This window comes from Rhizobium sp. WYJ-E13 (assembly GCF_018987265.1).
Classification (GTDB): Bacteria; Pseudomonadota; Alphaproteobacteria; order Rhizobiales; family Rhizobiaceae; genus Rhizobium.
The window spans coordinates 114,249-575,621 of sequence record NZ_CP076854.1 but is presented as its reverse complement, the minus strand read 5'-3'; the positions used below and the strand labels follow the sequence as shown (position 1 = coordinate 575,621).

At 60.1% G+C, this 461,373-nt stretch carries 423 protein-coding genes, 22 pseudogenes and 1 riboswitch (2 of these 446 running past the window's edge); of the genes and pseudogenes, 229 read left to right on the top strand and 216 right to left on the bottom strand.

Translation table 11 applies throughout. The features are described 5' to 3' along the window. The 14 genes from KQ933_RS24230 to KQ933_RS24165 form a co-directional block, all read left to right on the top strand. Positions 1-1,332 carry the 3' portion of a biotin carboxylase N-terminal domain-containing protein gene (locus KQ933_RS24230; RefSeq protein WP_216760364.1) on the top strand. Its footprint begins 534 nt before the window's first position, so only the last 1,332 of its 1,866 coding nucleotides appear in the window; its start codon lies off the left edge, out of view; its stop codon occupies positions 1,330-1,332. After that, positions 1,332-1,784, top strand: a complete 453-nt coding sequence (locus KQ933_RS24225; RefSeq protein ID WP_216760363.1) for a MaoC family dehydratase — start codon at positions 1,332-1,334, stop codon at positions 1,782-1,784. Before KQ933_RS24230 ends, KQ933_RS24225 begins: the two co-directional genes overlap by 1 nt. Beyond that, complete coding sequence (locus KQ933_RS24220) at positions 1,781-2,620, top strand: CoA ester lyase (RefSeq protein WP_216760362.1); 840 nt, start codon at positions 1,781-1,783, stop codon at positions 2,618-2,620. Before KQ933_RS24225 ends, KQ933_RS24220 begins: the two co-directional genes overlap by 4 nt. Before the next feature lie 465 nt (positions 2,621-3,085). Next, positions 3,086-4,444 (top strand): extracellular solute-binding protein, encoded by a 1,359-nt coding sequence (locus tag KQ933_RS24215; RefSeq protein WP_216760361.1) that lies wholly within the window; start codon positions 3,086-3,088, stop codon positions 4,442-4,444. A 125-nt stretch (positions 4,445-4,569) separates the two neighbouring features. Then, positions 4,570-5,454: a carbohydrate ABC transporter permease gene (locus KQ933_RS24210; RefSeq protein ID WP_216760360.1), complete on the top strand. Its 885-nt coding sequence runs from the start codon at positions 4,570-4,572 to the stop codon at positions 5,452-5,454. Between the two features lie 10 nt (positions 5,455-5,464). Next, positions 5,465-6,379: an ABC transporter permease subunit gene (locus KQ933_RS24205; protein WP_216760359.1), complete on the top strand. Its 915-nt coding sequence runs from the start codon at positions 5,465-5,467 to the stop codon at positions 6,377-6,379. 13 nt (positions 6,380-6,392) lie between these two features. Next, a complete protein-coding gene (gene ugpC, locus KQ933_RS24200; protein ID WP_216760358.1) occupies positions 6,393-7,502 on the top strand; it encodes a sn-glycerol-3-phosphate ABC transporter ATP-binding protein UgpC in 1,110 nt (369 codons plus the stop codon). 14 nt (positions 7,503-7,516) lie between these two features. Beyond that, positions 7,517-8,551: an endonuclease/exonuclease/phosphatase family protein gene (locus KQ933_RS24195; protein ID WP_253958410.1), complete on the top strand. Its 1,035-nt coding sequence runs from the start codon at positions 7,517-7,519 to the stop codon at positions 8,549-8,551. A gap of 259 nt (positions 8,552-8,810) precedes the next feature. Beyond that, the gene (locus KQ933_RS24190; RefSeq protein ID WP_216760356.1) at positions 8,811-10,334 is read left to right on the top strand and encodes an aldehyde dehydrogenase (NADP(+)); all 1,524 of its coding nucleotides are present in this window, start codon (positions 8,811-8,813) and stop codon (positions 10,332-10,334) included. Between the two features lie 161 nt (positions 10,335-10,495). Continuing rightward, positions 10,496-10,594: riboswitch (TPP riboswitch) on the top strand. A gap of 52 nt (positions 10,595-10,646) precedes the next feature. Beyond that, positions 10,647-11,447: a hydroxyethylthiazole kinase gene (thiM, locus tag KQ933_RS24185; RefSeq protein WP_216760355.1), complete on the top strand. Its 801-nt coding sequence runs from the start codon at positions 10,647-10,649 to the stop codon at positions 11,445-11,447. Further along, positions 11,444-12,079, top strand: coding sequence for a thiamine phosphate synthase (gene thiE / locus KQ933_RS24180; RefSeq protein ID WP_216760354.1), 636 nt, complete (start codon positions 11,444-11,446; stop codon positions 12,077-12,079). Before thiM ends, thiE begins: the two co-directional genes overlap by 4 nt. Then, positions 12,076-12,888, top strand: a complete 813-nt coding sequence (gene thiD, locus KQ933_RS24175) for a bifunctional hydroxymethylpyrimidine kinase/phosphomethylpyrimidine kinase (protein ID WP_216760353.1) — start codon at positions 12,076-12,078, stop codon at positions 12,886-12,888. The genes thiE and thiD overlap by 4 nt, the downstream gene beginning before the upstream one ends. A 197-nt stretch (positions 12,889-13,085) precedes the next feature. After that, positions 13,086-13,766 (top strand): spermidine synthase, encoded by a 681-nt coding sequence (locus tag KQ933_RS24170; protein WP_216760352.1) that lies wholly within the window; start codon positions 13,086-13,088, stop codon positions 13,764-13,766. 200 nt (positions 13,767-13,966) lie between these two features. Continuing rightward, a complete protein-coding gene (locus tag KQ933_RS24165; RefSeq protein WP_216760351.1) occupies positions 13,967-15,118 on the top strand; it encodes an alpha-hydroxy acid oxidase in 1,152 nt (383 codons plus the stop codon). A 57-nt stretch (positions 15,119-15,175) separates the two neighbouring features. Here KQ933_RS24165 and KQ933_RS24160 read toward each other — a convergent pair whose 3' ends face one another. From KQ933_RS24160 to KQ933_RS24140, 5 genes are all read right to left on the bottom strand, one after another. Then, positions 15,176-16,051: an ABC transporter ATP-binding protein gene (locus KQ933_RS24160; RefSeq protein WP_216760350.1), complete on the bottom strand. Its 876-nt coding sequence runs from the start codon at positions 16,049-16,051 to the stop codon at positions 15,176-15,178. Further along, positions 16,048-17,082, bottom strand: coding sequence for an ABC transporter ATP-binding protein (locus KQ933_RS24155; protein ID WP_216760349.1), 1,035 nt, complete (start codon positions 17,080-17,082; stop codon positions 16,048-16,050). Before KQ933_RS24155 ends, KQ933_RS24160 begins: the two co-directional genes overlap by 4 nt. A gap of 4 nt (positions 17,083-17,086) precedes the next feature. After that, the gene (locus KQ933_RS24150; protein WP_216760348.1) at positions 17,087-17,944 is read right to left on the bottom strand and encodes an ABC transporter permease; all 858 of its coding nucleotides are present in this window, start codon (positions 17,942-17,944) and stop codon (positions 17,087-17,089) included. Positions 17,945-17,949: 5 nt separating this feature from the next. Then, positions 17,950-18,954, bottom strand: a complete 1,005-nt coding sequence (locus tag KQ933_RS24145; protein WP_216760347.1) for an ABC transporter permease — start codon at positions 18,952-18,954, stop codon at positions 17,950-17,952. 65 nt (positions 18,955-19,019) lie between these two features. Beyond that, the gene (locus KQ933_RS24140) at positions 19,020-20,921 is read right to left on the bottom strand and encodes an ABC transporter substrate-binding protein (RefSeq protein ID WP_216760346.1); all 1,902 of its coding nucleotides are present in this window, start codon (positions 20,919-20,921) and stop codon (positions 19,020-19,022) included. 354 nt (positions 20,922-21,275) lie between these two features. On the opposite strand from KQ933_RS24140, the gene KQ933_RS24135 reads away from it, so the two are divergent. After that, the gene (locus KQ933_RS24135) at positions 21,276-22,904 is read left to right on the top strand and encodes a beta-xylosidase (RefSeq protein ID WP_216760345.1); all 1,629 of its coding nucleotides are present in this window, start codon (positions 21,276-21,278) and stop codon (positions 22,902-22,904) included. A 63-nt stretch (positions 22,905-22,967) separates the two neighbouring features. On the opposite strand, the gene KQ933_RS24130 is transcribed toward KQ933_RS24135, so the two are convergent. Both KQ933_RS24130 and KQ933_RS24125 read right to left on the bottom strand, forming a co-directional pair. Further along, positions 22,968-23,639, bottom strand: a complete 672-nt coding sequence (locus KQ933_RS24130; protein ID WP_216760344.1) for a GntR family transcriptional regulator — start codon at positions 23,637-23,639, stop codon at positions 22,968-22,970. Between the two features lie 27 nt (positions 23,640-23,666). Beyond that, on the bottom strand, positions 23,667-24,692 hold the full coding sequence (locus KQ933_RS24125; RefSeq protein WP_216760343.1) for a Gfo/Idh/MocA family protein: 1,026 nt from the start codon (positions 24,690-24,692) through the stop codon (positions 23,667-23,669). A 220-nt stretch (positions 24,693-24,912) separates the two neighbouring features. Here KQ933_RS24125 and KQ933_RS24120 point away from each other — a divergent pair, with 220 nt between their 5' ends. The 4 genes from KQ933_RS24120 (at position 24,913) to KQ933_RS24105 (ending at position 28,471) form a co-directional block, all read left to right on the top strand. Beyond that, positions 24,913-26,625, top strand: coding sequence for an IlvD/Edd family dehydratase (locus KQ933_RS24120; protein ID WP_216760342.1), 1,713 nt, complete (start codon positions 24,913-24,915; stop codon positions 26,623-26,625). After that, complete coding sequence (locus tag KQ933_RS24115) at positions 26,622-27,548, top strand: amidohydrolase (protein ID WP_216760341.1); 927 nt, start codon at positions 26,622-26,624, stop codon at positions 27,546-27,548. Before KQ933_RS24120 ends, KQ933_RS24115 begins: the two co-directional genes overlap by 4 nt. 69 nt (positions 27,549-27,617) lie before the next feature. After that, the gene (locus KQ933_RS24110; RefSeq protein ID WP_216760340.1) at positions 27,618-27,968 is read left to right on the top strand and encodes an antitoxin Xre/MbcA/ParS toxin-binding domain-containing protein; all 351 of its coding nucleotides are present in this window, start codon (positions 27,618-27,620) and stop codon (positions 27,966-27,968) included. Between the two features lie 8 nt (positions 27,969-27,976). Beyond that, positions 27,977-28,471 (top strand): RES family NAD+ phosphorylase, encoded by a 495-nt coding sequence (locus KQ933_RS24105; protein ID WP_216760339.1) that lies wholly within the window; start codon positions 27,977-27,979, stop codon positions 28,469-28,471. 158 nt (positions 28,472-28,629) lie between these two features. Here the strand turns inward: KQ933_RS24105 and KQ933_RS24100 are convergent, their stop codons facing one another. The 6 genes from KQ933_RS24100 to KQ933_RS24075 all read right to left on the bottom strand — a co-directional run bounded on the left by KQ933_RS24100 (position 28,630) and on the right by KQ933_RS24075 (position 37,632). Next, positions 28,630-29,994, bottom strand: coding sequence for an alpha-glucosidase/alpha-galactosidase (locus KQ933_RS24100; RefSeq protein WP_216760338.1), 1,365 nt, complete (start codon positions 29,992-29,994; stop codon positions 28,630-28,632). Between the two features lie 22 nt (positions 29,995-30,016). Next, positions 30,017-31,684 carry an ABC transporter ATP-binding protein gene (locus tag KQ933_RS24095; RefSeq protein ID WP_216760337.1) on the bottom strand — a complete coding sequence of 556 codons (1,668 nt, stop codon included), beginning with the start codon at positions 31,682-31,684 and terminating at the stop codon, positions 30,017-30,019. Between the two features lie 10 nt (positions 31,685-31,694). After that, complete coding sequence (locus tag KQ933_RS24090; protein ID WP_216760336.1) at positions 31,695-32,825, bottom strand: ABC transporter permease; 1,131 nt, start codon at positions 32,823-32,825, stop codon at positions 31,695-31,697. 1 nt (position 32,826) lies between these two features. Then, entirely contained in the window at positions 32,827-33,834 is a 1,008-nt protein-coding gene (locus KQ933_RS24085) for an ABC transporter permease (RefSeq protein WP_216760335.1), read from the bottom strand. Between the two features lie 118 nt (positions 33,835-33,952). Next, positions 33,953-36,040, bottom strand: a complete 2,088-nt coding sequence (locus KQ933_RS24080; protein WP_216760334.1) for an ABC transporter substrate-binding protein — start codon at positions 36,038-36,040, stop codon at positions 33,953-33,955. 125 nt (positions 36,041-36,165) lie between these two features. After that, positions 36,166-37,632 carry an alpha-glucosidase/alpha-galactosidase gene (locus tag KQ933_RS24075; protein WP_216760333.1) on the bottom strand — a complete coding sequence of 489 codons (1,467 nt, stop codon included), beginning with the start codon at positions 37,630-37,632 and terminating at the stop codon, positions 36,166-36,168. A 247-nt stretch (positions 37,633-37,879) separates the two neighbouring features. On the opposite strand from KQ933_RS24075, the gene KQ933_RS24070 reads away from it, so the two are divergent. Then, positions 37,880-38,722, top strand: coding sequence for a helix-turn-helix domain-containing protein (locus tag KQ933_RS24070; RefSeq protein ID WP_367882553.1), 843 nt, complete (start codon positions 37,880-37,882; stop codon positions 38,720-38,722). 103 nt (positions 38,723-38,825) lie between these two features. Here the strand turns inward: KQ933_RS24070 and KQ933_RS24065 are convergent, their stop codons facing one another. The 12 genes from KQ933_RS24065 to hppD form a co-directional block, all read right to left on the bottom strand. After that, positions 38,826-39,152 carry a hypothetical protein gene (locus KQ933_RS24065; protein WP_216760331.1) on the bottom strand — a complete coding sequence of 109 codons (327 nt, stop codon included), beginning with the start codon at positions 39,150-39,152 and terminating at the stop codon, positions 38,826-38,828. A 32-nt stretch (positions 39,153-39,184) separates the two neighbouring features. Then, positions 39,185-39,763, bottom strand: coding sequence for a hypothetical protein (locus tag KQ933_RS24060; protein WP_216760330.1), 579 nt, complete (start codon positions 39,761-39,763; stop codon positions 39,185-39,187). Positions 39,764-39,771: 8 nt separating this feature from the next. Next, positions 39,772-41,103, bottom strand: a complete 1,332-nt coding sequence (locus KQ933_RS24055) for a hypothetical protein (protein WP_216760329.1) — start codon at positions 41,101-41,103, stop codon at positions 39,772-39,774. A 116-nt stretch (positions 41,104-41,219) separates the two neighbouring features. Beyond that, entirely contained in the window at positions 41,220-43,094 is a 1,875-nt protein-coding gene (locus tag KQ933_RS24050) for an adenylate/guanylate cyclase domain-containing protein (RefSeq protein WP_216760328.1), read from the bottom strand. Positions 43,095-43,265: 171 nt separating this feature from the next. Beyond that, positions 43,266-43,613: a hypothetical protein gene (locus KQ933_RS24045; protein ID WP_216760327.1), complete on the bottom strand. Its 348-nt coding sequence runs from the start codon at positions 43,611-43,613 to the stop codon at positions 43,266-43,268. A gap of 283 nt (positions 43,614-43,896) precedes the next feature. Continuing rightward, the gene (locus KQ933_RS24040) at positions 43,897-44,364 is read right to left on the bottom strand and encodes an MEKHLA domain-containing protein (protein WP_216760326.1); all 468 of its coding nucleotides are present in this window, start codon (positions 44,362-44,364) and stop codon (positions 43,897-43,899) included. Positions 44,365-44,571: 207 nt separating this feature from the next. Then, positions 44,572-46,689: a carboxy terminal-processing peptidase gene (locus KQ933_RS24035; protein WP_216760325.1), complete on the bottom strand. Its 2,118-nt coding sequence runs from the start codon at positions 46,687-46,689 to the stop codon at positions 44,572-44,574. A gap of 214 nt (positions 46,690-46,903) precedes the next feature. Next, the gene (locus KQ933_RS24030; protein WP_216760324.1) at positions 46,904-47,650 is read right to left on the bottom strand and encodes a histidine phosphatase family protein; all 747 of its coding nucleotides are present in this window, start codon (positions 47,648-47,650) and stop codon (positions 46,904-46,906) included. Between the two features lie 90 nt (positions 47,651-47,740). Beyond that, positions 47,741-48,388, bottom strand: a complete 648-nt coding sequence (gene maiA, locus KQ933_RS24025) for a maleylacetoacetate isomerase (RefSeq protein ID WP_216760323.1) — start codon at positions 48,386-48,388, stop codon at positions 47,741-47,743. Next, positions 48,385-49,410 carry a fumarylacetoacetate hydrolase family protein gene (locus KQ933_RS24020; protein WP_216760322.1) on the bottom strand — a complete coding sequence of 342 codons (1,026 nt, stop codon included), beginning with the start codon at positions 49,408-49,410 and terminating at the stop codon, positions 48,385-48,387. Before KQ933_RS24020 ends, maiA begins: the two co-directional genes overlap by 4 nt. 49 nt (positions 49,411-49,459) lie before the next feature. Next, a complete protein-coding gene (gene hmgA / locus KQ933_RS24015; protein ID WP_216760321.1) occupies positions 49,460-50,821 on the bottom strand; it encodes a homogentisate 1,2-dioxygenase in 1,362 nt (453 codons plus the stop codon). A 71-nt stretch (positions 50,822-50,892) separates the two neighbouring features. Further along, the gene (gene hppD / locus KQ933_RS24010; RefSeq protein WP_216760320.1) at positions 50,893-52,002 is read right to left on the bottom strand and encodes a 4-hydroxyphenylpyruvate dioxygenase; all 1,110 of its coding nucleotides are present in this window, start codon (positions 52,000-52,002) and stop codon (positions 50,893-50,895) included. A gap of 129 nt (positions 52,003-52,131) precedes the next feature. Here hppD and KQ933_RS24005 point away from each other — a divergent pair, with 129 nt between their 5' ends. Continuing rightward, positions 52,132-52,632: an Lrp/AsnC family transcriptional regulator gene (locus tag KQ933_RS24005; RefSeq protein WP_183733751.1), complete on the top strand. Its 501-nt coding sequence runs from the start codon at positions 52,132-52,134 to the stop codon at positions 52,630-52,632. Between the two features lie 13 nt (positions 52,633-52,645). On the opposite strand, the gene KQ933_RS24000 is transcribed toward KQ933_RS24005, so the two are convergent. Further along, on the bottom strand, positions 52,646-53,107 hold the full coding sequence (locus KQ933_RS24000) for an Lrp/AsnC family transcriptional regulator (protein ID WP_216760319.1): 462 nt from the start codon (positions 53,105-53,107) through the stop codon (positions 52,646-52,648). Between the two features lie 123 nt (positions 53,108-53,230). Between KQ933_RS24000 and KQ933_RS23995 the strand changes: the two genes are divergently transcribed. Further along, positions 53,231-54,022 carry a phenylalanine 4-monooxygenase gene (locus KQ933_RS23995; protein WP_216760318.1) on the top strand — a complete coding sequence of 264 codons (792 nt, stop codon included), beginning with the start codon at positions 53,231-53,233 and terminating at the stop codon, positions 54,020-54,022. A 195-nt stretch (positions 54,023-54,217) separates the two neighbouring features. Then, on the top strand, positions 54,218-55,246 hold the full coding sequence (locus tag KQ933_RS23990) for a zinc transporter ZntB (RefSeq protein ID WP_216760317.1): 1,029 nt from the start codon (positions 54,218-54,220) through the stop codon (positions 55,244-55,246). A gap of 51 nt (positions 55,247-55,297) precedes the next feature. On the opposite strand, the gene KQ933_RS23985 is transcribed toward KQ933_RS23990, so the two are convergent. The 7 genes from KQ933_RS23985 to KQ933_RS23955 form a co-directional block, all read right to left on the bottom strand. Beyond that, positions 55,298-56,143 carry a metal ABC transporter permease gene (locus KQ933_RS23985; protein WP_216760316.1) on the bottom strand — a complete coding sequence of 282 codons (846 nt, stop codon included), beginning with the start codon at positions 56,141-56,143 and terminating at the stop codon, positions 55,298-55,300. Beyond that, on the bottom strand, positions 56,140-57,000 hold the full coding sequence (locus tag KQ933_RS23980; RefSeq protein ID WP_301925093.1) for a metal ABC transporter permease: 861 nt from the start codon (positions 56,998-57,000) through the stop codon (positions 56,140-56,142). The genes KQ933_RS23985 and KQ933_RS23980 overlap by 4 nt, the downstream gene beginning before the upstream one ends. Next, positions 56,997-57,902: a manganese/iron ABC transporter ATP-binding protein gene (locus tag KQ933_RS23975; protein WP_216760315.1), complete on the bottom strand. Its 906-nt coding sequence runs from the start codon at positions 57,900-57,902 to the stop codon at positions 56,997-56,999. Before KQ933_RS23975 ends, KQ933_RS23980 begins: the two co-directional genes overlap by 4 nt. Further along, positions 57,899-58,807, bottom strand: a complete 909-nt coding sequence (locus KQ933_RS23970) for a metal ABC transporter substrate-binding protein (RefSeq protein ID WP_301925091.1) — start codon at positions 58,805-58,807, stop codon at positions 57,899-57,901. The genes KQ933_RS23975 and KQ933_RS23970 overlap by 4 nt, the downstream gene beginning before the upstream one ends. A 283-nt stretch (positions 58,808-59,090) precedes the next feature. Continuing rightward, a complete protein-coding gene (locus tag KQ933_RS23965) occupies positions 59,091-59,798 on the bottom strand; it encodes a GntR family transcriptional regulator (RefSeq protein ID WP_253958409.1) in 708 nt (235 codons plus the stop codon). Positions 59,799-59,833: 35 nt separating this feature from the next. Beyond that, positions 59,834-61,264 (bottom strand): MATE family efflux transporter, encoded by a 1,431-nt coding sequence (locus tag KQ933_RS23960; protein ID WP_216760314.1) that lies wholly within the window; start codon positions 61,262-61,264, stop codon positions 59,834-59,836. A gap of 11 nt (positions 61,265-61,275) precedes the next feature. Continuing rightward, the gene (locus KQ933_RS23955; RefSeq protein ID WP_216760313.1) at positions 61,276-61,911 is read right to left on the bottom strand and encodes a cysteine hydrolase family protein; all 636 of its coding nucleotides are present in this window, start codon (positions 61,909-61,911) and stop codon (positions 61,276-61,278) included. Positions 61,912-62,215: 304 nt separating this feature from the next. Here KQ933_RS23955 and KQ933_RS23950 point away from each other — a divergent pair, with 304 nt between their 5' ends. The 11 genes from KQ933_RS23950 to KQ933_RS23900 all read left to right on the top strand — a co-directional run bounded on the left by KQ933_RS23950 (position 62,216) and on the right by KQ933_RS23900 (position 71,853). After that, entirely contained in the window at positions 62,216-63,331 is a 1,116-nt protein-coding gene (locus tag KQ933_RS23950; protein ID WP_216760312.1) for a PotD/PotF family extracellular solute-binding protein, read from the top strand. Between the two features lie 14 nt (positions 63,332-63,345). Then, positions 63,346-64,398, top strand: coding sequence for an ABC transporter ATP-binding protein (locus tag KQ933_RS23945; RefSeq protein WP_216760311.1), 1,053 nt, complete (start codon positions 63,346-63,348; stop codon positions 64,396-64,398). Between the two features lie 2 nt (positions 64,399-64,400). Next, positions 64,401-65,273 (top strand): ABC transporter permease, encoded by an 873-nt coding sequence (locus tag KQ933_RS23940; protein WP_216760310.1) that lies wholly within the window; start codon positions 64,401-64,403, stop codon positions 65,271-65,273. Further along, the gene (locus tag KQ933_RS23935; RefSeq protein ID WP_216760309.1) at positions 65,270-66,070 is read left to right on the top strand and encodes an ABC transporter permease; all 801 of its coding nucleotides are present in this window, start codon (positions 65,270-65,272) and stop codon (positions 66,068-66,070) included. The genes KQ933_RS23940 and KQ933_RS23935 overlap by 4 nt, the downstream gene beginning before the upstream one ends. A 16-nt stretch (positions 66,071-66,086) precedes the next feature. Then, a complete protein-coding gene (locus KQ933_RS23930; protein ID WP_216760308.1) occupies positions 66,087-66,707 on the top strand; it encodes a cysteine hydrolase family protein in 621 nt (206 codons plus the stop codon). 1 nt (position 66,708) lies between these two features. Further along, the gene (locus KQ933_RS23925) at positions 66,709-68,094 is read left to right on the top strand and encodes an amidohydrolase (protein WP_216760307.1); all 1,386 of its coding nucleotides are present in this window, start codon (positions 66,709-66,711) and stop codon (positions 68,092-68,094) included. Positions 68,095-68,142: 48 nt separating this feature from the next. Then, positions 68,143-69,033 (top strand): MBL fold metallo-hydrolase, encoded by an 891-nt coding sequence (locus KQ933_RS23920; RefSeq protein ID WP_216760306.1) that lies wholly within the window; start codon positions 68,143-68,145, stop codon positions 69,031-69,033. Positions 69,034-69,231: 198 nt separating this feature from the next. Beyond that, entirely contained in the window at positions 69,232-69,876 is a 645-nt protein-coding gene (locus KQ933_RS23915; RefSeq protein ID WP_216760305.1) for a lysophospholipid acyltransferase family protein, read from the top strand. Next, positions 69,873-70,820, top strand: a complete 948-nt coding sequence (locus KQ933_RS23910; RefSeq protein ID WP_216760304.1) for a phosphatidate cytidylyltransferase — start codon at positions 69,873-69,875, stop codon at positions 70,818-70,820. The genes KQ933_RS23915 and KQ933_RS23910 overlap by 4 nt, the downstream gene beginning before the upstream one ends. Further along, positions 70,820-71,215, top strand: coding sequence for a hypothetical protein (locus tag KQ933_RS23905; protein WP_216760303.1), 396 nt, complete (start codon positions 70,820-70,822; stop codon positions 71,213-71,215). The genes KQ933_RS23910 and KQ933_RS23905 overlap by 1 nt, the downstream gene beginning before the upstream one ends. Continuing rightward, on the top strand, positions 71,212-71,853 hold the full coding sequence (locus KQ933_RS23900; protein ID WP_216760302.1) for a CDP-alcohol phosphatidyltransferase family protein: 642 nt from the start codon (positions 71,212-71,214) through the stop codon (positions 71,851-71,853). The genes KQ933_RS23905 and KQ933_RS23900 overlap by 4 nt, the downstream gene beginning before the upstream one ends. A 112-nt stretch (positions 71,854-71,965) precedes the next feature. Here KQ933_RS23900 and KQ933_RS23895 read toward each other — a convergent pair whose 3' ends face one another. The 3 genes from KQ933_RS23895 to KQ933_RS23885 are packed head-to-tail and all read right to left on the bottom strand — an operon-like array spanning position 71,966 to position 74,714. Then, a complete protein-coding gene (locus KQ933_RS23895) occupies positions 71,966-73,210 on the bottom strand; it encodes a Zn-dependent hydrolase (RefSeq protein ID WP_216760301.1) in 1,245 nt (414 codons plus the stop codon). Positions 73,211-73,221: 11 nt separating this feature from the next. After that, positions 73,222-73,869 carry a TenA family protein gene (locus KQ933_RS23890; protein ID WP_216760792.1) on the bottom strand — a complete coding sequence of 216 codons (648 nt, stop codon included), beginning with the start codon at positions 73,867-73,869 and terminating at the stop codon, positions 73,222-73,224. 2 nt (positions 73,870-73,871) lie between these two features. Further along, on the bottom strand, positions 73,872-74,714 hold the full coding sequence (locus KQ933_RS23885; protein ID WP_216760300.1) for a BtpA/SgcQ family protein: 843 nt from the start codon (positions 74,712-74,714) through the stop codon (positions 73,872-73,874). 26 nt (positions 74,715-74,740) lie between these two features. Between KQ933_RS23885 and KQ933_RS23880 the strand changes: the two genes are divergently transcribed. Further along, on the top strand, positions 74,741-75,643 hold the full coding sequence (locus tag KQ933_RS23880; protein WP_216760299.1) for a PfkB family carbohydrate kinase: 903 nt from the start codon (positions 74,741-74,743) through the stop codon (positions 75,641-75,643). A 3-nt stretch (positions 75,644-75,646) separates the two neighbouring features. Here KQ933_RS23880 and KQ933_RS23875 read toward each other — a convergent pair whose 3' ends face one another. From KQ933_RS23875 to KQ933_RS23850, 6 genes are read right to left on the bottom strand one after another with little or no spacing between them, the layout of a single operon-like run. Further along, the gene (locus KQ933_RS23875; RefSeq protein ID WP_216760298.1) at positions 75,647-76,417 is read right to left on the bottom strand and encodes a glutamine amidotransferase; all 771 of its coding nucleotides are present in this window, start codon (positions 76,415-76,417) and stop codon (positions 75,647-75,649) included. 29 nt (positions 76,418-76,446) lie between these two features. Further along, the gene (locus KQ933_RS23870) at positions 76,447-77,517 is read right to left on the bottom strand and encodes a phosphotriesterase (protein ID WP_216760297.1); all 1,071 of its coding nucleotides are present in this window, start codon (positions 77,515-77,517) and stop codon (positions 76,447-76,449) included. Continuing rightward, positions 77,517-78,521, bottom strand: a complete 1,005-nt coding sequence (locus KQ933_RS23865; RefSeq protein WP_216760296.1) for an ABC transporter permease — start codon at positions 78,519-78,521, stop codon at positions 77,517-77,519. Before KQ933_RS23865 ends, KQ933_RS23870 begins: the two co-directional genes overlap by 1 nt. Continuing rightward, positions 78,518-79,327: an ATP-binding cassette domain-containing protein gene (locus tag KQ933_RS23860; protein ID WP_216760295.1), complete on the bottom strand. Its 810-nt coding sequence runs from the start codon at positions 79,325-79,327 to the stop codon at positions 78,518-78,520. The genes KQ933_RS23865 and KQ933_RS23860 overlap by 4 nt, the downstream gene beginning before the upstream one ends. Continuing rightward, positions 79,324-80,274, bottom strand: coding sequence for a substrate-binding domain-containing protein (locus KQ933_RS23855; RefSeq protein ID WP_183733805.1), 951 nt, complete (start codon positions 80,272-80,274; stop codon positions 79,324-79,326). The genes KQ933_RS23860 and KQ933_RS23855 overlap by 4 nt, the downstream gene beginning before the upstream one ends. After that, positions 80,271-81,332, bottom strand: a complete 1,062-nt coding sequence (locus KQ933_RS23850) for a LacI family DNA-binding transcriptional regulator (RefSeq protein ID WP_216760294.1) — start codon at positions 81,330-81,332, stop codon at positions 80,271-80,273. The genes KQ933_RS23855 and KQ933_RS23850 overlap by 4 nt, the downstream gene beginning before the upstream one ends. A gap of 329 nt (positions 81,333-81,661) precedes the next feature. On the opposite strand from KQ933_RS23850, the gene KQ933_RS23845 reads away from it, so the two are divergent. Continuing rightward, the gene (locus KQ933_RS23845; RefSeq protein WP_216760293.1) at positions 81,662-82,153 is read left to right on the top strand and encodes a hypothetical protein; all 492 of its coding nucleotides are present in this window, start codon (positions 81,662-81,664) and stop codon (positions 82,151-82,153) included. A gap of 77 nt (positions 82,154-82,230) precedes the next feature. Beyond that, complete coding sequence (locus KQ933_RS23840; RefSeq protein WP_216760292.1) at positions 82,231-82,812, top strand: YigZ family protein; 582 nt, start codon at positions 82,231-82,233, stop codon at positions 82,810-82,812. 76 nt (positions 82,813-82,888) lie between these two features. Here KQ933_RS23840 and gfa read toward each other — a convergent pair whose 3' ends face one another. The 7 genes from gfa to bioB form a co-directional block, all read right to left on the bottom strand. Further along, positions 82,889-83,461 (bottom strand): S-(hydroxymethyl)glutathione synthase, encoded by a 573-nt coding sequence (gene gfa / locus KQ933_RS23835; protein WP_216760291.1) that lies wholly within the window; start codon positions 83,459-83,461, stop codon positions 82,889-82,891. 201 nt (positions 83,462-83,662) lie between these two features. After that, complete coding sequence (locus tag KQ933_RS23830; protein WP_216760290.1) at positions 83,663-84,337, bottom strand: VIT1/CCC1 transporter family protein; 675 nt, start codon at positions 84,335-84,337, stop codon at positions 83,663-83,665. 349 nt (positions 84,338-84,686) lie between these two features. Beyond that, positions 84,687-85,670 (bottom strand): beta-ketoacyl-ACP synthase III, encoded by a 984-nt coding sequence (locus KQ933_RS23825; protein WP_216760289.1) that lies wholly within the window; start codon positions 85,668-85,670, stop codon positions 84,687-84,689. After that, positions 85,667-86,947 (bottom strand): adenosylmethionine--8-amino-7-oxononanoate transaminase, encoded by a 1,281-nt coding sequence (locus KQ933_RS23820; protein ID WP_216760288.1) that lies wholly within the window; start codon positions 86,945-86,947, stop codon positions 85,667-85,669. Before KQ933_RS23820 ends, KQ933_RS23825 begins: the two co-directional genes overlap by 4 nt. After that, entirely contained in the window at positions 86,944-87,585 is a 642-nt protein-coding gene (gene bioD, locus KQ933_RS23815) for a dethiobiotin synthase (RefSeq protein WP_216760287.1), read from the bottom strand. The genes KQ933_RS23820 and bioD overlap by 4 nt, the downstream gene beginning before the upstream one ends. Then, positions 87,582-88,727: an 8-amino-7-oxononanoate synthase gene (locus KQ933_RS23810; protein ID WP_216760286.1), complete on the bottom strand. Its 1,146-nt coding sequence runs from the start codon at positions 88,725-88,727 to the stop codon at positions 87,582-87,584. The genes bioD and KQ933_RS23810 overlap by 4 nt, the downstream gene beginning before the upstream one ends. Continuing rightward, on the bottom strand, positions 88,717-89,676 hold the full coding sequence (gene bioB / locus KQ933_RS23805; protein ID WP_253958459.1) for a biotin synthase BioB: 960 nt from the start codon (positions 89,674-89,676) through the stop codon (positions 88,717-88,719). Before bioB ends, KQ933_RS23810 begins: the two co-directional genes overlap by 11 nt. A gap of 183 nt (positions 89,677-89,859) precedes the next feature. Here bioB and KQ933_RS23800 point away from each other — a divergent pair, with 183 nt between their 5' ends. Beyond that, positions 89,860-90,516 (top strand): GntR family transcriptional regulator, encoded by a 657-nt coding sequence (locus tag KQ933_RS23800; RefSeq protein ID WP_216760284.1) that lies wholly within the window; start codon positions 89,860-89,862, stop codon positions 90,514-90,516. A gap of 142 nt (positions 90,517-90,658) precedes the next feature. Here the strand turns inward: KQ933_RS23800 and KQ933_RS23795 are convergent, their stop codons facing one another. The 7 genes from KQ933_RS23795 to KQ933_RS23765 form a co-directional block, all read right to left on the bottom strand. Further along, complete coding sequence (locus KQ933_RS23795) at positions 90,659-91,480, bottom strand: bifunctional allantoicase/(S)-ureidoglycine aminohydrolase (RefSeq protein WP_216760283.1); 822 nt, start codon at positions 91,478-91,480, stop codon at positions 90,659-90,661. 160 nt (positions 91,481-91,640) lie between these two features. Next, complete coding sequence (gene dgoD / locus KQ933_RS23790; protein WP_216760282.1) at positions 91,641-92,789, bottom strand: galactonate dehydratase; 1,149 nt, start codon at positions 92,787-92,789, stop codon at positions 91,641-91,643. A gap of 13 nt (positions 92,790-92,802) precedes the next feature. Further along, on the bottom strand, positions 92,803-94,428 hold the full coding sequence (locus KQ933_RS23785; RefSeq protein WP_216760281.1) for a GMC family oxidoreductase: 1,626 nt from the start codon (positions 94,426-94,428) through the stop codon (positions 92,803-92,805). A gap of 18 nt (positions 94,429-94,446) precedes the next feature. Continuing rightward, positions 94,447-95,343, bottom strand: a complete 897-nt coding sequence (locus KQ933_RS23780; protein WP_216760280.1) for an aldose 1-epimerase — start codon at positions 95,341-95,343, stop codon at positions 94,447-94,449. 4 nt (positions 95,344-95,347) lie between these two features. Then, on the bottom strand, positions 95,348-96,355 hold the full coding sequence (locus tag KQ933_RS23775) for an ABC transporter permease (RefSeq protein ID WP_216760279.1): 1,008 nt from the start codon (positions 96,353-96,355) through the stop codon (positions 95,348-95,350). A gap of 12 nt (positions 96,356-96,367) precedes the next feature. Next, positions 96,368-97,894: a sugar ABC transporter ATP-binding protein gene (locus tag KQ933_RS23770; RefSeq protein ID WP_216760278.1), complete on the bottom strand. Its 1,527-nt coding sequence runs from the start codon at positions 97,892-97,894 to the stop codon at positions 96,368-96,370. A 75-nt stretch (positions 97,895-97,969) separates the two neighbouring features. Beyond that, positions 97,970-98,950 carry a substrate-binding domain-containing protein gene (locus KQ933_RS23765; protein WP_216760277.1) on the bottom strand — a complete coding sequence of 327 codons (981 nt, stop codon included), beginning with the start codon at positions 98,948-98,950 and terminating at the stop codon, positions 97,970-97,972. Between the two features lie 230 nt (positions 98,951-99,180). On the opposite strand from KQ933_RS23765, the gene KQ933_RS23760 reads away from it, so the two are divergent. Further along, the gene (locus KQ933_RS23760) at positions 99,181-99,942 is read left to right on the top strand and encodes a FadR/GntR family transcriptional regulator (protein ID WP_253958408.1); all 762 of its coding nucleotides are present in this window, start codon (positions 99,181-99,183) and stop codon (positions 99,940-99,942) included. A gap of 124 nt (positions 99,943-100,066) precedes the next feature. Here KQ933_RS23760 and KQ933_RS23755 read toward each other — a convergent pair whose 3' ends face one another. The 7 genes from KQ933_RS23755 to KQ933_RS23725 form a co-directional block, all read right to left on the bottom strand. Next, on the bottom strand, positions 100,067-100,690 hold the full coding sequence (locus KQ933_RS23755) for a dienelactone hydrolase family protein (RefSeq protein ID WP_216760276.1): 624 nt from the start codon (positions 100,688-100,690) through the stop codon (positions 100,067-100,069). 27 nt (positions 100,691-100,717) lie between these two features. Continuing rightward, on the bottom strand, positions 100,718-101,080 hold the full coding sequence (locus KQ933_RS23750; protein ID WP_216760275.1) for a cytochrome C oxidase subunit IV family protein: 363 nt from the start codon (positions 101,078-101,080) through the stop codon (positions 100,718-100,720). Positions 101,081-101,087: 7 nt separating this feature from the next. Further along, positions 101,088-101,807 (bottom strand): heme-copper oxidase subunit III family protein, encoded by a 720-nt coding sequence (locus tag KQ933_RS23745; RefSeq protein ID WP_216760274.1) that lies wholly within the window; start codon positions 101,805-101,807, stop codon positions 101,088-101,090. A gap of 33 nt (positions 101,808-101,840) precedes the next feature. After that, positions 101,841-102,560, bottom strand: coding sequence for a cytochrome c oxidase subunit 3 (locus KQ933_RS23740; protein ID WP_216760273.1), 720 nt, complete (start codon positions 102,558-102,560; stop codon positions 101,841-101,843). Next, complete coding sequence (gene ctaD / locus KQ933_RS23735; RefSeq protein ID WP_216760272.1) at positions 102,557-104,326, bottom strand: cytochrome c oxidase subunit I; 1,770 nt, start codon at positions 104,324-104,326, stop codon at positions 102,557-102,559. The genes KQ933_RS23740 and ctaD overlap by 4 nt, the downstream gene beginning before the upstream one ends. Positions 104,327-104,375: 49 nt before the next feature. Then, on the bottom strand, positions 104,376-105,194 hold the full coding sequence (locus tag KQ933_RS23730) for a cytochrome c oxidase subunit II (RefSeq protein ID WP_216760271.1): 819 nt from the start codon (positions 105,192-105,194) through the stop codon (positions 104,376-104,378). A 183-nt stretch (positions 105,195-105,377) separates the two neighbouring features. After that, entirely contained in the window at positions 105,378-106,604 is a 1,227-nt protein-coding gene (locus KQ933_RS23725; RefSeq protein ID WP_253958407.1) for a GGDEF domain-containing protein, read from the bottom strand. A 245-nt stretch (positions 106,605-106,849) separates the two neighbouring features. Here KQ933_RS23725 and KQ933_RS23720 point away from each other — a divergent pair, with 245 nt between their 5' ends. Further along, the gene (locus KQ933_RS23720; RefSeq protein ID WP_216760269.1) at positions 106,850-108,106 is read left to right on the top strand and encodes an arsenic transporter; all 1,257 of its coding nucleotides are present in this window, start codon (positions 106,850-106,852) and stop codon (positions 108,104-108,106) included. A gap of 126 nt (positions 108,107-108,232) precedes the next feature. Here the strand turns inward: KQ933_RS23720 and KQ933_RS23715 are convergent, their stop codons facing one another. Beyond that, a complete protein-coding gene (locus tag KQ933_RS23715) occupies positions 108,233-110,014 on the bottom strand; it encodes a methyl-accepting chemotaxis protein (RefSeq protein ID WP_216760268.1) in 1,782 nt (593 codons plus the stop codon). 177 nt (positions 110,015-110,191) lie between these two features. Next, positions 110,192-110,581 (bottom strand): cytochrome c family protein, encoded by a 390-nt coding sequence (locus KQ933_RS23710; protein ID WP_216760267.1) that lies wholly within the window; start codon positions 110,579-110,581, stop codon positions 110,192-110,194. Between the two features lie 587 nt (positions 110,582-111,168). Between KQ933_RS23710 and KQ933_RS23705 the strand changes: the two genes are divergently transcribed. Genes KQ933_RS23705 through KQ933_RS23695 form a run of 3 tightly spaced genes read left to right on the top strand, consistent with a single transcriptional unit; the run spans position 111,169 to position 114,751 of the window. After that, positions 111,169-111,378, top strand: coding sequence for a hypothetical protein (locus KQ933_RS23705; RefSeq protein WP_253958406.1), 210 nt, complete (start codon positions 111,169-111,171; stop codon positions 111,376-111,378). 28 nt (positions 111,379-111,406) lie between these two features. After that, positions 111,407-112,360 carry a deoxyribose-phosphate aldolase gene (gene deoC, locus KQ933_RS23700; RefSeq protein ID WP_216760266.1) on the top strand — a complete coding sequence of 318 codons (954 nt, stop codon included), beginning with the start codon at positions 111,407-111,409 and terminating at the stop codon, positions 112,358-112,360. Positions 112,361-112,369: 9 nt separating this feature from the next. Beyond that, positions 112,370-114,751: an aldehyde dehydrogenase family protein gene (locus KQ933_RS23695; RefSeq protein WP_216760265.1), complete on the top strand. Its 2,382-nt coding sequence runs from the start codon at positions 112,370-112,372 to the stop codon at positions 114,749-114,751. Positions 114,752-114,972: 221 nt separating this feature from the next. Here the strand turns inward: KQ933_RS23695 and KQ933_RS23690 are convergent, their stop codons facing one another. The 8 genes from KQ933_RS23690 to KQ933_RS23655 all read right to left on the bottom strand — a co-directional run bounded on the left by KQ933_RS23690 (position 114,973) and on the right by KQ933_RS23655 (position 123,507). After that, positions 114,973-115,851 carry a DUF4365 domain-containing protein gene (locus tag KQ933_RS23690; RefSeq protein WP_253958405.1) on the bottom strand — a complete coding sequence of 293 codons (879 nt, stop codon included), beginning with the start codon at positions 115,849-115,851 and terminating at the stop codon, positions 114,973-114,975. Between the two features lie 177 nt (positions 115,852-116,028). Then, a complete protein-coding gene (locus KQ933_RS23685; protein ID WP_216760263.1) occupies positions 116,029-116,562 on the bottom strand; it encodes an NADH-quinone oxidoreductase subunit B family protein in 534 nt (177 codons plus the stop codon). Between the two features lie 12 nt (positions 116,563-116,574). Further along, on the bottom strand, positions 116,575-118,092 hold the full coding sequence (locus KQ933_RS23680; RefSeq protein WP_216760262.1) for a nickel-dependent hydrogenase large subunit: 1,518 nt from the start codon (positions 118,090-118,092) through the stop codon (positions 116,575-116,577). 10 nt (positions 118,093-118,102) lie between these two features. Beyond that, complete coding sequence (locus KQ933_RS23675; protein ID WP_216760261.1) at positions 118,103-119,566, bottom strand: hydrogenase 4 subunit F; 1,464 nt, start codon at positions 119,564-119,566, stop codon at positions 118,103-118,105. After that, positions 119,563-120,228: a hydrogenase-4 component E gene (locus KQ933_RS23670; RefSeq protein ID WP_183799952.1), complete on the bottom strand. Its 666-nt coding sequence runs from the start codon at positions 120,226-120,228 to the stop codon at positions 119,563-119,565. Before KQ933_RS23670 ends, KQ933_RS23675 begins: the two co-directional genes overlap by 4 nt. Next, positions 120,228-121,184 carry a respiratory chain complex I subunit 1 family protein gene (locus KQ933_RS23665; RefSeq protein WP_216760260.1) on the bottom strand — a complete coding sequence of 319 codons (957 nt, stop codon included), beginning with the start codon at positions 121,182-121,184 and terminating at the stop codon, positions 120,228-120,230. The genes KQ933_RS23670 and KQ933_RS23665 overlap by 1 nt, the downstream gene beginning before the upstream one ends. Next, positions 121,175-123,196 (bottom strand): hydrogenase 4 subunit B, encoded by a 2,022-nt coding sequence (gene hyfB, locus KQ933_RS23660; protein WP_216760259.1) that lies wholly within the window; start codon positions 123,194-123,196, stop codon positions 121,175-121,177. The genes KQ933_RS23665 and hyfB overlap by 10 nt, the downstream gene beginning before the upstream one ends. Beyond that, entirely contained in the window at positions 123,193-123,507 is a 315-nt protein-coding gene (locus KQ933_RS23655; RefSeq protein ID WP_253958404.1) for a helix-turn-helix transcriptional regulator, read from the bottom strand. The genes hyfB and KQ933_RS23655 overlap by 4 nt, the downstream gene beginning before the upstream one ends. Before the next feature lie 230 nt (positions 123,508-123,737). Between KQ933_RS23655 and KQ933_RS23650 the strand changes: the two genes are divergently transcribed. Beyond that, positions 123,738-124,925, top strand: a complete 1,188-nt coding sequence (locus tag KQ933_RS23650) for an IS701 family transposase (RefSeq protein ID WP_216755744.1) — start codon at positions 123,738-123,740, stop codon at positions 124,923-124,925. A gap of 178 nt (positions 124,926-125,103) precedes the next feature. Here KQ933_RS23650 and KQ933_RS23645 read toward each other — a convergent pair whose 3' ends face one another. Both KQ933_RS23645 and KQ933_RS23640 read right to left on the bottom strand, forming a co-directional pair. Beyond that, on the bottom strand, positions 125,104-126,609 hold the full coding sequence (locus KQ933_RS23645; RefSeq protein WP_216760258.1) for an acetyl-CoA hydrolase/transferase family protein: 1,506 nt from the start codon (positions 126,607-126,609) through the stop codon (positions 125,104-125,106). A gap of 10 nt (positions 126,610-126,619) precedes the next feature. Further along, positions 126,620-127,444: a universal stress protein gene (locus KQ933_RS23640; protein WP_216760257.1), complete on the bottom strand. Its 825-nt coding sequence runs from the start codon at positions 127,442-127,444 to the stop codon at positions 126,620-126,622. 235 nt (positions 127,445-127,679) lie between these two features. Here KQ933_RS23640 and panC point away from each other — a divergent pair, with 235 nt between their 5' ends. The 4 genes from panC to KQ933_RS23620 all read left to right on the top strand — a co-directional run bounded on the left by panC (position 127,680) and on the right by KQ933_RS23620 (position 130,088). After that, on the top strand, positions 127,680-128,555 hold the full coding sequence (gene panC, locus KQ933_RS23635) for a pantoate--beta-alanine ligase (RefSeq protein WP_216760256.1): 876 nt from the start codon (positions 127,680-127,682) through the stop codon (positions 128,553-128,555). Beyond that, on the top strand, positions 128,552-129,373 hold the full coding sequence (gene panB, locus KQ933_RS23630) for a 3-methyl-2-oxobutanoate hydroxymethyltransferase (protein ID WP_216760255.1): 822 nt from the start codon (positions 128,552-128,554) through the stop codon (positions 129,371-129,373). Before panC ends, panB begins: the two co-directional genes overlap by 4 nt. 179 nt (positions 129,374-129,552) lie before the next feature. Continuing rightward, positions 129,553-129,795, top strand: a complete 243-nt coding sequence (locus KQ933_RS23625) for a DUF982 domain-containing protein (protein WP_216760254.1) — start codon at positions 129,553-129,555, stop codon at positions 129,793-129,795. A gap of 56 nt (positions 129,796-129,851) precedes the next feature. After that, positions 129,852-130,088 carry a hypothetical protein gene (locus KQ933_RS23620; protein ID WP_216760253.1) on the top strand — a complete coding sequence of 79 codons (237 nt, stop codon included), beginning with the start codon at positions 129,852-129,854 and terminating at the stop codon, positions 130,086-130,088. A gap of 51 nt (positions 130,089-130,139) precedes the next feature. Here KQ933_RS23620 and KQ933_RS23615 read toward each other — a convergent pair whose 3' ends face one another. Continuing rightward, positions 130,140-131,591 carry an aldehyde dehydrogenase gene (locus KQ933_RS23615; protein ID WP_216760252.1) on the bottom strand — a complete coding sequence of 484 codons (1,452 nt, stop codon included), beginning with the start codon at positions 131,589-131,591 and terminating at the stop codon, positions 130,140-130,142. A 297-nt stretch (positions 131,592-131,888) separates the two neighbouring features. Between KQ933_RS23615 and KQ933_RS23610 the strand changes: the two genes are divergently transcribed. Continuing rightward, on the top strand, positions 131,889-132,785 hold the full coding sequence (locus KQ933_RS23610) for an AraC family transcriptional regulator (protein WP_216760251.1): 897 nt from the start codon (positions 131,889-131,891) through the stop codon (positions 132,783-132,785). 29 nt (positions 132,786-132,814) lie between these two features. On the opposite strand, the gene KQ933_RS23605 is transcribed toward KQ933_RS23610, so the two are convergent. The 5 genes from KQ933_RS23605 to KQ933_RS23585 form a co-directional block, all read right to left on the bottom strand. After that, a complete protein-coding gene (locus tag KQ933_RS23605) occupies positions 132,815-134,449 on the bottom strand; it encodes an FGGY-family carbohydrate kinase (RefSeq protein WP_216760250.1) in 1,635 nt (544 codons plus the stop codon). Positions 134,450-134,610: 161 nt separating this feature from the next. Then, on the bottom strand, positions 134,611-135,339 hold the full coding sequence (locus tag KQ933_RS23600) for an SDR family oxidoreductase (protein ID WP_216760249.1): 729 nt from the start codon (positions 135,337-135,339) through the stop codon (positions 134,611-134,613). A gap of 25 nt (positions 135,340-135,364) precedes the next feature. Continuing rightward, positions 135,365-136,624 (bottom strand): sugar ABC transporter permease, encoded by a 1,260-nt coding sequence (locus tag KQ933_RS23595; RefSeq protein ID WP_216760248.1) that lies wholly within the window; start codon positions 136,622-136,624, stop codon positions 135,365-135,367. Further along, positions 136,621-137,421: an ATP-binding cassette domain-containing protein gene (locus tag KQ933_RS23590; RefSeq protein WP_216760789.1), complete on the bottom strand. Its 801-nt coding sequence runs from the start codon at positions 137,419-137,421 to the stop codon at positions 136,621-136,623. The genes KQ933_RS23595 and KQ933_RS23590 overlap by 4 nt, the downstream gene beginning before the upstream one ends. A 90-nt stretch (positions 137,422-137,511) precedes the next feature. Further along, positions 137,512-138,558: a sugar ABC transporter substrate-binding protein gene (locus KQ933_RS23585; RefSeq protein ID WP_216760247.1), complete on the bottom strand. Its 1,047-nt coding sequence runs from the start codon at positions 138,556-138,558 to the stop codon at positions 137,512-137,514. Positions 138,559-138,831: 273 nt separating this feature from the next. On the opposite strand from KQ933_RS23585, the gene KQ933_RS23580 reads away from it, so the two are divergent. Beyond that, complete coding sequence (locus tag KQ933_RS23580; RefSeq protein WP_216760246.1) at positions 138,832-139,857, top strand: LacI family DNA-binding transcriptional regulator; 1,026 nt, start codon at positions 138,832-138,834, stop codon at positions 139,855-139,857. A gap of 304 nt (positions 139,858-140,161) precedes the next feature. Here the strand turns inward: KQ933_RS23580 and hutC (KQ933_RS23575) are convergent, their stop codons facing one another. After that, the gene (gene hutC / locus KQ933_RS23575; protein WP_216760245.1) at positions 140,162-140,887 is read right to left on the bottom strand and encodes a histidine utilization repressor; all 726 of its coding nucleotides are present in this window, start codon (positions 140,885-140,887) and stop codon (positions 140,162-140,164) included. A 58-nt stretch (positions 140,888-140,945) separates the two neighbouring features. Next, positions 140,946-142,292 (bottom strand): formimidoylglutamate deiminase, encoded by a 1,347-nt coding sequence (locus tag KQ933_RS23570; RefSeq protein ID WP_216760244.1) that lies wholly within the window; start codon positions 142,290-142,292, stop codon positions 140,946-140,948. A gap of 124 nt (positions 142,293-142,416) precedes the next feature. On the opposite strand from KQ933_RS23570, the gene hutI reads away from it, so the two are divergent. The 5 genes from hutI to KQ933_RS23545 are packed head-to-tail and all read left to right on the top strand — an operon-like array spanning position 142,417 to position 148,292. Then, entirely contained in the window at positions 142,417-143,676 is a 1,260-nt protein-coding gene (hutI, locus tag KQ933_RS23565; RefSeq protein WP_216760243.1) for an imidazolonepropionase, read from the top strand. Further along, a complete protein-coding gene (gene hutH / locus KQ933_RS23560; RefSeq protein ID WP_216760242.1) occupies positions 143,673-145,208 on the top strand; it encodes a histidine ammonia-lyase in 1,536 nt (511 codons plus the stop codon). Before hutI ends, hutH (KQ933_RS23560) begins: the two co-directional genes overlap by 4 nt. Position 145,209: 1 nt before the next feature. Then, a complete protein-coding gene (gene hutG / locus KQ933_RS23555) occupies positions 145,210-146,010 on the top strand; it encodes an N-formylglutamate deformylase (RefSeq protein ID WP_216760241.1) in 801 nt (266 codons plus the stop codon). Positions 146,011-146,024: 14 nt separating this feature from the next. Beyond that, on the top strand, positions 146,025-147,713 hold the full coding sequence (gene hutU / locus KQ933_RS23550; protein ID WP_216760240.1) for a urocanate hydratase: 1,689 nt from the start codon (positions 146,025-146,027) through the stop codon (positions 147,711-147,713). Between the two features lie 3 nt (positions 147,714-147,716). Continuing rightward, positions 147,717-148,292, top strand: a complete 576-nt coding sequence (locus KQ933_RS23545; RefSeq protein ID WP_216760239.1) for a HutD family protein — start codon at positions 147,717-147,719, stop codon at positions 148,290-148,292. Positions 148,293-148,350: 58 nt separating this feature from the next. Here the strand turns inward: KQ933_RS23545 and hutC (KQ933_RS23540) are convergent, their stop codons facing one another. Further along, positions 148,351-149,106, bottom strand: a complete 756-nt coding sequence (hutC, locus tag KQ933_RS23540) for a histidine utilization repressor (protein WP_216760238.1) — start codon at positions 149,104-149,106, stop codon at positions 148,351-148,353. Between the two features lie 191 nt (positions 149,107-149,297). Between hutC (KQ933_RS23540) and KQ933_RS23535 the strand changes: the two genes are divergently transcribed. From KQ933_RS23535 to solA, 6 genes are all read left to right on the top strand, one after another. Then, positions 149,298-150,140, top strand: a complete 843-nt coding sequence (locus KQ933_RS23535; RefSeq protein WP_216760237.1) for a transporter substrate-binding domain-containing protein — start codon at positions 149,298-149,300, stop codon at positions 150,138-150,140. Positions 150,141-150,244: 104 nt separating this feature from the next. Then, a complete protein-coding gene (locus tag KQ933_RS23530; protein ID WP_216760236.1) occupies positions 150,245-150,970 on the top strand; it encodes an ABC transporter permease in 726 nt (241 codons plus the stop codon). A gap of 10 nt (positions 150,971-150,980) precedes the next feature. Continuing rightward, positions 150,981-151,685, top strand: a complete 705-nt coding sequence (locus tag KQ933_RS23525; RefSeq protein WP_216760235.1) for an ABC transporter permease — start codon at positions 150,981-150,983, stop codon at positions 151,683-151,685. 27 nt (positions 151,686-151,712) lie between these two features. Continuing rightward, a complete protein-coding gene (locus KQ933_RS23520; protein ID WP_216760234.1) occupies positions 151,713-152,489 on the top strand; it encodes an ABC transporter ATP-binding protein in 777 nt (258 codons plus the stop codon). After that, on the top strand, positions 152,486-153,979 hold the full coding sequence (hutH, locus tag KQ933_RS23515) for a histidine ammonia-lyase (RefSeq protein ID WP_216760233.1): 1,494 nt from the start codon (positions 152,486-152,488) through the stop codon (positions 153,977-153,979). The genes KQ933_RS23520 and hutH (KQ933_RS23515) overlap by 4 nt, the downstream gene beginning before the upstream one ends. A gap of 9 nt (positions 153,980-153,988) precedes the next feature. Further along, positions 153,989-155,119: an N-methyl-L-tryptophan oxidase gene (solA, locus tag KQ933_RS23510; RefSeq protein WP_216760232.1), complete on the top strand. Its 1,131-nt coding sequence runs from the start codon at positions 153,989-153,991 to the stop codon at positions 155,117-155,119. Between the two features lie 46 nt (positions 155,120-155,165). On the opposite strand, the pseudogene KQ933_RS33850 reads toward solA, so the two are convergent. From KQ933_RS33850 to KQ933_RS23480, 7 genes and pseudogenes are all read right to left on the bottom strand, one after another. Then, positions 155,166-155,360: pseudogene (locus tag KQ933_RS33850) on the bottom strand (type II toxin-antitoxin system RelE/ParE family toxin); the annotation flags it as partial. Between the two features lie 90 nt (positions 155,361-155,450). Beyond that, positions 155,451-156,257: a GNAT family N-acetyltransferase gene (locus tag KQ933_RS23505; protein ID WP_216760231.1), complete on the bottom strand. Its 807-nt coding sequence runs from the start codon at positions 156,255-156,257 to the stop codon at positions 155,451-155,453. A 228-nt stretch (positions 156,258-156,485) separates the two neighbouring features. Then, on the bottom strand, positions 156,486-156,665 hold the full coding sequence (locus KQ933_RS23500; RefSeq protein ID WP_216760230.1) for a hypothetical protein: 180 nt from the start codon (positions 156,663-156,665) through the stop codon (positions 156,486-156,488). A 277-nt stretch (positions 156,666-156,942) separates the two neighbouring features. Continuing rightward, the gene (locus KQ933_RS23495) at positions 156,943-157,734 is read right to left on the bottom strand and encodes an amino acid ABC transporter ATP-binding protein (RefSeq protein ID WP_216760229.1); all 792 of its coding nucleotides are present in this window, start codon (positions 157,732-157,734) and stop codon (positions 156,943-156,945) included. After that, positions 157,731-158,399 (bottom strand): amino acid ABC transporter permease, encoded by a 669-nt coding sequence (locus KQ933_RS23490; protein ID WP_183800017.1) that lies wholly within the window; start codon positions 158,397-158,399, stop codon positions 157,731-157,733. Before KQ933_RS23490 ends, KQ933_RS23495 begins: the two co-directional genes overlap by 4 nt. Further along, positions 158,396-159,037, bottom strand: a complete 642-nt coding sequence (locus KQ933_RS23485) for an amino acid ABC transporter permease (protein ID WP_216760228.1) — start codon at positions 159,035-159,037, stop codon at positions 158,396-158,398. Before KQ933_RS23485 ends, KQ933_RS23490 begins: the two co-directional genes overlap by 4 nt. Before the next feature lie 98 nt (positions 159,038-159,135). Then, positions 159,136-159,963, bottom strand: coding sequence for a transporter substrate-binding domain-containing protein (locus KQ933_RS23480; RefSeq protein WP_216760227.1), 828 nt, complete (start codon positions 159,961-159,963; stop codon positions 159,136-159,138). A gap of 241 nt (positions 159,964-160,204) precedes the next feature. On the opposite strand from KQ933_RS23480, the gene hutC (KQ933_RS23475) reads away from it, so the two are divergent. The 4 genes from hutC (KQ933_RS23475) to KQ933_RS23460 all read left to right on the top strand — a co-directional run bounded on the left by hutC (KQ933_RS23475) (position 160,205) and on the right by KQ933_RS23460 (position 163,888). Next, positions 160,205-160,948 (top strand): histidine utilization repressor, encoded by a 744-nt coding sequence (gene hutC / locus KQ933_RS23475; RefSeq protein WP_216760226.1) that lies wholly within the window; start codon positions 160,205-160,207, stop codon positions 160,946-160,948. Then, a complete protein-coding gene (locus KQ933_RS23470; protein ID WP_216760225.1) occupies positions 160,945-161,886 on the top strand; it encodes a LysR family transcriptional regulator in 942 nt (313 codons plus the stop codon). Before hutC (KQ933_RS23475) ends, KQ933_RS23470 begins: the two co-directional genes overlap by 4 nt. Before the next feature lie 110 nt (positions 161,887-161,996). Continuing rightward, positions 161,997-163,352: an LLM class flavin-dependent oxidoreductase gene (locus KQ933_RS23465; RefSeq protein ID WP_216760224.1), complete on the top strand. Its 1,356-nt coding sequence runs from the start codon at positions 161,997-161,999 to the stop codon at positions 163,350-163,352. After that, positions 163,349-163,888: a flavin reductase family protein gene (locus KQ933_RS23460; protein ID WP_216760223.1), complete on the top strand. Its 540-nt coding sequence runs from the start codon at positions 163,349-163,351 to the stop codon at positions 163,886-163,888. The genes KQ933_RS23465 and KQ933_RS23460 overlap by 4 nt, the downstream gene beginning before the upstream one ends. Here KQ933_RS23460 and KQ933_RS23455 read toward each other — a convergent pair. Continuing rightward, positions 163,865-165,028, bottom strand: coding sequence for an aminotransferase (locus KQ933_RS23455; protein WP_216760222.1), 1,164 nt, complete (start codon positions 165,026-165,028; stop codon positions 163,865-163,867). The two genes, KQ933_RS23460 and KQ933_RS23455, sit on opposite strands and share 24 nt — an antisense overlap. 96 nt (positions 165,029-165,124) lie before the next feature. Between KQ933_RS23455 and speB the strand changes: the two genes are divergently transcribed. Continuing rightward, on the top strand, positions 165,125-166,180 hold the full coding sequence (gene speB, locus KQ933_RS23450; RefSeq protein ID WP_216760221.1) for an agmatinase: 1,056 nt from the start codon (positions 165,125-165,127) through the stop codon (positions 166,178-166,180). Positions 166,181-166,398: 218 nt separating this feature from the next. Here the strand turns inward: speB and KQ933_RS23445 are convergent, their stop codons facing one another. Next, on the bottom strand, positions 166,399-167,190 hold the full coding sequence (locus KQ933_RS23445) for a GntR family transcriptional regulator (protein WP_216760220.1): 792 nt from the start codon (positions 167,188-167,190) through the stop codon (positions 166,399-166,401). A 170-nt stretch (positions 167,191-167,360) separates the two neighbouring features. Between KQ933_RS23445 and KQ933_RS23440 the strand changes: the two genes are divergently transcribed. From KQ933_RS23440 to KQ933_RS23420, 5 genes are all read left to right on the top strand, one after another. Continuing rightward, entirely contained in the window at positions 167,361-168,617 is a 1,257-nt protein-coding gene (locus KQ933_RS23440) for an ABC transporter substrate-binding protein (RefSeq protein WP_216760219.1), read from the top strand. 107 nt (positions 168,618-168,724) lie between these two features. Beyond that, positions 168,725-169,819, top strand: coding sequence for an ABC transporter ATP-binding protein (locus KQ933_RS23435; protein ID WP_216760218.1), 1,095 nt, complete (start codon positions 168,725-168,727; stop codon positions 169,817-169,819). After that, positions 169,816-170,706 carry a carbohydrate ABC transporter permease gene (locus KQ933_RS23430; RefSeq protein ID WP_216760217.1) on the top strand — a complete coding sequence of 297 codons (891 nt, stop codon included), beginning with the start codon at positions 169,816-169,818 and terminating at the stop codon, positions 170,704-170,706. The genes KQ933_RS23435 and KQ933_RS23430 overlap by 4 nt, the downstream gene beginning before the upstream one ends. 59 nt (positions 170,707-170,765) lie before the next feature. Continuing rightward, positions 170,766-171,590 (top strand): carbohydrate ABC transporter permease, encoded by an 825-nt coding sequence (locus KQ933_RS23425; RefSeq protein WP_253958458.1) that lies wholly within the window; start codon positions 170,766-170,768, stop codon positions 171,588-171,590. 14 nt (positions 171,591-171,604) lie between these two features. Next, a complete protein-coding gene (locus KQ933_RS23420; protein ID WP_216760215.1) occupies positions 171,605-172,108 on the top strand; it encodes a GNAT family N-acetyltransferase in 504 nt (167 codons plus the stop codon). Between the two features lie 100 nt (positions 172,109-172,208). Here the strand turns inward: KQ933_RS23420 and KQ933_RS23415 are convergent, their stop codons facing one another. Together KQ933_RS23415 and KQ933_RS23410 are read right to left on the bottom strand one after the other, a co-directional pair. Beyond that, positions 172,209-172,931, bottom strand: coding sequence for a response regulator transcription factor (locus KQ933_RS23415; protein WP_216760788.1), 723 nt, complete (start codon positions 172,929-172,931; stop codon positions 172,209-172,211). Positions 172,932-172,944: 13 nt separating this feature from the next. Next, positions 172,945-174,183, bottom strand: coding sequence for a sensor histidine kinase (locus KQ933_RS23410; protein WP_216760214.1), 1,239 nt, complete (start codon positions 174,181-174,183; stop codon positions 172,945-172,947). A 279-nt stretch (positions 174,184-174,462) separates the two neighbouring features. Between KQ933_RS23410 and KQ933_RS23405 the strand changes: the two genes are divergently transcribed. The 5 genes from KQ933_RS23405 to KQ933_RS23385 all read left to right on the top strand — a co-directional run bounded on the left by KQ933_RS23405 (position 174,463) and on the right by KQ933_RS23385 (position 179,822). Continuing rightward, positions 174,463-175,479 (top strand): ABC transporter substrate-binding protein, encoded by a 1,017-nt coding sequence (locus KQ933_RS23405; RefSeq protein WP_216760213.1) that lies wholly within the window; start codon positions 174,463-174,465, stop codon positions 175,477-175,479. A 72-nt stretch (positions 175,480-175,551) separates the two neighbouring features. Further along, complete coding sequence (locus tag KQ933_RS23400) at positions 175,552-177,003, top strand: sugar ABC transporter ATP-binding protein (protein WP_216760212.1); 1,452 nt, start codon at positions 175,552-175,554, stop codon at positions 177,001-177,003. After that, positions 177,000-177,947 carry an ABC transporter permease gene (locus tag KQ933_RS23395; RefSeq protein ID WP_216760211.1) on the top strand — a complete coding sequence of 316 codons (948 nt, stop codon included), beginning with the start codon at positions 177,000-177,002 and terminating at the stop codon, positions 177,945-177,947. Before KQ933_RS23400 ends, KQ933_RS23395 begins: the two co-directional genes overlap by 4 nt. Further along, a complete protein-coding gene (locus KQ933_RS23390) occupies positions 177,944-178,894 on the top strand; it encodes an ABC transporter permease (RefSeq protein ID WP_216760210.1) in 951 nt (316 codons plus the stop codon). Before KQ933_RS23395 ends, KQ933_RS23390 begins: the two co-directional genes overlap by 4 nt. Positions 178,895-178,907: 13 nt before the next feature. After that, on the top strand, positions 178,908-179,822 hold the full coding sequence (locus tag KQ933_RS23385) for an SMP-30/gluconolactonase/LRE family protein (protein ID WP_216760209.1): 915 nt from the start codon (positions 178,908-178,910) through the stop codon (positions 179,820-179,822). Positions 179,823-180,136: 314 nt separating this feature from the next. Here KQ933_RS23385 and KQ933_RS23380 read toward each other — a convergent pair whose 3' ends face one another. Further along, a complete protein-coding gene (locus KQ933_RS23380) occupies positions 180,137-182,101 on the bottom strand; it encodes an elongation factor G (protein WP_216760208.1) in 1,965 nt (654 codons plus the stop codon). Positions 182,102-182,405: 304 nt separating this feature from the next. On the opposite strand from KQ933_RS23380, the gene KQ933_RS23375 reads away from it, so the two are divergent. Beyond that, entirely contained in the window at positions 182,406-182,975 is a 570-nt protein-coding gene (locus KQ933_RS23375; RefSeq protein ID WP_216760207.1) for a nucleoside 2-deoxyribosyltransferase, read from the top strand. A gap of 221 nt (positions 182,976-183,196) precedes the next feature. On the opposite strand, the gene KQ933_RS23370 is transcribed toward KQ933_RS23375, so the two are convergent. From KQ933_RS23370 to KQ933_RS23335, 8 genes are all read right to left on the bottom strand, one after another. Then, positions 183,197-183,979, bottom strand: coding sequence for an ABC transporter permease (locus KQ933_RS23370; protein ID WP_216760206.1), 783 nt, complete (start codon positions 183,977-183,979; stop codon positions 183,197-183,199). Next, complete coding sequence (locus tag KQ933_RS23365) at positions 183,979-184,836, bottom strand: ABC transporter permease (protein WP_216760205.1); 858 nt, start codon at positions 184,834-184,836, stop codon at positions 183,979-183,981. The genes KQ933_RS23370 and KQ933_RS23365 overlap by 1 nt, the downstream gene beginning before the upstream one ends. Next, positions 184,833-185,897, bottom strand: coding sequence for an ABC transporter ATP-binding protein (locus KQ933_RS23360; RefSeq protein ID WP_216760204.1), 1,065 nt, complete (start codon positions 185,895-185,897; stop codon positions 184,833-184,835). Before KQ933_RS23360 ends, KQ933_RS23365 begins: the two co-directional genes overlap by 4 nt. 118 nt (positions 185,898-186,015) lie before the next feature. Beyond that, entirely contained in the window at positions 186,016-187,053 is a 1,038-nt protein-coding gene (locus KQ933_RS23355; RefSeq protein ID WP_216760203.1) for a PotD/PotF family extracellular solute-binding protein, read from the bottom strand. 68 nt (positions 187,054-187,121) lie between these two features. Continuing rightward, complete coding sequence (locus KQ933_RS23350; protein WP_216760202.1) at positions 187,122-188,087, bottom strand: isopenicillin N synthase family oxygenase; 966 nt, start codon at positions 188,085-188,087, stop codon at positions 187,122-187,124. A 76-nt stretch (positions 188,088-188,163) separates the two neighbouring features. Further along, positions 188,164-188,985: an enoyl-CoA hydratase/isomerase family protein gene (locus KQ933_RS23345; RefSeq protein WP_216760201.1), complete on the bottom strand. Its 822-nt coding sequence runs from the start codon at positions 188,983-188,985 to the stop codon at positions 188,164-188,166. Beyond that, positions 188,982-192,488 (bottom strand): indolepyruvate ferredoxin oxidoreductase family protein, encoded by a 3,507-nt coding sequence (locus tag KQ933_RS23340; RefSeq protein ID WP_216760200.1) that lies wholly within the window; start codon positions 192,486-192,488, stop codon positions 188,982-188,984. Before KQ933_RS23340 ends, KQ933_RS23345 begins: the two co-directional genes overlap by 4 nt. Then, positions 192,489-193,946, bottom strand: coding sequence for an FAD-binding oxidoreductase (locus KQ933_RS23335; protein ID WP_253958403.1), 1,458 nt, complete (start codon positions 193,944-193,946; stop codon positions 192,489-192,491). A 134-nt stretch (positions 193,947-194,080) separates the two neighbouring features. Between KQ933_RS23335 and KQ933_RS23330 the strand changes: the two genes are divergently transcribed. Together KQ933_RS23330 and KQ933_RS23325 are read left to right on the top strand one after the other, a co-directional pair. Then, positions 194,081-194,833, top strand: coding sequence for a FadR/GntR family transcriptional regulator (locus tag KQ933_RS23330; protein WP_216760199.1), 753 nt, complete (start codon positions 194,081-194,083; stop codon positions 194,831-194,833). A 39-nt stretch (positions 194,834-194,872) separates the two neighbouring features. Further along, positions 194,873-195,868, top strand: a complete 996-nt coding sequence (locus KQ933_RS23325) for an MDR family oxidoreductase (protein ID WP_216760198.1) — start codon at positions 194,873-194,875, stop codon at positions 195,866-195,868. Positions 195,869-196,037: 169 nt separating this feature from the next. Here KQ933_RS23325 and KQ933_RS23320 read toward each other — a convergent pair whose 3' ends face one another. The 9 genes from KQ933_RS23320 to KQ933_RS23280 all read right to left on the bottom strand — a co-directional run bounded on the left by KQ933_RS23320 (position 196,038) and on the right by KQ933_RS23280 (position 206,629). Continuing rightward, entirely contained in the window at positions 196,038-198,257 is a 2,220-nt protein-coding gene (locus tag KQ933_RS23320) for an EAL domain-containing protein (protein WP_216760197.1), read from the bottom strand. 174 nt (positions 198,258-198,431) lie between these two features. After that, complete coding sequence (locus tag KQ933_RS23315; protein ID WP_216760196.1) at positions 198,432-200,219, bottom strand: PAS domain-containing methyl-accepting chemotaxis protein; 1,788 nt, start codon at positions 200,217-200,219, stop codon at positions 198,432-198,434. A gap of 585 nt (positions 200,220-200,804) precedes the next feature. Then, on the bottom strand, positions 200,805-201,224 hold the full coding sequence (locus KQ933_RS23310; RefSeq protein ID WP_216760195.1) for a type II toxin-antitoxin system VapC family toxin: 420 nt from the start codon (positions 201,222-201,224) through the stop codon (positions 200,805-200,807). Continuing rightward, positions 201,221-201,475, bottom strand: coding sequence for a plasmid stabilization protein (locus tag KQ933_RS23305; RefSeq protein ID WP_216760786.1), 255 nt, complete (start codon positions 201,473-201,475; stop codon positions 201,221-201,223). The genes KQ933_RS23310 and KQ933_RS23305 overlap by 4 nt, the downstream gene beginning before the upstream one ends. Before the next feature lie 450 nt (positions 201,476-201,925). Beyond that, positions 201,926-202,435: a hypothetical protein gene (locus KQ933_RS23300; protein WP_216760194.1), complete on the bottom strand. Its 510-nt coding sequence runs from the start codon at positions 202,433-202,435 to the stop codon at positions 201,926-201,928. Continuing rightward, the gene (locus KQ933_RS23295; RefSeq protein ID WP_216760193.1) at positions 202,428-203,738 is read right to left on the bottom strand and encodes a hypothetical protein; all 1,311 of its coding nucleotides are present in this window, start codon (positions 203,736-203,738) and stop codon (positions 202,428-202,430) included. The genes KQ933_RS23300 and KQ933_RS23295 overlap by 8 nt, the downstream gene beginning before the upstream one ends. Then, the gene (locus tag KQ933_RS23290) at positions 203,735-204,493 is read right to left on the bottom strand and encodes an ABC transporter ATP-binding protein (protein WP_216760192.1); all 759 of its coding nucleotides are present in this window, start codon (positions 204,491-204,493) and stop codon (positions 203,735-203,737) included. Before KQ933_RS23290 ends, KQ933_RS23295 begins: the two co-directional genes overlap by 4 nt. After that, positions 204,490-205,542 carry an iron ABC transporter permease gene (locus KQ933_RS23285; RefSeq protein WP_216760191.1) on the bottom strand — a complete coding sequence of 351 codons (1,053 nt, stop codon included), beginning with the start codon at positions 205,540-205,542 and terminating at the stop codon, positions 204,490-204,492. The genes KQ933_RS23290 and KQ933_RS23285 overlap by 4 nt, the downstream gene beginning before the upstream one ends. A gap of 1 nt (position 205,543) precedes the next feature. Next, on the bottom strand, positions 205,544-206,629 hold the full coding sequence (locus tag KQ933_RS23280; protein WP_216760190.1) for an ABC transporter substrate-binding protein: 1,086 nt from the start codon (positions 206,627-206,629) through the stop codon (positions 205,544-205,546). A gap of 836 nt (positions 206,630-207,465) precedes the next feature. Between KQ933_RS23280 and KQ933_RS23275 the strand changes: the two genes are divergently transcribed. The 7 genes and pseudogenes from KQ933_RS23275 (at position 207,466) to KQ933_RS23245 (ending at position 214,900) form a co-directional block, all read left to right on the top strand. Beyond that, positions 207,466-208,410 (top strand): LysR family transcriptional regulator, encoded by a 945-nt coding sequence (locus KQ933_RS23275; RefSeq protein ID WP_216760189.1) that lies wholly within the window; start codon positions 207,466-207,468, stop codon positions 208,408-208,410. Positions 208,411-208,514: 104 nt separating this feature from the next. Beyond that, a complete protein-coding gene (locus tag KQ933_RS23270) occupies positions 208,515-209,804 on the top strand; it encodes an ABC transporter substrate-binding protein (RefSeq protein WP_216760188.1) in 1,290 nt (429 codons plus the stop codon). 95 nt (positions 209,805-209,899) lie between these two features. Further along, positions 209,900-210,754: pseudogene (locus tag KQ933_RS23265) on the top strand (carbohydrate ABC transporter permease); the annotation flags it as partial. Then, on the top strand, positions 210,747-211,610 hold the full coding sequence (locus KQ933_RS23260) for a carbohydrate ABC transporter permease (protein WP_216760186.1): 864 nt from the start codon (positions 210,747-210,749) through the stop codon (positions 211,608-211,610). The pseudogene KQ933_RS23265 and the gene KQ933_RS23260, both read left to right, overlap by 8 nt. 54 nt (positions 211,611-211,664) lie before the next feature. Beyond that, entirely contained in the window at positions 211,665-212,738 is a 1,074-nt protein-coding gene (locus KQ933_RS23255; RefSeq protein WP_216760185.1) for an ABC transporter ATP-binding protein, read from the top strand. Positions 212,739-212,799: 61 nt separating this feature from the next. Beyond that, positions 212,800-213,819: a Gfo/Idh/MocA family protein gene (locus KQ933_RS23250; RefSeq protein WP_216760184.1), complete on the top strand. Its 1,020-nt coding sequence runs from the start codon at positions 212,800-212,802 to the stop codon at positions 213,817-213,819. 1 nt (position 213,820) lies between these two features. Further along, a complete protein-coding gene (locus KQ933_RS23245) occupies positions 213,821-214,900 on the top strand; it encodes a Gfo/Idh/MocA family protein (RefSeq protein WP_216760183.1) in 1,080 nt (359 codons plus the stop codon). Between the two features lie 373 nt (positions 214,901-215,273). Here KQ933_RS23245 and KQ933_RS23240 read toward each other — a convergent pair. The 10 genes and pseudogenes from KQ933_RS23240 to KQ933_RS23195 form a co-directional block, all read right to left on the bottom strand. Further along, positions 215,274-215,444, bottom strand: a pseudogene (locus KQ933_RS23240) (SDR family NAD(P)-dependent oxidoreductase); the annotation flags it as partial. A gap of 49 nt (positions 215,445-215,493) precedes the next feature. Next, positions 215,494-215,931: a DsrE family protein gene (locus KQ933_RS23235; RefSeq protein WP_216760182.1), complete on the bottom strand. Its 438-nt coding sequence runs from the start codon at positions 215,929-215,931 to the stop codon at positions 215,494-215,496. Between the two features lie 120 nt (positions 215,932-216,051). Beyond that, positions 216,052-217,017, bottom strand: a complete 966-nt coding sequence (locus KQ933_RS23230; protein ID WP_216760181.1) for an MBL fold metallo-hydrolase — start codon at positions 217,015-217,017, stop codon at positions 216,052-216,054. A 92-nt stretch (positions 217,018-217,109) separates the two neighbouring features. Then, positions 217,110-217,934, bottom strand: coding sequence for an alpha/beta fold hydrolase (locus KQ933_RS23225; protein WP_367882552.1), 825 nt, complete (start codon positions 217,932-217,934; stop codon positions 217,110-217,112). A gap of 246 nt (positions 217,935-218,180) precedes the next feature. Next, positions 218,181-218,481 (bottom strand): annotated as a pseudogene (locus KQ933_RS23220) (4-oxalocrotonate tautomerase family protein). Between the two features lie 33 nt (positions 218,482-218,514). Continuing rightward, the gene (locus KQ933_RS23215; RefSeq protein ID WP_253958456.1) at positions 218,515-219,444 is read right to left on the bottom strand and encodes a zinc-dependent alcohol dehydrogenase family protein; all 930 of its coding nucleotides are present in this window, start codon (positions 219,442-219,444) and stop codon (positions 218,515-218,517) included. A 178-nt stretch (positions 219,445-219,622) separates the two neighbouring features. Beyond that, entirely contained in the window at positions 219,623-222,631 is a 3,009-nt protein-coding gene (locus KQ933_RS23210; protein ID WP_253958402.1) for a winged helix-turn-helix domain-containing protein, read from the bottom strand. A gap of 64 nt (positions 222,632-222,695) precedes the next feature. Continuing rightward, positions 222,696-223,664 carry an SDR family NAD(P)-dependent oxidoreductase gene (locus KQ933_RS23205; protein ID WP_216760178.1) on the bottom strand — a complete coding sequence of 323 codons (969 nt, stop codon included), beginning with the start codon at positions 223,662-223,664 and terminating at the stop codon, positions 222,696-222,698. A gap of 221 nt (positions 223,665-223,885) precedes the next feature. Next, positions 223,886-225,073 (bottom strand): IS701 family transposase, encoded by a 1,188-nt coding sequence (locus KQ933_RS23200; protein ID WP_216755009.1) that lies wholly within the window; start codon positions 225,071-225,073, stop codon positions 223,886-223,888. A 697-nt stretch (positions 225,074-225,770) separates the two neighbouring features. Then, positions 225,771-225,930 (bottom strand): annotated as a pseudogene (locus KQ933_RS23195) (IS6 family transposase); the annotation flags it as partial. A 416-nt stretch (positions 225,931-226,346) separates the two neighbouring features. Between KQ933_RS23195 and KQ933_RS23190 the strand changes: the two are divergent. After that, complete coding sequence (locus tag KQ933_RS23190) at positions 226,347-228,416, top strand: choice-of-anchor Q domain-containing protein (RefSeq protein WP_216760177.1); 2,070 nt, start codon at positions 226,347-226,349, stop codon at positions 228,414-228,416. A 189-nt stretch (positions 228,417-228,605) separates the two neighbouring features. Here the strand turns inward: KQ933_RS23190 and KQ933_RS23185 are convergent. From KQ933_RS23185 to KQ933_RS33770, 3 genes and pseudogenes are all read right to left on the bottom strand, one after another. After that, positions 228,606-228,754, bottom strand: a pseudogene (locus KQ933_RS23185) (ATP-binding protein); the annotation flags it as partial. Positions 228,755-228,857: 103 nt separating this feature from the next. Next, positions 228,858-229,106, bottom strand: coding sequence for a hypothetical protein (locus KQ933_RS23180; RefSeq protein ID WP_216760176.1), 249 nt, complete (start codon positions 229,104-229,106; stop codon positions 228,858-228,860). A 148-nt stretch (positions 229,107-229,254) separates the two neighbouring features. Then, the gene (locus KQ933_RS33770) at positions 229,255-229,380 is read right to left on the bottom strand and encodes a hypothetical protein (protein WP_301925089.1); all 126 of its coding nucleotides are present in this window, start codon (positions 229,378-229,380) and stop codon (positions 229,255-229,257) included. A 126-nt stretch (positions 229,381-229,506) separates the two neighbouring features. Between KQ933_RS33770 and KQ933_RS23175 the strand changes: the two genes are divergently transcribed. The 3 genes from KQ933_RS23175 to KQ933_RS23165 are packed head-to-tail and all read left to right on the top strand — an operon-like array spanning position 229,507 to position 232,427. Further along, positions 229,507-230,481: an efflux RND transporter periplasmic adaptor subunit gene (locus KQ933_RS23175; protein WP_253958455.1), complete on the top strand. Its 975-nt coding sequence runs from the start codon at positions 229,507-229,509 to the stop codon at positions 230,479-230,481. A gap of 6 nt (positions 230,482-230,487) precedes the next feature. After that, entirely contained in the window at positions 230,488-231,729 is a 1,242-nt protein-coding gene (locus KQ933_RS23170) for an ABC transporter permease (protein WP_216760174.1), read from the top strand. Next, the gene (locus tag KQ933_RS23165; RefSeq protein WP_216760173.1) at positions 231,726-232,427 is read left to right on the top strand and encodes an ABC transporter ATP-binding protein; all 702 of its coding nucleotides are present in this window, start codon (positions 231,726-231,728) and stop codon (positions 232,425-232,427) included. Before KQ933_RS23170 ends, KQ933_RS23165 begins: the two co-directional genes overlap by 4 nt. Positions 232,428-232,610: 183 nt before the next feature. Here KQ933_RS23165 and KQ933_RS23160 read toward each other — a convergent pair whose 3' ends face one another. Continuing rightward, positions 232,611-233,384 (bottom strand): slipin family protein, encoded by a 774-nt coding sequence (locus KQ933_RS23160; protein WP_216760172.1) that lies wholly within the window; start codon positions 233,382-233,384, stop codon positions 232,611-232,613. A gap of 31 nt (positions 233,385-233,415) precedes the next feature. Continuing rightward, complete coding sequence (locus KQ933_RS23155; protein WP_253958454.1) at positions 233,416-234,744, bottom strand: nodulation protein NfeD; 1,329 nt, start codon at positions 234,742-234,744, stop codon at positions 233,416-233,418. Positions 234,745-235,448: 704 nt separating this feature from the next. On the opposite strand from KQ933_RS23155, the gene KQ933_RS23150 reads away from it, so the two are divergent. Both KQ933_RS23150 and KQ933_RS23145 read left to right on the top strand, forming a co-directional pair. Next, entirely contained in the window at positions 235,449-236,429 is a 981-nt protein-coding gene (locus KQ933_RS23150) for an AraC family transcriptional regulator (protein WP_216760170.1), read from the top strand. A gap of 59 nt (positions 236,430-236,488) precedes the next feature. Further along, positions 236,489-237,697, top strand: a complete 1,209-nt coding sequence (locus tag KQ933_RS23145) for an MFS transporter (RefSeq protein ID WP_216760169.1) — start codon at positions 236,489-236,491, stop codon at positions 237,695-237,697. A gap of 224 nt (positions 237,698-237,921) precedes the next feature. On the opposite strand, the pseudogene KQ933_RS33555 reads toward KQ933_RS23145, so the two are convergent. After that, positions 237,922-238,065 (bottom strand): annotated as a pseudogene (locus tag KQ933_RS33555) (helix-turn-helix domain-containing protein); the annotation flags it as partial. Between the two features lie 148 nt (positions 238,066-238,213). Then, positions 238,214-238,348, bottom strand: a pseudogene (locus KQ933_RS33845) (antibiotic biosynthesis monooxygenase); the annotation flags it as partial. 94 nt (positions 238,349-238,442) lie between these two features. Here KQ933_RS33845 and KQ933_RS23130 point away from each other — a divergent pair. Then, a complete protein-coding gene (locus tag KQ933_RS23130; RefSeq protein WP_216760167.1) occupies positions 238,443-238,778 on the top strand; it encodes a DUF1778 domain-containing protein in 336 nt (111 codons plus the stop codon). Next, positions 238,766-239,296, top strand: coding sequence for a GNAT family N-acetyltransferase (locus KQ933_RS23125; RefSeq protein ID WP_216760166.1), 531 nt, complete (start codon positions 238,766-238,768; stop codon positions 239,294-239,296). Before KQ933_RS23130 ends, KQ933_RS23125 begins: the two co-directional genes overlap by 13 nt. A gap of 87 nt (positions 239,297-239,383) precedes the next feature. Here the strand turns inward: KQ933_RS23125 and KQ933_RS33545 are convergent. Further along, positions 239,384-239,515: pseudogene (locus KQ933_RS33545) on the bottom strand (LuxR C-terminal-related transcriptional regulator); the annotation flags it as partial. On the opposite strand from KQ933_RS33545, the pseudogene KQ933_RS23120 reads away from it, so the two are divergent. Next, positions 239,516-240,534, top strand: a pseudogene (locus tag KQ933_RS23120) (serine hydrolase domain-containing protein); the annotation flags it as partial. A gap of 98 nt (positions 240,535-240,632) precedes the next feature. On the opposite strand, the gene KQ933_RS23115 reads toward KQ933_RS23120, so the two are convergent. The 3 genes from KQ933_RS23115 to KQ933_RS23105 form a co-directional block, all read right to left on the bottom strand. Further along, entirely contained in the window at positions 240,633-242,777 is a 2,145-nt protein-coding gene (locus KQ933_RS23115) for a methyl-accepting chemotaxis protein (RefSeq protein WP_216760165.1), read from the bottom strand. Positions 242,778-242,791: 14 nt separating this feature from the next. Continuing rightward, the gene (locus tag KQ933_RS23110; protein ID WP_216760164.1) at positions 242,792-243,721 is read right to left on the bottom strand and encodes a substrate-binding domain-containing protein; all 930 of its coding nucleotides are present in this window, start codon (positions 243,719-243,721) and stop codon (positions 242,792-242,794) included. Positions 243,722-244,051: 330 nt separating this feature from the next. Then, positions 244,052-244,588 carry a YqhA family protein gene (locus tag KQ933_RS23105; protein ID WP_216760163.1) on the bottom strand — a complete coding sequence of 179 codons (537 nt, stop codon included), beginning with the start codon at positions 244,586-244,588 and terminating at the stop codon, positions 244,052-244,054. A gap of 163 nt (positions 244,589-244,751) precedes the next feature. Here KQ933_RS23105 and KQ933_RS23100 point away from each other — a divergent pair, with 163 nt between their 5' ends. The 4 genes from KQ933_RS23100 (at position 244,752) to KQ933_RS23085 (ending at position 250,837) form a co-directional block, all read left to right on the top strand. After that, on the top strand, positions 244,752-245,450 hold the full coding sequence (locus KQ933_RS23100) for an MgtC/SapB family protein (RefSeq protein WP_216760162.1): 699 nt from the start codon (positions 244,752-244,754) through the stop codon (positions 245,448-245,450). Positions 245,451-245,804: 354 nt separating this feature from the next. Then, positions 245,805-246,920, top strand: coding sequence for an efflux RND transporter periplasmic adaptor subunit (locus tag KQ933_RS23095; protein WP_253958453.1), 1,116 nt, complete (start codon positions 245,805-245,807; stop codon positions 246,918-246,920). Then, entirely contained in the window at positions 246,917-250,123 is a 3,207-nt protein-coding gene (locus tag KQ933_RS23090; RefSeq protein ID WP_216760160.1) for an efflux RND transporter permease subunit, read from the top strand. Before KQ933_RS23095 ends, KQ933_RS23090 begins: the two co-directional genes overlap by 4 nt. 12 nt (positions 250,124-250,135) lie before the next feature. Beyond that, the gene (locus tag KQ933_RS23085) at positions 250,136-250,837 is read left to right on the top strand and encodes an alpha/beta fold hydrolase (RefSeq protein WP_216760784.1); all 702 of its coding nucleotides are present in this window, start codon (positions 250,136-250,138) and stop codon (positions 250,835-250,837) included. 35 nt (positions 250,838-250,872) lie between these two features. On the opposite strand, the gene KQ933_RS23080 is transcribed toward KQ933_RS23085, so the two are convergent. From KQ933_RS23080 to KQ933_RS23065, 5 genes are all read right to left on the bottom strand, one after another. After that, positions 250,873-251,913 carry an AI-2E family transporter gene (locus KQ933_RS23080; protein WP_216760159.1) on the bottom strand — a complete coding sequence of 347 codons (1,041 nt, stop codon included), beginning with the start codon at positions 251,911-251,913 and terminating at the stop codon, positions 250,873-250,875. A gap of 21 nt (positions 251,914-251,934) precedes the next feature. Continuing rightward, entirely contained in the window at positions 251,935-252,069 is a 135-nt protein-coding gene (locus KQ933_RS33765) for a hypothetical protein (RefSeq protein ID WP_301925088.1), read from the bottom strand. A 28-nt stretch (positions 252,070-252,097) separates the two neighbouring features. Continuing rightward, complete coding sequence (locus tag KQ933_RS23075; protein ID WP_216760158.1) at positions 252,098-253,342, bottom strand: arginine deiminase; 1,245 nt, start codon at positions 253,340-253,342, stop codon at positions 252,098-252,100. Between the two features lie 19 nt (positions 253,343-253,361). After that, a complete protein-coding gene (locus tag KQ933_RS23070) occupies positions 253,362-254,795 on the bottom strand; it encodes a basic amino acid/polyamine antiporter (protein WP_216760157.1) in 1,434 nt (477 codons plus the stop codon). Positions 254,796-255,101: 306 nt separating this feature from the next. Beyond that, positions 255,102-256,532 (bottom strand): basic amino acid/polyamine antiporter, encoded by a 1,431-nt coding sequence (locus tag KQ933_RS23065; RefSeq protein WP_216760156.1) that lies wholly within the window; start codon positions 256,530-256,532, stop codon positions 255,102-255,104. 469 nt (positions 256,533-257,001) lie between these two features. Between KQ933_RS23065 and KQ933_RS23060 the strand changes: the two genes are divergently transcribed. Beyond that, the gene (locus tag KQ933_RS23060; RefSeq protein ID WP_216760155.1) at positions 257,002-258,135 is read left to right on the top strand and encodes a helix-turn-helix domain-containing protein; all 1,134 of its coding nucleotides are present in this window, start codon (positions 257,002-257,004) and stop codon (positions 258,133-258,135) included. 143 nt (positions 258,136-258,278) lie between these two features. On the opposite strand, the gene KQ933_RS23055 is transcribed toward KQ933_RS23060, so the two are convergent. Then, positions 258,279-258,491 carry a hypothetical protein gene (locus KQ933_RS23055; protein ID WP_216760154.1) on the bottom strand — a complete coding sequence of 71 codons (213 nt, stop codon included), beginning with the start codon at positions 258,489-258,491 and terminating at the stop codon, positions 258,279-258,281. A 751-nt stretch (positions 258,492-259,242) separates the two neighbouring features. Here KQ933_RS23055 and KQ933_RS23050 point away from each other — a divergent pair. Then, a complete protein-coding gene (locus KQ933_RS23050) occupies positions 259,243-259,683 on the top strand; it encodes a MarR family winged helix-turn-helix transcriptional regulator (protein WP_216760153.1) in 441 nt (146 codons plus the stop codon). A gap of 84 nt (positions 259,684-259,767) precedes the next feature. Then, positions 259,768-260,181 carry a hypothetical protein gene (locus KQ933_RS23045; RefSeq protein ID WP_216760152.1) on the top strand — a complete coding sequence of 138 codons (414 nt, stop codon included), beginning with the start codon at positions 259,768-259,770 and terminating at the stop codon, positions 260,179-260,181. 81 nt (positions 260,182-260,262) lie between these two features. Here KQ933_RS23045 and KQ933_RS23040 read toward each other — a convergent pair whose 3' ends face one another. After that, positions 260,263-260,565, bottom strand: coding sequence for a hypothetical protein (locus KQ933_RS23040; RefSeq protein ID WP_216760151.1), 303 nt, complete (start codon positions 260,563-260,565; stop codon positions 260,263-260,265). 20 nt (positions 260,566-260,585) lie between these two features. Next, a complete protein-coding gene (locus KQ933_RS23035; RefSeq protein WP_253958400.1) occupies positions 260,586-260,978 on the bottom strand; it encodes a response regulator in 393 nt (130 codons plus the stop codon). 101 nt (positions 260,979-261,079) lie between these two features. Here KQ933_RS23035 and KQ933_RS33760 point away from each other — a divergent pair, with 101 nt between their 5' ends. Beyond that, positions 261,080-261,208: a hypothetical protein gene (locus KQ933_RS33760; protein WP_301925087.1), complete on the top strand. Its 129-nt coding sequence runs from the start codon at positions 261,080-261,082 to the stop codon at positions 261,206-261,208. Positions 261,209-261,552: 344 nt separating this feature from the next. Then, a pseudogene (locus KQ933_RS33540) lies at positions 261,553-261,677 on the top strand (glutaredoxin); the annotation flags it as partial. A gap of 257 nt (positions 261,678-261,934) precedes the next feature. Here the strand turns inward: KQ933_RS33540 and KQ933_RS23030 are convergent. Both KQ933_RS23030 and KQ933_RS23025 read right to left on the bottom strand, forming a co-directional pair. Next, entirely contained in the window at positions 261,935-262,429 is a 495-nt protein-coding gene (locus KQ933_RS23030; RefSeq protein WP_216760150.1) for an invasion associated locus B family protein, read from the bottom strand. Between the two features lie 48 nt (positions 262,430-262,477). Next, complete coding sequence (locus KQ933_RS23025; RefSeq protein WP_216760149.1) at positions 262,478-262,735, bottom strand: hypothetical protein; 258 nt, start codon at positions 262,733-262,735, stop codon at positions 262,478-262,480. 56 nt (positions 262,736-262,791) lie between these two features. Here KQ933_RS23025 and KQ933_RS23020 point away from each other — a divergent pair, with 56 nt between their 5' ends. Further along, positions 262,792-263,055, top strand: a complete 264-nt coding sequence (locus KQ933_RS23020) for a hypothetical protein (RefSeq protein ID WP_216760148.1) — start codon at positions 262,792-262,794, stop codon at positions 263,053-263,055. A gap of 4 nt (positions 263,056-263,059) precedes the next feature. Here the strand turns inward: KQ933_RS23020 and KQ933_RS23015 are convergent, their stop codons facing one another. After that, complete coding sequence (locus KQ933_RS23015; RefSeq protein ID WP_216760147.1) at positions 263,060-263,200, bottom strand: hypothetical protein; 141 nt, start codon at positions 263,198-263,200, stop codon at positions 263,060-263,062. A gap of 152 nt (positions 263,201-263,352) precedes the next feature. Between KQ933_RS23015 and KQ933_RS23010 the strand changes: the two genes are divergently transcribed. From KQ933_RS23010 to KQ933_RS22990, 5 genes are all read left to right on the top strand, one after another. Next, on the top strand, positions 263,353-264,735 hold the full coding sequence (locus tag KQ933_RS23010; RefSeq protein ID WP_216760146.1) for a cache domain-containing protein: 1,383 nt from the start codon (positions 263,353-263,355) through the stop codon (positions 264,733-264,735). Next, complete coding sequence (locus KQ933_RS23005) at positions 264,732-265,379, top strand: response regulator transcription factor (RefSeq protein ID WP_216760145.1); 648 nt, start codon at positions 264,732-264,734, stop codon at positions 265,377-265,379. Before KQ933_RS23010 ends, KQ933_RS23005 begins: the two co-directional genes overlap by 4 nt. A 117-nt stretch (positions 265,380-265,496) precedes the next feature. After that, on the top strand, positions 265,497-266,045 hold the full coding sequence (locus tag KQ933_RS23000) for a TRAP transporter small permease subunit (RefSeq protein WP_216760144.1): 549 nt from the start codon (positions 265,497-265,499) through the stop codon (positions 266,043-266,045). A gap of 16 nt (positions 266,046-266,061) precedes the next feature. Next, positions 266,062-267,642: a TRAP transporter large permease subunit gene (locus KQ933_RS22995; protein WP_216760143.1), complete on the top strand. Its 1,581-nt coding sequence runs from the start codon at positions 266,062-266,064 to the stop codon at positions 267,640-267,642. Between the two features lie 72 nt (positions 267,643-267,714). After that, entirely contained in the window at positions 267,715-268,830 is a 1,116-nt protein-coding gene (locus KQ933_RS22990; protein WP_216760142.1) for a TRAP transporter substrate-binding protein, read from the top strand. 88 nt (positions 268,831-268,918) lie between these two features. Here KQ933_RS22990 and KQ933_RS22985 read toward each other — a convergent pair. After that, positions 268,919-269,130: pseudogene (locus tag KQ933_RS22985) on the bottom strand (thiamine pyrophosphate-dependent enzyme); the annotation flags it as partial. A 370-nt stretch (positions 269,131-269,500) separates the two neighbouring features. Between KQ933_RS22985 and KQ933_RS22980 the strand changes: the two are divergent. The 5 genes from KQ933_RS22980 (at position 269,501) to KQ933_RS22960 (ending at position 275,270) form a co-directional block, all read left to right on the top strand. Continuing rightward, a complete protein-coding gene (locus KQ933_RS22980) occupies positions 269,501-270,754 on the top strand; it encodes an extracellular solute-binding protein (protein WP_216760141.1) in 1,254 nt (417 codons plus the stop codon). A gap of 95 nt (positions 270,755-270,849) precedes the next feature. Beyond that, positions 270,850-271,749 carry a carbohydrate ABC transporter permease gene (locus KQ933_RS22975; RefSeq protein WP_216760140.1) on the top strand — a complete coding sequence of 300 codons (900 nt, stop codon included), beginning with the start codon at positions 270,850-270,852 and terminating at the stop codon, positions 271,747-271,749. Next, complete coding sequence (locus KQ933_RS22970; RefSeq protein ID WP_216760139.1) at positions 271,746-272,630, top strand: carbohydrate ABC transporter permease; 885 nt, start codon at positions 271,746-271,748, stop codon at positions 272,628-272,630. The genes KQ933_RS22975 and KQ933_RS22970 overlap by 4 nt, the downstream gene beginning before the upstream one ends. Positions 272,631-272,661: 31 nt before the next feature. Then, entirely contained in the window at positions 272,662-274,182 is a 1,521-nt protein-coding gene (locus KQ933_RS22965) for a DUF5060 domain-containing protein (protein WP_216760138.1), read from the top strand. 17 nt (positions 274,183-274,199) lie between these two features. Continuing rightward, positions 274,200-275,270 (top strand): ABC transporter ATP-binding protein, encoded by a 1,071-nt coding sequence (locus KQ933_RS22960; protein ID WP_216760137.1) that lies wholly within the window; start codon positions 274,200-274,202, stop codon positions 275,268-275,270. A 72-nt stretch (positions 275,271-275,342) separates the two neighbouring features. Here KQ933_RS22960 and glpK read toward each other — a convergent pair whose 3' ends face one another. From glpK to KQ933_RS22915, 9 genes are all read right to left on the bottom strand, one after another. Then, on the bottom strand, positions 275,343-276,839 hold the full coding sequence (gene glpK, locus KQ933_RS22955; RefSeq protein ID WP_216760136.1) for a glycerol kinase GlpK: 1,497 nt from the start codon (positions 276,837-276,839) through the stop codon (positions 275,343-275,345). A 141-nt stretch (positions 276,840-276,980) separates the two neighbouring features. Continuing rightward, on the bottom strand, positions 276,981-278,711 hold the full coding sequence (locus KQ933_RS22950; RefSeq protein ID WP_216760135.1) for an ABC transporter substrate-binding protein: 1,731 nt from the start codon (positions 278,709-278,711) through the stop codon (positions 276,981-276,983). A 79-nt stretch (positions 278,712-278,790) separates the two neighbouring features. Next, on the bottom strand, positions 278,791-279,072 hold the full coding sequence (locus KQ933_RS22945) for a DUF2160 domain-containing protein (protein ID WP_216760134.1): 282 nt from the start codon (positions 279,070-279,072) through the stop codon (positions 278,791-278,793). Positions 279,073-279,084: 12 nt separating this feature from the next. Then, on the bottom strand, positions 279,085-279,906 hold the full coding sequence (locus KQ933_RS22940; protein WP_216760133.1) for a carbohydrate ABC transporter permease: 822 nt from the start codon (positions 279,904-279,906) through the stop codon (positions 279,085-279,087). A gap of 14 nt (positions 279,907-279,920) precedes the next feature. Continuing rightward, the gene (locus KQ933_RS22935; RefSeq protein ID WP_216760132.1) at positions 279,921-280,787 is read right to left on the bottom strand and encodes a carbohydrate ABC transporter permease; all 867 of its coding nucleotides are present in this window, start codon (positions 280,785-280,787) and stop codon (positions 279,921-279,923) included. Positions 280,788-280,789: 2 nt separating this feature from the next. Further along, complete coding sequence (locus KQ933_RS22930) at positions 280,790-281,860, bottom strand: ABC transporter ATP-binding protein (RefSeq protein WP_216760131.1); 1,071 nt, start codon at positions 281,858-281,860, stop codon at positions 280,790-280,792. Positions 281,861-281,869: 9 nt separating this feature from the next. Then, a complete protein-coding gene (locus tag KQ933_RS22925) occupies positions 281,870-282,946 on the bottom strand; it encodes an ABC transporter ATP-binding protein (RefSeq protein WP_216760130.1) in 1,077 nt (358 codons plus the stop codon). A 42-nt stretch (positions 282,947-282,988) separates the two neighbouring features. Then, entirely contained in the window at positions 282,989-284,518 is a 1,530-nt protein-coding gene (gene glpD / locus KQ933_RS22920) for a glycerol-3-phosphate dehydrogenase (protein ID WP_216760129.1), read from the bottom strand. A gap of 114 nt (positions 284,519-284,632) precedes the next feature. Further along, positions 284,633-285,406 (bottom strand): DeoR/GlpR family DNA-binding transcription regulator, encoded by a 774-nt coding sequence (locus KQ933_RS22915; protein WP_216760128.1) that lies wholly within the window; start codon positions 285,404-285,406, stop codon positions 284,633-284,635. A 228-nt stretch (positions 285,407-285,634) separates the two neighbouring features. On the opposite strand from KQ933_RS22915, the gene ftsZ reads away from it, so the two are divergent. Both ftsZ and KQ933_RS22905 read left to right on the top strand, forming a co-directional pair. Beyond that, positions 285,635-286,657, top strand: coding sequence for a cell division protein FtsZ (ftsZ, locus tag KQ933_RS22910; protein WP_216760127.1), 1,023 nt, complete (start codon positions 285,635-285,637; stop codon positions 286,655-286,657). A gap of 132 nt (positions 286,658-286,789) precedes the next feature. Then, complete coding sequence (locus KQ933_RS22905) at positions 286,790-286,969, top strand: hypothetical protein (protein WP_253958399.1); 180 nt, start codon at positions 286,790-286,792, stop codon at positions 286,967-286,969. A gap of 63 nt (positions 286,970-287,032) precedes the next feature. Here KQ933_RS22905 and KQ933_RS22900 read toward each other — a convergent pair whose 3' ends face one another. Next, the gene (locus tag KQ933_RS22900) at positions 287,033-288,256 is read right to left on the bottom strand and encodes an NAD(P)/FAD-dependent oxidoreductase (protein WP_216760782.1); all 1,224 of its coding nucleotides are present in this window, start codon (positions 288,254-288,256) and stop codon (positions 287,033-287,035) included. A 104-nt stretch (positions 288,257-288,360) separates the two neighbouring features. On the opposite strand from KQ933_RS22900, the gene KQ933_RS22895 reads away from it, so the two are divergent. After that, the gene (locus KQ933_RS22895; RefSeq protein WP_216760781.1) at positions 288,361-289,902 is read left to right on the top strand and encodes a sodium:proton antiporter; all 1,542 of its coding nucleotides are present in this window, start codon (positions 288,361-288,363) and stop codon (positions 289,900-289,902) included. 60 nt (positions 289,903-289,962) lie between these two features. On the opposite strand, the gene KQ933_RS22890 is transcribed toward KQ933_RS22895, so the two are convergent. The 3 genes from KQ933_RS22890 to KQ933_RS22880 all read right to left on the bottom strand — a co-directional run bounded on the left by KQ933_RS22890 (position 289,963) and on the right by KQ933_RS22880 (position 293,631). Beyond that, positions 289,963-291,960 carry a primary-amine oxidase gene (locus KQ933_RS22890; RefSeq protein ID WP_216760126.1) on the bottom strand — a complete coding sequence of 666 codons (1,998 nt, stop codon included), beginning with the start codon at positions 291,958-291,960 and terminating at the stop codon, positions 289,963-289,965. A gap of 67 nt (positions 291,961-292,027) precedes the next feature. Next, on the bottom strand, positions 292,028-292,195 hold the full coding sequence (locus KQ933_RS22885; protein WP_183800235.1) for a hypothetical protein: 168 nt from the start codon (positions 292,193-292,195) through the stop codon (positions 292,028-292,030). Next, positions 292,192-293,631 carry an APC family permease gene (locus KQ933_RS22880; protein WP_216760125.1) on the bottom strand — a complete coding sequence of 480 codons (1,440 nt, stop codon included), beginning with the start codon at positions 293,629-293,631 and terminating at the stop codon, positions 292,192-292,194. The genes KQ933_RS22885 and KQ933_RS22880 overlap by 4 nt, the downstream gene beginning before the upstream one ends. A gap of 118 nt (positions 293,632-293,749) precedes the next feature. Between KQ933_RS22880 and KQ933_RS22875 the strand changes: the two genes are divergently transcribed. Further along, positions 293,750-294,763 carry an AraC family transcriptional regulator gene (locus tag KQ933_RS22875; protein WP_216760124.1) on the top strand — a complete coding sequence of 338 codons (1,014 nt, stop codon included), beginning with the start codon at positions 293,750-293,752 and terminating at the stop codon, positions 294,761-294,763. A gap of 69 nt (positions 294,764-294,832) precedes the next feature. Here the strand turns inward: KQ933_RS22875 and KQ933_RS22870 are convergent, their stop codons facing one another. Next, complete coding sequence (locus KQ933_RS22870) at positions 294,833-295,639, bottom strand: transporter substrate-binding domain-containing protein (protein WP_216760123.1); 807 nt, start codon at positions 295,637-295,639, stop codon at positions 294,833-294,835. Positions 295,640-295,887: 248 nt separating this feature from the next. Here KQ933_RS22870 and KQ933_RS22865 point away from each other — a divergent pair, with 248 nt between their 5' ends. Beyond that, positions 295,888-298,140, top strand: coding sequence for an EAL domain-containing protein (locus KQ933_RS22865; RefSeq protein WP_253958398.1), 2,253 nt, complete (start codon positions 295,888-295,890; stop codon positions 298,138-298,140). Positions 298,141-298,150: 10 nt separating this feature from the next. On the opposite strand, the gene fhuB is transcribed toward KQ933_RS22865, so the two are convergent. Genes fhuB through KQ933_RS22850 form a run of 3 tightly spaced genes read right to left on the bottom strand, consistent with a single transcriptional unit; the run spans position 298,151 to position 303,152 of the window. Continuing rightward, positions 298,151-300,115 carry a Fe(3+)-hydroxamate ABC transporter permease FhuB gene (gene fhuB / locus KQ933_RS22860; protein ID WP_216760780.1) on the bottom strand — a complete coding sequence of 655 codons (1,965 nt, stop codon included), beginning with the start codon at positions 300,113-300,115 and terminating at the stop codon, positions 298,151-298,153. After that, positions 300,115-301,020: an iron-siderophore ABC transporter substrate-binding protein gene (locus KQ933_RS22855; RefSeq protein WP_216760121.1), complete on the bottom strand. Its 906-nt coding sequence runs from the start codon at positions 301,018-301,020 to the stop codon at positions 300,115-300,117. The genes fhuB and KQ933_RS22855 overlap by 1 nt, the downstream gene beginning before the upstream one ends. Beyond that, entirely contained in the window at positions 301,014-303,152 is a 2,139-nt protein-coding gene (locus KQ933_RS22850) for a TonB-dependent siderophore receptor (RefSeq protein ID WP_216760120.1), read from the bottom strand. Before KQ933_RS22850 ends, KQ933_RS22855 begins: the two co-directional genes overlap by 7 nt. 145 nt (positions 303,153-303,297) lie before the next feature. On the opposite strand from KQ933_RS22850, the pseudogene KQ933_RS22845 reads away from it, so the two are divergent. The 8 genes and pseudogenes from KQ933_RS22845 to KQ933_RS22810 form a co-directional block, all read left to right on the top strand. After that, positions 303,298-304,179 (top strand): annotated as a pseudogene (locus tag KQ933_RS22845) (LysR family transcriptional regulator); the annotation flags it as partial. Positions 304,180-304,417: 238 nt separating this feature from the next. Then, the gene (locus tag KQ933_RS22840; RefSeq protein WP_216760119.1) at positions 304,418-304,678 is read left to right on the top strand and encodes a CopG family ribbon-helix-helix protein; all 261 of its coding nucleotides are present in this window, start codon (positions 304,418-304,420) and stop codon (positions 304,676-304,678) included. Continuing rightward, positions 304,675-304,989, top strand: a complete 315-nt coding sequence (locus tag KQ933_RS22835) for a type II toxin-antitoxin system RelE/ParE family toxin (protein ID WP_216760118.1) — start codon at positions 304,675-304,677, stop codon at positions 304,987-304,989. Before KQ933_RS22840 ends, KQ933_RS22835 begins: the two co-directional genes overlap by 4 nt. Before the next feature lie 198 nt (positions 304,990-305,187). Further along, a complete protein-coding gene (locus KQ933_RS22830) occupies positions 305,188-306,021 on the top strand; it encodes a metallophosphoesterase (protein ID WP_216760117.1) in 834 nt (277 codons plus the stop codon). Then, complete coding sequence (locus KQ933_RS22825; RefSeq protein WP_216760116.1) at positions 306,021-307,184, top strand: ABC transporter ATP-binding protein; 1,164 nt, start codon at positions 306,021-306,023, stop codon at positions 307,182-307,184. Before KQ933_RS22830 ends, KQ933_RS22825 begins: the two co-directional genes overlap by 1 nt. Then, on the top strand, positions 307,177-308,103 hold the full coding sequence (locus tag KQ933_RS22820) for a carbohydrate ABC transporter permease (RefSeq protein ID WP_216760115.1): 927 nt from the start codon (positions 307,177-307,179) through the stop codon (positions 308,101-308,103). Before KQ933_RS22825 ends, KQ933_RS22820 begins: the two co-directional genes overlap by 8 nt. Continuing rightward, positions 308,100-308,939, top strand: coding sequence for a carbohydrate ABC transporter permease (locus tag KQ933_RS22815; protein WP_216760114.1), 840 nt, complete (start codon positions 308,100-308,102; stop codon positions 308,937-308,939). Before KQ933_RS22820 ends, KQ933_RS22815 begins: the two co-directional genes overlap by 4 nt. Positions 308,940-308,964: 25 nt before the next feature. Beyond that, entirely contained in the window at positions 308,965-310,230 is a 1,266-nt protein-coding gene (locus KQ933_RS22810; RefSeq protein WP_216760113.1) for an ABC transporter substrate-binding protein, read from the top strand. An 18-nt stretch (positions 310,231-310,248) separates the two neighbouring features. Here the strand turns inward: KQ933_RS22810 and KQ933_RS22805 are convergent, their stop codons facing one another. Both KQ933_RS22805 and KQ933_RS22800 read right to left on the bottom strand, forming a co-directional pair. After that, on the bottom strand, positions 310,249-311,289 hold the full coding sequence (locus tag KQ933_RS22805) for a substrate-binding domain-containing protein (RefSeq protein ID WP_216760112.1): 1,041 nt from the start codon (positions 311,287-311,289) through the stop codon (positions 310,249-310,251). Between the two features lie 89 nt (positions 311,290-311,378). Then, positions 311,379-312,296, bottom strand: coding sequence for a sterol desaturase family protein (locus KQ933_RS22800; RefSeq protein WP_216760111.1), 918 nt, complete (start codon positions 312,294-312,296; stop codon positions 311,379-311,381). Positions 312,297-312,669: 373 nt separating this feature from the next. Here KQ933_RS22800 and KQ933_RS22795 point away from each other — a divergent pair, with 373 nt between their 5' ends. After that, positions 312,670-313,407, top strand: coding sequence for a dienelactone hydrolase family protein (locus KQ933_RS22795; protein WP_216760110.1), 738 nt, complete (start codon positions 312,670-312,672; stop codon positions 313,405-313,407). Positions 313,408-313,782: 375 nt separating this feature from the next. Here KQ933_RS22795 and KQ933_RS22790 read toward each other — a convergent pair whose 3' ends face one another. Both KQ933_RS22790 and KQ933_RS22785 read right to left on the bottom strand, forming a co-directional pair. Further along, on the bottom strand, positions 313,783-314,223 hold the full coding sequence (locus KQ933_RS22790) for a cytochrome c (protein WP_253958452.1): 441 nt from the start codon (positions 314,221-314,223) through the stop codon (positions 313,783-313,785). 200 nt (positions 314,224-314,423) lie between these two features. Further along, complete coding sequence (locus tag KQ933_RS22785) at positions 314,424-314,756, bottom strand: four-helix bundle copper-binding protein (protein WP_216760109.1); 333 nt, start codon at positions 314,754-314,756, stop codon at positions 314,424-314,426. 258 nt (positions 314,757-315,014) lie between these two features. On the opposite strand from KQ933_RS22785, the pseudogene KQ933_RS22780 reads away from it, so the two are divergent. Next, positions 315,015-315,485, top strand: a pseudogene (locus KQ933_RS22780) (cytochrome b); the annotation flags it as partial. A gap of 18 nt (positions 315,486-315,503) precedes the next feature. Here KQ933_RS22780 and KQ933_RS22775 read toward each other — a convergent pair. After that, positions 315,504-315,947 carry a YqaA family protein gene (locus tag KQ933_RS22775; protein WP_253958397.1) on the bottom strand — a complete coding sequence of 148 codons (444 nt, stop codon included), beginning with the start codon at positions 315,945-315,947 and terminating at the stop codon, positions 315,504-315,506. A 171-nt stretch (positions 315,948-316,118) separates the two neighbouring features. Between KQ933_RS22775 and KQ933_RS22770 the strand changes: the two genes are divergently transcribed. From KQ933_RS22770 to KQ933_RS22725, 11 genes are all read left to right on the top strand, one after another. Beyond that, positions 316,119-316,520 (top strand): hypothetical protein, encoded by a 402-nt coding sequence (locus KQ933_RS22770; RefSeq protein ID WP_216760107.1) that lies wholly within the window; start codon positions 316,119-316,121, stop codon positions 316,518-316,520. Positions 316,521-316,611: 91 nt separating this feature from the next. After that, positions 316,612-316,839, top strand: a complete 228-nt coding sequence (locus KQ933_RS33535) for a hypothetical protein (protein WP_253958396.1) — start codon at positions 316,612-316,614, stop codon at positions 316,837-316,839. After that, complete coding sequence (locus KQ933_RS22765) at positions 316,836-318,299, top strand: TolC family protein (RefSeq protein WP_216760106.1); 1,464 nt, start codon at positions 316,836-316,838, stop codon at positions 318,297-318,299. The genes KQ933_RS33535 and KQ933_RS22765 overlap by 4 nt, the downstream gene beginning before the upstream one ends. Before the next feature lie 14 nt (positions 318,300-318,313). Further along, the gene (locus tag KQ933_RS22760; protein WP_216760105.1) at positions 318,314-319,660 is read left to right on the top strand and encodes a multicopper oxidase family protein; all 1,347 of its coding nucleotides are present in this window, start codon (positions 318,314-318,316) and stop codon (positions 319,658-319,660) included. Between the two features lie 33 nt (positions 319,661-319,693). After that, complete coding sequence (locus KQ933_RS22755) at positions 319,694-320,173, top strand: plastocyanin/azurin family copper-binding protein (protein ID WP_216760104.1); 480 nt, start codon at positions 319,694-319,696, stop codon at positions 320,171-320,173. A gap of 24 nt (positions 320,174-320,197) precedes the next feature. Further along, complete coding sequence (locus KQ933_RS22750) at positions 320,198-320,482, top strand: copper-binding protein (RefSeq protein WP_216760103.1); 285 nt, start codon at positions 320,198-320,200, stop codon at positions 320,480-320,482. 57 nt (positions 320,483-320,539) lie between these two features. Continuing rightward, positions 320,540-321,001 carry a DUF411 domain-containing protein gene (locus KQ933_RS22745; RefSeq protein WP_216760102.1) on the top strand — a complete coding sequence of 154 codons (462 nt, stop codon included), beginning with the start codon at positions 320,540-320,542 and terminating at the stop codon, positions 320,999-321,001. A gap of 216 nt (positions 321,002-321,217) precedes the next feature. Continuing rightward, the gene (locus KQ933_RS22740) at positions 321,218-321,916 is read left to right on the top strand and encodes a GntR family transcriptional regulator (RefSeq protein WP_216760101.1); all 699 of its coding nucleotides are present in this window, start codon (positions 321,218-321,220) and stop codon (positions 321,914-321,916) included. A gap of 482 nt (positions 321,917-322,398) precedes the next feature. Continuing rightward, on the top strand, positions 322,399-323,595 hold the full coding sequence (locus KQ933_RS22735) for an amidohydrolase family protein (RefSeq protein WP_216760100.1): 1,197 nt from the start codon (positions 322,399-322,401) through the stop codon (positions 323,593-323,595). Further along, complete coding sequence (locus tag KQ933_RS22730; RefSeq protein ID WP_216760099.1) at positions 323,595-325,169, top strand: gamma-glutamyltransferase family protein; 1,575 nt, start codon at positions 323,595-323,597, stop codon at positions 325,167-325,169. Before KQ933_RS22735 ends, KQ933_RS22730 begins: the two co-directional genes overlap by 1 nt. Then, entirely contained in the window at positions 325,166-326,407 is a 1,242-nt protein-coding gene (locus tag KQ933_RS22725; protein WP_216760098.1) for an amidohydrolase family protein, read from the top strand. Before KQ933_RS22730 ends, KQ933_RS22725 begins: the two co-directional genes overlap by 4 nt. A 59-nt stretch (positions 326,408-326,466) precedes the next feature. On the opposite strand, the gene KQ933_RS22720 is transcribed toward KQ933_RS22725, so the two are convergent. Beyond that, complete coding sequence (locus KQ933_RS22720; protein WP_216760097.1) at positions 326,467-327,252, bottom strand: SDR family NAD(P)-dependent oxidoreductase; 786 nt, start codon at positions 327,250-327,252, stop codon at positions 326,467-326,469. A gap of 242 nt (positions 327,253-327,494) precedes the next feature. On the opposite strand from KQ933_RS22720, the gene KQ933_RS22715 reads away from it, so the two are divergent. The 4 genes from KQ933_RS22715 to KQ933_RS22700 all read left to right on the top strand — a co-directional run bounded on the left by KQ933_RS22715 (position 327,495) and on the right by KQ933_RS22700 (position 332,031). Next, positions 327,495-328,295: a BtpA/SgcQ family protein gene (locus KQ933_RS22715; RefSeq protein WP_216760778.1), complete on the top strand. Its 801-nt coding sequence runs from the start codon at positions 327,495-327,497 to the stop codon at positions 328,293-328,295. Positions 328,296-328,308: 13 nt separating this feature from the next. Further along, positions 328,309-329,814 (top strand): FGGY-family carbohydrate kinase, encoded by a 1,506-nt coding sequence (locus tag KQ933_RS22710; RefSeq protein WP_216760777.1) that lies wholly within the window; start codon positions 328,309-328,311, stop codon positions 329,812-329,814. A gap of 180 nt (positions 329,815-329,994) precedes the next feature. Next, on the top strand, positions 329,995-330,828 hold the full coding sequence (locus tag KQ933_RS22705) for a DeoR/GlpR family DNA-binding transcription regulator (RefSeq protein WP_216760096.1): 834 nt from the start codon (positions 329,995-329,997) through the stop codon (positions 330,826-330,828). A 126-nt stretch (positions 330,829-330,954) separates the two neighbouring features. Beyond that, the gene (locus tag KQ933_RS22700) at positions 330,955-332,031 is read left to right on the top strand and encodes a questin oxidase family protein (RefSeq protein ID WP_216760095.1); all 1,077 of its coding nucleotides are present in this window, start codon (positions 330,955-330,957) and stop codon (positions 332,029-332,031) included. Between the two features lie 16 nt (positions 332,032-332,047). Here the strand turns inward: KQ933_RS22700 and KQ933_RS22695 are convergent, their stop codons facing one another. Further along, on the bottom strand, positions 332,048-333,511 hold the full coding sequence (locus tag KQ933_RS22695; RefSeq protein ID WP_253958395.1) for an NAD(P)/FAD-dependent oxidoreductase: 1,464 nt from the start codon (positions 333,509-333,511) through the stop codon (positions 332,048-332,050). A gap of 456 nt (positions 333,512-333,967) precedes the next feature. On the opposite strand from KQ933_RS22695, the gene KQ933_RS22690 reads away from it, so the two are divergent. The 7 genes from KQ933_RS22690 (at position 333,968) to atzF (ending at position 341,373) form a co-directional block, all read left to right on the top strand. Beyond that, a complete protein-coding gene (locus KQ933_RS22690) occupies positions 333,968-335,203 on the top strand; it encodes a sugar ABC transporter substrate-binding protein (protein WP_253958451.1) in 1,236 nt (411 codons plus the stop codon). A gap of 131 nt (positions 335,204-335,334) precedes the next feature. Further along, a complete protein-coding gene (locus KQ933_RS22685; protein ID WP_216760774.1) occupies positions 335,335-336,234 on the top strand; it encodes a carbohydrate ABC transporter permease in 900 nt (299 codons plus the stop codon). A 4-nt stretch (positions 336,235-336,238) separates the two neighbouring features. Beyond that, positions 336,239-337,060, top strand: coding sequence for a carbohydrate ABC transporter permease (locus KQ933_RS22680; protein ID WP_183800303.1), 822 nt, complete (start codon positions 336,239-336,241; stop codon positions 337,058-337,060). 10 nt (positions 337,061-337,070) lie between these two features. Further along, positions 337,071-338,219, top strand: a complete 1,149-nt coding sequence (locus KQ933_RS22675) for an ABC transporter ATP-binding protein (protein WP_216760094.1) — start codon at positions 337,071-337,073, stop codon at positions 338,217-338,219. Beyond that, positions 338,216-338,902, top strand: coding sequence for a cysteine hydrolase family protein (locus tag KQ933_RS22670; RefSeq protein WP_216760093.1), 687 nt, complete (start codon positions 338,216-338,218; stop codon positions 338,900-338,902). Before KQ933_RS22675 ends, KQ933_RS22670 begins: the two co-directional genes overlap by 4 nt. Then, positions 338,895-339,536 carry a cysteine hydrolase gene (locus tag KQ933_RS22665; RefSeq protein WP_216760092.1) on the top strand — a complete coding sequence of 214 codons (642 nt, stop codon included), beginning with the start codon at positions 338,895-338,897 and terminating at the stop codon, positions 339,534-339,536. The genes KQ933_RS22670 and KQ933_RS22665 overlap by 8 nt, the downstream gene beginning before the upstream one ends. 4 nt (positions 339,537-339,540) lie before the next feature. After that, entirely contained in the window at positions 339,541-341,373 is a 1,833-nt protein-coding gene (atzF, locus tag KQ933_RS22660; RefSeq protein WP_216760091.1) for an allophanate hydrolase, read from the top strand. A gap of 277 nt (positions 341,374-341,650) precedes the next feature. Here the strand turns inward: atzF and KQ933_RS22655 are convergent, their stop codons facing one another. From KQ933_RS22655 to KQ933_RS22645, 3 genes are all read right to left on the bottom strand, one after another. Further along, positions 341,651-343,048, bottom strand: coding sequence for an efflux transporter outer membrane subunit (locus KQ933_RS22655; RefSeq protein WP_253958450.1), 1,398 nt, complete (start codon positions 343,046-343,048; stop codon positions 341,651-341,653). A gap of 172 nt (positions 343,049-343,220) precedes the next feature. Beyond that, the gene (locus tag KQ933_RS22650; RefSeq protein ID WP_216760090.1) at positions 343,221-346,355 is read right to left on the bottom strand and encodes an efflux RND transporter permease subunit; all 3,135 of its coding nucleotides are present in this window, start codon (positions 346,353-346,355) and stop codon (positions 343,221-343,223) included. Positions 346,356-346,367: 12 nt separating this feature from the next. Beyond that, complete coding sequence (locus tag KQ933_RS22645) at positions 346,368-347,546, bottom strand: efflux RND transporter periplasmic adaptor subunit (RefSeq protein ID WP_216760089.1); 1,179 nt, start codon at positions 347,544-347,546, stop codon at positions 346,368-346,370. 176 nt (positions 347,547-347,722) lie between these two features. Between KQ933_RS22645 and KQ933_RS22640 the strand changes: the two genes are divergently transcribed. Further along, entirely contained in the window at positions 347,723-348,412 is a 690-nt protein-coding gene (locus tag KQ933_RS22640) for a response regulator (protein ID WP_216760088.1), read from the top strand. A gap of 38 nt (positions 348,413-348,450) precedes the next feature. Beyond that, the gene (locus KQ933_RS22635; protein WP_253958394.1) at positions 348,451-349,473 is read left to right on the top strand and encodes an ATP-binding protein; all 1,023 of its coding nucleotides are present in this window, start codon (positions 348,451-348,453) and stop codon (positions 349,471-349,473) included. Positions 349,474-349,657: 184 nt separating this feature from the next. Here KQ933_RS22635 and KQ933_RS22630 read toward each other — a convergent pair whose 3' ends face one another. The 3 genes from KQ933_RS22630 to KQ933_RS22620 form a co-directional block, all read right to left on the bottom strand. Further along, positions 349,658-350,812: a glycosyltransferase gene (locus tag KQ933_RS22630; protein ID WP_253958393.1), complete on the bottom strand. Its 1,155-nt coding sequence runs from the start codon at positions 350,810-350,812 to the stop codon at positions 349,658-349,660. 252 nt (positions 350,813-351,064) lie between these two features. Continuing rightward, complete coding sequence (locus KQ933_RS22625) at positions 351,065-351,487, bottom strand: hypothetical protein (RefSeq protein WP_216760086.1); 423 nt, start codon at positions 351,485-351,487, stop codon at positions 351,065-351,067. A 252-nt stretch (positions 351,488-351,739) separates the two neighbouring features. After that, positions 351,740-352,888, bottom strand: coding sequence for a glycosyltransferase (locus tag KQ933_RS22620; protein WP_253958392.1), 1,149 nt, complete (start codon positions 352,886-352,888; stop codon positions 351,740-351,742). A 217-nt stretch (positions 352,889-353,105) separates the two neighbouring features. Here KQ933_RS22620 and KQ933_RS22615 point away from each other — a divergent pair, with 217 nt between their 5' ends. Together KQ933_RS22615 and KQ933_RS22610 are read left to right on the top strand one after the other, a co-directional pair. Further along, a complete protein-coding gene (locus KQ933_RS22615; RefSeq protein ID WP_216760085.1) occupies positions 353,106-353,273 on the top strand; it encodes a hypothetical protein in 168 nt (55 codons plus the stop codon). A 130-nt stretch (positions 353,274-353,403) separates the two neighbouring features. After that, on the top strand, positions 353,404-353,937 hold the full coding sequence (locus KQ933_RS22610) for a cytochrome b (protein ID WP_216760084.1): 534 nt from the start codon (positions 353,404-353,406) through the stop codon (positions 353,935-353,937). A 176-nt stretch (positions 353,938-354,113) separates the two neighbouring features. Here KQ933_RS22610 and KQ933_RS33530 read toward each other — a convergent pair. Together KQ933_RS33530 and KQ933_RS22605 are read right to left on the bottom strand one after the other, a co-directional pair. Beyond that, a pseudogene (locus KQ933_RS33530) lies at positions 354,114-354,311 on the bottom strand (hypothetical protein); the annotation flags it as partial. Beyond that, positions 354,311-354,751 (bottom strand): annotated as a pseudogene (locus KQ933_RS22605) (signal peptide prediction); the annotation flags it as partial. The pseudogenes KQ933_RS22605 and KQ933_RS33530, both read right to left, overlap by 1 nt. 452 nt (positions 354,752-355,203) lie before the next feature. On the opposite strand from KQ933_RS22605, the gene KQ933_RS22600 reads away from it, so the two are divergent. The 10 genes from KQ933_RS22600 (at position 355,204) to KQ933_RS22555 (ending at position 364,586) form a co-directional block, all read left to right on the top strand. After that, positions 355,204-356,022: an SDR family NAD(P)-dependent oxidoreductase gene (locus KQ933_RS22600; protein ID WP_216760083.1), complete on the top strand. Its 819-nt coding sequence runs from the start codon at positions 355,204-355,206 to the stop codon at positions 356,020-356,022. A 134-nt stretch (positions 356,023-356,156) separates the two neighbouring features. Continuing rightward, positions 356,157-357,401, top strand: coding sequence for an ABC transporter substrate-binding protein (locus KQ933_RS22595; RefSeq protein WP_253958449.1), 1,245 nt, complete (start codon positions 356,157-356,159; stop codon positions 357,399-357,401). 158 nt (positions 357,402-357,559) lie between these two features. Next, entirely contained in the window at positions 357,560-358,255 is a 696-nt protein-coding gene (locus KQ933_RS22590) for an ABC transporter ATP-binding protein (RefSeq protein WP_216760081.1), read from the top strand. Then, positions 358,252-358,983 (top strand): ABC transporter ATP-binding protein, encoded by a 732-nt coding sequence (locus KQ933_RS22585; RefSeq protein WP_216760080.1) that lies wholly within the window; start codon positions 358,252-358,254, stop codon positions 358,981-358,983. Before KQ933_RS22590 ends, KQ933_RS22585 begins: the two co-directional genes overlap by 4 nt. Then, a complete protein-coding gene (locus tag KQ933_RS22580) occupies positions 358,970-359,827 on the top strand; it encodes a branched-chain amino acid ABC transporter permease (RefSeq protein ID WP_216760079.1) in 858 nt (285 codons plus the stop codon). The genes KQ933_RS22585 and KQ933_RS22580 overlap by 14 nt, the downstream gene beginning before the upstream one ends. A 4-nt stretch (positions 359,828-359,831) precedes the next feature. Further along, positions 359,832-360,875, top strand: a complete 1,044-nt coding sequence (locus KQ933_RS22575) for a branched-chain amino acid ABC transporter permease (protein WP_216760078.1) — start codon at positions 359,832-359,834, stop codon at positions 360,873-360,875. Further along, complete coding sequence (locus KQ933_RS22570) at positions 360,872-361,885, top strand: zinc-binding dehydrogenase (RefSeq protein WP_216760077.1); 1,014 nt, start codon at positions 360,872-360,874, stop codon at positions 361,883-361,885. The genes KQ933_RS22575 and KQ933_RS22570 overlap by 4 nt, the downstream gene beginning before the upstream one ends. Positions 361,886-361,908: 23 nt before the next feature. Continuing rightward, positions 361,909-362,688, top strand: a complete 780-nt coding sequence (locus KQ933_RS22565) for an alpha/beta fold hydrolase (RefSeq protein ID WP_216760076.1) — start codon at positions 361,909-361,911, stop codon at positions 362,686-362,688. 60 nt (positions 362,689-362,748) lie between these two features. Beyond that, on the top strand, positions 362,749-363,975 hold the full coding sequence (locus tag KQ933_RS22560) for an acyl-CoA dehydrogenase family protein (protein ID WP_216760075.1): 1,227 nt from the start codon (positions 362,749-362,751) through the stop codon (positions 363,973-363,975). Further along, positions 363,972-364,586: a flavin reductase family protein gene (locus KQ933_RS22555; RefSeq protein ID WP_216760074.1), complete on the top strand. Its 615-nt coding sequence runs from the start codon at positions 363,972-363,974 to the stop codon at positions 364,584-364,586. Before KQ933_RS22560 ends, KQ933_RS22555 begins: the two co-directional genes overlap by 4 nt. 34 nt (positions 364,587-364,620) lie before the next feature. Here KQ933_RS22555 and KQ933_RS22550 read toward each other — a convergent pair whose 3' ends face one another. Next, positions 364,621-365,571, bottom strand: a complete 951-nt coding sequence (locus KQ933_RS22550) for a LysR family transcriptional regulator (protein WP_216760073.1) — start codon at positions 365,569-365,571, stop codon at positions 364,621-364,623. Between the two features lie 80 nt (positions 365,572-365,651). Here KQ933_RS22550 and KQ933_RS22545 point away from each other — a divergent pair, with 80 nt between their 5' ends. From KQ933_RS22545 to KQ933_RS22505, 9 genes are all read left to right on the top strand, one after another. Further along, positions 365,652-366,512: a dioxygenase gene (locus KQ933_RS22545; RefSeq protein WP_216760072.1), complete on the top strand. Its 861-nt coding sequence runs from the start codon at positions 365,652-365,654 to the stop codon at positions 366,510-366,512. Then, on the top strand, positions 366,509-367,573 hold the full coding sequence (locus tag KQ933_RS22540) for a maleylacetate reductase (RefSeq protein WP_216760071.1): 1,065 nt from the start codon (positions 366,509-366,511) through the stop codon (positions 367,571-367,573). The genes KQ933_RS22545 and KQ933_RS22540 overlap by 4 nt, the downstream gene beginning before the upstream one ends. A gap of 24 nt (positions 367,574-367,597) precedes the next feature. After that, entirely contained in the window at positions 367,598-368,875 is a 1,278-nt protein-coding gene (locus KQ933_RS22535) for an ABC transporter substrate-binding protein (RefSeq protein ID WP_216760070.1), read from the top strand. Positions 368,876-368,878: 3 nt separating this feature from the next. Next, entirely contained in the window at positions 368,879-369,598 is a 720-nt protein-coding gene (locus KQ933_RS22530; RefSeq protein ID WP_216760069.1) for an ABC transporter ATP-binding protein, read from the top strand. Next, entirely contained in the window at positions 369,598-370,308 is a 711-nt protein-coding gene (locus tag KQ933_RS22525; RefSeq protein WP_216760068.1) for an ABC transporter ATP-binding protein, read from the top strand. The genes KQ933_RS22530 and KQ933_RS22525 overlap by 1 nt, the downstream gene beginning before the upstream one ends. Next, positions 370,305-371,168: a branched-chain amino acid ABC transporter permease gene (locus tag KQ933_RS22520; protein WP_216760067.1), complete on the top strand. Its 864-nt coding sequence runs from the start codon at positions 370,305-370,307 to the stop codon at positions 371,166-371,168. Before KQ933_RS22525 ends, KQ933_RS22520 begins: the two co-directional genes overlap by 4 nt. A gap of 64 nt (positions 371,169-371,232) precedes the next feature. Next, positions 371,233-372,252, top strand: a complete 1,020-nt coding sequence (locus tag KQ933_RS22515; RefSeq protein WP_216760770.1) for a branched-chain amino acid ABC transporter permease — start codon at positions 371,233-371,235, stop codon at positions 372,250-372,252. Then, positions 372,252-374,006 carry an FAD-dependent monooxygenase gene (locus KQ933_RS22510; RefSeq protein WP_216760066.1) on the top strand — a complete coding sequence of 585 codons (1,755 nt, stop codon included), beginning with the start codon at positions 372,252-372,254 and terminating at the stop codon, positions 374,004-374,006. Before KQ933_RS22515 ends, KQ933_RS22510 begins: the two co-directional genes overlap by 1 nt. Before the next feature lie 7 nt (positions 374,007-374,013). After that, positions 374,014-374,898: an intradiol ring-cleavage dioxygenase gene (locus KQ933_RS22505; protein ID WP_216760065.1), complete on the top strand. Its 885-nt coding sequence runs from the start codon at positions 374,014-374,016 to the stop codon at positions 374,896-374,898. 63 nt (positions 374,899-374,961) lie between these two features. Here the strand turns inward: KQ933_RS22505 and KQ933_RS22500 are convergent, their stop codons facing one another. Beyond that, positions 374,962-375,954, bottom strand: a complete 993-nt coding sequence (locus KQ933_RS22500) for a LysR family transcriptional regulator (protein ID WP_216760064.1) — start codon at positions 375,952-375,954, stop codon at positions 374,962-374,964. A 167-nt stretch (positions 375,955-376,121) separates the two neighbouring features. Here KQ933_RS22500 and KQ933_RS22495 point away from each other — a divergent pair, with 167 nt between their 5' ends. Both KQ933_RS22495 and KQ933_RS22490 read left to right on the top strand, forming a co-directional pair. Continuing rightward, the gene (locus KQ933_RS22495) at positions 376,122-377,078 is read left to right on the top strand and encodes a VOC family protein (protein WP_216760063.1); all 957 of its coding nucleotides are present in this window, start codon (positions 376,122-376,124) and stop codon (positions 377,076-377,078) included. A 10-nt stretch (positions 377,079-377,088) separates the two neighbouring features. Next, a complete protein-coding gene (locus KQ933_RS22490; RefSeq protein WP_216760062.1) occupies positions 377,089-377,733 on the top strand; it encodes an alpha/beta hydrolase in 645 nt (214 codons plus the stop codon). 352 nt (positions 377,734-378,085) lie between these two features. Here the strand turns inward: KQ933_RS22490 and KQ933_RS22485 are convergent, their stop codons facing one another. The 10 genes from KQ933_RS22485 to KQ933_RS22440 are packed head-to-tail and all read right to left on the bottom strand — an operon-like array spanning position 378,086 to position 385,450. Further along, the gene (locus tag KQ933_RS22485; protein ID WP_216760061.1) at positions 378,086-379,120 is read right to left on the bottom strand and encodes a Gfo/Idh/MocA family protein; all 1,035 of its coding nucleotides are present in this window, start codon (positions 379,118-379,120) and stop codon (positions 378,086-378,088) included. Between the two features lie 5 nt (positions 379,121-379,125). Beyond that, positions 379,126-379,575 (bottom strand): type II 3-dehydroquinate dehydratase, encoded by a 450-nt coding sequence (gene aroQ, locus KQ933_RS22480; protein ID WP_132591303.1) that lies wholly within the window; start codon positions 379,573-379,575, stop codon positions 379,126-379,128. A gap of 30 nt (positions 379,576-379,605) precedes the next feature. Further along, complete coding sequence (locus tag KQ933_RS22475) at positions 379,606-379,974, bottom strand: 5-carboxymethyl-2-hydroxymuconate Delta-isomerase (RefSeq protein WP_216760060.1); 369 nt, start codon at positions 379,972-379,974, stop codon at positions 379,606-379,608. Positions 379,975-379,989: 15 nt separating this feature from the next. Then, on the bottom strand, positions 379,990-380,850 hold the full coding sequence (locus KQ933_RS22470) for a shikimate dehydrogenase (protein ID WP_216760059.1): 861 nt from the start codon (positions 380,848-380,850) through the stop codon (positions 379,990-379,992). A 12-nt stretch (positions 380,851-380,862) separates the two neighbouring features. Further along, the gene (locus KQ933_RS22465; protein WP_301925086.1) at positions 380,863-381,636 is read right to left on the bottom strand and encodes an amino acid ABC transporter ATP-binding protein; all 774 of its coding nucleotides are present in this window, start codon (positions 381,634-381,636) and stop codon (positions 380,863-380,865) included. Between the two features lie 7 nt (positions 381,637-381,643). Further along, positions 381,644-382,468: a transporter substrate-binding domain-containing protein gene (locus KQ933_RS22460; RefSeq protein WP_216760058.1), complete on the bottom strand. Its 825-nt coding sequence runs from the start codon at positions 382,466-382,468 to the stop codon at positions 381,644-381,646. 44 nt (positions 382,469-382,512) lie between these two features. Next, positions 382,513-383,163 carry an amino acid ABC transporter permease gene (locus KQ933_RS22455; RefSeq protein WP_183726508.1) on the bottom strand — a complete coding sequence of 217 codons (651 nt, stop codon included), beginning with the start codon at positions 383,161-383,163 and terminating at the stop codon, positions 382,513-382,515. Positions 383,164-383,172: 9 nt separating this feature from the next. Continuing rightward, a complete protein-coding gene (locus KQ933_RS22450; RefSeq protein WP_216760057.1) occupies positions 383,173-383,841 on the bottom strand; it encodes an amino acid ABC transporter permease in 669 nt (222 codons plus the stop codon). Positions 383,842-383,891: 50 nt separating this feature from the next. Then, entirely contained in the window at positions 383,892-384,713 is an 822-nt protein-coding gene (locus tag KQ933_RS22445) for a sugar phosphate isomerase/epimerase (RefSeq protein WP_216760056.1), read from the bottom strand. Then, positions 384,713-385,450, bottom strand: a complete 738-nt coding sequence (locus KQ933_RS22440) for a GntR family transcriptional regulator (RefSeq protein ID WP_216760055.1) — start codon at positions 385,448-385,450, stop codon at positions 384,713-384,715. The genes KQ933_RS22445 and KQ933_RS22440 overlap by 1 nt, the downstream gene beginning before the upstream one ends. Before the next feature lie 253 nt (positions 385,451-385,703). Here KQ933_RS22440 and KQ933_RS22435 point away from each other — a divergent pair, with 253 nt between their 5' ends. Genes KQ933_RS22435 through KQ933_RS22420 form a run of 4 tightly spaced genes read left to right on the top strand, consistent with a single transcriptional unit; the run spans position 385,704 to position 388,876 of the window. Further along, positions 385,704-386,597 (top strand): intradiol ring-cleavage dioxygenase, encoded by an 894-nt coding sequence (locus KQ933_RS22435; RefSeq protein WP_216760054.1) that lies wholly within the window; start codon positions 385,704-385,706, stop codon positions 386,595-386,597. A 20-nt stretch (positions 386,598-386,617) separates the two neighbouring features. After that, positions 386,618-387,400 (top strand): 2-oxo-hept-4-ene-1,7-dioate hydratase, encoded by a 783-nt coding sequence (hpaH, locus tag KQ933_RS22430; protein ID WP_216760053.1) that lies wholly within the window; start codon positions 386,618-386,620, stop codon positions 387,398-387,400. 7 nt (positions 387,401-387,407) lie between these two features. After that, positions 387,408-388,172 carry a 4-hydroxy-2-oxoheptanedioate aldolase gene (hpaI, locus tag KQ933_RS22425; protein WP_216760052.1) on the top strand — a complete coding sequence of 255 codons (765 nt, stop codon included), beginning with the start codon at positions 387,408-387,410 and terminating at the stop codon, positions 388,170-388,172. An 11-nt stretch (positions 388,173-388,183) separates the two neighbouring features. Next, positions 388,184-388,876, top strand: a complete 693-nt coding sequence (locus tag KQ933_RS22420; RefSeq protein ID WP_216760051.1) for a transporter substrate-binding domain-containing protein — start codon at positions 388,184-388,186, stop codon at positions 388,874-388,876. Between the two features lie 312 nt (positions 388,877-389,188). On the opposite strand, the gene KQ933_RS22415 is transcribed toward KQ933_RS22420, so the two are convergent. Both KQ933_RS22415 and KQ933_RS22410 read right to left on the bottom strand, forming a co-directional pair. Next, the gene (locus tag KQ933_RS22415; protein ID WP_216760050.1) at positions 389,189-389,554 is read right to left on the bottom strand and encodes a type II toxin-antitoxin system VapC family toxin; all 366 of its coding nucleotides are present in this window, start codon (positions 389,552-389,554) and stop codon (positions 389,189-389,191) included. Then, the gene (locus KQ933_RS22410) at positions 389,548-389,763 is read right to left on the bottom strand and encodes a CopG family transcriptional regulator (protein WP_216760768.1); all 216 of its coding nucleotides are present in this window, start codon (positions 389,761-389,763) and stop codon (positions 389,548-389,550) included. Before KQ933_RS22410 ends, KQ933_RS22415 begins: the two co-directional genes overlap by 7 nt. 331 nt (positions 389,764-390,094) lie before the next feature. Between KQ933_RS22410 and KQ933_RS33840 the strand changes: the two genes are divergently transcribed. From KQ933_RS33840 to KQ933_RS22395, 3 genes are all read left to right on the top strand, one after another. After that, on the top strand, positions 390,095-390,253 hold the full coding sequence (locus tag KQ933_RS33840) for a hypothetical protein (protein ID WP_216760049.1): 159 nt from the start codon (positions 390,095-390,097) through the stop codon (positions 390,251-390,253). A gap of 209 nt (positions 390,254-390,462) precedes the next feature. Further along, a complete protein-coding gene (locus tag KQ933_RS22400; protein WP_216760048.1) occupies positions 390,463-391,071 on the top strand; it encodes a J domain-containing protein in 609 nt (202 codons plus the stop codon). A gap of 319 nt (positions 391,072-391,390) precedes the next feature. Next, entirely contained in the window at positions 391,391-391,648 is a 258-nt protein-coding gene (locus tag KQ933_RS22395; RefSeq protein ID WP_216760047.1) for a hypothetical protein, read from the top strand. 353 nt (positions 391,649-392,001) lie between these two features. Here the strand turns inward: KQ933_RS22395 and KQ933_RS22390 are convergent, their stop codons facing one another. Genes KQ933_RS22390 through KQ933_RS22360 form a run of 7 tightly spaced genes read right to left on the bottom strand, consistent with a single transcriptional unit; the run spans position 392,002 to position 399,335 of the window. Then, positions 392,002-393,540: a hydantoinase/oxoprolinase N-terminal domain-containing protein gene (locus KQ933_RS22390; protein ID WP_216760046.1), complete on the bottom strand. Its 1,539-nt coding sequence runs from the start codon at positions 393,538-393,540 to the stop codon at positions 392,002-392,004. After that, positions 393,537-394,619, bottom strand: a complete 1,083-nt coding sequence (locus KQ933_RS22385; protein ID WP_216760045.1) for a DUF917 domain-containing protein — start codon at positions 394,617-394,619, stop codon at positions 393,537-393,539. The genes KQ933_RS22390 and KQ933_RS22385 overlap by 4 nt, the downstream gene beginning before the upstream one ends. Positions 394,620-394,644: 25 nt before the next feature. After that, a complete protein-coding gene (locus KQ933_RS22380) occupies positions 394,645-395,718 on the bottom strand; it encodes an ABC transporter ATP-binding protein (RefSeq protein WP_216760044.1) in 1,074 nt (357 codons plus the stop codon). Next, a complete protein-coding gene (locus KQ933_RS22375; protein WP_216760043.1) occupies positions 395,715-396,542 on the bottom strand; it encodes an ABC transporter permease in 828 nt (275 codons plus the stop codon). The genes KQ933_RS22380 and KQ933_RS22375 overlap by 4 nt, the downstream gene beginning before the upstream one ends. Further along, a complete protein-coding gene (locus KQ933_RS22370) occupies positions 396,539-397,447 on the bottom strand; it encodes an ABC transporter permease (RefSeq protein WP_216760042.1) in 909 nt (302 codons plus the stop codon). Before KQ933_RS22370 ends, KQ933_RS22375 begins: the two co-directional genes overlap by 4 nt. Continuing rightward, positions 397,447-398,178: an aspartate/glutamate racemase family protein gene (locus KQ933_RS22365; protein WP_216760041.1), complete on the bottom strand. Its 732-nt coding sequence runs from the start codon at positions 398,176-398,178 to the stop codon at positions 397,447-397,449. The genes KQ933_RS22370 and KQ933_RS22365 overlap by 1 nt, the downstream gene beginning before the upstream one ends. 23 nt (positions 398,179-398,201) lie before the next feature. Next, positions 398,202-399,335 (bottom strand): PotD/PotF family extracellular solute-binding protein, encoded by a 1,134-nt coding sequence (locus tag KQ933_RS22360; RefSeq protein WP_216760040.1) that lies wholly within the window; start codon positions 399,333-399,335, stop codon positions 398,202-398,204. Positions 399,336-399,526: 191 nt separating this feature from the next. On the opposite strand from KQ933_RS22360, the gene KQ933_RS33520 reads away from it, so the two are divergent. Beyond that, the gene (locus tag KQ933_RS33520) at positions 399,527-400,558 is read left to right on the top strand and encodes a helix-turn-helix transcriptional regulator (RefSeq protein WP_253958391.1); all 1,032 of its coding nucleotides are present in this window, start codon (positions 399,527-399,529) and stop codon (positions 400,556-400,558) included. A 315-nt stretch (positions 400,559-400,873) separates the two neighbouring features. On the opposite strand, the gene KQ933_RS22350 is transcribed toward KQ933_RS33520, so the two are convergent. From KQ933_RS22350 to KQ933_RS22310, 9 genes are all read right to left on the bottom strand, one after another. Further along, the gene (locus tag KQ933_RS22350; protein ID WP_216760039.1) at positions 400,874-401,263 is read right to left on the bottom strand and encodes a DUF3307 domain-containing protein; all 390 of its coding nucleotides are present in this window, start codon (positions 401,261-401,263) and stop codon (positions 400,874-400,876) included. A 12-nt stretch (positions 401,264-401,275) separates the two neighbouring features. Continuing rightward, complete coding sequence (locus KQ933_RS22345) at positions 401,276-403,138, bottom strand: adenylate/guanylate cyclase domain-containing protein (RefSeq protein WP_216760038.1); 1,863 nt, start codon at positions 403,136-403,138, stop codon at positions 401,276-401,278. Then, the gene (locus tag KQ933_RS22340) at positions 403,128-404,405 is read right to left on the bottom strand and encodes an NAD(P)/FAD-dependent oxidoreductase (protein WP_216760766.1); all 1,278 of its coding nucleotides are present in this window, start codon (positions 404,403-404,405) and stop codon (positions 403,128-403,130) included. Before KQ933_RS22340 ends, KQ933_RS22345 begins: the two co-directional genes overlap by 11 nt. Before the next feature lie 45 nt (positions 404,406-404,450). After that, positions 404,451-404,924, bottom strand: coding sequence for a DoxX family protein (locus KQ933_RS22335; RefSeq protein WP_216760037.1), 474 nt, complete (start codon positions 404,922-404,924; stop codon positions 404,451-404,453). 14 nt (positions 404,925-404,938) lie between these two features. Then, positions 404,939-405,721 carry a putative DNA-binding domain-containing protein gene (locus KQ933_RS22330; protein ID WP_216760036.1) on the bottom strand — a complete coding sequence of 261 codons (783 nt, stop codon included), beginning with the start codon at positions 405,719-405,721 and terminating at the stop codon, positions 404,939-404,941. Further along, positions 405,711-406,736 carry a DUF692 domain-containing protein gene (locus tag KQ933_RS22325; protein WP_216760035.1) on the bottom strand — a complete coding sequence of 342 codons (1,026 nt, stop codon included), beginning with the start codon at positions 406,734-406,736 and terminating at the stop codon, positions 405,711-405,713. Before KQ933_RS22325 ends, KQ933_RS22330 begins: the two co-directional genes overlap by 11 nt. A 31-nt stretch (positions 406,737-406,767) precedes the next feature. Then, entirely contained in the window at positions 406,768-407,037 is a 270-nt protein-coding gene (locus KQ933_RS22320) for a DUF2282 domain-containing protein (RefSeq protein ID WP_183726113.1), read from the bottom strand. A 223-nt stretch (positions 407,038-407,260) separates the two neighbouring features. Further along, positions 407,261-408,334 carry a patatin-like phospholipase family protein gene (locus KQ933_RS22315; RefSeq protein WP_216760034.1) on the bottom strand — a complete coding sequence of 358 codons (1,074 nt, stop codon included), beginning with the start codon at positions 408,332-408,334 and terminating at the stop codon, positions 407,261-407,263. Positions 408,335-408,363: 29 nt separating this feature from the next. Further along, positions 408,364-409,194, bottom strand: a complete 831-nt coding sequence (locus KQ933_RS22310; RefSeq protein ID WP_216760033.1) for a 3-hydroxybutyrate dehydrogenase — start codon at positions 409,192-409,194, stop codon at positions 408,364-408,366. 179 nt (positions 409,195-409,373) lie between these two features. On the opposite strand from KQ933_RS22310, the gene KQ933_RS22305 reads away from it, so the two are divergent. The 15 genes from KQ933_RS22305 (at position 409,374) to KQ933_RS22235 (ending at position 428,558) form a co-directional block, all read left to right on the top strand. Further along, positions 409,374-410,270 carry a LysR family transcriptional regulator gene (locus KQ933_RS22305; RefSeq protein ID WP_216760032.1) on the top strand — a complete coding sequence of 299 codons (897 nt, stop codon included), beginning with the start codon at positions 409,374-409,376 and terminating at the stop codon, positions 410,268-410,270. A 191-nt stretch (positions 410,271-410,461) separates the two neighbouring features. Continuing rightward, positions 410,462-410,962 (top strand): cupin, encoded by a 501-nt coding sequence (locus KQ933_RS22300; protein ID WP_253958390.1) that lies wholly within the window; start codon positions 410,462-410,464, stop codon positions 410,960-410,962. A 91-nt stretch (positions 410,963-411,053) separates the two neighbouring features. Continuing rightward, the gene (locus KQ933_RS22295) at positions 411,054-412,259 is read left to right on the top strand and encodes an MFS transporter (protein WP_216760031.1); all 1,206 of its coding nucleotides are present in this window, start codon (positions 411,054-411,056) and stop codon (positions 412,257-412,259) included. Between the two features lie 92 nt (positions 412,260-412,351). Next, positions 412,352-412,834: a DUF302 domain-containing protein gene (locus KQ933_RS22290; RefSeq protein WP_216760030.1), complete on the top strand. Its 483-nt coding sequence runs from the start codon at positions 412,352-412,354 to the stop codon at positions 412,832-412,834. Between the two features lie 222 nt (positions 412,835-413,056). Beyond that, positions 413,057-413,350, top strand: coding sequence for a transposase (locus tag KQ933_RS22285; protein ID WP_367882541.1), 294 nt, complete (start codon positions 413,057-413,059; stop codon positions 413,348-413,350). 272 nt (positions 413,351-413,622) lie between these two features. Then, positions 413,623-416,232 carry a LuxR C-terminal-related transcriptional regulator gene (locus tag KQ933_RS22280; protein ID WP_216760029.1) on the top strand — a complete coding sequence of 870 codons (2,610 nt, stop codon included), beginning with the start codon at positions 413,623-413,625 and terminating at the stop codon, positions 416,230-416,232. Between the two features lie 99 nt (positions 416,233-416,331). Continuing rightward, entirely contained in the window at positions 416,332-418,023 is a 1,692-nt protein-coding gene (locus KQ933_RS22275; protein ID WP_216760028.1) for a hydantoinase B/oxoprolinase family protein, read from the top strand. Then, positions 418,020-420,080: a hydantoinase/oxoprolinase family protein gene (locus tag KQ933_RS22270; protein WP_216760027.1), complete on the top strand. Its 2,061-nt coding sequence runs from the start codon at positions 418,020-418,022 to the stop codon at positions 420,078-420,080. The genes KQ933_RS22275 and KQ933_RS22270 overlap by 4 nt, the downstream gene beginning before the upstream one ends. Before the next feature lies 1 nt (position 420,081). Next, complete coding sequence (locus KQ933_RS22265) at positions 420,082-421,155, top strand: ABC transporter ATP-binding protein (RefSeq protein WP_216760026.1); 1,074 nt, start codon at positions 420,082-420,084, stop codon at positions 421,153-421,155. 59 nt (positions 421,156-421,214) lie between these two features. Further along, the gene (locus KQ933_RS22260; RefSeq protein ID WP_216760025.1) at positions 421,215-422,387 is read left to right on the top strand and encodes a PotD/PotF family extracellular solute-binding protein; all 1,173 of its coding nucleotides are present in this window, start codon (positions 421,215-421,217) and stop codon (positions 422,385-422,387) included. A gap of 74 nt (positions 422,388-422,461) precedes the next feature. Beyond that, on the top strand, positions 422,462-423,328 hold the full coding sequence (locus KQ933_RS22255; protein ID WP_216760024.1) for an ABC transporter permease: 867 nt from the start codon (positions 422,462-422,464) through the stop codon (positions 423,326-423,328). Continuing rightward, the gene (locus KQ933_RS22250) at positions 423,325-424,128 is read left to right on the top strand and encodes an ABC transporter permease (protein ID WP_216760023.1); all 804 of its coding nucleotides are present in this window, start codon (positions 423,325-423,327) and stop codon (positions 424,126-424,128) included. Before KQ933_RS22255 ends, KQ933_RS22250 begins: the two co-directional genes overlap by 4 nt. Before the next feature lie 590 nt (positions 424,129-424,718). Further along, complete coding sequence (locus KQ933_RS22245; RefSeq protein ID WP_216760022.1) at positions 424,719-425,591, top strand: DUF3616 domain-containing protein; 873 nt, start codon at positions 424,719-424,721, stop codon at positions 425,589-425,591. A gap of 130 nt (positions 425,592-425,721) precedes the next feature. Next, the gene (locus KQ933_RS22240; protein ID WP_216760021.1) at positions 425,722-427,791 is read left to right on the top strand and encodes a peptidoglycan-binding protein; all 2,070 of its coding nucleotides are present in this window, start codon (positions 425,722-425,724) and stop codon (positions 427,789-427,791) included. 98 nt (positions 427,792-427,889) lie between these two features. Then, the gene (locus KQ933_RS22235) at positions 427,890-428,558 is read left to right on the top strand and encodes a hypothetical protein (protein WP_216760020.1); all 669 of its coding nucleotides are present in this window, start codon (positions 427,890-427,892) and stop codon (positions 428,556-428,558) included. Positions 428,559-428,884: 326 nt separating this feature from the next. Here the strand turns inward: KQ933_RS22235 and KQ933_RS22230 are convergent, their stop codons facing one another. After that, positions 428,885-430,072: an IS701 family transposase gene (locus tag KQ933_RS22230; protein ID WP_216755009.1), complete on the bottom strand. Its 1,188-nt coding sequence runs from the start codon at positions 430,070-430,072 to the stop codon at positions 428,885-428,887. Positions 430,073-430,463: 391 nt separating this feature from the next. Between KQ933_RS22230 and KQ933_RS22225 the strand changes: the two genes are divergently transcribed. The 5 genes from KQ933_RS22225 to KQ933_RS22205 all read left to right on the top strand — a co-directional run bounded on the left by KQ933_RS22225 (position 430,464) and on the right by KQ933_RS22205 (position 436,778). Beyond that, positions 430,464-432,434, top strand: a complete 1,971-nt coding sequence (locus tag KQ933_RS22225) for a hypothetical protein (RefSeq protein WP_216760019.1) — start codon at positions 430,464-430,466, stop codon at positions 432,432-432,434. A 3-nt stretch (positions 432,435-432,437) separates the two neighbouring features. Then, complete coding sequence (locus KQ933_RS22220; RefSeq protein WP_216760018.1) at positions 432,438-432,800, top strand: hypothetical protein; 363 nt, start codon at positions 432,438-432,440, stop codon at positions 432,798-432,800. Positions 432,801-433,560: 760 nt separating this feature from the next. Beyond that, positions 433,561-434,301 carry an SH3 domain-containing protein gene (locus tag KQ933_RS22215; RefSeq protein WP_216760017.1) on the top strand — a complete coding sequence of 247 codons (741 nt, stop codon included), beginning with the start codon at positions 433,561-433,563 and terminating at the stop codon, positions 434,299-434,301. 15 nt (positions 434,302-434,316) lie between these two features. Then, entirely contained in the window at positions 434,317-435,246 is a 930-nt protein-coding gene (locus KQ933_RS22210) for an SH3 domain-containing protein (protein ID WP_216760016.1), read from the top strand. 257 nt (positions 435,247-435,503) lie between these two features. Next, entirely contained in the window at positions 435,504-436,778 is a 1,275-nt protein-coding gene (locus tag KQ933_RS22205; RefSeq protein ID WP_216760015.1) for an SIR2 family protein, read from the top strand. A gap of 166 nt (positions 436,779-436,944) precedes the next feature. Here KQ933_RS22205 and KQ933_RS22200 read toward each other — a convergent pair whose 3' ends face one another. Beyond that, a complete protein-coding gene (locus KQ933_RS22200) occupies positions 436,945-437,799 on the bottom strand; it encodes a hypothetical protein (RefSeq protein WP_216760014.1) in 855 nt (284 codons plus the stop codon). A 464-nt stretch (positions 437,800-438,263) separates the two neighbouring features. Here KQ933_RS22200 and KQ933_RS22195 point away from each other — a divergent pair, with 464 nt between their 5' ends. From KQ933_RS22195 to KQ933_RS22170, 6 genes and pseudogenes are all read left to right on the top strand, one after another. Continuing rightward, positions 438,264-438,788, top strand: coding sequence for a hypothetical protein (locus tag KQ933_RS22195; protein ID WP_216760013.1), 525 nt, complete (start codon positions 438,264-438,266; stop codon positions 438,786-438,788). Between the two features lie 32 nt (positions 438,789-438,820). Next, on the top strand, positions 438,821-439,159 hold the full coding sequence (locus tag KQ933_RS22190; RefSeq protein WP_216760012.1) for a hypothetical protein: 339 nt from the start codon (positions 438,821-438,823) through the stop codon (positions 439,157-439,159). A gap of 29 nt (positions 439,160-439,188) precedes the next feature. Next, on the top strand, positions 439,189-439,992 hold the full coding sequence (locus tag KQ933_RS22185) for an N-acetylmuramoyl-L-alanine amidase (protein ID WP_216760011.1): 804 nt from the start codon (positions 439,189-439,191) through the stop codon (positions 439,990-439,992). Positions 439,993-440,281: 289 nt separating this feature from the next. After that, a complete protein-coding gene (locus KQ933_RS22180; RefSeq protein ID WP_216760010.1) occupies positions 440,282-440,491 on the top strand; it encodes a hypothetical protein in 210 nt (69 codons plus the stop codon). Between the two features lie 178 nt (positions 440,492-440,669). Further along, positions 440,670-441,113, top strand: a complete 444-nt coding sequence (locus KQ933_RS22175; RefSeq protein WP_216760009.1) for a hypothetical protein — start codon at positions 440,670-440,672, stop codon at positions 441,111-441,113. 241 nt (positions 441,114-441,354) lie between these two features. Further along, a pseudogene (locus tag KQ933_RS22170) lies at positions 441,355-441,831 on the top strand (integrase core domain-containing protein); the annotation flags it as partial. Positions 441,832-441,971: 140 nt separating this feature from the next. Here KQ933_RS22170 and istB read toward each other — a convergent pair. Further along, positions 441,972-442,583, bottom strand: a pseudogene (gene istB / locus KQ933_RS22165) (IS21-like element helper ATPase IstB); the annotation flags it as partial. Between the two features lie 72 nt (positions 442,584-442,655). Here istB and KQ933_RS22160 point away from each other — a divergent pair. After that, positions 442,656-443,742 (top strand): annotated as a pseudogene (locus tag KQ933_RS22160) (IS3 family transposase). A gap of 40 nt (positions 443,743-443,782) precedes the next feature. Continuing rightward, positions 443,783-444,094 (top strand): annotated as a pseudogene (locus KQ933_RS22155) (glucoamylase family protein); the annotation flags it as partial. 160 nt (positions 444,095-444,254) lie between these two features. Here KQ933_RS22155 and KQ933_RS33515 read toward each other — a convergent pair. From KQ933_RS33515 to KQ933_RS33505, 3 genes are read right to left on the bottom strand one after another with little or no spacing between them, the layout of a single operon-like run. Further along, positions 444,255-444,578 carry a hypothetical protein gene (locus KQ933_RS33515; protein ID WP_253958389.1) on the bottom strand — a complete coding sequence of 108 codons (324 nt, stop codon included), beginning with the start codon at positions 444,576-444,578 and terminating at the stop codon, positions 444,255-444,257. After that, complete coding sequence (locus KQ933_RS33510; RefSeq protein WP_253958388.1) at positions 444,548-445,105, bottom strand: SbmA/BacA-like family transporter; 558 nt, start codon at positions 445,103-445,105, stop codon at positions 444,548-444,550. The genes KQ933_RS33515 and KQ933_RS33510 overlap by 31 nt, the downstream gene beginning before the upstream one ends. Continuing rightward, complete coding sequence (locus KQ933_RS33505; RefSeq protein WP_253958448.1) at positions 445,102-445,575, bottom strand: SbmA/BacA-like family transporter; 474 nt, start codon at positions 445,573-445,575, stop codon at positions 445,102-445,104. Before KQ933_RS33505 ends, KQ933_RS33510 begins: the two co-directional genes overlap by 4 nt. 167 nt (positions 445,576-445,742) lie before the next feature. Here KQ933_RS33505 and KQ933_RS22145 point away from each other — a divergent pair. Beyond that, positions 445,743-446,024, top strand: a pseudogene (locus KQ933_RS22145) (site-specific integrase); the annotation flags it as partial. 190 nt (positions 446,025-446,214) lie between these two features. Here the strand turns inward: KQ933_RS22145 and KQ933_RS22140 are convergent. Further along, a complete protein-coding gene (locus tag KQ933_RS22140) occupies positions 446,215-447,003 on the bottom strand; it encodes an SDR family oxidoreductase (RefSeq protein WP_216760008.1) in 789 nt (262 codons plus the stop codon). Beyond that, on the bottom strand, positions 447,000-447,329 hold the full coding sequence (locus tag KQ933_RS22135; protein WP_216760007.1) for a nuclear transport factor 2 family protein: 330 nt from the start codon (positions 447,327-447,329) through the stop codon (positions 447,000-447,002). Before KQ933_RS22135 ends, KQ933_RS22140 begins: the two co-directional genes overlap by 4 nt. A 96-nt stretch (positions 447,330-447,425) precedes the next feature. On the opposite strand from KQ933_RS22135, the pseudogene KQ933_RS22130 reads away from it, so the two are divergent. The 15 genes and pseudogenes from KQ933_RS22130 to KQ933_RS22060 all read left to right on the top strand — a co-directional run. Further along, positions 447,426-448,332, top strand: a pseudogene (locus tag KQ933_RS22130) (LysR family transcriptional regulator). 514 nt (positions 448,333-448,846) lie between these two features. Beyond that, a complete protein-coding gene (locus KQ933_RS22125) occupies positions 448,847-450,250 on the top strand; it encodes an adenylate/guanylate cyclase domain-containing protein (protein ID WP_216760006.1) in 1,404 nt (467 codons plus the stop codon). A gap of 84 nt (positions 450,251-450,334) precedes the next feature. Then, entirely contained in the window at positions 450,335-451,315 is a 981-nt protein-coding gene (locus KQ933_RS22120; protein ID WP_216760005.1) for an HlyD family secretion protein, read from the top strand. Positions 451,316-451,352: 37 nt separating this feature from the next. Continuing rightward, positions 451,353-452,534: an ABC transporter permease gene (locus KQ933_RS22115; RefSeq protein ID WP_367882540.1), complete on the top strand. Its 1,182-nt coding sequence runs from the start codon at positions 451,353-451,355 to the stop codon at positions 452,532-452,534. Continuing rightward, positions 452,531-453,664: an ABC transporter permease gene (locus KQ933_RS22110; protein ID WP_216760003.1), complete on the top strand. Its 1,134-nt coding sequence runs from the start codon at positions 452,531-452,533 to the stop codon at positions 453,662-453,664. The genes KQ933_RS22115 and KQ933_RS22110 overlap by 4 nt, the downstream gene beginning before the upstream one ends. 160 nt (positions 453,665-453,824) lie before the next feature. Then, positions 453,825-454,127: a putative quinol monooxygenase gene (locus KQ933_RS22105; RefSeq protein ID WP_216760002.1), complete on the top strand. Its 303-nt coding sequence runs from the start codon at positions 453,825-453,827 to the stop codon at positions 454,125-454,127. A 114-nt stretch (positions 454,128-454,241) separates the two neighbouring features. Continuing rightward, positions 454,242-454,574: a DUF2282 domain-containing protein gene (locus KQ933_RS22100; protein WP_216760001.1), complete on the top strand. Its 333-nt coding sequence runs from the start codon at positions 454,242-454,244 to the stop codon at positions 454,572-454,574. A gap of 63 nt (positions 454,575-454,637) precedes the next feature. Beyond that, positions 454,638-455,525, top strand: coding sequence for a DUF692 domain-containing protein (locus tag KQ933_RS22095; RefSeq protein WP_253958387.1), 888 nt, complete (start codon positions 454,638-454,640; stop codon positions 455,523-455,525). A gap of 33 nt (positions 455,526-455,558) precedes the next feature. Beyond that, a complete protein-coding gene (locus tag KQ933_RS22090) occupies positions 455,559-456,539 on the top strand; it encodes a hypothetical protein (protein ID WP_216760000.1) in 981 nt (326 codons plus the stop codon). After that, positions 456,536-457,345 (top strand): DUF2063 domain-containing protein, encoded by an 810-nt coding sequence (locus KQ933_RS22085; protein WP_216759999.1) that lies wholly within the window; start codon positions 456,536-456,538, stop codon positions 457,343-457,345. The genes KQ933_RS22090 and KQ933_RS22085 overlap by 4 nt, the downstream gene beginning before the upstream one ends. A 59-nt stretch (positions 457,346-457,404) precedes the next feature. Further along, positions 457,405-457,851, top strand: a complete 447-nt coding sequence (locus KQ933_RS22080; protein WP_253958447.1) for a DoxX family protein — start codon at positions 457,405-457,407, stop codon at positions 457,849-457,851. Continuing rightward, on the top strand, positions 457,848-458,468 hold the full coding sequence (locus KQ933_RS22075; RefSeq protein WP_216759997.1) for an RNA polymerase sigma factor: 621 nt from the start codon (positions 457,848-457,850) through the stop codon (positions 458,466-458,468). The genes KQ933_RS22080 and KQ933_RS22075 overlap by 4 nt, the downstream gene beginning before the upstream one ends. Continuing rightward, a complete protein-coding gene (locus KQ933_RS22070) occupies positions 458,468-459,118 on the top strand; it encodes an NrsF family protein (protein ID WP_216759996.1) in 651 nt (216 codons plus the stop codon). Before KQ933_RS22075 ends, KQ933_RS22070 begins: the two co-directional genes overlap by 1 nt. A 122-nt stretch (positions 459,119-459,240) precedes the next feature. Continuing rightward, positions 459,241-460,803: a Na+/H+ antiporter gene (locus KQ933_RS22065; RefSeq protein WP_367882551.1), complete on the top strand. Its 1,563-nt coding sequence runs from the start codon at positions 459,241-459,243 to the stop codon at positions 460,801-460,803. A gap of 42 nt (positions 460,804-460,845) precedes the next feature. Beyond that, on the top strand, positions 460,846-461,373 hold the 5' end (the start) of the coding sequence (locus tag KQ933_RS22060) for an FdhF/YdeP family oxidoreductase (protein WP_216759994.1). Its footprint extends 1,779 nt past the window's final position; 528 of the gene's 2,307 nt are visible here — the first part of the coding sequence; the start codon lies at positions 460,846-460,848; the stop codon falls past the right edge of the window.

Sequence of the window (461,373 nt, the reverse complement as noted above, 5' to 3'; positions counted from 1 at the left end):
GAACTGCTTGCCTCCTGCCGCCGCGAGGCAGCATCCTCCTTCGGCGACGAACGCGTGCTGATCGAGCGCTACATCACCAATCCACGCCATATCGAGGTACAGGTCTTCGCCGACCGCTTCGGCAATTGCGTCCACCTCTTCGAGCGCGACTGCTCCCTGCAGCGCCGACACCAGAAGGTGATCGAGGAAGCGCCTGCCCCCGGCCTCGATGCCGCCACCCGTACGGCAATCTGCGAAGCAGCGGTCAAGGCGGCAAAAGCCGTGAATTACGTCGGGGCCGGCACTATCGAATTCATTGCCGATGCCTCGCAGGGCCTGCGTCCTGACCGTATCTGGTTCATGGAGATGAACACCCGGTTGCAGGTTGAACATCCTGTCACTGAGGCCATTACCGGCGAAGACCTGGTATTATGGCAATTGAAGGTCGCCGCAGGTGAGCCGCTGCCGAAGCGACAAGACGACATCACGATGAAGGGCTGGGCCTTCGAGGCTCGCCTCTATGCCGAAAACCCTGCCTCCGGCTATCTGCCCTCGATCGGCCGGCTCGATCATTTGCATTTGCCGGAATACGTCCGGGTCGATAGCGGCGTCGAGGAAGGCAACGAGATTACCGCCTTCTACGATCCGATGATCGCCAAGATCATCGCTCACGGTTCGAACCGTGAAATCGCCCTCTCCAAACTCGCCAAAGCCTGCGAAAATATCGAAGTCTGGCCCGTCAAATCCAATGCCGGACTTCTGGCCCGCGCCGCCGCCGATGCGGATTTCCGCGCAGCAAAGGTCGATACCGGTTTCCTCGATCGTCACGGCGAGACCCTGCTTCCAAAAGAGCCTGACACGGTGACGATCGACAAGGCCGCTACGGCGCTGGCAGTAAAGGGCGAGACCGATCCCTGGTCCGCGCTTTCCGGCCTGCGCATATCCGGCACAAGCGACAGCCGCACGCGCGTCCGCGTTGGCGATCATCTCTATTGGGGCCGTGTCCGGCCCAGCCTTGAAACCAATGCCATCAGGTTCGGCGAAACCATGGTCCTTTTCGATGCCGGTAATGCCTGGCCGATCGGCCTGCCTGCCGCAAGTGAAGTTGAGGCGCACCAGGGCGCTGGCGATGGCGCGATCCTCTCGCCCATGCCGGGCCTTGTCATTTCGGTCGATGTTGCGGAAGGCGACCATGTCGCCAAGGGCGATCGGCTACTGACGGTGGAAGCAATGAAGATGGAACATACGCTGCGCGCGCCCTTCGATGGCATCGTCGGCAAATTACCTGTCTCCGCAGGTGTAAGAGTTTCGGAAAACCAGCTAGTCGCCAGCATCTTGAAGGGAGAGGAGTGATGGCCGGCCGTTATTTTGACGAGTGGACGGTCGGCGACCGCATTGTTCACGAGATCCGCCGCACGGTCACGGAAACCGACAACCTGCTCTTCACGACGCTCTCTCATAACCCGCAGCCGCTGCATCTCGATGCCGATTATGCGGCGGGGACGGAATTCGGCCGCATCGTCGTCAATGGCACGTTCACCTTCGCGCTCACTGTCGGCCTCTCGGTCGGTGATACGACGCTTGGAACGCTGGTCGCCAATCTCGGCTATGACAAGGTGACGATGCCGAAACCGGTCTTCATCGGCGATACGCTGCGGGTGGAAACTGAGGTGATGGAACTGCGCCGCTGCAACTCCCGGCCCGATGCCGGGATCATCACGTTCAAACATATCACGCTGAACCAGAAGAACGAGATCGTCTGCCAGTGCCTGCGCACTGCCATGCTGCAGGTGAAACCGTCATGAGGCTGCGGTCACTGCTCTTCGTGCCCGGCGATCGGCCGGAGCGCTTCGACAAAGCGGTCGCCTCGGGTGCCGATGCTGTCATCCTCGATCTGGAAGATTCCGTTTCCATACAGAACAAGCCGAAGGCGCGGGATGCCGTGCACGATTTCACCATGCGCCGCGCGGCCGATACGGCTCTTGTCATCCGGATCAATCCTCTCGCCTCGCCCTCCTTCGAGGACGATCTTGCTGCACTCAGCGATCTTAATCCCTTAGCGATCATGCTGCCGAAGTCGGAAGGTTCGGCATCCGTGCGCCAGCTCGCAAGCCGCCTCTCATCCTCCGTTCCCATCCTGCCGATCGCGACTGAAACGCCGGCGGCCATCTTCGAGATCGGCAGCTACCGGGATGTCGCGTCTCATCTTTGCGGACTGACCTGGGGCGCGGAAGATCTGCCTGCCGCGATCGGTGCCGCAACCGCCCGCGAGGTCGATGGACGGTATACCGCGCCCTACGAGCTCGCCCGTTCCCTCATTCTCTTTGGCGCTCACGCCGCCGCCATTCCTGCCATCGAAACCGTCTACCCCGATTTCCGTGATCTCGACGGCCTCACGGCCTACGCGGCCCGCGCGCGGCGCGACGGTTTCTCGGCCATGATGGCGATCCATCCGAGCCAGGTCGAAGCGATCAACCACGCCTTCACGCCGGATGCGGCGGAAATCGCCTGGGCGGAAAAAGTTGTGGCCGCCTTTGCCGTCTCGCCCGATATCGGCGTTGTCCAGATCGACGGGCGCATGCTCGACCTGCCGCATCTGAAACTGGCGAAACGCATTCTGGCGTCGCAAGGCCTTGAATAGCCCGGTTCAGGGACGCCGAAAGCGCCCAATAAACAAGCAAAATAACCGCAATGCCGCAAAATGAATATCAAATGGCGCATTTCGATAGCTCAACGCACAGCTGTGCAAAGCTGTTTTCGAGGTCGAAATCTTCTGGCGACAGGTTGTTCTTGATTGAGCCTCCGTGAGATTTGCGAAATCAACCTAATAATATAATCTATCAATAGAATTGAATAGCAGCAGATGCTTTCGTAAACTCAGCTATATTTCCTATATATATGAAATATAGACGACACCTACAACGAAGCGCGAGAAATTAATTTACCAGACACTCACAGAATGTTCAGGAAATTACGACATGAATATTTTGTGACAGAAGCTTTCTACTCTATTCATGTCATAGAAACTTCATTGGTTACCGCAAATTGAACCAGTTAATAGGGCGTGCGCTCAAGAGGGGGCGCGTCCTATTTTTCGAGGGTTCTCATGCAAGCCAAGCTTCTCGGCGCCGTAGGCGCCCTTCTCGCTTCAGCCTTCCTTGCTGCTGGTCCTGCCGCCGCCGCCGAAAAGACCAAGATCGACTTCTGGTTCGGTAACTCGGGCGACATCGCAAAGCGCGTTCAGGAACAGTGCGACCGTTTCAACCAGTCCCAGGGCGATTATGAAGTCGTCTGCACCAGCCAGGGCTCCTACGACGCCTCGCTGCAGAACACGATCGCTGCCTTCCGCGCCGGCAAGCAGCCGACCATCGCTCAGGTTTCGGATGCCGGTACGCTCGACATCATGCTTTCGGGCGCCTACTACCCGGCCAACAAGCTCATGAAGGACATGGGCTACAATGTTGACTGGAACGACTACTTCTCTGGTATCGCCGGCTACTACGCAACGTCGAAGGGCGAGATGTATTCGTTCCCCTTCAACTCCTCGACGGCGCTGCTGTACTGGAACAAGGACGCCTTCGCCAAGATCGGCAAGGACCATGCTCCGGCGACCTGGAAGGAAGCAGGCGAAGACTTCAAGGCTCTGAAGGACGCTGGCTACGCTTGCCCGCTCGGCTTCGACATCTCCAACAACGAAGTCTGGCAGTACATCGAGCAGTTCGAAGCCGTCAACGGCGAAGCGATCGCTACGAAGAAGAACGGCTTTGAAGGCCTCGACGCCGAACTGGTGTTCAACAAGAACCCGATGCTCGTCAGCTACGTCAAGGACCTGAAGTCCTGGTACGACAACAAGCTCGCCGTCATCAAGAACAAGGCTGTCGGCCAGACCTTCGTTGAAGCCTTCGCTGCTGGCGATTGCCAGGTCATCCTGACCTCCGTTGGCGACCATGGCAACGTCGGCCGTACCGCCAAGCAGGGCATGAACTGGGGCGTTTCGATGCTCCCGACCTATGGCGACGCAACCCGCCACAGCTCCTACGTTGGCGGCGCTTCGCTCTGGGTTTTGAAGGGTCATTCGGACGCCGAATACAAGGCTGCCGCTGCTTTCTTCAACTTCATCGCAAAGCCGGAAGAAGCTCTCACCTGGTCCACGGTTACCGGCTATATCCCGGTTCGTAACTCTGGCTTCGAATACCTGAAGAAGCAGGGCTTCTACGACAAGGCTCCCTATGCCGGTCGCGAACTTGCCATTCAGAGCCTGACCGCTTCCCCGGCCGGCGACACGTCTGCCAAGGGCATCCGTCTCGGTGGCCTGCTCCAGGTCCGCACCGAAATCGCGAACGGCCTGCAGGCAATCTTCGTCAACAATGCCGATGTCCAGGCTTCGCTCGACTCTGCTGCTGACCGCGGCAACCAGCTCCTGCGTCGCTTCCAGCAGACCTACAAGGGCGTTCAGCTCCCCTGATCGACTGATATGAGCCGCACCCGGCCGCTTTGGCGTGCCGGGTGCGTCTTTGCACATTCCCTACAGGCTCCGGAAGCGAGATCGCCGCCCGCGCCAGAACCAAACCAGGACGAAAACGACCACTCATGGAAAAGCGCGTCACTTTCTCCTCGACGACGATCGGCCTTCTCTTCGCATTTCCGATGCTGCTGCTGATCTTCGTCTTCTTCTACTGGCCAAGCGCGCAGGCGCTGTATTGGGCGTTCACGCTCGAGCAGCCATGGGGCGGCGGCAATGCCTGGGTCGGTTTCGACAATTTCAAACTGCTGCTGAGCGATCCGATCTATTGGGACTCCGTCACCCGCAGCATGATCTTCGGCTTCAGTTCGACTGTTATCGCCATGGGGTTGGCGCTCATCCTGGCGCTTCTGACGGATCGTGAACTGCGCGGCCACAAGATCTACCGGTCGGTCTTCATCTGGCCCTATGCGATTGCCGCTCCCGCTCTCGGCCTCGCCTTCCGCTTCATCCTGGCGCCGGAGGCTGGTCTTCTGTCGGTCATCAACCACGTCTGGCCCGGGCTCTGGAACCCGGCGCTTGACGGCAAGGATGCCATGATCGCCGTCGTCATCGCCTTTTCCTGGAAATATATCGGCTACAACTTTATCTTCTTCCTTTCGGCACTGCAGGGCATTCCACGCTCGCTGATCGAGGCGGCCGCCATGGACGGCTCGGGGCCGCTGCGCCGCATGCGGGATATCCAACTGCCGCTGCTGACCCCGACTCTGTTCTTCCTGCTGGTCATCAACATCACCGAGAGCTTCCAGGATTCCTTCGGTATCGTCGACGTAATGACCCAGGGCGGTCCGGCGCGCGCCACGGATCTCATGGTCTACAAGATCTATTTCGACGGCTTCAGGGGCCTCGATTATTCGGGTGCCGCGGCCCAATCCATGATCCTGATGGGGCTCGTCATCCTGCTCACCATTTTCCAGTTCCGCTTCATCGAGCGGCGCGTGCACTACAAGTGAGGTCGCAAACATGATCGAACGCACGCCAATATTCAATTTTGTCTGCTACACCCTGCTCGCACTCGGCCTGGTGATCGCACTCCTGCCTTTCCTGATCGTCGTCGTCGCATCGACACTCGATCTAGAGACCGTCAACCGCGTGCCGCTGCCGCTGGTTCCGAGCAGCCATTTCTGGGAGAACGTACAGACAGCCTGGGTTCGTGCCGATCTCGGCAACAAGCTGTTCCACAGCGTCATCTTCGCTGCCACGGTCGGCGCCGGCAAGGTCTTGCTCTCGGCCATGGCCGCCTTCTCGATCGTCTATTTCCGCTTTCGCGGCCGCTATCTGATCTTCTGGATCATCTTCATCACGCTGATGCTGCCCCTGGAGGTGCGCATCGTGCCGACCTATTCGATCGCCGCCAATGCGCTTCAGCCCTTCCAGGCGATCCTCGATGTCACCGGCATCAGCTGGCTTGTCGCGCAGGTCACCGGCATCCAGATCAAGCTTGAATGGGGTCTTCTGAATTCCTATCCGGGTCTCGTGCTGCCGATGGTCGCCACCGCGACCGGTACTTTCCTCTACCGCCAATTCTACCTGACGGTTCCCGATGAGCTTGCCGAAGCATCGAAGATGGATGGCTCAGGTGCGGTCCGCTTTTTCTGGGACGTGCTGCTGCCGCTGTCGCGCCCGAACATGATTGCACTTTTCACCATCATGTTCGTCTGGGCCTGGAACCAGTATCTGTGGCCACTGCTGATCACCACCGATCCGAAGTTCGGCATTGCCGTCACGCAGCTCAAGACACTCATCCCCTCCGAATTCGGCCTGCCCGACTGGAACGTCGCGATGGCCGGAACATTGATCATCATGTCGCCGCCGCTGATCCTCGTCATCCTGATGCAGCGTTGGTTCGTGCGCGGCCTAATCTCCACCGAGAAGTGAAAGGAACAGACCCTTGGCACCGATCTCCATCCGTGGCGTGAAGAAAAGCTATGGCAAGAACGCCGTCGTTCACGGCGTCGATCTCGAAATCCAGTCGGGCGAATTCATCGTCATCCTCGGCCCGTCCGGCTGCGGCAAGTCCACTCTCTTGCGCATGATTGCCGGCCTGGAAGAAATCTCCGGCGGCGAAATCGCCATCGACGGTCGCGTGGTCAACCAGCTTGAGCCACGCGAACGCGGCTGCGCCATGGTCTTCCAGAACTACGCGCTCTATCCGCATATGAGTGTCGCCGAAAACATCGGCTATGCGCTGAAAGTTTCCGGTGTGCCGAAGGCCGAGCGTGACCGCCGGATCGCCGAAGTCGCCAAGGCACTCAGCCTTGAACCCTTCCTCGAGCGTCGTCCGGCAGCACTCTCGGGTGGCCAGCGCCAGCGCGTTGCCATGGGCCGCGCCATGATCCGCGAGCCGAAGGTTTTCCTCTTCGACGAGCCGCTCTCCAACCTCGACGCAAAACTGCGCATCGCCATGCGTGCGGAAATCCGCCGCCTGCATCGCCGCCTCGGCGCCACCTCGATCTTCGTGACCCATGACCAGAACGAGGCGATGACGCTCGCCGACCGTATCATTGTCATGAACTCCGGTTATGTCGAACAGGTCGGCACGCCGGAAGAAGTCTATCACTATCCGGCAAGCCGTTTCGTTGCCGGCTTCGTCGGGACGCCGGCAATGAACCTGCTGGAAGGCCGCGTCAACGAAAACGGTGTCTTCATCTATGATGAAGGCCGGATGGTCGCTCTTCCCACCGAGCGCGGCAAGCAGCTTGCCGGCCAGCGCGTCGTTCTCGGCGTGCGCGCCGAAGCCGCCCGCCTCGTCTCTCCGGATGCGCCGGGCGCGCTCGTTGCGACCGCCGACTTCATCGAAGAGCTCGGCGCGAGCCGCGTCGTGCATGCCGATTTCGATGGCCTGCCTTTCGCCGTTGCCATGACCGATTCGGTCTCGCTGAAGACGGGCGACCGCATCGGCATCGCGATCGACCAGGATTCGATCCATCTCTATTCGGCCGACACCGGCGCAGTCCTCGTTGCTCCGGCTCGCACGGGCGCTGCCACCGTCGATGCCTGAGCCTGGCAGAGGTGATGAGCTTCTCTGATCTCGCCGCCGGCGATCGCAATCTCGTTGCGGTCGCCGTGGAGGTCCTTACCGTTCCCTCGGCCGCCTTTTTCGATGAGGCGCGCTCCGCGGACATGACGCAGGCTGAACATGACAGGCTCGCAGCAATCCTGCCGGCGCTTGCGACCATCGAAGTAGCGAAGATCTCCGGCGGCAGCGATATTGGCAACAGCTTCGTCGTCGCGGCGTGGAATGCCGAGCGGCTGAAGTATCATGCCCCCTCCATTGAACTCGTGCGCCAGAGCGGCGCCGATATCCTGCTTCTGAGCGAGGCCGATCTTGGCATGGCGCGTGCCGGCGACCGTCATACGGTTGCCGATCTCGCTCGTGATCTCGGCATGTCCTATGTTTTCGGCGTGGAATTCGTGGAACTCGGTCTTGGAAACTCCCGCGAGCGCAAACGGCATGAGGGGGAGACGAATTCAGTCGGCTTCCATGGCAATGCACTGCTTTCCCGCCTGCCACTGCAGGACGCGGCACTCATCCGTCTCGATGACGGCGGCACATGGTGGACGGATGCGAAAGACGGCCAGGGCCGCATCGGCGGACGTATGGCAATTGCCGCGAAGGTCGAAACCGCATTCGGACCGATCCTTGCCGTCAGCGTCCATCTGGAAAGCAAGACCGATGTCGAGGATCGCGCCAGGCAGACGAGGCGGCTGATCGAGGCCGTCGAAAGGCTCGCCGGCGACCTGCCCGTCGTGATCGGCGGCGATTTCAATACCAATATGCTGCCCAGTGGCTCACGCGAGCCGCGAGCACATGAGCCTCTTTTCGGCCTGGTTGCTGAAGCCGGCTACCATTGGGAAACGGGCAATGATTTCGTGCATACGCGCCGCGCCGGCCCGGACGGCGTGCCACAGCCGCCCTTCGCCCGGCTCGACTGGCTGTTCACGCGCGGCCTTGTGGTGAGCGATGCCGTGACCGTTCTGGCCGTCGATGCCGATGGCGTGGCGATCTCGGACCACGAATTGATCAAGGCGCGGTTTTCCGCACCCTGATCAGACGCTTGCGAAGCGTCTCGAGCCAGCGCTTCGTCCCTTCGGGCCAGCAGCTCTTTGGTCCACTTCTACGTCCTCGCCGCCACGAGCCCTTTGAGCGGCAGGACTTGGCTGATGAGACGACAATGGTAGCAGCCACCCGGGCAACAAGGTCGGTGTCGAGGCTATCCATTTTCCCGGACCATTGGGTAAAGATGTCGTGAAAATGAGAAAGCGAACGCCTATATAGATGCCGAATCTTTTTGAAAGGAACCCCATTATGACTATCAATGGAAGCCTGCTCGTTGCGGGATCGGAAAAGCGCGGCACGCGCGGCGAGCTTTATGGCGTCGAGGCAGCCACCGGCGCGGCTCTGCCCGTCTCTTTCGGTGGCGCCTCAGCAGAAGACGTCGAAGAGGCGACCAAGCTTGCATGGGAGGCCTTCGCCTCCTACCGGGAAACCGACCTGGAAACGCGGGCAGCCTTTCTTGAGACGATTGCCAGCGAAATCGAAGCGATCGGCGATGAGCTGGTCGTCCGTGCAATGGCAGAAACCGGACTTCCGCGCGGACGGATCGAGGGCGAGCGCGGCCGCACGATCGGACAGCTTCGGCTGTTTGCAAAGGAGGTTCGTGAAGGCCGGTTCCAGGAGCTTCGCTTCGATGGCGCGGATCCGTCCCGCAAGCCTGTTCCGAAGCCCGATCTGCGCCTGCGCAACGTTCCCCTCGGCCCCGTGGCGGTTTTCGGCGCATCGAACTTTCCCCTCGCCTTCTCCGTCGCCGGCGGTGACACGGCATCTGCGCTCGCAGCTGGATGCCCTGTTGTCGTCAAGGCGCATTCTGCCCATCCGGGCACGTCGGAACTGGTAGGCCGGGCCGTACAACGTGCCGTCGCCAGGGCCGGCCTGCATGTCGGCACCTTCGCGCTCCTCTTCGATACCGGCTTCGAGGTCGGACAGAAGCTCGTCGCCGATGCAAGAATTCGGGCAGTCGGTTTCACAGGTTCGCGCCGCGGCGGCACAGCGCTGATGAAGATCGCTTCCGAGCGCAAGCAGCCGATCCCGGTCTATGCCGAAATGAGCAGCATCAATCCCGTTATCTTCTTCCCCAACGCCCTGAAAAGCCGCGCGGCAGAGATTGCAACGGCTTTTGTAGGCTCGCTGGTCCTGGGTGCCGGACAATTCTGCACCAATCCCGGCCTCATTCTCGCCGTCGATAGCGAAGGTCTCGATACTTTCATTGCCAAGACGCGGGAGCTCCTGCCTGATGTCGACGCGCAGACAATGCTGACGGGCTCTATCGCCAAGGCATTCTGTGATGGCGTCGCCCGGCTGGAAAAGCATCCGGAAGTCCGCCTCGTCGCCAATGGCAAGCCGGGCAGTGAATTCGAAGGCACGGCCGCTCTCTTCGAGACGACGGCTGCGGCATTCCTCGCGCATCACGAGCTTCAGGACGAGGTCTTCGGCGCGGCCGGCCTTATCGTGCGCTGCCGCGATCTCGCAGAACTCGAGCGCGTCCTCGACGGCCTCGAAGGCCAGTTGACCGTCGCCCTCCACATCGCCAGCGAAGACGGGCCGGAAGCAAGGCGCCTCGTGCCCAAGCTGGAAATGCTTGCCGGACGACTGCTCGTGAATGGCTTCGGAACCGGTGTCGAGGTATCGCCCGCCATGGTGCATGGCGGCCCCTACCCGGCAACCGCCGACGGCAGATCGACCTCCGTCGGGACGCTCGCTATCTACAGGTTCTTGCGTCCGGTTTCCTATCAGGACTTTACGACTAACCTGCTTCCGGCCCCGCTGCGCTGATTGGATCGGGCTTGCCAAGCTCAAAACGCGGGGGCTTTTAGGAGACCATGCGAGAGGTTGGCAAGCTCCAAACCAACGCTGTGGCGCCAGGAGTGTGTCTCTTTCGTAAAACCGTCATTTTGCCAGTGACAGCGGCACCATTCTCTGCAAGAGAGAGTGCCGTTGAGAGACAGGGGCGCCCGTTTGCAAGAATGGGCTGAGAAGCACCCTTCGAACCTGAACCGGATAATGCCGGCGGAGGGAGTCGCTCGGGTGGCAGTCTGCTCTCTTGCATGATCGTACCCGTGCCTGCCCCGCCTGAAAAGGGGTACTATGGAGAACAAGACACCCGGAGCACTGTTGACGGCCATGCGCGCCAAGCCGCCGCTCGTGCAGTGCATCACCAATTATGTCGCCATGAACATCGCCGCCAATGTGGTGCTTGCGGCCGGGGCGTCGCCTGCCATGGTTCATGCAGCCGAGGAGGCCGGAGAATTTGCTGCGATCGGTGGCGCTTTGACCGTCAATATCGGCACGCTCTCCACTCAATGGATCGACGGCATGCATGCAGCAGCACGTGCTGCGAATGCAGGCGGCAAGCCGTGGGTTCTCGATCCGGTCGCCCATTACGCGACTTCCTTCCGCCGCAAGGCGGTTGCCGATCTGCTGGCGCTTCGCCCGACGATCATCCGCGGCAATGCCTCGGAAATCATCGCGCTTGCCGGCGGCGAAAGCCGCGGCCAGGGCGTCGACAGCCGTGACCCGGTGGAGCAGGCCGAGGCTTCTGCCCGGTTGCTCGCTGAACGGCATGGCGCAGTCGTCGCTGTCACCGGGGTCGTTGATTTCGTGACTGATGGCGCACAAGCGCTGCGCATCGAAGGCGGCTCGCCGCTGATGCCACAAGTCACCGCTCTCGGCTGCTCGCTGACCTGCCTCACAGGCGCTTTTGCCGCAACCATTGTCGATGATCCCTTTGCAGGCGCAGTTGCGGCGCTCGCCACCTTCGCGGTTGCCGGCGAAGAGGCGGCGAAAGACGCTGCCGGCCCGGGCTCCTTCTCCTGGCGCTTCCTCGATGCGCTCGCCGCGCTTGATGGCTCGACACTGGATGCAAAAGTCAGGATCAATGCCGCATGAAAGACTTTGACCTTTCCCTCTATCTGGTCCTGGATCCTGATCTTTGCGCCGGTATCGGCATGGTCGAGACGACACGGCTCGCCGTTGCGGGTGGCGCGACCATGGTGCAGCTTCGCGACAAACATGGCGGAACGGCAAGAATGGTGGAGACTGGCCTTGCCCTGAAAGAGGTCCTGAAGGGTACAGGCGCGCTGCTGATCGTCAATGACGATGTGGAGGCGGCCGTTGCAATCGGCGCCGACGGGCTGCATATCGGCCAGGACGATACGGGGCCAGCCGCCGCACGTTCGATGATCGGACCGGACATGATCCTCGGCCTGTCGGTGGAGACCGAAGCTCTGGCAACGGCAATCGACCCTGGTATCGTCGATTATGCCGGTATCGGACCAGTCTTTGCCACCCCAACCAAGACGGACCACAAGCAGCCGATCGGCTTTGACGGGCTGGCGAGACTGGTAAAGGCTGCACCCGTTCCAACAGTTGCGATCGGCGGCCTGAAGAGCGAGCATGTCGCTTCCGTCTTTGCAGCAGGCGCCGAGGGGCTCGCTGTCGTCTCGGCGATCTGCGGTACGCTTGATCCGAAGGCTGCGACGCTTCGCATTGCCGATGAAATCAGAAAGGTCAGCCGATGATCCGCAACGTTTTGTCCATTGCCGGCTCCGACCCATCCGGCGGCGCTGGCATCCAGGCCGATCTCAAGGCTTTGTCGGCCCGTGGCGTTTATGGCATGGCGGCGCTGACGGCGTTGACGGCGCAGAACACGCTGGGTGTGACCGGCGTGCATCTCGTGCCGCCGCATTTCGTCGCCCAGCAGATCAAGGCCGTCTTTGCCGATGTTCGCGTCGATGCCGTCAAGATCGGCATGATCGCCAATGCCGGCATCGCCGAAGCGGTTGCCGAGGCGCTGGCGCCCCATCGCGGCATTCCCATCGTCATCGACCCCGTCATGATCGCCAAGGGAGGAGCGGCTCTCCTCGACCCGCAGGCCGTTGATGCGCTCACACGGCATCTGCTGCCGCTCGCTACGCTCCTCACCCCTAATCTGCCGGAAGCCGCCGCGCTGCTGCACGAAGAGTGTGCCCAAAACCGTAAGCAGATGGCCTCGCAGGCCGAGCGCCTCCGGGCACTTGGTCCCGCTGCCGTGCTGGTCAAAGGGGGCCATCTCGAAGGCGACGAGAGCCCGGACGTGTTGTCGATCGCTTCCGGTCTTCACTGGTTCGAAGCCAGGCGTGTGCCGACGAAGAATACGCATGGCACGGGCTGCACCCTGTCCAGCGCCCTTGCTGCGGAGCTTGCCAAGGGCGTTTCGCCGCAGATGGCGGTCGCAACCGCCAAGGCCTATCTTGCGCAAGCGGTCGCGGCTGCGGGCGAATTGACGGTCGGTTCCGGGCATGGGCCAGTCCACCATTTTCATGCCCTGTGGAAAGGCGCCGGGCTCTGAGGCGGATCACATTTCAAAGATTGTCAGACGGCCCTGCTCGGCCTCTTCGTCGACCGCTGCAATCTACGACCGCATCGGCAAGGGCCGTGGTCGAATATGAGGCGGACCATTTCATGCGTGTGGTCTGAGAGAGGTTTGTTGGCATCGGCTGCCGGCCTATGCTAGTGGACGGTCCCCTTTACCGAGACGAAACTGCCATGCTCCCCTGGATCCAACTCGATTCCGCGACCATTCCCGGCGAAGGCGGTGAGTTGCGGCTGAAACAGCGCGGCAGCGAATTCTCGATCATGCTCGGCGCCAACGAGCTGATGAACAGCCGGCTCAGCGGTTCCGAAGAAGCGCTCGCCACGCTCTCTCACGACCGCATCAAGTCGCATCCAAAGCCAAAAATCCTGATCGGCGGGCTCGGCATGGGTTTTACGCTGCGGGCTGCGCTCGCGATCCTGCCAGAAGATGCAAGCGTCGTCGTTGCCGAACTGGTGCCTGCGGTCATCGCCTGGGCGCGCGGTGCGATGGCCGAGGTCTTCAAGGGATGCCTCGACGATCCGCGTGTCGCAATCCATCAGGGAGATGTCGAGGAAGCTATCCGCGCCGGCAAGGCCAGCTATGACGCCATCCTGCTCGATGTCGATAACGGCCCCGATGGCTTGACCCGCAAATCCAACGACCGGCTTTATGATTTCGCCGGCCTGAAATCCGCCCGCGAAGCACTCCGCCCTGGCGGCGTGCTCGCGGTCTGGTCCTCCGGACCGGATCCATCCTTCACCCGCCGGCTGAAGGATAGTGGCTTTGCCGTCGATGCGGTCAATACGCGTGCCAACGGCAAGCGCGGCGGCGCACGGCACGTCATTTGGCTCGCGGTCAAAGCTGGTCGCTGATCAGATCTCGAAGGCCTGTCGGAAAAATTGCATATTTATCCGAGGAGGCGACGGGAGCGCACTCAAGAGAGCTTGAGATTGGTGCGATAATAATCGTATCCCATAGGTCATGGATCGCGAAGACGAGGAGGTCTCGCGGCCGTTCATCGGCTGAGCCACATGCGGAGGCATGACATGCCAGCCCTCGATTGGATACGAGTATGCGCCTTTCAGACTGCCATAATTTCCATGACTTCCGCCGCCTCGCCAAACAACGCCTTCCCGGGCCGATCTTCAATTATATCGACGGCGCAGCGGATGACGAGGTGACCTACAGGCGCAACACGTCATCCTTCGAAAGCTGCGATCTTCTTCCAAGCGTGCTGCGCGGCGTCAGCGAAGTCGATATGTCGGTCACCGTCATGGGACAGAAACTCGCGATGCCGGTCTATTGTTCGCCGACGGCCCTGCAGCGGCTCTTCCATCATGAGGGCGAAAGGGCGGTTGCCCATGCCGCCGGCAAATTCGGCACGATGTTCGGCGTCTCATCGCTCGGGACGATCAGCCTGGAAGAAGCGCGGCAGATCAGCAGCGGGCCGCAGGTCTACCAGTTCTACTTCCACAGGGATCGCGGCCTCAATCGCGAAATGATGGCGAGGGCCAAGCAGGCAGGCGTCCAGGTGATGATGCTGACGGTCGATAGCATCACCGGCGGCAACCGCGAGCGCGACAAGCGTACCGGCTTTGCCATTCCCTTCAAACTCAATCTCGCCGGCATGGCGCAATTTGCGGTCAAACCGGCCTGGGCGATGAATTATTTCACGCATGAGAAATTCCGCCTGCCGCAACTCGACAGCCATGTGGACATGGGCAGCGGCACCATGTCGATCAGCCGCTATTTCACCGAGATGCTCGATCCCGCCATGAACTGGGACGACGTTGCAGAAATGGTGAAGACCTGGGGCGGACAGTTCTGCCTGAAGGGCATCATGACAGTCGAGGATGCCAAGCGCGCCATCGATATCGGCTGCACCGGTATCGTGCTGTCCAATCACGGTGGACGTCAGCTCGACGGATCGCGAAGCGGCTTCGACCAGCTTGCGGAAATCGTCGATGCCGTAGGCGACCGTATCGATGTCATGGTCGATGGCGGCATTCAGCGCGGCACCCATGTACTGAAGGCCCTGTCGCTCGGCGCCAAGGCCGTCGGCGTCGGCCGCTACTACCTCTTCCCGCTTGCCGCCGCCGGTCAGGCCGGCGTCGAACGGGCGCTCCTGCAGATGAGAACGGAAATCGAGCGCGGCATGAAGCTCATGGGCTGCGCCACCGTCAGCGAGCTCTCTGCAGCCAACCTGCGTTTCCGCACCTTTTGAGACCACGGCTTGGCTGCACCTTCTGTCGGGTACGGCCAAGCTCTGACCATCAGGGGATCAGGCGCGCGCAATCTTCCGGGGCACCGATGCGCCCTCCTGCTGGCGCTGGCGAATGATCGCCGACGCCTCATGCGGATCGGGCGGCAAGACGGCATTCTTCAGCGCGATCGAATATTCATGCTGAGGATTGTCGAGCACAGCGCGCGCGTCACCGCTTTCCACCACCACGCCCTTGCGCATGATGATGACCCGATCGGCGATGTAATAGGCCGTCGCCAGATCGTGGGTGATGTAGATGATCGACACCTTGAGCGTATCACGCAGTTCGCGGAAAAGATTGACGATCGACATGCGCAGCGACGCATCCACCATCGAGACCGGCTCGTCGGCGACGATCAGCTTCGGTTCCGGAATGAGCGCACGCGCCACCGCAATGCGCTGAAGCTGGCCACCCGACAATTCGTGCGAATAACGTCCGCGGACCTCCGCAATGGAGAGGCCGACCCGCTGCAGGGCCGCGTCGGCAAGCGCCTCCCTCTCAGCGCGGCTCTTGGCACCCTTGAAACGATGAGCGGTGGCAAACAGGTATTCGTCGATGCGCGTCAGAGGGTTGAAGGCTTCGAACGGGTTCTGGAAAACCGGCTGGACCCTGGCCATGAAGGCTTCGCGGGCACTGCGACTGCGAATATCGCCGATATCGGCGCCATCGAAGCGGATCGTGCCGCGGTCGGCCTTTTCACTGCCGAGAATCATCTTGGCAAGCGTGGACTTGCCGGAGCCGGATTCGCCGACAATGGTGAAAATCTCGGGCCGGCCGGTCTCAAGCGCGAAACTGACGTCGTTGACCGCCGCCATCTTGGCACGCGAGAAGAAGCCGCCGATCGGAAACAGTTTGGTGACGTTCTCAAGTTCGAGAAGGTGTTCGCCGCTCATTGGATCTTATACTCCCCTGCCCTGAAACAGGCGACACGCCCGCCGGTCGCGCTTGGCTGCATGACGGGCACTTCTTTCGAGCATCTCTCGATCGCGATCGGACACCGCGGGTGGAAGCGGCACCCGGGCGGCGGATTGGAAAGCGCCGGCGGTTTGCCCTGCAGGCTCTTTCTGGTTTTCGTATCGCCGATCCGCGGCAGGCTGCCGATCAGATGAACCGTGTAGGGATGCTGCGGATTGTCGAAGATCGCCTGGGTCGGCCCTTCTTCGGCAAGCCGCCCGGCATACATGATGGCTAAGCGATCGGTGATCGCGGCATGCACGGACATATCGTGTGTCACAAAGATGACCGAGGCCTGCATGCGCGTCTGGACTTCCTTGATCAGCGCAAGAACATCCTGCTGCACCAGAACGTCGAGCGCCGTCGTCGGCTCGTCGGCAATGATGAATTCCGGTTCACAGACGGTCGCCAGTGCAATGGTCAGTCGCTGGCGCATGCCGCCTGAGAGTTGATGCGGAAAGGCTTCGAGCACATGCGGGTCGAGATGCAGGCGGGCAAGATGCGCCTCGACACGCTGACGAAAAGCGACTGGATCGAGATCCATATGCTGGGAGGCAAAATCGTTGAAGGCATGCTTCACACGCCGGACCGGGTTCAGCACGTTCATCGAGCCCTGCATGATATAGGACAGGTGCCGCCAGCGCGCGGCCTTCATTTTCTGCGGCTCGCCATAGACGTCGATCTGCTTGCCGCCGAAGTTGAAATTGACAGTGCCGCCGACGACACGCATCGGCGGGCGAATGGCGCCGGCAAGCGTCTTGATCAGCGAGGTCTTGCCGCTCGAAGATTCTCCGGCGATGCCGTAGATCTCGTTCTTGCGCACCGTCAGGCTGATATCGTCGACCGCGCGGATCTCGCGCCGCACGCCGAAATAGTCGTTGACGTAATAGCATTTCAGCCCGTCGATCGTCAGCGCGTCCCGGGAATTTTCGACGAGGGTCAAGGGCGCTTTCCTCAAAAGGTTCTGCATCGTCTCAGGCTCCCATCCGGGCGAGCCGCGAGCGCGGATCGATATATTCGTTGACCGACATGGCGAGCATGAAGAGGCCGAGGAAGAGGATCACTACGAAGAGCATCGGGAAGGCGATCCACCACCAGACACCGGCGACCATGGCGGAATGGGCATTGGCCCAATAGATCATGCCGCCGACGGTCGGCCGGTTGATGTCGGAAAAGCCGAGAATGGAGAGCGTCACTTCAAGGCCGATCGCCCAGATCAGGTTGTTCATCGTGGTGAAGAAGACAATCGGCATGACATAGGGAAGATGCTCGCGGATGAGGATTTGCGACGTGCGCATGCCGGAAAAGACCGCATGCCGGGTGAACTCCCGATGGCGCAGCGAGAGCGCCACGGAGCGGATGAGGCGGCTGTCATGCGTCCAGCCGAGCAGGGCCGCGACGATTGCGAGCATCGACCATGTCATCTGGTCACGCAGTACGAAGACCAGAAGAAGCAGGATCGGAATATTGGGCAGCGCGCCGAGCGTATCGTTGATGCCCATGATGACCTGGTCGGTGCGCCCCCCGATGTAACCTGAGACCAGGCCGACGACCAGCGCAACGAGGCGACTGATGACGGCGACGATGATGCCGAAGATGAGCGTATTGCGCAGCGACGCGCCGATCTGCCAGAAGACATCCTGTCCGCGCGACGTCGTGCCGAACCAGAACTCGGTTGACGGTGGCATATCGGGGATCACGACATAGATGGCCGTCTCGTCATAGGGCGAGAAGAAGGATGAGACGATCAACCCGACAATGATCAGAATCAGGATCGTCCCGAAGAGGAATTCCTTGTTGTAGCGGAGCAGGTCTCTAAGGATCTTGAACATCGCACTTATCCCAGTTTCACGCGCGGATCGATCAGCGGGTAGATGATGTCGATCACGAAGACGGCGGACGCGACGGCAATGATGGCAATGGTCGTCACGCCGAGCACCAGGCTGTAATCGCCAGAATAGATGCCCGAGATCAGGAGCTTGCCGATACCAGGGTAATTGAAGACGAATTCGACGATGACGGCGCCGCCGAAGACATTGCCGAGGCTGAGTGCCAGGCCCGTGACCTGCGGCAGCATGGCGTTGCGGGCCACATAGTGCGAAAAGATGCGGCTTGAGCGCACGCCACCAAGCTCGGCATAAATAACATGGTCGTCGGTGACGATGTTGGAGACGAGCGAGCGCATGGAGATGAACCAGCCGCCGATACCCACGAGCACCAGGGTCAGCGCCGGCAGGATGCCGTGCTCGATCACCGAGCTGATGAAGGCCCAGTTGAAGGCCGGCGCAAGGTTGACCTGGGCGCCGTCACTGATCGGCAGGATCGGCCAGATGAAACCGAAGAGAATGACGAGACTGAGGCCGATAATGTAGGTCGGGATCGGCTGCAGCGCCATGATGACGATGCCGGCGAGCTTGAGCAGCCGGCTGTTTCGGAAATAGCCGGCAAGCGCGCCGAGCAGGTTGCCGATGATCCAGGCGATGATGGTCGCGAGCGTCAGAAGGCCGACAGTCCAAGGCAAGGCGCGGCCGATCACGGTCATGACAGGCGTCGGGAAGGAGGACAGCGAGGGACCGAAATCGCCAGTCAACACCCGCCCCCAGAACGTGAAATACTGATCGAGAAGCGGGCCGCCCGTTCCATAGAGCTCCCGCAGCGACTGGCGCAGGATTTCGACCGCCTGCGGATCGGTCGAGCCGAAGCTCGTCAGCAGCGACACGGTCTGCTCCACCGGATCGACCGGCGAGAAATGTGCGATCAGAAACGCAAGCGTGATGCCGGTAATAACGACGAAAAGGAACTGCAGGAAACGCTTGCCCGCATAGATCAGAAAGCCATTCATGGCATCCACCCTCCAATAGCAGAAAGGGGCGGCCGGCTGCCCGGCCACTCCGCAGGTCGACGCTGTCAGTTCTTGGGAGCGTCCGGGTTGGCCTTCAGGCCGACGACCATGTAACGAATGTTCGACCAGTTCGGCCCCGAAGCCGAATAGGGGTTCTCAGCGCTCGGATAGTTGGTCCAGTAGGTCGTGTCGAACGGAGCGAACTTGTTATAGGCCATCAGCGGGATCATCGGCATCTCCTCGACGGCGAGCTTCAGGAAATCCTGGCCGACCTTCGTGACGTCAGGAGAATCGAAGGCAATGGATCGGTTCTTCGCGATGATCTGATCGAGGCGCGGATCCTGCCAGCGCTGAAGGTTGCGCGGCGGCTGGATCTGGCCGAGCGGCTTGATAAACTCCGAATGGTAGCTGTCCAGGAAGAAGGACAGATCCGGATGACCACCCCAGGTTTCGATGCTCCAGTAGATCGCCGCTTCGTAATCGCCGGTGCTCAGGCGCTGGCCGTTGGTCGGACCGGCAACATCCACCTTTGTGGCGATGCCGTTCTGGCTCCACTGCTGGGCGATGACCGTGCCGGCACGCGCCAGTGTCGGGATGGCGTCGCCTTCCACCTGCAGGCGGATTGTAAACGGCGTACCGTCAGGCTTCAGCCATTGTTTGCCGCTCTTCTTGAAGCCCGCCTTCTGTAAGAGTTCGCCTGCGGCCTGAACGTCCTGCTTCCACCAGCCGAAGCCGAAGGTGCGCTGAAGCTGTTTCGGATCGGTCGGGATCTGATCGCCCCACTGGCCGCGGACCATGGTAGCGATCTGGGCGGAGATGTTGGGGTCATAGGGCTTGATCTTGCGGCTGCCCGTATCGAGCTCGAAATTGGTGAGCCAATCCTGCATCGGCGCATAATAATCATCGGGCGCCGAACCCGTCGGCGGCGTGGCAAGGGCAGCAAGATTGGCAGCGCCACGGTAAGAACCCAACGCCACTGCGCGGATATCGATCATCAGCGCCAGCGCCCACCGGACATCCTTGTTGTCGAAGGGCGCTTTCTTCGTGTTGAGCAGCACAGACGGCAGGGTCGGATCGGGATGGGCGAAGGGGAAGCCCTTCAGCCAGGAGGCGACGCTCTTGCTGTCGCGCATCATCGCAAACATGCCCTCGGGCGCCATGTCGTTGATCACATCGAGATTGTGATTGCGCTGCTCGATGACGCGAGCCTCGGGATTTCCGGCGGCACGATAGACGACATACTTGACCTGCGGCGGCTCCTTGGCGGCCATGCCGATCGAGGTGCGCTGCCAGTCGTCGCGCAGTTTCCAAATCGTCCAGTTGCCGCCCTTGTCGTAGCTCTGCAGCACATAGGCGCCTAGCGAGACCGGCGGGTTGTTCTTGAACGACAGCGGATCGCCGGCCTTTTCGAAAACATGTTTCGGCATGATCCAGGCGGCGTTCCAGCGCACGGTAAACAGCGTGTGGAAGCGCGAATTGGGTTTCTTCAGATGGAAGACGACCGTCTGCGGATCGGGATTTTCAACGCTGGCGACATTGACGGTAAAGGGCGCGCTCCAGGACATGCCGGGATGGTCGATCTGCGTCTTCACCGTATAGACCACATCGTCGCTGGTGAATTCGACACCGTCGCTCCAGTAGATGCCATTGCGCAGCTTCACCGTCATCTGAGTGAAATCGGCATTATAGGCTGGAGGCTCGGTGGCCAGGGCATTCTGCCATGCATCAGGGCCGCCTTCAGGATTGATGAACCACAGCGTGTCGGTCGTCAGTTGCTGCAGGCCGTTGACATTGGCAGCACCGCCGCCACCCGGCGCCCACACGTTGAACCAGTCTGCATTCTGTTGCGGCGTGCCCTGAATGATCAGCGTTTCGTTGCGCGGAATACCGGCAATGAAATCCTGCGCATAGGCAGGGAGGGCGGCGAGAGACAATAGGGCAATCACTGCAAATCTAGGGAACTTCATCGGACGCTCCTCCTCCTCGGCCCGCGCGAGCGGGCGCTTCCTGTAATCCGTTATCGATCGCGTTCCGGCGACAGCGTCTGCATAGGGATCGAGAGATCCATATGCCTCCTCCAAACGTTCAGCTTCGCCACAGCATTTATCGACAATTTTTCGCCAAACGGCAACAGGTAATTTTTAGAATGCTAAAAACACTTGGAATTATCGGCATTTTCTAACCGCCTCGCAAGCGCGACTTTTTATATTATTGACAAAATGGTCATTTCGCATAGCTTTTGCGACGAGCGCGGCACCCTCCCAAGACAGCCGCACCTCATCACCATATTGGTCGGTTGGCCTTCGGGAGGAGGCTGAGGCGTGACCGTTCAAGAGGAAAAGACGATGACGAGTTCCTATGACGTGACCATCAACGTTCACGCCAGCAAGCCGACAGGGCCTTACAAGCCGCTGTGGAACTGGTTCGGTTATGACGAGCCGAACTACACCTATTCCCCGCATGGCAAGAAGCTCCTGAAAGAGCTGACGGAGCTCAGCCCCGTTGCGCCGCGCATCCGCGCGCATAATCTATTGACGAGCGGCGACGGCAAGCCAGCGCTGAAATGGGGCTCGACCAATGCTTATACAGAGGATGCCAACGGCAATCCCGTCTATGACTGGACGATCATCGACCAGATCTTCGACACCTATGTCGAAGCCGGCAACATCCCGCTGATCCAGATCGGCTTCACGCCGGAAGCGCTTTCCGATTTCGACGGTCCCTACAAGCATCATTGGGAGCCGGCCGACCGTTACGCAACGATCACCACCGGCTGGACCGCCCCGCCGAAAGACTTGAAGAAATGGGGCGACCTGATCGAGGCCTGGGCGAGGCATCTGGCCGATCGCTACGGCGAGGACGTCGTTTCCTCGTGGCCTTGGGAAGTCTGGAACGAGCCCGACGGCCATTACTGGACCGGCACGATCCCGGAATTCTGCGCCATGTACGATGCGAGTGCTCGCGCCGTAAAGCGCGCCATGCCCAAGGCGCGCGTAGGCGGACCACACACCTGCGGCGCTTTTGCCAATGAGAAGGCACAGACCTTTCTCCGCGCCTTCCTGCGCCACGTCGTCGAAAGCAAGCCGCCACTCGATTTCATCGCCTTCCATGCCAAGGGAAATCCGGTCATCTTCGATGGTCATGTGCGCATGGGCCTGCACAAGCAGTTGCGAGACATCGAGACCAATCTCGCCATCATCAACGAGTTCCCGGAATTGCGGCATCTGCCCGTCGTCATCGGCGAATCGGACCCTGAAGGGTGCGCCGCCTGCTCGGCTCGCGTTCATCCGCAAAACGGCTATCGCAACGGCCCGCTCTACAGCGTCTATGTCGTCGAGAGCATGATCCGTACCTATGAACTGTCGCGTCGCGCCAATATCGAGATCGAGGGCGCGGTTACCTGGGCCTTCCTCTTCGATGACCAGCCCTATTTCGACGGCTTCCGGGATCTGGCGACGAACGGCGTCGACAAGGCCGTGCTGAACGGCTTCCGCATGCTCGGCAAACTCGGCGGCGAATGGCTCGAATCAGAAAGCGATTATCGCCGCGATATCGAGGACATCATGAGCCACGGCGTTCGCGACAAGCCCGACGTCAATGTTGTGGCGACCCGCGACGACAAGGGTGTCTCGGTTCTCGTCTGGCACTATCATGACGACGACGAGGCAGGCCCCGCTGCCAATGTCAGCCTCTCCATCGACGGCTGGGACAACCGACCGGCCTCGCTCAAGCACTTCCGGATGGATGAGCAACATTCCAACTCCTTCCGCGTCTGGAAGGAAATGGGCAAGCCGCAGGATCCGCAGGGCGCCGATTACGCCAAACTCGAAGCCTCCGGAAAGCTCGTACAGATCGACGAAAAGGCCGCGATTTCCGTCAAGGACGGCAAGGTCGATCTGCATTTCTCCCTGCCGCGTCAAGGCGTGTCTCTCCTGCGCCTGGACTGGTGAGACGGCAGGCCAGTGGGAGCGCAATCCTCCAAATTGCGCTCCCTGACCTTTCGAATAACAGCCTCAGTGTTCGCTCACATACGCGAGATAGCGCTTCTTGCTCGGCTGCAGGTGATCGACGCAGAGCTGGGCCAGAACCCAGTTATCCCTGCCCTTCAGCATCTCGATCATCAACCGGTGATGCTCGTGCGAAATCCGCAGCGATTCCTTGCTCGACATCGAGTTGGCGCGCACCGGCAGGCTGAGGCGCATATAAAGTTCGATCGACTGGACGAGATGGGAGTTGCCGCAGGCGCTGAAGAGCGTCAGGTGGAACCTGTCGTTCGTCTCGTGCACACCGCGAAGATAGCCGGCTTCCACGTGCCGGCCATGCTCCTCATGCAGGGCCGTCAATTCCGCGATCAGCTCGTCGGGCGCCGGTAGCGGAATCCAGAGTGCGGCCTGCCTTTGGAGCAGTTCGCGCACGTCATAGATCTCCTGCACCTGCCGCGGCGTCAGCGAGCGCACAGTGGCGCCCTTGTTGCGCTCGCGCACGACGATGCCCATCGTCTCCAACTGGACGATCGCTTGACGAGCGAAATGTCGCGTGACGTGGAAGCGCGCGAGCAGCGTGTCCTCAGTCAGACGCGTGCCGGGCGCCAGCCGCCCGAAGATGATGTCTTCTTCGAGCGCCCGCGCAATGCTCAGATCGTCGTGTTCGATCTCGTCTTCACTGATATCATTGAGCGTCTGCATGAATAGGTCCTCCGGCGGCGGGCCATTTTATCGCGGTTTGCATTCGGGGTCGAACCGGCTCAGCCTATAGATCTCTTCGACCAGCGCCAGCGTCTTCAGATTATCGTCGGGCACCGTCTCCATCGCCGCCCGGCCGTCCAGTCCGTCGAGAAAGTGTGCGATCGTTGCATCATAAGCGCCCTGATAGACAGCATCGGCATCGAACTCCTCCACGCGCGCGACATTGCCCTTTGCCGAAAGACGGTTTCCATTCAGCTCCAGCGTGGCCTGGGTACCAAAGATCCGCAAATGATCCCGCGGCGCCGGTGGCGCACCATGCACTGCGAGATTGGCGTTTACAGTGACGATCACTCCGTCGTCCAGACGGCGCAGAACGATAGCAGCGACATCCTCAGCAATAATATCGTCATTGCTGCGCTCGAGCCGTGCGGCAACCAACTCCATCTCGCCAAGCAGGTAGCGAAGCGTATCCAGGTGATGGATCATCACTTCCATGACCAGCAGACGCTGCTGCCTGCGGAAAAACGGCTGGCGGATGAGCGCCGGCCTGTTCCCCTCGGTATCGGCAATCATGCCACTCGAGAAAAATTCGAACTGGACCTGCCTGATCTCGCCGGCAAAACCCTCCTGCAGCCACGCCTTCAACCGGCGGTAATAGGCGCGAAACCGCCAGTTCTCATGCACCATCAGCCGGATCGATGAGGGCAGACCGGCAACGAGGGCGACCGCCTGATCGTAATCGGGCGCCAAGGGCTTCTGGCAGAGAATATCGATGCCCTTCGTGGCCGCCAGTCGTACAAGTTCCACGTGGGCCTCACGCGGGGCACATATATCGACGGCATCCAGCACTTCCTCGGTCAGCATATCCTGCGCGCTCGCATAGTTGCGGAGGATACCGAAAGGCCTGCTTCTGGCTGTCCGGGCTTCCGATGAAGGGTCGGCAATCGCGACGACCTCAGCACGGGCCGACTGCTTCCTCCAGGCCGGCAGGTGATACTCGCTGACCCAGCCGGCGCCGATGACCCCTATTCGCCTTCGCCCACTCTCCGTCATGCTTCGCTCCATCTCATTTTATCGATAATTTAGACGTTACCTCTCCGAAAGCCAATGCGAAAGTTGAGATAAGATCTGAAAATATCGCGAATTATCTTGAGTTTTTCCTATAGAATTCTATGGCGACGGCAACAGGCAGATCTACAGTCACATCTTCTTTATTGACAATCTTACATATCCAACTAGGCTTGGCATCGATTTGGAGGACGAGGGAGGAACAATGTCGAGCGGTCTGCGTCGCAAGCTGACGAGTTACGGCGATCAGGGTTTCTCCCTATTCCTGCGAAAGGCCTTCATCAAGGCAATGGGCTATTCGGACGATGCTCTGGATCGCCCGATTGTGGGGATTGCCAATACCTACAGCGACTTCAATCCCTGCCACGGCAATGTGCCGCAGCTGATCGAGGCGGCCAAGCGCGGCGTCATGCTGGCGGGCGCCATGCCGATGGTTTTTCCGACTATTTCCATCCACGAAAGCTTCGCCTCGCCGACCTCGATGTATCTGCGCAACCTGATGGCGATGGAAACCGAAGAGATGATCCGCGCCCAGCCGATGGATGCGGTGATCCTCATCGGCGGTTGCGACAAGACCTTGCCGGCACAGATCATGGCCGCAGCGAGCAGCGAGATCCCGGCGATCTTCCTGCCGACTGGGCCGATGGCCGTCGGCCACCATAAGGGCGAGCGGCTCGGCGCCTGCACCGATTGCCGCCGCTTCTGGGGACGCTTCCGCGCCGGCGAAATCGATGAAGCAGAAATCACCGACGTCAACAACAAGCTCGCCAGTTCGGTCGGTACCTGCACAGTCATGGGAACGGCAAGCACCATGGCCAACCTGACCGAGGTGATGGGTCTTTGCGTGCCGCGGGCGGGATCGGCTCCGGCAGCCGAATCCGAGCGTGTGCGGCTCGCCGAAGAGACCGGCCGCATCGCCGCCGGACTTGCAACCAACCCGGACGCGCCGACCGTACGCGATATCCTGACACCCGCAGCGATCCGCAATGGCCTCGTCGCACTGCAGGCGATGGGGGGCTCGACCAACGCCGTCGTCCACCTTGCTGCCATCACCGGGCGGCTCGGCCTGCGCCTCGACATGGCCGAACTCGACAGGCTCGGCAAGATCATTCCGCTGCTTGTCGATCTCCAGCCTTCCGGCCAGCATTATATGGAACAGTTTCATGAAGCCGGCGGCGTGCAGACGCTGCTGAAAGCACTGCGCCATGAAATCGACGGGAGCCAGCGGACGGTCTGCGGCAAGACGATCGGCGAGGTCATTGATGCTGCGGCGGACGAGCCCGGCCAGACGATCATCCGCACCATAGAAAAACCGCTGAAGCCGATCGGCACGATTGCCGTACTCCATGGCAATCTCGCGCCCCGCGGCGCCATCATCAAGCAGTCTGCCGCATCAAAGGATCTGCTGCAGCATGAAGGCCGCGCGGTCGTCTTCGATTCCGTTGAGGACATGACCTTGCGGATCGACAGCGACGACCTCGATGTTACCGCCGAGGATGTTCTCGTTTTGCGCAATGCCGGGCCGAAGGGGGCGCCAGGCATGCCGGAAGCCGGCTATCTGCCGATCCCGCGCAAACTTGCCCGGCAGGGCGTCAAGGACATGGTGCGCATTTCCGATGCCCGCATGAGCGGCACCGCCTTCGGCACCATCGTTCTGCATATTGCCCCGGAAGCGGCAGCCGGCGGACCGCTGGCGATCGTCCGGACAGGAGACCGTATCCGCCTCGACGTCAAAGAGCGGCGCATAGATATTGCCATCGACCAAAGTGAATTTGACCGGCGCATGGCAGAGCTTGAAACGATATCGACGCCCGAGCCGGCGCGCGGTTATGCAAAGCTCTTTCACACCCACGTGCTGCAGGCCGACGAAGGCGTTGACTTCGATTTCCTCCAGCACGAGGAGTTGGAAACGAAATGAGCATGGTGGATAGCGAAGCCCCACTCTGCCTGCCGCGATTGCCACTGACGCGTCTTCCGGCTTACCCGCTGCCACAAGGCACGATCGACACGCATTTCCATGTCTTCCGGTCCGGGGCACCGCTCAATACGCCGCGCAGCTATACGCCCGATATTGCAACGACGGCCGACTGGATCACCTTTGCCGACCGGCTTGGCGTCGGCAGGGGCATTCTCGTGCAGCCGAGCGTTTATGGCCTCGACAACCAGGTTCTGATCGAGGCGTTGACTGCCTTTCCGGACCGCCTGCGTGGTATCGTCGTCATCGATCCCGAGACAGTCCCCGAGGAGATTGCCCGTCTCGACCGGCTCGGCGTGCGCGGCGTGCGCATCAATACCCGCAACAAGGGCGGCCTGCCGCTTGCAGCGGCTGAAACGCTTGCAGCGGCCATTCGCGATTTCGGCTGGTCGCTGCAGCTTCAGATCAGCCCCGATCAGATCAGCGATCTCGCCGGTCGCCTGCCGCAGCTTGGCGCTCGTTTCGTCATTGATCATCTGGGTTTCATACCGCTCGCCGATGGGGCCTGGCGCGAGCATGTTCCAGCACTCCAGCGGCTGGCGGACAGTCCCGGCGGCTACATCAAGCTCACTGCTCCCTACCGGCTGACGAGCGAGTGCGGCTATGTGGGTTTTGCCGAGGTGGTGCAGGCGCTTGCGGCGAGCCATCCGCAAAAGCTGCTCTGGGGCAGCGACTGGCCGCATACCGAGCTTTGGAGCAATATGCCTGACGACGCCGACCTGATCGACGGTATGCAGGAAGCGATTGGCACACCCGAACTTACCCGGAGAATCTTCATCGACAATGCCGAAACGCTGTTCTTTGGCCGCGGACACGGCGATAGGCCCATAGGCGGCCGAGCTGATCGGGAGCGATTGCCGAAATAGCCCTCGACCATTGAACGCCGCTGATTTTGACGCTATATATCGTCAGAATAGCTGGCATGGAGATAGATCATGGGCCTCGCACAATATGCAGATGACGGTCTGTTTGCCCCGCGCAAGATCGCCGATGCCTTTCGCACGACCAGCGAGGAGATCGCCCGCACGGCCGGTCTCGGCAAGGATGCGATCCAGCGCAAGGATCGCCTCCGCTCCGACAAGACGCAACGGCGCCTGCGCGAAATGATCGAGGTCGTCAACAAGGTCGAGCAGCGCTTCGGTTCGGCGCTGATGGCCTATGCCTGGTATCGTTCCGAGCCCCTCTCCGGCTTTTCGGGCCAGACGGCCATGCAGCTGGTCCGCGACGGACGGGCCGACGAGGTTATGGATTATATCGATGCGGTCGACGCCGGCATTCACGCCTAGTCGCGACGATGCGCTATGAAGGAAAGCTCTATCGAGCGCTGAACCCAGTCTATGCGCGCGAGCCGCTTTCCGGCCGCGGCGCCGAGCTTTATGGCGGTCGGTTCAATCCCAAGGGAATGCCGGCTCTCTACACGTCCCTGTCTGTGCTGACTGCACTCCGGGAAGCCAATCAGGTCGGCAGCCTGCAGCCGACGACGCTCGTCTGTTACGAAGCTGAAATCGAGCGCGTCTTCGACACGAGAGATGAGGCTGCCCTTGAGGCGGAAGGCATGGATGCGGCAGCGATTGCCGCGGCAAGCTGGCGCGACGAGATGAAGGCAAGCGGAGAAGCCAGGACACAGGCTTTCGCCCGTAGGCTCGTGTCCGACGGTTATCACGGCCTCCTGGTCAGAAGCTTTGCTCCCGCAGCCAGAGGCGACGATCTCAATCTCGTGCTTTGGCGGTGGAGCGATATGGCCCCTTGCCGCTTGACCCTGATCGACGACGAAGACCGATTGTCGTAATCATCAAGCGCGATCAGCGCCGGCATGACGGCCGGCGCTGATCGTATTAGAGCAATTCCAGCAAAAGTGCGCAGCGGTTTTGCGTCCGGAATTGCGTGAAAACAAAGAGATAGAGCATTTCCGTGATTCGAAGATAAACGGAAATGCTCTAGTGCGCCTCAGGCCGCGCGGACCTTGCTCGGCCGCGCCCATTCCGGCAGCCAGTCGCCATGAGCTGCAAGCAGCTCATCCACCAGCGACCAGATCTGGTCGAGGTCGAGCTCAGCAGCCGTATGCGGGTCCATCATGGCGGCATGATAGATATGCTCGGGATTTTCCGTCATCAGCGCCTGAACCGTCAGTTCCTGGACATTGATGTTGGTGCGGATCAGCGCGGTCAGCTGCGGCGGCAAGTCGCCGATATAGGTCGGCTGGATGCCGGAAGCATCGACGAGGCAGGGCACTTCGGCAGCGCAATTGGCCGGCAGCGAAGTGATGCAGCCATTGTTGCGGACATTGCCGTAGATGACGGAGGGTTCGCCGGTCCAGACCGAATTGATGATCGAGGAAGCATATTCCTTCGATTCATTAACCTCGATCTTGTCGGCCGAGCGATAGGCTTCCGCCTGCCCCTTCCAGCGGGCGATCTGCTCGATGCAGCGCTTTGGATATTCGTCGAGCGGAATGCCGAATTTCTCGATCAGGTCCTCGCGGCCTTCCTTGATGAAGTAGGGCGTGTATTCGGCAAAATGCTCCGAGCTCTCGGTGACGAAATAGCCGAGCCGCGTCAGCATCTCGTAGCGCACCTTGTTGGGGCAGCGCGGGTTCCAGCCCGGCTTCGGGGCGCGGCCCTCGCGATAGGCGCGTACGAGATCGGGATAGAGGTTCTTGTAGGAACCATCCGGCTGACGATGCTCGAACTTCAGGTAGAAGGCCATGTGGTTGATGCCGGCCGAGCGATAGCGGATCTCGTCATAGGGAACATCGAGATCGTGAGCGAGTTCCATCGCCGTGCCCTGCACGGAGTGGCAGAGGCCGACCTGTTTGATATCAGGGAACTTCTCTGAAATCGCCCAGGTATTGATCGCCATCGGGTTCACATATTGCAGCATGATGGCATTGGGGCAGACGGCGCGCATATCCTCGCAGATCTTCCAGAGATGCGGCACGGTTCTGAGGCCACGCATGATGCCGCCGACGCCGAGTGTATCGGCAATCGTCTGGCGCAGGCCGTATTTCTTCGGCACTTCGAAGTCGGTGACCGTGCAGGGTTCGTAACCGCCGATCTGGAAGGCGACGACGACGAAATCAGCGCCCGACAGCGCCTTGCGCTGATCGCCATAGGTTTCCGCCTTCGCCTTCACGCCGAGCGTCGAAATCAGCTTGTTGACGACGATGGCGCTTTCCTCGAGCCGCTGCGGATTGATGTCCATCAGCGCGATCGTGGCGCCCGACAGCGCCGGACGCTGCAGGATGTCGCCGACGATATTCTTCATAAAAACGGTGGAGCCAGCTCCGATGAAAGCTATTCTAGGATTTGCCATATGAACCTCCGGCATTCTGAAATTACGCTACCTCGAAAGCGGCTTTGACGAGCCGTTCGGTGTAGGGTGTCTTGGGATTGGAAAGGACTTCGTTGACGGGTCCCTCTTCCATGATCTTGCCGTGCTGCATGACGATGACACGGTGGCAGAGGGCGCGCACGACCTTCAGGTCGTGCGAAATGAACAGGTAGCTCAGGCCTCGCTCATCCTGCAGCTTGCGCAGGAGTTCGATGATCTGCGCCTGGACGGACAGATCGAGCGCCGAGGTCGGCTCGTCGAGCAGAATGAATTCCGGCTCCAGCGCGATCGCCCGCGCAATGGCGATGCGCTGACGCTGGCCACCCGAAAACTCATGCGGGAAGCGCGACAGGATATTGCCCGGCATGCCGGCGGCAATCAGCGCTTCGCGGACCCTGTCCAGACGTTCGCCCTTCGTGGCGCCGAGCTTGTTGACGACCAGCCCCTCCTCGATGATCTGGCCGATCGTCATGCGCGGGTTGAGGGAGGAGAACGGATCCTGGAAGACGATCTGCATGCGTGAGCGCAAGGGGCGCATTTCTGCCCGGGACTTGCCGTGGATCGGCTGCCGGTCGAAATAGATCTCGCCATTGTCAGTATCGTTGAGCCTGAGAATAGCCTGGCCGAAGGTTGTCTTGCCCGAACCGGATTCGCCGACGAGGCCCAGCGTCTCATGCCGACGCAGCGTCAGATTGAGGCTGTCGACGGCGACCAGTTCGCGCAGTTCCGGCCGGAAGAAACCGCCATGACGCAGCATGAAGGAGACACGCACGCCACGGGCGTCAAGAATGATATCCGATCCCTCCGGCAGCGGGTTGGCCTGGCCGCGCGGCTCGGATGCCAGAAGATGCTTGGTATAAGGATGCTGCGGATTGGCGAAGAGCTGCTCGGTTATATTGTGCTCTCGCATCTCGCCATGCTGCATCACATAGACATAGTCGGAGAACTTGCGCACGACCGTCAGGTCATGGGTGATCAGGATCACCGCCATCCGCAATTCCGTCTGCAGGTTGCGGATGAGGTTGAGGATCTGCGCCTGAACGGTCACGTCGAGTGCCGTCGTCGGCTCGTCAGCAATCAGGACATCGGGATCATTGGCAAGCGCCATGGCGATCATCACGCGCTGGCGCTGACCGCCGGAAAGTTGATGCGGATATTGCCGCAGGCGCGCTTCGGGATCGGGGATCTGCACCTGCTTCAAAAGCTCCAGCGCTTTAGCGTCTGCCTGTCTGCGGCTCATTTTGCGGTGGACACGGATCGCTTCGACGATCTGGCTGCCGATCGTATAGATCGGGTTCAGTGAACTCATCGGCTCCTGGAAGATCATCGAGATCCGGTCGCCGCGCAGTTTGCGGCGGGCCTTCTCTGAGAATTTCAGGATATTGGCGCCGTCATATTCGACACTCGAGCGTGGCGAGATCACCGCACGTTTGGAAAGAAGCCCCATGACGGTGCGGGCCGTCACCGATTTGCCGGAGCCGGATTCACCGACTATAGCGATCGTTTCGCCGCGATAAAGCTGGAAGGAAATGTCCTTCACGGCTTCAACGATGCCATGCTCGACCTTGAAGTTCACGCCGATATTGCGTGCATCGATAACAGGGTTCTCCTTGCGGCCGTCATGATCGTGACGGACGGGCGGGGCGAAAGAACTGACGAGAGCAAGGGCCATCTTCATCACCTCAATAGGGATCGACCGCATCGCGCAGACCGTCACCCAGCGCATTGAAGGCAAAGACGGTGATCAGCACGAAGGCGACGGGAGCGAGAATCCAGGGGTAGGTTCCGATGACGGAATAGTTGGCCGTATCCTGCAACATCAGACCCCAGGAGATCAGCGGCGGCTTTACGGCAAAGCCGAGGAAGCCGAGGAAAGATTCCAGCAATACAACGCTTGGAATGTGGATGGTGACCGCAACGATCACATGGCTCATCACATTCGGGAAAATATGCTGGAAGATGATGCGCCGGTCGGTGGCACCGACCGCCATCGCCGCGCGCACATACTCGATGCGCGCCAGCGCCAGCGTCTTGCCGCGCACCTCGCGCGACATCTGCGCCCAGCCGAGCGCCGACATGACGAAGATCACGAAGGCGAGGAAGACGTTGGTGGGTGCCGTGATCGGGATCAGCGATGTCAGCGCGAGATAAAGCGGCAGTTGCGGGAAGGCGAGCACCAGCTCGACGAAGCGCTGCACCCAGACATCGAAGGCGCCGCCATAATAGCCCGACACCATACCGACCGTCGTGCCGACGACAGTGACGATGAAGACCACCGTCAGTGCGATCATCAGCGAGATGCGCGAGCCGATGATGGCGCGAGACAGCACGTCTCGGCCGAACTTGTCGGTGCCGAGGAAATGCACCGGCTGGCCATCGACCGTGCCGAAGAAATGGCGATTGGCCGGGATGAGACCAAGCAGATTATAGTCCGATCCTTTGACGAAGAAGCCGAGCGAACGCGGATTGTCATAATCCAGGCCGACGATCGGCTGGAAGGTAACCGGATCGAGCTCTTCGGAATCTGCCAGCGCATAGACGCGCGGCCAGACGAGACTGCCCTCCTTGTCATGGATGCTGACGAGCTGCGGCGGCGCAAAGCCGACATCGGTCGCCTTCGGGTCCATCGGCGCGAAGAAATCGGCAAAGATCGCCATGATGATCAAGAGGCCGACGAGCATGAGGCCGATCATGCCGGTCCAGGAGCGCCGCAGCCGGCGCCAGACGAGCGCCATATAACTCTCGTTGCCGTGGCCGGTATTCTTGACCACCTCTTCATGCGGCGGCGGTGTGGAAGAGTCGAAGGCAAACATATCAGGCTCCTCCATATTGACGGACCCGCGGATCAAGCATGGCAAGCAGCATGTCGGCGATGATATTGCCGACGATCAGCGTGGCCGACAGCACCAGCATGAAAGTCGCGGTGACATAGACGTCACCGATCGCCATCGAGCCGACGATCGCCGGCCCAACTGTCGGCAGGGCGAAGATGATCGCGGTCTCGATCTCGCCGGTCAGCATGTAGGGAAGCACGACGCCCTGATACATGACGAGCGGATGCAGCGCATTCGGAACGGCGTGGCGCATGACGACCGCGCTGCCCGAAAGCCCCTTGGCGCGCGCCGTCTCGACATATTGGGCATTCAGCGTATCGAGCAGATTGCCGCGCATGACGCGCATGTTGTAGGCGAGCCCGCCGAAGGTGGCGATCGCGACGACCGGCCAGACGTGGCTAACGAGATCCATGAATTTCGCCCAGGACCACGGCGCTCCGCCATATTGCGGTGAGAAGAAGCTGCCGATTTCCGTCACGTTGAACTGGAAGACGAGAAGGTAGACGATGATCAGCGCCATGAGAAAGCGCGGCACGGTCATGCCGAGGAAAGAGATGCCTGAGAGCAGGCTGTCGATCCAGCTGTATTGGCGGGTCGCCGCCCAGATGCCGAAGGTGATGCCGAGGATGGACGCCAAGATGTGGCAGACCAGCGCAAGCGCCAACGTGCGCGGCAGGCGCTCGCCGACCACATCGGCAACCGGCTTGTTGTAGAACATGCTGTAGCCGAAATCGCCTTTGGTCACGATTCCCGTGATCCAGTTGACGTACTGGATGACAATCGGCTGATCGAGGCCATGTTCGATGCGGTAGGCCTGAGCCTGGGCATCGGCTTGCGCGAAGGAAGCGCCACCCTGATTGATCAACTGCGAACGGATGTAATCGGCATAATCTCCGGGGGGTGCCTGGATAATCGCGAAGGTCACCACGCTCAGGATGAAGAGGACGGGGATCGCCGAGGCGATGCGCATGAGCAGGAATCGTAACATCAGACGGTTCGCTTCTCCTTGCCGCCAGTCGCTCGTCTCAGCGCGGCCGGCTTGTTGATTCTGACCGGCCGCGCGCAGCACGCGCGACCGGAAGCTCTTGTCGTTCGGGAGGGAGCTCTTAGTTTATAGGACCCTTGTCCCCGGGCTTACCGGGAAGCTGCTGAGGGAAGAGTTCGTATTTACCCTGCTTGTCGGCAGCCACCCACACACGCTCGCGGATGACGGAATCCTCGGCCCAGTTGAACATCATGATCGGCGTACCCTCGGGAATGTTCGAGAAACGCTTGTTTATGATCAGCGCGCCCGGATATTCGGTCAGGCCGACGGTATCGACATGTTCGGTCGCCGTCTTCTGGTACTGCTTCATGAGTGCCACGCGTTCGTCATTGTCCTGGCTCGTGCGGAACTTGTTGACGATGTCGGCAAGCTCCTTTTCATAAGGCAGGAGATCGAGCTGATTATCCTTGCCGGCGCGGTGGTGCCAGCTGGTACGCGGGCCGACAGCGGCAAGCTGTTCGGTGTTCTGCACCACGGAGGCGAGCTCGGTTGTATTGCGCTGGATCAGCCAGTCGAACTGGCCGGCATAATGCGCATTATCCCGCTTGGGACCATCAAGAGCATTGATGATGATCTTGATGCCGAGCTTCTCCATCTGCCCAACGACACCTTCGGCAAGGCTCTTGTCGGTCGTGTAGTCATTGTTGACGAGAAGCACGATCTCGACGTTCTTGCCATCAGCTGTTCCGGCCGGGAAGTTCACGAAGCCATCGCCGTCGGTATCCTTCAGGCCGACCTTGGCGAGCAGCGCCTTGGCACCCTTTAGATCAAAGGGATAGTAGACGGTCGAGTTGCGATCGTAGAAGCTCGTGCCGGAGGAGAGGCCGCCTGCATAGATCGCCGTGAACGGTCCCTTGACGAGGGAATCGCCGATCGCCTTGCGGTCGACCGCCATGGTTATAGCCTTGCGGAAGTCCTCGTTGCGGTCGAGTTCGCGGATCGCCTGGCTGCGGGCATCAGGATCACCCCAGCCATTGGCCGAGAGGTTCATGCGCAGGTTATAGCCGATGAGGCGCGGGCCGAAGGCGAGACGCGCCGGAGCGGTTTTTTCGGCGGCACGCTTCAGCGAGGCCACGAAGTTTTCCGGCTGTTCGAGGTTCGAGAAGTCGGCAGAACCGGCAACGGCCTGCACGTCACGGTCGGCCCAGGTCGAGAGCTTATAGTGCAGCTCGTTGAGATAAGGCAGTTGATTGCCCTTCTCGTCGACCTTCCAGTAGTAGGGGTTGCGGCGCATGACGATGATATCGTCCGGCCGGTATTCGACCGGTACCCAGGCGCCCATGACCGGCATGTTCATGAATTCCGGCGGGAAGGCGTTCTTGAACTGATCGTAGGTGTTCTTCGAATATTTCGGATGCTGGGGTTTAAGAATATGGGACGGACCCGGGCAGAAGTTCGGGTAAGCCATCGTATAGAGATACTGCTTCGGGAAGGCTTCCTTGAAGGTCCATTCGACCGTGTAGTCATTGATCTTCGTGAGTGTCGTTCCCTCGCCGAAGGCTTCCGGCGATGCGCCGCCACCGAGCGGCGAAACGTTCGGGTCGATGACTTCGTCTTCCCAATAGAACATGAGGTCATCGGCATTGAAGGGCGCGCCGTCGGACCATTTAGCACCCTCGATCAGGTGCATGGTCAGCTTGTGGCCGTCTTGCGACCACTCCCAGCTCTTAGCGAGGTTCGGCAACGGCTCAGTATCCTTGGCTTCCACCTGGAAGAGCGGTGCTGTGCGTGTCAGGCATTCTGAGAGGCCGATGTCTATGCCGCCCCAGCCCTGCGTCTGGCCGGCGCCATAGTTCCAGCCTTCCGGCCGGCCACCGATGACATGGCGCATCACGTCGCCATAGACGCCGGGACCGTCAGGCATGTTCTCGGTCTTGAAAACCATTGGTTCCTTGGGCAGGCGATCCTTGACCGCCGGCAGCTTGCCGGTATCGACGAAATTCTTCGTCACCCAGTCCGGCTCGTGATATTCGGGCAGCGCCTTGAACTCCAGGATGGAGTCGCGCGACACATATTTGATCTTGCCTTCCGCCGGGAAAGCCGGCGGTGCCGGCGGCACCGTCGGCTCGGACGCGTAGGCATTCAGGGCCGCGACTGAAACGCCAAGCGCCAGTCCTGCCAGGATGCCGATCTTATGGAAATTCGTCATCGTCTCTCCCTCTTGTTCCGGAGCGCTCGTACGCGTCTCCGCTTCTCCTCAAACGACAATGAAGAAAGCTTCAGCGCGGGCGACCTTCCTCCCGAAGAGCCGCCGCAGCCTCCCTCACCCTGACTTTAGACGGCCTGTTTCAGCGCCGCCTTTTCAACACGAAGCTCCTCGATGGAGCGGACATGGCGGCGCGCAGCCCCTTCCCACTCCCTCGTCTTCACCTTGGAATTTGCCAGCCGCTCCTTGGCAGCCGAAACGGCATGAGCATATTGCGGCAGCCAGCGGGCCTGGGCAACGACCATCTCGTCGACCATCTGCCAGACCTCTTCCGGCGTCGAGACGGCGCCAACCAGCGGATCGTGAAGGACGGCGAGCTTCAGGAGATCGATATCGCCGGAAATCGCCGCATGCACCGACATGCGCTGGACATTGATCGATGAGATGCAGGTTGCCGCGCAGGCTTCCGGAATGGTGATGCCGGAGACCATATTGATGCCGAAGCGATCGACGAAGCCGGGCGACTCAATGATCGCGTCGGATGGCAGATTGGTGATAACGCCGGTGTTCTTGACGTTGAAGTGACCGCGATAGACGCGACCGGTTTCCAGCGCCTCGAGAATATGGCTTGCATGCTCGTTGGAGCGCTTGGCCGGATCGATCGGCTTTTCGGCCGAAGCGAGGAATTGCGGGAATTCCGTCTCAAACCAGTTGCGGGTCTCCGTCGAGTGACGCAGATAACCGCCGGTTTCGCCATGGATCCAGTCCGACATATCGATCCAGCGGGTGATTTCGTCCGGCCGCTTGCGGTACCAGGGCAGATATTCGGAGAGATGGCCGTTGCTCTCGGTTGAATAGACGCCGAAGCGCTTCAGCACGTCGATGCGCAGCTTTTCCTGCTGCGAATAGACGGGATGCGCCTCGAAAGCGGTGACCAGTTCGTCCTTGCCGATCTTGCGGCCGTTGAGCCGTAGATCGACAAACCAAGTCTGATGGTTGATGCCCGAGCAGATATAGTCGAGTTCGCTCTGAGACTTCGCGCCGAGCACTTCGGCAATCTGTTCGGCGCCATGCTGGACGCCGTGGCAGAGGCCGACCGTATCGACCTTGCCATATTCGATGGCCGCCCAGGTATTCATCGCCATCGGATTGGCGTAGTTCAGGAACTTCGCGCCCGGTGCCGCAACCTCGCGGATGTCCTTGCAGAAATCGAGGATGACGGGAATATTGCGCTGGCCATAGAGAATGCCGCCGGCGCAGATCGTATCGCCAACGCACTGGTCGATGCCGTACTTCAGAGGAATGCGGATATCGTCGGCATAGGCTTCGAGCCCCCCGACGCGAACGCAGCTGATGACATAACGGGCTCCTTCCAGCGCCTTGCGGCGATCCGTTGTCGCCGTCACCTTCGTCGGCAACTTGTTTGCTTCGATGATCTTGTCGAGAATTGCCTTGATCATCTGAAGGTTATGTTCGCTGAGGTCCGTCAGCGCGAATTCAATGTCCTTGAATTCCGGCACGCAGAGAATATCCGTGAACAGCTTCTTGGTGAAGCCGACGCTTCCTGCCCCGATAATAGCGATTTTGAAACTCATATCCTTCACCTCGATCCGATCAAGTGCTAGGGAGAAAGACAGCAAGGGAGGATTGGACGGCACGCTAGCGCATACCGTCTAAAAATACCGGAAAATGGTGTTTATATTCCTCCCGGCCATTCTTTCGACCGCGATCTCTTCCTCTTGTGAGAAGTGATTATGCGCATATTCGACAGGGCGGCCAGAGAAGGATTATGCTTTCGAGGGTAATTTTGTGCTGCAGAAATTGATCGCCAACGGCCAGTCGATGAGAACCGTTTCTTTGCCGCGTGGACGCCAGCGCCTGCACGCCATGCCGACGAGCGCCGGTTACGAGTTGCGCGAAAACGAGACCTATGACTGGGACGGCCGGAAGCGTGGCCAAACGCCTTTCACTGTGCTGCAGCACACGATCAGCGGCACCGGCCACCTGCGATATCAGAACCGCAACTACAAGCTCCAAAGTGGCGATACGATGATGGTGCTCGTGCCGCACAATCATCGCTACTGGCTCGAAAAGGGCGAGCGCTGGGAATATTTCTGGATCTCGATGAACGGCGAAGAGACGCTGCGCATCCACAAGATGGTGCTGGCCTTGGCAGGCCCGGTCTTGAAGCTGCAGCAATCGACCATCGACCATCTGGCCGATTGCAGCCTGCGCCTCGTCAAGGGTGCGAACACCCCCGGCTCCGCCTCGGCGATTGCCTATGAAGCCGCCATGGCACTTTACGACGATATTTTCGGCGCGCCCGCCTTCATGGCCGAGCAGAGCGCGATGCAGCCAGTGATCGACCATATCAACGCCAATCTGGAAAAACCGCTGCCGGTCAGCGAGCTATCGGCAATCGTCGGCCTTAGTCGCGCGCACTTCTCCCGCAGCTTCGCCGAAAGCGAGGGCGTGCCGCCGGCCGAATATGTGCTGCAGCAACGCCTGCAGCGGGCCGCGAAACTTCTCACCAAGGCCGACTTCCTGCCGGTCAAGGAAGTCTCGATCATGTGCGGCTTCGAGGATGCCAACTATTTTGCCAAGGTTTTTCGCCGTGTTTACGGGATCACGCCGACGGAGTTCCGGACGACGGGCATGTATGCGAGCATTGGGCGTAGCCGATGAAAGAGCGGTCAAGATGGAACGTAACCAGATAGCCGCTCGCACAGGAGATCACTGGCGAAGTCGCGGATCGCCAAAGATCCTAGTCAGGGGATCGCTCGGAACATCAGAATACTTTGAATATTCCTTTTGCGCTTTGAAATTCACCGTTCAGTTTTACGGCAACCCAGTAGTCAGGCTCACGATCAGTGCCTAATTCTGCGTGCGCTATTACCGACAAGAACCCATCGGCGTCCGCAGAACCAGGATCAATATCTACTTTTATTTGCTCAACTACACCATTACCATATTCATTTTTTGATATATATACCTCGATTTTTCTCTCACTGAAACCGCGACCTATGAGTTTGAAAGGCTTGTCAACTCCCCAGAAAGCAACCACTGGCTGCTCACTTAATCTTTCAATCTCAACTTTAACGTTATCATCTGACATTTGTGCCTCCGGGATCTATCCCTAATGGTGGATTAATCGTTGTCACCTGATCTGCGGGGTACGAATCCGCCTGATCTCGACATTACGCCGCCAGAGCGGGACAATGCGCCGCCCGACCTGGACATTCCGCCCCGAAGATCAGTTGAAGCTTCGGTCGAGAGCAGAATCTGTTCAAAGGTTCCTGTTTCGACATCGAGTCTCATCGAAAAGTCGCCCTTATCATAAGTCCAAACTCTCATATCTTTGGAGAGAGCTCCAATTTGGGAACCGAGACCTGTTCGAGCACTCGAACCAGGGGACCGAGACAATCTTTCGTACCCGATGTCGTTCGGGGCAGGATCGTCGGGATCTGCACCGGCGCCATGGACAACGAAGATTGCTGGCCGCCCCAGTTCGACGAAAGCACCCTCGAACGAGAATGCATAGATTCGCGCAAGATTCGCGCCCTCTGCAGCAAGCTGACTTCTCAGAAAATTGTTCTTTCCGACTTCGGGAGCGATCTGAGGGCCGTAAACGCTGCCTCTGAGGAGCAGATCGTTAAGTGGGCGCCCGAACAAATATACTGATGATATGCCAAGCAGGGTTTCATTGTCTGCCACGTCTGCCTCCATCTACCTGATTATTGACCAATGCCTGATCTCGACAGCAGAACCTTCTCGCGATAGCTCATCTTCGGAAGATCGAAATGATCGATCGGCAGCAAGATTCGCGCGGAATGGACATGGCTGCGATGCTCGCCGCCTTTGAGATGTGCGCCGGCGTGCAACTCGCCGATCGCCCTTTGCCTGAAATTTCGAGTGATGATCCTGGCCAACCGGCCACCGCTTTCATGTCGATCTATCGCGAGCATCGTTTCAGCAACGTCGCCATAGTCCAGAAAATCGGGAGCAAGAGCCCAAAGCGTTTCCGCTAGATAGGTGCCGGCGATGTCTCGTGCCTCCAGCAATGCCTCGACAAACCCATCCGCGTTGCGGTCAAAGGCGCGGTCGAAAGCATGCTGCACCGATGTTTCGACAGAAGCATCGAACTCGGCAATATCTGCCAGATCCTCAACCGCCCGCGAAATCAGCCCCCGCGCCACAAGGCTCTCGTGGAAGATATCGACGAGGATATCGAATATAGCGCCGGTCAGCGGCTGTGAGAGTTCGTGCTCATCCTTCCAGCCATGCGCGAACTCGTCCATCGTCCGTTTGTTGTTTGCCGAGCGGATCTGGCGATGCGGCGAGAACTCAGAGAAGCGCGAGAGGCGATTGGCTCGGTACAGATTGCCGTGCGTCTCCTCGAGCACGTTGTCGATCACGGATGGAAAATGCATGGCTGCGATCAGCGACACGCAATCCGAGAAAGCCTCCTGAAAACCGAGATATTCCGGATATTCGGCTCCAGGGTCCGGCACGCCCAAGACGCTGAAGATGATCGCGTGCCCCACTTCATGGGCCACGACGTCGAAATCGAGGCTGAAGGGGAGGATGCTCCCATCCTTCTCGAACTGGCTGCCCACTTCGAGGAAGCCGTAGCCATATTGGGCGTTGTCCCATTGCGGCAGGATCGAGATTTCCAGACGGTCATAATGATCGCGGAAATGCCAGGTGATCGGCTGACCGAGATAGCGTTCCCACACATCAAGCGTGAAGCGCACGCAGCCGAAAACATGCGCGGCTTCGAAGCCCGGCATCGAAGGCCGCAGGTAGTCGAAATTGCCCCGCGCGTCAGGCGTGGCCGGCTCGATGATCCTTCCGGTCCAAGGCGGCAGATACATAAAAGGCGTTCCGAGCGGTCCCCGGTTCACACCGTAGGGACCGATCTTCCCGACCGGCTCCACGACAAACATACGATCATCGGCCGGGCCAGCGGCCAGGCTGCCCGACGGCGACGACACTTCCACAATCTCAGGTCTTGCCCGAGCATCTTCAAATGGAGGCTGCACAAAAAGTCTGAACCGGGTGCCCATCCGCTCCCCCTCAATAGACCTTCATGAATGCCAGTTTAAGTTGATCTTCGTCGTGCTCAGAAAATTTAGCAAGTAATAAAATAGGACTAGAAATATCCGCTGCCCCGCGGCGGGTTTTATTCAGATAAGTCGAGCAGGCTCAAATAACGCGGATGGTTGCGGATGGGGTCGAGGTCGGAATCGTTCTTGAACCACAGCCGCATCTCGACACCAACCTGGGGCATCCATACTTCAAGCAGATCTATCGCCCTGTCGATCTCGCCGAGCAGTGAATAGGTGCAGGCGGCATTGTACTGAATGTTGATGTCGGTGGGATCAGTCGCGAGCGCGCGCGCCAACCATTCCAATGCCTTACCCCCTTCACCGAGAAAGGCCAGCGCCGTTGCGCCGAGGCAGGCGGCATTGGCGTTCTCCGGATGAAGGCGAAGCTCCTCCTCCGCCTTCGTCAGAGCGATCCGGGCATGCGTACTGGCCTTATCCATTTGCCCGAGTGAGCGGAAGACGTTCACAAGCATGATCGGCGCGCCGTAATCGGCCGGCTTGATTTCCATAGCGCGCTGAAAATACGTCGCCGCGAGTTCGAACTGGCCGTCGGTGACGCAGAATTCAGCATAGTATCTGTTGGCCTCATGACAATTCGCATCGAGCGACAAAGCCTGTACGAATGCCGAAATTGCCGCGGCGCGATTGCCGGCCACCGCCAGAGCAAACCCCTTGGCCGCATGGGCTTCTGCCAGATTAGGATCGAGCGTCAGCGCTGTTGCGGTATTGGCGAGAATATCCTCCACTGAAATCTCCGCGCCGAACTGAGAGCGCAGACGCGCATCGCAAACTGCAATACCGGCATAGGCGCGGGCATAGCTAGGATCCAGTTCGATGGCTCTGGCGAAACTCTGCCTGGCCATCAGGTGATTGGAGCGCGAGGCTATATGATAGTATTCGCGGCCCCTGAGAAAATGCGTATAAGCTTCGACATTTCCTGTCGGCGCCTGCTCGATTGCCTTCTTCTCCTCCGGGAGCAGCTTGACCTTCAGTTGCTCGACGATCGCTTTCAGGATCTCGTCCTGCATTTCGAAAATATCGGTGAGTTCGCGGTCGTATCGCTCGGCCCAGACATGGCCGTCGCTGGCCGCTTCGATCAGCTCTGCATTGATCCGCACATGGTTGCCTGCCTTGCGGACGCTGCCTTCCACGATATAGGCAACGCCAAGTTCGGCGGCGATTCGCTGCAGGTTTTCGCTACGGTTTTTCCACGCAAACACGGTATGGCGGCTCAGCACGAAGAGACCTGAAACGTTCGACAGGTCGGTGATGAGATCCTCGGTGATGCCGTCGCTGAAAAACTCCTGTTCCGGATCGTTGCTGATATTGGCGAATGGCAGGATTGCAAGCGACGGCCTGTTGGCGGGCGCCCGCGTATGGCTGACCGCGGCAAGCGGAGACGCCTCGACGGAAGCGACATTGCCCCAATCGGCAAAATAGACGTGGACCGGACGGGCAATGTTCTTGACTGTCACCGCGCCCTGGTCCGCGAATTCGATGTCGAGCTTGTTTGCGACTTCGTGGCGCACGGCCGCTGAACAGGCGATACCGCCAGGAGCTGCAAGGGCTTGCAGCCGGACCGCCACATTGATGCCGTCCCCGTGAAAGTCATCCGCATCAAAGACGATATCACCCAGATTCAAGCCTATTCGGAACAAAAAATGCTTGTCCGGCGGAAGCCCGGTATTGCGCTCCAGCATGCCACGCTGGATTTCCACCGCGCAGCGAGCAGCGCTCAGCACGCTGCTGAACTCGACCAGGAAACCATCGCCCATTACCTTGATGATATGCCCGCCATGAGATGCGACAGCAGGATCGAAAAGCTCCCGGCGATGCTGACGAAGGGCGTTGAGCGTGTCTTCTTCGTTCGCCTCAAGGAGACGGCTGTAACCCACCACATCGGCAGCCAGAATAGCCGCCAATCGACGTTCAACAAGCTCTGCGCACATGCCCGTCTCCCCAACGCGCTGGTGGCAATACTTCGCAATTGTAGCAGCTAGCCAGCGATGTTGCCGGACGATTGTATTACTGACAACTAAAATCTCTCTCTGCCGCCCGAACGGCAATTGGTACCTTCCACATTTGATCGTTTGGCTAAAATTTCACCGCGTGGGCACGTCTCACCCCAGCATCTGCATCGACCCCAACCCCAGAATATCATTCAGCAACGCAATCCCCATCCCTATCGCCACGATGACAAGGCCGATCAGAAACAGTCGCCGCGCGCGGTCGTATTTTTCGGCGATCAAGGAATCCCGCGCCAAGAGGTCAGCGAACACTTTCACCTGAAGCGCGATGCCCACGGTGAGCAGCACCATCGGTGCGATGTCGATGGCGCTCCAGTCCTTGGGATTCGACACCCAGCGACCGATGAAGCTCAGCGAAAAGCCGAGAATGATCCCCGCAGCCGTTAGAGAGCCGTTTCGGAACGTCGCGTCGATCTTCTCCTCTGGATCGGGCTCTGGCATCTGGCTTCTCCGGATGGTATTTCGACAAAGAAAGGCAGAAGAGACTGAGATGGGCAAGGCTTCTATGTTCAGAAGCTTATCAGTCACGGCTAGACCGCCTCGCTAACGATGCGTTCACTGACCGCAGCAAGGCACACGAGCCACCAAAATCGGACCCTTCGATTGCCTCCCGATCGACGCCAGACCCGCTGGAGGCAGGATCATACGCAGTTGGAACTGTGAGGCGTTCCGGCAGCGACTCGATCAAGAAAGCCCGGCGTGACTCCCCAGCGCAGTTGATGATCTAGGAGGGAGGGACGTCAACCCACTTTGAGAATGTCGCAGCCTGCCCGAAATCCTGCCCTTCCGCGTTCCGGAGCTGCCAGACTATTCCATCTTCCATCCAGAAGCGGCTCCCCGATTTCATGACCCGCAAGCCACGATAGCCCGCCATGAACCCGTTTTGCGTCACCGCATCGAGTAACGCCTGGCGCGCTCCACGCTCGCTGGGGCCAGCCGACAGCCGGGATTCCAGCTTTACGAACTCGCTCCAGCTATATCCGAACCGCCTCTGTGCTGCACCATTGGCATAGACGAAGACGGGATCCGGCGCGGTATTGTGGGCAAGAACCACAAAAGGGGCATCGCCGTAGAGCCACTCCGGTCCCCGATCCTTGGGTACGAGAGCCCTGCCGACAAGGCGCCGGAAGCTGCCTGTGAGGAGCTCAAAGAATTCGGGATCGTTCGGGTTCAATTCGCCGTTCAACTGCATCTCGTTTCCTTCTCCAATGCGGCCGCTTCACGAACCTGTTCCGATCTAGCCACGGGATATGGCATCGGTGCGGCGATCCGCACCGATGGAAAGGGCATAATTCGCCAGGAGATAGTTCATGCGGATACGGAGCTCTACATTGACAGCGGTTTGGCATCGGCAGCGCCGCAGCGGGGCGGCTCATACTGTTGCACCGATCATGTATGACTATTTTCCGCCTGTATTTGCCGATGGCCTTGTGGCTACCTTCGGCGCACCTGCCTGCAAATCCGCCTCGTCGGCAAGAATGGCAGCTGCCTCGTTCAGCAAGACGTCCTTTGCATTCTTACGGGCATTTTCAATGGCAATGTCAGCACTCAGGCTGCGCTCGTCCGACTGCAGACCATCATCTCCACCAGGATCCTCGCCAACGCTTCCCTGCGCTCGCGACTTGAGCCGATTTTCGCGAGCAGTCGCTTCCTTGCGACGTTCGGCTTCATTGAGCGAGATAATCCCTTTCTCGCGCTGCGCCTTCAGGTCGGCAATGTCTTTCAGCAGGCGCTGAAAGTCCGGATCGTTTTCAACCCGCGCATCATGGCGGCTTTGCAATGTCGGCAGCAGCGTGGTGACAGTGTCGGAAGGCGTGTAGTTCGCCGGCTTGATCTGGGCCCAAGGGAGAGCGTTGTCATAACTGGTCTCTCCGAAGCTCGCCGGATCGGAGATCCCCGGCAAGCTGATATCAGGTGTCACGCCGCGCAGCTGCGTCGTACCGCCGTTGACCCGGAAAAACTGTGCGATGGTCACTTTCAGCTCCCCGAATTCGGGTTTGCTGTTGCGGACCATCCGGTCGAGATTGAGGACGGTTTGAACCGTACCCTTCCCGAAACTGGGCTCGCCGACGATGACGCCTCGACCGTAATCCTGGATTGCCGCGGCAAATATCTCCGAAGCCGACGCCGACCCGCGATTGACCAGGACACCCATCGGGCCTGTCCAGACAGGTGCTGCAAAATCAGCGTTTCTGACCTCGACCTTACCGTCGCTGCCGCGTTGCTGAACGACCGGACCATTGCCGATGAAGAGACCGGTCAAGTCAATCGCCTCGTCCAATGAACCACCGCCATTATTGCGCACGTCAATGAGAACGCCGTCGACCTTTTCTTGCTTCAGTTCGCCGAGAAGCTTGGCTACATCGCGGCTTGCGCTCCTGTAGTCATTGTCTCCTCTGCTCTTGGCTTCAAAATCCTCATAGAAGACCGGCAGAGTAATCACCCCGATTTTACGCGTGGCTTCACCCAAGTTCACGGACAGCACGGCCTTGCTGGCAGCCTGCTTTTCGAGACTGATCTTGTCACGCACAAGGCTGACAACGCGATGCGGGCCATCTGCTCCAGCATCCGCCGGCAGGATGTCCAGCCGCACGACGGAACCTTTCTTTCCTCGTATCATCTGCACGACTTCATCAAGGCGCGTGCCCACCACTTCTTTGATCGCCCCATCCTTGCCTTGACCAACACCGGTAATGCGGTCTCCGACGGCCAGCTTGCCGGACAACTGAGCCGGCCCACCAGGCACGAGCTCACGGATCGTCGTGTAGTCGTCGCGGTCTTGCAGAACCGCACCGATGCCAAACAGCGAGAGCTTCATCGAGATATTGAAGTCGGCCGAAGCGGCCGCGCCGAAATAGTCCGTGTGCGGGTCGATCGACGTTGCGTAGGCGTCCATGAACGACTGGAAAACGTCATCGCTTTTAAACTTGTAAACGCCTTCGAGCGTGTTTGCGTAGCGCTTGTCGAGCGTTTCGCGAATAGCCGCATCGGTCTTGCCGCCCAGTTTCAACCGCAACCAGTCGCTTTTGACGCGCTTGCGCCAAAGCTCATTGCTCTCAGCTTCCGACTGTGGCCAGGGCTCCTTATCGCGCAACACGGAATAGTTTTCCTGCACGCTGAAATCGAAGCCCTGCTTAAGCAGGTTGCGCGCATAGCTCATACGGTCGACAACGCGCTGTTCATACGCGTTGAAGATCGCAAATGGGATCTTCAAGTCCTTCCGTTCGATGGCATCGTCGATTTCGCTGCGGTCAGACATGAACCTGTCGATGTCCGCTTGCAGGAAGAGCACACGGTCCGGATCGAGTGATTTGATGAAGCGATCCATGATCCTGGCCGACAAGGCGTCATCGAGTGTAACGGGCTTGTAGCTGAAACGCGTAAGAACTTGTGCACTCAACTGAGCAGCTTGCGCCTGTTGCTTTAGGGGCGCCAAAACAGGCGGTGACGCCACTTCAGCATAGGCGGTCTGTGCGATTGCAAGAAATGCACCAAGAAAAACGTAGTGTATGCGCATCCAGCGTTGATCCAATTCTTCATGCCTGTTGTCGATGTGTGATCTAGGTGGGCAATTATGGTTTTTTGGCAAGCGGGTGGCAAACGGCATGGTTTGCAAAGCCGCGAAAAGTATGCGGCGCGATCCCAGTGTTCCTCTTTCAGGCCGTTCTAGCCTTGAGTCGCCACCATCGCAACATACATCCGCCCAGCTTCTACACTCGCGCAGCGAGGCATTAGTCGCGGGTCTTCGGCGCGATCGTCAGTTCCGAACCATGGGCGCCACGCATTTCTGTCGCGTCGGTCGGGTCGCGGTCACCAGCCTTGTGCAGAAGCATCGAGCGATAGCCTTGCGCATGCGAGCCCTCGATCAGCGTCACATCGGCGTTGCCCGGATTATCGGAGCGCTCGAACCATTCGACGCTCTGATGGAGGAAATTCAGCTCGAAAGCACGGTTGGTGACGCCGTGACCGACGATGATCGCGGTGTCGTTACCGCTGCCGATGTCATGCATGACGGTCTGTAGAAACAGCCGCACCCGCTGGGCAACATCCGCCCGGCTCTCGCCGTCCGGCGGGCGGGCATAGAATTTGCCGCTGTTGTTGCGAAGCCTGGCCCATTTCTCGAATTCTTCCGGAAATTTGCGCCGCTGCTCGGCCCGGTCGTAGATCTCGGTAAACAGGCCGAAATCCTGCTCCCGCAACAGATAGTCCTCATGGACATCGCCGATGGCGTCCGCAGGCGAGGCCTCGATGATTGCGTCCTTGGTCTGGCGCGTCCGCAGATATGGCGAATGCCAGATGGTCGCCTTCGGCGCGGCGCGAGGCAGCGCTGCCAGATAGGAAGCAATGCTGCGCCCCGCGGCCAGCGCCTGCTGGTAGCCCCATTCCGTCAGCGGAACATTGTGATCGCCGAACTGCCGGTAGGCGCTCTCGCTGATGTTGCCGAGAGATTCGCCGTGTCGAACCAGAAAGATGCGCATGTCTGACCGTGTATGCTGAGGGTGAGGGTATCATGACGGGCGCGACAGCGGTGTGCAATGGCAGAGGCAGGATGGATCCACATGGGCAGCTCAGTTCTCGTCACGGTTCGGGCTCACACGGTCGGGATGTGCCGCCTGGAAGGCGGGCAGCTTGGCGCATTTGGCGTCGATATCGACGATGCGCTTGAAATGGGTCATATCAACGCCCCAGCGGCGGGCATTGTAGACTTGTGGAACAAGACAGAGATCCGCCATCGTTGGCGTATCCCCGAGGCTGAACTTTCCATCGAATTTGCCGATCATGGCTTCCAGCTTGCGAAGTCCGTCCGTGATAAAATGTTTCATCCATTCTTCCCGGGCGTCGACCTTGTCAGTCATGGTCATGAGATGCGCCACGACGTGCATGTTGCATATCGGATGGATGTCCATGGCGACGGCATATGCGAGGGCACGCACGTTCTGGCGATCGGCAATATCCAACGGCAGCAATCCGTATTCCGGCCGAACCTCGGCGAGGTACTCTATGATTGCCAGCGATTGCGTCAGCGTTCTTCCATCGATCACCAACGTCGGCACGAGGCCCTGCGAGTTGAGCGCAAGATATTCCGGCATCTTGTGCGCTCCTTGCAGCAAGTTGATCGACACTATCTTATAGTCGATCGCAAGGAGGTTGAGCGCGATACGGACGCGATAACTCGCGGACGATCTCCAGTAGTCATAGAGAACGACCTCGTTCATCGCGGCCCGGTCCCCCTGTATTCTTCGACCGTCTGCTCGATCGCCCCAAAGATCGAATGGCCGGCATGATCCTTCATCTCGATGCGAACCTGATCCCCAAACCGCATGAACGGCGTCTTCGGCGACCCGGTCTCGATGGCCTCGATCATCCGCAGTTCGGCAATGCAAGAGTAGCCGTTTCCTCCGTCTTCCACCGGCCTGCCCGGACCGCCCTTCAGCTTGTTGGAAACCGTTCCCGAGCCGACGATCGTTCCGGCCACGAGATTGCGCGTTTTGGCGGCATGGGCGATCAGTTGGCCAAAATCAAATGTCATGTCGACGCCGGCATTCGCCTTGCCGAATACTCTGCCGTTCAAGCTCACGAGCAAAGGAAGATGCAGCTTGCCGCCATCCCACGCCTTTCCGAGTTCGTCCGGCGTCACCGCGACCGGGGAAAATGATGATGCCGGCTTGGATTGGAAGAAACCGAATCCCTTTGCCAGTTCGTCCGGTATGAGACCGCGCAGCGACACATCGTTGACGAGCATCACCAGCCGGATGGCGTCGCGCGCAGCCTCCGGACTGGAACCCATCGCAACGTCGCCGGTGACGACGGCAACCTCGCCCTCCAGGTCGATCCCGTAAGCCTCGTCAGCTACCAGGATCGGGTCACGCGGCGCGAGGAAGCCGTCCGAACCACCTTGATACATCAGCGGGTCGGACCAGAAGCTCGCCGGCATCTCGGCGCCCCGCGCCCTGCGTACCAGCTCGACATGGTTGACGTAGGCCGAACCGTCGGCCCATTGGTAGGCCCGCGGCAAAGGCGATGTGGCGTCATGTTCGTGAAACCTGATCGCCGGCTGGGCTGCGGTCTCGATGCCTTCGGCAATCAGTTCGAGTCTCGGAGCCAGGTGTTCCCAGTCATCGAGTGCTGCCTGCAAGGTCCGGGCAATGTGACCGACTTCACAACAACGGGTAAGATCACGGGAAACGATGACGAGCCGACCGTCTCTCGTGGAGTCTTTTAACGTCGCGAGCTTCATATTCCATTCCCGTGCCGGAGGATGCTTGGCCGATCATCACTTGATGCCATCATTTGATGCCTGGGGTTCCGTCGAACTTGCGCTCCAGGCCGTCCCAGCACTCCAGGTAATCGTCCTGCAGCGTTTCAAGCTCGGCTGCGTATTTCGTCAATTGCTGCGGGTATCGGGTCTCGAACATGAAGGCCATGGTATGATCCAGCTTCACAGGCTTGAGCTCGGAATTGGATGCCTTTTCGAAGGCGAGCGCATCCGGCCCGTGGGGAAGCATCATATTGTGCAGGCTCATGCCGCCCGGCACGAAGCCCTCCTCCTTGGCGTCGTACTGGCCATGGATCAAGCCCATGAACTCACTCATGATGTTGCGGTGGTACCACGGCGGACGGAAAGTATGCTCGGCCACCAGCCAGCGCGGCGGAAAGATCACGAAATCGACATTCGCCGTGCCTGCATCTTCAGTTGGGGCGGTCAGCACCGAAAAAATCGACGGATCGGGATGATCGAAGCGGATCGCACCGACCGGCGCAAACGTCCGCAAGTCGTATTTGAAGGGGGCGTAATTGCCGTGCCAGGCCACTACATCGAGGGGCGAGTGGCCAATATCGGTGACATAGAACTTTCCGCACCACTTCACATGGACGCGGCAAGGCTTTTCCTTGTCCTCGAAAGCAGCGACAGGCGTCTTGAAGTCCCGCGGATTTGCCAGGCAGTTCGCACCGATGGGTCCGCGATCCGGCAGCGTGAATTTTGCGCCGTAGTTCTCGCAGATATATCCGCGCCAGACCGGCTGTTCGCCGCTGCGCAGCACCTTGAACATCATGCCGCGGGGTATGAGGCATATTTCCAGGGGTTCTACATCGATGATGCCCATTTCGGTGAACACCCTGATGGCGCCGAGCTGCGGCACGATCAGCAGTTCACCGTCGGCGTTGAAGAAATAATCGTCGATCATGTCCTCATTGAAGACGTAAGCATGTGCCGACATGCCCACCTGGGTCGTGACATCACCTGCGGTCGTCATTGTCCGCACGCCCTGAAGAAACGTCAGCTTCTCGATGGGTGCGGGGACGGGATCCCAGCGAAGCTGGCCCAGGGGAAGCGAATGCTCGTCCAGGCAAGGCGCGGTCTTCCAGTGCGGATAGGAGGCGTTCGAGAAGCGACTCGTGTGACGCACGCTCGGGCGAATGCGATAAAGCCAGGACCTTTCGTTCGTCCCGCGCGGCGCAGTGAACGGCGAGCCCGAAAGCTGCTCGGCATAAAGACCGTAGTTGCATTTCTGGGGGCTGTTCTGGCCTTGGGGCAAGGCGCCGGGAAGCGACTCCGTTTCGAAATCGTTGCCGAACCCCGGCATATATTTCAGCTTGTTTGCCGTCGCGGCTTCACTGTCTGACGTCTGGATCGATGCCTGGTCCATGCTCAACTCCTCCCCGAAAAACCCTCCGACGCTAGCGCGTCTTTTCAGACGCGCGAGGTGGCCCTAAGAGTTTACTCCGCCGCAGTACCGATGACACCACGTTTGATCTGATCGGCCTCGATCGACTCGAAAAGGGCGCGGAAATTACCCTCCCCGAAACCTTCGTCGCCCTTGCGCTGGATGAACTCGAAGAAGATGGGTCCGATGACGGTCTTGGAGAAGATCTGGAGCAGGATTTTCGTCATCCCGCCATTCACCACACCTTCGCCGTCAATGAGGATGCCGTGCTTCTTCATGCGGTCGACAGGTTCGCTATGGCCGTTCACGCGTTCATAGGACATGTCGTAATAGGTTTCCGGCGGACCCGGCATGAAGCGCAGGCCATTGTGTGAAAGCTTGTCAGTGGCCTCGTAGATATCTTCCGTTCCAACGGCGATGTGCTGGATGCCCTCGCCCCGGTATTTCTTCAGGTATTCCTCGATCTGGCTCGTGTCGTCCTTCGATTCATTGAGCGGAATGCGGATCTTGCCGCAGGGCGACGTGATGGCCCGGCTCACCAGCCCGGTGATGCGCCCATCGATATCGAAGAAGTGGATCTGCTTGAAATTGAACAGGTTGCGGTAAAAATCCCACCACTTGTCCATGTTGCCACGGAAGACGTTGTGGGTGAGATGGTCGAGATAGTAGAAACCGATCCCCTGGGGATACGGGTTGCGCTCGCCAAGCCAATCGAACTCGGCATCGTATGCCGATCCCTTTGCCCCATAGGTCTCGACGAAATAGAACAGCGAGCCGCCAATGCCGACGATCGCCGGGACGTCGAGCGCCTTGTCATCGCCTTCATAGGGGACAGCGCCTTTCGACACCGCGTGATCGAAGGCGTGTCTGCCGTCGACAACGCGCCATGCCATCGACGGAGCACAGGGACCATGCTCTGCGACGAAACGAGCGGCATGGCTGCCAGGTTCGGCGTTCAGGACATAGTTGATATCGCCCTGACGCCAGACCGTGATGTCTTTCGTCTTGTGCTTTGCGACGGCAATATAACCCATGCGTGTGAAGAGCTCGCGCAGCTTCTCGGGCTCAGGATGAGCGAATTCGACGAATTCGAAGCCATCGGTGCCGGCCGGATTGTCGGCGGTGATTTCCGACGGCGGAGCATCATGCGGGTAAGGACCCATTTTCTCCTCCTGAAGAACTGGACTTTGACTGTGCAAAGTGTGACCCAAAACGCATGCAAAGTTCTTGCATTCTTCACACAGGAGGAAGACATTATGCACGGTTCGTGAGTGTTTTGGAGATTTTGCGCAATGGATGAACAGCTCGATAAATTGGATTTGCGCCTGCTCCAGGAACTTCAAAAAGACGGCCGACTGACGAACAACGAACTGGGGGAGCGGATCGCGCTTTCACCCTCGCAATGCTCGCGTCGGCGGACGAGACTGGAATCCGAGGGATATATTCGCAGCTACCGGGCCTATCTGGATCAACAGAAGCTGGGCCTGGATATGCTGGTGGTCATCTCTGTGACGCTTGCGACCCACAACAGAGACAATGCCCGCAGATTTTCGCAGTTGATCAACGGTTTGCCGGAAGTTCTCGAAGCCTATGCATTGACCGGTGAAATGGATTATCACCTGAAAGTCGCGACCCGCGGGCTCGCCGACCTCTCAAAATTCGTCAACGACGTTCTATTGCCCCACGAGTCGGTGCAGCACGTGAAGACGTCGATCGTGCTCGATACACTGAAGACATTCGAAGGCTTTCCGATACACATGCCGGGTAGCTGGCATGGCGACAGCACGCGGTGATCGGGCATGAGGTTCAGAGCGGCAGTTCGGTCGAGAATTTGAGCTCGCGCAACACAAAGCTCGATACGACTGTACGCACATGCGGGTTGCGCATGAGGTAGCGGGTCATGAAGGCTTCGTAGCTTTCCACGTCCCTCGCCCTTATCTTCAGCATGTAGTCGAAGGCACCTGACAGGGCGTAGCACTCCATGATCTCCGGCCGCTCCAGCACCACTGAAGCGAAGGATGCCACCGCCTCTTCGTGATGATCCTCCAGCGTCACATGCGCTATGACGCAAAGCTTGAGATCGAGTTTTCCGGGATCGAGCAGCGTCACGCGCTTTCGGATGACGCCTTCGGCCTCCAATTCCTGTATCTTCCGCCAGGCCGAACTCTGCGACATGCCGGCCTTTTCCGCCAGGTCTGCCAGCGAAAGGCTGCCGTCGGCCTGGATGAGTTGCAGAAGCGTGCGGCGAAAATTCCCAGGTTCTTTCATTTTCTGCATCATATCAGGGAATATTTCCCACCATTATGGCAATTGCCGCCGGGAAAGAAAAGAAAATCCTCCAAACCCGGATCATAATGGCAGGAATAGCACCGGCCTGGGAGGATCAAGCCTGTGACCAAGGAAAGCACCTACACCGCCAAACTACCCGGCCCGGATGGTTTGTATTCCTACATGCCCGAAGAAGATGCGATATGGGGTGAGCTCTACCGGCGTCAGATGAAGCTGCTGACCGATACGGCCTGCCGCGAATATCTTGACGGCGTCAAAATGCTGGGGCTGAACCCGGACAAGGTGCCTCAGCTTCGCGATGTGAACCGACGCCTGAACGAGACCACCGGCTTCGGCGTCGAAGGCGTGCCGGCGCTCATTCCGCCCTCGCGCTTTTATGAACTCCTGTCGCAGGGCAAATTCCCGCTCGCAACGTTCCTCCGTCGTCGCGAGCATATCGACTATATCGAGGAACCGGACCTGTTCCACGAAGTTTTCGGCCACTGCCCCATGCTGACCAACCGGAGTTACGCCAATTTCGTTCGGCATTTCGGCGAAACTGCCGTCCGCCTCGGCAAGGGCTATTCATGGCATCTGTTCCGGATCTTCTGGTTCACGGTCGAATTCGGCCTGATCAATACGGCGCAAGGCCGCCGCTGCTTCGGCGCGGGCATCGTCTCATCGCCAAGCGAAGCGAAGGCGGCAACGGAAGGCAAGGCGTGCGAATTTCGACCGTTCGATCTGCTGAGCGTGCTGAGGACGCCCTACCGGATCGATATTCTCCAGCCGATCTATTATGTCATCGATAGTTTCGCCGATCTTGAAGCGATCGTGGAGCAGGATATCGAGGGCACGATCCTCAAGGCGAAATCGCTGGGTGATTTTACTCCCACGTTCGAGGCCAAGGCTTCGTGAATTGCTGACATACGGCGGTGACGAGCATCGAGCGCCTAAAAGGATCGCCCCGATCCGACCATTGCAAGATTTTAAGATGCCTGCAGTTTTGCCCCTACGGCACCATTGTATTCGATTGTCTTGCCGCCCGGCGGCGACTCGCTAAGCTATTGATGTGTGCTTACGAGACGTGGACTTTGGCGGTGGGGGTTTCTCATGCACGAGCAGGTCATGAGCGTTGCAAATTACGGCGCCGAGCCGGGTTTGCGTTTCGCCGTACTCCTTGACGGACGCGGCGGCTGTCGCACCCTCGATATGGAAGCGGTGCGTCGGTGGGCGCCGGATGACGGCGTCGTCTGGCTGCATTTCGAGCGCGATCACCCGGCCGCCGCAGAATGGGTGACAACGAGAGGTGGTTTCGATCCGCTGGTCGCCGACGCCTTGCTGCAGGAGGAGTCGCGCCCACGGGTCGAAAGAATCGATGACGGGCTGCTGATCATCCTTCGCAGCGTCTGCGCCGCGCCGCCGGAAGAAGAAAAAGCCGGGCCGGCCGAAATCGATCTCGTTCCCCTCCATATATGGGCGGACGAGCACAGGCTGGTGACCCTTCGCGACAGCGGCCATTATATAACCGCCTTGCGCGATATCCGCCTTGCCCTGGACAAATGCAAAGGCCCCAGACAGACGGGAGAACTGCTCGCTCTCGTCAGCGAAAAGCTGGTTCGCGACCTCGAGCCAGTGCTCGACACGATGGACGAAGAGGTCGACGAATTGGACGAGCTGATCTTTCACGGCGAAGCCAGCGAGGTGCGCGAGCGGTTGAAACAGCTTCGCCGCCGCTCCGTGCAGCTTCGGCGCTATCTCGCACCTCAGCGCGATGCCTTGAACCGTATCGAACATGACGACGCTCCCTGGCTGAAGGAGCGTGACAAGCTGCGTTTCCGCGAGGTCATCGATAAGCTGATGCGCTTCATCGAATATCTCGACGCCATCCGCGACCGCACCGGCATTCTTCATGACGACCTGTCCACTGTCATCAGCGAACGCATTGCCCGCAATTCCAACCGGCTTGCGGCGCTCGCCGCCCTCCTGCTGCCGCCGAGCGTAGTGGCCGGTCTTTTCGGGATGAATGTCGGCGGAATCCCTGGCGTCAACGATACCTGGGCTTTCATCATCATCGTTGCCTTCGTCGCGGTCACGTCGGTCGCAACGCTGATGATCCTCAAGCGGATCAACTGGCTTTGAGTGACAGAACGCAACGCCCGCTCCTGTCTGTCAGATCTGCGGGAACGAGCCTCAGGCCGACTGTGACGTCTCGACCCGCGCTGCCTTGCGCGTGGCGTGAATGAACGCCAGCACAAAGACGATCGAGAGCAGAAGTACGATGGTGGGTGCCGGTGCGCTGTCGATGAAGAACGACAGATAGACGCCGAGGAAGGAACCGACCGCTGCGATGACAACGGAGAGAACCAGCATCGTTCTGAACCGCCGCGTCAGCAGAAAGGCGATGGCTCCGGGCGCGATCAGCATGGCGATGGCCAGGATGATGCCGACGGCCTGCAGCGCCCCGACAATGGTCAGCGAGATCAGGGAAAGCAGACCATAGTGCAGTAGGTTGACGCGCAGGCCCACGGCTCTCGCCTGGGCCGGATCGAAGGCATGGAGCAAAAAGTCCTTCCACTTGATGCCGATAATGCCGGCAGTGATCGCGGCGACGACGGCTGACCCGCCGATGTCGCGCCACGAGACGCCGAGCATGTCGCCGAACAGAATATGGTCGAGATGCACGTCCGACTGGATTTGGACATAGAGGACGAGGCCGAGGCCGAACATGCCGGAGAACACGATGCCCATCACCGTGTCTTGCTTGATTCGACTGTTTTCCTTTAGGAAGCCGGTGGCGACGGCGCAGAACATGCCGGCGACGAAGGCGCCGATCGCATAGGGAAAGCCGACGATGTAGGCTATGACGACGCCGGGGAAGACGGCGTGGCTGATCGCGTCGCCCATCAGCGACCAGCCCTTGAGGACGAGGAAGCATGAGAGCAACGCCATCGGGATTGCGACCAGCACGGAGATAATAAGCGCGTTGACCATGAAGTCGAACTGGAAGGGCGACAGAAGCGTGTCGATGAAGCTCATAGTCCAGCCTCCAGCGCTTGTGCCGCGCGACGACGAGCGGCCAGCATTCCGTGCTTGGGTGCGAAGAGGAAAGCGATCAGGAAGATCAGTGTCTGGAGGCAAACGATGATGCCGCCGGTCGCGCCGTCGAGGAAATAGCTCGCATAGGCACCGGTGAAGCTGGTGATTGAACCAATTGCGACAGCGATGGCCAGCAACCGCGGAAAACGGTCGGTCAGCAGGTAGGCCGTTGCGCCTGGAGTGACGACCATGCAGATGACGAGGAAAGCGCCCACAGTCTGGAGCGCAGCCACCGTCGAAGCCGACAGCAGTGTGAAGAACATGATCTTGAGGGCGGTCGGGTTGAGGCCGATCGAGCGCGCATGACTCTCGTCGAAGAAGGTGACCATCAGGTCTTTCCATTTGACGAGTAGGATCGCAAGCGAGACGAAGCCGATGATGGCAAGCTGGATCGTATCGCCGGGCGTAATCGCCAGGATGTTGCCCAGCACGATTGTCTGGATGTTCACCGAGGTCGGCGAGACCGAGACCATGAACAGGCCGAGCCCGAAGAATGCCGAAAAGATCAAACCGATGATGGCATCTTCTTTCAGCTTGGTGCGCTGGTTGAGGAAGAGCATCGCAGCGGCAGCCAGTGTACCCGAGAAGAATGCGCCGATGGCGAAGGGCAAGCCAAGCATATATGCGCCGGCCACGCCTGGCACGATCGAGTGGGAAAGCGCGTCGCCGATCAGCGACCAGCCCTTGAGCATGAGATAGCAGGACAGGAACGCGCAGACACCGCCGACAAGGGCGGAGACCCACATGGCGTTCAGCATGTAATCATAGGTAAAGGGTTCGAGGAGACCGGTCATCATTCCCGGTCTCCGTTACCCAGTTCCGGCTTTCGTATCGTCGCCTTGCCATCCTGAAGCACCAGCGGACGTTCATCATCGGTAAGGACGCCGATCGCGTGAGGCTTGCCGCCAGCGGCCTCGTTCAGCACGAAGTGACGCAGCACGCCGCCGAACGCCTGCTCGAGATTCGCTTGCGTAAAGGTCTCCATTGTCGGGCCATAGGCGAGCACCGTACCCTTAATCAGGATGGTCCGGTCGCAGAATTCCGGCACGCTGCCGAGATTGTGCGTCGAGACCAGCATCACTCGGCCCTCGTCGCGCAATTCCCGAAGCAGTTTGATGATCTGATCTTCGGTTTTGACGTCGACGCCGGTGAAGGGCTCGTCGAGCAGGATGACGCGGCCGTCCTGTGCGAGCGCCCTGGCGAGGAAGACGCGCTTCCTCTGCCCGCCCGAAAGCTCCCCGATCTGACGCTTGCGGAACTCGCTCATATTGACGCGCGCAAGCGCCTTCGAAACGGCGTCGTGGTCGGCCGCCTTCGGTAGGCGCATCATGCCCATGTGGCCGTAGCGGCCCATCATCACGACGTCTTCGACTAGGACCGGAAAATTCCAGTCGACCTCTTCGGCTTGCGGCACGTAGGCGACGAGGTTCCTGCGGAGCGCTTCAGCGACCGGCAGGCCGAGCACCCGGATCTCGCCCTTGGCGAGGCGGACGAAGCCCATGATCGCCTTGAACAGGGTCGACTTGCCGGAACCATTGACCCCGACAAGTGCTGCGATAGTGCCCGTCGGGATCTGGAAGCTCGCCTCCCGAAGAGCTGTATGGCCATTGCGGTAGGTGACGGTGGCGCCCCTCACCACGATGCCTGGCCCCGCATCCGAAGATGCGGGGCGGACGAGGTTGATGACTGGCCTCGTCACTGGATCAGCCCTTTCGCGATCGTGTCCGACGTGACACGGAGCAGATCGATATAGGTCGGAACCTTGCCATCGGCTTCGGTCAGCGAGTCGACATAGAGCACGCCGCCGTATCTGGCGCCGGTCTCGCGTGCCACCTGCTCGGCAGGCGCGGACGAGATCGTACTTTCGGAGAAGACGACGGCGATCTTGTTCTTGCGCACCGCATCGATCACCTTGCGGACCTGCTGTGGCGTACCCTGCTGATCGGCGTTGATCGGCCACAGATAGAGTTCCTTCAGGCCGAAGTCGCGGGTGAGATAGGAAAAGGCCCCTTCGCTCGAGACCAGCCAGCGCTTGTTTTCCGGGACCTTGGCGAGTTCCGCCTTGATCGGGTCGATGACAGCCTTGATCTTTGTCTTGTAGGCCTCGGCATTGGCCTTGTAGGCATCAGCGTTATCAGGATCATACTTCACGAAGGCGTCGCGGATATTGTCGACGTAGATCAGAGCCGCCGTCGGCGACATCCAGGCATGCGGGTTTGGCTTGCCGGTGTAAGGGCCTTCGGTGATGCCTATCGGCTCTACGCCTTCGGATACGACAACTCCGGGAACACTCTTCAGGTTCTGGAAGAACTTCTCGAACCAGAGCTCGAGATTGAGACCATTCCAGAGGATCAGCTGCGCACCCTGCGCCCGCCGGATGTCGCCGGGTGTCGGCTGATAGTTGTGAATCTCCGCTCCCGGCTTGGTGATCGATTCAACGATCGCCGTGTCACCTGCGACGTTCCTGGCGATATCGGCGATGACCGTAAAGGTCGTGACCGCCTTGAATTTCTCCTGAGCGACAGCGGGCACAACCGCCAGAGCGGCCGCGAATGCCGCCCCCGTCATTCCGGTCAGCACCAACCGCATTACTCCATTGAGCATAATTTCTCCTTTTGCGAATAGGACTTAATTGCACCTCATCGTCGATCCGGCCCTGCATGCAATTCAGAATCAATTGCAATAAGGATTGATACCAGTAGGTTTCTTTTATTCTGCAATTGAGAATTAATTGCAACAAAGATTCGACAGAAAGGTCGAAAATGGTTGCGGTCAACTCGAACGATCTTGCCGCCGCGCAACCAGGCGAGACGCTTGCCCGCGACTGTCTCGCGCTGGCATCTAAGGGAAAGAATAGTTTTTTGCGGCGTCGTTTCCCGTTGCCCGGTCAGTCGGTCTTCAGACCTGCGTACTCCTCGTAGGAATCCTCGACCGTCAAAATGTGTGCTCGCATCGTTGTCGCAGCTTGATCACGATTGCCCTGCAAGATCGCAACGAGTATCGCGTCATGTTCTGCGTAGGACTTAGCCAGCCTGCCGGATGTCAGGAACTGCGCGCGACGGAAGGGCGACAGCCGCCGGCGCGTCGCGAGCGTGATCTCGACCAGATAGGCATTGTGGCTGCCGGCATAGATCGCCGCGTGAAACTTTTCGTTGAGTACATGATAGTGGCTCGGATCGTTTTCCTTGAGAATCTGGGCAAGGCCCTCGTGAATGATCTCGAGGTTGCGCCGTTCCGAAAGGGTCATGCTGGTGGCGGCAAGGCTTGCGCACAGCGCTTCCAGCTCCGCCATGACCCGGAACATCTGCCGCAAATGTTCCGGCGACGGACGCGTGACGATCGCGCTCCGGTGCGGTCGCGTCTCGACGAGACCCATTGCCGCCAAATCCCGGATCGCTTCCCGCAACGGGGTCCGCGAAACGCCATAGCTCGCGGCAATCTCTGTTTCATCCAGCGGCATTCCCGGAGAAAGCTTGCCGTCGACGATGTCGTCGGCAAGCCGCGTGCGCACTTCCTCGGCACGTGTCAATTTCCGCCGCGATCCCGCTTCCCTGGCGGAAGGAAGGTCTTTGGTACGGCTGGTTTTGTTCTTCATTATCCTGTCCAAGGCGGCCATCTCTTGCGGTATTCTTATGTCGCACTGGTGAGCTTGCGCAACATGCTTCGACCTCGGCGTGTATCGGACGGGTCGGCAACAGATGCAACTGCGATATGAGCAAGGCTCTTCCAGCGCAGCAGGAGCGCGCAGGCGACGCTGGTAATGCCGGCCAGAATGCCGACCCAGACGCCAACCACGTCCATGCCGACACCGAAGGATAGAAGGACGGCGATCGGCACGCCGAGCAGCCAGTAACCGCAGAGGCCAATGATCATCGGCACCCTTGTATCCTTCAGGCCGCGGAGCGCGCCATTGGCTGCCGACTGCAGGCCATCGAAGACCAGAAAGGCGGCAAGTATCATGATCAGCTTCTGTGCCATGGCCTGGATGGCCGCGAAATCGGCGGTCGCCGTGGAGAGGAACAGGCGGGTAATATCATCCGACGCCACGAGCAGGATCGTGCCGAACAGCGCCATCAGGCCGGCTGCGACGATCAGCGAGAGATTGCCGGCCAGCCGGGCGGTGGCGTCCCTGCCCGCACCCAGATGGTAGGCGACGCGAACAGTCGCCGCTTGGCCGATTGCAACGATCGGATTGAAGGCGATGCTGTTCAGCGTATAGGCGATCTGGTTGGCGACGATCGCGACCGTCCCGAAACGGCTGGTGATCAGCGTCAACACCAGCGTCATGCCGAGCTCCGCCGCATAGATCAGCGCGATCGGCCAGCCGATCGACCAGACATCTTTTGCCGCCTTCGCCGCCGTCGGAAAGGCGCTGCGGAACCTCGAGAGCGGCAGATGCCTCCGGGTAATCGCATAGGCTGTCAACCCGCCGGCGATCAGCCACCAGGCGATCACATAGGCAAGGCCTGCCCCAGCAATTCCCTTGCCGGGACTATCGAAAATACCGAAGGTGAGACCCGACAGAAGCGGCACGTAGCAAAGCGCTCCGAGGCCAACCGATGCCATGATCAGCCAGGATTTTCCCGACACCGAGCAATAGAGACGGATCGGCGCGATCCACAGAATGGCCGGCAACGCCCAGGCCGCCCTGTCGATGAACTGTTGCACATCCTCGAGAATTTCTGGAGCGACGCCGAACGGCGCCAGTACGGAGGGCAGATTGAGGAGGATCGCCACCGACAGGAGCGAAAAGGCGATGCCCACCAGCACCGCCCCGCCAAAGGCATAAGCTGCACCGTCTCTCTCCGTCGTTTCGGTTTCGCTTTTGCCCCTTGCGGCCGCCATCAGCGGATGCGCGCCGGCGATGACGCCTTGGGAAACGACGGTGAGCGCCTGGATGAAGATGGCGCAGAGACCGGCCGCCGCGAGCGCAGAGCCGCTTAGGCGGCCGAGCATGACGCTTGCCGCCAGGCTCATGACGAGCTGGCTTGCCTGGGTCACGGCCAGGGGAGCTGCGATGCCTGCAAGCGACCGCAGCTCATTCCATGTCATACGGCTCATGCTCGTCCCAATCAGGCCGCGGCGGCCTGATCGCTAAAGGCATCGATGACCTCCCGGGCGCTGCGCCGGGCACCGGCCTGCAGATATTCCATGGCGACCAGCGCCGCATCATGTGCCGCCTGTCCGGAACCAGAAACGCAATCCTCGATAACACGGCAGTAATAGTCGCCCTGATGCGCATCGACGAAGCTGTAGTGGATGCAGACATCGGTAAAGCCGCCGACGAAGAACAGCGTCTCGGCTTTGACCGCCTTCAGCAGGATTTCCATCTCAGTGCCGTAAAAGACAGAATAACGACGCTTGGTAATGCGCAGATCCTCCGGCTTCATCTCCATTTCCTCGATCGGGAAAGGCGTCCCCGGCGAGCTTTCGAGGCAATGGATGCTTTCCGAACCGTCGAGTTCACGTCCGAAATCGATCAGGCTGTCGCGATGGGCCTCTTGAACGAAGATGACGGGAATGCCGGCCTTGCGGGCCGCATCCACGACCGACTTCGCACGCCAGTTGCGCTCGATATGATCGCCCATGAATTCCAGGCGCGACGTCGTCGGACGCGGCATGAAGCCCGATTTCTGAATATCGACAACGATCAGGGCGGCACGCCCAACGATCATAGGCTTCGGCACGATCGGATTTTCAGACGTCATTTTCACTCGCTCGCTTTGAATAAACACCGACGCCACCCCTCTCCTTCGACCTACCGGAAGGCAACGGAAATGGCTCTCAACGCCGCGATTATACACGTCGAGTTCTAGTATGCAATATTGCATACAATACGCTTATTATTTGGGCATATGCCTATTTTCCTTCGAAATCAGGGCCTGCGAAAACCCGTCACGGAAGTGCTCGAATTTGTATATATATTTGTTTTACAATGATTTTTTACGTCTGGCATGGCCGTTGCATAGTAATTGTCCATCCACCTAAGGGGACACTAAAGGAGAACATAGCATGGCATCCAGAAAGCCTTCCGCATCCTCCGGCCAGGACAGCAACTCGGCGATATCGCGCAGATCGGTTCTGAAGGCCGCCGGGGGATTTGCCGCGGCGACGCTCATTTCCGCGCCCTTCGTGCGCCCCTCCTATGCCGCGGCGACGCTCAGGATCTCGAACTTCGGCGGCTTCTTCGAAGAGGCTTTCGCAAAGGACGTCTATCCGGCATTCACCAAACAGACCGGCATCGCGGTCCAGTCGATCCCGCAGTCCGGCAGCTCGCAGTTCCTCGTCCAGCTCGGCCAGGCGATCCAGGCAGGTTCGGCTCCCATGGATATCTGCTGCGCCGGCCAGGCAGATGTTATTCGCGGTCGCCAGCGCGGCCTCTGGGCAACTGTCGAAGGCTCGAAGCTCAAGAACCTCGGCAACCTGATGGACGGTTTCGTCTATGAGGACGGCGGCAAGGTCGATGGCGTCGGCGCCATGGCCTGGTACATAACCCTGATCGCCAACCCGTCCGAATTCGAGAAGCTGCCGGAAAGCTGGACGGAACTCTGGAAGCCGCGCCCGTCGGCCTGGGGCCTGCAGGGCGGCGGCAACAGCGTGCTGCTCGACATCGTCGCTGGCGTCTATTTCGACGGCGCCGCGACGCTCGATACCCAGGAGGGCATCGACAAGGTGATCGCGAAGATTGCCGAGCTGAAGCCCAATGCAAAGCTTTGGTGGACCGACGAAGGCTCGATGCAGAGCGCCTACCAGAACGACGAGGTCGTCGGCGGCCTCTATTTCCATGACGTCTCGATGATCATGAAAAAGGAAGGCACTGACGTCGCCTCGATCTTTCCAAAGGAAGGCGCCGTGCTCGGTTATAACGCATGGTGCGTTCCGAAGGTCGCCCAGGTGAGCGACGCGACGGTCGCCTTCCTCGACTGGAGCGCCACGCCGGAATGCCACGAGCTGATCGCCCGTAACGTCGGCGCCGCTCCGCTGATCGAGCGTTCGAAACTCAGCTTGACGGATGACGAGTTCAACGCGGTTTCCTTCACCGGCAAGCCGATCGTCGTCGCTTCCGCGGCAAAGGTGAAGAACGCCGATTACATCTCGACGCAGATGCTCAAGATGCTCGGTCAGTAAGTCTGGACGGAATGATGCAAGGCCTGGAAATCTCCCACCTCACGAAGTCCTTCGGCGCAAATACGGTCGTCTCCGACGTGTCGCTTGACATCGAACAGGGCAAGTTCGTTTGTTTCCTCGGTCCGTCCGGCTGCGGTAAGACGACGTTGATGCGGATCATCGCCGGTCTCGAGCGCCCCACAAGCGGCACCGTACGCCTCGACGGTCGCGACATCACCGGAATTCCGACGAACGAACGAAACTTCGGAATGGTCTTCCAGGCCCTTGCATTGTTCCCGCATCTCGATGTGGCCGGCAATATCGGCTACAGCCTTCGTTATCGGACGATGGCGAAGCATCACAAGCAGGAACGGATCGACGAGCTTTTAAAGCTCGTGGATCTGCCCGGCATGCAGTCGCGGCGGGTCGATCAACTCTCCGGCGGCCAGCGACAGCGCGTCGCGATTGCCCGCGCACTGGCGCAGGAGCCGCTTCTCTTCCTGATGGACGAACCGCTCTCGGCACTCGATGCGAAATTGCGCGACCATATGCAGGTCGAATTGCGGCAATTACAGCAGAAGCTGAAGATCACCACGATCTTCGTCACGCACGATCAGCGCGAGGCGATGACCATCGCCGACCAGATCGTCGTCATGGCGCATGGCAAGGTGCAGCAGGTGGGCAGCCCGGTCGATATCTATCGCAAGCCGGTCAACCGCTTCGTCGCCGACTTCATCGGCCAGAGCAATCTTGCCGAGGGAATTCTCGTCGATCGCAACCATGTGCGGGTCGGCGAAAGCGTCATCACCACCAGCCCCGCCCCGACGTCACCGAAAACTGGCGATCGGGTCACGGTCTGCGCCCGGCCGGAAAGCACCCTCATCTCGCGACCGGTCGCCGGCAGCGACGCGCCCTCCGGAACGGTCACTTTCGTACGCGATCTCGGCTCGAGCGTCGAAGTCTTCCTGGAAAGCGGCGGTCGCCAGGTGATCGCCTCGCTCGCCCCCGCGGCCTGGGCTGAACTCGAAGGAGCAGGCGAATTCTCCATCTCCTTCGCACCGGGTTCGGTGACCGTGCTGGAGGATTGACCATGTCGCTCATCTCAGGACAGGAGAGCGCCAACGGCAAGCGCCTGTCGATAGCTTTCGGCCTCGCCTGGCCGTTCTTCATGATCGTCGCCTTTTTCGGTGTGCCCTTCGTTCTCCTGCTGCGCGTCAGTCTCGCCCGCGTCGATCCCGCCTATTATCAGGGCAGCGGCTGGTCGCTCGAGGCTATGGCGGGCCTATTCCAGCCGATGGTGCTGAACGGCCTGACCTTCTCGCTCTGGCTGGCGCTGACCGTCGCCACGCTCAGCATGATCATCGCCTTTCCGGCCACCTATTTCATCACCCGGATGAGCCGTAAGGCGCAGATCGTCTGGCTGATCGGTCTGCTGACGACACTTGCCTTGTCCGAAGTACTGATCACCTTCTCCTGGCAGATCATTCTTTCCAAGCGGGTCGGCATCTCGAATATCGCCGTCTTCCTTGGCCTCCTCGACAAGCCAGTCTCGCTGACGCCAAGCTTTTATGCCGTCGTCAGTTGCCTGATCTATGTTGTCGTCCCCTTCAACGTGATGACGATCTATCCTGGCCTGTCGCGCATGGACGCCTCCTATATGGAAGCGGCCTCCACCATGGGAGCCACCCCGGTCCGGGCCTTCTTCAACATTCTTCTGCCCCTGATGCGCAAGCCGATCGCCACCGCCTATCTGACGACCGTGGTGATGACGATCGGGGCCTATGTCGCGCCCCTGGTGCTCGGCGGTCCCAGCAACTGGACCATCGGCGTCATCATCAGCGAAGTGGCCAATTCCGCCCAGAACCTGCCGCAGGCCTCCGCCATTGCCGTCTTGCTGATGCTGGTCACCGGCGCGATGATCCTGGTGATCAACCGGGTTGGCGGAAAGGGATACACGTCATGAGCCGGTTTGTTCTCAAGCTCCTGCGCCAGTTCTTCCTCCTATGCCTGGTCTTCTTCCTGGCGGCGCCGCTCATCATCGTTGCAGGTGTCAGCTTCAACACAACGGCACAGATGACCTTCCCGCCGCAAAATATCAGCCTGCGCTGGTACTTTGCCTTCATGGAGGATCCGGCATGGACGTCGGCCTTCCTGCGCTCGGTGATCATCGCAGTTGCCTCTTCGCTTTTGACGATCAGCGTCGCCTTTCCGATCGCCTATATCCAGTGGAAGACCAATTCACGCTTTGCAAAGCTGCTGGCCGGAATGGCCGGTATTCCCTTCATCCTCCCGCCGGTCGTTATCGCCGTCCTGTTCCTGCTGTTCTGGGGCGCGGTCCGGCATGTCGGCCAGATCGAGAACATCGTCATCAGCCATGCCGTGACCTTCATTGCCGTGCCGCTGGTGATGATCTCGCTCGGCTTCTCGGCGATCGACAAGTCGCTCGTCGAGGCGGCCCGGACGATGGGCGCGCGCGAAAACGATATCCTCAGAACCGTCGCAGTCCCCATGGTCCTGCCGTTCGTCGTCTCGAGCTTCATCTTCGTCGCGATCTTCAGCCTCAACGAATATGTCATCGCCTTCATGGTGGCGGGCTTCACCGCCGAGACCATGCCGGTGAAGATCTTCTCCAACATGCGCACCGGCTTCTCCCCAACCATGTGTGTCGGCGCCGTCCTGTTCATGCTGATCGGCCTGTTCGGCTTCATCACCGTTGCCCGCCTGGGCAATCTTCCGAGACTTCTCGGTGCACGTTTTTAGATCGAAGGAGCATTCCATGCCAAAGAAGCAAAATCCAATGATCGTCGGCCAACCGGTGCTGATCGTCGTCGACATCCAGAAAGTCGGTTTCGACGATGACGGCTCGATCCCGCTGATGCCGGGCATTATCGAGCGCATGCGCAAGGCCCGCACCGTCATCGATGCTGCCCGCGAAGGCGGCGTGCCGATCATCTTCCTGCAGGAAAGCCACCGCAAGAGCGGCGTCGATTACGGCCGCGAAATGGATGGCGACGAGGACATGCACCTGCGCGAAGACTGGCCGGGCACTGCCATTGCTGCCGAGGAAGTCGGCTTGCGCGACGACGACTACGTGATCGTCAAGCGCCGTTACTCCGGTTTCATCGGTACCGACCTGCAGATCCTGCTGCGCGGCCTCAAGGCCGATACCTTGATCCTCGTCGGCGGCCTCACCAATATCTGCGTCCACTACACCTTCGCGGACGGCCACCAGTCGGACTACCATTGCCGCGTCGTCGAGGACTGCGTCGCCGGCTCCTCCATCGAGGCCCATGATGCGGCCCTCGCCAATATGGAATACCTGCAGCACGGCGCGCGCCGCACGGCCGCCGAAATCAACGAAGCCTTCCGCACCTGGCAACAAGGCAAGGCCGCCTGAGATGCAGGATCGCCTGAAGACCGAAACGCGCCGCATCTGGTCCAGCCTCGCCGCCGAGATCGAGCAGCTTTTTGCGGAGATGTGGAAAGTACCGGAACTGCCGGCACTCGAGTACAAGTCGCAGGCGATCCTCTGCGATTTCATTGAACGGCACGGCTTTTCGGTCGAGCGCGGCAACGGCGGCGTGCCGACGGCATTCACCGCCCGCATTGCCAATGGTGAAGGTCCAAAAGTCGGCATCCTGATCGAATATGACGCCCTGCCGAGCCTTTATAATGACGCGGTTCCCTATCGACAGGGGAACCGGCGCCTACCCGGTCATGGCTGCGGCCATAACCATATCGGCCCGGCCAATACCGGCGCCAGTATTGCGGCCGCCAAGGCAATGATCGAGCTTGGCCTGCCGGGCGAGATCGTCATCGTCGGTTGCCCGGCCGAGGAAATCGGCTGGGGCAAGCTTGCACTGCAGGCCGCAGGTGTATTCGACGGTCTAGACCTGGTTTTGACCTCGCATGGCGATTACCAGAACGGCTCGCTTGCACGCCCCTGCCACGCCATGGCGAGCGGCGAATTCAAGTTCATTGGCGAAAGCGCTCATGGCGGCAAGACCGCCGCCCGCAACGCGCTGCTTGCTGCGGAAGCTGCCTATGCGAAATTCGATCGTCTTCGCCAGGATGTGCCCGACCTGCAACTGAAACATGTCTACCGCTTCGCCGGCATCACCCCCGGCGTGACGCCTGAGGAAGTGCGCCTCTGGTCCTCCGTCCGGCATCATGACTTCGATATGGTGCAGGATGGTTACCAGTTGATGCTCGATACCTATAGCCGGGTCGCCGCCGAACACGGTGTCGAACTGGTGGCCGAGCAGATCGCCAATTGCCGCGGCTATCTCGGCAATGACACGGTCGGCCGCGTATTGGATGCGTGCCTGAGGGAAATCGGTCCGCCGCGCTGGACCGATGCCGATATCGAATGGATGGAACAGCTTTCCGCAGCCTGCGACCCCGGCAAACCCTTCAAGCTGCATCGCGAGCTCGAATATTTCGACACCGGCATCGATTATTACGGCCAGGACGACGGCGACATCAGCTGGCAGATCCCGCTCGGCCGGGTTAACTGGGCCTATCCGGACAATGTGCCGATCCACCACTGGGCGTGGACTGCACTGTCGGGACATTCGTCGAGCAGCCCGGGGCCGCTGATGGCCTCCGAAGCTCTTGCGATGGGTGCGATCACATTGCTGGCGTCGCCGGAAACGATCGCCGCCGCCAAGGCGGAACTCACCGAGCGCACCGGGGGCAAACGCATTCCCGGGCCGATGCCGACGATTTCCGACGTGCTGGCGAAGGACCCGCAGTCCTTCTGGGACGCGACCTGGGCGCGCTAAAGCGCCCGGTCGTCATGACGTAGAAACCAATATCCGGGAGAAATCCAAATGACGGGCATGCTTGACGACTTCCGGATATTCGAACCCTATCCGGGCATATTCGCCTATTACGACGGGCGCATCGCCGGCAAGCGGCTCTATTCGGAAGAGCCGAATTGGCTCGACGACGGCGCCTTCAGCCTCGGCATCGCCTCCTATGCGATCGTCGACGGCAATGAGGCGCTGGTCTACGATACCCACATCACCCTCGACCACGCCCGCGCCATCCGCGCCCATCTGGAGGCGCTGGGTGTCTCGAAGATCACGGTGATCCTCAGCCATTTCCACAATGACCATATTGCCGGCAACGAGGTGTTTGCCGATTGCATCATCATCGCCAACGGCGCGACCGCGCGGCTTCTCGAAGCGGAAAAGCCGCGGATCGCCGCCCGCCTCCCGAAGATCGATCCGGTCATCATGCCAAACAGCCTGTTTGACGGCAGCCGGTCGATCACGGTCGGCAACCGCATTGTCGAACTTCACGAGTTCAATATTCACAGCCCCGACGCCACGGTCCTGTGGCTGCCCAAGGAGCGGCTTCTGTTTGCCGGCGACACGCTCGAGGACACCGTCACCTATATGACGGACCCCGCCGCCCTTGCGCTGCATCTCGAAGAGCTGAAGCGACTGCGATCCTTCCCCATCAACCGCATCCTTCCCTGCCACGGCGACCCGGAGCGGATTCTTGCCGGCGGCTATGGGCCTTCCTTCATCGACGCGACGATCCGTTATGTCGAAGCGATGAATGACCAAGCACCCGAGCCGGAGATCTGGAGCAAACCTTTGGCTCAAGCAGTCAGCGAGGATGTGAAGAGCGGTGCGCTGATCTACATCCCCGCCTATGAGGATGTGCACGCCTCCAATGTCGCTCTGCTGAAAGCCTATCGAGGCAAGGGCTGACGGACGGCAAAACAGCGTTCGCTCCAGGAGTAGTTCGGACGGGAGAAGGGAAGATCTTCTCGTGGCGCAAGTCCTCTACATTGGAGCCGGGCCACCGGCCTACGCCTTTGGGGTGAAAACCTGCAAAGCGCCTTCCCTCCGCCAATCACAATGCTAGAGTTTCGATTCGTGATCCGGCTAACATCAATAGAGTGGTGAATGAAGGCTTTGCTTACAAAGGCCGCGGCGACGGTCATCGTACTGTTCGCACGCGCGGTCACGGCGGTCCGCGCCGTGTGGCCCGAGGAAGGCCTGCCCTCCCGTCCCTGCGTTTATTATGCCAACCATTGCAGCCACGGCGATTTCGTTCTGGTCTGGACCGTATTGCCGCCAAGACTGCGGCATCGGGCACGTCCGGTCGCAGGCGCCGAATATTGGTTGAAGTCCTGGCTCAATCGCTTCATCGGCAGCGATGTCTTCAATGCGGTGCTGATCGCGAGGGATCGGGAGAAGCGGACGGAAGATCCCGTCACACAGATGGCCTCGGCCATCGATGCCGGTTCGTCCCTCATTCTCTTCCCGGAAGGCACGCGAAACCAGTCCGACGCACGGCTCCTCCCATTCAAGAGCGGTATTTTCCATCTGGCTGCGGCGCGCCCTGATGTCGAGCTCGTGCCGGTCTGGATCAGCAATCTGAACCGCGTCATGCCAAAGGGTGAGATTGTTCCGATACCGCTGATCTGCACAGTGACCTTCGGCAGCGCTTTGCAGATCGCGCCGGGCGAAGACAAGGATGTTTTTCTCGAACGGATGCGGGCCGCTCTTCTGGCTCTGTCTCCGAACATTGTAGGTGGTGGGGAATGAGTGGCGCGAATTCCGATCTTATGACGCTCGTGGCCGGGATCTTCGGCGTGCTCATCGTTGCGTCCGTCATCGGTTACATATTGCAGCAACGCCTCTCGCCCAACGGTTCGAATGCGGCGGTCGAAAACCTCAACGCGCGGATCAAGGCCTGGTGGGTCATGGTCATCCTGATCGGCATTGCTTTCATAGCGGGCCGTATCGGCGTTTTGATCCTGTTTGGCTTTTGTTCATTCGCAGCACTTCGTGAATTCGTAACCCTCATCAATACAAGAAGGGCGGATCACTGGGCGCTCGCGGCAGCCTTCTTCGTCGTCGTTCCGATCCAGTATTTTCTGCTCTGGGCTGAACAATATGGCATCTTTTCGATCTTCATCCCGGTCTATGCCTTCCTGCTGATGCCGATCATCTCGGTACTGCGAGGCGACACCGAACGCTTTCTCGTTCGCATCGCGGAAGTGCAGTGGGCACTGATGATCTGCGTCTTCTGCGCTTCCCATGTCCCGGCTCTACTGACCTTGAAAATTCCAGGATATGAGGGGCGCAATGTGCTGTTGATCGCCTTTCTGGTGATCGTCGTCCAGCTCAGCGATGTCCTGCAATATGTCTGGGGCAAACTCTTCGGAAGCACGAAGATTGCGCCAAGACTGTCACCATCGAAAACGGTCGAGGGCTTTGTCGGTGGCATCGTCAGCGCGACCCTGATTGGAACGGGCCTCTGGTGGATCACACCATTCACACCGCTTCAGGCAGGGCTTCTCGCCTTTGTCATCACGCTGATGGGCTTCTTCGGCGGCCTGGTCATGTCGGCGATCAAACGCGACCGCGGTGTCAAGGACTGGGGCAATCTCATTGAAGGCCATGGCGGATTGATCGACAGGCTGGATTCCGTCGTCTTCTCGGCACCCATCTTCTTCCATCTTACCCGCTACTGGTGGTCGCTCTGATGCCTGTTTTGCTGCAACGTTTTTTGCGTAGCGGCGTGTTCCACGTCCTGTTCGCTTTTCTGGCGATGGGCAGCTGGGCCGTCTTCGCCAATCGCGCTCATGTCATGCCGGCGCCACTCTATGCCGGTCTCGTGCAAGGGACGATATCCGCCTGCCTGACGCTTTTCCTGAAATCGGTGATCGACTGGCTTTCCAGCCGCTTCAGCGGTTCAACACGATTTTGGGCGCCGCCGCTGATTGCCTGCCTTGGCTCGGCCAGCATTCTCGTGGCGATCCATGCGGCAAGCGGCACACCGGAGATAATCAAGACCATCGCGCTGCCGCTGCTGGTATCGACGACTTATGCAGCGATCTACAATTATTCGATCTCCGCAAAACGAGGTTTCGACACATGATAGACACAGGAGACCGGAGACCTCTGGCGAGCCGCAACACCCGCTGGGCGGGCGCAATTGCCCGATGGATGGCCGCGCGAGCCATCACACCGAACCAGATCTCGCAAGCCAGTATACTGGCGGCAGCCATCGCCGGCGTTGCTTTCTATCTGGCGGGACAGACAACAGGCTTGCCGCGCGCCGGCTACCTGCTGCTGGCTGTACTATTCTGCCAGGCACGCCTCCTTTGCAATCTGTTCGACGGCATGGTCGCCGTCGAAGGCGGAAAGGGAGAGGCTGACGGTCCTTTCTGGAACGAGTTTCCGGATCGCATCGCCGACCTGATGATATTCGCGGGCGTCGGATATGGCATCGGCATGCCGGGGCTCGGCTGGGCGGCCGGAGCCTTCGCCGTATTGACGGCCTATGTCCGGGAACTCGGCCGCGCGACCGGCAATCCCAGTGATTTCTCCGGCCCGATGGCCAAGCAACACCGGATGGCGACGATCACGGCGGCGGGATTGGCATCCCTTCTCGAGCCATTGTGGGGAGGGCAGAACCAGATCCTGACAATCGGTCTCGGCGTGATAACGGTGGGAGCAGCCCTCACGGCGATCCGCCGCTCGAAGGCATTGGTCACGCGCCTCAAGCTGCGCTGACGAGGTGGTCACAGGGTCGACGCCAAGTTCTCTACAGGGAGGAAGTGAATGAGACTCACTCCCTTATGTGCGGCGACGCCGACCTCGACAGTCGTTAGAGATCCTATTCTTCTCAGCCTTTGGCAAGCTCGACCGTCGATCGCAGCAACAATCTCGCTCCTGAAACGACATGCTCGGGCGCGGTATATTCGGCTTCGTTATGACTGAGACCATCGCGGCAGGGCACGAAGATCATCGCCGAAGGCGCAATCCGATTGACGAAGAGCGCATCGTGGAAAGCGCCCGACACCATCCTTTTCGTCCCCAGCCCGGCGACTGCTGCGGCGTTCTCCAGAACCCCCAGCAGCTTTTCGGGAAAATTTGCCGGCGCCATGTCAAAACTGCGCTTGAACAGAACCTCGCAGCGCTGAGCCTTGGCGCGTTCCTCGAAACATTGTTCGATCGTCGCGTTCAGCCGATCGATCTCCAATGAATCGGGATGGCGGATATCAATGGTGCAGCGTGCCATCTCCGGAATTGCGTTGATCGCTCCCGGCTCCACCTCGATGCGCCCGACGGTAAATCGGGCGTTTTCATCCTGCGGCATGATAAATGAATAGAGCGTGTTCAGCGCCGAGATCATGGCGCGCAGAGGGTCCCGACGGTAGGAAAGAGCCGTCGTGCCGGCGTGAGCCGTCTGACCCGACATCTCCACCTGCAGCCATCGCGTTCCCTGGATACCCGTCACGATGCCGATGGGGATATCCTCATTCTCCAGCGACGACCCCTGCTCTATGTGCACCTCGAGATAGGCATGGACCGGCATGCCCAGGTCGCGCATCGTAGCCTGGGGAAGTGCCTCAAGCGTTGCTCTCAGCTCGGCGCCGAACAATGCGCCGTCGGTCGAAACAAGCTCGGACCATGCAGCTGGGATCGCGCCCGCCGAAAAGGCGGACGAACCCATGCAGCCGGGCGCGAAGCGGCATCCTTCCTCATTGGTCCAGGCGACAACCTCGACCGGCCTTTCCGTTTCGATACCCGCATCCTCAAGGCTTTCGAGAACCTCGAAGGCCGAGAGCGTTCCGAGCGCGCCATCGAAACGACCGCCGGCTGGCTGGCTGTCGAGATGACTGCCGATCAAGAGTGGCGGCGCCCGGTCGTCTTTACCGGACCGGCGGATGAAGAGATTTGCGACGGGATCCTGGAAGACGCCAAAACCACGCGCGGCGGCCAACTCAGCCAGCAGGGACCGGGCTTCCCGATCCAGTCCGGTCAAGGCCTGACGATTGACGCCACCGCGCGCGGTCGCGCCGATCTCGGCAAACTGGTCGAGGCGACCCAGCAGACGCGCGCCTTCGATGTCGATATCCGCAGTCATCGCACGACCTCTCAGGAATAGGCTGCTTCGTGAAAATCGATCTCAAGACGTTGAGCACGCCCGAATATGGCGCTCAACCGCGTGCGCTCGGCAGGAGCCATGGTCTCGCCCGCCTCGTCCAGAACAGCCTTCAGCCATCGCGCCTGCGCCTCGAACTCGGGTTCTGCGTGAAGCTTGACCCACTCCTTGAGCAGGGGATCGCCGATTGCGGTCGAGTTCGCCGCCGTCGACCAGGTCCAGTACATCCATTCGGCTGCGAACATGGCAGCAATCGTGTCAAGAAAACCACCGTCACGGGCAATTGCCAGCATGCCGTCGCGGAAGGCCGCGACATCGGCCCGGCCGGTATCATAGCGGGAAGGATCGATGCCGCGTGCCGCGAAGGTCTTTTCGAAATAGGCGATCTGCTGGTTTGCGAGCGCATCCAGAACACCGATCAGCCACCGCTTCTGGGCGATGGTTTCGGCTTTCGCGGTGGCATAGGAGAAGATCGCAATCGCCGTATTGACGAAGGCGCCTTCGAAAACGAGGTATCGTTCGAATGCCTCGTTCGAAAGGCGATCAGCCTTGATATCCTCGACGAAGCGATGGTGAACCATCGCTTCGAAGACGTCACGGTTTTCGTCGAGCATCTGTTGCGAGAGGGTGCTGCCCATGATCGTTACGCCTCCAGGCCGGGTTTTGCAGCTTCGACGAAGGCTGCGACGCGTGCCGGCTCCACGGGGTTCCACCAGACGCCACCCTCCTTGAGCGACGAGGCGACGATGACGCCGTTGGTGCGCTTCAGGATCTCGACGATATTCTCCTTGGTCACGCCCGAGCCGACGAGCAGCGGCAGGTGGGTGGCGGCACCGATTTCCTCGATCTCTTCCATCGTTGCGCTGTTGCCCGTTCTCTGGCCGGTCGCAATCACCACGTCCGCGTCGAAGAAGGCCAGGTCACGGGTCAATTCGTCGATCGTGCGGTCAGCGGTAATGGCATGCGCGCCGTGCTTCACATGGCTGTCGGCAAACACCTTGATATGCTCGGCGCGCAGAGCCGAGCGATAGCGCATGGCCTCGGCGGCGCGGCCTTCCATGAAGCCTTCATTGGCGACATAGGCGTTCGCCCATTGATTGACGCGGATGAAGCGCGCACCGCCTGCCGCCGCGATCGCGAAGGCCGGGATCGGTGCATTGGCAAGCACGTTGATCCCGAGCGGCACGCCGACGGCGCGCGCGATGCGGTCGGTCACAACCGACATGAAGGCTGCGGTCTCGTGGCCGATATCCTCTGGCTTGGAAAAGGGAATATCGCCGTGATTTTCCACGATCAATCCATGGATGCCGCCTTTGACGAGCGCGTCCGCGTCGCGCATGCAGATGTCGTAGATCGTCTCCATCGCAGCACTCCGATAGCGCGGAGCACCCGGGAAAGGCGGGCAATGAATCATCCCGATCAATGCCTTGTCAGTGCCGAATATTTCCCGTATGGCGCTTGTGGCCTTATCCGATATCTGCTGCATTTTTCTTTCCTTTCCGAAAGCCAGCCATGCGTGCCTATGTCATCGGTAACGTCGCCATCGACGAAACCATTTCCGTAATGTCCATGCCCGAAGCGGGCGCCTCGATCCTCGGTCGGGAGGAAACCCGCGACCTTGGCGGCAAGGGTGCCAATCAGGCCGTCGTGATGGGCCGCACCGGCCTTCTCACGACACTCGTCACAGCCGTTGGCAAGGATTTCCGCGCCCAGACGATCCGCGACCAGCTTGCCGGCGAGGCGCTGGATGCCCGTCTGTTGGCCAGCCCGAACCGCACCAGCGATTTCTCCATCATCTTCACCACGCCAGACGGCGAAAACGCCATCGTCACCACGACGGAATCGGCCGAAGCCTTGACCCTGTCGGAGGCGCTTGCCCCGCTTGACGACGCCATCAGCGGCGACCTCGTCGTGCTGCAGGGCAATCTCAGCGAAGACGTCACCCGCGGCATTCTCGCCGAGGCCAGATCCCGTGGCCTGAAGACCGCCTTCAATCCCTCGCCGCTTCGCCCCTACTTCGCCGAACTCTGGCCGCTTATCGACATCGCCTTTCTCAACAGGGGCGAGGCTGAAAGCCTGACCGGATCCTCCGGCGAGGCAGCGATCCGTCGTCTGGCCGAAGCCGGAGTGTCACAGACCGTCCTGACGCTCGGCGGCAGCGGCGCCATCCTTGCAAGCGGACATCACGTGCTTGCGACCGTTCCCGCCCGGGCCACCGAGGTCGTCGACACGACCGGCGCCGGCGACACGTTCATGGCCGTGGCACTTGCCTCGGCCGCGCTTCGCTCCACCACGCTCGATGCCAGAGCCATCCATCATGCGACCGCGGCCGCCGCCATCACCGTCAGCCGCCGGGGCACGCGCTCGGCTTTCCCAAGCAAGGCGGAACTCGCCGGCATCCTTGCCGGCGATTGACGCCTACTTCGCCTCCGTCAGCCAGCCGAGAATGTTCTTCCAGAGACGCCCGTAGCCTTCCCATTCGCAGAAGGCAGGTGAAAGCCAATGCGGACCGATATCCGACGTCCAGGCGGCTGTTCTGCCCTTGCCGAAGCGGCCGGTCACCAGAAGCGGATGACCGCCTTCCGCATCCGGCAGGCGCGCGATGACCTCCACATCGTCGCGCTCGCGCACGTCCACCTCATTGACGCCGAGAAGCAGAGGCCATTCCCCGGACAGGCCGGCGACGGTCTCGTGACCGGACTTGACGAGAACAGGCGTGGTACCCTCGGGGATTTCGATGCGGTCATCGTAGGGCAGGCAGGTGACGGGCAGAACATCCTCCACTGGCGTGCGGCGCCAGCGCGCCTTGCCATCGATGCCCTGGAACGAAAAATAGCCGCCGACCATCAACAGGCCGCCACCCTTCTCGACCCAGGCCTTGATGAGTTTCAGGCGGTTCGGAACGGTCTTCGAATGCAGCCAGACCGCAGGCGGAAGAAGCAGCGAATTGGCGCCGATATCGGACAGGATAATCGCGTCATAAGCATCGAGCCCTGCCATATCGAAAGGAAATTGTTCGACCGCTTCGTGGGCCGGCATGTAAGTGAGCTCGAATGCACTGCCTTTGAGCGCCTTGACGAGCGGTTCGGCGCCAAGATGGAAGGTGACGCTGCCGAACTGATCGAAGCCCTTGTAATGCGTGGCCGAACTGACCCAGCTTTCGCCGACGAGAAGAACCTTCTTTGTCATGATGTTTCCATTTCTTTTTATGTTTGCACTCAGGCGCTGGCCTGAAAGACCGATCGCGGATTGGCGCGCATGAAAATGTCGAGGGTCGCGTCATCAAGACCGTGACGCTTCAGGCGCGGCAAGAAGTGACGCAGAATGTAGGCGTAACCGTTGCCCCCGTAATGCTTGAGCATCATCTTCAGGAAAACGTCGTGGGACAGGAGAAGACGGTCCGTATGTCCCATCTCGACGAGTTTGACGAGCGCGCGCGCCGCCTCCTCGTCGCTCGGGCATTGCACCTGCTGGTCCGCATAGAAGAAATCCATGCCGATCATGTCATATTCGAGAAATGCGCCGCGGGCGGCGAGTTCCGACTGATAGTTGAGATCGTCATGTGACGGGTTCATGTGGCAGAGCACCGTGTGCCTGAGATCGCCGCCTTCGGAGGAAACGACATCCAGAACCCTGTGCCCCAGGCGGAACCAGCCGGGAAGGTGAACCATCAACGGCAGACCGGTGCGCACCTGTGCCTGAGCAGCCCCCCGCAGCGATTTTTCCTCTTCGACGGTGAAATCCGACGACACTCCGATCTCGCCGATCAGGCCGATCCTGACATCGGTGCCGTCAGCGCCGATGATCGCCTCGGATACGATCTCGTCGGCGATCTGCCCAACCGACATGCCCGCAACCTTTTGCGGATGCGAGGAGCCGAGATAGAAGCCGGCTCCCATGACGATGTTCAGTCCCGTCGCCTTGGAGATCCGCCGTAAAGCAAGCGGGTCGCGGCCAATGCCCTGGCATGTCGGCTCAACGACCGTCCGGCCGCCGAGACCGGCAAAATCCTCGAGTTCAGTGACAGCCAGCTTCTCGTCGTCGAGCGTGATGTTGTGCTTGTTGACGAAAGGATCCTGCCGGAGCTCACCGAGGATTTCCATGCAGACGAATCCTTCGGCAAGATATTGGCGTTCGGGTTCTTTCGGGGCATGCCACCAGCAACGGCAATCATTGAGGATATGCTCGTGCATCAGCGTGACGCCGATGTCCGACACCGGAACCGGCCCCTGGACCGTCATCACATTGCCGGACCGCACGTGGCCCGGCGAAAGCTCGTTTGTCGCCATCAGCTCTTCCTCCTACCTGCCAAGCGGAAGTTGGCGGTGAAGATGCGGGTATTCAGCCAGATGGCAACCAGGATGATTGCGCCGGTGACGATCTGGGTGAAGAAGGGCGAAATATGCATCAGGATCAGGCCGTTGCCGATAACGGCAATGGTCATCGTTCCGAGGACGGTCCCGATCATGGTCCCGCGTCCGCCCATCAGCGAGGTGCCACCGAGCACGACGGCCGCGATGACCTGCAGTTCGAAGCCGACGGCCGCATTCGATGAGCCGGAGCCGAGACGGGCCGCGATCAACAGGCCCGCCAATGCCGAGGCGACCCCGGAGACGAGATAGACCGAGGCGACGATCCATTTGGCGGGCATGCCGACCCGGCGAGCGGCCTCCATGTTGGATCCCACCGCCACGATCTGCCGTCCGTATTTGGTGACGGCCATGATGACATATCCGACGATCGCGACGAGGATTGCGATGAGCGCCGGGACGGGAAAACCGGCGAGTTCCCCGCGCCCCAGATAGAAGAAGCCAGGCTCGTTGTTGATCGGGATGGAATAACCCTGTGTCAGATAGAGCGCCACGCCGCGCAGGATCGAAAGCCCGGCAAGGGTAACGATGAAAGCGGGAATATTCTGATAGGCAATGAACCAGCCCTGCAGAAGGCCGACGATGCCGCCGAGGGCAAGCATGCCGATGCAGACGACCGGCCAGGGAATGCCGGTGGCGAGCGCAATTGCCGCGACGGCGTTGATCAGCGCCAGCATCGAGCCGACCGACAGATCGATACCGCCGGTGACGATGACGAGCGTCATGGCGATCGCGACGGCGAGGATGGGTGCCGCCTGACGCACGATGTTCAGAATGTTGCCCGTCGTCATGAAGGTGGTGGTCGTCAGGGAAAAGAAGACGAGGCATGCCAGAAAGAAGAAGGCGATCGACAGGACCTGGGCGTTTTCGCTCAGGAAGTCGGCCATCGGCGAGCCCTTGGCGCGTTCGGTGTAGACGGTCAATGTCTTTCTCCCCCGACGATGAGCTTGACGAGATCCTCGAGATTGGTCTTGGCGATATCGCGCTCGGCGACCTTCGTGCCCTCGTACATGACGGCGATCCGGTCGCAGACGCGGAACAGGTCCTGAAGGCGGTGGGTGATGAGGACGACGGACACACCCTTTGCCTTGACCCTGTTGATCAGAGCGAGCACGGCTTCGACTTCGGCTACCGCAAGGGCCGAGGTCGGCTCGTCCATGATCAGGACCTTGGGGTTGAATGATGCCGCTCGGGCGATGGCAATCGCCTGCCGTTGCCCACCCGACAGCTTCTCCACCTTGGCAGAAAGGCGCGGGATGCGGATCTCAAGGGCATCCAGCATCCGGCGAGCCTCGCTCATCATTCTCTGACGATCGAGAAACGGACCTTTGGTCAGCTCACGCCCGAGAAACAGATTACCGACGACATCGATGTGGTCGCAAAGGCTCAGATCCTGGAAGACCATTTCGATATGGCGGTCGCGGGCATCTGCAGGCCCGGAAAGGCGAACCTCTTCGCCGTCGAGCGAAATCGTTCCCTCATCCGGCAGGTAGGTTCCGGAGATGATCTTGGTCAGTGTCGACTTGCCGGCAGCATTGTCGCCAACGAGGCCGAGGCATTCGCCGGGAAAGAGGTCCAGGTCGACGCCGCGCAGCGCCTGATGCGAACCGAAGGTCTTTTTGATACCGCGCAACGACACAGCAGGCGTTTGAGCGGACAAGCCGGAGGAACGCGGGGAGGCTTGCGCCGCCCCGGCTTCGGCATAAACAGGCCGGTCGTCACTCATCATTTGAAGACGGCCCGATACGGCTCGACATTTTCCTTCGTCACGATGGTGATCGGGACGGAGATGCTTTTTTCGACGCTCTGACCTGCGGTCAGCTTGGCAAGAGCCTCGACCGCAGCCTTGCCTTCGCCGGCAGGATCCTGCTGGACGACGGCAACGACATAGCCGTCGTCAAGTCCGGAGATTGCCTGCGCGGTCAGATCCCAGCCGAAGACCTTGATGCTGTCCTGCTTGCCTTGGCTCTGGACAGCGGCGATCGCGCCGAGCAGAGCCGGTTCACCGGTTGCGTAGATCGCGGTCATATCGGGGTTGCCGGTGATGAGGTTCTCGGCAGCGGCGAGCGCGTTGTCCTGTATATTCTGGCCGTCGACGACCCCTGACGTCTCGATACCATCGCTCTTGATGGCATCCTCGAAGCCTTTCTGGCGAAGGTTCTGAATGTAGGAGTTCAACGCGCCGACAATGCCGACCTTGGCCTTGCCGCCCATGTTCTTCTTCACATAGTCGAGGAAGTAGGCGCCCATGTCGGCACCGGCCTTGCCGTTGTCGACGCCGATCTGCGACTTCTGAGGGCCTTCCGGCAGGACCGCATCGATGGCAACGACCGGGATGCCGGCATCCGAGGCCTGCTTGACGGCCGGCATGATGCCGTTGACGTCGATCGCCACGACGATCAGGCCATCGACCTTCTGCTGGATGTAATTCTCGATGGCGCTGTTCTGGGCGGAAGCGTCATTGTTGGCGTTGAAGATGACCAGCTTGTCGCCGGATGCATCGGCCGCCTTCTGGGCACCTTCGTTGATCTGGTTGAAGAAAAGCGCCTGCTGATTGATCTGCACAAGCGCATAGGTCTTGCCGGCGGCCTGGGCAAGCGAGGCTCCGAGCGTGGCACCGGCGAGCGCGGTGAAGGCAAGAGCGGCGGTAAACGCCCGACGTCTGATCTGTTTCATGTTCTCATCCTCTGGTTTTGTTCTCGTTGCTTATTGTGGGTCGACGGCGGCGCAACGGAGTTCCGCACGACGATTTCGACTGGCACGAGTTCCTCGGTGGCGAGCGATTTGCTCTCCTGCCAGTTTGTCTCGAGAAGAAGGGATAGGGCGCGACGGCCGATGGTGCGCACCGGCTGCCGGATCGCGGTCAAAGGGGGCGCAAAGAGGTGCAGCGGGCTGACGTCGTCAAAGCCGACAATCGATAGATCCTCAGGGATCGCAATCCCTCTCTCCCGCAGAACTTCGATCATGCCGATCGCGATTTCATCGGAACTGGCAAAGATAGCCGTCGCCGGCATGCCTTCGTCCAGAAACCGGCGCGCCATGTCGCGCCCGCAGGCAATCGTATATTCGCCGCTGTAGCGTCTGATCGATATGTCGTCGCCAAAGCGCTCTCGCAGCCCTTCGCGCAATCCGTTAAAACGCCGCTGCGTGCTGATCATCGCATCGGGGCCGCCGACATAGAGCACGTGGTGATGGCCAAATTCAGCCAGATGACGGCCCGCCAGATGACCACCCTGAAAGTTGTCGCAGAAGAGCTTGGGAACGGCTGCAAGCGGAACGTCTTCGTCGACGACGATGACCTTGCCGGTCCGGTTGATAAGCGCCGCCAGATCTCCGTTATCGGGATGGTTGGTGACGAACACCAGGCCGTCGACGTGATTATGCTCAATCAGTTTGAGATAGGCGACTTCGCGACCGGTGCGGTTGAGCGTCGCATAGAGCGAAACGGCAAGCCCGCGATCGTTCGCCTCCTCCTCCACGGCCGCTACCATGGTCGCAAAGAACGGGTTGGCGATATCGGGGACGACGAGACCGATCGTGTCGGAGCGACCACGGCTCAGTCGCCGCGCGTGCGGATTCGGCTGATATTTGAGGGAGGCGATTGCATTCTCGATGCGCTGCTTGGTGAGGGCCGGAAGATCCAGCGAACCATTGAGCATGCGAGAGACCGTCGTCACCGAGACGCCGGCGACTTTCGCAACATCCTTCAATCCTGGAGTTCGTTCCTGCGCCATCGAGCTTGTAAACCGCTTTAGTAAAACGCTTTACTTACACTCCACGACAAGAGATGAGCTGTCAAGAGCCGTAGGCAGAAGATCACATTATCCATCTACATGATGAGGCTGGCGACAATTCCAGCGCGTTCAGGCAGATCGTCATCCTGATGCAGTCGGGCTGACCGGCTGCGGCTATTATGCCGGTTCGCGAACCTCTTGCTCCGATATCGAAGATTGCATTGTCCTTAGCCGTTGTGGCAGAGACCAGAGCTATCGTTGATAGCTGGAAGGTGGTCTTGTCGGTGAACCGAAAGACTGCCCGCCGTCGGCAAGAGTTTTAGGCCGTTATGACAGCCTCTCTCTATGCCGATTATGTTCAAGATCTCAAGGCGACCTTGGACGACCTCTTTGAGCGGTCTGATCGATATCAAACGTTCGACCTGCATGTCGAACTCGCGATGGGCGAGGCGCTTCTCGTTTATCAAACGAAACGGCAAAGAGGGCAAACGGATACGATCGCCTACGCCCGAGCGCCTAAAGGTAACGCGCAGATTTCGCCGGCAATTGCCTATCAGCGGGTCTCGACCTTCCTGACGATGGAAGACCATATTGCATTGACAGGCGATCCCATGATCAGCCTCAACGCGGAATATCCGCACGCCGTCATCAGCTTCGAGCACAGAGCCAAGGGCGCACCATTCAAAAGCTCGATGAAGATGATCTTCGTCGGGGTCAATGGAGCACAGGACGCGGACCGTTACCTTGCGATGACGAAAGAACCAGCTGCCGTCGTCACGACACGGCCGCACCACTCGACGAGGCTCTGGGAATGGAAGTAGAAGCTTGCGTCCATCGCGCGGTTCAGCCAGTCGGAGCGCTGGGATGAGATTATCAAAAACGATAATTCCGGTTATTCATGTTTCGTCTTGTTGAGCCAGCCACGCTCGAGGCGACGATCAAGAAAAGCAGATTTATCGCGTCCGCTTTTCCTGTCATCGATGAAGCCGAGGCGACAAGGGTGATCGCGGAGAATTCCTCGGCGTCGGCGAACCACAATTGCTGGGCATGGCGTATTGGGCAGGGCTATCGCTTTAGCGATGACGGTGAGCCCACCGGCACAGCGGGCAAACCGATACTGGCTACCATCGACGGCCGATCGCTCGACAATGTTGTCGTCATCGTTACCCGTTGGTTCGGCGGCATCCTGCTTGGCACAGGCGGTCTCGTTCGGGCCTATGGCGGAACTGCCGGAGCCTGCCTGAAAACAGCCACCCTTGCGCCCGTCGTCACGATGGTCGAACGAAAACTCGATCTGCGGGTCTCCGATCTGTCGATGGTGAAGGCTCGCCTCTCTTCCTTTGAAGGCGTGCGCATCGTCGCACAGCACTTCGACGGGATCAGTGCCGAAATGAACCTGCAGATTCCGGAGGATGACCTGGAGACAATTTCTCGTTTGATCGCCGATCTGACACGAGGGCAATCGAAACTGGAGCCCTAGCGATCGTTGACAGTTCTCATCTGCCGGCATCGCATCGAGTGATGCTCTGCCGGCAGACGCGAACTTCCGCCGCACGTCAGGCCGGCAGAACCCCCGCCTTTTTCGCCGTCCAGATGGAGATCAAATCCATCAGCGCGGGCGACAGGCAATCGTAAGGCTCAAGCCCAACCTCCTTGAGATGAGACCGGACGGCGCTCATCTTTCCAGGGTCGTATCCGCTTTCGATGATCGACGATACGAAGGCCGCAAAGCCGGGGCCGGCCCAGCCTTTCTCCTGGAACCGTTCGGGATGGACGAAGGACAGTCCCTGGAAGGCATGCTCGCGCTCGACCGGCCCGTACATGTGAACCCCACATTCCCTGCAGGCATGGCGCTGGATCAGCGCCGATGCGTCGACGACCGCCAGCTTGTTTCCATTCTCCAGCACCTCGACATTCTGCGTGGGGGTCACTGCAACCACCGAAAAGACAGCCCCCTTCGGCTTCCAGCATTTCGTGCAGCCGCAGGCATGGTTGTGGGCGATATCGCCCTTGATGCGGACCTTCACCGGGTTGCTCGCGCAGTTGCACATCAGCGTGCCGCCGGCAAATGGCGCATCGATCGCCCGGTATCCGGAATCCACGATTGGGTGGATCGCTACATTGGTCATGCGTTGTCTCCTTCCCTTCCTGGGCCAAGGCGGGATGCCGCGGCCAAGCCTCTCCTCATCGCGCAAGACAGTCGACGGCCAGCGCGAGATCGCCTCGTCGGGTGAGTATATCACCGCTGCGCGCCCGTGCCGTTTAAAAGCAGGAGGCCGATACCTCATGAAAGAACAACGGTCGCATCCGTATAAGCTGATCCAAAGGCCTCAACCGCCAAGCGCGATTGCTATCGAGACAAGAAGCAAGCCGAGACAGATCATCGTGACGCCTGCGCGAAGTGGCTTGCCGCCTGAAAAACTCGCCCATGCATAGCCCGTCACGAACAGCAATAGAATGAGAAACAGGTTGCTCACTCTCAAGGCCAGTTCGGCATTGGCGATAAACAGGAAGGGAGCGACTGCAGGAAGGGACGTGGCCGAGACCAAGAGGAAGATCGCGATTGCGGCGCCTATATCGACTTTTGACAGGGACACCTTCAAAGGGTCGGCGCGGCGGGCAAGCGCAAGGAGCGATCGGTAGAGCGCGTCCCTATCCGCAGCCTTTGCAGCGAATGGCACCTCTTCAATCGGAAACTCCTTCTCGATCATAGTGAGTGCCGATGCTTCGCTTTTTGCCGCTTTGATTTGCCGGAAGAGACGCAAGCGTCGGCTCTTGTAAAACGTGGTGCCCAGGACGAACAAAACCGCGTCTATGGTGCCCCAGGCGACATTGCATCCAATGGTCGCAATGACCAGTTCGCGGACATTCAACCCCTCCTGTTCGAGGATAAGCCGTGATCCGACCGTCCATGTCAGCGCCATGATCAGTCCGAAAAGGACTTCGCCCAGCGCATCGCCGGGATCGATGATGTTGGAGAGGGAAGAGAACAGGCTCGACTTCATGGACTCTTCCCCAGCGTTGAGATGATAGTCTGCCGTCTCATCAGGCGTCCGACCAAGGAAATCGCGAGCCGGATGAACCAAGGTGACCCTTTCATCCTTCCAGCCCGCAGGACCGGTGATCCGCGCCGGCGAGCCCTTGTCATTGCTCGCGACGGCGCTTGCATCTGATGCGCTGGATGAGCGCCAACATCACAATCGAAGGACTATGACTAAGGGCGCGGACTTCTTCATTGACCGGAGTCAACGCTCAAGAGCGTTGGGCGTGTCCTGCTGATCCGGCTCGACTTCTGAGCCAAGCACCCTCTTCCCTGGCCTCCACTGCAGAACCCATTCGGTGGCATGGCAATCTTCAGACGCCAAAGACGACTGCTCCGCCAATCATCCCTGCGCCGGCCGCGGCCAGAAGCAAATGTTCGCCAGGAGCGAACGGCTGCTGCTTGTTGGCCAGGGAAAGAGACAGAGGGATGGTGGCGGCCGAGGAGTTGCCGAATTCCCCTATGGTCCGCACCGCCTTGGCGGGCTGGAGGCCAAGCTGATCACAGGCAGCGTCGATAATGCGCGAATTGGCCTGATGCGGAACGAAACGATCTATATCGTTTGCGGCCAGTTCAGCTTGTTCCATGGCCCTGACCGACGATTGCGTCATCATCCGGACCGCCTGGACAAACACTGCTCTCCCGTCACGCATCGTCATCCGAAGTTCCCGCGGATTGGTCCCGATTTCAAAAGGACGCGCACTGCCGCCGGACGGGATCTGAATGAGGTCGTAATTCTCTCCCTCCTGCATCAGTTCGACCCCGAGAACACCGCCATGTGAATCCGTCGACGGCGCAAGCACGACTGCGCCGGCAGCGTCCGCGAAGACTGCGGCGGTCCCCCGCTCGTCCATGTTGATGCGGCGACTGAGTATGTTGGCGGCAACGACAAGGGCAGGCCTACCCCAGGTCCTGACAAAACCGTCGGCTAACACAAGCGCGTAGAGAAAGCCGGAACAGGCGCCCGCAAGGTCGATCGCTCCGGAGGACTGCAAGCCGAGACGGCATGCAAGCAGCGGAGCCGAAGGTGGCAGAAGATGATCCGGCGTCGATGTTGCAAGAAGGGTCAGTGCAATGTCGCTGCGGTCCACGCCTGCTTCCTCAAGTGCCATCGCACCTGCGTTCGACGCAAGATCCGTCAGCGTCTGGCCGGGCATCGCCCAGCGTCGCGAGCGGATGCCGGTCCGCCCCTCGATCCAGCCCGCGTCGAGGCCAAGCTGCGTTTCGATTTCCAGGTTCTCGACACGCCGCTCAGGAACATAATGCCCGAAGCCTGCCATCCGGCTAACGATCGTCATGATGCCGCTTTCCTGATGAAATCTGCCGCCTCTTCAATGGCGCCATAGGCTCGATCGAGATCGCTTTCCGTCACGCAATATGGCGGCATCAGATAGATGACGTTTCCGAGCGGGCGGATGAGGAGATCTCTTTGACGAAAGAAAGCCCTGAGACGCGGGCCAACCTCGGAAAGATACCCCGTTGTTTCGACGGCGAGATCGAGCGCGGCAATCGTGCCCTGCTGACGAATATTGGAAAAACGGGGATCGGGCCGAAACCGCACCAGCCTCTCATGATGCATGTCCGCAACCGCCTGAATACGCTCCTTGACCGGCTCCTTGCACCACACGTCGAGATTTGCCAGAGCGGCGGCACAGGCGATGGGGTTGGCGGTATACGAACTGGAGTGAAAAAACATCCGGCTGCGATCGTCCGAAAGATGCGCAGCAAATATCTCGGCCGTGCACAAGGTTGCTGCCAGAGGCAGAGCGCCGCCGGTAATCCCCTTCGAAAGGCACAGGATGTCGGGGGTGATGTCGGACTGTTCGCATGCGAGCAGGGTTCCGGTCCGCCCCCAGCCCGTCATCACCTCGTCGGCGATCAGGAGCGTGTCGTATCGTTCGGTGATCCGCCTGAATTCCGTCAGCAGATGAGGCGAATACATCTTCATGCCGCCGGCGCCGAGAACCAAGGGTTCAATCAGCAGGGCCGCGATCTCGCCACCGCGGCAGAACCGTTCGAGGGCGTCGAGCGTCTGCTGCTCGCGGCCTTCTTCCGGGAACGGGATAGTGTCGACATCGAAGAGCAGAGGCGCGTAGGGCGCATTGAAGACACCGCGTTCGCCGGCGGACATGGTGCCGATCGTATCGCCGTGATAGCCATGTTCCATGACGACGACCCGCGAGCGTGGCGCTCTGTTGTTGTGGAAGAACCCGAGCGCCATTTTTATGGCGACCTCCACCGCGGTCGAGCCGCTGTCTGAATAAAAGACATGGGCCATGCCTGGAGGGGCCAGGCCGATCAAACCGCGGGCCAAAGCTTCCGCCGGCTCATGTGTGTACTCGGCAAAAATGATCTGGTCGAAGCGCTCCAGCGCAAGCCGGATCGCCTGCATGATGGCGGGATGGCGATGCCCGTGAGTGATGACCCACCAGGACGATATGGCATCAAAGACCGAACGACCGTTCTCGTCGATCAGATAGGCGCCGTCCGTCCGGACGATCTGCTTGAACACGGGTTCGAGTTGATGCTGGCTGAATGGATGCCAGACCGGCGATGTCGAAGAAGAGCCGGTCATGCTGCGGCAACCTTCTGAAAGACCGAGATATCGAAATGCGCATCGAAAGCGCGGCGCAACGTGTCCGGCGTCAGCCGGTCGAGGCGCGGCAGGCGGCCGAGACTTGGGATGCCGCTCATTTCCATGATGATTTTCTCGGTGTCGGAACGCTCCTCGCCGATAAAAGCAATGCCGAAAATGGGAACCTGCCGTCTGCTCATCGCTTCGATCGACAGCAGGGTGTGGTTGATGGTGCCGAGCCCGGTCCTGGCGCAGAGGATGACCGGTTGTCGCCAGCGCGCGAAAACGTCGATGAAGGTGATATGCCGGGTCAACGGGACGAGCAGGCCACCGGCCCCCTCGATGACCAGAGGTCGCTTCGCGTCCGGGAGTAGAAGCGAATCCGGCTCAATGACGACGCCGTCGATTTCAGCCGCAAGATGCGGTGAAACCGGGGTCTGGAGGCGCCAGGCCTCGGGCAGGATCCGTTCGGGCGAAAGCCCGCCAAGTCGTCTGACCGTCTCGCTGTCCGTCTCCTCCTCGAGGCCCGATTGGACAGGCTTCCAGTAGCAAGCGTCGAGCGCACGCGTCAGCGCGGCCGCAAAGACGGTCTTGCCTATTCCGGTATCGGTCCCGGTGATGACGAAGCGCCTGCTCATGCCGCCTCCTCTTCAATCACCTCGGCAAGCTCGTCCATCATCCCTGCGATGACAGGTCTATCGACATTCAGGGTGATCGTGATGCGCAGCCTGGCCGTGCCGACGGGGACGGTCGGGTGTCGGATCGCCCTGATATCATAACCCTTCGACTGCATGCGATCGGCAACGCGCATGGTCCGGCCATTGTCGCCGATGATGACCGGCAAGATCTGCGTGCCGCCTGCCGGCCTGCCCAGGCGTTCGACAAATCTTGTGTTGGCAAACCCAATGAGGTCGTGAAGCCTGGCCCGCCTTTCCGGCTCCCGCGACAGAATGGCCAGCGCATGGCGCACGCAGGCCGCCTGCAGAGGCGAAGGCGCCGTCGAATAGATGAAGGGGCGAGCCCTGTTGACGAGAAAATCGCAAAGCACACGACTGGCGCCGACAAGAGCACCGGCAGCCCCGAGCGCCTTGCCACACGTATGCAGGACGATAACATTGTCGCGGCCTTCGATGTCGGCGCAATAGCCGATACCGCCGGTACCGTGCACGCCTGTCGCGTGTGCCTCGTCGACGAAGAGAAAGCCGTCGTGACGATCGGCTATATCCACCAGATCCGACAAGGAGCTGCGGTCGCCATCCATCGAGTAGAGGCTCTCCACAACAATCCACGGAAAACCCGCCCCACCTGCCGCACGCCAAGTGCGGATTGCATCATCGATCGCATTCGCATCATTATGCGGTACGGAAACGACGTCGGCCCGCCCTGCCTTCATCCCTTCATGTGCGCTTGCGTGTACCAGACAGTCATGGACAATGAGATCGCCGCGCTGCGGCAGGGTCGAAAGAACGGCGAGATTTGCGGCATAGCCGCTGCCGAAATAAAGCACTCGCTCGCAACGAAAGAAGACGGCGGCCTCCTCCTCAAGGGCCTCATGTTCCGCATGATTGCCACGAAGCAACCGCGATCCGCCGGCACCAACCGGCAGCCCACGCTCGATTGCGGCGATCAGCGCAGCGCCCATGGCAGGCGATGCGGCAAGCCCCAGATAGTCGTTCGACGTGAAATCGGCGCCGGTATCGTGGCTGAGTGCGCGCAGCCGGTTCCTCTGCCGCAGTTGCTCAAGTTTCCCATCGTAGCGGGCAAGCCGGTCAGAGATCACCCGACATCTCCATGGTGACGGGCGTGAGGCCCAGCCGGCCGAGGAGCCTTGAATCGCGGTCATTGCCTGGATTGCTTGCCGTCAGCAGCGTGTCGCCGATGAAGATCGAGTTGGCGCCGGCAAAGAAGCAAAGCGCCTGCATCTCATCGCTCATTGCCGTTCGGCCGGCGGTCAGACGCACCGACGAACTCGGCATCATCAGGCGCGCAAGGGCAATGATGCGGATGAACTCGATCGGATCGACAGGGGATGCGTTTGCCAATCTGGTGCCGGCAACGGGGATCAGCATGTTGATTGGCACGCTCTCGGGCGGCGTCGGCAGATTGGCGAGCGTAACGAGCATGTCGATCCGGTCATCTTCCGTCTCGCCCAATCCCAATATTCCGCCACTGCAGACCTTGATGCCTGCCTCTCGCACATGGGCCAGCGTCTCCAGGCGATCCTCGAAGCGACGCGACGTGACGACTGCGGGGTAAAAATTTTCCGAGGTATCGATGTTATGATTGTAATAGTCGAGGCCGGCATCCGCGAAGGCCTCGGCCTGCTCCGGCGAAAGCATGCCAAGCGTCATACAGGTTTCGAGGCCAAGCGATTTTACCGCCTTCACCATGGCGACGATCGCCGCCTCGTCCCGGGACTTGGGGCTGCGCCATGCGGCACCCATGCAGTAACGCGTGGCGCCGTTTTCCTTCGCCTTGCGGGCCTCGGAAACTACGTCCTCGAGTTTCATGAGCTTGGTCGCCGTCAGGCCGGAAGCGTGGTGGGCCGATTGACTGCAGTAGCCACAGTCCTCCGGACAGCCGCCTGTCTTGATATTCAGCAGTTTGGCAAGCTCGACGCGGTTAGGGTCGAAATTCATTCGATGGACGGTTTGTGAGCGGAAGAGCAGCTCGTTGAACGGCAGATCGTAAAGCTCGCGTGCCGAGGTGAGCGTCCAGGGATCTCTCATACAGCCGTGCTCCGTTGCCGCCTCTGTTTTCAACATGACCATTCTCCTGCACGAGCACCGATAGCAGCATGTTGGAACTCGCTTGAATTATAGATAATCTATGACTATGCTACCTATTTAAGAGGCTATCGCCCGAATTTGGCTCGATCAATCTATTTTATCATAGATTATCTATGGAATATCATGGCAGAAACAGTCGCAGAACGCATCGCTCGTGTGATCGGGGAGAGAATTGTCGCCGGAGAACTGGCTGCGGGAACCCCGCTTCGGCAGGATCATATCGCTGAGGAATTCGACGCCAGCCATGTGCCCGCCCGGGAAGCCTTTCAACTTCTGCGCGCCCAGGGGCTGGTCGTCAGCGAACCGCGCCGCGGCATGCGTGTTGCGCCGCTGGATCAGGCTTCAATTCAGGAAACCGTGGAGATTCGCGCCGCGCTCGAGACATTGGCGCTGAGGCTGGCAGCCCCCAGGATCAATGCTGCCGCATTCGAAAGAATAGAACTGGCGCTCGCGGCCGGAGACCAGGCAAAAACCATTGAGGAATGGGAACAGGCCAACCGCAACTTTCACAGGGAATTGGTCACTCCCTGTCGGATGCCAAGACTGCTCAGCATGCTCGACGATCTTCAGCTCGCAAACTCACGCATCATATTCTCGGCGACGCGTTCGGCCGGCTGGCGACCCGGGTCGAGCCATGCGCACCGACAGATCGTCGACACCCTGAAGAAGCGTGACTTCCACAGTGCGGTATCCCTGCTCGACGCCCATATCCGCGGGCTCGAGCGAGCGACGAATGACGGCAGGTCGGCTGCCGCTCAAACCAAGCCATTGCCCCGCTGATTGCCGGTGCGAAAGCACTGCTTCCACTGAGTTGCGCGCCTGGCAGGTAAACTACTCCTGCCGAACTGATGCGCGATACGCGTGAATGGAAGCGTGACGTCTCCTTCGCCCGCAACGCATCAAGTATCGGAATGGTCCAAGCCTACCAGAGAGACGCGTGCCGATTGACGTCCTTGTAGAGCAGATAGCGGAAGCGGCCCGGTCCACCTGCGTAGCAGGCTTGCGGGCAGAACGCGCGCAGCCACATGAAATCGCCGGCCTGAACTTCCACCCAATCCTCGTTGAGGCGGTAGACGGCCCGTCCTTCGAGAACATAGAGACCATGTTCCATCACATGGGTTTCCATGAAGGGGATCACAGCACCCGGTTCGAACGTGACGATGGTGACGTGCATGTCGTAACGCATGTCCGCGGGATCGATGAAGCGCGTCGTCGCCCACCGGCCATCCGTGTCAGGCATCGCACCCGGCTGATGCTCTTCCTCATGCGTGAAGATCGCAGCCGGCCGATCCAATCCCTGGACCTCCTGGAAGGCCTTTCTTATCCAGTGAAACGTCGCCACATCCGCGCCGTCGTTTTGGAGCGTCCAGGCACTGCCGGCAGGGAGGAAGGCAAAGGATCCTGGACGAAGATTGTGGACGCGCCCTTCGTACCCGATCGCCAAAGTCCCCGCCACGACGAAGATTGCCGTTTCAGCGCGCGGCTCCGGTTCAGGCTTCGTGCTTCCGCCGCCAGGTGCGACCTCCATGATGTATTGCGAAAAGGTTTCCGAAAAACCCGTCAAAGGCCGCGCAAGGATCCAAGCCCGCGTGTTCGTCCAGTGAGGAAGGTAGCTCGTGACGATATCCGTCATTACGCCTCGGGGGATCACCGCATAGGCAGTGGTGAAGACCGCTTTGCCGGACAGGAGATCGGTTTGCGGCGGAAGCCCACCGGGAGGGGCGTAGTAGGGACGGTTTTCCATGAAGATTCTCTCAGCAGTTTGAATGTTTCGAACGCTATTCTGAATGCTGCGGCGCCTCAAGATCGATCTGCACCGGCGGCATCGACAGCCAGCCCGTCAGGCCCGTCAACGCCGGAGAGATTCACCATTGGGTGACTGTTACGCCGACATGCTATCGCCTTTACCATTCGGCGAGACTTCCATCCTCATGCCGCCACACCGGATTGCGCCAACGGTGGCTCTCCCTGGCGCGGTCCCTGACATATTCCTCGTTCACCTCGATGCCAAGACCCGGGCCTTGCGGTATCGATACGAAGCCATCGTCGTAATGGAAAATCTCCGTGTTTGAGATGTAGTCGAGGATATCGTTTCCGCTGTTGTAGTGAATGCCCAGACTTTGCTCCTGAATGAAGGCATTGTAGCTGACGGCATCAATCTGCAAGCAGGCAGCAAGGGCAATCGGGCCGAGCGGGCAATGTGGTGCAAGCGCAACGTCGTAAGCCTCGGCCATCGTCGCGATCTTGCGGCATTCGGTGATGCCTCCAGCATGGCTCAGATCCGGCTGCAAGATGTCTACATAACCATCCGAGAGAACCTGCTTGAAGTCCCAGCGTGAATACAGGCGCTCGCCGAGAGCAATCGGTGTTGAACAATGATTGGCCATTTCCTTCAATGCTTCGCGGTGTTCGGACAGCACCGGTTCTTCGATGAAAAGCAGCTTGTAGGGTTCGAGCTCCTTGGCGAGAACTTTGGCCATTGGTCGATGAACCCGGCCGTGAAAGTCGGCGCCGATGCCTACGTGGGGACCGACAGCCTCGCGGACTGCTGCAATGTTCGCAATGATCGCATCTATCTTGTCGTAAGTGTCTACGATCTGAAGTTCTTCAGCACCGTTCATCTTGATCGCTTTGAAGCCGCGGGAAACCACGTCCTTGGCATTGTCAGCCACATCGGACGGGCGATCGCCGCCGATCCAAGAGTAGACCTTGATGCGGTCGCGCACCTGGCCGCCGAGCAGCGAATGGATCGGCTGACCAAGCGCCTTGCCCTTGATGTCCCAGAGTGCCTGGTCGATCCCCGAGATCGCCGACATGTGGATGGCGCCGCCGCGGTAGAACCCGCCGCGATACATGACGGTCCAATGGTCCTCGATCAAAAAGGGGTCCTTGCCGACAAGGTAATCAGCAAGTTCATGGACGGCCGCCTCGACCGTCAATGCTCTGCCCTCGACAACCGGTTCGCCCCAGCCGACGATGCCTTCGTCCGTCTCGATCTTCAGAAACAACCATCGTGGTGGGACAATGTAGGTCGTAAGCCTTGTGATTTTCATGAAATATGCCTGTTCATGCGAGGATGAGGTCTGCAGCTTTTCCCGCTGCTGCCATGACAGCGGCGTTGGTGTTGCCGCTGACGATCGCCGGCATCATCGATGCATCCACCACTCGAAGGCTTCGCGTTCCCCTTACCCGCAGGTTTAGATCCAAGACAGCTTCCTGATCCGAATCCCGTCCCATCTTACAAGTCCCGACGGGGTGGTATCCCGTCTTCACTGTCCGTTTGCAGTGAGCCGCGACGGCATCGTCGCTGGTTACGTCCGGTCCCGGAAAAATTTCTTTTTCGATCAGGTCCCTCATAGGCGACGCGTCCAACACTGTTCTCGCGAACCGGAAAGCTGCCATGGTGAGACGCAGGTCGTCCGGATGGCCGAAAATTCGCGTGTCGACGATGGGATTGTCGAAGGGGTCCTTCGATGCCAGTGTCACCGAGCCTCTTGCCTTCGGTCGCAACAGAAGTGAGTTGATCGTCACGCCGTCGCCAGGTTCGGTACCCATGACGTCACGGTCGAGGTAAACCGTAGGAACACAGAACATTTGGATAGTCGGTCGGTCATTATTGCCGTCTGGATCATAGAACGCGCACGTCTCGACCCCAGTGGTCGAGACCGGCCCCGACTTGAACATCAGATACTGCAATCCGGCCTTGATCATCGGCCAACCGCGGTCTTGCCCATAATAGCCAAACGAGCCCTTTGTGGTCGCGACGACCGGGCACTCATAGTGGTCCTGCAGATTCTTCCCGACACCGGGCAACGCGACGACTGTCTTCAGGCCGTGCCTTGTCAGCTCATCCTCCGGACCAATGCCCGACAGCATGAGGAGCTTCGGCGTCTGGTAAGCGCCAGCTGCAAGTATGACCTCCTTGCCAGCGTCCGCCTGCTTCGATGTGCCCTTCTGCACGTATCGGACGCCAGTCACCTGGTCGCCGTTCATCTCCAGCGACGTCACTGTTGCTTCAGTTTCGATCGTCAGCAGTGGGTTGTTCATAACCGGGGCGAGGAAGGCGTCGACGGAGCTGGAGCGCTTGCGAGTCCTCCAATCGATTGTGTGCTGCATGAAGCCGACACCGAACTGGCGGGCACCATTGAAGTCAGGATTATAAGGGATTTCCATACCCTGCAGCGTCTTTATGTAGGTGCGCGTCATCGGGCTGGTATGGCCGAGATGAGAGATCTTGAGCGGCCCGCCTACCCCATGAAATTCGCCGGCAAGATGGTCGTTATCTTCCTGCTCTTTGAAATATGGCAGCAGGTCTGCGTATGACCACGCTCCATCGTTGGAGCCTTCTGACGTGGCGAGTTCGTTCCAAAGATCGAAGTCGGCAGCCTGGCCGCGCATATAAACCATCGCGTTGACCGTGCTGCCGCCACCTAGCACTTTCCCCTGTGGGACGATCGGACCGCGCCCGTTCAGTTGCGGCTGCGGCTTCGTCTGGTGCATGGACAGATACGTGTCCTTGGCGAGGAACTTCATGTAGCCCGCCGGAAAGTGCATGATAGGGTTAGCCTTGGCGGGGCCACGCTCTAGAAGCAGAACCTTGGCCCTGCCCTCTCGCACCAGTTTCGCCGCAACCACACAGGCAGAGCTTCCGCCGCCAACTATGATATAGTCATAACGGTCGATCGTAGACATTCATAAACTCCAAAACCGTCAATTCCAGTGGCTTGAGGGGCGCAGGCGCATGCTTCCGGAGAGGATTTCGCCGGGTTGCAACACCTTCAACTCGCCGAGATCAGGCAGGTTATGTCCATTGGCCAGATGGGTCATTGGCTCGAAGCAAAAGTAGTCGCGCTTAAAGTCTGGATCGAATGTCGTGTCCGACACGAATACAAAGGCGTGCTTGAAGATTGCGTCAGCGGTTAGATGCAGCGATGTGTGCCACTCCGGCCATACTATAAATGCCTCGCCGCTCCAATCCTCGAAACCGTTGTTGACCCATCGATGAGGCAGCTTCGCTGGTGAACTGAAATCAAGATCTGCCGGAATTTCGGTTTGCTCACCCGGCAGCCAACCTTTCACCTCCGTCCAGAATTTCCGGGCAGGCGCGAGCAACGTGGTGTTGGGCGTCATCGGGAAATAGGGATGCCAACCCAGCCCGAACGGCATAGCTCGTTCGCCGCGGTTTTCGACCGTCAGCGTCATCGTCAGCCTCTCCTCACTTAGAGCAAAGTGCTGATGCGCCCGATATTCGTAAGGGGTTGCACCGCCCCGATGGGTAAAGCTCATCTCGACCGAGGTGGGCGTTTGTCTTCCCAGCGACCACTCCGCTTGCCATCCTTCACCGTGCAGATAATGCTTATCCCACTCGGTATTCGGCCTGAACTGGTAGTCGTTGCCATCGAAGGAAAACCGGTTGTCCTTCACCCGATTGCCGAATGGCACGAGCGGATAGCAGGACGATCCCAATGCATTTGCGTCCTCCGACTGGCTGGGGCGTAACAGCGGGACTTTTCCGATACCAACGTCCCGCCAAAAGCCCAGCAAAAGCCCGCCCTTCGTCGAGACGCGAAGCGAAAGCGGGCCAGCTGCGAGGTTGACTACCGACATGGGCTCAACCCTTGTTACGCGACACGCTGCGCTTGATCGCCTGAATATTGGCAAGCACCGCGATAACAATGATCAGACCACGAACGACCTGCTGGAAGAAGGGATTGATCCCCAGCAAGACGAGGCCGTTTCCAATGAGAGTAATGACCAACACGCCCAGGAGCGTACCGAGCATTGATCCCCGCCCTCCCGACAGCGAGGTGCCGCCGACAACGACTGCCGCGATGACATCGAATTCGAGGCCGGTGGCTGCGGTCGCATTGCCGGACCCAAGGCGCGACACCAGCAGAATGCCCGAGATCGCTGCCATGGCACCGGCAATCGCGAAAAGCGTAACGCGGATCTTCGATACGCTGATACCGCTCAGGAACGCAGCATGCGCATTGCCGCCAATCGCGAAGACCGACCGTCCAAACGCAGTCTTTCGGCTGATGAATGCAAAGACTGCGAACAACACCAGCATAATGATAGCCGCAGGTGGGATGCCGAGGACCGAGCGATCCAACGCGTCCAAGGTGTCGTTTCGACCAATCGAGACCGGAAGCGCGTCCGTCACAAAGAGAGCCGTCCCGCGCAAGGCGCTCCAAAGGCCCAACGTCCCGACAAAAGACGGCACATCGAAATACGCACGCAATGCTCCTGCGATAGATCCAAGCAGTGCACCGACGACAATCGCAAGCGCAAATGCAATCGGAGTAGGAACGCCCCACTGAAGAAAAAACGCCAGGACCACCGAGATGAAAGCCACCATCGGTCCGACGCTGACATCAATCTCACCGGCGATGATGATCAGCGTTGCGGCCCACGCAGCAATACCGATCGTCGCCGCGTCGCGGAGGATGTTGATTTGATTATTAAAGGATAGAAAGCCATTCGCCGTCGATGTGAAGACGATGTAGAGTACGACAATTGCAACGAACAGGCTGAGTTCGTTCATGTGTTGAGAGAAGTTGAAGCCGGATTTGTTCGAGGTCCGGGCGGAAATGGGCTTTGCAGCCTGGTCGAGTGACATCGCGTGTCTCCCTCAATGTCCTGCGATGCAGGCTGCCATCAAGGCGTCCTGATCAATGGTCGGTGATTTGAACTCTTCCTGCAGCGTCCCGTCACGAAGCACGAGAACCCGATCGCAGACGAGAGGCAGCTCCTCAATCTCACTCGAGACGAAGATGATGCTGCGCCCTTCGGCAGCGAGCTGACGGATGATTGTATAGATCTGGGCCTTGGCCTCGACGTCAACGCCGCGAGTGGGCTCGTCGAGAAGAAGGACGCGACTGTTGGCGTAAACCCAACGACCGATGACAACCTTCTGCTGATTGCCGCCTGACAGCGTGCCGATAGGACTATCTGTCCGCGCCGTCTTGATATGCAGTCTCTCGACGACTTTGCGCGTGGCTTCTGCCATCAATCTGGAGGAAAGAATGCCACTCTTGCTGACGCCCGAAAAATTCGTCGACAACGTGTTCTCATCGACCCCAAGGAGCGGGACGATCCCCTCTTCCTTGCGGCTTTCCGGCGTATATCCGAAACCTCGGGCTATCATTTTCTTGTAGTGACCGGGCGTCACCGAAACCCCGTCAACAAGCACGTTGCCGCGGTCCTGGGTTTGGACACCCATAATCGCTTGCAGAAGCTCGGTACGGCCGGAACCAAGCAGACCCGCGATGCCCAAAACTTCCCCTGCCTTGAGCGAAAAGGAGATGGAGGCCAGTTTAGGGGACAGAGCAAGGTCCTTTACTTCGAGAACGGTCTGTCCCTGGCTTCTGTTTTCGAGTGCGGCCGTCTGAGACGCTTCAGACCCGAGCATAAGCCGGACAATCTCGCGCGTGTCGGCGCCCTTTACATCAACCGTTTCGATAATGCGACCATCGCGCATAATCGTCGCCGAGTGCGCGATCTGACGAATTTCGTTCATCCGATGACTGACGTAGATGACCGCAATGCCATCGGAAGCGATCCGCTTGACGGCCGCCATCACTTTCTCGGCCTCAACTGCAGCGAGCGAGCTCGTTGGTTCGTCCAGGATAACAAGCTTAGGTTTGCCGAGCAGTACGCGGGCGATTTCCAGCAGCTGGCGTTCAGCCGGGCTTAGGCTCGCCACCAGGGAATTGGGCGGCCGGTCCAAACCAAGCCGGCCCATCGCCTCGGAAGCCTCGGCCTCCATATTGGCGTACTGGATGACACCCCCTTTTCGCGGCCAGCGCCCGAGGAAGAGGTTTTCGGCAAGCGACATTCCCGGCACCAGGCTAAGCTCCTGGTAGACGACGCGCACTCCCTTATCGAAAGCATCCTGAGCCCGATTTGAGCCTGAATAACGGAGTTCCTCGCCATCAACCGCGACGCTTCCGGTGTCTGGCACTTCGGCTCCGGTCAGGAGCCGGATGAGGGTCGATTTGCCGGCGCCGTTTTTGCCTAGAAGGGCCCTAACCTCGCCTGCCGCGACTTCAAAAGTTGCGTTGTCAAGGGCCAATACGCCCGGGTATTGGCGGGTGCATCCCTTGATTGACGCGATTGAGCGGCGAGCAGCCTCAACCGAGCGCGATATCTGTGTCATGACATTATCCACCGATGAGAAGACGCCGCCAGCTTCCTGGCGGCCTCGATTGCTGGTCTCGTCAGACGACATACCTCACGGAATACCGTCGGCATGCGCCTTGAGCCAAGCCTTGCCGTCGTCGGACGACTTGTAGAGATCGATATCGTAGGGAACCTTGATCCCCTCCGGCGGCTGGCCATCGATCGACTTGATCGCCTGTGCGAGCGCCAGCTTGCCGAGGCCCTGGCCCGAAATGTCTACGACTGCCTTGATGACCGTGAAGTCTGCAAGTTCTTGAGCGATCTCCGTGGTCATATCGCCACCAAAGACGACAACCTTGCCGGTCTTGCCCTGACTCTTGACGGCACGAGCAGCACCAAGCGTAGCGCCACCGGCTTCACCGAAGAACGCATCGATATCGGGGTTGGACGAAAGCATCGTGCTCGCGACGGAAACCGCCTTGTCGAGGATAGCACCTTCCTGGTTCGCAACGATCTGAGCGCCCGGAATCTTGGCCTTCAGCGCTTCCTCGAAGCCCTTGCGGCGGGTAACGCAGACTTCGACGAATTCGCAGTTGAGAACAGCGATTTTCGGCGCGTCCTTCTTCTCGGCGATGAAGTAATCGGCAGCCGCATCACCGAGTTTATGCCCGAAATCATAGGGGTCGCCGACGGCATAGGCCGAGATATATTGCTTCATGTCGGCGTCGTTCAAGCAGGTGTTGTAGCAGACGACCGGAATACCTGCTTCGTGAGCGCGACGAATTGCTCGGTAGGAGCCGTCGGCTGAAACCGGCGAAACGATGATCGCCTGCACCCCGGACGAGATCAGCGAATCGATGAAGGAGGATTCTTTGCTCACATCTCCTTGCGCATTGGTCTCAACGATATCGAGCTTCCGGCCAGCGTCGTTCGCGCCGGTTTGGATGCCTTTGCGAACACCGGCATAGAAGCCTTGCGCATCCATGTAGATGGCGCCAACTTTGAGATCTTTGTCCTGGGCATAGACCGGCGTGACAAACGCGGCGCTGAACGTGCTTAGCGCCAAGACGGCAGCTTGCTTGATGAGCTTCATCGCTCCCTCCCTATTGATTGCAGAAAATCGTTGAACTCGGGCGTGCCGGGCTCATGCAGACGAGCAAACAATATTATTGGTACGATTAATGTCAATATAAATAGGATTTATTTTTCTATAAGTGTGGTTTTTTCAGCTAGCTTCGTGCTAGTTGAGTATGATTAGGAACCAGCGGAAATGAACCGGCAGTCACCGTGAAAGAGTGGCGTGAAACGAGGAGTTCAGGGGAAATGATGCGAACCGATAGAAAGTTGACTGAGAGTGGAGAGGAGATTGCCGGTCGTGGAAAACGCTCGGTCCGCGAAGCGTTGCTCACGCAACTCGTCGAGCAGATCGTCTCGGGAAAACTGCCGGAAGGTTCGACGCTTCCTAACGAAGCGGACCTGACTGAAAAGTTCGGGGTCAGTCGTACAAGCCTACGTGAGGCTATGCAGTATCTTGTGGCTCTGGGAATGACCCGCTCCCGCACGCGAGCGGGGACGACTGTCCTCCCACGCGAGAATTGGAACTATCTGGATCCGCTTGTCCTGGACGTGATGTTGTCCATGGGTGGCGACGAAGCCTTCTACACATCGTTGATCGACGCACGACATCTGCTGGAGCCTGCAGCTGCCGCGCAGGCGGCCACGAACGCTACGGCCAAGCAGTTGGCACGCATCGCACAGGCCTACGAAGACATGGTCGATGCCAATGCCCGCGACACCGAAGAATGGAGCCGGGCAGATTTGGATTTTCATACCGCGATTATCAATGCCAGCGGCAACTGGGTCTACCGGCAGTTCGCGACTGCTATTCGGGCTGCTTTGCTCGCCAGTTTCCGTCTCACAAATCGTGCCAGCCAGTCTCACGAACAAGCTCTCGATAAGCATCATGTCGTCCTCGATGCTATCCGGATGAGAGATCCGGACGCGGCGCGCAGAGCGATGGAGGCGCTCATCGGCGTTGCACGAGCAGAGATCACGGACGCCTTGAGATCCAGCAAACCCGGATAAGACTATATTCAGCGTCTGGCGTGCTCGGACACACCACCTGGCATCTCTATCGCAAGGTCGTGGAACCCGTAGCAGCCAATGGGCCATGGGCGGGCGCTAAGGAAGCATCCGGGAGGCCGGCGGTCTACAAATTGTCCTTGGAGTGCTTCTTGCCTGCAAGGCTGGTCGTCGTGCGATCCAAAAAAATAAGCACGCGAGTGGTCAGTAGAGCGGTCGCATCCGCATCATAGGACGGCAGCGAGCTGTCGGCGAAGTAGTGGTGATCACCGGGGTACAGGAAAAGCTCCGCGTCCTCGACCGTCTCTGCGATCTCGCGGGCGGCGTCGATGTCCCCCTCGCCGACAAAGACCGGATCGTTGTCCATACCGTGGATCTGGACCGGCACGCCGTCTGGCCAGGGTCCAAAGGCCCATTCGCCACTGATCGGCAGGCAGGAATAGAAGAGCAGAGCCCCGCGCGCTCCGGGCCGCGTCTGCGCCAGCTTCTGTGCCGGCAGCACGCCAAAAGAGAACCCGGCATAGACAAGTCCGGGAGGCAGTTCATCGGCGATGCGGACGCCGCGCTCCCTCATGGCGTCGAATCCGATCTCACCAATATAGGCAAGCCCCTCTTCGATGCTTGGGAACGTGCGCCCCTCGAAGAGATCAGGCGTGTGCACGATATGGCCGTTTGCCCTGATGGCGTCGGCGAACGCGTGCACACCTGAGGTCAGCCCCTGTGCGTGATGGAACAACAAGACCTCAGCCATACAGGGCTTTCTCCCGATGATCGGTATCTACGGCGACGCGCCAAAGAAGGCGAGCCGGGTTAAGATCGTATAGTCCGCTTCCGATACCATGAGTGCAACGAAAACCAGCACCAATAGCGGCGGCAGCAGGATGGCATAGACCAGCGCCAGCCGTTCCCAGGCCATGTGCATGAAGACGGCGACGATCAGGCCGGCTTTCAGCATCATGAACAGCAGGATCAGCGTCCACCTGAGATAGCCCTGGATACCGAGATAATCGACCATATAGGAAAAGGCGCTGAGCACGAAGAGCAGGCCCCAGACCAGGAGATAGAGCCGGATCGGGTGCTGCTGTCCGTGTTCCTGTGCCTGTACCGTCGGGCCTTGCGCATGCGCCGTTGTCTCGCTCATGACGACCTCACCACAAATAAAAGAACGCGAAGATGAAGACCCAGACCAGGTCGACGAAGTGCCAGTAGAGGCCCATGATCTCGACGGCCTCGTAGCGGCCTTTCCGGCTGGTGAAGAAACCGCGCCGTTCCACATCGAAATCGCCACGCCAGACCTTGCGGACAATGATCAGCAGGAAGATGACACCGATAGTGACATGGGTGCCGTGAAAGCCTGTTATCATGAAGAAGGTCGATCCGAACTGTGCCGCCCCCCATGGATTTTCCCAGGGGCGCACGCCTTCGGTGATCAGTTTCGTCCATTCGAAGGCCTGCATGCCGACGAAGGTCGCCCCGAGAAGTGCTGTCAGCAGCATCAGTATTGCTGTAGTGCGGCGTTCGCGGCGATAGCCGAAATTGACCGCCATCGCCATGGTGCCGCTGCTCGAGATCAGCACGAAGGTCATGATCGCGATCAGGATCAGCGGAACGTCCTGGCCGCCGATATGGAGCGCGAAGACTTCGCTCGGATTGGGCCAGGGGACCGGCGTCGACATGCGGGCGGTCATATAGGCGATCAGGAAACAGCCGAAGACGAACGTGTCGCTGAGCAGAAATATCCACATCATCGCCTTGCCCCAGGAGGCGGTCTTGAAGGCGCGCTGATCCGAGCTGAAATCGGCCGCGACGCCGCGCAGGCCTGATGGCGTGAGGCTTGCTTCGTCGTGTGTCCCGATAGTCTGTGCCATCTGCACCTCCTGATTCAGCGCCTAGTTAAGCCCCTAGTTAAGCAATGTGCGGCAGAGATCGACAAAATCATTCGCCCAGCCGGCAAAGAGCGCGAAGAGCAAAAGCCAGACGGCGAGCATGAAATGCGAATAGATGGCCGAGAGATCGACACTGAGCCGCATCCTTTCCGGTTGAGCGTCGGCTGAAAATGCCCTGACCGTCGTATGCGTGAGAACGGCAAGCCCGCCCAGAATATGCAGACCGTGCAGGCCAGTCAGCATGTAGAAGAAGCTGTTGGCAGGATTGTCGGCAAGCACATAGCCTTCTGCCGTCAGCTCCCGCCACGCCTGGATCTGACCGACGAGAAAGAAGACGGCAAGCGCAAGCCCTGTCACAAGCGCCGGCCTCAGGCTTTCCATGCGGCCGTGCTGTGCTTCCCGTTTGGCCCATTGCAGCGCGGCACTGCTCAAGGCGAGTGCTGCGGTATTCGCCCAGAGCAGGCGCGGAACCGGCATCCCCCACCAGTCGGCAGAGGCCATGCGCATGAAATAGGCGCTGACGGCGAGGCTGAAGATCGCTCCGACGACGCCGAGAAACACGAAGAGGCCGATCTTCACCGCCGGCACAGGTGACCGCTGCCGCTCGGCGTCGTCATGAGCCGGCAGTTGCACCGAGCCGGTTTCGAGCCAGGGTTTCGAGGTCAGCCGCTGCCCGGCCAGCCACCAGATGATGATGGCGCCGATTGCGGACAGGAAGATCAGCATGACGTTCATGCCGGAACCTCCCGTGTGACGCCATCGCTTGCCGGCACATTCTGCGGGATGAAATCGGCGGCGGCGCCGGGCACGCTGTAGTCATAGGCCCAGCGGTAGACGACAGGCAGATCCTTGCCCCAGTTGCCGTGTGCCGGCGGGGTCTGCGGCGTCTGCCATTCGAGCGTCGTTGCCCGCCATGGATTGCCGCCCGCCTCCCTGCCCCGGAAAAGGCTCCAGACCAGATTGAACAGAAAGACCATCTGAGCCGCCCCGACGATCAGCGCCATGACGGTGATGAAGATGTTCAGCGTATGGGCCGAAGGCGGAACGAAGGCCGTCTCTCCCATCTCGAAATAGCGGCGTGGCACACCGAGCAGGCCGAGATAATGCATCGGAAAGAAGATCGCATAGGTGCCGAGGAAGGTGATCCAGAAGTGGATATGGCCGAGCACCTCGTTCAGCATGCGTCCCGTCACCTTCGGATACCAGTGATAGATCGCCCCGAAGATGACGAGGATCGGCGCGACACCCATGACCATGTGGAAATGCGCGACGACGAACATCGTATCCGACAGCGGCACGTCGACGACGACATTGCCGAGGAACAGACCGGTGAGCCCGCCATTGACGAAGGTGACGATGAAGGCAAGCGCAAAGAGCATCGGCAGCGTCAGATGGATGTCGCCGCGCCAGAGCGTCAGCACCCAGTTGTAGACCTTGATCGCCGTCGGGACGGCGATGATCAGCGTCGTGGTGGCGAAGAAGAAGCCGAAGGCCGGGTTCATGCCGCTGACATACATGTGGTGCGCCCACACGACGAAGCTTAAGCCCCCGATGATCACGATCGCCCAGACCATCATCCGGTAGCCGAAGATATTCTTGCGTGCATGCGTGCTGATCAGGTCCGAAACGATGCCGAAGGCAGGCAGCGCGACGATATAGACCTCGGGATGGCCGAAGAACCAGAACAGGTGCTGGAACAGGATCGGGCTGCCACCGCCATGTTTCAGTTGCTCGCCCATTTCGACGATCGCGGGCATGAAGAAGCTGGTGCCGAGCAGGCGGTCGAACAGCATCATGACGCAGGCGACGAAGAGGGCCGGAAAGGCCAAGAGCGCCATCACGGTTGCGGTGAAGATGCCCCAGACGGTGAGCGGCATGCGCATCAGCGTCATCCCGCGCGTGCGCCCCTGCAGCACGGTCACCACATAGTTCAGGCCGCCCATGGTGAAGCCGATGATGAAGACGACCAATGAGGTGAGCATCAATAAGATGCCCCAGTCCTTGCCGCCGGGTGTGCCTGACAGAACGGCTTGCGGCGGATACAGCGTCCAGCCCGCCCCGGTCGGGCCGCCGGGGGAAAAGAAGCCCGCGACCAGGATCAGCACCGCGACGAGATAGATCCAGTAGCTCAGCATGTTGGCATAAGGGAAGACCATGTCGCGCGCGCCGACCATCAGCGGAATGAGGTAATTGCCGAAGCCGCCGAGGAACAGCGCAGTCAGGAGATAGATCACCATGATCATGCCGTGCATGGTGATGAACTGGTAGTAGTGGTCGGCGTCGATGAAGGCGAAATAGCCGGGAAAGGCAAGCTGCAACCGCATCAGCCAGGAGAGCACCAGCGCCACCAGGCCGATCGAGATGGCTGTCACCGAATATTGCACGGCGATGATCTTGGCATCCTGGCTGAACACATATTTCGTCCACCAGCTTCTCGGATGATAAAGCTCGACGTCCTCGACTTCGGCGGAGGGGATGCTGCCGGATGGAATCTCGACCATGATCTCTCGTCCCTTTTCTTCCCAGTCCGCGGCCGTCTTTCCCGCCGGTTCAGTTTGCCGGCGGCGGCTCTCCCGATGACGCCGTCAACTGGGTGAATGTCTGCTGCTGCCCGAGCCAGGTCTGGTAGTCCGCGTCGTTGTCGACGATGACGGTTCCGCGCATCTGCGGATGGCCGACGCCGCAAAGTTCGGCGCAGAGAATCTCGAAGGTTCCCGTCCGTGTCGGCGTGAGCCAGAAATAGGTGACCATGCCGGGGATCATGTCCATCTTGGCGCGGAATTCCGGTACGTAGAAATCGTGGAGCACATCGACGGAGCGCAGCAATATGTGCACCGGCTTGCCGATCGGCAGGTGCAGTTCGCCGCCCTCGATGATGATGTCGTCGAGGCCGCTTGCGTCGTTCTTGTCGAGGCCGAGCGGGTTCTCGGCGGTAACATCACGCGTCTCCGCGCGGCCAAGCTTTCCGTCAGCACCCGGCAGGCGGAAGCTCCACAGCCATTGCTGGCTGACCACCTCCACCGATGCGGCATCGGCAGGCACCGTGATGAACTGTTTCCACACGAAGAGGCCGGGCGCCAGCATGGCGGCGACGCCGACCGCCGTTCCCGAAGCAAGCAGCAACTCCAGCCTGCGGTTCTCTGGTTCGTAATGCGCCCGGTTGCCCGGCTTGTGCCGGAAGCGGAACACGCAATAGGCCATGAAGGAAATCACCGCCACGAAGACGACGCCGGTGATCCAGAAGGTGATGATGAGCGTGCTATCGATATAGCTCCAGTTGGACGCGATCGGCGTCCACCACCACGGGCTCAGCACATGAAACAGCACGGAGCCGACGACAACAAGGACGAGAACCAGCACAACAGCCATTTCCGCCCCTCCCTGGGCCGACCGACCGTAAAACCGCATTCTGCAAATATCGTGTTTATTATCGCACAGATGGAAAATATGGCAATTACGACGACTTGGAGCACTTCCGGAACGTCAGAAGTGCCTTTCGTCAGGACCTGAAAACTGGACTGCGCCTGGAAGAAGCGCTGGAAACGGGCGCCGTCACGCGACGCGCGACCTCTCCTGTTGAACGTCTTTACGCCAAGAATCCACGTCACGCGCGCCGTCCGCTGACAAGTCAGCGCGCGCCGGGCGTTCCGTCACGGCTTGTGGATTGGCGTAGAACTCGACCCTGTCGCGACCACCACGCTTCGCAACGTAGAGAGCCTGGTCCGCCCGATCACGAAGCTTCTGTAAATCTCCAGCGCCTCTCAAAAGAGCAACGCCCACACTCACGCTTGGGCTGATGGCCGCCGTGCCCGCGGAAAACACCAGAGCCTTGACTGCCCGCCGAACCTCGTCGGCTTTGGCGAAAGCTGTTTCTTCGGTCTCATTGCGTAGAAACAGCGCGAACTCTTCTCCGCCAAGCCGGCCAAGCGACATTCCCTTTCCGGCAACGGCGGCGATGGCTTGAGCCACGCCGACAAGCACGATATCGCCGGTCTCATGGCCATAACGGTCGTTGACGCTCTTGAAATGATCGATGTCGATCATGATGAAGGCGTCGCCTTCCCTCGGCGCGCCTGGAAGGGATGCAAAGAAACGCTGCCGGTTTGGTATTCCGGTCAGGGCATCCGTATTTGCCAGATGTCTCAGTTGTGCTTCGGCTCGTTCCTGGACGAGCACAATCACGAACAGCGCGAGGGAGAAGTGGCAGATAATCAGCAGGAAGAAGGCGTAGCGTGGATCGATCGGCGCATGAGCAGGAAAGATCATCCCGACAACAACCAGCCCCGAAAATCCCGTCGCAGCCGAAAGAGACGCGAGAAGGCCCAACCTTGCCGGCAGGCGGTCCGCAAAAAAGTCTTTCAGAATTCGGGCAGCTGAGGCCGCGAGGAAGGCAGCGGCAGCGGCGTTGAAGATTGCGGCTCGCGTCGGACCGTACGCATACCAGTGCATGCCCCCGACGGCCGCCGACAAGATCAGCGCGACCGCGACCTGAATCCAATCTGACCATTTTCGCTGGCGGCAACTCAGCTGGAGCAACCCCGTCGCCATCAGCGAATAGCCTGTCACGCCCACGGAAAAGCTTCCCAAAGTCCAGAGCTCGAATGCTATCGAGCCCTGCTCACCCATTCCGGCAAGCGTCGATGCGAAGGCGAGAAGGCAACAACCGATCGAGAGAAGATCAAGCCCTGGTTCTCTGGACCGCCACCTGACATAGGAAAAACAGATCGCGCCGACGATGAAGGAAGATTTGTGGAGAAGAAGAACTGTCGCAAGATCCATCGTCAAACCGAGTACCAACTAAGGACGTTGATGCACATAACCGCCAATGACTACTTTTGAATGAATCCAAGTAAATTCCCCGAGCGAGTAAGAACGCTGCTGTTGCTCATCTCAGAGGTTTCGCATCCTTGTCGTCGGCCGATTGTTGCCGATGATCGACAGAACATGTATCCGGTCCACCGAAAGCCCAATCTGCAACACGCACCGCGGCCATCATATGCCTCGTTGCCAACAAGCTGATCCGAATGACTGAGAATGCCATCATATGGAGTATTGCCGGGCTCACCGCGGCCGGCGTCGTTACCAGGCCATTCCGGTGGCCGGAGGCGATCTGGGCTGCCCTTGGGGCTTTTGTCCTTCTTGCCTTCCAGCTCATCGGGCCGGTCGATGCCCTGGCTGGGATCGCCAAGGGCGTCGATGTGTATCTCTTCCTGATCGGCATGATGCTTTTGTCCGAGCTTGCCCGACGGGAAGGCCTGTTCGATTGGATAGCAGCCATTGCGACTTCGCATGCCAAGGGTTCTCCCAGGCGTCTGTTCGTGCTCGTTTATCTCGTCGGTCTCGTCGTGACCGTTTTTCTCTCGAATGATGCGACGGCCGTCGTGCTCACGCCTGCTGTCTATGCGGCTTGCCGAGCGGCCCGGGTCCGGGACCCGATGCCCTATCTTCTGGTATGTGCCTTCATCGCCAATGCGGCGAGCTTTCTGTTGCCGATCTCCAATCCGGCCAATCTCGTGATCTTCGCCGGCGGCGAGATGCCGCCTTTGTCACGCTGGCTGTCGATATTCCTCCTGCCGTCGATTGTTTCCATCGTCGTCACTTTCGTCTGTCTTTACTGGACGCAGTGGCGCACTCTTTCGCAAGACAGCCTTGCCGCCAGTGCGGAGCGACCGGCCCTTACCCGCAGCGCCAGCCTTGCGGGTTGGGGAATCCTGGTGACGGCGATCATCCTCGTGACGGCGTCCGCCATGCATGCCGATCTTGGCGTGCCAACCTTTCTCGCAGGAACCATCACCACGGCACTTGTCCTGATGCTGACGCGGCAGAGCCCCGTCGAAACGATAAAGGGCATAAGCTGGAGCGTCTTGCCGCTGGTGGCGGGTCTGTTCGTGATCGTAGAAGCTCTCGATCGCACGGGCGTTACAGGGCTTCTCTCCGGCCAATTGGCCTCCCTTGCCTCGGCTTCGCAAGCAGAGGCAGTCGGCGTGGCCGGAGTGTTCGTCGCCATCGTCTGCAATCTCGTCAACAATCTGCCGGCCGGATTGGTCGCCGGCAGTGCAGTCCAGGCGGCGCATGTCTCGGATAAGGTGGCGGGCGCTGTGCTGATCGGCGTCGATCTCGGACCCAATCTGTCGGTCACGGGTTCGCTCGCAACGATCCTATGGTTGTCGGCACTGCGCCGCGAAGGCCTCCATATCAGCAGCTGGAGATTTTTGAAGCTTGGGACTGTCGTGATGTTCCCGGCGCTCATTCTGTCGCTGGCGTCCCTTATCCTGTTCTGACGGGCGGACCGCACCAGGCCGCCAAGCCCTCTGTCTTCACGACATCGGGGGTCGGGCCTTATCGGCTCGACCCCTGAGAAATTCGCCAGGTGCAGGCAGGAACCGGACGAAGCTCCGGATACTCAATCAGAACTCCTCCCAGCTGTCTGCCGCACGGGCACCGGCGTTCGCCGCGACCTTCAGCTTGGGAGCCGCGTTGATGGATGGGGCGTGCGAGGACGGCAGCGCCATTGCCCGTCCCACTTGCCGCAGCGCCGAGGTCTGGACCGTGCCGACGCTGAACTGCGCGATCAACGTACGCAGACGGCCCGCTTCCTCGGCAAGCGCATTGGAGGCTGCATTCGATTGCTCGACCATGGCGGCATTCTGCTGGGTCGTCTGATCCATCGAATTCACCGCGGAGTTGACTTCGGCGAGACCGGTCGACTGCTCCTTGGCAGAGGTGGCGATCGCCTCCATATGATTGTTGATCTCGATGATGAAGCCTCCGATGGTTTTCAGCGCCTCTCCGGCATCCCGGACGAGCTTCACACCGCTTTCGACCTCGGACGTGGAATTCTGTATCAGCCCCTTGATTTCCTTGGCGGCCTGCGCCGAACGCTGCGCCAGCTCCCTCACCTCCTGCGCGACGACCGCAAAGCCCTTGCCCGCTTCCCCGGCGCGCGCAGCTTCCACACCGGCATTTAGCGCCAGCAGATTGGTCTGGAAGGCAATCTCATCGATCACGCCGATGATGTTGGAGATCTGCTGCGAGCTCTCCTCGATCTTTCGCATCGCCTCTTCCGCATGCGAAACCACTTCGGCAGACTTTGCCGCGGATTGATTGGCCTGGCTTGCGACACCGCGCGCTTCTTCTGTTCGCTTCGTCGAACTGTTGACGTTGGCGGTAATTTCGTCAAGAGCGGCTGCCGTTTCCTCGAGGGAGGCCGCCTGTTGCTCTGTCCGCTTCGACAGATCGTTCGCACCTGCGGCGATCTCGCGGGTGCCGGAATCGATCCGGGCCGTCGTCTCGGCCACGGATCCGAGGGCCATGCCGAGCTTGTCGACAGCCTCGTTGAAATTGCTCCTGAGGCTTTCGAAGTCGGTTGCGAAGGGCTGTTCGAGGCGAAAATCGAGCCTGCCCTCGGCGAGCTTGTTGAGCGACGAACCGATTTCGGTGACGGCAAAAACCCGGTCCGTGACATCGGTTGCGTATTTCACCACTTTGGCGACTTTTCCATGTTCATCGAGGATCGGGTTGTATGAGGCATTCAGCACGACTTTCTTGCCGTTTCTGCCGACCCGTGTAAATTCTTGAGCCTGGAACCGACCGCTCTTAAGCTCGCTCCAGAACTCCGCATAGTCGGAACTGGCAGCATAGGCCCGGTCCACGAACATGCTGTGATGCTTGCCGCGGATCTCATCGAGCGAGTAACCCATCGTCTTGCAGAAGTTTTCGTTGGCTGTGACGATTTCTCCGTCCAGGGTAAACTCGATGATGGCCTGCACGCGGCTGATCGCAGCCAGCTGGTTTTGATAGTCGAGATTGAGAAGGCGCTCTTTTGCGTCAGCCCACTCCACCACGAATGCTCTGGGCTTTCCACCCTCCATGATCGGGGTAACGTACAGGTCGAAGCTGTGGCTGCCCACACGGATGGTTGCGCTATGGGGCTTCGTCAGCCGCGCGAGCATGTCGCGCTGGTGCGACGGATTCTTGTGAAAGATGTCGATATTGCTACCGATCAAAGTATCGACGGCAAAGCGTGGCAGTTCCTTCTTGAGGTCCTGTTCGGCCGCCGTCAGTAGCTTGCGGACAGCGCCGTTCATATAGATGATGTTCAGCTTGCTGTCGGCAATCATGACATTTGCCTTCAGGCCTGCCAGTGCTGCCAGTTGAGCCTTGGTATTGCCGCCGATCATTCCAATCATTTCGCTCCTTTCGAAGCCGTGGCTTCAAGTTTAAATTTCGAGCGATCGACGGTTCAGCTGAACTCCATTTCTCGCATGTGCAAATATTTGCACATGCCGATTAATAGTCGCTTAACGTTAACTTCGCGGATATCCACGCACGGGAAAGGCGTCAGCCAGCCTCGTGAAGTATTGCCGTCATTTGGAATACTGTTTGAGATAGGCGATGAGGTCCGTGATTTCCTTATCGTCCTTCAGGCCGACGAAGGCCATCTTCGTGCCCTTCACCTTCACTCTCGGATTGTGCAGATAGTCGCGCAGCGTCGCCTCGTCCCACACGAGCCCGCCGTCGCCGGCTGCCTTCATCGAAGCCGAATAAGCGAAATCGGGATGCGTTCCGGCCTTTCTGCCCAGCACCCCGTTCAGCGACGGACCGACCTTGTTCGTATCGGAATCGACGACATGACAGGTCGCGCATTTCTTGAAAACAACGGCACCGACCGTCGCATCGCCCTCCTGCGCCCCAGCGTTACCAGGGGAAAGGGCAATCACGGAAGTGGCGATCAGCAGTACAACACGATAGTCCACGGCAAACCTGATCCTCCTCAAGGTCGCCCAGCCACTCGCACCCTCCGCTGCCATTGCCGTGCGGAGTATGTTAGCAATGTTTGAACTTAGTCCTTCGCGGGTGCAAGTCAACGGCTCCGCAATCCTGACGCCCGCGTGATCAAAGAACGGACCGACGTGCGTTCGCACCTGCCGGATGCGCACCCCCGCTCCCCGATGCGCCCGGCTTACGCGGGAAGGCGGCGAGCGATCCCTCTTGAATAAATCCGTTCGCGCCAACTGCCTGCGATTTCGACAAGGATTTGCCAGTCCGGGACCTCTATGACCTCAACAGGAGAGTGTCGGGACGCAAAACCAAAGGTCAAGAATTTCGACGCCAATTCAACATATGTTGGTTTTCCCGAATTTTGCTGCATCGCACGTTTCGATGTGTTGATGGAGGCGATTGCTTATCGGCGCATTTCCAAGTTCGATCTTGGCAAATAAAATCTTTTATAATCATTATATTATAGTTTTCGATGATGCGATTTGGCAGTGCTGATTGACAATCGGATGGTAGAAGTGCTGCCTTGAATTCAACATAAGTGATTAAATTTCACAAATGCTGATTGCTGGGAGGACAATCTTTCAAATCTGAAGCCGGCGGTCGCGGCGGCGTGCTCGGCACCTTCTTCGCGGTCATGCTGCTCCAGGTTCTGCGCAACATCTTCAGCCTGCTCGGCCTCGGCTCATTCTATCAGATGACCGTAACCGGCCTGATCATCGTCGCTGCCATCCTGCTCAATCGCTTCATCGACATTCGCCGAGGCCAGACGTAAACCCTGCCGGCAAAAATTGGACATCACAATGACAGAGCATTTTCCTCGTCCCGAAGGCACATCCCTCACCCCGGATTGGTTCGACAGATATGTCGTGAACCTCAGTGCAACCGAACGCCGGGCCGCGACGCTGCCGACCCGTCGCACAGTCAAGAAGGAATGGCAAGCCGCCTGGCTGTTGCGCGCGATCACCTGCATCGACCTGACGACACTTGCCGGCGACGACACCGAAGGCCGCGTCAAGCGCCTTTGCGCCAAGGCCAAGGCGCCGCTCCGCGCCGATCTCTTGGAGGGTCTAGGCATCGACAAGCTGACTGTCGGTGCGGTCTGCGTCTATCCAACCATGGTTCCTCATGCCGTCAAAGCTCTTGACGGTTCCGGCATTCCGGTCGCTTCGGTGGCCACCGGCTTCCCCGCAGGATTGATGCCGCTGCCGCTCCGCCTCGCCGAAATCCGCTATGCCGTCGAACAGGGAGCAAGCGAGATCGACATCGTCATCACCCGAGAATATGTGCTTAAAGGCGAATGGGCCGCGCTCTACGACGAGATCAAGGCAATGCGTGAAGCCTGCGGCCCAGCGCATATGAAATCGATCCTCGCGACGGGCGACCTCAAAACGCTGACGAATGTCTACCGTGCCTCGATGGTCGCCATGCAGGCGGGCTCCGACTTCATCAAGACCTCGACCGGCAAGGAAGATGTCAACGCCACGCTGCCGGTATCGCTGACGATGATCCGCGCCCTGCGCGACTATCACGATCGGACCGGCCAGATGGTCGGCTTCAAGCCGGCTGGCGGACTTAGAACCGCCAAGGACGCGATGAACTGGCTGATCCTGATGAAGGAAGAGCTCGGCACGCGCTTCATGATGCCGGACCTCTTCCGCATCGGCGCCTCCTCCATGCTGGGCGATATCGAACGCCAGCTCGAACACTATCTGACCGGCCGCTACTCGGCCGCCAATCGCCACGCGCTAGCCTGAGGAATGACCATGCCTTCCATTAAGGACATTATGCAAACTATGGAATACGGTCCAGCTCCCGAAAGCAATTCCGAAGTCAAGGCCTGGCTCGAAGCCCGCGCGGCGGGCCTTGGCCATTACATCAAAGGCAGCTTCACTGCCGCCGAAGGCGAACTGATCGAGGTCGTCAACCCGGCGACCGAAGAAGTCATCGCACGCGTCGCCAAGGGCGGCGCGGCGGACGTTGACGCGGCCGTGCGCGCTGCCCGCGCTGCCTTTCCTGCCTGGTCCGCTCTCCCGGGACACGAGCGCGCGAAATATCTCTATGCGATCGCCCGCCACATCCAGAAGCGTGAGCGCTTCTTCTCCGTGCTGGAGACGATGGACAACGGCAAAACGATCCGCGAAACGCGCGACATCGACATCCCGCTCGTCGCGCGCCACTTCTACCACCATGCCGGCTGGGCCGAAATCGCCGATGACGCATTCCCGAACTACGTGGCCGTCGGGGTCTGCGGACAGATCATCCCGTGGAACTTCCCGCTGCTGATGCTTGCATGGAAGATCGCTCCGGCGCTGGCAGCCGGCAATACGGTCGTCATCAAGCCCGCCGACCTCACGCCGCTGACCGCGTATGCTTTCGGCGAACTGCTGGACGAAATCGGACTCCCGCCCGGCGTGGTCAACATCGTTCACGGTGACGGCGAGACGGGCGCTGCGATCGCCGGCCATCCTGACGTCGATAAAGTGGCGTTCACCGGCTCGACCAATGTCGGTCGTATCATCCGTCGGCAGATTGCCGGCTCGGGCAAGAAGCTCAGCCTCGAACTTGGCGGGAAGTCGCCCTTCGTCGTTCTTGAAGACGCCGACCTCGATGCCGCCGTCGAAGGTGTCGTTGACGCGATCTGGTTCAACCAGGGCGAAGTTTGCTGCGCAGGGTCCCGCATTCTCGTCCAGGAAGGTGTCGCGCCGACCTTCTTCGGTAAGCTGAAGAACCGCATGCAGACACTGCGCGTCGGCGATCCGCTGGACAAGACGATGGATGTCGGCGCGATCGTCTCGGCAAAGCAGTTCGCCCGCGTTAAGGGCCTTATTGCAAAGGGCGAGGAAGAGGGCGCGACCCTCAATCTGGCGCCGGTGAACCTGCCGTCGACGGGTTTTTTCTGCGCTCCAGGCTTCTTCACCGGAACGGCGCCCGCCCACACCGTCTCGCAGGTGGAAATCTTCGGACCGGTCGCGACGAGTGCGACCTTCAGGACGCTGGACGAGGCGGTCGCACTGGCCAATGACACCCGGTACGGCCTTGCCGCATCCGTCTGGTCTGAAAATATCAACCGCGCGATCGAAGTGGCCGCACGGGTCAAGGCCGGCGTCATCTGGATCAACGCCACCAACATGTTCGACGCGGCAGCCCCCTTCGGAGGTTATCGGGAAAGCGGCTTCGGCCGCGAGGGCGGACGCTCGGGCATGTACGAATATCTCAAGCCCGCAGGCGGAAAGGAGGGCAAGATGCGTCCAACGCCGACGCTTCGCCCGCATGTCGCACCGCTTGGCGGCAAGGTTGAGCGTCCCGAGATCGACGTCACAGCGAAGCTCTACATCGGCGGCAAGCAGGTGCGCCCGGATGGCGGTCAGAGTTACACGGTCCTTGGCAAGGCCGGTCAGGCGATCGGCCAGGCTGGGCTCGCCAACCGCAAGGACGTCCGCAATGCAGTCGAGGCGGCGAACAAAGCGACCTCCTGGAGTGGTGTGACGGCGCACAACCGTGCCCAGGTTCTCTACTTCCTGGCCGAAAACCTCACGCAACGACGCGCCGAATTCGTCGCCGCGCTACAAGTGACCGGGGCAAGTGCCAAGCCCGAGGACGAAGTGGAGCAGGCGATCTGCCGGGCCTTCTGGTATGCGGCTCAGGCCGACAAGTTCGACGGCGCCGTGACGGCAACCAAGTCCCGCCATGTGACAATGACCGTCAACGAGCCGTATGGAACGATAGGCATTGTCGCGCCCGACGAAGCACCCCTTCTCTCGCTTCTGTCCCTCATCCTGCCGGCGATCACGCTCGGCAACCGGGTCGTCGCCATTGCGGCCCAAAGCCATCCGCTGGTGGCGGTGCGTCTCTACCAGGTATTCGAGACGTCTGACATTCCGGACGGCGTCATCAATCTCCTGACCGGAGAACGTGATGTGCTTGCCAAGACCCTTGCCGAACACGACGATGTCGCGGCAATTTGGTATTGCGGCAGCGAAGAAGGTTCCGCCATGGTCGAGACGGTTTCTGCAGGCAACCTGAAGTACACTTGGGTCGATCGCGGCCGGCTTCGAGACTGGCACGATCCAAAGCAGGGTCAGGGAGTGGAGTTGCTGCGCCGCGCCTGCCAGGTCAAGACGATCTGGTTGCCCTATGGAGAATGAGCCAGTGGAAACGGGGGGCGGCCCGCCCCCTCAACTGGTCGATTTCGACGGTGTCATTGCCAATGGTGAGGCAATCGATCAGATCTTTCTTGCCTCATCGGCTGTCAGCGCGTTCTCCCGCGTGCCGGAAACGATGATCTCCAGCAGGGCGTCCGGACAATGCGAACCGAAGCATGCGTCTTGCCACAATCGGCAAAACGCGAACTGCTTTCCCCGTATAGTCATTCGTCCTGGTCACGGCGACCGTGAGAAACACCTCGGCTCCGCCAGAATGCCTCTTCTTCCTGCGCCGTAATATAACCTCCGAATTCCGGGGGGCGCGGCTCCTCTTCATCGGGGTAGCCCGCGACCAGGAAGTCTTCAGCCTCGAGATAGGCCTCTGCTTCAGGTCGAAGTTCGACCTCGAGGACGTGCACGGCAACCTCTTCCGAATACTCCCTGACCGGCTCTGCATAGGAATAGGTCGCCCAAGGGAAGAGCTTGGTCATAACATCGTGCAGATTGTCTGCCCGAAGATGATAGTCAATCCGAATATCCGGCTCATCCCTCTCTCCGTCGCCGATATAGATCTGCAGATTGGAAAAGTTCGCTGGTGAATCGCCCCACTCGTCCCACACGAAGAATGTCGTTTGATCCTGAACTTCCTGCATAAGTTCTCGATCGAGGGCAAAGGCAGAACGCATCAGCGACTCCGGATCGGAGGCAATGACTTCCTCGAAACAGAGCTTGGCGTTGGCGTCCAGTACGTTGGCTGCCGGAACAACCATTGTCCATCCCAACTCCGTCTCCGTGCAGTTTCCCTCGCCGGCTCTTTGCCATCGTATCATCCCGGTGCTGGCGTCGACGATGACGATACAGACAGGCAACAAGTGCTTCGTCCAGTAATCGAGGTGACTGTGCTCGCCGTGATGGATGTACTCGCCAGCGCCTTCCGCCCACGATGGTACAGATCTGATTTGAAGAGGCAGGAACTTTCCGGTTGGCCGGCCACTATCAAGAATTTCGGCGCGTGCATCGATGCCGAGCTTCGAATCCGGCAGCCGGCGAAAAGACCACTTGAAATACCGGACAAACACCTTCTCAACTGTATCAATTGCCATGCGGGTCGCGGGGTCGGCCCGACGGCCGTCCAACGCAGTATTATGCCGCCGGCGCGGCGGTGGTCTCGCTGGCATGATCTGGTGCCAGAGGTGCGTCAGCAGCCTTGGTGCCGCCGCGATCAATGTGGTGATTGTAGTGCCTACAGCCTGCAGAAGTCGAACCATCGAAACTGCCCGTCACGAAACGCGGCCCTCCCCGTTCACACCGTCAAGCAGCGCAAGCAGACCCTTGAGGATATCCATCGGCGATGGGGGACATCCTGGAATATGCAGATCGACGGGCACGATCTTTGAAACCCCGCCGAGGACGGCATAGCTGCCCCCAAAACACCCTCCATCACGGCCGCAGTCGCCGAGGGCAACGACCCATTTGGGATCGGGCGTGGCAATGTAGGTCCGTTCGAGCGCCTGCGCCATGTTCCTGGTCACGGGGCCGGTAACCAGCAGCACGTCGGCATGCCGTGGCGAGGCGACGAAACGAAGACCGAAGCGCTCGATATCGTAGAAGACATTGCTCAGGGCATGCATTTCCAGCTCGCAGCCATTGCAGGACCCGGCATCGATGGCGCGGATCGACAGGCTGCGTCCAAGGCTTCGGCGTGCACTCCTTTCAATGGCGGTGGCGAGCTCTGCCATCGCGGCGTCGGAAACCGGCGGTCTTGGCTCCGTCAGCGGCCGCCGGATGAGACTTTCGAGGAGGAGTTTTCGCATGCCACCCTGCCTTTAGAGATCATGACCGGAGTAGGAACAATTGAACGACTTGTTGCAGAGCGGGAAGTCCGCAACGATATTGCCTTCGACCGCCGCCTCCAGCAGCGGCCACTGAAACCAGGATGGATCGCGCAGATGGCAGCGTTCGATCCTGCCCTCGGGTGCAAGCCGCAGCCAGACGAGTATGTCCCCCCGAAAACCCTCGATGAGCGCCATACCTTCCCGACGTTCACCGACGGAAGGGATCGCCTCGAGGATCGGTCCCACCGGAAGCCGGTCGAGGATCTGCTCGATGAGCGACAGGCTTCGTTCGACCTCGCGAATACGGATCCAGACTCGTGCGTTGACATCACCGTCGTTCAGCACAGGAACATCGAAGGCTAGACTATCATAAGGCGGGTAGCGAGTGGCCTGCCGGGCGTCAAAACCGCGTCCGGAGGCCCGCCCGACATAACCGCCCGCACCGTATTCGCGTGCGAGCTCGGGGCGCAGCCTGCCTGTGCCGACCGTCCTGTCCTGCAGCGAGGTGGTGTTGTCGTAGAGCTCGACCAGGGCCGGAAATCGACGGCGAATGTCTGCAAGCAGATCTCGCAAGACGGCTGCTCCGTCGCCATTCAGATCGCTGGTGATACCGCCGGGCACGATGCGGTCGCGCATGAGGCGATGACCGAAGGCGGCATCGGCTGCGCGCAACACACGCTCGCGCAGCATCCCGCAATGCGCCAGCATCAATGGAAACGCTGCGTCGTTGCATATGGCGCCGATATCGCCAAGATGGTTGGCGAGCCGTTCCAATTCCGCCATCAGAGCGCGCAGCCAGCTCGCCCGGAGCGGAATGTCGAGCCCGAGTGCGGCCTCAACAGCCTGCGAAAAGGCATAGGCGTAGGCGACCGTGCTGTCGCCGGACACTCTTCCGGCGAGCTTCGCTGCGCGGATCGGATCCGCGCCTGCCATCAACGCCTCGATCCCCTTGTGGACATAGCCGAGCCGTTCCTCGAGGCGGACAACCGTCTCGCCGTTGGCTGTAAAGCGGAAATGTCCCGGCTCGATGATGCCGGCATGCACCGGGCCGACCGGAATCAGGTGCAGGCCCTCGCCTTCGGCCCGCAAAAAAGCGTAGGGACTGACCTCCGGCAACACGACTTCGCGCTCTCCAAGCGGGTAGCGCCGATCCCACCGGCCGTGATCGAGCCACGGCCGGCTGTCCGGCAAACCCTGCGGCTTGAGGCCGGTCAGGTCACGGATTGCCCGCTCCGGCCGCAATGCCGGTCGATGCAATCGCGCGACGGAAGGATAGCCGGAGCCCTCCAGCCCTTCCAGGCTGAGGACGCCGATCGCGCTGACCGTCTCATCGAGCAAGGCCATATGAACCGAGCTTTCCTCGCCCCAGAGGCCGAGCAGGATCAGACGTCCTTCGGACAGCGCCCGTGTCGCCGATGCCCATAGATCCGCATCGGCGACAGCACGCGGCCACGGAACATGGTGCGGAACGGAACGGCCTTTCTCGAGGATATCACTGAGCGTCGACATCTCCCCCTCATCATCGAAGAAGGCTGGCAATATGCTGGAACCACGCCACCAGCTCTGACGGCAGATAGACCCCGGCGATAAGCACCAGCACGAGATGAGCATACATCGGCACATAGGATGCTTGGACAGGAGCCATGCTGCCCCGCGGCTTCCCGAACACCGCGCCCGTCAGACGCAACAGCAATGCGCCGAAAGCGACTAGCAGCCCGAAGACGAGTGGAATGGCAAGCAGCGGCTGCCTGGCAAAAGCCGAACTGACGATCAGGAACTCGCTCATGAATATTCCCGCCGGAGGCAGGCCAGCGATAGCGATGACGCCGATCAGCAGACCCCAGCCGAGCCGCGGATGCGTTTCCGTCAAGCCGCGGATAGCGGAGAGCCTTTGCGTTCCCTTGACCTGAGCAATATGGCCGACGGCGAAGAAGATCGCCGATTTTGTCAGCGAATGCATGACCATATGCAAGAGACCGGCGAAATTGGCGATCGGTCCTCCGAGGCCGAAGGCAAAGACGATGATGCCCATATGCTCGATCGAAGAATAGGCGAACAGGCGTTTGATATCGCGGCGGCGGTAGAGCATGAAGGCCGCGAAGATCAGCGAGGCCAGCCCCATCGTCATCATCAGCGGTCCAGGCGCGAGAGCCTCGGGATTGGCCGACAGCAGCATCTTGAAGCGCAGGACCGCATAGAGCGCGACATTCAGGAGCAAGCCGGACAAAACCGCCGAGATCGGTGTCGGCCCCTCGGCATGCGCGTCCGGCAGCCAGGCATGTAGGGGCGCGAGACCGACCTTGGTGCCATAGCCAAGCAGCAGAAAGACGAAAGCGACATTGAGAAGCGCCGGATCGAAGGCGGAGGCGTGATCGATCAAAATCGTCCAGACCATCGCATCATAGCCTTCACCAACGACCGGCTGCGCCGCCAGGTAGATGAGGATGGTGCCAAAGAGCGCAAACGCGATGCCGACGCTTCCCAGAATGAAGTATTTCCAGGCTGCTTCCAGCGCTTCATGCGTACGGTAGATGCCAACCATCAATACCGTGGTGAGCGTCGCAAGCTCGACAGCAACCCACATCAGCCCGATATTGTTCGACACGAATGCGAGATTCATGCCGAACATCATGATCTGATACATGGCATGATAGAAACGAAGGTTTGCCGGCGTCAGCCGGCCGATCTCCAATTCATGCGCGATGTAGCTGGCACTGAATATGCTGGTGGTAAAGCCCACGAAGCTGTTGAGGACGATGAAGACGATATTGAGATCGTCGACAAGCAGATATTGTCCCGGCACCGGCCGCACGGTCACGAACAGGGAAAGAGCGGCAAGCAAGGTCAGCAGGCTTGCGAGCACATTCAGCCGGGCCGTCATCCGATAGCCGGGCAAGAGCGCCAGGAGCGCGGCCGCAGCGATCGGTATCACAAGGACGGCGGTCAACGTGTCGAAGGCCAGGACGGAGGAGAACGCGTTCATTTCCGCCGTCTCCCCTTGAAATCATCAAGCGCGCGGACATCGACCGTATCGAAGCGTTCACGAATGCGAAACAGAAAGACGCCGATCACGATAAAGGCGATCAGGATCGAGAAGGCGACACTGATCTCGACGACCAGCGGCATGCCCTTGGCGCCGGTCGCAGCAAGCACCAACCCATTCTCGAGCGACATGAAGCCCACGACCTGGCTCACCGCGTTGCGGCGCGTGACCATGATCAAGAGCCCCAACAGCAGGACCGACAATGCGAAGGCGAGGTCCTCCCGTGCCAATGGATCAGCCTCCGGCGTCACCCGAAGCATCACCACCGTCGCCAAAGCGACAAGGCCGATGCCGGCAAGCATCGTGGGGCCGATGCCGACAACGGTCTCTATCTCGCGATGGATGCCAAGCTGGCGGATCATGCGATGGAGCACCACGGGGATGACGATGGCCTTGAACACGAGAGCGATCGCCGCCGTGACATAGAGATGCGGGGCATCCTGGACGAAAGCCTGCCAGGCCACCGACAGGGTCAATATCAACGAGTGCAGCGCAAAGACGTTGAGCAGTGCGTAAAGACGGTCCTGATAGAGCATCATCATGCTGACTAGGACCAGACCGCCGGCGAGCATATGGGCAATGTCGAAGACCGGACCGTTCATCACAGGCTCCTCGAAACAAACCGCAAGAGGGTTGCGAGCAGGCCGAGCATGAGTGCTGCGCCCAGGAATTCGGGCACCCGGAAGACCCGCATCTTGGCGGTCGCGGTCTCGAACAGGGCAAGGAGAGCGCCGCCGACCGCAAGCTTAGCGAGATAGGCAACTATGCCCACCAGATAGGCAACGGGCCCCTCTCCCACCACGGCGAGTTTCCACGGCACGAACATGCAGGCGATCAGGGTCATATAGAGCAGGAGCTTCAGGGACGCAGCCAGCTCGATCATCGCGAGGTGCCGTCCGGAATATTCGAGCACCATGGCTTCGTGCACCATGGTCAACTCCAAATGGGTAGCCGGATTATCGACCGGAATACGGGCGTTTTCGGCAATCGCGACCATCACGAGGGCGATCAGGGCGATCGCCAGTGAGACGCGCAGGCCCACCTGCGGGGAGGTCATGAAGGCGGCGATGGTCGAAAGCTGGGTCGAGCCTGCGATCAGGGCAAGCGTGAAGATGATCAGCAGCATCGATGGCTCCGCCAGCGTTGCAATCATCGCTTCTCGGCTCGAACCGATACCGCCGAAGCTGGTGCCGACGTCCATACCGGCGAGCGCCAGAAAGAAACGCGCACTGCCGAGCATCGCGATGATGGCGATCAGATCCGCCGTCCAGCTGAAGATGAGGCCGGTCGCAAACGTCGGGATGATGGCGGCTGCGACCCAGGTGACGGCGAAGATCAGATAGGGCGTTACCCTGAACAGCCATGACGCGTTCTCGGCAAGCACCACATCCTTGCGCAGGAGCCGCAGGATGTCGCGATACGGCTGGATGACGGATGGCCCGCGCCGGCGCAGCAATCGCGCCTTGATCAGACGGATGAAACCGGTCAGCAGCGGCGCAAGCGCCACGACGAGCGCCATCTGGAAGATCTGGATGAGAAGAGTGGAGATCACGACCATAGCGCCAGCATCAGCAACAGGAAAACGAGCGCCAGGAAAACCAGGCTCAGATAGCGACGGATCGTCAGGAATTGCAGATGGTTGAGCTTTTCGGCAGCAAAGCCGACGGCGCCGATGATCGGCAGATAGAGCCCCTCCCAGATGAGATCATGGGTCTCGACGGCAAAACGCGCCGGACGGAGATCACCGGGCGCCGGCATGTCTACCTTCTCACGGGCTCGAAAAACCAGCGTTCCGAAAACCCGCCGTACGGGCTGGGCGAAACTGCTTGCGGTATACTGCGTTGACGGGCTGGTCTCCGGAAAGCCGCAATCCCATGCAGGTGCCCGGCGCAGCCCCCGCGAGGCGAAGCGGTGTATGAGATAGGCTGTCAGCGACGCCGAGAACAGCGTGAACAGGAAGACCAGAAGACCATTATAGGAGCTGCGGCTTTCCACGACCGGCACGATCGACAACCACGGAATATCCGTCTGTACGGGCATCCGGTCTCCGATCAGCGACAATGTCACAGGTGCAAGCCCGTCGATGACGATCCCCGGCAGGATGCCTGCCAGAAGACACAGGGTGGCGAGTACGGACATCGCCGTGAGCGAGAAGCGATCGACCTCCACCGCCTGCTCGGCCACAGCGGTACGAGGGCGACCGAGAAAGGTCACGCCGAATGCCTTGACGAAACAGGCTGCCGCGAGCGCTGCTGATAAGGCTAGCATTCCGCCCACCGCCGGCACCAAAATCTTCAAGCCCCATTGTGGTACGGCGGGGCTTTGCAGGATGGCCTGGAACGCCAGCCACTCGGAAACGAAGCCGTTGAATGGCGGCAAGGCCGAGATCGCGACGCAGCCGACGAGGAAGACGACGCTGGTGACCGGCATGCGATGGATGAGGCCACCGAGCTTGTCCATGTTCCTTTCGCCCGTCGCCGTCAGCACCGCGCCGGCGCCGAAGAAGAGCAGGCTCTTGAAAAAGGAATGGTTGAGGACATGGAACAGCGCGGCAGTCAGTGCCAATGCTGCCGCCAGCCCCATACCATTCGCCTTGAAGGCAAGCGCCAGCCCGAGGCTGACGAAGATCATCCCGATATTTTCGATGGTGCTGTAGGCGAGCAACCGCTTCATGTCGCTCTCCATCAGCGCCTGCAGGATGCCGAGCACGGCGCTCCCGCTGCCGATGATCAGCACGACGATACCCGACCACCAGGTCGGCATGCCGAGCAGGTCGAAGACCACCCGGATGAAACCATAGACCGCGACCTTGGTCATGACGCCGCTCATCAAGGCGGAGACATGGCTTGGGGCTGCGGGATGGGCCAGCGGCAACCAGGCATGCAACGGCACGAGACCAGCCTTGGAACCGGCGCCGAGCAGCAGCAGGATAAGTACAAGGCCGACCGTAAACGGCGTATGCGCGGATCCCCGTATGGCTGCGAAGCCATAATCGCCGGCAGATCCTGCAAGCAGGCCGAAAGCGAGCAGCAGGGCAAGCGTGCCGAAGCTTGCCATGACGATATAGACGTAGCCGGCCTTCCGATTATCGGCATCGCGATGGTGGGCCATCACCAGCGCCCAGGAAGCAAGCGACATGAACTCCCAGGAAATGAGGAAGGTAAAGGCATCATCAGCCAGAACCACCAGGTTCATACCGGCAAGAAAGGCCGGAAAGAACGGCAGCACGCGACCAGGCGCGTGTTCGTGACGGCCGTACCCAAGGGCGTAGAGAGCCGAAAGCACACCACCGAGATTGACGACCATCAAGAAGAAGGCCGCAAGCGCATCGATCCGGAAATGGCTCCCAAGCCATGGCAGACCTAAAGGAAGGACAATCGTCGGCGCCTCGGCCGCCGGGAGAGCCGAGGCAAGATAGGCGAGCGTAAAAACGAAAGCGACAGCGCAGAAAACCAGGCTTGCGCCGTAGACGACAAATGTGGACGAAGCCGACCGGCCGATCGGCACCGCGAGCACAGCCGTTCCAAGCAGCGCGGCCACACATGACAACAGGACGGAAACCGATGTCATGTTTCATCCCTCGCCGCTGGAAAGGATCTCGATGGTTCCGCCGCTCCGCTCTCCGATGGCTTGAGTTTCGCCCTCAGCCTTACGCCCCGCCCACCATTCGTGCTGACGGCCCCCTCGTTGATTACCTCGACACCGGCGCTTTCCAACGCAGCCAGCAGACGCATCAGGGAGTCGACATTGCCCCGCACCACATCAAGGCTCGCCTCCATGCGCTGAATTGTCGGAACAGAAATTCCCGCAAGTTCGGCCAGCTGGCGCTGGTCGATACCAAGAAGAGCCCGGGCGGCCCGCATCTGAGCTGCAGTGATCACGATTGAAACATCGCTTATCTTGCACAGACTCTGACAATTGACACTTATGATGTGCCTATTGATGTCTAAAATCAATATTCTGATGCATCAGCCTCGTTGGCTTCGCAAGCACAGGTAGGACGCTGCACAGCAATGTTCTGTTACGGTGCCTGAGGCGACGATCTAGTACTACAGTTGCGGTTTACCGGAAGTCATGATTCACTTCCCGCATTTGGCGGGAGGGAAGTTCAATGTCGGTTGCGGGTTGGTCCGGGTCGGTTCTGGCGTGGCATCGTGAGCTCGATGCCTTGAAGGTGCGGTTGGGCTCGGTCTTTGGTCGCCGAGAATTGCGCGCATCGTGCGGTGCCTTTCTGGATGGGTTGTTGTCGGGAGTAGAGCGCAAGACTGGCTGGCTGATGGCGGAACAGGCAGGACTGGAGCGCCCTTATCGGATGCAATCGCTGCTGGGGCGCAGCCATTGGGATGCTGACGCATTGCGCGATACGGTTCGCGCTTATGCAATAGAGTCTCTCGGTGACGCGGACGGCGTTCTTGTGGTCGATGAGACCGGCTTCCTGAAGAAAGGCGCCCATTCAGTCGGTGTCGCACGACAATATTCCGGCACGGCCGGCCGGATCGAGAACTGTCAGATCGGTGTTTTCCTTGCCTATGCAAGCCGCTACGGTCAGACCCTGATCGATCGGCAACTTTATCTACCGAAGGAGTGGGCCGAGGATGAAGCCCGCCGTGCTTCGGCTCACGTCCCCCAGTCCCAAGCCTTCGCGACCAAACCGGCCATTGCAGCCAAGCTCATTGCCGATGCGCTGGATGCCGGCGTGCCTTGTGCCTGGGTATTGGCGGATGCGCTTTATGGTTCGGATTCCAAGCTGCGCCGGATGCTGGAAAGCCGTGGCCAGCCTTATGTTCTGGCAGTGCGCTCCAATCATTGCCTGCGCTTTGTGCGTGAGCAAGGGATCGAGCAGACCGATCCCGAAACGATGGCTGATGAGTTGAAACCGGAGGTTTGGCAGAGCCATGCAGCAGGCGAAGGTGCCAAGGGTCTTCGGCTTTATGATTGGGCCCGTATTCCTCTCAGCTCTCGCCCGGATCCACAATGGGAGCGCTGGCTTCTGATCCGGCGCAGCCGACGCGAACCCGATGCGCGCGCCTATTACTTTGTCTTTGCGCCCGCCGGTACCGAATTGAGCGAATTGGCGGGCGCTGCCGGGCTGCGTTGGACCGTGGAAGAATGCTTCCAGCGTGCGAAGGACGATCTCGGCCTGGATCATTGCGAAGCGCGATCCTGGCATGCTTGGAAGCGGCACATGACGCTCGTCATGGCAGCCGCTGCATTCCTCGCCAAACTCGGCGCCGATCTACGCCGCACCGCTGCTGGCAAACCGAACGAAACGAGTCCAAACCCGCCAATCGCCGCCTGACCAACACCATGGCCTTCGTGCCCAGCGTCGCAGAGATCCGCTATCTGATCAAACGCCTCCTGCTACAGCCCCCGATTAGAGTTCGCCTCATCTTGGCATGGTCACTCTGGCGACGCAGGCATCAAGCATCCGCAATGCTTTCTCACTACAAAGCAAGGCATCAAACGCAACTGTAGTACTAGGTGTCGCCCGTTTCCGGCAACATTCGTCCGGTGCGACGAAGATTGTCGTGCCACGCTAACGCTTCCTCGATCAGATGTGGCGTATGACCGCCGCGGAGGACAGCGCGCCTGTAGTAATCCGCCAGAACGTCCCTGTATTTGGGATGAACGCAGTTGTCGATGATGACGCGTGCCCTCTCCCGTGGGGCAAGGCCGCGCAGGTCTGCAAGCCCGATCTCGGTGACGAGGATATCGACGTCATGTTCGGTGTGGTCGACATGGCTCACCATCGGAACGACGCGTGAAATTGCACCCTGTTTCGCAAGCGACTTCGTGACGAAGATCGACATGTAGGCGTTGCGCGCAAAATCGCCGGATCCGCCTATGCCGTTCATCATGTGCGTGCCACCGACATGGGTAGAATTCACGTTGCCGTAGATGTCGAGTTCCAGTGCCGTATTGATGGCGATGATGCCGAGACGCCGGATGACCTCGGGATGATTGCTGATCTCCTGCGGCCGCAGCAGCAGCCGGGCCTTGTATCGTTCGATATCGGCAAGAACCCGACGATGCTTCTCCGTCGACAGTGTCATGGACGACCCGGAGGCGAAGTTCAGTTTTCCGGCATCCATGAGATCGAATGTCGAGTCCTGCAGCACCTCTGAATACATGGTAAGGTCATGGAACGGTGTATCCGCGAATCCTTGCAGTACCGCATTCGCGATCGTCCCTATGCCAGCCTGCAGGGGCAGCAGCTTCTCCGTGAGACGTCCACGCCGTACCTCGTTCATGAGAAACTCAGTAAGGTGTCCGGCGATCGCGCTCGTCTCCGCGTCAGCCGGGTCAATGGCAGAAGGACTGTCACTGCTTTGCGTCACGACAATCGCCGCGATCTTCTCCGGAGGGATGGGGATAAACGGCGAGCCGATCCGGCTGTCGGGAGCGACGACCGGGATCGCTTCGCGGGTCGGCCTTTTCGTCGGGATGTAGATGTCGTGCAACCCTTCGAGTGCTTCCGGCTGTAACAGGTTGATCTCGACGATTACCTTCGGCGCCAGGATGGCGAAACTGGCCGAATTGCCGACCGACGTCGTCGGCACGATACCACCTTCCTCGGTAATGGCAGTCGCCTCGACGACTGCAATGTCGACGGGAGGAAGCTGGCCACTGCGCAGAAACTCGACAGTCTCCGACAGATGCTGATCGATGAACATGACCTCGCCGGAGTTGATCGCCTTGCGCATGACGGTGTCCGACTGAAACGGCATCCTGCGCGCGACTGCATGGGCCTCGGCAAGCGTCTTGTCGAGATTGTTGCCGAGCGAGGCACCGGTCATCAGCGTGATCTTCAACGGCTCGCGACGCGCGCGCTCGGCCAGTGCCAGAGGAACGGCCTTCGCCTCTCCCGCCCGCGTGAAACCACTCATCCCCACCGTCATGCCGTCGCGTATCAGCGCGGCGGCGCCTTCGGCGTCTACGATACGGTCCCGGAGCTTGGCGCTCCGCAGGCGATCCTTGAACATGCGTGTACCCTTAGTGAGATAGCAGGACGGGCAGGAGGACGTTGGTCAGCACCGATTTCGTGGCGCCGCCAAGGACGAATTCGCGCAGCCGAGAATGGCCGAACCCGCCCATGACGAGAAGATCCGCCCGCAGTTCGAAGGCCTGCGTCTGCAACACATCGCCGATCGGTCTATCGGCGGCGTGGACGCGGACCATCTCTGCGGCGACACCGCTCCTGCGGAAGTTTTCAATCAGATGGTCGCCGGCCTCGTCGTTGACGATCTTTTCGTCGGTGACGCAAACCAGGTGGACTTTGGAGGCATGCTCGATAAACGGCGCAGCGTTGTGCACCGCGCTCGCAGCAGCCGCGCTGCCGTCCCAGGCGATAGCCACATGGTCTATTCTGCCGCCGAAGCTCTGACGAGGATAGAGCACCAGCGGCCGGCCTGATTCAAACAGGACCGCCTCGACGACGGGGCGATACAGGCCAGCCGCCTCGAGCAGAACGAGGTCATAGGCGCGGGCGGCTTCCGCAAGCATGTCTGCGACGAATGGTTCTCCGGCCGTCATGTTTCGCATCCGGATGTCGACGGACGCAGCCTTCGCTTCTTCGAGCGTCTTCCTGGCTAAAAATGAGCCGCGCTGCCGGCTCAACGCCTCGGCCTCCTGGGTCAGCTTGGCCGTATCCACGATCAGCGAGCCGAGCGCAGGAGAAACATGCGGGATTGCGATCTCGACGGTACACGCAGTCAGGCTCGACTTCATGTGCCGAGCGAGCGCCACACCATTGGCGATCATGAATTCCGATGTATCGTCGGGATATGTGAGAAGCGGCAGGAAGAAATGCTGTTGCACTGGACGCTACCTTGTCTGGCCAATTTCGATTTCAAACGATGATGTCGCATCGACCGCGCCGCGCATTGACCTGGCGCAAACCGGCACAAGAGCGCTTGAAGCCGCCAAACAGATGGCCGATAAGCGGACCTATGTTTACCCGCGGCGCAGAGGATGAACCGACACCAATTGCTTAGCCGCGCCGTTGACCTGGGACGACAATTGCAGTCTGCATGATCGCGAAGTGGAGGAAGCGGTGCGAATATTTTCCAAAATCAGCGAGTTGCGCTCAGCACTTGAGGCGTTGCGACGACATGACCGGACTGTCGGCTTTGTGCCCACCATGGGCTACCTGCACGCCGGCCACATGGAACTGGTTTCGCGCGCGCGGGTCCACAACGACATTCTGGTGGCATCGATCTTCGTCAACCCGCTGCAGTTCGGGCCGTCGGAAGATCTCAGCAAATATCCGCGTGATCTCGAACGTGACGCGCAGATGCTCAAGCAGGCCGGGGTCAATATACTTTTCGCACCTTCTGTCGACGATATGTATCCGCAACCGATGTTGACGACGGTCGATGTGCCTCAGATCGGTAACCAGCTGGAGGGCGCTGTGCGCCCCGGGCATTTTGCCGGCGTGGCGACCGTCGTCTGCAAGCTGTTCAACATCGTACAGCCGCATAGGGCCTATTTCGGCGAAAAGGACTATCAGCAGGTCATTGTCATCAAGCGCATGGTCGCCGACCTGGCATTGCCGGTGGAAATCATCGCGGTTCCGACAATAAGGGACAAGGACGGCCTCGCCCTGTCGTCGCGCAATGTCTATCTCAGCGAGGCGGAGCGAAAGGCTGCGGTCATTGTCCCGAAAACGCTTGATGAGGCCGAGCGGCTGGTTGCTGATGGCATCAGAGACCCTGGGGAACTCGAAGATCGTCTGACGGCGTTTCTCGGTCAGGAACCCTTGGCCAATCCAGAGATTGTTGCTGTCAGGGATGCATTGAACTTGCAGCCGGTCGCCGACATCAAGGATCCAGTCGTCGTTGTGCTCTTCGTGCGGATCGGAACGACGCGGCTTCTGGACAATCGAGTGATCGGCGGGCAAGGCTTGACAAGAATTGGAGCGGAGCGATGAGTACGCCCGGATTTCAGAAACGCCTTACCCCGTCGCGCATCACCGCGATGAAGGGAACGGCACCGATCGTCTGCCTCACGGCCTATACGACGCCGGTCGCCCGCCTCCTCGACGACCATTGCGATCTGCTTCTGGTCGGCGACTCGCTCGGGATGGTGCTCTACGGCATGGAGACCACGACCGGCGTCACGCTCGACATGATGATCGCTCACGGCAAGGCGGTCATGCGCGGCGTCAGCAAGGCCTGCGTCGTCGTCGACATGCCTTTCGGAACCTATCAGGAATCGAAGGAAGTCGCGTTTCGCAATGCGGTTCGTATCCTGCAGGAAACGGGCTGCGATGCCGTCAAGCTGGAGGGCGGCGAAGAAATGGTTGCGACGATCGGCTTTCTGACGGCGCGCGGCATTCCTGTCCTTGGCCATATCGGCCTGATGCCACAACTGGTCCATACCGCAGGCGGCTATCGTTCGGTAGGCCACAGCGAACACGAAGCCGCGAAAATCCGGCGCGACGCCCATGCCATCGGCGGATCCGGGGCGTTTGCCTTCGTCGTCGAAGGAACGGTCGAACCCCTGGCACGCGAAGTGACTGCGGCCACCCCTGTGCCGACGATCGGCATCGGAGCCTCATCCGCCTGCGACGGCCAAATCCTGGTTTCCGACGATATGCTCGGGCTCTTCAACGATTTTACGCCACGCTTCGTCAAACGTTACGACGAACTGGGAAAACGCGTTTCTGCCGCAGCGGCAGACTACGCCGCAGACGTGCGCGCCAGGCGGTTTCCGGCGCCGGAGCATACGTTCAAGAAACGATCCTGACGGTACCGCGCTGAAAGCGGGCGGCCTCCGCCTGGCGATTTCCGCCAAAAAACATGGCATTCGAAGCGACTGCAACTTTCTGTCGGGTCAGCAATAGCCGCCGTTAACCAACTGATCGATGGGCGGGAACAAATTTCTCATCCGCGACGTTGTGGCGCCCGGGACAGGAGGAGAAAAAGATGTCCAATACACAATGGAGTGAACCAATCGAAATCGAGTTCGCTCACGCGGGATCGCGATCCGTCAGGGGTCCATTCGACGCACTCATTTGTCTTCACGACATGTGGCCGCAGAGAACGGGAGCAAAATTCGTCAAGGCAAGCAATGCCTGCAAAGGCGCCGTCGAAGGACGCGTCAGCATGGAAACGGCAAGGGCAGATTTCCTCGCCGCTGCGGAAGAGGCAAAACTGACCAAGCACTGAACCTTTCGAGCGGACGCGCAGGCCGCGTCTGCTCCTTCTTAACGGAGGAAGACGGCATGCGCGCCTTTATGATATCGCTCTTATCCCTGGCCATGATGGCGGCTGCCACCGTCCCGGCCATGTCGGCCGACATGATTCAAGGTTATGAGCGGTCGCCTGTCGTCAAGCACCGTTCGAGGCCCATCGTTCGCGCGCACTATGTCGAGCGCCGGCGTCTCGATTGCAGCGATATGATTGTCGAATATCGCTACATACCGCGTACCGAGGTCGTGACCGTATGCCACCGCCTGTGAGGCGAACCCTTATGTTATGCCCTCCAAGCCGCTCCCCGAAAAATCCGATCCTCAGATCGGATAATGTCCGGGCTGCGACGCCACCGTGATCCACCGCAAATCGGTGAATTCGTTGATGCCGGCCTTGCCGCCGAAGCGGCCATAGCCAGACGCCTTGACGCCGCCAAAGGGCATCTGCGCTTCATCGTGCACTGTCGGGCCGTTGACATGGCAGATGCCGCTTTCGATCCGCCGGGCGACCTCCATCGCGCGGGCAGCGTCCCGGCCAAAGACGGCAGCGGACAGGCCATATTCGGTATCGTTGGCGACACGGACCGCCTCATCAAGCCCGCGCACGCGCACCATGCAGGCAACCGGGCCAAAACTTTCCTCGCTGTAGATCCGCATTGACGGCGTGACGTGGTCGAGCACAGTCGCATCCATGAGCGTCCCGACCGCCCGCCCACCGGCAAGCAGGCGGGCACCCTTGGAGACGGCATCCTCGATCAGGCCATTGACCCGATTGACCGCTTCAAGGCCGATCATCGAGCCGAGCGGTGAATTGCTCTGGCGCGGATCACCGGCAACGAGCGTCGAGGCCTTGCGGGCAAACTGATCGGCAAAGCTGTCGGCCACCGCCTCGTCGACCACGATCCTTTCGGTAGACATGCAGATCTGGCCCTGGTTCATGAAGGCACCGAATGCGGCAGCTTTCACAGCTTCGCCGATATCGGCGTCGTCGAGAACGACGAGGGGCGCCTTGCCGCCGAGTTCCAGCAGGACGGGCTTCAGGTGGCGGGCGCAGACCTCGGCGATAATCCGACCGACGCGGGTCGATCCAGTGAAATTGACGCGGCGCACCGCCGGATGGGCGATGATCTTTTCAACGATCGTCGCGGCGTCGGCAGGTGCATTGGTGAGCACATTGACGACACCCTCGCCAAGACCCGCCTCCTGCAATGTCTCGCCGATCAGGTGATGCGTCTTTGGGCAAAGCTCCGAGGCCTTGAGGATGACGGTGTTGCCGCAGGCGAGCGGCAGGGCGACAGCGCGCACGCCGAGAATGACGGGGGCATTCCAGGGCGCTATGCCGAGAACGACGCCAGCCGGCTGCCGCACGCCCATAGCCAACAGGCCGGGCTTGTCCGATGGGATGACCTCGCCCGTGATCTGGGTGCACATGGCGGCGGCTTCGCGCAGCATATTGGCGGCGAGATAAACGTTGAAGCCCGCCCAGCCGGCAGTGGCGCCGGTTTCCTCCGCCATGGCGGCGATGAATTCGCCGGTACGGGAATCCATGATGTCGGCGGCTTTCGAAAGGCGCTTGCGGCGTTCGGTCGGGGCAAGCGCCGACCAGGTCGGAAAGGCTGCGGCTGCAGCCGCAGCAACTGCATGTGCATCTTCCAGTGTTGCCGCTGCAGCCGTAGTTGCCGGCTGCCCGGTAATCGGGTTCAACCGTTCGAAAGTTGCGCCGTTCGAAGCCGGCATGGCACGGCCGCCAATGAGAAGCATCAGGTCAACCATCTCGTTCCCTTTCAGATATGCGCCCGCTTGCCCTCGCAAGGGGATCGGCGCGATGATGTCTGCTGGTTTCCGGCAATCGCCGGGACTCATGCGAATCCGGCGTTCACGCCAAGAGATCGACGTTTTTCATAGGAAGTTCCTCGCCCCTATCGCCTGAATGTCAGGCTCTCCTCAGCATTCAGTAGGAACCAATCGGCCGGGAAATTGAATGGATTTTTCTGGCAGTTTGTTGCACTTTTCTATGATTTCCGGCGCAAGAATAGCACTGCGCGACCGGATCTAATGCTGAGGTTCGTCATGGCTGAAAAACTGCTCGATACGCCGGCGCTTTCGGTCACGGCTTCAATGATTGCCGCCGGCCTCGGCAGTCAGACCTGGAGCCTCGGCGCCAGTGGCAGCCGCCCCTTCTATCAAGCCTTCTTCGTCTCGCGCGGCCGGGCGACGTTGTCCATCGACGGCCAGGAGGAGATCGAGCTTCCCGCACCCGCCGCGCTCTGGCTGCCGCGACGGGTCTCGGGAACATTCGTTCTGGCTGCCGGCAGCGAGGGGGCGATACTGTCGGCTGCCGAAGACTTTGTCTGGAGAATGGTGGGCGACAGCCCGGCTGCCGTACAACTGCACGACATGATCGCGCGGGTTGTCGTGGCTCAAAGCGAAAAACTTGCTGACCATGCTGGCGATATCGGCCGCGCCTTCGAGATGATAACCGAAGAGGGGCTGCACCATCTACCGGGAGGGGCGGCCGTTGTCGGCGCCTACTTCTCAGTGCTGTTGCTGCTGATGTGGCGAGCCTCCGGCGCGTCGGCTCCGATGACGACGTCAGGCACCGGCGCAACCACGCTGCAACGCTTCAGGCAGATCGTCGAACTGCGCTATCGCGAGCAGCCGGCGATTACCGATATCGCCCACGCCTTGGGCATTACCTACGACACTCTCCACCGGGCCTGCATCGCCGGAACCGGGCGAAGCCCGATGGAACTGATCCACGGACGACTGATTGCCGAAGCCAAGCTGCGGCTCGGGCAATCGGAACAATCGGTCGAACAGATCGGCTTCGGGCTCGGCTTTCGCGATCCCGGCTATTTCAACCGGTTCTTCAAAAGCCGCACCGGCGAACCGCCGGGCGCCTACCGTCGCAGGATCGCTGCTCAATCGGAAAAAGGTGTCGCGCCATCCTTTGCCGCCTGGCCGTGAATCATCGGCGGCCGGCGGCAGTCACCGTGTCAGAATTGCCGCAAGGTGCGCGTCAGCGCCTGAAGTTGCTTGAAGCCCTCGTAGCGCTTGGCATGAAGATCGGCGACCACATCTTGCGTCGGTTGATATGTTACCTCGGCTGCCGAGAGTTTCGTCATCGCCGCACGCATATCCGTAAACAGACCGCCGGCAACAGCGCCGAGGATAGCAGCGCCCAGCAGAACGGGCTCCTCGGCCGTTGTCGCGATAACAGGCTTGCCGCTGGCGTCGGCAAGGAGCTGCCGAACGAAATCATGCTGGCCGGCGCCGCCGCTGATGACGATGTTTTCGACGCTCACGCCGGCATCGGCCTGCGTGTCGATGATCTGCCTCAGGCCATAGCCGATGCCGCAGAGACCGGCGACATAAAGCGAAACAAGGCTGTCGATATCTCTTTCCATATCAAGGCCGGCGATGACGGCACGGGCATGCGGATCGGCAAAGGGGGCGCGATTACCAAGGAATTCCGGAACGACATGCAGACCAGCGACAAGCTTGACGGCATCCGAGGGCTGACCCGCCTTTTGCGCCGCCCTATCCGCCAGCAGCACCGGCAGGGGAACACCATTACGCTTCGACAGTTCCCGCGCCTCGGCGGCAGCCGGATGGAAGGAAAGCAGGTGGTCGATCGCCGCACCTGCTGCGCTCTGGCCGCCTTCGTTCAACCACATGCCCGGCACCATGGCCGAATAATAGGGACCCCAGACGCCGGGCACGAAGGCAGGCTCTGATGTCGAGGTCATGGTGCAGGAGGAGGTGCCGAAGACATAGCCGAGATTGGCCTGTGGGCCGGCGCCAATACCAACGGTTCCGATCCCGCCCGCATGGGCATCGATCAGGCCGGCAGCAACCGCCGTTCCCGCAGTAAGGCCAAGTTCCTCGGCTGCAGCTGCAGTAAGGCCCTGGCCGACTGCAGAACCTGGCTCGACGATCGCCTGGCCGATGCGGGCGAAGCCCTCGTCGGCCAGCACGCCGAGACCGATCTGGTGGAAATAGGACGCATCCCACCGCTTCTCATGGGCAAGATAGGTCCATTTGCAGGTGACCGTGCATGTGGAGCGCGACAGATCGCCTGTCGCCCGCCAGGTGAGAAAGTCCGCGAGATCGAAAAACTGCCAGGTGGTATCGAAGATCTGTGGGCGATTTTCCTTGAGCCACAGAATCTTCGGCGTTTCCATCTCAGGCGAGATGCGGCCGCCGACATAACGCAGTACGTCATGGCCGAGCGCGTTGATACGCTCCGCCTGAGGAACGGCACGATGGTCCATCCAGACGATGATGTTGCGGTCCGGATCTTCGGACGGACCAACGGGAAGCGGCCTGCCCCCCTCGCCCAGCACGACAAGCGAGCAGGTCGCGTCAAAACCGAGACCCGCCACGGATGCCGGATCGATGCCGCTTGCGGCAACGACCTCGCGGACGGCAGCACAGACGGCCGCCCAGATCTCGGTGCTCGACTGCTCGACGATCGAGCCGGCCTCATGAAAGAGCGTGATATCCCGCTTGGCGGAGGCAAGCATCCGGCCATTGAGGTCGAACAGGCCCGCACGGGCGCTGCCGGTGCCGACATCGACGCCGATGACATGTTTGGCACCCGCTCCTGACGTGTGTGAAGTGTCGCTCATGATCTCTCGTTTCAAATCGGCAATATCAGGTTTCTAGAGCATTTCCGTTTTCTTCCGATAACGGAAATGCTCTCTTTGTTTTCACGCAATTCCGGACGCAAGACCGCTACACACTTTTGCTGGAATTGCTCTGGAGCAATCCGGAACCGAACCTGTCAACCTCAGAGGTCGACGCTGTTCGGCAGGATGACCAGATCGCGGACCGTCACATTGCGCGGCCGCGACAACATGAACAGCACGGCATCGGCCACCTCCTTTGGCTGCATCAAGCTGCCATTGGCAAGCGCCTCTTCCATTTTGGCCTTCGGCCAATCGTCGAGCAGGGCTGTGACGACCGGACCCGGCAGCACCGCGCCGACACGCACGCCATGCTGGGCGACCTGGCGGCGGGTGGAGTGCACGAAAGCCTGAACGGCAAATTTCGACGCCGTATAGATCGGCTCCCAGACGACGGGCACGACGCCAGCGATCGAACTCGTGAAGAGAATGTCGCCGGACTTCTGCGCGATCATGTGCGGCAGCACCGCATGGACCGAGCGGAAGGCCGCATTGATGTTAAGGTTGAGCATCCGGTCCCAGGCATCCGGATCGCCTTCAGCGACCGGGCCGCCGATATAGGCACCGGCATTGGCGTGGAAAATATCGAGACGGCCGGCCAATTCCAGAATGCGCGGCAGCATGCCGGAGACCTGTGGACCGTCGAGAAGATCGACGACAAGCGGCAGGGCACCCTCGCCGATCTCCTTGCAAAGCGCCTCGAGCTTGTCCTTGGCACGATCGACGAGCACGACAGTTGCGCCTTCGGCATGAAGCGTACGGGCGCATTCCAGGCCGATACCCGATGCAGCACCGGTGATCGCGGCAACCTTGCCTTTCATGAGATCAGTCATGCGAATACTCCTTGAGAATGTCTAATCAGGCGCGGCCGTGGCTGACGCGGGACCGGCGGGCAAGCGAATCGACGATGACGGCGATCGCCAAAACCGCGCCTGTGATCATGTAACGAAGCGACGAGCTCAGATTGAGAAGCGTCAGCCCGTTGGAAATCGCCTGGATGACGATGATGCCGAGCAGGGCCGAATAGGCGCTGCCACGGCCGCCGAAGAGGCTGGTGCCGCCAATGACCGCTGCCGCGATTGCGTTGAGGTTCACGTCACCCGTGCCGGCCTGCTGGCTGGAGGAGGCAAGCCGCGAGGCCGATAGAATGCCGCCGATCGTGGCAAGCGTCGAGCAGAGGACGAAGGCGCTCAAATAGATGCGGCGCACATTGATGCCGGCGCGGCGCGCCGCTTCGCGATTGCCGCCGACGGCAAACATCGAGCGTCCCCATTTGGTGCGGGTCAGCGCATAATTCAGGATCACGGCGATGGCGACGAAGAGGCCGAACATCCACGGCACGCCTCGGCCGAGATTGAGATAATAGACGGCAAATTCGAGGGCTGCTGTCAGCAGGATTGCCTTGATCGCGAGCGCACCTACCGGTGGTGAAGAGAGATTCGAAGCTTGGCGCTGGCGGCGCTTGCGCAATTCGTTGACGACAAGGGTGATACCCGGCAACAGGGCCAGCAGATAGGACAGCCAGTCGGGCATGACCAGGATCTGTCCGAAGCGGACGAGTGGCGAGGCATAGGGCAGATTGATGCTGCCTGTCGGTCCAAGGATATAGAGCTGCATGCCGAGCAGCGCGAGCAGGCCGGCAAGCGTGGCGACGAAACTCGGCATGCCGAGCCTGTTATAAAGCACCGCATAGAGCGAGCCGACGACGATGCCGGCAGCAATCGCAACCAGGATCGCGAGCGGAATCGGCCAGCCCATATTAACCCAGAGTACGCCGAGAATGGCGGAGGAAAGCCCGCTCATAGAGCCGACCGAGAGGTCGATTTCGCCGAGCATCAGCACGCAGACGATGCCGAGCGAGATCACCCCGACGGTGGCACAATCAAACAGCAGGTTGACGAGATTGTTCGGCGCGAGAAATACCGGATTGAGCAGCGAAAAGACCGTCGAAATGACGATCAGGCCGACGAAAACCGGCAGCATGCCGAGATCGCCCGAGCGTACGCGGTCGAAGAAGGCCTTGGTCATGCCCATAATGTTGTCGTCATGGCGTACGCGCTCATCACTGCGGTCGAGGGCGGCCGGCTGGCGGATAGTCTCTGACATCTTCTGGCTCATGCGGGCCTCCCGCTGGTTTCGTGGGCAGCGCCCGTCTTGCGCTCGATCCGCCGGGAGACCGCGTTTTCGGTGGCGCCGGTAATGGCCGCGACGAGTTCCTGATTGGACGAATCGGGCGTGAAGACGCCGTTGTTGCGCCCGAGGCGCAGCACGACGATGCGGTCGGCAACGGCACGCACGTCTTCCATATTATGGCTGATGATGATGACCCCGAGGCCGCGTTCGCGTACCCGCTCGATGAGGTTCAATACTTCGGCAGTCTGGGCGACGCCGAGAGCTGCGGTCGGTTCGTCGAGCATGATGATCTTCGGATCGAGCAGCAGCGAGCGGGCGATGGCGACTGTCTGGCGCTGGCCGCCCGAGAGCGAGGCGATCGGCTCGCGCACCGAGGGGATGCGGGCGGCAAGTTCCCTCAGCAGCGTCCAGGCGCGCACTTCCATGGCGACCTCATCGAGGCCCCAGGGAGAGATTTCATGGCCGAGGAAGAGGTTGGCCACGACATCAAGGTTTTCGCAGAGTGCCAAATCCTGGAAGACGGTGGCAATGCCGAGTTCCAACGCTCTGCCCGGACTGTCCAGCGTGACGTTCTGGCCGCAAAATTCGATCATTCCTGAAGAAGGTTGATGCACGCCGGCCAGAACCTTGATCAGCGTCGACTTGCCGGCACCGTTATCGCCGACCAGCGCCACGACTTCGCCAGCTTTCACTTCGAGCTCGATATCGGTCAGCGCCGACACCGCGCCGAAATTCTTGGAAATATTGCTCAACCGGAGGATCGTCTGACCCTTCTCCGGCATATCCTTCACGTCCCTGCTCATGGGGGCAGTCCTTCTTGCCATGGGGGCATCCGGCCGCAACAGGCGCGGCCGGAGCTCACTCAAGCGCGTTTAGTTGGTGATGCCAAGCTTCTTGCAGCCTTCGGCATATTCGCCGGTGCAGATCTGCTCAGGCGTCTGGATCTTCTTGTCGAAGATTTCGGCCTTGATGTTCTCGGCGGTCACGACGGCGGGGATGAAGAGCTGCGACGGCGTATTGTAGAGCGTCGTCTTGGCTTCCGGCTTTTCGCCCTTGATCATTTGCACAGCAACATTAGCGGCGGATGCCGCGACGATTTCGGATGGTTTCGAAATCGTGTTGTACTGGTCGCCGGAAATAATGAGCTGAAGGGCCGCGATCGTCGCATCATTGCCGGTGACCGGCGGAACCGGCTTCACGCCGGCGGCCTTGAAGGCGGCAATCGCACCACCGGCAGTGCCGTCATTGGCAGCGACGACACCCTTGATGTCGGCGCCGAAGCGGGTGATCTGGCCGGCAGCCCATTCCTGTGCCTTCGGCGGCGCCCATTCCGGCGTGTCATATTCGGCAAGCGTCTTATAGGCCGATTCCTTGAGGCCGCGATGGATACCGTCGCGGATCAGGCCGGCGGCCGCATCGGTCGGCGAGCCGTTGATTTCGAGCACACCCGCGCCATCGGCAACGCCCGAAGCCTTCAGATGCTCGACGAGCGACTTGGCAATCGCATAGCCGATGCCTTCATTGTCGAAAGAAACGTAATAATCGGCCGGCTTGTCCGGGATCGGGCGGTCATAGGCGATGACCTTCACGTCCTGGGATTGGGCGATCTCGACGAGACCGGCGGCAGCGGCCGAATCGACGGGGTCGAGAACGACGACCTTGGCGCCCTGGGCGATCACCGAGTTGAACTGCTGCTGCTGCAGAGAGGCATCAGCGTTGGCGTTCTGATAGATCACGGTGCACTTCGGGCACAGCTTTTCCATCTCGGCCTTGAAGCCGGGAAAGTCGTGCTGCTCATAGCGGGTGGATGCCTGGTCGGGCATCAGGAAAGCGACGGTCGCAGCTTCCTGAGCCGAGGCGGCACCGGCAAGACCCATGAAAACGGTCACTGAGGCCATAAGCAAATTGCGATAATTCATTTTCTCCTCCTTGGTGTGATTAAAAGACAGGCCCAGGCATTGCTGGAAGTCACCACGGTTCGCCCGCTCGCCGCCGCCTTCGCTGCCATGAAAACGACGAGCAAAGCGCCCTGCAAAAGCACAGTCTCTCCGCAGCTTCTTAGAAATACCTCCCTGCGCCAACTTTTCACTGCCGGCTTGTATCATCGATTGCGCAAGCTTGCTCAATCGATGAAGCAAGAATTGCCACTTCTATCGTTTGATGTCAAGTTAGCCCAAACGGAGAGGGACATTTTGAATCAGGTGAAGCAGACGAAGCGCACGACGATTTACGACCTGGCGGAGCTTGCCGGCACATCGGCGAGCGCCGTCAGCGCCGTGCTCAACGGCAACTGGAAGAAGCGCAGGATCAGTGTTCAGCTCGCCGAAAAGATCATGCGGATCGCCGAGGAGCAGGGTTATGCGCTGAACATGCAGGCGAGCCTGCTGCGGCGTGAAAAATCCCACATCATCGGCATGATCGTGCCGAAATACGATAATCGCTATTTCGGCTCGATCGTCGAAACCTTCGAAGACATGGCGCGTGCGCGCGGCCTCTTCCCGATCATCACCTGCACGCGGCGCGATCCTCAGCTGGAGGTCGAGGCGGCGCGCACCATGCTCTCCTATCAGGTCGAATGCCTGATCGCGACAGGCGCGACCGATCCCGACCGGATCACTGAAATGTGTGCGGCGGCCGGTGTGCGCAGCCTCAATCTCGACCTGCCCGGGACGCTCGCCCCCTCGGTCATCTCGGACAATTTTGCCGGCGCGCGGGAGCTGACGCGCCGTATTTTGAAAAACAGCGAGCAGCGGCTGGGCAAGATGGAACCTCTGCTCTTCATCGGTGGCCGCGGCAGCGATCACAACACGGCCGAACGTATCCGCGGATTCCGAGAGGCACATGCGGATCTCGGCGTTGCCGTTCACGAGGAGAATATCCTCGCCTGTGGTTACGCGCCGGAAAAAGCCGAAAAGGCGCTGGACGAGCGTGCCCTTGGCGGCGATGCCCTGCCGAAAGGCATGTTCGTCAACTCGACGATCTCCCTCGAAGGCGTCATGCGCTGGATCCGCCGCTCCGGTCACCTCGACGACCGCACCCTGGTCCTCGGCTGCTTCGACTGGGACCCTTTCGTCACCCTGCTCGGCAACGGCATCGAGATGGTGCGCCAGGATGTACCGGGCATGCTGACGAAAGTGTTCGAGCTCATCGAATCCGGGGCGAATAAACCTGTCGTCATCCAGGTGCCGCCGCTCATTCCGGAAGCCCAAGAAGCTTAAACGCCTTGCGCTGGCACAGCCGCTTTTTTCGATTCTTGCTTCTGTCGACCGGACCAATCGCGGCTTGGCTCTTGCTGAACGCAATTCAGCAAGAAGCAGAGATAATCTTCAAACATATCGAAACAGCCGGACCGTGATCATCCATCATTTGCTTGTAGGCATCGACTTTCGCAATACCCCTGTTCTAGAGATGTTGACGTCAGGAAAATCGCCTTCTATTGGAAACCGTCGACCCATTGCGGCGGCAACAACAGGCGTTCGGTCATACGAGGTGACCGGACGCTTTTTCAATTGAAAATCAAATCTATTTCACTGTTTCTGGGGTAAAGCGCGCGTAGAGCGCATGTCGATTTCCGGGATAGACGAAGCGCACATGCGTCACCGGCCCGGACTTGTTCCAGGTGCGTCGTTCGACGACGAGACAGGCCGTTGCCTCGGGGATGGAAAGCATGGCTCCTTCGTCTTCATCAATACCAACGGCGAAGATCTTATGCTCGGCGGCACTCCAGGGAACCTGGCTCAGAAGCCACGGGCCGGGCGCCGTATGCTCGAACTCCTCATCCGCTGCTTCTGGCACGGTTTGAAGGTTGATCAACCTCTTTTCCAGGCAAAATGGCTTCGATCCGGCGTAATGCGTACAGATGACCTCAATGAGGCTCGAATTTTGCTGCAGGTCCAGCATCTGGCGGTCCTGCGCCTGCGCTTTTCTGCGAACGCGCTTTGCGACCTTGTAGGAATAGGCGAGATTGAGGGACTGGACCTCCGCCTTGATATCGTGGATCTCAAGCACTGCAGCCTGGGCCTGCGGCTGCATGACGAAACTGCCGGATTTCTTGCGGCGTTCGATGAGACCCGCCTTCACCAGCTGGGTCAGGGCCTTGTTCACCGTCATACGGGAACAGTCGTATTGCTTCGTCAATTCCACTTCGAACGGAATGCGGTAGCCCGGCGGCCATTCGCCCGAGACGATACGGCCCTCGATATCGCTGAGGATACGCTGGTGTAAGGTCGTTTCCTTGGGTTCATTCATCCGTCGCGCTCCGGCTCCTCTCCCGCTGTACCGCCTGGGAAGCGCCGAGGAAAGATCGTCATGCCGCCAACAGCTCGTTCATGGCGGCAACGAAGCGGCGATCGATCAGGTCGCGTCGCAGATGGCGTCCGTTTTCGACCTGCTTTCGGCCGAGCGCCCAGACGCTGTCGACCGCCACACCACCGGCAAAGATCCAGTGATCGAGCAGCCGATCCTCGGAAAGGTAGGAAACGGCGCGGGTATCGAGCGAAACGATGTCGGCATAGTTGCCGGCGACAAGGCCCGATGGCGCTTTCAGCGCCTCACCGCCGCCTGCAAGTGCCTGCTCAAAGAGGGCCTGGCCGGTGGAGCCACCCGTCGATGCGATGACATTGCGCGCACGCAGCGCCAGACGCTCGGAATATTCGAGCTGGCGAAGTTCTTCTGCAACGGAAATCAGGATGTTGGAATCCGAGCCGATGCCGAAGCGCCCACCCTCCGTCAGGAACAGGGGCGCCGAAAATGTCCCATCGCCGAGATTGGCTTCGGTAATCGGGCAGAGGCCGGCAATGGCACCGCTCTTAGCCATACGGCGCGTTTCGTCCTCGGTCATATGGGTTGCGTGGATCAGGCACCAGCGCTGATCGACCGGCGTGTGGTCAAGCAGCCATTGGACAGGCCTTGCGCCGGACCAGGCAAGGCAATCCTCGACTTCCTTGACCTGTTCGGCGACATGAATGTGGATCGGGCCATTGCCGGCGAGCGCGATTGCGACGGACAATTCGTCCGGCGTGACGGCTCGCAGGCTGTGCGGCGCAACACCGATCTCTGCGCCGGAAAGCCTGCCCGTGACCTGCCGGCATCCATCCATCAGCCGCGCAAAACTTTCGGTGGAATTGATAAAGCGGCGCTGTCCCTCGATGGGATCTGCCCCGCCGAAACCGGAATGGGCGTAGAGCACCGGAAGCAGCGTCAATCCAATGCCGGTTTCAGCACTCGCCGCACCGATCCGCTCCGCCATCTCGGCGATATTGGCATAGGGGCTGCCGTCCTTATCGTGATGCAGATAGTGGAACTCGCCGACGCGGCAAAAGCCGGCTTCCAGCATTTCCATATAGAGCTTGGCGGCCACCGCCTCGACGTGATCGGGCGTCATCGACAGGGCGAACCTGTACATGACGGTGCGCCAGCTCCAGAAGCTGTCACTGGCCGGGCCGCGGACTTCGGCAAGCCCCGCCATCGCCCGCTGAAAGGCATGGCTGTGGAGGTTCGGCATCGCCGGCAGAAGGACGGCATGGCGATCGTCACTGGCATCAGGCGCGACATCGGTCTCGATCGCGGCAATCCGGCCGTCTGCGAGCGTCAGGCGCACATTCTTGCGCCAGCCCTCGGCCAGCAAAGCCGTCGCTGCATGAAGTCTCGTCATGATCGCTCTCCCGTTTCGTCGTTGATCCGTCCGCTTGTCTTTATGCGAAAGGCCATAAATTTCTACTTGTCACCCTTTCGATTATGTATATACATATTCTGCCATAAAGAAAGGCGTAAAGCTGATGAGTGGGAACAAATTTTCCGGATCGGGCCGCAATTCCAGTGCCCGCTCGCTTTGGCGCAATGCACGCCTGGCGACGTTGCGGGAGAATCTGCCGGGCCTTGGCATTATCGAAAAAGGCGCCGTCGTTTACGAAGGCGGGCGCATCCTTTTTGCCGGGCCGGAAGGCGAGCTGCCGTCCTGGCTGATCGAGACGGCCGAGATTACCGATCTCGAAGGTCGCTGGGTCACGCCCGGCCTCATCGATTGTCACACCCATATCGTCTATGGCGGCAACCGCGCCCGGGAATTCGAAATGCGGCTCGAAGGCGCGACCTATGAAGAGATTGCACGTGCCGGAGGCGGCATCGTCTCCTCCGTGAAGGCGACCAACGCACTGTCCGTCGAAGGGCTCGTCGAGGCTGCGCTCCCGCGGCTCGACACGCTGATCTCCGAGGGTTTGACCACCATCGAGATCAAGTCCGGATACGGGCTCAATATCGAGGCAGAACTGAAGATGCTGCGCGCCGCCCGCGCACTCGCAGACCACCGGCCGGTGCGGGTCATCACCTCCTATCTCGGCGCCCACGCAACGTCCGTCGAATACAAGGGACGGAACCAGGATTACATTTCCGATGTCGTCCTGCCGGGTCTCGAGCGAGCACGCGCTGAAGGCCTTGTCGATGCTGTCGACGGTTTCTGCGAAGGCATCGCATTCTCGGTCGATGATATCGCACGGGTCTTCGACAAGGCCCGTGCGCTCGGGATTCCCGTCAAGCTTCATGCCGAGCAGCTCTCCAATCTTGGCGGCGCGAAACTCGCAGCCTCCTACGGCGCCCTTTCGGCCGATCATCTGGAATATCTGGATGAGGATGGCGCGCGGGCAATGGCGGCAGCCGGCACGGTTGCCGTTCTGCTCCCAGGCGCCTTCTACGCGATCAACGAAAAGCAGAAGCCGCCGGTCCAGGCCCTGCGGCAGGCCGGCGTGCCTATCGCTGTTGCCACTGACTGCAACCCCGGCACGTCACCGCTCACCTCTCTGCTGCTCACCATGAACATGTCGGCGACGCTGTTCAAACTGACGGTGGAAGAATGCATCGCCGGCGCGACCCGCGAAGGTGCCCGCGCCCTCGGCCTGCTTACTGAGACCGGCACGATCGAAGCCGGCAAGTCCGCTGATCTGGCGATCTGGGACATCGAGAGCCCTGCCGAGCTCGTCTACCGCATCGGCTTCAACCCGCTTCACGCTCATACTTTCAAGGGCCAGAGGATCGACCGATGACCATCACCCTCCATCCAGGTTCCGTTTCGCTTCAGGACCTCGCAACCATCTACTGGACGGGCGTTCCGGCCAAGCTCGACCCGTCCTTCGACGCCGGCATCATCAAGGCGGCCAACCGCATCGCCGAGATCGCCGCCGGCAATGCGCCGGTCTACGGCATCAATACCGGCTTCGGCAAACTCGCCTCGATCAAGATCGACAGCGCTGATGTGGCAACGCTGCAGCGCAATCTCATCCTCTCTCATTGCTGCGGCGTCGGCGATCCCCTGCCGGAAAATGTCGTGCGTCTCATCATGGCGCTGAAGCTCGTTTCGCTCGGCCGCGGCGCCTCCGGCGTACGGCTGGAACTGGTGCGGCTGATCGAGGCGATGATGGCGCGCGGCGTCATCCCGGTCATCCCGGAAAAGGGCTCTGTCGGCGCCTCTGGCGATCTTGCACCGCTTGCCCATATGACAGCCGTGATGATGGGCCATGGCGAAGCCTTCTTTGGCGGTGAACGGCTGCATGGCGCAACGGCGCTTGTCAAAGCCGGGCTGCAACCCGTCGTGCTCGCCGCCAAGGAAGGGCTGGCGCTCATCAACGGCACGCAGACCTCGACGGCGTTGGCGCTGGCCGGCCTGTTCCGCGCCCACCGGGCGGCACAATCGGCGCTGATCACCGGCGCCATGTCCACAGATGCGGCCATGGGCTCATCCGCCCCGTTCCATCCCGATATCCATACGCTGCGCGGCCATCGCGGCCAGATCGATACGGCAACAGCCCTACGCGCCCTGCTTGACAACTCGCCGATCCGCCAGAGCCATATCGAGGGTGACGAGCGCGTTCAGGACCCCTATTGCATCCGCTGCCAGCCGCAGGTCGATGGCGCCTGCCTGGATCTGTTGCGCTCGGTTGCCCGCACGCTGGAGATCGAAGCCAATGCCGTGACCGACAATCCGCTGGTCCTGTCGGACAATTCCGTCGTGTCAGGCGGCAATTTCCACGCCGAGCCCGTTGCCTTCGCTGCCGACCAGATCGCGCTTGCGATCTGCGAGATCGGCGCAATCGCCCAGCGCCGCATCGCGCTGCTCGTCGATCCCGCCCTCTCCTATGGTCTGCCGGCCTTTCTTGCGAAGAAGCCGGGTCTGAATTCCGGCCTGATGATCGCCGAGGTCACGTCTGCCGCGCTGATGAGCGAGAACAAGCAGATGTCGCATCCGGCCTCCGTCGACTCGACACCAACCTCGGCCAATCAGGAAGACCATGTCTCCATGGCCTGCCATGGCGCGCGCCGCCTCCTGCCGATGACCGAAAATCTCTTTGCGATCATCGGCATCGAGGCACTGAGCGCCGCGCAAGGGGTGGAGCTTCGCGCACCACTTGCAACCAGCCCCGAACTCAAGAGGGCGATTTCCGCCATCCGTGCTGCCGTGCCCTCGCTGGAGGAGGATCGCTATTTGGCGAACGACCTGAAGGCGGCTGCCACGCTTATTGCCAGCGGTAGCCTCAACGCATCCGTTTCAAGCAGCATCCTGCCCGCTCTGGAGGTCTGACATGTCCGTTTTCGAAGTCAAGCAAGGCACCTCGCCCGTCATCCTCGGTTTCCCTCATACGGGTACCGATGTTCCTGCCGATATCTGGGAGCGGCTGAACGACAACGGCCGGCTGCTTGCCGATACCGACTGGCATATCCATCAGCTTTATGACGGCCTGCTCGACAGTCCGACCACGGTGCGCGCCACGTTCCATCGCTATGTGATCGACGCCAACAGAGATCCGTCCGGCACGAGCCTCTATCCCGGCCAGAATACGACCGGGCTGATTCCCGAGACCGATTTCGACGGCAAGGCGATCTGGAAGGACGGCGCCGCCCCCACCGAGGCCGATATCGCCCAGCGGCTGCGTGATTTTCATGCGCCCTACCACACCGCACTTCTGGCCGAGATCGAGCGGGTGAAAGCCATTCATGGCATCGCCGTTCTCTATGACTGCCACTCCATCCGTTCGCACATCCCCTTCCTCTTCGAGGGCAAGCTGCCGGATTTCAATATCGGCACGGATATGGGCAAGACCTGCGATCCGGCGATCGAGCAGGCGACCATCGCCATTGCCTCGGCTGCGGCAGGCTATGACAGCATCCTGAACGGCCGCTTCAAGGGCGGCTGGACGACGCGCCATTACGGCAAGCCGGAAACCGGCGTGCATGCCATCCAGATGGAACTCGCACAATCCACGCATCTCGCAACCGAAGCGCCGCCCTTCGCCTATGACGGCGAAGAAGCCGACAAGCTGCGCATTCACCTCAAATCCATTCTGACGCGGATCGAGGAGATCGCGCTCGGTCTGAAACACTAAAAGGGAACATCATCATGACCGTAAACCCGCGCCACAATATCCGCGAAATCCGCGCTCCCCGCGGTAACGAGCTGAACGCCAAGAGCTGGATGACCGAAGCGCCGCTGCGTATGCTCATGAACAATCTCGACCCGGATGTCGCCGAGAACCCGCATGAGCTCGTCGTCTATGGCGGCATCGGCCGCGCCGCGCGCACCTGGGACGATTTCGACCGCATCGCCGCCACGCTGAAGACGCTAAACGAAGACGAGACGCTGCTCGTGCAGTCTGGCAAGCCGGTCGGCGTCTTCCGCACCCACAAGGATGCGCCGCGCGTGCTGATCGCCAATTCCAATCTCGTGCCGCACTGGGCGACCTGGGACCATTTCAACGAGCTCGATAAAAAGGGCCTCGCCATGTACGGCCAGATGACGGCCGGTTCGTGGATCTATATCGGCACGCAGGGCATCGTGCAGGGCACTTACGAAACCTTCGTCGAGGCCGGCCGCCAGCACTACAATGGTAATCTTAGGGGTAAGTGGATCCTGACCGGCGGTCTCGGCGGCATGGGTGGCGCCCAGCCACTGGCCGCCGTCATGGCCGGCGCCTGCTGCCTTGCCGTCGAATGCGACGAAACCCGCATCGATTTCCGCCTGCGCACCCGCTATGTCGATGAAAAGGCCCACACGCTGGACGAGGCGCTGGAAAAGATCGAGCGCTGGACCAAGGCCGGTGAAGCAAAGTCCATCGGCCTCGTCGGCAATGCCGCCGAAATCTTCCCGGAACTGGTGGTCCGCATGAAGGCGGGCGGCCCGCGCCCCGATATCGTCACCGACCAGACCTCGGCGCATGATCCACGCAACGGCTACCTGCCGGTCGGCTGGACCGTTGCCGAAGCCAGGGCCAAGCGCGAAAGCGATCCGAAGGCCGTTGAAGCGGCCGCCCGCGCCTCGATGAAAGCGCATGTCGAAGCCATGGTCGCCTTCTGGGATGCCGGCGTTCCGACGCTCGACTATGGCAACAATATCCGCCAGGTCGCCAAGGACGAGGGCCTTGAAAACGCCTTCGCCTTCCCGGGCTTCGTACCGGCCTATATCCGCCCGCTCTTCTGCCGCGGCATCGGGCCGTTCCGCTGGGCCGCACTTTCCGGCGATCCGGAAGACATCTACAAGACCGATGCCAAGGTGAAGGAACTGCTTCCCGACAACAAACACCTGCACAACTGGCTCGACATGGCCAAGGAACGCATTGCTTTCCAGGGCCTGCCGGCCCGCATCTGCTGGGTCGGTCTCGGCGATCGTCATCGTCTCGGCCTTGCCTTCAACGAAATGGTCAGGAACGGCGAGCTGAAGGCCCCCGTCGTCATCGGCCGCGACCACCTCGATTCCGGTTCCGTCGCTTCGCCGAACCGCGAAACGGAAGCCATGAAGGACGGCTCGGATGCGGTCTCCGACTGGCCGCTCCTGAACGCCCTGCTCAACACCGCCTCCGGCGCCACCTGGGTCTCGCTGCATCATGGCGGCGGCGTCGGCATGGGATTCTCGCAGCATTCCGGCATGGTCATTTGCGCCGACGGCACCGATGATGCGGCCCGCCGCCTCGGAAATGTTCTCTGGAACGATCCTGCGACCGGTGTCATGCGCCATGCCGATGCCGGCTATGACATCGCCATCGATTGCGCCAAGGACAAGGGCCTTCGCCTGCCCGGCATTCTTGGAAACTGAGCCATGAAGGTCCTGCGCGCTGCCGATCACAAGCGCATGCCGTGGAAGAACGGCGGCGGCGAAACGGTGGAGATCGCCATTTCGCCTGATGGTGCGGGGCTTGCCGATTTCGACTGGCGGGTCAGCATGGCGACCGTCGCGTCCGACGGGCCTTTCTCCGTCTTTCCCGGGATCGACCGCACGCTGTCGATCCTGAAAGGCAACGGTATGCGGCTCTTCATCGAGGGCCGTGAGCCGGTGCTCCTGACGCGGGAGAGTGAACCCCTCGCCTTTGCCGCCGATATCACCGTCTCGGCAACGCTGCCGGATGGCACAATCACCGACCTGAACGTGATGAGCAGGCGGGGTGCCGTGAGGCACGCAGTCGCGCGGCATTTCATCGATGGTGAGAAAAGCCTGGCGTTTGCGAAAAGGATTTTCCTGCTCTTTTGCGCCAATGGAATTCTGGCGGCGCGAACAGGTGCTCAGAGCATCGAACTCGACGCCGGCGATGCAATGCTGCTTGAAGAGAGCGATGGCGGCAGGCTCGATCTTTCGGGCCAGGCGCTCTGCTACGCCATCTCGATCGAGAAAGCGTAAAATCATGGAATCGGTTAGGGAAATCGCTCTTTCGAGGAGAGTTCCATATACAACTAGTCTATTCCTCGAAGATCTTGCCGCTGCGCGTTTCCAGCCTGTAGCGATGTCCGGGATAGACGAGACGCGCCGTCGAGACCACTTGGCGGGCCGACCAGGTGCGTCGGCGGATGGCAAGGCATGGCTCATTCTGCAGGATTGTCAGCAGCTTGCATTCCCAGGCGCGCGGCACCACCGCCTCGACGATATGCTCCGATGCGCTGAGCGGTGCCGCCGCCGTCAGATAGGCATTGGGCGTCAGCGTCGAAAAGTCCTGTGCCAGATAGTCGGGGACCGCCCCCGGATTGACGAAACGGTCCTCGATCTGGACAGGCACGCCATTCTCGTTGTGGACGATCAGCGAGTGGAAAACCGGCGCGCCGATGTCGAACCGCAGCGCATCGGCAACCTCCGGAGAGGCCGTCTCCTCAGCCAGAACGATAACATCAGCCTCGTGAACATGGCCGCGCTCGGCGATCTCGTCGGCGATATTGCGCACCTCGAAGAGCGCAGAATAGCCCTTGCGTTCCGCAACGAAGGAACCGACGCCCTGGATGCGGAGGAGTTCGCCTTCGTTCGCCAGTTCCCGGAGCGCCCGATTGGCCGTCATCTTGCTGACGCCGAGCTCCACCACCAGCTCGTTTTCGGAGGGCACGCGGTGCCGCGGCGGCCATTCGCCGCTGCGGATCCGGTCGAGAATGACCTGCTTGACGCCGGCATAAAGCGGGCCGCCGTCATTCTCTGCCAGCTCGCGCTTCATCTCACTGGGACGCTTCATTGCCTATTCCCTTTGCACGAATGGAATCTGCCCTCTAAATCGACTTTCCACTTGCATATCACAAAATATCTCATATGGTACCCTATACAACCTGCCGATCCAAAAATGAAACAAAGGACCAGGACGGGCAAGCCGGCGAAGATCGGCATTCATACCGCAAGGTCTGTCCAATCTCAGAGGAGATCACATCAATGAAGCTCAGCACGATTCTTCTTTCCTGCGCGATGACGGCAGCCGCCTTTGCGGCTCCTGCCTCTGCCAAGGACTGGACGAAGGCGACCATCACGCTCGAAGGCGCCTACGCTCCCTGGAACCTCACCAATGCCGACGGCTCGCTCGGCGGCTTCGAACCGGAGCTCGCCAAGGTTCTGTGCGAACGCGCCAAGATCGAATGCACATTGGTCGCATCCGACTGGGACGGCATGATCCCGGCGCTGAATGCCGGCAAGTTCGACGTCATCATGGATGCACTGTCGATCACGGAAGAGCGCAAGCAGGTCATCGATTTCACGGTTCCCTATGCCGCAACACCGGCAGCCTTTGCCACTGCCAAGGACAGCCCGCTTGCCAACGCTTCCGGCACCGGCGCAACCATCAAGATGACACCCGGCCAGACCGGCGTGAAGGAAATCGAAGCGCTGAAGGAAGCCTTCAAGGGCAAGGCGATCGGCATTCAGGCGGCAACCGTCTACGCCAAGTTCGTCTACGATAATTTTGGCAGCATCGCCGAAATCCGCGAATACAAGACGGGTGCTGACCGCGACCTCGACCTGCAGAACGGCCGTATCGATCTCGGATTCGACGATGCGGTCTACTTCAACAACGCCTTCGAAGCCGCGGGTGGCGCACTGACCTTCACCGGCCCGGAAATCGCCGGCTCGATCTGGGGTGAAGGCGAAGGCCTCGGCATCCGCAAGGCCGATACCGACCTGCGCGACAAGTTCAGCGAAGCCATCAAGTCAGCACTTGCCGATGGCACGGTCAAGAACCTCTCGATGAAATGGTTCAAGGTCGACGTCAGCCCGCAGAACTAAGCTTCCGATCAAAAGCCGCGTTCCGTGGTCTCCGCTTTGCGATCGGAGACCACGTGCTATTCTGACCGCCCGTCATCACGACGAAGACAGCGCTGGGAAGGCCCATGGCGACACTCGAACTGATTGGTTTCGGCTCAACCGGGTGGGGAGCTTTTCTCCTCCTTGGTGCCTTGCTGACGCTCTGCGTGACAGCCACAGCGCTGGCGATCGGCGCCGTCCTCGGCGCGATTATCGCGGCCGCAAAGCTATCCAGCAACGTCGTGCTCGTCACGACCGGCCACATCTACACCACCGTTTTCCGCGGTGTGCCGGAGCTGCTGATCATCTATCTGATCTATTTCGGCGGCTCTTCGGCGGTGACAGCGATCGGCCAGTCGATGGGTTATGAGGGTTTCCTCGGCCTGCCGTCCTTCGCCGCTGGTGCGCTTGCCGTCGGCATCATCTCCGGCGCTTATCAGGCGGAAGTCTATCGTGGTGCCTATCTTGCCATTTCCAAGGGCGAGCTTGAGGCTGCCTCGGCAATCGGCATGCATCGCGGCCTACGGTTCCGCCGCATTATCATTCCGCAGGTCCTGCGCCTTGCCATTCCCGGTCTCGGCAACGTCTGGCAATTGAGCCTGAAGGATTCGGCGCTGATTTCGGTTACCGGCCTTGCCGAGCTGATGCGCTCGAGCCAGGTAGCCGCCGGCTCGACACGGCAATATTTCCTGTTCTACATTGTCGGCGGCGCGCTCTACCTGATCCTCACTAGCCTATCGGACCGCGTTTTTAACGGCGCTGAGCGCAATGCCAATCGCAGCATGCCGGCTTCGGCCATGGGCCAGGCATAGGGAGGGATAGATGGATATCGCCTTCCTCTTCAGCACCATGGTCACGCTCTTGAAAGCCGTGCCGACGACGCTGATCCTGTTCTTCCTGTCGATCTTCTTCGGCGGATTGCTTGCACTCGTCATCGTCTCCATGCGCGTGAGCGGCAATCCCATCCTTTCGGGTTTTGCCAAGGGCTATATCTTCATCTTCCGCGGCTCGCCCCTGCTGATCCAGATGTTCCTGGTCTTTTACGGGCTCGGCCAATTCGGTGTCATCCGGTATTCCTTCCTGTGGCCGTTCCTGCGGGAGCCTATGGTCTGCGCGGTTCTCTCGCTCGCTCTCTGCACTGCCGGTTACTCCGCCGAAATCTTCCGCGGCGGCATTCGCGCCGTCTCGCCAAAGGAAATCGAGGCGGCCCGCGCCATCGGCATGTCCGGCTTCCTGATGGTGCGCCGTATCCTGGCGCCGATCGCTTTCCGCCACGCGCTGCCGGCCTATTCGACCGAGATCGTGCTGATGATGAAATCGACGGCACTCGCCAGTCTGGTTACGGTCTGGGAAGTGACCGGTGTGGCACAGCGGCTGATTTCGCAGACCTACCGGACGATGGAGGTCTTTCTCTGCGCCGCCATCATCTACCTCGTTTTGAACTTCATCATCCTGCAGGCCATGTCCCTGCTGGAATATTGGCTATCCCGACATCGCCGCGCCATTCCGCCGGCGCTGAAGGCATGAAACCGACTGAACGTGATTGGAGCCTCCATGCCCGGCGTAACCCGACTTTCGGTCCGCAATATCAGAAAGAGCTTCGGCACCCATGAGGTGCTGCGCGGCATTTCGCTCGACGCTGAGGATGGTGACGTGATTTCGCTGCTCGGCGCCTCCGGCTCCGGCAAATCCACCTTCCTGCGCTGCATCAACCTGCTCGAGATCGCAAGCGACGGTGAGATCTGGGTCGACGGCGAACATATCGAAATGACCCACAAGAACGGCAAGACGAGACCCGCCAGTCAGAAGCAGGTTGACCATATCCGCTCCGAACTCGGCATGGTCTTCCAGTCGTTCAATCTCTGGTCCCATATGACGATCCTGCAGAATGTCATCGAAGGACCGGTCCATGTGCTGAAGCGGCCGCGGGCTGAATGCATTGCCGAAGCCGAGGCGCTGCTCGAAAAAGTCGGGATCGCCGACAAGCGCCACGCCTATCCCGCGCATCTCTCCGGCGGCCAGCAGCAGCGGGCGGCGATTGCCCGTTCGCTCGCCATGAAGCCGAAGGTCATGCTTTTCGACGAGCCGACCTCGGCGCTAGATCCTGAACTCGTCGGCGAAGTGCTGCGCGTCATGCGCGCACTCGCCGAGGAGGGCATGACCATGCTCGTCGTCACCCACGAAATGAGCTTTGCCCGCAACGTCTCCAACCGCGTCGTCTTCATGCGCGAAGGGCTGGTCGAAAGCAGCGGCACGCCGGACGAAATGTTCGGCGGCGGCGCGTCGCCGGCCTTCCGCCAATTCATCGGCCATTTCGGTGGCGCCCAATGACCATTACCATCGATCGGGTTGCAGGCTGGCGCGATATTGCACGCGTGGCCGAGGGTGAGGCTCTCACCCTGTCGCAAGCGGCCTGGGATCGCATTAGGAATGCAAGCCGCATCGTCGAGCGGATCGTTGAGACCGGCGTGCGCGCCTATGGCATCAATACCGGCGTCGGCGCGCTGTCAGATACGGTGGTCGACAGAGCCTCGCAAATCAGGCTGTCGCGCAACATCATCCTCAGCCATGCCTGCGGCGTCGGCCCGCTGCTGGCGCCGCGCGAAGTGCGCGCGATCATCGCTGCGCAGATCGCCAATTTTGCCCATGGGCATTCCGGTGTGCGCCCTGACATCGTCCGCCATCTCGCCGCTTTCCTCGAGAGGAATTGCATTCCGGACGTTCCCTCCAAGGGATCTGCAGGTTACCTCACCCACAATGCCCACAACGCGCTGGTACTGATCGGCGAAGGCAGCGCAAGCGTTAATGGCAGCCGCATGAGCGGCCGGGATGCGCTTGCCGCTATCGGCCTCGAACCGCTGGTGCTCGGTGCCAAGGAGGGTCTCAGCCTTGTCAACGGCACTGCCTGCGCGACCGGACTTGCAAGCGTTGCGCTCGCCCGCGCCGAGCGGTTGCTCGACTGGGCCGATGCGATCGCGGCCCTGACGCTTGAAGCTGCCGGCTGCCAGATGGCGGCCTTCGATGCAACTGTTCTGGCGCTTCGCCCCTCCAAGGGCATCGCCCATGTCGGCGCTGCGCTGCGCGCCCGGCTTGCCGGCAGCGGTCTGGTGGCAGCTGCGCTCGGTCGACGAACACAAGACGCGCTCAGTCTACGTTCCATCCCGCATGCCCACGGCGCTGCGCGCGATGTCTTCGATACCGCCGCCTTTGTCGTCGATCAGGAGCTCGCCTCGGTCACTGACAATCCCGCCGTGTCGGGCACGCCGGAAGAGCCGATCGTCTCCTCGGAAGCCCATGCCGTCGCACCCGCCCTCGCGCAGGCCGCCGATAGTCTGGCGATGGCGCTTGCGCAGATTTCCGCCATGAGCGAACGGCGCACGGACCGCCTCGTCAATCCGCTGGTGAGCGGACTGCCGCCCTTCCTGGCAAGCGATGCCGGCAGCAATTCCGGTTTCATGATCGCGCAATATACGGCCGCCGCTCTCGTCAATGAGAACCGGCGGCTCGCAGCGCCGGCTTCTACCGATGGCGGTATCACATCGGGCCTCCAGGAGGATTTCCTGGCGCATCCGACAGCCGCCGCCAACAAGCTTCTCGCGCTGATCGACAATGCCGAATATATCCTGGCGATCGAATTGATGGCGGCTGCGCAGGCGCACGAATTCCTTGTAGGCACCGCGTCGAGGGCGACGGGTACTGATGCTATCTACAAGGCCGTTCGCACGATCGTGCCTGCCTATGCCGATGATCGGCCACCGTCGCGCGACATCGAGGCCTTACGCGGGCTCGTCCGTAAGGCCGCGGCACCAGCAATTCCCTGAGGAGACTTCATGACCGCCAGCTTCGACGTCGCCGTTATCGGCCTCGGTGCCATGGGAAGTGCTGCGCTCGCCTTTCTGGCAGCCCGCGGTGTCAAGGCGATTGGCTTCGATGCCCATTTTCCCGCCCACGCGCTGAGTTCCTCGCATGGTGACAGCCGCCTGATCCGGCTCGGCTATTTCGAGGATCCGTCCTATGTTCCGCTGCTCAAGCGCGCCTATCAGAACTGGCGGTCGCTGGAGGCGCGCTTGCGTACCGATATCCTGACGATAACAGGCGTGCTGCAGATCGGCGCGCCCGACGGCAAGATCGTCTCCGGTACGCGCTCCTCCTGTGAGCTGCACGGACTTGCCCAAGAGGTGCTCGACAAGGCGGAGATGGCGCGCCGTTTTCCCGCCTTCCAGCTTGACGACCATGAGATTGGCCTGCTTGACCCGCAGGGCGGCTATCTTCGCCCGGAAGCGGCTGTCATGGGTTATCTGAGACTGGCTGTCGAGGATGGCGCGGTCCTGCATTTCGGCGAGAAGGTGACGGCGATCGAGCCCGATGATGCCGGCGTGACGATTACGTCCGAGAGCGGACGCTTTCGCGCGGGAAAAATCGTGGTGGCGACCGGATCCTGGATTGCCGAACTCGTGCCACAGCTCGAAAAGGCCGCGGTGCCGATCCGCCAGGTCGTCGCCTGGTATCAGCCACAGGATGGCTTTGCCACGCAGCCGCAGCGCATGCCCTGCTTCCTGCGCGACGAGGGCGCGGAAGGCTCCTATTTCGGTTTCCCGGCCATCGGCGTCGATGGCGTGAAGATCGGCAAACACGCACATTTCCGCGAACCGATCGATCCTAACAAGCCGAACCCGCCTGTGAACGATGCCGACAGGGCCTTGCTCGACGGTTTTATCAAGAAGCGCGTTCCGGGTGCAGCGGGTCTTCGTATGAAAGAGGCGACCTGCCGTTATACAATGCTGCCGAGCGAGGATTTCCTTCTCGACCATATGCCGGGCGAGAAGAATATCGTCGTCGCCTCCCCCTGCTCCGGGCACGGCTTCAAGTTTACCAGCGTCGTCGGCGAAATCCTGGCGGATCTTGCCCTTGATGGTCAGACCGACCTGCCCATCAACGCCTTTTCCTTTGCCAAGGTCTAGAACCGCGGGCGGCGGCTCAGTGAGCCGCCTAGGGGGAAGAACTCCTGGACATGCTGCGCAGGTCGGGCAATCCCAACTCGTATCCATATCGTAGCGATCCCGATTTCGGGTGCCTTGCGGTCAGGTCATAAGCTGCCTTTGAAGCGTCGATAAAGCCAAGGGCAACCTCGGTTCCAACGTCGAGCACATAGTAGTCAACGGCCGCTTCGACGTCACTGCGAGCCAATCCCCGAGGGACGATGGACTAATTTGTCACTTGCTGTGCCGAGAGCTTTCGCCTGGATCTCATAACAAGGAATTATACCGGTGCAGATATTGCACAGGCGGGTATTCAGACAGCGTCTGGCAGGAGATAATTCTTACGGACATAAGAAAGGCCGAAGCCGGCTCTGGTCAAGTTTGCGAATGACGAATTTGGCTGCCCTTCCTGAGGCTGTACGGTCTCCACCGCAAAGAGTGAGACACCCTTGGCAAGCCCTTCGTTCAATCGTGCATTGATCAATGCCTTTTGTGCGCCGCGCCCACGGTAATCAGGAAGCGTCGTTCCGCCGCCCAGCCAGGCGTATCCGCCTTGGATGAAGATCGCCCCCGTTCCAATCGGCGTGCCCTCCCACTCCGCGATGAAACAGCTCCAGCATTCCTTGCCGACGAGGCACGACCAAAGCGGCTCGAGCTCGGCCGGAAAACCAAAGCCAGTGCACATAATCTTGCCGAAAATGGGCGCGTCATCGACAGCGGCCAAGCGTGCACGCACAGGTCCTTCGATTGCAAGCGGAGCGGATGGCGCGGACCTTACCAGTTTTACCCACGCGCCGGTTTCAATCAGCCCTTTGTCTGCTATCCATTGACGCAGATCATTTGAGGCGGAAGCCTCGCTGATCTGGACGTTGCGCCGCCCCGTTTTGGTCTTCATCCAATCGAATGCAGCATTGAGCCCGCTGACGTCGTCCAAGCCAACTATGCGGTTAAGCCCGATGGCGGGAGCCTGGGGCAGTGAAATGGCGCAGCCATCGTCGACTGTCATACAGGTGAAATCGACGCTGTCCTTAAACGGCTGGGGCGTTATCCTGGCGAGGTCAATGAAAGCCTTTGCCTCGATCCACTCTTCCCGGGGAATTCTCTTGTTAGTATTCTTCAAACCATTTCCTTCTCAAAATAATCGGTCGTCCGAAGCTGCTACGCGAGACGGAGCCAGATTTTTCTCCGGCTCGCTGGACGGACAGCAGACGTCGAAAAATAGCCTGTAGAAGTATCGTCCATTAAATAAGATAAAAGAGGATATCGGTGAACGATTTCCAGTTTTCCAGAACCGACGGTCGCTCTCATCTTGTCTTAGTTCCTCGTCGGCAGACATCACTCCCAGACGTCATAAACAATCCGGATCGGTAACGAATTTGGCTTCTGATATCGCGCAGCCTTCGCCGATCTTCACGCAGGCGAAATTGTATGCTTCGACAAACGCAGGAGAGGACATATCGAATAGACTAACGAACGCCTGCACTTCGATTTCTTCGTCATACGGTATTCTCGCAAGCGAAATGTTCATTGCTGCGTATCCTTTCGGTCGAGTATTCAGATATGCCGAATTCGGCGGCAGTCAAAGATCCACAAGCGCCGCCTTTCGATAACTCCAGCAGTAGCCTCAGTTTGCGTGGGCCAACTTAGTCTCTTACGTATGTCATATTCGGATGCCGCTCAAGCGGCGGCCGCGGAACCCATAAGCCGTTTGCCTTCGTGCATTCCCCGTATGCACGCAGGTCAGGTTGGGGGAAGATCCCAGATGTTCAACTCAGCCTGCCTGACGATCCGGAAGGACATGGATGCTACAACAACATCGACGCACCACGGTCGAGATAGGTATCGAGGAATTGTTCAAGACGGGGATTTCTCGGTTTTTTGAATACCTCCTGGGGCGATCCGCTGAAGAGCACCTTGCCGTGGTCGAGAAAGATGATCTGCTGGCCGACGGTCGCAGCAAAACCTATCTCGTGCGAGACGACGACCATGGTCATGCCCTCGGCGGCCAGATCGCGCATGACGTTCAAGACTTCGCCGGTCAACTCCGGGTCAAGCGACGAGGTCGGCTCGTCAAACAGCATGATCTTGGGCTTCAGTGCCAGGGCACGGGCGATCGCCACGCGCTGCTGCTGCCCGCCCGATAGCTGCGAGGGATAATGCCCGGCCCGGCCCTCGAGGCCAACCTTGACGAGCTGGGCCATTGCCCGCTCCTCTGCATCCTTGCGGCTCATCTTGTGAACAGTTTTCAGCGCCTCGCTGACATTTCCAAGCGCCGTCATATGCGGCCAGAGATTGAACTGCTGGAACACCATGCCGATTTGGGCGCGGATCGCACGGTTGGCGGCAGCCGAAATGCGCTCGCGCCGCCCTTGAGAATCCTCGGTAAAGCCAAGCACCTCGCCGTTGATGGAGATCGTCCCGCGTGTTGCCTCCTCAAGAAAAGCCATGCAGCGTAAAAGCGTACTCTTGCCGGAGCCGGATGGACCGATGAGGCAGGAAACCTGCCCGAGCTCGATAGCCAGATCGATGCCATGAAGGACCGTGGTCTCTCCAAAAGTCTTGACGAGATTCCTGACTGCTATTGCTGGGACGCTCATGCGTTGAAAAACCTGAATCTGGATAGTTTCGTTTCAGCAAGGTTGCCGAGCCAGCCGGTGACTTCGACGAGCACCCAATAGAAAAGCGCCAATGCGGAGAGTGCTTCGACGAAGGCATATTGCTGCGAGCCGATTGCGCTCAGCGTCGCCGTCAGCTCAGGCACGGTGATAATCGACAAGACCGCCGTCTCCTTCATCAGGATGACCACCATATTCACGGATGGCGGCAGCACCAGCATCGTCATTTCCGGCAATAGAATGCGCCTGACGATCTGCCCCTGAGTCAGGCCGACACATTCGCCGGCCTCGATATGTCCCCTCGGCACAGCCTGGAAGCCGGAGCGGAAGATCTCGCTGAAATAGGCCGCCCCATAGATCGATATGCCGATCAATCCGGCGGGCAAGGGATCGAGATCGAGGCCGACAAAGGGGCCGCCGTAATAGACCAGGAATATCTGGATGAGAAACGGCGTGCCGCGCAGTACCGCGACGACGGCGCCTAGCGCCTTGTCGATCAGCATGCCGCCATATTGCCTCGCGACTGCCATCAGGAAGCCGAGGACGGCCGCAGCGATGGTGCCGAGGATCCAGATCATGATCGTCACGCCGGCACCGCTGACAATGGCGGGCCACTGCCCGATGAGGACATTGATGTCGAAGGTCACCGCGGCGCCCCCGGGAGTCTATTTTCGATCAGGCTGCCGGCAAGGGCCACCAACCAGTTGATCACCAGATAAATGAGACCGGCGGATGCGAAAAGCTGCAGCGGCAGGAAGGTGCTGCCGGCAAGGTCCTGCGCCATGCGCGTCAATTCGACGATGCCGACAACTGAGACCAACGACGAGGCCTTGAGAATGAGGATCGCCTCGTTGACGAGAGCTGGAAACGTGAGGCGCAGGGCGATCGGAACCTTGACGCGTCGGAAGATCTGGCGCGGCGTCAGACCAACCATTTCCGCCGACTCAACCAGGCCTGAAGGCACGCTGGCAAAACCGCCGCGCAGGTTCTCCGCCTGGTAGGCTGCCGTGCAGAGCGACAGGCCGATGATCGCGGCGACGATGCTCGGCACATTGATGCCGATGACCGGAAGAAGATTGTAGATCAGCAGCAGTTGCACCAGCAGCGGCACGCCGCGGAAGAAGCTGATGAGAATCTGGGCAGGTCGCACGAAAAGCCCTCGCCCCGACAGCAGCATTCCCGAAAGAAGGATCGCAATCGCAAAGCCGATGAGGATCGACACAACGCTGATGGTGACCGTGTAGATCGATGCCTGCAAAAGCAACTCGAAGAGTTTAACGGACATTGTTCAGATTTCGCTCGCTTGGCGGTGAGGAAGATCCGGTCGCTTTCCTCGGCCATGCCCCGGCATCCCCGCAGGCATGGCCGATTTCCGATGGCTGATCAGAATGCCGGGTCCTTAACGGAATCCGGTGTGTCGAAGCTCGCGCCGAACCACTTCTTCTGCAGCGTCGCCATCCGGCCGTCAGCTTTGATCTTCAGCATGGCGGCGTCGATCGCATCCATCAGCGGCGCATGATCTGCATCCTTGAGGCCGATAAAGCCGAAATAGGATTTCTTGCCAAAGGGCGGCAGCACGACTTCGAACGTGCCTTCGCGCTGCTTCGCAACGAAAGCAATGTTCGGCAGTGAGTTGGCAACACCGGCGATGCGGCCGGCCGCGAGATCCGCATAGGATTCAGTGAAGGCCGGGTATTCGCGGATATCGACCTTTGTCGGCAGGGCTTCGGAAAACTCCTTGAGCTGATCCAACTGAGCGGTCGCCTTGCCGACGCCAATCTTCTTGCCAGCGATATCCTCCGGCTTGCTGATCGTCTGGTCGCCCGCCTTCTTCAGGATCGCGATGGTCGCCTCAGCAAGCGGGGGCGTGAAACGATAGCGCTCCATGCGCTTCTTGGTGATCGTCGCTGGGCCTGCGACGACGTCGAACTTGCCAGCCTCGAGTGCCGGGAAGACGCCATCCCAGGGGAGCGTGACCCATTCGATTTTCACCCCAAGCTCCTTGCCGATCTCGTTAAAAAGATCGACGTTCAAGCCCACATGTTCGCCAGCGTCGATAAAATCGAACGGTGCGAAGGCCGTCTCGGTACCGACCTTCATGGTGCCAGCGGCCTTCACGGCGGCAAGCGTGTCGGCCGCATGGGCGGAAATCGTTGCGCCGAACAGAAACGCAGCGCCGACCAGCCCCTTCAGAAGCGAATTCTTCCTCATGTTTTTCTCTCCAGTTTTTACCCTTCCGGTGGAAGGTCCAAGTTCCCCAATCGTTGTCCCGCCGAGCGGATTTCTCTGATCCGCTTTTGTCTATACAAATAGATACAGGCCGGCCTACACTGTCAAACGCTAAACTCGACGCAGGCAAGATTTGTGCCGCATAGTGCTGTTAGCCGCATAGTGCCGGTAGCGGCGGCGGCTTTGGTGGAAATTGAATGTCATCGCTGGATCGAGGTGAGTTTTGGTTTCAATTCATCAGAGAATTTTCGAAGACATCGAAACCAGGATCATGGGCGGCGTCTGGCAACCTGGTCACCGCATCCCCTTCGAACACGAGTTGGTAGAAGAGTATCAATGTTCCCGAATGACCGTGAACAAGGCTCTTTCGGCCCTGGCGCAACGCGGCATGATCACACGCCGCCGCAAGGTTGGCTCCTTCGTCGCCTCCCGGCAGATCGACCGCACCGTGATGGATATCCAAGACATTTCGACGGAAGCCGAATTGGCGGGGCATGACCACAGCCACAGGATCCTGCGGCGAAGGATCGAGACACTGGATGCTGCCACCGCCGCACAGCTGGGCGAGACGACAGGAGCGGACATCCTGCGGCTTCACTGCCTGCACACAGTGGACGGCAAGCCAAATGCGCTGGAGCGGCGCATCATCATGCTCGCCATGGCCCCGACTGCCAGAACCGAGAGCTTTGCGTCGGTTCCGCCCGGCAAGTGGCTGCTCGACATGGTGCCCTGGTCGAAGGCAAGGCATGTCATTCGCGCCGTTTCGGCCGATGCCGCCACGGCACGACTGCTTGAGACCGAGCGTGGCAAGGCCTGCCTGACCCTGATCCGCCAGACGTGGCAGAGCAGCCGCACGGTCACTCACGTCGAAATCATCCATCCCGGCGACCGTTTCCAATTCGCCGGCGATTTCCATCCAACGGAAAGAAGCATCCCAGATCAACCGCCGCAGAGAGGTTCCTTTTGACGGAAAAACAGGTTATCCGGGCAGTGCCGCTCAAGGGCCTGCAGGCGTTCGAAGCTGTCGGCCGCTGTGGCGGCGTAAGCGCTGCGGCCCTCGAGCTGAAGGTTTCCCCCGGCGCGATAAGTCAGCAGATCCGCAAGATCGAGAGCTTTCTCGGTGTCACCTTGCTGGAGCGCAACGGGCGCACTGTCGAGCTCACCCAATGGGGGCGGCTCTATCACCAGGAAATATCGAAGGGTTTTGAGCAATTCGCGCTCGCGGAACAGGTTTTGGAACGGGCGCGCAATGAGAATGCTCTGGTTCTCAGCGCCCTGTCGTCCGTCGTCAACAAATGGATAGGGCGCCGGATCTTCGACTGGCAGGCCCTTCATCCGAATGCTCATGTCCGGATTGTCGGCCGCGACAAGGAACCGCGCATGGGCTTCGACGACGTCGATTTCCGCATCAGCTATGGATCGGATGTGCTGCAGCATGAACACTATACCGAATTGTTCCGCGATTGGGTCGTGCCAGCCTGCTCGCCGGCGCTGATCAAGGGCAAGGTGTCCTCGGTCGCACGGCTTCTCGAATATCCACTCCTGCATGTCGAATGGGAGCGGCATTTCACGCCCTATCCAAGCTGGCGCGAATTTGCTGATATGACGGGCACCACGTTCAAGGAGAGCACAGCAGGCCTTTCCTTCACCCTGTCGAGCAGTGCGATTGACGCAGCCGTCAACAAGCGCGGCGTGGTCCTCGCGCAGATGTCTATGATTGCCGACGAGCTTGAGGCACAGACGCTCGTCATTCCTGTCGATATACGCGTAGCACTGCGCGAAAGCTATTATCTCGCCTGGGATCGCGCGGCGTTGCAGAAGCCCCATGGGCGCGAATTCCGCGATTGGCTCGTCGCCGTTTCCCGTCAGCAGGCTTTGGCGTCCGCGCCCAGTCCAACACTTTAGAAAAACTAAAACAGAACTCAGCTGCGCAATATTGATGAAAAATTGTGCCTGACGATAACTTGCGCAGTCGGTTTCCCGCGGTGGCACGACCGATATCGATGGAGAGCTCGATGGCGCGAATCGACAAGATGAAACTCGGAACTTTCGTCTACACGTTCGGCTTTCATCCCGCCTCCTGGCTGCATCCAGCAAGCGACGTCAACGGCGCCAACGACTTCGCTCATCTGCTCGATGTCGCCAAACGATCCGAGGCCGCCAAATTCGATTTCATGTTCATTCCGGATTCTCCCGCCGCCGCCGTCGGTGATGCGAATGCGCTTGCCCGCATTCCGACCAAGATGAACCGTTTCGAACCCCTCTCGCTGCTTTCGGCTCTGGCGGTCACAACCGATAATCTCGGCCTCGTGGCGACGGCCTCGACGAGTTATTACGAACCGTACAATGTCGCGCGCCTGTTCTCCTCAATCGACCATCTGAGCAGAGGACGCGCCTGCTGGAACGTCGTCACCTCCGACCACGACGAAACCGGCTACAACTTCAACCGCGAGGGGCTCGACCCGCATGCGTTGCGCTATGAGCGCGGCGACGAATTCGTCGATGTCGTGTTCGGTCTTTGGGACAGCTTCGAGCAAGACGCGTTGCTTCTCGACCGTGAAACCGGTGTCTATTATGACAAGAGCAAACACCATACGCTCAATCACAAAGGCAAGCACTTCCAGGTCCGCGGCCCCCTCAACATCGCGCGAACGCCCCAGGGTCGCCCCGTCATCGCCCAGGCGGGCGGTTCGGAACCCGGAATGGACATGGCGGCACGCACGGCCGAGATCGTCTTCAGCCTCGCGTCGAATATCGAACGCAACCGGGCCTTCTACGAAAACGTCAAGCGTCGGATGCCGGCCTATGACCGCGATGCGGACGACCTGAAGATCATGCCGGGCATCGTTATCAACGTCGGTGAGACCGAAGCCGAGGCAAAGGCGAAGGTGGATTATCTGATCGACAAGATGCATCCGGATGTTGGCCGGCTGATGCTCTCTGAATTCCTCGAGGCCGATCTGCATGACGTGGCCCTCGACCAGCCTTTCCCCATCGAGCGGCTGCCGATAGCGCCAAAGGGATCACGCGCTCTGTTCGACGAACTCGTCGACTTCGTAACAAGTGGCCACACCGTCGGCGAACTCATCCGGCACTATGCCGAGAAGCATACCGGAAATGGCATGACAGGCACGCCATCCCAGATTGCCGACTTCATGGAGGAATGGTTCGAGACGCGCGCCGCCGACGGCTTCATCCTGATGTTTCCGACCTTGCCGTCCAGTCTCGACGACTTCGTGCGGCTCGTCCTGCCCGAGCTTCGACGCCGCGGACTGTTTCGCGAGGAATACGAGGGAAGAACCTTGCGCGAGAACCTCGGCCTCTCAATGCCGGCGAACCGCTTTGCCAAAACGCAAGCAGCAGGCCGATGAGTGCCGAAGCCTTGATCAGCGAAGCGGACTTCAAGCTTTCGATGCGTCATCTGGCAGGTGCCGTCAGCGTGATCACCGTCGGCGACGGGGAAGACCGCACCGGCTTCACCGCGACGTCGGTCTCTTCATTTTCGGCGGAGCGGCCCTCCGTCATCGTCAGCGTCAACCGTGCGTCTTCCTCCTGGCCAGTGCTGCAGCGGCACGGCTGCTTCTGTGTCAACGTGCTCGCCGCCGATCAGCAGACTGTGGCGCAATCCTTTGCCGGCCTTGATGGACGCAAAGGCGCCGAACGCTATGGCAATGCGGGATGGTATCGCCTGAAGACTGGCGCGGCCGTCCTTGAAAAGGCTCTTGCAGTGCTGGATTGCAGGCTTGAAGCCGCTTTCCACCATCATTCCCATGCAATTTTGATCGGGCATATCTGCGCGATCCAAGTCCGAAAGAGCATAGGGCCGCTTCTCTATTGGCGCGGCAGCTATCATCACCTTCCGGCAGAGGCTGAGCGCCGTGGTCTAGATGAGCCGGTCGGACAATAGGCCTATCGATGCGACATCCGCATTGGCAAAGGCAAGCCTGAGGTAACGCTCCTGCCCCTCCCCGAAATAGGCGCCGGGTAAACAAACGATGCCTGATTCCCTGGCGAGTTTTTCGGCCACCTCGGAAGACGAGCGATCGGTAAAAGGGTGGCGAACAAAGGCGAAATAGGCGCCGATCGCGCCAATCTCCCAGCCTGACAGCCTGGACACGACCCGTCTCAGCGCATCCGCCCGGCGAGCGATCTCGGCACGGTTGCCGGCCCGCCAGTCGGCGAGCAACGGGATGGCCGATGCAACGGCGATCTGGGCCGAACGCGGTGCGCAGATCTGCATGTTGTCCATCACTTTCGCGATTTCGGCGACGAGTTTGGGTCCTGCCGTGATCGCACCCAGCCTGTGGCCAGGAATGCAGAAGGATTTCGAGAAACTGTAAAGAAGAACGAGCGTGTCCTCCCAACCCGGCTCGGACAGCAGCGAGTGCGGCGGTCCGTAATCGGCGTCGAGGAAATCGCGATAGGTCTCGTCGAGGATCAGCCAGGCGCCATATTTCCGGCAGAGAACAAAAAGCTCATGAAGCAGCTCCGGCGGATACACTGCCCCGGTCGGATTGTTGGGTGTGACGACTGTCAGCATCTTCGCGCCGGCCGCAAGTGCCGCCTCGGCCGAACGCGGATCGGGAAAGAACCCATTGGCGGGATCACAGTCGACCAATCGCCGCCCGATCCCCAGCATCGACAGTGTCGTGTCATGATTGAAATAGAAGGGATTGGTGAGCGCTACAATATCGCCCGCGCCAGCAAGCGCGATCGCAGCACACATGAACGCCTGATTGCAGCCGGCGGTAATGTGGATATTGCCGGCGGAAATGGCGGCGCCGTAAAGCTCGGCAACATGGGCAGCGTAGGTCTTGCGCAATAAAGGCTCGCCCTCGATCGGCCCGTATCCCGTCATCTCCTGTTGTCCGGCCGTCTCGCCGAGAAGCCGCAGCATCTCCGGATGCGCGGGATAGCCGGGCACGGCTTGCGACAGATCGATGAGTGGCCCCTTCAGCCCTTTGTATTCACGGCCCCATGCAACGACGGACGGAATGGGCGGGGCAGAAAGGCGGGAAACGAGCGAATTGAATTTTGCGGCGGTCATATCGATTTCTCTTTGATCCCGATTGCTACAACGATACCAATGGCTTTCTCAACCTCTTTGTTGGGCGAAACGAAACTGAAGCGGAGACGCATGCCGATGGTGTGGGACAAAATGCGGCTTGAGCAGCTGCGCGCGGAGTTTGCGGACACCACTGGCGGCGAGATATTCGATGAGAAGTTTCGGAAAGTGGCAGAGAGGATCATCTCCAAAAATGGCACGCGACTGGCGCCATATTCTGGAGTGCCAACCTTCCTCAGCGCACCCCATATGCAGGTGGCTGCCGAAGAGCCCGACTTCGGCAATCTCCAGGTTGCAATCACCGGAATCCCGATGGATCTTGGCGTCTCCAATCGTCCAGGCTCCCGTTTTGGACCGCGCGCCCTTCGCGCCATTGAAAGGATTGGCCCATACAATCACGTTCTCGGCACGGCCCCGGTTTTTGATCTCCGGGTCGCCGACATCGGCGACGTATCGTTCCAGAGCCGTTACCGGCTGGAGCTAAGCCACGACGACATCGAAAAGCGCATCGGCCAAATCGTCGATGCCGGCGTCGCACCGCTCTCCGTCGGAGGCGATCATTCCATCACCCATCCAATTTTGAAGGCCGTCGGCCGGCAGCAGCCGGTTGGCCTGATCCATATCGATGCCCATTGCGACACAAGCGGTGCGTTCGACCAGACGAAGTTTCATCACGGCGGGCCGTTCCGCAATGCCGTGTTGGACGGCGTGCTCGATCCGACGAGGACGATCCAGATCGGCATTCGTGGTTCGGCGGAATATTTATGGGAATTCTCCTATAAGTCGGGAATGACCGTAATCCACGCAGAGGAGATAAGCGGAATGGGGATCGCGGCGGTCGTCGCCAAGGCAAAATCCATCGTCGGCAACGGCCCGACCTATCTTTCCTTCGATGTCGACAGTCTCGATCCGAGCTTTGCACCCGGCACTGGAACGCCCGAGATCGGTGGATTGACCACGCGTGAAGTCCTTGAACTGATACGAGGACTGAAAGGGGTAAACCTGGTCGGTGGTGACGTCGTCGAAGTTGCCCCGCAATATGACGCTACGACCAACACAGCGCATGCCGCGGCGCAGGTGCTTTTTGAAGTTTTGAGCCTGATGGTGTTCAGCCCATCGATCGGCAAACACTAAGCATTCTGTTCAACGAATGCGGGGTATGCGGGCAAGTCTCCAGGCGAAGCTGTTGAACGCCATTGACCGGTAAAAGCAGCATCGCCAATAAGCAACTTTTATGGCTGAAAAGCTCAAGAGCTCGCTAATCGGATCTACCCCGGTTCCGGCTGACGTGTCGGGTAACTGAATGCGCGAAATTATCCCGCGCGGCAATCCTCGGAGCAGAACAGAGTTGCTCAATACTGCGTGAAATCGCCCGATTCCGACTGAAGCAGCGTCAGCGGATAACGTGCAGGATGATGGACCAGGGCCGTCAGGTTGACCGGGCGATTGCGATCGTCGAAAGCGATCTGATCCACGGTGAGAACCGCAGCTGGCGAAGGCAGCTCGAGCATCGCAGCCTCCTCATCTGCCGCAAGGCGCGCGCTCAGCGTTGTCTGCCCGCGTTTCGGATGAATGCGATAGCGCTCGCGAAGTTCGGCATAGAGCGACCGGTTGGCAACGGCCCAGTCGAGATCAAGCAGGCCGGGAACGCGAGCCGCCGGGATCCAATCGGTCTGGATGACGGCTGGTATGTTGTCGAGAAGGCGAAGCCTTGACAAAAGAACCACCTCGGCGCCGGGTGCCAGGAAAAGCGGACGGCTCACCTCAAGCGGCGCTTGCACGATACGGGCCTCAATCAGCTTATGGCCAGGACTTCGCCCGTTCGCTATCGCGATGCTTGTGAAGCTTTTCAGAACCTGCAGTTCGAAGCCGCCACCACGCTCGGCGACGTAGAGTCCCTTTCCCGGCTGGCTGTGTATCACGCCCTGTTGGATCAACTCGCGTACGGCATGGCGCACGGTGATCCGGCTGACATTGTAGAGATCAACGAGTTCCCGCTCTGACGGCAGCTTGCCGCGCAGCGGCAGCTTGCCATCGCGGATGGACGCCAGAAGAGCTTCGTAGACCTGTTTGTGCAAGGGGCGAGGATCGTTCCGATCGATGCCGCCCTGTGGCGCGATGAATGATGCCGGAGCTTGCTGCATCTTCGAAATCCGATCCTGTGCTGTGCGAACAACTCTTGCCGTTTTGTATCTTCGACGCAACCGTCGGCAAAGTCCATGTTGACATGACTGGTCATAACCAGTCCTATTGGAAGCAAGGGGACAGAGAGCTCCGCGTAATGCCGAAGCGTTATCAACGAAGGGAACAATCGATGTTGAAGAAAAGCCTTGCCGCATTGGCGATATCTGCAGCCCTGTGGGGTGGCAGCGCACATGCCGAAACCATTTCCGTGTTTTGCGCGCCGACGGAATTCGAGCTCTGCACAAACGTTGCCAATGCCTGGAAGGAAAAGACGGGCAATGAGGCCAAGATCAACAAAATGCCGGCGCTTCTGGACGATGCGATTCCGATCTATCAGCAGCTGCTCGCCGCCAAATCCAAGGATATCGACGTCCTCTTCCTCGATGTGATCTGGCTCGGCATGTTCAAGAGCAACCTGCTCGACCTCAAGACAATGATCCCGCAGGCAGACCAGGACAAGCATTTCGCCTCGACACTCAATGCGGCCAAGCTCGACGGCAATCTTATTGCCATGCCTGCCTATATGGACGTCGGGCTCATGTTCTACCGCAAAGACCTGCTCGAAAAATATGGCAAGGCGGCGCCGAAGACCTGGGACGAGCTGGCTGCCACCGCCAAGGAAATTCAGGACAAGGAGAGGGCTGCAGGCTCGGCCGACATGTGGGGTTATGCCTGGCAGGCCAAAAGCTATGAAGGCCTGACCTGCGACGCGATCGAACTTGTTGCTTCCAACGGCGGCGGCACCATCATTTCTGACGACGGAAAGGTGACCATCGACAACCCGCAGGCTGCCGCAGCGCTCGAAAAAGCGAAGGGCTGGATCGGTTCGATCAGTCCCGAGGGCGTCCTCAATTATGATGAGGAGCAGTCGCGTGCCGTCTTCGAATCCGGCAACGCGGTCTTCCACCGCAATTGGCCCTATGTCTGGGGCACCTCGCATGAAAAGGGGAGCAATATCATCGACAAGGTCGGCGTGATGCCTCTACCAGTCGGCAAGGAAGGCGAAAAGTCGAGCGGATGCCTTGGCCCAATGTATTACGGCGTCAACAAATACAGCGCCAAGCCTGAGGTTGCGGCCGACTTTGTGAACTTCATCACCGGCCCAGACATGCAGAAGATGCGTGCGCTGAAGGCGGCTCTCAACCCGTCGATCCAGGCGCTATATAGCGATCCGGAAGTTCTTGAGAAGATACCCTTCCTCAAGGATAATCAGCAGGCCTTTGCCGACAGCGCCGTGCGCCCGTCTGGCTACACCGGCACCAGCTACAACCGCGTTTCACAGGCTTTCTACCGTTCGGTTCATGACATGCTTTCCGGCGGTGCCGAGGTCAAGTCCAGCCTGACATCGCTGGCCGCTCGGCTCGAGAAACTGAAGGAAAGCCGCTGACTTCTCCGGATGTCTGGTGGCGGGACGATCCGCTGCCGGAATACGTCACTACCTCGCCATCGAATAAGGTGGCGAGCCCTCTGCCGTCTCATACACTCAGGTGAACAATGGCATCGGTTTCGCTCGAATCCGTTTCGAAGAATTTTGGTACGCACACTGTTATCCAGAATGTCGACCTGCAGATCATCGACGGCGAGTTTGTCGTTTTCGTCGGTCCCTCCGGTTGCGGCAAGTCAACGCTTTTGCGCATCGTTGCCGGCCTGATCTCCGCATCCAAGGGCGTTGTGAGGATCGGCGGAGACGACGTGACTGATGTGCCTGCCTCCCAGAGAGGCGTCGCCTTCGTCTTCCAGTCTTACGCGCTCTATCCGCATATGAACGTTGCGCGCAATATCGGCTTCGCGCTTGAGACCCTCGGCATGAACAGGGCCGCTATCAGCGAGAAAGTGCGGTCGGTCGCACGGATGCTGAAGGTCGATCATCTGCTCGAACGCCGGCCGCGCGAACTGTCCGGCGGACAGCGCCAGCGCGTGGCGATCGGCCGCGCCCTGGTGCGCCAGCCCGAAATCTTCCTCTTCGATGAGCCGCTTTCCAATCTCGACTCGGATCTGCGAATGGAGATGCGCATGGAGATCGCCAAGCTCCACGACGATCTGAAGACGACGATGATCTATGTGACCCATGATCAATCGGAGGCGATGACGCTCGCCGACCGGATCGTCGTTCTCAATCACGGACGCATTGAACAGGTCGGCACGCCGAAGGAACTCTACCATACCCCTGACAACCGGTTTGTCGCAGGTTTCATCGGTAGTCCCCGCATGAACTTCCTGCCTGTGCAGACAACATCAGCCAAAGTGAGCGGACCGGGCGGCCTCATCATCGATGCGGACACCGAGGGCCAGGCCGTCTCCGAGATCGGCATACGGTCGGAAGCGATCCAGTTGGTGGCGGCTGGGGACGGACGAATGACCTGTGTGCTCGAACGTATCGAGGATCTTGGCCATGAGCATTTTGCCTATTGCCGCATCAACGGGGACGCCATCTGGGTCGTCCGCGTCAATGTCGAACCACCGAAGGAGCTGATCGGCAAGGAAGTCGGCCTGAATTTCCGGGATGCCTCGATCTTTGCCTTCGCGGCCGATGGAAAACGCCTCATTCTCAACCGCCAGGCCGGCGTGATCGCAGGAGCGCGGCAATGAGTGCCCGGCTTGCCCGCCGCGACCATCGTGCGGCCTGGCTGTTTCTGCTGCCGGTCATCATGGTCATGCTGGTCGTCGCCCTCTGGCCGCTCGGTCGCACCTTCTTCTTCGCCTTCACCGATGCCTATCTTGACGATCCCTCCGTCTATTCGATGACCGGAATCGACAACTTCCTTGAGGTCATCAACGACCGCAGCTGGTGGATTGCCGTCAAGAATACGCTGATCTTCACGGTCATTTCCGTCGCGATCGAGACAGTTCTCGGTCTGGCGATAGCGCTTCTCGTCAATGAAGCCATTCCGGGCCGCGGGCTGGCGCGCGCCGCCATACTCGTGCCCTGGGCGATCCCGGTCGTCGTCTCGACGAAGATCTGGGAATGGATGCTCAACGACCAGTTCGGCGTCATCAATAAGCTCCTCGTCGGGCTTGGCCTCATCGATCATGGCATTCCTTGGACGGCGAGCGGATCGCTGCTGATGGGTGTCGTGATCTTCGTCGACGTGTGGATGACGACCCCCTTCATGGTTCTGCTCATCCTGGCAGGCCTGCAGCTGATATCGTCGGAGATATTCGAGGCCGCGGAGGTGGATGGCATTCCGGCATGGAAGCGTTTCTGGTCGATCACCCTGCCGATGCTGCGCCCGGCAATCGGCGTAGCGGTCCTCTTCCGCGTCCTCGATGCGCTGAGGATGTTCGACCTTGCCTATGTGATGGCGGCGAGCAACGAGAGCGTCATGACCGTCTCCATTTACGCGCGCGACCGGCTGATCAGCTTCCAGGAGCTCGGCATCGGCTCGGCGGCATCGACCTGGGTCTTCCTGCTCGTCGCGCTTGTCGCCATCATTATCATCGGGGTCCTTCGCCTCGACAGAGCCGCGGGGACCTGAGCGACATGGCCGATGCGATCATCCCGAAGACCGTCCGCAAGCCTGCCTCCTATTTCAGGATGCGGCGGCGCGCCGTGCGAAGCCTCCAGATCCTGGCTCTTCTGCTCGTCCTGTTCTACACGCTGTTTCCCTATTACTGGGCCTTCGTTTCCTCGACCAAGCAGGGTTCGGCGCTCTATCAATCGGCGCTGATGCCGGCGTTCGACTTCACCTACTATCGCCAGTTGCTCGACAATCCTGTTTTCATGGGCTCGCTTCTGAACTCGGCCTATGTCGCGGTCTCAACCACGTTCCTGTCGCTCGTCATCGGGCTCAGCGCCGCTTATGCGCTGGGGCGCATCGACTTTCCGCAACGGCGCAGTATCCTCATGATCGTGCTGATGATCTCGATCTTCCCGCAGGTCGTCGTTCTCTCCGGCATGTTCGAGCTGATCAACTGGATGGGTCTGTTCAACCGGCCAAGCGCGCTCGTCCTCACCTATCTTCTGTCGACCGTGCCGTTCACGACCTGGATCCTGACCACCTTCATTCGCGAATTTCCGCGGGAGCTGGAGGAGGCCGCGATCATCGACGGCTGCTCGCATTTTAGAATTCTGACGAAGATCCTGCTGCCGCTCATGGGACCTTCGCTCGCCAGCACCGGCATTCTTGCCTTCATTCTGGCGTGGAACGAGTTTCTCTTCGCGCTGACCTTCACCCTGACGGACGAGAACCGAACCGTGCCGGTCGCGATCGGCCTGATCGCAGGTAACACCCGGTACGAATATCCGTTCGGTCAGATCATGGCCGCATCCGTTACCGTGACGCTGCCGCTGATCATCGTCGTATTGATCTTCCAGAGGCGTATCGTTGCCGGCCTGACGGCAGGCGCCATCAAAGGCTGACAAAGGACTAAACCATGGACATGCTCGTAAAACTCTACGAACTGAAGGCCGATCCTGCGCTCAATAAACGCATCGCCGAACAGGGCATCACCATCCGGCGTATCCTTGCGCCGGAGTTGAGCGCACTGACGGCCTGGATCGAGCCGCGCTTCGGATCCGGCTGGGTCGCGGAAGCGACGGTTGCCACCATGCGCCAGCCGCCCACTTGCTTCATCGCAATCCGGAACGACGCACTCATCGGCTTTGCCTGCCACGACGCAACCGCCAAGGGCTTCTTCGGGCCGACCGGAGTCGACACGGCCGCTCGCGGCAAAGGTGTTGGCCACGCTCTGCTGTTGACCACGCTTCTCGATATGTACGCGCAGGGCTATGCCTACGGGGTGATCGGGGGTGCCGGTCCGATGGAGTTCTACCGTCGAAGCGTCGGGGCAATGCCGATCGAAGGCTCGGACCCGGGCATCTATCGCGGCATGCTGCCGCTTGCCCAACCGAGCGGCATTTCGAATTCGGACCACTAGGTCTTGACGATTTTTGTGGGATAGCTTTGTCGATGAAGAGACTGCTGCGTTGCCGCGTTATCTTTGACTTTCGCCGACAACCGTGACAACGCCACGGAAACTACTTTCCATCAAGCCACTCCTGCAGTTCTGCCTCAGCCCGCTCCAGAGCGCTGTAGTTCAGGAGTTTGCGCAGGAGAGCGACGGTCACGGCGCGGGCGCGGAGATTGAAACGGCCTTCCTCGTGGTCGTCGCCGGCGCTCTGGTAGACGTCGAGCTTGTCGTAGAGTTGCTGCAGGCGGTTCTGTACGCTGCGCAGCGAGAGGTTCCGACGTTTAGCGATGGCCCGGTCCGTGAGGCCCAGCGCGATATCGACAAGGATCTCGTATTCGGAATCGGTAAAACCGTTCGTCTGGCCGAGGCTCTTCTGCTGCAGACCGCGCACCTCGCGGTCGATGACGCACTGGCTCTCGATGAAGATCGAGCGCAATGCAAGCTTTAGCCGTTCGTCTGAGGCGGATTTCAGGACGTAGCCATAGGCGGCGCCATCCGGGACGATGCGCGAGACGCCGCGCACATAGGCTTCGTCCGAATAGTTCGACCAGAACAGGATGCGGGTCTCCGGCCGCTCCTTCCAGATCGTGCGCGCCGCCTCGATGCCGTTGCGGTTGGCCATCTGCAGGTCCATGACGATATGCGCCGACTTGTGGTCGCGGGCGAGTTTCTCGCCGACGGTACCGTTCTCCGCCTCGATCACCGTGTCGCATTCCGGCAGGGCCGCGTTGACAGCCTCGTGCAGATAGGACCGGTGCAGTGGGTCGTCCTCGACGATCAGAACCTTCATCACCCCGTTCTCCTCAGTTTGGCTTGCTCGCCGGGTCGTGCGGGCCAAGCGGCAGCACGACCCGCACCGCAGTTCCGCGATTGTTGTGGCCGGACCCGGTCGTGAAGCGCGCCGAGATCAGCCGCGCACGGGTCTTCATATTGTCGATGCCGCCGCCGATCCGTCCCCGCGCCTTGGCGAGCCCGGTGCCGTCGTCGGAGATTTCGATCGACAGACGCTCGTCGTCGGCCTCGAGCCGCACCATGATGGTGAGCGGGGCGGCATGGCGCACCGCATTGTTGATCGCTTCCTGGGCGATGCGGAACAGCGCAACGCTGACGGTCGGCTCCAGTTGCTCCAGTGCGCCGTGCGTCTCGTCGACGAGACCCCATTCGATGGCCGATCCGGCATCGCGGGTCGATCGGTCGAGATGATGTTCGATCGCCTGGGCGAGGCCGAAGAGCTGGAGCACAGAGGGTTTTGCCTGCTCGATGATCTGTCGCAGATCCTGCATGCAATGCTGCAAGGAACGAGAGACCGGCTCCAGCGCCTCGGGCACGACCTCGCCGTTGCGCGACAGCCGGTCGATCCGGCGGGCGAGCCGCGTCAGGTCGGCCAGCGTCTGGTCGTGGAGGTCCATGCCGATCCGCTGGCGTTCCTGCTCCAGCGCCTCCGTCAGCTTCAGCGCGCCTTGCCGCAACCCCTCCTCGCGGGCGCGGGCCTCTGCCTCCACGATGGCCGAGCGTTGCGCGTGCTCGGCCGCCCGGAGCGCGAAGAAATAGGGCGTCAAAAGGTCGGCGATGATACGGGCGCGTTCGATATCCTCCATCGTGTAAATACCGGCCTTTTGCGAGGAACAGGACAGTGCGGCGATGATCGTGCCCTGCACCTTCATCGGCACATGCAAGCGGCTCCTCAGCGACTGTTCAACGATCGGCCGTTTGAACGCGCCCTCGAAGTGGAAACGCGGGTCCGTCATGGCGTCGTCCGTCAGCAGAAAATCCACTTCGCCCCAAAGCAGCGAGCGGATCGGGCTGTTGACGACCGGCGCACCGGCAAGTTCACCCCAGGCAGTCTCGATGCCTGTCTCGTAAGCCGTGTGGTAGTTGCCGCCTTCGAGCAGCACGCAGACATCGAGATGGTCGTGGGGGATAATATGAGCGACTTCGGCGGCGACGGAGCGGATGGCCGAGCGGAAATCGAGCTGGCCCGCGAGCAGCCGGGAAATGCCGAGATAGTGGTCGAACATGGCTGCGGGTGCGAGATGCAGCATCGTCAATTCCTCCCCGTGATGGCAGCGGGCTCCTCAACCCGCCGCGATCCTTTCCCAGTAAGCGCCGCGGAAGCGCCGCCGTCTTGCGTAAACCCGCAGCTTGTTGCGCAAAACCCGCAAACAACTTGCCGCCTTGCCCCTGTACAGGCCCCGGGATCTCCCGCATCCTGCCCTTACTGAGAGGAGGAAGCTCAGTGCAAGAACAATTTTCACTCGACCCCAAGTGGGACAGGCAGGAGTGAAGCGATCCGCCAACCGGCGATCATGAGGGAGGAAGACATGACAATCCGTAAGATGCTTCTGGCGTCGGCCGCTATTGCTTGCGGCGCGATGCCCGTTTCCGCTTTTGCCGATACTTCGGCCAAGAAAATCGCCCTTTCCAACAACTATGCCGGCAATTCGTGGCGCCAGGCCATGCTGACGAGCTGGGGCAAGGTGACGGGCGAAGCCGTGAAATCAGGCGTCGTCGCGGCAGCCGACCCGTTCACGACCGCTGAGAACCAGGCGACGGAACAGGCCGCACAGATCCAGAACATGATCCTGCAGGGCTATGATGCGATCGTGCTGAATGCGGCTTCGCCGACAGCATTGAACGGCGCGGTCAAGGAAGCCTGCGATGCAGGTATCACCGTCGTCTCCTTCGACGGCATCGTGACCGAACCCTGCGCCTGGCGCATCGCGGTCAACTTCAAGGAGATGGGCCGCAGCGAGGTGGAGTACCTCTCCAAAAAGCTCCCCCAGGGCGGCAACCTGCTCGAGATCCGGGGTCTTGCCGGCGTCTTCGTCGATGATGAGATCTCGGCCGGCATCCACGAGGGCGTCAAGCAGTTCCCGCAGTTCAAGATTGTCGGCTCCGTTCACGGCGACTGGGCGCAGGACGTGGCGCAGAAGGCTGTTGCCGGCATTCTTCCGAGCTTGCCCGACATTGTCGGGGTCGTGACCCAGGGCGGCGATGGTTACGGCGCCGCGCAGGCGATTGCCGCGACCAATCGGAAGATGCCGGTCATCATTATGGGCAACCGCGAAGACGAACTGAAATGGTGGAAGGAGCAGAAGGACGCGAAGGGCTATGAGACCATGTCCGTGTCCATTGCGCCCGGTGTCTCTACGCTCGCCTTCTGGGTCGCCCAGCAGATCCTCGACGGCAAACAAGTCAAGAAGGACCTCGTCGTGCCCTTCCTGCGCATCGACCAGGACAATCTCGAAACAAACCTCGCCAACACCCAGGCCGGCGGCGTCGCGAACGTGGAATACACGCAGGCCGACGCTATCAAGGTCATCGAGTCGGCAAAGTAAATTTCCCGGTGACTGGCGCGCGGCCGCAAATGACTGCGCGCCATCCTTTGCAAAGCAGATGTGGCAGGCAGCATGAATGAGGTTTTGCAGGCGGTGATCGCCGTCGATGGCGCGAAGGTGAGCTTCGGTGCGGTCAGGGCGCTCGACGGCGTGACGCTTCGCGTCATGCCGGGCGAATGCGTCGGGCTTGTCGGCCATAATGGCGCCGGCAAATCCACGATCGTCAGCGTTATCAACGGCGGTCTCACGCCCCACGAGGGAAGCATTGCGAGCGACGGCGAGCGGCTGGAACGTTACGGCATCAACGCGGCGCGCGCTCGCGGCGTGCGCTGCGTCTTCCAGGAACTTTCGCTCTGCCCCAACCTCTCCATCGTCGAGAATACGCGCATCATGCACCGCGATCTCGGCGGCTTCGGCTGGCGCAAGCGTGCCGCGAAAATTATCGAGAAGAGCCTCGACATGGTCTTTCCCGGCCACGGTATCGCCAGCGGCCGGGTCGTCGGAGATCTTTCGATCGCCGAACGGCAGATGGTGGAGATCGCCATGGCGTTTTCCGACGCCGGCATTGCGCCGCGGCTGGTGATCCTCGACGAACCGACCTCGTCGCTCGATGCAAGCCTTGCACGCCAGATGCTCGGTCATGTCCGCCGCTTCGTCGCTGGCGGCGGCTCTGTCATCTTCATCTCGCACATTCTGCACGAGATCCTCGAAACCTCCGACCGCATCGTTGTCATGAAGGACGGCCGCGTCGTCACCGAACGTCCGGCGAACGGGTTCGATCACCACGGCCTGGTGGAAGCCATGGGCACCGTTGCGAAGGAGGAGGCCGGCCAGCACTCGGCGCGCGAACAATCCACTGCACCGGTCATTCTGTCCCATCAGGCGGCGGGCCTTGCCTTCGCGGCGCGTCAGGGCGAGATCATCGGACTGGCGGGACTGGCTGGCCACGGGCAGACCGAGCTGTTGCTCGCTCTCCATGCCGCCCGATCCGGCCAATGGCTTCCCGAGCGCGATCCGCTCGTCACCTTCGTCGCCGGCGACCGCCGCCTCAACGGCGTTTTCGAACTGTGGAGCATCCTGCGCAATTTTTCCATCGCCTCGCTCGGTGACCTGTCGCGGCGCGGCCTCATCCTCGCAGCTGAAGAGGAGAGGAAAGGCGCCGACTGGAAGCGGCGGATCGAGATCCGCACGCCTGATATGGCAAACCGCATATTGTCGCTTTCCGGCGGCAACCAGCAGAAGGTGCTCTTTGCACGCGCACTTGCGACACGCGCGCCCGTTGTCCTGATGGACGATCCGATGCGCGGCGTCGACGTCGGGACGAAGCAGGAAGTCTACGCCATCATCCGTGAGGAAGCCGCGCGCGGCCGCACCTTCATCTGGTATTCGACCGAAATGGACGAGATCCGCCTCTGCGACCGCGTTTATGTCTTCCGCGAAGGCCGCATCAAGGCCGAACTCGCCGGCAATACCGTCAACGAGACGAATATCATCGCGGCCTCCTTCGAAGGGGTCGCCGCATGACGTTCCGGCTTTCGTCCGACGCCATGCGTCTTGCCATTCCCGCCTTGTCGCTGACGCTGCTGCTCGCCGCCGTCTTCTGGATGCAACCGCGCGCCGTGAGCTATGTCGGGCTCAATCTGCTTTTCAACCTGGCCGTACCCATCGCGCTCGCCACGATCGCCCAGATGCTTGTCATGGCGGTGAACGATCTCGATCTCTCTATGGGCACCTTCGTCAGCTTCGTCGCCTGCGTAACCGCAACCTTTCTGCGCGATGCCCCCGTGACCGGCGTCCTGATCCTTGCGGGAGCGATCGCGGCCTATGCGGGCCTCGGTGTCATCATCTACCTGCGCAACCTGCCGTCCATCGTCGTGACACTCGGCATGAGTTTCGTCTGGGGCGGCCTCGCCGTGCTGCTGCTGCCGGCACCTGGCGGGCAGGCGCCGGACTGGGTGCGCTGGCTGATGACCGTCAGGCCGCCTCTGGCGCCGATGGCGATCGTCGCGAGCATCGCCATCGCCGCCGTCGCCCATCTTCTCGTCATTCGCTCCTCGCTCGGCGTCCTGATCCGCGGCATCGGCGGCAATCAGCGATCGGTCGAGCGCGCCGGCTGGTCGATCGTGGCGGCGCGCGCTGGCGCCTATGGTCTTGCCGGACTCTTTGCTGTGCTCGCCGGCATCGCCCTCGTCGGCCTGACCACTTCGGCCGATGCCAATATCGCGCTGCGTTATACGCTTTTGTCGATTGCCGGCGTGATCCTTGGCGGCGGCGAGTTCATCGGTGGCCGCGTCTCGCCGATCGGCGCCGTCATCGGCGCGCTGACGCTGACACTTGCCGGCTCGTTCCTGTCCTTCCTACGCATTTCGCCCGACTGGCAGATCGGGGCTCAGGGCGCGATCCTGATTATCGTGCTGGCGCTCCGCCTGATGCTGAACCGCCTGGAGAAGCAGGAGAAGCGCCGATGACCCCGCTGCTCCGCCTGTTCGCCAAGCCCTGGATCTGGTCGTGGCTTGCCGCTTTCATCGTCTGGTTCCTGACGATCATGGTGACGCTCGGCGCCAGCACGCTTGGTCTGTCGCAGGCAGCACTCACCTTCGCCGCCTTCTCCGTCATCGTCGGCATCGGACAGATGTTCGTCATCACGCTCGGCCCCGGCAATATCGACCTCTCGGTTCCGGCTACAATGACGCTTGCCGGCACCGTGGCGCTGAAGCTGATGAATGTTGAAAACGGCATGATCCTGCCCGGGCTTCTCGTCGCCGTCGTCGTCGGCCTCGTCGTCGGCCTCTGCAACTATGCGCTCATCAAGGCGCTGCGCATTCCGCCAATCATCGCGACACTTTCGACGAGCTTCATCGTGCAGTCCGCCGCGATCTGGACGAACCGGGGCTTGCGCATCAAGCCTCCGAGCGTGCTGGCGGAATTCACCACGTCGAACACGCTCGGCGTACCCAACGTCGCGATCGTTGCTCTCCTGGTCTCGCTCTTTGCCTGGTTCCTGCTCGAGAAGACGATTTATGGACGCTGGATTTCAGCGATCGGCCAGAGCATGCCGGCCGCGCGCATGGCCGGGATACCGGTCGATGGGACGCGCTTCGTCACCTATCTCTTCTGCGCCGTGCTCGCATCGGTCGCGGGCTATCTGCTCGCGTGCTTCTCCGGCGGCGCGGCGCTCAACATGGGCTCGGAATATCTCTTGATGTCGATCGCCGTCGTCGTGATCGGCGGCACGGCGGTCGCCGGCGGCGATTCCAACGTGCCGGGCATCTGGGGCGCATCGCTCTTCATGTTCCTTGTTGTTTCCATGCTTAACACCTACGGGGTCGGTGCGGGGGTCCGCCTCATCATGACCGGTCTCATCATCATCAGCGTCATCATGCTCGCCGGCGGCCGTCGGGCCGGCATGCGATAAAGGGAAGACCGCAATGGCCGAGGCCAGCATCTACGAAATCCATGATCCGCGCTTCCGGCAGTTGATCGTGACGAGCGCCGGCCTTGACGAACTCTATTCCGGCTGCCGCTGGGCGGAGGGTCCCGTCTGGTTCAACGACGCCAACCAGCTACTCTGGAGCGACATTCCAAACCAGCGGATGCTGCGATGGACGCCCGAAGGCGGCGTCTCCGTCTATCGGCAACCCTCCAACTTCGCAAACGGCCACACGCGCGACCGGCAGGGCCGGCTCATCTCCTGCGAGCATGGCGGACGCCGCGTCACGCGCACCGAGATCGATGGATCGATCACCGTGCTCGCCGACCGTTTTGAGGGTGCACCGCTCAATTCGCCGAACGACGTGGTGGTGAAATCGGACGGCACGATCTGGTTCACCGATCCCACCTACGGCATCATGTCGGATTACGAAGGCTACCAGGCCGAGCCGGAGCAGGCGAGCCGCAACGTCTACCGGCTCGATCCCACGACCGGCGAACTTGCGGCTGTCGCCACGGATTTCATCCAGCCGAACGGCCTTGCCTTCTCACCAGACGAAACGATCCTCTACGTTGCGGATTCGGCAGCAAGCCATGACGAAAGCCTGCCACGCCACATCCGGGCGTTTTACGTGGAGGACGGCAGACGGCTCGCAAACGGCCGCGTCTTCTGTCTCATCGACACAGGCATCCCCGACGGCATCCGTACAGACGCGAACGGTAACCTCTGGTCGAGCGCCGGCGATGGCGTGCATTGCTTCGACCCGACGGGCAGACTGATCGGCAAGATCCGTGTACCGCAAACCGTTGCGAACCTCACCTTCGGCGGACCCAAACGCAATCGGCTGTTCATCGCGGCAACGCGCTCGCTCTATTCGCTCTACGTCGCCGTGACCGGCTCTCAGCTGCCGTAAGGTCAGATGTTCGCTCTTGAGAGGACTCGAACCAGCGATCTGAAGAAGCGAGTCGCTGCCCCTGCGAAATCTACGAGTTGAGGCGACATCGGCACCGTCAGCAACATCATCGAGGTGCCCTGGAGCAACGGACAGGCCGAAGGCCAGATCAACCGCCTCAAGACTCCCAAGCGCGCAATGTACGGTCGGGCAGGTCCCGGACTGCTGAGGGCACGAATGCTGCCACCGCTCCACACAAAGTGAAGAAGAACCCGGTTAACCGGCAAACGACATGAGCCCCATTCTGCGAACGAGCATGAAGTGGCGCGAACGTTTCAGTGTGCAACGCCCGGTTCCTGATCGTGTGCCCTCACGATGGCGTCCGCTTCCTTGCCGTATAGCTCCTCGAAGTGATCGAAGGTCTTGGAAAAGTAACCGATGCCCTGCGTCGCCGAGCGCAGCGCGCGCGCCAGATCGTCAAGTGCGCCGCCCGGAATAAGTGCCCGGAAGATGTCCCATCCCTTAGCGGTTTCATCCCGGTCGAAGCCGAGAACCTGACCCTTGAGAGTGGAGACGATCTGGACGAGGCTGCCGGAATAGGTCGACGGAATGTGAATTTCAATGCGGAACACTGGTTGCATCAAGACGGCCGACGCTTCCGAAAGCGCCTGTCGCACTCCCATTTTCGATGCAGTCCTGAAGGCGTGTTCCGAACTGTCGACGGCATGGTGCTGACCATCGAACAGCGTTACGCCGACGTCGATGACCTGGAAGCCGAGCGGCCCTTTCTCCATCGCTTCGCGCGCACCTGCTTCGACGGCAGGGATGTAGTTGCGCGGGACGACGCCACCCTTGACGGTTTCGCTGAAGGTGAAGCCCCGGCCGCGCTCGTTGGGGCGAATGCTCAGCTTTACATCCGCGAATTGCCCGGCACCGCCGGTCTGTTTGCGATGCCGGTAGTGAACCTCGGACGGCTTTGCGATCGTCTCGCGGTAGATCGGGCTGGGCGTTCGATCGGTTACGTCGATGTGGAAGACGTCCGACAGGGTTCGGCAGAGATCGCGCAGATGGACCGGGCCCTGGGCGCGGACGAGCTGGGCGCCAGTGCCTTCCTCCTGCAAAACGACAAGACCGCGATCCGTCTCGGAGAGTTTTGCCAGCGTTTCGGAGAGCTTGTTTTCATCGCGTTCGCTGCCCGGGACCAGGATCCGTTCAAGCATCGGCGTAGGTGGCTCGGTCCATTCGGGTGGGGCGACCGTCGCGTCTGATGTCAACAGCGACGGGACGGGCAAGTGGTCGGACTTGACCGTTGCGAAGACATCCCCCGATGCAGGCACGATCGCCGAGTTCGACCGTCCGTTTGCGGGATCCTGCACGGCGCCGAGGCTGGAGCCACCTAGTAATGCGCCTTGCCGCAGTCCCTCACCAAACGCACGCACCAGCACCGTCTTGCCGATATTCTGGCGATGATAAGCATGGAAGCTCACGGCGGTCAGCTTGTTTTCATCGACATTGCCCGCACGGGCCAGGCGCTGTCGAAGAACCCCTACCGGCGGCGCCTCGTGGCGCAGCGCCTTCATCAGCCTCATCATGCCGTTGCCGTGACTTGCGGCACCGATCAGGACTGGAATAATCCTGTTTTCCCTGAGAACCCGCGACGAAATGGCATAGAGCGCGTCGCTGGGCGGCTCGCGATCTTCGATCAGTTCATCGAGAAGCCAGTCATCGAATTCGGACAGGTGTTCCAGGAGTTCGCTGCGCGCTTCGTGCTCGCGGTCGGCGGCGCTTTCGGGGATTGCGATCAGCGCCGAAGTCTGCCCTTCCCGGTAGCGCCACGCCCGTTCCGAAATCAGATCGCAACTGCCTACGATCCTGTCCCCCTCGCGGATCGGGATCTGGCGAAGCAGAAGCGTGTGGTTGGCGTAGTCTTGAAGCGCGGCGATCACGTCCCTCAGCCGCCCTCTCGGTTCGTCCATTCGGTTGACGAAGAGGATGCACGGCGTCCCCGAGGCTTCGACTATCCGCAGATAGGGCGCGGCGAGCACAGCCTCCTCGGGGGCCGACGAAACGCACAGGATGCAGGCATCGCTGGCAAGAAGCGCGTGCTGTGCATGAGCCAGCGCTTCGTTCGGTCCTGGCGCATCCAGCGCACACCACGCCTCGTTTCCAAAGGTGAATTCTGTGAGGTTCAATCCATAAGGGGACCTGGATTTTCTCGGCGCCCCCTCCAGGGAGCCGAGCTTTTCCACGACTGTTGATTTTCCGGTCTGCGAGGGTCCAAGCACGGTAAAGCAGCGCATCGGCATTCCTCCAACTGCCATAAACACAATTCTCAGCCCTCATAGGATGCCCTGAACCGCTGCAAGGCGCCAGAGGTGTTCAGTTTCACAACGCGTTGACCTAGAGACGTGAGCGCAATCTTAACGTCACGAACGCGCTGTCTACTCCGCATCATGGGACCGCGGCGCCGTTGCGCGATCTGAATGCACGCTAATGCGCGGCCTTGCTCGGTGGGCGTTTTCACCCACTGGATTGTGATCCTTCTTCGCTGTACAGCGAGGAAGGTATTTTGGTAGTCGAGCCCATTCCGTTTAGGTGCAGTTTATGACAAGAAAAGTTTATCTGGCCGGTCCCGAGGTCTTCCTTCCCAACGCCCGTGAAATGCTCGACCGCAAAGCAGCACTTGCCCGTGAGGCGGGACTTCTCCCGCTTTCCCCAGGTGATCTGGAAATCCCCCACACGAACTCGAAGCGCGAGCGGGCCGCGGCGATAAACGCGGTGGACGAGAAGATGATGATCGAGGCTGAAGCGATCATCGCCAATCTGACGCCTTTTCGTGGCATCGCCGCCGATACGGGGACGGCCTTCGAACTCGGCTTTATGTGCGCAAGCGGCAAGCCTGTATTCGCCTACACGAATGTGGCCCGCGATCACGGCGGACGAGTGAGCGATCTCTACGGCGGGGCCGTCGCGTATGATGCTGAAGGTCGACTGCGAGACCCGAACGGGATTGCGGTCGAGGATTTTGGCCTGGCCGACAATCTCATGCTGCATGCCGGGATTGAGCGGCGCGGTGGCGTCCTTATCATCGGAGACGCGGCGCCGGATGCGCTCTATACGGACCTTGCCGCGTTCAAGACGTGTCTCGCCGTCGCCGTTGAGAAGCTACGCTAGGCAGAAATTGAAATCGGCTCCGTCGCGACAGGACGCGTGCGGTTGACATAATCAGCGCCACGATGACGGTGTGACCGGTGACTGCCGAGGTCCGCGCAAGGAACTCATCTGGTCGTGGCCTGTGCCTGCAATTGCCAATGCGGACGAAGCATGGGCGAACATTCTCATTCCAGATAACGTCGGCCCTGCGTCAATGCCATTTCGCATGACCGAAAGACCGTTCAAAAACGGTGTATCCGCAGGCCGAACAGTTTTTCGGAGACCACGACCACGACAACCGTCATCACGATGGACAAGGTCGATACTGCCGCTGCCTCAGGGGTGAAGTTCGTCCTGAGATAATCGTAGATCTGAATCGGAAGCGTGGCCGTTCCGACATTCTTCAACATGAACGATATCGTGAAGAGGTCGAACGAGATGATGAACGCGAACAGGCAGCCGCCGATGACGCCGGGCTTGATCAAAGGTAGCATGATGCGTCTGAAGCGCGTGAATGGTCCGGCACCAAGACTGCGGGCGGCAAGGCTCCACGACGGTTCATAGGCTTCCATGGCCGCAGACACGTTGATGAAGACGAAGGGCAGCGTCATGAGCACATGCCCGATCAGCATGCCAGCCATCGTCGTCGTGCCGATGCCGATCGTATAGACAAAGAACAGAAGCGAGATCGCTGTCAGAACTTCCGGCAAGAGCAGCGGCAAAAGCATCGCCAGCCGGACACTTTCCTTCCAGCGCCCCGCATGCTGCACGTAGAACATTGCCGCCATCGTTCCGATGATACCGGAAATCAGGGTCGAGACGGCCGCGACCCAAAGCGAGGTTCGGATGGCACGCCAGAAGACATCGTTATGGAAGAAGACGACATACCACCGAAATGAGAGGCCCTGCGGCGGAAAGGTCAAAAATGCCCCCGCGTTGAAGGAGGCACCGACGACCACGAGAATGGGCAGCAGCAGAAAGCCGTAGATGATGAGGCAATAGCCATTCAACATATGCTTGGACATCAGCTCATCTTCCATTTCATCCGGGTAAGCCGCGCGAAGATCACGACGACCACCGCTCCGGTGAGGGAAAGCATCAGTGCCATGGCGGAGCCGAACGGCCACTGGAATGTGTCGATCAGCGCGTCAACGACGCTGACTGCCATCGTCTTCACCCTCAGGCCACCGATCAGGGCGGGGGTCACGTAGGCGCTCATTGAAAGCACGAACACCAAAATGCAGCCTGCCTGGATACCCGGCATGGCCAGCGGCAGGATTACGCGCCTGAAGACCGTCAGCTTTCCCGCACCAAGCGAGCGTGCGGCCGACTTTAACGACGGATCGATCCCCTGCAGCGCGCTCATCAACGGCAGGATCATGAAGGGCAGGAAGACGTGGACGAGCGCAATGACGATGCCGAGAGCGTTGTACATCAGCCCGATCGGACGATCGATCAAACCCAAATTCATCAGCGTCTTGTTGATGATGCCGTTATTCCCAAGAAGAATCGTCCACCCATAACTGCGGATGACAATGCCGACGAGAAGCGGCGACAGCACCAGCCCATAGGCAAGGCCGCGAAACCGCATCTTCTCGCGCGACAGCTGCCAGGCAACCGGAAAACCGAGAATGAGGCAAACAAGAGTCGTGACCAGACCGATCAAGAGCGTGTTCGCCACCTGCTGCATGTAGAACGTATCGGTCGCCAGCCTCAGGTAATTGCCGACCGTAAATCCGGGCGCATAGGGCGAGCCGTTGGCCGGGTTGCGCAGGCTCATCACCACAATATTGAGATAGGGCAGAACAAGAAACAGCCCGAGGAGCAATGCCGAGGGCGCGATGAGGAGAAGCGGATAGGTGGATCTGGCGCGGCCTGTCATGCGATCGTTCCCGCCACCCAGAAACGCTCGCTGTCGACCTTCACCCTCACGCGATCACCCGGCTGGAAGCGGCTTCGCGGAAAGGTCTGGACGTTCAGTGTTTCGCCGCTTTCGAGCACCAGCCGATAGTCGATCAGACTGCCGGAATAATAGCTCTGCAAAACCGTTGCGATAATACCCGCGCCCTCATCCCCCGCGGCCGCAAGTTCGATGGCCTCCGGCCGCAGCAAGACGGGGATGGAGCCGTCGCTTGACGGCAGGGTTCCTTTGACCTTCGCCGTTCCAAGCACGGTTTCGACGACCGACGTTCCGTCATCGTTCCGGCCCTTCAGGCGACCGGGCAACGTATTCACCTGCCCGACGAACTGCGCGACTTCCAGGCTTGCCGGGCGATCATAAACATCAGACGGGGCACCATATTGCGCAATCTGCCCGCCGAACATCACGACGATCCTGTCAGACATCGTCATTGCTTCGGCCTGATCGTGGGTCACATAGACCGTGGTAATGCCCACGCGCTTCTGCAGGTCGCGTATGAAGACACGCATTTCGTCACGAAGCTTGGCATCGAGATTGGCAAGCGGCTCATCAAGCAACAGGATACGCGGTTCGATGACCAGCGCGCGAGCAAGCGCCACGCGCTGTTGCTGTCCGCCGGACAATTGGCGCGGATAGCGGTCGGCATATCCGGATAGCTGCACCATATCCAGAACCCTGGCGGTGCGGATCGCGATTTCTGGCCGCGAAATCCTGCGCATTTCCAGGCCGAAGGCGAGGTTCTGCGCCACGGTCATATGCGGGAAGAGCGCATAGTTCTGGAACACCATGCCGATATCGCGCTTTTCCGCCGGCACATGCGAGACATCCTGCCCGTCGAAGCGAATGGCGCCGGATGTGACGTCCTCGAAACCGGCAATCATCTTCAGCGTTGTCGTCTTGCCGCATCCCGATGGCCCGAGCAGCGAGATGAACTCGCCCTGCTCTATCTTGACGGAAATGCCGTTGACGGCGCGCGAGGCGCCATAATGCTTGGTCAGCCCTTCGATGCTCACCTCGGTCATGATCGATCTTCCAGATTGTCTGTGCGGCGTACCCGCAAATCTCACTGCGTCAGGGGAGAATGCCGGATCGCCCCAGCAAGGCGATCCGGTTGTTGCTGCCTCATAGAGAAGGCACCGATCATTTCATGATCTTGGCCCAGGTCTCGGCAAAGCCTGCCTGCTTCTCGTTCATGAAGTCCCAGTCCCAGGTGAGGATCTTCTCCATCACTTCGCCGGAAATCGGCACGTCCTTCTTCAGATCGTCAGGGACGACAACCTTGGCATTGGTTGGCGAGACGAAGAACTGCTTCATCAGCGGCAACTGGCCTTCAGGGGACAGAAGGAAGTTGGCATATTGGTAGGCCAGATCCTTCTCGGGGCCGTTTGCAAGAATGTTGAGGGTCTGATCGAACATCAGAAGCCCCTCTTCCGGCACGATGACGTCAATCGGAAGGCCCTGGCTGCGCAGACGCGCCACCTCGCCGAAATCGAAGGGAGCGACGACGAATTCGCCGGATGCGATGCCGGTGGAAAGGTTGAAATCGGCCTGGATGACTGGGCCAAGCTTTTCCAGCGCCTTGAAGCCGGCATCTACATCATATTGATCCTTGCCGAAGATCTTGGATGCCAGCATCAGTTCCATCTTGCCGGCCGTATTGGCAAAATTGTAGAGGCCGATGCGCCCCTTGAACTCCGGGTTGTCCCAGAGGTCCTTCCAGCCTTTCGGCGGCGTCTGGACCATGTCCGTGCGATAGGCGAGGCCGATCGGCGATACCATGGCCACGGCACCCCAGCCGTCGGTCTTCTTGGCAAGCGGATAGAGGTCGGCATAGTTTGGCAATTTCGCCAGATCAAGCTTTTCGAAGAAGCCTTCCTTGCGCAGGCTCGATGCGAACGCCTCATTGGTCATCAGGATCGAATATGGCGGCTTCTGCGGCCCTGCCGCCCGCAGGTTGGCGCTCCAGACACGCCCGTTGCCCGCATCCAGCGTCACCTGCGCGCCGCTCTTTTCAGTGAAGGCCGGTGCCAGCGTCTGGCGCCAGAACTGTTCCCATGCGCCGCCGAGCGTCGGCACGACAAGTGTCTTGGATTGCGCCCATGTCGGCAGGCCAACCATGGCCGCCGCTGTTACTCCACCCATTCCGGCAAGAACCTGCCGCCTGTTCATCTTCATCATTGACGTTCCCTCAAACTGGTTCTGACTTGATCATGCATTGCGGGCAGGCGGTATTCCGCTTCTTGCCGTCAGGTTTTGCCGAAGGCCTGGCTGGTCTTCAGTAAAATGTAGTCTCCGTAGGTGATCGGCTCGTATTTGGCGGCGCTCTTTGCTGCAAAAGGCGCGAGGCATTCAATCACGGTGTCCCTGGACGGGTTGAGGAAGAACGGGATGGACTGGCGACGCGTCGTCCCCTTGAAAGCACCAGGCGGATTGGCGACCCTGTGCGGCGTGGACAGCCATTCATCGTTGGACCAGCGCATGAAGGCATCGCCGATATTGATGACGTAGGCGCTCTCGACATTCGGCGCATCCAGCCAGTCACCGGCCCGGTTTTTCACCTGCAGTCCGCCCGGAGAAGCTTCCGAACGCAGGATAGTCATGAAGCCGTAATCGGTGTGAACGCCGGCGCGGAGTTGCCCGGGAAGCGGGCTCTCCTTCTGCTCCGGATAATTGATCACCCGTAGCGCCGAGAGGTGGTTTTCAAACGCCGGCTCGAAATAGTCCGGGGCGAGGCCTATCGCTTCGCAGAATGCCCGGCGTAAATGGCCTGCAAGCTTTTCCATCTCTGTGAAGTAGTCGGCAAAGGCCTGTTCCAGCCCTTCCGGCCTGGTTGGCCATAGATCGCCGGGCAGGCGCGGGCCAAAGTTCAGGCTTTCCTTGTAATCGCCCGGGGTCTTGATGCCGAGCGTCGCTGCAAGCGCCTCGTCGGCGAGCGGCGAGAAGGCAACACCACCCTCTATCGAGGTCCCCCTTCCCTGCCCGATCTTCCACTCCTGCGGCTCATCGAAGAAATCGCGAGCGAGGTTATAGAGACGGGTTGTCACTTCAGGGCTGACGCCGTGCCCCGTAACGAGGAAGAAGCCGGTTCGGCGGCAGGCATCCTCGATGGCAGTGACGACCTTCCCGCCCGCTTCCGCGCCTGCGACGAATGGTGCGATATCGATGACCGGTATGCTGTCCTGCACCTCATCCGGCGCTGTGGTCGTCTGCATCCTGGAGCCTCCTTCCTTGATCGGCAGTGGCGGTAGTACTGAATGAGTGCCGCCGGGCCGATATCGTAAAACGGGGTCAGTCTAGCCCCTTGAACGGGGCATCGCGGAACTCGAGATATTCCTTCAGCGACATCTTCTGCAGATTGCGCATCCACGCCTGCCCGTCGCGACTGACATGCAGGGCGGCGATGGCGTGGACGTTGAATTCGAAGGATGTCATCAGGCCAGCGGCCATCTGCTGGTTGTTGATGGAGGACTTGGCGAACTTGATTGCCGGCACGGGCATGCGGGCCAGCTTGCGTGCCAGGTTCTCAGTCTTTTCCCTCAGTTGATGCGCGGGCACGATCTTGTTGATGAGGTGCATGCGCAAGGCTTCCTCGGCATCGACCACATCACCTGTATACATCAGCCAGCGCACGTCACGGGTGGCCAAGAGCCAGGGCATGAACAGTGCCGGCGGGCCGGAATTGTGCCGCACCTCCGGCTCACCAAACTTCGCATTGTCGCCGGCAATGGCCAGATCGCAGGCCATCATCAGCTCAAGCGCACCCGCAAGCGCATAACCGTTCACGGAAGCGATGATCGGGATCGGTGCCTTCCAGATGTTGAGGAGCGCCTGGGCGTTCTCCGACATGTCCGCATGCCAGTCCTCGATATCGACATCGTAATCGGCACCCTGAAGATCATAGCCGGACGAGAATGCGCGGCCCGCCCCCGTGATGATGAGCGCGTTGACCTCCTTGTCGGCGACAGCCATGGCGACGGCGCGGTCGATTTCGCGCACCGTCGTCTTGTTCATCGCATTGAGCTTTTCCGGACGATTGATGGTGATCGTCGCGAATTTATCCTGGCCGTCCTTCTCGTAAAGGATCGTCTCGAAGGTCTCGGAAGTGCTCATATGCTTTTCCTCTTAGCCGCGTCCTGATCCGGCGTCGTTGTTCGTTTCTCGTCATTGGCCGGCGCTGCAAGCAAGGCAGCCATCTTCTTTTCGAAGCGCCCGATCGACGCCATCTTGACGGGGCCGAACCCCTTGATCTCTTCCGGCAGCCGGGCAAGTGCTACGGCATGGCCGTGCGTTTCGACGGAAAGCTGTCTCGTGAGATCCTCGATCATCGCCTCATAGTCAGCGATCAGGCGCCGCTCCATCCGGCGCTCTTCGGTATAGCCGAAAGGATCGAGCGCCGTGCCGCGCAGGAAGCGCAGCTTTTCCAGAAGCGCAAAGGCCGGGCCGATCACTTTCTGGGGGATGGCGATCTTCGCCGGGTTTCCGGTGCGTTTGTCGATCCGCCGTGACAGGATTGGTGGCGCCAGATGATGCTTGATGCTGAAGTCGCCTTCGAACTGCGCTTCGATCGCAGCCTTGAAGCTCCGGTCGCGGTGCAGACGCGCCACCTCGTATTCGTCCTTGTAGGCCATCAGCCTGAAGGCGTTTTTGGCGACGGCCATTGCAAGCTCCTCGCCGGCCATGAGCCTGTTTTCGACCTGCCGTGCAGCATCGACCAGTGCCCGGTACCGGCGCGCATAGGCGGCGCTCTGATACGCGGCGAGAAAGGCCTCCCGGCTCTTAACGATCGTGTCGAGTGTCTCGACGGGCTTGACCTCGGCTGGATCAGTTCCCGCGGCGCTGGCGACGATATCGGGGGAAACCGCCGAGCGACGGCCCCAGCCGAAGGCGGCACGGTTCATCGCAACGCCGGTTCCATTGAGGGCAATCGCCTGATCGATGGAGGCAAGGCTGATCGGCACCAGGCCGCGCTGCCATGCATGACCAAGCAGGAACATGTTGGCTGCAATTGCATCGCCCATCAGCGCCGCGCCAAGCTTGGTCGCCGAGACGAGGTGAACAGCATCCTCGCCGGCTGCGCGGCGCAGTGTTTTCAGCGTCGCTTCCTGCTGGAAATCGATCGCCGTGTTCTGGACGAAAGACGCCGTCGGCGCGAAGTGATTGTCGAGAACGGCGCGCGTGCGGCCAGCGCCAAAGGTCGATAGCGCATTGCGACCGGCCGACACCACGATGTCGAAGCCGAGCACCAGATCGCTTTCGCCAACGCCGATCCGGACCGACGACAAAGCACCAGCCATCCGTGCCACGCGAAGATGCGAAATGACAGCCCCGTTCTTCTGCGCAAGCCCCGTCTGATCCAGCGTCTGCACAAAAAGGCCATCGAGATGCGCCGCCATGGAGAGGACAGCGCTGACGGTAATCACCCCCGTCCCGCCGATACCGGCCAACAGCATGTTATACGGCTGCACTCCGATATCCGTCAGAACAGGTAGCGGCATATCATCGAATGTCGCTTGCTGAGCTTTCGCAGCCGGCTTTCTGATCTTTCCGCCCTCCACTGTCACGAAGCTCGGACAGAAGCCCTTGATGCAGGAAAGGTCGGTATTGCAACTCGACTGGTTGATCTTGCGCTTACGGCCAAACTCCGTTTCCTGCGGCTCGATCGAGATGCAGTTGGAAACGGCCGAGCAATCGCCGCATCCTTCGCAGACCAGTTCGTTGATGAAGGCTCGCTTGTCCGAGACCGCCAGCGCCCCGCGCTTGCGACGCCGGCGCTTCTCTGCCGCACAGACCTGATCGTAGACCAGCACCGTCACCCCGTTGATCTCGCGCAGTTCACGCTGCACCTGATCGAGTTCGTCGCGATGGTTGACCGTGACATTGCGTGGCAGGCGGCCCTGCCAGACCTCCGGCCGCTCGGCGACGACGGCCACTCTTGCAGCCCCTTCGGCCAGCATCTGGCCGACGATACCGGGAACAGAGACCTCACCGTCGTGCTTTTGACCGCCGGTCATGGCGACGGCATCGTTATAGAGGATCTTGTAAGTGGCGTTGACCTTCGCGGCGATCGCTGCACGGATCGCAAGCAGGCCCGAATGAAAATAGGTGCCGTCGCCCATATTGACGAAGATATGCTTTTCATCGGTGAACTGAGAAAGCCCGATCCATGCACCGCCCTCACCTCCCATCTGGGTAAAGGTCGAGGTGTTCCGATCCTCAAGCCCGATGACCATCATGTGGCATCCGATACCGGTCGAGGCACGGCTTCCTTCGGGCAGTCTGGTCGAGACACTGTGCGGACAGCCGGAGCAGAAATACGGATCGCGCCTGAGTGCCGGACTTTCCGTCACGCTGGCTGCAGCAATTGCCTCCATCTCCCGCGACCGGCTATCGAGATCATCGGCCTGCGGCCCGAGCACCGCAAGGATGGCCCTCCCGACGGCCACCGCATCGATCTCGCCGACGGCGGACAGAAGCGGCGTGCCCGCCGGCCCGAGTTTGCCGAACACTCTCGGCCTGTCATAGGATGGCATGTTGAAGAGCAGAGCTTTGATCTGGTCTTCCATGACCGGACGCTTTTCTTCGATGACCAGCAGCGTTTCGACGTCGGCGGCAAACCGTGCGATCCCCTCCGGCTCGATTGGCCAGACAAGGCCCACCTTGTAGAGCCGGATGCCCAGCTCGCCTGCACGCCGCTCGTCTATGCCGAGGCGCGAAAGCGCGCCCATCAGATCGAGCCAGGACTTGCCGGTCGAGACGATGCCGAGACGCGCCTTGGTGCGCTGCCCCTGCCAGATGCTGCGGTCGAGCCCGTTGTGACGGGCAAATCTATGGACGGCAAAAAGCTTGTCTTCCAGCCGGCGCTCCATCGCATGCGGCCCGTCTGGCCAGCGAAGCGACAGATTGCCTTGCGCATCCGGATAGACGATCGCGGGATGAGCCAGATCGAGATCGACAGTTGCCGTGCATTCGACAATCTCTGTCTGGCACTTGAAGCCGATCCACGCACCCGAATAGCGGCTAAGCGCAAATCCCAGTAAACCGTAGTCGATATATTCGGCGATGCCGGCGGGCGACAGCAAGGGCACCATGGCCGATATCAGGTTGTGCTCGCTCTGATGCGGCAAGGTCGATGAGACGGCGCCATGATCGTCGCCGACGAGCAGCAGCACGCCACCATTCGGGTTGGTGCCGACTGCATTGGCATGCCGGATCACATCCATGGTGCGATCGACGCCCGGCCCCTTGCCGTACCACATCGAGAAGACACCGTCATAGCGGACGCCGGAGAACATCGCCGTTTGCTGTGTTCCCCATACAGCCGTCGCCGCCATGTCCTCATTGAGGCCGGGCTGAAAGCGGATATGGTTCTGGTCGAGATAGGTCTTGGCGCGCGCCATCTCGCGGTCGAAGCTTGCGAGCGGCGAACCGCGATAACCGGAGACGTAACCGGCAGTGTTGAGGCCTCTTGCCAGATCGCGCTGTCGCTGGATCATCGGAAGACGCACGAGCGCCTGTGTGCCAGACACGAGGATTTTTCCATGATCGACCGTATAGCGGTCATCAAGGCTCGGGCCGTTTTCACTGGGCAATGCGCGGGCGGGCAGGTTCTGCATCTATGCACGCTCCGGCACGCCCGGCGCCGGCATGTCGAAAACCCGGCCGGGATTGAGAATACTGTTGGGATCGAAGGCGGCCTTCAGGCGGCGCATGGCATTCATCTCGGCGGCACTTCGCGCCAGAGGCAACCACTTCTTCTTCTCAAGGCCAATTCCGTGCTCGGCGGAAATCGCGCCATCGGCACGGATCACGGCAGAAAGAGTTATGTCGGCGATCCGCTCACGATGATGCGTGCGGACAAGAAAATGCAAATTGCCATCGCCGAGATGGCCGAAAACATAGATCTCGGCATTCGGATCGGCGGCGGCGATCTCGTCGCTGGAAGCATCAAGGAAGGCCTGTACCTTGGACAAAGGCAGGCTGACATCGAAGCCGGAGACGTGGTCCATCGAGAAGATGAAGTCGCTGGCAGCCTCGCGAAGTTTCCAGATTGCGTGATACTCGCGCAGCGATCCCGAAACAGCCACGTCCGTCACGATTCCGCTTTCGTAGCAAGCCATAAGCGCTTCGGAAAAACGCTCCTGATCGCCGGCCTCGTCCTGCCCCTGCATCTCCACAAGGGCGTACATCCCGGCACCTGCCGCAACAGGAGGCTGAGCACCGGTCAGCGACAGAACCCCCTCATAAACACTCGGAAAAATCACTTCGAAGGCCGACAGCGACGGGCCGAGTGCAGAACGCAAATGCTTTAGAAGGGCAATAGCGGCACCTAACGACGGCAATCCGCAAAAGGCATTCGCTTGCGACCGCGGCTCAGGATGCAGCCGCAAACAGGCCCGCGTGACCACGCCAAGCACACCTTCGCTTCCGACGAAGAGTTGATTGAGATCGAAGCCCGAATTGTCCTTGGGCAATCCCTTCAAGCTGGTCAGCACGGAGCCGTCCGCCAGCACAACCTCAAGCCCCAGAACCTGGGACCGGTACATGCCATAGCGCAGGACACGAATACCGCCCGCATTGGTGGCAACATTACCGCCAACCGTGGACGTGCCGCGCGCGCCGATATCGACGCCGAAAAACAGCCCGCAGCCTGCCGCAGCCTCCTGTACCGACTGAAGCGTAACACCGGCCTCTGCGATGATGGTGGCGGCATTCTCATCCACCGGCGACAGGTTCACCATTCGCTCAAGCGAAAGCGACACTTCGCCGACATGAGGCCTCGCCCCGCCAGCAAGGCCCGTCCTGCCGCCTTGGAGGACGACGGGCTGACCCAGACGATTGCATTCTGCAAGTATAGCCGACACTTCCGCCGTAGCGGCGGGCCGGAAAACAATGATCGGGCGCTCACCGCGCTCGTCGGTTGCGTCACCACGATAGCCGTCGCCGACGTCGTCGCCAGCGAGAACGGCCTTACTACCGATCCTCCCGTTCAGACGGCGCAGCAATTCTGCATGCCGGCCGACAGACGCACAGGCATCTCGGGCGATCTCCGCCCGACCAGTCGATCCGCCCAATTTCGTTCCCCTTGGTTGTCTGGATCGAGGGCAGGTTATCGTCTATCCGATATTTGTCAAACCTATATTCAATTTTCAGTGGCGTTTTCGAAACGACCATGGCATCTATGAAATCGAGGCAAGGACAACAATCGATGACGTTGAAATTTGATGAGGTCGTGAGGGCTGGCATCGCCAAGCAGGTTGCGGAGAACATAAAGTCCGCGATTATGGATGGCCGCCTGAAGATCGACGAGCGGCTTCCCACGGAAGAGGATCTCGCGAGAAGCTTCGGCATATCGCGGCCGACCGTGCGCGAGGCGCTGAAACGTCTGGCAGCGCAAAACCTCATCCATTCAAGGCGCGGCCCGCTCGGCGGGAACTTCGTCAAGCGCCCGGATCCGGAAGGGCTTTCCAAGGCGATCACCGCAGCAGCAACCCTTCTTGTCGGCATCGGCGCCTTCGATATCGACGAGATCATTACGGCCCGCCTTGAGACGGAGACGATCTGCTGCAAGCTCGCCTGCGAAAATCACGGCGCTGTCGATCTGGAGCGAATGGCGGCGGAGATCGAGATCCAGCGCGACGAGACGATCAGTGACGAGGACTTCTGTGCATCCGACGTGCGCTTTCATCGCGCGCTGGTGGATTCCACCTGCAATGGCCCGCTGAAGCTGATGATGTACACGGTGATCGAGTCCTTCATCCCCATCACCAACATGATCGTGTTCCGGGTTCGCGAGCGCCGCAAGGTCGCTGGCTTTCACCGGCAGATCATGGAGGCCGTCGCCAAGCGCGACACCGAGACGGCGACAAGGGCATTGGCGGACCTGCTGGCCTACATTCGCAACAGCTACGCAACCGCGATGGACGCACGCGACAGGATGAAGGCCGCGTCGCAGACCTGACAAGGCGAACGGCCGATTTCAAGTGTAGAAGGGGGACGCATGTCCGATACATTCCAGGCAATGGTCATCGACATGGCCGATGGCAAGCCGCAGGCCGGCTTCAGCCAGCTTTCACTGTCCGATCTGCCGGATCATGATGTTCTCGTCGAGGTTCATTATTCGACCGTCAATTACAAGGATGGTCTGGCCCTAACCGGCAAAGGACGGATAGCCCGGCGTACTCCCATGGTCGGAGGTATCGACCTTGCCGGAATCGTGGTTGAATCCCGATCGGACAAATGGGCGCCCGGCGACAAGGTCATTGTCAACGGCTGGGGTCTGTCTGAAACGGAATGGGGAGGATATTCGCGATTTCAGCGCCTGAAAGCGGAATGGTTGATCGCGTTGCCCGAAACCTTCAGCCTTTCGCAGGCAATGGCAATTGGAACTGCCGGCTACACGGCGGCGCTTTGTGTCAATGCACTTGAGGATTGGGGCACGATCGCCAAGGATGATCGCGAAATTCTCGTGACCGGTGCCGCGGGCGGTGTCGGCTCGGTCGCGATCAGCCTGCTTGCGGACAAGGGTTACAAAGTAACCGCATCGACCGGCCGCCCGGAAACGCGGGACTATCTCGGATCGCTCGGCGCGAGCGCTTTCGTTGACCGGGCATCGCTTTCAGAAAAGGGCGGCCCTCTACAAAAGGAGCGCTGGGCCGGCGTGGTTGATTCCGTTGGCTCGACGACGCTCGCAAACGCACTTTCACAGACCGTCTACGGCGGGGCGGTTGCTGCCTGCGGCCTTGCGGCAGGCGCAGACCTGCCGGCAACGGTTCTCCCGCATATCCTGCGCGGCGTGGCACTGCTCGGCATTGATTCCGTTATGGCACCGATGCCCAAACGGATCCGTGCATGGCAGACCCTGGCCCAACACCTGAAAACAGAAAGGATCGGGACATTGGCGAGGATCGAGCCCTTCTCCGAGCTTACGAGCCTCGCTCAGGATATCGTGGAGGGCAAAATCAGGGGGCGTGTCGTAGTCAAAATCGCACCGTAAGGCTGCTTCAGCGCGCAATCTGCCCTACCCCAAGTCGCCATTCCCAGATGTCGTGCCGAGAATGAGCAGCCGTTGCGACCGGCTCTCATCCTCGGAGCGTTCGCCGCATGTCCACCGGATATGCACGGGTCGACTTAAGCATGTGCTCGCGACAGCCACGGTTGACCTTCTATCCGAGAAGGCAAAGGCCCTCCTGCGTCCGTTCGGAGTTCCCGATGAGATGTGGTTTCAATGCAGATAGGTATCTGCCGACGTCTTCGCGGCCCATCGGCTTGCTGAACAAATAACCTTGAAGGGTGGTACAGCCCATTTCCAGCAAGCATATTGCCTGCCGGTGGGTCTCCACACCTTCCGCGGTGACCTTCATTTTAAGCTTCTGGGCCAGATTGAGCACCAGTTCAACGATTGCGAGGCTCGATTCATCGTCAAGCATGGTGTCGATAAAGCTTTTGTCAATCTTGATGATATCGACGGGCAGGCTTCGCAAATGCGTCAGTGACGCATAGCCCGTCCCAAAGTCATCGAGCGCTACAGCCAGACCTTTTTTCCGCAAACGCTGCAGCGTTGTTGCAACGGTGTCTTCCAAGCCCTGCAGGAACACAGTTTCGGTCACTTCAAGTACCAGTTTGTCCAGCGGGATGCCTCGCGACGCAAACGCGGCAACAATCCTCATTTCCAGATCGCCCCTCATGAAGTCCGAGGCGCTGACATTCAGCCCGACCCGCCCGAAATCCAGCCCGCGGTCCATCCAGTTACGGATATCGGTCGCAACATGCTCCAGCATTTGCGTCGTGATGTGATGAGACACGCTCGAGTCCGTGAATGCCTCATGAAATTGCGCCGCCGACACGGTTGAGCCGTCCGGGCGCTGCATTCTCACAAGCGCTTCAAACGCCCATACCTGACCGTCAGCACAGCGAACGAGCGGCTGATAGTGCGGCACCATCCGATGTTCCGTGAGTGCCTGTTCCACCTCCCGGACGATCTGAATGCGGTGGGCGATCGTCGAACGCAGGCTGGGGTGATAGTGGACGTAGCTGCCGCGCCGTGTTTCCTTGGCGTGGTAGAGCGCGAAGTCCGCGTTTTGCGACAGTGTCGCCGCATCCATTTCATCTTCTGAAATCGCACCGCCCAAGGTTATCACCGCATTTATCGTCGACCCACCGACCTCCAGCGGGCGGCCTATATATTCGATCAGATGTCGCGCCAGTGAACGCATGCCCCGCGCGTTTGCGGGTGCTTCCAGGATAACGCAGAACTCATCACCGCCGAGGCGAAATACCTTTCCACGCTTCCCGAGGCGCTCGTCCAGACGTGACGCCACGCCTTTCAACAGCAGGTCACCGGTTGCATGACCGAGGGTGTCGTTGATTTGCTTCAAACGATCGACGTCGATCAGCAACAAACCGATCGAAGAAGCGTCCGCCGCTGCGAGTCTCTGCATATGCGCATTGTAGGCCGCCCGGTTTGCAAGGCCGGTAAGGGGATCGGCGTTTGCCGCCCGGAGCAGACGTTGCTCATAGCGCACTTTTTCGGAAACATCCTGAACGATGCCGAACAGACGTCTTGGCTCACCATGCAGGTGTTCGATATCGCTCACGACGCGAATCCATCGTTCCTCGCCTTCTGGCGTGACAATGCGATATTCTCTGTCAATGCCGGCGCCTGTCCCATTCAGAACGTCGCGGATCCTGCGCCTGACGCTGTCACGTTCTTCGGGAGCATAGCAGCCGATCACCTCCTCCGAAGTCATGCGTTTACCGATCGGCAATCCCACTGTGCGGTATATCTGATCAGACCAGACGATCGCACCGGTGCTAAGGTCCATCTCGAAACCACCGACCTTGGCAGAGCGCTCGGTTTGTTCGAACCGCGCCTGCTTCAACTCCAGTTCACGTTGCTGCTCCTTCAGCTGGCTTTGCTGGCGATGCTCCCGGACAAGGCCCATGACGACGCTCGCCAAACTATGGAGCTGTTCGAGATCCCGATCGCTGAAGCGGCGGATCTTGGTGTCGAGGACACAAAAGCCGCCGTAACACGTCTCCCCTTCCGAAAGCGGAACCCCCGCATAGAACTGGACGGAATAGTCTCTGACGAAAGTGTTTCCGCAAAAACGGGAGTCTCTGCTGGCATCTTCAACGACGAGCGGAGAACCTGTTTCCACGACGTAGCCGCAAAAGGAATGCTCGCGCGGCGCCTCTTTCAAAGGAAAGCCCTGCCGGGCCTTGAACCATTGCCGGTGCTCATCGACAAACGAAACCAACGCCATCGGCATATCGAACATGCTGCAGGCAAGACGTACGATAGCGTCGAATTCCGTCGTCGGCGGCGTATCGAGAATGCTTGCTTCGTAAAGAAGGTTCAGCCTCTCGTCTTCTGCAAGTGACATGTGACCTTACTCCTCGCAGTGCCGAGTGAGTGGGACCCTTCATGGATCGTAGAAGCGGACGAACTTGCCGCTGACGGGGTGTAAAATTGCATTATCTCATGGCCGAATACCGCACCGGGACGTTCGTAGGCGTCTTGCCAGGAGCTTTCATGCCGATCCAATTTCCTGCGATGATCAGAATTCTTCCCAATCAGATGTCAGCGCGACGGCTGCCGAGCCGTGTTTGGTGGATGTGGCGGACGAGCGACGAACGACTTTCAAAGCCGTCGGTGGAACAGGGTGGCGATCGCCCTGCGTGGACGAAGGCCTCGATCTCGGGGTACCGTCAAAACGGAACTGTCCAAGAAGCTCGAAGAGGGCTGCAGCCTCTCGTGCGAGGCCATGGCTGGCCGCGGTCTGCTCCTCGACCATCGCGGCATTCTGCTGCGTTCCCTGATCGACGGTGTTGATGGCCTGGTTGATCTCGTTAAGCGCAGTCGATTGTTCGCGCGCCGCCTCCACGATCGCAGCCACGTTGGTGTTGATTTCGTGAACCTGACTGGCGATTTCCTGAAGCGCGGATCCGGCATTCGTGACAAGGCCGACGCCGTTTGCGACCTGGGAACCGGAGGCCGTAATCAAGCTCTTGATCTCTTTGGCAGCTTTCGCGGACCGCTGAGCCAGTTCGCGAACCTCTTGGGCAACAACGGCAAAACCCTTGCCGGCCTCCCCTGCCCGTGCCGCCTCTACGCCGGCATTGAGTGCCAAAAGGTTTGTCTGGAAGGCAATTTCATCGATGACACCGATGATATTGGAAATTTCGCGCGACGAGGTTTCGATCTGGTCCATGGCTCCAATCGCGTCACGCACGACCTGGCCGGAATGCTCAGCGTGGTCTCTGGCGCGCGCCACGAGCCGCCCGGCCTCCTCGGCACGCCGGCTCGAATCTTTGACCGTCGTTGTGATCTCCTCGAGGGCCGCCGCCGTCTCTTCGACGGATGCAGCTTGCTGCTCGGTGCGCTTTGCCAGATCGTCGGCTGCGGTGCGAATTTCATTGGAGCCGGCTGAAATCGCCTTGGCGTTTTCAGCCACCGCCGCCATTGCGCCCTTCAGCTTCTCCGAGGCGCTGTTGAAGTCGGTCCGCAGCCGTTCCAGCGAAGGAATGAAGGGCTTTTCGATCGTCTGCGACAGGTCCCCGTCGGCAAAATTGGTCAGGCAACGGGCAAGTTGTTCGACATTGTCGACGCGCCCCGTGACATCGGTCGCAAACTTCACGACCTTGAACACCCTGCCGTTCAGGTCGAAGATCGGGTTGTAGGAAGCCTGGATGAAAACCTTCCGGCCACCCTTGCCGACACGCATGAATTCGTCGGCGACGAACTGGCCACTTGAAAGCTTGCGCCAGAATTCCTTGTAAGCGTCCGACCTTGTGTAGTCTGTCTCACAGAATATCGAATGATGCTTGCCCTGGATCTCGGCAAGCGAATACCCAAGGGCGCCGAGGAAATTGTCGTTCGCGGTCAGCACTTCGCCCGCGGGCGTGAATTCGATGATCGCCTGTGCGCGGGACAACGCGTCGATCTTGCCCGCATCCTCGGCAGACTTCAGCTTCTGCGTCGTGATGTCTGTTGCAATCTTGATGACTTTGACTGGCTTTCCACGTCGGAATACGGGATTGTAGGAGGCCTCGATCCAGACCTCGCGCCCGCCTTTTCCAATCCGCTTGTATTGCTGTTGATCGAATTTCCCGGCCGACAGCTTTGCCCAGAAAGCCTTGTATTCTGCCGAGGATGCATAGGCTGGCTCGACAAACATGCTGTGATGTTTTCCAACGATCTCCCTCAACTCGTAGCCAAGCGCCCTGCAAAAGTTTTCGTTGGCCGTCAGGATCTTGCCCGACAAGTCAAACTCGATCATGGCTTGCGAATTCGACAGAGCGGCAAGCACCGCGACAGCATTTCCACCACGATCAAGAATACTCACCCGCAATCCTCCACAGGTTTCACTGCTGCCGTTCCAGTCACGCTATCAATATTCACACATGATCATTAACGCATATTTAATTATAAGATTGACGCGACAGAAGGGCGCAAGGCGCGTTCGATGGTGACGCTCAGGCCGCCGACTTCATCCAGAACGTCTTGTCGGGAAACAGCCGCTGACGAACACCTTCCATACTTCATCAAGGATGATCTACAACAAACGCAGCCTTTATTCGGCGCTTCATTATCTGGACCCGCCGCAATCCGAGGATCAACACATCTGGAAGATTGGCAAGACAGCGGCGTGATCATTGTCCGTCCTCAGGCGCGCGCTCCACAGAGGGGCAACATTGCAGGCTTAAAGACAAGCGAGCCATTCGCATGGTGCTGGATAACGAAGCCAAGCGGCGTCGAGCGAGCGCTGCCCCATCTCGGCGAGCATCGCCCGATATGGGGTCGATGGACTTCAAAAACTCGACTTCGGTGTTATACCGTTTTTCAAAATAGTATAATGAGCAAGAGGATAGGGTGCCAGCTTATCGTCTTGAACCGATACAAACCTACGACACCTCGATCCACTCTGTCGTTATCGGGACCAGGGATTGATCACTTCCAGCCCGGCAGCTTCGAACGGGCTTGTGTCACGAGTTGCGATTGCGAGGCCGTTCGAAGCTGCTGTGGCGGCAATGTAGCCAACAGCCGCGCCGATTGCTTTCCCGGACACACGTGCGCGAGCCATCAGGTCCGAGTAAAACTGTGAACTCGCGAGATCGAAGGGCAGAACGCGCTCGGAAAAGTGAGACAGCACTTCGCCCTCAAGACGGTCGCGAAGGATAGTTTGCCGTTTCCCGGCAGGCATAGCAGCGATCCCGAAGCGAAGTTCAGCGACCGTTATTGCGGAAAGAAACAGCATTTCGATGGCTTGGGCGTCCAACCAGGCCACCACCGCCTCATGAGGAGCCGCTTTCCACGGCTCGGATATGACATCGGTGTCCAGCAGGATCATTCGAAGGTCATCGGTTCAGCAGGCGTCTTGTCGCGACTTTTCTGCAGGGCTTCAACGTCGCTGTCGGAAAGCTCAGCGTCGCGACCAATAGCCGCCAATAAGGAGCCGAGCTTAACACGTTCAGGGGGACGAACAGCGGTCTCAAGAATGTCACGGATCTCGGCCTCGGTGCTTCGGCCACGATGAGCCGCTCGTAGCCGGAGAGCCCGATGTGTTTCGTCAGAAAGATTTCGAACGGTGACCGCAGGCATTGATATCACTCTCATAGAAATGATTTCTTTGATATCAAAGAAGGCAAAGTGACACCAACTTTCAAGAGGCATGATAGGCGGACTTTCTCGCAGCAGCGCGGGGCCAGTCGCTACGGAGTTGCTCGGACAATGAACTCCTCGCGGAGTTCGAGGGTCCCCGAAGTGGATCTGAGGCAAGCAAAGCGCCTGTATGCTAACGTGTTTCTCGAAACCTGCCTCAGTCTCAGATTGCATGCCTCAGAAGAGTCGCCTTCATAGAATGCTCAGTACGAGGAAGCCCCAACTGCGCCAAGGCCGTGGTCGAGTAGCTATGCCCTTCGACCGATTGATCAAGGCCCTGACGGAAAGCCCGCTGCTCGCGGACAACGTGGAACAGCATGCAGGAAAAGCTTACAAACTTTGACCGCAGTTATTCACACACGATACGTTGGATCCTCGGTCCGGTCCGGATCAAAAGGTCCTGACGCCATACACGTCGTGTGCAGGGATAGGCAGCAGACGATAAGCCATTTCCGCCTTCAACTCCTCGTGGCGGGCGACCTCGTCGGGCGTCTTGTCCTTCTTAGCGCCCAGCGTGACGAACTCTTCCTTCACGTGCCCTGGCTTGATTACGGCTTCAGCGGTGCGACCGCGATAGCTGAAGCGGAACACGTAAGGTCCGGGCGGATCGGTGATGATGTCCTTGCCGCCGATCGACTTGTCGACGGTCAGCCGTCCCTCGGTCAGCGCCCGGGTCACCATTTCCAGCGCGTCGCGTCCGCCGGGACCGGAAAACGCGGTGACAATTGTCACTTCGCGCCGTTCCAGCGGCGTGTCGGACAGTAGCCGAAACGCCGCCTGCATCGCCTTCAGCGCATGCGCCACGCCGCCGGGAAAACCGCCGCCGTGATAGGCGTTGATGCCGTCGAAGGTGAAGCTGATCGGGTGGCCGTTGTCGAGCACGGTAATGGCATTAGACATCTGCGAAGGCTCTCAGGTTGGGAACGAAGCTGTCGAGGAAAAGGGTCGTTGCCCGCATGAAGTGCGAGCCGTGGTGGAACATCGGATCGAGCGAGGAGAGGATCATCGTTCCCTTGGTCGAGACCTTGTCCTCGTAGAGGATCGCCCGGCCTTCACCGTCGCGGGCCAGCACCGTGGCGCCGTCCGGCGGGACAAACCAGCCATGCAGGTGCCAGGTCGCCTGCCTGTCGCCGATGCCGGCCATCAGCGGATGGCTGGCCGCGGCCTCGCTGACGCGCACGCCGAGATCGGCGGCCGGATCGAGCCACCACCACCAATTCGTCGGCGTGCCGGTGAAGTCGACATGCGGCAGCCAAAGATCGGAACGGCTCTCGCCGAGCGCCACCACCGTGCCCCCGGCGGCCAGATGGCGCGCGAGCACGGATTTCTGGGCGATCATGCGCTGCGCTGGTGTGCGGCACGGAACCCAGAGAATGTCGTCGGGACGCAGGATGTCGGCGAGCTGCTCGGGCGCGCAGATGACGTCGAAGATCTCGGTGTAGCGCGGTCCTTCAAGGCTGCGGATGTTGTAATAGGTGCCGGACGATGGCGCGACGACGCGCCGTCCCGTTCGGCTCGACATCCGCATGCCGCCATAGGTTTCGGGCGCGGCAAGCGGCAGCTCGGCCGCCGGCGACGAGGGTGCCGAGGGCCAGGGGTCAAGGCAGGGGCCGCCAAGCGTCCAGTCGATCATCCGCCGCGTCAGCTCGCCCGACAGGTTCCATTCGAGCCCCATCGAGCCGAGATCATTGCCGGCATGGGAAAAGATCCTCCCGCCCCTTGGCCGCGCCCAGACCCAGTCGACCGGCACCTGCGCCGCGCCGAGACCGTTGACCGCCACCGCGCCTTCGGGCGGCGGATTGCAGCCCCGGCCGTAAAAGCCAGCCACACCCTTGTTGGTCTCGATCTTCGCAAGCTCGATGCCGGAAAACAGCGGATGGGCGTTGACCGAGGAAAGGTCGAAATCGGCGCGATTCGGCGCCTCGATCGGCCGGTACTGGCTCATGCCGTCGACCAGCGGCCGTACCATGTGGCCGTTGAAGAACCAGCGGCCGCCGGCATCGAGGAACGCGGCGAGCGCCTCGCGCATCAGCATCATGGCGTTCTGGTCGAACTGATTGCCGGTGATCAGGCCTTTGTGGGCCAGAAGCATGTCGGCGGTCAGCGCCGGCTGCTCGACGATCGTCACCAGACCCTCTGCCGCGGCGGCCTTCACGGCCTCGGACGGGGCATCATAGGTCGATTTCAGATAGATCGCGCTCATGCTGCCTCTATTCCGGCGAAAGCCGGCAGGATTGCCCGGCGCGTCTCGCCCGTCGGTCCGGTTACCTCCACCCAGCGCATCGCCACGCCGTAGAGCTCGGAGAGTTTGTCGGGCTCGATCATATCGGCCACGGTGCCGTGGATTTCGCGCCCGCCCGGCATCATCAGCAGCACGTCGTCGGCCGCCGCCAGCGCATGGTTTGGGTCGTGGGTGGTGAACAGGATCGCCTTGTCGCGACGAAGCCGGAGCGAATTGAGGAGTTCCAGCGTGCGTGACTGGTTGCCGAGATCGAGCGCCGAGGTCGGCTCGTCGAAGATCAGAGCCGGCGAACCGGTGGCGATGGCGCGGGCGATCAGCACCATCTGCCTCTGGCCGCCGGACATGCGGTCGTAGCGAAGCTCGGCGAGATGGCAGGCGCCGACCTCGACCAGCGCCTCCTCGGCCGCCGCGCGGTCGTCCGCCGAGGGCTGGCCGAACAGGCCAAGCCTGGCCGCCCGACCCATGACGACGACGTCGAGCCCGGACAGCTTGGCCTGCGAGGCACCGTGCTGCGGCACATAGCCGGAGATTTTTGGCGCGCTGCGACGACCCTTGGCCAGCGGCTGGAAACCGAGCAGGGCGCGCAGAAGCGTGGTCTTGCCGCGACCATTGGGGCCGAGCACCGCCATCGAACGGTCGACCGGCACGGTGAAACTGATGCCGGAAAACAGCGTGCGGGCGCCGAAGGAGACGGAGGCGTCTTCAAGACCGATCATGTGCGGTTGGTCTCCTTGAAATGGCGGCGCAGCAGGTAACCGAACACCGGCGCGCCGACCAGCGCCGTCAGCACGCCGAGCGGGATTTCGGCCGCCGTCAGGGTGCGCGCCATGGTGTCGATCAGCGTCAGATAGGCGGCGCCGAGCAGGGCCGAGGCCGGGATCAGCGCGCGGTGGTCCTCGCCGACCAGGATGCGCGCGGCATGCGGCACGACGAGCCCGATCCAGCCGATGATGCCGGCTACCGCCACCGAGGTTCCGGTCATCAGCGAAATGGCGACGAAGATATACCAGCGCTCGCGATCCGGATTGACGCCGAGCGACCGCGCCTCCTGCTCCTCGAGCGCCAGCAGGTTGAGCCGGTAGCGCAACAGCCAGACGGCGAGGAGGCCAAGGCCCATGCCCGGCACGGCGAGCCACAGGCGTGGCCAGGTTGCGGTCGAAAACGAGCCCATCAGCCAGTAGACGATGGCGGGAAGAGAGGTGTTGGGGTCGGCGACGAACTGCACGACGGACACCAGGGCCGCGAACAACGCGCCGACGATCATGCCGGCGAGGATCACCGTGATCACCTCAGTGCGGCCGTTGATGCGGGCGAGGAGCCCGACCATGAACAGCGCCGACAGGCCGAGCAGGAAGGCCATGCCGAGCAGGACGAAGCCGGAATAGCCGAACAGGATGGCGAGCGCACCGCCGAAGGCGGCACCCTGGCTGATGCCGAGCACCTGCGGCGAGACCAGCGGATTGCGGAACACGCCCTGCAGCGCCGCGCCGCCGACGGCGAGCGCCGCACCCGACAGCGCCGCCAGAAGCACGCGCGGCAGACGCACCAGCAGCACGATGCGCTCGTCCATCTGGGTCGGCGCGGCATCCGGGTTGAGGACCGCCGCCAGCAGGATCTCGCCGATCCGTGGCACGTCGACGGAAAAGCGCCCGGCGCCTATTGAAAACAGCATGGCGGCGATCAGCGCCAGCGCCATCAGCCCGAACGCGCCGATCCTGAGGCCGATCAGGCTTCGGCGCCCGCTTTCCATCGCCGCCATCGCCATCTTACTTCGCCTTGAACTGGGCGTAGTCGGTGGCGTCGCCCTGCATGCCGACCCACAGGATGCCGTCGATGTCCTCGTCGGTCAGGTCGTAGTCGTAGAGCGTCTTGTAGGCCTTTTTCATCTCGCCGCGCAGGTCGTACTGAAAGATGTCGGGATGCATGAGATTGGCAAGCCACATCCAGGTCAGCGGGCTTTCCTGGTTCGGCGGGTCCCAGCGATAGCCGCCGAGCGGCATCTTGTAGACGCGCTTGTCCTGGGCGGCCTTGGTCAGCGACAGGATCGGGTCGTCATAGATCCGCTCAAGGCCGAGCTTGGCCTCGAAACTGTTGAGGAGAATGACGTCGGGATTCCATTCGGCGATCTGTTCGGGGCTGATCGTCGTGCCCTGGCCCTCAAGATTGGCCGAGACGGAGACGGCGCCGGCCAGATTGACGTAGAAGGCGGCGTAGTTGCCCTTGTCGCCGGAGGCGGTCAGGCTTTCCAGCGCGCGGCCAAGATAAAGGATGCGCGGCTTCTTCTCGGCCGGAATATCCTTCGACTTGGCGGCCATTTCGGCGGCCACCTGGTCGCGCCAGCCGTTGATCATCTGCGCGCGCTCGGGCTTGCCCATCGCGGTCGCCACCATCGCCTGGTACTGCTTGGTCTTCTCTTCCGAGCCGTAGGAGATCAAAAGCGCGGTCAGGCCGGCATTGACGATCGGGTCGACCAGGTCCGGGCCGCGATCGGCCCACTGGATTACCAGTTCGGGATTGGTGGCCGCCAGTTCCTCGACGTTCGGAATGAAGTTCGGCGCGGTAATGTCGGAGGGAATGTCCTTCGCCTCGGGGAAGATCTTGCCGAGCACGCCCTCGACGATCGCCGACTTGGCGGTTGGGTTCATGCCGACCAGCTTTGACGTTCCGCCGTCCATGGCGATGATGGTCGAGGCCATCGGAATTGGGATCGAGGCGATCCGCTCGACCGGTTTTGGCAGTGTGACGGTGCGCTTTTCATGATCGATGATGGTGATCGGATCGGCGGTTGCGGCGAGTGGCTGAGTGAAAACCAATGCAACTGTGATCGCGAACTCGTTCCGTCTGAAAAGCATAAAAAACCCTCAAAAAATTTAGTGACGCACATCAATTCGTAAATATGATTTCCTTTGTCAAGATATTTGAGGTGCCTGTCATCACACGAGTGGTCGTCCCAAAGTGAATTGCTAGCGAGCTTCTGACAGCAACAACGTGGTCGCATCAGAGGCCTATCGACCATGGAGATCAGAGAGGACAGTTTTTTACCTCAAATCCTCTATCGGAAGAGGTCCCGATACCGATCCCGAGGCTATTGAATGAACAGGATCGAGCGTAGCGACCATGCCACGGCGAGTATTCTGATCTCAGCGATCTTGAAGAGAAGTCGACCAACAGCTGCTCTGCTACTGTATCCGCCTAAACGAGCCGGCGCCGCAGAAAACGCAGGCTTACAATCATAAGCATCTACGAATGCCACCTGCCTATTAAATAAGCGGTAGGACATAGCACGCCACAGTCATGGCTTAAGGTCACCTCAAAGCCACCCGCACCCCACATGCCAGACGGGCAAATGGAACGAGGCCGCACGTGTCTGGTCCTCGGTGGTCGCTTACAATCTCGCCCTCCTTGCCCGCCTCAGGCCGACCTTACGCTCCTGATCCGGTAGCGTTCAAAGCAGCTCAGCGAGCGTCGGCCGATATCCCATGACCCCATTGCCGCCAGATCGCTCTTCGGGCCATAATCTGCGCGGTCTTCTGCCATCACTCGTCCCAAGAAACGATGGCAGCCGGCAAACACCCTTTCAAAATCGGAGAAAAACAGGCGTTTATGGACGGGCACTAGCTAAATCATTCGTGGAATTATGGGTGGGACGAGGAGGAGCGTTATTGCGAGCTCCAGCGGCGGAGGCTTAATGGACAAGATATTGCAGCAGTTTTTAGCAATAGCAGAATCTGGCTCATTCAGTCGCGCGGCGCAATTGCTAAGCGTGACGCAACCAACTCTTACTTTCAATATCAGGAAGCTTGAAGAGAGTCTTGGTGTTACGCTCTTCAAGCGCACGGCACGCGGCGCGGTCCTTACACCTTACGGCGTGACCCTCTTCCAAAATGCGCGCGTGATGCGCAAGCTCTATGACAACACAATCGACCAGATCGATCGGCAGCGCATACATTCCGAACTAACAATCAGTATCGGCGTCGGTTATACTTGGTGGATCCTCTTCCTCCGCGACTGGGTATTTGAGCGCCGCCGTAGTTATCCCGATGCGCCTGTGCATGTGAGCGTGGGTAATCAGCTGCGTTGCATGGATCAGCTCCTCGCTGGCGAAATTTCAATGTTCCTCGGACATGAGACACCTGGCATGGCCGCGGAGTTCAACACCCGTTTCGTGCCGTTCGGCAACGCCAGGCAGGGTTATTTCGTGCGAAAAGGGCATCCGTTGCTCAATGAGCCTAAAGGCTTTGAGGACATCCGAGCCTACCCCATGGTGGTCGTTGGTTCGCCCGAAGAACGCTACGAGCGATTGTTCCTGCGGGATCGAGACACGATAAGCAGTCCTCATTTTCGCATGGAGCCAAATAGCTTCTCATCAAATTCCATGTCGGTCTGCGTAGAGTATATTTTGAAGAGCGAGGGGGTCCTTCGGTTCACCTCCGTAGTCGCGAAAGAACTGGCGGAGAAAGGGCTCCATCAGGTCACGTTGCGGGATGATCAGCCGGAGCGGTCGGCAAGGGTCGGCATCTACGCCACCCACAGTACCGAACACGACCCTCGGCTTGCCGCCCTCCTAGAGGAAATCCGGGCTCTCGGTGCCTCGAAGCTCGCGGCAATGGCACTAGATGAAACGGAGATATAGAGAAAATCTATATTACTCCGGATAAATCGTAATTTTCATATGTCTTGGGGATTGATACTCTTTAAACGCCGACTGAGGAGAGTTCGGCCTTAAAGGAGGAGCATATGAATAATCTTATCGGTCGTCGCAGCTTCTTGGAGACCGCGGGCCTGGGAGCCCTTGCCGCCACCCTTAACGGTACCAGCGCTTACGCCGCCGCAGAAAGGCTTCGTCTAATCTTCTGGGGCGGGCAAGCTCGCGCGGATAAGACCGGAAAGGCAAGCGGGCTTTTTGCCGCTCAAAACGGAATCACAGTCCAAAACGAATTTCTCGCCTGGAACGATTACTGGACGAAACTTGCCACACAGATCGCTGGCGGCAACGCGCCAGACGTCGTGCAAATGGACTACCGTTATATCGCCGAATATGCCGCCCGTAACGCAATCGCGCCGCTTGACGAATTTATCGGCAAGGAATTGAACCTCGCCGGCTTCGATAAAGATCAAATTGAGGGGGGCAAAGTTAGCGGAAAGCTCTATGGTATCAGCCTCGGAGCAAACTCCGTCGCGACCATCGTCAACACCGCAGCTTTCGATAGAGCCGGCATTAAACTGCCCGTGGGTGGTTTCACCTATGACCAGCTCTTTGAATATGCCGACGTCTTCAAGCAGTCGGGCCTGCCAAATGGGATCCGCGTCATCATGGACGCTTCGGGTAATGAGCAGATGCTCGAAAACTGGCTGCGCCAACGCAAGAAGGCGCTTTACACCGCCGATGGTCAACTTGCCTTCGGTGCCGACGATGCCACGGAATGGTTTATCTTGTGGTCGGAGCTGCGTGAGGCCGGCGTTTGCGTTACGGCCGAAGATAATGCGCTGGAAACAGGCCCGATGGAATCGACCATGATTGTGTCGGGTAAGGCCGCGCTTCAACCAGACAATTCAAATCTTCTGGTTGCCTATCAGTCCCTGATGCAGGATCCGCTGGCGCTCGCTCCTTACCCGTTAATCTCTACTGGCGCAACGGGCGGCCAGTACCGCAAACCGTCAATGTTTTTCTCGATTGCGAACTCGTCGGCCGCGAAAAGCCAAGCCGCCCAGTTTCTCAGCTTCTTTGCAAACGACCTAGAAGCTGCAAAGCTTCTCGGCACCGAACGTGGCATTCCCTGTTCGGAGCCCGTGCGCGAAGCCCTTGCCCCAACACTGTCGCCGCTCGAACGTGCGGGGTTGGAATACGTGTCGGGGCTCGGCGATATCCTTGGCCCGATCCCCCCTTCTCCGCCGACGGCCGCCGGCGAGGTTAGTCAATCGGTGCTTGCCAATATCAGTCAGCAAGTCGCCTTCGGAATGGAAAAGCCGGAGAACGCCGGGCCGATGCTTGTCGAGCAGGCAACCGAACTTTTGAGCCGGCGCTGATCATGACGGTTATCAAGTCGCCCGAAGCGGCCGCGTCACGCGGGGGAATGGTGCGGGCAAAAGGGCCTAAGCGCTATTCCTCTACGCAGCGCGCGGCCTACCTCTTCTTGTTGCCCTGGGCGATAGGCTTTCTTTGCCTGTCGCTCGGCCCGATCCTGTGGTCGCTTTACCTGTCCTTTACGGATTTCGACCTTCTGACCGCGCCCGATTGGGTAGGCCCTGCCAACTACGTGCGCATGTTTACCGCAGACCCCAAGTTCATGATTTCCATCAGGATAACCTTTGTCTATGTCCTCTTCTCCGTGCCGCTGAAACTCGCTTTTGCGCTCGCCGTGGCCATGCTGCTCAATCGCGGCATCCGCGGTCTGCCGCTTTACCGGGCGCTGTTTTACCTGCCCTCGCTTCTCGGCGCGAGCGTTGCGATTGCCGTTCTCTGGCGACAGCTTTTCGCTGGCAACGGGCTGGTAAACCACCTCCTCGCTCAGTTCGGCATCGAAGGTCCGAGTTGGATCTCGAACCCCAACTACTCGCTGTGGACGCTAATTGTCCTGGCGGTCTGGCAGTTCGGTTCGCCGATGATCGTCTTCCTCGCCGGCCTTCGGCAGATACCGGCCGATGTTTACGAGGCGGCGCGGGTCGACGGCGCCGGGCGCTGGCGGCAGTTCAGGCGCATTACCGTACCTCTGCTAACTCCCGTGATCTTCTTCAACGCCATCATCCAGACGATCGATGCGTTCAAGACATTTACACCTGCCTTTATCATCTCGAACGGATCGGGCAATCCGGTCAATTCGCTGCTGTTCTATACGCTTTATCTCTATCAGGAAGCCTTCGGCTATTTCCGCATGGGCTATGCCTCGGCACTCGCTTGGGTGCTGCTGGTCATCATCGCGCTGTTTACGGCCTTCGCCTTCCTCACCAGCCGCTATTGGGTGCACTACGATGAATAAGCTCTCGCTCTCCGAAGCCACGATGCGTTCGCGTGTTGCCGGCATGGTCACTCACGCGCTGCTCATCGGCGCCTCGATCGCTATGATCTATCCGCTGTTGTGGATGCTGTCGGCCTCATTCAGACCTGAAAACGAAATCTTCATCTCGACGAGCCTCACTCCGTCGAGCTTTAGCCTTACCTCTTATGTCGAAGGCTGGAACGGGCTGCCGGTGAGCTTTGGCCGGTTCTTCAGCAATTCCTTCTTGATCGCGATACTTTGCGTCGTTGGCAATGTATTTAGCTGTTCGCTTGCCGCTTTCGCGTTCTCGCGGCTGGAATTTCGGGGGCGCCGGATCTGCTTCGCGCTGATGCTGATGACGCTGATGCTCCCCTATCACGTCACCCTGATCCCGCAATATGTGCTGTTTCGCGAGCTTGGCTGGGTCAACACCTTTCTGCCGCTGGTTGTTCCGAAGTTCCTCGCCGTCGATGCCTTCTTCATCTTCCTGATGGTGCAGTTCTTTCGCGGCCTTCCTAAGGAGCTCGATGAGGCTGCGATGATCGACGGCTGCTCGCCTTGGCGGGTTTACTGGAGGGTGATCATGCCGCTGTCGCTGCCGGTGCTGGCCACCGCCTCGATCTTCACCTTTATCTGGACCTGGGACGATTTTTTGGGACCGCTCATCTATCTGAGCGACATGCCGCAATACACGGCAATGCTCGGACTCAGGACCTTCGTGGATTCGAGCGGCGTGTCGAATTTCGGCGGACTGTTCGCCATGTCCGTGCTGTCCCTGATGCCGGTCTTCGGCTTCTTCCTGCTGTTCCAGCGGCTGCTTATCGAGGGGATCGCAACCACGGGGATGAAGCGATGATGGGACTTCTTTCACGCGCGAAAATTGAACTCCAGCACAGCCGGGAGGCGATCCGTGTCATCCACCGTTGAGTTGCGAAACGTTACTAAATCCTATGGCGAACTACAGGTGGTTCACGGCGTCGATCTTCAAATCGACCCCGGAGAGTTCGTTGTCTTTGTTGGCCCGTCAGGCTCTGGCAAATCGACTCTTTTGAGAATGGTCGCCGGACTCGAGGAGATCACTGGCGGCGACCTCATGATCGACGGCCGAACGGTCAATCATATCGCGCCTTACGAGCGCGGTATCGCCATGGTTTTCCAGTCCTATGCGCTCTATCCGCACATGACGGTCCATAAGAACCTCGCCTTCGGGCTGGAGACCGCGAAGATGTCGAAGGAGGAGATCAAGCGACGTGTCCAGGAGGCGGCGGAAATCCTTCAGATCGAGCCGCTCCTCGCTCGCAAACCACGACAGCTTTCCGGTGGTCAACGCCAGCGCGTGGCAATTGGCAGGGCGATCGTGCGCGAGCCGAAACTCTTCCTGTTCGATGAGCCGCTCTCCAACCTGGACGCCGAGCTGCGTGTCCAAATGCGCGTCGAGATTGCCAAGCTGCACAAGCGGCTCGGCAACACGACGATCTACGTGACCCACGATCAGGTCGAGGCGATGACCATGGCGCACAAGATCGTGGTGCTCAACAACGGGCGCATTGAGCAGGTTGGCTCTCCGCTCGATCTCTACAACGCGCCCGGCAATCGGTTCGTTGCTGGTTTTATTGGCTCACCAAAGATGAATTTCCTACCGGCCGCGGCTTCCTCGAACGGCGTCAGGATTAACGAGGTCTCGTTACCTCATCCGAATTTCGAAAGGTTGCCGGTTACCTTTGGCATCCGACCCGAGCACCTCTCGATAGTTGCCGGCACCAGCAGGATCAAACTTGGCACCGCTGCGGTGGATCTGGTGGAGAGCCTCGGCGGGCAGACTGTTGTGTACGCCAGCCTCGGCGATGGGCAGCCGCTGACGATTCTGCTTGAAGGGCAGCCGGCGGTCACCGACAGCGTGGACGTGTTCTTCGATCTCGAGAAGGCGCATTTCTTCGACCAGGCTGGGCGCAAGACGCTGCCGAAGCATGTCCAGGAGGCATGATCGCCGGTGAGACAAGCATGACGACGGCCGGTTCTGGCCGGCTAGCAATAAGGAGCGAGCAATGTTGAGGTTTGCAGCCGTCGGTCTCGACCACGGCCATATTTTCGATCATGTGAAGGGGCTTTTGGCGACGGGCGCTGAATTTGTCGGCTATTGCCCCGAAACCACTGCCCCCGCTGTTCTCGAGGCGATGGAGAAGAATTATCCCGACGTACCGAAGATCGACCGCGACCGGATCTTTGATGATCCGAAGATCGACGTCGTCTGCATCTCCGCCGTACCGGCGGACCGCGCGGGCTTGGCCGTCCGTGCAATGAAGGCCGGGAAGGATGTGATGCTGGACAAGCCAGGAGTTACAAGCTTTGAGCAGCTCGCAGAGGTCCGCAAGACGGTAGAGGAAACCGGAAAGATCTTTTCCATATGCTTCACCGAACGTCACAGCGTTCGCTCGGCGGTGAAGGCGGGCAAACTGGTGCAGGAGGGCGCGGTTGGCCGGGTCATCCAGACTATCGGCACCGGCCCCCATAAGCTTCAGCTTGCCTCACGACCGGATTGGTTTTTCGACCCCAAACGCTTCGGCGGCATCATCGTGGATATCGCTTCCCACCAGATCGACCAGTTTCTGTTCTACACCGGCTCGAAAGCGGGCGAGATCGTTGCCAGCAGCATCGGCAATTTCACGATGCCGGGAAAGCCGGCCTTCCAGGATTTTGGCGACATTCTTTTGCGTTCCGACAAGGCAACCGGCTATGTCCGAGTCGATTGGCTCACCCCGGAAGGGCTCGGTACGTGGGGCGACGGACGGCTGATCATCCTCGGTACGGAGGGCTATATCGAGCTGCGCAAGTATATCGACATTTCCGGCCGACCGGGCAAGGATCACCTCTTCCTCATCAATGGTACGGAAAACCGCTACATCGATTGCAGCGACGAGGAGCTCATATATTTCCGCGCCTTTGTCGATGACGTCGCCAATCGCACCGAAACCGCGATGTCGCAGGCCCATGTCTTTGAAGTCTGTCGCCTTTCGCTTGAGGCACAGACCAATGCCGCCCGTATTGGCGTCCAGGGAGAATATTGAGATGACCAAGAGATTACGCGTCGGCGTCATTGGGGCCGGCATTGCCGCGAGGCATCTGTCCGGCTTTGGCTGGAACCCTGAGCTGTTCGAGGTCGCGGTCCTTTGCTCGCTTGACGGGGACCGCGGGCGCGCGCTTTGCGAAGAATACAAGATCGCCGAATATACTCAGGATGTGGACACTCTGTTTGCACGCGATGATCTCGACATCATCGACATCTGCACGCCGCCGGATTCACATTTCGAACTCTCCAAGCGCGGCATTGAGGCCGGCAAGCATATCATCTGTGAGAAGCCACTTTATGGCTCGATCGCCGATGTCGATGCAATGATCAAGATCGTGGGCAGCACCGACCGTTTTCTGATGCCGATCTTCCAGTACCGCTACGGTACCGGATTGCAGAAGTTGAAATATCTTATCGAACGCGGCCTGGCCGGGCACCCGTTTCTCACTACCATCGAGACCCACTGGTGGCGCGGGCCGGACTACTATGCCGTTCCGTGGCGCGGCAAATGGAAGAGCGAACTCGGCGGCGGGCTACTCGGTCATGCCATCCACGCCCATGACATGCTGAACTACGTCCATGGCGCCTGCGCCGAAGTGTTCAGCCATGGTACGACGCTGGTGAACCCAATTGAGGTCGAGGACACAGCGACGCTTTCGGTGAAGATGGAAAATGGTTCGCTAGCGGCTCTGTCCATGACGCTCGGTTCCCGCAAGGAAATCTCGCGCCTGCGCTTCTGCTTTTCCGATCTGGTGGCGGAAAGCGTCCTGGATCCTTACACGATGGGCCGTGATCCATGGAGCTTCGTCGCGGGCACAGAAGAGCATCAGGCCCGCGTCGATGATGCACTCGCCGAATATAAGGACGAGGAGGACGGTTATACCCGCCAATTCCAGCTTTTCCACAAGGCAATCATGGATGGTACTAAACCGCCAGTAACGCTTGAGGATGCCCGCCGCTCGCTCGAACTCGTAACAGCCGCCTATCACTCACACCGCACCAGCAAGCCGACCGCCATGCCAATTTCCGTCAATCACCCGCTTTATCACTCATGGCTGCCTGAGACGGCACGGGAGTGAAGACGGCGGAGATCATGCACTACCAAAACAAGCGTTAGTTGAACTCTCGCCAGCATGGGTTGCTCCAAGGCCGGTCAAGGCTGCCGTCTGGCCAGCTCGAGTCTGGAAAGGCGGATGCCTTCGCATTGAGCTGGGTTCTGGCCGTCCAGTTTTCCCCTGCGCGCAGAAAGGTTTAGCCTGTCTGTGAATCAGCACCGAAGGTTGACCCTCTGCCAAAAGGCAGCACGTGCATGAATTTGCGGGCAAATCTCGATCCGGGCGGAGTCATCATCGGTCCTGATCGTGACCCCCTCTCGATTCCATTTCGTATTTGTAAATCGATGCCTTACGTAAAAGCGGCAGAGGGTCAACCTTCGGTGCTGATTCACACTTCCGGACGACGCGCGGCGATGACAACGGACGCACCGGCGGCGGCAAGAGCTGCCGTCGTCTCGGTGCCGATGCCGCTTGCGCCTCCGGTCACGATCATTGTCTCTCCATGGAGATCAATGCCCTTCAAGACATCCGAGGCCGTTGAATGGAACCCAAATTGCAGTTGAAGCATGGCACTCTCGTTGGGCGTTCGATTCTTGGCAGGACTGGGAACCAGGAGGTCACTCGGTGATCTTGACGAATCCTTGCTGGACGAGCTGGATCGTCCGCGCCATGGCGTCGAGATTGATCTTGATGCGAGGCAGAAGATCGGCGTTGCCCCATCCGTTTACCTTCGCAGTCGCTCCGCAAAGCTCGACCTTGACGCCGATGTCGATGAGGTCCGCGACCAGCTTTTTGTAGGGGTTGCCAGTGGCGATGTTCCGCGACGCATTGTAGGCCTCATCGCCAAGCGTGACGTGGCCGGCGTTGGTGTGGAACACCACGATCACTTCGGAAGCCGCTTTCCAATTCGCGATGTCCGTCGTGATCAACTGGAGATGGAATAGAGCCGCGGGCAAGTCGCCCTCGAACTCCAGCCCTCCGATGCTGTGGACTGACTTCACTTCTCGCAGTTCGACCGGGATATCGATGAACAGCGCGCTTTTCGTATCAGACATGTTCGTTCCTTCGAGATTGCTGTTGCGATAGATCCGGGACGCCAATGCGCGGCGTCCCGGAGGCGCGCAAGGGAGGCGGTGGGAGGAGCGCGCCAAAAGGTTTTGTGAGATCGGTCCACCCTAGAGGCCGGCGTAGACGAGCCTCGTGAAGAAGGCGGGATCGATCACGAACTGGCCCCACTTCTCGTCGAACGCAGCCGTGGGCTTTGCCTCGACCACCTCGTCGAGGGAGCGTCCCTGGCGTTTGAGTTTGGCCACGTTCTCGCGGATGGCGACGAGCATGTCGCGGAAGTCACGCAACTCGGCGCGGTTGCTCACCGGGTTTCCATGTCCCGGAATGATGATGGTCTCGTCTGTGGACGCGGCAAGGTTTGCTTCAGAAGCCGCGATCATTCCGTCGATGCTTCCGCCTGTCGAGTGATCGATGAACGGATAAATGCCGTTCCAGTATGTATCGCCCGCATGCAGGACATCCGCCTCGCCGAACATCACGTAGATGTCGCAGTCCGTGTGGGCCGGGCCGTAATATTTCAGATCGAGTGTGTTACCGTTGAGTTTGAGCGTATGCTCCTTCGAGAACACATGCTCGGGGACGCCGCTCCGCGCCAGCGGTAGAAAATTGTAATCCCAGTCCTCTACCCGTTGGACCTGCGAAAGATACTTGCGGGTGTTCTCGTGCGCGATGATCTTTGCGCCGTCGGAACCGATCCACGGGTTTCCGTCCGCGTGGTCGAAATGCCAATGGGTGTTGATTAAGTGGGACACGGGGTCCGGCGAGATGTCGGATAGCGCCTTGGTCATCTGTTTCTGCGAGACACTGATTCCGGCGTCCACCATGACGAGGCCGTCCTTGCCGCCCAACACCGCGATGTTGCCACCCGACCCTTCGAGGATGGTGATGCCATTCCTCAGCTTGTGGGTGGAGATGGCCGACTTGGCGGCGCTGTCCTTTATGAGGCTTACCAGGCCGCGCGCCTCGGCATAAGCCTCGCGGGGGCTCAACCATCCTCCCGTGGCGGCAAATCCCGCCGCACCGATGCAGCAGAGGCAAAATCCACGGCGCGAGAGCATGTGTTCGGATTTCATGACATACCTTTCCGCAGCCGGACTCGAACGAGCCGACGGCTTTCGAACTGGAGTTGGAGAGGTCGAGGCGGGCCTTGCGGCCTGCCCGGCCGTCAAGCCTTGATGAAGGACAAGAGATCGGCGTTGATCACGTCGGCATGCGTCGTGAACATTCCGTGGGGGTAGCCGTCATAGACCTTGAGCTTCCCGTTCTTGAGCAGCTTCACAGACAGCTCCGCGGAGTCGGCGATGGGAACCACCTGGTCGTCGCTGCCGTGCATGACGAGCACGGGGACGTCGATGATCTTGAGGTCCTCCGTGAAGTCGGTCTCCGAGAAGACCTTGATGCACTCGTAGTGTGCATTCGCGCCGCCCATCATGCCCTGTCGCCACCAGTTGCGGATGGTACCTTCCGAGACGGTCGCCCCAGGGCGGTTGAAGCCATAGAACGGGCCGCTTGCGATATCGAGGTAGAGCTGCGCGCGGTTGGCGGCCAACGCCGCCCGGTAGCCGTCGAACACCTCGATCGGAAGCCCGCCCGGATTCTTGTCGGACTTGACCATGACCGGGGGGATTGCGGAAATGAGAACCGCTTTCGCGACCCGGCCCTTCCCATGTTTGGCCACATACCTGGTGACTTCGCCGCCACCGGTGGAATGGCCGATATGGACGGCGTCGCGGAGGTCGAGGGCCTCGGCCAGGGCCGCGACGTCGGCCGCGTACGTGTCCATGTCGTTGCCACCGGATGTCTGGCTCGAGCGGCCATGGCCCCTACGGTCGTGGGCGATGACACGGAAACCCTTGCTTAAGAAAAACAGCATCTGGTTGTCCCAGTCGTCGGCGCTGAGCGGCCAGCCGTGGTGGAATACGATCGGCTGACCGGAACCCCAGTCCTTGTAGAAAATCTGCGCGCCGTCTTTCGTCGTGATGCTGCTCATGATCTCACTCCCGGTTTCGAAATCTGCTCTGGTTGGATTTGAAGACATCGTCGCCGCCAGGGCCTGCATCGGCAGGGCGGCAAATGCTGTGGCGGCCGTCCCGATCAAAACTTCCCGTCTCGTGGCGGCGGGTATCGGCAAATTTTCCTTCGAAGTCATGGTCCTGTTCCTTCATGGCCGGATGGCTCCGCAAGGCGGAAGTCTTGCGTGACCTTCTTTTCTCGCCGCTGTTCAGGTTGCGGGTGATCAGCCGACGACTGGCGCGGCCTGGGACCACTCTTTGCGCGTCGTGGGATAGCCGTCGATCGTCTCGACGATGTCCTTCGATTTCGAAAGCGTGGTCATCAAGGACTTCGGCCCCTCGAACGGCCTGCCACCGATGTGCCAGCCATCCGTGTGCAGTTCCTCGATCAGTACCCCAGACGACCTCGCGGAATGCTTCCGAGCCTTCGAACCTGACCATGACATCGGTCAGCGCCCTGGCCATGGCGTGCTTTTCCTCTGGCGTGAAGACGCCGTCGACGAGCTTTACGTTCACGAATGGCATTGTCTTCTCCTTGGCTGTAGTGAGGCGGTCCACCTAGTCGGCAACGTCGATGACGATCTTTCCGCTGGCGGTGCGATTTTCAACTGCCGCATATGCTGCCGAAGCGCTCTCGAAGCTGAATCGGCGTGGGTCGAGGAGAGGGGTAATCTTTCCGGCTTCGGCAAGGCGTTTTGCCTCGCGCAGTATAGCGCCGTGGTGGGCGCGGCCTTCTCCGGTCAGGATCGGCAGGAGCGTGAACACGCCTGAGTAGCTTGCAGCGCGGAAGGAGAGCGGCCCGAGCGAATGCGTGCCCCATCCAAGGCAACTGACGACGTGGCCGAACCTGCGCACGGCGTTGAACGCCGCATCTATCCCTGCGCCGCCGACGGTATCATAGACCACATCGAAGCCGCGCCCGCCCGTGTGGTCTTTCACGTATTCCTCGACGGTAGTCTGATGGCGATCGATCGCCGTCGCGCACAGCTCTTCGATCTGCTTCTGCTTCGACGCCTTGTCCACGGCGAAGACCTGAGCTCCGAAGGCACGTGCGATTTGGATTGCTACATGCCCGACCCCGCCAGCACCGAGTACGAGCACCTTTTGCCGTGCCTGGACGGCAGCGCGATCTATCAGCCCTTCCCAGGCCGTAATGAACACCAGCGGCAGTGCGGCGGCCTCGCGCATGGTGAGGTTGGTTGGCTTGGGTGCCAGCAGATCGGCATCGACAGAAGCGAAGGTCGACAATGAGCCCTGCAGGCCGCCAACGCCGCCGGTCAAGCCGAAGACCTCGTCCTGAGGTCTGAAGGACATTACGCCCGGGCCGACTGCCTCGACGACTCCGGCCAAGTCCATTCCGAGGATTGCGGGCAACGGATGGCGGGCGTGCGGGGCCTGTCCGCTCTTGATCTTGAGATCGAGCGGGTTGACGCTGCTCGCCTTGACGCGGACGAGAACCTCCCCCGCCGCAGGAGCCGGGCAGACCATGCGGGTACGGACAAGATCAGTATTCGTCTCGGTAAGGACGAGTGCATCCATTTCTGTAGGCGTGTTAATCATCATCGGTCTGCCCTTCATGCGCTGCCGACCATCCGGCGATGGCCACAAGATGGCAGAACACGACGGTCACCAGCCAGTGAATCGCAGTGAATTCTTGTGGGACGGATCAGGACAGTTCGGCCAGTATCGCCTTCGCCGCGCGCAGGTCTGCGGTATCGAGACCTTCGCTGAAACGTTCATAGACCGTGGCCAGAAGCTCGCGCGCTCTAGCTCTGTCGCCGCGCCCCACGGCCGATTGAGAAAGGCTTAGGGCCGCTCTCAATTCCAAGGAAAGTGCGTCCTGCTGCCGTGCCAGTTCCAAGGAATGGAGATAGCATTGCTCGGCTTCGTCGCCATGTCCGCATTGCGCAAGGATTTCACCTTTCAGACGATAGAGCTCCGTAATGTACCAGAGTTCGTCCTTATCCTCGCTTACGGCAATGGCTGCCTCCACTTGGGTCCGCGCTTCTGCGTGCTCGCCGAGCGAGGCGAGACCCTCGGCCAGGAAGCAGACAAATCTGACGTGGTAGAGGTTGAAAAGCTTGACCTGTCGCAATTCCAACAGTCCGCTGCGTAGAAGCGGAACGCCTCTTTCGGGATGTCCCTGCTGGATCAGCAGGGCCGCTTTCCAGCAGCGGCCGAATACCTCCCACGGACCAAGGCTGTTCAGTTTGGCCAAATCAAGCAGTTCCGTGATCGCACAATCAGCCGCCGCGAGGTTCCCGACATGAACCAGGATTGGGCATGACCACCGGGCCAATGCTTCGCAGAGCGAAATTGTGTGGCCGGAGGTGCGTGCCGCCTCGACCGCGGCATCGGCGGCGCGCATGGCCTGATCCGGGAAGCCTTGCATCCAAAGGAGCTGAGCGGGCTGAATTCGCGCCGAAACAGACTGACCAAATCTGAACCGCACGAACCCGCCAGGGGGAAGCTCGGTTGAGACGTCGTGCTCCAGCATGAGATCGGCGTGGCGACGGGCACCCCGGAAATCTCCCATACAGAAGAGCGTCATGCTCAGCATGCGGTCGCCGATGAACCTGTCGAGGCTGTTGCGAGCAAGCCTCACGAAGCGATCGGCATTGTCGCGCGATGCCCGATACTCGCCCATACCCACCTGCGCGATCCACAAGCCCCATAGGGCTTCTGCCTGCGCGTCGACGTCGCCTAGCTCTTCGGCTATCTCCAGTGCCTTTGCGAACGCGGCAGGAGCCTGTGGCGCAAACCCGACCTTGAAGGCCTGCGAGAGACCGAGCGCCCTATAAAGCTGCATGACCTGACGGGCGCGTCCATCCCGCTTTTTCCCCGGATCGATGGCAAGCAGTGCGCGGCGCACACACGTCAGGCACTCATCGACCAGCGACAATTGATACCAGAGCGGGATGGCCGAAACAGTTACAGCAACCCCTATATCGGCGTCGCCGTTGTCAGAGAACGTCCAGTCGAGGACGTAGCGGACGTTGTTGATTTGTGACCCGTACTTGAGCAGCCAATCGTCGCTTGACAGTGTTTCCACTTCCTCCGCCGAATACTCGAGGGTCTCGCACAGATATCTTGCTAGGCGCTGGACGACGAGGCTTACCTCCCCTTCTTCCTGCAATTTGCTTACAGCGAAGGCACGTGTCGTATCGAGCAATCGGTATCGTGCCGCCTTGCCGTGCGTATCGACAGCTAAAAGGGACTTCGCCACAAGTTGCGCAAGTTGCCCCGGTACATCGCATTCGTTTGCGAGCGCATCGAAAGCAACGGCTGTCGCTGCCTCGCGCCCGAATTCACCAGCGAACACGGCGAGCCCTCGCAACACCGCCTGCTCCTCGCGCGAAAGCGCACCGTAGCTCCAGTCGATCATGGCAGCCAGCGTCTGGTGACGTGGAAGAGCGGTGCGCCTGCCACCCGTCAGCAATCGTAGCCGGTCGTTCAAAAGCTCCGCTATTCCTCGGGTGCCAAACGCCTCGACCCGACCGGCAGCGAGCTCGATTGCCAGGGCAATTCCGTCGAGCTGACGGCATATGTGGGTGACGATCGGAGCTTCGTCGTCATCGAACGTGAACTCACCTCCGGACGAAGTTGCCCGGTCTACAAAAAGGCGGATGGCGGGAAACGCCAAAGCATCGGCCGCCGTTAGGCCCGAACCAAGCGGGGGCATATCCAGGGCGGGAAGCCTGTAGACGCTCTCCCCCTCCACCCGCAATGCCTCTCGGCTGGTAGCCAGAATGCCGATACCCGGAGCCTCCCGGAGCAGGATCTCCGCCAGTCCTGCAGCGGCGTCGAGAACGAGTTCGCAACTGTCGAACACCAGAAGCATCCGCTTGTCACGCAGGTGCGCGGTCAACAGGGAAACAGTATCGCCCGTGATCTCCGGCAGCCGAAGCTGTGATGCCAGGACGGACGGAAGCGACGAAGGATCCCGGAGCGGTGCCAGATCCAGAAAGCACACGCCATGCTCATACGATGAAGATCGCTCTTCCGCCACACGGATGCCGACCGTTGTCTTTCCGATTCCACCAGGACCGACAATGGAGACCAGACGAGACCGTTGAACCCGTCCTTCAAGGATCTCGATTGCCTCCTCCCTTCCGATCGGTCGCGTCAGTTGCCTTGGAAGATTATTCGGCGCCGCATCCTCGGCAGCCCCGTTCGGGAGTTCCGAGCGGGAAAGTGGCGCAACGAACCGATAGCCCCGCGAAGGAACGGCGGCGATATAGCTCGCCGCGGATTGATCCTCGCCAAGCGCCTTGCGAAGCACCGCGATCTGCGCTCTGAGGTTCGATTCCTCGACTATCGTGTTCGGCCAGGCGCGCGCGATCAGTTCGTCTTTCGTCAGGAGCTCGCCAGGCCGTTCCGTCAGCGCGATGAGGATGTCGAGCGCTCGCGATCCGATTGGTACCGGCTTCTGGTTTCTGACTAGTAGGTGACGTCCCGGGTACAGCCGGAAATCGCCGAATGATGTCGCAACATCCGGCCCCGCCGTTGCGTTTGTTAATGCATGCCCTTCCATCCTGATCGGCCCTGATAGATAAGCGGTGTCAGCTCGCAGCCAATAACTCGATGAATCATAGTCGATCCTGTAGGGTCGGAGAATAACAACGCAATAGAACCCTGACTGAAGAACGTATAGCAACAGCTGCAAGTCGCCCATCTTCTCCTGGAGAGCTAAGTTCGTGTCGTGCCCTCGCCGATCGCCGAAAGGCACCAGGAGTGCTTCAGGTTATTTCAATATCCAAACCCGTCATCATGGCGCTCCAACGCCACAACCTTTCGGCCCTCTCCGGATCAATCGCGTAAGGGCGCACCCCGAAGGGGCTTTCGGTTTCGACGGAAGCGATGTCACAGTTCTCGCAGTATACTCCTCCCAGAGAATTCAAAAGTGGGGAGGTTGCGCACCAGACCGTTGTAGCTGCTCCTTGCCCGGGTGTTTTCTTGTCCGCCGCCGGATTGATCACCGGAGACCCGTCTGGCTCGAGCGCGCCGACAGCGTCGAACTCGGATAGGGATAGATGCCGGATTCCTGGTGTGACGATCATCCCCGGATGAACAGAAAATGCGCGAACTCCATTCGCGCGGCCACGCCTGTCAAGCGCCACCGCGTAGAGGGCGTTCGCTGTCTTGGATTGGCCGTAAGCCATCCACTTATCATAGGGACGGCGAACGAAGTCGATATCCTCGAAATCGACATCAGACATCTGGTGGGCGCGGGACGACATGACGATCACTCGCGATGTGCGGGCGGCCAGCAATGCTGGCCACAGTAGCGCCGTGAGCTGATAGTGTCCCAGGAAATTGGTTGAGAAATGACCCTCATGGCCATGCGTATCACGGAAAAGCGGCTTAGCCATTATGCCCGCGTTGAGAACGAGAATGTCGAGCCGAGCCCGGCGGTCGAGGAAAGTGTTCGCGAAAGCTTTAACTGATGCCTCGTCCGCAAGATCAATGGGCCACACATCGACCTTGTCGATTCCGCTCAACGCCGCGCGGGCAGCGACAGGGTCGACAGCGGGAACATGTACGCTTGCCCCGGACGATGCAAGCGCGCGGGCCGTCTCAAGCCCGAGGCCCGATGAACCGCCAGTCACTACCGCTACCCGTCCTGTTAGGTCCGCGTCGCGCACTACCTCAGTGGCCGACATTGCAGGCCCTAACCCGGTCAGCAGTGGTTGTTGGACTACTCGCAATCTGCCTCTAAGAGTCTGGTTGACGCAATGATCGGCACTCTAGTACTACAGTTGCGTTTGATGCCTTGCTTTGTAGTGAGAAAGCATTGCGGATGCTTGATGCCTGCGTCGCCAGAGTGACCATGCCAAGATGAGGCGAACTCTAATCGGGGGCTGTAGCAGGAGGCGTTTGATCAGATAGCGGATCTCTGCGACGCTGGGCACGAAGGCCATGGTGTTGGTCAGGCGGCGATTGGCGGGTTTGGACTCGTTTCGTTCGGTTTGCCAGCAGCGGTGCGGCGTAGATCGGCGCCGAGTTTGGCGAGGAATGCAGCGGCTGCCATGACGAGCGTCATGTGCCGCTTCCAAGCATGCCAGGATCGCGCTTCGCAATGATCCAGGCCGAGATCGTCCTTCGCACGCTGGAAGCATTCTTCCACGGTCCAACGCAGCCCGGCAGCGCCCGCCAATTCGCTCAATTCGGTACCGGCGGGCGCAAAGACAAAGTAATAGGCGCGCGCATCGGGTTCGCGTCGGCTGCGCCGGATCAGAAGCCAGCGCTCCCATTGTGGATCCGGGCGAGAGCTGAGAGGAATACGGGCCCAATCATAAAGCCGAAGACCCTTGGCACCTTCGCCTGCTGCATGGCTCTGCCAAACCTCCGGTTTCAACTCATCAGCCATCGTTTCGGGATCGGTCTGCTCGATCCCTTGCTCACGCACAAAGCGCAGGCATTGATTGGAGCGCACTGCCAGAACATAAGGCTGGCCACGGCTTTCCAGCATCCGGCGCAGCTTGGAATCCGAACCATAAAGCGCATCCGCCAATACCCAGGCACAAGGCACGCCGGCATCCAGCGCATCGGCAATGAGCTTGGCTGCAATGGCCGGTTTGGTCGCGAAGGCTTGGGACTGGGGGACGTGAGCCGAAGCACGGCGGGCTTCATCCTCGGCCCACTCCTTCGGTAGATAAAGTTGCCGATCGATCAGGGTCTGACCGTAGCGGCTTGCATAGGCAAGGAAAACACCGATCTGACAGTTCTCGATCCGGCCGGCCGTGCCGGAATATTGTCGTGCGACACCGACTGAATGGGCGCCTTTCTTCAGGAAGCCGGTCTCATCGACCACAAGAACGCCGTCCGCGTCACCGAGAGACTCTATTGCATAAGCGCGAACCGTATCGCGCAATGCGTCAGCATCCCAATGGCTGCGCCCCAGCAGCGATTGCATCCGATAAGGGCGCTCCAGTCCTGCCTGTTCCGCCATCAGCCAGCCAGTCTTGCGCTCTACTCCCGACAACAACCCATCCAGAAAGGCACCGCACGATGCGCGCAATTCTCGGCGACCAAAGACCGAGCCCAACCGCACCTTCAAGGCATCGAGCTCACGATGCCACGCCAGAACCGACCCGGACCAACCCGCAACCGACATTGAACTTCCCTCCCGCCAAATGCGGGAAGTGAATCATGACTTCCGGTAAACCGCAACTGTAGTACTAGAATATGATATTTCTCGCTGCCCGCTATCGCTATAGCTGGTAAGGTACGAAAGAAGCGCAGAAATCCGCGCCACCACCTTACAATTCTGCGATTTGGAATACCGCGGCTCCGCCAAGCACCAAGCCAGAAGTCATTTCTGAAATAAGCGTCTTCGCCGCTGTCGACCGCGCGGAATGCTTTAGGGGTTGTGTGCGCGATATCCGGCGATGATCCAGTTCGCGCGCTCGGTCGCCAGTCCTGCGAGAGTTATTACTCTTGATAGGAATCGAACCGTAGGCCCGTGTACGCAGCCCGGCATGAAGGATAGAGATTTTGAAATGCGGGACTGCCAAAGACTGACGCATGACGACACCCATCTCTTCGTCTGAAGACGACCGTTACGCAGAGACCACTTTGCTCTGGAAGGACTGCCGATCCAATCATCAGCGGCGGCCACGACCCCCATCAGAAGGAGAAGATCGCCCACGCCGTGCGATCAATGGTCTATGGCCAGAATAGCCTGGTTCATATTTGTCACAATAGGCCGCGGCGGGAAACAATACCTCTGCAGGGACGTCGTGGCGATAGTGTCCGGCTGCTTGAAGGCGAGGGTATGAGCTATATGTGCCGGGGCAAATTCGCGGCCGAGACGAGACATCGATACCACGCTCGGCAAGCAGATTCTCGACATGCCGCAGGCTCAGCGGAAACCGAAAGTATAGTCACACCGCATGCCCGATGATCTCGGTGCAAAAAACGGTGGCGCTTGAAATGCCGCGCAATGGATTTGCTCGAATCGGCTACGATCATGCCCTCCCATTGCCCTCTCGATTAGGGCCAATTGGTAAGCAGACGCTGCCAAAAATTGTTAAATTTAGCAAAAAATGTCGATTCCGCCTCTGGCAAGAGGAATCCGGGCACGTCCATCATATTTTTATAATGTTTTCAGTGCGCACATATCGCTATGGTTGCGGAAAGAATTATTCGCGGTGAGCGAGACATAAATATTGTCCCAATTTGGGCACTCGAATTTCACCAAGTATTTCAAAATGTAACTTCGGATCGATTCGTATATTGTGGCAGCAATAAGGCTATGCTTCTCAAGCACTTACGGACACGTTGCTGTTGCACCCTCCAGAATGTCGCCCTATAACCTGCCGCCGTAACGACTGGTTAACTACAAATAGTAACCGGCACACACAACGCTAAGGTTGAGGAACAAGATCATGACGACATACTACGTAGCGACGACCGGCACTAGCGGCGGTAACGGCAGTACCTCGTCTCCCTTCCGCACTATCAGCGAGGCGATGTCGGCTAACCTGAAGCCCGGCGATGAGGTCGTGGTGAAGGCGGGGACATACAACGAGAGTATCAACATCAGTAAGAGCGGCTCGGCGGCAGGCGACATCACGCTGCGCTCGGAAGTGCCCGGTGGGGCGCTGATCCGGCCGCCCGCAGGCTCGTGGAACGCAATCAGCGTCAATGCCAATTACGTGACGATCGACGGCTTCGACATCAAGGGCGGCCCCGGCGACGGTATCGAAGCAAACAACGTCCATCACGTCTCGGTTCTCAACAACAAGGTTCACGACGCAGGCGAGTCGGGCATTCAGTTCAACTGGTCGGACTACATCAGGATCGAGGGGAACGAGACCTACCACAACGCGTCGTCGGGCTGGTTCTCGGGCATCTCGATCTACGAGAACCGGAACATCACCGGCGACACCTCGACGGACGGCTACCGGAACATCGTGCGCAACAACATCTCCCACGACAACGTTACGAAGTCGGGTGAGCACACCGATGGCAACGGCATCATCATCGACGATTTCCAGAGCACACAGGCGGACGGCCATCCGAACTACACATACAAGACCCTGGTCGACAACAACCTCGTCTACGGGAACGGCGGCAAAGGCATCCAGGTCACCTGGAGCGACTCCGTCACTGTGTCGAACAACACCGCATACCACAACAATCAGGACCCGCTGAACACCGGCACCTGGCGCGGTGAGCTCAGTAACTCGGCATCGAGCAACAACACCTGGGTTAACAACATCGCCGTAGCCGACCCATCGGTGAACAAGAACAACACGGCGATCGATAACACGTCGACCAACGGCTACGTCAACAGCAACGTCGTCTGGGCCAACAACACCACCTACAACGGCACCGCCGGCCAGGCCTCTGTCAAGACCGACGGTGGCAACGCGATGCCAAGCACGGCGAACGGCAACCAGCTCGGCGTTGACCCGAAATTCGTAGCCGCAGCGAACGGCGACTTCCACCTCGCCTCCGGCTCAGCGGCGATCGACCACGGAACCAGCAAGTACGGCGTCAGCGCGACCGATCTGGACGGCGACCATCGCGTCGTTGGAACTGTCGATATGGGCGCCTACGAATCGGGCTCCAGCGCGGCACCGTCGACGCCAACCACGCCGCCGACATCGGGCGAGCCGACCACGCCGCCGACCTCGGGGGAGCCAACCACACCTCCGACATCGGGAACGCCAACCACGCCGACGCAACCGTCGACTCCAACCACGGGGACGAAGGTCTATACCGGCACCGACGGCAACGACACCATGCCACATAGCGGCCAGGCCAACGGCGGCAACGAAACCTTCAAGGGTCTCGGCGGTAATGACGTGTTGAAGGGCGGCGCCGGCGCGGACGTGCTCGACGGCGGTACTGGCAGTGACACGGCCAGCTATGCGGGCTCCAGCGCGGTCAACGTCAACCTGGCGACCGGGGCCGCATCGGGCGGGCATGCCACTGGTGACAAGTTCGTCAGCATCGAAAACGTGACTGGCTCCAGCTACAACGACGTGCTGAGAGGCAATAGCGGCAGCAACGTTCTCAATGGCGGGGCGGGTGCGGACAAGCTGGACGGTGGCGCCGGAAAGGACGTCCTCATCGGTGGCGCCGGAAAGGACATGATGATCGGTGGTGCCGACGCGGATACGTTTATCTTCAAGACAGCGGCGCATGCCGGGTCCGGCTCGACCCGCGACTTCATCACCGACTTCCAGCACGGCGTCGATAAGATCGACCTCTCGGCGATCGATGCGAATGGCTCTGCGGCAGGCAATGGAGCCTTCCATTTCCAGGCGCAGGAAAATGCCCTCTTCGACAAAAAGGCCGGCGCGCTCGCCTGGCACTATGAAGACCACGCCGGATCCTCGAACGATACGACCGTTATCCAGGGCGACCTGAACGGCGATGGTGTTCATGACTTCGAGATTCAGCTGCAGGGCCTCGTCCACCTGGGGTCAGGCGATTTTCTCCTGTAACCATAATCGTTGCGGCGGTCGTCCGATCGCCGCAACAATCGTGCCGACAACACGGAAATATGACGGCGGCGGCATAAAAACCAGCCGCGCGGCGACGTAAAAGCCAGCTACTCGGCGCATGGATGAACCCGCTGTGGGCTTTGGGCCGAGCGGGATCCCTATCCGCGTGCTGCGCTTTTGCGACAAATGTCAGCCGACCTTTCGGGCGCGGCCTTGCGCGAGGCGATAGCTGTCACCGTTCATCTCTGACATGTCGAAGTGGTAGTGATGCGGTCCAGCAGAGCGCCGGTCAGGCGTTCGAATCCTAAGGTCTCCGTCCATTCGTTGCCGATCGGAACTGTGTCCGTCGAGGCGGATCGTCACTTTATATTTTCTACTCTCGAAGCGAGCCGCACATCGGTAAGCGGCATCCGACAACACCGGCCTTTTTGCACCAGCGACCTAAGGATCCGCCTCCAGAAAGACTCGGGCAAAGCCGGGCTGCGCGGAATCAATTGTCCCGTCGGGCAATTCTAGGAGTCGTTCGAAGGCAATCACGTAGAGCCGCAGCCGCTCCTCGAGCATCCATACGGCTTCGTCGACATTTCCTCGTTCGGCCATGCGTGTGGCCTGATACATCACGTCCCGGAAGATCAGCCTGAGCTGTAGCAGCATTTCGGCGAAAGCCTCCGGATCAGGCACGTCGAGCACCCCTCTTCGCTCCCTTTCTTGAGAAGACCGGTGAACATCGGCATGGCAAGCTCGCGGCCCGCCTAGTCGACACGATGGAAGAGCGCGATATTCTCTGGCCGGAAGAGCACCGAGAACGTCTTTCTGAGTCGCGGAGCAAGCTCGATGTTCAACTGTCGCGCCCCGGAAAAATCGCATTGATCCCGCCGATTGCGTCGAGCGACGGGTCTTCGAGCAGGGGCCGCAGTTCGCCGATACTGTCGCGGGCAAGGCGTGCCGCCAAAGCCTCCAGCAAGGCCTCCTTCGATACGAAATAGTGATAGAAAGCCAGACCGACGGTCGGTCTAATGATAGGCTTTTGGCAATGCAAAACCGAATGGAGCGTTTCGTGAGGCATTTGCGCTGGATCGCCGGCATTGCGATGGTTGTCGCAGCGGCTGGCGCCGTCGCCTGGTATGTCTTGCGGCCGGCAGCTATTTCCATCGCCACGCCCATGCGCGGCGACGCAGCGGAGATCGTCTATGCGAGCGGTGTCGTTGAGCCGCGCATCTGGGCCAAAGTAGCGCCGGTGGTTCGCGAGAGGATCATCGAGCAATGCAATTGCGAAGGATCGAGGGTCGCCAAAGGCGACGTGCTGGCCCGACTCGATGACAGTGAAGCGAGGGCTACTCTCGGCGAGCTCGAGGCGCGGCAGGTTCTCGCGCAGCAGGAGTTTCAGCGCCAGACCGCGCTTGCGGAAAAATATGCGGCGAGCCAACAGGAGGTCGACCGCGCCCGCAGCGAACTGTCTCAGGTCCAGGCGTTGCTTGTCGCCCAAAAGGCTCGACTCGAATCCCATATATTGCGTGCACCCAGCCCCGGCGTGGTCTTGAGGCAGGATGGTGAGGTCGGCGAGGTGGCCGAACTCGGCAGCGTGCTGTTCTGGGTTGGCGAGCCACGACCGCTGCTCGTGGTCGCGGAGGTCAACGAGGAGGACATTCCGCGGGTGGCGGTGGGGCAGCGCGCGCTTCTCAGTGCCGATGCATTCCCCGGACAAAATCTCGAGGCGGTGGTTGACAGCATCACGCCGAAGGGCGATCCCCTGACGAAGACCTACCGCGTCCGTTTTCGCCTGCCGGATGACACGCCGCTTCACATCGGCATGTCGACGGACGTCAATATCGTCATTCGCGTGTCCAAAAATACGCTTCTGGTCCCGTCCGTGTCGATTGAAGGGAACAAGCTCTTCGTCGTCGAAGGTGGCATGGCGCGACTGCGCCAAATCCAGACGGGTATTCGTGGTATCAATGGCATCGAGGTACTTTCCGGTCTTGACGAGAAGGCCCGGATCATCTCGCCCTATCCGACCAACCTGGCCGATGGCGCGCGGGTGGCGATTGCCGCGCCAGAGGAGTAAGCCCATATGCCGCTTATCCTAGACATCGCCGTTACGCATATCGTCGGCCGCGGCCGCCAGACGATCGTTGCCGTGCTCGGGGTTGCGGTCGGCGTCGGATTCTCCATCGCGATGGCAGCGCTGATGCAAGGCGGACAAGACGACTTTATCAGGCGGCTCGTCGACACGATGCCGCATGTCGACATCACCGACGAACATCGAACGCCCCGCCGCCAGCCAGCGGAGGACGTCTTTACGAGCGTTGTCATTTCGGGGCTGAGACCACGCAACGACCGCCGTGGCATCATCAACCCGACCGCCGCGACTGCCAGGCTTGAGAGTTGGGTCCCCGGCCGCTTTGCGGAGAGCCTCAAGGCGCAGGGCGTGATCCGCTATTCCAGCCGCGAGGTCGGGGCTGCGATCATCGGCATCGACCCCGAACGCGAACCAGGCGTGTCACCGATCGTCGAGGACTTCGTGAAAGGCAGCTTTGCGGCATTGACCGCAGGCGGCAACAACGTTGTCATAGGCGAGACAATGGCGGGCCGGCTCGGCGCCGGGCTTGGCGACACGATCACGGCAGTCTCCTCCGAAGGCCTGACCCGCGACTTCAAGATCGTCGGCCTGTTCCACACCGGCACCACGGCGCGGGATGAAGGGGAAGCCTATCTTCTCCTGAAGAATGCCCAGATCCTGTCTGCCCGGCCGAACGCCATCAACGAGATCCGCATCAAGCTCGACGATCCGAACCACGCGCCCGACGTCGCGCGTCGTGCCGAGGCGGAGCTTGGCTACAAGGCCGTTGCCTGGCAGGAGGCAAACGAATCCATCCTCGAAGCGCTCGTGGTGCGCAACGTCATCATGTATACGGTGGTCGGCGCGATCATGCTGGTTGCGGGGTTCGGCATCTACAACATCATCTCCACCATCACGCATGAGAAGGCACGCGACATCGCCATCATGAAATCGCTCGGCTTCCCTGAGTCGGATATGCGGCGGATGTTCCTGCTTGAGGGCATGGCGATCGGGGCGGCGGGTTCGGCGATCGGCTGTGCGTTCGGCCTTTCGATGATCTATGCGCTGTCCCTTATCCGGTTCGAAATCGCAGCAACCGGACAGGAGATAACGCGACTGCCGATTGCCTGGAGCGCACTCCACTATGTCATTGCCTCGGCTTTTGCGCTCGGCTCGGCGGCGGTGGCCGGATATCTCCCGGCGCGCCGTGCAGCGCACTTGAACCCCGTCGAGATCATCAGGGGCGCGACATGAGCGCTCTCGTCGAGACGGAGAAACTGACGCGCATTTTGCCGGAGACGGTGCCCGTCACGCTCGTCAAGGACGTGACGCTTTCCATAGGCGAGACGGAATTCGTCGCCGTCACCGGCCCGTCCGGATCCGGCAAGTCGTCGTTGCTTTACCTTCTCGGGCTGCTCGACAGGCCAACCGATGGAACGCTCAGCATCGGCGGCCGCGACACCGGGCCGATGACAGAGCGGGAGCGGGCGGCGACGCGGCTTTCGATGATCGGCTTCGTGTTCCAGTTTCACTTTCTGCTGCCGGAATTCACGGCGCGGGAGAATGTCGAGATTCCGATGCGGAGGCTCGGCCGATTGGCACGGCCTAAGATGCGCGAGCGGGCCGGCGAGTTGCTCACATCCCTGGGGCTGGGCGAGCATCTCGACAAGCGGCCCGACCAGCTCTCGGGCGGCCAGCGTCAGCGGGTCGCCGTGGCACGCGCACTCGCCAACGATCCACCGCTTATACTCGCCGACGAGCCGACCGGAAGTCTCGATAGCAGCAGTTCCGAACAGGTCTTCGCGACCCTCGAGAATCTGGTGCGCGAACGCGGGAAGACGGTAGTGGCGGTAACTCACGATCTCGACATGGCGGCGCGCATGGATCGCCGCATCCATATCGTCGACGGAAAGATCGATCTGCTGCCGGAACAGCCGCATTTGCAGGGTTGACAGCCCGAGTTGCAGCGAGACGGCTCGGCCATGCGCGGCTCGTTATGGCGTCAGGTAAAAGGACCACCGGTCGCACTACGATTGAGATAAGCCCTGAACGGGCTGAAGCGGCGGTCTTGCGGCCAGAACAGAGGCTCCAGCGGTGCATATGAATAACGGCATCAGATTGAACTTCTCGTACGGTTATTCTCGTGGTCTTCCCGCCTGAGGCGAGATCAGGTTGCCTATTTCCATCGGGAACGGGAATATGATCGTCGAACTCTTTTCGCTCGCGAGAACGTTCAACGTACTCAGATAGCGAAGCTGCATGGCCTGCGGCTTGCGGGCCAGGATCTCCGCGGCCTCGAGAAGCTTTGCTGCCGCCTGCTGCTCGCCCTCCGCATTGATAACCTTCGCCCGCCGCTCCCGCTCGGCCTCCGCCTGGCGGGCGATGGCGCGGATCATCGATTCGTTGATGTCGACATGCTTGATCTCGACATTGGCGACCTTGATGCCCCACGCATCCGTCTGCGCATCGAGGATTGCCTGGATATCGCTGTTGAGCTTGTCGCGTTCTGCAAGCATCTCGTCGAGATCATGCTTGCCGAGCACCGAGCGCAGCGTCGTCTGTGCGAGCTGGCTGGTGGCGGCCATGAAATTTTCCACCTGGATGGTCGACTTCTCAGGATCGATGACCCTGAAATAGATCACCGCGTTGACGCGAACTGAAACGTTGTCTCTGGAAATAACATCCTGGCTCGGCACGTCGAGTACCCGGGTGCGCAGGTCCACTCGTATCATCTGCTGCACGTAGGGAAAGAGCAGGATCAGACCCGGTCCCTTGACGCCGGTGAAGCGGCCGAGTGTGAAAACGACGCCGCGCTCATATTCGCGCAGGATCTTGATCGCCGATCCGATGATGAGCAGCAGAATGAGGATGACGACGCCATAAAAGGTGAAACTCACGAACATGCCCATGATGTCCTCCTGCCTCTGAATATTCCCTGCCCTAGCTTTCCTGCCGCTGGCGAGCAACTTCGAGCGTCAGTCCTTTGCGGCCGGTAACCTTGATTTCGTCGCCGCTGGATAGTGGTTCGTCGGCGATCGCTCTCCAGCGTTCGCCATGTGCGATCACGTAACCCGTCATATCTTCCCAGCTCTGAACCTTGCCGGAAAGGCCGATCATCTGCTCGGCTCCCGTAGCCACGTCGCGCCGGCGCGATGTGAAGGCGAGAAACGCGATCAGAAGGCTGAGCGCCGAGATTGCAATGGCGATGGCGCCCAGCATCGGCCATGAGACGCTGAAGCCGGGTATGTCGGTGTCGAACAGAATCGCCGCACCCAGCACCAAAGCCAGCCCGCCGCCTATGCCGAGCGCGCCGAAAGACGGCGAGTGCACTTCTGCGACGGTCAGGCCCACGCCCAAAACAATCAAACCGACGCCGGCATAACTGACTGGCAGTAGGGCGAGCGCATAGAGGCTAAGCAGCAGGCAGATGGCGCCGATCGTTCCGGGCAAGAACGTTCCCGGCGCGAGAAATTCAAAGATCAGTCCATAGATGCCGATCATCATCAGAATGAGGGCGATATTCGGATCGGTGATCACCGAAAGCAGACGGATCCGCCAGTCCGGCTCGAACGTCTCTATCGCAAGGCCTGCCGTATCGAGCCGCACGTCAGCCTGGCCGATTCTCACCACACGCCCTTGCGCCTGGGCCAGAAGATCGGCGGGGCTGGTGACCATGAAATCGATGACGTGTTCACGCAGGGCCGCGGTCGCCGAAAGGCTGGCCGCCTCGCGCACCGCGCGCTCCGCCCAGTCGGCATTGCGGCCCCGCAGTTCAGCAAGCCCGCGGATATAGGCCACGGCGTCGTTGACTGCCTTGGCCTCCTCCGGACTGCGCGGTGCCTGCCGCTTGTTACCTTCCGGATTGGTCTGATCGTCTCCCGTGCCTTTGTCCGGGAGTCGGCCGAGTGCGATCGGCGTTGCCGCACCGAGATTGGTGCCGGGCGCCATTGCCGCTACATGGCTTGCATAGAGGATATAGGTTCCGGCGCTGGCGGCACGCGCTCCGGGAGGCGCGACGAAACCCGCGACCGGTATCGGCGACGCAAGGATTGCGCGGATGATGTCACGCATGGACGTGTCGAGACCGCCCGGCGTATCCATCCGCAGAACAACAAGCACCGCCCCGCGATCGGCGGCGTGCTGAAGACCGCGCTTGATATAGTCAGCCGTCGCCGGACCGACGGCACCATTCAGCTGGAGGACGATCGCGACCCGATTGGACTGCCCCAGCGCCGCGATGGCACCAAATGCCGGCATCAGGCCCAGCATCAGGGCTAGCACTTGCGATATTCTTCGCCAGAGCCTCGAATGCCATGCCAATTTCCGCCGATTATCCATAGGCGGAAATATATAGCGGCACGGTCAAACGGTAAGACCGGTGGATTGGGCTAGCGCCGGTCGAGACGCAGCGCGTGTTCCAGTCGTCGATGTCGATGGAGGCCACACGGGGTATGGTTTTGAGCTGCCGTTTAAGCAAGCTGCCGTCTTTTAATAGGGAAGAAGCTGAGGTATGCCCAATTCGACGCTTTGATGATAGCAGCGCCTGAGACCTCGTTACTCGACGTCTGGCGCAGTTGATGGGATACGTACCGCCGCACAGCGGGCAAGATTTTACTTCACATCAATGACTTCCCACACATAGGGATGGAGGGCGTTGGAGACCGATGTTTTTGCATCTGATTGCTTTACTGTCGACCGCCGACGGGTCCGGCAGTAGTTCGCAGTCTTGAGAGGTCGTCGTGGAAGACGACGTCGAGCACCCTCCGTCAGCGGATAAACCACCCGCCAACACTCTGGCGGGTTGGAAAGCGCCGAAAAATGATCAGGAATGAACGGCTCCGTCGATTCGAAGCGCCTCATGAGTCACAATCGCACCTCTGCCGGCCACAACGAAATGCAAAGCTGAAGCGATTGCCCTGCATGGCACGGATGCCTTACTTGCATGCCGGACGCCCGGCATATAAATTGGCCCAATGCTTGATCGTTCATCCCAATCTCCGACATATATTCCTACGGACGCCCTAAGCGAAGTTCTACAGGACTTTCGCCTGAGTGGGGTCAACTACGGCCGTTGTGAGCTGCGCCATCCATGGAGCATCGCCTTTCCGCAGCAACAGCTGCTTCGCTTCCATTTTGTCAGTGAGGGGCCATGCTGGGTCCATACCGAAGCCCAGGGATGGCAGGAGTTACAAGACGGCGATCTGGTGTTGTTGCCACAAGGTGTCGAACACCGACTGGCCAGCAAGCCTGATGTTGTCGGGGACTCGCTTAAGAGCTGTCACGTCACCAAGTTGGGGGGCAATGTCTGCGAAGTGGTGCATCAAGGAACAGGAGCGACGAGCACCCTGTTCTGCGGTTCGATGGCTTTGGGTGCGAATGCCCTCAACCCTCTGATCGCTCTGATGCCACCGATTATCAAGGGCTGTGATGTTGCTGGCAATGATCCGGTCGTCGGCCCTCTCCTCGCCGCCATGACGGCAGAGGCGTCACAGCCCCAGATAGGCAGCGCTACGGTCTTGTCACGCATGGCGGACGTGCTCGTCGCGCGGCTTATTCGCTGCTGGGTCAATTGCAGCGGAGCCTCGACCAGCGGCTGGCTCGCCGCGATCCGTGATCCTCATATCGGTCGTGCGCTGGCAGCCATGCACCGAGATCCAGGCCATGACTGGACGCTTGAGACCCTTGCTGGCGTGGCAGGTCAATCGCGCTCGATCTTCGCGGAACGCTTCAGCGCCATATTGGGGGAAGGCGCGGCACGCTATCTCGCCCGTCTGCGCATGCAGCTTGCACGAGAGTTACTCGGTCAAAACATGTCGGTTGCCGAGGTCGCTTCTCAACTGGGCTATGAATCTGAAGCTTCTTTCGCTCGCGCCTTCAAGCGCATCACCAGCGTTTCACCTGGCGTTGTGCGCCGCACCATTTCCGGACGAACGGACATAGAATTCGGACTTTAGGGCACATATCATCCTGAAGAACTCCGCTATGAAGACCTCCAAACCTTGGAGGTACTTCAATGACGGACACAACATCACAGCTTGACGGCCCCGCGATTGGCCTCGATTCTGCCGTTCCGAGTGCATGGAGCCCCACTACCTGGCTTGCCGTTATCTCAATGGCAGCCACAAGCTTTGCGCTTGTGTCAGCCGAATTCCTGCCGGCAGGCCTGTTGACGCCAATGGCACGTGACCTTGGCATCAGTGAGGGAACCGCCGGTCAGGTTGTCACCGCAACCGCGTCTGTTGGCGCGGTGACGGCCTTGTTGAGCAATGTTCTGATCGGCAAACTGAACCGGAAGACTGTTCTGGTTGGCCTAAGTGCCTTGGCTATCGGCTCCAATCTTCTGGCCGCGTTCGCGACCGATTTTTGGCTATTGTTGTTGGGCCGAGCCGGGCTGGGCGTGGCGCTGAGTGGTTTCTGGGCGCTTTCAGTTGCCGTTGTGGCGAGATTGGTTGGCACCAATGCGACAGGTCGGGGCATGGCTATAGTCACCCTCGGCGTCTCTCTCGCCACCATCGCTGCACCATCGATGGGTGCTTTGATCAGCGATTGGCTCGGCTGGCGTACCGCCACAGGCATGACGGCTGGGCTCGCAGCGGTTGCGATGCTGCTGCAGATACTCAGCTTGCCGACACTGCCCGCAAGCACAAGCAACAGTCTTTCTGACGTCTTCCGGCTGACCAAACGGCGCACTGTTCAACTCGGAATGCTTGCCATCCTCTTGCTGATGACCGGGCATTTTGCCGGCTCGGTCTACGTGCGACCCTTCCTCGAACAAGTGACGCTCCTTGGCACGGGGCCGATTGCCTTGGCGCTCCTCGGGTTTGGCATCGCCGCTGTGATCGGCAATGTCGCCGGCGGCCGACTGGCAGACGCCAATATCCACATGGCACTCGCTGTCACCGGCGTATTGATGGCGTTTGCTGCACTTGCTCTCGTACTCTGGGGTGCACATAGCGGCATCGCGTTTGCCCTGGTTACACTTTGGGGTTTAGCTTTTGGGATGGCTCCGGTGGTATTGCCTACTAACTTGTCCCGGGGCGCAGGGGATGCCTTGGAGGCTGCTGGCAGCTTGATGGTCGTTTCGTTCCAGGTCGCCATCAGCATGGGTGCGGTGTTCGGCGGCTATATCGTCGATCAGCATGGCGCTTCCGGGCCGTTGATCATGACCGCCCTCTTGGCGGCATCGACCATCGTCCTGGCGTTGCTCCAGCCCCGCAGCTGACTCTTAGGGTCCCAGCGAAGGTGAGCAGAAGAGGCGAGATTCCAGGTGGCCAGAAGGCCGGGTAAGGCTAAATACGGGACGTGGCGATGCTTTCTCGTTGCGGCGAGGAGCATTGACCGCGCCCATGACCGCAATCACAAAAATCTGGATTGAGCGGCGCTGCAGATCGGCGCTCACGAATGGCGCGACAAGTTTGCGCCCCAACCCGGCCGTTGATCTCTGCTTCACCGCTGCTCAAGAGCAGTCATTGCCGACACAGACTCGATCCGACGCCAGTGGCCGGGCGTCATGTTTTCCCACTCGCGGAAGGCGCGATAAAACGAGTTGGCGTCCTGGTATCCAAGCAGGTAGGCTACCTCTTCCACGTCAACGAAAGATCCCGGATATTTTGTTTTCATCGAAGAATGGCCGGACCGGGCCACTCTGGACGCGCATTGCAGGGCCGAGCATTTCACGCGGTTGGTCCCACTCATCAAAGCTCATCGGCGGCAGGACGCGACATTTATCCTGATGGATGCGTTTGTCGACGAACAGGTCATAGGCGATACGGAGTTCTTTCTGCCGGGTCTTCTCGACCATTTCGCGATAAAGCGGCAGGACGATTTCGATGGCTTCCGGCTTGATGAAATCCTGAGCGATGACCTTGAGCATTCGACAATTTTCCTTTTGTGTGTCAGGCGCTGTCCGATCTTAAAGAGAGCACGAGCGTATTGACAGTGTGGGTACAGAGGCCCATAATTGGAGTATGACAAAAACTCGTACCGCTCCCTCCGCATCTTCCCCTTCTGCTGCTGTCTCGGCGCGCGCCTCTGCGGCCGACACCAAGGGCAGTATCAACCTGCGGATCGAGACCGGCACTCGCCAGCTCATCGACAATGCGGCGGCGGTGTTGGGTAAGACGCGCACCGAGTTCATGGTGGAAAGCGCCCGGCGGCAGGCAGTCGATGTGCTGCTTGACCAGCGCCTGTTCACGCTCGATCCCGAGCGTTACGACGCTTTCATTCACGCGCTCGACAATCCGCCCGCGCCCGGACCGAAGCTCAAGGCCCTTCTACGCCGGACTCCGGCATGGCAGAAATAGACGACGCGCCGGACCAGCCCGCGCCTCGGCTCTCCGCTCCCGTTGCCTTGACTGTCGACCACGATGTTTCGGGGTTCGACTGTGGTGAGCCGGTGCTGAATGACTGGCTGCGCCATAGGGCCTTGAAGAACGAAAGCCGGTTCTCGCGCACCTATGTCGTGTGTGAGGGCAATCGGGTGGTTGGCTATTTCTGCATTTCAGCCGGATCGGTCGAGCGTGGGATTGCTCCCGGCAAGGTGCGGTGCAATGCGCCCGACGTGATTCCGGTGTCAGTTATCGGGCGGTTGGCGGTCAGTCGCGATCATGCGGGAAAGGGTCTCGGGGCGGACCTCCTGTCCGATGCGCTGCGCCGGATTGCTCTAGTATCGCAGAGTATTGGCATCGGGGCAGTTCTGGTTCAGGCCAAGGACGATGCGGCCAAGCGCTTCTATCTGCGTTGCGCGGAGTTCATCGAATATCCGGAAGACAGCCGAACGCTGTTCCTGCCCATCGAAACAGTGGTGGCGGGGTTCGGCTAGGCCGCCGCATGTTCAATGCGCGGTGGCTCCAGCCGATCAACGCTTCAGCATCGCGCCGCCGACATCACTGGCTTTGTCACATCGCCATCACTCCCGCCACAAGACCTTGACCGCCAGAGTGGCAACCGAAGTACGCTTTTCCACGGCGAGCTTGTTGAAGATCTGCTCCATGTGCTTGTCCACCGTCCGGGGCGACATGTCGAGAATGTCGGCGATCTCCGCCGCGCTGCCGGCCTGGCGGACCGCGAGACGAACCGCGCGATGACGGACAATACGATCTTCCGCTTGGCCCCGGTAACGAAGCCGATCGTTGCGATTGCGGCCATGCGCCTCATCGAGCAAGGCCTGATCGGGCTTGACGATCCGGTGACGAGATGGCTGCCGGATTTCAGGCCGCGTCTTGCTGACGGCAATGAACCGGTTATCCGTATCCGCGATCTCCTGACGCATACGGCCGGCCTGACCTACGGGTTCATGGAAGAGAATGGCTCTTACGTTCGCGCCGGCGTTTCCGACGGTCTGGCGGAACCCGGCCTGCCGCTGGACGAAAACCTCCGGCGTATCGCAAGCGCCCCCTGCTCTTCACGCCGGACACGAACTGGCAATATTCACTGGCGATGGACGTCATCGGCGGTATCATCGAGAAGGAAACCGGCATGAGGCTTGGCGAGGCTGTCGAAAGGCTTGTCACAGGCCCGATCGGACTACGCGACACCGCGTTCCGGATCACTGACCGCGAGAGACTGGCGGCAGCCTATAAGAGCGGCTCGCCGGAGCCCGAGCGCATGGGCACGGAATCGTCCGTCGTGGCATTCACCGGAACGGTGAGATTTGCGCCGGACCGCATCTTCGATCCCGATTCCTATCATTCCGGCGGCGCAGGCATCGCGGGGACGGCGCGTGAGGTGCTCGCGATACTGGAAACGGTCCGTAAAGGCGGAGCACCACTTCTTTCCAAGGAGACGGTCGACCTCATGACCAGCGATCAAGCGCACGGCGTGCGCCAACCGCTTGACCCGGGGATCGGCTTCGGTTTCGGATGGGCCGTGGTCAGCGATCCCGTCGCCACGCAGGCTCCGTGGTCAACGGGCACCTATCACTGGGGCGGGGCCCATGGTCATAGCTGGTTCGTGGATCCGCAAAAGGCGCTGACGGTCGTGGCGCTGACCAATACCGCGCTGAAGGGCATGTGGGGACAGTTCGTCGACCTACGCAATGCCATCTATGGTGCCCTATGATCTCGTATCCGCTCAGGCCGGAGCGCGGACGGTCGGGGCCGGAATGCTCCGCCCCGTTCGGCAAGGTTCCGCGATCGAAAGCGCGTGCCAAAAGAGCGTTACGATGCCATTGCATAATGCCGGTTTTCTGAGATGGGAGCGCTGCTTGTCCGGAACCGGTACAGCAATTCCGCGAGGTTCTCGGTTTCCTGAGTCAGGCTCTGGGCGGCAGCTGTGGTCTGTTCGACCATCGCAGCGTTTTGCTGAGTCACCTTGTCCATCTGATCGCCGGCAGCAGAGACCTCACGCAGGCTTGTGGCCTGCTCGCGGGCGGCCACCGCGATCTCGGCGACGGTCGTATTCATGGCCGTCACCTGCTCGACGATCTGTTCGAGCGAGACGCCGGATTCGCCGACCAGTTCGACGCCCGTCTTGACCTGTATCGAGGAGGTCGAGATCAGTTCCTTGATCTCTCTTGCCGCATTGGCCGAGCGCTGGGCGAGCTCGCGCACTTCCTGCGCGACGACGGCAAAACCCTTGCCAGCCTCGCCGGCGCGTGCGGCTTCGACGCCGGCATTCAACGCCAAGAGGTTGGTCTGGAAGGCGATCTCGTCGATGACGCTGATAATGTTGCCGATCTTCGACGAAGAGTTCTGGATTTCCGTCATCGCGGCGATGGCGCGGGAGACGATCTCGCCGCCCTTTTCGGCATTGGTGCGGGCCGTCGCCACGACAGCCTGGGCGCGGCTGGCGCCTTCTGCCGTTCCGTTGACACCGCGGGTGACGTCGCCGAGAGCCGCTACGGTTTCTTCCAGCGAAGCGGCCTGCTGCTCGGTGCGGCGAGCAAGATCGTTGGAGGCGGTGGAGATTTCGGCAAGGCCGGAGCGGATGGTCGTGACCGCGCGAATGACGGAACCGATTGCTTCTTCCAGGCTTGCGACCGAGTTGTTGAAGTGATCGCGGATCCTGACGTAGCGGTGGTCGACTTCGCCGACGCGGACCGAGAGATCGCCCTTGGAAAGCGCATCCAGGCCAAGCGAGATCTGGTGGAAGGCATGCTCCATCACCTGCGCATCGCTGAGGCGCTCGGCTTCCTGGCGAAGCCGCTCTTCCTCCGCAGCCAGGCGGGCGCGTTCGCCATTGGCTTCGGCAACCAGCTTGGCGCGGCCGGTCTCCTGGAAAACCTTCAGCGAACGCGCCATGGCGCCGAGCTCGTGGCGGTGATCGACGCCCGTGATCACGATGGCGTCGTCCCCGCGGGCAAGCCGCTCCATGGACTGCGCCATGCCCCGAACGGCCGAGGAAATCAGCCGGCCGACGAAGTAGGAGAGCACGAGGCCGATGACAATCAGCAGGCCACTGATGACGAGTGTCGCGCTGGTGGCCGAGGCAACCGTTGCTTCCACGGAGCCGTCAAGATTCTTCTGCGCGCCGGTCACGGTCGCCTGCAGGTTCTTGAACTCGCCCGATATCTTCGGAGCCAATATGTTGAGCTGCGTCTGGCGGATATTTCCGGATGCCTGCAGCACTTCCTTCATGTCGCCAAGACGGGCGGTATAATTCTGCATGAGCTGGCCGGCGCCCAACAGGCGCTTCTTCTGCAGCTCGTTCTTGGCCGTCTTGGCGGCGGTATCGTTGAGCGCCACCGCTTCGGCGAGCGCGGCCTGAGCCGTGTCATAGGCGGCGAAATCGTCAGAATGCACGAAGCGTTCGGAGAAATAGAGGCTGCGGTTCAAGGCCTCCAGCGTCTGCGCCGTCATGTGCAGCAGAGCCACGTCGTTCTGACGCCAGGCGCTGCGCATGACGTCGTTGAGCGCGATGCTGGTCCAGGGGCCGAATTCGGTGACCTTGGAGATCAGCATGTCGCGCCTGGCCTGGAGGGAGACGATCTGTTCGAATGCCTTGCCGTAAGCGGCAATGTCTTGACGGATCGTCGTGAGACCGGACTGCAAGTCCTTGTTGCCTGCAAAACGCGGATCGTCCGCCTCGAAGGCTTTTACGCCGGCACGGAAGCTGTCGACGACGGCCTGTGTCGGCGTGGAGCGGAAAGCTTCCGCCGACATCTGGATCTCGTGCAGCTGGTCGCTGTAATCCGATATGGCGAGGCTCTGGCCTGCCGTGGCGCGATAGGAGGCGAAGATGGCGGCAAGCCCGTTCATGCCGGAGATTGCACTGACGGTGAGAAGACTCATCAACAGGAACAGCGGTACGAAGCCCGAGGTAATCTGCGCGCGAATGCCGAATTTATTCCAGAAATACAACATGATAGCCCTCTTATTCACTGGGTCTTCGGCAGATATTTGGCGATGTTCTCAGGCGTCACGAGCTCGAAGGGAACGTTGTTTTCCCGCGGCACCTTCTCTTTATTGACGAGCTTGACAGCCGCATCGACTGCGGTCGCGCCCTGTCCAACCGCGCTCTGAAGAATGGTGACGTCGAGATCACCGGCTGCCATCGCGGCGAGCGCGTCGTCGGTCGCATCGACGCCAGCGACGACGACGTCCTTCATCGGCATGCCGGCCTTCTTCATGGCGCGGATCGCGCCGAGCGCCATTTCGTCATTGTTGGCGATGACAGCGTCGAACTTGACGCCGGCCGCGAGCCATTCCTGCATCTGCTGGTCGGCATAATCGCGCGACCAGTAGGCAGCCTGCCGCTCGACGATCTCGAGGCCCTTGCATTCCGGCGTGGCGATGACGTCCGATATGTCCTGAGTGCGGGCGCGGGCAGCCGCGTGGAAGGGTTCGCCCATCAGCACGACGACGCGGCCCTTGCCCTTCAGGAGCGCACAGACCTGCTTCGTTTCCAGCGTTCCCGATTCCTTCTCATTGGAGGCGACCACCACCTGATTTTCCGGCAGGTCGAGCAGGTTGGAAGGGACGTTGTTGATATAGATCAGCGGAATACCCGCATCTGCCGCCATCTTGCTCATCTGCGGACCGAGATCGCCATCGGAAATCGCCAGGATGATCGCATCGACCTTGTCGGCAATGAGCTTCTGGACCTGCTGCTTCTGCAGTTCGTTGTCACCCTTTGCGTTCTCGGTGATGAGCTTGAGACCGGAAATCGTCTGCCCGTGGGTGACGACGCCGTTCAGGAGCGCCGTTCTGAATTTGTCGAGATCCGACATTGAGACGCCGATCGTCTGGGCGCCAGCGGCGGAGACCGACATCGCCAAAGCGATGGATGCGAGCGTGGCAGTTTTCACAAAATTCCTCCGCGATTTGGATAGAGGCGGATCGTTACAAATCTTGGTAAATTTTACCTTTCACTCACAGACGAAGAGAGATGGCCAGGGAAATTGAGCGGTTGAGATATCGGTTTGGACGGCAGAAAGACGTCAAGAGGAATAGCAACCGGCGACGAGATACTTTGCGCGATGGTGAACGACAACGTCGTGCTCTCCTCATCAACCACAGCGTCGCGGGCAAGACGGCTATTTTTTCGAGGAGTTTCATCCCTGCCCGGGAAGACACCGCATGCCCGCTGCTTGCCGCCGACGCATCAAGGAGCAGCGGATTGGGATCGCGCAGTGAATTTAGGCATCGTCGGTGCTGGCATTGGAAGCGGGTGGTTTGTTTTGAACCGAAGCGTGATCACCGTGATGGCCGTGCCCAGGAGCATCGGCGATCAGTCTCATGGCGCCGGCCAATAGCAGGATAGACATGGGAAGGACCAGCGCGTTCCATTGCAGCATCTGGTCGGTCTCCGCGACGAGCGTGGCGAAATGGACCACCAGATAGAGGATAATCATCTGGATGAAGAGGTTCTTGAGTTCGGCGACACTGTCGATGACCATCCAATCGGGCAGCGCCGCGCGTTGTTCGGGCGACAGATCGACGAGAAAACCAAGCGCGGTGGCGCAGCCGAAGATGACGAGGACGATCGCAAACAGCAGCTTATCCGTCGCCCGCATGACGGCCGCAATGACGGCAAGATCCGGGTCGGTTCTCACATAGGCAAAGGCATGCCATAATGTCAGCAGGCCCTCCCAAAACATCAAACCGGCGGCGGCGATAACACCTATGGATGCAAGCGCCATGACGAAGCGTAACTTCAGCAGGATGTTTATCATGGTCTCTCCGATCGAACTTCAACTTCCAAATCAAAGTAAGAAAAAGACGAGAGGATGCTGGTTTCTTTCTGCACGAGGGTAAATGGTTCCTTGCAGAGACATAACTGGCCGATGTCCAGGAAATAGTCGCGGCTCACACCGGATAAACATAGAGGCGATCGATATGGACGCCAGCCAATCAATTCTCGTCAAACTGGTGACCGCATTGCTGCTCGGAACGCTGATCGGCGCCGAAAGACATTTGAAGCAGCGGAACTCAAATCTCGTAACCCATGCGCTTGTTTCCCTTGGTGCCGCATCCTATGCGTCGCTTCCAAGTGCGATGGGCTTCGAATTCGATCTGCGCATGGGCGCTCAGGTCGTTACGGGCATCGGCTTCCTTGGGGCGGGTCTCATTATCCGCGACGGCACCAACATCAAAGGCTTGAGCACGGCTGCGACGGTCTGGAGCACCGGCGCTGTCGGCGTCTTCGCTGGCTATGGGCAGCTTCTATTGGCTAGCGAAGCGGCCTTTTTCATTGTCGCCTTCAACTATACGCTTCCCAAGCTTGGATCGTATATCGAAGCCTGGTCTGTGGTCGCGCCAGAGCAAGAACGTATCTACGACATAAAGCTCAAATGCCCAATGGATCATGAAATAGCAGTCCGGGCGACGCTGCTGCAATCGCTGAACGCCAACAAACTGCAGTTCCGATCGATAAAAAGCCGCCTGTGCGATGCCGATAAGGGGATGGAAATCGAAGCGATCGTTTTCACGAAGGGCGACCAGGACAGCGTTGTCGAACAACTTGTGGCCCAGCTGAGTTTGAGATCGGACGTCGCACAAACAAGCTGGTCGAAGACCGACGATGAGACCACCTGAGACGTGAGATAGTGCTGATCGGGAGAGCATGGGAAGGCTGTGCACGAATCCCGCCTCTCTCCGCTTCAGGTTCGAGTTCGGCAGCGGTGGCATCAGCATCTAGTGGTGACGCAATCAACAGTGCGGTGCCTGTCCGACAAAGGGTCTTTCCAGCGCCAATTTAGGACAGGACGCGCCATCTGTAACGCTTGCTGCTCTCCACGTATGGTAGTAGAATCTCAACATATGCTAATTTTTGTAGACTGCTTCCATCCGCCTTGAGTGATCTAATTTCACGGTTCTGTTGGAGACATGTCGATGAAGTTGCATCGTCGAGTTCCGCCGACATTCCTGGTGTTATTGTTCGCAGCTCTGATGTCAGTGCCGCAGGACGTGGCGGCACAGGCTGGTCCGTCCGTCGGCGTCCTCACCGTGCCGGTCCAGGACGTTTCGCCGAAACACGAATTCGTCGGACGAGTGGAGGCAGTCAATGCCGTCGATATCCGTTCGCGCATCGAAGGCTTCGTCGACCAACGTCTTTTTAATGAGGGCCAATTGATCAGGAAGGATCAGGATCTCTTCCTGATCGACAAGCGGTCCCTGGAAATAGCGCTGTCGGACGCCAAGGCAGCGCTTGCGAGCGCCCAGGCGACATTGGCGGATGCTCAACGCCGTGTCGCGCGCAATCAATCGCTGAGCAACCAAACCGTATCGCGCGCGACGCTGGAGGAAAGCCAGACCGCCCTTGAAACCGGCCAGGCAAACTTTCTTTCGGCACAAGCACGCGTGAGCCAGGCCGAGCTCAATCTCAGCTACACCAGGATAGTCTCGCCGATCGACGGCCGCATCGGAGCTGCCGAATTGTCGGTCGGAAGCTTCGTCAGCGGCAGTTCAACGGCACTGGCTCGCGTCGTCGAAATGGATCCGATCCGCGTCGTGTTCTCGGTGAGCGATCGATCGATCCTCGAACTGCGCGCGACCAGAGGCAATATCGGCAAGGAGGCGCTGGCCAGCAGCTATAAGCCCAGCCTGCGGCTGTCGAACGGCCAATCTTACGCGGAGCCGGGAAGGATCGAATTCTTCGGTAACGAAATCGACCCGGCGACGGGAACCCTGCCCGTTCGGGCGCTATTTCCCAATCCAGATGCCCTGCTTATTCCGGGTCAGTTCGTAACAGTTGTCATATCGGAAAGGGAAAAGACGCTCCGTCCGGTTGTGCCGCTGGGGGCGGTGCAGCAGGATCGGGATGGCAAGTACGTCCTGCTCGTCAACGCGCAAAATGCCGTCGAGCTGCGTCGAATAAGGATTACTCGACAGATCGGTGGCAGCTGGGCAGTAGACGATGGTCTTAAAGGCGGGGAAAAACTGATCGTCGACGGCCTACAGAACGTCTCGGAAGGCCTCGTCGTCGAGCCCACGGAAGTTTCTCCAACCGACAGCAACGCGATCTCGCTCGCGCCGATGGAACCGCAACCGGGTTCACCCCAATGAACCTTTCGGCGCACTTCATTGCCAGGCCAAGATTTGCAATGGTCATCGCAGTCGTGATGATGATCGCAGGCGGCCTCTCCCTCTTCTTGATACCCGTCGCCCAGTTTCCGCAGATCACACCGCCCGAAGTGCAGGTCACGGCAAGCTATCCCGGCGCGAATGCCAGCGTCATGACCGACAGCGTGGCAGCGCCGATCGAGGATCAGGTGAATGGCGTTGAAGACATGCTCTACATGTCGTCGTCAAGCACCAATAACGGCACCTACAGCCTGACGGTTACGTTCGCAGCCGGCACGGATCCGGCAATCGCCCAGGTCAATGTGCAGAATCGCGTGTCAATGGCATCGCCGCGGCTTCCCGCTGCCGTTACACAGACAGGCGTCTCGGTCAGAACTCGTTCGTCGAGCATGCTACTCGGCTTTGCCGTCTACTCGCCGAACGGCACCAGGGACGATGTCTTCATCAGCAACTATGCCATGATCAACATCCGGGACGCGATCGCTCGCCTTCCCGGCGTCGGTGAGGCGAGCGTGTTTGGCCCGGCCTACAGCATGCGGATCTGGATGAACCCCGATCGCATGCAGGCCCTTGGGGTAACCGCAGCCGACCTGACGACGGCGATCCAGGCCCAGAACGTCCAGGCATCCGCCGGCCAGCTCGGTTCGCCCCCCTCGCCCACCGGTCAGCAGCTGCAGTTGACCGTCATGGCCAGGGGGAGGCTTGCGGATGCAATCGAGTTCGGCAACATCATTATCCGCACCAACAAGGACGGAGCGATCGTCCATCTTCGCGACGTCGCCCGGATCGAGCTCGGCGCACAATCCTACGATACGGCATCGACCCTGAATGGCAGGCCGAGCGCTACCGTCGTCGTCTATCAATCGACCGATGCGAACGCGCTGGCGGTATCGAACGCCGTTCTCGGCGAGCTGCAGACATTGTCGAAACAATTTCCTGATGACCTCGCCTATACGGTCGTTTTCGACACGACCGCTTTTGTTCGGCAGACCATCCAGGAGATTTTCATTACATTGGCGATCACCTTCGTGCTCGTTGTCGTGGTCGTGTTCCTTTTCCTGCAGGACTGGCGCGCGACAATCATCCCGACGCTGACCATACCCGTTTCGCTGATCGGCGGCTTTGCCGTGCTTTATCTCATGGGTTATTCGGCCAACACGATCACGCTTTTCGCGATGATACTCGCGATCAGTCTTGTCGTGGACGACGCGATCATCGTGGTGGAAAATGTCCAGCGCATCATGAGCGAGCTGGGCGTCGACGTGCGTGAAGCGACGCTACACACGATGAGCCAGGTCACGGGGCCAATCGTTGCAACAACGTTGGTGCTGGCCGCTCTCTTCGTGCCGGTTGCGTTCCTCGCCGGCATAACCGGTGAACTCTACCGTCAGTTCGCGGTCACCATCTTGATCACGATCACCTTCTCGACGATCAATGCCTTGACCCTCAGTCCGGCACTCTGCGTCCTCATCCTCCGGCCGGCACAGGAGAGCCGGTCGAAGCTGTTCGGCAGGATAAACCGGGGCCTCGATGCGTCGCGACGGTTTTACATTTCTTTGCTGGCGATTTTTGCCCGCAGGATTGCCCTCAGCCTGCTGTTTCTCGCGATTACCGTCGTGGGCGTCTACGGTCTTTATCGCATCCTGCCCGTGGGTTTTGTCCCCGCCGAAGACCAGGGCTATCTCTTCATGAACGTGCAATTGCCCGATTCCGCTTCCCTCGAGCGCACGCAGGGGACGGTCGCGGCGGTCACCACTGTGCTCCAACGGACGCCTGGGATTGCAAACACCATCGCCATTGCCGGGACGAGCATGATAGGCGGTGGCGGCTCCAATTCGGCAATGATCATCTCGGCGCTCACGCCGTGGAGCGAACGCGGGTCGGACCAGAGCGCCTTTGCGTTGATGAACGAGCTTCGAACGGAGTTCAGAAAGGTTTCGACGGCATCGGTTGTCCCGTTCAATCCGCCAGCAATACCTGGCCTCGGGACGACCGGCGGCTTTGACTTTCGCCTTCAGGCCCGCGCCGGGCAAAGTCAGGAGGAACTAGCCGAAGTGATGCGCGGGCTGATCGTCGCAGCAAACCAGACGGAGCGGTTAACAGGAGTCTTCAGCACGTTTTCGGCCGACGCGCCGCAGATCTATCTCGATATCGACCGGCGACGGGCCGAACTTTTCGGCGTTTCACCAGCGACGATCTTCAACACGCTGCAAGCGCATCTTGGATCGGCCTATGTCGACGACTTCAACATATTTTCGCGCGTATACCAGGTTCGGATCCAGGACGAGCCGACGTTCCGCTCGCGCATCGAGGACATCCAGCGGCTGAGGGTGCGAAGCCAGTCGGGCGATCTGGTGCCCCTGCAAGGATTGCTTTCCATCTCGACCATCTACGGACCAAACTCGGTCAACCGCTACAACCTTTTTCCATCCGCCGCGATCAACGGGCAGGCTGCGGCGGGTGCGAGTACCGGGGATGCCCTGAACGCCATGGAAGCGCTTGCTGCGGAAAAGCTGCCGCCAGGCTTCGGATATGAATGGACGGGACTTGCCCTTCAGGAAAAGCAGGCGGGTGGACAGACGGTCATCATCCTGACCATGGGGATCATCCTCACCTATCTCTTCCTCGTCGCCCAATATGAAAGCTGGAGCGTCCCGCTCGCCGTGATGATGTCCGTGATCGTCGCGGTGCTCGGGGCCCTGGCGGGACTGGTTATCGGCAGCATCGATCTCAATATCTACGCCCAGATCGGCCTGCTGCTGCTGATCGGGCTGGCGGCCAAGAACGCCATCCTCATCGTGGAGTTCGCCAAGGAGCGGCGGGAAGAAGGTCTCAGCATCATAGAAGCGGCACGCGAAGGAACGTCGCAGCGCTTCAGACCGGTATTGATGACGGCGATGGCTTCCATATTGGGCGTGGTACCGTTGGTGGTGGCGACGGGAGCCGGAGCAGGCAGCCGCCAGGCGATCGGTGTTACCGTTCTCGGTGGGCTGCTGCTCGGAACGAATGTCGGCCTCCTCACCATTCCTTTGCTCTATATTTTCGTTCAGACGGTGAGGGAGGCCAGCAAGCGGAAACTATTTGGTACCGCCCATGCCGAGAAGACCCGTGATCCTACCGCGGCGACCAGCACGAATGAAGGGTCGGTCGGTCGGATCGAAACTGGAAACGCTGAAGTTGAATAGGTCTGGGGCGTGATGGGTAATGCCGGTGAGGACGATGCGGAATGCGTCGTGTTGGTGCATGGGCTTGCGCGCGGCAGCGGATCCCTTCGGCTTGTCGAGAAGGCACTGGCACGGCGCGGATTCCTCGTCATCAACAACGAATATCCCTCAACGCGCGCGACAATCTCCGAACTTGCCGGCTACGTCGGTGATGCTGTGGCGATGTGCGGGCAGAGACGCGTCAATTTCGTAACCCACTCCATGGGCGGAATTCTTGTTCGCTATTGGCTGGCCCATCGGCGTCCTACAAATCTCGGGCGGGTGGTCATGCTGGCGCCACCCAACAACGGATCCGAGATCGTGGATGTCTTCGGAGAGATGTTGCCATTTCATTGGATCAACGGCCCAGCCGGACGCGAGCTAGGAACCGGTCAGACGGCGTTACCGAAGCTATTGCCGCTTCCGGATTATCCCGTTGGCATCATCGCAGGCGACATATCCGTCAATCCGCTTTTCAACTCCATCATCAAGGGGCGGAACGATGGAAAAGTGTCCGTGGCATCGACGAGATTGGAGGGTGCGACTGACCATCTGGTGCTTCATGCCACGCACACGTTCATGATGTTCAACCCGATCGTCATCGCCGAGATAGTCAATTTTGTCGAAAACGGCGCGTTTCAACACGGCCTGACAATGCAGGAGGCAAGCACGGCGCTCTTCGAGATGTTTCGATAAAGGGCGTGGTGCCTCATCGCTGGCGCAGTCTCAGATCAGACGCCGCCGGCTTCGCTACCGCGTCCCAAAAGTTCGGACACCCACCGGCTGGAGGGATGATGGCGGCAGAATGTCACCAGCGCGATCGAGATCGGTACGCCGATGAACGCGCCGAAAATCCCCCAGAGATAACCCCAGGCAAAAACGGAAAGCAGCACGACCACTGGTGAGAGGGAGAGAGCGCTGCCGGATATGCGCGGTTCAATATAGCTGCCAAGTGTGAACTGAATGAGGTTGAGCCCCAGGAAGATGGCAATCGCCGATTGCCAGTTATCAAGCTGAATGAGCGCAAAGGCGGTCGGAAGCAGCGTTGCCACGAGCGGACCGATGAAGGGTATGTAATTCAAAACGAAGGCAATCGCGCCCCATTCCTTTGCAAGGGGCAGCCCAAAGCTACTGGTGAAGAACCAGATGAACAGCCCCGTTGTGATGCTCATGATCGTCCGGATCCTCATGAAGCGTCGAAGCTTTTGCGCCGTTTCCCGGCTGCCGTCGAGCAGGAATTTTCTTGCCACCGGATTGCGCATCGCCTTGATCCGGCTCTCAAAACCCTCGACCTCCATCAAGCCGAGAAGAAGGTAAGTGAGAGCGATCAGCCAAAAGCTGAACGTGCTGTTGACGCGGCTCGTCACGGCCTGAACCACGCGCATTGCCCAAGCGGCGCCGAAACTGTCGGCCCAGAGCACATCAACGTCGATGCCGTGTCCCTCCAGCCACTGACGAAGCTCATCATAGTGTTGTTGAAAGCGAGCCGTATTGTCGACCATCCACCCGCCGACACGTCCGAAAGACCAGGCAAAGATCCAGCCGAATGCCAGAAGGGCCAGCATCATAACGGCCAATGTCACCAGAAGCGCGATGTATCTTGGAAAAACGGTCTGCATGCGATGCTGGACCGGCCACAGAAGGGCTATCGCCAGGAGCGCGAATGCCAGCGGCGCAAGCACCGTTGCGCCCGCCGGCAACATGGCGATCACGACAAGCACCGCAATGACGACCTGAGCTGAAGGAACTGCTCGATGTCGCCCTGCCCGCATTATTGCCCTCGCCTGGATAGGTCAGAGTGTGTTGTTGAAAATCCGGCCATCCTTCATGACGACCTTCAGGCTCTTCTCGAGATTGTCGATGAGCTTCAGGTCATCGAGCGGATTGCCGCCGCGTTCCCAAGCGACGGCAAGCAGGGCGCGCGCCATAAGGTGGGCCGACTTTTTCCTGCGACAACTAATAGTCGGCGGCGTCACGAGCGATGGGGCATGTCATGCAATGCCCACCACCTCGCCCACGCCCAAGCTCTGCGCCCGTGATCGTGATCACCTCAATGCCTTGCTTGCGCAATAAGGTATTGGTGTAGGTATTGCGGTCATAGGCGTAGACGACACCGGGCGATGCGCAGACCAGATTGGCGCCGCTGTCCCATTGGGTTCGCTCGCGCATATAGTCGTTTCCGCCGGTCTCGACGACGCGCATCGCCCTTAGTCCGAGCGCGTCGCGCACAGTGTCGACGAAGGAGCCCTTGTCCTTGTGAAGTTCGATGCCGCCCTTGCCGTCGGGGCGATAGGAAAAGGCTTCGATATTGTTGACGATGTCGGGGTAGATCAGCACGCAATCGCGGTCCGCAAAGGTGAAGACGGTATCGAGATGCATGGCGGCGCGCAGCTTCGGCATGGCCGCGACGATGACGCGCTCAGCGGCGCCTTTCTCAAACAGCGCTGCCGCCACCTGGCTGATTGCCTGTCGCGACGTGCGCTCGCTCATGCCGATGAGGACGTTACCCTTACCGATCGGCATGACATCGCCGCCTTCTATCGTCGCAAGGCCCCAGTCCTTCGTTGGGTCGCCCCACCATACGTTGACCTTGCCGGCGAAATCCGGATGAAACTTGTAGATGGACGTGGTGAGGATCGTCTCCTCATGACGCGCCGGCCAGTAGAGCGCATTCAATGTTACGCCACCATAGATCCAGCAGGTCGTGTCTCGGGTGTAGAGCGTATTCGGCAGCGGCGGCAGTAAGTACTCGTTGACGCCGGCTGCATCGCGGATCAGCGCCAGTTGCTCGCCTCCAATGGCTTCCGGAAATTCAAACGTCGACAGGCCGCCGATCAGCGTTTCGGCCAGATCCCGGTCGGAAAGCCCTTCCAGATAGGATCGCACTTCATTCAGAAGACCGAGACCAATCTGGTTGGCGACGACCTGGTTGTCCAGTATCCACGTCTTGGCCTGGGGGATCGCAACCGTCTCGGCAAGCAGGTTATGCATCTCCACCACGTCGATGCCACGGTCGCGCATTTTGGTTATGAAATCAAAGTGATCGCGCTTGGCATTGTCGACCCAAAGAACATCGTCGAAGAGAAGCGCGTCACAATTTGTCGGCGTCAGACGCTGATGGGCACGGCCGGGCGCGCAAACCATGACTTTTCGCAATTGGCCAACTTCGGAATGCACGCCAAATGTGATTTCCTGTGTCATCGATCTACTCCCTATGTCATCAAGGCGTGATGGTGCCCGTGAGCAGGCCGTAAAATCCTATGAGGCCCGCAATCACGGTGACGGCGAAAACGATGAGTTCGATGCTGGTGAAAAGCGTCACCTTTTGCTCGCGCCGCGCCCAGACGTAAAGGATGGTTCCAGGCACGAACAAAACGCTGACGAGAAGAACGTATTTCAGCCCTGCGGCGACGAACATGACGATCGTGTAAATCACGGCGATCCAGGCAAAAACCTGGTCGCGGCCGCGCTCCTGGGGTGTCTCCTCGTAGCCTTCGCCGCGGCGCGCAAGCAAAACACCGTAGCCTGCGACCAAAAGGTAGGGGAGTAGGGCCGTAACACTCGTCATGTCGAGCATGAAGTTGAAAGCGTCTCGAGACCAATAGGTCGAGATGACGAACAACGAGACGACAATATTTGTCAGCCACAACGCGTTGGCCGGCACCCTGTTGTTGTTCTGTGCCGCAAAAATCCTTGGCATGTCCGCTGATTTGGCAGCGGCAAACAGCACTTCGGCGCAGATCAGCGACCATGCGAGATAGGCGCCGAGGACCGACACCAGCACGCCGATCGAAATGAATACCGCACCCCAATGGCCGACGACGACTTCGAGGACGCCGGCGAGGGAAGGATTCTGGACCCCAGCCATCGTTGCGCGCGGCATCGCAGCGTAGGGAAGCAAAGTGATCGCCACCATCAAACCGGTCACTCCGATGAAGCCCAGAATGGTCGCGGTACCGACATCGGCGCGGGTCCTGGCGAAGCGTGAATAGACGCTCGCTCCTTCGATCCCCAGGAAGACGAAGACCGTGATGAGCATCGTGTCACGAACCTGCGCCACCAGAGATTTTTCCGGCATATCCACGCCGCCGAAGAAATTGGCGGAAAACTGCGCGTAGTTGAACGCGAAGGCCATAGCCAGGATGGCGACGATGATCGGGACGATCTTGGCAATTGTCACGATCACGTTGATGAATGCGGCTTGCTCGACGCCGCGCAGGATCATGAAATGGAAGGCCCATATCCCCAGGAGGGAAACAACAATGGCGATGATAGTGCTTCCGTCGCCAAAGATCGAAGGGAAGAACAGACCGAGTGTGGAACCGATCAGGACCCAGTAAAAGACGTTGCCAAGGCAGCTGCCAAGCCAGTACCCGAAGGCGGAAAGGAAGCCCATATAGTTTCCAAAGCCCTCTTTGGCATAGGCAAAGACACCAGAATCAATTTCCGGCTTTTTTTCCGCCAGGGCCTGAAAGACGCGTGCAAGCATGTACATGCCAGTGCCGGCTATCATCCATGCTATGATCGCGCCGAACGGACCGGTCGCCGTCCCGAAACGGCCGGGGAGATTGAATATACCGGCGCCGACCATCGAACCGACCACCATCCCGGTCAGTGCGAAGAGGGATAATTTTTGCGTGGAAGCCGAAGCCATAATGCCCTCTCAGGAAGGTTGTTCGGACTTTTCGAAGATGTCGTGCAGCAGAAACGTGCGTTTACCCACACTATAAAGTGCTTCCGTCCCGGCCGTGATCGCACAGAATCTCAGAACTATGCTTTGCGTCTAAAAGTGACGAAATCCACGAAGTTAGCGAACAATGCGTTAAGCTGCGGCGTTCACGGCAGCGACTTGAAAAACAGAAGACTGGTCGGCGTGAAGCCGGAAGGTCGGGGGGAAGCGCCGGTGGCGCGGCATTTTCGCACAAATACGGCAGCGGCCCGGATCTGCGGTGTGACTTGGCTAGACGGAGATTCGACCCGTTGCGAGTGCGTAGATGGCAATCAGGGCCCCTACGGCCGCAACGATGAACACCGGCGTTTCGGCCAGCTTAAACACAGGAAGCTTCTGCTCCCGGCGCGCCATGAAGAACAGGATGGAACCGGGTCCGTAAATGGCGGCGGAGAGCAGCAGATGAGTGCCACCTGCGGCGGCGATGAGGAAGGAAGTGTAGACGAGTGCTATTGCGGAGCGCACGAATTCGCGGTGTCGGCTTGCCGAATCCCGTTCGTAGGTCTCACCGGTCAAAACAAGCTTGAAAGAATAGGCGGAGACGAGGAAATAGGGGATCAGAATCATTGAGCTGGTCAGTTCGATAGCCAGACGAAGCGCATACTGGGCAAATAGCGACAGGATCAGGAAGACCTGCACCACAATGTTGGTCAACCAGAGCGCATTCGACGGCACGCCGGCACTGTTTTCACGCATCAGAAATCCGGGCATCGTCCCATATTTCGAAGCGGAGAACAGAATTTCTGCGGCAAGCAAAACCCAGGAGAGATAGGCCCCACCAACCGAGATCATCAGCCCGGCGCTGACAAACACGGTGCCCCAGGGGCCGACGACCGACGACAGCACCCCTGCCATCGACGGATTGCGCAAACTGGCAAGATCGGCACGAAGCATGACGCCGTAAGAGAGGATTGTCACCAGGACGAGCAGACAAAGCACGCTCGCAAAGCCGAGCAATGTCGCAATTCCGACATCAGAGCGATTGCGGGCATAGCGAGAGTAGACGCTTGCGCCTTCGATGCCGACGAAGACGAATACCGTCACCAGCATCGTCGCGCGGACCTGCCCTGCGATACCGCCAAAGGTAACGGTGTCACCTCCCCAAAAATTGAGCGCGAAGATGTCGGCTTGGAAACCGTAAATGACAAATACGATGAAGAGGATGATTGGGATAATTTTGGCAAAGGTGACAATCGTATTGATCAACGCCGCTCCGCGGATTCCACGCAAGATCAGCGCGTGAACGGTCCACAGCAGCACCGAGGAGATGGCAATGGCGAAAAGCGTATTTCCATCGCCGAAGATCGGGAAGAAGAGGCCAAACGTCGACTTGATCAGCACAAAATAGGAAACATTGCCAAGGAGCGCTGCGGACCAGTAACCGAGCGCGGACAGGAACCCCAGATAGCTGCCGAAACCCGCTTTCGCATAGGCGTAGATGCCGGCGTCCAAGTCTGGTTTGCGTTCCGACAACGTCTGGAAAACGAAGGCGAGCATCAACATGCCGACCCCGGCGATGATCCAGGCGATCGTTGCGCCGAATGGGCCTGTCGCGCGTCCGAACGCTTGTGGAAGCGAAAAGATACCAGCGCCGACCATTGATCCCACGGACATCGCCGTCAGGGTCCACAGCGAAAATTTGCCTTCGGAAGAGGAGCTCATGGCAGACAATCCAGGTAGGCCGATCTGGCCGGTACCGACGGCCGTTCATCAGCTAACATTACCTGATCCTCGACCCGCCGGTGATGGCATGGAATCTCATGCCTGTGCCCTGCGTCCCCCAAGCGGATCGAGGCTAGATTTGTCGGCGTGGCGGGCGCAGATCCTCGGCGCTAGATCGGTCCGTTGGTGAAAACAGGCGAATTACCTCGAAAGCCGCGTCGAGAATTCGGGCGAGATCGGACCAGCGATGTCTGCCTAGTGAACGGAACGACACGTTATACAGCGATAGTGGGAAATTATCATGCTCGGTTAGATTGTGCTTTATTGTCGATCATGCTAATAAACGACCCGAAATCCGGCATGAGTATCGCGTGCATGGCCAGGCATCCAGTTGAAATGCGGATTTTGGTTGGAGACTTTCGATGTCGAATTCCGCTTTTGAAAGTGCAGTTCAGTCTGCACCAATATCATGACAGTTCATCAGCTAGGGGCGCGGCAAACAGCCTTTCACTCGGCCCGCCTTGCGTCTGAACGGGGTGCAGCGGAAAAACGCGCATTCGGATCGTCGCAGTTCTCAAATCTATCTTCCTTTGAGTTCGTAACGAGCGCGGTGCCGAGGATCCACCAGTTCGAGGCGTGGCGCGCCAATTTCGCCCCGATCTTTGATATCGACTCCGCACGTGACACGAGGAGAGGGTTCATCGGCAGGCACGTCACCTGGGATCTTGGCTGCTTTGTGTTTTCGCAGGTTACGACGGATCCCCTGCAGTTCGGGAGCGTAACACGTCATCTCCACTGGGAGCCGCTCGACCATTTTATCCTGTCGGTTTTGCTTTCCGGAGAGGCGTATACGGAAGCGCCTACCAGCACATTCCATTGCACTGTCGGTGCCACCCAAGTCCACGCAATGGGTCGCAGTTTCCATGGCAGTCTGACGGCGAGCGAGTTGCTCATGTTGTTCGTCCCGCGGGATTTTTGTCCCCGCGTATCCCAGGCTTTGAGCGCTGCGGAATTCACAACATTGGAAGGCGGCTTGGCGCGGTTATTCCATGACTATATGGTGGGGCTCGCCAATCAGCTGCCATTCGTCCAACAGGCCGATCTTCCCGCCCTGGTCGAGGCGACGCGAGCGATGATACTCGCGTGCGCCTCTCCTTCGGTCGACAACGTCCAGACGGCAAGTCATCCGATTGCAGTAACACTACTCGACCGTGCGCAAAAGATCATACAATCGAGGCTGTTCGACCCGACCATGGGACCTGAGACGCTCGAGCGAGAATTGGGCGTTTCGCGATCGCGACTGTACCGCATGTTCGAGGCTTTTGGCGGCGTCAAGCATTACATTCAACATAGGCGTCTGCTCGATGCACACGCAGCTTTGGCCAATCCGAGCGATCAACGCCGCATACTCGATTTGGCAGAGCAGCGCTGCTTCAGTGACGGCACAGAATTCAGTCGCGCCTTCAAGCGGGAATTCGGCTATAGCCCGACGGACGTGCGGATCGGAAGAAGAAGCAATTTTCCTTGCCGACAGTCTCCGGGCATTGAGGAAAGCGATCCCGCAAGCCGGCTTGGAACAATGCTACGCAGGCTGCACGGCTGAACCGGCGACATGACCCAATCGACTTATTCCTGAAAACAACAACAAGGGCGAACCAGAGGCGACAGTTGCAAGCCTCGACACGATCTGAAAAGCGACGGATCAATCAATAGCGTTGTCCGATGGACCACGAGTTCAAGGCAAAATTAGATCGAAAGTCCAGACGCGAGCGATTGCTTGAGGCTGTCAATGGTCGCTCCCGCACGCCGTTTGGCGACCAGGATCTGGGCCGTATCCGCAGCACTTGGATCGAAGTGATTGATGCCGCGCCGGCGACACCATTCGTCAAGCAACAAGCTCAATGCAACGAGATCCGCGGAGCCGATCGAATTCTCGTCTTCCCTAACAATTCGCCACATCATGCTCTCCGATCTGCCTGCGATTCGCGTCACTGCGATATTTCAAGCGAAGCGACCTGAAAAATAGGCAGCCATGTGCGTAGGCTGTCCCATTAGCCGGTTGACAAGAGGAGACCGTTGACCCTGGTCTATTTCTGTTTTCCGGTATCGGGGATATGGTTCGCGAGCGCTGCAACTGACCGTTCGAGCGATGGCGGGTGAGCCCGCTTCTGCCGATGCGCCCTCGCGAACCTCCTCCCAGTGCGAGCAGTCAACAATATATCATGTAATGATGTATTAAAAGGACATTTTGCTTGCCGCAGGGCATCTATGAGGGCTTGGCGGGCGCCCGGCTTGCCATGCATCGATTTCTCTCTTTCCGCTCACCATACGCTCTTCGTCTGCGTGCTTTAGCCGTGCCTTGACAATGACGGTTTCTGGTAATGGACGGATGGTTGTTCCATCCCGTTCGAACGCCTTCTCTTGGCGTTCGATTGCCTGCGGCGAGGTCTTGATCATCCAGGCGTCATAGGGTTCGTACCCCTATCATTCGTCTCGAGCGCCAGCCGCCACGATGCGCCGCTAACCAAGCTCCTTGAAAATTCTGGAAAGTCATGAATTTGGCACAGTCATTCTGCCATTTTGATGAGATAACGGTTCCCGAGCGAGGCCGGCGGGATGCCTCTCCCGCGTTCAGTCGCGCCGCCCACCCGTTCTCCAGCGTAACCACGCGAAACAACATCACGCATAACGTATGAAAAGGATTAGTTCGATGCCTCGCTCCCGACGCGGTTCCTCGGGCCTGAACGATGATATCTACAATGGGCTGGCCGGGTTTCGTCTGGCAATGCGACGCTTCCTGGCCTTCAGCGAGGCTGCACTTGCGGAGGCTGGCGTCACATCGCAGCAATACCAAGCGCTGCTTGTCGTGCGTACGTCCCGCGACAGGAATGTGCGCATACGTGACCTCGCCGAACAGATGCTCATGCATCACAACGGCGCCGTCCAGCTTGTCGACCGCATGTGTGCTGCCGGCCTTACGGAGCGGATTCCTGCAGAGGACGACAAGCGTAGCGTTCTGATCGGCATGACGTCGAAAGGGCATGACATTCTCGAAGGCCTCGCAAGGGTGCACGTCGAAGGCATGCTGGTCAACGAGCCGCTTCTGGCCGAATCCCTTTCGCGTCTTCGGCAGGTGACGGAACTCGCCTGAGCGCCGTCACCATTTTTTGATTGCTTCTTTGTTGATGTTTTTCCGATTTTATATCATGCTGTGATACAAAAGAGGAGAACAGCAATGCAAGATCAGGAAAGCGGCTGGGCCCACTACCGACCGTCCAAGACGCTCTGGATATGGTCAATGATCGGTGCGTCGGCACTGACGATGGTCGTCGGTTTCACCTGGGCCGGATGGATGACGACAGGACGCGCGAACGTCATGCGAGACATCGGGGTGCGGGATGCGAAGGCTGATCTTGTGGCGGCAATCTGCGTCCACAATTTCGTCACAGCAAGCGATGCCCAAGAGAATCTCAAGGCGCTGAAGGCCAAATCATCCTGGCAACGTGGAGACTTCATCAACGAGGGCGGCTGGGCGACGATTGCCGGCATTGACGATAAGTCGACCAATGGGGCAGACGCCTGCGCCGACCAGCTGGCGAAATTGAAGGAATTGCCCTCTCCTGCCGATACGGCGGTGACTGGCAGCTAGGATCGGCCGGATGTGATGAGATATCCGGCTGGCGCAGGCCCGTCCGAAATGATTTCGGGCGGGCCGATTTTTGTCAACCCGCTAGGAGCGAGCATCGTCGCGCCTGAGCGCCAACAGCACTTCCCGCATCATCAAGTGCGCGGCGCTCAGCACTGCCGGCGACAAGGGCCGGCCGTCCCGAGCGTCCCTGGCGATTTTCAAGAGACCAGCGAGTTCTATCGGATTTTCGATGAACCCATCGAGCGCATCTTCGATCTCCTTTGGAAACTTGCATTCTACGTTGATCGTGGCAATTTGGCCTTTATCATCGAGCACATTCCGTTCGACAAGAATACTCTCAAGAGCGCTCAGCCATAGCCCAAGTTGCTGACGTTCATCCGGCATGATGCCCCTCCCCTGTCTGTTCACGATAACAGCCGTATTTCGCTCGGCGCGTGAGCAACGCGACCCTCGCGAATTGCACGGATGTAGTTCAACACGTTGCCGACGATGGTCGGATCGACGGGCTTGGAAATCACACCGATGACGTTCGAGAGCCCTGACTGGATGGCTTGCGGATTTGCCGTGACCATGACCACCGATATACCGAATTCAGTTGCAAGATATTGTCCGATACGCGGCCCGGTCGCTCCGTCGCTGAGGTTGACGTCGACAAGGGCGATCGTGCTGAACGGGGCAAGCAGCCGTGCGGTCTCAAAGCTCTCGGCTAAGCCCGACGTCTCATAACCCAAGCCGGATACGATATCGCGCATATCCTGCGCCAATATCAGGTTGTCTTCGACAATAAGTATTTTCACTTCCTCTGCCCCCAGCCCCGTCTTCGTTCATCCTGCATTCAGGATTGACAATATCGCCGAACCATTAAAGAATGTCATCACATGATATAAGGGAGCCGCCGATGACGAAGACCGCTTTCATCTCTGCCGTATTCGCGAGCTATGTCGCCGTCATGTTTGTTATCGCCTCGATTCCCGACGAGACAGCGTCCGAACTTTCGCAGGTACGGACCGATCATTCGATCAATTAACCATCCGTGAGGACGGTAATGATCAGAAGATCGCCTCTTGGCGATTGGAGCCTTCACGAACAAACCGGTTGTTCTCCCGCATGATGTCGCGGCAGGTTAGCCTGTTTCTTGTTTGCGTCTCTATCGTCGTTGCAAGCATCTGGGGTGACGCCATCTATATCATCTTCTGCCTCTAAGTGCGCATTTACGTCACGCCATGATATTATATGGCGAGCGTGGAATAGTCGCAGGGTTTTTCCAGTGCTCCTCGTAGCAAGGAGTATGGAGATGCAGCACGCCTTCCTTCCCCGTAGATCCGGTCACCCACAGTATGTTTCCCACGCGAGGACGGGACCGTTGCCGGGGCCTTTCACCTGGAAAAACGACACCTGAAATGCGCCTGCGTTGACGGCGACAGCAACGTCCCCTCGGCTGCGTCTCGCTGACCGAGAACCTGACGATGGTCGCAATGGCGATTTGGGTGATCGCAAGGAGGCTCTCCCGCGACCGGTACGAAAGAACCCCCACCTGCCGAGCAATCGCACGATCGCTCCCTATGACGTGGCGGCGTTTCGACGTCGCTACGGTGTCAGCCGACAGGAGGCGGAGCGACTTCTGTTCCGGTTTGGCCCGGGCAGGTCGGAGATCGATCCGCTTCTTTCTGCCCGGGACAGGAGGCCCAAGCGCGTAAGACAGAGATCGACACGTCCGGCGAACGGGCAGCTTTCGGGATAGGGTAGCTTGTATTCAGTTACATCTGGAGCTGCGATCGAGAGCTGCTGTGATGCCGTCAAGGGAATAGACATAGGTCGTGTCCGTCCCGCGTGCCGACGTCGCCTGAAGCACCATCTTGCTACCGGCTTTGAGTGCGCGGATCAGTTCCGGCGTGCGCTTTTCATTGTTCACCCAGGCAGCGTTACCCTTCGTGAACATCCTGAATTTCTTATCTCCCACTGATAGTTCGGCGATGGAGCCGGGCTTCAAGGGATAGCCCATAATCGCCTCAGGCTCTCGACGGCTGGTCTGCTCGCCCGGCGCGACAAGGAAGTAATTCTTCCCGTGATCGACGCCCACCGGTTTCGCGTCTTCCGGCACCGACAAAACATAGCAGGTTTCTTTACCGCCTCTGTCGAAGGAATAGATGAGCCAGTCGCCGCTTTGTCCAACCATCCTTGGCGTCGCCTGAAGGGGTCCGATAGAGCCAATCGTCGCAGCGATGATAAGGCAGGCAAGCTTCTTCATTGATATCTTCTTAATCTTCGTGAATTGATGTGACGTCTGTGGTCAGTGTCAGGACACTATGGTCTTCGAACGCATACCGCGCGTGAATCTCACCCCTTCGACAATGATTTCGCCATTGGCCACAAAACCTTCCCAGATGCGATTTCCAAGCTGGCACGTGACCTTGGCGGTGTTCTCGTCCTCTTCGGTGACCGTGACGACAATCAGCCCCTGCCCGCGATACCGCTGGAATTCGCGTGTCGTCAGGCCGAGGCGCAAGGCGAGGATGTCGTCGGAAAGGGGCGCGGGCGGTTTGTTGCTGGACATGAAATCTGCCGTGTTCACGTTCAAAATAATGTCACACTATGATATAATATAAGAAGATGCGGTGGTTCAAGCCGCTAATCGACATTGACCGTATCGCACCGGGCGAAGGAACAAGTGCCCGTTTTCCCAGGCTCGCCGATCTTGTACAGACCGGGATTTCGGGCATTACCGCCTCAAGGGGATGGTCCTATTTGTTGCCGCTGGCGCTCAGCCCGTTCGGCTTCATGATCTCGGCCTTCCTTTGTAAGTCGGCGTGGCGAAATTTCTGCCCAACGTGGCTCTCCAACATTGAAGCGACATTGAAGTCAGATGTCGTTTGACATTTCAGCGGCTCACACCGCGCTCTCCCGGGAAATCCCATTGCGGCCGGTAAGGTGCAGAGGACGCCCATAGGGCGAAGCAGACGGTACAGACGATAAGGGCGCCGATTGTCGCCACGAGCACGATCTTGATATCTCTTCCCATCGGCAACTCCTATATCATGTGATGATATATTTATTGGCTAGGCGCCAGTCAATGCTGTTTCACAGCTCGGCTTCGATGAGGCTTCACATTCGACGCTTGTTTCGAATAATAACGGCGAGGCTAGTCTCGCCGTTTCATGAGAGGCAGTTACCTTGCAACTTCGCCATCAGATCCTTGCCCTTGCGGTTCTTCCACTTATGCTCGCGATCACCCTGATCACGGCCTTCACGACATGGCAGTCCTCGAATCTGGCCCAGAGCAGCATCGAGGCGTTCGAACGCAACATGCTGAAGGCCAAAGAGAGCGAGCTTCTCAATCTGACAAACCTTGCTCTGTCGGCGATCAAGGATGCCTATGACGCTGCGGGACCGGACGATGAGCAGGCAAAGGAACAGGTCAGACAGATATTGACGTCCCTTGACTACGGGCAGGACGGATACTTCTTCGTTTACGACTACGACGGCAATAACGTCGTTCATCCGCGCCAATCATTCAGGCCGGGCCGCAACTGGCTGGACCTCACCGATCCTGACGGTGACCAGGTGATTGCGAACCTGATCTCCAAGGCGAAAGAAGGCGGAGGCCTTCACCAATATAAATGGGAGAAGCCTTCCAGCGGATCGATGGCCGACAAGCTGTCCTTTGCGGCAGGCCTAGACAAATGGCGTTGGATGATCGGTACCGGCGTTTATCTCGACGATGTCTTTGCCCAGACCGCGGCCGCCAAGGCGGATCTGAAGCAGAGCATCAGGCACACCTTTGTCGTCGTGACATTGATCGCCATTCCGTCGGTTCTGCTTGTCTTTGTAACTTGCATGGGCATTACCCTTCATGAGCGCCGCATGGCCGATGGCAAACAGAAACTGCTGACGCAACGCATTATCGATACGCAGGAGGAGGAGCGAGCGAGACTCGCGCGGGAACTGCACGATGGCGTTTCGCAAAACCTGGTCGGCGTCCGCTATGCCTTTGATCTCGCCTCTCGCAAGGTCAGGGCAAATACCGCCGACGCCGTTGCGGCGATCGATCGGGGGATCGACGCATTGAATGGAGCGATCAAGGAAGTCAGGGATCTGTCGCATGAATTGCGCCCACGTATTCTCGACGATCTCGGACTGACCGCCGCATTGACGTCGCTTGGCAATCGTTTTCAAGAGCGGACGGGCATCACCGTATCGGTGGAATCCTCAAGCCCCGACACGCTTAAACCCGAAGCCAATACGGCGCTCTACCGGATAGCGCAGGAGGCGCTCGCAAATGTTGAACGGCATGCCGAAGCCTCTCAGGTCTCAATCAGGATCTGGAGTACGAAAGGCCGTGTACGCATGTTGATCGCGGACAACGGGATTGGGTTCGCCAGAAAACCGGCGAATGAAAGCCAGACCTACTCGGGTGGGCTCGGGCTTAGAAACATGCAGGAACGAATGGCGCATTTTCGGGGCATTTTGATCGTTCAAACCAATGAGCATGGCACGGCACTGACCGCCATGTTTCCCAAATCGGCCAATGCGACAACGCCAGCGAAAGCAGCATGAAGAGAAAGCGAGATATTTCCGTCATTCTCGTCGACAATCACCCACTCGTTCTCGAGGGGCTGCGCGCAGTGCTGGAGACCTACGAGCACATAAAAGTCGTCGGCACCGCCGGAGCTGTTCAAGCAGGCCTTGACATATCAGCGCGACACCCCCCCGACATCGTCCTCCTGGACATCAACATGCCGCAGATCAGCGGCATCGATGCAATAGAGCTCTTCAAGGGCGCTGCCCCGTCGACCAGGGTCCTCATGCTGTCAATGCACGACAGCCGCGAATATATATCCGCATCGGTCCTCAAAGGCGCCTCGGGCTATATCCTCAAAGACGTCCCCAATGAAGAGATTGTCCGAGCCATCGAAACAGTAGCCGCCGGCGGCACCTATTTTTCCACCGGGGTTTCGGAGGTGCTTCTCCAGCCCAGGCGGAAGCAGGACAACGATCCGTTGCCGATCACGGCACGCGAGCGCGAAATCCTGACGCATCTTGCCATGGGGCGAAGCAACCGGGACATAGCCGGACTGCTCAATCTGTCGGTCGCGACCATCGAAACGCATCGCAAGACCATCAAGCGCAAACTAGGGGTTTCAACCACCGCCGACCTGACGCGCATCGCAATAGAGCATGGCCTGACATCGGCGGGCTGAGCGCTCTACCCACTACTGGGTAGAGGCCCTCAATTGACCACTCTCTCATATTGCGTCGCCTGAAAGCAGTCCGTACGTGTCTTCGCCGACCGCTGCCTGCGGTTTCGGGAGGACATCATGGCTGGATTTTTGGCGCTATCGCGGGCGGTAGACGCGATCAATACCTTTTTCGGGAAAGCCGTTTCCTGGCTTCTGCTGCTGGCAGTTCTGATCAGCGCCGTCAACGCGACGACACGCAAGCTCTTCAATCTGAGTTCCAATGCGTGGCTGGAAGCGCAGTGGTACCTGTTCTCCGCCGCATTCCTGGTCGCGGCCGCGTGGACTTTGATGAGCAACGAGCATGTCAAGGTGGATCTGGTCTATGGGCGCCTTTCCCGTCGGGTCCAACTCTGGATCGAAGTCCTCGGCACGATCCTCTTTCTGTTCCCGTTTTGCCTTATCACCATCTACCTCTCCTGGCCGACGGTGATCGAGAAGTTTTCGACCGGGGAAATATCCAACAACACCGGCGGGCTCATCCTCTGGCCGGTCTGGGCGATGATTCCGCTTGGTTTCGGGCTGCTCGCACTTCAGGGCGTTTCCGAACTCATCAAGCGGATTGCGATCCTTCGTGGCGACTTACCCGACGCCATCGCGATCGCAGACACTGAAGCGCAGACCCTCTAAGGCCAGGATCCCGATCATGTTTGAATTTTTCGCAGAAAACCTCGCGCCGATCATGTTCCTGTCGCTGATCGTCGTACTCCTGCTCGGCTATCCCGTGGCCTTCGCCCTCGCCTTCGTCGGGTTCATCTTCGGCTTCGTGGGCATCGAGATGGGGCTTTTGCCCGTCAACCTCTTCGGTGCCATCCCCGATCGCATTTTCGGCCAGATGTCGAACGAGACGCTGTTGGCTATCCCGTTCTTCACCTTCATGGGACTGATACTGGAACGAAGCGGCATGGCCGAGGATCTGCTCGACACGATCGGGCAGTTATTTGGCCCGGTTCGCGGCGGTCTCGCCTTCGCGGTCATTTTCGTCGGTGCAATCCTGGCTGCGACGACCGGCGTCGTGGCGGCATCGGTCATCTCGATGGGCCTGATCTCGCTGCCGATCATGCTGCGCTACGGGTATGACCGGCGCGTCGCCGCCGGCACGATCGCGGCCTCAGGCACCTTGGCACAGATCATTCCGCCAAGCCTTGTGCTCATCATCCTCGCCGACCAGCTCGGCCGTTCTGTCGGCGACATGTACAAGGGTGCGCTCGTTCCGGGCCTGCTGCTCGTTGCCGCCTACGCTCTCTACATCATCACGATGTCGATCCTGCGCCCGCCGAGTGTACCAGCGCTGCCGGCCGCTGCGCGCACGCTCAAGGGCTGGAGGCTCCTGCAGCGCGTCATCATCTCGCTCGTGCCGCCGCTGGTCCTGATCTTTCTCGTTCTCGGCACCATCTTCATCGGCCTTGCGACGCCGACAGAAGGCGGCGCGATGGGTGCGGTTGGTGCTCTGGCACTCGCTGCCATCAACCGCCGTCTCGATCTGGGGATGGTCAAGTCGGCGCTCTATGCGACGGCGAAGCTCTCGTCCTTCGTGATCTTCATCCTTCTTGGCGCCCGCGTCTTCTCTTTGACCTTTTATGGCGTCAACGGCCATGTCTGGGTGGAACATCTGATGACGTCTATCCCGGGCGGCGAAGTCGGCTTCCTGATTGTCGCCAACCTGCTCGTCTTCTTCCTGGCCTTCTTTCTCGACTATTTCGAGCTCGCCTTCATCATCATTCCGCTACTGGCACCGGTCGCCGATAGCCTCGGTATCGACCTGATCTGGTTCGGTGTCATGCTGGCGATCAACATGCAGACATCATTCATGCACCCGCCCTTCGGCTTCTCGCTGTTCTACCTTCGGTCGGTCGCGCCAACCCGTGCTTATAAGGACCGGATGACCGGCGAGACGATCCAGCCAGTTACATCGGGCCAAATCTACATGGGCGCCCTGCCTTATCTCGGCATCCAGTTAGCCATGGTGATCATCGTCATCGCCTTCCCGCAACTCGTGACGCACTACAAGTCGGGCCGTGTGGCCGTCGATCCGTCGACGATCGAGTTGAACGTGCCGATGCCTGGCGAGGATGGAGCCAATCCCTTCGGCACACCGGCCGCTCCTTTCGGAGCCGAGCCATCAGAGGGCGAACCCACGCCACCGGCCTTCGACGCGCCGGCACCCGATTTCGGATCGCCGACGCCAAGCTTCGGCGCTCCAGAGCAGAATGGATCTAATCCCTGACGTTCACAGGGAAAGGACTGAGATCGCTGCCGCGCTCCATGTGGCAGGATTAACCCACAGAGGAGGACAATCATGACGAAAGACATGGGCCGTAGAGGCTTCTTGACGAAAGGCGCGCTGGCGGGCGCTGCCACCGTTGCAGGCGCTTCGCTTGCCGCTCCCGCAGTCGCCCAGAGCACGCCGACGCTTCGCTGGCGCCTGACATCAGGCTTCCCGAACAACCTCGACACGATCTACGGCGGTGCGGTGGTCATGGCCGATGCACTGAACAAGATCACCGAGGGCAAGTTCCAGATCCAGGTCTTCCAGGCAGGTGAACTTGTGCCCGGCGCCCAGGCGATCGATGCGGTCAAGTCGAATACGGTCGAGCTTGCCCATACCTGCGGCTATTATTTCACGGGCAAGGATCCGACATTCGCGATCGGTTCCACCATCCCCTTCGGCCTGAACGGTCGACAGCAGAACGCCTGGCTCTATCATGGCGGCGGCAACGAAGCTTACAATGAATTCTTGTCGGACTATGGCGTGGTCGGCATTCCGGGCGGCGCCACAGGTGCCCAAATGGGCGGCTGGTTCCGCAAGGAGATCAAGTCGGTCGCGGATCTCAAGGGTGTCAAGATGCGGATCGCAGGCGTTGCCGGCGAAGTCATGTCGCGCCTTGGCGTCGTACCGCAGCAACTCCCGGGTGGCGATATCTACCCCGCGCTTGAGCGCGGCACGATCGACGCCGCCGAGTGGATTGGTCCTTACGATGATGAGAAGCTCGGCTTCTACCAGATCGCCCAGAACTATTACTACCCGGCCTACTGGGAAGGCGGCCTGACGATCCATTTCTTCATCAACAAGTCGCAATACGAAGGCCTGCCAGATACCTACAAGGCAGCGCTCGACACGGCTTGCAAGGCCGCGAACATCAATATGCAGGCGCTCTACGACGTCAAGAATACGGCTGCTATCCGCTCGCTCGTCGGCAAGGGCGTCAAGCTGCGTCCCCTGCCCCGCGACGTCATGGACGCCGCGTACAAGGCCTCCTTCGAGCTCTACGGCGAGTACGGCCAGAAGCATCCGGCCTGGGCAAAGATCTATCCGGGCTGGAAAAAGTTTCGCGACGAGAGTTTCGAATGGTTCCGTGTCGCTGAATATAGCTACGACAGCTACATGTACGCCGCTCAGGCGGCCAAGAAATGATCTGCCATGGAGCCGGGTTCGCCCGGCTCTCCCTTCGAGCGCTTCATTGCTTATGGGAATCTGGTTGGGATTCCCATTTGTGACGATCCCGTCCTCCGGCAGCAACGTTCTGCGCCTCAAGGTCGGCTATGTTGGCCGCCTTCGCGGCGTTGACCCCATTGTCGAAGCATGTGCGACGAAGTCGATCTCCGGCTGCTCCTCGATGTTGCAGTCCTTGTACATGTTGTTGAACTCTTCGCCGCATCCGATCTGCAGGCGATTTATGCAGCCGTACCTTCTGTTGTCGGTGAGCACCACCGTGACCGTGGACTGAAGCTTCTCCGTGACCGCTCGGCTTTGCTACCTCCTGCCACCTACACCACGTGCCAGGAGACGATCATCCCTAGGTGCTTTCACAAGACCTTCTGGCTTCACTCTGCTTTTCGCTCCACCGTATGAGAGAACACTTTTCGCTTGGGATCGAAGGCAAAGGCGAAGCGTCATTGTACTTTAAGTATCTTGACCCTCAGCTCCTTCATGTTCGGGTTCCAACAAACAGTTTCTCCTCGACCGCAGCCGCCTGGCCTGCAAGGGAACTGACATTGATCTAATTATGGTTAGCTCATCATACCAGTTGACATGTCAATGAGCATCCTGCAAGAAAGGCTCCAGCTTACAAGAGGAGGACGTAATGCTGACGCTTTCTGCAAAATTGAAGTCTTCATGCATGGCCGCCATCGCTGTCGCGGCCGTCGCGGTCACCCCCGTCAAGGCTGAGGATATCACGCTCTGGACGCTGAACTTCGACAACAATGCCGCCAACGTGGCGTTGAAGAAGGTGGCGAGCGACTTCGAAGCGGCAAATCCCGGAACCCATATCGAGATCGTCCAGCGCGCCGTCGACGAGCACAAGACGGCGCTGCGCGTTGCCGCCGGCTCCAACCGCGGCCCGGATATCTATTTCAGCTGGGCGGGCCTTGGCCTCGGCGGCGAATATGTGAAGGCCGGTCTGTCGCTGCCGCTCGACAAGTATTACACCGAATACAAGTGGAACGACGAGCTGCTTCCCGCCGCTGCCGCCTTTGCCGATCTCTATCCGGGCGGCAAGCACGGCACGCCCTTCACCTTCAAGGGTGAGGCCGTCTATTACAACAAGAAGCTCTTCCAGCAGGCGGGCATCACCGAAGAGCCGAAGACCTATGAAGAACTTCTGGCGGCAGCCGACAAGCTAAAGGCAGCCGGTATCCCGGCCTTCACCTTCGGCGGCACTGTCAACTGGCACGTCATGCGCCTGATGGATGTGATCCTCGAAACAAAGTGCGGCGCTGAAAAGCACGACCAACTGAAGCTGATGAAGCTCGACTGGACAAAGGAGCCCTGCGCCACCGACAGTTTCGCCGAATTCGCCAGGTGGACGAAGGACTATACGCTGCAGCCCTTCATGGGCATCGACAACAAGCAATCCTATAGTCTCTTCACCGCCGGCCGCGCAGCGATGATGCTGGAAGGCGACTGGCTGGTCGGTCAGCTCTCGGGCAGCGGCGCAAACCTCGACGATTATGGGATCTTCCCCTTCCCGACCAACACCAACCGCCTCTATGGTTTCGCCGAATACAACTACATCAGCACCAAGACCAAGAACCCGGATATGGCTGCGAAATTCGTCGACTATTTCCTGTCGACGAAGGTGCAGCAGGATCTCGTCGGGCAGATCAGCTCGATCTCGGTCAACAAGAATGTCCAGTACACCAACCAGAAGCCTCTGGAAGCCGAGTGGCTGGATATCTTCAAGACCTACGACAAGATCTACATGAACGGCGACCAGGCCTTCCCGCTTGATGTGACGACGGAATATTTCCGCGTCATCAACGATGTCGCCTCCGGCAGCATAGAGCCGGCAGCAGCCGCCAAGCAGATGCAGGCCTTTATCGCCGGCAGAACCTAACTCCTCCCGATACGCCGGCCGGTCGACACCTTGTCGGTCAGCTGGCGCCGCATCCGCAAGACCGGCAGGGTGGATATCCTGCCCCGGAGGTGAGAATGTCTTTGCGCCAAACAACGCATGATCCGCGCGTGCAGGCCTTCATCCTGCTCGTCCCGGCTCTGGCCATCTACGCGATCTTCGCGCTCTACCCGATGCTGAACGTAGTTATTATAAGCTTCCAGAAATGGAACGGGCTCGATCCGCAACGCCCCTTCGTCGGCCTTGCGAATTATTCGGCGATCTTCACGCGCGATCCTGTCTTCTGGGTCGCCTTCAAGAACACCGTGATCTGGACGCTGATGAGCCTGATCTTCCCGCCGCTGGTCGGGCTGCTGCTGGCTCTCAGCCTCAACCAGAAGATTTTCGGCCGCAACGGGCTGCGGGCGATCTTCTACCTGCCGGTCATCATCGCGCCGATCGCCGTCGCCACCATGTGGAAGTGGATGTACGACCCTTTCTTCGGCCTGTTCAGCCAGATACTGACGTCATGGGGCATGCAGACCTGGATCAAGGACTGGCTCGGCAACAAGGACATTGCACTCTATTCCGTTTTCATCGCCTATCTCTGGCAGACCGTCGGCTTCTCGATGGTGCTCTTCCTGGCGGGTCTCCAGAACGTCTCGCAGACGCTGGTCGAAGCCGCCCGCATCGACGGCGCCGGCCGCTGGGCCGTGTTCAAGCATGTCACCCTGCCGGCATTGCGCCCCACCATCACCATCGTTCTGGTGCTGTCGATCATCTCGTCACTGAAGGCCTTCGATATCGTCTACGGCCTGACCGGCGGCGGACCCGCCCAGTCGACCCAAATGCTGGCGCTTTGGGCTTTTACCCAGGCGATGCAGATCTTCGATTTCGGCCGCGGTGCTGCGATCTCCGTGGTGCTGCTTTTGATCACCATGGCGATCGTCATCCCTTATCTGCGCTGGACGCAAAAGCATGAGGAGGTCGAATCGTGACAGTTCTCGGAGCGCAAGCCGATGATATCGACATCGATACCAAACCCCTTCGCCTAAAGCGGGATCCCATCCTCATCGGCTTGTGGATTGCGCTCATCATTGTCGCGCTGATCTGGGTCGCACCCTTCGTCTTCATCGTCTTCACCTCGCTGAAGACACCGGCTGCGGTCACCAGCACCGGCGCATTCATGCCGCCGACCGAACTCGCCGTCCAGAACTATGTCGACGCCTGGAGCCGCGGCAATTTCGCAAGCTCCTTCTTCAACAGCGTCATCATCACCGTGATCAAGGTCCCGCTCGGCCTCGCGCTGTCGGCGATGGCGGCTTACGCGCTTGCCAAGATCAAGCTCAGGATCAGTAAGGCGCTGCTGCTGCTCGTCGTCTTCGGTACGATGATCCCCTTCCAGGTGATGCTGGCCCCGCTCTTCACGCTGGTGAATTCCTTCGGGCTGATCGATACCTATCCGGGCGTCATCCTGCCCTATATCGCCTTCGGCGTCCCCTACCAGGTCTTCATCCTGCACGGCTTCTTCAAGGGCATTCCGAAGGAACTGTCGGAAGCGGCCCTCATCGACGGAGCGACGCATGTCACCATCTTTCGGCGGATCTTCCTGCCGGTCTGCCTGCCGGTTCTCGCCGCCCTGCTGATCCTCGACTTCGTCTCCACCTGGAACGAATTCGCCATGGCACTCGTCCTTTTACAGGACCAGCACATGTGGACGCTGCCGCTCGGCCTCATGTCGTTCCAGGGGCAGTTTTCCAGCAATTACGGCCAGCTCAACGCCGCGATCGTCATGACCGTCCTGCCGGCGACGATCGTCTATCTCATGTTCCAGCGCTACTTCGTGTCCGGACTGACCTCCGGGGCCGTCAAGGGCTGATACCGAAATCTTGTTCTTCGAGGAGAGACATATGTCCGATGCAGCAGTCGAAAAATGGGGCGTGTTTGAAGCGGGTTTCGCCGGCCCGTCCGAAGGCAATCCCTATCTCGACGTGGCATTCGATGCCGTGTTCACGCATAAGAGCCGCGAGGTCCGCGTGCCGGGCTTTTATGACGGCAACGGCATCTACCGCATCCGCTTCATGCCCGATACCGAGGGTGAATGGTCCTTCAGGACGCGGTCGAAGACGGCTACCCTCGAGGGCAAGACCGGCTCGTTTGCGGCAACGGCCCCTTCCGCCGGCAATCACGGTCCGGTGCGCGTGCGCAACAAGTTCCACTTCGGTTATGCCGACGGCACGCCCTTCTTCTCCTTCGGCACGACCTGTTATGCCTGGACGCATCAGCCGCTGGAGATGCAGAACCAGACACTGGAGACGCTGAAGAAAACCCGCTTCAACAAGATCCGCATGGGCGTCTTCCCGAAGGATTATCCCTATAATACCAACGAGCCCCTGCACGCCTGCTTCGAAACGGGTGCCGACGGCAGGCTAGATTTCGACCGGCCGAACCCTGCCCTCTTCCAGCATTTCGACCGGCAGGTGGCAGCCCTCTGCGCGCTCGGCATCGAGGCCGATATCATTATCTTCCACCCCTATGACCGCTGGGGTTATGCCGACATGTCGGCCGAGCAGGATTTCCGCTATGTCGCCTATCTTGCAGCGCGGCTTTCCGCCTACAGGAACGTCTGGTGGTCGCTTGCCAACGAATACGACTTCCTGATCGACACCAAGCCGATGGAGCAATGGGACCGCTACTTCCATATCCTGGAGGAAAACGATCCCTACCAGCACCTGCGCTCGATCCATAATGGCGACGTGACGGCAAACTTCGACCATCGCAAACCCTGGGTGACGCATACCTGCATCCAGAACCCCGACGTCAAGCGCACGCAGGAATGGCGCAACGCCTATGGCAAGCCGGTCGTCAACGACGAGCCGGAATATGAGGGCGACATCGTGCAGTCCTGGGGCAATCTTTCGGCCCAGGAACTGGTGCACCGCTACTGGATCACCATGGCGCGCGGCGGTTATGCCGGCCATGGCGAGACCTATTCGCATCCGGACGACCTGATCTGGTGGGCCAAGGGCGGCGAGCTGCGCGGCGAGGCCTGGAAGCGCATCGGCTTCCTGCGCGGTCTGCTCGAGGCCGACGTCAGGCACGGGCTGGAACCGCTCGGCGTTCTCGGCGAATGGCCCTGGTCACGCGTCTCAGGTGCGCGGGACGGCGACGGCGATTTCCGGCTGATCTATCTCGGCGAGCATCAGCCGGTCATCTGGTCATCAGGCCTGCCGCTCGACGGCACCGATTACGACGTCGATATCATCGACACCTGGGAGATGACGATCACACCGGCCGAAAAGGTCGCAGCCCCCATCCCGCATCCCACCCGTCATGGCGCGATCGTGCGTGGTGGCAAGCCGGATGCGGCCTTCGGCGTCAAGCTTCCCCGCAAGCCGCATCAAGCGCTGCGCGTGCGTAGAAAGCGCTAAGCATAGAAGGAGAGCCCATGTCCGGGTTGAGCATCAATAAAGTCAAGAAATCCTTCGGTTCGGTCGACATCATCCACGGCATCGATGTCGAGATCGCCGATGGCGAGTTTGTCATCCTTGTCGGACCGTCGGGCTGCGGCAAGTCAACGCTGTTACGCATGATTGCCGGCCTCGAGGAGATCAGCGCCGGCAAGATCAGCATCGACGGCCGCGTCGTCAATAATCTGCAGCCGAAGGATCGTGATATCGCCATGGTCTTTCAGAACTACGCGCTCTATCCGCAGATGACGGTCGCCCAGAACATGGGCTTTGCGCTGGAGCTGGCCGGCACCAAGCGGCCGGAGATCGACAGGAAAGTCTCCGAAGCTGCCGCCATCCTCGGCCTGCAGCCGCTGCTGGAGCGCAAACCGGCGCAGCTTTCGGGCGGCCAGCGCCAGCGTGTCGCCATGGGCCGCGCCATTGTTCGCGACCCAAAAGTCTTTCTCTTCGACGAGCCGCTGTCGAACCTCGACGCCAAACTCCGCGTCAAGATGCGGGCCGAGATCAAGGCCCTGCATCAACGTCTGAAGACGACGATCGTCTATGTCACGCATGACCAGATCGAGGCGATGACCATGGCCGACAAGATCGTCGTGTTACAGGGTGGCAGGGTGGAGCAGATCGGCAGCCCTCTCGAGCTCTACGACCGGCCGCGCAATATCTTCGTCGCCGGCTTCCTCGGCTCACCGGCAATGAATTTCCTGGAGGGCACGCTTGAGAATTCCAGTAGCCCGAGCCTCGCCCTTCCCGGCGGCGCTCGTGTGAAACTCTCACAGGCACCGGCCAATTCCGCCGGCAAGCCGCTGACGCTCGGCATCCGCCCTGAGGACATTTCGCTCGGCGGAGACGAAGGCGTCGAGGCAATCGTGAAAGTTGTCGAGCCGACCGGCTCGGAAACCCATGTCGCCGTTGAGGTCGAGGGCAAGGAGCTCACCTGGGTCGTGCGCGAGCGCGTGAGCCTTGTTCCGGAGCAGCGCGTCAAGCTGTCCTTTGCTACGCCCAAGGTGCATTTCTTCGACCGACAGACGCAGAGCAGACTCGACGCCTGAACGACCAAATAGACAGGCAGGCCGGGCGGCCTGACGCCGCCCGGCTCTTTTCACGATAGTGGTCCGCTCCAGTCAGGTCACAGTACTGAGTGTTCGCGCAATCGCATTGCGCCATCCGACAATTCTCGCCTGCCGGTCGATCTCCGTCATGTCAGGCTGAAAGCTGCGGTCGCGCGCCCAGGCGCGGGCAAACTCGCTTTGACCCGGCCAGACACCCGCCTGCGATCCTGCAAGCCAGGCCGCACCAAGCGCCGTCGTCTCCAGCGTTGCGGCCCGATCGACGGGGCTCGAAAGTATATTGGCGAGATGCTGCATGGTCCATTCGGAGGCCGACATGCCGCCATCGACGCGAAGGACGGTTTCGATCGGATGGTCGCCCCAATCGCTCCGCATCGCCACCAGAAGGTCGAGTGTCTGGTAGGCAACCGATTCCAGCACAGCGCGCGTCAATTCCGCCGGGCCGCTGTTGCGCGTCAGGCCGAAGATCGCGCCGCGTGCCTCCGGATCCCAATAGGGAGCGCCGAGCCCGGTAAAGGCGGGCACGACATAGACCCTTTGCTGCGGATCGGCTCTGTCAGCCAATGCTCCGGTTTCCGACGCATTTTCGATGATGCCGAGGCCGTCGCGGAGCCATTGCACTGCAGCCCCCGCGATGAAGATCGATCCCTCCAGCGCATAGGTCGTCTTGCCGTTCAGGCGGTAAGCAATGGTGGTCAAAAGCCGGTTCTTCGACCGCACCATATCATCACCGGTGTTCAGGAGCGCAAAACAGCCGGTGCCGTAGGTCGATTTCATCATGCCCGGCTCGAAACAGGCGTTGCCGATCGTTGCCGCCTGCTGGTCGCCCGCAACCCCGAGGATCGGGATCGCGGCGCCGAAAATGCCGGGATCGACCAAACCGAAGGTGCCGGCACTGTCCTTGACCTCAGGCAGCAGGCCACGCGGGATGCGCAGGATCTCGAGAAGCTCGTCGTCCCAGCAATTCTCGGCGATATTGTAGAGCAGGGTGCGCGAGGCGTTGGTCGCATCGGTGACATGCGCCCGCCCGCCGGTCAGCTTGTAGATGATCCAGCTGTCGATGGTGCCGAAACAGACCTCGCCAGCCTCCGCCCGGGTGCGTAGGCCTTCGACATTGTCGAGCAGCCAGCGCAGCTTCGTGCCCGAGAAATAGGGATCGAGGAGCAGGCCGGTCTTGGCGGTAAAAAGCTTTTCGTAGCCATCGACTTTCAGCCGGTCGCACATTTCAGCCGTGCGCCGGTCCTGCCAGACGATTGCTTTGTAGAGCGGCCGGCCGGTGGCTCTTTCCCAGACGACGGCCGTTTCGCGCTGGTTGGTGATACCGACGGCAGCAATCGCACCAGGCGCCACGCCGCTCCTTGCCAGCGCATCGCGCGCGGTCGAAAGCACCGTGTCCCAGATTTCGGCCGCATCATGCTCCACCCAGCCGGTCTGCGGGAAATACTGGGTGATCTCCGTCTGGGCCGACGATGCGATCCGCATCTGAGGGTCGAAGAGAATTGCCCGCGACGATGTCGTGCCCTGGTCGATGGCAAGGATATGGCCACTCATGACATCTCTTTCCTGCGCAGCAGCCATCGTTCCGTCGGAACGACGGCTTGTCCTCGTTTTGTACTTGGAAGTGGTGTCGACCTTCCCGGCGGCGTGCCGGGAAGGTCTGATGGCTGCCGGGCCTGGACCCGGTCAAACAGCCTATTTCTTGGCTTCAGCCCAGCTCTTGACGAGCTCGTCATAGTTGACGGTGACGGGCTTTTCCTTCTCGTTTTCGATCTTCAGCTGCGGAGCGAGGTTGCCCTTCTTCACCGCATCCGCGTTCCAGTAAGCGAGATCATGCTCCTCGGCGAGTTTTGGGCCGATATCGCCCTGAACCTTGGCGCGCTCGAGGCGCTGCAGCACCTTTTCCTGCTCGGAGCAAAGCGAGTCCATGGCTTCCTGCGCAGTCTTTGCGCCGGAGGAGGCATCACCGATCGCCTGCCACCAGAGCTGCGCGAGCTTCGGATAGTCAGGAACGTTGGTACCGGTCGGCGACCACTGCAGACGGGCCGGCGAACGGTAGAACTCGATCAGGCCGCCGAGCTTCGGCGCACGATCGGTGAAGGACTTGTGGTCCAGCGTCGACTGGCGGATGAAGGTCAGGCCCATGTGGCTCTTCTTCACATCGACAGTCTTTGACGTGACGAACTGGGCATAGAGCCAGGCCGCCTTGGCGCGATCATCAGGCGTGGACTTCATCAGCGTCCAGGAGCCGGCATCCTGATAGCCGAGCTTCATGCCGTCCTTCCAGTAGACGCCATGCGGGCTCGGTGCGAAACGCCATTTCGGCGTGCCGTCTGCGTTGACGACCGGCAGGCCCGGCTTGACGAAGTCGGCGGTGAAGGCCGTGTAGGTGAACATCTGCTGGGCGACTTCGCCCTGCGAGGGGACCGGGCCGGATTCGGAGAAGGTCATGCCTTGAGCGGCGGCCGGTGCATACGCCTTCATCCAGTCCAGATATTTCTGGATGGAATAGACCGCTGCCGGGCCGTTGGTATCGCCGCCACGGGCCACGCAGGAGCCGACCGGGCGGGAGTTCTCATCGACCTTGATGCCCCACTCATCGACGGGCTTGCCGTTCGGGATACCCTTGTCGCCATTGCCGGCCATGGAGAGCCAAGCATCGGTGAAGCGCCAGCCGAGCGACGGATCCTTCTTGCCGTAGTCCATGTGACCGTAGACCTTCTTGCCGTCGATATCGCGGCCGGTGAAGAACTCGGCAATGTCCTCATAAGCCGACCAGTTGACCGGCACGCCGAGATCGTAGCCGTACTTCGCCTTGAAGTCCGCCTTGTTCTTCTCGTCGTTGAACCAATCGTAGCGGAACCAGTAGAGGTTTGCGAACTGCTGGTCGGGCAGCTGATAGAGCTTGCCGTCCGGCGCCGTGGTGAAGGACTTGCCGATGAAATCGTCGATGTCGAGGCCAGGATTGGTGACGTCCTTGCCTTCGTTGGCCATCCAGTCGGTCAGGCTGCGGGCCTGCTGATAGCGCCAATGGGTGCCGATCAGGTCCGAGTCGTTGATATAGGCGTCATAGATATTCTCGCCCGACTGCATCTGCGTCTGCAGCTTTTCAACGACGTCACCCTCGCCAATCAGGTCGTGGGTGATCTTGATGCCGGTAATCGCGGTGAAGGCAGGCGCCAGCACCTTCGATTCATATTCGTGTGTGGTAATCGTTTCCGAAACCACCTTGATGTCCATGCCGGCGAAAGGCTTGGCAGCGTCGATGAACCACTGCATTTCCTTTTCCTGGTCGGCACGCGTCAGTGTCGAGACGTCGCCGATCTCCTTGTCTAGGAAGGTCTTCGCCTCATCCATGCCGGCATAAGCGGAGCCCGCCATAGCCAGCAAAATGCCTGCTGTCGTCGTTAGTAGATGCCGTCGCATAATATCCTCCCAGGGTTTGCGATTGCAGTTCTCACGTCTCAGGCGGCCAGTACCCCCGGCCATCCGTATCACCTTGGCATCACACGTAACGGAACACACCGATGGCGTAGATCACGGAGATGCCAAGAGCCCACCACAGGTTGGGTCCACCCAGACCCAGCCATGCAAGATGAATGAATGCTGCGCCAAGCAGCGAAATGAACAGCCGGTCGCCGCGCGTCGTCTCGAAACGAAGCAAGCCAACGCGCGGCGCGCCTCCCGGCGAAAAATATTCCCAGACGCTCATGCCGATCAGCAGCAGAAGGATCGTCAGGAAGAAGAGCGCCGTCGGCAGCGTCCAGGCCATCCAGGAAAAGCTCATGTCCGATCCTCCTCAGACGCGGCCCAGGGCAAAGCCCTTGGCGATATAGTTGCGAACGAAATAGATAACGAGCGCGCCGGGAATGATGGTCAGCACGCCGGCTGCCGCCAGCACGCCCCAGTCCATGCCGGCCGCCGAAACCGTGCGCGTCATGATCGCCGAGATCGGCTTTGCCGCCGTCGTCGTCAGCGTGCGGGCGAGCAAGAGCTCAACCCACGAGAACATGAAGCAGAAGAAGGCAGCGACGCCGACACCACTTGCAATCAGCGGCATGAAGATCTTCACGAAGAAGCGCGGGAACGAATAGCCATCGATATAGGCGGTCTCGTCGATCTCCTTCGGCACGCCCGACATGAAACCTTCGAGGATCCAGACCGCCAGCGGCACGTTGAAGAGGCAGTGCGCCAGCGCCACAGCAATATGCGTGTCGATCAGCCCAAAAGCCGAATAAAGCTGGAAGAAGGGCAGCGCGAAGACGGCCGGCGGCGCCATGCGGTTGGTAAGCAGCCAGAAGAACAGGTGCTTGTCGCCGAGGAAGCGGTAGCGCGAGAAGGCGTAGGCAGCCGGCAGTGCTGCGGCGACCGAGATCACCGTGTTCATCACCACGTAGATGATTGAGTTGATATAGCCGTTGTACCAGGACGGATCGGTGAAGATGACCGCATAGTTGCGCAGCGTCGGGTTCGTCGGCCAGAGCGAGAAGGCGCCGGTGATCTCGGCATTCTCCTTGAAGCTCATATTGACGAGCCAGTAGATCGGCAGGATCAGGAAGATAATGTAAACGGTCGGGACGAGCCAGGAAAAGCTGCCGGCAGGTTTGTATTTGCTGGTCATGTCTGTGCCCTCCTTCAACCGTTCGCGTCGCCGCTGGTCATCACGGTGTAGAACACCCAGGAGAGCAGCAGGACGATGAGGAAGTAGATGATCGACATGGCCGCCGCCGGGCCGAGATCGAACTGGCCGACCGCCATCTTCACCAGATCGATGGAGAGGAAGGTCGTCGAGTTGCCGGGACCGCCGCCGGTGACGACGAAGGGTTCGGTATAGATCATGAAACTGTCCATGAAACGTAAGAGCACGGCGATCAAAAGCACACGCTTCATCTTCGGCAACTGGATGTAGCGGAACACGGACCAGCGCGAGGCCCCATCGATCTTGGCGGCCTGATAATAGGCATCCGGGATCGAAACGAGGCCGGCATAGCAGAGCAGCACAACGAGGCTCGTCCAGTGCCAGACGTCCATGATGATGATGGTCACCCAGGCATCGACCGGGTCGCGCACATAATTGTAGTCGAGGCCGATCGCTTCCAGCGTATGGCCGAGCAGGCCGATATCGACACGGCCGAAGACCTGCCAGATCGTGCCGACGACGTTCCACGGAATGAGCAGCGGCAGCGCCATCAAGACGAGGCAGACGGGAACACCCGGCCCGGATTTCGGCATGTTGAGCGCGATGAAGATGCCGAGCGGAATTTGCAGCGCCAGGATGATGAAGGAGAAGAGCAGGTTGCGCTGCAATGCGTCCCAGAACCGGTCGGAATGCAGGGTCTGGACGAACCAGTCGGTGCCGGCCCAGAAGAACTCGTTATTGCCGAACGTATCCTGAACCGAATAGTTGACGACGGTCATCAGCGGGATGACGGCCGAGAACGCCACGAGCAGCAGCACCGGCAGGACCAGAAACCAGGCTTTGTTGTTCCACGTCTTCTGCATGGTCAGGCCTCCCTGCCGACGCGCCAGCTGTCGGCGTAAATGCTGATAGCCGCGGGATCAAAGCTGACCCGGGCGTCATCAGGGATTTCGCCGTCCTCGGGCACGACGATTGCAATCGGCTGGTCAGCAAAACGAGCACGCACGATCTTCTGCCGGCCGATATCCTCGACCTTGCTCACCGAGACAGGCATGCCTTCGCGTCCGAGTCGGATGAATTCCGGCCGGATGCCGAGCTCGGTCTTGGCCGCGCCCTCGGTCTTCGGCGCATAATCGAGCGTCAGCGTCTCGTCGCCGACCCTGACGGTGCTGCCGTCGATCTTTGCCGGCATGACGTTCATGCCGGGCGAGCCGATGAAATAGCCGACGAAGGTGTGTCTTGGGCGCTCGAAGAGTTCGGCCGGCGTGCCGATCTGGACGATCTGGCCGTCATACATGACGACGACCTTATCGGCGAAGGTCAGCGCCTCCGTCTGATCGTGGGTGACGTAGACCATGGTGAAGCCGAACTGCTTGTGCAGCCGTTTCAGCTGCGAGCGCAGCACCCATTTCATATGCGGATCGATGACGGTCAGCGGCTCATCGAACAGGATGGCATTGACGTCGTTGCGCACCAGCCCGCGCCCAAGCGAGATCTTCTGCTTCTGGTCGGCCGTCAGTCCTTGCGCCTTGCGTCGCGCCCAGCCGGCGAGGTCGATCATCTCGAGGATATCGCGGACGCGCCGGTCGACATCCGCTTCGGCTACGCCGCGGTTGCGCAGCGGAAAGGCGAGATTATCGTAGACCGTCATCGTGTCGTAGATGACCGGAAACTGGAAGACCTGGGCGATGTTACGGCTTTGGGTCGAAAGGTCGGTCACATCCTTGCCGTCGAACAGGATGCGTCCGTGCGACGGCTGCAGGAGACCGGAGATGATGTTGAGCAGCGTGGTCTTGCCGCAGCCAGAAGGGCCGAGCAGCGCATAGGCGCCGCCGTCGTTCCACTCGTGGTCGACCTCCTTCAGCGAATAATCCTTGTCGCTCTTCGGATTGGCGCCGTAGGCGTGGCGGATATGGTCGAGCGTGATACGTGCCATTGTGCTCTCCTAAACCTTTGCGACCGTGGCGATGGCGCGCCCGTCGGGGCCGAAGGCCATCAAGTGGCGCATGTCGAGAAAGGCCTCGATGTCCATGTCCGGATCGATGTCGTGAATGCCATGCGCCAGCATCACCCAGCGCACGCCGTCATAGTCCAGATGGACGAAGCTCTCCGAACCGGTGATTTCGGAGACCAGCGTGCGCGCCTGCAGGCGGGCCGCATCGCCGGTCTGCGGCGCAAGACCGAGATGGTGCGGATGAAAGGCGATGGTCACAGGTCCGTCCGGCACCATTGCGAGATGTGAAGGAACCGGAAGCGAGCCCCCGCCTGGGCGCACAAAGACGTGACCTGACTTGGTGACTTCGATGGAATTCAGCGGCGGATCGGCAAAGATGCCGGCGGTGGCAAGATCGACAGGCCGGCGATAGACCTCGATCGTAGGCCCGAACTGCGTGACCTGGCCGGCGTTCAGCGTCGCGGTATTGCCACCGAGCAGCAGCGCCTCGGAAGGCTCGGTCGTGGCATAAACGAAAATCGCCCCCGACTGGGCAAAGATCTTCGGCAGTTCCTCGCGCAATTCCTCGCGCAGCTTGTAGTCGAGATTGGCAAGCGGCTCGTCCATCAACACGAGGCTGGCATTCTTGACGAGGGCGCGCGCAAGGGCGGTGCGCTGCTGCTGGCCGCCGGAGAGATTGAGCGGCGTGCGATCGAGATAGGGCGTCAGTTTCAGAAGTTCGGCCGCCTTGCGCACGTCGCGGTCGATCGTGGCGGCATCCTTGCCGGAAATGCGCATCGGCGAGGCGATGTTCTCGTAGACGGTCAGTGCCGGATAGTTGATGAACTGCTGGTAGACCATGGCAACGTTGCGCTTCTGCACCGGCATGCCGGTGACATCGGCGCCGTCGAAATACACGGAGCCTTCGGTCGGCCGGTCAAGCCCCGCCATCAGCCGCATCAGCGACGTCTTGCCCGACAGGGTCGGCCCGAGCAGGACATTCAGCGTGCCACGCTCGAGAACCAGATCGGTCGGATAGATATGATAGTCCGCGCCCACCATCTTGGCGGCGTTTCGCAGCTCCAGCATTCCGATTCCCGTGCCTCCTCGCAACGGGGACCACACGCCACCTTACCCGGCCATCTTCGCCGGCATGGCAGCCATGTACTCCTCCAGTAAACTCACCTGCTCTTTCGAAAGACGCAGGCCATCCTTTGTTCTTCGCCAGAGCACGTCTTGCGCGTTTCTGGCCCATTCATATTGGACGAGATATTCGACCTCGGCCTCATAGAGATCGGCACCGAAGAGCCTGCCGAGGTCCTCGATCCTCTGGGCGCTGCCGAGAAGGACGGTTGCCCTGGTGCCATAGCGGCGGGTGAGCCGGCGGGCATGGGCATCAGTCAGGAACGGATAGCGGCTCTTCAGCTTGCTAACTTCGCCCTCATAACCCTGCACCGGGAAATCACCGCCCGGCAGATGGCTGCCCGCCGTCCACGGCCTGCCCTTGACGCCGATCGCCTCGCCGATCTTCTCAAGCGCATGTTCCGACAGACGCCGGTAGGTGGTGAGCTTGCCGCCGAAGACATTGAGAAGCGGCGCCTCGCCCGCCTTGCCCTCGACCTTCAAGACGTAGTCACGTGTGGCTTCCTGCGCCTTGGAGGCCCCGTCGTCGAAGAGCGGGCGCACCGCCGAATAGGTCCAGACGATATCCTCGGGTCTGACCGGCTCCTTGAAATATTCCGAGGCCGCATTGCAGAGATAGATGGTCTCCTCCTCGGAGATCTTCACGTCCTTCGGATCGGCGGTGTAGTCACGGTCGGTGGTGCCGATCAGGGTGAAGTCGGTCTCGTAGGGGATGGCGAAGATGATGCGGTTGTCGGGGTTCTGGAAGAAATAGGCGCGCGGGTCCTCGAACTTCTTCCTGACGATGATGTGGCTTCCCTGCACGAGGCGCACATGGTGGGCCTCGTTATGGCCGAATGCGGAGCGGATGACATGATCGACCCAGGGACCGGCGGCATTGATCAGCATGCGGGCCTGATGCCGCTCGCTCGTGCCCGTCACCGTGTTGACCGTCTCGATCGTCCAGATGCCACCTTCCTGGGCACCCTTCTCTTGCTTGGCTGACACGACCTTGGTGCGCGGCATGATCAGCGCCCCCTTGTCGGCGGCATCGCGGGCATTCAGCACCACCATGCGGGCATCGTCGACCCAGCCGTCGGAATATTCGAAAGCTTTGGTGAAGAGCGCCTTCAGCGGTCTGGCGGCCGGATCGGTGCGCATGTCGAGCACTGCCGTCGGCGGCAACAGCTTGCGGCCACCCAAATGGTCATAGAGGAAGAGGCCAAGCCGGATCATCCAGGCCGGCCGGATGCCCCCCCGGTGGTAGGGCAGCACGAAGCGCAGCGGCCAGATGATATGCGGGGCCATGGCCCAGAGGATCTCGCGTTCCATCAAGGATTCACGCACCAGACGGAACTCGTAATGTTCGAGATACCGCAACCCGCCATGGATGAGCTTGGTGGCGCCCGACGAGGTACCGGAGGCGAAATCGTTCATCTCGGCAAGCGCGACCGTATAACCACGGCCAACCGCATCACGCGCAATGCCGCAGCCGTTGATCCCGCCGCCAATGACGAAAATATCGTGGATTCGGCCCATGTTCCCCCTCGTTGCACCAGAACAGCGCAACGGTTCCCCCCAACCATTACGAAAGTAAGGATGATTAAACCGAAAATATTCCGAATGTCAAACGAATGTTTTCCGCCACAGAAATCAGCGGTTTGCTTTCGCCGCTTCGATCAGAACGACGCCGCTCTGCTGACAGATATTGCGGATGGACGGCGAATCGCATTGGTCGGTGATGAAGGTATGGACCTGCGAAATCTGGCCGATCCGCACCGGCGCGGTGCGCTCGAACTTGGTCGAATCCGCAACCAGGATAACATGCCTGGCATTGGCGATGATCGCCTGCGCCACCTTCACCTCGCGAAAATCATAATCGAGAAGCGCACCATCCGGATCAATCGCCGAAGCGCCGATCACGGCATAATCGACCTTGAACTGCCGGATGAAATCGACGGCCGCCTCGCCGACGATGCCGCCATCGGACTGGCGCACCACGCCGCCGGCAATCACCACCTCGATATGGTCTATCAGTCGTAATCTATTGGCGACATTGATATTATTGGTGATCACCATCAACTCGTGATGATCGGAGAGCGCTTCACCCACGGCTTCCGTCGTCGTGCCGATATTGATGAAGAGCGAACTGTTGTTGGGGATGAGGTCGGCTGCGGCAACACCGATCGCCTGTTTTTCGCTCGCGGCGATCTGACGCCTTGCGTCGTAACGGACGTTTTCCGTGCCCCGCGGGAAGGTTGCGCCGCCGTGAATACGCGTCAGGAGCTGCGCATCGCAAAGATCGTTCAGATCCTTGCGGATCGTTTGCGGTGTCACGGCAAACTGCGTTGCCAGATCATCGACCAGCACCCGGCCCGACGTTTTCGCAAGCGCGACGATCTTCCCCTGACGATCCGACAGAAACATGCGCGCCCTCCCTTCGTTTCGCATTCATCTTTAGCGAAACTTCGGTTCGAGGCAAAGCAATCGCGGCTGATGCGATCCTTGAGGATCAATTTGAATATGATCGAGTGCTGAAATCCCTTTGGATATTGCAAAGCCCGCCCCGCCTCTGCCTTGTTGCATGCTTAATGTGACGTGCGATTCGCGGACCGCGACGGGCGGAGCACGCACGAGGGACAAAAGGAGAGTTCGATGACAGACGCCAAGAGCGGCATTACGGGACTACGGCCGCAGATTACGGTGATTGGCGTCGGCGGCGGCGGCGGAAACGCGATCAACAACATGATCGCCGAGAAACTGGCGGGTGTCGACTTCATCGCCGCCAATACGGATGCCCAGGTGCTGGCAACCTCCAAGGCTTCGCGCCGCATCCAGCTCGGTGCGCATGTCACCGAGGGCCTCGGCGCCGGCTCCCTTCCGGAGGTCGGGCGCGCCGCCGCCGAGGAATCGCTCGACGAGATCATGGATCACCTGAGCGGCTCGCATATGTGTTTCGTCACCGCCGGCATGGGCGGTGGCACCGGCACGGGTGCAGCACCCGTCATTGCGCATGCGGCCCGCTCGGCCGGCATCCTCACGGTCGGCGTCGTCACCAAGCCCTTCACCTTTGAAGGCAATCGCCGCATGAAGATGGCTGAAGCCGGCATCGAGGCGCTGCGCCAGGCGGCCGATACCGTCATCGTCATTCCGAACCAGAATCTTTTCCGCATTGCGGACGCGAAGACCACCTTCGCCGATGCCTTCATGACAGCAGACCGCGTGCTCTATTCCGGCGTGGGCTGCATCACCGACTTGATCGTCAAGGAAGGCCTGATCAACCTCGATTTCGCCGATGTGAAATCGGTCATGCGCGGCATGGGCCGGGCGATGATGGGCACGGGCGAAGCGGCCGGCGAGGCCCGCGCGATGAAGGCGGCGGAAGCTGCGATCGCCAACCCGCTGCTCGACGATATTTCGATGAGAGGCGCCAAGGGCGTGCTGATCTCGATCTCCGGCGGCTCGGACATGACGCTCTTCGAAGTCGACGAGGCCGCCAGCCGCATTCGCGACGAAGTGCAGGACGACGCCGAAATCGTCGTCGGCGCGATCTTCGACCGCAGCTTGGACGGCCGGTTCCGCGTCTCGGTCGTCGCGACCGGCCTTGACGGCGCTGGAGCGACCACTGTCGTACCGGACTTCGCCGCGGGGCAGCTCCAGGGCCGAACGCTGCAATAAGCGACAAGATCGCCTGGTCGATTCTCCATATCACAGCTGTATCGGTGTATCGGAGAGGCAGGATCGACGGCCTCTCCGTCCATTCGCTAAGCACGAATGTCCAACGGCGATTACCCCTCGGAGAATGAAGTCATGCGCGAAAGTTTATGGGCGTTGCAGGAGCATGAGAACGCCGTCGAGCACTGGCTGCGCACGGAGGTTGCGGCCGCCTATGACGCCTATAAGGCCTACCCCACCGAGGCCAAGTCCATCGATGAAGCTTGGAAGTGTTTGGGAGCACGAATGGACGAAATCGACCGGGACGACGATTGATGGAGTACTATCCGCCCGTCACCTGAGAAACGGAGATGGATTTGGCTCATATTTAAGCCGACCCTAGCCACCGCCGCCGATCGCCTCATCAGCAGCCCGCAACCCGCTTTCCCAAGCGCCATGCGCGGTCGAAAAGTCCGAATGATGCGTTGCCTCACCGGCGAAGAACAATCGGCCGCCGACTGATCGAGCGAGTACGGTGCGGGCGCCAGAATGGCCGGGCAGCGCATGGCTGTAGGAGCCGCGAACCCAATCCGTGTGGCACCAGGACGAGGCTGCGAGCGGCCGCAGGTGGCGGCGGATGTTGTTCCCCAAGAGCGATGACAGCTGCTCAAAGGCGAAGACGAAGGCGTCGAGCAGGCCGGCCTGTTCGATGACGACGGCGCCCTTGCCGCCGAAGAAGCCTTCAACGACGGGGCGTCCGAGCGGCCTTATGTAGTAGCTGCCGGTCGCATCGTTCCTGGCATCGCCGAGCAGATGCGTTTCCGGCTCGAGGCCATGATTGCCGTGAAGCTCCATGAAGAGCTTGTCGGCGAGGCCGAGTGGCAGTTGCGCTGCGGCATGCAGATGCTCATCGGCTTCAGAGTCGAAGGCGATGGTGCCGCGGGCAAGAACATTGGTCGAGACCGTGACGATCGCAGCAGCCGCACTAACCGGGCCGCGATCGGTTTCAAGTCGGACCCCCCCACCGGTCAGCGCGACACGGCGCACCGGCGTCGACAGACGCAGGCTCACATCGGGAACGACAGCGGCGATCAGGCTTCCATAGCCTTCGTGCACGCGCCAATTGGCATCGGTTGCGGCATTGTCATAGGCAAGGAAATCGGCAACCGACAACCGCTCCAGCGGCGCACCGTTCACATAGCCGCTGAGCGACTGGCAATAAGCGTTCCACTCACTGTCCGGCACCAGCGCATCCGAGGCCCTGTCGCTTGCCGGCGGATTGGTGCGCAGCCGCTCTTCGAGCGCCTCCCAGGCCGCGGCAGCAGCTGCACGTTCCTCCGGCAAGAAACCGAGATCGCGCCACTGGCTCTGCCAGGCCGTCGGTCCGCGCTCGATCGTGAAGCCCGCATCCCGGCCGATGGCAACGAGCGGATTGCGCTCTGCAGAGTGCAGCCAGCCGCAGCCCATATCGAGCGGCATGCCTGACAGTTCGACCGTCCAGGCCCGGCCGCCGACCCGGTTGCTGGCTTCGAGAATGACGACCGAGCGTCCGGCCTCAGCCAGTTTTCGTGCCGCGGCAATGCCTGCTGCACCGGCGCCGATAACAGCCACGTCGTAGTCTATCGTCACGGTTTCGCTCCGCGCTTTGTCACCACCTTGATAGGCCTAAGCTTTACATGGGAGCTCCACCCGCTTCAATGCGCCCGAAAGCCTGCTACTATGCCGACATGACCTTCTTCGAAACACTCGTTGCCCTGCTCGCCGTCGCCATCCTGCTCCTGCAGATTACCCGGCGCATGCACCTGCCCTATCCCGGCATTCTGGCTGCCGCCGGTGTCGGCGTGGCAATGTTGCCCGGTGCCCCTGTCATCCCGATCGATCCGCCGACGGCGCTTGCCTTGTTCATCGCTCCGGTCTTGGTCGATTCCGCCTATGACTTCCCGATGGGGGCAGCGCGGCGCATGTTGCTGCCGCTGATCTTCTATGCCGTCATTGCCGTTCTGGTGACGACAGGCGTGGTCGTCTCGATCAGCATGCTGACCGTCGGCCTGCCGATCGCGGTGGCCGTCACGCTCGGCGCCATCGTTGCGCCGCCGGACGCTGCGGCGGCGACCGCGGTGCTCTCCAATCTGCCGGTCGATCGCCGTGTCGATGCGCTGCTCAAGGGTGAAAGCCTGTTCAACGATGCGACGGCGCTGCTGCTGTTCGGAGCAGCACTCACGGTTCAGGCGCGCGGCGGGCTCGATAGCATGACTGCACTTCAGATCGGCTTTGCTGCACCCGGCGGCATTTTGTTCGGCATCGTCTTCGGCTTCTTCGTCTCACGGCTTCGGCCAATCACCGAGAATACCGTCGGCGGCACGCTGCTTCAGTTCGTCTATGCCTTTTCGACCTGGCTGATCGCCGAGCATCTGCACCTCTCTGCCGTGCTGGCAACGGTTGCGAGCGCCATGACAATCGCGATGCTGTCGACGGTCGACGATTCCCCGCGCATGCGGGTGCATTCCTTCGCCGTGTGGACGACCGTCGTTTTCCTGCTGAACGTCGTCGCCTTCCTGCTCATGGGCCTGCAGGCCCGCAGCATCCTGGAATCCATGTCCGCTGGCGAGCTCGAGCGAGCGCTCGCTTTTGCAGCCATCGTTGTGGTCGCTGTGATCCTGACACGTCTGGCGATGGCTTTCCTGCTGCACGTATACGTCATCTCACGCCACCGGCGCGGCAAGCTGCTGTCGCCTTTCAGGCATGGGGAGACCTTTCTCGTCGGCTGGTCCGGCATGCGCGGCCTCGTGACGCTCGCTACCGCCTTTGCCCTGCCTGCCGATTTTCCTGAACGGGACCTCGTCGTGCTGACGGCTTTTGCGGTGGTGCTCGCAACACTCGTCATCCAGGGAGCGACACTCGCCCCGATGATCCATTTCCTGAAACTTGGGCGGCAGGCGCAAGTTCGAGACGAGCTGGAAGCCGCAAGGCGCTCGCTTGCCGAAGCTGCATTTGAGCGGCTGGAGAAGGAAGGTGGCGCTGAGGCGGAGGCCATCCGAACGATCTGCAAGGATCACTGGACGGTGCCCTCGGAGGCCGGCGAGACCTCGCCGCTCGTGCGCCGTCGCAAGCTGACGATCGCCGCCGTGATCGCCCAGCGACAACGCCTCGAGGAATTGCGCGACAAGGATAAGATCGGCGCGACGCAGTATCTCGAATTGCAGGAAGATCTCGACTGGAAGCAGCTCTCGGTCGGCTCCGACGAGGATCGGCGCATTACCGAGAGCTGAGGGTAGCCTGTAGATAAGGGGCGACCTTTCCAGTCGCCCCTTATCTGCAGGCGATCCCCGTCAATGTCCGCAGCAACTACCGCTGGCCTTATCCCCCTGATCGGAAGCGACCGAGCCGTGGTTGTCACGGCTGTGCTCATTGCGGGCAGCGGGGAGGTTCATGGCGATGTTGCTGTCGAAGAAACCGTTCGGCTTCAGGGTAAAGCCTGCATATTCCACCGGCATGATCGGAAAATCCTCCGGTTTGCAGACATGCGTATGCCCGAAAGAATGCCAGAGCACGATATCGGCATTTTCGATATTCCGGTTGCTCTCGACATATTTCGGCAGGCCGTCCCCACCTGCATGCACATTCGGATAGTCGCCGGACGCATATTTTTCCTTCGCGTCGAAAGCCGTCACCCAGATGTGCTTCTTGGCAAAGCCGCCGCGCTGAGCAACCGTCGATCCCTCCTGGGCGAGCATCAGGGGACTTGGCATGACGACCATTTTGTAGCCGGGCGCATTTCCCACGGAATTATGCTCATTGGGGTTCTGGACCTTCCAATACCGGCCGGTCTCGCCATTGGCGACGGCAGGACTGTCGAGCTCCCGTTTCAAGATCTTCGTCTTCGTATCGAAGACATTGCCATAGGGATTGTCCTCGCCCCATGGGCGTGGCTGGAACTCATGCTCGGTGACGGTATTTCCGCCGCCATCAATATCCATGTGCAGGCGAGCATTGAAGAAATGCTGGTGGGTCGGGCCGCCGAGATTGTCGTCGACCATTCCACCCCAGGCATATTTCTGGCCGCTCGCCACGGCGGCTGTCTGGATAATGCCGGTCAGCTTTGCTTCGAGCTGGATAGTGCCATCCTGGTAGAGATACCAGTAGAAGCCGTAGTCATAATTGCCGACGGTAGCGAAGAAGGAAATGACGAGACGGCGCGATCTCCTCACTTCAAAAATGCCGTTTCTGAACTCGTAGTGCTTCCAGAGGATCCCAAAATCCTCCTCATGCATGCAAACGGCGTTCTTCATCATCACCGGCTGGCCGAAATCATCGGCCGACGGGATGTCGAAATAGTGTATCTGGCCAAGGCAATCGCAGCCGAGCTCAAGGCTGTTGGCGAGCCGCCCCAGGCCATACTCCCCGGCGTCGAAAGCGCTCTTCCAATAGTGGTTGGCGGTCGGATCGGCATAGGGCACGACCATTTCCGTCACCGAGGCACGGAAGATCACGGGACGAAGCTTGCCGCCGTTTTTAATCCCAAGCTCATGCAGGACGAGACCTTCGCGAGGCGTAAAACCGACGCGAAACGACCAGTCCTGCCATTGCACCGTCCAGCCGTCGACCGAGAAGCCTGGCCCCTGCGGCTGCACGATGTTGAGTGGCTTTACATCCTGGCGGACATCGGGAAAGGCCTCCTGTCCATAATTGCGCTTCTTCTTCGGGACCGGAATGACAATCTCGTCATCGACGAGATCGACCACTTGATTGCTGATCAGGTCGACAACAGCAACGACCCCTTCGATCGGATGGGCGTAGCCATTGTCGCGGATATCCTCGCGCCAGTACGAAACGGCGCGGACGATCCGGGCGCCCTTCTCGAATTCTCGTCCAAAGAAACCCGAAGAAAAAGGGTCGATCTGGACGAGCGGAATATCCTCGTCGGTGATGCCGCGCTTCTTGACCGCGGCAATCCAGCGAGGGTCCGATTTGACGGTTGCCTCGACGGTCTCGAACTCGCAAAGCATGACGGGTGGCTGCCCGTAAGGCGCTGATTCAAGCGGCAGCCTCTTGTGCTCGACGACAGCTTTTTTTGACAGGTCGACGATCGATTCACGAACCTCGCCCGAGCTGGAATCCAGCGACAGGACAAATGCCAGCCGGGGAAGCTTCCCTCCTTCGCGATGCACGGCCATGTCGGATTTTGTCGGCTCCTCCAGGCGAATGATCGGGAAGCGGATCGATTGCGGCAGATGCTTTTCGTCCTTCAGAATTGCGACGGCTTCCGAGATCTCTGTCAGACTCAGCGGGTCGAGCGGATAGGCGAGCGTTTCTAAAACGGCGTCCATTGTCAGTCTTTCATGTGCTTTGGATGGTGGACAGTGCGCATCCGGCTGCGCACTGCGGGGCTCAGCCTCAGCGGCCGGCGCAGATGTCCATTTCGGGCGTGCGATCACCATGGATGCAGAAGACAGAACAAAATGCGTGTGCTTCTGCCGCCACCAGGATTGTGACTGTCGTCAAAGCCATCAAGATGATCAGCGACATCCGGTCGACGAGGGTCAAAGGTTGAAGTCTCGTCATTCGAATGCCTTTCCGAGCGAAGCATAGAGTTCAGGCTTCACGGTCCTGATGCGCATCGCAAAGGCGGCCCCGATCAGGCCGGTCAGCACCACCAGCAGCGGGAAGGATTTCACGATCACGCTTTCCGATCCCGACAGGAGCGGCAGGTTGATGATGACGAGGACGATCGAGCCGAGGATACCGACCAGCGCCAGGAGCGGTGCCACCGCCGTGGTCCATAGACTGTAGCGATGCGGCGATCCCCGGAAGAACAGAACGATTGCTACGCAGACGAGGGCCTGAACAGCCAGGATCCCGAGAACGGCCAGAGCAGACATCCAGGAAAAGACGACGGTATAGGGATCGGCACCAGCTGCGATGAAGCAGACAAGCGCTAGCGCAGCAAAGGCGCTCTGGACGGTACCCGCGATATAGGGCGAACCATGGACCGGATGAACCTTGCCCAAAGCCCTGACCACCAGCCCTTCGCGCCCAAGCGCGTAGAAATACCGGTTCAGCGTGTTGTGGAAGGACAGGATGCAGGCAAAGAGGCTGGTGATCAGCAGGACATTCATCACCTGCGACGACCATTGTCCGAGGATGGTGTCTGCAGCGACAAAATAGAAGGTTTCCAAGCCGCTGCCGGCCGTCGCCTGCACCTTCGAAGGACCATAGAACTGCACGATGGCCCAGGTCGACAGCGCATAGAAGACGGTAATCAGCAAAACGGCGGCATAGGTTGCGCGCGGGATCGTCTTTTCCGGATTTTCTGCCTCTTCTGCAAAGATAGCGGTGGCCTCGAAGCCGATGAAGGAGCCAACCACAAAGACGAGCGCCACGCCGAGGCCCGGCGAAAACACGGTGGCCGGGCTGAAGGAGGAGAGGCTGAAACCATCCGGCCCGCCGCCGGTCAGCACAATCCCGATGTCGAGAAGCAGCAGGATTGCCACTTCAGCCAGCATGCAGATCCCGAGGATCGTGCCGGAAAAGGCAATGTTTCGCTGGCCGCAAAGATGGACGGCCACGAGTGCGGCAAAGGACCAAGCCCACCACGGAAGCGCTGCGATCGATGCCACGGCGCCGCTCATGAAGACACCGAACAATCCGTAGATGGCGATCTGTACCGACGAATAGGTCAAAAGCGCCATCAGCGCACCGCCGACACCGGCCGGCTTGCCGATGCCCTGCGTGATGTAGGTGTAGAAGGCCCCCGTTCCGCCAACATGCCGGCCCATCGCCGTGAAGCCGGCCGAGAAGATGAGATAGAGAATCCCCGCCAGGACGAAGGCACCCGGTACACCGGGTCCATTGCCGAAAGCGAAAGCGGCGGGCGTCGCACCGACAACGGCGGTGAGCGGCGCTGCCGCTGCTACGACGAAGAAGACGATATGGGCAAGGCCGACGGAGTTTTTCGCGAGGCGATCGGGAGGATTTCCCAAAGTGGTTTGCGTTGTCATGAGAACCCCTGTTTTTGATTTTCGTCAACACGGTAGCCCCGACCGATTGGCCCCAAAATTGCAGTTCATGCCAATGAATCGATAATTTGCGCCATCACTGGCGGCGGGGAACAAAAACATGTCATCTGCCCAGCAAACCGGCACGTCGACGCAGATATTTGCTTCAATTCGTGCGTCTGTGCTGCTGCCGCTCATCGAACAAATCGATCGGAAATCCGGCAAGGCAGATGTACTGCTTGCCCTTCATGGTCTTCTGCGCAGCCAGCTTGACGATCCCTATGCCATGGTCCCCATGAACCGATATGTGGCGATCTTCGAAGATGCGGCATCGATCGTCGGAGATCCGACGATCGGCGCATTGCTTGGAACCCTGTTCAAGCCGAGCGATATCGGCCCGATCGGCGTGCTCTTTTCCATATCGAGCACCATCCATGCCGGCTTCGAACGATTGGCGAAATATGTGAACACCGTCCAGAGCGGCACCAATTCCGGTGTCTTTCAGGAAGACGGCAATCTCATCTGGAGCTACCGCCTTGACGATCCCAGGCTCTGGCCGAGGCGGCAGGACAGCGAGTTCACACTGGCCGCATCCTGCCAGCTTGTCCGTGCCTGCTTCGCACGCGGATGGAGACCCGTCGAAGTCCATTTTGAACATCGGGCGCCTCGCGATCCAACGACCTTGCAACGGATTTTCCGGGCTCCTTTAAAATTTGGCGAGTCTGCCAATCGCATCGTGGTTTCGGGGCAAGACGCCCGCCGCGTCTACCGGCAGGAACAGCCCGATTTGGCGGCGGTCCTGGAGCGCCATATCGCGGATCTGAGCGGCAGGTTGTTGCAGTCGGATTCGACCGTCGATCATGTCCGATCATTGATCGGGATCTATCTGGGACACAAGCCCATCACGCTCGTCGGGCTTTCGCAGGAGCTCAGCCTTTCGCCGCGAACCCTGCAACGGCGCCTCTCCGAGCAGGGGACGTCGTTGAGAGATCTCATGCGGGAATACCGCCAAAGTATCCTTGTGCTGCAGAAACAGAACGGCGCAGTCAGAATGAAAGAGCTTGCTCAAGTCCTGGGTTATGCGGACGAAACGGTGCTGTGGCGAGCCCGCAAACATTGGGAACGTACTCAGTAGGGGGCAAACGATGCTGCGGCAGGTCCATAGGGCCAACCGCAGCGATCAAGGAAATTCGGCCCGACGCCTTCAACGGATGCTGAACGGAAAGTACTTGGCGTTGATCGTATCGTAGGTGTCGTTAGCCTCGATCTCTTCGAGCGCAGCATTGAGCTTGTCCAGCAACTCCTTGTCGGAAGGGCGCACGGCGATGCCGGCTCCGTCGCCGAAATATTCGGTATTTTTGATATCTTCGCCCTTGAACGCGCAGCAGCCACCCGCCTTGGTGTTTGCGAGCCAGTCGTAGACCGCGAGCTTGTCTTCCAGGATGATATCGACCCTGCCGTCGGCAAGACCCTTGTAAAGATCCGGAGACGCTTGGAACACGGTCGTCGCGACAGCGCTGTAGAATTTCTTGGCGTAGGATTCCTGGGAGGTTGCTGCCGTCACGCCGAGCCGCAGTTTCTTCAGATCATCGGGTGACGTGCCGGCGATGTCGTCGTTTTTGCGCGCGATGAAGACCGTCGGACTGTCATAATATTTCTGGGTGAAGGCAACCTTTTGGCGCCGCTCCGCGCTCATCGACATCGACGAAATGATCGCGTCATAGTTGTTGTCGAGCAGGTTCGGGATCATCGCCGTCCATTCCTGGATGACGAATTCGCACTTCAATTTCGCGGTCTCGCAAAGGGCCTTGGCAATATCCACGTCGAATCCCTGAAGCTGGTTATTGGAATCGACATAGTTGAATGGTGGAAATGCGCCCTCGACGGCTATACGGATGCTGTCGTTTTCGGCGGCTCGGACAACAGTAGGTTCAAAAACACCCAACGCAACAACGGCCGTGCAGGCAAATGCGAGGAACTTCGAAGGATAGAGAGATCCTAATCGCAACATATCAATCACCTTGATGTAGAGCTCGATCGCCAACCTTGCATCGGCAAGCGTTGCGCAATGAGCAACCAATCACAAAACAATTAAAAAGCTCATCATTTTCGGCCATTAATTTTGATGCTGCTTGAAAAGCATTTTGTAAACAATCGGGGTCAGTATCAGGGCGCTCGGGAGAAGACTGCGTGCCTGCTGATCCGCCTTTAAGATTATTCGCTCACAGAGCGACCTGGACATCGTCCGGGTCGATACTGGTGCTGCTTGCGATCAGCGGGCTGGCAATTCTTGGCCTGGTGTTCCTGGCTGCTATCTGGGCCGGGAGGGAAAGCGACGCAGCCGCCCTCGATCGACAGCGCCAACTCGTCAACAGCCGCCTTCTGGATCAGGTCCGGCGTGTATCTCAGGATATCCAGCTGATGGGTGCAGGTTATGCTTCGCTGCTGGTGGCGGATTCAGCAACGGCCAGCGGCAAGAGCGAGCGCGCAGGCGCGACATCGGCCGCGACGTTCGGCAAGATCGCGACAACGGTATTCGGCTACAACGCGGCATTCCTCGTGACCCCGGCAGGCGAGCTTGCTCTACAGTCCGATCCCGAAACGAAGCGCCGCTTCAAATGGGTGCGTCCGCTGCTTCAGCCGATGATCCAGGATCTGGAAGCAACGCACCATGGTGTACCGGGAGGGCCGAGCTCCGATCCGGAACCAAGCCGCGTGGAGCTGATGCGACTTGAGGGCCGCCCTTCGGTCGCGGGCGTCGTTTCGGTCACACGCTCTTCGAAAGTGGATCCCCAGGAAGCAAATGACGGCAACAGGCTCTACCTGGTGGCGTTCCGCTTCCTCGACGGTGTCACGCTCGATACGCTGAGCCGCGAACAGGGGCTGGCCGGCGCTCGTTATGCCCGCACCGCGGATCAGGAGCAGAATGAAGTCGCGTTCGAAATCGAGGCGACGGCGTCAGGCGACCCTATCGGCTTCATCATCTGGAGGCCGGATCTGCCGGGCTCACGCGTCATCGGCCGGCTTTTTCCCGTGCTCTCCGTGGCCGGCCTTGTCATCGCAGGCCTCTTTTTTGCCTTGATGGGCCGTTTGCGCGGCAGCCTCAGAGAACTCAGCGCCAGCGAACATCATGCGCGGCATCTTTCGCTGCATGACGTATTGACGGGTCTGCCGAACCGGGCGCTCTTTGCGGCCCGTTTCGAGCAATGCCTTGCGGCCATGAAATCGCCTGGCGAGCGCGCCGTCCTTGCCCTTGTCGATCTCGACAAATTCAAGGAAGTGAACGACATTCATGGGCATGCCGCCGGTGATGAGCTGCTGCGCGGCGCCGTCGACAGGATGAATGCCCTGATCGAATCGGACGACACGCTTGCAAGGCTCGGCGGCGATGAATTCGCGCTGCTGCTTCCCGATGTCAGGGAGGGGGACGTTAGTTACATCCTCCTCTGCAACGCCATTATCGAGGCACTGAGCAAGCCGTTCCAGCTTCGTGGCGGCGACGTCGTCGTCCGCATCGGATGCTCGATCGGTATCGCTGCCTTTCATGACGCGGCCCATGCGACCAGCGAGGTTTTGCGGCGTGCGGACGTTGCTCTTTACGAAGCCAAGACCAACGGGCGAGGCCGCCTGGTCGAATATGATCCGTCCCTGGATCACCGGGTGGAGGCACGCGAAAGCCTCAAGAACGACCTTCGCCTCGTGCTGGAAGATAGCGCAGGTTTGCCCGATATGGCCGACAACCCCCGCACGAACGCCGTCGGTCAATTGGAAGTCTTCTTTCAGGGCGTGCATCGTGCCGACGCGCAAGGGAACCTTTCGGGCGCCGAGGCTCTCGTGCGCTGGCGCCATCCGATCCAGGGGCTGCTGTCACCGGACAAATTCATCCCGATCGCCGAGGAGGCCGGCATGATCGACCAGCTTGGCGAATGGGTGCTGAGGAATGCCGCAAAGGCGGCCACGAACTGGCCGGCCGATATGTCGGTCGCCGTCAACGTTTCGCCCTCGCAAATCCGGCATCGGGACTTCGATCGCCACGTGCTCTCCATCCTGACCGAAACCGGCCTGACGCCATCGCGGTTGGAACTGGAACTGACGGAAGCCGCACTCTTCAACATCGATGAAAATGCTCAAGGAATGCTCGGCAAGCTTCGGTCGCAGGGGATCCGGATTGCGCTTGATGATTTCGGCACCGGCTTCTCGTCGCTGAGCCACCTCATTCAATTCAACATCGACCGGATCAAGATCGACCGCTCCTTCGTGCGGTTGCTGGGAACGCAAGCCGAGGGTGCGGCGATCGTTTCGGCGATCCTGGGTTTGAGCCGCACGCTTGGAAAAGCGACGACGGCCGAAGGCGTAGAGACTGAAGGGCAGAGAGACTTTCTCGTCGCGGCCGGATGCAACGACCTGCAGGGTTTCCTGTTCTCCCGCCCCATGCCCCCGGCTGAGTTCCTCTCTTCGTTGCGCTCGACGGAAGCGGTAAGGTCAACAGCGATATCCTCGTCGCATGGCTGATGGCCAGCCCTCACTGCCGCCTGCCGATCATCCAGACGAGATAGGGCGCGCCGGCGAAGGCGGCGAAGAGGCCAAGTGGCAATTCGTAGGGGAAGGTCACGTTGCGCGCACCGAGATCGGCGATCACCATCAGCACAGCACCTATGACGGCCGAGGCGAGGAGCCTGCTGCCCGCTTTTTCAAAGCCGGCGCGGTGAGCGATATGCGGGGCCATCAGGCCGACGAAGCTCAAGGGACCGACCAAGAGCGAGGCAGCCGCCGTTGCGATGCCCGCCGTCAACACCATCATCGTTCGGGCGCCGACCAGGGGCAGACCGAGCGCGAGCGCGGTCGGTGCACCGAGCGGCAGGATCACCAGCCAGCGTGTGAGGATCAGGCCGGTTGCGAGGATGACGATGGTGAGGCCGGCAAGGAAGGCCGCCGTTTCCGGCGTGGCGGCCGCGGCCGAGCCGCCGAGCCAGGCGAGGATCTGCCAGGCGCGCTGATCGCCGACGGCAAGAAGAGCGCTCAGGATCGCCGAGCTCAAAGCACTGACAGAAATGCCTGCAAGCAGCAAGCGTTCGGGCGGCAGATGCCGGCGGGCGGCAAAAAGCGCGACGATGACCAGCACCACGATTGCGCCGCTGCCGGCGCCGAGGAAGAGCGTGGGCGCGCCGGCATCGGCTGAGAAGCTTAAGGCAACGGCATAACCGACGCCGGCACCGCCGCTGACACCCAGCACTTCAGGGCTTGCCAACGGATTTCCGGTGAGGCGCTGCAGCATGGCGCCCGCCATGGCGAGCAAACCGCCGGCAGCGGCCGATGCCAACAGACGGGGCCAGCGGGCCGGGAAAAGCTCCCAGAAAAGATCGCCGCTGAGCAGCACCCATCCATCGGGCAGGCGCGCAACGCCAAGGGCCGCCCAGACGAATGGCGGCAGCACGCAGAGGATGAGGGCGAGCCGTGACAGCGGCGCCCGTGCGACGAGGACGCTATCGGGCGGCTGGGGCGGCTCGACGGCGCGCACCTGCGGCAGCAACCAAAGCAGCAACGGTCCGCCGATCAAGGCCGTTACCGATCCCGTCGGAAAGGTCTCGCCGGCCGAGGAGGCGATCAGTTGCACGATACCATCGCAGAACCAGAGCAACAGGCCGCCGGCGACAGGTGAAAGAAGCAGGATGCTGCGTGTCGTGCGCACACCGAGCAGGCGCACGAACGCGGGTGCGGCAAGGCCGACGAAGCTGACGAGGCCGACGGCAGCAGCAACGCCCGCGCTCAACGCCACCGCAACGCTTGTGACGGCAATGCGCGTACCTGCAAGTGCCACGCCGAGCGAGCGGGCACTGCTGTCGCCGAGGCCGAGCAAGGTGAGCGGACGCAGGAGCAGGAGCGTGACGGCGAGGCCGAGCAGCAGTTCGAGGCCGAGGGTTGTCGTCGTCGACCAGTCCTGCTGGCTGAGCGAACCGCCGTTCCAGGTCACCAGCGACATCAGATACTCGCCCTGCGAGAGCGTCATCGCCGCCGAGAGCGCACTGCAGGTAATGCCGACGAGCAGGCCGGAGACCGCCATGGTGATGGGTTCGAAGGCGCGCCGCCAGCCGAGCAGAAAGACGATGGCGGTGGCTGCCGCCGCGCCCGCGAGCGCCACGAAGGCGCGGTAGCCGTCGAGCATCTCGGGAAAGAACAGCGTCGCCGTGACAATCGCAAGCTGCGCGCCAGCGGAGACACCAAGCGTCGAGGGATCGGCGATGGGATTGCGCAGCAAACGCTGCAGCAGCGCGCCGGCAAGCCCGAGCGCGGCACCGGCGAGGATCGCGACTGCCCCGCGCGGCAAGACGGCATAGGCGAAAATGATCTGCCGCGTCGTCATCTGCGCGGGATCAAATGGCAGAGACGGCCAGTCGGCAAAGGGCAGATGGTTCAGTGCTGTCAGAAGAAAGAGGCCGGCGGAAACGGCAAAGGCTGAGAGCGCGGCAAAGAGTGCGATGGGTCTGATCACGGCATCTCCCCTGACGACAGTATCGCCGCCTTGAAAAGCCGAGTGAACCGGGCGGCTGCCAAGATGCCGCCATAGGGATTGATATTGCCGAGCATCAGCACGCGGCCGTCCCGTACCGGCTGCAGCGATTGCCAGATCATGCTGGTCTTCAACCCATTGCGGGCCTCGACTGGGATATCGGAGATGATGACGATCCTCGCATCCGGCTCGGCAGCGAGATTTTCGATCGGCACCGGAGCGGCGAACGTATAACGCGAGCGATCCGCCCAGGCATTCGGCAGGCCGAGACGACCGAGGATATCGCCGAACATGCTGTCGGCGCCGAAGACGCGCACATGCCTGGCGTCGCCAATATTGACCAGATAGGTCGGCCGCGACGCAAAACCCTGCAGACTCTCACGCGTTTCCTCGATAAGGACAGCCTGTTGCGCGACCACCTCGCGGCCGCGGTCCTCGACACCCAGTTCCGTGGCAAGGGCCGAAACGGCATCGACAGCCTTCTGATAGGGCGGCTCGCCCCTGTTATAAAAGGGCAGCGACAGGACAGGCGCAATCGCCTGGAAGCTCGCCTCGAACCTGACATAGAAGGGCGAAATCAGGATGAGGTCCGGGCGCAGCAGGCGCAAAAGCTCGAGGTTCGGCGATCCGCGCAGGCCGAGATCGGCGACGCTCTTGTCCAGTACCGGCTCGATCGCATCCTTGCGGAACTGCACGAGCTCGGTCGCGGCGATCGGCATGACGCCGATTGCTACAAGCGTTTCGAGCATCGCCCAGTCGATCGCGGCAATGCGCTTCTGACCTGCTGCGAAGGTTTTGCCCGGAATGGCCAAAGCCGCCAGCAGGGCAAGTGCCTGCCGACGGCCGAAGCCTCGTCCCTGTGCCGCTCGATAGTCTCTCACCATTGAAAGGTCAGCTTGCCCATCACCGTTCTGCCATCGCCGTAGGTGCAGCCGAAGGAGCTGCAGCTTGCAACATAATCCTTATCGGCGAGATTCTTGAAGTTCAGCGAGGCCGTCATGTTGTCTTTCTCGTAGTGGAGAGCTGCGTCGAAGAGGGTCACGGCGTCAAGATCAAGCGTGTTCTTGTTATCGCCGTAGCGCTGGCCGACGTAACGCACGCCGCCGCCGAGACCGAAACCTTCCAGCGCTGTATCCTCCGGGAAAGTATAGTCGAGCCAAAGGCTTGCCGCATGTTCAGGCACGTTATCAGGGCGATTTCCGTCATCGACGCCGCCGACAATTTCGGCCTGCATGTACGTGTAGGCGGCGCGCAGGTCGAGCCCGTCGGCAAGGCTGGTGACGCCTTCGAGCTCCAAGCCCTTAACGTCGACCTCGCCGATCTGCCCGGTAGACGTACCGCCGCCCGGCAGCGCAAAGGTCGTCAGCACGTTTTTCTGCTTGAGGTCATAGGCGGCAACAGTGAAGAAGCCGTTCCAGCCCTCCGGCTGATATTTGACCCCGATTTCCACCTGCTCGCCCGTCGTCGGCTGCAGTGGTCCGCCGGTTGCAGGCACCGGAACCGGCTCGAAAGATGTGGCATAGCTGATATAGGGGGCGATGCCATTGTCGAAGACATAGCTGAGGCCGGCGCGGCCCGTCAGCTTCTGGTCGTCCTTGTCGAGAGGGCGCGACGCACCGGTCAACCGGTTGGTCGATGTTCCCTCTGTTCTGGCCCAGTCCTGGCGAAGGGCTGCCGTTGCGCGCCAGTTCTCATAGGCAAGCTCGTCCTGCACATAGATGCCGACCTGCGTCATGGTCGAATCGACATAGGTGCTGAGCGTCGGCGCAATCAGATTAACGGAGCCGTAGACCGGATTGAAGGCGTCGAGCGGCGTGGCGCGCCAGAACTGCGTGCCGACATTGTTGCTGTAATAGCGGTAGTCCAGACCGAACAGCATCTTGTGCCTGATATCGCCGGTGTCGAATTCCGCAAGCAGGTTGTTGTCGACGTTGAACGTGTTCAGCAACTCGTCCTGGATAGTGGCATTGCGGTTGATCGTCCGGCCGCCTGTAAGGCCGATCGTCGACATGCCGAGCGCCTGATAGTTCCAGTCGAAATTCTGGTAGCGGAGGCTCTGGCGGAAGGTCCAGGTATCGTTCAGGCGGTGTTCCAGCTCATAGCCGATATTGGTCAGCGTCCGGTCCGACGTGTCGAAGCTCTTGTCGCCGACGAAGAAATCCCGCGACAGACGGTTAGTGCCCGCATTGAGGGTGAGTGCAGGCGGCAGGCCGGATGGCGTGCTCGGATTATCGTGCTGGATGCTGGTCAGGATCGTCAGCTTGGTGTCTTCATCCGGCTGCCAGGTCAGCGCCGGGGCGATGAAATAGCGGTCGTTGTCGAGTTCATCGACCTGTGCCGAGGCAGTCCTTGCCAGACCCGTCAGGCGATAGGCGAAATCCGGATTACCGGGGATGATGTCGCCGAAATCGAAATAGGTGCCGTAGGTATCGTAGCTGCCAGCCTGAACGCCGACTTCGCCGAAACGCTCGAAGACCGGCCGCTTGCTGATAAGATTGATCATGCCGCCGGGATTGCCCTGGCCGTACATGACCGATGCCGGCCCGCGCAGGACTTCGATGCGCTCGAGCTGATAAGGATCGACGGCGGGAGCGCCTGCTGTCCGCATCATGCGAAGTCCGTTTAGAAACTGCGACTGGCGGCTGTCGAAACCGCGGATGCGCGGGGAATCAAAGCGCGGATCGGCACCATAGGGCTCGCCGACGACACCAGGCACATAATCCAGCGCCTGGCCGACGGTCTCGACGTCCTGCGATTTCAGCTGATCGGCCGTCAGCACCGAGATGGATTGCTGGGTTTCGAGAAGCGGTGTGCCGGTCTTGGTCGCGGTCGCGCTGGTCCGGGCGACGAAACCTTTCACCGGAGCCGTCGGATCCTCATCCTCGGCACCGCTGATGACGATCGGGGCAAGCGTCGTCGGATCAGCGTCCTGGGCAGACGCAGACAGCGGCGCCAGAAGCGCGCCCGCGAGAACCGTAGTCGAAGCGAAATTACGCAAGCGAAGAGAACCAGTCATCGGGAGCCCGTTATATGCCGTAAAACTGGATTTTTCTAATCATGTTATTTTTGAAAGGTCCAATAAACCAGGCTCGAATTTTTCATAAGCATGGATTATGAAACCGGCGAAACGTCATAGATTTGAATTCTTCTAGGAGAGCGTGATGGCGCTGACCGACCCCGGCTTCGAGCTCAGGCATCTGAGGTATTTCGTGACACTGGTCGAGGAGCGGAATTTCGAGCGCGCCGCCACCCGCCTCGGCATCGCCCAGCCGGGCCTCAGCCAGCAGATCATGAGCCTGGAGAGGATCGTCGGTACGCCGCTGCTGGACAGGAGCCGTCGTGCTGTCCAACTCACGCATTCGGGTGAGATCCTGTTCCAGGAGGCACGCAAGGTCCTGACCCAGACCGAAGCGACGGTCGCCGCTATCCACCGCGCGGGCCGCGGAGAAAGCGGGCGCATCTCGATCGGCTATGTGGCGTCTGCCGCCTATTCCGGCGCTGTCGTCGGCTCCATCAAGAACTTCAAGCGCGATTACCCCTATGTCGAGGTCGAGCTGCAGGAAATGGAGCTACGTCAGCAGCTGCAGCGCATTGCCGACGGCCTGCTCGATTTCGGCTATATCCGCGCACCGGCACCGATCCCGCCGGGTGTTTCCGTGCAGGTCGTGTTGCGCGAGCCGCTGGTCGCCATGGTTCCCGCCGACCATGAATTTGCAGAACGCCCCATCGATAAGCTTGCCCATCTGGCGAGCGACATATTCATCACACCACGCCAGCCGCCGGAAGTCGGCTTTCACTGCAACACGTTGCAGGCTTGCCGGGAGGCCGGGTTCGAACCATCCGTCAAGGCCATCGCGCACGACTTCACCGAGATCGCCGCCCTCGTCGGCATCGGCATCGGCATCGCTCTCGTGCCGCAATCCATGAGCCGGGTGGAACTGCAGGATGTCCACTACAGACCGCTCGGCGGCGTGACGGTGACGTCCGATGTGGCAATCGCCTATCGCAAGGGCGAAGGTTCGCCAGCGACCAAGGCCTTTATTGCCCGGTACCGACAGAAGATTGACCGCCCGGCTTTGGACGAGATAATCAACGGGCCGCCGTCAGGCGAACCATCTGAGACGATCCTGTCTGCATTACGTCGTTCGCTGCTTGTCGGGCCTGAACTCGATCTGTTACGACGGAAAGAGAAAGGACGTAAAATCGATCCGTGACTCGGTCCACCATTGTATCCGATCCTCGTTTGTCTTACATTGTCTTACACCCTGAAGGAGGCAAGCAATGTCGAACGCCAGCCAATCAGAATCTGTCACTCTCCGGGTGCCTTCCGACGTGATTGCAGATATCGAAGCCATCGCAAAAGCAAGCGATCGATCCCGCAGCTACATCATCGTTCGAGCCCTGCGGACGTATCTCATGAACGAGGGGGCCGACATCCTCGCCGCGATCAAGGGCCGCGAGCAGATCGCTGCTGGAGAGTTCGAGAATATGGATGACGTGATCGCGGACATCGACAGGATCGTGGGTGGAAAAGCTGCGTGACTGCCGTACGGCTTTCCAAGGATGTCGCCAGCTATATCCGCCGCGAAGGCGAGTATCTGCGGAAACTCAACCCTGCCGCAGCCCGAAAGTTTGCGCTCGCGTTCAAGAACGCGAAGCGGACACTGTCCGAATTTCCTCAATCCGGGAACCGGATGCACGGCGGCCTGCAGATTACCGGGAGCCTGACGCTCGTGGTCGGGGATTATCTGCTAGACTACCTCTACGATGGCGATAGCGTGGACGTGATCCTGATCCGCCATGGACGGATGCTTGCACCGACGCCGGATCTCGACGTCGATAGCGATCTTTGATTTCAACATATATCGATCGATCCTTCGCGGGAGCTCGGACCTGACCAAGCGTTCGATCCTCCATGACAATTGCACGACACAATTGGAACAAGGGTGGAAACGCTTGTAACCCGCCTGACATTGGGGCGCTCTAAAGAGGCGGCACGAACAGTGCCTGCCGCCGGAAATCTGCCGCGGGCCTTATTGGAGAGCCCCGGCATGAGAATCGTCCAGATCACCGACACGCATTTCAGCCCGTCGATCCCGCATTTCAACGGCAACTGGCAGCCGCTCGCCGAGTGGATCAATAGCAGCGGCGCCGATCTCGTCATCCATACCGGTGATCTTGCCGTCGATGGCGCCGACAAGGACGAGGACCTGACCTTCTGCGTGGAGCTGATGCGGCATGTGAAGATCCCGATGCTGATCGTGCCCGGCAATCACGATGTCGGCCATCTGCCGGGCTCACCGCAGCCGGTCGATACGACAAGGCTCAACCGCTGGCGCAGCCTCGTCGGCCCAGATTACTGGCTGGAGGATGCCGGCGACTGGCGCCTGATCGGCCTCGACAGCCTGCTGATGGGCATGGAGAACGACGAGCAGGAAACGCAGTTTGCATGGCTGGAGCAAGCGCTTGCCGGACGCGCCGGACGGCGGGTTGCCATGTTCGCGCATAAGCCGCTCTTCGTCGACACACCTAACGAGGGCGAGACCGGCTACTGGAGCATCCGCCCGGCCCAGCGCCAGCGGCTCTATGATCTGATTGCCTCCCATGACGTCGCCCTCTATGCCAGCGGCCACCTGCACTGGGCCTGGAAGGGACGCTACAACGACACCGCGCTCGTCTGGGGCCCGGCGGCCTCCTTCATCATAGGCACGATGGAGCGCGAAATGTCGGGCGAGAGGCTGATCGGTGCCGCAATCCACGATCTCGGCGATGACGTTGCCAGCGAGATCGTCGCTGTTCCCGGCATGGTGGCGCATGTGCTCGACGATGTCGTTGCCGAAGTCTATCCGCACGAGGCCCACAAGGTGCAGAAGGAGCCGGCGTAATGAGCGCGCTCGCCCTTTCTGCCATCAGCAAATCCTATGGCGACAATGCCATCCTCAAAAATATCAGCCTCGACGTTCAGCCGGGCGAATTCATCGCGCTTGTCGGCCCCTCGGGCTGTGGCAAGAGCACGCTCCTGCGCATCCTTGCAGGCCTCGACCATGCCGATAGCGGCGAGATCGTTATCGGCGGACGGGAAATGTCCGATGTGGCGGCCGCCGACCGCAACATCGCCATGGTCTTCCAGTCCTACGCGCTCTATCCGCATCTGACGGCCGGCCAGAATATCGCCGTGCCGCTTGCTATGCGCCGGTTAAGCCGCTTTCAGCGCCTGCCCTTCCTCGGTCCGGTCATGCCCGGCTACCGCGCCATTCGTTCAGGCATTTCCCGCGACGTGCAGGAGACGGCGAAAGCGCTCAAGATCGACCATCTGCTGGATCGCAAGCCCGGCCAGATGTCTGGCGGCCAGCGGCAGCGCGTGGCGCTTGCCCGCGCCATGGTGCGCCATCCAAGTGTCTTCCTGATGGACGAGCCATTGTCCAATCTCGATGCCAATCTGCGAGTTCATGCGCGCGGCGAGATCGTCGAGCTGCATCGCCGCGCCGGCGTGCCGACCGTCTATGTCACCCATGACCAGGCCGAAGCGCTTTCGATGGCCGACCGCGTTGCCGTGATGATCGGCGGCCAGCTGCTGCAACTCGCCCCGCCACAGGTCATCTATGACGACCCTGCCCATATCGAGGTCGCCCGTTTCGTCGGCCAGCCGCGCATCAATCTCCTGCCGGCACGCATCGAGAATGGAACTGTCGCCTTCGGCGATATCAAGATGGCGCTCGCAGAACCGGGTCTTTCAGGTCCTGACGTGACGATCGGCATCCGGCCGGAATTCGTCCGGCTTGCCGCCGATGGCCAGACGTCGCTGCCCGCCCGTATCGAACGCATGGAATTCCTAGGCTCGGAAGTCATCCTGTTCTGCCGGCTGGATGCGATCGGCGAGACCGTGCTCGCCAAGCTTGCGCCTGCCGATGCTGCGGGCCTGTCGGCCGGCATGGGTGTTGCGCTCTCCTTTCAGCCCGACAAGGCCCTGGTCTTTGCGCCTGACGGTCGCCGGCTTCGCACGAGCGCCCTTACCGCCGATGCCAGCAGGGAGAAAGCCCATGGCTAGCATAGCTGCGGGCGAGATCCGTCCGGTTGCGTCGGCCGCAAGGCATGAGCGTCGCGAAGCACAGATGGCCTGGCTGCTGTCGCTGCCGGCAATCATCCTGATCGTGCTCTTCGTGCTGGCGCCGATCGTCGCCGTCATCTTTCTCGGCTTTACCGATTTCGAGCTTGGCGTCGGCAAGTTCCGCTTCGTCGGCTTCGAGAACTACACCGAGCTCTTCACCGACCGCACCTTCCGCAAGTCGCTGTGGAACACCACGGTCTATACGGCGATTGTCGCGCCCGTCTCGATCCTGCTCGGCCTCGGTGTCGCCATGCTGATCGAGAGCGAGGGCTGGGGGAAGAGCGTCTTCCGCACTGCCTATTTCCTCCCCGTCGTGTCGCTGATCGTCGCCATGGCGACCGTCTGGCAGTATCTCTTCCACCCGACCATCGGCCCGCTCAATGCGATGCTCGATGTCGTCGGCCTGCCCAAGCCGAACTGGCTCGGCTCCTCGGCAACCGCGCTCTACAGCCTCTCGATCATCGGCGTCTGGCAGACGGTCGGCTTCAACATGGTGCTGTTCCTGGCCGGCCTGACAGCGATCCCGCGCGAGCTTTATGCCGCCGCCGAGATCGACGGCGCCAAATCCTCACTGGACCGCTTCTTCCTCGTCACCTGGCCTATGCTCGGTCCGACGGCGCTCTTCGTCACCACGATCAGCATCATCAATGCGGTCAAGACCTTCGAGACGGTCAAGACGCTGACCGACGGCGGCCCCAACCATGCTTCCGAAGTCCTGCTCTTCACCATCTACCAGGAGGGGTTCGTCTACATGAAGGTCGGTTATGCCTCGGCCATGACCGTGGTCTTCCTTGCCATCCTCGTCGTCATGATGTTCCTGCAGTACCGCTTCCTCGACCGGCGGGTGCACTATTCATGAAGACGCGCTCCCACTTTACCCTCGGCCGGCTTATCCGCCTGGCGCTGCTCATCGTCGGGGCGGTCATCTTCCTCGCGCCCTACATCTTCATGATCTCGGCCGCTGGCAAGTCGCAGGACGATATCTTTACGGCGGCTCTTTCGCTGATCCCGACGCATTTCTTCTACATGCAGAATTTTGCCAAGGCACTCGACAAGGTCGCGATGGGCACCCTGCTCTGGAACGGTGTTGTCGTTTGCACGCTCATCTTCGTCTTCCAGGTGCTGGTCGCGGTTCCCTGCGCCTATGCCATGGCGAAGCTGAAATTCCGTGCCGCCCGCCTGATGATGATGCTGGTGCTACTCGGCCTTCTGGTACCGATCCATGCAACTGCCCTGCCGCTCTACGTCGCCTTCGACAGCCTGTCGCTGCTCAACGGCTATACGGCGCTGGTGGCCCCCTTCACCATCTCGGTCTTTGCAATCTTCCTGTTCCTGCAGTTCTTCCGCGCCATGCCGGATGACCTGATCCATGCCGCTCGTCTTGACGGCATGTCCGAACTCGGCATCGTCTCGCGCGTCATCGTGCCGAATGCCTGGCCGGCAGTCACGGCTTTCGCGATCTTTTCGGTCGTCGCCCATTGGAACGACCTCTTCTGGCCGCTGATTGTCATCTCGAAGCCCGGCTACGCCACGCCGCCGCTCGGCCTGATGAACTTCCGCGCCGCGGAAGCCGGCGACGATTACGGCGCGCTGATGGCGGCCACCATCATCATCACCATTCCCCTCGTTGCGGCCTTTCTGCTCGCGCAGAAACGCTTCGTCGAGGGTATCACCATGACCGGTCTCAAAGGCTGACCGGCTGAACCCAGGAGAACGAGCGATGAAGCATTTCACCCAGTTCCTCGCAGTAGCGGCTCTGTCCGTGGCGGCAGCCCTGCCGGCCCACGCTGAAACGACGCTGACGATCCACTACCCGATGCCGGGTTTCTTCAAGGACGTGATGGACACGATCTCGAAGAAGTTCATGGAAGAAAACCCCGACATCAAAATCCAGTTCGCCGCTCCCTCGGCGACCTACGAAGACGGCATCCAACTGATCTTGCGCCAGGCCGGTACGTCTGAAATGCCCGACGTCACCTTCATCGGCCTGAACCGCTTGCGCATGCTGAACGAGCGCAATGTCGCCGTCGACATGACACCGATGGTCCAGAAGGAAGGCAACATGGCCGAGCAGGGCTTCTCGGACACGATCCTGAAGCTCGCCCAGGTCAAGGGCAAACAGGTCGGCCTCGCTTTCGCCACCTCCAACCCGATCATGTATTACAATGCGGATCTCGTGAAGGCCGCCGGCGGCAATCCCGACACCCCGCCGAAGACCTGGGATGAAGTGATCGCACTCGCCGGCAAGATCAAGGCGCTCGGCAACGGCGTCGACGGCATGGACTTCCGCTGGCAGGGCGACGATTGGATGTTCTCGGCCCTCCTCTTCGGCGCCGGCGGCAAGATGCTGAGCGACGACGAGCAGAAGGTCACCTTCAACGGTCCTGAGGGCCAGAAGGCCGTCGAACTGATCAGCCGCTTCGTCAAAGAAGGCGGCATGCCTGTTTTCACCAAGGCAGCGGGCGAACAGGCCTTTGCAGCCGGCAAGGTCGGCTTCGAATTCCAGACGACCGGCGCGCTCGTCAACACGATCAAGAATGTCGGCACCAAGTTCGATCTGCGCACCGCCCAGATCCCGCTCATCGATCCGGACAAGGGCCATCTGCCAACCGGTGGCAACGCCGTCGTCATCCTCGCCAAGGATCCGGCCAAGCAGGAGGCCGCCTGGAAGTTCGCCAAGTTCGCCGCCGGCCCCTATGGCGCCTCCGTCGTCGTTCCCGGCACCGGCTATGTGCCGAACAACGAACTTGCCGCCAAGTCGGCCGAATATCTCGGCGACTTCTACAAGAAGAACCCGCTCTTCCAGGCGGGCCTCAGCCAGATGCCGCGCATGATCCCCTGGTACGCCTTCCCGGGTACCAACGGCGTCAAGGTCACCCAGACGATCGTAGACAACCTGTCGCGCGTCGTTGACGGTTCGGCCGAGCCGCAGGAAGCACTCGACGACGCAGCCGCCGACGTCGAAGGCATGCTGCCGCGCAGCTAATTTGCAATTGGTCGCGGGTTAAGCCGCCCGCGGTCTCGACCCGGAACCGTCGCATCCTGCAGGTGCGGCGGTTTTCTCGTTTTGGAGGTTTCGCACAGTGCCGCCAGGGCGCAGGGCATGCGACAATTCGAGATGCCTGAGCGGCGCATCGTTTTCGACGATATCGAGCAGCAGCGACGCTGCTGTCGCGCCCATGCTGAGATCGGGCATTTCGATCGAGGTCAGCGTCGGATTGATGAGCTTGCCGATGGCGATACCGTCGAAGCCGGCAACCGAGATATCGTCGGGAACGCTAAGCCCCTCGCGATTGATCGCACCGATGACGCCGAGCGCGATCAGATCGTTCGAGCCGATGACGGCGGTCGGGGAAAATGTCCGCAAGGCCTGGCCGAGATCCATCTGGTCGTAACCGTTGACGAAGGGCACTTCCACGGCCTCTAACGGGGCCACACCCGCTGTCTCCATCGTCTGCAGATAGCCGCGGTAACGCAGAAGCGCACGGTCCGAGGCCCTGAAGCTGCCGGAGACGTAGAGGATGCGCCGGTGGCCCATGGATAAGAGATGTTCTGTCAGCCGGCCGCCGGCCGCATAATTGTTGACGGTGACGGCAGCCGGATATCGAGCCGTCGGCGAGCTGCCAAGCAGCACGGTCGGCGGCAGGTCCTGTGCCAATGCCGGGCTGGTCTCGCCATTGCAGACAGTCAGAATAAGCCCGGTCGGCCGCTCGCCGAGAAGCCCTGCCACCGCATTGGCCTCCTGATCGGGATCGTAATTCGACTGGGCGATGAGAACGCTATGGCCGGCGACCAGCATGCGGTTCTGGATGCCCGAGAGAGACGAAGCAAAAACGGGATTGGTCACACTCGGCACCAGCACGCCAATGACAGGCCGGCGGCCACTGCGGGCAGACGGTGCCGTCGCCCGATAGCCGACTTCGGCTGCAGCGCGGCGCACGCGAAGAGCAGCCGCCTGACTGACAGGGCCGCTGAGGTTCAGCACACGGCTTGCCGTCGCCATGGAACATCCGGCCCTCAGCGCAACCTGTTTCAACGTCGTCATTCGCCGTCCTGTCCGTTTCCGTCGAGGTTTGCAGGCTCTTACGAGTCGATTGTCATGAAATGATGACGGGCAAAGACCGATTTTCGGTCTCAGCCACGTTTGGGCTGACGGCCGAGGATCTGGCGCACGCCGTCCTTGGTGAAGGGCTGCGCCAGTTGGCTGACGAAGCCGGGGGCGATCTGGCCCTTGATGCCGATATCGGTCGAGGATGGGCGGTCGGGGTTGAAATAGGTGCCGAACAGCTGGTCGAACAGCACGACATTCTCGCCATAATTGGTATTGCCTTCGCGGAGATCCTTCGAATGGTGCCAGCGGTGAAGCCGGGGCGTGCTGAAGACGAAATCGAAAAGGCCCGTGCGCATGTCGACGTTGCAATGGGTCAGGATGCCGATGAAGGCCGTGACCGCACCAAGCCACCAGAAGACCTGCAGCGGGGCGCCGAGCAGATAGAGCGGGATCTGGCTCAACGCGATCTTGAACAGGGAATCGATGACGTGGAAACGGCCGGTATTGATGACCCAGAGGCGGGTGACGCTGTGGTGCAGGGCATGGAAGCGCCAGAAGAACAGCCGTTCATGGGCGATGCGGTGCGCCCAGTAGAGGCCGAATTCGGCAATGATGACGGCGAGGGTTGCCTGAAAGATCATCGGCCAGGATGATGGCCAGAGGCTGAACTGCATGGCGGCCAGCGGCTGCAGCAGGCCGGCAGCGAGCATCGGAAAGATCGCTGCCGAGAGTGCCGCTAGCTGCACCAGCCCCTTGGTCAACACCGTGTGAGCGATGTCGTTGGCCGTTTCGCCATCCGCCTGGAGCCAGCGCTGCTCGTAGGGAATGGCGCGTTCGAGCAGAAAGAGGATGAGGACCTCGCCTGCATAGACGGCAGAGAAGACAACCATCGGTCGATCGCCGGCAAAGGCGAAATAGGCGCCCGTCAGGCCGGAGAAAAATACCAGTGGCCAGGACAGATAGGCAAGAATGTATCTTCCGGCTGCGGCTGCTTTCGGCATCAATGTCATGTCCCCTCAAGAGCTCGACGGGTTTCGAGCCAATCGCCCAATTCCTGCCCGGATCGCCCGCGGCCGTCTCTGCACGGACTGATCTCGTTCTCGTAACGCCCTCGGCCCGGTTTCCCAGTCATGCCATCGATCAGGACGATCGGCAATCGCCTGCGCCACCCGCCTCGTGCAACGGGGCGGTCAAACTGTGGATGGAGGATTGCAGGACAGCCGACACCCACCGCGACCTGAAGAAATAAGCCTGCCAAGACATCTTGGGACAGCCTTCAATCCGCACATTCGTGTCTTGAGACTGTTGTCAGCCTTTGCCAGATTGCCGGCAGCGGCCTGAGCGCTGCTTCAATAAAATCAAAGGGATTGGTCGATGAAACGCGATATTGAAATCTCGACGGCTGACGGCGTTGCCAGGGCGTCAGTTTTCCGCCCCGAAGGCAGCGAGGGCAAAGTCCTGCCGGGCATTCTCTACTACATGGATGCGCTCGGGCCGCGCGAGGCCATCGACATCATGGGCGAGCGTCTCGCGAATGCCGGCTATGTCGTGCTTGCACCCGATCTCTTCTATCGTTTTGGAGCATACGGCCCCTTCGACGGTTCTTCCTTCGGCAACGAGACCTCGCGCGCCGAGATCATGAGAATGATCCGCGAGACTACGCAGGAGATGACGAAGCGCGACAGCGCGGCCTTCCTCGATGCGCTCGAGGCCGAAGGCGTTTCCGGTCCGGTCGGCGCCGTCGGTTACTGCATGGGCGGCGGTCGCGCTCTGACGGCTGCGGCCGCCTATGCCGACAGGATTGCGGCAGCTGCAAGCTTCCATGGCGGAAATCTCGCAAGCGAGGCGCCCGACAGCCCGCATCGCCTGGCCGGCGACATCAAGGCGCGTGTCTATGTCGGCGTTGCCGGCGTCGATGGCAGCTTCCCACCCGAACAATCCGCTCGCCTCGCCGAGGCGCTGCGCACCGGCGGCGTCGACCACATAATCGAGAACTATATCGGCATGTCGCATGGCTGGACCGTTCCCGACCGCGGCGAGATCTACAGCGAAAAGGGTTCTGAGCGGCATTGGAAGCGCCTGCTCGAACTTTTTGCGGAAACGCTCGCCTGAGATCGGCGATTGCGGCACGCCCGACCTCGGACGGGTCTGCGCTACGGGTCGCGTGGGTAGGCGATTGCCGCAAGCAGCCATGTTGCTGCATCGGATTGCCAGGCAGGCGCAAATCCGACTTTCGCGTCGATGGTCGACGAGACCATAGAACAGGCCCGTGCCGCTCGCACTCAGTTCCTGCGCGCAAGTAGAGGCAAGTCTATTGAACCCGCTGCCGGAGAGGTTAGCGAGAGTAGCTTGCCGCAAAGGGACAGGCTTACCCGCAGCGATGGCCGCAGGTCATGTGGGCCGATTGCGGTGGTGATGCCCCCGATCGACGCCTGCTTCGTCGTCAATGGGCTCAGGACTGAGTAGCCAGGCCCGTGGTGCGGCGTCTCATTGGCCCATTCTGAACCTGGCATGGCAGGTCGTGCAGGCCTGCAGCATCAGGTGGAAGAGATGCTCGGCGGGGATGGAGGCCAGCGCCGCCTCGTTCCGGACATGTGTCCCGAGCGGACCGCCGCCCATCACCTCGCCGGGCTTCATCCGCATGCGGCCGGTCATCAGTCCGGGATTGTCGGCGGCAGCGGTCTCGAGTGCGTGCGCATAATCTCTGAGATCGTCCGCCAGACGGTCGAAGCGTTCACGCTCCGCCCCGATCTCAGGCTTTGCCTTCGACTTCGGATCATCCAATCCGCTGATGAAATGATCGGCCAGCGCATCGCCAGACCTCGCGGCAATGCTTCCGGCGGCGTTTCGGAATTCCGCCGACGAATAGCTCGCGGGGTCTCGGAACATCTCGGCCATCGTCTTGGCGGCCGCCGCCATGGCCTTCATATCGGTCTGCCGAAGCGCGACCACGTCGTCCGCCGCAAGCCCAAAGGAGGCGCATGCGGAAGTGATGACCAGGAGCCCCGTGACAGGCAACAGCTTAGATATGATCAAGAAAGCCTCGCACGTGTGAGTTCCGCCGAAAGGAGATCGGCGGTCCATCATCTCGGCTGCGAAGCGGGCGGAAAGAGGGCGCTGCGTCTCTTCTAGGCGGCCATGCGACTGCAGCTCTCGGCGCAGCGGCGGCAGGCCTCGACGCAGCTCTGCATGTCGCCGATCCGCTCGCAATCGTCTGCGCATTGGGCGCAGATTTCGGCGCATTCGCGGCAGACATGCTTGTGATGCTCCGAGCCGATCAGCATGAAATGCGCCGAGGTCCGGCAAATTTCCGCGCAGGCCATCATCAGCTTGAAATGTGCAGGCTTGGTATGCTCCCCGCCCAGTTCCAGGCAATGGCTCATGGCCATCAAAAGGCACTCGCTGTAGCAGGTCAGGCAATTGTCGATGCAGGCCTTCATTTCGCTCGACATATGATGCATGGCATTATCTCCTATCCGGCTTCCTGGCCGCCGCAGTGAATAACAGGGCGCAGGCCATGGCGGCGCGATCCTCAAACAGTAAAAACCTCGTCGAAACGGCATCGTGGCCGCGTTCACTACGCCGTCTAACAGTGTCGCCTAGGGAATGTTCCAATTGCGCCAGGGATCGCGGGTTATTTCAAAGTCCATACGGCAGATCAGCGATGTCTTAACCTCGGGCTGCTAGCTCTTGCGAACCATCGCAACAACGGCTGCGCCATGAGACCAGGATATTTCCGCATCCAGATCTGGCTTCACTGGCTGATCGCCCTCCTGGTCCCGACCCAGTACCTGACGGGCGGCAGCATCGAGCGGATCCATCATGCGGTCCACATGGGGATAACGCCCGACCGCTGGGATCTCGTCCAACACTACCTCCACAACTATCTGGGGATCGGCATCGGCTTACTGATGGGCCTGCGGCTTGCGGTCCGGCTCCTGTGGCCACCCCTGCCGGACAGGCGACCGGCGTCGGCGGCAAAGGCGCTTTCCCGAGTACTTCATCATGCCTTCTATGCCGCCATTATCGGGCAGGCGGCAATGGGGTTCGTGGCAAGCTACATCTGGTTCGGGATCGCGCCCTATCACGTCATCGGCTCAAGGATCATCCTGGCGATGGTGGCGCTTCACATCGCGGCCGCGGCCTGGCACACTCTGGTTCTGCGCGACGACACCATCGACCGGATGGTCATCGCGAAGAGACCGCCGTCAACCGATAACTCCGAGGACGGCGAGCACGAGGGCAACGTAGCGCCCGGTCTTCGCGACGAACACGAGAAGAAGGAACGGCAACAGCGGTTCGCGCAGCACGCCGGCAGCAACCGTGAGCGCGTCGCCGAAGAGCGGCATCCATGAGAGGAGCAGTGACCACCTGCCGTATTTGCGATACCATCGCGACGCCCGATCGAGCGCGGCGTCGCCGACGGGGAACCATCGCCGTGACCGGAACCGTTCGACGCCCCGGCCGAGGACCCAGTTGACGACGGCACCGAGCGTGTTCCCAGTCGATGCGACCGCGACAAGCAGGACCGGCGGATGCTGGCCCGCCAGGACAAGGCCCGCAAGTGCGGCTTCCGACTGCATCGGAAATATCGTTGCGGCCGCGAAGGCTACCAGAAACAGGCCCGTCATGGTCGAAACTGCTGTGAGCATTTTATCTCCTGCCGCCGGTCCAGTCCGGAACATGGGCGGCCATGTTGACAAAGGCATTTGCCGCGTGGCGCCGTCAACCGGTTCGTTGCGTCATGGCCACAGAAACGACGCGAATCGTCGGCACCTGTTTCTTCCATTGAAAGCAGGCCGTTGAAACTGTACGCAGGTCGCATGGGCAGAATGTACCGAATCGCACTGAGCAGATGGCTGCTCGTCGTGCGGCTGGCGATCTTGGCATCGCTGGTCGGATACAACATGTCCAGCGCCAGTGCCGCCATGCACGGCTCGGCCTTTCCGGAATTCGAGAACGCCGCCTCAGTTGCAACACCCGAGGCCGACGGCCATCACATGATCGAGCCATCGGAGCACGGCCATCAGCACGACGCTTCAACTGACGACGGCGACACCAAGCTCGTCAAACAGGAATGCTGCAAGGATTTCTGCGGCGGACTGGGCATCATTTGTGAAGGCCCCGACGTCGGCGGACCCGTCGTCACGTCCATACGACAGTTCATCGACGATCGTGCAGCCCTCGGCGAACTGCCGTCCCTTCACCGTCCCCCGAATATCTGAATAGAGACGCACCCGGTCGATCGGGTCCAGTCGGTCGCTGCCTGCGTCCAGGCGAGCGCCCGTAGGCTATCTCCTATTCGGAAATTTCATAATGAAACCCTCGCTTTTCGTGGTGGGGCTGCCGCTTGTTGTCGGCGGCTGCGCATCCACGCTTCCTCCCGACGTGGTGGGATCTTCCCCCGCGGTCGAACAGCCTTCCCCGCGCCCGATCGCGTACCGGTCGCCAATGTCAGGCTACATCGCCAGGCAACCCGTCGATCCCCGACCGTGGCGTAGACAGAACGACCTCCAGTCTCCGACCAATGGAGACGACTCATGATTGGCCTCGGAAGATTAATGGCCGTGCTGGCGTTTCCGCTAGTGCTGAGCAGCTGTGTCACGGGCGCCGAATATTCCAGCAAGGATGCAGGCTTTGCTTCCGTTGCGAGCAAGACCGCGGTCGTGACGGGCAAGCAGACGGCCTGGATCCAGAACCGGAACCAGGCCCGGTCGGCTGCCGCTGAGGTCAAAAGCCTGCTGGCGCGCAGGAAAGTCCTCGACGTCGAGACGGCGGTTCAAATCGCCCTCATCAACAACAGGGGTCTTCAGGCCGTGTACGCCGACCTCGGCGACAGCGCGGCCGATGCCTGGCAGTCGACCATGTTCATCAACCCGACGGTTTCCATCGGCACGACAGGCATGGGCACGCCGGAACTACAGGCTTTCAAGACCATCGAAGGGATGATCGCGACGAATATCCTGGCGCTCGCGACGAGGGACCGGGATATTGCGATCGCCGACACCCGTTTCCGGCAGGCGCAACTGACCGCCGCCGTGAAAACACTGGAGGTCGCCGCCGACACGCGGCGTGCCTGGATCGGGGCGGTCGCCGCCTGGGAAAATGTCGGGCAGCTCCAGCGCGCCCAGGCGACGGCGGATGCCGCTTCCGAACTGGCGGAGAAGCTGGGCGAGACCGGCGCGATGACCAAGGGCGCCCAGGCGCGCGAACATGTGTTCGTCGCCGAACTGGCCGGAGAAACCGCCAAGGCCCGCCTGGCGGCACGTCTCGCCAAGGAGGAACTGACGCGGCTGATGGGTCTTTGGGGGGCCGACCTGGACTATCAGGTTCCAAACAGCCTGCCGCCGCTGCCTAAATCCGTCGTCGGACGCGATACGATCGAGGCCGAGGCTCTGAAGAACCGCATCGATCTGCAAGTGGCGAAGCTCGAACTGGAGGCAACCGCCAGATTCTATGGGCTCACCGACGCGACACGCTATGTCACCGATCTCGATATCCTGACCGGTTTCGAAACGGAGCGGGAAATCGAGGACGGCGAGAAGAAGACCAGAACGACTGGCCAGGTCGAACTGGAATTCGCAATTCCGATCTTCGACACGGGTAAGGCCCGGATGCGCAAGGCCGAGCTGGCATACATGCGGGCAGCGAACCAGCTCGCGGAGAAGGCCGTCAACGTCCGCTCGCAAGCACGCTCCGCATACGAGGCGTACCGCTCGAACCATGACATCGCGCGGCACTACCGCAACAATGTCGTGCCGCTGCGCACCAAGGTCGAGGAGGAATCCCTGCTGAGCTACAACGGCATGATCACCAACACGTTCGAACTGCTCACCGACACGCGCGACAAGATCAACTCCATCCTGCTCTCCGTTAACGCCAAGCGCGATTTCTGGCTCGCCGAAGCCGGCCTCGCACCCGCGATCTACGGCGGCGGCGCGACCAACGCGTCGGCAGAGACCGAAGTCGCGGCGGCTTCCGGCAGCAGCGGCGGCGGTCATTGAGAAAGGAACTCACCATGTTCAACAGACGACAACTGTTCGGTGCAAGTGCGGCGCTGCTGGCGGCCGGCGCGTGGACGAAGACTTCGGCGATGGGCCTGCCCGACGCCCCGACGATGGATACGGCGGCCATGCAGCCGCCGCTCCACCCGACCTCCGGCCCGGACTACCAGCCGGTCGTCACCCTCAACGGCTGGACGCTTCCGCACCGTATGAACAATGGCATCAAGGAGTTCCACCTCGTCGCCGAACCGGTGGAGCGCGAAATGGCTGATGGCATGACTGCTTATCTCTGGGGCTATAACGGCCAGTCTCCGGGTCCGACGATCGAGGCGGTCGAGGGCGACCGGGTGCGCATCTTCGTCACCAACAAGCTGCCGGAGCACACGACGATCCACTGGCATGGCATGATCCTGCCGTCCGGAATGGACGGTGTCGGCGGGTTGACTCAACCGCACATCCCCGTGGGCAAGACCTATGTCTACGAGTTCGACCTCGTGAAGTCGGGCACCTTCATGTACCACCCGCATTCCGACGAGATGGTGCAGATGGCCATGGGCATGATGGGCTTCTTCGTCGTCCACCCGAAGGATCCGACGTTCATGCGCGTCGACCGCGACTTCGTCTTCCTGCTCAACGCCTACGACATCGATCCGGGCTCCTACGTGCCGCGTATCATGGAAATGACCGACTTCAACATGTGGTGCTGGAACAGTCGCGTGTTTCCGGACATCAGCCCACTCGTCGTTTCCAGGAACGACAGGGTGCGGGTGCGGGTCGGCAACCTGACGATGACGAACCATCCGATCCACATGCATGGCTATGATTTCGAGGTGACGTGCACGGATGGCGGCTGGGTGCGGCCGGAAGCACGGTGGCCGGAGGTGAGCATCGACATCCCGGTCGGGGCGATGCGCGCCTATGAGTTCGACGCCAAATATCTCGGCGACTGGGCGATCCACTGCCACAAGTCGCACCACACGATGAACGCGATGGGGCACGACATTCCGACCTTCATCGGTGCGGATAAGTCGAAGCTCGCCGAGAAGATCCGCAAACTCCAGCCGGAATACATGCCCATGGGCACCAAGGGCATGGCCGACATGGGCGAAATGGAAATGCCCATTCCCAAGAACACCGTCCCGATGATGACCGGCTGGGGGCCGCACGGCCCGATCGAGATGGGCGGCATGTTCTCGGTCGTGAAGGTCCGCGAGGGCATCTCGGCGGACGATTACTCCGATCCGGGCTGGTACGAGAACCCGCCCGGAACGCAGGCCTGGGAGTGGACCGGCGAGCTGCCGGACGCGACCAAGGCCAAAGACGCGAAGACGCAGATCACGCCGAAGCCGACAAACGGCTGAGGCTCGATATCCAACACTCAAAAGGATCCATGCATGAAGAACTATATATTGGCACTGGCTGTCGCAGCGCTCGCAACTCCCGCCCTTGCCTCCGGCGACCATGCCGGCGGTCACGACGAAAAGATGGCTGTCGGGGAACCCGGCGACAAAGCCAAGGTGACACAGACGGTGCGCGTCACCATGAAGGAAACCGATGACGGGAAGATGGTGTTCACGCCGGCGGTCTTCAACGTCCGCAAGGGGCAGACGGTGAAAATCGCGATCAAGAATGCCGGAACCGTCGACCATGAATTCGTGCTCGATCAGGAAGATAAAATCCTGGAGCACAAGAAGGTCATGGAGAAGTTCCCCGAAATGGAACATGCAGACGCCAACTCCATCCGCCTTCCGGTCGGCCAGTCCGGCGAGATCGTCTGGAAATTCACCACCGACGGCGCGTTCAAATTCGCCTGCCTGATCCCCGGTCACTACGAAGCCGGCATGCACGGCGATGTCAGCGTCGCCACAAAGTAGTCCATCGCAAAGGAGCGTGAAATCATGAAGACTGTCATCAAACTTGCCATCGCAGCCGTCCTTACGACCAGCGCGGCATTCGGAGCCTTCGCGCAGGAGTTCACCAAGGGTATCGTCAGCAAGGTCGACGCCAAGGCGAACAAGGTCACCATCAAGCACGAGGAGCTGAAGAACCTCGAGATGCCCGCCATGACGATGGTGTTCCGCGTCGAAGATCCGGGTCTCCTCGCGAAGCTGAAAGAAGGGTCGAGCGTCGCGTTCGTCGCAGAACGCGTGAATGGCAAGCTGACCGTGACCGAGGTAAAATAGCAACCCGCGGCCGCCCGGCCGATCATGCCGGGCGGCGGCCATCGAGGAGTGAAGACAATGCGCAGGAGAAGCTTCATCGCAATGGCGGGTTCCGCCCTGGTATTGCTCGCCGGACGGGTTGGTGCGACCGTCCCGACGGAGATGACTGTCTACAAGGATCCGAACTGCGGCTGCTGCCACGCATGGGCGAAGGCGATGGCCGCCGCGGGCTATTCCGTCGACATCCGCGACGCGGACGACCTTGCCGCGGTCAAGGTGCGGCTGGGGGTGCCCGCCGACATGCAGGGATGCCATACTGCCGTCGTCGAGGACTATTATCTGGAGGGCCACGTTCCGCTTACGGCCGTCAAACGGCTGCTGCAGGAGCGGCCTTCGCTGCGAGGGCTGGCCGTTCCCGGCATGCCGGCCGGCTCGCTCGGAATGGGCGAGGATCCTCGGGCGTCCTACGACGTCTATGCGATCCCCTCGGAGACCGGGGCGCCACACGTGTTCATGGAGGTCCGCCCCCGAAAGGGATGACGCCGCGATTGATCGATCCATGCCTGTTGCCGCTCAGGAAACCGGAGCGTTGCAGAGCCGTGGGCGGCAGGCGTTCATCGTGACCCGTTCGAACCGATCATGTCCATTCTCGAGGTGCTTTCGGTGAAGTAGAGCGATGTGGCCGGACAAGTATCGCCTTGTTGTATGCGTGATGTCGCGATAATGTATACAACAGCAATGACATAACGGAATCAGATGCCATCCAATCCCGATCGTGTGAAAATCGCCCACCGCACACTGCGACAGGCCATTATCGAGCAGGCTCTCAAAGCCGGGACAAAACTTCCCGAGGACGAGATCGGCCGGCATTTCTCCATGAGTCGAACGCTCGTGCGCACCGTACTTGCCAAGCTGCAGGCGCAGGGACTGGTCGACACTTACCATAAGCGCACGGCCACCGTCGCCCAGCCAAGTCTTGAGGAAGCGCGCGATGCCTTTGCCATTCGCCGCGCACTCGAACGGGAGGTGATGAAGGCTGTCATCAAGCGCTGGAGCCCCGCGATCGAAAAACTGTTGCGGGAACATGTGCAGGAAGAGGAAGCCGCACATGCCAAAGGCGATGTGCGCCTGTCAACTCGGCTGGCGGGCGAGTTCCACCTGAAGCTCGCCGAATTGTCCGGTAATGCGCTGCTCGAGCGTTATCTCTCCGAACTTGTTTCACGCTGCTCGCTCATCCTTGCCATGTATAGCCGGCCGCATTCCAGCGAATGTGCAATCAGTGAGCATTCCGGCCTCATCAACGCATTAAAAAAGGGCGATCTGGCCAGCGCGGAGCACTTGATGGACGAGCATCTATCATCCGTCGAAAGCCGCGCACTGATCGAGGATGATCTTGCAAAAGAGCCGGACATCGGTTCCATCCTGTCGCGCTTTTCGAGCCGCGTCACCGGCTGAACTGCCAGCTTTTCAATCACGTATACAAGATTTGTGTAAAATATGTAGACATAGCGCCTCGTGGCCGCGCGATGGCCGGTAATTCGATCGACGCCTCCCTGGCCTTTAATTCCAATTTTCCCCAAGTGATTCCGGCCAATGAGGTCGTAGCGCTCTGCCTGACGCTACACGCGATACAGTTTGGCATCCATATTGCATACCTGAAACTCAGGATGCTGTAGACTGGATTCTGCTCATGTCGCATGCAATGCTGTCATCGCCCGAATATCGCCGGAAGCCCTTGCGAGTGAGATCAAGGACCAGAACGGTAAGGCGAAAGTCGCCCCCGATCAGGAGCTCTCTGAGAACGACATCAAGGACATGACATGGCTGATCGAAGGTGTGCAGGGTATGCTGCCGCAGAACCGATCCTCCATCGCTGCAGAACAGCCGGCCCCGCACTGGGCGGTGGCCGACTGATAATAGAGGGGAAAGGAACACAAGTGGGCAGGGAAACAGTTTTCGCCAACGCAAAGCTCGCCGACGGCACTCTGAACGATATCGTGGTTCAGGACGGCCGGATCACTGCGATAGGACCGGCGGGCTCAGACGCCAGCGCGGCAAACGTGGTTGATATCGACGGAGCCCTTCTCGTGCCGAGCTTCGTCGAGGGCCATATCCATCTCGACACCAGCTTCTACGGCGACAAGTGGATCCCGCACAAACCGTGCACCAATGGCTTCGACGTGCATGAGCGCGTCGCCTTTCAAGCCGAGAATATGGCGGTCGCAGCGCCCATGGACGAACGCGCTCGCAACCAGCTCGATCTCTGCATTTCTAACGGCGCCCTACAGATGCGCAGCCACGTGATGGTCGATGGATCGGTCGGCCTGAAGTCGCTCGAAACCATCCTGAAGGTTCGCGAGGACTACACTGATATCATCGACATCCAGCTCGTCGCCTTCCCGCAGAGCGGCATCCTCAAGAGCCCCGGTACACCGGAGCTGATGGACGAGGCGATCGCGATGGGTGCCAATCTCGTCGGCGGGCTTGATCCACTCTCCTTCGACCGCGACATCAAGGGCCATCTCGACGTGGTCTTCGACATTGCCGAAAGGCGCGGCGTCGACGTCGATATCCATCTCCATGACGCGGGCACGCTCGGCGCCATGACGATCGAGGAGATCTGTGCTCGTACGACCGCGCTTGGCATGCAGGGGCATGTCGCCGTCAGCCATGCCTATGGTCTTGGTGATCTCGCGCCGGAAGCCGCAAAGAAGATTGCCATGCTGATCGCCAAAAGCGGCGTCTCGATCATGACCAACGCGCCCGGCAACCACAATTTTCCTCCTGTAACCCTGCTGCGCGCTGCCGGCGTCAATGTCTTCAGCGGCAGCGACAATATCCGCGATTCCTGGTGGCCCTTCGGGGATGGCGACATGCTGCGCCGGGCAGAGATTATCGCCTACCGTTCCGGTTTCTTCAGTGATGCGGAACTCAGCGCCGCTTTCGACGTGGTCACATCAGGCGGCGCCAAGGCGATGCGGCTGGAAGGCTACGGGATCGAGGTCGGCGCAAAGGCCGATTTCGTCACGCTCACGGCCGAGCATGTACCGGAGGCCGTCGTCGCAGTTCCGAAACCGCGCCGCGTCTTCAAGCAAGGCCGCCTCGTCGCCGAAAACGGCTCGGTGATACGCTGATGTCCTCTCCCGTCACTCAGACCACTCCAGCTGACATGTCGTCCCGCCGCGCCATGATCGTGACGCCGCATTGGCTCGCCAGCGAAGCTGGTGCCAAGGTGTTGCGGCGCGGCGGCAATGCCATCGAGGCGCTGGTTGCCGCAGGTGCGGCGCTTGCGGTCACCTACCCGCATTTCTGCGGTCTCGGCGGCGATGCCGTCTGGCTGGTCGCCGACGAGACGGGAAAGGCGGAGACCTTCCTCGGCATCGGTCAGGCGGGCGGTATCATTCCGGAGGGGGACATCCCCTTACGCGGAGCCGCCTCCATGCTGACGACAGCCTGCCTCGTGGATAGCTGGGACAAAGTGCTTGCTCATTCCACCGCGGAATGGGCGGGATCGGAGAGTCTGCCGAGTCTGCTTGACGATGCGATCGCCCTTGCGGAAAACGGCTTCGAGGTCAGCCGGTCGCAGTCCTTCTGGTACGAATTCCGCCGTAGCGAGCTGGTGCGCTGGCCGGGCTTCAGGGACCTTTTCACCTCATCAGGCATTCAGCGGCAGCCAGCAATCGGCAGAACGCTTGATGGCATTGCCCGCCACGGCGCTCGCGAATTCTACGAGGGGGCGCTCGCCCGGCAGATCGCCACTGGGCTGGCAGAGGCCGGTTCGCCGCTTTTGGCCACCGATCTCGCCGCAACACGAACCGATATCGCGCCTCCGCTCCGGCAGACCTATCGCGACACAACGCTGCTCGCGCCGCCTCTCCCGACCCAGGGCATAACCACGCTCGGCATTATGGGCGTGCTCAACCATTTGTCGATGAGGGATTTTCCTCCCGATAGCGCAGGTTTCTACCACAGGCTCATCGAGGCTGTGAAACAGGCTTTTCTCGACCGGCATACCATCGCCGATCCCCATTACGCGGCCGATGTTTCGCCAGCGCTGCTCGATCCAGTGCGCCTTAAGGCAAAAGCCGCGGCAATCGATTCCAGCCGCGCATTGCCCTGGCCGCAGCCCTATCGGCACGGCGACACAGCCCTACTTGCCGCCGTCGATGAGAAGGGACGCTGCGCATCGTTGCTGCAAAGCCTCTATTTCGACTGGGGAAGTGGCGTCGTGGTCGGCGATACAGGCATCCTCTGGCAGAACAGGGGTGCTGCCTTCAGCACCGACCCGACCAGCCCCAATGTCATCCGTCCCGGCAAGCGCCCGTTCTATACGCTCAATCCAGGCCTGGCGCTCAAGAACGGCCGGCCGCATCTTATCTATGGCACGCAAGGGGCCGATGGACAGCCGCAGACCTTGTCGCTGCTCCTCAGCCTGCTGGTCGACCATGGCCTCGATCCAGCCGCAGCACTTTCCCGCCCGCGCTTCCTGCTCGGCCGCACCTTTTCCGACAGCCGGGACACGCTGAAGATCGAGGAAAATGTCGGCTTGGAAACGGTCTCCGCACTTGCCGCCATGGGCCACGAGATCTCAACGATCGACAGTTTCAGCCCCCTCGGTGGGCAGGCCGGCGTTATCCGCATCGGGCAGGACGGTGCAACCGATGGCGCTCATGACCCACGCAGCGACGGAGGCGCGATCCTGCTGTGACGTCTGGCCCATTATTTGATCTCGTTATCCGCAATGTCCGTGTCGAGGAGAACGGCCCCGTCGTCGACATCGCGGTGCGAGAGGGTCGGATCGCTGACATCGGATCCGATATCCGGTGCGAGGCGATCGAAAGCGTCGACGGCGAGGGAGCGTTCGCCTTCGGCGGGTTTGTCGATACACACATCCATCTGGACAAGGCCTGCATCCTCGACCGCTGCACGATTTGCGAAGGTACACTTGCCGAGGCCGTGCGGGAGACGGCGAAGGCCAAGGCGGGCTTTGAGGAAGACGACGTCTATGCCCGGTCTGCCCGCGTCGTTGAGAAGGCGATTTCACACGGCACCACGCGGATGCGCACCTTTGTCGAGATCGATCCTCGCGCCGGCTTCCGTTCCTTCGAGGCGATCAAGCGCATCCGTGAAGACTATGCCTTCGCGGTCGATATCGAGATCTGCGCCTTCGCCCAGGAGGGGCTGACAAATGAGCCGGAGACACTGGATATGCTCGACGCCGCCCTTTCCAATGGCGCGGATCTGGTCGGCGGCTGTCCCTATACGGACCCCGATCCCAACAGGCATATCGAGATGATCTTCGCCTTGGCGCTCAAGCATGACATGCCGGTCGACTTCCATCTCGATTTCAGCCTTGATCCCGATCGAAGCGATCTGCCGGCGGTGATCGACGCCACGCTTCGTCACCGTTGGCAGGGTCGCGTGGCGATCGGCCACGTCACCAATCTCTCGGCCATGTCGCAGGCAGAGATCGTCTCCATTGCTGATCGGCTGGCTGAAGCCGACATTGCGCTTTCTGTCCTGCCATCCACCGATCTGTACCTGAACGGACGCAGTCATGATCGGCTGGTTCCGCGCGGCGTCGCACCCGCTCACCTGCTGGCAGGCCGCGGTGTCGCGACCTCGATTGCGACCAACAACGTGCTCAATCCCTTCACTCCCTACGGTGATGCCTCGTTGATCCGCATGGCCAATCTCTATGCAAACGTCGCCCAGCTCTCGCGAGACGAGGACATGGCGCTGGTCTTCAGCATGGTGACAGATGCGGCAGCACGCCAACTCGGCAGCGTCAGACGGTTAGAAGTAGGCGCCGAGGCGACGATCGTGCTGCTCGACAGTCCTGGCCCGCGTGTCGCAGTGCGCGAGATCGCCCGCGTCATTGCCGGCTGGAAGAACGGCAACCGGAGTTTCGATAACGGCAAGCCCAGAATTCACAGACCAAAGTGAACACCAGTGGGTCACCCGCTATCAGGCGTTGACGCGCAAAACATGTGTCAGCACCTCGGTTAAGTCATATAGACGCCACCAGTCACATTGACGCCCTGGCCCGTCATAAAACGGGCGCTGTCGGAGCAAAGGAAGACCACAACATCGGCAACATCCTCGGCTGTTTCGATGCGCCCGAGGGGTGTTTGGCCGACATATTCGTCGAACACCTGTTGCGGTGAGATGCCGCGAAGGCGCGCCTCCCATTCGATCTCCCGGCTTTGCATACCGGTTTTCACGAAGCCTGGGCAGACGGCGTTCACCCTGATACCTGCAGATGCGAGCTCGCGTGCGAGGGCTTGGGTCCAACCAAGAACGGCAAACTTGCTGGCAGAATAGTGGGCAAGAAGCGGCGCACCGACTTTTGCCGCAAGTGACGCGGTATTGACGATGCAACCGTGGCCCTGCCCGACCAGATGGCGACCAGCGATCTGGTTCGTCAGAAAAATCCCGCGCGTGTTGACGTCGAAATTGAAGTCCCATTCCTCGTCGGTCAACTCGAGGGCTTTTTGCATGGTGGAAACGCCGGCATTGGCTATGACGATATCGCAACCCCCTATCCCGTTTACCGCCTCCATGAAGGCGGCCTCGACAGAAGCCCGCTTGCGCACGTCGACCTCGACGGCGACCGCACCCTTTCCGATCGACTGAACCGCCTGGGTTGCCGCGTCGAGATTGATGTCAGCGATTGCTACGACAACATCCTGGGCGGCAAGCGCCTTGACGATTGCCAGGCCGATGCCGGTTGCACCGCCCGTAACGAACGCGCGGCGCCCCTGAAGCTCGGAAAAGACAGGCGGTTTCATGGCAGCTCCTTGAACGATTTCCGGAAAACGTATCCAACAAAATCGAACTCATCAAATGTTTTTTTTGTTTGATTGAGTTCGTTTCGATGCGTATGGTCATGCTGACTTGCGCATGGTGTTCCCTCAGGAGTCCGACGCGCTCGGCAATCACTCAAGGCAGTTCACAGGAAAACGTGAGCTCAATCATCGTTGCTCGGTCGAGCCGAGCCTGCATAACAGAACGTCGTGGAAGGACTTGCACAATGGTTTTTGAATGCTTCGGGACGCGCAAGAAGGTGGTCATCGCCATGGCCCATATCGGCGCCCTGCCCGGATCGCCACTTTACGACGCTCAGGGAGGCATGCAAAAGCTGATCGACGACGTGGCATCAGACGTCGAGAAGCTGCAGGCCGGCGGCGTCGATGCCATCATGTTCGGCAACGAGAACGATCGGCCCTACGTCTTCAAGGGGTCGGCCGAGAGCGTTGCGGCGATGACCGCCATTGTACAGGCAATCAAGCCTCAACTAAAAGTTCCGTTTGGCGTGAACTATCTCTGGGATCCAGTCTCCAGCGTCGCCATCGGCGCTGTCACCGGCGCCAGTTTCGTGCGCGAAATCTTCACAGGTCTTTTTGCCTCCGACATGGGATTATGGCAGCCGGACTGCGCAACTGCGGCTCGACTACGGGCGAATCTCGGCCGGGGCGACATGAAGATGCTGTTCAATATCAACGCCGAATTTGCTTATTCGCTGGATCAGCGCCCGATAGCGTTGCGCGCCAAGAGCGCCGTCTTCTCCTCCGTCGCCGATGCCATTCTTGTATCCGGCCCGATTACCGGACAGCCAGCGAGCCAGTCGGATCTTCGCGACGTATGCGAAGCCGTTACCGATGTCCCGGTCTTTGCCAATACCGGCGTCAACATCGACAATATCAGCGACGTTTTCTCCATGGCGCAGGGCTGCATCATAGGCACCCATTTCAAGGTGGACGGCAACACGTGGAACGCTGTTGACGCGGCGCGCGTCAGGCGCTTCATGGATGTCGTCGAAACTTTACGCTGAGGCGAAAAGCATCATGGCAGCCGTCCTCGGCCTCGATATCGGAACGACCTCCACGATAGGCATCCTGGTCGGCCTGCCGGATCGGATCCTGGCAACGGCAAGCCGGCCGGTGACCTTGTCGTCCCCACATATCGGCTGGGCAGAGGAAAACCCTTCGGAATGGTGGGAGAACGTATGCTCCATCATCGGAGAACTGCTCTCCACTTCCGGCCTTGATGCCGGAGAGATCAGCGCGGTTGGCGTGACAGGCATGCTTCCTGCCGTCGTTTTGCTCGATGCGCACGGCAAGGTGCTGAGACCAAGCATTCAGCAAAGCGACGGGCGCTGCGGCGCTGAAGTCGCCGAACTGAAGGCGGAATGGGACGAACGCGCATTCCTGGAGAGGGCCGGCAACGGCATCAATCAGCAGCTTGTCACAGCAAAACTGAGATGGATAGAACGGCATGAACCGAGGGTCTTCGAGCAGATTGAAACGGTCTTCGGTTCCTACGACTACATCAACTATCGACTGACCGGCGCCCGCTCCGTCGAACAGAACTGGGCGCTGGAAGCAGGCTTCGTGAATATCGCAACGGATGCCATCGACGAAGAGCTCGTGCGTCTTGCTCACATCGATCCTCGCGTCGTGCCGATAAAACGTGCGTCTTCGGAGATCATGGGGATCGTCGATGAACGGGGCGCCTCGGAAACGGGTCTGAGGATTGGAACCCCCGTCGTCGGCGGTGCGGCAGATATGATTGCGTCCGCGCTGGGTGCGGGCGTCATCGAGGCCGGCGACGTTCTCTTAAAATTCGGTGGCGCGGTCGATATTCTGACGGCCACCGACGTTGTGGCCCCGGATACCAGGCTTTTTCTCGACTATCATCTGGTACCGGGCCTTTACATGCCGAACGGCTGCATGTCGACAGGTGGCTCTGCGCTGAATTGGTTCGTGAATAACTTTGCATCTGGCGAACAGCATGCTGCCGATGCCAAGGGATGCAGCCTGCATCAGCACCTCGACCATCTGGCCGAACAAAAGCCCGCCGGCTCTGACGGGCTGACGATCCTGCCCTATATGCTCGGTGAAAAGACGCCCATCCACGATCCGGCAGCCCGCGGCGTGATTGAGGGGCTGACGTTGTCGCACGATATCGGTCATCTCTGGCGCGCCCTGCTTGAAGCTTATGCCTATGCCATCCGCCATCACGTCGAGGTGCTGATCGATATGGGGCATCGCCCGAGGCGCTTTCTGGTGTCGGACGGCGGCGCACAGAGCACGATATGGATGCAGATCGTGGCCGACGTGCTTGGCGCCCCGGTGCAGCGCCTTTCGGGACATCCAGGCTCCTGCATCGGCGCGGCCTGGAGCGCTGCGATCGGCGTTGGTCTCGAATCCGACTGGCGCAGTGTCACGCGCTTCGTACACTTTTCGGATGTCCTGGAGCCACGAAGCGCCAATGCAATCCTGTATGACGATGGCTATCGCCGCTACCGGGAACTCTATAATCGCATCGCACCCGTCTGGAGACCACGGTAGATACGAACTCTCAGGGATTGTAATGGCTGAAAGCTGTGCACTCCACACGGCACTATCTGAGCGGGCCTATGATTACCGTGACGATTATGTTTAATTCGAACAGATATTGATGTAAATGGCGTCCGTATGCGGCCTTCTGACGGATGAAATTCTGAAAGACGAACACGAGACGAAAGTAAGATGACGAGCGAGCAATCCGCCGCCAGATCCGGCGAACGACCCAAATTCCTTGCCCAGGTCCGGCAGGCCGCGATCATCGAGGAGATCGGACGGGTCGGATCGGTAACGGTCAGCGATCTGGCGCAGCAGCTTTCGGTCTCTGAAATGACCGTGCGGCGCGATCTCGTCGAACTTGAGAAGGACGGCCGCCTCATCAGAACGCATGGCGGTGCGGTCAAGCCGGATCGGGCGCCCGCCCTTGCGCTCGCAGAGAATGTCGATCGCGAAGAACCGGCATTCGAGGCGCGCCTTGCGCGCAACGCTGCGCAAAAGCGAAGGATCGCCGCCGCCGCCGCCAGCCTGTCCCAAGCCGCGCGCAGTATTGCGATCGATGTCGGTACGACCCCCTATTTCGCAGCCGAGGCGCTTGCCGGCCGCCAGCAGGTTAAGATTTTTACCAACAGCATACGTACGGCCTCCTATCTCGGCGCCAAGGGCGTGGAGACCTACCTGGCCGGCGGCCGGATTCGCGGCGAGGAAATGTCGACGAGCGGTCCTTCAGCCGTGGAGCAATTCGAATCGCTGTGGTTTGACATCGCCTTCATTGGTGTTTCCGGCCTGACGGCGCAGGGCATCTTCGACTATTCCTTCGAGGAAACAGACATGAAGCGTGTCTATCTAAGTCACGCCTCGCAGCGCGTGGTTCTGTGCGACTCGACGAAATTCAACCGGATGTCCCTCGTTCATGTCGCCAAACTTGGCGAATTCGACACACTCGTCTGCGACGAGGCGCCAACAGGCGAACTGGCATCGGCCCTGAAGGCAGCAGGCGTCGCTGTCACCGTTGCCGACTGATCCGGACAGACCGCCGTAGTCAGCCGGAATACACGTTGCCTTTTGTTTTATCTTGTTTGATATTGTTCGAACATCGTCGCGTAGCTTAGCCTAAGCGCGTTGGATGTTGAAATCAGGGTAAGGATCATGTCTCAGGCAACCACGGCAGTACAGGCAGGCCACCTCTATAGGGACGAGGCAACGGGCACGCGATTGAGGGAGTTAATCGCTGATGTCGGCCGCCGGAGCGGCGAATTCCCTGACGATCTGGCCAATCATTTGCCAATGGTTCTCGAGGCCATGGCCCGACTCGGCGCTCCGGCTGCGCGGCTTGAGGCTTACGCAGAGCACTATACACGCTCCCACGCCGTTCCGATGCAGCCCCCCCTCATATCTGCGTTGGACGACGCAACATGGCGCAGCGCTCTCGGCCGGCGCGAACGAGAAGGCGACCTGCGACGCTATTTCACTGCAAGGGTCTCAAAGGAAGGCGGTTCGGCCACAGCCCTGGCGGTCATGCCGGTGCTCGCTCCCGGTGTCGCGGCATCGGCGACGCACGGGCTGATGCGGCTCGCCTACGCATTTCTGCGCAATGATGATGCCGAGGTCGCCGCAGCGCTCGGCTACTGGGCTGCAACCTATCTCGCTTACAAGGGCATTCCGGCTGAGCGCATGCCGGATACCACGGATCCGCTGGCATGTCTGATCGACATGCGGGCAGACCCCGCCTTACGCAACCTCGACGCACCGACCCACCTCCTGTGGAAATGGATCGAGGCGATGGGCAAGCTCTCTGCATTTCGGGATCGTCTCGGACGGCTGGTCGCCGGGCCGGATTTCCTTGACCGCATCCGCCCGGCGTCCCTTGCTCTTTATGCGGGGACGATGAGCTTCGAAGCCCTGCATGCGGTGACCGGCTGCCATTGGCTGCGCCTCGTTTCCCCGCATATCGGGGAGCCCCAGCGCCTCGCGCTGCATTTCTGGGAAGTCGTGATGGCGCTCTACACCAAGATCGGCATGCCGCTTCCGCCGACCTCCGGAGAACTGGAGGAATGGCGCCATCTACCGCTGCCCTCCGATGCCGAGATAGCGGCGGCGGCCGTCGCATCCGACGACGAACATGACCATTCACTCGTGTTTTCCGCCTTCGAGGAATATCGCTACACTGGCGATCGACTGTATAAAGTCGTTGCTGCGCGACGCGTCGGGCTCATCGCCGGATGATCTCAGCGCGCCATGCTCACGGACCGATATTCGGCTGGAAATGCACCTTGTCGTAGCCGTCCAGTGACCGGAAAAAATAGTCGATATTTCCCATGAACAGTCCCCGGCAAATGCCGGCGACAAGCTTCGGCACCCCTGCCTTCAAGCCGGTGATGCCGTTACAAACCGGACCAAGACTTGGTACCGCGGCATTGTTGAAGATATGAATATTGGCAAGCATGGATGCCGTTCCGGGAACCTTTTCGACGAGTTCGAAGGCCGGACCTAGATAGGGATAGGCGAGAAGGTCGAGGTCGACCTCGCCCTTTGGCGGCGCGAAGCGGTCGGCCCAGGTCGCGATCAAGCCGGAAAACCCGGCCAGTTCGGGTCGATGCGCAAGGTCAATCCGATAACCTGTTCCAAGCAGAAGGTGATCGAAGGCAAAGTCACCGACCGTCGTCTTGACGGCAATCTCGCCGCATTCGATCCCAACCGCTTCTATCGCTGCTCCAGACACGAGGCGGCACCGAGGGAATGCCATGGCGCGCTCGTACATTTCCATCGTCGGCGGTGTTCTGAAAGCGAACATGCGACGGGTGAAGCGATAACGGCTCTCATCATCGAGATCGGAGAAGTGATTGAGAAAGCCCGGAAAATTCGACCAGTCCAGCAGTTCGGTCTTGGGCAGGGACGGCGCACGGGCAAGGAGCGTTACGCTGTCGGCACCCGCCTCCAGTGCGGTCACCGCCCAGTCGAAACTGGAGGCAGCCGCGCCAATCACCCCGATCCGCTTGCCGGCAAGGCTCTGTGCTAAGATGGGTTCGCCGCTATGCGTCCAACGTTCCCTCGGTAATCCGTGGCGGATCAGAGCGGGCACATGAAGCCCACCGGCCCCCTCCAGGCCCGTCGCCAGCACCACCTTGCGACAGGACATTGTGCGTTCCCGGCCGCCCTGCAGAACGCGTAGCCGGAGATGATCCCGCTCCTCGTCGATTGAAAGCAGCCGGCTGTCGTTTTCGACGTTCAGCGCCAGCACCGTTCGAAACCAACTCAAATAGTTCATCCAGGCAATGCGATCGATCCTGTCGAGCCTGTCGAAGCTATTGCGACCGTGAAGCGCTTCGTGCCATGCCCGATAGGTCAGGCTCGGCACGCCAAGATCCGGACCGCTCAGCGTCTTCGGGGATCGTAAGGTCCGCATGCGCGCCGTCGTCACCCACGGCCCCTCCTGCCCCGCGGGTGCGGCATCGATCAGGCTGACACGTTCCACTCCTTGCCTCTTGAGGCCGAAGGCGATCGTAAGACCCGACAGGCCTGCACCGACGATAATGACGTCGTGCGAGACATCAGCCTCATCGTGCGTCGGAACCCAGGCTCGTGGTGCCGCTTCGATCATCCCGAGATCGCGTCGAACCTGTCTTTCGAGCCGCAGCAACCGTGATCTTGCTGCCTTCGCCGCATCCGGGCTGGACATATCCTGCGCCGACAATGGTTCCTGCATCGAGACTGACCCCCAGAATTTTCCCGAAGCGTAGCGAACATGATCACGTTGTAAAGTGTTTGATCATGTTTCTTTTCGATTTTTTCTATCATGCCGTGTTCGTTTTTGGATCGACATTTCGGCAAACAGTCTGCCGGAGCGTGGAGAGCCTTTCCATCACTCGCCTCACCACGCGGGCCGAAATCCATGCGATAAAACAGCTATATAATGAGAGATCGGCCGTCAGGTGAAAAAACAAGCAGATCAAAGTTCATCATTTAGGCAGGATGCGACTGCTTTAACCAAAGTAGCTGGCATCGAATTCTATTTTGTTATATATGTGATTTTTTGTTTGACTTGGAATTGAGGCGCGCTAACGTCACCTCATATTTCACCGCACCGGAAAGGTTGATTGTCATGACGAGAGCCTCTTCATTCTCCATGCCCAAAACGGCATACCGCCTGACGGCCGCCGTCATGGCGCTGATGGCGACCACCGCCTACACGCAGGCAAAGTCGCTCGACGGCGTGACCCTGACGATCGCGTCGATGAACGACGGTTTTTCCAAGGTCCTCACCGAGCTGGCACCCGCCTTCAAGGAGGAAACCGGTGCCGACCTCAAGGTCGAGATCATGGACTACGGCACATTGTTGACCAAGACGACAGCGGATTTCGTCGGCGACACCAAGGGTTACGATCTGGTGACCATGGACATCGTCTGGGCGGGCGCCTACGCTGAGAACAAGTACTCGGTCGACCTGACCGACTGGGTCAAGCGCGACGCTGCCGAACTTGATCTCGACGACATCTATCCGGTGGCGCTGAAATCGCTCGGCCAATATGACGATCACTATGTGGCCTTTCCGTTTGCGGCCTACGCCAACGTGCTCGCCTATCGCAAGGACCTTCTGGAAGCTGCCGGGCTGAAGCCGCCGGCGAGCATGGAAGAACTTGTCGCCGATGCCAAGAAGCTGACGGATCCCTCAAAGAAACAATACGGCTTCGTCGCCAACGGCCAGAAGGGGCCGGCGGTCGCCCAGGACTGGATGCAATACAACAACCAGCTCGGCGGCTCCATCCTGGACAAGGACGGCAAGCCCGCCCTCAACTCTGAGGCAAATATCAAGAGCCTCACGGTCTACAAGGAACTCTTCACAGAGGCTGCACCTCCCGGCGCCATCGAATATGACTGGGGCGGGCGCGAGGAAAGCTTCCGCCAGGGAATGTCTGCCTTCATGCAGACCTGGTCTGTGGGTGCTGCTGCCTATTCCGATCCGAAAGTATCGAACATCGTCGGCAAGGCCGGCATTGCCGTGGCGCCGGTTGCCGCGGGCATGACGCCGCAATATGGCGTCGGCGGCTGGGGGCTTGCGATCAATGCCGATATCGATACGTCGAAACAGGAAGCTGCATGGACCTTCATCAAGTGGGTGACGAGCAAGAAAATCCACAAGGAGTTCAATATGCTCGGTGCCGGCGGCTTCATGCGCAAGAGCCAGATGACCGACCCCGACCTTCTTGCCAAATACGACTTCCTGCCGGTGATCGCGCAAACCTACGAGCACGGCAACGGCGAATTCCGTCCGCGCATTCCGGAATATCCGGAAATTCAGGATATGCTCGGCACAGCCGTCAATTCCGTACTCGCCGGCGCCGCAACCCCGAAGGAAGCGCTCGACAAGGCGCAGGAAGCAGCAGAAAAACTGTTCTGATCGCCGCGCCTGCCGCTATGCTTGGCAGGCGCATTCCGCTTCGCGACCGCGCCGATCCTCAAACCGGCGCGGTCAAGGATGCAGCCTGAGGGCCGGAGCCGGGCCTGACACGAATGAACGCTGTTTTGCCGATGCCCTATCGCTTCTCCGATCGCCGCAGGCTCTTCCTGTTCTTGATGGCCGCGCCGGCAGTCATCTACGTCGCTGCAATCGGCCTTTGGCCACTTTCGCAAGGGATCTGGTACAGCTTCTATCGCTACAATCTTCTCCGTCCGGCCAGGACAAGTTTCGTCGGCCTGCAGAACTATGTCGACATCTTCACCGATGAGGCGACACGCACGGCAATCCTCAACACCTTCCAGTTTACGATTTTCAGCGTCGGCCTCCAGCTCATCTTCGGCTTCTGCCTGGCACTCCTTCTGTGGCGCGACAGCCGCTTCAATCGCGCGGTTCTGGCCTTCCTGCTGGTGCCATCGACGATCACCCCGCTCGTGGTCGGACTGATCTTCAAGGCGCTGCTTGGCGCCGACTACGGCATGATCGGCTATTTCCTGTCCGAGGCGGGCATCGGACCCCGCACGGGCCTCCTCACCGACGCTTCAACCGCACTCTGGGTCCTCATATTGATCGACTGCTGGGAGTGGACCCCTCTAATGACGCTGATCCTGCTTGCCGGCCTCAAGGCACTTCCGGCGGACCTGCTTGAGGCCGGGACAGTCGACGGCGCAACGGCATGGCAGCGCTTCCGCCTATTGATCTTGCCCTTGATGCTGCCATCGATCTTCCTCGCACTCACGCTGAGGACGATGGATGCCTTCCGGGTCTTCGATTCCGTTTTCGTCACAACAGGCGGCGGGCCGAACGATGCCACCAACACGCTGATGATGCTGGGCGTCAAGGAGGGGCTGCAATTCTTCAATGTCGGCTACGCCTCCGCCGTCGGCAACGTCACGCTGCTGTTCATCGCGCTGATAGCGACCGTTCTGCTTCTGGTCGTCCGACGCGCCGATGTCAGGATCAACGGGAGATAGGCCGATGTCACGTGTTTCCAGGCGTCGCATCCTTGCCGAGCGCACGGTCGTCCTCGTTGCAACCCTCCTGTTCCTGCTTCCGGTCTGCTGGCTGATCGCGACCGCCTACAAGCCGTCGAACCAGATATTCACCGTGCCGCCGCGCTTGACCTTCGAGCCGACGCTCGATCAATTTCGCCAGGCCCTTGCGCTGTTCGACGTCGTTTCGCTCGTCCGCTCGTCGCTGGTGATCAGCCTTGGCACGACACTTCTTTCGCTTCTGCTCGGCGTTCCCTCCGGCTACGCGCTGGCGCGCTCCAAAGCACGCTTTGCCACGGGCTTTGCCTATTTCTTCCTGGCGATCCGGATGATCCCGGCGATCGCAGCACTGATCCCCTTTTATCTGCTGATGCGTGACATCGGCCTGCTCGGCAGCTGGTGGGCGGTCATCGTGTTCAATACCATGCTGAACTGCGCCTTCGTGACCTGGATGATGTTTTCCTACTTCAAGTCGCTGCCGCCGGACATGGAAGAGGCCGCGCTGACCGATGGCTGCACGCTGATCGGTGCGTTCCTGCGCGTGGCCCTGCCGTCTGTGCGCTCCGGCATCATCGCCTGCGCACTCTTTTGTATGATGTTCTCCTGGAACGACTTCCTTCACCCGATGTTTCTGACGACCCTGGATTCAAAGCCGATCTCGGTCGCGCTGCTAACGGCTTATGGGACCAAGGACATTACCTGGGGCACGCTCGGAGCTCTTGCTCACTTTTCCACCATACCGATTGTCCTGATGGCGCTTTTCATGAACCGCTACTTCGTTCAGGGCGCGACCAACGGCGTACAGTAGGGCAGACAGCATGGCCGAAATCTCGTTTACGAACGTCTCAAAGACCTATGCCGGCGGCAAGACCGCCGCGCTGAGTGATTTCAATCTCAAGATCGCCGACGGGGAGTTCATGGTACTGGTCGGCCCGTCCGGCTGCGGCAAGACCACCGCTCTTCGCATGATCGCCGGCCTGGAGGATATCTCCTCCGGCAAGTTGAAGATCAATGACACGGTGGCAAACGATCTGTCGCCTCGCGACCGCGATATAGCCATGGTCTTTCAATCCTACGCGCTTTATCCGCATCTTACCGTTGCGGACAATATCGCCTTCGGACTGAAGGTGCGCGGCGCCAGGCCTGAAGTCATCGCCGACAAGGTGCGCGAAACCGCCGCGCTGCTGGAATTGACGGAATTTCTGGATCGCAAGCCGAGCCGTCTTTCCGGCGGCCAGCGGCAGCGCGTCGCCATGGGTCGCGCCCTGGTGCGCTCGCCGAACGCCTTCCTGATGGATGAACCGCTTTCCAATCTCGATGCGCGCCTGCGCGGTCAGATGCGCGCCGAAATCTCGCGACTGCAGCGCATGACGGCGGTCACCACTGTTTATGTCACCCACGACCAGGTGGAAGCCATGACGATGGGCCACCGGGTCGCCGTCATGAACAAGGGAACGCTGCAGCAACTTGATACGCCACGTGCGCTCTATGATCATCCGGTCAACATGTTCGTCGCCGGCTTCATCGGCTCCCCGCCAATCAACTTTCTGGAGGGCAGCCTCATCGCGCACGACAACCGCCCAGCGGTTGCAATCGGCGAATTCCTGCTGCCGCTCGCGCAACAGAGCGAGCGCGCGGCCCGCCGCATCGATCAACGGGTCACGATCGGCATCCGGCCCGAACATCTGAAACTATCTGACAATGCCGGTATGCCCGGCACAATCTCAGCAAGAGCCTCCTTCGTCGAAGACCTCGGCGCCGATCTGCTCGTCCACATGGAGGACAAGGGAACGGCTGCGAGCGGTGCCGTCGTCATGGACGACGAACGTGACATGATGAAATCGGCGCCGAGGCTGAAAGCGCTCGTCGACAGCAGCCATCGTGTGCGACGCGACGAGCGCGTGACATTCTCCGTGGATCCGTCGCTGATCCTGCTCTTCGATCCGGAAAGTGGAGCTCGCCTGTGAGCAAAGAGTCGACCGCGACCTTCTGGCCTCTGGGCGGCACGGTTTCCAAAGCCGGTATCGCCTTGATCATCATCGACATGCAGATCGATTTCTGCGCAGCCGGCGGCTGGGTCGACCAGCTTGGCGAAGATGTATCAAACACCCGCTCGGTAATCACACCTATCGCTGAGGCGCTCGCCCGCGCCCGCGCGGCCGGCCTGACGGTCATTCACACCCGTGAGGGACATCATCCCGATCTTTCCGATCTCCACACCAACAAGCAATGGCGAACGCGCCGTCACGGGCTGGGGATCGGCGACATGGGAAAGACCGGCCGGATACTCGTTCATGGTGAGCCCGGTTGGCAGATCATTCCGGAATTGACACCGATCGACGGGGAGATCGTCATCGACAAGCCCGGCAAATCCTCGTTTCATCGGACCGATCTTGCCGAGCAGCTCGAAAGCCGCGGCATTTCGCGGCTCGTCGTCACCGGCGTGACGTCGGATTGCTGCGTGCAATCCACGATCCGCGACGGCTTCGAGCATGGCATCGAATGTGTCCTTCTTGAAGATTGCACCGCTGCGGTCGAAACCCGAAACCACGAAGCGACGTTGGAAATCCTTCGAGCCTTTGGCGGGCGCTGGGGTGGCGTTGCCGATCGGAGCGCTTTTGCCGCCATGCTGGAAACGGCGGATGATTGAGAACTCGATGGATCATTTCGGGCGGATTGACGCCAACCCCTATGCGTGGCCCTTCGACGGCGAATGGTCATCCGGTGATACCGCCCTTCTGCTCCTCGGCTTCCAGAGCGGCGGCGTCCGCGGCCTCGCCGCCGAAGCGGAGCGCGATACCGCCATCCGCTTGATCGGGGCGGCCAGCCGTCGCGGTCTTGCCATCATCGCCTCAAGGCGTGGACAGGACCCCGACGGTGGCGCTCTGGCACGTCGACGTGCGGTCCTTGGCGATGAACTCCCTCAAAAAGGCAGCGCAGACTGGCAGTTCGATGACAGCATATCGCTTCCGCTCGGCACCATTATCATCGATCATGCCGGCGACAACGCTTTCTTCGGGACCGGCCTTGAGGACACTCTCCGCAGGCGCGCAATTCGCAACCTTCTCGTGACCGGCCTTCCGACCGACGGGCTCGTGCACGCAACGCAGCGCGCGGCAAACGACATGGGTTTCGAATGCCTGACCGTCATCGACGCCTGCAAGGGAACCTCTCCGGCGCGCCATGACGCGCAGCTGCGCATAACCACATTCGGTAACGGCCTTTTCGGCGCGATTGCCTCAGCCGCCGCTGTCGAGGCGGTTCTCGGAAATCATCAGGAGTGAAGCCATGTCCGAACTGAAATGGTCCGACACGACGGGAAGCCTCGACCTTTCGACGCTCTCGTCCGCCTATGCGGCCGGGACGCTGACGCCGACGCGCGTGATCAACGCGATCTACGATCGCATCGCGGCGCGCGGCGAGGATCACGTCTGGACCTATCTCGTGTCGCGCGAGACTGCTCTTGCGACGGCAGAAGCGCTGGAGGCAGAAGGTTATGATGGGCGGCCGCTATGGGGCATTCCGTTTTCCGTGAAGGACTGCAACGACATTGTCGGCCTCCCCACCACGAATGCCCTGAAGGAAGGTGCCTATATCGCGACGTCCAGCGGTCAAGCACTGGACAGGATCTTCGACGCCGGCGCCATTCTCATCGGCAAGACCAACATGGATCAGTTCGGCATCGGCCTTGTCGGCATGCGCACGCCCTATGGCGCCTGCTCGTCGGTCTTCGATGATCGCTTCATTTCGGGAGGATCGAGCTCCGGGTCGGGCGTCTCGGTTGCGGCAGGGCTGTCGTCCTTTTCCATCGCAAACGATGCCGCCGGCTCCGGTCGCGTGCCGGCCGGTTTCAACAACATCGTCGGCATCAAGCCGACGCCTGGCCTCGTCAGCAATGCATGTGTGTCCGGCGGAGGCTGCGTCAAGACGATCGAAACGCTCGCGATCTTCTCGCTGACCGTCGAGGACGGCATGAGCGTCCTCAGGCTGATCGCCGGATACGACCCGTCATACCCGTTCTCCCGGCCGGAAGCGGACGCCGTTCCGCTGATACCCGCGCCCGCGCCGCCGCGTTTCCGCTTCGGTGTGCCGGCTGACAAAGCACTTCGCTTCTTCGGCGATACCGAAGCTGAAAGGCTCTTCGGCGAGGCGATGGCGCGATTGACGGCGATGGGAGGAGAAAAGGTCGAAGTGGACTTTGCTCCGTTTGAGGAAACGCAGCGTATACTCTACGAGGGGCCATGGATCTCAGAAAGAGCGTTGAGCCTCGACAGCGTGCTTGAGAAGCATGGAGAGTCGATCCATCCGGTCACACGTCAGATCCTGTCGAAATCCACAAATTTTACGGCTGGCGACACCTTTGCAGCCATTCACAGGATCGCCGAACTGAAGCGCGATACGCGTGCCCTCTGGAACGACATTGCCGTGCTATTGGTCCCGACAACGCCGACGATCTACACCAAGGAAGAGATTGCCGCCAATCCCATTCAACTCAACAGCAATCTCGGTATCTACACCAATTTCGTGAACCTGATGGGGTTGTGCGGCATCGCCGTTCCCAACGGCTTCCGCAGGGACGGCCTGCCTCTTGGCGTAACCTTCCTCGCCCCTGGTTTTAACGAGGCGCGAGCAGCCGGTATCGCAGCTTCTTTCCACAGGGCGACCGGGCTCAAGCTCGGCAAATTCGACAACCCCTATCCGGAACCGGCTGACGCATCCTTGCCCGATGGCTATCGTGAAATTGCGGTCGTCGGCGCACACCTTTCCGGAATGCCGCTCAATCACGAACTGACACAGCGATCAGGTCTGTTTCGAAGAGCCGCCCGAACCAGCGGCGATTACCGTCTCTTCGCATTGAATGGCACCGCGCCTCCAAAGCCCGGCCTGGTCCGCGACGTGTCGAGCGGCGCCCCGATCGATGTCGAGGTCTGGGCTTTGCCCGTGGCAGACTTTGGAGATTTCATCGATCGGATTCCGGCGCCGCTTGGCGTGGGAAAACTCTCGCTGGAAGATGGATCTTTGGTCACCGGTTTTCTGTGCGAGGCGATCGCCGTCAAAGAGCAGCCCGATATCACTGCCTACGGGGGCTGGCGCCGATACGTGGAAAGTATGGCCGTTTGATTGTGCCGGCAGGCGCCTCCGGTATCGACGGCGATTTCGGTGTCTATGCGCTTGCAACCGGCGGCGGGGCATGGCGTGGTGCTTTTGGAGAATGGGCGCGGCCACACCGGCTGGAGCGGTCCAGGCTTGAACCGGCACCACAAACAACCGCCTTCCTCTCCGTCCGTGAGGATAAGTTCGCAATGGGCAAACAGCGACGATGAAGAAGGCAGGAATCGGCAGCGCGCCGTCTCAAGAAGCCGATTGCAGCGCCGAATAGACGGCTCACTGTCATTCTTCATGGCTTTCGCGCCAGTCGCGGTCCCATGTCTTTGTCGACAATCTCCCGCTTCGAGGCATCGACGCCCCCGTCCCAGCCGCCGCCGAGTGCTTTGTTCAGCGCCACGTAGCTGTTGGCGAGCGCGATGCGGCTTTGAACGAACGCATCCTCGGCGCTGTAGAGGGAGCGTTGCGCATCGAGGACGGACATGAAGTCCGCCGAACCACCTTCGTAGAGAGTCCGGGACAATGTCGCAGACTGGCGATAGGCCTCGACTGATGCTGAGAGCTTGCCGTAACGCACCCTTTCCTGCGCCAGCGCGACCAGCGCATTCTCGATCTCTTCGAGGGATCTCAACACCGCGGCCTGATACGCCACGAAATTTTGGTCCCGTTGAGCTTGGATGACCTCGACCGCCGCCTGCAATTGCCCGCCTCTGAAGAGCGGAACGTTGAGCGCAGGTCCGAACGACCAGCCGATCGAAGAGTTTTTGGCGAGATCTCCGACGCTAAGCCCGGTGGTGGCAATGTTGCCGATCAAATTGATCGAAGGGTATCTTGAGGCTTCTGCCTGGCCTATCCTCGCGGTCGCCTGGGCCAGCTGGCGCTCCGCTGAGCGTATATCAGGCCGCGACAGCAGGGTATCGGCGGGAATGCCGACCGGCATCGGCAGCTTTGGTCGCGGGATCGGTGCCTGGCGCTTCAACCGTTCCGTAAGCTCGCCCGGCGCACGGCCCGTGAGGACGCTGAGCCGGTGGACCGCTTCGGCGTAGGAAATCCTCAGGCCCGGTATCGCGGCCTCGGTCGATCGCGCCTGGCCGGTGGCGTTGGCAAGATCCATGGCCGTTGCCGAGCCTGCGGCCATTCGAACCTTAATCAGTTGCGCCGCATCGCGTTGCACCTTCGCCGTGCGTTGTGCGAGCGCGATGCGCGCCTGATAGCCCCGAGCGGACACATAGTTGGAGGCAACGTCGCCGATGAGCGTCAGCATGGCCAGCCGCAATTGTTCGTCGGCTGCCTCCAAGCCATAGAAAGCCGCCTCGACGCCGCGCTGGTTCCTGCCGAAGAAATCGATTTCCCAGCTCGCGTCGAATCCAGCCTGATATTGCGTTGAATCCTGCTGATCGGTGGTGGCTCCCCTCACGGCCGTGGTCGCGGTTCTGAGACGGTTCGCGGAACTGTTGCCTCCAAGTGCCGGCAACAGGGTGCCTTCTGCTTGGCGGTAGGTCGCGCGCGCCTCCCTGACCTGGGCCTTCGCCGCCGCGACATTGAGGTTGCCCTGGATGGCCTCCTCGATGAGGGCATTCAAAGTCGGATCGCCGAGGCGGGTCCACCAGCGGGACAATTGCGGCCTGGCAATCGATTGGGTCCGATCCGCCGAGCTATATTTGATCGGGAGCGCAAGCGAAGGTCTCATATAGTCAGGCCCGACCGCACAGGCGCCGAGGGACAGGACAAGAGACAGCATGCCGATAATTTGTGTGGATACCGGCAGAGCCTTGTTCCAGGAACCCGTTACAGGGGTGGCCTGTGTCGCACTGGTCATCGTCTTGGATTCTTTCCTGTTTTATAATTCAAATGCGCCTGGATCAGGCGGCCGGAGGATTGTCCGGCTGTGGTGTAGTGCTGGCGGAGTTCTTGCCGCGGCGACCAAATAGCCTGATAACGACGACGTAGAAGACCGGGACGAAAAACACCGCTAATACGGTCGCGGAAACCATGCCGCCGAACACACCGGTGCCGATCGCATGTTGGGTTTCGGCACTCGCGCCATGCGCAATCATCAGCGGTACGACGCCCAGTGTGAAGGCAAGCGATGTCATCAGGATCGGCCGCAGCCGCAGGCGCGCTGCTTCAATGACGGCATCGCGGATGTCATGCCCCTCGTTGCGCAGGTTCTTCGCAAACTCCACGATCAGGATCGCGTTCTTCGCCGAAAGGCCGATGATGGTGATCAGGCCGACCTTGAAGAAGACGTCGTTTTCCAGCCCGCGCAACAGGACAGCCATGATCGCACCCAAGATACCGAGCGGTACGACCAGTATTACGGAGAAGGGAATTGACCAGCTCTCGTAGAGCGCAGCCAGCACCAGGAAGACGACCAGCATCGAGAGCGTGAGAAGCATCGGAGCCTGCGAGGCCGATTGTTTTTCCTGGAGCGATTGTCCCGTCCACTCGACCATGAAGCCGGAAGGCAGACGCGACGCGAGTCGTTCCATCTCTGTTATGGCGGCACCGCTGGAAACACCAGAGGCCGCGTTCCCGGCGATACGCGCCGCCGGATAGCCGTTGTAGCGCTCGAGCTGCAGCGGGCTAGTTTGCCATACCGGCCTGACGACCTCCGACAACGACACCATGCCGCCGGCGTTGTTGCGGACATAGAGCTTTAAAACGTCTTCAGTCCGCATGCGGTTCGGCGCATCCGCCTGCACGATGACCTGCTGCAGCCGCCCTGCATTGGGAAAGTCGTTGACGTAAGTTGATCCGATGGCCGCCGTCAGCGTGTCGCTGATCATCGAGAAGGTTACGCCCAGGGCCTCCGCCTTCTGCCGATCGATCTCCAGCGTGACGCTGGCACCATCCGGCAGGCCTTCAGGATATACGCCGGTGACGAGCTTGCTTTGCGCGGCAAGCTGCAGGAGTTGATCCTGCGCTGCCTTCAGGGCGGCGCTACCGCGATTGGCGCGATCTTCGAGACGCAGCGAGAAGCCTGATGTGGTGCCAAGAGAATCGATTGCAGGTGGTTTGAGGCTCATGACCGTGCCTTCCGGTGCAGTCGCCATTGCCGCTGTCACGGCACCGATCTCCTCGTCAATCGTCGTGGTGCGCTCGGCCCAGTCCTTCAGGCTAGTGAAGGCAAACGCAGCGTTCGGACCCGAACCGGAGAAACCGAAGCCCATGATCGAGATGTTGTTTTCAACGTCCGGCCTCGACATTACGAGGGTGTCGAACATCGAAACAATGCTGCGCGTACGCTCAGCCGTCGCGTCTGCCGGCAGTGCGAACGATGTCATGAAGCTGCCCTGATCCTCTTCGGGGACGAAGGCGGAAGGCAGTTGCAGGTAACTATAGGCGAGTGCCGCGACGAGAACGAGATAGAACACCATCATCCGCCCACCGCGGCGCACCAGCAATCCGACCCAGCCGGCGTAGCCGCTGGTTATCCTGTCGAGGTTGCGGTTAAACCAGCCGAAGAAGCCTTTCTTCTCACTGTGGCGCGGATCAACCGGCTTCAGCACCGTCGCGCAAAGCGCCGGTGTGAGCGTCAGCGCGAGAAAGGCCGAGAACAGGATGGATACGGCCATGGACAGCGTAAACTGCCGGTAGATCGCGCCGACCGAACCGCTTGCGAGCCCCATGGGAATAAAAACCGCCACCAGCACCAGCGTGATGCTGATGACGGCGCCGGTGATCTCCTTCATCGCCTTCTGCGTGGCTTCCTTGGGCGGTAGGCCCTCTGTTGCCATGATACGCTCAACATTCTCCACCACGACGATGGCGTCATCGACGATGATACCGATGGCCAGCACCATGCCGAACATGGTCAGCACGTTGATGGAGAAGCCGGCAGCCAACATCACCGCGAAGGTGCCGAGCAAGGCGATCGGTGCGACGATCGCCGGAATCAACGTGTAACGGATCTTCTGCAGGAAGAGCAGCATCACGAAGAAGACCAGCATCATCGCTTCAACAAGGGTCTGGACCACTTTCTGGATCGAAGTCTTTACAAATGGCGAGGTGTCGTAGGGTATCGTATATTCCATCCCCGCCGGCATCGCTTGTGCGAGCTCGGCGAGGCGCATGCGAACACCTTCGGCGGTGCGCACCGCATTTGCTCCCGGCGCCAGCTGGATAGCTGCAGCGGCGGCGGGCTTGCCATTGTTGCGGATCGAGAAGGCGAGGCTTTGCGCCCCGAGTTCGATACGGGCGACTTCCCCGAGAAGCAGCTTGGAGCCATCGGGTTCGGAGCGAAGCACGATCGCTGCGAATTGCTCCGGTGTCGCCAACTGGCCGTGGACCGTGAGCGGAATACTGATCTTCTGCCCCAGCATCGTCGGTTCGTCGCCGACACGTCCCGGCGCGATCTGCGCATTCTGGTTCTGGATCGCCTGGGTGATGTCGGACAGCGAAAGGGAATAAGAGACGAGCTTGGCAGGATCGACCCAGATGCGCATCGCCCTTTCCGAACCGAAGGACTGCACACGGCCGACCCCTTCGACGCGCTTCAACTCTTCGATGATGTTGCCGACCATATAGTCGCCGAGGGCGAGCGCATCGTACCGGCCGTCTTTTGAATTGAGTGCGACCATCATCGCAAACTCGGAGGATGCGGATTCGACGTTCACGCCGGCGCGTCGGACTGTTTCAGGCAGGCGCGCTTCCGCGGCCTTGAGGCGATTCTGCACATCTACCTGCGCTATATCCGGATCCGTTCCCGGCTTGAATGTCGCTGTAATGCTGGCGCTTCCCGACGTGTCGGCGGTCGATTCGAAGTAAAGAAGGTTCCTGACGCTCGACAATTCACGCTCGATCAGACTGACAATGCTGTCATTGATCGTTTGCGGAGTGGCGCCCGTGTAGGTTGCGCTGATGCTGACGCTCGGTGGTGCGATGGTTGGATAGCGCGAGACCGGAAGCTGCGGGATAGCGATGACGCCCGCAAGCGCGATGAAGATGGCGATAACCCAGGCGAAAACCGGGCGGTTGATGAAGAACTGAGGCATCGATGCTTTCCCTCACTGCCGCGTGGTGGCGTTGGAGTTGCCTCCAGCAGTGAACGGTACGGTTTCCAGCAGAGCGCCGTCGCGAACGCGGTCCTGACCCTGCACAACGACCGTTTCACCGGCTTTTATGCCGGACGTGGCGATGATACGGCCGTCAACGGTCTCTCCAAGCTCGACGTCGCGCCGCTCCCCATGCCTATCGCCACCGGCTACGACCAGTTGAGGTCGACCGGCCGGATCGCGAACGACAGCTTCCTGCGGCACGAGAAGTGCGTCGCGGCGAACGGCGCGCGGAAGCCGGGCCCGGACATACATGCCCGGGAGGAGAAGCTGAGCCGGATTGTCGACCTCGACACGTACGGTTACGTTGCCGGTGCCCGGATCGACGCTGATTTCGGAAAACAGTGTCCGTCCCCATACCGGATATGGCTTTCCGCCGACCGAGAAGATAGCGACGGGAATCTTCCATCTATCGTCGAGCTCGCTCGATTTGGCAGCGTCGCGAATAACGTCGATCTGCGAGGCGGGCTGCCGAACATCCACGTAGACCTTGTCGATCTGCTGGACGATCGCCAGCGCGTTCGTACCGGAGGCAGAAACCAGCGCCCCCTCACTGACCAGTGCCTGACCGATGTGGCCCGAAATCGGCGCCTTGACGGTGGCGAACGCCAGATCGAGCTGGCGACGCTGCAAGGTTGCCTTGGCTTCAGCGACTCCCGCCTTGGCCTGGGCGAGATCCGCGACGGCTTCGTCATAGGCTTCCACGCTGATCGCCTTGGCGCCGACCATCGCCTTCGAACGCTCGAATTTGGCCTGTGCGCGGACAACCACAGCCCCCGCCCGCTGAAGCGCCGCCGCGGCACTTTCGACCTCCGCCTTGAAGGGCTCCGGATTGATCTGAAACAGCGGCTGACCCGCCTCGACTTTGGAGCCTTGCTCGAACAATCGCTTCTCGATAATGCCACCCACCTGGGGGCGGATCTCGGCCGTCCGGAAAGCTGCGACGCGCCCTGGCAACTCGTCGATGATTGTCACCGTTTCCGGCGTGGCGGATGTCACCGTTACCCGCGCGGGCGGCAGCGCGCCTTGTTCGCCAGTTGCTCCGCCGGAATTTTCGTTGCTGCATCCGGACAGAACGCCGGCTGTCAACGCACCGAGAACAACGAGCGAAACTCGCAACCCATAAACCATATGTCATATCCAATCCGCATGCGCGCTGGCGGCGCTTCTTCATCAGCGCTATTGCCTGTGGACGCTGGCAAATCGTGGAGATCATGTGGAGGTATGGCGCAGATGGCAGTTGATAGCTCGACGGGGCGCTGCGACATCGAATATTATCAAGCCTTCAAACAACGGTGCCTAGCTAGATGAACGCTCTCGCCATTATAGCCGAAGACGATTCGGAGATCGTCGATATCCTCGACGCCTACATGACGCGTGAAGGGTTTCGCACGGTGCGTGCCGCCGACGGGAAAACGGCGATTGACCTGCACCTCGCCTTAAAGCCGGATCTGATGCTCGTCGACGTGACCATGCCACGCCTTGACGGCTGGGAAGTGCTGGCCGAGATCAGGCGCAGGGGCGATACTCCGGTCATCATGATCACGGCCCTTGATAAGGATATCGACCGCCTCCAGGGCCTTCGCATCGGCGCCGACGACTACATCGTAAAGCCCTTTAATCCTATCGAGGTGGTTGCTCGCGCCAAGGCGGTCCTTCGCCGTGCCGGGCTGGGCAACGCGGCGGGCGTGCTGCGGGTAAGCCGGCTGACGATCGATCTGGATGGCTATCAGGCAAAGGTCGAAGCCAACGGAGAGAACAAAGCCGTGCCGTTGACACTCACGGAATTTCGACTTCTCGCCCATATGGCGAGAGCACCAATGAAGGTCTTTGCGCGCGGAGAGCTTGTCGACGCCTGCCTTCCCGGAGGTGATGCGCTCGACCGGACGGTGGACAGCCATGTCAGCAATCTCCGCAGGAAGCTTGAATTGGCTGGTGCTCCCGGAATGTTGTCCGGTGTTCGCGGCGTCGGTTACAGACTGGCCGCCGAGCAATGATCCGACGCCCCGCTCTCAGCCGTCAGATCCTGTTGTCGATGGCGGTTGTCACGATGATTGCCGTCTTGGTCGTGTTCTTCGGCGTCTACGTTATCTATGCCATTCTGATTTCGCTCTTTCCGTATTTGCTGGACGAGGATAGCTGGCTGCCATCGGGGACCGATCTTCTGATTCTCACCGGCCTTGCCTTCCCGGCCTTGCTCGTTGCAGGATTTGTCTCCCTCAAACTCGCTGCGCGCATCCTCGTGCCGATCAACTCGCTTGCCGAGAGCGCTCGCCGCATCGCAGATGGAGACCTCACCGCTCGCGCGACCCCAGGCGACCACTCGCTCGGCGAGACCGCCCATCTGGTCGCGGACTTCAACATCATGGCGCAAAAGCTTCAGGACATGGCCGACAACGTCGCCTTCTGGAATGCGGCGATTGCCCACGAGCTCAGGACCCCGCTCACAATACTCAAGGGCAGGCTGCAGGGCGTTGCCGATGGTTTGTTCCCCGTCGACGAGAAATTGATCGACGGCCTCATGGTTCAGACCGAAGGGCTCACAAGGCTGGTCAACGACCTGCGCGTCGTCACCCTTGCTGATGCGGGCCGTCTGGACCTGCAGATCGAGCTTATCGATCTCGCCGCAGAAATAAGGAAGGTCGCGGATGTGGTCGCGCCGTCGCTTCAGCAAGCAGGTTTTTCGCTGGAGCTTGCTCTTGTGGATATGACCGTTCCGGCGGATGCGGTCCGGCTCCGGCAGGTGCTTCTGGCGCTCCTGAACAACGCCCAACGCTATGCCAGACCTGGTCGTATTGAAGTTTTTACACTGGCCTCAGGAAACGAGGCCGTCATCCGGGTTGAAGATTCTGGCCCAGGGCTGCCGCCCAATTTTGACAAGCGCGCATTTGAACCTTTCACCCGCGCCGACGATTCCCGCTCCCGCCTTTACGGTGGTTCCGGTCTCGGCCTGTCCATAGTTCGCGCTATTGCGGAAGCACATGGTGGTCAGGCTTCATGCCGCAATTCCTCACGCGGAGGTGCGGTGTTCGAAATCTCTCTGCCACGGGCTACTTGACGCCCAGCGAACGCTCTTCGCTGATGCTCGACACCACATCCGTGCAAACTCCGCCCGCCTAATCGCGAGGTTCCCGACAGCACGAACTGCGCGGGAAACCTGCAGATATCCCGGCCGAGTAAGAATGACTGGATCGAAATATGATCGCGGCCGAACGGAGGTTGGGTGGAGGGATCGTAAATTGTCAGAGATGGCGGGAGGTATCTGAGGAGATTTGGGCTGCATTCCCTCTGGCAACCTGGGAATAGAAATCAAGAACATTGGCAATGCCGTCTGTTCGAGAAAACGGGCTCAATTCGTAAACCACACGGGACAGGCCGACGGCGGCTTTTACATAGAATGCATCGCCTAGAGCCGCAGCAAGGCGGTCGATAGAGCCAGGCTCCACGAGGGTCACCGGATGGTCACGCAGATACTCCGATGGACCTTCTGCCGCTGTCGCGATTATGGGAAGCCCCTCGCGCATGGCTTCAAGTATGGCGAGGCCAAACGATTCCTCGCGGGACGGAGAAACGAACAGATCCAGATTGCGTAAAAATCCGGAGACGTTATCGCTATGCCCCAGCAGATGAATTCTGCTGTCGCCTCTGGAAAGGCTCTTCAACGCTGCATGCTGTGGTCCCCCGCCGACAATGACCAACGCCGCGTCATCAGGAGCAGCCCGTTGAAAGGCCGACACCAGGACATCGTAACCCTTGCTCGGATGCAATCGCCCTACGGCACCGACGAGTGTCGTTTCGCGCGGCAACTTCAGTTTCGAACGCAGGTCGAAATTCTCGCCCTCTTCCGCAGCCGGCAGCCAGTTCGAAATGAGGCGCGCTTGGCCGGTATAGTTGCCAAGACGCGACAACTGGGCACGGTTCACGCAGATCACGCCGTCGAGGCTGGCATGTTGCTTTGCCTTGAAGCCGACATGCAGCGTTGCAATCTTTGATACGCTGGTGGGAGCAGTGGCAAGCGCCTTGCAGGCAGGGCTGAGATGTGCGTGAGCAATCTCAATCGCCGCGCTTGTCATCAACCGCCGCAATCTCATGCCGCGCAAGAAAGGCATCGCGAAGCCGTGAAAGACGACATCCTTGGACAGGAGGGCGGCCATCGGGGAGGCAGATCTTCCCGCAACATGCACCTCGTGGCCAAGGGCCGCCTGTCCGTTGGCAAGGTCGATACAATACCTTTCCGATCCCGCTATTCGAGAAGAAAAAAGCAGATGCAGGATTCGCTGCTTGCTTGTTGCTTTCCGGTTGCCGGAGGATGACGCTCCTTGATCCATAGAAGGATGGGGAGAGCTTTCAAATGTTGCAACGCGACTTGCGTCGCCATTTCTTGAATTAACGGACATCGAGTTTCCAACCGCTGGATGGAAGCCTCCATAACGTCACGACGTTGGCGATACGTGGAAGTTGTGTGGATGTTCGAAGGAGGAATGAATTCGACTTCGGACCTTTGGATAGGCGGGCCGGCCTCGTGAACTCTTTCCTTCACATTGGGCTGCGTCGATAGCCAGCAACGGCCTCCATCTAAACTCCACAGGGCCTGCGAACAAACTGAACGCGGGCCCCCGATAGTGGAGCGAAAGAAAGGGCCGGAAACCTTATTCCCCCTCCACTGGAGAAGAGTTCACAGTGAAAATATCATCGATTTTCCGTCTGTCGATTCGATGGACGGCAGATAGAAGGGCGACCTTTTGATGCAGGCTGGACGGGGGCGAAACGACGGTGTTGATGATTGCGACCACGGGCAATATCCACGCGACCACGGGGCTGTGCTTTCTCGAAACGATCCTTGCGTTATCAGCGAAGCTGCCGAGGAGCAGCGTCGCACTGCAGATGATCGTCCTCGGAGGGGAGCAGACATCATCCTCATCTGCATCCTGACCGGGCTGTCCGGCGCTATCACAGGCTTTGTATTTGCCGGCCAATTCGCGGTCGCTGGCGTCGCCTATGCTGCGCTGATCCTCGGCGGAGTTCTCGGTTGGCTGGCGCGGGGAGCAGTGGCATGAGAGCTCCTTACGCACTCTTGATCGCCATCGACAATCTCGGCGACATCTCGGATTCGATCGCCGCATAACCTTGATTGTCCGGCGCCCGATTGGACGCTTGCTGCCAAAGCGCATTCAGTTCGTTAATGAGCAGAGCTACTGAGGCGTCTTTCAGGCTCCCAGCAAAAATATCGAGACCTGTCATCGGATGGCAGGTTGACCTTTCGCATCACGGTGCGTTTGCGGAGTTTGCGAGCGTTGATTGGTGAAAGCCTGCGTAAATCACTCTTAGGTCTGGCCAACATACAGCAACGGCGCCTTGGCAGAGTTCGTGTCGACACGCTGTTTTCTGTCAGCGACTTCGCGATAGAAATCAAGGACATTGTCGATACCCGTCGAGCGAGAAAAAGCAGTCAAATCGTACCCAACGCGCGCGTGGCTCACAACGCCCTGAGGCTTGAGGGCGTCAATCAGCGCCGCTGACAGGTGGTCGATGGAACCAGGTTGCACCAGATTGACTGGATGGCCATGCAGATATTCCGAGGGTCCCTTCGTCGCTGTTGCGATGATAGGGAGGCCTTCACGCATGGCCTCAAGTATGGCCAGGCCGAACGTTTCCTCGCGAGACGGAGAAACGAACAGGTCCAGATTGCGCAGAAATCCAGGCACGTTGTCCGTATAGCCCGGCAAGTGGATTCGACGGTCGCCTCCCGCAATCTTTTTCAACTCGCTGCGCTGCGGCCCTTCGCCGACTATAATCAGCGCCGCATTTTCTGGCGCAGATCGTCTGAAGGCTGCGATGAGGACGTCGTTTCCCTTGCTGGAATGCAGTCGACCTACGGCGCCCACCAACCGCGTTTCACGAGGCAGATTCAATTTGGAACGCAGGTCTACGGCCTCCCCACTCACCGCATCTGGAAGCCAGTTCGAAATCAAACCTGCTTGACCGGCGTAACCGTCCAGGCGGGACAACTGATCGCGGTTCACGCAGATGACGCCGTCCATCCGTGCATGTCGCTTCGGCTTGAACCCGACATGCAGGGTCGCAATCGTCGTCACGCTATCGGGAACGCTGGCAAGGGTCCTGCTTCCTGGGCTGTGATGTGCATGCGCGACCTCGATTCGGGCCTTCGCAATCAACTGTCGCAGTCTCATCCCACGCAGTAGCGCAGTCGAGAGCCCGTGAAAATTGACCTTGTCGGAGAGCAGCGGGACGATCGGCGAGCCGCGAAATCCGACGACGTGAATCTCATGCCCGAGAGCTGCCTGTCCATTGGCGAGGTCGATACAGTGCCTCTCTGACCCTGCAATTTCGTCTGCGAAAAGTAGATGCAGGATGCGCAGCTTGCGCATCGCCGAAGACGAGACCTTCCCGCCGATGGAAGGTGACAACAAGCTCCTGCTTCTCGCACCGATGCTTTGCAAATCAACAGGCATCAGCCCCCATCCGCTAATTGATCTCCCCTCATATCGCCGGCATGTTGCAGTTTAGTGGACGGCATATGAATGTTTTGTGGATTTAGTCTCGGAAAGATCGACAGGAACAACCTCATGTTGCATTACCCATTCGTCGAGTTCGGAGAAAATTGCGCCAGTCCATCCATCTCATTCCATATACAGCGCGCGGGCTATGAACTCCTCTCGATGCGCGTCTATGACCGCGGTCGAGAACATGATGGCGAAGACTGCCATGATGACGCAGAAGACGATCAAGCGGCAGACGAGCATCATCGCTCCTTTCTATCGACTTGATATTGCTGGCTTATATTTGGCGTGTGCACAGATAGCGTGGAGCTTCGGCGAAGATCGCCGCTATGGATGATTTCCGGGCCGTTGATGCCTGTACACGTCGGCAACGCCCTGCAATATGCCAGGCAGTTTTCCAACCACGGGCAGCGGATAGGTCCAACGCCGGCAGGTGACGTGGTCGGCCATCCACCGAGAGATTACGTATGAGCAGAGCTCGATACCCGCTGGCAATTCGCGTTTTACACTGGATTATGGCGGCGATCGTGTTGGCGATGATCGCACTCGGTTGGGTAATGACCACGGCAGGCGAGTCCGGGCCGGAGGCCTTGTATCCGCTCCACAAGTCGTTCGGACTGCTGATATTCCTTCTCGTATCTCTGAGACTCGTATTTCGCATATGGGCGGGAGTACCGGAATTGCCAACCGGCCTCGGCAAATGGGAGGTCGCTGCCGCCAAGGCAGCCCATATTGCTCTCTATGTGTTGATGATTGTCGTCCCACTCATGGGGTATGCGATGTCGAGTTCGTTTACGCAGAGTGACGGGGTCGTTTTCTTTGGAATTACGGTGCCGGAGCTGTTACCCAAGGACGATACACAGTTCAGGCTATTCCAGCTGCTGCATAGGCTTCTGGCGTACACATTGCTCTTCGTGGTCGCGCTACACGTTCTCGCAGTCCTGAAACATCGCTTCCTCGATCGGAACAAGGAGAATGATGTCCTCTCGCGCATGCTGTGATGCGTAGCCGAAACGGAGACCGTGCCGGCGCTCGTCGAGCGCTGGCCTGTCTGCCTGATTCCGCAGCCTCTGAACATTGCAATCGCCTCTCCAAACGGTAGCGCCCAAAGCAAGCTCGGTCTGAGATCCCGTCCAGAAGCCGCTCGCGGTGTTAAAGATAAGCGCGTTGGGTCGGTCTACCCGGCAACGATATCTTCCAAGGCCATTGCCATGGCCAATAGGTCGTCGTCCCGGCCATGCGGAGCCGATAGCAGCAGTCCCACCGGCATGCCGGCCTCTCCAGTACCGCAAGGTAGCGACACCCCGCACCAATCGAGAAAATTGCCGATCAAGGTATTGCGCAGCGTTTTGGAGTTGACGCGGACGAACAGCTCGGACCCGGCAGGTCTTCGGCAGCGGTAGCGCCCTTGTACCAGTAGTCCCATTCGGCCGGCGTCATGGACTGGCGCGAGCGCTGCGGCGTGGAAATACAGTATCCCTGTCGCGCGACAACGGCGCCTGGCCATCCCGATATCCACCAATTCAGATAGTCGTAGGCGACATCGAGGAGGCGACCGTGCAAATGTTTCGAAAGGCACAGGCCGAAATGCCAGGCGCGATAGCCTTCGGCGGGCACGGCCTGCTCGACCGGCACACCCTTCGAATTCAGAATGCCGATGCCGGGCGACCACATGCTCCGGACGCCGGTCTCGCCGGCGATCATCAGCCGCGCCGCATCCTCGGCGGCTTTCCAGAAATGTCCGAAGAAGCCGGCCGTCCCGCGCTCCTCCAAGAGATCGATCAGCTGATCGAGCTCCTGAACGGAAGGATCACCTTCCCCGACACGCGATGCCCGCAAAGATGGGGTGTGTTCCGGATATCGGCAGTGTTGCGCACTAAGCGTCAGGTAGATTTCATGCTAAATTAGCTTGCGGAAATCCAGCACGTCGAGCGAAACAGCCATGGCAGCAGGAAACAAATCGCCCCAGGCAGCGGGACCACAGAAACGTCGCCCCAAATTCAATCCTAAGCGAGACCCGAAGCCACAGGTACTCGCCCAGGCCAACCGTACTGTTTTACGAATGGCGTCCGCGGTGGTGGTTGCTTTTATCGTCGTCGTCGCTGTTCAGGCACTATGGTAGGCGCTCACGGGCCATAACCTCGAATGGTTGCAGGCGGGTGATCGCTTGAACGCATCAATATAACGAGACGATATATTAAATTTAAAAAAAATCATCAAATCGGGTGTCCGCCGCTGCTAGCCTCTCTGTAATCGGGAGGAGAAGAATGGCGACATTGCAAGAGATGTTCGACGTTCGTGACAAGTCAGTCATCGTCACTGGCGGCGCCAGCGGTATCGGTCGCGCTTATGCCGAAGTCATGGCCGACAACGGCGCGCGGGTCTGTATTTTCGATCTCAACCCAACGCAGCTCGACAGCGTCGTGGCAGATCTCAAGGCCAATGGCGGCGATGTGTGGGGGCAGATGGTCGACGTGACCGACCGTCCGCGCGTGAAGGAGGCATTCGATGCCGTGGCTGAGCGGCATGGCCGGATCGACATCGTCTTCGCCAATGCCGGTATCGACGCCGGGCCGGGTTTCCTGTCGACGACCGGCGGGCGCATCCCGGAGGGAGCGATCGACGTGCTCGACGACCACCACTGGGACCGGGTCATCGAGGTCAACCTCTCATCGGTCTACACGACCGTGAAGCATTCCGCGCGTCACATGAAGAAGACCGGCGGCGGCAGGATCATCGTCACGTCGTCCATCGCCGCCCAGATCAACGAGGCGATTGTTGGCACGCCCTATATGCCGGCCAAGGCGGGCGTGGATCATTTCGTCCGGCAGATGGCGATGGAACTGGGGATGTTCGGCATCCTCGTCAACTGCATCTCGCCCGGTCCGTTCATGACCAATATTGCCGGCGGCCGGCTGAAGATCCCCGCCGACCGGAAGGCCTTCGAGGAGCAGTCGCTGATCGGCAGGATCGGCGACACGGAGGATATCAAGGGCCTGGCGCTTTATCTGGCCTCACCCTGCTCGTCCTACGTCACCGGCAGCCAGATCGTGATCGATGGAGGTTCGATGAACCGCATTAAGTGAGGCGATCGCCGGGTCTGGGAGGACCGGCCGTCGACGAATATGCGTGCAGACGACAAGAACACCAGAGGGAGGAGACCAAGGTGGACCTGAAGACGAAATTTGCGCAGCCATCCCGCCGGACCGTGCTCAAGGGCATGGGTGCCGGCCTTGCCACCGCGGCGCTCGGCGCGCCGATGATCGCCAAGGCGCAATCGGCCGGCACGATCAAGCTCGGCTTCGTGACGCCGACGACGGGCCCGCTCGCGCTGTTCGGCGAGACGGATGGCTGGGCGGCCGAAAAGGTCAAGGCCACGCTGAAGGACGGCCTTCAGACTGCGGCCGGCAAGTTCGACGTCGAGATTTTGATCCGCGACAGCCAGTCCGACCCGAACCGTGCCGCTGAGGTCGCCGGTGACCTGATCCTGAACGATGGCGTGCATCTGCTGCTGCCGGCCTCTACGACCGATACCGTCAGTCCTTCGGCCGACCAGGCGGAGCTCAACGAATGCCCGTGCCTGTCGACCGGAGCGCCCTGGCAGGCGGTGATCTTTCCGCGCGGCGGCCAGAACAAGCCGTTCGACTGGACGTACCATTTCTTCTGGGGTCTCGACGAGGCCCTCAACACCTTTGTCGGCCTGTGGAACACGCTCGACACAAATCGCAAGGTGGGCATGCTGTTCCCGCAGAACGCCGATGGCGAGACCTGGGGCAACAACGACTACGGCCTGCCCGCGCCGACACAGAAGGCCGGATTTGAAATCACTGTCCCCGGCTTCTTCCAGCCGCGCACCAATGATTATTCGGCGCAGATTGCCGCTTTCAAGAATGCCGGCTGCGAGATTGTCGGCGGTATCACCTACCCCGACGATCTCAAGACCTTCATCAACCAGTGCGCCCAGCAAGGTTATAGACCGAAGGCCGTCACCGTCGCCGCAGCCCTGCTCTTTCCCGGTGGCGTGCAGGCGCTCGGGCCGCTTGGCGACGGCATGTCGTCCGAGGTCTGGTGGACGCCCGCCTTCCCGTTCAAGTCGGCGCTGACGGGCCAGGTGAGCCGGGAGATCGCGGACCAGTGGGAGAACGAGACCAAGAAGCAGTGGACGCAGCCGCTCGGCTACAGCCACGCGATCTGGGAAGTGGCCCTCGACATCCTCAAGCGCGCCTCCAATCCGCTCGACCGCACCTCGATCCGCGACGCCATGGTCAAGACCAAGATCGACACCCTGATCGGTAAGGTCGATTTCTCCACTGGTCCGCACAAGAATGTCTCGACGACGCCGATTTTCGGCGGCCAGTGGGTCAAGGGCGAGACGTGGCCCTACGACCTGAAGATCGTCGACAATACCGTCAACAAGCTGTTCGAACCCGAGCAGAAGATGAAGGTAATCCCCTGGGCCGCCTGAACCCGGGCGCCTTGGGCGTTGCGGCCGGGCGGCGAGCCCGCCCGCAACCCGCAGACCTATCCCGAATGCTTGAAGACCAGGCGGGCGGCGCGTGAACGCGCCTGCCGCTACCCGGAGCGGAGGATCGATTGAACGGCGTATTGCTAAAAGCGAGGGGATTGAGCAAATCCTTTGGCGCGCTCCGCGTCCTGCATGACATCAGCTTCGATGTCCGGCGCGGCGAGGTGCTGGGAATCCTCGGTCCGAACGGGGCGGGCAAGACCACGCTGTTCAACCTGATCAGTGGCGACTTGCGAAACGATGCCGGCGAACTCGACTTTGCCGGCGAGCGACTTATCGGCCAGCCGCCCTATTCGCGCTGCAAGATCGGTATCGGCCGCACCTACCAGATTCCGCAGCCGTATGTCGGCATGTCGACTTTCGAAAACCTGCTCGTGGCCGCCACCTTCGGCGGCGGGCGCACCGAAGCCCAGAGCTATGCGCTCTGCGCGCAGATTCTGCGCGATTGCGAACTGGCCGACAAGGCCAACCGCTCGGCCGGATCGCTGACGCTGCTCGACCGCAAGCGGCTGGAACTGGCCCGCGCGATGGCCTCGAGCCCAAGGCTGCTGCTGCTCGACGAAATTGCCGGCGGACTGACCGACGAAGAAGGCAAGGCGCTCGTGCAACTGATCCACCGCATCCGCGACCGCGGCGTCACCATCGTCTGGATCGAGCATGTCCTGCATGCCCTGCTGGCCGTGGCCGACCGGATCATGGTGCTGAACTTCGGCAAAAAGATCGCGGAGGGCTTGCCGAACGATGTCATCAAGAACCCGGAAGTCCGGCGCGTCTATATGGGGGTCGAGGCATGACGGGAAAGACGCTTCTTTCCACCCACGATCTCAAGGCCCGCTACGGCGACTTTCAGGCGCTTTACGGCATTGATCTCGAAATCGCAGAGGGCGAGGTCGTCGCCCTGATCGGCGCCAACGGTGCCGGCAAATCGACGCTGTTGAAGTCGATCATGGGCCTGATCAAGGTCGCGCCTGACATGGTGCGCCTTGACGGCCGGGCGGTCGGCGGCAGCCGGCCGCACCACATGGTGGCCGACGGGGTGGCGATCGTACCCGAAGGCCGCCGCCTGTTTGCCGGCATGTCCGTGCTCGACAACCTGCGCGTGGCCGTCGATCATGCCGCGCCAGGCCGCGGCGATGCCTGGACGATCGAGCGCATCTATGCGCTGTTTCCGATCCTTAAGGAAAAGCAGGCGGCACCGGTCCAGTCGCTTTCCGGCGGCCAGCAGCAGATGGTGGCGATCGGCCGCGCGCTGCTAAACCAGCCGCGCCTGCTGCTCTGCGACGAGATCAGCCTCGGCCTGGCACCGAAAGTGATCAAGGAAATCTACCAATCCATCCCGTCGATTTCAGGAAACGGCACGGCCATCGTGCTGGTCGAACAGGATGTCGGCCTCGCCAAGTCCGCCTCCGACCGGCTCTATTGCATGCTGGAGGGCCGCGTCACGCTGACCGGCCGCTCGGCGGACATGAGCCGCGAGGCGGTCGGCGAAGCCTACTTCGGAGCATCCCATGCAGTGGCTTGACGGACTGGTCCAGGGCATTCTTCTCGGCGGCCTCTATGCACAATATGCGCTCGGCATGGCGCTGATGTTCGGGGTCATGCGTGTCGTCAACATCACCCACGGCGATCTGATGATCCTGCTGGCGCTGGTCGGTATCAGCCTCGCCTCGACCTTCGGCCTCGGCCCTTGGTCGGTGCTGGTGGTCCTCGTCGCGCTCGGCGGCATCATCGGTGTCATCCTCCAGCGACTGATCCTCAACCACGTCGTCGGTGCCGACCCGTTGCCGTCTCTGATCGCCACCTTTGGCCTGTCGATCGCGCTGCAGAACGCTATGCTGCAGGTCTGGTCGGCGGACACGCGCTCGCTGCAGAGCGGCGGCCTTGCCCAGGCCTCCTTCCAGCTCGGACCGCTCTTCGTCGGGGTGCTGCCCGTGATCGTGCTCGTTACCGCCACTGCACTGACCGCGGCTCTTGCAACCACGATGCAATATACGCGTTTCGGGCGTTCGCTGCGCGCGGCCTCCGCCGATGTCGAGGCCGCAGCGATGACCGGTATCGATCCGAAAGCCGTCTATGCCGGCGCGACGGCACTTGCCGTCGGCATCCTGGGCTTCGCCGCCGTCTTTCAGTCGATGCGTTCGACGGTGTCGCCGACCGATGGTGCCTTTCAGCTGATCTATGCCTTCGAGGCCGTCATCATCGGCGGCATGGGTTCGATCTGGGGCGCCTTCATGGGTGCCATGGTGCTCGGCATCAGCCAGTCGATCGGGTTCCGTATCGATCCCGGCTTCGGCATTCTCGCCGGCCACCTCGTCTTCCTGCTCATTCTCGCACTGCGGCCGCAGGGCATTCTCGGAAAGGACTGAGACCGTGACCCACGCGCTTGCAACCGCACAAGGCCCCGCCGGCACCACGGATCTTCCGCCGGTCCGCGTTCAGCGCCAGACCGTTTCCGGCGTCATCGCTACGGGGCTGGGCATCATCGCTCTCTTCACCGTCGCCTCGATGCCGCTCTGGGCAAGCCAGGGCCTGATCCGTGATGTGGTCGAGCTCTGCTGCTACATCGCCGTTGCCCAGATGTGGAACCTGCTTGCCGGCTATGCCGGACTGGTATCGGTCGGCCAACAGGTCTTCGTCGGCGTGGCTGCCTATATGATGTTCGTGATGGCGCAGCTCTGGGGCATCAATCCATTCGTCGCCGTCATGCTGGCGATGATCGCCCCGGCTCTGCTTGCCATTCCCACTTATGGTCTGCTGCACCGGCTCGATGGCCCCTATTTCGCGATCGGTACCTGGGTCGTCGCCGAAGTGCTGCGGCTTGCGACTTCGGTCTTCGGCTATGTCAACGGCGGGGCAGGAATGAGCCTGCGCGTCATGACCAGCTATTCGCCCATGGAACGCGCCGTCGGCGTTTCGCTCCTCTGTGCGCTGATGCTGCTCGTAACGGTCGGCGGCCCCTACTGGCTCCTGCGCTCGCGCTACGGCCTGGCGTTGATCGCCATGCGTGACAATCCGGTCGCGGCGGCAAGCCAGGGTGTGAATGTTGGCCGGCTGCGCTTCGCAATCTGGGTCGCCGCAGCTGTCGGTACGGGTCTTGCGGGCGCCATCTACTTCATGGCCCAACTGCGCATTACCCCACCTTCCGCCTATGACCCGAACTGGGCCAGCATCGCGATCTTCATCGTCATGGTCGGCGGTCTTGGATCGCTGGAAGGCGTGCTGATCGGAGCACTCGTCTACTTCTTCGCCGAACGCTGGTTCGGCCAGTATGGCGCGACCTATATGGTGGTGCTCGGCCTGCTCACTCTTTGCATGGCGCTTTTCGCGCGCGGCGGCATCTGGGGCCTGAGCTGCAAGGTCGTCGACGCCCCCTGGTTCCCGACACGACGAAGGCTGATGGAGGATCGGACATGAAGGCCGTGCTTTTCGACGGCGTCGGACTGCCGCTGAAAGTGGGCGAACGCCCCGTTCCGGAGCCGGCTTCCGATGAAGTCATGCTCAGGATCGCTGCTTGTGGCATCTGCGGTTCCGACCTGCACATGACCGAGGACCCGAAGACTTTCGGCCTCAATCGTCACGACGTGCTCGGCCACGAATTTGCCGGCGAAGTGATCAGATGCGGCACCGCCGTCTCCGAGCTCAAGCCGGATGACCGGGTGGCTGTGGCGCCGATGCGTGGATGCGGGACATGCGACAATTGTAAAAAAGGCGAGCCAGCCTGGTGCGCCGAAATGCGGCTGATCGGCGGCGGATATGCCGAATACACCACGGTCACCGCCCGCCAATGCCGGATCCTGCCTGATGACCTTCCGATCGAGGAAGGCGCGCTGGCCGAACCGGTTGCCGTGGCGCTGCACTGCGTGATGCGGTCGGGATTGAAGCCAGGCGACAGCGTGCTGATCCTCGGCGCCGGGCCGATCGGCCTGCTGGTCGCCTTCTGGGCGCGACGTCAAGGCGCCCGCGACGTCATCGTCGCCGACATCAACCGGCATCAGGAAGAAGGCGCGGCCTCGATTGGCGCGACCGGCTTTGCCATGTCCGGCCCCGGACTGGCGCAAGAATTCCGCGCCAAGACCGGCGGAGCGCCTGACATCGTCTTCGAATGCGTCGGCAGGCGTGGGCTGATCGATTTCGCCTGCCAGCTCGTCCGCACCCATGGGACGGTGGTCGGCGTCGGTCTCTGCGTCGGCGGCGACGGCTGGGATCCCTTCGCGGCCTTGTCCAAGGAAATCCAGATCATCTTCGCCGTGTTCTTCAACATGGCCGAGTTTGAGACAGCGCTCTCTGCACTCGGCCCCGGCCGCTACCGCCCTCAGGCTCTGATCACGGGCCGGATCGGCTTCAATGACGTGCCCAAGGCCTTCGAGGGGCTCAGGCACCGAACGACACAATGCAAGGTGCTGATCGCCGCTGATGCGGCCTGATCGATTGTCGAGGAGGATAGTCTATGGAATTCGAGACCCTGACGCAGGACATCGACGGTGTGCGTACGGTCGTGAAGGCGATCGGCGGCGGTCCCGCCGTGCTTGCGCTGCATGGCGCGGCGACCATCGAGGGGTACGAGTGGGCGCGCGGTCTTGCCGAGCGCTTCCGTATCTATCTGCCCTTCCATCCTGGTTTCGGTGAAAGCGCGGCGGCGCCGCACATTTCCGGCATGCAGGATATGGTGGTCCACAATCTCCGGCTCATCAAGGCGCTCGGCCTCGAGCGTCCGCATCTGGTCGGCCACTCCATGGGCGGCTGGATGGCGGCCGAGATCGCCGCCGTCGCCGGCGAGCGGTTCGGCAAGCTGGTGCTGAATGCGCCGGCCGGCCTCAATCATCCCGATCATCCCGGCGCCGATCTGAGCCAGATCCCGCCGGATCAGTTTCCCGCCTATCTCGCCCACAATGTCGAGGTCGCGGCCCGCTATTTCCCGGGCGGCTCGGAATGTCCCTCGACCGAGGGTTTCCTGGCCGCCCGCGAGAAGGAAGGCCCGGCGCTGGGCAACATTCTCAATGCACACGGCATGGGTCATCCGAATCTCGGCCGCTGGCTAAGCCGGATTCCCAACGAGACCCTAATCGTCTGGGGCGACAGGGACCGCATGCTGCCCGCCTCGCAGGCGCCGCTCTGGCAGGTGGCCATCCCCAATGCCCGGACGCTGATCATCGAGGATGTCGGCCATTTCGCCATGCAGGAAGATCCGCGCACCGTCACAGCCATCGGCGACTTCCTCGCCACGTGAAATCCGAGCATAGCGCCCCAGGCGATCTGCGACGACCAGGACTATCAAGGAGGAATAATCATGAACGCACCTATCAAGCACGCATCTGGCTACTGGGGCACGAAGACGGACTTCGCGTCCCTCATGGCTCATGTCGAAAAGATCGGCCCGATCCTCGATAAAAATTCCGAGGCGAACGAGAAGCTCGGCCGCCTCAACGAGGAGACCTTTGAGGCGCTCAGGCCTGTCCGCATGAGCCATATCTTCGCTGGCGAGGACATCGGCGGCGCACAGCTCTCGCCGACGCAGGGCCTGCAGCTCATCGAGGCGATCACCTATCACAGCGGCGCGGCCGGCTGGGTATCGATGGTACACGCCTGCATCGGCGCGATGTCGGCGGCCTTCCTGCCCGACACCGCGATCGGCCGCCTGTTCGGCGGCAAGACCGACAACCGGTTCTCCGGCCAGGGTACGCCGACCGGCATGCTGAAGAAAGTCGATGGCGGCTATCGCCTGAACGGCAAGTGGTCCTATGCCAGCGGTATCTACCACGCAACCTTTACCCACACCGCCGCCCTGCTCGACGACGGCAACGGCCAACCGGCCAAGGACGAGAAGGGCGACGTGATCGTGCTCTGCGCGCATGCGCCGGTCGACGACCACGACCTGCTCGGCAATTGGAATGTCCTTGGTCTGCAGGCCACCGGCAGCATCGACTATGCCGCCAATGACGTCTTCATTCCCGATGACATGGTGTTCCCCATCCTGACTGCCGAACCGCAGCGCATGCAGGAATTCTTTAGCCTCGGCGTGGTGGGCCTTGCCGCCATTGGCCATTCCGGCTGGGCCATCGGCGCATCGCGCCGCATGCTCGATGAAGCCGCGAAATACGCAAAGACCAAGACCGGCCGCGCCGGCCTGCTCGGCGAGAGCGACAAGTTCTGGTACGATTTCGGCCGGGCAGAGGCTCGTGTGCGGGCCGCCCGCGCCTTCCTGTTTGAGGTCTGGCGCGACGTCGAAGCCTCGATCGAGGCCGGCAACCGCATGACAACGCGCCAGATCAGCCTGGTGCATCTCGCCAAATCCGAAGTGCATGAGGCGGGCGTCGATGCCTGCCATTTCGTCTATCGCTCGCTCGGTGGGGCTTCGTTGCGCTATGGCGTCATGCAGCGGATCTATCGCGAGATGCTGACGGCCTCGAACCATTTCACGATCAACCCGAACATCGTCGCCGCCGTTGGCCGCGACATTGCCGGCCTGTGGAGCGACCGCACCTGGCAGTTCTACGACCTAATCGAGAAGAAATGAGCGCGCGGGCAAAAGGCATGCCGGATAAAGTGGCGGCGCCTGAAACGGGCACCGCCGCCGTCAGCTCCGGCCTCACCGAGGCGTTCGTGGCAGCCTTCCGGCACCATCCGTCCGGTGTCGCCATCATTACGGCGGAGGGCGCCGAAGGCCCGGTGGCGATGACCGTGAGTTCGCTGATCTCGATCAGTGCCGCACCACCCATGGTCGCCTTCTCGCTCTCGGCATCGTCCTCGAGTGGGAAGGTGGTCGAGCGCGCTGCATCCGTCGTCGTGCATTTCGTGCGCCGTGCCGACATGCAACTCGCCCGGCTCTGCGCGACACCAGGCAAGAATCGCTTCGGGCCGGACGTGCGCTGGTCAAGGCTCGACAGCGGCGAGCCTTATTATCCGCAGGTCGAACTCTGGTTTCGCGCCGAGCTGCGCGGCCGGCTGGAAACGTCGGGGGCCTGCCTGGTGACGGCGGAGCTGACCGCCGTATCATCCGGGGCGCTAGTAACACGACAGGCCGAGGCGCTGGTCTATTCCAACCGAGCCTGGCACGCGCTGGGTCCCGTGGTCGACACCGTCTCGGCGCCTATGCTGCTGTGGCCCGACGATTCCGCCACCTTCTGAAGCCATACCGGCGGCATGGCCGCCGGTTACCCTGTTACATTCCCCAGACCACGGACTGTTCGTGGCGCTTGATGAGATGCCTCAGATTCTGGAAACTCTTGCGAAGATGGGCCGAAAACGCCTCGATGGCCGGTGCCCCGAGATCGCCCGAGCGCCTGAGCAGGCCCAGCGCCCGTTCAGGGTGGGGGATATTGACCGGCAGCGCGGTGATCGCCTTGTCATTGCGATAGGCGAAGACGACGCTGTGCGGCAGGATCGTCAATGCGTCGCTTTCCTTCATGTAGTTGATCGCGCTGGTCAGCGATCCGCCGGCATAGCGGATCTTGGTCTCGGTGGCGCCGAGCGACAGGACCAGGCTGCGCAGATCGGCGAGCAACGGACTGCCGGGCGGCGGCGCGATCCAGGGAAAGTCGAGCAGTTCAGGACCCATCAGCTTGCGCTTGAGCAGCAGCGGATGCGTGACGCGGCAGGCCACGACATTGCGGCCGGGCAGCAGTTCCTGGAAATGCAGGCCCGAACCTTCTTCGAGCATGTCGATCGGGCAGACGGCGAGATCGATGCGGTCAGCGACGATGGCCGCGCGCAACTCGGAAAGATAGCCGTAGCTTTGCTCGACGCGAACGTCTGGAGTGGAATTCTGGAAGCCGGCGATCATGCCGGCAATCAGAGCATCCATGAAGAAGGGCGTGCCGCCGACGCGCACCAGCCCGGTGCGGCCATGGCGGAATCCTTCGACAAGGGTCGATGCCTTGCGGGCAGAGGTCAATATGGCCTGGCCGTGATCGGCCAGCGCCCGGCCGAGCGGCGTCGGTTGCAGCGGCCGTCGCCCCTTGAGGAAAAGCGGCTCCCCCAGACGCTTTTCCAACATCGCAAGCGTTCGCGAAACAGCCGGCTGGCTGAGCCCGAGCAGAGCAGCACCCTCGGTCACACCCCCTGCCTGAACGACCGCAGCGAGCTGCGCGAGATGCCTTTCATCGATCTTCATAACAATAACGAATATAAATCGCCGGAAAAATTATCAAGCATTCTATTCCGGCCTGTTAGGTTCTCGTCATGGGAGGAGTCATGCCAGACATATCGTTCAGTGAGCGCAACTCTGCGCAGCGTGTGGCCGAGCGGCTCGACAGGCATGCCGAAGGCCCGTTGCAAGCCTTCATGGTTCCTTTCATAGAGCATCTGCACACGCTCATCCGGGAGACGCGTCCGTCGCAAGCGGATTGGCGGCGGGCGATGGAATTCCTGACCGATGTCGGCCATGCCAGCGACGGCCGCCGGCAGGAATGGGTGTTGCTCTCCGATCTGCTCGGCGTCACCGCACTCGTTGAGGAAATCAACACGAATCGGCCAAAGGGCGCGACACCTAATACCGTGCGCGGCCCCTTCTACCGGGCCGATGCGCCCCGGCTCGCGCTCAATGCCAATATTTCCCTCGACGGCGTCGGCCCGACGCTTGCCGTCAACGGCCGTGTGCAGGATCTCGACGGCAAGCCGATCGCCGGCGCCACGGTCGAGACCTGGCAGGCCAATAGCGAAGGCTTCTATGAGAACCAGCAGCCGGACCAGCAGCCGGAATTCAACCTGCGCGGCATCTTCACGACCGACGACCAGGGTTGCTTCCGCTACAAGACCGTTCGCCCGGGCGGCTATGCCGTGCCGAGCGATGGCCCGGTCGGTCAGTTGCTGGGCAGGCTGGGCTTTCCCATGCGCCGTCCCGCCCACCTCCACTTCCTGATCAAGGCCGATGGCTTCGAGACGATCAGCACGCATGTTTATGACGGCAGTGATCCGCATCTTGGCCGGGACGCCTTGTTCGGCGTGAAGGACGAGTTGATCGGCGAATTCAAGCCAACCGGCAAGGGGGATGCCTCGACGCTCGACTTCACCTTCACCATGGTCAGGGCGAAGAAGGGGCGAGGCACGACATGACGCTATCCTTCACCTATCAGGGCAGTGCGGCGCGCATCGTCTTCGGCAGTGGAACGAGTGCCGATGTCGGCAAATGGGTCGAGGCCCTGGACTGCCGCCGCGCGCTCGTGCTGTCGACGCCGCACCAGGCATCCGATGCGCAAGCCATGTCGAAACGGCTCGGAACGCTGTCGGTCGGCACCTTCACCGAAGCGACCATGCATACCCCGGTCGACGTGACGGAGCGCGCCGTCGCGCGCGCGGCCGAGCTCGGCGCGGATTGCGTCATCTCCCTCGGCGGCGGCTCGACGACCGGACTCGGAAAGGCCATGGCCTATCGCACCGATATCCAACAGATCGTCGTGCCCACGACCTATGCCGGCTCTGAAGTCACGCCGATCCTCGGCCAGACGGAAAACGGCGCCAAAACCACGCTGCGCAGCCCGAAGGTCACACCGGAAGTCGTGATCTATGATCCGCAACTCACGCTCGGCCTGCCGGTCGGCATGAGCGTCACCAGCGGCCTGAATGCGATTGCCCATGCTGCCGAAGGGCTCTATGCGCCCGATCGCAATCCCATCACGACGATGATGAGCATCGATGGCATTCGCGCGCTCAGAGACGCGTTGCCCATCCTTATCGGCAATCCGCGCGACGGTGCCGCTCGCGGAAAGGCGCTCTACGGCGCATGGCTCTGCGGCACCGTGCTCGGCCAGATCTCGATGTCGCTGCATCACAAGATCTGCCATACTCTGGGAGGCAGCTTCGACACGCCGCATGCCGAGACCCACTCCATCATGCTGCCGCATACAATCGGTTTCAATGCGTCGGCCGTGCCGGACCTGATGACGCCGATCTGCGACATTTTCGGTGGCACGACACCCGGGCAGGCCCTTTACGACTTCGCGAAATCGATCAGCGCGCCGATGGCGCTCAGGGATTTCGGCCTCACTGAGACCGATCTCGACCGGGCGGCCGACATCGCGACCAAGAACCCCTATTCCAATCCGCGACCGATCGACCGCACATCGATCCGCGCCTTGTTGCAGGACGCCTGGAAGGGAACACGACCGCCATATTGAATTCTTTTGGGAGGAAGAAGGCATATGATTACGAGACGTGAATTGCTGAAATCCGCAGCCGCCACGGGAGCCTTGGCGGCAACATCCGGCCTCGCCATGCCGGCGATCGCCAAGGGCACTCCGATCAAATTCGGCTATGTCAGCCCCCAGACCGGTCCGCTGGCCGCGTTCGCCGAGGCCGACAAGTTCATCATCGACGGTTTCATGGCCGCCACCAAGGCGGCCGGCCTGAATTACGAAGTCGTGGTGAAGGACAGTCAGTCCAATCCGAACCGCGCCGCCGAAGTCGCCAAGGAGCTGATCGTCAGCGACGAGGTCAATCTCGTCCTCGTGGCATCGACGCCGGAGACGACCAATCCTGTGGCCACGGTCTGCGAGGCGGAGGAGGTGCCCTGCATTTCGACGGCAGCCCCCTGGCAGCCCTGGTTCATCGGCCAGCAGGCAAATCCCGCCGATCCCGTATCCTGGAAGCCGTTCAACAGCGCCTTCCACTTCTTCTGGGGACTGGAAGACGTCATCGCGGTCTATACCAACATGTGGGGCCAACTCGAGACCAACAAGAAGGTTGGCGGCCTGTTTCCCAATGACGGTGACGGCAATGCCTGGGGCGACAAGACTGTAGGCTTTCCGCCGGTTCTGGAGAAGCTCGGTTATACACTCAAGGATCCGGGCCGATACCAGAACCTGACCGACGATTTTTCCGCACAGATCAACGCTTTCAAGTCCGACGGCAGCGACCTCATCACCGGCGTGATGATCCCGCCGGATTTCACCACTTTCTGGAATCAGGCGCAGCAGCAGGGTTTCAAGCCCAAGGTCGCTTCCATCGGCAAGGCGATCCTGTTCCCACAGGCGGTCGAGGCGCTCGGCAAGACCGGACACAACCTTTCCTGCGAAGTCTGGTGGTCGGCGAGCCATCCTTTCAAGTCGTCGCTGACCGGCCAGAGCGCCCGTGAACTCGCTGAAGGTTTCACCGCGGTTACCGGCCGGCCCTGGACCCAGCCCATAGGCTTCGTTCATGCGCTGTTCGAGGTCGGCCTCGACGTCATGAAACGTGCCGACCCGACCGACAGCAAAGCGGTCATCGCCGCCATCGCCGCCTCGAACATCGAGACGATCGTCGGCAAGGTGGCCTGGGACGGCGCCAATGTGCCGCCCTTTGCCGCCAGGAACATCGCCAAGACGCCGCTGGTCGGCGGTCAGTGGCGTCTCAAGGACGGCGGCGGCTACGACCTCGTCATCGTCGACAACCAGACCGCGCCGAACATTCCGACCGGCGGCAGGATGGAAGCGATCGGCTGAGCCATGCCCATACTCGCCCTCGACCGTGTCTTTAAAAGCTTCGGCGCCCTGAAGGTCGCCGACCAGATTTCCTTTGCACTGGAAACGGGCGAGGCGCTCGGCGTGATCGGGCCGAACGGCGCCGGCAAGTCGACGCTGTTCAACCTCATCACCGGCAACATCCGCGTCGATGCCGGGACCATCCAGTTCGACGGCAGGGACGTGACGCGACAGCCGCCGATGGCGCGCTGCCTCGCCGGTATCGGCCGGACGTTCCAGATCCCGCAGCCCTTCGAAAAGCTGACGGTGTTCGAAAACCTGCTGGTCGCCGGTGCCTTCGGGTCGCGCAAGAGCGAGCGAGAGGTCGGCGACCGCTGCGCCGATATTCTCGTCGAGACAGGGCTTTATCTTAAGGCGAACCAGCTCGCCGGAAGCCTGGGGCTCCTGCAGCGCAAGCGCCTGGAGCTCGCCCGCGCGCTCGCGACCGATCCGAAGATCCTTCTGCTCGACGAAATTGCCGGTGGATTGACGGAGGCAGAATGCCAGGAACTAGTGGAAACGATCCGCGCCATCCATCGGCGCGGCGTTTCCATCATCTGGGTCGAGCACGTGCTGCATGCCCTCAATTCGGTCGTCAGCCGGCTCGTCGTTTTGCATTTCGGCCGGGTAATCGGTGACGGTGATCCCGACACGATCATGGCCTCCAAGGAGGTGCGTGAAATCTATCTCGGGATCGATGTCTGATGGCGCTGCTCGAGACCCATGGCCTGACGGCCTTCTATGGCGATTTCCAGGCGTTGTTCGGCGTCGATATCACCTTGAATGAAGGTGAGACGATCGCCGTGATCGGCGCCAACGGCGCCGGCAAGTCGACCCTCCTGCGATCGATCTCCGGCCTGATCCGCAATGTCCCCGCGCATATCCGGTTCGATGCCCGGGACATCGGCGCCCTGGCCGCTCCGGATGTCCTGCAACTCGGCATCGCCATGGTGCCGGAAGGCCGTCGGCTCTTTCCTTCCCTTTCCGTCGAGGAGAATCTGCTGATCGGCAAATATGGCCGGGTCGGCAACGGTGCCTGGTCGCTCGACACCATCTACGATCTCTTTCCCGTACTGAAGGAGCGGCGCCACCATCCCGGCACCACACTCTCGGGCGGACAGCAGCAGATGGTCGCGATCGGCCGCGCACTGATGTCCAATCCGCGCGTGCTGCTCTGCGACGAGGTGAGCCTCGGTCTCGCGCCCGTGGTGGTCAGGGACATCTACGCGGCCTTCCCGAAAATCCGCGCGACGGGCGCTTCGATTGTCATCATCGAACAGGATATCCGCCAGGCGCTGAAAGTGGCCGACCGGGTCTACTGCATGATGGAGGGACGGGTGACGCTGACGGGCACGCCGGAAACGCTGAGCCGCGAGAATATCCATGCCGCCTATTTCGGAGCGCATGCGCGATGAACTGGCTCGATACGATCATTCAGGGCATTTTGCTCGGCGGCCTTTACGCACTTTTCGCGGCCGGGCTCAGCCTCGTCTTCGGCATTATGCGGCTCGTCAATCTCGCCCATGGCGATCTGATCGTGCTCGCCGCCTTCCTGATCCTGCTGCTGGTTTCGGCACTCGGCCTCAATCCCTTCATCGCTGCCGCGGTCGCGCTGCCCGTGATGTTCGCTCTCGGCTGGGCACTGCAATTCCTCGTGCTCAACCGGACACTCGGCAACGATATACTACCTCCCCTGCTCGTGACCTTCGGCCTTTCGGTCGTGATCCAGAACGGCCTGCTCGAGGGCTTTTCGGCCGACAGCCGCAGGATTTCGGCGGGCACACTGGAAACGGCCTCGCTCAAGATCGGTCCCGTCAGCATCGGCACCATGCCGCTCCTCACCTTTTTGTCCGCGGTGGGCGTCATCATCGCGCTCAACCTCGTCTTCTACCGCACTTCGCTCGGCCGGGCCTTCCGCGCCACATCGGACGACAGTGCGACGGCGGGCCTGATGGGCATCCGCGCCGAGCGCATATTCGCCACCGCCACCGGGCTTGCCATGATGGTGGTGACGATCGCGGCACTCTATCTCGGTACACGCGCCAATTTCGATCCGACCATGGGACCTGCACGGCTGATCTATGCCTTCGAGGCCGTGATCCTCGGCGGGCTCGGCTCCTTCTGGGGGACGCTGGCCGGCGGCATCATCATCGGCGTGGCACAGACCGTGGGCGCCGCGATCAATCCGGAATGGCAGATCCTGGCGGGCCATATCGCTTTCCTGCTGGTGCTGGTCGTCAGGCCGCGCGGCCTTTTCCCACGGGCGGTGGATTGATATGAGCGATCACCTTTCCTCCTCCTGGACCGTCTCGGCCCACACGCGCGGTTCCTCCGCATCCATGCTGGTGATCCTCGCCCTTGTGGCGCTCGCCGTCGCAGCACCGCTCTTCGTCTCGCGCTCGGTGGTCCAGGATCTGTTCTTCATCCTGACCATGCTGGTGCTGGCACAGTGCTGGAACCTGCTCGCCGGCTATGCGGGCCTGGTCTCCGTCGGCCAGCAGGCCTTTGTCGGTTTCGGCGCCTATGCGATGTTTGCAGGCGTCAGCCTGCTCAGAATGGATCCGATGGCAGCCATCATGCTCGGCGGGCTGGCAGCGCTGGCGCTGTCTGTGCCCACGGCCTTCTTCGTCTTCCGCCTGCAGGGCGCCTATTTCGCCATCGGCACCTGGGTCATCGCCGAGATCGTGCGACTGTCGCTCGCGCAGTGGAAGACGCTGGGTGGCGGAACCGGCACCTCGCTGCCGTCAGGCGCGACCCGCGAGATGTTCGGCGTGCGCTTCGTCGCGGACCTGCTCGGCGTACGCGGCCCGCAGGCCACCGATATCGTCTGCTACTGGCTGGCGCTGCTTTTGGCCGTCGTGACGATCGGTTCGATCTACAAGCTGCTGCGCTCGAAGCAGGGCCTGGGACTCGCCGCAGTGCGCGACAACCGCGAGGCCGCGCGCTCGGTCGGCGTCGATCCGCTCTGGACAAAATCCTTCGTCTATCTCGTCGCGGCGCTGGCGACAGGCCTCACCGGCGCGCTGATCTATGTGCAGAAGGCGCGCATCTCGCCGGATGCGGCCTTCTCCGTTCCGGACTGGACGGCCTATGTGATCTTCATCGCGGTCATCGGCGGTATCGGTACGATCGAGGGGCCGATTATCGGGGTGATCGTGTTCTACATCCTGCAGAGCCTGCTGGCCGACTACGGTTCCTGGTACCTCCTGATTCTCGGTCTGATCGGCATCCTGATCATGCTGTTTGCGCCGCGCGGCCTCTGGGGCCTGTTCGCCGACCGCACCGGAATCCAGCTCTTTCCCGTCCGCCGCATCCTGGCGGGCCAGCCCAAAACCAAAGACATCAAAGGGAGTGATTGATGGCCGATATCGAAACCGACGTCCTGATCATTGGAACCGGCCCGGCGGGCTCGGCGACTGCGGCCCTGCTCGCCACCTACGGCATCGAGAACATGGCGATCAACCGTTATCGCTGGCTCGCCAACACACCGCGCGCCCACATCACCAACCAGCGCACGATGGAAGTACTGCGCGACCTGGGCCAGGAGGTCGAAGCGGAAGCCTATCTCCATTGCAGCCCGCAGGAAATCATGGGCGAGAACGTGTTCTGCACCTCGCTCGCCGGCGAGGAACTCGGCCGTCTCAAGACCTGGGGCACCCACCCAAAGTCCAAGGCCGAGCATCTACTCTCCTCGCCCACCGAGATGAATGACCTGCCGCAAACCTTCATGGAGCCGCTACTGTTCAAGACTGCCTGCGCGCGCGGGACGCAGGCGCGGATGTCCACGGAATATGTCAGCCATGTGCAGGATACCGAGGGCGTGACGACGATCTGCCGGGACCGCCTGACCGGCAAGGATTTCGCCATCCGCTCGAAATACCTGGTCGGTGCCGATGGCGGCAATTCGCTGGTGGCGCAGCATCTCGGCCTGCCGTTCGAGGGCAAGATGGGCGTGGCCGGTTCGATGAACATCCTGTTCAAGGCCGACCTCACCCGCTACGTCGCCCACCGCCCCTCGGTCCTCTACTGGGTGCTGCAGCCGGGCTCCAATGTCGGCGGCATCGGTATGGGCCTGGTGCGCATGATCCGGCCATGGAACGAGTGGCTGATCAATTGGGGCTATGACATCAGCCAGGGCGTGCCTGAGGTCGACAAAGCTTTTGCCGAAGGCGTGGCCCGCGACCTGATCGGCGATCCCGATATCGACATCGAGGTCACCTCCGTCTCGACCTGGACGGTCAACAACTGTTACGCCACCCGCACACAAAGGGGCCGGGTCTTCTGCATGGGCGATGCGATCCATCGCCATCCGCCGTCGAATGGGCTGGGCTCCAACACCTCGATCCAGGACGGCTTCAACCTCGCCTGGAAGCTCGCCATGGTCATCAAGGGCCAGGCCGGCGCCGGTCTGCTCGAAACCTATACCGAGGAACGCGCGCCGATCGCCAAGCAGATCGTCACCCGTGCCAACCAGTCGATCGAGGAATTCGGCCCGATCTTCGGAGCACTTGGCCTGCTCGATTCCATCGACCCGGTAAAGATGCAGGAAAACATGGATCGCCGCTGCGACGACAGTCCGGCCGCCGAGAGCCAGCGTGCGGCGCTGCGCGAGGCGATCGCCTTCAAGGTCTATGAATTCGACGCCCATGGCGTGGAGATGAACCACCGTTATAAATCCTCGGCGGTTGCGGCCGATGCGCAGCCTGAGCCCGCATTCACAAAAGACCCGGACCTGCATTTCGAGCAGACGACTTGGCCCGGCGCACGCCTGCCGCATGCCTGGCTGTTCGGCAAGGGCAACCGGAAGACCTCCACGCTCGACCTCTGCGGTCACGGCAAGTTCACCCTACTGACCGGTATCGGCGGCCGGGCCTGGGTCGATGCGGTCGAGACCTTGTCGGCGGAACTCGGCCTTCCGCTCGCAACCCATGTCATCGGGCCACGGCAGACATGGCAGGATCATTACGGCGACTGGGCACGTGCCAGCGAAGTGGGCGATGCAGGGGCCATCCTGGTGCGCCCGGACCACCACGTTGCATGGCGCTCCGAGGGGCTGGCGGCTGACCCCGCAGCCGAATTGCGCCGCGTGTTGACAACAATTCTGGATCGGTGAGGCGACAATGGAAGCACATGAGAAGGGCTATTTCACCGAGGAAAACTCCGTCGAGGTCGTGACCGGCCGCAATGCCGGCGCCAAGGACGAGCGGCTGAAGCAGGTGATGGAAGTCATTACCCGCAAGCTGCATGAGGCAGTGAAGGAACTGGAGCCGACGCAGGACGAATGGATGCAGGCCATCCTCTTCCTCACCCGCACCGGCCAGATGTGCAACGAATGGCGTCAGGAGTTCATCCTGCTGTCCGACGTGCTTGGCGTGTCGATGCTGGTCGATGCGATCAACAACCGCAAGCCCTCAGGCGCATCCGAAAGCACGGTGCTCGGCCCCTTCCACGTCGCCGACGCCCCGGAGTTGCCGATGGGCAGCAATATCTGCCTCGACAGCAAGGGCGAGGACATGGTCATCGAGGGCCGTATCCTCGACACCGAGGGCAAGCCGATTGCCAATGCCGTCATCGACGTCTGGCAAGCCAATGACGAAGGCTTCTACGACGTGCAGCAGAAGGGCATCCAGCCCGACTTCAATCTGCGCGGCATCTTCCGGACCGGCCCGGATGGACATTATTGGTTCCGCGCCGTGAAACCGAAATATTACCCTATCCCGGACGATGGCCCCGTCGGGCAGTTGCTTGGCCATCTCGGCCGCCACCCCTACCGCCCGGCGCACCTGCACTACATCATCAGCGCCGACGGTTTCGAGACGCTGACGACGCATATTTTCGATCCCAGCGACCCCTACATCCACTCTGACGCGGTTTTCGGTGTCAAGGAAAGCCTGCTGGCGAAGTTCAACCGGGTGAATGATCCGGCGCGCGCGAAAGCTTACGAATTCGACGGCGATTTCTGGGATGTGACGCACGACTTCGTGCTGGCGCGAAGCCACGCCTGAGATAGGCTTTAATAGAAGAGGATGCGGGCACGGCATCCTCTTCCGGGCGATTTCATCGCAGTATCAGTCGGCGGATGAGATGCGCTCGCGTTCACCCATGAACGGTCCCTGCACCCACTGGATCGTCTTTTCGTGTTTCTCGACCGCGCGCCGGAGTTCCGCAAACTCCCGGCGCATATGGCCGAGAAACTTACGGCCGGCGGGGTTCGAATAGGGCTTCTTGCGTGTCATGACGCCGAGCACGCGCTCGGGCTGGGGAATATCGAGCGGGATGATGCTGATCTTGTTCTCACCGCGGAAAGCATGAACGACGGAATGCGGCAGAATGGCCAGCGCATCGGTGCCCGCAAGGTAATTTACGACGCTCAACAGCGACCCACCCGCATAGCGCAGCGACACTTCCGCCAGCCCCAGCGTCAGCAGAATATTGTGCAGGTCGAGCACCAGCGGAGAACCCGGCAGCGGCGCGATCCAGGGGTAATTGACGATGTCCTCGGTCACGAGATTGCGCTTGCGGACCAACGGATGGCCGGCGCCACACGTGAGCACGTTGCGCGCCGTCAGAATCGGCTCGAAATGCAGATCGGCGCGCAGATCCACCGACCCGGTCGGGGTCACCGCGAGGTCGATCTGGCCGGAATCCAGTTCGGCGACGAGATCGGGATAGTTGCCATAGGACTGGTGCACCATAATGCCCGGCTCGCCGCGCTGGAACGAGGCGATCATCGGCGACACCACCGCATCCATGAAGAAGGGCACCCCGCCGATCCGCACACGTCCCGACGAGCCAGACTTGAAGCTGCGGATGATCTCCATCGCCTTACGCGACGATGCCAGGATGGCCTTACCCTGCTGGCCGAGCTGTTCGCCGAGCGGCGTGGGCTGCATCGGCCGCCGGCCGGAGACGAAGAGCGGCTCGCCGATGCGCTTTTCCAGGATCGAGATGGTGCGCGACACTGCCGACTGGGTCATGCCCAGCATGGCGGCCGCTTCGGTAACACCGCCGGTCTCGATCACGGCGGCGAGTTGGACAAGGTGAGCTTCCACGATCTTCATAGCAAATTGCTATAGCTTGCATGAACAATGTCAATCAGCGGGAGGGTAAATTGGCTATAGTCGGAACTGTCACGGGATGTCTGCAACATGCAGACCGCGCCGTGGTTTCGGATGACAACGGCTGAGGACCGTATCCGGAATTGGCAATGTCTTTGGAGGAGGACGACATGGCTCTTGTCAGCGGCTATCATCATCTGACGCTCTGCACCGATGGCGTGCAGGAGGATTACGACTTCTACACCAAGGTGCTCGGGCTCTATTCGGTCAAGCGCACGGTCCTGTTTGACGGCACGATCCCCGTCTATCATCTCTATTATGGCTCGCGAAACGGCGATGCCTCGACCATCATAACCACCTTCCCCTTCCGCAAGCCGGCCGTCTTCGGCAAGCGCGGCACCAATCAGTCGAAGATCATCCAGCAGGCCATTCCTGTCGGTTCGGCCGACTATTGGATCGACCGGCTGAACGGCAAGGGCGTCGAGGCCGCCAAGATTTCGCGCTTCGGCATCACCCGTGTCGCTTTCAAACATCCCTGCGGCATTCCGCATGAATTGGTCGAAAGCCCGGCCGACAATCGTCCGTCGATCGTCAATGAGGCGCAGGGCGTGAGTGCAGCGCACGGCATCAAGGGCATCTATGGCGCCGCCATCGCCGTCTTCGACCGCACCGCGATGGACGACTTCCTCAGCGTCGGCATGTCGATGAAAAAGGAAGCCGACAGCGACGAAGGCCTGATGTTCTCCGTGCCGAATGCCGGCGGGCCGAGCAGCATGGTCGAGGTACTGCACGAGCCGACCGGCCCGCAAGGCACCTGGACACTGGCCGGCGGCACGATCCATCACCTCGCCCTCAACACCGGCAACGAGGAAAACCAGCTCAAGCTCAAGGCACATATCGAGGGCCTCGGCTTCACCGACGTCTCGGATCAGAAGGACCGCAACTACTTCAAGTCCTGCTATGTCCGCTCTCCCGGCGGCGCCTTGTTCGAGATCGCCTGGTCGGTCGAAGGGGGCTGGGCGCTCGATGAACCGGCGGACCAGATCGGCACCACGCTGGTCTTCCCGCCGTGGTTCGAAGATCGCCGGCAGGAGCTGATCGCAGGTCTCGAACCCGCAACATTCTGAGCCCGCCGCCATGTCGACCCACGACACGCCGCTCTTCCTCGGTGCGAACCCCGAGGAGGCCCTAGTGCACTGCATCTTCATCCACGGGCGTACCCAGTCGCCCGAGGATATGCAGGAGCAGGTGATCTCGAAGCTCAAGGTGCCCGGCGTCGCCTTCTTGCTGCCGCGAGCGCGCGGCAACAGCTGGTATGACGCGCGCGCGACCGACGTGCTGACGGACCGCACCCGGCAACAGCTTGAGCAGGCGATCGCTCATGTCAGGAAATTGATCGGCGATCTTTCCGGCTCGAACAATCACCCGAAGCCGCTCGTCATCGGTGGCTTCAGCCAGGGCGCATGCCTTGCAGTCGAATATGCGATGCGGCACGGCCCGTGGAACGGCGCTCTGGCAAGCCTGACCGGCTGCCGGGTCGGAACGCCCGATTGCGACCGCCCATTCGCCGACCTCGACCGGCTGCCGGTCTATCTGACCGGCTCCGACAAGGACCCCTGGATCCCTGTCGATGCCTTCGCCCAGACTGCTGCGGCGCTGGCTCGAGCGCGGGCGCGGCTCCATTGCGACATTCTGCCGGACAGGTCGCATATGGTTTCCTCTACCGAAATTGCGCAGCTTGAGAAGCTCCTGTGCGGGCTTTCGAACCGGAGCTGGTGGTAACGCAAGCAAACCGGCATCGTCGACAACGTCCCGGTCAACAGGCGAAATCTCGATCTTGACCTCCGCGCCAGGCCGGGCGCGTATGCGGGTAGCGCTGCCGCCAGCGATGCGGCGGGCACCGAGCCACAGAATGCCAGCGTTTGCGGCGGCGGTTATTCGGTCCAGTGCCTACACTCTTGTTGCAATCAAAACCGGCAGCACTACGCGGACGGTACCGTCTTGGTTTCCGATTGCTGGCTATCACATCGAAGACTGCATGGCGCTCTGAACCTCCAGAATATCCCCGCGCTGCAAGAGATCTCCCTGACGAGCAGTTGAACGGAATCGAACCCCACCCCTCTGTCGCTCCGGGTTAGAGGACGACGCGTCCTCCCATCGTGGCCGACCGCTTGACGGCCTCAATGACTTTCAATGTCTCCAAGCCTTCCCGAGCGCTAACTAAAGGAGCTTCCTCGCCCCGAATGACGCTGCAGAGCTGACGGATCTGCATGACAAGAGGGTCCTCCATTACAAATGCGGCTCTGTCGCGCTCCAATGCCTCGGTCCAGCTTCGCTTTTCGGGATTGCTCCATATTTCTAGCGACGGCACGGCCAGAGATCCGTGTGTTCCGCCGATCATGTAGCAAGTCTCTTCGGTTTTCGGGTAAGCGGGATTTTCTCCAGTCGTCATCTCCCAACTCCACGGCGCGACAACGGAATCGGATACGGAAGCAGTACCGAGAACACCACTTTTGAATTCGATGAGGATAACCGCGGTTTCCTCGACGGCGTTGCTTCGCACTGCGTTGGATTCACGCGCCTGTACGGCGTTTATATCGCCGCAAAGGAAACGGAGGTTGTCGATGTCGTGAATTAGGTTGAGGAAGACCGGCCCCGCTCCACGCTCTCGCCGCCAGGAGATGTCAAAGTACTCGTCCGGCTTGAACAGCCAGAACATCGCATTCACGACCAGGATCCGACCGAGCGTCCCGCTATCGATGATCTCCTTCGCTTTCTGCATCATCGGATTATGCCGGCGGTGATGTCCCGTCAGCAGCGCTACGCCTTTGGCCTCAGCCATTTGCACAAGCTTCTCACCGGCAGCGATGTCGTCCGCGATCGGCTTTTCGATCAGCGCCGGTACGCCCGCCTCCACGGCTTCCAACCCATTTTGTACATGCACCTGATTAGGTGTCGCGATGATGACTCCGTCGGGGCGCTGAGAATTCATCATGTCGGCAAAGCTGGGGAACCACCTGACACCCGCCTCACTTGCGATCGCTTGGCTGGCTGGCGTGGGATCCACGACTGCCGTCAGCTCTGCGGTCGGCTCCTCTATTACATGCTTGATATGACGCTTGCCGATTAGCCCCGCGCCAAGGACTGCCAGCTTGACCCGGTTCGTCATTGCTATCAGTCCTTCTTCTCAGTCTTGAGCATGGTCGCAACTCTGCGGATGCCGAGTTGATAGCCTTCGGTGCCGAGACCCGCGATGACACCGTCGGCCCGGTGGGACACGAAGGAGTGGTGACGAAAACTCTCGCGCTTGTGAACGTTGGAGATATGGATCTCGATGACTGGGCCCTCAAATGTATTCAGTGCATCGAGGATCGCGAGCGAAGTGTGAGTGAACGCGGCCGGGTTGATGACAATGCCAGCGCCGTCCTCGCGCGCTTGGTGGATCCAGTCGATGATCTCGTATTCGCGGTTGCTTTGATGGAAACGGATTTCGTGACCCAACTCCGACGCCAACTTTCGGCAGTCCGCCTCGACGTCAACCAATGTCTCGTGCCCGTAGATATGTGGCTGGCGCTTGCCGAGGAGGTTTAGGTTTGGTCCGTTGAGAACGTAGATGAGGCTCATTGCATTTGTCCTTGTTGGGCGTTGCCGGGATCAGGCGAAGGCTATGTCCTGAAACGCGAAGTTTAGGTCGGATTCGTAGAGATCCACGCGGAGACCGAGCCGGCCGGTTTCCAGTGCGGAGGCTGCAACGTCACGCGCAGCTTCGAGTATCGATTTCAGCAGCTCTCGTTTGACCTCCGGAGAACGGCCTGGAGCCATGCGTACAATTATCTGCACAAAGTGATTGGCGGGATGCTCGTCGCCGACGCAGGAGACGGTGGCTTCTCTAGCGAACGTGCGGACCACGGTTGGCTTGACCAGCCCTCCGTCGCGGACCCGGCGATGAACAGCGCGGGTCAACTCGTCGATGGCGACGCGTTCCGCTGCGCCTCGGCTGTAGTCGATGATAATATGCGGCATGGAGTAGTCCCCCGATCACGCTGTCACTCGGCATAACTCGTCGAAATGGCGCGACATTCGTTCCGTGTCGGGCGACAGGCCTGTGAAAAGCTCGAAGGCTGCGGCCGCTTGAAACACGGTCATTCCTCCGCCTGCGAGCGTTCGGCAGCCCTTCCGCTTTGCCAACGCAAGGAGCTCGGTCACCAACGGCATATAGACAATATCCGCCACCCAGTGATGATGCTGTATCCAATCGGGATCTATCGGAAGCCCCGGATGGCTTCGCATACCAGTCGGCGTGGCGTGGATAAGGCCGTCTGCTGTGGCGAGCGCCGCACCGACGTCTCTGACCGGCCTTGCGACCTCCCCTGAAAATCTCTCGTTGAGTTGATCGGCAAGAGTGGAGGCGCGGCGCTCGTCCTGATCAAAGATCGAGAGCTTTTCTATGCCGCCCTTCACGGCAGCGTGCGCGACGGCCACCCCAGCACCACCTGCCCCAAGCAGAACAGCATGAGCCTTCGCGACGCCGGGCAAGCCGCGCTCGAAATTCTTGTAGAAGCCATACCAGTCGGTGTTGTGTCCGATCCGCTCGCCATTCTGAAGCACAACCGTGTTTACGGCTCCAAGCATCTCAGCATCTTCGGACAGGCGCGTCAGGTGAGCCAGCACGGTCTGTTTGCATGGGTGGGTGATGTTGGTTCCCGCAAAGCCGCGGCTTTCCAGTTCGTTCAGAAGATCTGGCAGCGCGGAAGGAGGCAAACCGCGCGTTGCCAGATCCACGAGCTCGTACTCGTAATCAAGTCCCAGATGGCGTCCTTCCGTTTCATGGAGCGCCGGCGACTTTGACATCTGGATGTCGGCGCCGATGAGGCCCACCAGGTACTTGTTCTTGTCCATGTCTCTGCCCGATCAGTGATGCGCGAGGATTTCGCCGAGAAATGCCTTCGTCCGGTCATGCTTGGGGTTCTTGAAAAAGGTTTCGGGCTCCGCCTCCTCGATGATCTCTCCGGAAGCCATGAAGATGACCCTGTCAGCGACTTGCCGGGCGAAGCCCATTTCATGGGTCACGCAGATCATCGTCATGCCGTCTCTTGCGAGGCCGATCATGGTGTCGAGAACCTCTTTGACCATTTCGGGATCCAAGGCGGAGGTGGGCTCGTCGAAAAGCATCGCTTTCGGCTCCATGCACAGGGCGCGCGCAATGGCGACGCGCTGCTGCTGTCCGCCGCTGAGTTGTGCTGGATACTTTTCCGCCTGATCGAGGATGCGAACGCGCTCGAGATACTTTTGCGCCAACTTCTCTGCGTCGGCACGGCTTGCGCCCCGCACTCTCATGGGTGCAAGCGCGCAATTTTGCAGGACGGTCATGTGCGGGAACAGATTGAAGTTCTGGAAAACCATTCCGACTTCACGCCTGATGGCGTCGACCGCCTTGGTGGTGCCATCCAGCAGTTGACCTTCCACCACGATCTTGCCGTCCTGAATCAATTCAAGAGCGTTGATGCAACGGATCAAGGTGGACTTGCCGGAACCGGACGGTCCGCAAAGGACGATCTTTTCTCCCTTGCGAACCGACAGACTGATGTTCTTCAGCGCGTGGAAGGAGCCGTACCATTTCTGCACTTTATCAAGGGATATCAAGGTCGATTGATCGTTGGGGGAATTGAGCACGGCGCCCTCCATTTATGCTTTACTTGACCGTAAACGGGATGTTGGGGATGGATTCAGGGAACGTGGGAAGATCGATTGCCATCCATTTCTTGGTGATGGCCGCGAGTTCGCCGTTGCCCTTGATCTTGTCGAGGAACGCGTTGACCGTCTCGTTCCAGTCCTTCTCGCCGAGTCGCGTTCCCACGCCGTTATAAGTCGTCAGGAAGTTGATCTTTCGTTCATAGGTGCCGGCGCTGGCTGCATCCAGCCTCTGCCCGTAGAACTGATTGCCACCCACTGCCTTTACCTGTCCGGAAATCAGGGCCTGGATAGTGGCCGCGTCATCGTCGAAGCGGCGAATGGTGGCCGTCGATCCGACCGCGTCGGTTACGGCCTTGTCCTGCGAGCTGGACTTCGGCACGGCGATTTCCCAACCAGCCACGTCGGCCGGCGATTTCACGGCGTCGGCTTTGGCGGCATAAAGCGAAATCGTGTTGGCCGCATAAGGCTTGCTGTACTGGATCGACTTGGCGCGCTCTTCCGTCATCGCCATCGTGGCGAAGAGAATATCGACCTTGCCGGTCGTCAGCGCGGGAATACGGTTGGCCACCGCGAGCGGTTGGAACTGGACCTTCACGCCGAGTTCCTTGGCGAACAGCGTCGCCACGTCGGCGTCAAAGCCGTCCTGTTTGCCGCTCGAGTTCACAAAGCCCCAAGGCGCGTTGTCACCTTGGATGCCCACGACGAGCGTTCCCTTCGACTTAATCTCCTCGACAGATGCCGCGGTGGCTGCCGCGGCGCCAACGGTGGCGAAGGTAGCGGTCGCCAGCGCTAGACCGAGAAATTTCCTGCGATTGGTATTCATTACACTTTCCTCCTCTTGTGCTGTTTGCTTCTCCCGAAGCAGGCTTAGCGGGCGGCTTTTGCCATCCGTTTCTCGAGGCCGCTCCCGACATGGGAGAGAGGCCAGCAAATCATGAAGTAGATTATTCCGACGATCCCGAAGACGAGCAGCGGGCGGTAGGTCTGGTTCGATATGATCTGGCCAGCGCGGGTCAGCTCGATGAAGCCCACGATCGCCGCAAGCGACGTCCCCTTAATGAGCTGCACAAGAAAGCCGATAGTCGCGGGCATCGAGATCTTCAAAGCCTGTGGCAGAACCACGTCCCTCATTCGGGAGACATAATGCAGGCCAAGAGCGTTCGCGGCTTCGGTCTGCCCTTTGGGAACGGCTTCAATCGAGCCTCGCCATATCTCACCGAGGAAGGCGCTCGCGTGGAGAGTGAAGGCGATCGCGACTGCGACCCAGGCGTTGACGTCGATGCCAAGCAAGGCAACGCCGTAGTAGACGACAAAGAGCTGCATCAGGAGCGGCGTGCCCTGGAAGAGCGCGATATAGCCGGATGATGCAAGCCGGGCGAACTGATGCTTCGACGTGCGCACAAGTGCGATCAAAATGCCGAATACGCCTCCGCCAATGAACCCGATGATCGCCAGCAATACGGTCCATTTCAGACCCTGCAGGAGGAAGAACAGCTCGTTTTCGCCAATGGGACCCATGAGCGCCTCCTATCGAGTCGGATAGTTAAAGTAGGAACGGGATATCAAAGCGAAGATTCCCATCATTAAGCTTGAGATGACCAGGTAGATTGCGGTCACCGTGAAGTAGACTTCGAAGCTTCGGAACGTATCTGACTCGATGCGTTGCGCCGCGGATGTCAGCTCATATGCGGCGATCGAGGTGCACACCGAAGTGGTCAAGGTCAGCATCACGAATTGGCTCGTCAAAGACGGGTAGATCGCTCGCAATGCCGGCTTGAGAACGATGAGGCGGAAGACGTCAGCCTTGTGCAGCCCGAGCGCAAACCCAGCTTCGATCTGTCCCTTGCTGATGCTCTCAACGCCCCCGCGGATGATCTCGATGGCGTAGGCACCTCCGTTGATCCCCAGCGCGATGATTGCGGTGATCGTCGGGTTGAGGCGGATGCCCATAAGCGGAAGGGCGAAGTAGATGAAGAAGATCTGCACCAGAAACGGCGTGTTGCGGACGACTTCGACGAACGCGATGACGGGAGCGCGAACCCACGCGATCTTCGACGTTCTCACTGCAACGCCCAGGATTCCGATCACGAGAGCGAGCAGCATCCCGGCGAAGGCGAGACCCAATGTTCCAAGCGAACCCCAAAACAATTCCGGGGCGCGGTCGAAGACCGCACCAAAATCAAACGTGTAACCCATGTGTTGGCTTCCTCCACTCGGCGTGGCTTTTCGCCTCGCCGGCGCCGGGATCACTGATCCGGCTTAAATATTCGTGACGCCCCTTCGAACAGCCGCTTCAAATGCTCCTCCACGTCCGCCGAGCCTGAAAGAGGCACTTCGACCGAGATCGACGCGGCCCCATCGGCTATTGCGATCAGTTCGCCCAAGGGCAATTCGCCCTCGCCGGGGGCAAGACGTTTGCCTCGGGCCTCCGCAATCATGGCCTCGGCCGTGGTGGGAGCGGGTCCGGCGACGTCGCACAACTGGACGTGCTTGACCCTGCCGATCTCGGCGCGCAGCGACGTCAACGTTCCGCCGTTCCTGAAGAAATGCACTCCGTCGACAAGTGCCCCGGCATTGGGTGCACCGCTCGATTTCAGGAGATTGACGCTGTCAGCGAACGTTCTGACCGTCCGCCAACCCATGTTCTCGATATCGACCGCCAATCCGTAGCCGCTTGCAAGGACGCAGAATTCGGTGAAGTTCGACTGCAGCCTATTCTGCTCCGGATCGTCGCCGCACACGCTTAGACGCTTGGCCCCAATGTTGGCCGCCGCAGCCATTATCGGTTCCTGAGACGAGGCGTTGAACGAGGGGTCGATGACAAAGAACTCGATATCGAAGACCTCGACCGCTTCGCCGCGCAGCACGGCTTTCAATTCGTCCGCTGCGTGGCCGCCTACAGGCAGCTCGTAGTACGGCGCTCCAGGAAAAGCCGGATTAAGCCGCAGTCCAATTCTGGAAAAGCCTGCCCGCGCTGCGGCCTTCGCAAAATCGCTCGGCGTCAGGGAGATGGCAGAGAAGTGCGCTACGCCAATCTGTTGCTCTGATTTTGATCCAGGCGCCGCCATCACACGATCCCTTTCGTCGCGAGATGATTTCGAAGGTTCGTCCCAGTGCGGTGGATGTGCTGTCGCAGTTTCTCGCTGGCGTAGTCGATATCCCGCGCAACCGCCCCTTGCGCAATCTCGCTGTGCTCCTGCCCGACGTTCCGGTCGCCGGAAGTCCTGATGAGGAAAACCCGGCGGTATCGATCATTCAGGTTCAGCAAGAGGCCACAGAAATGCAACAGAAGCGGTTTTCCGCAACCGGAAATGAGTGTGAGATGGAATTCCCGGTGAAGAGCCTCCCATTGCTCGAGCGTCTCAGGCCGTGAGGCATCTCGATCCGTGCGGTTCAGGCGATGGAGCGAGCGCATTATATTGCTCTCCCACTCGACATCACCGAGACGTATGGATTCCCGCAGCGCGAAGACTTCGAGCTCTTCGCGGAGCGTCGTGATTTCTTCCAGATTCGCCAGCGAGATCGGAGCTACGCGATAGCCACGGTTGTCATGAAACTCCACCAGGCCGTCGGAGATGAGGCGGGCAAGCCCCTCCCTCAGAGGGCTTAAGCTGACGTTGAACGTGCGGCGCGCCTTGTCGAGATTGATCTTGCTGCCCGCCTCCAGCTCGCCAGAGATGATCGCCTCGCGCAGACGCGACGCCAACTGGCTTCCGATGGTGTTCTTGCCATCATCGGAAAAGCCCGCGGACGCTGTCTCCTCGTCTGTCATTGGCGCAGGGGCATTATCGTCGGTCGAGCTCATCCCTACTCCTCTGGCGATTTTGATCAACTGTCGATGATCGATATGATAAACGATTATTTATGTCAACGAGAAATGCAGTTGAACTCGTTTTCGCTAGCTGTGGCCCGTTTACTTCGTGGATTAGTATAGCTAATTCAATAAATTAATTAGATATTAGATTGATTTCCTCCGCACCGACGGAAAAAGTCGTCGTAACGTTCATTGACAGATAATCGATTATTTTTAATAGTCGGCATCATTGGGAGGTAGCCCTATGGCCATAAAAACCGAAAGCGAGCTGACACCTGCTGTCCTCGCGGCAATGAACAAAACCGAGGATCCACGTCTGCGAGAGATCCTCGTCGCGATGGTGAAGCATCTCCATGCATTCGTGCGGGAGGTGAGATTGTCCGAAGTCGAGTTCCGCGAAGCTACGGCGATACTAAACGAGATCGGACAACTGCAAACGGACAGCCACAACGAGTTCGTTCTCATGGCCGGATCTCTCGGCGTATCTTCGCTGGTTTGCCTTTTGAACAACGGCGACAGCGGCCAGACAGAGACGTCGCAGTCTCTTCTCGGCCCGTTCTGGCGCCTGAACTCTCCCCGTGTCGAAAACGGCGGTACGATCATCCGCTCCGACACGCCAGGCACGCCACTCTATGTCCGCGCCAAGGTGGTAGACCGGGACGGCAGGCCGATCGCGGGTGCCGAGGTCGACGTCTGGCATGCTTCTCCTGTTGGACTCTATGAAAACCAGGATCCCGATCAGGCTGAGATGAACCTTAGGGGCAAGTTCACCACGGATGCCGACGGCCGCTTCTGGTTCAGCACCGTGAAGATGGTCGGATACCCGATCCCGGTCGACGGCGTCGTCGGCCGACTGCTTAAGGCGCAGGGACGTCACCCCTACCGACCAGCGCATCTTCACGCCCTGATCTTCAAGCAGGGATACAAGACGCTGATTTCCCAGGTCTTCGATCCAAGCGATCCGAACATCGATTCCGACGTCCAGTTTGGAGTGACGACAGCCCTGACCGGCGACTTCGTCCGCCATGACGAACCGCATCCGTCCGAACCGGGCGTCGACGGCCCGTGGTACTCGCTCGACTACACCTACGTCATGGAGCCCGGCGAAGCCGTGCTGCCGCGTCCACCAATCAAATAGTCAACGACAGAGCCGAACCCATGATCACAGAACAGGAACGCCGAGAGGCGGCCAACGCCCTTCTGAAAGCAGAAACCGACCGCAAGCCAATCGTTCAACCGAGCAAGACCTATCCCGGTCTGGAGCTTGACGATGCCTACAACATTCAAGCGCTCTGGGCGGAGGCTCGGATTGCGAAGGGTGCTCGGGTCGTAGGCCACAAGATCGGCCTTACGTCGCGCGCGATGCAGATGGCATCCAAGATGACCGAGCCCGACTATGGTGTCATCCTCGATGACGCGCTCTACAACGACGGAGCACAGATCAAGGCGGACCTTTTTATCAAGCCCCGCCTCGAAGTCGAGCTCGCCTTTGTGATGGGCGAGGATCTCGAGGGACCAGGTACGCGGATCTACGACGTGATGAGGGCAACTGAATTCGTAGTCCCGGCTCTCGAGATCATCGACTATCGCACCGAGGTTCCGAGGGCGATCACCGATACGATCGCTGACAATGCCGCTTTTGGGGCGATCGTCGTAGGGGGCCGCATCATTCGTCCAATGGACCTCGACATCCGCTGGGTGGGCGCAACCCTCTCGAAGAACGGCATTATCGAGGAATCCGGTGTTTCTGCAGCGATCATGGGCCATCCGGCAGCCGGGATCGCGTGGTTGGTAAACAAGCTCCATGCGGTGGGCGACGGTTTGAAAAAGGGACAGATCGTGCTGGCCGGCTCTTTCACCCGCCCTGTGGACATCGCCCAGGGCGACGTGATCCAGGCCGATTACGGCCCCGTCGGCTCGATCGGCGTCTCGTTCGTGTGAGGATCCAATGGAACTCCCCGTCAACAGGTTCAAGCGGAAACTCCGGGCCGGTCAAAGTCAGATCGGGCTGTGGTGCGGCCTTCCGGGCAGCTACGCAGCGGAAATCGTCGCACCGTCCGGTTTCGACTGGCTGCTTTTCGATACCGAGCATTCTCCCAGCGACGTCCTCACTGTACTTCCACAGTTGCAGGCGGTTGCGCCGTACGACGTCGCCCCCGTGGTGCGCCCGGCTTCCAACGACCCTGTATTGATCAAGCGCTTTCTGGATATCGGCGTCCAGACGCTTCTCATTCCATATGTGCAGAATGAACAGGAGGCGAAGGCGGCCGTGGCCGCCGCGCGCTACGCACCGCGCGGTATCCGCGGCGTATCCGCCCTCACCCGCGCCACCCGTTTCGGGCGCGTGCCGAACTACGCACAGACCGCCGAACAGGAAATCTGCCTCTTGCTGCAGATCGAAACACGAGAGGCGCTCGATCAGCTTGAAGCCATTGCAGAGGTCGATGGAGTCGACGGGATCTTCATCGGTCCGGCGGACCTTGCCGCCAGCCTCGGTTATCCCGGCCAACCGGGACATCCCGAGGTAGTCTCGGCAATCGAGAATGCGATCGAGCGCTTGAAGGCGGTCGGCAAGCCTTCGGGCATCTTGACGGCTGACGAGAAGTTTGCGGCTCGCTGCATCGCACAGGGAACACTGTTCACGGCAGTTGGCGTCGACATTGCTCTCCTTGCCAGAGGATCGGAAGCACTGGCGTCAAGGTTTTCGCGCTAGGGAGACACAGCATGTTCACCTTGGATAAGGTCCGGTCGGAGATAGCGCCGACCGGACCTATTAGAGCTGCCGTCAACATGTCGAACGCAGCGTTGATTCGCTGGGACGAAAACGCCGGCGCCTTGTTAGGCCCGAGCGCGGAAATTGCGGCTAGAATCGCCCATGAACTTAGTCAGGAGCTTTCCCTTAGACGATACGGATCGGCCGCGGATATTCTTTCCGCTGCTGATGGCGGCGAGTGGGACATCGCCTTCATCGCGTCTGACCCGTCAAGAACCGATCGCTTCAGCTTCTCGCCTCCCTACATCTCGGTCGAGGCCACCTACCTGGTTCCAGTGACTTCACCCTACCGGACGGCGGGCGAGCTGGATTCCAACGGAATTCGCATCGCTTCCGCGCGTAGCGCCGCCTATACGAAGCAGCTTGAACGAACACTCAAGCGAGCGACGGTGCTCCATGTCGACAGCCCCGCGGCGGCCCTCGACTTTCTCGCCGACCGAGAATGCGACGCGGCGGCTGGGCTGACAGAATTCCTCTTAAACGCCTCGCAGCGGATGGAAGGCTTCCGGGTGGTAGATGGACTGTTTTCGCGAATTCCTCAGACGATCGCGGTACACAAACGGGCCACGAACGCCTCGCTCTTCTTCGCAGACTTCGTGCGGCGGCTCGGTGGCGCGGATGTCGGCAGAGGTAGGCGGCGTTGAAGGAGGGGTTCCCTGAAGCCTGCCGTAGTCGACGCCGCCCTCACGGTGCAAAGATCGCGGGGAAAAGTACGCGCCACCCATCTGGTGTGTGAATCAGCGCCCAATGCTGATCCCCTGCCGCTCTTTACGCAAGGCATTGATTTACGAATACGAAATGGAAATCGAGAGGGGGCACGATCGGCGCCAATGACGACCACACCTAGATCGAGATTTTGCGTGAACATTCATGTGCTTGCAGCCTTTTGTCAGGTGTCAACCTTCGGCGCTGATTCACACCTGCTAACGCGGCTGGTAACAGCACAGACATTGCGGTCAGATTTCGTAAGGCATCCGTATGTCCGGCATTTCGCGAGGGAAATCCTTCGTGTTTCGGGTGATCAGCAACATCGAGTGAACATTGGCTGTTGCCCAGATGATGGCATCTGGAAGCTTGATACGATGAAGCTGTCGCAGAGATACTGCTCGTTCGGCTATGGCGTCATCGACAGCGATTACTGCAAAGCCAGCCAGGAAAGCGCGCGTTCCGATTGCCACCTCAGGCTTGGCGCCGACGAGTACCTCCATCCAGGTGATAATGCTAATCGCCTTTTCGCGATATCTTGTCAGTTCGTCTCGCGCTTGCGGAACTGCGTTGAGATAGTCGATCAAAACATTGGTGTCGAACAGAGACTTTACCATTCGCTGCGCATGTTTTCCTGATATGTCAAACCATCGATCTTTCGATCGCCCCAGAGTCCGAACGCTTCTGCTTCACTATCGGCATTGTTCCTAGCCAGAAAGTCATTGATCGCCTTTCGGATCAGCGCTGCCCTCGACATTTTTTCCCTCTGCGCCAGCCGGTCGAGCGCTTTGACTTCTTGGTCGCCGATATCAACCAATGTTCTCATAAGAAAGTTCCGATATATGATATCGGCAATATATATCATTGCTGATCTGAATCTTCAATGGCGCACTAGCCGTTAGCACATTACCAGGCCGCTGGGCTGCTGTTTGACCCTCGCTGAGGCAACTAACTCGTCGCCCATCTCTAGGTCCTCCCAGCGCAGATTGCCGGTTGAATTTCAACCTGCGAAATCGTAGCAGCTGAAGAGAGGAACCGGCGGACACGTAGTTCTCTGACCTGGCCAAACATTCATCAGGCAGCACCACGGGGCTATCCTATCTCTAGGCATACCGGAGTCGCATGCCGAATATGATTTTTCGCCTCAGGAAAGAGGCTTGGCAGATTTCTCCGGCCATCCACCACGCTACAATCACGACCGTTTCAATCGGTCCTTCGTCAGCGTCCGGAATGATCTCATAGAGCATGACGAACGGCGCCTCGACGAGCATCCGGACGCCCGGGCGAATTTCGGGGCGCCGGACACCCAGACGTAGTTAGTCAATCAGCAGCGTCGCCTTGGGAGAGAAAAGCGTATCGGAGCTTTCAGCATCGTGGCGGAGCCGAGTGTACGGCAAAGCGGGCATTTGCGTCACACGATGGCGCAGGACTAGGGGCCGTCCCGTTGAATCTAACGACAGTCAAGGAATCCACGTCTGCCAAGAGCGATCTTGCCGTGGGCAGCGGCATGGTCATATAAGGGGCGATGACGTCTGATTCAAAGATTTTCGTCGGCCTGCGACCGACGCGAAACAAGCCGGCCGAACATCGCGACACAAGCGGCCCGAGATGCCAATGGGATGGATGCGACAAACAAGGTGTCCATCGCGCCCCAGTGGGAGCGGATGCCGAGGGGCTATACCTGCTGTTTTGCCGTAGCCACGCAAAAGAATATAGCGAAGGCTACAATTATGTGACGAAACTGTCGAGCCCTGTCACGGCCCGCTATCAGAGGGAAGCGGCAAGTGGCAGCCGCCCCAGCTGGGGCGTTAGAGTCAATCACGCTTCTGAAACTCCCCTCCCTTCCTCAATTCGCTCCGGGACCGCGAAGACGATCAACGCGCGAAAAAACGCCGCACAAAACCAAGCAGCCAAGGCGGCCTTTCAATCCCGCAAACTTAAAGTGCTGGAAGCAAAAGCATTCGAAACGCTCGGCCTATCGCCGAACGCTACGCCGGATGAAATCAGAAGTCGTTACAAGCAGAGACTCAAGATGCACCATCCCGACGCAAACGATGGAGACCGCACGGCCGAGGAGGCTCTTCGGGCGACGATCGACGCCCATAAAATCCTAAAGCTTAACGGCTTCTGTTAGGTGAGATACGCCTGGATGACTTGATGAGAGTCGAACCTGCGGCCTCAATTAGGCGAAGAGGGCCTGGGGATCGGTGGGGCCGGAGTGTTCGTCGAGTTGGTCTGCAATCTCCTCAACAATCTTCCGGCCGTTGTCGGCAGAGACATCGATGCGGCAGCGGCAAAGTCGATAATGACCTCGGCCGTGTCGCGGAGAAGGGCGAGGTCACAGGGAAGTTGCGGACCGGAAAGCGTGAATAGAGCGGGTCTTGCCAGATATGAACGACCTTGCAGCCGGCTCAAGCGAATGCATATCCGGCGACCGTAGCGCAAGGCAGTCGATGACGAGTACGAGATCCGCCTCGGCAAGCCAGTCTGCCGGGTCGCCGCCGACGGCCATGGGATGGTCGATTGGCGCCGCCGGCTGGATCCCCCAGTATTGGCAGATGGCGATCCCCCAGTCGCCCGACAGGCGCGATAGCATCCTGAAGCCCTCAGCGGAGCCGGCACCGCACTGCGTGATGATCAGCGGATGGCCCCTGCTCGGCGTCACAACGCTTGGCAAGATCGATCGGGATCACGTCACGACGGACATTTAGCCCGCACCAAAGCGATTATCAGGTCGACCATCTCTGGTTCTCGGTGAAACAAAGGGAGGGCCGCAAGAGCGAGAAACCTGCTTTAGTATTGGACAATTGCCGCTGGCTCAAGCGTGAGGAAAGCAGTGGCATAAACGGCACCACCCTGCCATGACCGCCCCTCGCAGGGAATTTGCAGAACCTTCAGCACGCTACGCACCTATCCGCGACGGCCCGGCATTCGCTGGAGCGGCAGCGATCTAGGACTTGAGCCTTTCGGGACCCCGCAGTAGACATGCCAGGAAACCCACAACGCGGGTTCGGGAACGTACGAGGCTCCGGCTACAGATGAGAACTCTCCCCAGCTGTCCTAACTAGATCTTAAGATCGCCGATCATCCGCACCCGAACCCGGAGCGGGTTGCCCGGAATATAGGAAAGCGGTGTGTCCTCCACATCGAGCGTCTCGAGCGAGGCCTCGTCGGCGCCGGCGCTGACGGCGCGATGGCGGGCTAGCTCCGAGGCGCTGCTGATGGCCTGTGCGCGGTCGACGTCATGGAATACCCGGTCGATCTCACCGCTGACCTGTGCCATGGCGGCGCCAATCGCATTGGCGACACCGGCATTTTGGACCTTGATGACACGCGAGACACCCGGCAGATGATTGGGCACCAAGGCCGCTCCACCACCGACGGCAACAACGGGGATGTCGGCGGCACTGGTCTTCATCCTGTCGACCAGATCGGCAAGCTGCGTCTCTATCCATCCCTCGACATGTTGCGACAGGGAAGGAGCGAGACCGGCGACACGATCCGGATCACCAAACTCCATGAGCCCACGATGGACCGCGATATCCGTCAGAGTCAGCGTTTCGCCGCCTGCGACCCTTGCCATCTGCGAAATGCGATAGCCGACACTCGCCGGACCTATTGCTTTGCGTGCTTCATCGACGATGGTGCCGCCGCCAAGCGCGATGGCAACGACATCGGGCATGCGGAAGAACGTCGATACACCGCCCACATCGACCTTGGAGTTGGCTTCGCGCGGGAAGCCGCCGACCAGGCAGCCGGCATCAGTCGTCGTGCCGCCGACATCGAGGACGATCGCCTCGTCGAGACCCGAAAGCATCCGGGCGCCGCGCATGCTGTTGGTCGGCCCAGACGCAAAGCAGAGAACGGGGAACTGCGCGGCGTGGGCCGCCTGCATGACGGTGCCATCGTTCTGCGTCAGGTAAAGAGGCGCATCGACGCCGCTTTCTACGATCGCAGTCTCGAAGGCGTTCACGGTGTAGCGGGCTATATCATGCAGCGCGCTGTTGAGGATAGTCGCGTTCTCGCGCTCGATCAGGCCGATGCGGCCGAGTTGGCTGGAGAGGGTGACTGAGACATCCGGCGCGACCTCGGCCAGGATGGAGGCCGCCTCGTCCTCGCATTCCGATGTCAGCGGCGAGAACACGCCGGTTATCGCCGCCGCGGTGACGCCGGCGTCGCGAATTTCCTTAGCGATCTCCACCATGCGGGCACGGCCGAAGGGGACAATCGGCCGTCCGTCGAATTCGTTGCCGCCCTCGATAAGGAAGACCGGGCCCTCGACGCAGGCGCGCAGATCGGCCGGCCAAGCCTGCATCGGCATGATGCTGTGGGCAGCCGGAAGCCCGATGCGGATCACCGCAACCTTGGAAAGGCCGCGCCTCTCAACAACCGCATTGGTGAAATGCGTGGTGCCGATCATGATCGCCCGGACGCCTTCAGCATAGGCTGGGTTGCCGCCATCGAGGATGTGCGCCATGGCATTTTGGATGCCTGTCGTCACATCGGTTGTGGTGGCCGTCTTGACGGACCGGAGGATCTCACTGCCACTGAGCAGCACGGCATCCGTGTTGGTGCCGCCGACGTCGATGCCGATGCGCTTCATGCCGGAACCTCCGCAAAGGACTGGTAATCGAAATCAAACCCGAAGGCCCGCGGCCCCACCTTGGCGAGACCCTGCAGGCTCGTCATGATCGGATCGGCCGGCAGCGCGACGATGGCAACGCGCTGACCATAGCGGAGCACTTCGGTACCGATCGCCTCGGCGGTTTCCTCATCTAGCACAGTGATCAGGTCGGGCACGCAGGCCACCCGCTCACCGTCCAGCCAGGCGACCGAAAACTCGTTCTGGAAATCGATCTCCAGCGTCCGGCCCTCGAACGCACCCTTGCCAAGCACGGTGGCGCGGCCGCGCACGAAGCCGTCGGTCGTGCGGCGTGCCACATCCTGTATCTTGCCGGCGAACAGCAGTGCGCCCTTCTCCACGGCGAGAACGGCGGTGACGGGGTCGCTGCCGCTCTTGCGCGCTTCGAGCACCGCATTGCCGATCGTAAGGGCCCGTCCGACAGAATTGAGGATGGCGTGATCCTTGATCTCCCGTCCCGAGCGCGGTGCGGCGCATGTGCCAGCGATCGAGCCAAGCTCAATGACAGCCTTGCGGCCGATCCGCTCTACGCGTTCGGCGCTTTCGGCGACGGGGATCAGTACGGCGTTGTTCCTGATATCCGCGATGGCGAAGGGTGCGACGGACAGTCCACGGATCGCGAAGCTTGCCATTTGCGCTTCCGGGAAGGCACGGCCCATCGTGTCGGCATCAACGACGGGGAGGCCGAGCTCCATGCCGACAAGCATGGCGAAGAAGGCATTTTCACCGCCGATCTCGATCGACATGATGGCGTCGAAAGGCTTGCCGGTGTGCTCTTCCATTAGCTTCACGGCGCGCAGGATGGCGATCGGCTCTGGCAGCCGCTCCTTAGTGACCAGCGGAGCACCCATGATGCAGACCACGGCAACGCGTGCATCGTCGGCGAGCTCCCAGGGGTCGATGAGGCGGATCCGCTTGCCGCGGCGATAAACCTCCTCGGCGCACATGAGTTCCAGATGCGGATGGTTGCCTCCGCCGGTGCCGAGAACGCCCGCTCCGATCGCAAGCGCCTCTAGTTCCTCGAATTTGAGTTCACGCATTTTCTTGATCCAGTGAAATTTCTGCTCAGCGATCGACCAGCCAGGACAGCGTCTTGTTCCAGCTGAAGGTGACCGTCTCGCCGCGAGTGAGAGAAGGCTTCAGCGCCGACTCGTGCGCAACCAGTGTCTTTCCATCCGCCAGCCGGCCGACGATCTGCTGGACAGGCCCGGAGAAAAGCACTTCCGTCACCACGGCCTGGACGCCGAGGTCATTCTCGCCAACGGCCGAGGTGGAAAGGATTTCAGGGCGTACGACGATGGATACGGCTGAACCGACCGGCCGGGCGCCGATGATGTCGGCAGGCATTTCGGCCAGCGGCTTGCCGTTGATGAGCAGGCTTCCCGCAGGCCCGACCTCGGCATCGATCAGATTGGCGCCGCCGACGAAATCGGCGACGAAACGCGTGACGGGCCGGCGGTAGAGCGCTTCCGGCGCGTCGAACTGCTCGATGCAGCCTGCGTTCATGACGGCGATGCGGTCGGAGAGCGTCAGCGCTTCCTCCTGATCGTGGGTGACGGCGATGAAGGTCAGGCCAAGTTCGCGGTGGATCTTCTTCAGCTCCGCCTGCATCTGTTTGCGCAGCTTCATGTCCAGCGCGCCGAGCGGTTCGTCCAGCAAAAGGACGGCGGGCCGCACCACCAGGGCACGCCCCAGCGCCACGCGCTGCGCCTGCCCGCCCGAGATCTCGCTGACCCGGCGCCTACCGAAATCCTTGAGGTTGATCAGCTCCAGCATCTCCTCGACGCGGCGGGCGATCTCCGATTTGTCGACCTTGCGCATCCGCAGGCCGAAGGCGATGTTCTCGGCGACCGTGCGGTGCGGGAACAGCGCGTAATCCTGAAACACCATGGCGGTGTCGCGCTTGTAGGGCGGCAGACCGACGACGGACTTCCCGCCGACGCGGATATCGCCGCTCGTGGGTTCGGCGAAGCCGCTGATCATCCGCAGCAGGGTGGACTTGCCGCAGCCGCTCGGCCCGAGGATAGTGACGAACTCGCCGGCGGAAACCGTCATCGACACATGCTGGATGGCAACCGCATCGCCGTAGAGCTTGGTGATGCCGTCGATCTCGACACCATGGAGGGATGTAGCTGTCATGCGGGCTGTACTTTATTTATGCGACGGGTCTGGCGGATGGCCCACAATTGCGAGACCACGCTCAGGACCAGCGTCGCGACTACGATCATCGAAGAAAGCGCATAGATTTTCGGCGAGATGACCTGGCGAAGTGAGGTCCAGATCGTGATGGGGAAAGTCTGGGTGAAGCCGGCGACGAACCACGCGATAACGAACTCGCCGAAGGCATCGGTGAAGGCCAACATTACGACCGAGATCAGCGCCGGTCGCATCAGCGGCAGAACCACCTCGCGGAAGGCAACCCACTCGTTGGCGCCGAGGTTCATTGCCGCTTCTATATAGCTGCGGCGGAAGCTCAGCAGCCGCGAATATAGGATGAGCGTCGCATAGCTCGAGGTGATCGTCGTGTGCGCCAACACGATCGCGGGCTGACCGATCAGATCAGGTGCTGCGCGCATCAGGATGACGAGACCCAGGCCGAGCACCAGCTGTGGCAGGACGACGGGGCCGAGCACCAGGCACATGACCAGCGACTTGAAGCGAACCGGCATCCAGGCGAGCACCATCGCCGACGGCATGGCAAGCAGCGTCGACAGGATCGCCGAGATGGCCGCCAGCTTCATGCTCGTCATCAACGAGCCGACCATCCGATCATCGCTCAGAGCTGCCGAAAACCAGTCCGTTGTCAGCACCCCGAGCGGCAGGCCGGGGATCGGCTTCGCGTCGAAGGCAAACAGCACGATGACGACGATCGGCAGATAAAGGAATGCGTAAATGACGACGGCGTATAGCCCAAGCAGATTGCGAGAACTGAATAGCTTTCCGGCTGAGGAGCAAGCGGTCATAGCTTTTCTCCGCTAGCCTGGCGGAACCACTTCATCGATCCTGCGAGCAGGACAAGCACGATCGCGAGCAGCACGATGGCGATGGCCGCACCGGCCGGCCAATCAAGGCGGCGCTGGAACTGGTCCTGGATAATCTGCGACATCATCATGTCCTTACCGCCGCCAAGCAGCGCGGGCGTGACGAATTCGCCGAGACCGAAGACGAAACAGAAGACGGCGCCGACAATCAGGCCCGGCAGGGACAGCGGCAGCGTCACCTCGACAAAGGCGCGGAGCGGCGTGGCGTTCAGGTCCTTGGCGGCCGAAATCCAGTTGTCCTCGATGGCACTGATCGAGGCATAGAGCGGTAGGACGTAAAGCGGCAGATAGGCATAGATCAGGCCGATGGCGGTCGCGACGGGCGAATAGAGCAGCGCGGTGAGAGGCTGATCGACGATACCGAGCGACAACAGCGCCTGGTTGATCACCCCATGCTCGCCAAGAAGCAGCCGCCAGGCGGCGACGCGCATGACGATGCTGACCCAGAAGGGCGCGATCACAGCCACCAGCAGCAGGTTCTTCATCGCCCCCGCTTTTTTCGCGATGAAATAGGCGATCGGATAGGCAAGCACGGCGCAGGCGATGGTCACGAACGCGGCCGTTTCCAGCGACAGTGACAGCGCACGCCATGTCGCGCCGTTGCTGAAGACAGAGCGGTAATTGTCGAAGGTGAAATCCGGCACCATGCGGCGGTTCGTCGTGCGCCAGAAGCTGATGACCAGCAGCAGCAGGACGGGAACGACGAAGAAGATGAGCTGCCACAGGAGAAGTGGCGCAAGTCCGACTGCAGCCAGCAGCTTGCGGCGGCGGGCGTTGTTCGCCGCCGCTGCGCAAGCATGATGGTGGCTGGGCGAAACATCAGCCATTACGCGAAACCATATTCGTTGCGCGGCAGCGCCGGCTTTGGATAGGCGAGCTTAGAGTGACTGAGGCCGGTGGCGACCATGGCGCGGGCGAAATGCAGCGCCACCTTGCCGGGGTCGATGACCGGGACATAGGCACCGAAATGCGTCTGCAATGATTCTTCGATCATCAGCGCCATATCGAAGCCGGTGCCGGTGCAGCCCATGACGAAAGCCTCGGAACCATGCCGTTGAACACTGTCGATGCACTGCGCGATGATATGCGGCACATGCTCCTGGTTCAGGTCCAGCACGCTGGCATCGGCCGAAATGACCGAAGCCAGGTTTTCCGAGAGCCCGTAGTGATGGACGGTGCGCCGGATAAGGGAGAAGAACGGCTTCTCGGTGATGACGACGCTGAAGCGCGTCGACAGCATCGCCGCCATGTGCAGCGCCGCTTCGCCTTCCCCGACGATGGGCGTGGAAACCAGCTCCCTGGAACCTACCAGGCCGGGATCGGTGAAGCAGGCAATGGTGCAGGCATCGACGCCGTCTGCTTCCGCCTCGCGCGCCAGCCGCATCACCTCGGGTGCGGCAAGCGTGGAATCATAGCCGCATTCGATCGAATTGGTACCGCGCTTCAGCGGCACCGCTGAAATCATCACGCCATCGCCTGCAAACGATCGATATTCCTTTTCGGCCTTGCCGACGAGTGCGTCGCTGTCGAGAACGGGCACGATAACGCGAATATGCATTTCAGAAGTCTCCGCAAGCCGGATCAGGCGGTCTTGAACGTCTGCCAGGCGTCGGCCCAGCCCGTATCGTCGACTGGTGCCTTGGCCATTGTGCACTGCGAGACCCATTCTTCCATCTTGTCGAGGCCGAGCGCCTTGACCTGATCGGCGGTCAGGAGATCCTTGACCTTGGCATTGGTGACGGCGAACTTGTCGGCGCCCCATGCCATTTGCTTCATCGCCTTGGCACTGGTCATGTAGTTGACGTAGGCGAGCGCGGAGGCCAGATGCTCCGTGCCGCGGACAACTTGCAGCGATTCCATCCACATCGCGCCGCCCTGCTTCGGAATCACGAGATCAACGCTGGCGCCAGCGAGACGCGCGGTCGTGCGGACGTTGTCGCTTGAGGAGCCCCAGACCATCCATGCCTCGCGGTTGGTGAGGTCGGTCTTGACCGTGCCCATGTCCGCCTGCAGGGCGCGCATGTTCGGGCGGAAGGCGGTCATCTTGGCGAGAACCTTCTGCAGCTCGTCGCCCGTTGCCGTTTCCGGCGTCTTCAGGCCGTTCCAGAGGCCGACCATCCAGAGGTAGAGCTCCGGCCAGTCGATGATCTCGACGCGGCCCTTCAGCGACGGATCCCAGGCAAGCTCGGCATCGGCTGCGGACTGTGCAGAAATCTTGTCGGGCCAGAAGACGAAGCCGTTGACACCGAAGCGTGTGGGGATCGCATAAACCTCATTGTTAAACATGGTCTCTGGCCGGTTGCGGAACATCGGGATCGTCTCGTCGAGCGATGACAGCTTTGACGTATCGACAGGAATCGTAAGGCCCGCTTCGGCGAACTTGGAGGTCCACACGGCATCAGGGTTGATCACGTCGAACTTCACCGTGCCGGCCTGAACGAGGTTGAGCTGGGCGCCGTTGCTTTCGGCTTCCTTGACATTCAACTCGACGCCGGTGAGGTCGGTGAAACCCTTCATCAGCTCCGGATCGTCATAGCCGGCCCACGCGAGAACGTTCAGTGGGCCCGTCAGCTTCTGGTCATTGGCAAAAGCGGGCTTGGTGAAGTCGACCTGAGATGCGACGGCGGCAAACATCGCGGCATTGGCGCTATGACGCAGCAGATCGCGGCGGGAAAGCTGAAACGGCATGCCTAGCTTTTTCTTATCGATCGACATTCTCTTGTTCCCTTATATCGGCCGCCAGCAGGGCTACCGCCGTTGATTAGAATTTATGCACAGACATTAAACAAGGCGCTGGTTATCCCCAATAGTGACTGCAGTCACGGGGCAAGCTATGCCAATCGATGCCATGATAAACGGGCATGAAACTTGCGTCTGGCAATGCGTGTTGTGAGACGGGGTGTTCTATGATCGAAAGCCAGGTGATGACTGCCGGTAACGCCCTGCCCGTCGGCTTTTCGGCGACCATGTCCAAAGTCATCTCCAAGATCGGACGACCGGATTTCTATGAAAACGTGGTTGAGCTGCTGCGCCAGATGATCCCCTGCGACTTTTGGATCGTGGCGCGATACGAAGACCGATCGAGGCCGCTCATCGTGTTGGAGAACGGCATGGGATCCAGTGCCAAGGCGGCCTATACCGATACCCTCTGGCAGCTCGATCCACTGCCGCGCCGCTGGACGGAGCGGGCGCTGAAGGCCGTGAGCCTCAACGATCTGCGCGACAATGGCGATTTCGACCAGACTTACCGGCGTTATCTCGACAAGACGCTGCGGATCGCCGATGAGTTGGCCCTGCTCTTTCCCATCAACGACTGCAGTTTCCTGGCGCTCTGCCTCGACCGTCAGAGCAGCATTTTTTCGCGAGAGGAGATCGCGCTTGCCCACGAGCTGCAGCAGATGCTGATCGAGATGCATCATCTGCACATGTTGCGTGCAATCGACCGCCATCTGGCGCTGCTGCTCCATCGGACCGATCTCGGCAAATCCGAAATCATGATCCTGAGCGACAATAACACCGTGCTCTACAAATCCGAGACCTGGTCGCATGCCGCAATCCAAGCATTTGAACGCGAGCCGGAGCCGAGCGAGATCGGCAACAGCCGAGTGACCGAGACGATGGGCCGGGACGGTTGGTCGCTGCTGCGCCTTTCGCGCGCTTCTCATGATGCCATATTAGCCGGCGCCGACATCTACGTGCTGCGCCGCACCGCCAGCGACCTATCGGAGCGGGTGGAGCAGTTCAGCCGGCTGCACTGCCTGACAGGTCGCCAGAAGCAGATCGTGCTTTTCTGCTTACAGGGCTATCACAACGCGTCGATCGCCGAGCGCCTCGACATCACGGTCGGCAGCGTCAAGAACCACAAGCTGAGGCTTTACGAGAAACTCGACGTTACCAGCGAAAGAGAACTCGTCTCGGCCATTCTCGCGCATTTCTGAGCCCATGATGACCGCAGCCATCATTGTGCTGCGCCCATCGGCATGGTTGGCTGCACCAATCCCTCAGCGCGCGCGCCCTTTTGCACACGCTCCGACCATTTTCTCATCTTTCCCTCCAGCAAAGTCTCGTGACACAAAGCGTGATGCTGCCACAATTAAACAGCTAGTGAGAGGCGCGCGCCTCTCACTGCTATACCCCGCCGTCGCTCACCAGCCGCGCTTCGTTAATGCTCCAGATCTTTAAGCGGAATTGTCTCGCGGCGATTCCAATGCTTCTGCGGGATGTAAACAGCGAGCGTAACTGGCCATGTTATTTCAGCCGCTGAGGAGGGCGCCATGCCAGATGATGGCCGCTAATATCCCAGAATAAGTGAGATGATGAGCCAGCTGATCGGCACCATGCAGCATCCAGAATGAACGCGTATCGATCGAGTGGGGCTGACGATGACCGTAGATGGCTTTCAGATGATCGATCAGGAAATGGAGAAGGAACTCGGCGGAGGCGACTGCGGAAATCCAGATCGCATCCATGCTTGAAAGCAAGAGGATCGGTATGGTGGCGATGGCGTGGATGCCTGCGTGGACATAGGCTCCGGGCTTCCTGAAGTTCCCTTTGTCGCCAATCATCCATTCGGGCTGCAGGACATAGTCAGCCACGAAATGCTTAACCTGCAACCATATCAGCGTTGTGAGCAGCACGGCCATGTCGCCCCCCCTTCAGCCCACAAGCACAGTTCGCTCGATCGTATGCACACGGACCGGCGCGATCTTTCCCCGTATCTGCACGCAACCAAGCAGCCTTGTGTCTAGAAGATCGCGCGTCCGTCGAAGCGTTTCGTCACTCAGCGCAATCTCCACGCCCTTGTCCTTGGCCACGCCAACGAGCCGGCTCGCCAAGTTGACGACGTCGCCGATCGCGGTATAGCTCAGCCGTTCGGTCGACCCGATATTGCCGACAAGCGCTACACCCGTGTTCATACCGATGCGCACGCGAATTGCATCGTGCTTGGGCGCAATCGGCGCCGTGGCATGCATCGCGTCGCGAATCGCTGCGGCGGCGCGGCATGCGCGCAGAGCGTGATCCGGTTCATTGCCGGGCGCATTCCAGATCGCCATCACCGCATCGCCGATGAATTTATCGACTGTGCCGCCTTCGGCGTGGATGGCGGCAATCGACAGGGTCAGAAAGCGCGTCAGACTTGGTTCGACATCGGCGCCGAATTCTTCGGTGAGTTCCGTAAAGCCCGGCAGATCGGCAAACAGCACCGTTATTTCCCTAAGTTCGCCCCCTGGACGCGGCTCGATACCACCATCGACAAGGGGGCGCACGACCTCGACCGGCATGTAGCGTGCGAACGCGGATAGGCCGCTCGACATGCGCTTCAGGGCGGAAGAAAAATCATCGAGTTCGGTCAGCAGCGCCGGGCGGTGCTGCACAGCGCCAAGTTCGAACCTTTCGACCATGTGCAACTGCTCGGCAAGGCGCGATAGTGGCCGAGCGAAGAGAATCCTGGCAAAAAGGATCGCCGTCACGGCCGCCAGCGTTGCAATTGCCCCGATGATGAAAATCAGTCGCCGCGTATTGGCATCGATATCGCCGGCAAAAGTAGCCCGCGGCATGGCCGTGACCAGCCGCCAGTCCTCGAACGGCAACCTGCCGGATGACACGAAGACCGGACCGAGGGTCTTGCTTGCTATCAGGATGCGCGAACCATCAGTCTTATCCCGCTCTGTGGCCATGGCGACCGCCGCCGCCAAGGCGTCAGACGCGGCAAAATCCTTGAGATGGGCAGCGACGATACCGTCGGTCGGCTCGGATGTCGCGAGTACCGCGTCATCCCGCGCCAGGACGAAGGCTTTGCTGCCTTCCGGTATCCTGAGCCCTCCAAGAATGGCCGACAGCCGATGCAGGCTGACCGCCACCATCACCACCCCCTCAAAATGCCCGAAGGCCTCGACCTTCTTCGAGACGACGATCGCCGGCTCGAAGCCGTTCGGAAGGATATTGACGAAACTCCAGGCCGCTTCCGCGCTGCTCCGGCCGAGTCTGTACCATGGCGAACCCTCCGGAACGTAGACGCTCTCGGCCTTCAGGCGATTTTCGAAGAAGATATCGCCGGGTATCGGCTTGTAGAGATCGCGGCGCAACGGACGCGGCTTACCCGGCGCTGCCTTGCCAATCTCCACCATTTCGATCTCGCCGTTCGGCAGAGCGTGCGCCCCAAAGAAACCGCCATCCGGGAAGCCGAAGCCAATCCAGGCGATCGCCGGCTGTTCACGCAGCAGCGACAAGAACAGAAACTCACGCTTCACCTCGTCGTCCGGCCTGATCGCCCCTTGAAAGAAGATCGATCTGACGATCTCGGCACTGCTCGAAACCAGAGCCAGGTTTGAAGCGAGCTCGTTGCGGACCGCAGCAGTGCTTTGAGCATCGAGGCTGGCGACCACCGTTTCGATGTTCTGGGTCGCAGCACGATACCAGACGAAATGAACGAGCGCCGCCGTCGACAAGACCGCAAGCAGTAACAGTGCGGTGACCGCACGCGCCATTTTCACTCGTGGGAATGATCTAGCGTTCATGGCGGTCGGTGATCAGACGGGCGGCACGGTCATAGCAGACATAGGCGAGCGCCCAGTCCATGAACACCACGGCGCGATTGCGGAAACCGACGAGAAACCAGAGATGGGCGATGTTCCAGACCAGCCAGGCGGAAAGACCCGACAGCCGGATGCGCTTGAAGTCGGCGACCGCCGCCTTGCGCCCGATGGTCGCCAGATTGCCGAAATCGCGATAGCCGAACGGGCCGATGGTCCGGCCATCGAGGCGAGCGAGAATGGCGCGGGCCGCATGCTCGCCCATCTGCTTGGCGGCCGACGCAACTCCCGGAACCAGCCTGCCGTTCTTGTCGGTGACCGCGGCGGTGTCGCCGATCACGAAGATATCGCTGCTGTCCGGCGGGTTGAGATTCTCGTCGACATGGACACGGCCGGCGCGATCGGCCGGTACGCCGAGCCATTTCGCCGCCTTGGAGGCCATGACGCCGGCCGCCCACAGCACGCAGGATGACCGGATTTGTCCGCCGCCGGCAAGACCCACCCCCTCGGCATCGCAGCGTGTCACCGCGCCTCCGAGCATGACTTCGACGCCGAGCATCTCCAGGTGCCGCCGGGCTTCTTCGGACAGCGCCAGTGGCATGGCCGGCAGGACGACATTGCCGGCTTCGACCAGCACCACGCGCGCAGACGAAGGGTCGATGCGCCGAAAGTCACGGATGATGACCTTCCTTGCTAGTTCGGCGATGGCCCCCGCCAGTTCGACGCCCGTCGGGCCGCCGCCGACGACGACGAAGGTGAGAAAGCGCTCCCGCTCGGCCTCGTCCTCCGCTGCCTCAGCGCGCTCGAAGGCCGAGAGAATCCGGGCGCGGATTTCGGTCGCATCGGCGATCGTCTTCAGGCCGGGTGCGGTCTCTGCCCATTCGTCCTTTCCGAAATATGCGTGCCTCGCCCCGGTGGCGACGACAAGATAGTCATAGACGATGCGCCGGGCGGCGGTCTCGACGATCCGGCTCTCCTTGTCGATCCCCTCGACACGCTCCATCAGCACCGTGACATTGGATTGCCGGGAAAGAATGCGACGGATCGGCATCGCGATCTGCGCCGGCGAAAGCCCGGCCGTCGCCACCTGATAGAGCAGCGGCTGGAAAAGGTGGTAGTTGCGCCGATCGATGACCGTCACATCCACGTCCGCACGGCGGAGCCCCCTGGCGGCGGCGAGGCCGCCGAATCCTCCTCCGAGGATGACAACCCTCGGACGGTGAACCACCGCCTGACGTGCCTCCGGCTCCATGATGGGCGAACCGCCACCCGTTTCTTCGATCGCGGCGCGCATTGCTCAGCGCCCTCTCGGAAATAGGCGAGCCGCCAGATAGTCGAGCGAAACGGTGCCGGCCCCGCGCGCCAGAATCAGCAGCAACGGCGCCGTCCAGAGCAAATGGTCCGGCCAGTTCTGCGGATAGACGAGGAGCTGGATCGTCGAGATGACGCCAAGCAGCACGAGGGCGGCGGGGCGAGAGAAGAGGCCGAGAAAAATCAGCACCGAGCCGCTCACTTCGGCCGTCGTCGCAAGCACGGCGGCCACGCCGGGATCGATGACGGGCAACTGGTATTCGAGCGCAAACAGCTGGACCGTCGCCGGCCAGGACGCAAGCTTGCTCTGAGCCGACTGCCAGAAGACGTGCGCGACCGCAAGCCGGGAAACGAGCTGGACAAGCGAGAGCGGCACACTGTTCATGCACTCCAGAGCAGAGACATAGAACCCGGCAATGCCGCTTCTGTGGCGCGTCGAAGAAGGGGACATCATGGTCATGACTTCCATCCTGTTCAATGGGTTGCGAGCTTCAGGTGACGAATGCGGGTGACAAGGCCTTCGGCGAAGAGGCCGCGGAAGGCACCGGCGAGATCGAAGTCAGGCGTACGGGCGAGAACGCGGCTGACGGCGGCCTCCAGGCTTGCGCGCTTCTTCAGCATATGCAGGAACGCGAAATGCCCTCGATCGAGGCGCAGGAACCGCATGCTCTCGTCGCTGCGCCAGAGCGCGATCCGCTCCGGCCGGCGGCTCAGCTTCGCCAGAGCTTCGATATTCCCGCCGGCCTGATGCGCGGACCATATCTCCAGCGCCGGCCAACGGCAGACGAGCAGGCGCAGCGAGGGCTGGAGAAAAAGCTCGGGAGCAGTGTCGGCTTCGCCGTCTCCCAACTGCACCAGGCTGCAACCCGGCAGCGCCGGCGCATCGAGCGCCTCGGCGATCATCCATTCCAGCCGCGCCGTCTCGGCAATGAAGGGCATGCAGCGGATGTCTTCGAAGACTGCCAGAAAGCGGGAAAAATTGCCGCCATAGCGGACAAGCCGCGCCTCCTGCGGCGGATTGTTGCGGATGAAAACGCCGGCAGCGTAGCGAAAGTAGTCCTCGCCCAAAAGCCTCAGCGTGACCGGAAAGACCGCGATCAAGGTCGCCGTTAGCGAGGCGAACGTATTGTTGCGATAGATGTTGAACCGGCGCGAAGGGTCGAAAGCCCCTTTCGCCAGTACTGGCGCGAGATCACCGCCATCGTTGCGGAGGATGGCTTGGGCGATCCTCGACTGCAGGGCGCAACTAGAGAGCATGGCCAATCCTCCTTGCGCCGGAATGGTTGGCGAAGACGGACGGCTTGATCGTCGCAAGCGCGGCGAGCGCCGGCATCGGTCCCTTCGGACTGTCGGGCCGCAGCGGCAGGATCATGCCCTCGAAGCGGCTCGTCGGGGGTGCCGGCCTTTCCGCCAGCATCCGGTCTTCGAAGGCAATCGATTGCGCCAGCATATCGGCCCACATCGCTTCGCCGAGCAGGACGTCGAGGGTGGGCACATCCGTATCCCACTCGATGAGCGTCGGACGCGGGCCGATCTTGCGGATCACATAGGCATAGAGCGACCAAACCGCCGGCGGAACGCGCGAACCGTGGTCGTCGATCAGCACGATGTCGCCTTCGATCTCGTTGATCGCATGCCCGGCAAGATGAATCTCGCCGATGGCGCGCGCGGGAAGCTGGTCGATGAACGCCTTGGCGTCGAAGCCGAGATTAGAGGCCGAGACATAGACGTTATTGACGTCGAGGAGCAGGCCGCAGCCGGTCATGCACACGAGCTCGGTGAGGAATTCCGCCTCGGTCATCGTCGATCCCTCGAAGGCGACATAGGCCGAAAGGTTTTCGATATAGACGCGCCGCTGGAGCGTATCCTGCAGGCGCGAGACATTGGCGGCGACAGCGATGATGGCCTGGGCATCGTAACGCAGCGGCAGAAGATCGTTCAGATAGGCGCCATCGGCGGCGCTCCAGGCGAGATGCTCAGACACCAGGCTTGGCTGGAAGCGCAGGCAGAGCTTGCGCATGCGCTCAAGATGATCGCGGTCGAGGCCGGAGCTGCTGCCGAGCGAAAGGCCGACACCGTGGATGGACAGGGGATAGCTTTCCCGCAGCTGCTCGAGCGCGTCGACGGCCGCCGAACCGCCCATATAGTTTTCCGCATGGACTTCGAGCCATCCCGCCGAGGGGCGGCGAGACAGCATTTCGCCGATATGCTGGGAGCGAAGACCGATGCCCGCAGCGGTTGGCACCGGATTGCTCGGAAATATCTTGGACATCGATGACTCCTTTGGTTGAAGCGGAGAAAGGTTAGGCCTTGGGTTCGTTACTTCCGCCGGTGATCTTGGTGCAGGTGCCGGCCGGCACGTAGATCCAGGAATCCTTGGCGTTGTCGGCCGTCGATGTGCCGGCGCAGGAGTGGCTGGCGGTCTGGCAGTCGTTCAGGCCGGCCTTGACGACGCCAAAGCACTTTTCGAACGAGAAATCCGGCTTGGCAGTCGGGCCGGCAAAGGCGCTGCCTGCTGCCACGGAGGCGGCGGCGGCAAGGGCCGAGCTGATGAGAAGACGGGTGGCATTCATGAGAAATCTCCTGGGTTGTTGCGTGAGGTCAAACCGTCATCGGCTTGACTGTCCTCACCTTCCCAGAAGCGAGCCTTCACCTGAAATGCTGTCTCTGCATGGTTTTGATACCCCGCCTCTATGCGTCGACAGTTGGCGACAAGAAGAAGCCCTCCGCAGTTGAACGGAGGGCTCAAGGTGGGCATTTGCGGCGGGAGGCAGAATTTGTGCAAATGCCAAAGGATCAGAGATAGCGCTCGCGGATGTCCACCGTCGAGCGTTTGCCGATGTCCTGATAATTGGCCTGCAGCCATAGGTCGGCGCATTGCCGGCCGCGATCCCTCAAGTCCACGAGCGCGCCCCAATCGGCATTCAGCTTGCTCGAAACACTGAGGTTTTTCATCGTCTCGTCGTCGGAGATACCGTGCACGAAAATCCGCTTCAGATTGGGCGGCGGTGCCGGCGCCGCGTCGATCAGCTGCGTGACGAACGCCACCGCGCGCATCTCTCTCAGCAGCGATGAATTGAAGCTTATCTCATTGATGCGATTAAGGATTTCTCCAGCCGTGCGCGGCAGGTCCGCTCGCTCGATTGGATTGATGTGGACCACGATGACATCGGGGGTGTCGCAGCCATAGATCAGCGGAAAGATGGCGGGATTTCCCATATAACCGCCATCCCAATAGGCTTCGCCGTCGATCTCAACCGCTTGGAACAGGAAAGGCAGGCAGGCTGATGCCATAACGGCATCGATAGACAATTCGTCATTGCCGAACACCTTGACCTTGCCGGTCCGCACGTTGGTGGCGCAGACGCTGAGCTTGACGGGGCAGCGCGCCATCCGGATCGCCTCGAGATCGATCGACTGTTCCAGTACCCGGCGCAGCGGGTTGAAGTTGAACGGGTTGAACTGGTAGGGCGACATCAACCGGGTGACCAGGTCGAACATGATGAATGCCGGCGAGAACTCAAGCGATTTCGAACCGGTGAGGCGATCGAGCAAGCTCGGCTGCAAAGGTCCGGATGCGGCCGCGTGGCTGACGCGGCGCCAGAAATTGGCGAGCGCCGTCTGCGCCCCGCTTCGCCCGCCCTCGGCCAGACCGTAAGCCATGACCGCGGCATTCATCGCGCCGGCGCTGGTCGCCACAATGCCTTCAAATGAAAGGCTGGGCTCCTCCAGCAGCCGATCGAGCACCCCCCAGGTGAAGGCGCCGTGCGCACCGCCGCCCTGAAGGGCGAGATTGATCGTCCGGGGCTCGCGCTTGGCGGCCGAAGATTCGAGCTGCATTCCGGGCCGTGTTCCGACATGCTTATTCATGATTGCCACCCTTTTCTCGAATGATGGGTTCAGTGCGCGGTCCAGCCGCCATCGACAGGGATTGCTGTGCCCGTAATCGATCCGGCGAGATCGCCGCAGAGGAAGACCGCAAGCGCGCCCATTTCTTCAACGGTGGCAAACCGCCTCGTCGGCTGGTCTTTCAGGAAGACCTCTCGGATCACCGCATCCCGCGCGATGCTATGCGACTTCGCCTGATCTTCGATCTGATGTTCGACAAGTGGCGTCCAGACATAGCCGGGGCAGATCGCGTTGCATGTCACCCCATATTCCGCCCCTTCGAGCGCGATCGTCTTCGTGAAGCCGACAATGCCGTGTTTGGCCGCCACATAGGCGGATTTGAACGGTGACGCGATCAATCCATGGGCCGAGGCAATGTTGACGACCCGGCCATAGCGCCTCGCGCACATGTTGTCGAACGTCGCCCGGACGAGATGAAAGGCGGAGGAGAGATTGATGGCAAGGATGGCGTCCCACTTTTCCGGCGGGAACTTGCCGACCGGCGAAACGTGCTGGATTCCAGCATTGTTGACGACAATATCAACCTGCCCAAATCGCGCCACCGCCCTCTCGACCATCATGCGGATGGCTTCCGGTTTCGTCATGTCAGCGGCATCATAGGCGACGTCGACATCGTTATCGGCGGCAATGCCGGCGCGCAGCGTTTCGATCTCGGCCGGGTCGCCAAAACCGTTCAGCATGACGGCGGCCCCCGCCCTCGCAAGCGCTTGCGCGATGCCGAGGCCGATCCCGCTGGTCGAGCCGGTGACAATGGCGCTGCGCCCCTCCAAGGGCTTGCGGCCGACGAGAGTATCAGTTTCGGGATCAAAGGCGTTCAGCATATCTCTCTCCACTACGATCGACTACGCCGTCTGGCGTTCTGTAATCACAGTGAATGACGGACCTTCGCTTTAGAAATGCCGGTCTGCTATGGAATTGATAAATCCATGGCATTGGAGGAGAATGCCGCCCGCGGAGAATATGAGGGCATCGCAAATCGAGTTCATGCCGAGGGGCGGCCATGGATATCCATCATATAAGGTACTTCCTGGCCGTGTGCGAAACGCGCAACTTCACGCGCGCGGCGGAAAAGTGCAATGTCACCCAGCCGGCTCTCAGTCGTGCCGTTCAGCAGCTCGAGGACGAGGTCGGTGGCCTGTTGTTCCGCCGCGAGCGCAACCTGACGCACATAACGGATCTCGGCAACCTGCTTCGCCCGCGATTCCAGCAGATCCAGGACGAGTTGATGGGTGTGCGTACGGAGGCGTCACGATTTCTCTGTCTCAGCGAAGCACATCTCAAAGTTGGGATCATGTGCACGATCGGACCGCGCCGGTTTACCGGCCTCCTCACCGATTTCAACATGCGCCACAAGGGTGTCCAGTTGCAGTTGATCGAGGGGGTGCCCACCCGCCTGTCCGATCTGCTGGAAACCGGCGAAATCGATGTGGCGCTGATGTCGACGGCAACGAGCTTTCCGGAACGCTTCGACGTAACCTCGCTCTTTCGCGAAAGGTTCATGCTCGCGTTCCCCGCCGGCCACCGACTTAGCCAATACGATGCCATTCCCATTGCGGCGATCGACGGTGAAGTCTACCTGCGTCGCGTCAACTGCGAATATTGGGATTACCTCACGGACCTCTGCGATGCGCAAGGCGTCAAGACGCTCGTCTCCTATTCCAGCGAACGCGAGGACTGGATCCAGAACTTGGTCGCCGGCGGCCTTGGCATCTGTTTCATTCCCGAATACAGCGCCGTCATTCCCGGATTGCAGGTGAGACCAGTCGCGGAACCGGAGGTCTTCCGCGACGTCTGTCTCGTGACCGTCGCGGGCCGCCGCTTCTCCCCGGCGGTTTCGGTCTTTGTCGGCGCCGTAAAATCCTACGGCTGGTCAGGCTCGTCGGGCCGTTCGCACTGACCACCTCATATTAAGATCCGTGGCGAACACAGCCTGGCAAACCACCGGGCATTCGGCGTTCGCGCCGCGGTTGGCAATAGCCCACAGCTATCAAATTCAGAAGCATCTGGCATTTCTCTTTCGGTCGGGGCTCCGCCAGTCTTTGCACATGCTCGGCACCGTCCTCGCCGGGCTCCAACAAGGAGAAACCGATGATGAAGCCCGTATTGAACACCGACCGCTTTTCCTTCGCAGCCCTTGCCTTGGCCGCATTGGCCTTCGGCGCCGGCCTGCCCGCCACGTCCGCCCTCGCCGGCGAATGCCCAGCCGATCAAGTCGCCGAAGACGGCATGACGCCGGGCCCGATGACGCCGAAGGGCGTTACCGACACTGTCATCAAGACAATCGATCTCTCGTCCAAGGGCGACGCCTGGAAGGGCAGCATGCTGCGCATGCGCAAGCTCGTCGTGCAGCCGGGCGGCATCGTTCCCTGGCATTCGCATGAGACGCGCCCGGCAAATATCGTTGTTGTCTCCGGCTCGATCACCGAATACAGCAGCACGTGCAAGGTGCCGATCCTCCACAAGAAGGGCGAGGTCACCGCCGAGTTCGGCCATCTCTCTCACTGGTGGAAGAACAATGGCAAGGTTCCGACGGTGCTCTACTCCTCCGACATACTCAGCCCGGAAATGCACGACGATAACGCCATGTAACCGGTGCCTTACCAGCTGAAGTAAGCCTTTCCGTTCGCCGGCGTTTCTCGCATTGCAGGGAAACGCCGCACAGCTCCCGGAGGACTAAGCAATGACCGATGTCGAGCAGTCACTCAGGACATCCGTTCACGCGCCCGCGTTGGCTCGCGCCGACAGTTGGCGGTTTGGACTGATCGCGCTCATCGCCTTCCTGACCTTGGTCGATCTCTTTGCGGCGCAAGCCGTATTGCCTTCCCTCGTCGAGAAGTTCCAGGTCAGCCGCGCCACGATGGGGTTCGCCGTCAACGCCAGCACCTTCGGCATGGCCGTCGCCGGTCTGCTCGTCGCCTTCTTCGGCAGCGGCCTAGATCGGCGCAAGGGCATTTGGATCAGCCTCGCGGTCCTGTCAGTTCCAACGACACTTCTGGCCTTTACCGACAACATCATCGTCTTCGCAGCGCTACGCGTGCTTCAAGGTCTTTGCATGTCGACGGCCTTCACGCTCACGGCCGCCTACCTCTCCGAGCACTTTTCCGCCGGCAAGGCCACCGGAGCCCTGGCTGCCTATGTCACCGGCAATGTCGCCAGCAATCTCTTCGGCCGCATGCTGTCGGCCGCCGTTGCCGGCCTTGGCGGCTTGTCGGTGAATTTTCTGATGTTTGCGGGCCTCAACCTCCTCGGCGCCGCCTTGGTCTGGTTCACGCTCAAAGGAACGGCCGGCATGATGCGGACCGATAATCGTGGAGGCCTCACCATGCGCATGTGGGGCGTTCACCTTGCCGATCCAGACCTGCGCCGCGTCTTTGGTATCGGCTTCCTCATCCTCTTCGTGTTCATCGGTACCTATACCTATGTCAACTTTCGGATCGTGGCTTTGGGCGTAAGGCCGATGGCGCTCGGCCTTGTCTACCTGGTCTTCCTCCCGTCGATCCTCACCACGCCTTTCGCTGGCAAGCTAGCAAGCAAAATGGCGCCGGGAACCGCAACCGTAGTAACGCTTGCTGTCGCTATCGTCGGGCTCGTAGCGCTTCTCAGTCCATTTCTGCCAGTCATCCTGGGCGGATTGACGCTGGTCGCGGTCGGCACATTCCTCGCGCAAGCGATAGCGACCGGCATCGTCGGTCGGCGTGCCATGAGCGACAAGGCTGGAGCGAGCGGCATCTACCTCGCATCCTACTATGCCGGAGGCATGATCGGCAGCGTGGTGCTTGGTCAGGTCTACGATCACGTCGGCTGGAACGCATGCGTCTACGTGCTTATCGCAACCCTCGGGGCGGCAATGATGCTCGCGGGTTCGCTAAGTGTTCCGCACCGATAGGTCCTGCCCGTCCGGACGGCCAAATTGGGTCACCCCTTCCGCGCGAAGCCGGTGACGATTTTCAATGCAGAGACAACACAAGGAGAAATGACATGCAGAAAATGATCAGCCTACTTGTCGTGGCCGCGCTTTCGTTGACGGTCATCATCATGTCAGCACCGGCTACAGTCGTCCAGGCAGGTGCCAGCGGCGGTGTAGTTGTTTTGAAGAGCCACTACTCAGTCGACGAGACTGTCAGAAGGATCAAGGACAGCGTCGCAGAGAAGGGCATAAAGCTGTTTGACGATATCGACCAAGCAGCACTTGGCAATGCGGCCGGCAACAAGGTCCGCCCTTCGCGCCTGATCTTGTTCGGCAATCCGGCGCTTGGAACGACGTTCATCACCGCCAATCCGGTGGCCGGGCTCGATTGGCCCGTCCGCGTCCTCGTCTATCAAACGACGGATGGAACGGTCCGTGTCGCCTATACGGATTTTGAGTGGATCGCGCGACGCCATGGCATCACCAACCGCAGCAAGGAATTCAAGATGGCGTCCGAGGTCATTAAAGCGGTAACGAAGCCGGTTCAGTATTGAGCTGGCGGCAGTGCAACAGCAATGGGGAGGGAACGACTTCCTCCTCATCGCAAGACACTGCGGCAAGCTTCTCCTCCCACACCCTGGCCCCACAGAAGCAGAACCTGAGATGAACCCATCGGTCATAAGGCTTGCAGTTGAACGGACTCGAACCAGCGTCGCGCCAATAACTTAGATGCCCGGCGAAGAGTCTGGCTTTGAGAGCAATCTCCAATCGCGAACTTGCGGCGCCGAGCGTTCAGTGGCGCCGCAAACACAAGAGTCTTATCAGAGCGCCAGTCCAAATCCGGCAAGATCTCGTGGCTCAGCAGCATACTGTACACGGAGGGCCTGTTCCGACACTTCGACAATCGAAGGCAAAATCGGCTCTTACCCTGGCCTCGCCCCTCGCCTTGGCAAAGCGGCAACGTCAATCGCGAACAGGGTGTCTCTAAGGCGGGAAATCCGCGTTTGCGAGCGACCATGGTCGAGCTCGCCTGGTCGTGGTTGCGGCATCAACCGAAATCGGCGTTGTAGTCGTAAAAAGCTAAATCTAGAATTCGCCACCACGGCCGCGAACTTGAGCGAATGCTGACGCTCAGACACATTACTGCTCGCCAGCTACAGCGCTGAAGACGTTTGGCGGGGGAGGTGAAGAACCTATCCGGCACCTTGAAATATGGAAACCTTGGAAGCAAGCTGGTTCCATGAGCACTCATAGCCGTTTTGCCCCTCCGAACCCTGCTCCAAACGCTGTCCGGCGTCGCAACCTTCTTCAGCGACTGGGAGACGGAGGGTTAAGGCGCCTGATGACGATCGTCGCGCCTGCAGGATATGGGAAGACATGTCTTGCGGCGCAGTGGCATGACAACCTGCTTGCATCGGGTCAACAGGTCGTCTGGGTCGGGCTCGATGCGGAACACAGCAACTATAGCCAGTTCATCCTCGTTCTCCTGGAGGCGTTCGACCGGCTGACGCCTGCAGACAGGATGGCACGCGATACAGCAAGCCTGTCCTCGGCCGCCCTACTCGGTATCCTGGCTACACGGCTTCGCCATTTCCCTGCTCCGCTCACCCTCTTTCTCGACGATTATCACTTTGCCCAGACGGACGCGACAGAATCGGTCATCGCACGACTGCTGGCCGACAGCTCGCTCGAACATCTGAAATTCGTGCTGATCTCCCGAAGCGCTCCGCGTTTTCCCATCTCGTCCCTGCGGCTCAACAACGACCTTAAACTGGTCGGCGTCAGCGAGCTGGCGTTTTCGGACGTGGAAGCGGAAGAATTCTTCGCTGGTAACGGCATCGCGCTGACTGCCGACCAGATTGGCAGCCTCAACAGACGCACCGAAGGCTGGGCGGTGGCGCTGCAGATGGTGCGGGTGCTAGTGACGGACAATATCGAGGCGGAGGCAATCCTTTCCTATTTTGACGCCGGAACGGCGGAAATGGGCAGCTACCTTTCCGAACAGGTCTTCGCCAATCTGCCGGCACGCACAAGGCGTTTCCTGATCGAGACGGCGGCCTTGCCGGCACTCAATCGCGAACTGGTCTCAGCCATCAGCGACGAGGCGGACGTTTCGGCTACCTTTCAGGATCTCGCCAGGCTGGCGCTCCCGATCGCCGTCCTGAGCGGCCAGGGCGGCTGGATCCGCTATCATCCGGTTTTCAGTGCGTTCCTCAAGGAAGAGGCCGAACGTCAAGATGTCGATACGCGGGTCACGCTGCAGAGGGCTGCCCGCTGGTTCGAACAGCAAGGTGATTGCGACAGTGCCGTGCGACACGCGCTTTTGAGCGGCGAGGCCAATCTTGCTGCGCGCATTGTCGAGGCTGCGGGGGGCTGGCGGAGGGTCTACGCCACGACCCGGGGCGGCACCACCATGTTTCAGGCGATCATTGATAAGGCCGCCGAGATCGATCTCAGCCGCTTCCCGCTGACGACGCTCGGTCTTTCGGTCGTCAGCGCAAAGGCGGGGCAGCTCGACGCAGCCAATCACTACCTCGCGATCGCCGAACACGGCATAGCGCGGAGCAGTGAGGCGCTGGCCGCCGATCTGAGGGTCGTGCGCATACTGCTCTCGCTTTACACCGATCGTTCGGCCAGCAATACGGATCTCTCGGCGCTGGAGGACGACCTGACGAAGCGCGAGGGAATGGAACTGATCCACAGGGCCCTTGCGCTTAACATGCTCTGCTACAATTGCCTCATCCGCGGCGACCTGGAACGGGCGCTGCATTACGGGCACCTCGCCATTCACGCCTTCCGCGACGGCAATGCCGATTTCGGCGCCATGCATCTTTATACCCATGTTGGCCAGGCCGCCTATTTCAGTGGAGACTGTGCCAAGGCGGCCGAGGCCTATAACCGATTGATCGCTGAAGCGCAGCGGAATATCGGCGTCGGAAGCGATCTCGATGCGGTGGGCCAGGTCCTAAAGGCGGAGTTGCTGTCGATGAACGGCCACGAGGATACGGCTGAGGCGATGCTCGACTGGGCGTTGCCACATCTCGAACGCCACGATACCTGGTTCGATTTGCTAGCCGCCGGCTTCCTGGCACAGCAGCGCGTCCTGCTTCTCAAGGGTGATCAGGTCGCAGCCCATGCCGCCATCGATCGGGTTCATGCCGCCGCTGGCCGCCGTGGCTTCGACCGTCTGACATGGCTGGTCGAAGGAGAGCGTGTCAGGCTCCTGCTTGCCTTCGGCGATATAGAGCAGGCGATGCGATACGCCGATGCCAAGGGCATGGGGCGCAAATCGGTGGGTTTAGACAGAGCGAACGACCTCGCCATCCATCCGCGCGGCACAGTCCCGGCTCTGCTCTGGACACGCATCCACCTTGCGCTCGGCGACTTCGTCAGTGCCCGCGGATGCCTCTCACAACTGATCGTCCGGCAGGTCCGCAAGCCGAACGTACCGCGCGCGATCGAACTAGCGCTGCTGGATGTGGGCCTCATGGTAGCCGAAGGCCGGAAGGACGAAGCTGCCGCCCGGCTCGGCGACCTCGTCCTTGGTGTCTCGCTCGGAGATTACAGAGCGCTCCTATGCATCGAGGGGGTAGGCTTTGTCGACACACTTCGCGCACTCGCTTCTGACGTGTCAACGCCTGACATCGTCGGACGGCGGCTGGCACAATCCCTCGGTGAGGATTGGCCGAGTCGCCTCGGTTTCGGCCGCAAGAATGCAGCCGAGGTTCAGCCAGACAGTGGACTCACCGATCGGGAACGGGGTGTGATGGAACTGCTGAGCACTGGCCTCAGCAACAAAGAGATTGGTCGCAAGCTCGACATGAGCGACAATACGGTGAAGTTCCACCTGCGCAACATCTACGCCAAGCTCAACGTCAGCACCCGCCTCGCTGCGGTCAACGTCGCGCGGGATCGGGGCGTTCTGGCCGGGCTGACCTACCCGAACGGGTAGGGCGCTTCGAACTCTTCCTACCCGTCTGACAGGCTATCCAACCTCAAGCAACGACGCTTACTCTGTGCCTGCCAATCCATGCAGCGATACGTGAGCAAGATGACTTTTGTTCCAGATCCCATCGATCCCGTCACCCAGGAAATCATCGAGGGTAAGCTTGCAGCGACTGTCGACGAAATGGGCATCGTCATGGCCCGCACCAGCATGAGCCCGGTCATCTACGAAGTGCTGGATTTTGCCTGCGGCCTCCTGACCGCGGAGGGCGAACTGGTCGCGCAAATGAACGGCATTACACTATTTACCGGTACGTTCGGCGCGCAGGTCAAGGCATTGATCTCCCGCTACGATGGAGATATGGCCGACGGCGACGTGCTGCTGACCAACGATCCCTATGCCGGCGGCACGCATGCCTGTGACTTTGCTGTGGTCAAGCCCATCTTTGTCGCCAAAGAGATTGTCGCCTATGCGATCAACGTCGCCCATTATCTCGATGTCGGCGGCTCTGTTCCGGGCAGCCTTGCGCCGAACGCAACCTCGGTCTTCCAGGAGGGCCTGCGCCTGCCGGGTGTCAAGATCGTTCGTAGCGACGTCGTCTCTTCGGAGCTGATCCATATCATCAGCGAGAACGTTCGGCTCCCCGAAATCGCCCTTGGTGACCTGACCGCGCAGATCGCCACGGTGCAGGTCGCGGCGCGGCGTATGTCGGAACTTACCGGCAAGTATGGCAGCGCCATTGTCAAGGCGGCTTTCGTAAACCTGATCGCCGTCAGCGAGAAACAAAGTCGCACAGCGATCGCCGCCCTGCCCGACGGCACCTACCACGCGACTGATGTCATTGATGGCGACGGCGTCAGTGACGGCCCCATCGAGGTGAAGGTCGCGGTCACGATCACGGGCGACAGTATCACTGCGGACTTCACCGGTTGCCCACCGGCCGTGGCAGGGCCGATCAACTGCGCGAGAGGCGCGCTGGAATCGGCATGCCGTACCATCATAAAGGCGCTTGCCGGTCCGCAGGCGCCATCGAACGAAGGCTGGTTCCGCCCGCTGAAGGTCGTCGCGCCGGCCGGCACCATCTTCACCGCACAAAAGCCCTCACCCACCGGCTGGTATTACGAGGGTTCGGTCCACGCGTCGGAATTGGTCTGGAAGGCACTTGCGCCGCTGATGCCCTCACGTTTTTCGGCCGGCTCTTATTCCAGCCTCTGCGTCGTCTATGTCTCGGGCAAGGATGCCCACGACCAGCCCTTCATCCATATCGAGCCCCAGCATGGCGGCTGGGGCGCGAGCGAGGATCGTGATGGGGCAAACGCGGTGATCGCGCTGACCGATGGCGATACCTATAACTATTCGGTCGAGGTGATCGAGGCCCGATATCCGCTGCTCGTCAAGCGTTACGGTTTCAACATCCAGGCGGGCAGCGGGGCGGGGCGAAGGCGCGGCGGCTTCGGTATCGTGCGCGAATACGAGATCCTATCGCAGGACGCATCAGCCTATTGCAGCTTCGGCCGCACGAGGACCCTTCCTTGGGGAATGAATGGCGGCCACCCAGGTTCGGCGAACGTGCTGCAGGTGGTCAAGTCTAAGGCTGTGGATTGCAACGAATACGGCCGCGCGGCCCATATCGATCTTAAACAAGGCGATGTGTTGCGCATCGTCACCGGCGGCGGCGGCGGCTGGGGCGACCCGCTTGAGCGTGAGGTTCAACTGATCGAGCAGGACCTCGACAACGGTTTCGTAACGGAACAAGCGGCCGTTGAGGCTTATGAATATCGCAGGAGAGCGGAATGATCAGGCTGGCGACCGATGTCGGGGGAACCTTCACAGACCTCGTCGGCTATGACGAGCGAACAGGCCGGCTATTTACCGCAAAGAGCCTGACGAGTGTCGACGATCAGTCCCTCGGCGTTCTCGCCGCGATCACGATGTCGGAGCAGCGGGATGGGCTGCGGACCCGCGACGTGACGTTCTTTGCCCACGGCGGCACGACGGTCATCAACGCCATCACCGAGCGCAAAGGCGTGCGCACCGCGCTGGTCACGACAGCAGGTTTTCGCGACGTCCTGGAGATCGGACGCGGCAATCGCCCTGACCTCTATAACCTGCAGTTCCACAGTCCCGAACCTTTCGTCCCACGCCATTTGCGCTTTGAGGTGCGAGAGCGCATCGACGCAAGCGGCAACGTCCTCACGCCCGTCGAACTGGACGATCTGCGCCCGATCATCCAAAGCTGTCGCCAACAGCAGGTGGAAGCGATCGCCGTGCTGTTTTTGCACAGCTACGCCAATCCCGAGCACGAGATCTTGTGTGCCGATATCCTGGCCGATGCGCTTCCGGAATTGACGGTTTGCGCCAGTCACGAGGTTTCGCGGCAATGGCGCGAATATGAACGGTCGAACACCGTCGTGCTCAACGCCTATGTGCAGCCGATCATCCGGCACTATTTTGCGCGGCTGGAAGCGGCGCTGACCGATCGCGATCTGACCTGCCCCTATTACGCCATGCAGTCTAACGGCGGCATCTCCACCTTTGACCAGGCCACCCGCAGCCCACTCACCCTGGTGGAATCCGGGCCGGCCGGCGGGATTGCGGGTGCTGCGCGCATCGGCGCCGCGATCGGTGAGAGGGAAGTCCTTTCGCTCGACGTTGGCGGAACGACGGCAAAATGCTCGCTGATCCATGACAGCAGGCCGACGCTCAACGCCGAATATCGTCTGGAACATACCCGTATCAAGCCGGGGCACGCTGTGCAGGTCCCGGTCGTCGATATCGTCGAGATCGGCTCCGGTGGCGGGTCCATCGCCTGGATAGATGAACGTGGTGCGCTGCGGGTCGGGCCGCACAGCGCCGGCTCTACGCCGGGGCCGGCATGTTACGGGCGCGGCGGGACGAAACCGACGCTTTCGGATGCTATCCTGACCGTCGGGATCTTCGATCCGGCCAACTTTGCCGGCGGCACCATGGCGCTGGACAAGGCAAAGGCGGAACAGGCGATTGCCACCGTCGCCAATCCGCTCGGCATGTCAGCGGAGGATGCGGCGATGGCGATCATCGAGATCGCTCATGCCAACATGATCAACGCCTTGAAACTCGTGACCGTTCAGCGCGGCCATGACCCGCGCGACGTGGCCTTCGTCATCAGCGGCGGCGCCGGCCCGGCGCTTGCTGCACGGCTCGGTCGCGATCTCAGCGTCAAGGCGACGGTGGTGCCACCGCATCCGGGCATTTTCTCAGCCTGGGGCATGCTCGCAGCCGAGCCCCGCGCCGATTTCCGAGCGACATGGTTCTACCCTCTTGATGACGCGGCGGTAAGCGAGCTGAGCCGCCGCTTCTCACAAATGGAAGAGGAGGCCATCACTTATTTCGCCAAAGGCCGGGATGCCGCGATCCAGTTCACCTACCGCGTCGAGGCGCGCTATCGCGGCCAGGAGCACGGCGTATTTACGCTCTTCCGGCGCGGGGATGATGCAGCCGCTTTCGCCGACCGTTTCCATACCGCCCACGAAAAGGCCTATTCCTTCCGCCTGCCGGACTCCGCGATCGAGATCACCACGCTGCACCTCGAAGCCGTGCTCAGCGGGCCTGTAATAGCACTGCCGAAGATTCCGCGAGCCGGACGCCCCGAGGCGGGCCGCACCGGAACGAGAAACGTCTATTTCGGCACCGCGCGCGGCTGGCTGGCCTGCCCAGTATTCGACCGCAGCCGGCTGCCGGCCGGCGAAAGGCTCGAAGGGCCTGCTATCGTCGAGGAGGCAACAGCGACGACGCTGGTGCTCGAAAACCAGGTCATCGAAATGACGGAAACCGGCATTCTCGTGATCCGCGAAGGGAGCCGCATGGCGCGCTGACATGGCCATATCGATCGAAATCGATGATGTCGTTAAAAGCTACGGGCCGGTCACCGCCGTTGACAGTGTGTCGCTGTCTATCGCCGCTGGCGAGTTCTTTACCTTGCTTGGCTCGTCAGGCTGCGGAAAGAGTACGCTGCTGAAGCTGATCGGCGGTTTCGAGACGCCAACGTCCGGACGCATCGCCTTCGACGGCAAAGACATCGGCGCAGTCCCGGCAAATCGACGCCCCGTCAATACCGTCTTCCAGGGCCTCGGTCTTTTTCCGCACATGACCGTCGCGCAGAACATCGGTTACGGTCTGAAACTGAAGGGCATGTCGGGCGGCAAGCTCGACGCCAAGATCAACGAAGCCCTCGAGCTTGTCGAACTTTCCGGCTTTGGCCCGCGTGACGTCAACCTTCTCTCCGGCGGCCAGCGGCAGCGTGTGGCGCTTGCCCGCGCTCTGGTCATGGAACCCGGTATCCTGCTGCTGGACGAGCCGCTGACCGGGCTCGACGAGCGCTTGCGCCAGCAGATGCGCGACGAATTCGGTCGTCTGCACAGGCGAACCGGCGCGACTTTCGTCCTCGTCACCCACAATCAGGACGAAGCCGTGAGCCTGTCGGACCGCATGGCCGTCATGCACGGCGGGCGGATCGCGCAGGTGGATACGCCAGCAGCCTTCTACCGCACGCCAGCCAATGCATTCGTCGCCCGCTTCGTTGGCATCGATTCCCTGCTGCGGCCGGAGGCGGTCCGCGCAGGCGGCGGTCGGGGCGAAGCGGTAGTGGCGGGGCAGAGCCTCCCGGTACGGATCGCCGGGCCGATCGACCCACAGGTGAGCCTCGTCGCGATCAGGCCGGACCGCCTTTCGCTTGTGCCGGATCCGGCGGGAACCGAGGGCAAGCTGGAACTGACGCTGACTGAAACGACCTTCCGCGGGCTGCATCGCGATGCAAGGCTGAGCTTCGCCGACGGACAGTCGGTGCTGGTGGCGCTAGACGCAGACCTTCAGCCGTTGGCGCCGGGTACCCGCCTTTCCGTGTATCTCAGGCCGGACGCCGCAGTGCTGATCGCGGCCGGCGGCGCCTAGCCCGCGTCACAGGAGAGACAGAACGACAATCGAAAGACCTAACAAAAAGGGGAATGACGATGACAAAACGATATGACAGGCTTTTATCCTCCAATGCCAGCAACGTGCAGCGCCGCCAGTTCCTGGGGCTTATGGGAGCGGGTGCCGCGGCATTTTCGCTCGGTGGCCTCGGCCTTGCCGGGCGGGCGCAGGCGGCCGACACGGTTGCCTTCTGGGCGACGGCGACGCTGGACATCGGCGACAAGTGGCAGGAATTCGCTTCACAGGTCGGCATAAGCCCGGAATTCACCGACAACGGCAATGATGTCGGCCCGGTCGTCGCGCGCCTTGCAGCGGGCAATGCCAACGACCTCTTCGATGTCGGGGGCTTCCAGGGTGGAGCGGAAAAGGAACTGGCGCGCCAGGGGGCAATCATTCCCTGGGACCTTTCGAAAATCTCCAACTACGAGAGTGTCTGGCAATGGGCCAAGGACATCCCCTATCTTAAGCACGACGGCAAACAATACGGCATTCCGACCGTCGTCAATGCCGACTCGATCATCTACCGGCCCGACAAGCTCGGCAAGGTCGATAGCTATGGCGCGATCTTCGATCCCAAGCTGAAGGGTCGCGTCGCGATGGAGGACGCCTGGATCAACAGTGCCGTCTTCACGGCCATGTATCTGAAGGAAAGCGAGAACAAGCCGATCACCGATCCCGGCAACCTGACGGAATCCGAACTCGGGCTGGTGATGGAATTTCTGATCAAACACAAGAAGGACGGGCAGTTCCGTACCTTCTGGAACGGCTGGGAACAGGGTGTTCAGCTCGTCGCCGACGAGGAAGTCGATGCAATGACAGGCTGGGAGCCGATCGTCTACGAGGGGCGCAAGCGTGGTCTGCAGGTCGAATATGCAGCACCCGTCGAAGGCTACGAAGGCTGGGGCAACAATAGCGTTCTCCTGAAGGGCGCCGGTGACCGTGGCGTCTCTGATTCCGCTCATAAGTTCGTCGATGGCCTGCTCGGTGGTCTTTATGGCTGCGAGCTTGGCAAAGCGCGCGGTTATCTGGTTCCAACTGACAAGAATGTCGAATACGCCAAAGTGCATTCCGACGAATACAAGCCGGAGGATGTTCAAGCGCTCGGCGACCATGTGAAGGCCAAGTTCGCCGGCAAGGTCTACTGGCAGAATTGCCGGCCGGATAATTTTCAGCTCTATGAGGAGTGGTGGCAGAAGCTGCGTAACGCCTGACCGCAGCTATTCGATCAGACCAGACCATTCGCGGCGCCTTGCTGCCGCGAACAGCCCTCAGCCAAGGTTCAGACATGCTCCACCCATTCCGCTCTACTGCCCTTTCGCTGATCTCACTACCGCTTTTTGCCATCATCGTCTTCGGCCTGGCGCCGCTGGCGGTTGTAGTCACATGGAGCTTTTGGACCTGGGATGCCTCGACCTACTGGATCAAGCCGGATTTCAGCTTTGCCGGCTACGTCGCAATCTTTGATGCCGGACGCTGGACGGTCATTCTGTCGACGCTCGCGAAAGCAATGGGCGCAGCGCTGCTCTGCCTGCTGATTGCCTATCCTTCGGCTTATGCAGTGCATTTCCTCGCCGGCCGCAGGCTCGCCGTCATCCTGCTCGCGCTGATGACGATCCCCTTTTTCACATCCTATCTCATCCGTTCCTTTTCCTGGCGCCTGGTGCTCGGACGCACCGGTGTCGTCAATACCGGTCTCCAAGAGCTTGGGCTAACCACGGCGCCGATCGACTGGCTGCTGTTCAGCAACTTTGCCGTCCTCACCGGCCTCGTCGCCTCCTACCTGCCGTTTGCGACCTTTCCGCTGTTGCTCTCGATGCGCCGGCTCGACACGACGGTGCTGGCCGCCGCCCGCGACCTCGGAGCTGGTTTCTGGAAGACGCTGACGACGATCATGATACCGCTCACCATGCCGGGCATATTTGCCGGCTTTCTATTCGTATTCGTCATGGTCGCCGGCTCCTCTACTGAAGTGCAGATGCTGGGCGGCGGCGGTGCCACCATTATCTCGGTGATGATCAACGACGTTATGCGCGTTGCGAACTTTCCGCTCGCATTTGCTATCTCCACCGTCGTGCTGGCCGTAATCTTCACGCTCGTCCTGATTGGCAATCGACTGTTCGGCCTTGCCTCCCTGTTCGAGGATCGCACATGACGGCGCATTCGGAGGGCCGAGCGAACCGTTTCCTGATCTGGGTCCTGACGATTGCCGGGCTCATCGTTATCTACGCGCCGCCGCTCTACCTACTGGCAGTCTCGTTCAATCCCGCCTTGCAGCCCGGTCTGCCGAACCTTTGGGACATCACGCTGAAGTGGTATGTCTCGCTCCCCGAGGAGCGGGCACTTGTGTCCGCGTTGCAGCAATCGGCGATGATAGCCACCCTGACCGCGGTGCTCGCGACACTGTCGTCTCTTGCCGCAGCGCTCGCCTATTTCGAGCTCCATAGAAACCGCACTGCCTGGTTCCTCACCGTCATCCTGCCGATGTTCGTGCCGGGCGTGATCCAGGGTCTTGCGCTATCAACGGTCTTTACTCGCATCGGCATCAGGGCCTCCATGCTGACCGTGACGGCGGGGCATCTACTCTGGGCCATGCCCTTCGCCTTTATCGTCATCCTGACGAGTTTTGCGGCGGTCAAGCCGTCCTACCTGATGGCGGCCGCCGACCTCGGCGCCAGCCGCTGGCGGCAGTTTCGCGACGTCACGTTGCCGTTGATCCGTCCTGGCCTTGTCAGTGCCTTCATCTTCTCGTTTCTGCTCTCGCTCAACGAGTTCACACGATCTTTCTATCTTGCCGGCCGACAGAACACGCTGCCGGTCGTCCTGTTCGGCAAGATGAACGCCGGGGCCTCGCCGACGATCTATGCGATGTCGGGGGCGATATTCATGCTGTCAGTGGCGCTTGTTTTTCTGATTGCGCTCAAGCTTGCCGCACGCGGAAAGCCGAAATTATAGCACGCATTGACATGCTCTTGCTCGGCACGGACAATTTTGATCGCTGCCGCTAATGCCGGGCAGAGCCTCTGTGCCACACGTTCACCTTGATGAAATCCGAACCACGGATGTCGTCAAGCGCCGACCTGAGTGGCGCATATCGAATTCTGAAAGAAGCAATCATGTCATTTTCAGTGCACCCGGGCAGGAAATGCTTGTAGGGAGACACTGGATCCTCTCTCAGTAAGTGCGAATTTGAAATGTCTCCGAGACTTTATATCAGATTAAACCGAGTACTTAATTCCAAAGAATATCTGGCGCAGCGCGAATTTTCAATATACACTCATTTTTAAGTAGAGTGGATGGGATGCACTCCCTCTGACTTCGTCTAGCATGCAATCTTGTCGGACCGGTACTTCATTGACTGGAGGTGCTGCATGCGTGCGCTTGGGTTTTTTCTGCTATTGACGCTTTCGGCTGTCGATGCGCGCGGCGACATTGTTCGCTCGCCGACAGCCTGGTCGGTCTCGCCGCCATTCGAGAAGAACGCCGATGCCCGTAAGGCGCTCAGCGGTGCTGCATGCATTCCGGGTGCCGGGCGATGCCTGGCGGTGAATGACGAAAAGAAATATGCCCAGTTCTTTGATTTGAATGACCATAAGCTGGTGCCGACAAAACTGATAAGGCTTCTTCCGGACAAAGTCGACGGCGTCGAGATGGATGAGATCGACGCCGAAGGTGTCGCCTACCTTCCTGGTTCTGAGGCCGCAGCCACGTCGTATTTTTGCGTTACGGGCTCGCATGGGCTGTCACGAAGCGGCGTGACGCAACCCTCACGCTTTTTCCTATTGCGCTTTCCGGTCGATCCATCGACGGGCCTTCCGACGTTCGAATTTGGCGACTCCGATCCAGGCCCTGAGATCGAGAGGACGGCGCATTTGCGTCAGACAATCGCAAGCGCGCAAACGATCGGTCCCTTTGCCGAGAAAAAACTCGATCGAAACGGCGTGACCATCGAGGGTCTCGCCATCAAGGCCAATGAAGCCCTGTTCGGGCTTCGCAGCCCCTGCCTGGACAAGAAGGCCTTCGTCATGCGCGTGCCTATTGGCGAACTCTTCGGGGCGACGACGCCGTCCGCCACGGTGAGCGAGATAAAACTGGAAGACAATGTTGGTATCCGCGATCTGACCGCCGTCGACAACGGTGTTTTGATCCTAGCCGGCCGGAGCGACGACGACAGAGGTGATGGCACCTTCACCTGCGGCGAGCAGCGCGCCCCTCCAAAGCCCGTGCCTTCGCTATGGTTCTGGAGCGGTAAGAACGAAGACGCCGCCAAGCCGTTAGGCCCCCTGCCAGGCGTTCAGGCGAGCGACAGTGCCGAAACCGCGATCGTGCTCGACGAAACAAGCACCGCCTATCGGGTCCTAATCCTGTTTGATGGGGTCGAGAACGGCGCGCCGGTCGAATTTTTGGTCGATAAATAAGCATGCAAGAGGTGGTGATCACCACCCTCCAGATTCCAATCGTCGGGCAATCCTGCGTCGAAGGCGGTTCGCCACGCTTCGCGACCGAATGTCCGCGCCTGTGCGGCATTTTATCAAGGAGGAAGCGAACTTGAAATTTTCACTCAGCGATGACGTTTTGCGCGACATGTTCAGAATCAGTTCGTTTGCAATTCCAGAAAACGAGCTGGTGTTCGTCGCCTTGCGCGGTTGCCAGCCACTTGAATTCGGCGGCTCGGATTTTCGAAATGCCCATGAGCTCGTCACAAGCCCGATCGACTATCGGCATATGCATTGCACAATCGGCCAGTGGCAGACCGGCACGGGAAAGATCGCCGTCTTCGTTGGCAGTTCGGTCCCGCATATCACCGCCGTTGAGGCTCATCTCCCAGACAATGGCAACGGCGTGAACCGGCTGGCCTCGGGCTTCTTCGCCAAGGTACCCGGCATGCCGGATCACCGCTATTTTAAGGGCAATCACGGCTCCGACCGTCATCTTGCCTTTCGCAACGAAACCAAGCTGCCCGTCTGGCGAACCAGTGATGACACTGACTTCGAGGGCGACGACCGCTTCGAATTCGAGGTTGTCTACGACAACCTCCATTGCTCCCGGCAAATCAACGAGACCGCAAGCTATTATTCATCCTACGGATGTGTCGTCGTCGCCGGCAAGGAGGGCGACAGCGGGGCAAGCAAACTGACCTCGGAGCTCGGGCCCTGGAAGAGATTCCTCGATAATGCCTATCGCCTGGACCAGTATTATTTCGCGCTCGCCATCTTCGAGGAAAACGAGGCGATGCGGACGGCCGAACTCGGCTATGCCAAACGCGCTCCGACCGTGCGTTTCGGCTCTCGTGGCCTGCTTGTCGAGCGCCTGCAGGCCGGCCTTGTCGCGAAGGGCTACGATATCGGCTCCCCCAACCCCGACGGGCTTTTCGGCGGCCATACCGCCAAAGCCCTCCGGCAGTTTCAACTCGATACATTCGGAAAGAACGGCACCGATATGATCGGCGGGCCGTCGAGCGCCGAGGCCCTCGGCCTTGGCTGGCCGAACAATGGTGGAGAGTTTGATCTGCTGCTGCAGCCCAGCTCGCCCGCCGGCCTCCCGGGGCAAGCCGAGAGCGATCCGATCGCCAGCAACCACACCAGCGATGAGGCTGTGGCCCCAACCGCTCTGACGCTAAACCCAAACCTGACCATTGCGCTTGATACCGGCTATAAGCCGCTGCCCGGATGGCAGATCCGCAAGCAACCGGGCGCCAGCCGATGGGACGTGCTCTTCGACGGCAATGCGTCGCCGTTTTTTCTCGGGCGCTTCTTTGAATATAACGGCTATTCGGACGCCACGACGAGGGGGCTTGCGCGAACGACGAGCCATGAGCCGCGCATATCCTATAATCCTGGCGACTGGAGCGAGTTCGGCACCTGGCCGGAGCTGATTTATCCGACCGCCTGGGCCGAATCCAACGCCTGCTTCACCGTGATCAACGCCTGGGACAGGGCTGCCATGACGTTCGGCTTCATCCAGCTAGCGGCGCACACCGGCGACGATTTCCTCCCCCTTTTCCGCCGGCTGTTTGTCGAGATCCCCGACGAGGCAAAGACCTGGTTTCCCGAGCTCGACGTCATCGCCGGCAAACTCTGTTTTGTAAAAGGCAACGCTTACCGGTCGCTCGAAAACAAGGTCGCACCAAAGGACGGCGGTTATACCGCAAGCTACTACCATGGCGACCTGATGGGCTTTTTCAATCCGGACCGCTACCACACCAACCTGAAACCAGACCCCGAAGAGCTCCACGCCGCCGCGCGCTGGCTAATGTGGACGGTGAACTCGCGCGTTATGCGCAGCATGCAGGTCGGCGGCTCGATCAACAATGTGAAATCATCGCTGATGAAGCTGCACCAGAAGATCCTGTCGACGCCAGCGGTCCGCGCAAAATATCCGGCCGGCGTCGACGGCATGAAATGCGACCTGCTGTCGGTCGCCGTAGCCGCACCGCATCTGAGTGAATCACATCTGCCGATGGTTCTCGACGCACTGCTGAGGAGCGATCCGATAGAAGCGATCCGGCTGTCAGGCTATGGCCCGGGCGGCCGAGCGCAGAACGTTCACGACGGAATGCTGAAAAGGCCCGTCCTGAAAAATCTCGTCTACGACTTTGCAACGCAGCAACCGGTCTGACGGCAGGCGCTGCAGAGCCGGCGACCGGTATCCAGCGGCAGCCTGACGGTCTCCCACAGCCAGCAACCACCTGGCGCCAAGCAACGGAGGAGCATGACATGAGTGCCACGGAAGCATCATTCGACAGGCTTGCGACAGTTCCGGTCCATTACGACCGGCTGCCGAACTTCCCCTACGGAAGCAAGGGCGATCCCCGTTCATTTCAATGCCGCGATCGGCTGAAAAGCACGCTCAATGACTGTCTGAGCGAACTGTTTGACGTCTGGGGTCGGGGTCGGCCAACCATCATCCTCACGGCCGGCACGATCGGTGACGGTGAAAACGCCCATGGGCAGGGCTTCGCCTTCGACCTTGATGGCTTCTATTGGGGCGAGCAGCGTTTCATGATGGATGAATATCCTGAGGACCGGCGATTTTACGTCGGCATCAACGCCCACCTGTTCTTATATTTCTCCCAGGTGTTGAGCTTCCACTATCCAAATCACCGGGACCATTTTCACGTCGATTTCAACTTCTCCTTTGCCTTTCGCACCGCCTCGAATGCCCAGACCTTCTTTCTTCAATCCGCCCTGAAATATATCTTCAACCGCGACATTGGCGCCACCGGGACGGAAGATGACGGGGTGGATGGTGTCTATGGTTCTGCGACGAAGCCTTCGGCCAATGCCGTCCTTGCAGAGCTTGGCCTGGCCGGTCAGGGAGGCCTGACCGTGCCAGCTGTCTGGAAGGAATTCCTGTTGCGGACCCGGGCGCGCGCATTCCAATGACAATGTGCCGCCCCGCAAATCCTCATGCTCCCCCTTCACCCAGCAACCGACGGCGGTCGGCGCCGGCACATGGGCGATGGACCGGACCGGGATGAGGCGTACGTTTCGTTCGATGTCGGAGGAGATATTGCTGGTCAACGCGGTCTAGTACTACAGTTGCGTTTGATGCCTTGCTTTGTAGTGAGAAAGCATTGCGGATGCTTGATGCCTGCGTCGCCAGAGTGACCATGCCAAGATGAGGCGAACTCTAATCGGGGGCTGTAGCAGGAGGCGTTTGATCAGATAGCGGATCTCTGCGACGCTGGGCACGAAGGCCATGGTGTTGGTCAGGCGGCGATTGGCGGGTTTGGACTCGTTTCGTTCGGTTTGCCAGCAGCGGTGCGGCGTAGATCGGCGCCGAGTTTGGCGAGGAATGCAGCGGCTGCCATGACGAGCGTCATGTGCCGCTTCCAAGCATGCCAGGATCGCGCTTCGCAATGATCCAGGCCGAGATCGTCCTTCGCACGCTGGAAGCATTCTTCCACGGTCCAACGCAGCCCGGCAGCGCCCGCCAATTCGCTCAATTCGGTACCGGCGGGCGCAAAGACAAAGTAATAGGCGCGCGCATCGGGTTCGCGTCGGCTGCGCCGGATCAGAAGCCAGCGCTCCCATTGTGGATCCGGGCGAGAGCTGAGAGGAATACGGGCCCAATCATAAAGCCGAAGACCCTTGGCACCTTCGCCTGCTGCATGGCTCTGCCAAACCTCCGGTTTCAACTCATCAGCCATCGTTTCGGGATCGGTCTGCTCGATCCCTTGCTCACGCACAAAGCGCAGGCATTGATTGGAGCGCACTGCCAGAACATAAGGCTGGCCACGGCTTTCCAGCATCCGGCGCAGCTTGGAATCCGAACCATAAAGCGCATCCGCCAATACCCAGGCACAAGGCACGCCGGCATCCAGCGCATCGGCAATGAGCTTGGCTGCAATGGCCGGTTTGGTCGCGAAGGCTTGGGACTGGGGGACGTGAGCCGAAGCACGGCGGGCTTCATCCTCGGCCCACTCCTTCGGTAGATAAAGTTGCCGATCGATCAGGGTCTGACCGTAGCGGCTTGCATAGGCAAGGAAAACACCGATCTGACAGTTCTCGATCCGGCCGGCCGTGCCGGAATATTGTCGTGCGACACCGACTGAATGGGCGCCTTTCTTCAGGAAGCCGGTCTCATCGACCACAAGAACGCCGTCCGCGTCACCGAGAGACTCTATTGCATAAGCGCGAACCGTATCGCGCAATGCGTCAGCATCCCAATGGCTGCGCCCCAGCAGCGATTGCATCCGATAAGGGCGCTCCAGTCCTGCCTGTTCCGCCATCAGCCAGCCAGTCTTGCGCTCTACTCCCGACAACAACCCATCCAGAAAGGCACCGCACGATGCGCGCAATTCTCGGCGACCAAAGACCGAGCCCAACCGCACCTTCAAGGCATCGAGCTCACGATGCCACGCCAGAACCGACCCGGACCAACCCGCAACCGACATTGAACTTCCCTCCCGCCAAATGCGGGAAGTGAATCATGACTTCCGGTAAACCGCAACTGTAGTACTAGGCTGGTCGCGAGCGAGCATGCGGAATCGGCAATCGTCTCTTCTACCCCAATCGAACCGACGTTATCCTCTGTCCATGTGCTCTCATCGCCGAACGCATGGAGATATATACTTTCCGAAGCGACTGACTATGTTATTCGGCAGCGACTTTTTTACTTCACACCAAAGGCGATGGACAACACTATGTGCCTGCACTCCGCACCTCGCCATCTCAACTCAACACAATGCGAGAAGAGAAGTTTCCGCCGGAAACCATCCATAGGAAGTTATTGCAAACAAGTATACATATGTTAAAGATTGCAAGGTTCTCCGCGAGACAATCTGTATGGATATACTCGTAACATATTTTGTCGCGGCCGCGATCATCGTGGCATTTCTTCTGGCGCTCGCGTCGTTTTTACTGTTTGCGTTATGGGTATTCGGCAACGTCGTCAGGCCAAGCCACCGGCTGCAGAATTTCTTCCGCAGGATCGGGGAAAGGCTGGGGGACGAAACCGAGTTCGTCGGAGGTGTTATCGCCTTCTATATCCTGGGCATTGCCTTTAGCACTAGTCTTTCGGCAACGAACTCGCTTCCGTCCGACTGGCTTGTGGTCACGGCCGCTGCCGCCTTGGTCCTGGCCGCAACTCCCTTAGCGATAATCGTGGCGGTGATGTCGCTCTCCGGCCTGCTTTGGATTTTCTACCAGATTGGCCTCTTTCTCCTCAGGCTTTCGACCCGTCCCCGCGCCGCCATTGGCGAGGCCTTCGCCGCTCTCCGTGGCATCCCTGCCCTGCTCTTGAGCGTATTCCTGATCGCTGCGGCGGTCGGCGCAATCGTCGCGACCGTGGGGGCCATCGGTCTCGGTCTCTGGTGGCTGCTCGTAGCGATCTCCGTTTGGATTGGCGTTCCTGACCTGCTTCAGTCCGTAAGCCTGCCTGTCTATCTGCTCTTGTTTGCGATCCTCACTCTCCTTGTCGGCTTCGGCACTTTCACGCTGGTTGTCATTGTCCTCGCGCTGGTGCGGCTGGCGGTGGATGCCTTTACCAGCCAGGATGACCATGTGCCGCGCTTCCAGGTTCCGTGGAACGACGCCACAGGAGCCGGACAATCGGTCCCGCTTGCCACGGCGCTCAGGCGTGCCGTCCTGGCAAGCATCGGGTATGCCTTCGGCGATTTACCCGGCGGCCACAACGAACGCCCGGTCTTCCGGGGATCACAAAGGCGCGCCGACGAAGCCGCCGTGCAACGGTCGAGCTATGTCCAGTCGCAGCTGGAGCTATATGCGGATCTGCCGCCGGAGTCGGAACTGCTCGAGATTCCGCCGGCTCTTGCCGATCGGATCGGCAGGCGTCCGCTCACACCCAGCGCGGGCGATGCGCGGATAGCCACGCTCAACTTCCAGCAGAAAGAACAGGAATTCGTTCTGTTCGGCCGCGTCGCCGATACGCTGAGCTGCCTGCTCCGCACTGCCGAGTTCGAAGGGGTGCGGAAGATCGAGGTCTTGCTGCGACAGCTGCGCTGGTGGGAAATCTCGCCGAACGAATATCCTTGGATCGTGGTGGTCCGGACCGATCGCCGAAGGGAAGTTGCCCAAGCGCTGCGGTCGATGCGGGAGTGGCTGGGCATCGGCGTGCACATCGCCAGGCCGGGCCAATGGCAGCCGCAGTTCCGCTGCGGCTCGTCCGGCCTGACCGGCACCATCGACGGTTACATCTCGCCTGACGCCTCGTCCGAGCGGTTCATGCTGACCTGCTCTCATGTTGTTGGTGGTGCCTGTGCAGAGGCGCTGGTCAATCGGCAATTGGCCGCCGAGAACCACGATCCAGATGCCGCACTGCTGGTCCCGCACGCTTGCTGCGATTCCGGCAATGACGGCCGAAAGGTCGCTCTGCCATCGAAGGCGGAGTTGAGAGTCGCCAACACGAAACGGCGCAGGGTCCGCCGTGCTGGAGGATCGGCGCGTTCCGGCATCGGATACATCAAGTATGACCTTGCGTCCTGCTCGCTGGACGGCGAGACATTGGAATGCTTCTCGCACTTCGTCGTCGAGAATTGGCCGAAGAACTTCCTTCTGAACCTGCTCTCCTGGCCGCCGTTCTTCGGGCGCTTCAGCCAGCCCGGCGACTCGGGCGCTTGGGTGTTGATGAGCGAGAAGAATGCCGAAATACCGATCTGGTTCGGCATCGTGGCGGGGGGACGCACATACTTCAATCGCAGGGAAAGCTACATCGTCATGGCGGAGCCATTGATGGATCACTTCAACCGGCGCCTGAGGCATAAAAGCCCATTATCAGCCTTTTTCACAGGGGATTAGAAAATGCCGGGAGAGAGCTTCTTCACGCTTGACAGTTTCGGAACGGTAGCTGGGGCCGCCGGCGTTATCATCATCGTCACCAACACGCTCCGAAGGGTGACGGGCTGGAATTCTCCGGTCGCGCCGTTCATCATCTCGCTGCTGACGGGATTCTTCATTGCCGGCAGCCTCGCGAATGCGCTGCACAGTGTCGGAGACCATGTCCTGGCCTTCGTGAACTCATGCCTGTTATTCTGTACCGCAACAGGCGGCCAGGAAGTCGCCGTGGCCGCGACGCAGGAGCAAAAGCCGCCCGGCGTGGAAAAGCATGCAGAGGCTGCGCGGGAACGCTTGCCCTACTTCTCTTCATGGTTAGGGCGGTCCTAGAGCGGCCGGATTGGAAGGCAACCCTGGACGGATGGCGGTGTGCAACAGCCCTGTCGTTTTGCATTTAATCGCAAGACTCCGCGTGCAATAATTTCAACAAGATAGCGCGGTACCTAAATTGAGATTGGGCATTTAACTTGAGATTCTGGTTTCGATTTCGGCACTTAATGTGAGATTCGCCGCCGTGGAAAAGATGGCTGCCGACGGCTAAGCTTCATCAGAAAACGCCAAATATTAGAAAAGGTTATTTCCGAATTGGTAGGCGTCAAGGCGCCGAAAATCGAAACCAGAATCTCAAATTAGGTGCCATCACCCGCCGGAACGGGCGCATTCTTACGATTAAATGCCAAACGACACGAACATATATCTCAGGAACAACCTATCATCTTCTGAGCATTTATCTTCTATCGCAACGATGATATAAAATAATATGTTGCATTGAAGATCCTGGATGCATACCTCTGAATCGACAAACCCTTGGTTCTCAAAGTGACATTCTGATTATCAGCGTGAGGAATTACATCTTTCAAGATGAAAATGCCGCTCAGAAGTTTCTGCTCATGCGCCATCAAATACCTTTAACCGGCGTCATCGCGAATAAATCTCCATGTAGACAGTCAATTGCAGTATTCATTGACTAATGCTACGAAAAGTGGAATCAATACCGATCAATATCAGAATTTCCTGGTAAACGCGCCAACCTGCTGACCTTTAAACGTTGGCCGGCCCGATGAAATAATACTCTTTTCGGAGGGATGAAATGGTTATGTTTAGTGGCCCGCCTGCGGTCGCAATACGAAACCTGCCAATTTCCGACGAGTTGAAGCGCGTTCTGGCGCGCAGCGCCGATCTGGCAGGTGTTGATGAAATCCGGATCACCTCGGGCGGTCAACCTGCCAAGGGTGAGGGCACCCGGCGCACCGGCTCTACCCGCCACGACCGAGGTCGCGCTGCCGATCTTCAGGTCATTGTTGGTGGAAGCGCAAAAAGCTTTACCGACCGTAACGCCGACCCGATCATCATTGGATTTGTCACCGCTTGTGCCGCAAATGGAGCGACGGGCATTGGAGCCGGCGTGGGCTATATGGGAGACCGGACGATCCACGTAGGCTTCGGCACCTCGGTCAATGATCATTCGAAACTGACATGGGGTGCAGGAGGGCACGCGACCAACGCACCATCCTGGCTGCAGGAGGCTGCGGAGGAAGGCTGGCGCAATCGCGTCCCGGCCATCCCGATCCTTGGTCCGGGAAAGTACCAGGTCATCGCGCGAGAAGGACTGAAGCTTCGGCTCGGGCCGGGTTTTGACTTCGAGTCTTCGAGAACGCTTCCGCTTGGCACGATCGTAACGGTGGTGAGTTTCGACACCGCTGATCATATCTGGGCTAAGGTCGATCTCGAAGATGATGGCCTGCTCGATGGGCATGTTTTTGCGGCGCTCCTCGCGCCAATCGGGGAAAGTGGTGGGAACAAGGACGTGGCTGAGCCAGAAGCGGCCTGACGCTGGGAGGGAACTATGCCGACGACGGATGATATCCGGTGGTTCAAGCAGCAATTTGCAGGTCAGATTAAGGACGTCGTCGCCGGCACACCTTTTGATGTCGAAATGCCCACGTCGATCGCACGCCAGGAGACGGGCTACATCTGGTCGGCACTGCGAAAAAAGGGCGTCCCTTTGGAGCGCATCGTGGCGCTATGCGTTGGGGATACAATCGACTACAAAAGCCCGGATAAGGGCCGGCAAGTATTTCCGCTTAATAAGGCAGACTTGCTCTCCAAGCCCCGAGGCAGTGCGATGTTCGCGATCGCACGCGCAGCGCTTGAAGATATGGTCGCTTATGTGCCGGGATACGAAGGAGCCGTCGCCAATCCGGATAAGTTCTGCCACGGATATGGTGTTTTCCAACGGGACCTCCAGTTTTTCCTTGATGATCCTGATTATTTTCTCGATCGAAGCTATGAGAACTTCGCTGATACCCTCGTCCATTGCCTCGCCGAGTTGCAGCGGGGGCTGAGCAAAGTCGGTCTCAAAGGCGCGTCTTCTATCACCGACTATCAATTCGCATGTGTCGCGATCGCTTACAACAGAGGCAAGTTCAATCCGAATAAGGGTCTTAAGCAAGGCTATTTCGACGGGTATAAGTATTACGGGGAGTACGTCGCCGAATACCTTGCGTCGGCCCGGTCTGTCGCCGCGGCTGCTCAGATCCACGTCGGGCGATATGTTGTGATCGCACGCGATGGTTTGCGCCTGCGCGGCGGCCCCGGAACAGAGTACGAGGCTTTGAAGACGCTTCCTACCGACACTAGGCTGGACGTCGTTGATGCAAGCGACGGCCCATGGGTGCAGGTCGATTTGGAAGGTGACGGCCTGCTCGATGGCTATGGCCACTCGGCATTCCTCGCCCGGGAGGAAACGGGGGAACATGTCCTCGAACCTGCTTGACCCTCACTCTCCGAGCTACCGACCTCACGATGTGGAGACGGCATGGTATTCGCGATCTTGCATCGGATGGCGATCGGGCCGGTGCTGGCTTTCACAATAATGCCGATTCTGAAACCAATCCGCCATGGTCAGCAATTGTTTAGTCCCTGAGGGAGACACTTTGGTTGCACTGGTAGAGCCGTCATCGCTTTCGGTCTCGTGGCCGCGCCGGATACTTCTACAATAGACTGCTATGGACGTTGAAAGGATGGAAGCTGATGCGTTCGATATTTGAGCCGTTTGAGCGTAACGAAGCCTACAATAATCTTCGCGACCAACTCGCAAGTGCTCACCCACCGTTGGCGCTTGTTGGCTCAGGCGCTAGTTTAAATTCCGCATACCCCAGTTGGACTGCACTGATGGAGGAACTCGAAGCTGAAGCCGGGCCGAAAGCGCAAATCCCAAAACGCAAAGAAGCTCTAAAGGGCGACCCTGCTTGGGAAGCCGAGGTTCACGCCAGAGCTATAGGAGCGAAACGCTTTAGTCAGTATATGAAAGATCGCTTCAGCCCCAACGGATCACCCGTGGAGCCGCACCCAACAATCGCTTCACTGCCGTTCAAGCATTTCTTGACAACAAACTATGATCCTTGCATCGAACTCTGCCTTCGGAGTCGAGGCGAGCAAGCGAACGTCGTCCGGTGGGAGGATGCTGTTGCGCTGTCGGCCTTCCTGATTGGTCTGTCTCGATCCGATACTCCACGAAGCGTCGTCTACCTTCACGGTCGCTATGATGTTCCTCAGCATGCAGTCCTAACGGAGAGCTCTTACGTCGATCGCTACATAAAAAGCGACGATGCGCGGAGGAAGCTGCTCGCGATTTTCATGACGCACCCGGTGGTATTCATCGGGTTTTCCATGAGCGATCCCGACTTTGCGAATCTAATGAGAGAGGTGACGGCTCGCCTGAAAACTACTCCACCCTGCCACTACGCAATCCTCGGCTACGGATCGGAGGAGGAAAGAGAAGTATATCGCGAGCGCATGCGCGGAAAGTTCGGGATTGAGCCGATTTTCTACAGTTATGCTAGGGATGAAGGAGACCCATACGCCCACTTGGTCCACCTGCTTCAAGCCCTATCGCCGATGCCATCAAAGTCCACGCCATCTCCCATGAGCGCTGCGGAACGCAGCAGGGACATAGATCCAGGGGACCCAAACAAGGGCCAATTCGGCGGCAAGGCGGAGGCAAACGGACGGCGCTTGAGGGTGGTTCGGAGACCTGGGGGGATTAACCGCCAGACATTGATGTTGGATCTGATTGTTGATCAAACCGATGCCAAAGCGCTTGAGGGGGACGTTACGTTCTATCTGCATCCGACCTTCGCAGAACCTGTCCAACTGGTCCGCGCAAATAACGGCAGGGCGACTCTGAAGGACTGCCATGCCTATGGCGCGTTCACAGTGGGAATCAGTGCGGATCGAGGAAAGACGAAACTTGAACTGGACCTCGCGACCGACGAAAAACTGCCTGAATGGTTCAGGCGTCGCTAAGTTGCTGTGCCTCTCGGCAGCACCCCCATCGACTGCGCGTTTCTTGCCCAATTCAGTGAGTAAGCAAGATGCTATCGTAGTTGAATTTAAATGATATCAATGCAGTTAAACGCTGCTCCCTACCTTGCATCTGTGTTTTCGCAATGCTCTACGAAACGGGAGGTCATCAACCGGCGAAAGCAGCCTTCTCGCGAAGTGTTACATTCGTGATCCACCCGATCACCTTCTCCTTTGAGTCGCCTGTGCTCGTAACAAAGACGTCCTCGCACCCCATGCCTAATTTGCCTTGTGAATCGTTCTGGCCCTTCATTGCAATCTGCACATCGAGAAGCGTCGCAGTCCGCGGCACGAAGGCAACCGAACTTTGCAGGGTGGCGCCAGTGGAGAGCGACTTGGCCAGATCGCCGAGCGTTGCGTCCTCGACCGTTGGTATGCGACCTGGAGGCGGTGGCGGTGGAGGCGCCGCCGACTTCACCGCCAGCTTCACTAGATATTCGTTGATCGTGCTTAAATGCAGGACTCCGAGCCCGACGCCATCCGACTTACCGATGATCGGCATGCGCTTGTAGCCCTTCGCCGCCATCGGCGCGATGAACGCAGTTTGAAGAACCGTTGCGTCGAAATCGCCGGGGTCTAATTCTGTCTTCAAAGCGGTCGACACGTCGATCATCACGCCGGGATCGGTCACCTTGATGGCAGCAAGCTGCTCGTTTTGTAACATGCCGAACGATTTCTGCGCTTGCGTACTGGCGGATTCGAAATTGTCGCGTGCGAAATAGAAGGCGATCACGGCTCCAACCCACGCCCCCACCAGCGCCAAGATGCCGGTGACGAGTTTGTCGAAAATGTTGACCAACGGAGTGAGTTCAGGCTGCTTCGCAAAGGCCCACACCCCAAGGCCTATGCTTGAGACAACGAGAGCGCCGCCTATCATCCAAGCAGCTCCGCCCATGACCAGGCGAGAAAGCTTGCCACGCTCCTCCGCCAGCTTAATAAGATAGTCGCCGGACGTGTCACTCATTATAGGTATCCCCCTCAGTGTAGAGCTGTCATAATTCTGTACTCTTTCCGACAGAGCGCCAACTCCGTTGCAGTACGATGCTGCTATTTTTACGCACCCGAAAATTCAAGACCGAATTAAAGTGACGATATTATTCGTTGTTTAAAAATGTGATCATCATCCGCTTGGCAAAATAATCTCTTTGTCCTTACATTTGAAAAATACTTGCGCCACGAGATCTTTCAAATTAAATTAACACGCCATGATGATATTCTATTTACTGCGAGCTTACGCAAAAATTTTACATCGCACAAGGTGTAAAAAAAATAAAACACACCTTGCAGTATTTCCCATGATCTAGTATTGATACTAAGATAATAGTGAAAGTCGCATAGCAAAGAGTATGTATATAGCTACCGCGCAAAGCAAAAGCGCGAACGTAGCCTCATACTTCGCTGGACACGATGCATTGAGGGGATCGTTAGGTGCAAATAGCGGCAAAAAGAATATCGTCTATTGTCGCCATCCTGATTTTTGCATTGGCGACGTCTGGATGCATTTCGGCTGTAGCGCCATACGACAGTACCTTCGATCAGAGCCTTAACAAATTCTCCGAGGATACTGCTAAGTTTACGGCAGCCGCAAAAGCGGGTGGCCCAGAGCGCATCTACAAATCAAGGGAAACCGTCGAATATTATGCCGCATCGTATAATGTTCTAGACCGGCTTTCAGAGCGAGCCGCTAAGACGCGAGCGCGCGCCCCTTGCCCAGGTAGCAAAGCGTTGTTGGCTTTTTCACAACTCCCATCCAGCATCGGCCCCCTGCCTCAGGATTACCAAAGCTTCGACTGCAGAGAATACCAGCTGTACGGCGTTCGGTACTATCTGGACCAGTTGAACTATGGACACAGGAATGACGGAGTATTGAAACCTGGCGAGGCTCAGAATTATGGCGGGCAACTACAAAACGCTATTCTTGGGGCAATTTCGACGTTTTCTCTTACTAAGTGAGTGTGCGGACCACAGGAGCAGAGGAGGATTCGATGTCAGATTTGAGCTCAACTGTTAGCAGTCTATCGAAGGCCATTATAGGCGAAGCAACAAAGATTGGGGGAGATTTGTGGTCGAAAATTCAGCAGGCTTCGAAATTCTATATAAGAGCGTACACGCAGGCCGTTATCGATGCAGCCGGCGGCGTAGCTATGGGAGACATGACGGCTGAAGAAGGTGTAAATTCGGCAAAAGCCGCAGCTTTCTTCTTTCACATGATGGTTGCACAGGCAACTGAAGCCACTCTGGCTGCCATTCAGAAGTTCTTTGATGCTGTGATCGCCACTTTGAGAATGAGCATCAACGCGGCGTTGCCATTTCCTATCCTTTGACTGCGCAGCACCATGACGGGAGCGGCTATATGAGAATAGATGAGGCTTATACCCATTTGAACATTATCAGGGACTATATCCCTGAAGGCAACTCGAACAGGCCCGGTACTAAGCTTTCGCCGAGCATGATCACAATTCATAACACAGACAACGATCAGCCGGGGGCTAATGCGGCAGCGCACGCTAAGTATCAGAAAGGTGCGGACGCCAGGGCACGCCAGGTCTCCTGGCACTTCACTGTCGATGATGGACCGGTTTACCAGAGTTTGCCAACTAATGAGGTCGGCTGGCATGCAGGATCTCACACTGGTAACGCGTCCAGTATAGGCATCGAGATTTGCATGAACCCTGAACTCGACACGCAGGTCGCCTATGACTGCGCCGCTCTTTTGACGGCGGTTCTCGCGTATCAAAATCGCATCGCTGTGCCTAAGGGGATCGTTCAGCATCATTATTGGACCGGCAAAAATTGCCCCCGCGTGTTGCGAGAGCGGACCGGGGGCTGGGAAGCCTTTCTTACAAAGGTGACTCAGTATGCACGGGACCTAAAAGACATTGCCGCGCCTGACCTAGTTGTTGCAGACGACCATCACGAACACGGAGGAAGCAATGCTTCACAAGGAAGCTTTGCGAGCAACGATCAGGTGGTGATTGCAAGCGGTGGCCTCCGCCTGCGCAGCGGTCCGGGAACGGAGTTTGACGTTACATCGTCACTTCCATTCGGTGCTAGAGTTGCCGTTCTTTCTCGGATCGGAGACTGGGCTCAAGTTGATGCAACGAGTGACGGTGGCGCGGATGGGTTCGTGCACGCATCATTCCTCCGACCCGTTTAACATGGCAAAGCACTGAAAGGCTATGGCTTGTAGATCAGGATTCGGGTGTGCGATGAGCGGCGCAAGTAAACCTCGCAAATTTTGGTCGGCACTTCTTGTGACCTTCCTGTCTGCCGGCATCGGCTTGAGCGGGGGAATACTTGGACACGCAGCTGAGTCGCAGCCCTAGAAGGTCAGCGGAAAACTGATCGGCAAACCGAAGAATCTCGATGGATCGGATAGCAAGAAATCTGAGGACGTCAGCGGTATCGCGTGCGCAGCGACGTCGGGCTATCCACGCGTTTGTCTAGTGGCTGACGACGAGACCCAAGGTGTCCAGGTCGTGATTCTAGAGGACGGAAAGCTGACTGCAGGCGATTTCGTCCGGCTGATCGACGACAGCTTCGGTAACAAGGCGCTTGAGCTAGACGCCGAAGGTGTAGCCTTCGCTGATGGCTTTTTCTATGGGCATCGTAAATTTAACGGCAAAGGCGTCATGGTCTGGCGCCTTTGCCGTTAAATTTACGATGCCGGCAGGCGGCCGATAATCCATCCACTTCAATCTCCGTTCAGTTTTTAAGCAAGATGTGTTCGGGCGCAGGAATTCTCAACGACGCGTTGACATAATGGGATTCATTATGTTAATAGATATCCATTAATTTGATGAATTCGAAATGCGATAGATTGGAGAAGCCACCGTGATAGCCAAAGGCCTCAAAAGAAAACCAGTCTCTTCGGCGGCTGATGCTCAATCAATGGAGTTATTGATGGACGCTTTTGGGATTTCCCCTGGCGACAAATTCAATATATCAGGTGTCTCGGATTTTATGTCGGTGCATGTCGAGAAGCGCGACGGCCGTGTCATTACCCAAAGATTCCGAACCAACGGCAACTTTCGCCAGATGATGGTTTACAATAAAGGCGACGTTGATCCGTCCGAGCGCCGGGAGATCATCGTGGATCTTGACGCTGACCGCCTTTCCCAATCAGCGATTGCCGATATCTTGGGTATCTCGCAGGCTACCGTGTCACTGGACTTGCAGAAGGCAAAGGCGGCAAAGAAGGCGAAGGCTAAGGCGCAGATCGAAGCACCCAAGAAGAAGACCATTATCGTGAAGCCGAAGCTCACGCTTAAAAAGTAAGCTTCTCCAAAACCATCAAGCCCCCGTATTTCAAGGGCTTATCTTGCGCCGGCCGAAGGCTCTTCGAAACGATCTGCGCCTTGATCTCGTCCGGCCAGTGCCGGTGAACCTCACGTCCAGACTTCCTGGTCGTGAGAACCTCCAATGTACTCTCCATGGAGAAACTCCCGTTGCTCATCCATGGAAAGCCGATCACAGATCAAGGTGGGGAAGACAACGTGAGACTGGCACACCGGTTACGATGGACTTCGTGCACGACCAACTGGCCACCGGCAAGAAACTGCGTGTCCTGACGGTGGTTCATACTTTCTCACGATATGTGCCGGTGCTTGATCCGCGGCATAGCTATCGCGGAGAAGATGTCGTGCAGACGCTCGAACGGGTGTGCCGTCAGGTTGGCTATCCCACGACGATCTGTGTCGACCAGGGGACGGAGTTCGTGTCACGCGATCTCGACCTCTGGGCCTACGCCAAAGGTGTGACATTGGACTTCTCGCGCCCTGGTAAGCCGACCGATAACGCCTTCATCGAGGCGTTCAACGGCCGCTTCCGGTCGGAATGCCTGAACCAACACTGGTTCCTGACCCTTGCGGATGCCCGCGAAAAGATGGAGGATTGGCGCAGGGATTACAATGAGGTTCGGCCACATGGTGCGATCGGCGACAAGGTCCCGATCGCACTGATGGATACGGGACGCGCAACCAGCCCGCCTCCCTGAAGAAGCCGAAAAACTCCAGCCTCCGCTGGTCCAGAAACCTGGGGCGGTTCAAAAATAATGGGAGGTTCTATCTGCCACGTGATCGCGGGTGTCAATGCCGTGTGAATTTTCCCCAATTGTGCCGAGGTAAAATTCCCCATTTATGCCGACGTGGACGACAAGGCGAATGGGGTATTTTTGGGCGGCCGACCGCGTGTCTTTTGAGGTGGCGCGAACGCCGGGGGTGCGATCAAGGCTTTGGACCGGACATGCTCCGCCATCAGCTCGGCATGCTGCCGCAGCCGATAGCTGGATCCTTCGATCTGCACGACGACGGCATGGTGAAGCAATCTGTCGAGCAGCGCGGTGGCGACGACGGGGTCTCCGAACACATCGCCCCATTCCGCGAAGCCGCGGTTTGGCGTAAGGATCATCGCACCACGTTCATATCGGGCATTGACGAGCTGAAAGAAGAGATTGCCGCCGCCTTGGACGACCGGCAGGTAGCCGATCTCGTCAACAATCAGCAAGCTTGGCCTGCAGAAGAAGCGAATGCGCTCCTGCAGTCTGCCTTCTCGTTCGGAACGGGCAAGCGAACCAATGAGGTCGGCGAGTGTCGTAAAATACACACTCTTTCCGGCCTTCACGGCTTCGACACCGAGCGCTGTGGCGAGATGGCTTTTGCCTGTTCCCGGCGGACCAAGGAAATGAACGGCCTCATGGCGATCGACGAAGCCAAGCTGCGCCAGGGTGAGAATCCGATCGCGATCGAGCGGTAATCCCCCCGCCAATTAACGGGCTTCAAAAGTAGAATTTTCTCGGGCTTTATGAACGAGGAGATTTTGATGAAGACGAGCAGATTTAGCGAACCCCAAATCCTTGCCATCCTGCGCCAGGCAGAAGGCGGCGTTCCGGTGCCGGAGTTATGCCGGGAACATGGAATGAGCACCGCCTCCTTTTACAAGTGGCGTTCGAAGTATGGCGGTATGGACGCCTCTATGATCAGCCAGATGAAGGCTCTGGAGGATGAGAACCGTCGGCTGAAGAAGATGTATGCGGAGATGAGCATGCAGGCGGAACTGCTGAAGGAGGCTTTGGGAAAAAAATGACACGGCCATCTCAACGCCGAGAGATGGCCGGGAAAGCTGTGGCGTTGCGCGGGGTGAGCATTGCACTTGCCTGCCGCACCTTCGAGGTCAGCGAGACCTGCTATCGTTACAGCGCCAAGCTGAACTACGAGAACGAGCAGATCGCCGATCTCCTGATCGGGCTGACGCGGGCAAAGAAGACCTGGGGCTTTGGCCTGTGCTTTCTATACCTGCGGAATGTCCGAGGACATCGCTGGAACCACAAGCGCGTCTACCGCATCTACCGCGAGCTGGAGTTAAACCTCAGGATCAAGCCACGCAAGCGTTTGAGGCGGGACAAACCCGACGCTCTGACTGTGCCGGATGCGCCTAACCTGGTCTGGTCAATGGATTTCATGGCGGATCGTTTGGAGGATGGTCGGCAATTCCGACTGTTGAATGTCCTGGACGACTTCAACCGCGAGGGACTGGGCATCGAGGTGGACTTTTCGCTGCCTGCTGAACGCGTCATCCGCAGCCTGAACCAGATCATCGAATGGCGAGGCAGACCATTCGCCATTCGTGTGGATAACGGACCTGAGTATGTCAGCGGCAAACTGATGGAATGGGCCGAAAAGCAAGGAATTGCCTTGAGCCACATTCAGCCCGGAAAGCCGCAACAGAATGCCTATGTCGAGCGCTACAACCGCACCGTCCGACATGAATGGCTTGATCAACACATCATCGAAAGCATTGAGGAGGCGCAGGAATTCGCCACGCAGTGGCTATGGACTACAACAACGAACGGCCCAATATGGGCATCGGCGGCATCACACCCGCCCAGAAACTGAAAATGGCCGCGTGAATTCTACTGCGAAGCCCCGTTCAAAACGGGGGGATTACCGGTTGTCGTTGCCTCGTTGCCGTTCGCACCAGAAATAGTCGTCCCAACGATCCGCAACTTTGCACAAATGAACCTTGGAATGACCCGCCTTTACGGATTCAACCCGTCATTCAATCAGTCATTTGCAGTGAAGGACAGTCCCACCGGATGGTGGATATCTCCGTATCATTTCGGTATCGACCAGGGACCGGTCGTGCTAGCGATCGAGAACTACCGGACGGGCTTGCTGTGGAACATCATGCGCCGCTGTCCGCCGATTTTGGCCGGCTTGAAAAAGGCGGGCTTTGCGGGCGGGTGGCTCGCTTCGATCTGATCGAGCACCGTGCCCTTCCCAGGCATTCCGCATTTGAACTTTCGATCACGCGTCTTATCATTGGCCATCCCAGGGGTTCCTCCGCTGTTTGAACTCTTGCAGCGCAAAAGGGCTTCCACAACCGGCAGCGCCTTCCCTCGGCTTTGAGGGTTAGTCAGAATCAGGCTCGGTTCGATGTCCACTTCCACCCGCCGTCCTCACCGTATTCGAGGACCGCGTGATAAAGATCATACGAGTCGGGGGCTCCGCCGTTGTTGACGCAGGTCATCGAACGCTCGGATAGCAGGCGCAGTATTTTGCGGAGTTGTTCAGAACCCAAGGTCGTATCCACTCGATCCAGGAAGACGAACCGCGGCGCTGCGAGCAGGACGTTTGCAACCATCAAAAGCTGCTGCTCGGTCAGCGAGAGCTCCATTTCCCAGCCTCGCTCCGTATCCAGCCCGCCCGCGAGGCTCACGAGCCGTTCGAGATCGAGCTCGCGCATGACGTGGAAAATTCTCTCGTCCGAATTTTCATCCGGGTTCTCAGAATGCTCGAGTATCTGTCGTAACGTGTGCTCGGCGTCGGAATGCCCGCTGTCGCTCTGAACAAAGCCGTCCCCGCAGCGTGACTAGGTCCGGTTAGCAAGACGAGGGTCCCGACCGGGATCGTTACCGACAGCTCCTTCAATAGGGGGGCGCCGTTCGATGACAGCAAGGCTAAACGGTCATAGGCCAAAGACCCTTCTCGTTCGACAAACTCGATGGCTGGCTCCGCGATTGTTTGCGATCTTTCAATTGCCTCCGGTAAGGAGTTGAGCCGGGCGACCACTGCGGCGAATGTCGAGATCGATTGATACTGGGTGACGATCAATGAAAAAGCGCCAACGAGCATCGCAAAGGCAGCGCCAGACTGGGTGATCACACTAAACTCGATTTCTCCACTTATGAAGGCGGGAGCGATGATCAGGGCCGGAATGATCTGGATCAGCCAATTGTAGCCGGTGGTGAAAAATCCCACATTGCGATTCACCGCGGTAATCCAGCGAAATTGGCGGCCAAAGCCTCAAGTCGATGCGACAAGAGGATGTTCTGCCGCTCCTCGGCGCGTGCCAAGAGGATTGGCTCGGCGTTCTCCCGTAGATGAATGAGGCTGGAGCGGAAATCGGCCTCCTTATCGAGTAGATCGTAATTCAGATTGATCAGCGGCCGCCCCATGAGAAACGTCAGGCAAGAGCCGCATGCCGCATAGAGAACTGCGACGACAAACAGCAAAGGGCTGATCGACCACAGCAGGCCAGAGAAGGCCAATATCGTGAGAGTGCCGTTAAAAACCATCACGACGAAGGAGAGCGTCGTGATGGTGAACGCGCGTACGTCATCCGCGATCCGCTGGTCCGGGTTGGTAAGTTGCCCCGAGACGCCCAGCCGGTAATAGGTACCGTTGGCCAGATAAAGTGCGACCGCGCGACGGGTTATGAATTGACGCCAAAGAAGTGCCAGCCGTTCCTCGACAAATCGAGCAATTACCGAAACAACTGTTAGGAGCTGTGGACTCTTGGGATTGAACGAAGCCGCTTTCGCGGCATTTGGAGCGCGGGATTTGCATGATGCGCTTCTGATTTGAAGGATTGGGCTGCTTTAGCCCAACCTTTGAACAGGAGATGACGATGACAGAGATAAGCCCGCTACGCCGGCGCATGATCGATGACATGACGATCCGCAATCTTTCGCCAGCGACGCAACGATCGTATTTGCATGCAGTGACGAAGTTCTCGCGCTATTTCGGGCGATCGCCAGACCGTCTCGGACTGGAAGACGTACGCGCGTTTCAGGTGCATCTGGTGTCGTCGGGCCTATCATGGCCGGCCTTGAACCAGACGGTTTGTGCCCTGCGGTTCTTCTTTGGCGTCACGCTTGGTCATGCCGAGGTACCGGAGCGCATCGCTTATCCGGTACGGAGATAGTGATGTGGTCAAGCATGTTCTTCTCCTTTCAGAAGGTTATTCTGGAATACCGTCATCGGCTGCTGTGGCGATCATTTGCCAGTCGAGATTGAGATCGATGACGTGCGCTGGCGATGAGGACAAGGCTTCATCGGACCCACGGCGCCCGCCATTTCGCGGACGCCGTCGCACGACCCTATACGGTCCTGATCGTGCCGCCATCGATGACGAACTCGGCGCCATGGATCGCAGCAGCGCGGTCGGAGGCAAGGTAGGCGATGAGGTCGGCGACCTCAGACGGCTCCGCTCCACGTCCGATCGGGATACCACCTATCCATGCCATGACCGCTTGCCGTGCTTCCTCATACGTGCCGCCATTGCTGGCCTGCATGCCTTTCACGAGATCGACGGCGCCCTCGGTCATGATCCAGCCAGGGCAGACGTTGTTGACCCGGATACCCTTTGGACCCAGTTCTTTCGAAATCGATTTGCTGTAGGTCCTGAGCGCTCCCTTGGCCGCGGCATAGGCGGTGGTGGACTCGGGCAGAGGCAGCCTCGATTGGGTCGAGGTCACGTGAACCACTGCGCCATTGCCTCGCTCGATCATCTGAGGGATCAGGAGCCGATCAAGGCGAACCGTCGCGAGAAGGTTCAGGTTCAACTCCGAAAGCCACAGGTCATCCGTGAGCGCGACAAAGCCGCCGGGCGGCATTGCCGAGCCACCGATGACATGGGCGAGGATATCGATACCCCCGAGGCGCTCAAGCGCCGCCTTGGCCAGCGTTTCGCCGCCCTTCGCCGTGGTTAGGTCTGCCTGAATGTAATCAACGCCCTCTATCTGATCCTTGATCGTTCGGGCGGCAGTGATAACACGCGCACCGCCGGCCAAGAAACGCTCGACCGTTGCGCGGCCCAGGCCTTTTGTGCCGCCGCTGACAAGCACGCGCTTGCCGGTGAACTCGGATGGATCTGCATTGATGTTCATACTGTCGTCTCCAGGGTCTTGATGGCGTTGTTGGCCAGCTCAAAGCGATAGGTGAAGCGGATCGGGCTGCCGGGAAAGTCTCCATGGGCGGGACCTTCGAGCACGACATCGCCGTCTTCGCCGCGAACAGTATCGGGCTCGAAGATCGCCTTGACCGCGATGGCTTCCTCCGCAAGTAGCTTGCGGATCTGCGCCGTTCCCTCGTAGCGCTTGCCGTTGTCGATGAAGACGGCATCATGCAGGAACGGCTTCATCATGCCGTCGATATCGAGGCGGGCATTCGCCTCGACATAATCTGCAATGGGCTTGGGTAAGTTCAGTGACATGGTCATCTCCTTGATGGTGATGACGCCAATTTAGCGCTGGACTTTTCGCCCAATAAGCGAGACAAACCGCCATGAGGTATTGCGAAAACCGGAACAATGACGCGGCATTCACTGACCGAACTTGAAGCAGTGCTTGCCATCGTTCGGTGCGGCTCGTTCCGAGCGGCGGCAACCGATCTCGGTATCTCGACAACAGCCATAAGCAATGCTGTCGGCAAGTTGGAGCGTCAGCTTGACGTGCGATTGTGGCAATCGCACCACGCGCAGCGTCTCACTCACCTATGCAGGTCGGATCTTCGTCGCGCAGATCAAACCAGCGCTTGATGGCATCCAGAAAGCAATGAATACGGCGCGCTCCCAGCAGGAGGTTCCGTCCGGTGTCCTGCGCATCAATGCCTTTGCCACGGCGGCGCGAGAAATCATGTCGCCGCTGGTTCTGAGCTATCTCCAACGCTATCCGCAGGTCCACATCGATATCGTCACCGAGGGACGGCTTGTTGACGTCGTGGCGGCGGGCTTCGATCTCGGGGTACGCAGCGCCGATCTGGTGCCGAGCGATGCGATCGCTATTCCGCTTGGCAAGGAGCGGCGCATGGCGGTTGCCGCATCTCCCGCGTTTCGTGAAAACAGGGTCGTTCCCCAGGTGCCTCAGGATCTGCTCTCTCACCCCTGCGTTTGCGGGCGGCTTCCCGATGGCACGGTGCTGAGATGGCGGTTCGCCAAGGGCGGCGAGGAACTGCAGCTCGACGTCGAGGGACCCATCACGCTCGACGAGGCATCCCTGGCACGCATCGCAGCAACAAATGGTGTGGGGATCGGCTATTTTATGGAGGCCGATATCCGCGAGGACATCGCCGCTGGACGGCTCGTGCGCATCCTCGACGACTGGACGCCGCCCCTCGCGCCGCTTTGCCTCTACTACTATAATCGGCGCAATTCTTCCGCCGCCTTCCAGGCATTTATCGCCCTGGCGCGGGAGTATACCGCTGGACGCCTCGCATAAGGGGCACAGCTATTTTTCTTTCTGCGATCCGTTACGGGAGCTGGCGTCGCCCCAATTAAAGCTCTTGATAGGATCTGGACCGACGGCCCGTAATATTGCGAACGTTCAGGATGCTCCCTACTGCTTTCTTCCACGGGCTTTTGCGTCATCGTCCGTGACCATTCGGCGACGCTACTTGAGTAGATCGTGATGCTCCTCAACTTTTGGGCAGCGCCGATTGAGCGATCGCTTAAGTGCCATCTTGTCTCGACGAGCAACGGTCTTCTACTGAAGCCAACATACGACAAGAAGCCCGTTCGCTTGGCACCTAGAGTGCCTTGAACCTTCTCCCGCATCGACGAGGCTGAGTGAGCGTTGAGACCGTGGGCAAATCGATGAAATCTCAGAACCTTTCTGCTGGCGTAGGCGAACATCTCTTAGCAACGGTACAGAAGATTCCGTTGAGCACAAGCAAGGGTTGGATAGCCAGAAGATGTAAACGTTGCGACCCGTCACATCAGTCGACGAGTCGGTGATGGACAGCCCGTTCGATAGAACTGGTCTGCGACAGCACGTTGATAACAATGTCGTCTCTGCATTTGAGCAAGCTATCCGTGCCGCGCCCGATGTACGATTAAATCGAATGAATCCGCTGAAGTTCGCCGCAGAGCACGGGCTCGATCTAACCGAGACCATTTCGGGATTTCTGCACGCAACGCAGCGCGGGATATTTGAGCTGTCGTGGAATGTGGTCTGCAGCACCTGCGGCGGTGTCCTTCATGCCGCAGGCTCCCTTCGGGACGTCAGTTGCGAGACCTATGCCTGTGCCCTTTGCGTCTGGGATTGTGAGCCGAACCTCGACGAGACCGTGGAGGTGACTTTTACCGTCGATGCCCGAATCCGGAATATCGGCGCTCACCATCCGGATAGGCTCCCCTTGTGGCAATATACCAGAGAATGTTTCTGGAGCTCCGGCAGCGACCTTCCTGATAACCTGGAGCCGTTCGCCAGAAATGCTGCCCTCGCCGCGTTCGAAGTGTCATCGGGATCGAGCGTGGAGCGCTTCCTGGAGCTTCACGAGGGTACCGCCGTGCTCTTCGACCCCGTCACGCACAGTTCGCGGTTTCTGGAGGTCGAAGGCAGCGACACGGCGGCGATGCAAGAGGTCGCGTTTTCGGTTCACGGCAGCCGCGGAGTGTTCGAGACGGTTCGCGTCAGGCCCGGAACGGTGAAGCTTGACGTGCAAAACCTGACGTCCGAACGAATCCTGCCGATCCTCTGGGAGGTTGGACCGGCGCTGAAGGAAATGGTCTCGCGGCGCGTGCCGGTCCTGACCGCGAGCCGGCTGATGTCGAGTCAGGCCTTTCGCGATCTCTACGGATCCAGCGTGCTGGATGTCAATCAGCACTTCAAGATCACCAGGTTGAGCTTCCTGTTTATCGATCTCAAGGAGTCCACGCAGCTTTATGGCCGGGTCGGTGATCTTGCCGCATACGACTTCGTACGCGCCTATTTTCGCGTCGTCGGCCAGATCGTCGAAAGCGAAGGCGGGGCAGTGGTAAAGACGATCGGCGACGCCGTCATGGCCACCTTCCCTGCCCCGCTGCAGGGAATTCGTGCCGCGGTCGCAATGAAGAAAGCACTGCAGGAGTTGAGTGTTGCGCGCGGCGCCCGCGAGCAGTCGGCCCGGATCGGTATCCATTGCGGGCCTTGCCTGGCTGTCGTGATGAACGACCGGCAGGACTACTTCGGCCAGACGGTCAACATGGCTTCCCGCCTGCAGGGCATCGCATCCGACCGAATACTTGCGACGGAAGCGGTGATGGAGGATGACGACGTTCGGGCATACATCGACGGATCCGGGCTCGTCACGGAAGGATTCACGGAGAAGCTTCGGGGGATCGAACCCGAACAGGCGGTTTTCGCAATCCGAGCCTGACCGGGTCGGTATGCGTCCGCTCACACAGGTGTTTTTTCAATATGCCGCAAAGGGGTTGCGGTCAGAAGAGGGCATAAGAAACAGATGAAGAAGGCGGTTAGAGCACTCGTTGGAATTTGTGTCCTTGCAGCGCTTGGTGTGCTTCTCTGGTTTGCAACGCGGCCGCCACCACTGGTCGTCCAAGGCGAAGTTTCCGCAAATCGGGTGGATATCAGCCCGCGCGTCGGCGGGCGCGTCGCGAAGCTCAACCTCGAAGTCGGCGACATGGTCAAGCAGGGCGACGTCATCGCCACCCTGGAAAGCCCGCAGCTGATGGCATCCATGCATATGGCGGAAGCCGCCCTCGCCGTCTCCGAGGCGGACCTCGTCCGCGTCAACAGCACCCGGCCGGAGACGATCGACGCGGCCAAGGCGGAACTGGCCGCCGCAAATGCCGATGTGGTGCTTTATCAGGAAGAGTCGGCGCGGCAGGCGAGACTCATCAGCACCGGCGCCTCCAGCCAGGCGCTGGTCGATCAGGCGAGCAGAAACCTCGATGCCGCCATCCGCAAAAAGGAATCCGCGGATGCGAACCTCCGGCTTGCCATCGCCGGCGCCAGCAAGGAGGAAAAGGCCCTGGCAGCCACGCAGGTCGAGCAGGCGCGCGCATCGCTGAACCAACAGCAGGTCGACGTCGGCGAACTGACGATACACTCTTCCATCTCGGGACAGGTGACGACGCGCGTTGCCGAGCTGGGAGAGAATTTCTCGGCGGGTGCGCCGCTGTTTGCCATCGTCGATATCGACCACCCGTGGTTCACCTTCAATCTTCGCGAGGATCTGCTCAAGGGGCTGAAGATCGGCGACCATTTCTACGTCACGGTCCCTGCCCTCGGTCCTGACAAGGTCGAGGTCAAGGTCACGGTGCTGAACGCGCAGGGCCAGTATGCCACCTGGAGAGCGACGCGTGCGACGGGCGATTTCGACCTTCGGACCTTCGAGGTTCGCGCGGAACCCGTCACCCCGCCTGCGGGCCTTCGGCCCGGAATGAGCGTCCTGGCGTCATGGCCTTTCGAGGGCCTGTGAGATGGCGTCGCGGCGCGACTTGCGGCCAGGCTTTCTGTTGGCGTTCAGACGGGAGTTCGACCGGTTCTACCGAACGCCTTTCCTGATCTTTGTGACCGTTGGTCTGCCTCTGCTGCTGATGGGACTGCTCGGCATCGTCTTCAGCGCCGGGCTCGCCACGCGGCTTCCCATTGCCGTTCTCGATCTGGATGGGAGCGACCTGTCGCGCACCATCGTCCGCACCGTGGATGCGACGCCAGACACTGCCGTGGCGTTCCGGGTGGCGGATCTTTCCGAAGGCCGCAAGCTCATCCTGAGCGGCAAGATGCATGGGCTGCTGTACCTGCCGGAGCATCTCGAGCGGGATGTCTTCGCGGGGCGGCGCCCCGAAGTCGTCTTCTTCTACAACATCCAGACGCTGACCATCGGCAACCTCACGCTTCGCGGCGTCAGCGCGGCGGTCCCCTCCGTCGAGGCCGGCATCCGCCTTCAGCTGCGCACCGCCGAGGGCGAGCCCGTCGATGCCGCCCGCGCCGACCTTGTGCCGGTGCCGGTCCAGGCAAATCCGCTGTTCAACCCGACGCTGAACTACGCCCACTTCCTTCTCGCGGCGCTGCTGCCCGCCGTTCTGCAGGTGATCATCGTGACGACCATGGCCTATACCGTCGGCCGCGATGCCGCCACACCCCACCGCTTCCGGGTAATGCGGCGCCTTGGGGGCGGGCTGTGGCCGGCGATCGCAGGCAAGATTCTGCCCTACACCCTGCTCTTCCTGGTCGTCCTCGGGATTTCCGACGCCGTGCTCTTCAGCGTCTTCGAAATGCCTCTGCGAGGAAGCCGCTACATCCTGCTTCTCGCGGCGGTGCTCTTCATTCTTGCGACGCAGCTGATCGGCACCCTGCTCGCGCTCGTTCTTCGCCCCGCAGCAAGCGCCATCAGCGTCGGCACGCTGATCTTTGCACCGTCCTTCGGCTATATGGGCATCGGCTTTCCGCGCCTCGGCATGAACGATTTCGCCTATCAATGGGGAAAGCTCATTCCGGGCACCTGGTATCTGATGGCGCGCATCGACCAGACGATACGGGGCACGCCCGTGGACCTTTCCTGGTGGCCGATCGCTTCCCTCGGCATCTTCGTGATCGTGTTTGGAAGCCTTGTGGCGCTCAGGCTCATCGCATTGCGGGCAAGCCCTCGTCGGGAACGCGTGAAAGATACCATGCACCGGGAGGCGACGACGTGAGAGCTCTCCTCATCATGTTTCGCACAGAGCTGCTGCGGATCCTGTCCATCAAGCCGGCGCTGGCCGCGCTCGTCATTGGTCCGCTGATCTACGCGCTCTACTATCCCCAACCCTATCGCAACGAGGCCCTTCGCGATGTGCCGATCGCGCTGGTCGACCTCGACGGAACGGACAGCAGCAGGCAGTTCGCCCGCCGGCTCGACGCCTCCAGCGATGTCGCGATCGCCGCGGTCCTGCCCGACGAGAAGAGCGCCGAGCGCGAAGTCTATGCCCGCAGCCTCTATGGCATCCTCGTCATACCGCAGCATTTCGAGCGCGACCTGCTGCACGGGCGCCAGTCACCCGTCGCCTTGTACGGCGATGCGAGCTATTTCCTCATCTATCAGCGGATATCGGGGACCGTGACGGCGGTGGCCCGAGCATTCGGTGCCGAGGTGGAGACGGCGCGGCTGATCGGAATGAGGGTCGATCCGGTCATCGCAGCCGCAGCGTCCGATCCGATGCCGCTGACCGCGGTAGCGCTATTCAATCCGCAGGGTGGCTACGCGACCTACATCCTGCCTGCCGCACTGGCGCTGATCTTGCAGCAGACATTGCTGATGGGCGTCGGGCTGCTCGGAACGATCGGGGGGCAACCCGCCGCGTCAAGCCGGACATCCCCCTCATCCGGTTCCATATCGACGGTCATCGGCAAGATGCTGGCCTATCTCGTTGTGGAAGCGGCGGTTCTGCCCTTCTACCTGATCGTGCTGCCCTATCTGTACGGCATTCCACGGCTCGGATCGCTCTGGACGGTTATGGTCTTTTCAATCCCTTTCGTTCTGTCCGTGTCCGCGCTCGGCCTGGTCATCGCGAGGCTCTTCCGGGACCCTGTCGTGGTGCAGCTCGTCGGCGGTGCCCTCGGCCTGCCCTTCATCTTTCTAGCCGGCTTCACATGGCCGATCGAGGCCGTGCCCGATCCGCTCAGAACGATCGCGCTGCTGCTGCCAAGCTCGACCGCAATTGCCGGGATCGTCGAGGTTTCGCAGCTGGGTGCGTCGCTGCCGGATGTCAGGCAGGCTTTTCTGGACCTCTGGGCGCTTGCGGGTGTCTACGCGCTGATTGCCATTGTGCTGGAAAAAGCCCGGTAACATCAGGCGGCGGTTTCCGGGTCTCAAACACGCGCCTGAAGCGGAGCAGCGCGCAACGACCGGCCAACGAAAGCAACGCCATACAATACGGAACCGAGAGCGTTTCCTAACCTCCTCAAACACCTGCGACGAAGTCCAGGAAAGAGAAAGGGGGTGGGAAGTGAGCAATGTTGCCGGGGTGATACCCTTCAAGGCAAAGCCCGGACGGGGTGAGGATGTCGCGAGGCTGATCGCAAACGCGCTGCCTCACGTCGAGCAAGAGCCCGGCACATTGACGTGGCTGGTCCTGCGTTCGGAGGCCGATCCGGATCTCGTGTTCGTTGTCGATCTGTTCGCGAACACGGCAAGCCGAACCGCTCACCTGAGCGGCGAGGCAGCCAAACAAATCTTCGCGACCGTTCCGCCGCATTTGGCCGAGCCGCCGGTTGTTCACGCGGCGACGATAACTGCTTCGAAAACCTAGCTCAGAAAATAATTGCGGCGGCGGCGTAACCTTTTCGGCCGATGCAGCGAACCTTCAAACCGGCGCTAATCGCCACTCCAGACCGTGGTCTGGTTCAATCAAATGGAGAAAGCAATGTCCAATCGTATGCTCTCGACGTTCGTCATCGGTGCCTTCGCAAGCGCAGTCGGTGCGCTCGCCACTTCTCCTGCAAGCGCGGAAGAATTCACCGCCGCTCAGAAGAAAATCCAGGCGGAACATACCGCACTCGTGAAGTCCGGCAAGGTGGAGCCATGCTTCGGCACGGCACTGAAGGGCCAGAACGATTGCTACGCCGGTGCCGGCACGACCTGCGCAGGAACAAGCACGGTGGATTATCAGGGCAACGCTTTCAAGCTCGTGCCGAAGGGCACCTGCACGACGATGTCCACGCCGAACGGCGCAGGCAGCCTCACTCCCAAGGCATGATGTGAAAGAAAGCCGGTCCCGCTCGGCGGGGCCGGCCAGCCGAGTGCAACGGGAGTGGAACGAATGACATCTTCAATGAGTCGCTTTCCAAAGACAGCCATGCACGGACGCGCGGGCGTCGGCCTGAAGGCCGAGCACTATCGGCTCATACTCGACACCTCGCCGGATATCGGCTTCTTCGAGGTTCATGCCGAGAACTATATGGGCGATGGCGGACCGCCACACCGGTACCTTTCGGCAATCCGCGAGCGATATCCCCTTTCGCTTCACGGGGTCGGTCTTTCCATCGGCGGGGCACGGCCTCTCGACAAGGATCACCTGAGACGGCTGAAGAGCCTTGTCGAGCGGTACGAGCCTTCGCTTTTTTCAGAGCATCTCGCATGGTCGACGCACGACGTCGATTTCTTCAACGATCTCTTGCCAGTGCCCTACACGTCCGAGACCCTGCGGCGGGTGGTGGAGCATATCGACGAAGTGCAGGAGACACTCGGCAGGCAGATGCTCCTTGAGAATCCCTCGACCTATCTCACCTTTTCCGAAAGCACCTATTCCGAGACCGATTTTATCGCCGAGATCGCCCGCCGTACCGGATGTGGCCTGCTCCTCGACGTCAATAACGTCCATGTAGCGTCAGCGAACCAGCTCTGGGATCCCTTTCAGTATATCGACGCCTATCCACTCTACCATGTGGCCGAAATTCATCTCGCCGGCCATGCCACGGAAAAGGACGAGGCGGAAAGGCCGCTACTCATCGATACCCATGACCGCCCTGTCGATGACCTCGTATGGGCGCTTTACGCACACGCGCTGGAACGCCTCGGCCCGGTGCCGACACTGATCGAGTGGGACGCCAACGTTCCTTCCTGGCCGGTGCTCGCGGCAGAAGCCAAGCGAGCTGAAAATCTGATGAATGCGATCGGCCTCATCGACAGCCGCCCAGCGGCGGAATGACTTGCATGGACCTCGCTGCGGAGAATAAATCTCATGGTTAATCACAAGGTGGCGGTTTACTATACGTGGGACCGCACAGACGAAATCGAAGCGCCGCTCGGGATTATCGACAATCGATTCCCCTCGCTTTTCGAAACCCGGCGAATTCTGTTTCCGCATTACGAAGAGTTGGCCGATCCCGATCGCTTCGATCAGGGGATCGCCGGCTTCATGGACCAGATTCTGAAGAGGAATTTCGTCGAGTTCGTGGAGACAGCCACGGAAGTAACCGGCACCGGCGTCGAACAGGTCGAACGCGGGGACGGCAGCGGCACGATCCGCAGGCTAAGCGATCTGCCGCTGGACGATGTCGATACGCTGATCGTCATCAGCTTCGATTCGATCAGAAGCGGCCAGCATGCCGGCGCAGACGAGATTGCCGCTGCGCGTTCGTTTCTGGACAAGCCGGGGAATCTCATGTTCGTCTGCCCCCATCACGACATCGGTGATGTCGATGACGCTTCCCCGGCCGATCGGACCGAAGTCCAGACCGAGCATTTCCTCCACCACGGCGACAGGACCATTCCACCCCAGCAGCGATTTGGCGGATTTGCGCGAACCCTGCTTGCCGGCCTGGGCACACCGATCGAGAACCGGTTCGGCCTTCACCCGGCGGCGCTGCCGGACGGCTCCCCGGCACCGATTGTCGCAGAACATCAACTGGACCGGCTCGGCCTGCTTTCGCGCGTTGAAACCTTCAATCTGCACCCGCACCTCCCGCATATGGAAAGGTTCGGCGAAGCAATCGACAAGATGAGCGTGCTTGCTCGTCAGCCCATCGATCCGAACGCACCGTCCCATCCGTTCACGCGTGACGGACGGTTTACACTTGACGCTCTTTTGCAGTCGAAGCGTGGTGTCTTCAAAGGCGATCTCCTTGTCGGCGATGCGACGCTGTGGAGCTCGACCGCCGGCGGCTTGGAGAGCCTGCGCCGGCTGTGGACGAATGTCGTCTCGCGTGGGCGACATTCATGATCGTGTCGGACGCACTGACCAACAGATTGCGGGAATTCGCCTTGGCCCTGCTCGATCCAGAGCGGCCGGTCCCTGTCGGACTGGTCGGGCCCGACGGTCTGCCAAGCCAGCGGCGTTTCAACGTCTATCGCAACAACGTCGTTGCGGGCCTGACATCCACGCTGCGGGACGCCTATCCTGCCGTCGCCAGGATCGTCGGCGACGAATTCTTCGCGGCGATGGCGCGGATTTACGTCGCGGTGCGGCCGCCGCGCAGCCCCATCATGCTGGACTACGGTGCGACTTTTCCCGAATTCATCGGAACCTTCGAGCCGGCCGGCTCGGTCCCCTATCTGGCCGATGTCGCGAGGATCGAAAGGGCGTGGGTCGAAGCCTATCATTCCCCTGATGTGGAGCCCCTCGATCCGGAGGTCTTCACGCATATCGCGGCGGAGGATCTGCCCAATGTACGCGTCATCCTGCATCCGTCATGCAGACTTGTGCGATCGACGTTTCCGGCGGTGAGCATCTGGCAGATGAATGTATCGGAAGGACCGGTCGGCGAGATCAGTCTGCGACAGGGCGGGGAAAACGCATTCATCATCCGCTCCGGGGCGGACGTCGAAGTGCGACCTCTGCGATCGAGCGCTGTCCGGTTCGTGGAAAGCATCGCGACGGGAGAAACGATCATCGAGGCGATGAAGGATGCGATGAGCGAGGACACTGCGTTCGACCTGTCCAGCTGTCTGTCGGCGCTCATGACCACGAGAGCTTTTATCACATACGGCCTGTCACCTGGCGGCAGGCCGCTCTTCGAGGACGTTTAATGACCATCTCGCAACATCGGCAACGAGGACTCGGCACCTTCATCGAGGCCGTCTCGGCAATGATCGCTCGCATCGGCCATGCAGTGGCTCCTCCCGTTCTCAGGATCGCCCTGGCGCTCCCCTTTTTCCGGTCCGGCTTCACGCGGTGGGACGGTTTCCTGTCGATCTCGGCCGGCACGCAGTTCCTTTTCAAGGAGCAGTTCAAACTTCACATCCTCGGCGGCGAATATCCCTTTCCGGCGCCCGATATCACTGCATTCATCGTGGCGATCGCGGAGATCGCTCTGCCGCTCCTTCTTCTCGCTGGCCTTGCCACGCGATTCACAGCCACGGCCCTGCTTATCATGACCGGTGTGATCCAGCTGACCTTCCCGGACGGGTGGGCAAATTTCCACCTCTACTGGGCATCCATTGCACTCGCGATCATGGCCTTGGGCGCTGGTCCGATGTCACTCGACTGCCTGATCGCCAAGCTTTGGCATCGCGCTGACAGCACCCTTTCATGAGTGAAGAGCGCGGCGATCGACTGACTTTGGTGTCATCCGGATCGGCGGCCACTGAAGCCGAACGGGCGCAACGCCTCGATCTGGACTGGACCATCCTCATGGCGCGCGCCCAGACCGGAGATTCCGCCGCATATCTACGTCTGCTGCAGGAAATTGCGCCCTATCTTCGGGCCATATCTGCCAGATATCATCGGGACTCCCGCGATATCGAAGACACCGTGCAGGACATTCTTCTCACGGTACATTCGATCCGCGAAACCTATGATCCTACTCGACCGTTCGGGCCGTGGCTCCTTGGAATAGCAAACCGGCGCGCGATCGACCGGCTTCGGCGGCAGGGACGTCAACGCGCACGGGAATATCCATTGTCGCGAGACCATGACGCGGTTACGACTCAAGAAAATGTCGAGGAGACCGCAAACAGAGTGCGACTGCACAGCGCGATCGACGATCTCCCTCCTGCACAACGGCAGGCGATCAGGATGCTGAAGCTCGAGGAGATGTCCCTGAAGGACGCTTCTGAGGAAAGCGGCATGTCGATCAATTCGCTGAAGACGGCAACGCACCGCGCCCTCAACAGCCTGCGGCGAATTCTGTTGGATCGGGGTGACCGCTGATGGAGACCGCCGAACTGATCCGCTCTCTTGCGGACAATGTCAAACCGGTGAAGCGACTTCGGCCGCCGCTGATCCGCTCGGCCGCGTGGGTGCTGATGGCGCTTGGACTGATGCTGCTTCTGACGGCAATCCATGGTCCGCGTCCCCAGTTCGGCGAGCGGCTGAAGGATGTAGTGTTCATAACGGGTATGCTGTCGTCGCTTGTCACGGGCATGCTGGCGGCGGTCGCGACCTTCTTCGTCAGCCTGCCCGATCGCTCGAGGCTCTGGGTGGTGTTGCCGCTTCCAGCCCTTGTCGTCTGGATGTCCACCATCGGCTACCAATGTTTTGCGGGATGGGTCGATCTGCCGCCCAGCGCGGTCACAGTTGAAGCGGCGTCCGGGTGCCTGCTCACCCTTGTTGTGACCAGCGTTCCACTCTCGCTGATGATGATCTCCATGCTTCGCTACGCGGCGCTTCTCCGGCCGGTCGGCGTCACACTGCTTGGAAGTCTGGCCGTATCCGGGGTCACCTGCTCGGCGCTCGCCATGTTTCATCCACTGGACGCGACAATCATGGTTCTCGGATGGAACCTCGGAACAGCAGCCTTGCTTGCGGGAATAGCCTCGCTGCTGAGCCGAAAGGTTTCGCGTCGCCATCCAACTGATTGAACGTGTGTCGTGCCGGCAACAACGAACGATTAACTCTGTAAAATAAGGGACATCGGGTGGAAGCCATTGCCGTTAGCCTTGTTCTGATCGCCCTTGTCGTCGTCAGCAGTATCCTGGCGAGAATGCTGCCGCTCCGCCTTCCTATTCCTTTTGTGCAGATCTTGCTCGGGGCTGTCGCCGCGCTCGCATTTGACCTTCGTGTAGAGCTTGATCCGCCGACATTCCTTCTGTTTCTCGCGCCCCTGCTCTTTCTTGACGGCTGGCGAACTCCCAAGGAGGGTCTTCTGCGGGATAAGGGCACGATCGCGGCTCTTGCTTTCGGTCTGGTGTTTTTCACGGTCCTTGGAGCAGGTACTTTCATCCACTGGATGATCCCGTCCATGCCATTGGCCGTCGCATTCGCTCTCGCATCAGCTATTTCGCCAACGGACGCGGTCGCCGTGTCCGCCATCGTGAGCCGGTTACCCATTACAAAGCGGCTGATCCACATCCTAGAAGGAGAGTCGCTTCTCAACGATGCTTCCGGTCTGGTTTGCATGCGCTTCGCGATCGCCGCCGCGACGACAGGCACCTTCTCGTTGCTGGAAGCATCGACAACGTTTGTCTGGATCGCCATCGTAGGGGTAGCGATTGGAGCGGCCGTGGCGCTTGTGGCCACGACGGGCAAGGACTTGATATCACGGCGTTTCGGCGAGGAAACCGGATCGCAGATCCTCATCAGCCTTTTGATTCCCTTCGCCGCCTATATGCTGGCGGAACGGGCGGACGCGTCCGGAATCCTGGCAGCAGTCGCCGCCGGCGTTGTTATGGGTTGGGAAGAGCGATCGGGACGAGCGTTGCCAGTCACACGGCTGCAGCGGGCGGCAGTGTGGGACGCGCTCCAATTTGCCGGCAACGGTGCCATATTCGTCGTTCTAGGGCAGCAACTTCCGTCAATTTTTGTCGCCGCATCGGAGGCCGTGCAGGAGACAGGAAATCCAGGCACTTTCTGGCTCGCGATCTACGTCGTCGCGATATTGCTTGCACTTCTGGTCCTGCGGGCGACCTGGGCGTGGGTAACATTGCGGATGTTGCTGTTTCGCGAAGCGAAGGCCGATGCCAGTTTCGCAATGCCGCACTGGAGGCTCGTCGCGGCGACCTCGCTTGCGGGCGTCCGCGGCGCAGTCACATTGGCCGGCGCGTTCGCGCTCCCGATCACGCTCGACAATGGATCGCCGTTTCCATCGCGGGATCTTGTCATCTTCCTTGCGGCCGGCGTCATCGTGCTATCGCTTGTCGTGGCAAACCTCGGCCTTCCCATGGTCCTCAAAGGCGTGCGGCTTCAATCCCAATACAAGGTCCACCAGGAAGAGGTTCAGGCGCGCGCCGCGGCGACACAGGCAGCGATTTCCGCGGTAGAACAGAAACTTCGTGAGCTGGCTCCCGGCCTCGCCGACGATCTCCATCGCGACACAGCGGCAAGAGTCTTGTCTGCCTATCGTCAGCATTCCGCTGCGCCATCGGACCCCACCGAGCTCGAAGACACAGATATCAGGGATATCGAACGCGAGCTCCATCTAGCGGCCATACGCGCCGAACGCATCGAAATCTACAAGGCAGCCCGCTCCAACCAGCTCCCTGAAGAAATCGCTTCCCGCCTGATCCGCGAAGTGGACCTCATGGAGTCCCGTTTCAGTTCTTCTTGACTCTGCTAGCCCTGGCCTGCCTCCCAACCGTGAGTGAAAACGATGAAGAAGAAACGCCCTGAAGGCATAAAAACCTATAGCGAACCGGCTGGTGGCTGGGGCGCCCTGCTCGCGGTGGCGAAGACACTGAAGCACCAGCAGGTCGTGGCAGAAGGCACTGCGATGCTGCTCAAGGCAAACCAGCCCGAGGGATTTGACTGCCCCGGCTGTGCCTGGCCGGATCCCAAGCACACGTCCTCATTCGAATTCTGCGAAAATGGTGCCAAGGCTATCACATGGGAGTCGACAGCCAAACGTGTAACGCCTGAATTCTTCAGTGAGCATCCTGTATCCGAACTGTGGGAATGGCCGGACCATAAGCTCGAAGATCAGGGACGGCTGACGGATCCGATGATCTACGATGCCGGTACGGATCGCTATCGCCAGATAGGATGGGATGAGGCATTCGTGCTGATCGGCGATGCCCTCCGCGCCCTACCGGACCCGAACATGGCAGAATTCTACACGTCCGGCAGGGCTTCCAACGAGGCCGCATTCCTCTACCAGCTCTTCGTTCGTGCCTATGGCACC

Bases quoted from the DNA above. Each gene is read 5' to 3' on its own strand.
- KQ933_RS23030 (WP_216760150.1), bottom strand. From the start codon at position 262,429: ATGAAGAAGCTTGCCTGCCTTATCATCGCTGCGACGATTGGCTCTATC.
- KQ933_RS22825 (WP_216760116.1), top strand. From the start codon at position 306,021: ATGAGCGCGCTCGCCCTTTCTGCCATCAGCAAATCCTATGGCGACAAT.
- KQ933_RS22740 (WP_216760101.1), top strand. From the start codon at position 321,218: ATGCCATCCAATCCCGATCGTGTGAAAATCGCCCACCGCACACTGCGA.
- KQ933_RS24055 (WP_216760329.1), bottom strand. From the start codon at position 41,103: ATGGGCACCCGGTTCAGACTTTTTGTGCAGCCTCCATTTGAAGATGCT.
- KQ933_RS23885 (WP_216760300.1), bottom strand. From the start codon at position 74,714: ATGCAGCAGATATCGGATAAGGCCACAAGCGCCATACGGGAAATATTC.
- KQ933_RS22440 (WP_216760055.1), bottom strand. From the start codon at position 385,450: ATGAGCTCGACCGACGATAATGCCCCTGCGCCAATGACAGACGAGGAG.
- maiA (WP_216760323.1), bottom strand. From the start codon at position 48,388: ATGAACGAGGTCGTTCTCTATGACTACTGGAGATCGTCCGCGAGTTAT.
- KQ933_RS23940 (WP_216760310.1), top strand. From the start codon at position 64,401: ATGTCGCTCATCTCAGGACAGGAGAGCGCCAACGGCAAGCGCCTGTCG.
- KQ933_RS22555 (WP_216760074.1), top strand. From the start codon at position 363,972: ATGAGCGCGCGGGCAAAAGGCATGCCGGATAAAGTGGCGGCGCCTGAA.
- KQ933_RS22535 (WP_216760070.1), top strand. From the start codon at position 367,598: ATGATTACGAGACGTGAATTGCTGAAATCCGCAGCCGCCACGGGAGCC.
- KQ933_RS22630 (WP_253958393.1), bottom strand. From the start codon at position 350,812: ATGTCCGTTAATTCAAGAAATGGCGACGCAAGTCGCGTTGCAACATTT.
- KQ933_RS22340 (WP_216760766.1), bottom strand. From the start codon at position 404,405: ATGGAGCCGGAGGCACGTCAGGCGGTGGTTCACCGTCCGAGGGTTGTC.
- KQ933_RS22705 (WP_216760096.1), top strand. From the start codon at position 329,995: ATGACGAGCGAGCAATCCGCCGCCAGATCCGGCGAACGACCCAAATTC.
- KQ933_RS22385 (WP_216760045.1), bottom strand. From the start codon at position 394,619: ATGCGTGAACTCAAATTCGAGGAACTAGAGGCGCTTGCGATCGGAGCG.
- KQ933_RS23715 (WP_216760268.1), bottom strand. From the start codon at position 110,014: ATGATTGGAATGATCGGCGGCAATACCAAGGCTCAACTGGCAGCACTG.
- KQ933_RS22495 (WP_216760063.1), top strand. From the start codon at position 376,122: ATGGCTCTTGTCAGCGGCTATCATCATCTGACGCTCTGCACCGATGGC.
- KQ933_RS23325 (WP_216760198.1), top strand. From the start codon at position 194,873: ATGTCCGATACATTCCAGGCAATGGTCATCGACATGGCCGATGGCAAG.
- KQ933_RS23225 (WP_367882552.1), bottom strand. From the start codon at position 217,934: ATGAGCAGCATCACGACGAAAGACGGCGCGCAGATTTTCTACAAGGAC.
- KQ933_RS23000 (WP_216760144.1), top strand. From the start codon at position 265,497: ATGGCTGGATTTTTGGCGCTATCGCGGGCGGTAGACGCGATCAATACC.
- KQ933_RS22960 (WP_216760137.1), top strand. From the start codon at position 274,200: ATGTCCGGGTTGAGCATCAATAAAGTCAAGAAATCCTTCGGTTCGGTC.
- KQ933_RS23170 (WP_216760174.1), top strand. From the start codon at position 230,488: ATGCCGCTTATCCTAGACATCGCCGTTACGCATATCGTCGGCCGCGGC.
- KQ933_RS23480 (WP_216760227.1), bottom strand. From the start codon at position 159,963: ATGAGGAAGAATTCGCTTCTGAAGGGGCTGGTCGGCGCTGCGTTTCTG.
- KQ933_RS23280 (WP_216760190.1), bottom strand. From the start codon at position 206,629: ATGCTTTTCAGACGGAACGAGTTCGCGATCACAGTTGCATTGGTTTTC.
- KQ933_RS23330 (WP_216760199.1), top strand. From the start codon at position 194,081: ATGACGTTGAAATTTGATGAGGTCGTGAGGGCTGGCATCGCCAAGCAG.
- KQ933_RS22995 (WP_216760143.1), top strand. From the start codon at position 266,062: ATGTTTGAATTTTTCGCAGAAAACCTCGCGCCGATCATGTTCCTGTCG.
- KQ933_RS22715 (WP_216760778.1), top strand. From the start codon at position 327,495: ATGGTTTTTGAATGCTTCGGGACGCGCAAGAAGGTGGTCATCGCCATG.
- KQ933_RS23500 (WP_216760230.1), bottom strand. From the start codon at position 156,665: ATGAACATTTCGCTTGCGAGAATACCGTATGACGAAGAAATCGAAGTG.
- KQ933_RS22220 (WP_216760018.1), top strand. From the start codon at position 432,438: ATGCCGGGAGAGAGCTTCTTCACGCTTGACAGTTTCGGAACGGTAGCT.
- KQ933_RS22850 (WP_216760120.1), bottom strand. From the start codon at position 303,152: ATGACTGGTTCTCTTCGCTTGCGTAATTTCGCTTCGACTACGGTTCTC.
- KQ933_RS22610 (WP_216760084.1), top strand. From the start codon at position 353,404: ATGAGCAGAGCTCGATACCCGCTGGCAATTCGCGTTTTACACTGGATT.
- solA (WP_216760232.1), top strand. From the start codon at position 153,989: ATGACCGCCAGCTTCGACGTCGCCGTTATCGGCCTCGGTGCCATGGGA.
- KQ933_RS23050 (WP_216760153.1), top strand. From the start codon at position 259,243: ATGCCTCGCTCCCGACGCGGTTCCTCGGGCCTGAACGATGATATCTAC.
- KQ933_RS23065 (WP_216760156.1), bottom strand. From the start codon at position 256,532: ATGAGCTCCTCTTCCGAAGGCAAATTTTCGCTGTGGACCCTGACGGCG.
- thiE (WP_216760354.1), top strand. From the start codon at position 11,444: ATGAAAGACTTTGACCTTTCCCTCTATCTGGTCCTGGATCCTGATCTT.
- KQ933_RS22790 (WP_253958452.1), bottom strand. From the start codon at position 314,223: ATGAAGGCCATGGCGGCGGCCGCCAAGACGATGGCCGAGATGTTCCGA.
- KQ933_RS23100 (WP_216760162.1), top strand. From the start codon at position 244,752: ATGGACGCCAGCCAATCAATTCTCGTCAAACTGGTGACCGCATTGCTG.
- KQ933_RS23570 (WP_216760244.1), bottom strand. From the start codon at position 142,292: ATGACGAGACTTCATGCAGCGACGGCTTTGCTGGCCGAGGGCTGGCGC.
- KQ933_RS22305 (WP_216760032.1), top strand. From the start codon at position 409,374: ATGGATATCCATCATATAAGGTACTTCCTGGCCGTGTGCGAAACGCGC.
- KQ933_RS24160 (WP_216760350.1), bottom strand. From the start codon at position 16,051: ATGAGCGGCGAACACCTTCTCGAACTTGAGAACGTCACCAAACTGTTT.
- KQ933_RS23895 (WP_216760301.1), bottom strand. From the start codon at position 73,210: ATGACTGCGGATATCGACATCGAAGGCGCGCGTCTGCTGGGTCGCCTC.
- hutI (WP_216760243.1), top strand. From the start codon at position 142,417: ATGAGTGGGAACAAATTTTCCGGATCGGGCCGCAATTCCAGTGCCCGC.
- KQ933_RS23125 (WP_216760166.1), top strand. From the start codon at position 238,766: ATGGCAGAAATAGACGACGCGCCGGACCAGCCCGCGCCTCGGCTCTCC.
- KQ933_RS24035 (WP_216760325.1), bottom strand. From the start codon at position 46,689: ATGCGCATACACTACGTTTTTCTTGGTGCATTTCTTGCAATCGCACAG.
- KQ933_RS23785 (WP_216760281.1), bottom strand. From the start codon at position 94,428: ATGTCTACGATCGACCGTTATGACTATATCATAGTTGGCGGCGGAAGC.
- panB (WP_216760255.1), top strand. From the start codon at position 128,552: ATGAGTACGCCCGGATTTCAGAAACGCCTTACCCCGTCGCGCATCACC.
- thiM (WP_216760355.1), top strand. From the start codon at position 10,647: ATGGAGAACAAGACACCCGGAGCACTGTTGACGGCCATGCGCGCCAAG.
- KQ933_RS24040 (WP_216760326.1), bottom strand. From the start codon at position 44,364: ATGCAGTTGAACGGCGAATTGAACCCGAACGATCCCGAATTCTTTGAG.
- KQ933_RS23090 (WP_216760160.1), top strand. From the start codon at position 246,917: ATGAACCTTTCGGCGCACTTCATTGCCAGGCCAAGATTTGCAATGGTC.
- KQ933_RS22370 (WP_216760042.1), bottom strand. From the start codon at position 397,447: ATGGCTGATGTTTCGCCCAGCCACCATCATGCTTGCGCAGCGGCGGCG.
- KQ933_RS23495 (WP_216760229.1), bottom strand. From the start codon at position 157,734: ATGAGCGTCCCAGCAATAGCAGTCAGGAATCTCGTCAAGACTTTTGGA.
- KQ933_RS22140 (WP_216760008.1), bottom strand. From the start codon at position 447,003: ATGAACATCAATGCAGATCCATCCGAGTTCACCGGCAAGCGCGTGCTT.
- KQ933_RS23900 (WP_216760302.1), top strand. From the start codon at position 71,212: ATGATAGACACAGGAGACCGGAGACCTCTGGCGAGCCGCAACACCCGC.
- KQ933_RS22395 (WP_216760047.1), top strand. From the start codon at position 391,391: ATGACGAGTACGAGATCCGCCTCGGCAAGCCAGTCTGCCGGGTCGCCG.
- KQ933_RS24190 (WP_216760356.1), top strand. From the start codon at position 8,811: ATGACTATCAATGGAAGCCTGCTCGTTGCGGGATCGGAAAAGCGCGGC.
- KQ933_RS22345 (WP_216760038.1), bottom strand. From the start codon at position 403,138: ATGAACGCTAGATCATTCCCACGAGTGAAAATGGCGCGTGCGGTCACC.
- KQ933_RS23005 (WP_216760145.1), top strand. From the start codon at position 264,732: ATGAAGAGAAAGCGAGATATTTCCGTCATTCTCGTCGACAATCACCCA.
- KQ933_RS23770 (WP_216760278.1), bottom strand. From the start codon at position 97,894: ATGACACAGATATCGCGCTCGGTTGAGGCTGCTCGCCGCTCAATCGCG.
- KQ933_RS23645 (WP_216760258.1), bottom strand. From the start codon at position 126,609: ATGTTCAAGGATCGCCTGCGGAGCGCCAAGCTCCGGGACCGTATCGTA.
- KQ933_RS23545 (WP_216760239.1), top strand. From the start codon at position 147,717: ATGAAGGTCCTGCGCGCTGCCGATCACAAGCGCATGCCGTGGAAGAAC.
- KQ933_RS23780 (WP_216760280.1), bottom strand. From the start codon at position 95,343: ATGTCGGTAGTCAACCTCGCAGCTGGCCCGCTTTCGCTTCGCGTCTCG.
- KQ933_RS22210 (WP_216760016.1), top strand. From the start codon at position 434,317: ATGCCGACGACGGATGATATCCGGTGGTTCAAGCAGCAATTTGCAGGT.
- KQ933_RS22545 (WP_216760072.1), top strand. From the start codon at position 365,652: ATGCCAGACATATCGTTCAGTGAGCGCAACTCTGCGCAGCGTGTGGCC.
- KQ933_RS23105 (WP_216760163.1), bottom strand. From the start codon at position 244,588: ATGATAAACATCCTGCTGAAGTTACGCTTCGTCATGGCGCTTGCATCC.
- KQ933_RS23775 (WP_216760279.1), bottom strand. From the start codon at position 96,355: ATGTCACTCGACCAGGCTGCAAAGCCCATTTCCGCCCGGACCTCGAAC.
- hppD (WP_216760320.1), bottom strand. From the start codon at position 52,002: ATGGGTCCTTACCCGCATGATGCTCCGCCGTCGGAAATCACCGCCGAC.
- KQ933_RS24105 (WP_216760339.1), top strand. From the start codon at position 27,977: ATGCGCTATGAAGGAAAGCTCTATCGAGCGCTGAACCCAGTCTATGCG.
- KQ933_RS23585 (WP_216760247.1), bottom strand. From the start codon at position 138,558: ATGAATTATCGCAATTTGCTTATGGCCTCAGTGACCGTTTTCATGGGT.
- KQ933_RS24020 (WP_216760322.1), bottom strand. From the start codon at position 49,410: ATGAAGCTCGCGACGTTAAAAGACTCCACGAGAGACGGTCGGCTCGTC.
- KQ933_RS22685 (WP_216760774.1), top strand. From the start codon at position 335,335: ATGCCCTATCGCTTCTCCGATCGCCGCAGGCTCTTCCTGTTCTTGATG.
- KQ933_RS23945 (WP_216760311.1), top strand. From the start codon at position 63,346: ATGCAAGGCCTGGAAATCTCCCACCTCACGAAGTCCTTCGGCGCAAAT.
- KQ933_RS23385 (WP_216760209.1), top strand. From the start codon at position 178,908: ATGGCCGAGGCCAGCATCTACGAAATCCATGATCCGCGCTTCCGGCAG.
- KQ933_RS24210 (WP_216760360.1), top strand. From the start codon at position 4,570: ATGGAAAAGCGCGTCACTTTCTCCTCGACGACGATCGGCCTTCTCTTC.
- KQ933_RS22620 (WP_253958392.1), bottom strand. From the start codon at position 352,888: ATGCCTGTTGATTTGCAAAGCATCGGTGCGAGAAGCAGGAGCTTGTTG.
- KQ933_RS22415 (WP_216760050.1), bottom strand. From the start codon at position 389,554: ATGGTAAAGTCTCTGTTCGACACCAATGTTTTGATCGACTATCTCAAC.
- KQ933_RS22980 (WP_216760141.1), top strand. From the start codon at position 269,501: ATGCTGACGCTTTCTGCAAAATTGAAGTCTTCATGCATGGCCGCCATC.
- KQ933_RS23610 (WP_216760251.1), top strand. From the start codon at position 131,889: ATGGCTGAAAAACTGCTCGATACGCCGGCGCTTTCGGTCACGGCTTCA.
- KQ933_RS23600 (WP_216760249.1), bottom strand. From the start codon at position 135,339: ATGACTGATCTCATGAAAGGCAAGGTTGCCGCGATCACCGGTGCTGCA.
- KQ933_RS22095 (WP_253958387.1), top strand. From the start codon at position 454,638: ATGACATCTTCAATGAGTCGCTTTCCAAAGACAGCCATGCACGGACGC.
- KQ933_RS24140 (WP_216760346.1), bottom strand. From the start codon at position 20,921: ATGAAGTTCCCTAGATTTGCAGTGATTGCCCTATTGTCTCTCGCCGCC.
- KQ933_RS23390 (WP_216760210.1), top strand. From the start codon at position 177,944: ATGACCCCGCTGCTCCGCCTGTTCGCCAAGCCCTGGATCTGGTCGTGG.
- hyfB (WP_216760259.1), bottom strand. From the start codon at position 123,196: ATGACATCGGTTTCCGTCCTGTTGTCATGTGTGGCCGCGCTGCTTGGA.
- KQ933_RS23395 (WP_216760211.1), top strand. From the start codon at position 177,000: ATGACGTTCCGGCTTTCGTCCGACGCCATGCGTCTTGCCATTCCCGCC.
- KQ933_RS24075 (WP_216760333.1), bottom strand. From the start codon at position 37,632: ATGAGTTTCAAAATCGCTATTATCGGGGCAGGAAGCGTCGGCTTCACC.
- KQ933_RS22565 (WP_216760076.1), top strand. From the start codon at position 361,909: ATGGAATTCGAGACCCTGACGCAGGACATCGACGGTGTGCGTACGGTC.
- KQ933_RS22200 (WP_216760014.1), bottom strand. From the start codon at position 437,799: ATGAGTGACACGTCCGGCGACTATCTTATTAAGCTGGCGGAGGAGCGT.
- KQ933_RS23860 (WP_216760295.1), bottom strand. From the start codon at position 79,327: ATGATGAGTGACGACCGGCCTGTTTATGCCGAAGCCGGGGCGGCGCAA.
- KQ933_RS22120 (WP_216760005.1), top strand. From the start codon at position 450,335: ATGAAGAAGGCGGTTAGAGCACTCGTTGGAATTTGTGTCCTTGCAGCG.
- KQ933_RS23190 (WP_216760177.1), top strand. From the start codon at position 226,347: ATGACGACATACTACGTAGCGACGACCGGCACTAGCGGCGGTAACGGC.
- KQ933_RS23590 (WP_216760789.1), bottom strand. From the start codon at position 137,421: ATGCCGGAGAAGGGTCAGACGATCCTCCGGTTGAGCAATATTTCCAAG.
- KQ933_RS22485 (WP_216760061.1), bottom strand. From the start codon at position 379,120: ATGACGAACCGGGTCAAGCTGGCAGTCCTTGGCGCGGGGCTAATCGGC.
- KQ933_RS22750 (WP_216760103.1), top strand. From the start codon at position 320,198: ATGAAGACTGTCATCAAACTTGCCATCGCAGCCGTCCTTACGACCAGC.
- KQ933_RS22420 (WP_216760051.1), top strand. From the start codon at position 388,184: ATGTTCACCTTGGATAAGGTCCGGTCGGAGATAGCGCCGACCGGACCT.
- KQ933_RS24050 (WP_216760328.1), bottom strand. From the start codon at position 43,094: ATGTGCGCAGAGCTTGTTGAACGTCGATTGGCGGCTATTCTGGCTGCC.
- KQ933_RS22945 (WP_216760134.1), bottom strand. From the start codon at position 279,072: ATGAGCTTTTCCTGGATGGCCTGGACGCTGCCGACGGCGCTCTTCTTC.
- KQ933_RS22830 (WP_216760117.1), top strand. From the start codon at position 305,188: ATGAGAATCGTCCAGATCACCGACACGCATTTCAGCCCGTCGATCCCG.
- KQ933_RS22820 (WP_216760115.1), top strand. From the start codon at position 307,177: ATGGCTAGCATAGCTGCGGGCGAGATCCGTCCGGTTGCGTCGGCCGCA.
- KQ933_RS23235 (WP_216760182.1), bottom strand. From the start codon at position 215,931: ATGTCTGATACGAAAAGCGCGCTGTTCATCGATATCCCGGTCGAACTG.
- KQ933_RS22350 (WP_216760039.1), bottom strand. From the start codon at position 401,263: ATGGCCGTGCTGCTCACAACGCTGATATGGTTGCAGGTTAAGCATTTC.
- KQ933_RS22640 (WP_216760088.1), top strand. From the start codon at position 347,723: ATGAACGCTCTCGCCATTATAGCCGAAGACGATTCGGAGATCGTCGAT.
- KQ933_RS24100 (WP_216760338.1), bottom strand. From the start codon at position 29,994: ATGGCAAATCCTAGAATAGCTTTCATCGGAGCTGGCTCCACCGTTTTT.
- KQ933_RS22400 (WP_216760048.1), top strand. From the start codon at position 390,463: ATGACGTCTGATTCAAAGATTTTCGTCGGCCTGCGACCGACGCGAAAC.
- KQ933_RS23950 (WP_216760312.1), top strand. From the start codon at position 62,216: ATGGCATCCAGAAAGCCTTCCGCATCCTCCGGCCAGGACAGCAACTCG.
- KQ933_RS23870 (WP_216760297.1), bottom strand. From the start codon at position 77,517: ATGGCGACAAACGAGCTTTCGCCGGGCCACGTGCGGTCCGGCAATGTG.
- KQ933_RS22720 (WP_216760097.1), bottom strand. From the start codon at position 327,252: ATGAAACCGCCTGTCTTTTCCGAGCTTCAGGGGCGCCGCGCGTTCGTT.
- KQ933_RS22065 (WP_367882551.1), top strand. From the start codon at position 459,241: ATGCTGCCGCTCCGCCTTCCTATTCCTTTTGTGCAGATCTTGCTCGGG.
- KQ933_RS23665 (WP_216760260.1), bottom strand. From the start codon at position 121,184: ATGGTCGTGATCTCCACTCTTCTCATCCAGATCTTCCAGATGGCGCTC.
- KQ933_RS23965 (WP_253958409.1), bottom strand. From the start codon at position 59,798: ATGAAGAACAAAACCAGCCGTACCAAAGACCTTCCTTCCGCCAGGGAA.
- KQ933_RS22880 (WP_216760125.1), bottom strand. From the start codon at position 293,631: ATGACAACGCAAACCACTTTGGGAAATCCTCCCGATCGCCTCGCGAAA.
- KQ933_RS22490 (WP_216760062.1), top strand. From the start codon at position 377,089: ATGTCGACCCACGACACGCCGCTCTTCCTCGGTGCGAACCCCGAGGAG.
- hutC (WP_216760245.1), bottom strand. From the start codon at position 140,887: ATGAATGAACCCAAGGAAACGACCTTACACCAGCGTATCCTCAGCGAT.
- KQ933_RS23055 (WP_216760154.1), bottom strand. From the start codon at position 258,491: ATGTGGCGAATTGTTAGGGAAGACGAGAATTCGATCGGCTCCGCGGAT.
- KQ933_RS22745 (WP_216760102.1), top strand. From the start codon at position 320,540: ATGCGCAGGAGAAGCTTCATCGCAATGGCGGGTTCCGCCCTGGTATTG.
- KQ933_RS24215 (WP_216760361.1), top strand. From the start codon at position 3,086: ATGCAAGCCAAGCTTCTCGGCGCCGTAGGCGCCCTTCTCGCTTCAGCC.
- KQ933_RS22800 (WP_216760111.1), bottom strand. From the start codon at position 312,296: ATGCCGAAAGCAGCCGCAGCCGGAAGATACATTCTTGCCTATCTGTCC.
- KQ933_RS23675 (WP_216760261.1), bottom strand. From the start codon at position 119,566: ATGAACGCGTTCTCCTCCGTCCTGGCCTTCGACACGTTGACCGCCGTC.
- KQ933_RS22550 (WP_216760073.1), bottom strand. From the start codon at position 365,571: ATGAAGATCGATGAAAGGCATCTCGCGCAGCTCGCTGCGGTCGTTCAG.
- KQ933_RS22085 (WP_216759999.1), top strand. From the start codon at position 456,536: ATGATCGTGTCGGACGCACTGACCAACAGATTGCGGGAATTCGCCTTG.
- KQ933_RS23320 (WP_216760197.1), bottom strand. From the start codon at position 198,257: ATGTCACTTGCAGAAGACGAGAGGCTGAACCTTCTTTACGAAGCAAGC.
- KQ933_RS23200 (WP_216755009.1), bottom strand. From the start codon at position 225,073: ATGTCGGTTGCGGGTTGGTCCGGGTCGGTTCTGGCGTGGCATCGTGAG.
- KQ933_RS23095 (WP_253958453.1), top strand. From the start codon at position 245,805: ATGTCAGTGCCGCAGGACGTGGCGGCACAGGCTGGTCCGTCCGTCGGC.
- KQ933_RS22770 (WP_216760107.1), top strand. From the start codon at position 316,119: ATGGGCAGAATGTACCGAATCGCACTGAGCAGATGGCTGCTCGTCGTG.
- KQ933_RS23440 (WP_216760219.1), top strand. From the start codon at position 167,361: ATGTTGAAGAAAAGCCTTGCCGCATTGGCGATATCTGCAGCCCTGTGG.
- KQ933_RS23720 (WP_216760269.1), top strand. From the start codon at position 106,850: ATGACTGAGAATGCCATCATATGGAGTATTGCCGGGCTCACCGCGGCC.
- KQ933_RS22475 (WP_216760060.1), bottom strand. From the start codon at position 379,974: ATGCCGCATATTATCATCGACTACAGCCGAGGCGCAGCGGAACGCGTC.
- KQ933_RS23375 (WP_216760207.1), top strand. From the start codon at position 182,406: ATGACAAGAAAAGTTTATCTGGCCGGTCCCGAGGTCTTCCTTCCCAAC.
- KQ933_RS23740 (WP_216760273.1), bottom strand. From the start codon at position 102,560: ATGAACGTCATGCTGATCTTCCTGTCCGCAATCGGCGCCATCATCATC.
- KQ933_RS24060 (WP_216760330.1), bottom strand. From the start codon at position 39,763: ATGGAGGCAGACGTGGCAGACAATGAAACCCTGCTTGGCATATCATCA.
- KQ933_RS23955 (WP_216760313.1), bottom strand. From the start codon at position 61,911: ATGACGTCTGAAAATCCGATCGTGCCGAAGCCTATGATCGTTGGGCGT.
- KQ933_RS23370 (WP_216760206.1), bottom strand. From the start codon at position 183,979: ATGTCCAAGCATATGTTGAATGGCTATTGCCTCATCATCTACGGCTTT.
- KQ933_RS22100 (WP_216760001.1), top strand. From the start codon at position 454,242: ATGTCCAATCGTATGCTCTCGACGTTCGTCATCGGTGCCTTCGCAAGC.
- KQ933_RS24150 (WP_216760348.1), bottom strand. From the start codon at position 17,944: ATGTTCAAGATCCTTAGAGACCTGCTCCGCTACAACAAGGAATTCCTC.
- KQ933_RS22530 (WP_216760069.1), top strand. From the start codon at position 368,879: ATGCCCATACTCGCCCTCGACCGTGTCTTTAAAAGCTTCGGCGCCCTG.
- KQ933_RS24090 (WP_216760336.1), bottom strand. From the start codon at position 32,825: ATGTTTGCCTTCGACTCTTCCACACCGCCGCCGCATGAAGAGGTGGTC.
- KQ933_RS23760 (WP_253958408.1), top strand. From the start codon at position 99,181: ATGATGCGAACCGATAGAAAGTTGACTGAGAGTGGAGAGGAGATTGCC.
- KQ933_RS23365 (WP_216760205.1), bottom strand. From the start codon at position 184,836: ATGACAGGCCGCGCCAGATCCACCTATCCGCTTCTCCTCATCGCGCCC.
- KQ933_RS23080 (WP_216760159.1), bottom strand. From the start codon at position 251,913: ATGCGGGCAGGGCGACATCGAGCAGTTCCTTCAGCTCAGGTCGTCATT.
- KQ933_RS22915 (WP_216760128.1), bottom strand. From the start codon at position 285,406: ATGTTTCTGTCGGATCGTCAGGGGAAGATCGTCGCGCTTGCGAAAACG.
- KQ933_RS22465 (WP_301925086.1), bottom strand. From the start codon at position 381,636: ATGGAGGGCGCCGTGCTCAATTCCCCCAACGATCAATCGACCTTGATA.
- KQ933_RS24170 (WP_216760352.1), top strand. From the start codon at position 13,086: ATGCTCCCCTGGATCCAACTCGATTCCGCGACCATTCCCGGCGAAGGC.
- KQ933_RS22540 (WP_216760071.1), top strand. From the start codon at position 366,509: ATGACGCTATCCTTCACCTATCAGGGCAGTGCGGCGCGCATCGTCTTC.
- KQ933_RS23670 (WP_183799952.1), bottom strand. From the start codon at position 120,228: ATGAACGGTCCGGTCTTCGACATTGCCCATATGCTCGCCGGCGGTCTG.
- KQ933_RS24125 (WP_216760343.1), bottom strand. From the start codon at position 24,692: ATGACGGAGAGTGGGCGAAGGCGAATAGGGGTCATCGGCGCCGGCTGG.
- KQ933_RS22450 (WP_216760057.1), bottom strand. From the start codon at position 383,841: ATGGGTTACACGTTTGATTTTGGTGCGGTCTTCGACCGCGCCCCGGAA.
- KQ933_RS22795 (WP_216760110.1), top strand. From the start codon at position 312,670: ATGAAACGCGATATTGAAATCTCGACGGCTGACGGCGTTGCCAGGGCG.
- KQ933_RS23980 (WP_301925093.1), bottom strand. From the start codon at position 57,000: ATGATGACCGGTCTCCTCGAACCCTTTACCTATGATTACATGCTGAAC.
- KQ933_RS23935 (WP_216760309.1), top strand. From the start codon at position 65,270: ATGAGCCGGTTTGTTCTCAAGCTCCTGCGCCAGTTCTTCCTCCTATGC.
- KQ933_RS22500 (WP_216760064.1), bottom strand. From the start codon at position 375,954: ATGAAGATCGTGGAAGCTCACCTTGTCCAACTCGCCGCCGTGATCGAG.
- KQ933_RS22585 (WP_216760080.1), top strand. From the start codon at position 358,252: ATGACGGGAAAGACGCTTCTTTCCACCCACGATCTCAAGGCCCGCTAC.
- KQ933_RS23250 (WP_216760184.1), top strand. From the start codon at position 212,800: ATGTTGAGGTTTGCAGCCGTCGGTCTCGACCACGGCCATATTTTCGAT.
- KQ933_RS33535 (WP_253958396.1), top strand. From the start codon at position 316,612: ATGAAACCCTCGCTTTTCGTGGTGGGGCTGCCGCTTGTTGTCGGCGGC.
- KQ933_RS23380 (WP_216760208.1), bottom strand. From the start codon at position 182,101: ATGCGCTGCTTTACCGTGCTTGGACCCTCGCAGACCGGAAAATCAACA.
- KQ933_RS22250 (WP_216760023.1), top strand. From the start codon at position 423,325: ATGACGGCGCATTCGGAGGGCCGAGCGAACCGTTTCCTGATCTGGGTC.
- KQ933_RS24080 (WP_216760334.1), bottom strand. From the start codon at position 36,040: ATGACGAATTTCCATAAGATCGGCATCCTGGCAGGACTGGCGCTTGGC.
- hpaI (WP_216760052.1), top strand. From the start codon at position 387,408: ATGGAACTCCCCGTCAACAGGTTCAAGCGGAAACTCCGGGCCGGTCAA.
- KQ933_RS23430 (WP_216760217.1), top strand. From the start codon at position 169,816: ATGAGTGCCCGGCTTGCCCGCCGCGACCATCGTGCGGCCTGGCTGTTT.
- KQ933_RS23905 (WP_216760303.1), top strand. From the start codon at position 70,820: ATGCCTGTTTTGCTGCAACGTTTTTTGCGTAGCGGCGTGTTCCACGTC.
- KQ933_RS22455 (WP_183726508.1), bottom strand. From the start codon at position 383,163: ATGGGTCCCATTGGCGAAAACGAGCTGTTCTTCCTCCTGCAGGGTCTG.
- KQ933_RS22275 (WP_216760028.1), top strand. From the start codon at position 416,332: ATGACTTTTGTTCCAGATCCCATCGATCCCGTCACCCAGGAAATCATC.
- KQ933_RS22990 (WP_216760142.1), top strand. From the start codon at position 267,715: ATGACGAAAGACATGGGCCGTAGAGGCTTCTTGACGAAAGGCGCGCTG.
- KQ933_RS23150 (WP_216760170.1), top strand. From the start codon at position 235,449: ATGCTTGATCGTTCATCCCAATCTCCGACATATATTCCTACGGACGCC.
- KQ933_RS23260 (WP_216760186.1), top strand. From the start codon at position 210,747: ATGAATAAGCTCTCGCTCTCCGAAGCCACGATGCGTTCGCGTGTTGCC.
- KQ933_RS23405 (WP_216760213.1), top strand. From the start codon at position 174,463: ATGACAATCCGTAAGATGCTTCTGGCGTCGGCCGCTATTGCTTGCGGC.
- KQ933_RS22840 (WP_216760119.1), top strand. From the start codon at position 304,418: ATGTCGAACGCCAGCCAATCAGAATCTGTCACTCTCCGGGTGCCTTCC.
- KQ933_RS22230 (WP_216755009.1), bottom strand. From the start codon at position 430,072: ATGTCGGTTGCGGGTTGGTCCGGGTCGGTTCTGGCGTGGCATCGTGAG.
- KQ933_RS23245 (WP_216760183.1), top strand. From the start codon at position 213,821: ATGACCAAGAGATTACGCGTCGGCGTCATTGGGGCCGGCATTGCCGCG.
- KQ933_RS22600 (WP_216760083.1), top strand. From the start codon at position 355,204: ATGGCGACATTGCAAGAGATGTTCGACGTTCGTGACAAGTCAGTCATC.
- KQ933_RS23435 (WP_216760218.1), top strand. From the start codon at position 168,725: ATGGCATCGGTTTCGCTCGAATCCGTTTCGAAGAATTTTGGTACGCAC.
- KQ933_RS23795 (WP_216760283.1), bottom strand. From the start codon at position 91,480: ATGGAAAACCGTCCCTACTACGCCCCTCCCGGTGGGCTTCCGCCGCAA.
- KQ933_RS22320 (WP_183726113.1), bottom strand. From the start codon at position 407,037: ATGAATGCCACCCGTCTTCTCATCAGCTCGGCCCTTGCCGCCGCCGCC.
- KQ933_RS23620 (WP_216760253.1), top strand. From the start codon at position 129,852: ATGCGCGCCTTTATGATATCGCTCTTATCCCTGGCCATGATGGCGGCT.
- KQ933_RS22965 (WP_216760138.1), top strand. From the start codon at position 272,662: ATGTCCGATGCAGCAGTCGAAAAATGGGGCGTGTTTGAAGCGGGTTTC.
- KQ933_RS24225 (WP_216760363.1), top strand. From the start codon at position 1,332: ATGGCCGGCCGTTATTTTGACGAGTGGACGGTCGGCGACCGCATTGTT.
- KQ933_RS23295 (WP_216760193.1), bottom strand. From the start codon at position 203,738: ATGAGCGCGATCTATCTGAAATCGACCTATGATGCCCCGTCCGAGGCC.
- KQ933_RS24095 (WP_216760337.1), bottom strand. From the start codon at position 31,684: ATGGCCCTTGCTCTCGTCAGTTCTTTCGCCCCGCCCGTCCGTCACGAT.
- KQ933_RS23465 (WP_216760224.1), top strand. From the start codon at position 161,997: ATGGCGCGAATCGACAAGATGAAACTCGGAACTTTCGTCTACACGTTC.
- KQ933_RS22655 (WP_253958450.1), bottom strand. From the start codon at position 343,048: ATGAGACCTTCGCTTGCGCTCCCGATCAAATATAGCTCGGCGGATCGG.
- KQ933_RS23685 (WP_216760263.1), bottom strand. From the start codon at position 116,562: ATGCGAAAACTCCTCCTCGAAAGTCTCATCCGGCGGCCGCTGACGGAG.
- KQ933_RS23535 (WP_216760237.1), top strand. From the start codon at position 149,298: ATGAAGCTCAGCACGATTCTTCTTTCCTGCGCGATGACGGCAGCCGCC.
- KQ933_RS22265 (WP_216760026.1), top strand. From the start codon at position 420,082: ATGGCCATATCGATCGAAATCGATGATGTCGTTAAAAGCTACGGGCCG.
- KQ933_RS23145 (WP_216760169.1), top strand. From the start codon at position 236,489: ATGACGGACACAACATCACAGCTTGACGGCCCCGCGATTGGCCTCGAT.
- KQ933_RS23275 (WP_216760189.1), top strand. From the start codon at position 207,466: ATGGACAAGATATTGCAGCAGTTTTTAGCAATAGCAGAATCTGGCTCA.
- KQ933_RS23915 (WP_216760305.1), top strand. From the start codon at position 69,232: ATGAAGGCTTTGCTTACAAAGGCCGCGGCGACGGTCATCGTACTGTTC.
- KQ933_RS23920 (WP_216760306.1), top strand. From the start codon at position 68,143: ATGACGGGCATGCTTGACGACTTCCGGATATTCGAACCCTATCCGGGC.
- KQ933_RS22080 (WP_253958447.1), top strand. From the start codon at position 457,405: ATGATCGCTCGCATCGGCCATGCAGTGGCTCCTCCCGTTCTCAGGATC.
- KQ933_RS22365 (WP_216760041.1), bottom strand. From the start codon at position 398,178: ATGCATATTCGCGTTATCGTGCCCGTTCTCGACAGCGACGCACTCGTC.
- KQ933_RS23850 (WP_216760294.1), bottom strand. From the start codon at position 81,332: ATGGCGCAGGAACGAACTCCAGGATTGAAGGATGTTGCGAAAGTCGCC.
- KQ933_RS23175 (WP_253958455.1), top strand. From the start codon at position 229,507: ATGGTTGTCGCAGCGGCTGGCGCCGTCGCCTGGTATGTCTTGCGGCCG.
- KQ933_RS22135 (WP_216760007.1), bottom strand. From the start codon at position 447,329: ATGTCACTGAACTTACCCAAGCCCATTGCAGATTATGTCGAGGCGAAT.
- KQ933_RS23305 (WP_216760786.1), bottom strand. From the start codon at position 201,475: ATGCCTGCGGTCACCGTTCGAAATCTTTCTGACGAAACACATCGGGCT.
- KQ933_RS22940 (WP_216760133.1), bottom strand. From the start codon at position 279,906: ATGACCAGCAAATACAAACCTGCCGGCAGCTTTTCCTGGCTCGTCCCG.
- KQ933_RS22895 (WP_216760781.1), top strand. From the start codon at position 288,361: ATGACCTTCTTCGAAACACTCGTTGCCCTGCTCGCCGTCGCCATCCTG.
- KQ933_RS23455 (WP_216760222.1), bottom strand. From the start codon at position 165,028: ATGACCGCCGCAAAATTCAATTCGCTCGTTTCCCGCCTTTCTGCCCCG.
- KQ933_RS22580 (WP_216760079.1), top strand. From the start codon at position 358,970: ATGCAGTGGCTTGACGGACTGGTCCAGGGCATTCTTCTCGGCGGCCTC.
- KQ933_RS23410 (WP_216760214.1), bottom strand. From the start codon at position 174,183: ATGCTGCATCTCGCACCCGCAGCCATGTTCGACCACTATCTCGGCATT.
- KQ933_RS22390 (WP_216760046.1), bottom strand. From the start codon at position 393,540: ATGAAGCGCATCGGCATCGACGTCGGCGGCACCAACACGGATGCCGTG.
- KQ933_RS23345 (WP_216760201.1), bottom strand. From the start codon at position 188,985: ATGAGCACTTCCGAGACCTTCGAGACGATCCTTTACGAGAAGGACGGC.
- KQ933_RS24220 (WP_216760362.1), top strand. From the start codon at position 1,781: ATGAGGCTGCGGTCACTGCTCTTCGTGCCCGGCGATCGGCCGGAGCGC.
- KQ933_RS24110 (WP_216760340.1), top strand. From the start codon at position 27,618: ATGGGCCTCGCACAATATGCAGATGACGGTCTGTTTGCCCCGCGCAAG.
- KQ933_RS23270 (WP_216760188.1), top strand. From the start codon at position 208,515: ATGAATAATCTTATCGGTCGTCGCAGCTTCTTGGAGACCGCGGGCCTG.
- KQ933_RS23855 (WP_183733805.1), bottom strand. From the start codon at position 80,274: ATGAAACAGATCAGACGTCGGGCGTTTACCGCCGCTCTTGCCTTCACC.
- KQ933_RS23520 (WP_216760234.1), top strand. From the start codon at position 151,713: ATGCCCGGCGTAACCCGACTTTCGGTCCGCAATATCAGAAAGAGCTTC.
- KQ933_RS23285 (WP_216760191.1), bottom strand. From the start codon at position 205,542: ATGGCGATGGCGGCGATGGAAAGCGGGCGCCGAAGCCTGATCGGCCTC.
- KQ933_RS22525 (WP_216760068.1), top strand. From the start codon at position 369,598: ATGGCGCTGCTCGAGACCCATGGCCTGACGGCCTTCTATGGCGATTTC.
- KQ933_RS23930 (WP_216760308.1), top strand. From the start codon at position 66,087: ATGCCAAAGAAGCAAAATCCAATGATCGTCGGCCAACCGGTGCTGATC.
- KQ933_RS24045 (WP_216760327.1), bottom strand. From the start codon at position 43,613: ATGCCAGAGCCCGATCCAGAGGAGAAGATCGACGCGACGTTCCGAAAC.
- KQ933_RS23215 (WP_253958456.1), bottom strand. From the start codon at position 219,444: ATGGTCTGCCCGGCTCCTGCGGCGGGGGAGGTTCTCGTCCGCGTCAAG.
- KQ933_RS22280 (WP_216760029.1), top strand. From the start codon at position 413,623: ATGACGATCGTCGCGCCTGCAGGATATGGGAAGACATGTCTTGCGGCG.
- KQ933_RS22675 (WP_216760094.1), top strand. From the start codon at position 337,071: ATGGCCGAAATCTCGTTTACGAACGTCTCAAAGACCTATGCCGGCGGC.
- KQ933_RS22645 (WP_216760089.1), bottom strand. From the start codon at position 347,546: ATGGTTTATGGGTTGCGAGTTTCGCTCGTTGTTCTCGGTGCGTTGACA.
- KQ933_RS22380 (WP_216760044.1), bottom strand. From the start codon at position 395,718: ATGACAGCTACATCCCTCCATGGTGTCGAGATCGACGGCATCACCAAG.
- KQ933_RS23910 (WP_216760304.1), top strand. From the start codon at position 69,873: ATGAGTGGCGCGAATTCCGATCTTATGACGCTCGTGGCCGGGATCTTC.
- KQ933_RS22560 (WP_216760075.1), top strand. From the start codon at position 362,749: ATGAACGCACCTATCAAGCACGCATCTGGCTACTGGGGCACGAAGACG.
- KQ933_RS24005 (WP_183733751.1), top strand. From the start codon at position 52,132: ATGGATGAACAGCTCGATAAATTGGATTTGCGCCTGCTCCAGGAACTT.
- KQ933_RS22410 (WP_216760768.1), bottom strand. From the start codon at position 389,763: ATGAGAACATTGGTTGATATCGGCGACCAAGAAGTCAAAGCGCTCGAC.
- KQ933_RS22325 (WP_216760035.1), bottom strand. From the start codon at position 406,736: ATGTCCAAGATATTTCCGAGCAATCCGGTGCCAACCGCTGCGGGCATC.
- KQ933_RS24165 (WP_216760351.1), top strand. From the start codon at position 13,967: ATGCGCCTTTCAGACTGCCATAATTTCCATGACTTCCGCCGCCTCGCC.
- KQ933_RS22930 (WP_216760131.1), bottom strand. From the start codon at position 281,860: ATGGCACGTATCACGCTCGACCATATCCGCCACGCCTACGGCGCCAAT.
- KQ933_RS23960 (WP_216760314.1), bottom strand. From the start codon at position 61,264: ATGAGCCGTATGACATGGAATGAGCTGCGGTCGCTTGCAGGCATCGCA.
- KQ933_RS22810 (WP_216760113.1), top strand. From the start codon at position 308,965: ATGAAGCATTTCACCCAGTTCCTCGCAGTAGCGGCTCTGTCCGTGGCG.
- KQ933_RS23825 (WP_216760289.1), bottom strand. From the start codon at position 85,670: ATGACGATCGTTAGCCGGATGGCAGGCTTCGGGCATTATGTTCCTGAG.
- KQ933_RS23820 (WP_216760288.1), bottom strand. From the start codon at position 86,947: ATGACCGGCTCTTCTTCGACATCGCCGGTCTGGCATCCATTCAGCCAG.
- KQ933_RS22695 (WP_253958395.1), bottom strand. From the start codon at position 333,511: ATGCAGGAACCATTGTCGGCGCAGGATATGTCCAGCCCGGATGCGGCG.
- hutH (WP_216760233.1), top strand. From the start codon at position 152,486: ATGACCATTACCATCGATCGGGTTGCAGGCTGGCGCGATATTGCACGC.
- KQ933_RS24115 (WP_216760341.1), top strand. From the start codon at position 26,622: ATGAGCATGGTGGATAGCGAAGCCCCACTCTGCCTGCCGCGATTGCCA.
- KQ933_RS22935 (WP_216760132.1), bottom strand. From the start codon at position 280,787: ATGCAGAAGACGTGGAACAACAAAGCCTGGTTTCTGGTCCTGCCGGTG.
- KQ933_RS22510 (WP_216760066.1), top strand. From the start codon at position 372,252: ATGGCCGATATCGAAACCGACGTCCTGATCATTGGAACCGGCCCGGCG.
- KQ933_RS33760 (WP_301925087.1), top strand. From the start codon at position 261,080: ATGACGAAGACCGCTTTCATCTCTGCCGTATTCGCGAGCTATGTCGCC.
- KQ933_RS24195 (WP_253958410.1), top strand. From the start codon at position 7,517: ATGAGCTTCTCTGATCTCGCCGCCGGCGATCGCAATCTCGTTGCGGTC.
- KQ933_RS22635 (WP_253958394.1), top strand. From the start codon at position 348,451: ATGGCGGTTGTCACGATGATTGCCGTCTTGGTCGTGTTCTTCGGCGTC.
- KQ933_RS23730 (WP_216760271.1), bottom strand. From the start codon at position 105,194: ATGGCTGTTGTGCTGGTTCTCGTCCTTGTTGTCGTCGGCTCCGTGCTG.
- KQ933_RS22870 (WP_216760123.1), bottom strand. From the start codon at position 295,639: ATGTTGCGATTAGGATCTCTCTATCCTTCGAAGTTCCTCGCATTTGCC.
- KQ933_RS22595 (WP_253958449.1), top strand. From the start codon at position 356,157: ATGGGTGCCGGCCTTGCCACCGCGGCGCTCGGCGCGCCGATGATCGCC.
- KQ933_RS23130 (WP_216760167.1), top strand. From the start codon at position 238,443: ATGACAAAAACTCGTACCGCTCCCTCCGCATCTTCCCCTTCTGCTGCT.
- ctaD (WP_216760272.1), bottom strand. From the start codon at position 104,326: ATGGTCGAGATTCCATCCGGCAGCATCCCCTCCGCCGAAGTCGAGGAC.
- thiD (WP_216760353.1), top strand. From the start codon at position 12,076: ATGATCCGCAACGTTTTGTCCATTGCCGGCTCCGACCCATCCGGCGGC.
- KQ933_RS23875 (WP_216760298.1), bottom strand. From the start codon at position 76,417: ATGACAAAGAAGGTTCTTCTCGTCGGCGAAAGCTGGGTCAGTTCGGCC.
- KQ933_RS22335 (WP_216760037.1), bottom strand. From the start codon at position 404,924: ATGACCATGATGTCCCCTTCTTCGACGCGCCACAGAAGCGGCATTGCC.
- KQ933_RS22775 (WP_253958397.1), bottom strand. From the start codon at position 315,947: ATGCTCACAGCAGTTTCGACCATGACGGGCCTGTTTCTGGTAGCCTTC.
- KQ933_RS23830 (WP_216760290.1), bottom strand. From the start codon at position 84,337: ATGAAGTCGAGCCTGTTCTCTTCCCTCTCCAACATCATCGATCCCGGC.
- KQ933_RS23845 (WP_216760293.1), top strand. From the start codon at position 81,662: ATGACAGCCTCTCTCTATGCCGATTATGTTCAAGATCTCAAGGCGACC.
- KQ933_RS22690 (WP_253958451.1), top strand. From the start codon at position 333,968: ATGGCGCTGATGGCGACCACCGCCTACACGCAGGCAAAGTCGCTCGAC.
- KQ933_RS23160 (WP_216760172.1), bottom strand. From the start codon at position 233,384: ATGGGCATGTTCGTGAGTTTCACCTTTTATGGCGTCGTCATCCTCATT.
- KQ933_RS23755 (WP_216760276.1), bottom strand. From the start codon at position 100,690: ATGGCTGAGGTCTTGTTGTTCCATCACGCACAGGGGCTGACCTCAGGT.
- KQ933_RS23445 (WP_216760220.1), bottom strand. From the start codon at position 167,190: ATGCAGCAAGCTCCGGCATCATTCATCGCGCCACAGGGCGGCATCGAT.
- KQ933_RS22665 (WP_216760092.1), top strand. From the start codon at position 338,895: ATGATTGAGAACTCGATGGATCATTTCGGGCGGATTGACGCCAACCCC.
- hmgA (WP_216760321.1), bottom strand. From the start codon at position 50,821: ATGGACCAGGCATCGATCCAGACGTCAGACAGTGAAGCCGCGACGGCA.
- KQ933_RS23400 (WP_216760212.1), top strand. From the start codon at position 175,552: ATGAATGAGGTTTTGCAGGCGGTGATCGCCGTCGATGGCGCGAAGGTG.
- deoC (WP_216760266.1), top strand. From the start codon at position 111,407: ATGACAGAGCATTTTCCTCGTCCCGAAGGCACATCCCTCACCCCGGAT.
- KQ933_RS33520 (WP_253958391.1), top strand. From the start codon at position 399,527: ATGATCGAAAGCCAGGTGATGACTGCCGGTAACGCCCTGCCCGTCGGC.
- KQ933_RS23165 (WP_216760173.1), top strand. From the start codon at position 231,726: ATGAGCGCTCTCGTCGAGACGGAGAAACTGACGCGCATTTTGCCGGAG.
- KQ933_RS23690 (WP_253958405.1), bottom strand. From the start codon at position 115,851: ATGGCAATTGATACAGTTGAGAAGGTGTTTGTCCGGTATTTCAAGTGG.
- dgoD (WP_216760282.1), bottom strand. From the start codon at position 92,789: ATGAAAATCACAAGGCTTACGACCTACATTGTCCCACCACGATGGTTG.
- KQ933_RS22295 (WP_216760031.1), top strand. From the start codon at position 411,054: ATGACCGATGTCGAGCAGTCACTCAGGACATCCGTTCACGCGCCCGCG.
- KQ933_RS23060 (WP_216760155.1), top strand. From the start codon at position 257,002: ATGACAGTTCATCAGCTAGGGGCGCGGCAAACAGCCTTTCACTCGGCC.
- hutG (WP_216760241.1), top strand. From the start codon at position 145,210: ATGTCCGTTTTCGAAGTCAAGCAAGGCACCTCGCCCGTCATCCTCGGT.
- KQ933_RS23360 (WP_216760204.1), bottom strand. From the start codon at position 185,897: ATGACCGAGGTGAGCATCGAAGGGCTGACCAAGCATTATGGCGCCTCG.
- KQ933_RS22515 (WP_216760770.1), top strand. From the start codon at position 371,233: ATGCTGGTGATCCTCGCCCTTGTGGCGCTCGCCGTCGCAGCACCGCTC.
- KQ933_RS22755 (WP_216760104.1), top strand. From the start codon at position 319,694: ATGAAGAACTATATATTGGCACTGGCTGTCGCAGCGCTCGCAACTCCC.
- KQ933_RS23680 (WP_216760262.1), bottom strand. From the start codon at position 118,092: ATGTCGACGCTCAGTGATATCCTCGAGAAAGGCCGTTCCGTTCCGCAC.
- KQ933_RS23420 (WP_216760215.1), top strand. From the start codon at position 171,605: ATGGACATGCTCGTAAAACTCTACGAACTGAAGGCCGATCCTGCGCTC.
- KQ933_RS22470 (WP_216760059.1), bottom strand. From the start codon at position 380,850: ATGGACAAGAACAAGTACCTGGTGGGCCTCATCGGCGCCGACATCCAG.
- KQ933_RS22125 (WP_216760006.1), top strand. From the start codon at position 448,847: ATGGACAGCCCGTTCGATAGAACTGGTCTGCGACAGCACGTTGATAAC.
- KQ933_RS22090 (WP_216760000.1), top strand. From the start codon at position 455,559: ATGGTTAATCACAAGGTGGCGGTTTACTATACGTGGGACCGCACAGAC.
- KQ933_RS22435 (WP_216760054.1), top strand. From the start codon at position 385,704: ATGGCCATAAAAACCGAAAGCGAGCTGACACCTGCTGTCCTCGCGGCA.
- KQ933_RS22700 (WP_216760095.1), top strand. From the start codon at position 330,955: ATGTCTCAGGCAACCACGGCAGTACAGGCAGGCCACCTCTATAGGGAC.
- KQ933_RS23695 (WP_216760265.1), top strand. From the start codon at position 112,370: ATGCCTTCCATTAAGGACATTATGCAAACTATGGAATACGGTCCAGCT.
- KQ933_RS24070 (WP_367882553.1), top strand. From the start codon at position 37,880: ATGAGAACCGTTTCTTTGCCGCGTGGACGCCAGCGCCTGCACGCCATG.
- KQ933_RS22185 (WP_216760011.1), top strand. From the start codon at position 439,189: ATGAGAATAGATGAGGCTTATACCCATTTGAACATTATCAGGGACTAT.
- aroQ (WP_132591303.1), bottom strand. From the start codon at position 379,575: ATGAGCCTCATCTACGTTCTCAACGGACCAAACCTAAACCTCCTCGGC.
- KQ933_RS22505 (WP_216760065.1), top strand. From the start codon at position 374,014: ATGGAAGCACATGAGAAGGGCTATTTCACCGAGGAAAACTCCGTCGAG.
- KQ933_RS33765 (WP_301925088.1), bottom strand. From the start codon at position 252,069: ATGGCGCGCGCCCTGCTTGCCGTCGCTTGGGAACGCGGCGGCAATCCG.
- KQ933_RS24000 (WP_216760319.1), bottom strand. From the start codon at position 53,107: ATGAAAGAACCTGGGAATTTTCGCCGCACGCTTCTGCAACTCATCCAG.
- bioB (WP_253958459.1), bottom strand. From the start codon at position 89,676: ATGAGAGATCCCTGGACGCTCACCTCGGCACGCGAGCTTTACGATCTG.
- KQ933_RS23230 (WP_216760181.1), bottom strand. From the start codon at position 217,017: ATGAAATCCGAACACATGCTCTCGCGCCGTGGATTTTGCCTCTGCTGC.
- KQ933_RS24145 (WP_216760347.1), bottom strand. From the start codon at position 18,954: ATGAATGGCTTTCTGATCTATGCGGGCAAGCGTTTCCTGCAGTTCCTT.
- KQ933_RS22290 (WP_216760030.1), top strand. From the start codon at position 412,352: ATGCAGAAAATGATCAGCCTACTTGTCGTGGCCGCGCTTTCGTTGACG.
- hutC (WP_216760238.1), bottom strand. From the start codon at position 149,106: ATGAAGCGTCCCAGTGAGATGAAGCGCGAGCTGGCAGAGAATGACGGC.
- KQ933_RS23015 (WP_216760147.1), bottom strand. From the start codon at position 263,200: ATGGGAAGAGATATCAAGATCGTGCTCGTGGCGACAATCGGCGCCCTT.
- glpK (WP_216760136.1), bottom strand. From the start codon at position 276,839: ATGAGTGGCCATATCCTTGCCATCGACCAGGGCACGACATCGTCGCGG.
- hutH (WP_216760242.1), top strand. From the start codon at position 143,673: ATGACCATCACCCTCCATCCAGGTTCCGTTTCGCTTCAGGACCTCGCA.
- KQ933_RS24155 (WP_216760349.1), bottom strand. From the start codon at position 17,082: ATGCAGAACCTTTTGAGGAAAGCGCCCTTGACCCTCGTCGAAAATTCC.
- KQ933_RS22235 (WP_216760020.1), top strand. From the start codon at position 427,890: ATGAGTGCCACGGAAGCATCATTCGACAGGCTTGCGACAGTTCCGGTC.
- KQ933_RS22460 (WP_216760058.1), bottom strand. From the start codon at position 382,468: ATGAATACCAATCGCAGGAAATTTCTCGGTCTAGCGCTGGCGACCGCT.
- KQ933_RS22950 (WP_216760135.1), bottom strand. From the start codon at position 278,711: ATGCGACGGCATCTACTAACGACGACAGCAGGCATTTTGCTGGCTATG.
- KQ933_RS23800 (WP_216760284.1), top strand. From the start codon at position 89,860: ATGGCAGAAACAGTCGCAGAACGCATCGCTCGTGTGATCGGGGAGAGA.
- KQ933_RS24030 (WP_216760324.1), bottom strand. From the start codon at position 47,650: ATGCGCATCTTTCTGGTTCGACACGGCGAATCTCTCGGCAACATCAGC.
- KQ933_RS23115 (WP_216760165.1), bottom strand. From the start codon at position 242,777: ATGTTGTATTTCTGGAATAAATTCGGCATTCGCGCGCAGATTACCTCG.
- KQ933_RS22710 (WP_216760777.1), top strand. From the start codon at position 328,309: ATGGCAGCCGTCCTCGGCCTCGATATCGGAACGACCTCCACGATAGGC.
- KQ933_RS22075 (WP_216759997.1), top strand. From the start codon at position 457,848: ATGAGTGAAGAGCGCGGCGATCGACTGACTTTGGTGTCATCCGGATCG.
- KQ933_RS23040 (WP_216760151.1), bottom strand. From the start codon at position 260,565: ATGCCGGATGAACGTCAGCAACTTGGGCTATGGCTGAGCGCTCTTGAG.
- KQ933_RS22730 (WP_216760099.1), top strand. From the start codon at position 323,595: ATGTCCTCTCCCGTCACTCAGACCACTCCAGCTGACATGTCGTCCCGC.
- KQ933_RS23595 (WP_216760248.1), bottom strand. From the start codon at position 136,624: ATGAGCCAGAAGATGTCAGAGACTATCCGCCAGCCGGCCGCCCTCGAC.
- KQ933_RS22310 (WP_216760033.1), bottom strand. From the start codon at position 409,194: ATGCTGAACGCCTTTGATCCCGAAACTGATACTCTCGTCGGCCGCAAG.
- KQ933_RS23075 (WP_216760158.1), bottom strand. From the start codon at position 253,342: ATGACACAGGAAATCACATTTGGCGTGCATTCCGAAGTTGGCCAATTG.
- KQ933_RS23025 (WP_216760149.1), bottom strand. From the start codon at position 262,735: ATGTCCAGCAACAAACCGCCCGCGCCCCTTTCCGACGACATCCTCGCC.
- KQ933_RS22925 (WP_216760130.1), bottom strand. From the start codon at position 282,946: ATGCTGGAGCTGCGAAACGCCGCCAAGATGGTGGGCGCGGACTATCAT.
- KQ933_RS23750 (WP_216760275.1), bottom strand. From the start codon at position 101,080: ATGAGCGAGACAACGGCGCATGCGCAAGGCCCGACGGTACAGGCACAG.
- KQ933_RS23340 (WP_216760200.1), bottom strand. From the start codon at position 192,488: ATGCAGAACCTGCCCGCCCGCGCATTGCCCAGTGAAAACGGCCCGAGC.
- KQ933_RS23155 (WP_253958454.1), bottom strand. From the start codon at position 234,744: ATGCTGGGCCTGATGCCGGCATTTGGTGCCATCGCGGCGCTGGGGCAG.
- KQ933_RS23020 (WP_216760148.1), top strand. From the start codon at position 262,792: ATGCGGTGGTTCAAGCCGCTAATCGACATTGACCGTATCGCACCGGGC.
- KQ933_RS22205 (WP_216760015.1), top strand. From the start codon at position 435,504: ATGCGTTCGATATTTGAGCCGTTTGAGCGTAACGAAGCCTACAATAAT.
- KQ933_RS23485 (WP_216760228.1), bottom strand. From the start codon at position 159,037: ATGTCCGTTAAACTCTTCGAGTTGCTTTTGCAGGCATCGATCTACACG.
- KQ933_RS22875 (WP_216760124.1), top strand. From the start codon at position 293,750: ATGTCATCTGCCCAGCAAACCGGCACGTCGACGCAGATATTTGCTTCA.
- glpD (WP_216760129.1), bottom strand. From the start codon at position 284,518: ATGGGCCGAATCCACGATATTTTCGTCATTGGCGGCGGGATCAACGGC.
- KQ933_RS23985 (WP_216760316.1), bottom strand. From the start codon at position 56,143: ATGAGCTTCATCGACACGCTTCTGTCGCCCTTCCAGTTCGACTTCATG.
- KQ933_RS24205 (WP_216760359.1), top strand. From the start codon at position 5,465: ATGATCGAACGCACGCCAATATTCAATTTTGTCTGCTACACCCTGCTC.
- KQ933_RS22615 (WP_216760085.1), top strand. From the start codon at position 353,106: ATGACCGCGGTCGAGAACATGATGGCGAAGACTGCCATGATGACGCAG.
- speB (WP_216760221.1), top strand. From the start codon at position 165,125: ATGGTGTGGGACAAAATGCGGCTTGAGCAGCTGCGCGCGGAGTTTGCG.
- KQ933_RS23990 (WP_216760317.1), top strand. From the start codon at position 54,218: ATGCACGAGCAGGTCATGAGCGTTGCAAATTACGGCGCCGAGCCGGGT.
- KQ933_RS22300 (WP_253958390.1), top strand. From the start codon at position 410,462: ATGATGAAGCCCGTATTGAACACCGACCGCTTTTCCTTCGCAGCCCTT.
- KQ933_RS23045 (WP_216760152.1), top strand. From the start codon at position 259,768: ATGCAAGATCAGGAAAGCGGCTGGGCCCACTACCGACCGTCCAAGACG.
- KQ933_RS22360 (WP_216760040.1), bottom strand. From the start codon at position 399,335: ATGTCGATCGATAAGAAAAAGCTAGGCATGCCGTTTCAGCTTTCCCGC.
- KQ933_RS22330 (WP_216760036.1), bottom strand. From the start codon at position 405,721: ATGCTCTCTAGTTGCGCCCTGCAGTCGAGGATCGCCCAAGCCATCCTC.
- KQ933_RS24120 (WP_216760342.1), top strand. From the start codon at position 24,913: ATGTCGAGCGGTCTGCGTCGCAAGCTGACGAGTTACGGCGATCAGGGT.
- KQ933_RS22260 (WP_216760025.1), top strand. From the start codon at position 421,215: ATGACAAAACGATATGACAGGCTTTTATCCTCCAATGCCAGCAACGTG.
- KQ933_RS23765 (WP_216760277.1), bottom strand. From the start codon at position 98,950: ATGAAGCTCATCAAGCAAGCTGCCGTCTTGGCGCTAAGCACGTTCAGC.
- KQ933_RS23530 (WP_216760236.1), top strand. From the start codon at position 150,245: ATGGCGACACTCGAACTGATTGGTTTCGGCTCAACCGGGTGGGGAGCT.
- hpaH (WP_216760053.1), top strand. From the start codon at position 386,618: ATGATCACAGAACAGGAACGCCGAGAGGCGGCCAACGCCCTTCTGAAA.
- KQ933_RS23970 (WP_301925091.1), bottom strand. From the start codon at position 58,807: ATGCTCAATGGAGTAATGCGGTTGGTGCTGACCGGAATGACGGGGGCG.
- KQ933_RS23615 (WP_216760252.1), bottom strand. From the start codon at position 131,591: ATGGTTGACCTGATGCTTCTCATTGGCGGCCGTGCCATGCCGGCTTCG.
- KQ933_RS22890 (WP_216760126.1), bottom strand. From the start codon at position 291,960: ATGGACGCCGTTTTAGAAACGCTCGCCTATCCGCTCGACCCGCTGAGT.
- KQ933_RS22760 (WP_216760105.1), top strand. From the start codon at position 318,314: ATGTTCAACAGACGACAACTGTTCGGTGCAAGTGCGGCGCTGCTGGCG.
- KQ933_RS23210 (WP_253958402.1), bottom strand. From the start codon at position 222,631: ATGGGCGACTTGCAGCTGTTGCTATACGTTCTTCAGTCAGGGTTCTAT.
- KQ933_RS23070 (WP_216760157.1), bottom strand. From the start codon at position 254,795: ATGGCTTCGGCTTCCACGCAAAAATTATCCCTCTTCGCACTGACCGGG.
- KQ933_RS22815 (WP_216760114.1), top strand. From the start codon at position 308,100: ATGAAGACGCGCTCCCACTTTACCCTCGGCCGGCTTATCCGCCTGGCG.
- KQ933_RS22375 (WP_216760043.1), bottom strand. From the start codon at position 396,542: ATGACCGCTTGCTCCTCAGCCGGAAAGCTATTCAGTTCTCGCAATCTG.
- KQ933_RS23650 (WP_216755744.1), top strand. From the start codon at position 123,738: ATGTCGGTTGCGGGTTGGTCCGGGTCGGTTCTGGCGTGGCATCGTGAG.
- KQ933_RS22905 (WP_253958399.1), top strand. From the start codon at position 286,790: ATGCGCGAAAGTTTATGGGCGTTGCAGGAGCATGAGAACGCCGTCGAG.
- gfa (WP_216760291.1), bottom strand. From the start codon at position 83,461: ATGACCAATGTAGCGATCCACCCAATCGTGGATTCCGGATACCGGGCG.
- KQ933_RS24065 (WP_216760331.1), bottom strand. From the start codon at position 39,152: ATGTCAGATGATAACGTTAAAGTTGAGATTGAAAGATTAAGTGAGCAG.
- KQ933_RS22975 (WP_216760140.1), top strand. From the start codon at position 270,850: ATGTCTTTGCGCCAAACAACGCATGATCCGCGCGTGCAGGCCTTCATC.
- bioD (WP_216760287.1), bottom strand. From the start codon at position 87,585: ATGAGCAGGCGCTTCGTCATCACCGGGACCGATACCGGAATAGGCAAG.
- KQ933_RS24130 (WP_216760344.1), bottom strand. From the start codon at position 23,639: ATGCAGACGCTCAATGATATCAGTGAAGACGAGATCGAACACGACGAT.
- KQ933_RS23625 (WP_216760254.1), top strand. From the start codon at position 129,553: ATGTCCAATACACAATGGAGTGAACCAATCGAAATCGAGTTCGCTCAC.
- KQ933_RS22070 (WP_216759996.1), top strand. From the start codon at position 458,468: ATGGAGACCGCCGAACTGATCCGCTCTCTTGCGGACAATGTCAAACCG.
- KQ933_RS22225 (WP_216760019.1), top strand. From the start codon at position 430,464: ATGGATATACTCGTAACATATTTTGTCGCGGCCGCGATCATCGTGGCA.
- KQ933_RS22885 (WP_183800235.1), bottom strand. From the start codon at position 292,195: ATGACGAGACTTCAACCTTTGACCCTCGTCGACCGGATGTCGCTGATC.
- ftsZ (WP_216760127.1), top strand. From the start codon at position 285,635: ATGACAGACGCCAAGAGCGGCATTACGGGACTACGGCCGCAGATTACG.
- KQ933_RS23425 (WP_253958458.1), top strand. From the start codon at position 170,766: ATGCGGCGGCGCGCCGTGCGAAGCCTCCAGATCCTGGCTCTTCTGCTC.
- hutU (WP_216760240.1), top strand. From the start codon at position 146,025: ATGACCGTAAACCCGCGCCACAATATCCGCGAAATCCGCGCTCCCCGC.
- KQ933_RS33515 (WP_253958389.1), bottom strand. From the start codon at position 444,578: ATGCGCGAGCTCGATCTCGAACGGCTCGTGAGCCTCGCGGGCGGGCTG.
- KQ933_RS23605 (WP_216760250.1), bottom strand. From the start codon at position 134,449: ATGAGCGACACTTCACACACGTCAGGAGCGGGTGCCAAACATGTCATC.
- KQ933_RS23525 (WP_216760235.1), top strand. From the start codon at position 150,981: ATGGATATCGCCTTCCTCTTCAGCACCATGGTCACGCTCTTGAAAGCC.
- KQ933_RS23300 (WP_216760194.1), bottom strand. From the start codon at position 202,435: ATGTCTAATGCCATTACCGTGCTCGACAACGGCCACCCGATCAGCTTC.
- KQ933_RS22570 (WP_216760077.1), top strand. From the start codon at position 360,872: ATGAAGGCCGTGCTTTTCGACGGCGTCGGACTGCCGCTGAAAGTGGGC.
- KQ933_RS23745 (WP_216760274.1), bottom strand. From the start codon at position 101,807: ATGGCACAGACTATCGGGACACACGACGAAGCAAGCCTCACGCCATCA.
- KQ933_RS22190 (WP_216760012.1), top strand. From the start codon at position 438,821: ATGTCAGATTTGAGCTCAACTGTTAGCAGTCTATCGAAGGCCATTATA.
- KQ933_RS23085 (WP_216760784.1), top strand. From the start codon at position 250,136: ATGGGTAATGCCGGTGAGGACGATGCGGAATGCGTCGTGTTGGTGCAT.
- KQ933_RS23925 (WP_216760307.1), top strand. From the start codon at position 66,709: ATGCAGGATCGCCTGAAGACCGAAACGCGCCGCATCTGGTCCAGCCTC.
- KQ933_RS23840 (WP_216760292.1), top strand. From the start codon at position 82,231: ATGTTTCGTCTTGTTGAGCCAGCCACGCTCGAGGCGACGATCAAGAAA.
- KQ933_RS22650 (WP_216760090.1), bottom strand. From the start codon at position 346,355: ATGCCTCAGTTCTTCATCAACCGCCCGGTTTTCGCCTGGGTTATCGCC.
- KQ933_RS23290 (WP_216760192.1), bottom strand. From the start codon at position 204,493: ATGATCGGTCTTGAAGACGCCTCCGTCTCCTTCGGCGCCCGCACGCTG.
- atzF (WP_216760091.1), top strand. From the start codon at position 339,541: ATGTCCGAACTGAAATGGTCCGACACGACGGGAAGCCTCGACCTTTCG.
- KQ933_RS23310 (WP_216760195.1), bottom strand. From the start codon at position 201,224: ATGATCCTGCTGGACACCGATGTCATATCCGAGCCGTGGAAAGCGGCT.
- KQ933_RS23355 (WP_216760203.1), bottom strand. From the start codon at position 187,053: ATGATGAAGATGAACAGGCGGCAGGTTCTTGCCGGAATGGGTGGAGTA.
- KQ933_RS23725 (WP_253958407.1), bottom strand. From the start codon at position 106,604: ATGGATCTTGCGACAGTTCTTCTTCTCCACAAATCTTCCTTCATCGTC.
- KQ933_RS22785 (WP_216760109.1), bottom strand. From the start codon at position 314,756: ATGCATCATATGTCGAGCGAAATGAAGGCCTGCATCGACAATTGCCTG.
- KQ933_RS22805 (WP_216760112.1), bottom strand. From the start codon at position 311,289: ATGACGACGTTGAAACAGGTTGCGCTGAGGGCCGGATGTTCCATGGCG.
- KQ933_RS22270 (WP_216760027.1), top strand. From the start codon at position 418,020: ATGATCAGGCTGGCGACCGATGTCGGGGGAACCTTCACAGACCTCGTC.
- KQ933_RS23350 (WP_216760202.1), bottom strand. From the start codon at position 188,087: ATGCAGACGACCACAGCGCCGGATGAGGTGCAGGACAGCATACCGGTC.
- KQ933_RS22680 (WP_183800303.1), top strand. From the start codon at position 336,239: ATGTCACGTGTTTCCAGGCGTCGCATCCTTGCCGAGCGCACGGTCGTC.
- KQ933_RS22855 (WP_216760121.1), bottom strand. From the start codon at position 301,020: ATGGTGAGAGACTATCGAGCGGCACAGGGACGAGGCTTCGGCCGTCGG.
- KQ933_RS22520 (WP_216760067.1), top strand. From the start codon at position 370,305: ATGAACTGGCTCGATACGATCATTCAGGGCATTTTGCTCGGCGGCCTT.
- KQ933_RS22445 (WP_216760056.1), bottom strand. From the start codon at position 384,713: ATGGCGGCGCCTGGATCAAAATCAGAGCAACAGATTGGCGTAGCGCAC.
- KQ933_RS23415 (WP_216760788.1), bottom strand. From the start codon at position 172,931: ATGAAGGTTCTGATCGTCGAGGACGACCCACTGCACCGGTCCTATCTG.
- KQ933_RS23460 (WP_216760223.1), top strand. From the start codon at position 163,349: ATGAGTGCCGAAGCCTTGATCAGCGAAGCGGACTTCAAGCTTTCGATG.
- KQ933_RS23880 (WP_216760299.1), top strand. From the start codon at position 74,741: ATGCGTGCCTATGTCATCGGTAACGTCGCCATCGACGAAACCATTTCC.
- KQ933_RS22215 (WP_216760017.1), top strand. From the start codon at position 433,561: ATGGTTATGTTTAGTGGCCCGCCTGCGGTCGCAATACGAAACCTGCCA.
- KQ933_RS24085 (WP_216760335.1), bottom strand. From the start codon at position 33,834: ATGTTACGATTCCTGCTCATGCGCATCGCCTCGGCGATCCCCGTCCTC.
- KQ933_RS22315 (WP_216760034.1), bottom strand. From the start codon at position 408,334: ATGAATAAGCATGTCGGAACACGGCCCGGAATGCAGCTCGAATCTTCG.
- KQ933_RS22765 (WP_216760106.1), top strand. From the start codon at position 316,836: ATGATTGGCCTCGGAAGATTAATGGCCGTGCTGGCGTTTCCGCTAGTG.
- KQ933_RS22255 (WP_216760024.1), top strand. From the start codon at position 422,462: ATGCTCCACCCATTCCGCTCTACTGCCCTTTCGCTGATCTCACTACCG.